The 366671-nt window shown below is 66.2% G+C and carries 300 protein-coding genes, 4 tRNA genes, 1 other RNA gene and 1 pseudogene (1 of these 306 cut by a window edge); 138 read left to right on the forward strand and 168 right to left on the reverse strand.

From position 1 onward, the window contains the following. Both FHS82_RS09645 and FHS82_RS09650 read right to left on the reverse strand, forming a co-directional pair. A protein-coding gene (locus FHS82_RS09645; protein ID WP_166951690.1) for a 2-hydroxyacid dehydrogenase crosses the window boundary here: on the reverse strand, nt 1–385 show its beginning. The gene continues 581 nt to the left of window position 1, outside the view; the window shows 385 of its 966 coding nt (coding positions 1–385); its start codon is at nt 383–385; its stop codon lies beyond the left edge, outside the window. A gap of 8 nt (nt 386–393) precedes the next feature. Continuing rightward, complete coding sequence (locus tag FHS82_RS09650) at nt 394–891, reverse strand: MarR family winged helix-turn-helix transcriptional regulator (RefSeq protein WP_166951693.1); 498 nt, start codon at nt 889–891, stop codon at nt 394–396. A 272-nt stretch (nt 892–1163) separates the two neighbouring features. Here FHS82_RS09650 and FHS82_RS09655 point away from each other — a divergent pair, with 272 nt between their 5' ends. Continuing rightward, nucleotides 1164–1955, forward strand: a complete 792-nt coding sequence (locus FHS82_RS09655; protein WP_166951696.1) for a creatininase family protein — start codon at nt 1164–1166, stop codon at nt 1953–1955. A gap of 11 nt (nt 1956–1966) precedes the next feature. Here FHS82_RS09655 and FHS82_RS09660 read toward each other — a convergent pair whose 3' ends face one another. Continuing rightward, the gene (locus FHS82_RS09660; protein ID WP_246225264.1) at nt 1967–3595 is read right to left on the reverse strand and encodes an OpgD/OpgG family glucan biosynthesis protein; all 1629 of its coding nucleotides are present in this window, start codon (nt 3593–3595) and stop codon (nt 1967–1969) included. Between the two features lie 684 nt (nt 3596–4279). Between FHS82_RS09660 and FHS82_RS09665 the strand changes: the two genes are divergently transcribed. Next, on the forward strand, nt 4280–5410 hold the full coding sequence (locus FHS82_RS09665; RefSeq protein WP_166951699.1) for a type III PLP-dependent enzyme: 1131 nt from the start codon (nt 4280–4282) through the stop codon (nt 5408–5410). Between the two features lie 122 nt (nt 5411–5532). After that, nucleotides 5533–6066, forward strand: coding sequence for a GNAT family N-acetyltransferase (locus FHS82_RS09670; RefSeq protein WP_166951702.1), 534 nt, complete (start codon nt 5533–5535; stop codon nt 6064–6066). Nucleotides 6067–6075: 9 nt separating this feature from the next. Here FHS82_RS09670 and FHS82_RS09675 read toward each other — a convergent pair whose 3' ends face one another. Continuing rightward, nucleotides 6076–7293, reverse strand: a complete 1218-nt coding sequence (locus FHS82_RS09675) for a lytic murein transglycosylase (RefSeq protein WP_166951705.1) — start codon at nt 7291–7293, stop codon at nt 6076–6078. Between the two features lie 148 nt (nt 7294–7441). Here FHS82_RS09675 and FHS82_RS09680 point away from each other — a divergent pair, with 148 nt between their 5' ends. The 5 genes and pseudogenes from FHS82_RS09680 to clpB all read left to right on the forward strand — a co-directional run bounded on the left by FHS82_RS09680 (nt 7442) and on the right by clpB (nt 13131). Next, nucleotides 7442–8014 (forward strand): DJ-1/PfpI family protein, encoded by a 573-nt coding sequence (locus tag FHS82_RS09680; RefSeq protein ID WP_166951708.1) that lies wholly within the window; start codon nt 7442–7444, stop codon nt 8012–8014. A gap of 235 nt (nt 8015–8249) precedes the next feature. Then, nucleotides 8250–9008: a septum site-determining protein MinC gene (minC, locus tag FHS82_RS09685; protein WP_377700209.1), complete on the forward strand. Its 759-nt coding sequence runs from the start codon at nt 8250–8252 to the stop codon at nt 9006–9008. Nucleotides 9009–9020: 12 nt separating this feature from the next. Next, entirely contained in the window at nt 9021–9836 is an 816-nt protein-coding gene (minD, locus tag FHS82_RS09690; RefSeq protein ID WP_166951713.1) for a septum site-determining protein MinD, read from the forward strand. Further along, nucleotides 9833–10093, forward strand: a pseudogene (gene minE / locus FHS82_RS21140) (cell division topological specificity factor MinE); the annotation flags it as partial. The gene minD and the pseudogene minE, both read left to right, overlap by 4 nt. A gap of 422 nt (nt 10094–10515) precedes the next feature. Continuing rightward, on the forward strand, nt 10516–13131 hold the full coding sequence (gene clpB / locus FHS82_RS09700; RefSeq protein WP_166951719.1) for an ATP-dependent chaperone ClpB: 2616 nt from the start codon (nt 10516–10518) through the stop codon (nt 13129–13131). A gap of 53 nt (nt 13132–13184) precedes the next feature. Here the strand turns inward: clpB and zigA are convergent, their stop codons facing one another. Beyond that, on the reverse strand, nt 13185–14417 hold the full coding sequence (zigA, locus tag FHS82_RS09705) for a zinc metallochaperone GTPase ZigA (protein ID WP_166951722.1): 1233 nt from the start codon (nt 14415–14417) through the stop codon (nt 13185–13187). Between the two features lie 203 nt (nt 14418–14620). On the opposite strand from zigA, the gene FHS82_RS09710 reads away from it, so the two are divergent. Then, a complete protein-coding gene (locus FHS82_RS09710) occupies nt 14621–15724 on the forward strand; it encodes an enoyl-CoA hydratase/isomerase family protein (protein ID WP_166951725.1) in 1104 nt (367 codons plus the stop codon). Between the two features lie 77 nt (nt 15725–15801). Continuing rightward, nucleotides 15802–16560 (forward strand): sulfite exporter TauE/SafE family protein, encoded by a 759-nt coding sequence (locus FHS82_RS09715; RefSeq protein WP_166951729.1) that lies wholly within the window; start codon nt 15802–15804, stop codon nt 16558–16560. Between the two features lie 80 nt (nt 16561–16640). Here the strand turns inward: FHS82_RS09715 and FHS82_RS09720 are convergent, their stop codons facing one another. Then, nucleotides 16641–22238 (reverse strand): 3-keto-alpha-glucoside-1,2-lyase-like domain-containing protein, encoded by a 5598-nt coding sequence (locus FHS82_RS09720; RefSeq protein ID WP_208394177.1) that lies wholly within the window; start codon nt 22236–22238, stop codon nt 16641–16643. A gap of 298 nt (nt 22239–22536) precedes the next feature. Between FHS82_RS09720 and FHS82_RS09725 the strand changes: the two genes are divergently transcribed. Further along, nucleotides 22537–23220: a UTRA domain-containing protein gene (locus tag FHS82_RS09725; protein WP_208394178.1), complete on the forward strand. Its 684-nt coding sequence runs from the start codon at nt 22537–22539 to the stop codon at nt 23218–23220. A gap of 33 nt (nt 23221–23253) precedes the next feature. On the opposite strand, the gene FHS82_RS09730 is transcribed toward FHS82_RS09725, so the two are convergent. The 6 genes from FHS82_RS09730 to FHS82_RS09755 form a co-directional block, all read right to left on the reverse strand. Further along, nucleotides 23254–23616: a tRNA-binding protein gene (locus tag FHS82_RS09730; protein WP_166951731.1), complete on the reverse strand. Its 363-nt coding sequence runs from the start codon at nt 23614–23616 to the stop codon at nt 23254–23256. 155 nt (nt 23617–23771) lie between these two features. Further along, nucleotides 23772–26927, reverse strand: coding sequence for an efflux RND transporter permease subunit (locus FHS82_RS09735; protein WP_166951734.1), 3156 nt, complete (start codon nt 26925–26927; stop codon nt 23772–23774). An 11-nt stretch (nt 26928–26938) separates the two neighbouring features. Continuing rightward, nucleotides 26939–28153: an efflux RND transporter periplasmic adaptor subunit gene (locus tag FHS82_RS09740; RefSeq protein ID WP_166951737.1), complete on the reverse strand. Its 1215-nt coding sequence runs from the start codon at nt 28151–28153 to the stop codon at nt 26939–26941. A 96-nt stretch (nt 28154–28249) separates the two neighbouring features. Next, a complete protein-coding gene (locus tag FHS82_RS09745) occupies nt 28250–28870 on the reverse strand; it encodes a TetR/AcrR family transcriptional regulator (RefSeq protein WP_166951739.1) in 621 nt (206 codons plus the stop codon). A gap of 139 nt (nt 28871–29009) precedes the next feature. Then, nucleotides 29010–29444: a Cu(I)-responsive transcriptional regulator gene (gene cueR, locus FHS82_RS09750; protein ID WP_166951742.1), complete on the reverse strand. Its 435-nt coding sequence runs from the start codon at nt 29442–29444 to the stop codon at nt 29010–29012. Then, the gene (locus tag FHS82_RS09755) at nt 29441–31954 is read right to left on the reverse strand and encodes a heavy metal translocating P-type ATPase (RefSeq protein WP_166951745.1); all 2514 of its coding nucleotides are present in this window, start codon (nt 31952–31954) and stop codon (nt 29441–29443) included. The genes cueR and FHS82_RS09755 overlap by 4 nt, the downstream gene beginning before the upstream one ends. Nucleotides 31955–32108: 154 nt before the next feature. Here FHS82_RS09755 and FHS82_RS09760 point away from each other — a divergent pair, with 154 nt between their 5' ends. After that, on the forward strand, nt 32109–32309 hold the full coding sequence (locus tag FHS82_RS09760; RefSeq protein ID WP_166951748.1) for a heavy-metal-associated domain-containing protein: 201 nt from the start codon (nt 32109–32111) through the stop codon (nt 32307–32309). Between the two features lie 222 nt (nt 32310–32531). On the opposite strand, the gene FHS82_RS09765 is transcribed toward FHS82_RS09760, so the two are convergent. Both FHS82_RS09765 and FHS82_RS09770 read right to left on the reverse strand, forming a co-directional pair. Then, nucleotides 32532–32846, reverse strand: a complete 315-nt coding sequence (locus tag FHS82_RS09765) for a hypothetical protein (RefSeq protein ID WP_166951751.1) — start codon at nt 32844–32846, stop codon at nt 32532–32534. A gap of 242 nt (nt 32847–33088) precedes the next feature. Then, nucleotides 33089–33577 (reverse strand): type III secretion system chaperone, encoded by a 489-nt coding sequence (locus tag FHS82_RS09770; RefSeq protein WP_166951754.1) that lies wholly within the window; start codon nt 33575–33577, stop codon nt 33089–33091. A 401-nt stretch (nt 33578–33978) separates the two neighbouring features. On the opposite strand from FHS82_RS09770, the gene FHS82_RS09775 reads away from it, so the two are divergent. Further along, complete coding sequence (locus FHS82_RS09775; protein WP_166951757.1) at nt 33979–34476, forward strand: group III truncated hemoglobin; 498 nt, start codon at nt 33979–33981, stop codon at nt 34474–34476. Nucleotides 34477–34542: 66 nt separating this feature from the next. Here FHS82_RS09775 and FHS82_RS09780 read toward each other — a convergent pair whose 3' ends face one another. Genes FHS82_RS09780 through FHS82_RS09795 form a run of 4 tightly spaced genes read right to left on the reverse strand, consistent with a single transcriptional unit; the run spans nt 34543 to nt 37977 of the window. Then, the gene (locus FHS82_RS09780) at nt 34543–34767 is read right to left on the reverse strand and encodes an alkylphosphonate utilization protein (protein WP_166951760.1); all 225 of its coding nucleotides are present in this window, start codon (nt 34765–34767) and stop codon (nt 34543–34545) included. After that, on the reverse strand, nt 34764–35780 hold the full coding sequence (locus tag FHS82_RS09785; RefSeq protein WP_166951764.1) for an Hsp33 family molecular chaperone: 1017 nt from the start codon (nt 35778–35780) through the stop codon (nt 34764–34766). Before FHS82_RS09785 ends, FHS82_RS09780 begins: the two co-directional genes overlap by 4 nt. Next, the gene (argF, locus tag FHS82_RS09790; RefSeq protein ID WP_166951767.1) at nt 35777–36769 is read right to left on the reverse strand and encodes an ornithine carbamoyltransferase; all 993 of its coding nucleotides are present in this window, start codon (nt 36767–36769) and stop codon (nt 35777–35779) included. Before argF ends, FHS82_RS09785 begins: the two co-directional genes overlap by 4 nt. Then, entirely contained in the window at nt 36766–37977 is a 1212-nt protein-coding gene (locus tag FHS82_RS09795) for an acetylornithine transaminase (protein ID WP_166951770.1), read from the reverse strand. The genes argF and FHS82_RS09795 overlap by 4 nt, the downstream gene beginning before the upstream one ends. A 595-nt stretch (nt 37978–38572) precedes the next feature. On the opposite strand from FHS82_RS09795, the gene FHS82_RS09800 reads away from it, so the two are divergent. Continuing rightward, nucleotides 38573–39169 carry a GcrA family cell cycle regulator gene (locus FHS82_RS09800; protein WP_166951773.1) on the forward strand — a complete coding sequence of 199 codons (597 nt, stop codon included), beginning with the start codon at nt 38573–38575 and terminating at the stop codon, nt 39167–39169. 151 nt (nt 39170–39320) lie between these two features. Here the strand turns inward: FHS82_RS09800 and phoB are convergent, their stop codons facing one another. From phoB to FHS82_RS09835, 7 genes are all read right to left on the reverse strand, one after another. After that, entirely contained in the window at nt 39321–40025 is a 705-nt protein-coding gene (phoB, locus tag FHS82_RS09805) for a phosphate regulon transcriptional regulator PhoB (protein WP_166951776.1), read from the reverse strand. Nucleotides 40026–40610: 585 nt separating this feature from the next. Then, nucleotides 40611–41321, reverse strand: a complete 711-nt coding sequence (gene phoU, locus FHS82_RS09810) for a phosphate signaling complex protein PhoU (RefSeq protein ID WP_166951778.1) — start codon at nt 41319–41321, stop codon at nt 40611–40613. A 64-nt stretch (nt 41322–41385) separates the two neighbouring features. Then, a complete protein-coding gene (gene pstB / locus FHS82_RS09815) occupies nt 41386–42195 on the reverse strand; it encodes a phosphate ABC transporter ATP-binding protein PstB (protein ID WP_166951781.1) in 810 nt (269 codons plus the stop codon). Continuing rightward, a complete protein-coding gene (gene pstA / locus FHS82_RS09820) occupies nt 42192–43031 on the reverse strand; it encodes a phosphate ABC transporter permease PstA (protein WP_166951784.1) in 840 nt (279 codons plus the stop codon). The genes pstB and pstA overlap by 4 nt, the downstream gene beginning before the upstream one ends. 2 nt (nt 43032–43033) lie before the next feature. Then, the gene (gene pstC, locus FHS82_RS09825; protein WP_166951787.1) at nt 43034–44026 is read right to left on the reverse strand and encodes a phosphate ABC transporter permease subunit PstC; all 993 of its coding nucleotides are present in this window, start codon (nt 44024–44026) and stop codon (nt 43034–43036) included. Between the two features lie 183 nt (nt 44027–44209). Continuing rightward, nucleotides 44210–45229 (reverse strand): phosphate ABC transporter substrate-binding protein PstS, encoded by a 1020-nt coding sequence (gene pstS, locus FHS82_RS09830; RefSeq protein ID WP_166951790.1) that lies wholly within the window; start codon nt 45227–45229, stop codon nt 44210–44212. Between the two features lie 190 nt (nt 45230–45419). After that, the gene (locus FHS82_RS09835; protein WP_166951792.1) at nt 45420–46679 is read right to left on the reverse strand and encodes an ATP-binding protein; all 1260 of its coding nucleotides are present in this window, start codon (nt 46677–46679) and stop codon (nt 45420–45422) included. A gap of 111 nt (nt 46680–46790) precedes the next feature. Between FHS82_RS09835 and ppk2 the strand changes: the two genes are divergently transcribed. Then, nucleotides 46791–47750 (forward strand): polyphosphate kinase 2, encoded by a 960-nt coding sequence (gene ppk2 / locus FHS82_RS09840; protein WP_246225265.1) that lies wholly within the window; start codon nt 46791–46793, stop codon nt 47748–47750. 181 nt (nt 47751–47931) lie between these two features. On the opposite strand, the gene FHS82_RS09845 is transcribed toward ppk2, so the two are convergent. The 7 genes from FHS82_RS09845 to FHS82_RS09875 form a co-directional block, all read right to left on the reverse strand. Continuing rightward, nucleotides 47932–48009: transfer RNA gene (locus tag FHS82_RS09845), tRNA-Pro, on the reverse strand. A gap of 219 nt (nt 48010–48228) precedes the next feature. After that, nucleotides 48229–52821, reverse strand: coding sequence for an Ig-like domain-containing protein (locus FHS82_RS09850; RefSeq protein ID WP_166951798.1), 4593 nt, complete (start codon nt 52819–52821; stop codon nt 48229–48231). Nucleotides 52822–53129: 308 nt separating this feature from the next. Further along, the gene (locus FHS82_RS09855; RefSeq protein WP_166951801.1) at nt 53130–53756 is read right to left on the reverse strand and encodes a ribbon-helix-helix domain-containing protein; all 627 of its coding nucleotides are present in this window, start codon (nt 53754–53756) and stop codon (nt 53130–53132) included. Between the two features lie 732 nt (nt 53757–54488). Beyond that, on the reverse strand, nt 54489–58070 hold the full coding sequence (locus FHS82_RS09860; protein ID WP_166951804.1) for a DUF4214 domain-containing protein: 3582 nt from the start codon (nt 58068–58070) through the stop codon (nt 54489–54491). Between the two features lie 845 nt (nt 58071–58915). Further along, nucleotides 58916–58991: transfer RNA gene (locus FHS82_RS09865), tRNA-Ala, on the reverse strand. 113 nt (nt 58992–59104) lie between these two features. Next, nucleotides 59105–59180 (reverse strand) — tRNA-Ala (locus tag FHS82_RS09870). A gap of 117 nt (nt 59181–59297) precedes the next feature. Then, nucleotides 59298–59678 (reverse strand): TIGR02300 family protein, encoded by a 381-nt coding sequence (locus tag FHS82_RS09875; protein WP_166952541.1) that lies wholly within the window; start codon nt 59676–59678, stop codon nt 59298–59300. A 356-nt stretch (nt 59679–60034) separates the two neighbouring features. On the opposite strand from FHS82_RS09875, the gene rimP reads away from it, so the two are divergent. The 11 genes from rimP (at nt 60035) to FHS82_RS09930 (ending at nt 72735) form a co-directional block, all read left to right on the forward strand. Next, nucleotides 60035–60772, forward strand: a complete 738-nt coding sequence (rimP, locus tag FHS82_RS09880) for a ribosome maturation factor RimP (RefSeq protein WP_166951807.1) — start codon at nt 60035–60037, stop codon at nt 60770–60772. After that, a complete protein-coding gene (gene nusA / locus FHS82_RS09885; protein WP_166951810.1) occupies nt 60769–62394 on the forward strand; it encodes a transcription termination factor NusA in 1626 nt (541 codons plus the stop codon). The genes rimP and nusA overlap by 4 nt, the downstream gene beginning before the upstream one ends. A 31-nt stretch (nt 62395–62425) precedes the next feature. Then, on the forward strand, nt 62426–63160 hold the full coding sequence (locus tag FHS82_RS09890; protein WP_166952544.1) for an RNA-binding protein: 735 nt from the start codon (nt 62426–62428) through the stop codon (nt 63158–63160). 26 nt (nt 63161–63186) lie between these two features. Beyond that, nucleotides 63187–66252 carry a translation initiation factor IF-2 gene (gene infB / locus FHS82_RS09895; protein ID WP_166951813.1) on the forward strand — a complete coding sequence of 1022 codons (3066 nt, stop codon included), beginning with the start codon at nt 63187–63189 and terminating at the stop codon, nt 66250–66252. A gap of 96 nt (nt 66253–66348) precedes the next feature. Then, nucleotides 66349–66792, forward strand: a complete 444-nt coding sequence (gene rbfA, locus FHS82_RS09900; protein ID WP_166951816.1) for a 30S ribosome-binding factor RbfA — start codon at nt 66349–66351, stop codon at nt 66790–66792. Next, complete coding sequence (truB, locus tag FHS82_RS09905; protein ID WP_246225269.1) at nt 66761–67843, forward strand: tRNA pseudouridine(55) synthase TruB; 1083 nt, start codon at nt 66761–66763, stop codon at nt 67841–67843. The genes rbfA and truB overlap by 32 nt, the downstream gene beginning before the upstream one ends. A gap of 31 nt (nt 67844–67874) precedes the next feature. Beyond that, a complete protein-coding gene (gene rpsO, locus FHS82_RS09910; protein ID WP_166951819.1) occupies nt 67875–68144 on the forward strand; it encodes a 30S ribosomal protein S15 in 270 nt (89 codons plus the stop codon). Nucleotides 68145–68523: 379 nt separating this feature from the next. Beyond that, complete coding sequence (gene pnp / locus FHS82_RS09915) at nt 68524–70674, forward strand: polyribonucleotide nucleotidyltransferase (protein ID WP_166951821.1); 2151 nt, start codon at nt 68524–68526, stop codon at nt 70672–70674. 140 nt (nt 70675–70814) lie between these two features. Further along, nucleotides 70815–71132 carry a hypothetical protein gene (locus tag FHS82_RS09920; RefSeq protein ID WP_166951822.1) on the forward strand — a complete coding sequence of 106 codons (318 nt, stop codon included), beginning with the start codon at nt 70815–70817 and terminating at the stop codon, nt 71130–71132. Between the two features lie 79 nt (nt 71133–71211). Further along, nucleotides 71212–71436: a hypothetical protein gene (locus FHS82_RS09925; RefSeq protein WP_166951824.1), complete on the forward strand. Its 225-nt coding sequence runs from the start codon at nt 71212–71214 to the stop codon at nt 71434–71436. 225 nt (nt 71437–71661) lie between these two features. Further along, nucleotides 71662–72735 carry a lysylphosphatidylglycerol synthase domain-containing protein gene (locus FHS82_RS09930; RefSeq protein WP_166951826.1) on the forward strand — a complete coding sequence of 358 codons (1074 nt, stop codon included), beginning with the start codon at nt 71662–71664 and terminating at the stop codon, nt 72733–72735. A gap of 8 nt (nt 72736–72743) precedes the next feature. Here the strand turns inward: FHS82_RS09930 and FHS82_RS09935 are convergent, their stop codons facing one another. Beyond that, nucleotides 72744–73715 (reverse strand): quinone oxidoreductase family protein, encoded by a 972-nt coding sequence (locus tag FHS82_RS09935; RefSeq protein WP_166951828.1) that lies wholly within the window; start codon nt 73713–73715, stop codon nt 72744–72746. 208 nt (nt 73716–73923) lie between these two features. Between FHS82_RS09935 and FHS82_RS09940 the strand changes: the two genes are divergently transcribed. The 5 genes from FHS82_RS09940 to murJ all read left to right on the forward strand — a co-directional run bounded on the left by FHS82_RS09940 (nt 73924) and on the right by murJ (nt 78563). Then, on the forward strand, nt 73924–75192 hold the full coding sequence (locus tag FHS82_RS09940; protein WP_166951830.1) for a UbiH/UbiF family hydroxylase: 1269 nt from the start codon (nt 73924–73926) through the stop codon (nt 75190–75192). Then, nucleotides 75189–75731 (forward strand): hypoxanthine phosphoribosyltransferase, encoded by a 543-nt coding sequence (hpt, locus tag FHS82_RS09945; RefSeq protein ID WP_166951832.1) that lies wholly within the window; start codon nt 75189–75191, stop codon nt 75729–75731. The genes FHS82_RS09940 and hpt overlap by 4 nt, the downstream gene beginning before the upstream one ends. 2 nt (nt 75732–75733) lie before the next feature. Beyond that, complete coding sequence (locus FHS82_RS09950; RefSeq protein WP_166951834.1) at nt 75734–76093, forward strand: response regulator; 360 nt, start codon at nt 75734–75736, stop codon at nt 76091–76093. A 174-nt stretch (nt 76094–76267) separates the two neighbouring features. After that, nucleotides 76268–77023 (forward strand): peptidoglycan-binding protein, encoded by a 756-nt coding sequence (locus FHS82_RS21340; protein WP_166951835.1) that lies wholly within the window; start codon nt 76268–76270, stop codon nt 77021–77023. 7 nt (nt 77024–77030) lie between these two features. Then, nucleotides 77031–78563, forward strand: coding sequence for a murein biosynthesis integral membrane protein MurJ (gene murJ / locus FHS82_RS09960; protein ID WP_166951837.1), 1533 nt, complete (start codon nt 77031–77033; stop codon nt 78561–78563). A gap of 149 nt (nt 78564–78712) precedes the next feature. Here murJ and FHS82_RS09965 read toward each other — a convergent pair whose 3' ends face one another. The 4 genes from FHS82_RS09965 to mutS form a co-directional block, all read right to left on the reverse strand. Then, complete coding sequence (locus FHS82_RS09965) at nt 78713–80068, reverse strand: esterase-like activity of phytase family protein (RefSeq protein WP_166951839.1); 1356 nt, start codon at nt 80066–80068, stop codon at nt 78713–78715. A gap of 112 nt (nt 80069–80180) precedes the next feature. Beyond that, nucleotides 80181–81563, reverse strand: a complete 1383-nt coding sequence (locus tag FHS82_RS09970; protein WP_166951841.1) for a dipeptidase — start codon at nt 81561–81563, stop codon at nt 80181–80183. Nucleotides 81564–81593: 30 nt separating this feature from the next. Then, nucleotides 81594–83141, reverse strand: coding sequence for a helicase HerA-like domain-containing protein (locus FHS82_RS09975; RefSeq protein ID WP_166951843.1), 1548 nt, complete (start codon nt 83139–83141; stop codon nt 81594–81596). Nucleotides 83142–83195: 54 nt separating this feature from the next. After that, nucleotides 83196–85964, reverse strand: coding sequence for a DNA mismatch repair protein MutS (gene mutS / locus FHS82_RS09980; protein WP_166951845.1), 2769 nt, complete (start codon nt 85962–85964; stop codon nt 83196–83198). 167 nt (nt 85965–86131) lie between these two features. Here mutS and FHS82_RS09985 point away from each other — a divergent pair, with 167 nt between their 5' ends. Then, a complete protein-coding gene (locus FHS82_RS09985) occupies nt 86132–88414 on the forward strand; it encodes an NADP-dependent malic enzyme (protein ID WP_166951848.1) in 2283 nt (760 codons plus the stop codon). 133 nt (nt 88415–88547) lie between these two features. On the opposite strand, the gene FHS82_RS09990 is transcribed toward FHS82_RS09985, so the two are convergent. Beyond that, a complete protein-coding gene (locus FHS82_RS09990) occupies nt 88548–90059 on the reverse strand; it encodes a hypothetical protein (RefSeq protein WP_166951501.1) in 1512 nt (503 codons plus the stop codon). Between the two features lie 344 nt (nt 90060–90403). Between FHS82_RS09990 and cckA the strand changes: the two genes are divergently transcribed. After that, nucleotides 90404–93001 (forward strand): cell cycle histidine kinase CckA, encoded by a 2598-nt coding sequence (cckA, locus tag FHS82_RS09995; protein WP_166951850.1) that lies wholly within the window; start codon nt 90404–90406, stop codon nt 92999–93001. Between the two features lie 117 nt (nt 93002–93118). Here the strand turns inward: cckA and FHS82_RS10000 are convergent, their stop codons facing one another. The 6 genes from FHS82_RS10000 to FHS82_RS10025 form a co-directional block, all read right to left on the reverse strand. After that, a complete protein-coding gene (locus tag FHS82_RS10000) occupies nt 93119–94213 on the reverse strand; it encodes an ATP-dependent DNA helicase (protein WP_166951852.1) in 1095 nt (364 codons plus the stop codon). 123 nt (nt 94214–94336) lie between these two features. After that, the gene (locus FHS82_RS10005) at nt 94337–95797 is read right to left on the reverse strand and encodes a GntP family permease (protein WP_166951854.1); all 1461 of its coding nucleotides are present in this window, start codon (nt 95795–95797) and stop codon (nt 94337–94339) included. 119 nt (nt 95798–95916) lie between these two features. Continuing rightward, nucleotides 95917–96996, reverse strand: coding sequence for a patatin-like phospholipase family protein (locus FHS82_RS10010; RefSeq protein WP_166951857.1), 1080 nt, complete (start codon nt 96994–96996; stop codon nt 95917–95919). Next, the gene (locus FHS82_RS10015) at nt 96993–98006 is read right to left on the reverse strand and encodes an AI-2E family transporter (RefSeq protein ID WP_166951860.1); all 1014 of its coding nucleotides are present in this window, start codon (nt 98004–98006) and stop codon (nt 96993–96995) included. The genes FHS82_RS10010 and FHS82_RS10015 overlap by 4 nt, the downstream gene beginning before the upstream one ends. 11 nt (nt 98007–98017) lie before the next feature. Beyond that, complete coding sequence (locus tag FHS82_RS10020; protein ID WP_166951863.1) at nt 98018–101101, reverse strand: efflux RND transporter permease subunit; 3084 nt, start codon at nt 101099–101101, stop codon at nt 98018–98020. Further along, entirely contained in the window at nt 101098–102165 is a 1068-nt protein-coding gene (locus tag FHS82_RS10025; RefSeq protein ID WP_166952550.1) for an efflux RND transporter periplasmic adaptor subunit, read from the reverse strand. Before FHS82_RS10025 ends, FHS82_RS10020 begins: the two co-directional genes overlap by 4 nt. A 592-nt stretch (nt 102166–102757) precedes the next feature. Between FHS82_RS10025 and FHS82_RS10030 the strand changes: the two genes are divergently transcribed. From FHS82_RS10030 to FHS82_RS10055, 6 genes are all read left to right on the forward strand, one after another. Beyond that, nucleotides 102758–103477, forward strand: a complete 720-nt coding sequence (locus FHS82_RS10030) for a CBS domain-containing protein (RefSeq protein WP_166951866.1) — start codon at nt 102758–102760, stop codon at nt 103475–103477. Nucleotides 103478–103551: 74 nt separating this feature from the next. After that, nucleotides 103552–104439: a prolipoprotein diacylglyceryl transferase gene (lgt, locus tag FHS82_RS10035; protein ID WP_246225271.1), complete on the forward strand. Its 888-nt coding sequence runs from the start codon at nt 103552–103554 to the stop codon at nt 104437–104439. Beyond that, on the forward strand, nt 104436–105554 hold the full coding sequence (locus tag FHS82_RS10040) for a class I SAM-dependent methyltransferase (RefSeq protein WP_166951869.1): 1119 nt from the start codon (nt 104436–104438) through the stop codon (nt 105552–105554). Before lgt ends, FHS82_RS10040 begins: the two co-directional genes overlap by 4 nt. A 150-nt stretch (nt 105555–105704) precedes the next feature. Beyond that, nucleotides 105705–106523, forward strand: a complete 819-nt coding sequence (gene pgeF / locus FHS82_RS10045) for a peptidoglycan editing factor PgeF (RefSeq protein ID WP_166951873.1) — start codon at nt 105705–105707, stop codon at nt 106521–106523. Nucleotides 106524–107130: 607 nt separating this feature from the next. Next, nucleotides 107131–108495: a globin-coupled sensor protein gene (locus FHS82_RS10050; RefSeq protein ID WP_166951876.1), complete on the forward strand. Its 1365-nt coding sequence runs from the start codon at nt 107131–107133 to the stop codon at nt 108493–108495. A 128-nt stretch (nt 108496–108623) separates the two neighbouring features. Continuing rightward, nucleotides 108624–109970: a globin-coupled sensor protein gene (locus FHS82_RS10055; protein WP_166951879.1), complete on the forward strand. Its 1347-nt coding sequence runs from the start codon at nt 108624–108626 to the stop codon at nt 109968–109970. A 6-nt stretch (nt 109971–109976) separates the two neighbouring features. On the opposite strand, the gene FHS82_RS10060 is transcribed toward FHS82_RS10055, so the two are convergent. Then, a complete protein-coding gene (locus tag FHS82_RS10060; RefSeq protein WP_166951882.1) occupies nt 109977–110735 on the reverse strand; it encodes an SDR family oxidoreductase in 759 nt (252 codons plus the stop codon). Beyond that, complete coding sequence (locus FHS82_RS10065; protein ID WP_166951885.1) at nt 110732–111541, reverse strand: glycosyltransferase family 2 protein; 810 nt, start codon at nt 111539–111541, stop codon at nt 110732–110734. The genes FHS82_RS10060 and FHS82_RS10065 overlap by 4 nt, the downstream gene beginning before the upstream one ends. A gap of 515 nt (nt 111542–112056) precedes the next feature. On the opposite strand from FHS82_RS10065, the gene FHS82_RS10070 reads away from it, so the two are divergent. Continuing rightward, the gene (locus FHS82_RS10070; RefSeq protein ID WP_343042549.1) at nt 112057–112797 is read left to right on the forward strand and encodes an outer membrane protein; all 741 of its coding nucleotides are present in this window, start codon (nt 112057–112059) and stop codon (nt 112795–112797) included. 152 nt (nt 112798–112949) lie between these two features. On the opposite strand, the gene FHS82_RS10075 is transcribed toward FHS82_RS10070, so the two are convergent. The 4 genes from FHS82_RS10075 to FHS82_RS10090 all read right to left on the reverse strand — a co-directional run bounded on the left by FHS82_RS10075 (nt 112950) and on the right by FHS82_RS10090 (nt 115937). Continuing rightward, nucleotides 112950–113795 (reverse strand): 23S rRNA (adenine(2030)-N(6))-methyltransferase RlmJ, encoded by an 846-nt coding sequence (locus FHS82_RS10075; RefSeq protein WP_166951892.1) that lies wholly within the window; start codon nt 113793–113795, stop codon nt 112950–112952. A gap of 53 nt (nt 113796–113848) precedes the next feature. After that, the gene (locus FHS82_RS10080) at nt 113849–114556 is read right to left on the reverse strand and encodes a ribonuclease T2 family protein (RefSeq protein WP_166951895.1); all 708 of its coding nucleotides are present in this window, start codon (nt 114554–114556) and stop codon (nt 113849–113851) included. 14 nt (nt 114557–114570) lie between these two features. Continuing rightward, a complete protein-coding gene (locus FHS82_RS10085) occupies nt 114571–115023 on the reverse strand; it encodes a hypothetical protein (protein ID WP_166951898.1) in 453 nt (150 codons plus the stop codon). Between the two features lie 227 nt (nt 115024–115250). After that, nucleotides 115251–115937 carry an aldolase/citrate lyase family protein gene (locus tag FHS82_RS10090; protein ID WP_166951901.1) on the reverse strand — a complete coding sequence of 229 codons (687 nt, stop codon included), beginning with the start codon at nt 115935–115937 and terminating at the stop codon, nt 115251–115253. Between the two features lie 265 nt (nt 115938–116202). Here FHS82_RS10090 and FHS82_RS10095 point away from each other — a divergent pair, with 265 nt between their 5' ends. Further along, nucleotides 116203–117207: a Tim44 domain-containing protein gene (locus tag FHS82_RS10095; protein ID WP_166951904.1), complete on the forward strand. Its 1005-nt coding sequence runs from the start codon at nt 116203–116205 to the stop codon at nt 117205–117207. A gap of 71 nt (nt 117208–117278) precedes the next feature. Here the strand turns inward: FHS82_RS10095 and FHS82_RS10100 are convergent, their stop codons facing one another. Together FHS82_RS10100 and fabI are read right to left on the reverse strand one after the other, a co-directional pair. Then, entirely contained in the window at nt 117279–118223 is a 945-nt protein-coding gene (locus tag FHS82_RS10100) for a ribose-phosphate pyrophosphokinase (RefSeq protein WP_166951907.1), read from the reverse strand. Nucleotides 118224–118640: 417 nt separating this feature from the next. After that, nucleotides 118641–119405 carry an enoyl-ACP reductase FabI gene (fabI, locus tag FHS82_RS10105; protein ID WP_166951910.1) on the reverse strand — a complete coding sequence of 255 codons (765 nt, stop codon included), beginning with the start codon at nt 119403–119405 and terminating at the stop codon, nt 118641–118643. 237 nt (nt 119406–119642) lie between these two features. Between fabI and uvrB the strand changes: the two genes are divergently transcribed. Next, complete coding sequence (gene uvrB / locus FHS82_RS10110) at nt 119643–122399, forward strand: excinuclease ABC subunit UvrB (RefSeq protein ID WP_166951913.1); 2757 nt, start codon at nt 119643–119645, stop codon at nt 122397–122399. Nucleotides 122400–123524: 1125 nt separating this feature from the next. Here uvrB and FHS82_RS10115 read toward each other — a convergent pair. The 3 genes from FHS82_RS10115 to FHS82_RS10125 all read right to left on the reverse strand — a co-directional run bounded on the left by FHS82_RS10115 (nt 123525) and on the right by FHS82_RS10125 (nt 126576). After that, entirely contained in the window at nt 123525–124415 is an 891-nt protein-coding gene (locus FHS82_RS10115) for a LysR substrate-binding domain-containing protein (RefSeq protein ID WP_166951916.1), read from the reverse strand. A 68-nt stretch (nt 124416–124483) separates the two neighbouring features. Next, nucleotides 124484–125503 carry a thioredoxin-disulfide reductase gene (trxB, locus tag FHS82_RS10120; protein ID WP_166951919.1) on the reverse strand — a complete coding sequence of 340 codons (1020 nt, stop codon included), beginning with the start codon at nt 125501–125503 and terminating at the stop codon, nt 124484–124486. Then, on the reverse strand, nt 125500–126576 hold the full coding sequence (locus tag FHS82_RS10125; protein WP_166951922.1) for a mitochondrial fission ELM1 family protein: 1077 nt from the start codon (nt 126574–126576) through the stop codon (nt 125500–125502). The genes trxB and FHS82_RS10125 overlap by 4 nt, the downstream gene beginning before the upstream one ends. A 336-nt stretch (nt 126577–126912) precedes the next feature. On the opposite strand from FHS82_RS10125, the gene FHS82_RS10130 reads away from it, so the two are divergent. Further along, nucleotides 126913–127386 (forward strand): Lrp/AsnC family transcriptional regulator, encoded by a 474-nt coding sequence (locus FHS82_RS10130; protein ID WP_166951925.1) that lies wholly within the window; start codon nt 126913–126915, stop codon nt 127384–127386. Nucleotides 127387–127453: 67 nt separating this feature from the next. On the opposite strand, the gene FHS82_RS10135 is transcribed toward FHS82_RS10130, so the two are convergent. The 4 genes from FHS82_RS10135 to carA all read right to left on the reverse strand — a co-directional run bounded on the left by FHS82_RS10135 (nt 127454) and on the right by carA (nt 133531). Then, nucleotides 127454–127996: a hypothetical protein gene (locus tag FHS82_RS10135; protein WP_166951928.1), complete on the reverse strand. Its 543-nt coding sequence runs from the start codon at nt 127994–127996 to the stop codon at nt 127454–127456. 103 nt (nt 127997–128099) lie between these two features. After that, on the reverse strand, nt 128100–128573 hold the full coding sequence (gene greA, locus FHS82_RS10140; RefSeq protein ID WP_166951931.1) for a transcription elongation factor GreA: 474 nt from the start codon (nt 128571–128573) through the stop codon (nt 128100–128102). 184 nt (nt 128574–128757) lie between these two features. Beyond that, nucleotides 128758–132090, reverse strand: a complete 3333-nt coding sequence (carB, locus tag FHS82_RS10145) for a carbamoyl-phosphate synthase large subunit (protein WP_166951934.1) — start codon at nt 132088–132090, stop codon at nt 128758–128760. Between the two features lie 208 nt (nt 132091–132298). Next, nucleotides 132299–133531 (reverse strand): glutamine-hydrolyzing carbamoyl-phosphate synthase small subunit, encoded by a 1233-nt coding sequence (carA, locus tag FHS82_RS10150; RefSeq protein ID WP_166951936.1) that lies wholly within the window; start codon nt 133529–133531, stop codon nt 132299–132301. 249 nt (nt 133532–133780) lie between these two features. Between carA and FHS82_RS10155 the strand changes: the two genes are divergently transcribed. The 3 genes from FHS82_RS10155 (at nt 133781) to rpoD (ending at nt 138737) form a co-directional block, all read left to right on the forward strand. Beyond that, a complete protein-coding gene (locus FHS82_RS10155; RefSeq protein WP_166951939.1) occupies nt 133781–134236 on the forward strand; it encodes a GatB/YqeY domain-containing protein in 456 nt (151 codons plus the stop codon). Nucleotides 134237–134390: 154 nt separating this feature from the next. Beyond that, nucleotides 134391–136352, forward strand: a complete 1962-nt coding sequence (gene dnaG / locus FHS82_RS10160; RefSeq protein WP_166951942.1) for a DNA primase — start codon at nt 134391–134393, stop codon at nt 136350–136352. Between the two features lie 318 nt (nt 136353–136670). Next, entirely contained in the window at nt 136671–138737 is a 2067-nt protein-coding gene (rpoD, locus tag FHS82_RS10165) for an RNA polymerase sigma factor RpoD (protein ID WP_166951945.1), read from the forward strand. A gap of 116 nt (nt 138738–138853) precedes the next feature. On the opposite strand, the gene FHS82_RS10170 is transcribed toward rpoD, so the two are convergent. The 6 genes from FHS82_RS10170 to FHS82_RS10195 all read right to left on the reverse strand — a co-directional run bounded on the left by FHS82_RS10170 (nt 138854) and on the right by FHS82_RS10195 (nt 144669). Further along, nucleotides 138854–139648, reverse strand: coding sequence for a DeoR/GlpR family DNA-binding transcription regulator (locus FHS82_RS10170; RefSeq protein ID WP_166951948.1), 795 nt, complete (start codon nt 139646–139648; stop codon nt 138854–138856). A 375-nt stretch (nt 139649–140023) separates the two neighbouring features. Then, nucleotides 140024–140830, reverse strand: coding sequence for an ABC transporter permease (locus tag FHS82_RS10175; protein WP_166951950.1), 807 nt, complete (start codon nt 140828–140830; stop codon nt 140024–140026). Between the two features lie 52 nt (nt 140831–140882). Beyond that, on the reverse strand, nt 140883–141953 hold the full coding sequence (locus FHS82_RS10180) for an extracellular solute-binding protein (protein WP_166951953.1): 1071 nt from the start codon (nt 141951–141953) through the stop codon (nt 140883–140885). A 24-nt stretch (nt 141954–141977) separates the two neighbouring features. Further along, nucleotides 141978–143003, reverse strand: coding sequence for an ABC transporter ATP-binding protein (locus FHS82_RS10185; RefSeq protein WP_166951956.1), 1026 nt, complete (start codon nt 143001–143003; stop codon nt 141978–141980). Next, entirely contained in the window at nt 143000–143779 is a 780-nt protein-coding gene (locus tag FHS82_RS10190; protein WP_343042556.1) for an ABC transporter permease, read from the reverse strand. The genes FHS82_RS10185 and FHS82_RS10190 overlap by 4 nt, the downstream gene beginning before the upstream one ends. A gap of 212 nt (nt 143780–143991) precedes the next feature. Beyond that, nucleotides 143992–144669 (reverse strand): TIGR00725 family protein, encoded by a 678-nt coding sequence (locus tag FHS82_RS10195; RefSeq protein ID WP_166951961.1) that lies wholly within the window; start codon nt 144667–144669, stop codon nt 143992–143994. A gap of 217 nt (nt 144670–144886) precedes the next feature. On the opposite strand from FHS82_RS10195, the gene FHS82_RS10200 reads away from it, so the two are divergent. Beyond that, entirely contained in the window at nt 144887–145816 is a 930-nt protein-coding gene (locus tag FHS82_RS10200; RefSeq protein WP_166951963.1) for a metallophosphoesterase, read from the forward strand. Nucleotides 145817–146059: 243 nt separating this feature from the next. Next, nucleotides 146060–146136, forward strand: a tRNA-Asp gene (locus FHS82_RS10205). Nucleotides 146137–146436: 300 nt separating this feature from the next. Here FHS82_RS10205 and ntrC read toward each other — a convergent pair. The 3 genes from ntrC to dusB form a co-directional block, all read right to left on the reverse strand. After that, the gene (gene ntrC / locus FHS82_RS10210) at nt 146437–147891 is read right to left on the reverse strand and encodes a nitrogen regulation protein NR(I) (protein WP_166951966.1); all 1455 of its coding nucleotides are present in this window, start codon (nt 147889–147891) and stop codon (nt 146437–146439) included. Nucleotides 147892–147961: 70 nt separating this feature from the next. Next, entirely contained in the window at nt 147962–149089 is a 1128-nt protein-coding gene (locus tag FHS82_RS10215) for a two-component system sensor histidine kinase NtrB (RefSeq protein ID WP_166951969.1), read from the reverse strand. Continuing rightward, complete coding sequence (gene dusB, locus FHS82_RS10220; RefSeq protein ID WP_166951971.1) at nt 149064–150104, reverse strand: tRNA dihydrouridine synthase DusB; 1041 nt, start codon at nt 150102–150104, stop codon at nt 149064–149066. Before dusB ends, FHS82_RS10215 begins: the two co-directional genes overlap by 26 nt. A gap of 162 nt (nt 150105–150266) precedes the next feature. Here dusB and FHS82_RS10225 point away from each other — a divergent pair, with 162 nt between their 5' ends. Together FHS82_RS10225 and FHS82_RS10230 are read left to right on the forward strand one after the other, a co-directional pair. After that, nucleotides 150267–151478, forward strand: a complete 1212-nt coding sequence (locus FHS82_RS10225; protein ID WP_166951974.1) for a bifunctional 2-C-methyl-D-erythritol 4-phosphate cytidylyltransferase/2-C-methyl-D-erythritol 2,4-cyclodiphosphate synthase — start codon at nt 150267–150269, stop codon at nt 151476–151478. Nucleotides 151479–151553: 75 nt separating this feature from the next. Next, nucleotides 151554–152108: a CinA family protein gene (locus tag FHS82_RS10230; RefSeq protein WP_166951977.1), complete on the forward strand. Its 555-nt coding sequence runs from the start codon at nt 151554–151556 to the stop codon at nt 152106–152108. A gap of 54 nt (nt 152109–152162) precedes the next feature. Here FHS82_RS10230 and FHS82_RS10235 read toward each other — a convergent pair whose 3' ends face one another. Further along, on the reverse strand, nt 152163–153593 hold the full coding sequence (locus tag FHS82_RS10235; RefSeq protein WP_166951980.1) for a class I SAM-dependent methyltransferase: 1431 nt from the start codon (nt 153591–153593) through the stop codon (nt 152163–152165). Nucleotides 153594–153875: 282 nt separating this feature from the next. On the opposite strand from FHS82_RS10235, the gene FHS82_RS10240 reads away from it, so the two are divergent. The 12 genes from FHS82_RS10240 to FHS82_RS10295 all read left to right on the forward strand — a co-directional run bounded on the left by FHS82_RS10240 (nt 153876) and on the right by FHS82_RS10295 (nt 165671). After that, on the forward strand, nt 153876–154202 hold the full coding sequence (locus FHS82_RS10240; protein WP_166951983.1) for an FtsB family cell division protein: 327 nt from the start codon (nt 153876–153878) through the stop codon (nt 154200–154202). Nucleotides 154203–154831: 629 nt separating this feature from the next. Continuing rightward, entirely contained in the window at nt 154832–155935 is a 1104-nt protein-coding gene (gene pdhA / locus FHS82_RS10245) for a pyruvate dehydrogenase (acetyl-transferring) E1 component subunit alpha (protein ID WP_166951986.1), read from the forward strand. A 77-nt stretch (nt 155936–156012) separates the two neighbouring features. After that, complete coding sequence (locus tag FHS82_RS10250) at nt 156013–157422, forward strand: pyruvate dehydrogenase complex E1 component subunit beta (RefSeq protein WP_166951989.1); 1410 nt, start codon at nt 156013–156015, stop codon at nt 157420–157422. Nucleotides 157423–157434: 12 nt separating this feature from the next. After that, nucleotides 157435–158796, forward strand: coding sequence for a pyruvate dehydrogenase complex dihydrolipoamide acetyltransferase (locus FHS82_RS10255; RefSeq protein WP_166951992.1), 1362 nt, complete (start codon nt 157435–157437; stop codon nt 158794–158796). Nucleotides 158797–158860: 64 nt separating this feature from the next. After that, the gene (gene lpdA / locus FHS82_RS10260) at nt 158861–160288 is read left to right on the forward strand and encodes a dihydrolipoyl dehydrogenase (protein ID WP_166951995.1); all 1428 of its coding nucleotides are present in this window, start codon (nt 158861–158863) and stop codon (nt 160286–160288) included. A 111-nt stretch (nt 160289–160399) separates the two neighbouring features. Further along, nucleotides 160400–160654 carry a GlsB/YeaQ/YmgE family stress response membrane protein gene (locus tag FHS82_RS10265; protein ID WP_166951998.1) on the forward strand — a complete coding sequence of 85 codons (255 nt, stop codon included), beginning with the start codon at nt 160400–160402 and terminating at the stop codon, nt 160652–160654. 157 nt (nt 160655–160811) lie between these two features. Continuing rightward, the gene (gene lipA, locus FHS82_RS10270; RefSeq protein WP_166952001.1) at nt 160812–161828 is read left to right on the forward strand and encodes a lipoyl synthase; all 1017 of its coding nucleotides are present in this window, start codon (nt 160812–160814) and stop codon (nt 161826–161828) included. Nucleotides 161829–161831: 3 nt separating this feature from the next. Then, on the forward strand, nt 161832–162305 hold the full coding sequence (locus tag FHS82_RS10275; protein WP_166952003.1) for a type II toxin-antitoxin system RatA family toxin: 474 nt from the start codon (nt 161832–161834) through the stop codon (nt 162303–162305). Nucleotides 162306–162526: 221 nt separating this feature from the next. Then, complete coding sequence (rarD, locus tag FHS82_RS10280; protein WP_166952006.1) at nt 162527–163429, forward strand: EamA family transporter RarD; 903 nt, start codon at nt 162527–162529, stop codon at nt 163427–163429. 196 nt (nt 163430–163625) lie between these two features. Then, nucleotides 163626–164093 carry a type III secretion system chaperone gene (locus FHS82_RS10285; RefSeq protein ID WP_166952009.1) on the forward strand — a complete coding sequence of 156 codons (468 nt, stop codon included), beginning with the start codon at nt 163626–163628 and terminating at the stop codon, nt 164091–164093. 89 nt (nt 164094–164182) lie between these two features. Beyond that, nucleotides 164183–164722 carry a hypothetical protein gene (locus FHS82_RS10290; RefSeq protein ID WP_166952012.1) on the forward strand — a complete coding sequence of 180 codons (540 nt, stop codon included), beginning with the start codon at nt 164183–164185 and terminating at the stop codon, nt 164720–164722. A 397-nt stretch (nt 164723–165119) separates the two neighbouring features. Continuing rightward, nucleotides 165120–165671, forward strand: coding sequence for a hypothetical protein (locus FHS82_RS10295; protein WP_166952015.1), 552 nt, complete (start codon nt 165120–165122; stop codon nt 165669–165671). A gap of 109 nt (nt 165672–165780) precedes the next feature. Here FHS82_RS10295 and eno read toward each other — a convergent pair whose 3' ends face one another. Next, the gene (gene eno, locus FHS82_RS10300) at nt 165781–167064 is read right to left on the reverse strand and encodes a phosphopyruvate hydratase (protein WP_166952018.1); all 1284 of its coding nucleotides are present in this window, start codon (nt 167062–167064) and stop codon (nt 165781–165783) included. A 431-nt stretch (nt 167065–167495) separates the two neighbouring features. Here eno and FHS82_RS10305 point away from each other — a divergent pair, with 431 nt between their 5' ends. Together FHS82_RS10305 and FHS82_RS10310 are read left to right on the forward strand one after the other, a co-directional pair. Next, the gene (locus tag FHS82_RS10305) at nt 167496–168140 is read left to right on the forward strand and encodes a transglutaminase-like cysteine peptidase (protein WP_343042550.1); all 645 of its coding nucleotides are present in this window, start codon (nt 167496–167498) and stop codon (nt 168138–168140) included. Between the two features lie 110 nt (nt 168141–168250). Continuing rightward, nucleotides 168251–169048 (forward strand): SDR family NAD(P)-dependent oxidoreductase, encoded by a 798-nt coding sequence (locus FHS82_RS10310; protein WP_166952021.1) that lies wholly within the window; start codon nt 168251–168253, stop codon nt 169046–169048. A gap of 68 nt (nt 169049–169116) precedes the next feature. Here the strand turns inward: FHS82_RS10310 and FHS82_RS10315 are convergent, their stop codons facing one another. From FHS82_RS10315 to FHS82_RS10355, 9 genes are all read right to left on the reverse strand, one after another. Beyond that, complete coding sequence (locus tag FHS82_RS10315; RefSeq protein ID WP_166952024.1) at nt 169117–169533, reverse strand: YeeE/YedE family protein; 417 nt, start codon at nt 169531–169533, stop codon at nt 169117–169119. A 4-nt stretch (nt 169534–169537) separates the two neighbouring features. Further along, the gene (locus FHS82_RS10320; RefSeq protein ID WP_166952027.1) at nt 169538–169963 is read right to left on the reverse strand and encodes a YeeE/YedE family protein; all 426 of its coding nucleotides are present in this window, start codon (nt 169961–169963) and stop codon (nt 169538–169540) included. A 23-nt stretch (nt 169964–169986) separates the two neighbouring features. Further along, nucleotides 169987–170856: a glucose-1-phosphate thymidylyltransferase RfbA gene (gene rfbA / locus FHS82_RS10325; RefSeq protein ID WP_166952030.1), complete on the reverse strand. Its 870-nt coding sequence runs from the start codon at nt 170854–170856 to the stop codon at nt 169987–169989. 78 nt (nt 170857–170934) lie between these two features. Then, on the reverse strand, nt 170935–171834 hold the full coding sequence (gene rfbD / locus FHS82_RS10330) for a dTDP-4-dehydrorhamnose reductase (RefSeq protein ID WP_166952033.1): 900 nt from the start codon (nt 171832–171834) through the stop codon (nt 170935–170937). Then, nucleotides 171834–172901 carry a dTDP-glucose 4,6-dehydratase gene (gene rfbB, locus FHS82_RS10335; protein WP_166952035.1) on the reverse strand — a complete coding sequence of 356 codons (1068 nt, stop codon included), beginning with the start codon at nt 172899–172901 and terminating at the stop codon, nt 171834–171836. Before rfbB ends, rfbD begins: the two co-directional genes overlap by 1 nt. A gap of 4 nt (nt 172902–172905) precedes the next feature. Beyond that, nucleotides 172906–173469, reverse strand: a complete 564-nt coding sequence (gene rfbC / locus FHS82_RS10340) for a dTDP-4-dehydrorhamnose 3,5-epimerase (RefSeq protein WP_343042552.1) — start codon at nt 173467–173469, stop codon at nt 172906–172908. 70 nt (nt 173470–173539) lie between these two features. After that, a complete protein-coding gene (locus tag FHS82_RS10345; RefSeq protein ID WP_166952040.1) occupies nt 173540–174475 on the reverse strand; it encodes a metal ABC transporter permease in 936 nt (311 codons plus the stop codon). A gap of 1 nt (nt 174476) precedes the next feature. Further along, the gene (locus FHS82_RS10350) at nt 174477–175682 is read right to left on the reverse strand and encodes a metal ABC transporter permease (RefSeq protein ID WP_166952042.1); all 1206 of its coding nucleotides are present in this window, start codon (nt 175680–175682) and stop codon (nt 174477–174479) included. A 13-nt stretch (nt 175683–175695) separates the two neighbouring features. Further along, nucleotides 175696–176520: a metal ABC transporter ATP-binding protein gene (locus FHS82_RS10355; protein WP_166952044.1), complete on the reverse strand. Its 825-nt coding sequence runs from the start codon at nt 176518–176520 to the stop codon at nt 175696–175698. 210 nt (nt 176521–176730) lie between these two features. Here FHS82_RS10355 and FHS82_RS10360 point away from each other — a divergent pair, with 210 nt between their 5' ends. The 5 genes from FHS82_RS10360 to FHS82_RS10380 all read left to right on the forward strand — a co-directional run bounded on the left by FHS82_RS10360 (nt 176731) and on the right by FHS82_RS10380 (nt 180764). Then, nucleotides 176731–178194: an alkaline phosphatase gene (locus FHS82_RS10360; protein WP_166952046.1), complete on the forward strand. Its 1464-nt coding sequence runs from the start codon at nt 176731–176733 to the stop codon at nt 178192–178194. Nucleotides 178195–178274: 80 nt separating this feature from the next. Continuing rightward, the gene (locus FHS82_RS10365; RefSeq protein ID WP_166952048.1) at nt 178275–178727 is read left to right on the forward strand and encodes a hypothetical protein; all 453 of its coding nucleotides are present in this window, start codon (nt 178275–178277) and stop codon (nt 178725–178727) included. Between the two features lie 24 nt (nt 178728–178751). Then, on the forward strand, nt 178752–178952 hold the full coding sequence (locus FHS82_RS10370) for a hypothetical protein (protein WP_166952050.1): 201 nt from the start codon (nt 178752–178754) through the stop codon (nt 178950–178952). A 192-nt stretch (nt 178953–179144) separates the two neighbouring features. Then, nucleotides 179145–180077, forward strand: coding sequence for a ring-cleaving dioxygenase (locus FHS82_RS10375; protein ID WP_166952052.1), 933 nt, complete (start codon nt 179145–179147; stop codon nt 180075–180077). A 51-nt stretch (nt 180078–180128) separates the two neighbouring features. Next, entirely contained in the window at nt 180129–180764 is a 636-nt protein-coding gene (locus FHS82_RS10380) for an alpha/beta hydrolase (RefSeq protein WP_166952055.1), read from the forward strand. 59 nt (nt 180765–180823) lie between these two features. Here the strand turns inward: FHS82_RS10380 and FHS82_RS10385 are convergent, their stop codons facing one another. Continuing rightward, a complete protein-coding gene (locus FHS82_RS10385; protein ID WP_166952058.1) occupies nt 180824–181741 on the reverse strand; it encodes a LysR family transcriptional regulator in 918 nt (305 codons plus the stop codon). Nucleotides 181742–182118: 377 nt separating this feature from the next. Here FHS82_RS10385 and FHS82_RS10390 point away from each other — a divergent pair, with 377 nt between their 5' ends. Both FHS82_RS10390 and FHS82_RS10395 read left to right on the forward strand, forming a co-directional pair. Next, the gene (locus FHS82_RS10390) at nt 182119–183915 is read left to right on the forward strand and encodes an ABC transporter ATP-binding protein (protein WP_166952061.1); all 1797 of its coding nucleotides are present in this window, start codon (nt 182119–182121) and stop codon (nt 183913–183915) included. Nucleotides 183916–184236: 321 nt separating this feature from the next. Then, a complete protein-coding gene (locus FHS82_RS10395; protein WP_166952064.1) occupies nt 184237–184893 on the forward strand; it encodes an O-methyltransferase in 657 nt (218 codons plus the stop codon). Nucleotides 184894–184897: 4 nt separating this feature from the next. Here FHS82_RS10395 and FHS82_RS10400 read toward each other — a convergent pair whose 3' ends face one another. Together FHS82_RS10400 and FHS82_RS10405 are read right to left on the reverse strand one after the other, a co-directional pair. Next, entirely contained in the window at nt 184898–186091 is a 1194-nt protein-coding gene (locus tag FHS82_RS10400) for an MFS transporter (protein ID WP_166952565.1), read from the reverse strand. Between the two features lie 161 nt (nt 186092–186252). Then, nucleotides 186253–186678, reverse strand: a complete 426-nt coding sequence (locus FHS82_RS10405) for an OsmC family protein (RefSeq protein ID WP_166952067.1) — start codon at nt 186676–186678, stop codon at nt 186253–186255. A 147-nt stretch (nt 186679–186825) separates the two neighbouring features. Here FHS82_RS10405 and FHS82_RS10410 point away from each other — a divergent pair, with 147 nt between their 5' ends. Next, on the forward strand, nt 186826–187197 hold the full coding sequence (locus FHS82_RS10410) for a DsrE family protein (protein ID WP_166952070.1): 372 nt from the start codon (nt 186826–186828) through the stop codon (nt 187195–187197). Here the strand turns inward: FHS82_RS10410 and FHS82_RS10415 are convergent. Beyond that, on the reverse strand, nt 187190–188053 hold the full coding sequence (locus FHS82_RS10415; protein WP_166952073.1) for a helix-turn-helix domain-containing protein: 864 nt from the start codon (nt 188051–188053) through the stop codon (nt 187190–187192). The two genes, FHS82_RS10410 and FHS82_RS10415, sit on opposite strands and share 8 nt — an antisense overlap. A 69-nt stretch (nt 188054–188122) precedes the next feature. On the opposite strand from FHS82_RS10415, the gene FHS82_RS10420 reads away from it, so the two are divergent. Beyond that, nucleotides 188123–189082 carry a threonine dehydratase gene (locus tag FHS82_RS10420; protein ID WP_166952075.1) on the forward strand — a complete coding sequence of 320 codons (960 nt, stop codon included), beginning with the start codon at nt 188123–188125 and terminating at the stop codon, nt 189080–189082. A 21-nt stretch (nt 189083–189103) separates the two neighbouring features. Here the strand turns inward: FHS82_RS10420 and FHS82_RS10425 are convergent, their stop codons facing one another. Further along, the gene (locus tag FHS82_RS10425; RefSeq protein WP_166952077.1) at nt 189104–189928 is read right to left on the reverse strand and encodes a GntR family transcriptional regulator; all 825 of its coding nucleotides are present in this window, start codon (nt 189926–189928) and stop codon (nt 189104–189106) included. A gap of 304 nt (nt 189929–190232) precedes the next feature. Here FHS82_RS10425 and FHS82_RS10430 point away from each other — a divergent pair, with 304 nt between their 5' ends. From FHS82_RS10430 to FHS82_RS10465, 8 genes are all read left to right on the forward strand, one after another. Beyond that, entirely contained in the window at nt 190233–191255 is a 1023-nt protein-coding gene (locus FHS82_RS10430; protein ID WP_166952081.1) for a 4-hydroxyproline epimerase, read from the forward strand. A gap of 69 nt (nt 191256–191324) precedes the next feature. Further along, entirely contained in the window at nt 191325–192557 is a 1233-nt protein-coding gene (locus FHS82_RS10435; RefSeq protein WP_166952085.1) for an NAD(P)/FAD-dependent oxidoreductase, read from the forward strand. Nucleotides 192558–192713: 156 nt separating this feature from the next. Beyond that, the gene (locus FHS82_RS10440; RefSeq protein ID WP_208394182.1) at nt 192714–193526 is read left to right on the forward strand and encodes an ABC transporter substrate-binding protein; all 813 of its coding nucleotides are present in this window, start codon (nt 192714–192716) and stop codon (nt 193524–193526) included. 73 nt (nt 193527–193599) lie between these two features. Beyond that, complete coding sequence (locus FHS82_RS10445; protein ID WP_166952097.1) at nt 193600–194265, forward strand: amino acid ABC transporter permease; 666 nt, start codon at nt 193600–193602, stop codon at nt 194263–194265. A gap of 11 nt (nt 194266–194276) precedes the next feature. Next, nucleotides 194277–194930, forward strand: coding sequence for an amino acid ABC transporter permease (locus FHS82_RS10450; RefSeq protein WP_166952102.1), 654 nt, complete (start codon nt 194277–194279; stop codon nt 194928–194930). After that, on the forward strand, nt 194923–195645 hold the full coding sequence (locus FHS82_RS10455) for an amino acid ABC transporter ATP-binding protein (protein WP_166952107.1): 723 nt from the start codon (nt 194923–194925) through the stop codon (nt 195643–195645). The genes FHS82_RS10450 and FHS82_RS10455 overlap by 8 nt, the downstream gene beginning before the upstream one ends. A 149-nt stretch (nt 195646–195794) precedes the next feature. Continuing rightward, nucleotides 195795–196811, forward strand: a complete 1017-nt coding sequence (locus FHS82_RS10460) for an Ldh family oxidoreductase (protein WP_166952114.1) — start codon at nt 195795–195797, stop codon at nt 196809–196811. An 11-nt stretch (nt 196812–196822) separates the two neighbouring features. Further along, nucleotides 196823–197977 carry a M24 family metallopeptidase gene (locus FHS82_RS10465; RefSeq protein ID WP_166952119.1) on the forward strand — a complete coding sequence of 385 codons (1155 nt, stop codon included), beginning with the start codon at nt 196823–196825 and terminating at the stop codon, nt 197975–197977. Nucleotides 197978–197984: 7 nt separating this feature from the next. Here FHS82_RS10465 and FHS82_RS10470 read toward each other — a convergent pair whose 3' ends face one another. The 6 genes from FHS82_RS10470 to FHS82_RS10495 all read right to left on the reverse strand — a co-directional run bounded on the left by FHS82_RS10470 (nt 197985) and on the right by FHS82_RS10495 (nt 207023). After that, nucleotides 197985–198830 carry a dipeptide ABC transporter ATP-binding protein gene (locus FHS82_RS10470; RefSeq protein ID WP_166952124.1) on the reverse strand — a complete coding sequence of 282 codons (846 nt, stop codon included), beginning with the start codon at nt 198828–198830 and terminating at the stop codon, nt 197985–197987. Further along, a complete protein-coding gene (locus tag FHS82_RS10475) occupies nt 198827–199672 on the reverse strand; it encodes an ABC transporter ATP-binding protein (protein ID WP_343042553.1) in 846 nt (281 codons plus the stop codon). The genes FHS82_RS10470 and FHS82_RS10475 overlap by 4 nt, the downstream gene beginning before the upstream one ends. A gap of 2 nt (nt 199673–199674) precedes the next feature. Further along, nucleotides 199675–200595, reverse strand: coding sequence for an ABC transporter permease subunit (locus FHS82_RS10480; RefSeq protein ID WP_166952131.1), 921 nt, complete (start codon nt 200593–200595; stop codon nt 199675–199677). Between the two features lie 10 nt (nt 200596–200605). Continuing rightward, entirely contained in the window at nt 200606–201613 is a 1008-nt protein-coding gene (locus FHS82_RS10485; RefSeq protein WP_166952134.1) for an ABC transporter permease subunit, read from the reverse strand. 281 nt (nt 201614–201894) lie between these two features. Beyond that, nucleotides 201895–203490, reverse strand: a complete 1596-nt coding sequence (locus tag FHS82_RS10490; RefSeq protein ID WP_166952137.1) for an ABC transporter substrate-binding protein — start codon at nt 203488–203490, stop codon at nt 201895–201897. A gap of 563 nt (nt 203491–204053) precedes the next feature. Further along, the gene (locus tag FHS82_RS10495) at nt 204054–207023 is read right to left on the reverse strand and encodes an autotransporter domain-containing protein (RefSeq protein WP_166952140.1); all 2970 of its coding nucleotides are present in this window, start codon (nt 207021–207023) and stop codon (nt 204054–204056) included. A gap of 439 nt (nt 207024–207462) precedes the next feature. On the opposite strand from FHS82_RS10495, the gene FHS82_RS10500 reads away from it, so the two are divergent. From FHS82_RS10500 to FHS82_RS10530, 7 genes are all read left to right on the forward strand, one after another. Next, nucleotides 207463–208605 carry a baeRF11 domain-containing protein gene (locus FHS82_RS10500; RefSeq protein ID WP_246225274.1) on the forward strand — a complete coding sequence of 381 codons (1143 nt, stop codon included), beginning with the start codon at nt 207463–207465 and terminating at the stop codon, nt 208603–208605. Nucleotides 208606–208778: 173 nt separating this feature from the next. Further along, on the forward strand, nt 208779–209309 hold the full coding sequence (locus FHS82_RS10505) for a methylated-DNA--[protein]-cysteine S-methyltransferase (protein WP_246225275.1): 531 nt from the start codon (nt 208779–208781) through the stop codon (nt 209307–209309). 190 nt (nt 209310–209499) lie between these two features. Further along, a complete protein-coding gene (locus FHS82_RS10510) occupies nt 209500–210930 on the forward strand; it encodes a circularly permuted type 2 ATP-grasp protein (RefSeq protein WP_166952143.1) in 1431 nt (476 codons plus the stop codon). A gap of 135 nt (nt 210931–211065) precedes the next feature. Next, nucleotides 211066–212010, forward strand: coding sequence for an alpha-E domain-containing protein (locus tag FHS82_RS10515; protein WP_166952146.1), 945 nt, complete (start codon nt 211066–211068; stop codon nt 212008–212010). 82 nt (nt 212011–212092) lie between these two features. After that, the gene (locus tag FHS82_RS10520; RefSeq protein WP_166952150.1) at nt 212093–212830 is read left to right on the forward strand and encodes a proteasome-type protease; all 738 of its coding nucleotides are present in this window, start codon (nt 212093–212095) and stop codon (nt 212828–212830) included. Nucleotides 212831–213031: 201 nt separating this feature from the next. Further along, nucleotides 213032–215242 (forward strand): circularly permuted type 2 ATP-grasp protein, encoded by a 2211-nt coding sequence (locus FHS82_RS10525; RefSeq protein ID WP_166952153.1) that lies wholly within the window; start codon nt 213032–213034, stop codon nt 215240–215242. Nucleotides 215243–215247: 5 nt separating this feature from the next. Continuing rightward, entirely contained in the window at nt 215248–216135 is an 888-nt protein-coding gene (locus FHS82_RS10530) for a transglutaminase family protein (RefSeq protein ID WP_166952156.1), read from the forward strand. 105 nt (nt 216136–216240) lie between these two features. On the opposite strand, the gene FHS82_RS10535 is transcribed toward FHS82_RS10530, so the two are convergent. From FHS82_RS10535 to FHS82_RS10545, 3 genes are all read right to left on the reverse strand, one after another. After that, nucleotides 216241–218595, reverse strand: a complete 2355-nt coding sequence (locus FHS82_RS10535; protein ID WP_208394183.1) for a 3-hydroxyacyl-CoA dehydrogenase/enoyl-CoA hydratase family protein — start codon at nt 218593–218595, stop codon at nt 216241–216243. Between the two features lie 45 nt (nt 218596–218640). Continuing rightward, nucleotides 218641–219462 carry an enoyl-CoA hydratase/isomerase family protein gene (locus FHS82_RS10540; RefSeq protein ID WP_166952159.1) on the reverse strand — a complete coding sequence of 274 codons (822 nt, stop codon included), beginning with the start codon at nt 219460–219462 and terminating at the stop codon, nt 218641–218643. Nucleotides 219463–219608: 146 nt separating this feature from the next. Continuing rightward, complete coding sequence (locus FHS82_RS10545; protein ID WP_208394184.1) at nt 219609–220676, reverse strand: AraC family transcriptional regulator; 1068 nt, start codon at nt 220674–220676, stop codon at nt 219609–219611. A 627-nt stretch (nt 220677–221303) separates the two neighbouring features. Here FHS82_RS10545 and FHS82_RS10550 point away from each other — a divergent pair. The 3 genes from FHS82_RS10550 to FHS82_RS10560 all read left to right on the forward strand — a co-directional run bounded on the left by FHS82_RS10550 (nt 221304) and on the right by FHS82_RS10560 (nt 225420). Further along, nucleotides 221304–222485, forward strand: coding sequence for an acetyl-CoA C-acyltransferase family protein (locus FHS82_RS10550; protein WP_166952162.1), 1182 nt, complete (start codon nt 221304–221306; stop codon nt 222483–222485). A 37-nt stretch (nt 222486–222522) separates the two neighbouring features. Next, nucleotides 222523–223662, forward strand: a complete 1140-nt coding sequence (locus FHS82_RS10555; RefSeq protein WP_246225276.1) for an acyl-CoA dehydrogenase family protein — start codon at nt 222523–222525, stop codon at nt 223660–223662. A gap of 165 nt (nt 223663–223827) precedes the next feature. Then, nucleotides 223828–225420, forward strand: a complete 1593-nt coding sequence (locus FHS82_RS10560) for an acyl-CoA synthetase (RefSeq protein ID WP_166952168.1) — start codon at nt 223828–223830, stop codon at nt 225418–225420. A 70-nt stretch (nt 225421–225490) separates the two neighbouring features. Here the strand turns inward: FHS82_RS10560 and FHS82_RS10565 are convergent, their stop codons facing one another. The 5 genes from FHS82_RS10565 to FHS82_RS10585 all read right to left on the reverse strand — a co-directional run bounded on the left by FHS82_RS10565 (nt 225491) and on the right by FHS82_RS10585 (nt 230286). Beyond that, complete coding sequence (locus tag FHS82_RS10565) at nt 225491–226522, reverse strand: LLM class flavin-dependent oxidoreductase (RefSeq protein WP_166952171.1); 1032 nt, start codon at nt 226520–226522, stop codon at nt 225491–225493. 37 nt (nt 226523–226559) lie between these two features. Beyond that, nucleotides 226560–227399, reverse strand: a complete 840-nt coding sequence (locus tag FHS82_RS10570) for a PhzF family phenazine biosynthesis protein (RefSeq protein WP_166952590.1) — start codon at nt 227397–227399, stop codon at nt 226560–226562. 95 nt (nt 227400–227494) lie between these two features. Continuing rightward, complete coding sequence (locus FHS82_RS10575) at nt 227495–229117, reverse strand: copper resistance CopC/CopD family protein (protein ID WP_166952174.1); 1623 nt, start codon at nt 229115–229117, stop codon at nt 227495–227497. Between the two features lie 88 nt (nt 229118–229205). Beyond that, nucleotides 229206–229727, reverse strand: a complete 522-nt coding sequence (locus FHS82_RS10580; RefSeq protein ID WP_377700250.1) for a YcnI family copper-binding membrane protein — start codon at nt 229725–229727, stop codon at nt 229206–229208. A 172-nt stretch (nt 229728–229899) separates the two neighbouring features. After that, nucleotides 229900–230286: a DUF2946 family protein gene (locus FHS82_RS10585; RefSeq protein WP_166952180.1), complete on the reverse strand. Its 387-nt coding sequence runs from the start codon at nt 230284–230286 to the stop codon at nt 229900–229902. A 187-nt stretch (nt 230287–230473) separates the two neighbouring features. Here FHS82_RS10585 and FHS82_RS10590 point away from each other — a divergent pair, with 187 nt between their 5' ends. Then, a complete protein-coding gene (locus tag FHS82_RS10590) occupies nt 230474–230788 on the forward strand; it encodes a hypothetical protein (RefSeq protein ID WP_166952183.1) in 315 nt (104 codons plus the stop codon). A 13-nt stretch (nt 230789–230801) separates the two neighbouring features. Here FHS82_RS10590 and FHS82_RS10595 read toward each other — a convergent pair whose 3' ends face one another. Together FHS82_RS10595 and FHS82_RS10600 are read right to left on the reverse strand one after the other, a co-directional pair. Then, entirely contained in the window at nt 230802–232019 is a 1218-nt protein-coding gene (locus tag FHS82_RS10595) for an MFS transporter (protein ID WP_166952186.1), read from the reverse strand. Nucleotides 232020–232215: 196 nt separating this feature from the next. Then, the gene (locus tag FHS82_RS10600; protein ID WP_166952189.1) at nt 232216–233190 is read right to left on the reverse strand and encodes an AraC-like ligand-binding domain-containing protein; all 975 of its coding nucleotides are present in this window, start codon (nt 233188–233190) and stop codon (nt 232216–232218) included. A 221-nt stretch (nt 233191–233411) separates the two neighbouring features. Here FHS82_RS10600 and capB point away from each other — a divergent pair, with 221 nt between their 5' ends. From capB to FHS82_RS10630, 6 genes are all read left to right on the forward strand, one after another. Then, a complete protein-coding gene (capB, locus tag FHS82_RS10605) occupies nt 233412–235190 on the forward strand; it encodes a caprolactamase subunit beta (RefSeq protein ID WP_166952191.1) in 1779 nt (592 codons plus the stop codon). Nucleotides 235191–235216: 26 nt separating this feature from the next. Continuing rightward, nucleotides 235217–237319, forward strand: coding sequence for a caprolactamase subunit alpha (gene capA / locus FHS82_RS10610; RefSeq protein WP_166952195.1), 2103 nt, complete (start codon nt 235217–235219; stop codon nt 237317–237319). A 103-nt stretch (nt 237320–237422) separates the two neighbouring features. Beyond that, entirely contained in the window at nt 237423–238811 is a 1389-nt protein-coding gene (locus tag FHS82_RS10615; protein ID WP_166952198.1) for a purine-cytosine permease family protein, read from the forward strand. 335 nt (nt 238812–239146) lie between these two features. Then, nucleotides 239147–240454, forward strand: coding sequence for a lipase/acyltransferase domain-containing protein (locus tag FHS82_RS10620; protein WP_166952201.1), 1308 nt, complete (start codon nt 239147–239149; stop codon nt 240452–240454). Between the two features lie 23 nt (nt 240455–240477). After that, the gene (locus FHS82_RS10625; protein WP_166952204.1) at nt 240478–242202 is read left to right on the forward strand and encodes a gluzincin family metallopeptidase; all 1725 of its coding nucleotides are present in this window, start codon (nt 240478–240480) and stop codon (nt 242200–242202) included. 1 nt (nt 242203) lies between these two features. Then, the gene (locus FHS82_RS10630; RefSeq protein ID WP_166952208.1) at nt 242204–243358 is read left to right on the forward strand and encodes a ComEC/Rec2 family competence protein; all 1155 of its coding nucleotides are present in this window, start codon (nt 242204–242206) and stop codon (nt 243356–243358) included. 13 nt (nt 243359–243371) lie between these two features. Here the strand turns inward: FHS82_RS10630 and FHS82_RS10635 are convergent, their stop codons facing one another. Both FHS82_RS10635 and FHS82_RS10640 read right to left on the reverse strand, forming a co-directional pair. Continuing rightward, nucleotides 243372–243785, reverse strand: a complete 414-nt coding sequence (locus FHS82_RS10635; protein ID WP_166952211.1) for a hypothetical protein — start codon at nt 243783–243785, stop codon at nt 243372–243374. A 193-nt stretch (nt 243786–243978) separates the two neighbouring features. Then, nucleotides 243979–244740, reverse strand: a complete 762-nt coding sequence (locus tag FHS82_RS10640; RefSeq protein ID WP_166952214.1) for an SGNH/GDSL hydrolase family protein — start codon at nt 244738–244740, stop codon at nt 243979–243981. A gap of 221 nt (nt 244741–244961) precedes the next feature. Here FHS82_RS10640 and FHS82_RS10645 point away from each other — a divergent pair, with 221 nt between their 5' ends. From FHS82_RS10645 to FHS82_RS10660, 4 genes are read left to right on the forward strand one after another with little or no spacing between them, the layout of a single operon-like run. Next, nucleotides 244962–245678, forward strand: a complete 717-nt coding sequence (locus FHS82_RS10645) for a response regulator (RefSeq protein ID WP_166952217.1) — start codon at nt 244962–244964, stop codon at nt 245676–245678. Next, nucleotides 245675–247012, forward strand: a complete 1338-nt coding sequence (locus FHS82_RS10650) for an ATP-binding protein (protein ID WP_166952220.1) — start codon at nt 245675–245677, stop codon at nt 247010–247012. Before FHS82_RS10645 ends, FHS82_RS10650 begins: the two co-directional genes overlap by 4 nt. A 43-nt stretch (nt 247013–247055) precedes the next feature. Continuing rightward, entirely contained in the window at nt 247056–248294 is a 1239-nt protein-coding gene (locus FHS82_RS10655; RefSeq protein ID WP_166952223.1) for an efflux RND transporter periplasmic adaptor subunit, read from the forward strand. Nucleotides 248295–248298: 4 nt separating this feature from the next. Further along, nucleotides 248299–250308, forward strand: coding sequence for a MacB family efflux pump subunit (locus FHS82_RS10660; protein ID WP_166952226.1), 2010 nt, complete (start codon nt 248299–248301; stop codon nt 250306–250308). A 22-nt stretch (nt 250309–250330) separates the two neighbouring features. Here the strand turns inward: FHS82_RS10660 and FHS82_RS10665 are convergent, their stop codons facing one another. The 3 genes from FHS82_RS10665 to FHS82_RS10675 form a co-directional block, all read right to left on the reverse strand. After that, nucleotides 250331–252001, reverse strand: a complete 1671-nt coding sequence (locus FHS82_RS10665; RefSeq protein ID WP_166952229.1) for an adenylate/guanylate cyclase domain-containing protein — start codon at nt 251999–252001, stop codon at nt 250331–250333. Nucleotides 252002–252107: 106 nt separating this feature from the next. Continuing rightward, nucleotides 252108–253088 (reverse strand): VOC family protein, encoded by a 981-nt coding sequence (locus FHS82_RS10670; protein WP_208394185.1) that lies wholly within the window; start codon nt 253086–253088, stop codon nt 252108–252110. A gap of 134 nt (nt 253089–253222) precedes the next feature. Further along, nucleotides 253223–254074, reverse strand: a complete 852-nt coding sequence (locus tag FHS82_RS10675) for an SDR family oxidoreductase (RefSeq protein WP_166952232.1) — start codon at nt 254072–254074, stop codon at nt 253223–253225. 87 nt (nt 254075–254161) lie between these two features. Between FHS82_RS10675 and FHS82_RS10680 the strand changes: the two genes are divergently transcribed. After that, entirely contained in the window at nt 254162–254581 is a 420-nt protein-coding gene (locus FHS82_RS10680; protein WP_166952235.1) for a winged helix-turn-helix transcriptional regulator, read from the forward strand. A 17-nt stretch (nt 254582–254598) separates the two neighbouring features. Here FHS82_RS10680 and FHS82_RS10685 read toward each other — a convergent pair whose 3' ends face one another. Further along, nucleotides 254599–256113, reverse strand: coding sequence for a DHA2 family efflux MFS transporter permease subunit (locus FHS82_RS10685; protein WP_166952238.1), 1515 nt, complete (start codon nt 256111–256113; stop codon nt 254599–254601). Nucleotides 256114–256211: 98 nt separating this feature from the next. Continuing rightward, entirely contained in the window at nt 256212–257387 is a 1176-nt protein-coding gene (locus tag FHS82_RS10690) for an HlyD family secretion protein (RefSeq protein WP_166952241.1), read from the reverse strand. Between the two features lie 140 nt (nt 257388–257527). Between FHS82_RS10690 and FHS82_RS10695 the strand changes: the two genes are divergently transcribed. Beyond that, the gene (locus tag FHS82_RS10695; RefSeq protein WP_166952244.1) at nt 257528–258196 is read left to right on the forward strand and encodes a TetR/AcrR family transcriptional regulator; all 669 of its coding nucleotides are present in this window, start codon (nt 257528–257530) and stop codon (nt 258194–258196) included. 31 nt (nt 258197–258227) lie between these two features. Here the strand turns inward: FHS82_RS10695 and FHS82_RS10700 are convergent, their stop codons facing one another. The 3 genes from FHS82_RS10700 to FHS82_RS10710 form a co-directional block, all read right to left on the reverse strand. Continuing rightward, nucleotides 258228–259046 carry a class I SAM-dependent methyltransferase gene (locus FHS82_RS10700; RefSeq protein ID WP_166952247.1) on the reverse strand — a complete coding sequence of 273 codons (819 nt, stop codon included), beginning with the start codon at nt 259044–259046 and terminating at the stop codon, nt 258228–258230. Nucleotides 259047–259496: 450 nt separating this feature from the next. After that, on the reverse strand, nt 259497–259922 hold the full coding sequence (locus FHS82_RS10705) for a carboxymuconolactone decarboxylase family protein (RefSeq protein ID WP_166952250.1): 426 nt from the start codon (nt 259920–259922) through the stop codon (nt 259497–259499). Continuing rightward, complete coding sequence (locus FHS82_RS10710; RefSeq protein ID WP_166952253.1) at nt 259858–260286, reverse strand: MerR family transcriptional regulator; 429 nt, start codon at nt 260284–260286, stop codon at nt 259858–259860. The genes FHS82_RS10705 and FHS82_RS10710 overlap by 65 nt, the downstream gene beginning before the upstream one ends. 310 nt (nt 260287–260596) lie before the next feature. On the opposite strand from FHS82_RS10710, the gene FHS82_RS10715 reads away from it, so the two are divergent. After that, nucleotides 260597–262237 (forward strand): acyl-CoA synthetase, encoded by a 1641-nt coding sequence (locus tag FHS82_RS10715; RefSeq protein ID WP_166952256.1) that lies wholly within the window; start codon nt 260597–260599, stop codon nt 262235–262237. A gap of 170 nt (nt 262238–262407) precedes the next feature. Here FHS82_RS10715 and hemP read toward each other — a convergent pair whose 3' ends face one another. Next, nucleotides 262408–262632 (reverse strand): hemin uptake protein HemP, encoded by a 225-nt coding sequence (hemP, locus tag FHS82_RS10720; RefSeq protein WP_166952259.1) that lies wholly within the window; start codon nt 262630–262632, stop codon nt 262408–262410. A 220-nt stretch (nt 262633–262852) separates the two neighbouring features. Between hemP and FHS82_RS10725 the strand changes: the two genes are divergently transcribed. Together FHS82_RS10725 and FHS82_RS10730 are read left to right on the forward strand one after the other, a co-directional pair. Then, nucleotides 262853–265006 carry a TonB-dependent hemoglobin/transferrin/lactoferrin family receptor gene (locus FHS82_RS10725; RefSeq protein WP_246225280.1) on the forward strand — a complete coding sequence of 718 codons (2154 nt, stop codon included), beginning with the start codon at nt 262853–262855 and terminating at the stop codon, nt 265004–265006. 222 nt (nt 265007–265228) lie between these two features. After that, complete coding sequence (locus FHS82_RS10730; RefSeq protein WP_166952262.1) at nt 265229–266260, forward strand: Lnb N-terminal periplasmic domain-containing protein; 1032 nt, start codon at nt 265229–265231, stop codon at nt 266258–266260. Nucleotides 266261–266316: 56 nt separating this feature from the next. Here FHS82_RS10730 and FHS82_RS10735 read toward each other — a convergent pair whose 3' ends face one another. Then, nucleotides 266317–266883: a helix-turn-helix domain-containing protein gene (locus FHS82_RS10735; protein WP_166952265.1), complete on the reverse strand. Its 567-nt coding sequence runs from the start codon at nt 266881–266883 to the stop codon at nt 266317–266319. Between the two features lie 331 nt (nt 266884–267214). Next, entirely contained in the window at nt 267215–267709 is a 495-nt protein-coding gene (locus tag FHS82_RS10740; protein WP_166952268.1) for a hypothetical protein, read from the reverse strand. Between the two features lie 504 nt (nt 267710–268213). Between FHS82_RS10740 and FHS82_RS10745 the strand changes: the two genes are divergently transcribed. Genes FHS82_RS10745 through FHS82_RS10760 form a run of 4 tightly spaced genes read left to right on the forward strand, consistent with a single transcriptional unit; the run spans nt 268214 to nt 272330 of the window. Continuing rightward, nucleotides 268214–269257 (forward strand): S1C family serine protease, encoded by a 1044-nt coding sequence (locus FHS82_RS10745; RefSeq protein ID WP_166952271.1) that lies wholly within the window; start codon nt 268214–268216, stop codon nt 269255–269257. Nucleotides 269258–269276: 19 nt separating this feature from the next. Then, on the forward strand, nt 269277–270311 hold the full coding sequence (locus tag FHS82_RS10750; RefSeq protein WP_246225282.1) for an AAA family ATPase: 1035 nt from the start codon (nt 269277–269279) through the stop codon (nt 270309–270311). Continuing rightward, nucleotides 270286–271260 (forward strand): DUF58 domain-containing protein, encoded by a 975-nt coding sequence (locus FHS82_RS10755; RefSeq protein ID WP_166952274.1) that lies wholly within the window; start codon nt 270286–270288, stop codon nt 271258–271260. The genes FHS82_RS10750 and FHS82_RS10755 overlap by 26 nt, the downstream gene beginning before the upstream one ends. Then, entirely contained in the window at nt 271257–272330 is a 1074-nt protein-coding gene (locus FHS82_RS10760; protein ID WP_166952277.1) for a VWA domain-containing protein, read from the forward strand. The genes FHS82_RS10755 and FHS82_RS10760 overlap by 4 nt, the downstream gene beginning before the upstream one ends. A 64-nt stretch (nt 272331–272394) precedes the next feature. On the opposite strand, the gene FHS82_RS10765 is transcribed toward FHS82_RS10760, so the two are convergent. Together FHS82_RS10765 and FHS82_RS10770 are read right to left on the reverse strand one after the other, a co-directional pair. Next, nucleotides 272395–273417 carry a DUF3095 family protein gene (locus FHS82_RS10765; protein ID WP_166952280.1) on the reverse strand — a complete coding sequence of 341 codons (1023 nt, stop codon included), beginning with the start codon at nt 273415–273417 and terminating at the stop codon, nt 272395–272397. Nucleotides 273418–273601: 184 nt separating this feature from the next. Beyond that, nucleotides 273602–274150 (reverse strand): cupin domain-containing protein, encoded by a 549-nt coding sequence (locus FHS82_RS10770; RefSeq protein ID WP_166952283.1) that lies wholly within the window; start codon nt 274148–274150, stop codon nt 273602–273604. 172 nt (nt 274151–274322) lie between these two features. Here FHS82_RS10770 and aptA point away from each other — a divergent pair, with 172 nt between their 5' ends. Beyond that, nucleotides 274323–275660: an omega-aminotransferase AptA gene (gene aptA, locus FHS82_RS10775; protein ID WP_166952286.1), complete on the forward strand. Its 1338-nt coding sequence runs from the start codon at nt 274323–274325 to the stop codon at nt 275658–275660. 99 nt (nt 275661–275759) lie between these two features. On the opposite strand, the gene FHS82_RS10780 is transcribed toward aptA, so the two are convergent. Next, nucleotides 275760–277031, reverse strand: a complete 1272-nt coding sequence (locus FHS82_RS10780; protein ID WP_166952289.1) for an MFS transporter — start codon at nt 277029–277031, stop codon at nt 275760–275762. A 37-nt stretch (nt 277032–277068) separates the two neighbouring features. Then, nucleotides 277069–277356 carry a hypothetical protein gene (locus FHS82_RS10785; protein ID WP_166952292.1) on the reverse strand — a complete coding sequence of 96 codons (288 nt, stop codon included), beginning with the start codon at nt 277354–277356 and terminating at the stop codon, nt 277069–277071. A gap of 35 nt (nt 277357–277391) precedes the next feature. Between FHS82_RS10785 and FHS82_RS10790 the strand changes: the two genes are divergently transcribed. Beyond that, entirely contained in the window at nt 277392–278567 is a 1176-nt protein-coding gene (locus tag FHS82_RS10790) for a glycerophosphodiester phosphodiesterase (protein WP_166952295.1), read from the forward strand. A 93-nt stretch (nt 278568–278660) separates the two neighbouring features. On the opposite strand, the gene FHS82_RS10795 is transcribed toward FHS82_RS10790, so the two are convergent. Further along, nucleotides 278661–279998, reverse strand: a complete 1338-nt coding sequence (locus tag FHS82_RS10795) for a dicarboxylate/amino acid:cation symporter (protein ID WP_343042557.1) — start codon at nt 279996–279998, stop codon at nt 278661–278663. Nucleotides 279999–280251: 253 nt separating this feature from the next. On the opposite strand from FHS82_RS10795, the gene FHS82_RS10800 reads away from it, so the two are divergent. Then, a complete protein-coding gene (locus FHS82_RS10800) occupies nt 280252–282177 on the forward strand; it encodes a sensor histidine kinase (RefSeq protein WP_208394186.1) in 1926 nt (641 codons plus the stop codon). After that, nucleotides 282164–283525: a sigma-54-dependent transcriptional regulator gene (locus tag FHS82_RS10805; RefSeq protein WP_166952303.1), complete on the forward strand. Its 1362-nt coding sequence runs from the start codon at nt 282164–282166 to the stop codon at nt 283523–283525. The genes FHS82_RS10800 and FHS82_RS10805 overlap by 14 nt, the downstream gene beginning before the upstream one ends. A 79-nt stretch (nt 283526–283604) precedes the next feature. Here the strand turns inward: FHS82_RS10805 and mepA are convergent, their stop codons facing one another. The 4 genes from mepA to FHS82_RS10825 all read right to left on the reverse strand — a co-directional run bounded on the left by mepA (nt 283605) and on the right by FHS82_RS10825 (nt 291386). Next, complete coding sequence (mepA, locus tag FHS82_RS10810) at nt 283605–284537, reverse strand: penicillin-insensitive murein endopeptidase (RefSeq protein WP_166952306.1); 933 nt, start codon at nt 284535–284537, stop codon at nt 283605–283607. Between the two features lie 168 nt (nt 284538–284705). Next, entirely contained in the window at nt 284706–288563 is a 3858-nt protein-coding gene (locus FHS82_RS10815) for an ExeM/NucH family extracellular endonuclease (protein ID WP_166952310.1), read from the reverse strand. Nucleotides 288564–288711: 148 nt separating this feature from the next. Then, nucleotides 288712–289854, reverse strand: a complete 1143-nt coding sequence (locus tag FHS82_RS10820) for an alpha-hydroxy acid oxidase (RefSeq protein WP_166952314.1) — start codon at nt 289852–289854, stop codon at nt 288712–288714. Between the two features lie 119 nt (nt 289855–289973). Then, nucleotides 289974–291386 (reverse strand): FAD-binding oxidoreductase, encoded by a 1413-nt coding sequence (locus FHS82_RS10825; protein WP_166952317.1) that lies wholly within the window; start codon nt 291384–291386, stop codon nt 289974–289976. Nucleotides 291387–291522: 136 nt separating this feature from the next. On the opposite strand from FHS82_RS10825, the gene FHS82_RS10830 reads away from it, so the two are divergent. Further along, complete coding sequence (locus FHS82_RS10830) at nt 291523–292221, forward strand: GntR family transcriptional regulator (RefSeq protein ID WP_166952320.1); 699 nt, start codon at nt 291523–291525, stop codon at nt 292219–292221. Between the two features lie 31 nt (nt 292222–292252). Here FHS82_RS10830 and FHS82_RS10835 read toward each other — a convergent pair whose 3' ends face one another. Genes FHS82_RS10835 through FHS82_RS10855 form a run of 5 tightly spaced genes read right to left on the reverse strand, consistent with a single transcriptional unit; the run spans nt 292253 to nt 296869 of the window. Next, complete coding sequence (locus FHS82_RS10835) at nt 292253–293008, reverse strand: aspartate/glutamate racemase family protein (RefSeq protein ID WP_166952323.1); 756 nt, start codon at nt 293006–293008, stop codon at nt 292253–292255. A gap of 57 nt (nt 293009–293065) precedes the next feature. Next, on the reverse strand, nt 293066–294316 hold the full coding sequence (locus FHS82_RS10840; protein WP_166952326.1) for an NAD(P)/FAD-dependent oxidoreductase: 1251 nt from the start codon (nt 294314–294316) through the stop codon (nt 293066–293068). Continuing rightward, the gene (locus FHS82_RS10845) at nt 294313–295557 is read right to left on the reverse strand and encodes a pyridoxal phosphate-dependent aminotransferase (protein ID WP_166952329.1); all 1245 of its coding nucleotides are present in this window, start codon (nt 295555–295557) and stop codon (nt 294313–294315) included. The genes FHS82_RS10840 and FHS82_RS10845 overlap by 4 nt, the downstream gene beginning before the upstream one ends. A 26-nt stretch (nt 295558–295583) precedes the next feature. After that, nucleotides 295584–295934, reverse strand: coding sequence for a RidA family protein (locus FHS82_RS10850; RefSeq protein ID WP_166952333.1), 351 nt, complete (start codon nt 295932–295934; stop codon nt 295584–295586). Next, nucleotides 295931–296869, reverse strand: coding sequence for an NAD(P)-dependent oxidoreductase (locus FHS82_RS10855; protein WP_166952604.1), 939 nt, complete (start codon nt 296867–296869; stop codon nt 295931–295933). The genes FHS82_RS10850 and FHS82_RS10855 overlap by 4 nt, the downstream gene beginning before the upstream one ends. Nucleotides 296870–297220: 351 nt before the next feature. Between FHS82_RS10855 and FHS82_RS10860 the strand changes: the two genes are divergently transcribed. From FHS82_RS10860 to FHS82_RS10880, 5 genes are all read left to right on the forward strand, one after another. Then, the gene (locus FHS82_RS10860; protein ID WP_166952336.1) at nt 297221–298063 is read left to right on the forward strand and encodes a transporter substrate-binding domain-containing protein; all 843 of its coding nucleotides are present in this window, start codon (nt 297221–297223) and stop codon (nt 298061–298063) included. A gap of 13 nt (nt 298064–298076) precedes the next feature. Continuing rightward, nucleotides 298077–298739 (forward strand): amino acid ABC transporter permease, encoded by a 663-nt coding sequence (locus FHS82_RS10865; RefSeq protein ID WP_166952339.1) that lies wholly within the window; start codon nt 298077–298079, stop codon nt 298737–298739. Further along, nucleotides 298736–299509 carry an amino acid ABC transporter ATP-binding protein gene (locus tag FHS82_RS10870; RefSeq protein WP_208394187.1) on the forward strand — a complete coding sequence of 258 codons (774 nt, stop codon included), beginning with the start codon at nt 298736–298738 and terminating at the stop codon, nt 299507–299509. Before FHS82_RS10865 ends, FHS82_RS10870 begins: the two co-directional genes overlap by 4 nt. A 45-nt stretch (nt 299510–299554) precedes the next feature. Next, nucleotides 299555–301246, forward strand: a complete 1692-nt coding sequence (locus tag FHS82_RS10875) for a thiamine pyrophosphate-binding protein (RefSeq protein ID WP_166952342.1) — start codon at nt 299555–299557, stop codon at nt 301244–301246. A gap of 151 nt (nt 301247–301397) precedes the next feature. Next, a complete protein-coding gene (locus FHS82_RS10880) occupies nt 301398–302240 on the forward strand; it encodes a PfkB family carbohydrate kinase (protein WP_166952345.1) in 843 nt (280 codons plus the stop codon). A 9-nt stretch (nt 302241–302249) separates the two neighbouring features. Here FHS82_RS10880 and pap read toward each other — a convergent pair whose 3' ends face one another. The 10 genes from pap to FHS82_RS10930 form a co-directional block, all read right to left on the reverse strand. Continuing rightward, the gene (gene pap / locus FHS82_RS10885; protein WP_166952348.1) at nt 302250–303758 is read right to left on the reverse strand and encodes a polyphosphate:AMP phosphotransferase; all 1509 of its coding nucleotides are present in this window, start codon (nt 303756–303758) and stop codon (nt 302250–302252) included. A 99-nt stretch (nt 303759–303857) separates the two neighbouring features. After that, complete coding sequence (locus tag FHS82_RS10890; protein ID WP_166952351.1) at nt 303858–305693, reverse strand: V-type ATP synthase subunit A; 1836 nt, start codon at nt 305691–305693, stop codon at nt 303858–303860. Beyond that, complete coding sequence (locus FHS82_RS10895) at nt 305690–306388, reverse strand: DUF2764 family protein (protein ID WP_166952354.1); 699 nt, start codon at nt 306386–306388, stop codon at nt 305690–305692. The genes FHS82_RS10890 and FHS82_RS10895 overlap by 4 nt, the downstream gene beginning before the upstream one ends. Beyond that, entirely contained in the window at nt 306385–307077 is a 693-nt protein-coding gene (locus FHS82_RS10900; RefSeq protein WP_166952357.1) for a hypothetical protein, read from the reverse strand. Before FHS82_RS10900 ends, FHS82_RS10895 begins: the two co-directional genes overlap by 4 nt. A gap of 24 nt (nt 307078–307101) precedes the next feature. Next, complete coding sequence (locus FHS82_RS10905) at nt 307102–307548, reverse strand: ATP synthase subunit C (protein ID WP_166952361.1); 447 nt, start codon at nt 307546–307548, stop codon at nt 307102–307104. A gap of 12 nt (nt 307549–307560) precedes the next feature. Continuing rightward, a complete protein-coding gene (locus FHS82_RS10910; RefSeq protein WP_166952364.1) occupies nt 307561–309375 on the reverse strand; it encodes a V-type ATP synthase subunit I in 1815 nt (604 codons plus the stop codon). Then, nucleotides 309372–310013, reverse strand: coding sequence for a V-type ATP synthase subunit D (locus FHS82_RS10915; protein ID WP_166952367.1), 642 nt, complete (start codon nt 310011–310013; stop codon nt 309372–309374). The genes FHS82_RS10910 and FHS82_RS10915 overlap by 4 nt, the downstream gene beginning before the upstream one ends. A gap of 14 nt (nt 310014–310027) precedes the next feature. After that, nucleotides 310028–311386: a V-type ATP synthase subunit B gene (locus FHS82_RS10920; RefSeq protein ID WP_166952369.1), complete on the reverse strand. Its 1359-nt coding sequence runs from the start codon at nt 311384–311386 to the stop codon at nt 310028–310030. 199 nt (nt 311387–311585) lie between these two features. Continuing rightward, the gene (pyk, locus tag FHS82_RS10925; protein ID WP_166952372.1) at nt 311586–313022 is read right to left on the reverse strand and encodes a pyruvate kinase; all 1437 of its coding nucleotides are present in this window, start codon (nt 313020–313022) and stop codon (nt 311586–311588) included. Nucleotides 313023–313027: 5 nt separating this feature from the next. Next, the gene (locus tag FHS82_RS10930; protein WP_246225306.1) at nt 313028–313420 is read right to left on the reverse strand and encodes a DUF1036 domain-containing protein; all 393 of its coding nucleotides are present in this window, start codon (nt 313418–313420) and stop codon (nt 313028–313030) included. A 370-nt stretch (nt 313421–313790) separates the two neighbouring features. Here FHS82_RS10930 and FHS82_RS10935 point away from each other — a divergent pair, with 370 nt between their 5' ends. Continuing rightward, a complete protein-coding gene (locus tag FHS82_RS10935; RefSeq protein ID WP_166952378.1) occupies nt 313791–314048 on the forward strand; it encodes a DUF2312 domain-containing protein in 258 nt (85 codons plus the stop codon). 42 nt (nt 314049–314090) lie between these two features. On the opposite strand, the gene FHS82_RS10940 is transcribed toward FHS82_RS10935, so the two are convergent. The 3 genes from FHS82_RS10940 to FHS82_RS10950 form a co-directional block, all read right to left on the reverse strand. After that, the gene (locus tag FHS82_RS10940; RefSeq protein WP_166952381.1) at nt 314091–315998 is read right to left on the reverse strand and encodes a peptidoglycan L,D-endopeptidase MepK; all 1908 of its coding nucleotides are present in this window, start codon (nt 315996–315998) and stop codon (nt 314091–314093) included. A 562-nt stretch (nt 315999–316560) separates the two neighbouring features. Further along, nucleotides 316561–318393, reverse strand: coding sequence for a L,D-transpeptidase family protein (locus tag FHS82_RS10945; RefSeq protein ID WP_166952384.1), 1833 nt, complete (start codon nt 318391–318393; stop codon nt 316561–316563). A gap of 30 nt (nt 318394–318423) precedes the next feature. After that, entirely contained in the window at nt 318424–319995 is a 1572-nt protein-coding gene (locus FHS82_RS10950) for a sigma-54-dependent transcriptional regulator (protein WP_166952387.1), read from the reverse strand. 370 nt (nt 319996–320365) lie between these two features. Between FHS82_RS10950 and FHS82_RS10955 the strand changes: the two genes are divergently transcribed. Continuing rightward, complete coding sequence (locus tag FHS82_RS10955; protein WP_166952390.1) at nt 320366–322180, forward strand: M3 family oligoendopeptidase; 1815 nt, start codon at nt 320366–320368, stop codon at nt 322178–322180. Between the two features lie 4 nt (nt 322181–322184). Here the strand turns inward: FHS82_RS10955 and FHS82_RS10960 are convergent, their stop codons facing one another. The 3 genes from FHS82_RS10960 to FHS82_RS10970 are packed head-to-tail and all read right to left on the reverse strand — an operon-like array spanning nt 322185 to nt 325068. Further along, the gene (locus FHS82_RS10960; protein WP_166952393.1) at nt 322185–322979 is read right to left on the reverse strand and encodes an ABC transporter ATP-binding protein; all 795 of its coding nucleotides are present in this window, start codon (nt 322977–322979) and stop codon (nt 322185–322187) included. Then, a complete protein-coding gene (locus tag FHS82_RS10965; protein WP_166952396.1) occupies nt 322976–324067 on the reverse strand; it encodes a FecCD family ABC transporter permease in 1092 nt (363 codons plus the stop codon). Before FHS82_RS10965 ends, FHS82_RS10960 begins: the two co-directional genes overlap by 4 nt. Before the next feature lie 11 nt (nt 324068–324078). Beyond that, nucleotides 324079–325068: an energy transducer TonB gene (locus tag FHS82_RS10970; protein ID WP_166952400.1), complete on the reverse strand. Its 990-nt coding sequence runs from the start codon at nt 325066–325068 to the stop codon at nt 324079–324081. Between the two features lie 339 nt (nt 325069–325407). On the opposite strand from FHS82_RS10970, the gene hemH reads away from it, so the two are divergent. Together hemH and FHS82_RS10980 are read left to right on the forward strand one after the other, a co-directional pair. Continuing rightward, nucleotides 325408–326472, forward strand: coding sequence for a ferrochelatase (hemH, locus tag FHS82_RS10975; protein ID WP_166952403.1), 1065 nt, complete (start codon nt 325408–325410; stop codon nt 326470–326472). A 47-nt stretch (nt 326473–326519) separates the two neighbouring features. Beyond that, a complete protein-coding gene (locus FHS82_RS10980; protein ID WP_166952406.1) occupies nt 326520–327509 on the forward strand; it encodes a KpsF/GutQ family sugar-phosphate isomerase in 990 nt (329 codons plus the stop codon). A gap of 310 nt (nt 327510–327819) precedes the next feature. Here FHS82_RS10980 and FHS82_RS10985 read toward each other — a convergent pair whose 3' ends face one another. The 6 genes from FHS82_RS10985 to FHS82_RS11010 form a co-directional block, all read right to left on the reverse strand. Further along, nucleotides 327820–328683 (reverse strand): isocitrate lyase/PEP mutase family protein, encoded by an 864-nt coding sequence (locus FHS82_RS10985; protein WP_166952409.1) that lies wholly within the window; start codon nt 328681–328683, stop codon nt 327820–327822. Nucleotides 328684–329165: 482 nt separating this feature from the next. Beyond that, nucleotides 329166–329987 carry a tellurite resistance TerB family protein gene (locus FHS82_RS10990; protein ID WP_166952412.1) on the reverse strand — a complete coding sequence of 274 codons (822 nt, stop codon included), beginning with the start codon at nt 329985–329987 and terminating at the stop codon, nt 329166–329168. Between the two features lie 157 nt (nt 329988–330144). Then, nucleotides 330145–331929, reverse strand: a complete 1785-nt coding sequence (locus FHS82_RS10995) for an ABC transporter ATP-binding protein (RefSeq protein WP_166952610.1) — start codon at nt 331927–331929, stop codon at nt 330145–330147. A gap of 94 nt (nt 331930–332023) precedes the next feature. After that, complete coding sequence (locus FHS82_RS11000; protein WP_166952415.1) at nt 332024–332686, reverse strand: class I SAM-dependent methyltransferase; 663 nt, start codon at nt 332684–332686, stop codon at nt 332024–332026. Then, entirely contained in the window at nt 332683–333843 is a 1161-nt protein-coding gene (locus FHS82_RS11005; protein WP_166952418.1) for a glycosyltransferase family 4 protein, read from the reverse strand. The genes FHS82_RS11000 and FHS82_RS11005 overlap by 4 nt, the downstream gene beginning before the upstream one ends. 63 nt (nt 333844–333906) lie before the next feature. Further along, on the reverse strand, nt 333907–334629 hold the full coding sequence (locus FHS82_RS11010) for a fused DSP-PTPase phosphatase/NAD kinase-like protein (protein ID WP_166952421.1): 723 nt from the start codon (nt 334627–334629) through the stop codon (nt 333907–333909). Nucleotides 334630–334771: 142 nt separating this feature from the next. On the opposite strand from FHS82_RS11010, the gene FHS82_RS11015 reads away from it, so the two are divergent. Further along, nucleotides 334772–335278: a GNAT family N-acetyltransferase gene (locus FHS82_RS11015; protein ID WP_166952424.1), complete on the forward strand. Its 507-nt coding sequence runs from the start codon at nt 334772–334774 to the stop codon at nt 335276–335278. A 228-nt stretch (nt 335279–335506) separates the two neighbouring features. Then, nucleotides 335507–336049: an inorganic diphosphatase gene (gene ppa / locus FHS82_RS11020; protein WP_166952427.1), complete on the forward strand. Its 543-nt coding sequence runs from the start codon at nt 335507–335509 to the stop codon at nt 336047–336049. A gap of 213 nt (nt 336050–336262) precedes the next feature. Here ppa and FHS82_RS11025 read toward each other — a convergent pair whose 3' ends face one another. The 8 genes from FHS82_RS11025 to hemE form a co-directional block, all read right to left on the reverse strand. Next, a complete protein-coding gene (locus tag FHS82_RS11025; RefSeq protein WP_166952430.1) occupies nt 336263–337159 on the reverse strand; it encodes a ParB/RepB/Spo0J family partition protein in 897 nt (298 codons plus the stop codon). Nucleotides 337160–337264: 105 nt separating this feature from the next. Next, the gene (locus tag FHS82_RS11030) at nt 337265–338110 is read right to left on the reverse strand and encodes a ParA family protein (RefSeq protein ID WP_166952613.1); all 846 of its coding nucleotides are present in this window, start codon (nt 338108–338110) and stop codon (nt 337265–337267) included. Next, nucleotides 338097–338777 (reverse strand): 16S rRNA (guanine(527)-N(7))-methyltransferase RsmG, encoded by a 681-nt coding sequence (gene rsmG, locus FHS82_RS11035; RefSeq protein ID WP_166952432.1) that lies wholly within the window; start codon nt 338775–338777, stop codon nt 338097–338099. Before rsmG ends, FHS82_RS11030 begins: the two co-directional genes overlap by 14 nt. Nucleotides 338778–338780: 3 nt before the next feature. Further along, the gene (gene mnmG / locus FHS82_RS11040) at nt 338781–340676 is read right to left on the reverse strand and encodes a tRNA uridine-5-carboxymethylaminomethyl(34) synthesis enzyme MnmG (RefSeq protein ID WP_166952616.1); all 1896 of its coding nucleotides are present in this window, start codon (nt 340674–340676) and stop codon (nt 338781–338783) included. A gap of 158 nt (nt 340677–340834) precedes the next feature. Continuing rightward, complete coding sequence (mnmE, locus tag FHS82_RS11045) at nt 340835–342169, reverse strand: tRNA uridine-5-carboxymethylaminomethyl(34) synthesis GTPase MnmE (RefSeq protein WP_377700249.1); 1335 nt, start codon at nt 342167–342169, stop codon at nt 340835–340837. A gap of 164 nt (nt 342170–342333) precedes the next feature. Then, nucleotides 342334–343599, reverse strand: coding sequence for a transcription termination factor Rho (gene rho / locus FHS82_RS11050; RefSeq protein WP_166952438.1), 1266 nt, complete (start codon nt 343597–343599; stop codon nt 342334–342336). Nucleotides 343600–343848: 249 nt separating this feature from the next. Beyond that, complete coding sequence (gene hemJ / locus FHS82_RS11055; protein WP_166952441.1) at nt 343849–344274, reverse strand: protoporphyrinogen oxidase HemJ; 426 nt, start codon at nt 344272–344274, stop codon at nt 343849–343851. Nucleotides 344275–344389: 115 nt separating this feature from the next. Beyond that, nucleotides 344390–345433, reverse strand: coding sequence for a uroporphyrinogen decarboxylase (gene hemE, locus FHS82_RS11060; protein WP_343042558.1), 1044 nt, complete (start codon nt 345431–345433; stop codon nt 344390–344392). 537 nt (nt 345434–345970) lie between these two features. Here hemE and FHS82_RS11065 point away from each other — a divergent pair. The 5 genes from FHS82_RS11065 (at nt 345971) to dnaQ (ending at nt 350103) form a co-directional block, all read left to right on the forward strand. Next, nucleotides 345971–346804: a pyruvate, phosphate dikinase/phosphoenolpyruvate synthase regulator gene (locus FHS82_RS11065; protein ID WP_166952619.1), complete on the forward strand. Its 834-nt coding sequence runs from the start codon at nt 345971–345973 to the stop codon at nt 346802–346804. A 55-nt stretch (nt 346805–346859) separates the two neighbouring features. Then, the gene (locus tag FHS82_RS11070) at nt 346860–347492 is read left to right on the forward strand and encodes a Maf family protein (RefSeq protein ID WP_166952448.1); all 633 of its coding nucleotides are present in this window, start codon (nt 346860–346862) and stop codon (nt 347490–347492) included. 338 nt (nt 347493–347830) lie between these two features. Next, a complete protein-coding gene (locus FHS82_RS11075) occupies nt 347831–348718 on the forward strand; it encodes a shikimate dehydrogenase (RefSeq protein WP_166952454.1) in 888 nt (295 codons plus the stop codon). Next, nucleotides 348715–349335, forward strand: coding sequence for a dephospho-CoA kinase (gene coaE / locus FHS82_RS11080; protein ID WP_166952457.1), 621 nt, complete (start codon nt 348715–348717; stop codon nt 349333–349335). Before FHS82_RS11075 ends, coaE begins: the two co-directional genes overlap by 4 nt. 51 nt (nt 349336–349386) lie before the next feature. Further along, complete coding sequence (gene dnaQ, locus FHS82_RS11085) at nt 349387–350103, forward strand: DNA polymerase III subunit epsilon (RefSeq protein WP_166952459.1); 717 nt, start codon at nt 349387–349389, stop codon at nt 350101–350103. A gap of 93 nt (nt 350104–350196) precedes the next feature. Here dnaQ and secB read toward each other — a convergent pair whose 3' ends face one another. Further along, nucleotides 350197–350679: a protein-export chaperone SecB gene (gene secB, locus FHS82_RS11090; protein WP_166952462.1), complete on the reverse strand. Its 483-nt coding sequence runs from the start codon at nt 350677–350679 to the stop codon at nt 350197–350199. Between the two features lie 380 nt (nt 350680–351059). Here secB and FHS82_RS11095 point away from each other — a divergent pair, with 380 nt between their 5' ends. From FHS82_RS11095 to FHS82_RS11110, 4 genes are all read left to right on the forward strand, one after another. Further along, complete coding sequence (locus FHS82_RS11095) at nt 351060–351818, forward strand: Tim44/TimA family putative adaptor protein (protein WP_166952466.1); 759 nt, start codon at nt 351060–351062, stop codon at nt 351816–351818. A gap of 100 nt (nt 351819–351918) precedes the next feature. Next, the gene (gene mltA, locus FHS82_RS11100) at nt 351919–353112 is read left to right on the forward strand and encodes a murein transglycosylase A (protein WP_166952471.1); all 1194 of its coding nucleotides are present in this window, start codon (nt 351919–351921) and stop codon (nt 353110–353112) included. Beyond that, on the forward strand, nt 353109–353696 hold the full coding sequence (locus FHS82_RS11105) for a Smr/MutS family protein (protein ID WP_166952474.1): 588 nt from the start codon (nt 353109–353111) through the stop codon (nt 353694–353696). Before mltA ends, FHS82_RS11105 begins: the two co-directional genes overlap by 4 nt. Further along, a complete protein-coding gene (locus FHS82_RS11110) occupies nt 353693–354055 on the forward strand; it encodes a helix-turn-helix domain-containing protein (RefSeq protein ID WP_166952479.1) in 363 nt (120 codons plus the stop codon). Before FHS82_RS11105 ends, FHS82_RS11110 begins: the two co-directional genes overlap by 4 nt. 27 nt (nt 354056–354082) lie before the next feature. Here the strand turns inward: FHS82_RS11110 and FHS82_RS11115 are convergent, their stop codons facing one another. The 4 genes from FHS82_RS11115 to ssrS form a co-directional block, all read right to left on the reverse strand. Then, nucleotides 354083–354589 carry a MarR family winged helix-turn-helix transcriptional regulator gene (locus FHS82_RS11115; protein WP_166952484.1) on the reverse strand — a complete coding sequence of 169 codons (507 nt, stop codon included), beginning with the start codon at nt 354587–354589 and terminating at the stop codon, nt 354083–354085. A 305-nt stretch (nt 354590–354894) separates the two neighbouring features. Further along, nucleotides 354895–355719, reverse strand: coding sequence for a TIGR00282 family metallophosphoesterase (locus FHS82_RS11120; RefSeq protein WP_166952489.1), 825 nt, complete (start codon nt 355717–355719; stop codon nt 354895–354897). A gap of 47 nt (nt 355720–355766) precedes the next feature. Beyond that, entirely contained in the window at nt 355767–356375 is a 609-nt protein-coding gene (locus FHS82_RS11125; protein ID WP_166952493.1) for a 5-formyltetrahydrofolate cyclo-ligase, read from the reverse strand. Between the two features lie 36 nt (nt 356376–356411). Then, nucleotides 356412–356565, reverse strand: a non-coding RNA gene (gene ssrS, locus FHS82_RS11130) — 6S RNA. 221 nt (nt 356566–356786) lie between these two features. Here ssrS and FHS82_RS11135 point away from each other — a divergent pair. Then, nucleotides 356787–357968, forward strand: coding sequence for an adenylate/guanylate cyclase domain-containing protein (locus FHS82_RS11135; RefSeq protein ID WP_166952496.1), 1182 nt, complete (start codon nt 356787–356789; stop codon nt 357966–357968). A gap of 30 nt (nt 357969–357998) precedes the next feature. Here the strand turns inward: FHS82_RS11135 and FHS82_RS11140 are convergent, their stop codons facing one another. The 5 genes from FHS82_RS11140 to purE all read right to left on the reverse strand — a co-directional run bounded on the left by FHS82_RS11140 (nt 357999) and on the right by purE (nt 362735). Further along, nucleotides 357999–359420: a L,D-transpeptidase family protein gene (locus tag FHS82_RS11140; RefSeq protein ID WP_166952499.1), complete on the reverse strand. Its 1422-nt coding sequence runs from the start codon at nt 359418–359420 to the stop codon at nt 357999–358001. Between the two features lie 209 nt (nt 359421–359629). After that, nucleotides 359630–360481 (reverse strand): tetratricopeptide repeat protein, encoded by an 852-nt coding sequence (locus FHS82_RS11145; protein ID WP_166952621.1) that lies wholly within the window; start codon nt 360479–360481, stop codon nt 359630–359632. 259 nt (nt 360482–360740) lie between these two features. Continuing rightward, complete coding sequence (gene rpsU / locus FHS82_RS21150) at nt 360741–360977, reverse strand: 30S ribosomal protein S21 (RefSeq protein WP_166952624.1); 237 nt, start codon at nt 360975–360977, stop codon at nt 360741–360743. A gap of 166 nt (nt 360978–361143) precedes the next feature. After that, complete coding sequence (locus tag FHS82_RS11155; protein ID WP_377700251.1) at nt 361144–362214, reverse strand: 5-(carboxyamino)imidazole ribonucleotide synthase; 1071 nt, start codon at nt 362212–362214, stop codon at nt 361144–361146. A gap of 2 nt (nt 362215–362216) precedes the next feature. Then, on the reverse strand, nt 362217–362735 hold the full coding sequence (gene purE, locus FHS82_RS11160; RefSeq protein ID WP_166952627.1) for a 5-(carboxyamino)imidazole ribonucleotide mutase: 519 nt from the start codon (nt 362733–362735) through the stop codon (nt 362217–362219). A gap of 425 nt (nt 362736–363160) precedes the next feature. Here purE and gluQRS point away from each other — a divergent pair, with 425 nt between their 5' ends. Further along, nucleotides 363161–364090 carry a tRNA glutamyl-Q(34) synthetase GluQRS gene (gene gluQRS / locus FHS82_RS11165; protein WP_166952505.1) on the forward strand — a complete coding sequence of 310 codons (930 nt, stop codon included), beginning with the start codon at nt 363161–363163 and terminating at the stop codon, nt 364088–364090. A gap of 112 nt (nt 364091–364202) precedes the next feature. On the opposite strand, the gene FHS82_RS11170 is transcribed toward gluQRS, so the two are convergent. After that, the gene (locus tag FHS82_RS11170; RefSeq protein WP_166952508.1) at nt 364203–366254 is read right to left on the reverse strand and encodes a M23 family metallopeptidase; all 2052 of its coding nucleotides are present in this window, start codon (nt 366252–366254) and stop codon (nt 364203–364205) included. Nucleotides 366255–366671: the final 417 nt, after the last annotated feature.

The following is a 366671-nucleotide window of genomic DNA, read 5'->3' on the forward strand; positions in this document are numbered from 1 at the left end:
CGGCGCGCAGGTAACGGTCCGCCTGCGGAATCTGCCTGATAGTGGCGAGCAGCAGGCCGACGGCGAGGTCCGCGACCTCGTCCGTCAGCACGTCCGGCGTGTTGGTGACGACGACGCCCCGCCGCGCGGCGGCGCGCGCATCGATGTTGTCGTAGCCGACACCGAAACCGGCGACGATCTCAAGGTTGGGCAGAGCCCCGACGAACGCCGCGTCGACCGGCAGGCCATTGGCCACCGCGACGCCGCGCACGATCGGCGCGTGCTCCGCCAGCCATTCCTCCCGGTTCGCGATGTCGCGCAGCCGGTGAACCGTGAACGCGCGGTCGAGCGCCGCCTCGGCGGAGGGCACAAGGCGCCCGACCAGTACAATATCGATATCCGTCATGGGGGTCCCTATTCGACGATGTCGTCGACATCTTCCCCGTCAGTTTCGATGTCCTCGTCGGCATCGTCAAGAGCCTGCAGCCCGGCGAGATTGCGGGCCGCCTTGCGCAGCAGCTTGCGCAGGCGCTTGCGTTCCTTGTTGTCGAAGTCGTCGAGCAGTTCGTTCTCGACTTCTGTCCACAGCTTATCGATGGCGATGGCCCGGATTGCCCCTTCCTCCGTCAGCCGCACGATGACGATGCGGGCGTCGCCCGGCTCCGCGATGCGTTCGACGAGCCCCTGCGCCGCGAGGCGGGCGATGGTCTTCGAGGCCGTCGGCGGCTTGACGCGCAGGATATGCGCCAGCTCCCCCATGGTCATGGTATCGACGGTGGACAGGGCCTGCAAAACCTGCTCCTGTCCCGGGAACAGGCCGAGCGCCGCCAGCCTCTCGCCGATGCGCGTGCGGTGCAGCCGCGCGGCATGGACGAGTGCCCATCCGACGCTCTTGGCGACCGGGTGTTTCATCGTCCCTTCCTCCTCGTGTCAGGGCAAGCCCCTGCTATGGAACATCTTTGACCCGGAAGCGGATCAGGATTGTCGAGGCGCCGGCATTGTCGAGCGATTCGCGATGCCCCGGCGGCACGTCCAATGCGGCCGGACGAACACAATGCACCTGTCACCTGCCAGTGCTACCGTGAGATAGGTTGCCGTCGAAATAATGCATGCCTTCTTATGACGCAGCAATGACAAATTGCGTGACACAAGATACGGATCACGAAATATCAGGGACTTTTCCAATGCTTCCTTCGAGCCAATGGACATATCTGACCACCGGCGATTTCAAGCGCGAGGCGATCGGCAAGGCGATCGCCGTTCTGCCGGTGGCCGCCGTCGAGCAGCACGGGCCGCACCTGCCGCTGGGCACGGACGTCTTCATCATGGAAGGCTATCTGGCCCACGTTACCGCCGTGCTCGATGCCGACACCCCGGCCCTTGTCCTGCCGGTGCAGCCCGTTGGCCTGTCGAACGAGCATCTCGCCTTCAAGGGCACGCTGACACTGCAGCCGGAGACCGCCATCCGCGTGTGGACGGAAATCGGCGAAAGCCTGCACCGGTCCGGCTGCCGCAAGCTGGTGATCGTCAGCTCTCACGGCGGCAACTCGCCGGTCATGGATATCGTCGCGCGCGACCTGCGCGTACGCTTCGGCATGGTCACAGCGACAGTTTCCTGGCAAAGATTCGGCTATCCGGAGGGCCTTTTCGATCCGGAGGAAATCCGCCACGGCATCCACGGCGGCGATATCGAGACATCGCTGATGCTCGCCTTCCGTCCCGATCTCGTCCGCATGGACAAGGCGGCCGACTTCCCTTCACGAAACATTGAACTGGCTAAGCGGTATCGGCACCTCAACGCCGCGCGGCCTGCCGGCCTCGGCTGGATGGCGGACGATCTCAATCCGACGGGTGCCATCGGAAACGCGGCGCTCGCCACGCGCGAGAAGGGCGAGGCGGCGGCGGCGCACGGCGCGCGCGCCTTCGTCGAGCTGCTGCGCGAGGTGCGCTCCTTCGAATGGCGTGAGACGCCCTGATCGCCGGCGGATCAGCGCGCCGTCCAGGGGTGGATCCACGTCTCGGTCAGCGCCCGCCCGCCTGCCCGCAGGAAGGCGCGGATATCCACCGTCTCGCCAGGCGGAACGGCGACGTCGATACCCGCGCGGAAGCCGTTGATCTTGGCATTACTGGACAGGAAGGTGCGCACGACCTGCCCCTTCGAGACGGAGGCATCGATGGTGACGCTGGCGGGGTCGAGCGCGTAATAGGCCAGATCGTTGCCGGCAAAGTCGACCAGGAAGCGGCGCGTGCCGGGCAACACGGCCTCGGTGGAGCCCGCCGCCTTGGGCTTGCCCTGATAGGTGTTGACGGCGCGCCCGCCCGGATGCAGCCCCTCCGCGTCCGCCACGGCGCGGATGCGGTAGCGGTAGACGAGGGTCTGCCCCGGCTGGGGCTTGGCGTCGGGTACCCAGAAGGCCACGATGTTGTCGTTCGTCTCGTCGTTGGTGGGGATTTCGAGCAGCTCGACATGCCCGGGCCCCCAGTCGCCCACCGGCTCCACCCAGTAGCCGGGCCGCAGCTCGTAATGCAGATCGATGTCCTGATAGTGCTCGAAATTCCGGTCGCGCTGAAGCAGGCCGAAGCCGCGGATGTTCTTGTCGATGAAGGAGGAGCGCGCCTGTTCGGGCGGGTTGCGCAGGGGGCGCCAGATCCATTCGCCCGAGCCGGCATGCACCAGCAGCCCGTCCGAATCGTGCAGTTCCGGCCGGAACTCGTCGAGGAAGCGCCGGTCGTTCTCGCCGACGAAATACATCGATGTCAGCGGCGCCACGCCCAGCCACTCGATCGGCTGGCGCACGAACAGCGTCGCCGTCACGTCGACCACCGTTTCCTCGCCGGGGTAGACGAAGAACTGGAACGCCCCCGTCACGGATGCGCTGTCGAGCAGGCCGAGCACGGTGACGCGCTCCGCGCCCGGGCCGGGATTATCGATCCAGAAGGCGCGGAAGAACGGAAACTCCTCCTGCGCGCCCGCGTTGACCGCAAGTCCGCGTGCCGAGAGGCCGTATTGCTGGCCGCGCCCGAGAAAGCGGAAGTAGCTCGCCCCCAGAAACGAGATCAACTCGTCGAGCACATGCGGATTATTAAGTGGATAATGCAGTCTGAAGCCGGCAAAGCCGAGGTTGACGGGCAGTTCGCTGTCGAGCTTCACGCCGCCCATGTCGAATAGCTGCGGCGAATAGGGCACCGGCGTCGGCACGCCGTCGCGGATGATGCTGACCGTCACCGGGCGCCGGAAGAGGAAGCCAAGGTGGAACATCTGCAGCCGGAACGGCCCGCCCCCGGAGCCGAGCAGCGCCTTGTCGGGCCGGAAACGGATGTTGCGGTAGGCGTCGAAATCGAGGTTGGCGACTCCCTCCGGCAGCGGCGGCACATGGTCGTCGAAGGCGACGGCCGCCAGCTCGCGGGCGCGTTGCACCACATCCTCATAGCCGAAACGCGCCACCTGCGGCGTCTCCTCCCCGGCGGCATCGGCCGGCGGCGTCTGTGCGAAGCCCATGCCCGCCGGCTGCACGAGTGCCGCGGAAGCCGCAAGCGTGGCCGCGAGGCTTTTCAGCACGCCGCGCCGGGAAAGCGGCGACTGGCCTGAGGACCGAAACATGGAGGGGCGAGACATGAGGCGTCCTTCTCGGTGTTCGCTGGCAAACTATGCGCGTCGGTGGCGTCTGGCACACGATAATGGCGACATAGCGGAGCCTTACCGGCTTTCACGAAAAATGGTTAACGCTTCGTGTGCCCACTCATGCGTCAACCGCATGCCTGAAATGCAGCACGTCGATGCTTTCCCGTGCATAACAGCCGCAACATTGCTTGAGAATCATCAAGAATGGCCCTATATGTCGGCTTGCCCAATTTCGCACGTGCCTGTGGTCGCGTGCCGGTTGGCGGGTCGCCGGACAAGAGGCCGGTTTTCTCGCCCGTGGCGTGGGGAGTTTGCGTTCCCACGTTCATCGACCGACCGGCAGCCGGAGGCGAAAACCGGCCCACCCTGCTCTCCCGCAGGGGACGGGACTTAAAGCAACGACGGAACGGGCTTTTTTGGTCTCTGCCAGCTTTCCACAGGCTGGTGGCGGTTCACCGAAGAGGCTTGTCCATCATTGCCAGGCGTGCGGTCGGGTTTTTCCCTTCCAATCCAAGGCAGCCAGTCGGGTTGTTGCTGATGCGCAACCCGGGCGTGTTCGGTCTGTATCGTTTTGTGTCTCCACAGCACAACGACGTGAGCGGCCGTCTGCGCATTTGCCGGGCTCCAGATATCGCTGGTGCCCCTGTCGACCTTGAGAGCACGTGTTAGGGAAATACAATGACCGACCGCATTCGCGAATTTCTCCGCAACCGACGTGAAGACGGCCCGTGCCTCGTGGTCGATCTCGACGTGGTGCGCGACAACTACCTTGCCTTCGCCCACGCCCTGCCGGATACGCGCGTCTTCTACGCCGTCAAGGCGAACCCCGCTCCGGAGGTGCTGAAGCTGCTCGCCTCGCTCGGCTCGTGCTTCGACACCGCGTCGGTGGCCGAGATCGAGATGGCGCTCGCCGCCGGCGCGACGCCCGACCGCATCTCCTTCGGCAACACCATCAAGAAGGAGCGCGATGTCGCGCGTGCCTTCGAGCTTGGCATCCGCCTCTACGCCGTCGACTGCGAGGCCGAGGTCGAGAAGGTGGCGCGCGTCGCCCCCGGCTCGCGCGTGTTCTGCCGCATCCTGTGCGACGGCGCCGGCGCGGAATGGCCGCTGTCGCGCAAGTTCGGCTGCGATCCGTCGCTGGCCGTGGGCGTGCTTGAGCATGCGCACCGGCTTGGCCTTGAGGCTTACGGCGTCTCCTTCCACGTGGGTTCGCAGCAGCGCAACCCGCGCGCGTGGGACCAGGCGCTCGCCTCCGCCGCCGGCATCTTCCGCGACTGCGCGGAACGCGGCATCGGCCTGTCGATGGTCAACCTCGGCGGTGGTTTCCCGGCGAAGTACCTCAACGACATTCCGGCGGTCGAGGCGTACGGCTCGTCGATCTTCGACTCGCTGCGCGCGCATTTCGGCAACGCGATCCCCGAGACGATCATCGAGCCGGGCCGCGGCATGGTCGGCAACGCCGGCGTGATCGAGGCGGAAGTGGTGCTGGTGTCGCGCAAGAGCGCGGACGACGTGGTGCGCTGGGTTTACCTCGACATCGGCAAGTTCGGCGGCCTCGCCGAGACCATGGAAGAAGCGATCCGCTACCCGATCCGCACGGAGCGGGATGGCGATACCCTGGAGGATTGCATCCTCGCCGGGCCGACCTGCGACTCCGCCGACGTGCTCTATGAGAAGACGCCCTATCCGCTGCCGGTCAGCCTTGCCATCGGCGACAAGGTGCTGATCGAGGGCGCGGGCGCCTACACCACCACCTATGCGGCGGTGGCGTTCAACGGCTTCCCGCCGCTGAAGGCCTATCACATCTGATCGCGCCTTCCGGAGGGAGGGCGCAATCCGTTCGCCGGTCGCACCCGACCGGCGAATTTTCTCAACAATCATATCGTTTTTCCGGCTGCCCGGCCTTCGGCCCGGGCGGGGAGGAACTTGCCATGTTCGCCATTCGTGAGGAAATACCCGCCGATGTCGCCGGGCGCGAAGCCCTGCTTGACGTCTGCTTCGGTGCGAACCGCTTTGCCAAGACCAGCGAGCGGCTGCGCGACGGCCGCCTGCCGGCCGAAGGACTGTCGCTCTCCGCCCTGACCGACGGCTGCCTGATCGGCACCGTGCGGCTGTGGCACATCTCGGCCGGCCTGGACCGCCCGGCCCTTCTGCTCGGCCCGCTCGCTGTCGATCCCACCTGCCAGGCCGGCGGCGTCGGCAGCGCGTTGATGCGCGAGGCCATCGACAGCGCCGCCCGCCTCGGCCACGACGCCATCCTGCTGGTGGGCGATGCGCCCTACTATGCCCGCTTCGGCTTCAGCGCCGGGAAGACGGCCGCCCTGTGGATGCCCGGGCCGTTCGAGCGCCACCGTTTCCTGGCGCTGGAACTCGCGCCGGATGCGCTGAAGGGCGCCCGCGGTGTCATCCGCGCCACCGGCGCGCAGGCGCCCGTCCCGGCCGTCGCCATTCCGCGGGCTGCGTAAACCGCCGCCTCACCGCCCGCCGAGCGCCCGGTACACCTTGGTGCCGGCGCGCCCGGTCTGCTGCATGCCGAGCTGGCGCTCGACGTCCATGATGGCGTCGCGCGTCACCGGGCCGATCTTGCCGTCCGCATCGCCGATGGCGTAGCCCTTCGCCAGCAACAGCTTTTGCAGGTGGAGGCGCTGCGCGCGGGTGAGGCCGGGGTCGTCCGTGGGCCACGGCGTGCGCAGCGGCGGATAGCCGGCGAGGCGATCCGCCAGATGCGAGATGGCGAGCGCGTAGGACTCCGCCTGATTATACGAATAAATCGCATCGAAGTTGCGGAACACGAGGAAGCCCGGCCCCCGGCCGCCGGCCGGCAGCAGGAGACCTGCCTCCCCGCCGCCGGTCAGCGGACGTCCATCGGCGCGGGTGACGCCCCGCCGCGACCAGTCGGCGATGGCGGCCCGGTTGCGCCGTCCCGTCGGCCCGCTGTAGCCGGCCGGCACCTTCACCTCGATCATCCACGGCTCGCCCGTGCGCCAGCCCGCCCGCTTGAGATAGTTGGCGGTGGACCCCAGCGCATCCGGCACGGAGCTGACGAGATCGCGCCGCCCGTCGCCATCGAAGTCCACGGCGAGACGCTGGTAGGTGCTGGGAATGAACTGCGTCTGGCCGAAGGCGCCGGCCCATGAGCCGTAGAGCTTGTTCAGCTCCAGATCGCCGCGGTCGACGAGCTTGAGCGCCGCGATGAGTTCGCCGCGCCAGAAATCCCGGCGCCGCCCGCCCTCGCACACCAGCGTCGCAAGCGCATGCGGCAGAAAACTGTCGCCGGCCTCACGGCCGAAATCCGTCTCCACGCCCCACACGGCGGCGATCACGTGCCTGTCGACGCCGAACTGCCGCTCGGCGGCCCGCAGCACGCTGTCGTAGCGGCGCATCATCGCCTGGCCGTCGGCGACCCGCTGGTCATCGACGAGAAAGCCGAGATAGTCCCAGATCGGCGTCTTGAATTCCGGCTGCACTTTGGAAAGACGCAGCACCTTCTCGTCCGGCGCACTGATGTCGAGCGCTCGCGACACCACCGCCCGGCTGATGCCCGCTTTCGCCGCCGCGTCCCTCAGGTTGGCGACGCAGGCGGAAAAATTGGCGGACGCCGGCGAGGCCGTGACCGCCATAACCGCCATCGCGCCCGCCAGCGCCATGACCGCGCCTGCCGGCGAGCGGCGCCCTTCGAACCTGTCCCGCATGCGTGCCTCCATCACGAATCCTTTTCCATGCTGCGTGTCGTTAAAGTGTGGCGCGGATCATCGGAGAAATTCGATAACGTTTCGTCTACCATATGCGCATGCGCCGGGCCGCGGGCCTGTGGGCGTGTGTCAACAGGAGGAAAGTCCGATGTCCAGAAAGCTGCTGTTCCTCGTCGGGGACTATGTCGAGGACTACGAAGTTCAGGTGCCGTTTCAGGCGCTTGCCGCCGTCGGCTATGAAGTGCATGCGGTGACGCCCGGCAAGAAGCCCGGCGAGAGCGTGAAAACCGCCATTCACGATTTCGAGGGCGCGCAGACCTACAGCGAGAAGCCCGGCCACAACTTCACGCTGAACGCCGATTTCGCGAAGGTTAATGCAGACGACTACGCCGGCCTCGTCATCCCCGGCGGCCGGGCGCCGGAATACCTGCGGCTCGATCCCGCCGTCATCGCGCTGGTGAAGGCCTTCTCCGGCAAGCCCGTCGCGGCCGTCTGCCACGGCGCGCAGATCCTGACGGCGGCCGACGTCATCCGCGGCAAGCGCGTCTCCGCCTATCCCGCCTGCCGTCCCGAAGTGGAACAGGCCGGAGCGACCTATGCCGAGATCGCCGTAACGGAGGCGGTCACCGACGGCCTGCTGGTCACCGCCCCGGCGTGGCCCGCCCATCCGGCGTGGATCGCCCAGTTTCTCGCCGTGCTCGGGGCGAAAATAGAGCTGTGACGCGGCCTCAGCCGCGCGGATAACGGAACGGGAGACGATGTCTCCCGTTTCATCTTTGTCAACAGATGGTAAGCGGCGACGGCTCACTTTTCTGCCCTGCGTTAACCAAGTGGTAACCATACTACCGCCAAATGTTAACAGCGCAGAAACCTGAAGAAGTTCCGTGACAGACACAGCCATTTCCTCTCCCAGCGCCGCTTCCGGCAGCCCGGCCCCGAAGTCGCAGCGCCCCACCATCCGCTTCCGCGGACGCTCGTTTCTGGCGCTGATGCTGTCGCCAGAGGCGCCGCTCGACATCTGGCTGGAAGAACTCTCCAGCCTGATCGACCGCTCGCCCGGCTTCTTCGGTGCGCGTGCCGTCATCCTCGACGTCTCGAATCTCGACCTCGACAGGGAAGGGCTCGCCGATCTCCTCGCGCGCCTCAACGAACGCCGCATCCAGGTGATGGGCATCGAGGGCGCGAAGGAATCATGGCTCGGGCCGGGCTTTCCGCCGCTGGTGCGCGGCGGAAAGCAGGTGAACGAGGTCGACATCCCCGCACCCCGGGAAGAGGCGCCTGCGGCGGCGAAGCCGAGGGCGGAAAGCGCGCCGCCCGCCCCCGCGCCGGAGCCCGCGAACACGGCGCACAACGCCGCTCCCATCGCCATCGCGGAAGAGACGATCCGCCCCTCCCTGCTGGTGGATCGCCCGGTGCGCTCCGGGCAGTCGATCGTTTATCCGCAGGGCGATGTCACCATCATCGGTTCGATCGCCTCGGGGGCGGAGGTGATCGCCGGCGGCTCGATCCACGTTTACGGCGCCCTGCGCGGGCGGGCGCTCGCGGGCTGTGCCGGGCATGCTTCCGCGCGCATCTTCTGCGGCAAGCTCGAGGCCGAGCTGGTCGCCATCGATGGCCTCTACAAGACGGCGGAGGTTCTCGATTCACAATTTCACGGACAGGCCGTTCAACTGTGGCTGGAGGGCGACGCGATCAAGATCGCGCCCCTGAACTGAGAGGGAAAAGAAATGACCAAGGTTCTGGTCGTGACATCGGGTAAAGGCGGCGTCGGCAAGACGACCTCCACGGCCGCCCTCGGAGCGGCGCTGGCGCAATCGGGCCAGAGCGTCGTCGTCATCGACTTTGACGTCGGCCTGCGCAATCTCGATCTGGTGATGGGCGCGGAACGGCGCGTCGTCTATGATCTCATCAATGTCGTGCAGGGCGAGGCCAAGCTCGCGCAGGCCCTCATCCGCGACAAGCGGGTCGAGACCCTGTCGCTGCTGCCCGCCTCCCAGACCCGCGACAAGGACGCGCTGACGGAAGAAGGCGTCGACCGGGTGATCGACGAGCTGCGCAGCAAGTTCGACTGGGTCATCTGCGACAGCCCCGCCGGCATCGAGCGCGGCCCCACGCTCGCCATGCGCCACGCCGACATCGCCGTCGTCGTCACCAATCCGGAAGTGTCGTCGGTGCGCGACTCGGACCGCATCATCGGTGTCCTCGACTCGAAGACGCTGAAGGCCGAGCGCGGCGAGCGGGTTGACAAGCACCTGCTGCTCACGCGCTACGATCCGGTGCGCGCCGAGCGCGGCGAGATGCTCAAGGTCGAGGACGTGCTGGAAATCCTCTCGATCCCGCTGATCGGCATCATCCCGGAAAGCGACGAAGTGCTGCGCGCCTCGAACCTCGGCACGCCGGTGACCATCAGCAACCCGACCAGCGCACCCGCACGCGCCTATCTCGACGCCGCCCGCCGGCTGCGTGGCGAGACCGTGGAGATGACCATCCCCAGCGACAAGCGGGGCCTGTTCAACAAACTGTTCGGACGGAGGGCAGCATGAGTTTCTTCAAACTGTTCAACCGCCGCTCCTCCGCGCCCGTCGCGCGGGAAAGGCTGCAGATCCTGCTCGCCCACGAGCGCATCTCGACCGGCCAGTCCGACCTCGTCGCCGTGCTGCGCGAGGAAATCCTGGCCGTCATCGCCAAGCACATCCAGCTCGACAGCGACAAGGTGAAGGTGACGATGGACCGCGGCAACGCCGTCTCCACCCTTGAGGTCGATATCGAGATCCCCTCGCATATCGCGCCGCCCGCCGCCAGGGACGCCGCGAAGAAGGACGCTGATGCGCCGGCGGCCAGGAACGCGCAGGGCGGCACGTCGAAACCCGCTGCCAAGGCGGTCTCGGACACCAAGACGGCCTCGGGCGCCCTGCCCCGCTCGGCGAGCGCCTGAAGGCCGGGCATCCCTCCCGGCCCGGTCCGTCGCGCCAAAGGCTTCTGCCGGAGAGGAAATTTATCGCACCACCTCGTCGCACTCCTCTTGTTGTTGCACCCCCGCAACACCTACATGAGCCTCATGATCGGTTGACGCCGATCAGTGTTTTCAGCACCGTGCGGTTGCCAACTGGAACCGCGTGGAGGACATTCGACGCGGGATGCCTTGCCGGGCCAGGCGCCCTGCGGAGCGAAAAGCTCCGGAGAGCCAAGTGACGGTCGGCATTGCCGAGAGGAGCGCGATTGATGAACATCGACAAGTATACCGACCGTGTGAAAGGCTTTCTGCAATCGGCCCAGTCGCTGGCGCTGCGCGAGAACCACCAGCAGTTCATGCCCGAGCATCTGCTGAAGGTGCTGCTCGACGACAACGAGGGCCTTGCCGCCGGCCTGATCGACCGCGCGGGCGGTCAGTCGCGGCTGGCGCTGCAACAGACCGAACAGGCGCTTGCGAAGCTGCCGAAGGTGCAGGGCGGATCGGGGCAGATTTACTTGTCGCCGGGCCTTGCGCGCGTGTTGGACACCGCCGAGAAGGCGGCGGAAAAGGCAGGCGATTCATATGTCACGGTCGAGCGGCTGCTGCTCGCGCTTGTGGTGGAGAAGGATACCGAGGCCGGCAAGGCGCTGGCGCAGGCGGGCGTGACCCCGCAGAATCTGAATGCGGCCATCGAGGCCCTGCGCAAGGGGCGCACCGCCGACAACGCTTCCGCCGAAAATGCCTATGACGCCCTCAAGAAGTACGCCCGCGACCTGACGGCCGCCGCGCGCGAGGGCAAGCTCGACCCGGTGATCGGCCGCGACGAGGAAATCCGGCGGGCCATCCAGGTGCTGTCGCGCCGCACCAAGAACAACCCGGTGCTGATCGGCGAGCCGGGCGTCGGCAAGACGGCCATCGTCGAGGGGCTGGCGCTGCGCATCGTCAATGGCGACGTGCCGGAGAGCCTCAAGGACAAGCAGTTGCTCGCGCTCGACATGGGCGCACTCATCGCCGGCGCGAAGTATCGGGGCGAGTTCGAGGAGCGCCTGAAGGGCGTGCTCAACGAGGTGCAGGCGGCGGAAGGCAACATCATCCTGTTCATCGACGAGATGCACACGCTGGTGGGGGCGGGCAAGTCCGACGGCGCGATGGATGCCTCGAACCTGCTGAAGCCCGCGCTGGCGCGTGGCGAACTCCACTGCATCGGCGCGACCACGCTCGACGAGTACCGCAAGCATGTCGAGAAGGATCCGGCGCTGGCGCGGCGCTTCCAGCCCGTCTTCGTCTCCGAGCCCACGGTCGAGGATACCGTCTCCATCCTGCGCGGCCTGAAGGAAAAGTACGAGCAGCACCACGGCGTGCGCATCCAGGACTCAGCGCTGGTTGCGGCGGCGACGCTGTCGAACCGCTACATCACCGACCGCTTCCTGCCGGACAAGGCCATCGACCTCGTCGATGAGGCGGCCGCGCGGCTGCGCATGCAGGTGGACTCCAAGCCCGAGGAACTCGACTCCATCGACCGCGAGATCGTGCGCCTGAAGATCGAGGCCGAGGCGCTCAAGAAGGAGCAGGACGCCGCCTCCAAGGACCGGTTGGCGCGGCTGGAGAAGGAACTCGCCGGGCTTGAGGAGCGTTCGTCCGCCCTCACCTCCAGATGGCAGGCGGAGAAGGACAAGCTCGGCCGCGCCGCGAGCCTCAAGAAGCAGCTCGACGAAGCCCGCAACGAACTCGCCATCGCCCAGCGGCAGGGCCAGTACCAGCGCGCCGGCGAACTGGCCTACGGCATCATTCCCGGGTTCGAAAAGGAATTGCAGGAGATCGAGGCCCACGCCGGCAAGGAAAGCGCGGTACGCGAGGAAGTGACGCCCGACAACGTGGCGCAGGTCGTCTCGCGCTGGACGGGCGTGCCCGTCGACCGCATGCTGGAAGGCGAGCGCGAGAAGCTGCTGCGGATGGAAGAGGTGCTGTCGAAGCGCGTCGTCGGCCAGGAGGAGGCTGTGATCGCCGTCTCCACCGCCGTGCGGCGCGCGCGGGCCGGCCTTCAGGACCCCAACCGCCCCATCGGCTCGTTCATGTTCCTCGGCCCCACGGGCGTCGGCAAGACGGAGCTGACCAAGGCGCTCGCCACCTTCCTGTTCGACGACGAGACGGCGATGGTGCGCATGGACATGTCTGAATACATGGAGAAGCACTCGGTCGCGCGGCTCATCGGCGCCCCTCCCGGCTACGTCGGCTATGAGGAAGGCGGTGCGCTGACGGAAGCGGTGCGGCGCCGGCCCTATCAGGTCGTGCTGTTCGACGAGGTTGAGAAGGCGCATCCGGACGTGTTCAACGTGCTGCTGCAGGTGCTCGACGACGGGCGGCTGACGGACGGACAGGGCCGCACGGTCGACTTCCGCAACACGTTGATCATCATGACGTCGAACCTCGGCGCGGAGTATCTGGTGGCGCAGAAGGCGGGCGAGGATACGGAAGCCGTGCGCGAGGAAGTCATGTCCGTCGTGCGCGCCCACTTCCGGCCGGAGTTCCTCAACCGCGTCGACGAGATCATCCTGTTCCACCGCCTGAAGCGGGAGCAGATGAACGCCATCGTCGACATCCAGCTTCAGCGGCTCGCCCGCCTGCTGGAGGAGCGCAAGATCACGCTCGACCTCGACGAAAGCGCCCGCGACTGGCTCGCCGAGCGCGGCTACGACCCCGCCTATGGCGCGCGCCCGCTGAAGCGCGTGATCCAGAAGAACGTGCAGGATCCGCTGGCGGAGCTGATCCTGAGCGGCAAGATCAAGGACGGCGAGACGGTACCCGTCACCGCGGGCCCCCTTGGCCTGGTCATCGGCGACGTTGCGGTATCGGTCGAGCGCCCGCCGAATACTGCGCTGAACTGATCCAACCATGAGAAACCGGGAAGCGGCATCCGCTTCCCGGTTTTTGTGGCGCCTCACATGGCGTCGGGCTGTCCCCAGCGCGGGAATGGGTCGGGCAGGTCGCGATAGCGGGACGGCTCGAACGCCGTCGCATCCGCCGCGCCGACGAGGCAATCGTCGAGTGCGGCACGGATGGCGGTCTCGTCCATGCCGGTGCCGATGAACACCAGTTCCTGCCGCCGGTCGCCCCAGATCTTGTTCCAGTGGCGGCGAAAGTTCTCCCGCCATTCAGGATGATCCGGCCAGTGCTGCCGCGGGATCGCCGCCCACCAGTATCCCATGGCGGAAACGCGCGCGACCGCGCCAGCAAGCGAGAATTCGCCCACCCAGCGCGGACGGGTGGCAAGCCAGAAGTGACCCTTGGCGCGGATGAGGCCCGGCCAGGTGCGGTTGATGAAGGCGTTGAACTTTTCCGGGTGGAAGGGCCGTCGCGCACGGTAGACGAAGCTTGCGATACCGTATTCCTCCGTCTCCGGGACATGGTCGGCGAAGCCGTAGAGTTCCTTGAACCAGAGCGGGTGTTCCTGCGCTTTTTCCTCGCTGTAGAGGCCCGTGTCCAGCACCGCGCCCAGCGGCACGCGGCCGAAGTCGGTTTCCACCACACGCGCATCCGCGTTGAGCGACTTCACCACGCTGCGCACCAGCGCCAGTTGCGCGGGCGGGATGTCCGACACCTTGTTGAGCACGATGACGTCGGCGAATTCGATCTGCTCGACCAGCAGGTCGACGATGGTGCGCTCGTCCGTTTCGCCGTTGCTCTCGCCCCGTTCACGCAGGAAATCGTTGGAGCCGTAGTCCCGCAGCAGGCTTGCGGCGTCCACCAGCGTCACCATCGTGTCGAGGCGGGCGATGTCCGACAGGCTCTCGTCGTTCTCGTCACGGAACGAGAACGTGCTGGCGACCGGCAGCGGCTCGGCGATGCCCGTGCCCTCGATCAGCAGGTAGTCGAAGCGCCCGTCTCCGGCGAGGCGGCGCACCTCCGTCAGCAGATCGTCGCGCAGGGTGCAGCAGATGCAGCCGTTCGTCATCTCGACGAGCTTCTCCTCGGTCCGGGACAGGTTGCTCCCGCCCTCGCGCACGAGATCGGCGTCGATGTTGACCTCGCTCATGTCGTTGACGATCACCGCGACGCGCCGGCCCTCGCGGTTGTTCAGGATGTGGTTGAGCAGCGTGGTTTTTCCGGCACCCAGAAACCCGGACAGGACGGTGACGGGGAGCCGCGTGTCGCCCCGGTTCTTCTCCAGCATCATGACCTCGATATGTAATGTTATATTATTGCATAATTTAATCCTTCCAGACCGATGCCGTCAATCCGGTTCGGCAAGGCTTTGCGCGGGGGCGGTTTCGTCCAAGGCGGTTCTGCGGATTTCCCCATAGGCGCGCGCGCCGATCCGTGCGATGTGCAAGAATGCAGGAACCGGAAACCGACACGCCACATACGGACATCGACATGCCTTTGACGGACAACAATCAGGCCGACGCCCAAGCGCGGGATGCTCACGTGCAGATCGGCCGTTCGGGAACGCTCGGACGCATCCACCTCAACCGCCCGAAGGCGCTCAACAGCCTGACGCTCGACATGGTGCGCCTCATCGCGGGCGCGCTCGACAGCTTCGAGGACGATGCGCAGGTCGCCGCGGTGCTCATCACCGGCGAGGGGGAGCGCGCCTTCTGCGCGGGCGGCGACATCCGCGCCCTCTATGACGGCGGGCCGGAGAACAGCGCGGCGGGCCGTCAGTTCTGGCGCGAGGAATACGTCGTCAACGCGCACATCAAGCGTTACGGAAAACCCTATATCGCCTTCATGGACGGGATCGTCATGGGCGGCGGCGTCGGCGTGTCGGCGCACGGCAGCCATCGCATCGTCACGGACCGCACGCGGCTCGCGATGCCGGAGACCGGCATCGGCTTCTTCCCGGACATCGGCGGCACCTGGCTGCTGTCGCGCGGCCGGGCGGATGCGGGCACGCGCGAGATCGGCACCTATCTGGCGCTCACCGGCGAGCAGATAAACGGAGCGGACGCCATCCATGCCGGCCTCGCGGACTATCTGGTGCCGGCGGCGCGGTTGGCCGCCCTCGTGGAGAGCCTGTCCGCGCTGCCCGCCACGGCGGATGCCGAAGCGGTGGCACAGGCCATCCGGATGCTGGCCACCGCTGGCGAACCCGGCCCGGTGGAACGGCACGAGACCGAGATCGATGCGGCCTTCGCCTTTGACGCGGTGGAGGAGATCGTCGCCGCGCTCGTGGCATCCGGCAGCGAATTCGCCCGCAAGACGCTCGCCACCCTGCAGACGCGCTCGCCGACGAGCCTCAAGCTGACGCTGAAGCTGCTGCGCCTCGCGCGCAACGACGCCAGCCTCGAACAGACGCTGGAGCGCGAATACGCGGCGGGGGCCGCGGTGCTCGCCGGGCACGAGTTCTATGAGGGCGTGCGTGCCGCCATCGTCGACAAGGACCGCAACCCGCGCTGGAATCCGCCCACCCTCGACGCGGTGAGCGACAGCGGCCTCGCGCAGTACTTCGTCCCCGCGCCCGAGCGCGTGTTCTCCTGAGTCAACTCTCCCGCGCCGCCGCTGAGCCTGTCGGGCCAGCGGCGACGCCATTCGTTTCTCTCGTCGGGACCCGGCGCATGCCGCAGGACAACGTGTTTTTTCTGGCGGCCTGCGTCGCCTCGTTTCTGGTTGGCCTGTCCAAGGGCGGCCTGCCGCTCATCGGCATGCTGGCGGTGCCGACACTGGCGCTGATCATGCCGGCGTTCCAGGCGGCGGCGCTGCTGCTGCCGATCTTCGTCTTCACGGACGCCATCAGCATATGGCTCTACCGCCGCCATTTCAGCCGCCGCAACCTGCTGATTCTCGTCCCCGCGGGCCTCGCCGGCGTGCTGCTCGGCTTTCTGACGGTCGCGGCCGTATCGGACGCCATGGTCGCGCTGATCGTGGGCGGGGTCGGTCTCGTGTTTTCCCTCAACTCGTGGCTCAAACGCGGCGTCGAGATGCCGCCCCGCCCGGCGGATGTGCCGCGCGGCCTGCTATGGGGCACGGCCGCCGGCTTCACCAGCTTTCTGTCGCACGCCGGCGGGCCGCCTTATCAGATTTATGTCCTGCCGCAAAAGCTCGACAAGCTGACCTTCGTCGGCACGACGACGATCGTCTTCGCCGCGATCAACGCCGCCAAGGTCGTGCCGTTCTGGATGCTGTCGCCGTTGTCCGGCGACCAGTTGCGACTGGTGGCATGGCTGCTGCCCACAGCCATCCTCGGCGCGGTGGCCGGCCGGCGGGCGCTGAACGTCATCCCGGAAAAGACCTTCTATGCCCTTGTCGAGGTGGGCCTGTTCGTGGTGTCGCTGATGCTCTGCTACACCGCCATCGCGGATTTCGCCAGCCGCTGACTCCGCCCTTACAATGAAAAGAAAAGGCGGGGCACTTGCGTGCCCCGCCGATGTCTTGTCGCTGGATCAGGCGTCTGCCGTCAGCCCACGAGGTCGTAGCCGACGATCTGGCCGAGGTCGCGGATCGCGGTCGTGCCCACCAGGTCGAGTTCGACCACGTTCTCGATCGACAGATTGCCCTCCGCCATGTTGTTCACCGTGCGCAGGCCCGTGGGGTTCAGCATCGTCAGCGCGTTGCTCAGCCCGTTGATGTTGCCCGTGCGGTCGCCCGTCTGCACGACATACCAGTTGTCGTCGAAGCGGAACGCCGCCACGCTGTTCTGACCCATCACGCTCGCCACGTAAGTCGTCGCCAGCGCCACGTCGTTGGTCAGCGAACTCAGCATGTTCGAGATCGTGTTGGTCAACACGCCGTTGGTGAACGCCTGCGAGGTGCCGCGGCCGCTCGCCTGCTGGTGCACGCCGAGGCCGTCGAACGCCAGCTTGTCGCCTTCGCCGATGTTGAAGTCGGTGACGAGGTCGATCTGGCGCGCGCCGGACTGGTCGGCGGCATCGAACAGGAAGGTGTCGGCGCCCTTGCCGCCGGTCATGACGTCACGGCCGGCGCCGCCCCGGATGACGTTGTCGAAGGCGTTGCCGGTGAGCGTGTTGTCGCCCGCGCCGCCGAAGAGGCTGCTGTCCTTCGCGGCGTCGAGGAGGGTGCCCTGCTCGATGTTGTCGGGCAGGACGACGGTGGCCTTCTCGCCGTCGTAGAACACGCGGTCGATGGCGTTCGTGCCGAGGTCGGCAACCAGTGCGTCGGCATCGTACAGGTAGATGTCGTTGCCGCCGAACTGGTTCTTGACGATCTCATAAGGCGACAGGACCTGATGCGCGGCCGAGACGTCCGACCAGGCAAGGGCGTTGCCGGCGGCGTCGGTGATGGCGACGTCCTGCGCAAGAGCGAGCGCGAGCGAACCGCGGCCGACGACGCCGGTGACGGTGACGGTCCAGGTGCTGCCCTCGCCCTCGACCTTGTCGATGGCGTAGCCGTCCTTGAGGCCGGTGGCGATGAGCGCGAAGTCGGCCGCGTCGACGTCCTTCACAGCCTCGTCGAAGGTGACCTCGAACACCACCGTGTCCGCACCCACGTCATCGGTGAGCGCGCGGATGCCGGCAATCGTCGGCGGCGTCGTGTCGGCGGGCGCCTGGCCCTCCAGCTTCTCGACGCGGATGTCGTCGAAGCTCACACCCGCGCTGTCCCAAGAGAACAGGCCGATGGTGCCCTTGGTCTGGGCGCGATCCTCGATGGCATAGGCGAAGAGCGCGTCGCCGTTGAGATAGGCCTGGATTTTGTTGTCGAGCACTTCGACGCGCAGGGTGAAGGCCTCATTCGGCGTATACTTGGCCGGGAACTGATTGAGGTACTTCTCGACGCCGTCCTTCACCTGAATGAGCTGGAACAGGCTGCCGGCGCCATTCGAGGGCGAGCGGTCGTAGTCGCCGTTGGCGTCAAGCTCGACCTTGTAGTAGTTGTTCGCGTCCTGATAGTAGACGAGCAGGCCGAGCGCACCGTTATCCGGTGACTTGATGGTGGCCTGGACAGCGTAATCGCTCCATTCCTTCGCGTCCGCGTCGTTATAGAGCGCGTAGGTGCCCTTGCGCAGCACGTTGACGCCGTCGCCGTGGGGGCTCCAGCCCTTCTTCCACGGATCGCCGTTGCTCGCGCCGTTCCAGGTGAGCTGCCGGCTGGAAAGGTTGCTGAGCTGGACGAGTGCGCCGTCGCGCAGCTCCCACTGCGAGGACTTGCCATCCAGGCCCACGCCGCCGAACTCGCCCTCGTCGACGATGGTCCACGCGGTCGTCGCGTTCTGCGTGGAGAAGTCCTCGGCGAGCAGCAGCCTGTCGCCACCGACGACGTCGACCTTGACGGTGTCCGTCGACGAGTTGCCCGCGCGATCCTGCACCGTCAGCGTGAGCTTGTGCTGGCCGGTGGCAAGCTCCACGGCAGCCGTCTCGCCGCCGGCGAGGATCTCGCCCTTCTCGTTCGTCCACAGATAGCTGACGATGTCGCTGAGGCCGTAGGCACCCTTGGCGGAGAGCGAGACCCATTCCTTGCCGTTGCCGTCTGCGTCAAAGGCGCGGGCGTCGTCACCGGCGTGGGCCGTGAGCGTGACCGCGTTGACGGTGACGTTGTCGAACTGCGAGCTGCGCTGGTTGTCGGAGAAGAAGCCGACGGTGCCACCGGTGAACGGGGCGCTGTCCTTCACGACGCCGAACAAGTCCCGATCGTCCAGGAACACGCGGATTTCATTGCCGGTGACGGCGACCTTGACCTGGAAATCCCGCGTCCACGGCGTGCCGCCGTGTTCGCTGGCCAGCACGGTCTCGACACCGTCCTTCACCTTGACGAGCGAGCGGCTGTTCGTTTCCGCGTCGAACACGACACGGTAATGATTCTTGGCGTCCGTGTAGTAGAACACGACGCCGATGCCGTCGTTGTCCGTGGTCTGCAGGGTCGACTCGAAGACGTAGTTCTTCCAGCCCTTCGCGGCCGCGTCGTTCCAGACGATGATGTTGTCGGCGCTGTCGGACTGCTCGAAGAGGCGGCCTTCGGGCGCGGCCTGGCCGTCAGCCGCATCCGCACGGGAAGCCACGCTACCCTTGACGCGGAAGTTGCCGGCGTTCGAGCCGATGGTGGTGGCCGTCGCGATGCCGTTGCCGAAGTCGTCGTTCCAGGCGGGCGTGCTGAAGTCGATCTGGATGGAGAAGTCGGAAGGCTTCGCGCTGACGATGCCGCCGGCCTTCGCGCCGCCCAGAGCGCCGATTTCGCCCGCCGTGAAGATCTTGTCCGTCATCAGGACGCTCGACACGTAGGCGTTGGCCGTCTCGCCGTTCTCGTCGGCGAAGAGCAGCAGGCCCTTGCTGAGATCGATGGCGTAGCGGCCGTGGTTGCCACCGGACTGCACCGTATCGCCGACATAGTTGCCGTCGATGTACTTCTTGATGCGCGTCTGGCTGCCCTCGTTCTCGATGGTAAAGGCAACGCGATGCCATTCGTTGAACGTGAAGCCGCCTTCGTAGTCGCCGTTGATGCCGATGCCGGAGCCGAATTTCAGGAACAGCTCCGCGTCGCTTCCGTTCGTGACGTCGGTCTGGAGGAAGGAGAACCATGAGCCGCCCGACGGAATGAGCAGGTCATAGACGAGGGAGTACGACGTCACCACCGTGCCTTCCGGCAGCGCCTGCGCGGGCTTCACCAGCACGCCCTGGCCCTGCGAGAGCTTGGGGATGAAGGAGACCGCCGCATCCGTTCCGGGAAGCTCCGGACCGGGTTCCCCCTGCCCGGCGGGCAGCTCGGGGATGGTGAACTCGGACGCCTTCTTGACCGAGGAGCCCTGCCCGAACGCCGTCGCGATGGCGTTCGTCGAGAAGTCGAGCTGGACCGACTTTCCTGCCGGCAGCGTATCAACGATGCCGCCAGCCGTCACGCCGCCCAGCGCCTCGATTTCCGCGTCCGTAAAGACCTTGTCGGTGAACAGGACGCTCGACGCATAGAGCGGCGACGTCTCGCCGTCGTTATCGGCGAAGAGATAGAAGCCGTTGTTGAGATCGAGCGTATAGCGCGCGTAGTTGCCGCCGGACTGCACCGTATCCCCGACATAGACGCCGTCGATATACTTCTTGATCAGCGTGCTGCTGCCCTGATCGGTGAAAGTGAAGGCGACACGGTGCCACGTATCGTAGCTGAAGGTGCCTTCATAGTCCCCATTGGTGCCGATGCCACCGACCGTTCCGGACTTCCTGATGAACAGTTCCGCGTCGGCATTGCCGCCGGCGGAGGTCTGCAGCAGCGCGGTATAGCCGCCGGCCGTCGCCGCGGGCACGAGGATGTCGTAAACGAGCGAGTAGGACTTGACCGTGCCGCCGTTCTCGATCTTCAGCGGAATGCCGTTCGTCGTGCCGCTGACCTTCGGAATGTAGGTGACGGGCGCGTCCTCCGTATCCGCCGGGGGCTGCGGCTGCGTGTTCCCGCCCGGCAGGGCAGGGAGCTTGAAGGAAGAGGTGGTGCCGGTGGCGACCGCGATGGCAGGCCCCTCACGTCCCCAGCCGTTGGCGTTGCCGTCGTTGAAGTTGTCCACCAGCAGCGTGTCGTCGGTGCTGACGACGACGAGCACCTCATCCGCGGAAGCGCGGCCATCGCCATCGGTCACGGTCAGCGTCAGGCGGTGCTGGCCAGCGCCCAGCGACAGCGTCGGCGTCGCCTCGGTGGCGACGACATTGCCCTGCCGGTCCGTCCACACGTAGGTGAGGTGCTGGTCGTTGGAGGGGTTCAGCGTCCAGTCGCCGTCGAGCGTCACCTCGGCCTTGTCGGCGCCGTTCGCGGCGCTGACGAACTTGTCGTTGCCGGCCTTCGCGATGGCGACGGTGTTCGGCGTGCCGAGATCGATACCGGTGTAGGTTTCTTCCTGTCCGCGATAGGGGCCGGTCAGGCCGTTGCGGTCCAGTTCTTCCTTGGTGCGGTTGTCGGCGCTGTAGTCGTCGAGCAGGGAGAAGTAGGTCGACGTGTAGAACGCATCGTTCTCGGGGTCGATGGTGACGAGGCGGATGGCGCCGTTGCCACCCGCGCTGCCCGAGCCCCCGCCGGCGTTGCCGGTGATCTCGGAGGAAACGCCGTTCTGGTAGTTCACCATCATCTGGTAGACGGGATTGCCGAACTGGTCGTAGCTGACCAGCGTCTCGGCGCCGTCACCGAAGATATGACCGGAGAAGGTGAACGTGACGTTCGAATACTTCTGGACGAGTTCACGATACATCATCTCGCCGTCGGTCGCGCGTTCCGCCGAGTTACCCAGCCCGTAATCGTAGCCGGTGCCTTCGTCATAGAGCGGCGCGCCGGTGGCGTCGTGACGCCCGGCCCAGTTCATGTAGGAGTGGGTGGTGAGGATGACGCGGTGGTCGAGATGGCCTTCGATGACCTCGCCGGCCCAGCGCACCACGTCCTCGCGGGCACCGAACTCCAGGTTGAGGACGAGCCACTTCGTGCCGTCAGGCGCGGTGAAAGTGGAGTAGGAGTTGTTGGAGAGCGTCGGCTGCTGGTCGTAGACACCGCCGAAGTGCTCGCCGTTCGCCGCCTTGAGCTGATCGATGGAGAAGTAGTCGTTGATGCGGCTGCTGTAGTAGCTGCCCGAAACGCCGTCATGGTTGCCGAGCGTCAGGCCGTAGGGAATCTTGCCGTCAAGGATGCTGAGCGCCTGCTTGGCGTAGGTCCAGTGGTCCGTGCCGTTCTCGGTGGTGATGTCGCCGACGTGGGTGACGAACTGGATGTTCAGGCTTTCCTTGTTGTCGACCAGCCACTGCGTCATGCCCTTGAAGGTGCTGACGCGGCCGGCGTTCGTGTAGTCCTGCGTGTCGGGCAGCACGGCGATCGTGTAGGCGTTCTCGCCCGCGACGCGCACGCGCACGTTTTCGGTGATGGTGGCGCCGCCGGCGTCCTTGCCCGAGATCACCAGATCGGAATAACCCAGCTCCTGCGCGTCGAGCACCAGAAGCCCGTTCTCGACGCGCGCCGCGACAGCCTCGCCCTTTTCGTTGGTGACGGTGAAGCCGGTTGCGCCCGTGCCGAAATAAGTGGACAGATTGAGTTGCTTGACCTCGTTTTCGCGGATCAGCAGATCCGGTACCTTGTTGCTCGCCATTTCCTCACTCCATCGAGAGTACGTCAGAACGGCCGGGCGTCAGCGCCGGCTGGTCTATACCAGATTGCGCATACCTATCGAAATTGCGTGACATCGGCATGACCATTTGTCTTCGGTTCTGCGTCTTCTGTATTCGTTCGCATCCGGCCGCCGGGGGCCGGGCCGAGAGACACCTTGACCGGCATCGGGCACCTCGGGACTATGGGCGACAGACAAGCTTGAGCGGGGACGTCGATGGACGCCGCGGGCCGAAAACGCGGTCCGACGGCCGGAAGGGGGTTACGTGGACGATAATTCCATGAGGGGCAGACTGCTGCGGTACATCGACACGATGAAGGCGTCGGGCGAGGTGCGCCTTCCGTCGGAGCGGCAGCTGGCGGACAGCCTGCATACGACCCGCATCACACTGCGGGAGGCACTGACGCGGCTGGAGGCGGAGGGCATCATCTATCGCGAGACCCGGCGTGGCTGGTTCATCTCGCCGGAGCGAATCGTCTACAATCCGCTGAGCAGGAGTTATTTCGACGAGATGGCCCGCAGCCAGGGGCGCGGGCCGCGCACGGAACTCATCGAAGGCGCGCTGCAGCCGGCGCCCGCCTCCGTCGCCACGCTCATCGGCCTCGACGCGGGCGCGCCGCTCATCCTCATACGCAGGGTCAGGTTTCTCGACAGCCGCCCCGTCCTCTATGTCGAGCATTACCTGCGGAACGACATCTTCAACGGCATTCTCGACGAGGATCTCACGCAGTCGCTGACGGAAATATACATGTCCAGATACGATGTGCACCTCGGCGGGTCGCAGTCATACATCAGCTCCCGCACCCTGACAGGGGACATGGCGGAACGGCTTCACGCCTCCGAGGGAAGCCCTGCCCTGCACATCGCGCGCATCAATTACGATCAGTCCGGCCGCACCATCGACTGCGATCTGGAGTTCTGGCGCCATGACGCGCTGCTGGTACACGTGAAGCCGCCGAAATGAAGCGCCCGGAGCCGGTCCGGGCGGGTGGCCGCCTCAAAAGACCACCTGTCCCAGCGCGACTTCCGAGCGGGGGCTCAGCAGGATGACGTTGCCGGCCGCGTCCTGCGCGCCGAGAATCAACACCTGCGACTGGAAGCCGGCGATGTTGCGCGGCGGGAAATTGGCGATGCAGACAACCTGCGTCCCGATGAGTGCATCGCTGGCGTAGCTGGTTATCTGTGCGCTCGACCAGCGGATGCCGAGATCGCCGAGATCGACCGCAACCTTGTAGGAGGGGTTGCGGGCACGCGGAAACGGCTGCACCTCGACAATGCGCCCGACGCGAATATCAAGCCTGGCGAAATCGTCGTATGTCACCTCGGCCTTCTGTGCCGGCGTTCCAGCCGTTTCCGACATCCGTATTCTCCCGTTCTGATTCCCCGTAACGAATTATAAAACCCGCGAAAATCGCCTCACAAGGCCAAAAGCGGGCTTCACGACAAAGAGCCCGGAAGCGGGGGCTTCCGGGCTCTTGCAATCATGTCATCCGTCGCGCGTCGCTCGGTGTGGAGTCACTCGGCGTGGGTAGGCGCTGGCTGGCTTTGCCCGTCATCGCCCGCGGACACCGGCCCCGGTTTGCTGCCGCCGAACAGGCGCATGACGCCGACGAAGAATACCGGCACGAAGAAAATGGCCAGCACCGTCGCGGAGATCATGCCGCCCATCACGCCGGTGCCGATCGCCTGCTGGCTGCCGGCGCTGGCGCCCGAGGCGATGGCCAGCGGCAGCACGCCGAGCGTGAACGCCACCGAGGTCATGATGATCGGGCGGAAGCGCAGATGCGCCGCCTCCAGTGTCGAGTCGACCAGCGACTTGCCCTCCGCGTAGAGGTCCTTGGCGAACTCCACGATCAGGATGGCGTTCTTCGCCGAGAGGCCGATGATGGCGATCAGGCCTACCTTGAAGTAAACGTCGTTGGGCATATCGCGCAGCAGCACCGCCGTCACCGAACCGATGACGCCGAGCGGCACCACCATCATCACCGCGAACGGGATCGACCAGCTCTCGTAGAGCGCCGCGAGGAACAGGAACACCACAAGGCAGCTCAGCGCCAGCAGGAATGGCACCTGCGAGCCGGACTGGATTTCCTGCAGCGACTGTCCCGTCCACTCGTAGCCGAAACCGTCCGGCAACTGTCCGGCGAGCCGCTGCATCTCGGCGATGGCATCGCCCGACGAGAAGCCCGGCGCCGCCTCGCCCGAGATGCGGATGGCGGGATAGCCGTTATAGCCGACCACCATCGCCGGCCCCTTCCTCCACTCTGCCGAAACGAAGGAAGACAGGGGCACCATGCCGCCGTTGACGTTGCGGACGTTGATGTTCATCAGGTCCGAAAGCTGCTTGCGCCTGTTCTGGTCCGCCTGCACCGTCACGCGCTGCATGCGGCCCACATTGGGGAAGTCATTGATGTAGGAGGAGCCGAGGCTGGTCGAAATGGCGTGGTTGATCTCCGCAAAGGTCACGCCGAACGTGTTCGCCTTCTCGCGGTCGATGGTGACGCTGAGCTGTGCCGCGTCCGGCAGGCCTTCGACGCGCAGGCCGGTGACAACCGGGCTCTGTGCGGCAGCGGCCATAATCTGGTCGCGCGCGGCGGCGAGCGCTTCCTGCCCCAGGCCGCCGCGATCCTGCAGGCGGAACGAGAAGCCGCTGGTCGTGCCGAGGCCCTGGATAGGCGGCGGGGAAAGAGCGAACGCGACCGCATCGCGCAGGCCGAACATCTGCATGTTCGCCCGCATCGCGATCTCCGCCGCCGAATTGCCCGGCCCGCGCTCCGACCAGTCCTTCAGCGTCGCGAAGGCGAGCGCGGCATTCTGACCGGCGCCGTCGAAGCTGAAGCCGTTGATCATAACGAGATTCTCGACAGCCTCCTCCTTGGCGAAGATGCTCTCGACGGTCTGGATAACCTCGCGCATGCGGTTGCTCGTCGCCTCCGGCGGCCCCTGCATGCTGACGATGATGTAGCCCTGGTCCTCGTTGGGAAGGAACGCCGACGGCAGCTTGAGAAACAGATAGCCGAGGCCGGCGATCAGGATCATGTAGACGATCATGACCCGCAGGACACGGCGCACCAGGAAGCCGACGATCCCCGAATAGCCATGGGTGATGCGGTCGAAGGTGCGGTTGAACCAGCCGAAGAAGCCCCGCTTCTCGTCATGGTGTCCCTTCGGCACCTGCTTCAGGAAGCTCGCGCACAGCGCCGGCGTCAGCGACAGCGCCAGCAGCGCCGAGAACAGGATCGACACCACCATCGTCAGGCTGAACTGACGGTAGATGACGCCGACCGCGCCGGGGAAGAAGGCCATCGGCACGAACACCGCCGTCAGTACCAGCGTGATGCCGATGATGGCGCCGGTGATCTGCCGCATGGCCTTGCGAGTCGCCTCGCGCGGCGGCAGCCCCTCCTCGGACATGATGCGCTCGACATTCTCCACCACGACGATGGCGTCGTCGACAAGGATGCCGATCGCGAGCACCATGGCGAACATGGTCAGCACGTTGATGGAGAAGCCCGTCACCAGCATGACCGCACAGGTGCCGAGCAGCGCGATCGGCACGACGATGATCGGAATGACGGTGTAGCGGAAGTTCTGCAGGAACAGGAACATCACCACGAATACGAGCGCCACCGCTTCAAGCAGCGTGTGGAACACCTTCTCGATGGAGACAGCGACGAAGGGCGCCGTATCGTAGGGAATGTCCCACTTGAGATTGGCGGGAAAGAACTGCGCCAGCTCCGTCATGCGCGCGTGGATCGCCTCGGACGTGGCGAGCGCGTTCGCGGTCGACGTGAGCTGCACGCCGATGGCGGCGCTCGGCTTGCCGTTCAGGCGCGAGGTCACGTTGTAGTCCTCGCCGCCCACCTCGACGCGCGCCACGTCGCGCAGGCGCACGGAGGAACCATCCGGATTGGCGCGCAGCACGATGGCGCCGAACTCGTCCGGCGAGGTGAGCTGCCCGCTCACCAGCACTGTAGCGGAGATCGTCTGGTCGATGGGATTGGGCTGCGCGCCGATGCGGCCCGCCGCCACCTGCGCGTTCTGCGCCTGGATGGCGGTGGTGATGTCGCCCGTCGTGAGCTTGAGCCCGATCATCTTCTCGGGATCGATCCAGATGCGCATTGCCCGCTCGGCGGCGAAGAGCTGCGCCTTGCCGACGCCCGGCACGCGGCGGATCTCGCTCAGCACATTGCGGGTGAGGAAGTCGCCCAATCCGATGGCGTCCGTCGTGCCGTCGGTGGAGGTCAGCGTGATCACCAGCAGGAAGCCGGCGCCCGCCTCTTCCACGTTGATGCCCTGCTGCGAGACGGCCTGCGGCAGTCGCGGCTCCACGCGGCGCACCCTGTTCTGCACCTCGGTAGAGGCGAAGTTCACGTCCGTGCCCGGCGCGAACGTCGCCGTGATCTCGACGCTGCCGTTACTGTCCGAGGTCGACTCGAAATAGAGAAGCCCCCGGACGCCGTTCAGCTCTTCCTCGATCAGCCGCGTGACGCTCTGGTAGATCTCGTTCGGGGAAGCGCCCGGATACGCCGTCGTCACCGAGATTTGCGGCGGCGCGACGTTGGGATACTGGGCCACCGGCAGCAGCGGGATGCTGATGGCGCCGGCGAGGATGAGGAAGATCGCCACGACCCAGGCGAAGACCGGGCGATCGATAAAGAAACTCGGCATGGGGACGCTCCTTACTCGCCGCTCTTCGCGGCCGCAGGGGCGCCCGCCGCCGCTGCGGTTGCACCGCCCGGCTTCCAGTCCTGCGGCGCGACCGGTGCGCCGGGACGGATTTTCTGGAAGCCCTCGACGACGACCTTTTCTCCCGGCTTCAGGCCTTCCGAGATCACCCAGCGCTCGCCGACGATGCGCCCGGCGCGGACGGGGCGCACCTCGACGACGTTGTTCGCGCCGACCACGTAGACCAGCGCCTGGCCGCCCGTGTCGCGTTGCAGAGCCTGCTGCGGCACGGCGATGGCATCCTGCTCCACGCCCTGCTCGATCTGGATGCGCACGTACATGCCCGGCAGCAGTTCGCCGTCCGGATTGGGGAACTGGCCGCGCATCGTCACCTGGCCCGTGGTGGCGTCGACGGTCGCCTCCGAGAACAGCAGCCGGCCGATGTGCCGGTAGGGCGTGCCGTCGTCGTAGAGCAGCCGCACGGGCGCCTCGGTTTCGTTCGCGCCGACGATTCTGCCCGCCTGCGCGGCCCGGCGCAGATCCAGCAGCTCGTTCACGGACTGCGTGAAATCCGCATAGATCGGGTCGAGCTGCTGAATGGTGGCCAGCACATCACCCACACCCGTGCCGACGAGCGCCCCTTCCGTGATCAGCGCGCGGCCGATGCGGCCGCTGATCGGCGCCGTCACGTTCGCGTACTGCAGATTGAGTTCGGCCGTGGAAAGCGCGGCCTTGGCGGCGGCAACATCCGCGTTCGACTGCGCCAGCGCGGCGACGCTGTTGTCCAGCGTCTGCTGGCTCGCGACGTTGCGCGCCTGCAGTTCCTTGGCACGGTCCGCCTGCTGGCGGGCCTGCAACTGGGACGCCTCGGCGCGTGCCATCGTCGCCTTCGCGCTCTCCACCTGCAGGCGGAAGGGCTGCGGATCGATGCGGTAGAGTACATCCCCTTCCTTCACGTTGCTGCCTTGCGTGAACACGCGCTCGATGACGATGCCGGAGACGCGCGGGCGCACCTCGGCGATGCGGGTCGGCGTGATCCGGCCCGGCAGTTCGTTGGTAATCGGAATGGCCTCGGCCTGCACCGTCACCACGCTGACCTGCGAGGGCGGCATCGCCGGCCGGCCACCGGCCGACTGCCCGTTGCTTTCGTCAGAGCAGGCGGCAACCCCCAGGGTCGCCAGCAGGGACATCCCGACAAAAAGGGCACGTAGAGAGGATGAAATCTGCATTCACTATTCCTGCCGTTAATCCTGAATGTCGCAAAGCCGAAAAACGATCGAGCCGGCGGCCTGACGCGCCGTAGTGCCACAAAACGCGGGACGCGACTAGCCGTCATCCTTGTCGCCGGGGACACCTTTTGGCGATGATTCGGGTGAATGGTGCAGCGCCGCACCTCCCGGCACCTGCGTTGACAGCCAGCCGATGTCGGCCAGCAACCGGTCCCACTCCTCGCCCTGCCACGGCTGGAAGCCGAACAGTTCGAGCTGCGCCAGCCCCTCGGTCGCCAGAAAGGCGAGCAGCGCACCGCGCGGGCTCGCCGACGTCTCGCACAGGCTCGCGACGATGGAGGCGTAAAGCGCCTGCACGGGCTTGCGCAGCGTGATATCCTGCGCCATCGCGGCACACAGGCCCGTCGCCACGGCGCGGTCCTCCTCCGACAGGTTCCGCACTGCCTCGATCCGGGCGCGGATGCACGAGTCGGACGACGCGGAGCCCAGCCGCTCCCGCAGGTCCTCGATCTTGCGGCAATGGTTGTCGACGCCGCGGGTGATCAGCGCGCCGACAAGCTGCTGCTTCGTCTTGAAATCGTAGAGCACGCTGGCCTTGCTGATGCCCGCCTGCCGCGCCACCGCCTCAAGCGTCAACCGGCCCGCTCCGTCGCGCAGGACAACGGCCCGCGCGGCGTCGAGCACCTGGTCGCGCGTGATTGTCCTGTGCCGGGCCATTCATGTCCACATTAATTTCCAACCGGTTGGTTATTATTGCAGCGCAAGCATGAGTCAAGCGCGCTACCGGCCAGGAACGTGCGCGCGGACACATGCCGGGGCGCCGTGAAACCGTTGCGGCGCGACGCGCGGCAGCGCCTCACCGGCGCGCGGAGGCATGTGGGGACCGGCTGGACGCGGCCTCCGCGCCCTCCGACAATTCCTCGATGATCGGGCAATGCGGGCGGCCGTCGCCACAGCAATTGTCGGCCAGATGACGCAGGGTATCGGCCATCTGCTTCAGTTGCCGCATGCGCGCCTCCAGTTCGGCGATGTGGGCGAGCGCCACCTGCTTGACGTCCGCGCTGGCGCGCGAGCGATCCCGCCACAGGGCGAGCAGCGTCTCGATCTGCGGCACGGAGAAGCCGAGGTCGCGCGCGCGACGGACGAAGCGCAACGTGTGGACGTCCGCCTCCTCATACACGCGATAGCCCGCCTGCGTGCGCACGGCGCTGCCGATCAGGCCGATGGACTCGTAGTAGCGGATCATCTTGGCCGATACGCCGGACGCCCGCGCCGCCTCGCCGATGTTCATGCCGCCATCTCCATCGGCCCCCGGAAGCGGCGCAGACGCAGCGCGTTGGTGAGCACGAACACGCTGGACAGCGCCATCGCCCCTGCCGCCAGCATCGGCGACAACAGCGTGCCGTTGACCGGATAGAGCGCGCCCGCCGCCACTGGAATAAGCGCGGCATTGTAGGCAAAGGCCCAGAACAGGTTCTGGCCGATGTTGCGCATCGTCGCCCGTGACAGCGCGATGGCGTTGACCACGCCGCGCAGATCGCCCGACATCAGCACAACGTCCGCGCTTTCGATGGCGACGTCCGTGCCCGTCCCCACGGCGATGCCGACGTCCGCCGCCGCCAGCGCCGGCGCATCATTGATGCCGTCGCCCACGAAGGCGAGCCGCGCACCCTGCGCGGACAGGCGGCGGACGACATCGACCTTGCCCTCCGGCAACACCTCCGCCTCCACGGTGTCGATGCCGAGGCGCCTGGCGATGGCCTCGGCTGTGCGGCGGTTGTCGCCGGTGACCATGGCGACCTTCAGCCCCATGTCGTGCAACGCCCGGATGGCGGGCAGCGTCGTCGGCCTGAGCGGATCGGCGACCGCGACGACGGCGGCGAGACGCCCGTCGACGGCGGCGTAGAGCGGCGTCTTGCCTTCCCCGCCGAGCCGGACCGCCTCGTCGGCGAAGGGAGTGGGATCGATGCCGAGTTTCTGCATGAAACGGTCCGCGCCGACATCCACCCGCGCGCCGCCCGCCGTGCCTGTGACGCCATAGCCCGGGACGGCCTCGAAAGTGTCCAGCGTCACCGCCGCCAGCCCGCGCGCCGCCGCCGCCGCGACGATCGCCTGCGCGATGGGATGTTCGGAGCGGGCCTCGACAGCGGCGACGAGCGCCAGTACCGTGTCTTCGGCGAAACCATCCCGCACCGCGAAATCGGTAAGTTCCGGCTGGCCGGCCGTGAGCGTGCCGGTCTTGTCGACGGCGATCACCGACGCCTCGCGCAGCCGCTGCAGGGCCTCCCCCTTGCGGAACAGCACGCCCAGCTCCGCCGCCCTTCCCGTGCCGACCATGATGGAGGTCGGCGTTGCGAGCCCCATGGCGCAGGGGCAGGCGATAATCAGCACGGCCACCGCGTTGACCAGCGCGAAGGTGAGCGATGGCGCGGGGCCGAAGATGAGCCACACCGCGAAGGTGAGCGCCGCCGCCACAAACACAGCCGGCACGAACCAGGCGGTGATCCGGTCCACCAGCGCCTGCACCGGCAGCTTGGCGCCCTGCGCCGTCTCCACAAGGCGGATGATCTGGGCGAGGACGGTCTCCGCCCCCACCCGCGTCGCGCGGAAAGAGAAGCTGCCGGTGCGGTTGACAGTGCCCCCCACCACGGCGGCGCCGACGCCCTTCTCGACCGGCACCGGCTCACCGGTAATCATCGATTCATCGACAAAGGACGCCCCCTCGACCACCTCGCCGTCGACCGCGACCCGCTCGCCGGGCCGCACCACGACGACATCGCCGGGCACGACGTCGCCGATGGCGACCTCCACGGCAGCCCCGCCGCGCAGCACGTGCGCCGTCTTCGGCTGCAGGCCGACGAGCCGGCGGATAGCCTCGCTGGTGCGGCCCCTGGCGCGCGCCTCCAGATAGCGGCCGATCAGGATCAGCGTGACGATCACTGCCGCTGCTTCATAATAGACATGAACGGTGCCTGTCGGCAGCAGGCCGGGCAGGAAAGTCGCGACAACCGAAAATGCCCACGCCGAAGCCGTGCCCACGGCAACGAGCGCGTTCATATCGGGCGCGCCGCGCAGCAGCGCCGGGACGCCCTTGACGAAAAAGCGCCGGCCTGGGCCGAACAGCACCAGCGTCGTCAGGACGAACTGGCCGTACCAGTTCCACGGCCCGAGCATGCCTGCGATCCAGTGGTGGAAAGCCGGAACGAGATGGCCGCCCATCTCCGCCACGAACACCGGCAGGGTGAGCGCGGCGGCGAGAGCCACATCGCGCCCGAGCGCCGCGATCTCGGCGGCGCGCGCCGCACGTTCGCGGTCGGTGCTGTCCTCGGCGGCGTGGATATGGGCCTCGTAGCCGGCGCGGCGGATCGCCGCCTCGATGGCGCCGGGCGCGACGGCACCCACGGCAACGGTAACGCTGGCGCGTTCGGTGGCAAGATTCACGGAAGCCGCGATCACGCCCGGCACGTCCCTGATAGCGCTCTCAACGCGCAGCACGCACGACGCGCAACTCATGCCGGCGATGGAGAACTCCAGCGTCTCGCGCCGCACGTCATAGCCCGCCGCCTGCACCGCGCCGATGATGGCCGGCACGTCGGGCGCGCCGGAAAACGCGACGGTGGCCCGCTCCGTCGCCAAGCTGGCACTCGCACCGGCAACGCCCGGCGCCGACCTGATCGCATTCTCCACCCGCGACACGCACGACGCGCAGCTCATCCCTTCGATCGCCAGTTGAAGCGGTTCGCGACGCGCGAGCGCGGAGCGGGCATCGGAGCCGGCGGGGCGGGATACGGACTGGGACATGATAACGCACCTCGAACGACGGAAACATCGTTCGCTTCAATAGACCTTCCCATGATGGCAAGGTCAAGCGCGGCTCCTGCTCGAATCCATGTTGACCTTGCCATCATGGGAAGGTGGATGTTGTCTATGGCGATTCGAATGAAGGAGATTGAGGATGCCGACGTTGAAAGTGCCGAAAATGAACTGCGAGGGCTGCGCCGCGACGATCGAAAAAGCGGTGAAGAGTATCGACCCGCAGGCGAAAGTGACGGCCGACCTCGCGGCCAAGACGGTCGCCATCGAGACGACAGTCGACCCGCAGGCCGTGTCGCGGGCCGTCAAGGCCGCCGGATACGACAACGCGCCGGCCGTGTAACAACGCGCGAGAGAGAACGCATACCCCGCCGGTGCGGCAGCCTGAAACCAGATGGCTTGAACAAACGGATCGGAGCGGCGAGCAGGAAACGAAGTTTCGCGGCTGCGCCATCCGTTTGATTGTACAAAACCCTTTCCCGAAAGCGGCATTCACTTATCGGTTCAACGTCCCCGGGAACAGCGTGCGTCACCGGACGCCAGATAGCCGATAACCGCGAGTCCTTCAGACAGCCTTGTCCGGAGCCATGCGGGATGCGGATGAGAGACTGATACCCGACTGCGCCTGCGGCGGAAACTGGGCAGCGTCATTGACCCTCACGCTGCGGCCGAAAGCGCGCCCCACTTGCCCGGATGCCGTGCCCCGCGTTTCAGTAGCAGCGGGAGAAGAAACAGAAATAAGCGTCCGTGTTATGCCCATATCAATGCTCGACATCTGGCAATATCTCCACTTTTCCAATACCGGATAATAACGCCCTTGACTGGCAAAGAGCCCTAATGACAAATTTTTAATTATTAAAACATCATAAAACCAACTCACATGAAATACCCACCTCTTACTTCCGCGTTTGCCTTGCATACAGAAAGCAAAAATCAAAACATGCAGCAAAAACGACGGATTGCACCATATTTACCCATCCGCGAAATCCGAAAAAACAATTACATGAGCGAAAAATACAGCCGCCGTTGAAATCCGCAATGGCACATCTTCCGCTACGAAAAGATAAAATCTCCATATATTCCTTATCTATAGCAGAAGACCATTGTAGTCAAACGATCTATTCAGATGCGCATGGCACCCTCGGATTTCGAAAAGTCGCTCACCGGCGACCCCGATGTTCCCTCGCCGCGCAACAGAACATCGAACGGCGACCTTTTCAACCATTCGATCCGGTCGACGGCAGCCTTCAGCGCTTCCTGAAACCGCTCCTGCGTCAGGCCCGACAGAGGGATGCGATCCGACCAGATGACCTGCCCGTGCACCTCGTCAAAGGTCAGCGCGCCCTCGCCGCCGAACGCGGAGGAATGCGCGCTCACCGCGAGACGCCGAAAGAACCCGTCGTCAACAGACGGCGGCACTTGCCCGACGGGACCGTAGAGCATGAACGCATCGCGCGCGCCGTCATAGAAGATATTGAGCGCATGGTCGTCGAACAGCAGCCCGACAAAGCCACGCTCCCCGAATGTCAGATCCGGCAACCCGACATAGGCGCCAAAACCCGAAAGAAGCGCTTCTGCATCCAGAGAAACCGCCACCCGCACCTCACTCATCGCACCGCCCCTGACCTTACGATCGACCTGCCCCTTCAGACAACGGTAGAGAGAAAACGGCTCATCTGAAATAGACCCCTAAAAACCAGTAAATCAAAACAAAAAACAAGCAAACAATAACAGAATTAAGTTCAATTCAATAATTTCCCGAAATTTAACCTCTCTTTCCAGAAAGTCATAATCCGCTCATAAACTCCTTGATTTATGGCGTATTTTATTTTTTATCATAACGGAAGCATAAGTCAACAATTCTGGCTGATGCGCCCCGCCGGATCGTCTTGCGCCATGCTGGCGGAAGGCCGCGACAAGGGCTGCGACACCACCACACCTTTGCCGCGCCGCCGTTCGCGTATATCGTTAGCCATGCAAGTGGCAGGGGCGCATTCAAAGGGAAGCGTTGTATGGAGGATGTGGCAGAGCGCAGGGCGCAGATCGTGGCGGAAATCATGGCCGCGACGGGAATCGACGACGCGATGATCGCGCGTCTTGTCGATGCGTTTTATGCGCGCGTGCGGGAAGATGCCGTCCTGGGCCCGGTCTTCAACACCCATGTGGCTGACTGGGACATCCATTTGGCACAGATGCGCCTGTTCTGGTCGTCGGTCGCGCTGATGAGCGGGCGCTATCACGGCCGGCCGATGCCGAAGCACATGAACCTGCCCGTTGACGCCCGCCATTTCGACCACTGGCTGCGGTTGTTCGAGAGCGTGGCGCGCGAGGTATGCCCGCCGGCCGCCGCCGAACATTTTCTCGAACGCGCACGGCGCATCGCCGAAAATCTCGAATACGGCGTCGCCGTGAGCAATGGAGCGGAACTCGTGCGCGGCGAGCGCTTCATCAATCCGCACCTGCCGTCGCCGGACGCTGACGGACACACGGCACAGCAATTGCCCTGCTGATCCCGGAAGGCTGAATCGGACATTCCACGCCGGCACAGAGACCGCGGGCCGAGATGCCTCGGCACATCAGGCCTTCTTGACGAATTCCGTCTTCAGCACGAGCCCTTTCACCTGCTTGGTGTTGGCCTCGATCTCGCCAGGACTGCCGGTGAGGTGGATGTTCTTCACCAGCGTGCCGCGCTTCAGCGTCTCCGAGGTTCCCTTGACCTTGAGATCCTTGATCAGAGTCACGGAATCGCCGTCCGAAAGCTGCGTGCCGTTGCTGTCCTTGACGATGACGTCGTCGCTCATGGTGTGCTTCCTTCCTGCGAACCGCTTTCGAGGCCGATCTCGGCCGGATCGATATCATAATGACGCGAGCAGAACTCGCAGGTGACGCCGATGCGCCCGTCGTCCCCCACCATGGCGCGCCTGTCGTCCTCGTCGAAGCGCGTCAGCGTCGCCAGAATGCGGCTCCGGTCGCAGCGGCACGCTTCCCGCACACCCTGCGCCTCGAACACCCGCACGCCGCGTTCGTGGAACAGCCGGTACAACAGCCGCTCGCTCGACACCGTGGAGTCGATCAGTTCGTGATCCTCCACCGTATCGACCAGCAGGTGCGCCTCCCGCCAGCGGTCATCGACCTCGTCGCCATCCTCGCCGGCGGACTGAGCGGCGGCACCCTCGCCTCCCTGCGGCAGGAATTGCACCATCAGGCCGCCGGCGCGATACGCCGTATGGCGCCCCTCGCCCGCTCCCGAAATCTCCTCGCCGACCGCCAGCCGCACGCGCGTGGGGATCTGCTCGGACTGGCGGAAGTAGGTGTGAGCCGCATCCTCGAAGCCGCCACCCTCGATCGCCACGATGCCCTGATAGCGCGACATCTCGGCGCCCTGGTCGATTGTCAGCGCCAGATGGCCGTGGCCCAGCAGCGCGCCGGTGCCGGTCTCGCCCGCTGCCTCCGCCGCCGCAACCTTGTCCGCATCGAAAGTCGCGCAGGCGCGCAGCCGGTCTGGCGTGTCGAAATCGACCACGACCATGCTGACCGGCCCGTCCGAGCGCGTCTGGAGCTGGAACCGCCCCTGGAACTTCAGCGCCGAGCCGAGCAGCACGGTCAACGCCGCCGCTTCGCCCAGCACGCGCGACACCACCGGCGGATAGCCATGCCGCGACAGGATGAGATCGATGGACGGGCCAAGCCGGACCGTCCGCCCACGCACATCGAGCCCCTCCGCGGCGAAGGGCAGCACGCTGTCATCGGCCCCCTCGCGCGCACCGGCGGGCACGCCGCCCTGCGCGCCCGTCTGCTTGCTCGCCGCGCTCATCGCCGCCCGTCTCCGGAAGGCACCGCCTCCCCGTCCGCGAGGTCGACACCCAGACACCAGGCCAGCACGCCCTTCTGCGCATGCAGACGGTTCTCCGCCTCGTCGAACACCACCGACTGCGGCCCATCCATCACGGCATCCGTCACTTCCTCGCCGCGATGGGCAGGCAGGCAGTGCATGAAGACAGCGTCCTTGTTGGCGGCGGCCATCAGCTTCTCGTTGACCTGATAGGGCCGCAGCAGGTTATGGCGATAGCGCTCATCGTCGTCGCCCATCGATACCCAGCAATCCGTGATGACGGCATCCGCCCCCTTCACCGCCTCGAACGGATCGTCCGTGATGACCACCTCGCCCCCCTGGGCCCGCGCCCATTTGACGAGGTCCGCGCGCGGTGCGAGATCGGGCGGCGTCGCCACCGCGATCCGGAAATCGAGCTTCACGGCCGCGTGAATCCAGGACGTCAGCACATTGTTGGCGTCGCCCGTCCAGGCGACCGTGCGACCGCCGATCGGCCCGCGATGCTCCTCGAAGGTCATCAGGTCGGCCATGATCTGGCAGGGGTGCGACAGCTTGGTAAGGCCGTTGATCACCGGCACGGTCGCGTATTCCGCGAGTTCCAGCATGGCCGCGTGGTCGAGAATGCGGATCATGATCGCGTCGACGAAGCGCGACAGCACGCGCGCCGTATCCGGAATGGACTCGCCGCGCCCGAGCTGCATTTCCGCGCCCGTCAACATGATGGGCTCGCCGCCGAGTTCGCGGATGCCGACATCGAAGGAGACGCGCGTGCGGGTGGAGGGCTTGTCGAAGATCATCGCCAGCACCTTGCCGTCGAGCGGTCGGCTCGCCTGCCGGCTACCCCGGACGCGCCGCGCCTTGATCGCCGCGCCGAGGTCGAGCACTGCCCGCACCTCGTCACCCGAGAAATCGCTCAGATCGAGAAAGTGCCTCACCTTCCGGTTTTTCGTCGCTCCGTTACCCTTGGTCATCCTGCATGTCTTTCGTCTGCGTTTTCTGCGTCTGCGTGCGTCACGAACGTCTCCGCTACGGCGCCGAGGCCGGCCACTGCCTCGGCAATTTCGGCCTCGCTGATGATCAGCGGCGGCAGCAGGCGCACCACGTTGTCGCCGGCCGCGATCACCACCAGCCGGTGCGCCAGTGCCTTCCTGACGAAGTCCGTGTTCGGCACCTTCAGCTTGAGGCCGAGCATCAGCCCCTCGCCCCGTACGTCGGCGATCACATCCGGATAGCGGTCCTTCAGCTCCGCGAGGCGCTGGCGGAATAACCCGGCCTTTTCCTGCACGCTTTCCAGAAAGCCCGGCGCGAGGATCACGTCGAGTACCGCGTTACCCACCGCCGTGGCGAGGGGATTGCCGCCGAAGGTCGTGCCGTGGGTGCCGAGCGTCATGCCCTTGGAAGCCTCGCGCGTCGCCAGGCTCGCCCCCAGCGGGAAACCGCCGCCGATGCCCTTGGCGATGGCCATGATGTCGGGCGCGATCCCGGACCATTCATGGGCGAACAGCTTGCCCGTGCGCCCGACGCCGCATTGCACCTCGTCGAAGATCAGCAGCAGGCCGTTGTCGTCGGCGATCTGGCGCAGGCGGCGCAAATCGGCCGGCGGAACCGGGCGGATGCCGCCCTCGCCCTGCACGGGCTCGATCAGGATGCCGCCGGTCTGCGGGCCGATCGCCGCCGCGAGCGCCTGCCAGTCGCCGAAGGGCACCTGGTCGAAGCCGTCGACCTTCGGCCCGAAACCTTCAAGATACTTCTGCTGGCCGCCGGCGGCGATAGTCGCCAGCGTGCGGCCGTGGAACGCGCCTTCGAAGGTGATGATGCGGTAGCGCTCCGGATGGCCGTCGGCCGAGTGATACTTGCGCGCCGTCTTGATGGCGCATTCGAGCGCCTCCGCCCCCGAGTTGGTGAAGAACACAGTATCGGCGAAGCTCGCGTCGACGAGCCGCCCGGCAAGGCGCTCCGCCTGCGGGTTCTGGAACAGGTTCGAGATGTGCCACAGCTTGCCGCCCTGCTCGGCGAGCGCCGCCAGCAGCGCGGGATGGCTGTAGCCAAGCGCGTTGACGCCGATGCCCGAGCCGAGGTCGAGATATCGCTGCCCGTCGCGCGCCACAAGCCAGACACCTTCACCTTTCTCGAAGATTACATCAGCCCGCGCATAGGTCGGCAGAAGTGGCGACGTCACAGCAGATACTCCAGGGGCAGGCAGGCGATCACGGCCTGCGCACGAAAGACAGCGGCAGCGCCGGCCGCGACCTACGCCCGGCCATGTGCAGCATCCGCCGTCACACGAAATCCCGGGACCGGGTTCCATGCAAACAGGGCATGGCTCCGCCACGGGAAACGGAAAAAGCCGCCCCACGGGGCGGCAACCTGTTTAACTTATTGTCAGTGCGAAAGACATTCAAGCACAAACTGAAGCCGATTGGCGCCCGTGTTGCCGGCTGCCGGAGCCGGCCCGGAGGCAGCAGGACATGAAGCCGCAGCCGCCGGCGTGAAGAATTTTGTCACACGGCCTTGAAATTGCCGGCATTCACAGCATTTTTCATGGCATCAAGAGTTCGTTTACAATCTCTCCTGTGGGAAAATGCATGCTTGTGCAAGCACGACTCTTGCCGGAGAGTCACGGCATATAGTAGTTTCCCGCTTGAGAGCCACGAAATATCGTCCGGCTGTTCCTTCCAGCGTTTCCCATGAGGCGAACGTTGCGCCCGGCAACAGGTCACTTGCCGGCGACTTGAAGGATTCCGCGCGAGACGCGGCATGATGGAGCATGAGTAATGAGCGATCCCGGCAATACCTGGACTGACGAACGTGTCGAGCAGTTGCGCAAACTCTGGAGCGATGGCCTGAGCGCCAGCCAGATCGCAACGGAGATCGGCGGCGTCAGTCGCAATGCGGTGATCGGCAAGGTTCATCGTCTGGGTCTGTCGGGCCGTGCGAAGGCCCCTGCCGCCCAGACGCCCCGTCAGCCGCGGAAGGCGCCGGCCCCGGCTGCGCCTGTCGTTTCCGCCCCCCGCCAGGCCCCTTCGGTCGCCGCGCCCGCGCCGGTCCCGCAGCCGTTGGCATCGACCTTCGGCAACGCCGCCCTCGCGACGGCGGCGCTCGCCGCAGAACCCGATGACATGCCGGCGGCAACCCTCGCGACGGACATCGTGCCCGTAGTGCGGGAGAACGTTGTCGTGCCGATGTCCGAGCGTGTCACGATCATGGATCTGCGCGAATACATGTGCCGCTGGCCGGTCGGCGATCCGACCTCCCCGAATTTCCGCTTCTGCGGCGCGCGTGCGGTGACGGGCATGCCCTACTGCACGCACCACGCCAGCATCGCCTACCAGCCGGTGCTCGACCGCCGCCGGGACCGCAAACGGGCCTGAGCGGCGGCGCGGCATTCCGCATGGATGCATTCGATATGACAAGGCCGCCGGTCTTCCCGGCGGCCTTTTTGCTGGAGAACTGTCAATGACACGCGGCGCCTGCGGCATATGCACGCAGGGATAAGCGGGTTACCCGATTTGTGCATGTCAGCTATTCGCTGCGCGCAAAGGTTTCGTCAAACGCATATCCTGCGCCACGCACGGTGCGGATCGGATCCGGACTGCGGGCGCGGTTGATGGCCTTGCGCAGACGCCCGACATGCACATCCACGGTCCGCTCGTCGATATAGACATCGTGCCCCCAGACGCCGTCGAGCAACTGCTCGCGGGTGAAGACACGGCCCGGGCTCTGCATCAGGAATTCGAGCAGTTTGAACTCGGTCGGCCCCAGATGCAGCTCGCGGCCGCTGCGGCGCACGCGCCGCGTCTCGCGGTCAAGTTCGATATCGCCGGCCAGCAGCAGCGTCGCCACGTGCCCGGGCTTGGTCCTGCGCAGCAGCGCGCGCACGCGCGCCAGCAGTTCCGGCACCGAGAAGGGCTTGACGACGTAATCATCCGCGCCGGTGGCGAGGCCCCGCACCCGCTCGCCCTCGTCGCCGCGCGCCGTGAGCATGATGATCGGCAGGCGCTCGGTGTCGCCGCGCGCGCGCACGCGCCGGCACAGCTCGATGCCGGAGAGGCCGGGCAACATCCAGTCGAGCAGGACGAGATCGGGAACCTGCTCCCTCAGCCTAATTTCCGCCTCGTCACCGCGTCCCACGCTGTCGACGGAATAGCCCTCGGCTTCGAGGTTGTAGCGAAGAAGCAGCGCGAGCGGCTCCTCGTCCTCCACGATGAGAATGCGTGGTCCTACCATGAGGTCCTCGTGGTATCGCCCGCAGCAAGTGCGAGACATCGAAACTTCACGCGCTCGGGCTACACTGCCTTGGTGGGCAAAGCCGTGCGAACGGGCGCCGACGCGCAATGCACCCTGTCCGGTAACGCCGTTTCCCGAAGAGCGCGACTCGTCGAGAAGTGGTCGGGTTCGTGCGGCGCTTGAACAAGACCCGCATGAGACCCGTCGAAGAGACCGGTAGCGCCGGCATGGCGCCTCCCGGACGTGGCCGCTGGCATGGGATGACGCCGCGCACGACAGCAAGAACCTTCGGACCGCAGTCCGAAAGCGTTCCCGACGTGCCGGAACGATCAGCGCATCGCTTGAGACGTCCAGATTTTCCTGTACGCCCGATCCATTCCTTCATGCCGGAGGAAGCCCTTCATCAGCGCTGCCCCCAACAAATCCGGCCTAGAGCGCACGCTCTGATGAAATCAGGGCGTGCGCTCTAAATTTTACATTTTATCGCAACTTGCATTCGATTCTATGGATTGACTTGAATGCAAACTGCTCTAGTGACACCGCCGGGCAGAAGCGCCGCGCAGGCACCCCGGCATTGCACGTCCATCACACCGCAGGCGTGGTGGCGAAGCTCGTGGTGTCGCCCTTCGGACGCTCGCCCGCCAGCGTTTCGCCGGTCGTCAGGAAGTAGATCGTCTCGGCGATGTTGGTGGTGTGATCGCCGATACGCTCGATGTTCTTGGCGAGGAACAGCAGGTGCGTGCAGAACGTGATGTTGCGCGTGTCTTCCATCATGTAGGTGAGCAGTTCGCGGAAGACGGAGTTGTAGAGCGCGTCGATGCGGTCGTCGCGGTTCCACACTTCGAGCGCCTTCTTCTCATCGCGCTGGGCGTAGGCGTCGAGCACGTCCTTGAGCTGCTCCTGCACCAGATCGCTCATGTGCTGCACGCCGCCGACGATCTTGGCGGGCTGCAGTTCGGAGCTGATTGCCAGCACGCGCTTCGCCGTGTTCTTCGCCAGATCGCCGATACGCTCCACATCGCCCGCCACGCGGATGGCGGAGATGATGTCGCGCAGGTCAACCGCGACCGGCTGACGACGGGCGATCGTCGCGACCGCGAGTTCCTCGATCTCGCGCTGCAGACTGTCGAGACGCGAGTCCGCATCGATGACCTGCTGAGCAAGAGCGACGTCACGACGCACGAGCGCGCGGGTGGAGTCGTCAAGCTGCTTCTCGGCAATGCCCCCCATCTCGGCGATCCTGCTGCGCAGGAGTTCGAGATCGGCGTCGAATGAAGTTACAATATGTTCGGCCATCACCAGTATCCCTGTTTGGAGGCAGCACGGGCAGCGCGACGCGCCGCCCGTATCTGTCTGCGCATCAGCCGAAGCGGCCCGTGATATAGTCCTGCGTGCGCTTGTCCTGCGGCGCGGTGAAGATCTTCGTCGTTTCCGCGAATTCCACCAGTTCGCCGAGATACATGAACGCCGTGAACTGCGACACGCGCGCCGCCTGCTGCATGTTATGCGTCACGATGGCGATCGTGTAGTCTTCCTTCAGCTCGTCGATCAGCTCCTCGACCTTCGAGGTCGAGATCGGGTCGAGCGCCGAACAGGGTTCGTCGAACAGGATGACCTCAGGCTTCACGGCGACGGTACGCGCGATACACAGACGCTGCTGCTGGCCGCCCGAGAGGCTTTGGCCGGAGGCGCCCAGCTTGTCCTTGACCTCGTCCCAGATAGCGGCGCGGCGCAGCGAGGACTCGACCCGCTCATCCATCTCCGCCTTGTTCAGGCTCTCGTAGAGGCGCACGCCGAAAGCGATGTTGTCGTAGATCGACATCGGGAACGGCGTCGGCTTCTGGAACACCATGCCGACCTTGGCGCGCAGGGCGTTGAGGTCCTGGCCGGGGTTGAGCACGTTCTGACCGTCGACAAGCACCTCACCCTCGGCCCGCTGGCCGGGGTAGAGATCGTACATGCGGTTCAGCACGCGCAGCAGCGTGGACTTGCCGCAGCCCGACGGGCCGATGAACGCGGTGACGATCCGGTCGTACAGCGGCAGGTTGATGCCCTTCAGCGCCAGCGAGTTGCCGTAGTAGAACTTGAGATTGCGGACCGAAACCTTTTCGGTGAGCGGGCCGGCGGGGATTGCCGGGGGCACCGGTTGCGTGGCGCTCTGGGTGGTCATTTCTTCTTCCTCGTCGAAAGAGCGCGAGCCGAAATGCTCATCGCAAGAACCGTGAAGGTGATAAGCAGGGCGCCCGTCCATGCAAGCTGCTGCATGTTCTCGTCAGGCGTCTTGGTGAAGTTGTAGATCACGACCGGCAAGCTCGCGATTGGCTGGCCCATGTCCAGGCTCAGGAAGTTGTTGCTCAGCGCCGTGAACAGCAGCGGCGCCGTCTCGCCGCTCACGCGCGCCACCGCCAGCAGCACGCCGGTGACGATGCCCGTGATCGCCGCCTTGTAGGCAACCTGCTTGATCACGATCGAGCGCGGCAGGCCGAGGGCCGTGGCCGCCTCGCGCAGCTGGCCGGGCACCAGCAGCAGCATGTCTTCCGTCGTGCGCACGACGACGGGAATGACGATCACCGCCAGCGCTGCGGCGCCCGCCCAACCCGAGAAGCCGCCGAAGGGCGCGACCAGCACTTCGTAGATGAACAGGCCGATGACGATCGACGGCGCCGAGAGCAGGATATCGTTGATGAAGCGCACGACATTCGTGAGCTTATTATAGCGGCCGTATTCCGCCATGTAGGTTCCGGCGAGGACGCCAAGCGGCGCGCCGACGAGCACGGCGACCACCGTCATCATGATCGAGCCGATGATGGCGTTGAGCAGGCCGCCCCCGACGGAGCCCATGCTCGGCGTGATTTCCGTGAACACGGCCAGCGACAGGCCGGAGAAACCTTCCCAGACCAGCACGACCAGGATGAGCAGCAACCACATGATGCCGAACAGCGCAGCCGCCGTGCAGAGGCCCATGGTGATGCTGTTTTTGCGCTTGCGCGCGGCATACGATACCATGATCAGGCCCCCAGCTTGTTGAGACGCGCCAGCATGAGGCGAGCGACCGCCAGCACGATGAAGCTGATGATGAACAGGATGAGGCCGAGCGCCACCAGCGAGGAGCGGTAAAGGCCTTCGGACGCCTCGGCGTATTCGAGTGCGATGGTCGCCGAGATCGTGGTGCCGGGCTGCAGGATCGACGCGGAAATCTGCTTGGCGTTACCGATGACGAAGGTCACCGCCATCGTCTCGCCCAGCGCGCGCCCCAGCGCCAGCATGACGCCGCCGACGAGGCCGGCGCGGGTGTGGGGAATGACCACGTTGCGGACAACTTCCCAGGTGGTGCAGCCGATGCCGTAGGCCGCTTCCTTCATCACCGGGGGAACCGTCTCGAACACGTCGCGCGACACCGAGGCGATGAACGGCAGCACCATGATCGCCAGGATGAGGCCGGCCGTCAGCGTGCCGAGGCCGTAGGGAGGGCCGGCGAAGACCGCGTTCAGCACCGGAACCGGGCCGAACAACGTGATCAGGAAAGGCTGCAGCGTCTGCTGCAGGAAGGGGGCGAACACGAAGAAGCCCCAGATACCGTAGATGATCGAGGGAATACCGGCCAGCAGCTCGACCGCGATGCCGATCGGGCGGCGCAGCCGCATCGGGCACAGCTCCGTCAGGAACACCGCGATGCCGAGACCCACGGGAACAGCGATCAGCATGGCGATCAGCGATGTCACCAGGGTGCCGTAGATCGTGGCGAGCGCGCCGAATTCCTCTGCGTTGGCGTCCCACGTCTGCGATACGAAGAAGTTGAGGCCGAAATGGCTGAGCGCCGGCCACGCACCGTAGATCAGCGACAGCACGATGGCGAAAAGAAGCGCCAGCACGAGAAGCGCCGCCGACCGCGTCAGGTGGAAGAATAACGTGTCGTTCTGCCTGAATTTGTTCAGGGCCTGCGATCTGTTCACCGCTGCATCGTTGCCGCGGGATATGTCTTTTATAGCAACGTCGGCCATGAGTTCTCTGCCTGTGTGCGAAGGGACCCCTTTTCAACCCGCCGCCATGGGGCAGTCGCAGATGCGGCAGGCAGGCGAAAACGCGCCATTCGCAAACTGCCTGCGCGGGTATGAGGCGCCGCAGCGGGGAAGGTCGGGGGGCACCCGCATGGCGCCCCCCGTTCAGCCTGCGGACGAGGCCGCTTACTTGTTCTTGACTTCAGCCGCCCAGACAGCGCGGATCTGGTCGGTCACGCTCTTGGGCAGCGGAATGTAGGACAGTTCCTCGGCGATCGAAGCGCCCTTCTCGTAGGCCCAGTCGAAGAACTTCAGGGCAGCGGCGGACTGCGCCTTGTCCTTCGGCTCCTTGTGCACGAGCACGAAGGTCGCAGCCGTGATCGGCCAGGAGTCTGCGCCAGCCTGGTCGGCGAGGATCACGCCGAAGCCGGGAACCGACTTCCAATCCGCGTGAGCAGCGGCGGCCTGGAACGTCGCGGAGCTGGGCGCCACGAACTTGCCGTCCTTGTTCTTCACGCGCGTGTACGACAGGTTGTTGGCCTTGGCGTAGACGTATTCGACATAACCGATCGAACCGGCGATCTTCGCGACGTTGTTCGCGACGCCATCGTTGCCGGGCGCGCCGAGACCGACCGGCCACTGCACCGTGGTGCCGACGCCGAGCTTGTCCTTCCATTCGGCCGAAACCTTCGAGAGGTAGCTCGTGAAGTTGAAGGTCGTGCCCGAGGAGTCAGCGCGGCGCACCACGGCGATGGCCGTGGAGGGCAGCTTGACGTCGGGGTTCAGCGCCTTGATGGCCGCGTCGTCCCACTTCTTGATCTCGCCGAGGAAGATCTTGGCGAGCGTCTCGCCGTCGAGAGCGATCTCGCCCGGCTTGATGCCTTCGAGGTTGACGATCGGAACCACGCCGCCGATGACGGTGGGGAACTGCACGAGGCCGGACTCTTCGAGATCCTTGCCGGAGAGCGGAGCGTCGGTGGCGCCGAAGACAACCGTGTTGCCCTTGATCGCCTTGATGCCGTTGCCCGAACCGCTCGACTGATAGTTGATCTGAACGCCCGTCTCCTTGTTGAAGGCCTCAGCCCACTTGACATAAACAGGAGCGGGGAAGCTGGCGCCAGCGCCCGTGACGGTCTGGGCACCCGCAGGAGCGGCGAAAGCGACGGCCGCGAGGCCAGCGGCAGCGTAGAGGTGAGAGAATTTCACGGAACGTCTCCAGGAATGGATTCAAATGAATGTGTCCGCCCGCCGCCGAATTGCGGCCGGCGCAGCGTGGTCGCCATGGACAAGGCCGAACTTAATGGCCGTCACCAAGAGTCTCTATGACGCTCTGATGACACTTCAATGACATGTATCCGCCCGCGCGGAGATTCTGTTCTCTGGCCGGCGGTCCCCGTCAGGTATCTTCCCCGGCCGGGACGACTCTGGGCAGCGAGACCCTGAACATCGCGCCCTCGCCGCTCCGGCTTTCGATATCGAGGCGGCCGCGATGGCGGTTGACGATATGCTTGACGATGGCAAGGCCGAGCCCCGTGCCGCCCTTTTCCCGGCTTTCGGCGACATCGGCGCGGTAGAAGCGCTCCGTCAGGCGCGGCAGGTGCTCGGGCGCCACGCCGGGACCGTAGTCGCGCACCTCGATCACCACTTCCTCGCCGCCAGCCTTGCGCTTTGTCACCGATACGTCGACGCGCTGGCCCTTCTGGCCGTATTTGATGGCGTTCTCGACCAGGTTCTCGACCACGCGCAGCAGTTCGTCGCGGTCGCCCGTCACATAGACGGGCATCGGCGCCAGCTCCAGCGCGACGGTGACGCCACGTTCCTGCGCGAGCGGCGCCAGGGTCTCGATCATGTGGCGCACCAGCAGCCCCACCTCAACCGTGTCGCTCGGCGGCACGTGCAGGTTCATCTCGATGCGGGAGAGCGAGAGCAGATCGTCGATGAGACGCGACATGCGCCTGGCCTGATCGCGCATGATGACCAGGAAGCGCTCGCGCGCGTTCTCGTCATTGCGTGCCGGCCCCTGCAGCGTCTCTATGAAGCCGATCAGCGAGGCGAGCGGCGTACGCAGCTCATGGCTGGCGTTGGCAACGAAGTCCACCCGCATGTGCTCCAGCCGGCGGGCGCTGGTGAGATCGCGGATCAGCAGCACCGCTCCTTCGGGCAACGGGCCCTGGCCTGTGAGGAGCGGCGCAATGTGCGCTTCCAGCGTGCGCTCCACCGACCCATGCTCCCGGAACTCCGCCTGCACCGCCCCGCCGCCGCGCAGCACGGTCTCGATGCCGTCGAGAACAGCGGGCGCGCGCACGATGAACGCCAGCGGCCGCGCCTCCACCAGCAGCGGAAACAGGGCCCGGCCGGCCGGGTTGACGTTGAGCACCACCCCGCGCCGGTCGATCAGCACCACCGGATCGGGCAAGGCGGCGAGCAGCACCGCCGGAGAAACCGCGCTGGCGGAAGCGGGCTTCACGCCCCCCACCGCGAGGCGCTTGCGCAGCGGCCGGCTATCCCTGAACAGCGCCGCCGCCAGCAGCGCCGAAAGCGCGGCGCCGGCCAGCGTGGCCCAGCCGAAGGAGCCGTTGAGCATCTCGACCAGCCCCAGAATCGCGGCGGCCAACAGGGCCGCGCGAAGGGCAATGCCCCGTGAACTCAATTCCATTCCGATTCCCTGCCGATTCCCTTGTCCGCGCCCCGGTTGCCGCCGGCGCGGCTGTTAACCCGGCTTATAAACCGTTATGATGCCATTAAAGTCATGACAGGGAGACGGCAGATGGCCCATCGCGCGAGGCAAAATCGGAAATCCGGAGATGGTGCGAACGACGACGCGGACGTGGCGGCGGCGGAGACAGCTCACGGCGCGTCGGACGTTCTGGCCTCGTTCGACATCCACGCACCCGAGTTGCCGCAGGCGATCGCGGATGCGGCCCTGCGCTCGGGCGGATTTCCCTATGACGACAAGCTGTCGAGCAAGGTCTACAGGCGGGAGTTGCGCGGCCTGCAGATCGAGCTGCTGAAGCTCGCCACCTGGGTGCGTCAGTCCGGCGAGCGGCTCGTCGTGGTGTTCGAAGGGCGCGACGGCGCCGGCAAGGGCGGCGCCATCACGCGCTTCACCCAGCATCTGAACCCGCGCAGCGTGCGTATCGTCGCCCTGCCCCGCCCCTCAAACGTCGAGGCCGGGCAATGGTACTTCCAGCGCTATGTCAGCGAGTTGCCCTCGGCGGGCGAAATCGTGCTGTTCGACCGCTCCTGGTACAATCGCGCGGGCGTCGAGCCGGTGATGGGCTTCTGCTCGCCGGAACAGACCGAGCGCTTCCTGAACGAGGCGCCGGTTCTGGAAAAGCTGTGGACGAACGACGGCATCCGCCTGATCAAAATCCTGCTGACCATCGGGCCGGAGATGCAGATGGCGCGGCTGCACGCGCGCGAGCACGACCCGCTGAAGCACTGGAAGCTGTCCCCCATCGACTATGAGGCGATCCCGCGCTTCGATGCTTATTCCCGCGCCTTCGACCGCATGATCGAGCACACCAGCACGCCGCACGCCCCCTGGACGGTCATCCGCGGCAACGACAAGCTGCGGGCACGCCTGGCCGTCATCCGCCACGTGCTGACCGCCACGCCCTACACCGACAGGGACGACAGTGTCATCGGCAAGGAGGACCGCGGCGTGGTGCTCTCCGCGAAGCGTTTCCTGTGCAAGGGCGGCGAACCGACCGCGAACGGCGATTGAACGGAGGGCCGGCGCGCTACCGATTCACGTACCGCGCCGGAAGCCCGCGAAACAGGGCGTCAGCATAAGAAGGCCGAGGCTGCACGCGCAATTGCCGCGACCTGCATACCCTCATTCCCCCCCGGACGCCAGTGGCGCCGACGTGCTCGGTTTCGGATTTTTCTTGAAATTTATTCCCTAATGGTCGGAGCGGCGGGATTTGAACCCACGACCCCTAGTCCCCCAGACTAGTGCGCTAACCGGGCTGCGCTACGCTCCGCGACCAAAAGGAATCACCGCCCGAGCGGGGCGATGGCCGGTTCGTGGTGTTTAGGAAAATCCGCGGCCGGATGCAAGGGGAAAGATAGAGGTTAAGGTCGCCCGCCACGCCGGCGGGCGCAGCGTGCTGCCGCATCTGAGCTTCGGCAACATGGTCGATAAAAAAATGGCCCGCACAAGGCGGGCCACTTCAGATCGTGCGAGACAGGCCGGTTCAGGATCAGACGGTGAGCAACCAGTCGTAGGTCACACTGTCGACAACGAGACGAACCGTCTCACCGTTCGGGACGTCCGCAAGATCGACCACGACACCGTTGTTGGCGGCATCCTTGATGCTCAAGGTAACGATATTGCCGTTCCGCTGCCATTCTACGTGGTTGGCGAACTGCGCCCCGGAAGTGACGACACCGGTCAGCAACGCCGTCAGGTCAATCTTGTCACCCTGGGTGAAGTCGTAGTCGGTGATAAGATCCTTGTTGCCGGCGCCGACGTGCTCGAACACGAAAGTATCGGCTCCCGTACCGCCGGTCAGCGTGTCGTTGCCCAGGCCACCATGGATCTCGTCGTTACCTTCCTGGCCGTAAATGATGTCATTCCCGGCACCGCCGAAGATGACGTCGTGACCGCCGCCGCGACCGCTTTCCTTCGACAGGGCAACGTGATTGGTGCTGATATAGTCCTCGATCTCATCCTGCGTCCAGCCCAGTGCAGTAAAGACCTTCCAGCCCGATCCATCCGGCAGCAGCGAACCCGGAACGTCGTCGGTGAAGAGCACGTCACCGAAGATGATGTCCACGCCGTCCCCACCGTGAAGCTCGTCGTTGCCCGCGAGAGCAAGCTCGCTCGAGCCAGCCAGAATCCCGATAAGGGGATCGAGTTCGCTCGGGCTCGATATGTTGTAGGTGCCTTCCGGGTTGGTCGAGATCTTATCGAGCTCGACAATAGCACTGGGACCCGCATCGAAGCTAACGGTCTCAGTCACATAAGCGGTTGCGTGCAGTGCGGAGATTTCGTCTGCCGGCTGGCCCTGATTGGGAGCGCCGTCCGATATGAAGATAACTTTATTGAGGTCCGCGTTCTGGATAGGAGTGCTCGAACCGATCCAACCCAGTGCCTTCTGCAGGCCTATTTCATAATTGGTAAGATTCTGAGCGGTCAGATTATTGATCCACTGCTTCAATGTCGTCGCAACCTGAGCGTTATCAGTTTGCGATGTACCGAACTCACCACTCGTTTCCCGTATCGGGTCAGAGGTTCCGCTGAAAGTGGTAAAGTATAGCTTGACAGCGGTGGCACCCGACGTCGAGAGATCGTCGATTACCTTGTTGACTGCCGATTGCAGCAGGGTGAGCCTGTTGGAACCGCCCCACGCATTGCCCATGCTGCCGGACGTATCGAGCACAAAGGCGACATTTACCGTCTTGCCCTGCGTAGTGACAAAGCCGCCCGGATCGCCGACAAGCAGATCGTCCCCGTTCGTGCCGTCGATCCGTCCCTTATCCGTAGGATACGACGGCGGTACAACCGTATGCTCGGTGGTGGTGCCCGTCTTGTCGCCGTCGTTCGAGCCGACGACAAGCACGCCCGGAACGGGGCCCTTCTGGGTGATGGTGATGGTGTGGTCGTTGTCGGTCAGATCGCTGTCGGGATCGCCATCGGTGTCGAGAACATTGATGGTGAACTTCAGTTCCGCCTTGGTCGGATCAACGTCGTCGGCGGCCTGGAACGTCCAGGTGCCCTCGTTGTTGAGGCCAGGCGCATTGAACGTCAACGTGCCCTTGCCGGCGATAACAATATTCTGGCCATAGGTAATGTCGCGGGAGGAGGCTTCACCATCGATGGTGACGGTCAGACCGCCGCCAGCCCCGACCGTCACGCCGTCGGCACCCTCGATCAGCTTCCACTTGCCGGAGACCGTCGCCGACTCGGCAACCGTATCGTCGTTGTCCGCCGCGAGAATCGCGACCTCCGGTATGTCGTCGGTGATCGTGACCGTGAACTTCTGCTGCACGGCCGGGTCGCCATCGGCATCCTCCAGCTTGACAGTGTAGTTCTCGACCAGCGTGTTCTCGCCGTTGCCATTGGTATGCGCAAGGTTATCGGTCAGGGTGTAGGTGTAGTTCACCGTGCCCGTGCCGTTCGGCGCGTCATAGTTTCCGCCAGTGAACTTCAGCGTGCCGTGAGACGTGACGATTTCCTTGCCCGACTGGAAGGCGCCGTTCTTGAGAACCTCGACCTCGGTGCCGTTCCCCAGCTGGACCTTCAGCGAGCTGACGCCGTCCCACGACGTGAACGAGAAGGACTTCGAAACCGCCACGAGCTCCTTCTGCGTGTCGGAACCGTTGGACAGGTCGTCCTCATCCACGGCGATGTTGGCAGCGGTCAGGCTCAGGACAGGCGTGCCGTTCTCGATCTTGATCGTCAGCTTGGCCGTATCCGCGTCACCGTCGCCGTCCTTCAGCGTGTAGGTGAACACGTCATCGACGTTGCCGGGCGTGCCGGCGTTGCGCGTGTAGGTGTAGGAGCCGTCAGCATCGATCTTCAGCTTGCCGTACTGGCCGGCGATTTCCGTCGTGCCGGTGGTCGAGACGGCTTTCGTGCCGCCCGTCGCCGACTCGATCTGCGTCACCGCCGCGCCGTCGGCACCCTTGACGTCCGTGCCGGCGCCGCCCTTGGTCTCGTTCGTGCCTTCGCCGGTGATGACGTTACCCGTCTCGCTCTGCGTGCCGACCTTCACCGTGTCCGTGTCGTCCTTCGCGTCCGGCACGTCGTCGGTGATCGTGACCGTGAAGTTCTGCTGCGTTGCCGGATCGCCATCGGCATCCTCCAGCTTGACAGTGTAGTTCTCGACCAGCGTGTTCTCGCCGTTGCCATTGGTATGCGCAAGGTTATCGGTCAGGGTGTAGGTGTAGTTCACCGTGCCCGTGCCGTTCGGCGCGTCATAGTTTCCGCCAGTGAACTTCAGCGTGCCGTGAGACGTGACGATTTCCTTGCCCGACTGGAAGGCGCCGTTCTTGAGAACCTCGACCTCGGTGCCGTTCCCCAGCTGGACCTTCAGCGAGCTGACGCCGTCCCACGACGTGAACGAGAAGGACTTCGAAACCACAACGGACTCCTTCGACGTGTCCGAACCGCCGGACAGGTCGTCCTCGTCCACGGCAACATCGGCGCCGGTGAGGGTCAGCACGGGCGTGAAGTCATCGATCTTGATCGTCAGCTTGGCGGCATCCGTGTCGCCATCGCCGTCCTTCAGCGTGTAGGTGAACACGTCATCGACGTTGCCGGGCGTGCCAGCGTCGCGCGTGTAGGTGTAGGAGCCGTCAGCAGCGATCTTCAGCGTGCCGTACTGGCCGGCGATATCCGTCTCGCCGGACGACGACACCGCCTTCGCGGCAACCGTCGCCGACTCGATCAGCGCCACGGCCGCATCGTCGGCACCCTTGACGTCGGCACCGGCGCCATTCAGGCCCTCGTTCGTGCCCTCGCCGGTGATGACGTTGCCCTTCTCCACCCACGTACCGGACTTCACCGTGTCGGTGTCGTTCTTCGCGTCCGGCACGTCGTCGGTGATCGTGACCGTGAACTTCTGCTGCGCGGCGGCATCGCCGTCGACGTCCTTCAGCTTGACGGTGTAGTTCTCGACGAACGTGTTCTCGCCGTTGCCGTTGGTGTGGTCGAGGTCGTCGGTCAGCGTATAGGTGTAGCTCACCGTGCCCTTGCCGTTGGCCGGGTCCCACGTACCGCCGGTGAACTTCAGCGTGCCGTGAGGCGTGACGATTTCCTTGTTCGACTGGAAGGCGCCGTTCTTGAAGACCTCGACCTCGGTGCCGTTATCCAGCTGGACCGTCAACGAGCTGACGCCGTCCCACGACGTGAACGAGAAGGACTTCGAAACCGCAACGGACTCCTTCGAGGTGTCCGAACCGTTGGACAGGTCGTCCTCGTCGACAGCCACGTTGACGTCGGTGAGCGTCAACACGGGCGTGAAGTCGTCGATCTTGATCGTCAGCGTCGCCTTGTCGGCATCCGTGTCCCCGTCGGTGAGCGTGTAGGTAAACACGTCCTCGACACCGCCCTTCGTGTTGTAATCGCGCGTGTAGGTATAGGAACCGTCCGCCTTGATCTTCAGCGTGCCGTACTCGCCCTTGATTTCCGTCTCGCCGTTGCTGGAGACGGACTTCTCGGTATTCGTCTTCGACACGATATGCGTCACACGTGCGCCGTCGGCGCCCTTGGTGTCCGCACCGGCGCCGCTCAGGCCCTCGTTCGTGCCGTCACCCGAGATGACGTTGCCCTTTTCCACCCAGGTGCCGGACTTCACGGTATCCGTATCGTTACGCGCATCCGGCGTGTCGTCGATGATGTCGAACTGCACGAGGCATTCCGTGGCGCCCCCCTTGTAGTTCTGAACACGAATCGTCACCAGGTCCGATTCGGTCGCGTTCGGCTGATCGTACACGTTGGTGGTGAGTTCGTAGCGGTAGCTCAGGGCACCGGTGCGCGTGTCGTAGCCGGTGACGGTGAGCTTGCCGTACTGCGTGTCGAACGTCTGCCCCACCGCGTTGCTCAGCGGCACCGACTTGTCGCCGATGGTGAGGGTGCGAAAACTATTCAAAACCGGCGACATCGGAATGCCGACGGCGCCTTCCGCGAATTCCGTGTTGCCCCAATACTCGGAGCCGAGATCGGGCCGGTTGCCAAGACCCTTCTCGTAGACGTCATGCCGGGCGGTCGCGCCGATCACGTTCTGCGAAGGATTGGCGGGATTGGTGGGCTGCGAGGGCGTATTGGTCTGCGTGGGCCGTTTAGCCATGGCGGGGGCATCCTGTCCTGATTTCAGTCAAACTGAGGAACGGATACTTGAAACCCACCTTAAAAACAACTTACAAAATAATCACACAGCAACTAAAAGTTACATAAATTACAACCTCTGGTGGTTTCGGCCCAAAAAACGTATACCCATTTATACGAACCCCCGAAAACCGACGTCTTTCCGAAAATCCCGCCGCCGATGGTTTAGCTCCGCCCCGAGACCGCCCCGCGGACTGCGCTCCTGGATGCGCCATGAAAGCAGTTGCGCGGACATCGGGATGCCCGCGCAACCGGCCTCAGGCAAGGTTTTCACTGCAGGACGTAAGCGACGAGCGCCTCGGCGGGAAGCGGCGGCACGGGCACCACGCGCGCGATCGTACGGCGGCCGATGGCGCCGTATGCGATGTTCAGGCCGCTCTCAACCCGGCCGCGCGTCTGGATGGCGGACACCAGCGCGTCGATGGGGACGTCGAATTCGAGCTTCAGCGCGCTGTCGGAAAAGGCCGAGTCTTCATGTATACGCAAGTACTTGATAAACTCAATGTTTGTACAAATGATGTCACCTCTCCCCGTCAGCGCAATAGAGGGGATGGGAGCGGCTATCAAAAGTTGTATTCTCTGGGCAACTGTACTGACAGCCTTGACGGCTGCGGCCTCACGGACGAGGCGGTGAACGACATAGCAGCGCAGGGCGCTGGTGGCGTTGATCCCCTGCCTGCGCGCACTTTCCACGATGCTCGCCACCAGCAGGGGCATCGGCAGGCTGTCTCGCTCGCAAAGGTTCGCCAGCGCCCGCCAGAAAGTCACCTCCAACCGCACGCCAGTGCGGCCCCGGGGCGTTGCTATGGCTCGGAACTCGGGCTGAGACAGCCCGGCGAGGTCGGTCGTCGTCAGCGACGAAAGCACCGCGCTTCCATTTACGTCTTGAACCGCCATGAAGCTTCCCGTACTGCTGTTGGTACCGGAACGACAAGTTACGCTCCACGGACCGACTGCTTCAGCCCGCATTCTCAAATGTCATGTTCCGCCCGTTTCTTGTAAACGAATGGCGACAACATGTCACGGTTGTGTTTATTTACGTTGACGCTGATCAAGTAAGCTAGTCCTATGTGACATTCTTATGCTCACGTTTTTTTGATAACCTATCTTTACAACTTATGCGAGTAAAAAAGAGGTCCCGACGCGCGTCGGGACCTCCGGGAAGTCAGGATCTTTTACGCCTGTTTCCAATGAGTTAGACCATTTCTATGTTTCGTTGAAACACAACAATAGTCTAACTTTTTGCTTTTACGCAAAAGCCGTGTTCATTTTTGCCTAAATTGCTTTAACCCCATCGACGACATCCCGGGCTGGCGCCGCGCCTGAGAAAGCCCGCGTGGAATCGGTCGAAGACCGGGAGCATTGGCCTGATGAGTCACCACTCATACAGGAGGGCCGGCCTGATTATAGCGTAACGCCGATAGCCCCCATGACGTGCCGCAATATCAGGACACGCCTCGATCGGCCGAGATCATCCGGACAATAAGAATTCACTCAAGATAAAAACCTGAAGAGCGCGCTGCGATCTTTTCAGACCGAGTCATGCTCCAAGAAATCATGCTCCAAAAAAGAAGCCCCGGCGCGTACGCCGGGGCCCCCTGAAAAGAAGGGATTCTTTGTTCAGGCTGATCAGGCCGTGAAGAGCAGGTCGCTCTGCCAGTTGATCCAGCTCGTCTGACCGACCAGCTCCGCAACGTCGAAGAGCTGGAAGTTGTAGGTCTGCGCGCCGTTGCCGGGGATGGTCTGGAGCGTCGTGACCTTGGCCAGGCTGAGGTGCAGGTCGCCTTCCTGGTCGTGCCAGGCCAGCGTCAGAGCATCGCCCACATGGAACGAGGAACCGCGCAAGGTCGAGATCTCGAGGTCGCCGCCACCCTGGATCGCCGTGAGAACGTCCGTGTAATCCTGGAACGTACCCTGACGATCGAGCGCGATGATGTTCGCACCCGTGCCGCTCACGTTCGTGGCGGAGTTGACGGTGATGTACTCGGCCGCACGATACTGATCCGGGAACGCGGCGAGATCGGCGTCGTACGTCCACACGAGGTTGGCGTCAGCCTTGGCCTCGACATCGCTGATGTCGATGATCAGCTTGTCCTGACCAGCCGTGAAGTCGTTGACGACGTTCGGACCGGACTTGCCGGCAACGTCAGCCGACGCATTGTTCAGGAAGATGAAGTCCTGACCCGTGCCAGCCCAGATCTCGTTCGTGCCGACGAGGCCCGTGACGATGTAGTTGGTGCCCGACACAGCGTAGATCTGGTTGTGGCCGGCGCCGCCGTAAGCGAAGTCGTTGCCGCCGCCCAGCCTGATCACGTCATTGCCGTTGCCGCCGATGACCCAGTCGCCGTCAGCCTTGCCGAGGTCGATCGTGTAAGCCAGGACGTTGTTGTCCCGGTTCACGCTCGCCACGTGCGAGACGTTGCCGATGCCGTAGACGTTGGTGTCGGTGGCGTCGTTGCCGACGTCAACGGCGGCAGCCAAACCGCTGTAGTTGTACGACAGCTTGCCGACCCAACCCTTGTCGCCGAGATCCTTGCCGTTGGTGCCGGTGAAGACCACGCCGTCGTTGTCGTTGGAGAAGTCAACGTGGACCGCATCCTTCGTCAGGCCGCTGAAGTCGAGCTTGGCGATGGACTGGTTCGTGAAGTCCCAGTAGTTGCCGGCAGACAGGTTGCCGAGCGAACTGTGCCAGGAACCCTCGTTGAGCTCGCCCGCGCCCTTGGCGATCACGGAACCGAGGCTGTTGCCCTGATCCTCGTCGTTCACCAGCTGCCACTTTTCGACGCCGACCGAAGCGCCGTTCGAGACGTTGATCGCAACGTTCTCGACGTCACCGGCGGAGAGGCCCCACAGGTTGGCTTCCGAAGCGTTCTGGGCGGTCAGGTTGATCGTGGAGATCGTGGCGCCGTTCGACACCCACTGGCTGCTCTCGTTGTACAGCCCGTTGATGTAGTTGACGTTGGCGATCGCCTTCTGCGAAGCAGAGATGTCGATCGTCTCCAGACGGAGAGCCGCATTGAAGCTGGCCGGGTTGTCGACGCCGGCGAACAGGCCCTGAGCCGCACCGATGCTGTTGATGAAGATGTCGCCGGCGTTGCTGGCGTCAACCGTGAAGTTGCGCAGCGCGGCAACGTTGCGAACGTCACGCAGCTCGATGTTGCCCGTGTCGGTGGTCTTGAACGACAGCTGGGTCACCTTGTTGGTGCCGCCGATATCGGCCAGGTTCTGCCACGAGTAACCGACACTGCAACCGCAGCTCGGAATCTTGGCGCTACTTTCGCCAGTGTTGCCAGCCAGCACGAGGTCGCCCTGACCGGTGTTCTCCACCGTCAGCACGCGGGTCACCGCGTCCTTGAGGTAGATGTCGAACTGCCAGGCATCTTCCGTGATGTCGAGGGAGCGAGCCGTGAAGAACGTCGAGAATTCACCCGAGTGCGTGAAGTGGAACTCGCCGGCGTTTTCCACGTCGAGCGTGCCCGCGCCGTCGGAACCCGACCACTGGCCGAGGTACTTCGATTCCCAGTTACCGTCGTTCGAACCGGAGTCGTTGTTCCAGTTCACCTGCAGGTTGCTGTTCCGCGCATCGTCAGCGTAGTAGATCTGATGCGTGGAGTTGGCCTGACGGCCCTCGACGTCGAGCGTCTTGACCGTCGAATCCAGCTCGTGGAGACGGAACGGGTTGGAGCTCGGCTGGATGAGGATCGTCGCAACGTCGTCAACGTTCTCGAAGTTCAGAACGGTGTTCGCGTTGAACGTCAGGTCGAACTTCTCGAAGCCCGAGACGGTCGGCGAGCGGGTCGCACCCGAGGTGAACACGGCCGAGAGAACGTCGCTGCCTTCGCCGCCCTTGAGGACGTCGTTGCTGTTCAGCGTGTCGCCGGTGCGGAGCAGATCGTTGCCCTTGCCGAGCGTGACTTCGAGCGCCTTGCGGCCGGTCTCGCTGACGTTCAGGTCGAGGTTCGACAGAACCGTCGAAGCGTCGATCTTCGTGAGCGTCTTGTCGAGCGCGCCCGTGATCTTGAACTTGCCGCCAGCGTAGCCGCCGGTGATGTTCAGCGTCTCGGTCTTGTGGCCGACGAGGTCAGCCAGCGTCGAGTCGTGGCCAGCCGTGTCGTTGATCGACAGGTTGATCGTCTTGACAGCGCCGTTCTGGATGTCGGCGGTCTGGGCGACGACGGTAGCGAACGTCTCCTTGACACCGATGTTGGCCACGCCGCCGAACTCGTTCGAGTCGTAGTTCAGCTTGATCGTGTGCGCGCTCTGGGTCTTGTCGTTGATGTTGATCTGGGTCGCGCCCTGCTGGATGTCTTCCAGCGTGAAGTCGGCCTTGATCTGGTTCAGCTCGACCGTCTTGATGCCGGTCCAGTTGGAAACGTTGAGCGTGGTGGCCTGCGAACCGGCCTGCACGGCGACGAGGTCAACGTTGCGGACGGTGCCCTGCTGCGTCACGTTGCCGTTGACGGACAGCTCGAACTTGTTGTTGCCGCCAACGGTGCCCGTGATCGAGTCGTTGCCGTTGTAGGTGTCCTGGTTGCCGCTGTTCTGCGTGCTGTCCGAGAAGCCCTTGACCGTATCGTTCACGCCGAGCGCGATCGTGTCGGCGCCCTTGGTCAGGTTATGCAGCTCACCAGCCGGCGGAGGAGCGTCGGGGATCCAGTCCCACAGGGTCTCGGTCGCGTCGAGCTTGCCAGCGTTGTTGGCAGAGTCGACCAGCAGATCGGAGATGGCTTCTTCGAACTTGTCCGTCAGCTCGTCGGAGACGGCGAAGCGAACAGCGATCTGAGCGAGAGTGAAGACGCCGTTGTTGTACTGCTCAACCCACCAGGTCAGGCCAGCCGTGTCAGCGTTACGGCCGAGGATGTTCTGGTAGAGCTGCTGAATGATGAGAGCGGGGGAGTTCTGATCGAAAATGATGCCCCACTCTTTCGAGTTGAAGAACTCATTGCCGATCGAGTCGAGGGTCGCGCCGGCGCCGCCATTGAACTTGGCGACCCAGAAGTTGAGGCCGTCAGCGTCCGGAACGCGACCGAAGGCCGATTGATAGAGGAGCACAACGGGATTGACGTTCGCGACAGCCGTGGTCAGCAGAGCGTTGTCGAGCGCCGCCTCGGTTGCATAAAGCCCCTTCAGGGACGCCACCTGGTCGGCAGTCGGCGTCTTGCGCAGAATGCCCTGGTAGCGAGCAATGATTACACTATCGGTAAGAGCCATAACTGGATCCCTTCTTTCTCATGTTCAAAGGCGCTTCGGCGAGACGGAAGCCCCCTCGCACCTTAGTGAACTGCTATACCCCAGAGTCGCGCCGCTACGCAACGACCCGCATGGCCGGCCTTAGCCGGAAATGTAGGAAACCGTCCCTTTTGATCGTGAAATCGTCATGCTGTTGCGAATTTGCACCACACAAAGAACCGCGGAAACAAATATTTACTGGAAATTAACCATATTATATCTTGTACAGAATGGCGATTCGATTTGCATTCGCAACGGGCTGCCGGACTACAATATTCCACGCGCAAGTTGCTGCGCGCGTTCACGGATTGGGCTTCCAAATATTCGGCCCCCACAGAGATCCGACGGCGCGTTAACAGACCATCTTCATGGTTTTCCGGATTGTTTCCGACTTCGATACATCTCATCGTGTTTATGTCATATGTCTGACAGCATCTTTGCATGAATCCGGTTGCCGACAGTCTGAATACAAACACCGTCACCGCGCCCGCATGATGCGAACTACACCCGGCCGATCACACAGCGTGTGGCGGATCAATAAGCCGAATATCAATCCAGTTGCGCGCCGGGGATTGGCGGATCACTCTTTATGTAATGTGTCGGTACATGCGTCACTGAACCTGACATATACGTTTCGCTGGATGAGCCCTCGGAAAATGGCTCATTCCGCGATGACGCTTGGCCGGCGGCGCCTGCGATCTCGCAGGACACGGACAGACGAAGCGCCTTACGGCGAAACTGGCGGAATGTAAGGTTCGGAAAAAGGCGCCGCCCAAGACGGGCGCTCTATATCGTCCGGCGTTCTATAATGTAGAGCTTGGGAGTTCTGGTGGAGCCAGGCGGAATCGAACCGCCGACCTCTTGAATGCCATTCAAGCGCTCTCCCAACTGAGCTATGACCCCAACTGAAACGCGGCGCTTTGGGAAGACGCCCCGGTTTTCGACAATCGGTCCCGGCCCCGTTATGGAAGGGGGAGACCGCTACCCTCGGGCGATACGCACCCGGAAGGGAAAAATGGTGGAGCCAGGCGGAATCGAACCGCCGACCTCTTGAATGCCATTCAAGCGCTCTCCCAACTGAGCTATGACCCCAACTGAAACGCGCGGCACCTTGGGAAGCACCGCGCCGCTGACCGCCGATGAATCAGTAGCGGCCTCTATAGCGCCAACTTTCGCCAGGCTCAAGCCCCGAATGCTGGCAAAGCACCTTCAATTTTCATCGTCGGTGCCGATATCCCCATCGATGAGATCGGAGACATCGTCATTTTCCTCATCATCGTCGGTGAGGAAGGGTTCCTCGTCGTCGGGAAGGCTTTCCCCGATGTCGATATCGTCGTCGTCATCGCCGGTCGATTCGGGCGTATCTTCCTGTGCCGCGACATCGTCGAGCGACACGAGATCGACGGCGCCCGGCTCCAGCACGGCCTCGTCGTCGTCCACGTCATCGGCAGGCGGGGGAACCGCGCGCGCCGAGGAAACCTGAAAGAGCGCGCCACATTTCGGGCACGCGATCGGGTCCCTGTTCAGATCGTAAAACTTGGCGCCGCAGCTCAGGCATTGGCGCTTCGTGCCGAGTTCCGGTTTCGCCACGGTTGCTGTCACTCCACTTTCATTGGGAGCGATCCGGTTAATCGGCTTGGCGGCGCATGTCAAATCGAAACATCGCTGCAGCGCGTCAATACGTTGATTCCCACTGCCCGAAGGCGCGCGGGCCCCGTCCGCCGGGCAATTTTGGCCGATGTCCGAATCAGGACTTGCGCCGGCGGGGCTGCGTGACTATTATACGTTATCACATCAGATGGTTCATATGGGCTGTTACGATGAGTGGTTCCGTCGGGACCGCTCCTTTTTGTATTGGCCTTTCCCTGTCTGGATGCAGCTCCGGAGCCGGTTCCGCACCGCGGAGGCACCTGCGCTGCGCGCACAAGAGTCCGTAACGAGAGCCAATGGAACCGACCGCCAACAACCCACCGCTGCAGGACCCGCGCCTGATCACCGAAACCGGCGTGGCCGCACGGGTGGCCGCGATCGTCGAACCCGTGCTGGCGGATATCGGCTACCGGCTGGTGCGCGTCAAGGTGACGGCACAGAACGGCTGCACCGTCCAGATCATGGCGGAACTGCCCGACGGCAGCATGAGTGTCGACGATTGCGAGACCGTCAGCCGCGCGCTGTCGCCGGTGCTCGACCTCGAGGATCCCATCGAGGGTCATTACAACCTTGAAATTTCGTCGCCCGGCATCGATCGCCCGCTGGTGCGCGCCGGCGATTTCATCCGCTGGACGGGCCACGAGGCGCGCATCGATCTCGCGCTGCCGCTCGATGGCCGCAAGCGTTTTCGTGGCGTGCTGCGCGGCGTGCGGGGAGACGAGGCGCTCGTCGAACTGCCCGACGCGGCGGAAGGGCAGGAACCAGTGGTCGCGCTTCCCTTGCGCAGCATTGGCGCGGCGCGGCTGGTGCTGACCGACGCGCTGGTGCGGGAAGCGCTGCGCGCAGCGCGGGCCGCCGATGCGCAATCGCCGGACGTCGAGGCCGACGATGACGGGACGCTCCCGCAAGAGGCGGACAACGACAACGCGCCGGAAGCGCCCGGCCCCTCCGGCGGGCCTTCCGCGCGCAAGGGCAAGGCCGCCGGCAAAGCAGGTACCCACAGCAAGACCCCATACGGAAGGAGTGGCGGATGACCGTCAGCGCCAACAGGCTTGAGCTTCTGCAGATCGCCGATGCGGTGTCCCGCGAGAAGGCGATCGACCGCGCCATCGTCATCGAGGCCATGGAAGACGCCATCGCCAAGGCGGCCCGGTCGCGCTACGGAGCAGAGACCGACATCCACGCGGAAATCGATCCGCGCACGGGTGAGCTGCGGCTGTCTCGCCACCTGCTCGTGGTGGACGATGCCGACCTCGATAGTCCGGCGACGCAGATCAGCCTGATCGAGGCGCGCCGCCACAACCCGGCCGCCCAGATCGGTGATTCGATCTCCGACACGCTACCGCCGTTCGACTTCGGCCGCATCGCCGCACAGTCGGCCAAACAGGTGATCGTGCAGAAAGTGCGCGAAGCCGAGCGCGACCGCCAGTACGAGGAATACAAGGACCGCATCGGCGAGATCATCAATGGCGTCGTCAAGCGGGTGGAATACGGCAACGTCATCGTCGACATGGGCCGCGCAGAAGCCATCGTGCGCCGCGACGAGCTGATTCCGCGCGAGACCTTCCGCCCGGGCGACCGCATTCGCGCCTATGTCTATGACGTGCGCCGCGAGACACGCGGGCCGCAAATATTCCTCTCCCGCACCCATCCGCAATTCATGGCGAAGCTGTTCGCGCAGGAAGTGCCGGAGATTTACGACAACGTCGTGGAGATCAAGGCCGTCGCCCGCGATCCGGGCTCGCGCGCCAAGATCGCCGTCATCTCGCGCGATTCGTCCATCGACCCGGTCGGCGCCTGCGTCGGCATGCGCGGCTCGCGCGTGCAGGCCGTGGTACAGGAGCTGCAGGGCGAGAAAGTGGACATTATCCCATGGTCGCAGGATTCGGCGACCTTCATCGTCAACGCGCTTCAGCCCGCCGAGGTGATGAAGGTCGTGCTCGATGAGGATTCCGAGCGCATCGAGGTCGTGGTGCCGGATGAGCAGCTTTCGCTCGCCATCGGCCGGCGCGGCCAGAACGTGCGGCTCGCCTCGCAGCTCACCGGCTGGGACATCGACATCCTGACGGAGCACGAGGAATCGGAGCGCCGCCAGAAGGAATTCGCCGAGCGCACCGCCACCTTTATGAATACGCTCGATGTCGACGAGGTGGTCGGCCAGCTGCTGGCGTCCGAGGGCTTCCGCTCCGTAGAGGAAATCGCCTTCGTCGAACTCGGGGAGCTGACGGCGATCCAGGGCTTCGACGAGGAGACGGCAGCCGAAATCCAGTCGCGTGCGCAGGACTATCTGGCGCGGGTGGAGGCGGAGCAGGATGAGCGCCGCAAGGAACTCGGCGTGGAGGATGAACTGCGCAACATCGATGGCGTCACCACGGCGATGCTCGTCGCCTTTGGCGAGAACGACATCCGCACCATCGAGGACCTCGCTGGCTGCGCGACGGACGAACTCGCCGGCTGGTCGGAGCGCAAGGGGCAGGAAGTTACCCGCCACAAGGGCATTCTCGACGGTTTCGAAATCTCGCGTCAGGACGCCGAGAACATGATCATGGCTGCCCGTGTGGCTGTTGGCTGGATCGACGCCCTGCCGGAAACCGGCGGGGAAGAGGAAGAGGAAACGGAGCACGAGGACGCCGGACACGAGGCGCCGCAGGCGTAAGGAGACAGGTTTGCCAACGTCCGAAGGAGACTTGCCCGCGCACGAGGACAGCAGCCGCAGGGAAGAAGACAGCAGGACTTGCGCACTGTCACGCCGGCCGATGGCGAAGGAGGCGATGATTCGCTTCGTCGCCGGGCCTGACGGATCGGTGGTGCCGGACATCCGCGCCCGCCTGCCGGGACGCGGAGTCTGGATCGAAGCGACACGGGAAGCCGTTTCCGAGGCCGTGCGCCGCAAGACGTTCGCGCGGTCGCTGAAGGCGGGGGTGAAGGCCTCGCCGACACTGGCCGACGACGTCGAGGGGCTGCTGTGCCGCGACGTGCTGCAGGCGCTGTCGCTCGCCAACAAGGCAGGCGCGGCAGTGACCGGCTTCGGCAAGGTCGAGGCACTCGCGGCGAACCCGGACGGCAGGACGTCGATCGCGGCGCTCCTCCACGCACGGGAGGCCGCGCCCGATGGCCGGCGCAAGCTGGCACAGGCGTTGCATCGCGGCCACAATGAACGATCGGATACTATTCCGATCATTGATTGTTTTGAGGGATCGCATTTGGATTTGGCTTTGGGGCGCACACATGTGATACATGCAGCTCTTGTCGCCGGATCGGGAAGCGACGGTTTTATGACGCGCTGGCACAGACTGGCCCGTTATTGCATGACAGGTTTTTCGACGCCTCGGCACGAGGCTCACGCCACATCGGTGACGCCCCAAACCGGGGGCGCGTCGGGCGGAGAGCCGGCCGGCGAGGCGATCATGGGGCAAGAATGAACGCGAAGGCGCAGGACACCGACGGAATGACAGATACGAAGAACCCGAACGACAAGACGCTGAGCGTGACGCCCTCGAAGACGCTGACGCTGAAGCGCCCTGTCGAACAGGGCGTCGTGCGCCAGAGTTTCTCACACGGGCGGACCAAGGCCGTGGTGGTGGAGAAGGTGAAGCGCCGGGTGATCGCACCCGCCGAGGCTAAGGAAGCCCCCCCCGCGACGGCTGCCCCCGCGCCTGCCGTGAAACCGGCCCCCGCTGCAGCACCTGCGCCGGCGGCGCCCGCCGTTGCGCCCGCGCCGAGCCAGCCTGTCGCCGCGGCGGCGCCGGAGAAGCCCGTTGCCCAGCCGGCGCCGACACCCGCCCCCGCTGCACCGGCTCCTGCTCCTGCCGCCGCAGCTCCCGCTGAATCCGCGCCTGTTTCCGTTGCTCCGGCTGCGGCAGCGCCGGCTGCCCCCACTGCCGCGCCGGTTGTGAAGGCTCCCGCGCCGAAGGAAGCGCCTGCGGCTGTGCCGGCACAGGCCGCGCGGCCTGCGGCGCCTTCGCGCGTTGCTCCGGCTGCGCCCGTTCGCACGCCTCCGGCGCCGCAGGGGCGGCCCGGCCAGGGTCCCGGCGGACGTGCCGGCGGCGGACGCCCCGGTGGCCGCGCGGGCGGCCAGCGCGGCGGCTCCGGCGTCGTGCTGCGCACGCTGACCGATGACGAGCGGGACGCACGTCTCCACGCACTCGCCGAGGCGAGGAAGCGCGAGGAGGAGGAGCGCCGCCGCGCCGTTGAGGAAGCGAAGCTGCGGGCCGAACGCGAAGCGCGCGAGAAGATCGAGCGCGAGGCGGCCGAGGCGCGCAAGCGCGAGGAAGAAGAGCGCCGGCGGCAGGAAGAGGAACTCAAGCGCCGCTCGGAAGAGGAAGCGCGCCGTCGTCTCGGCGCGGACGCCGGCCAGGCGGCCGGGGCACCACGCGCCGCGCGTGCGCCCGAACGGGCCGAGAAGGCTGCAGGCGCAACGGCTTCCACGCCGGCGGCGGAACAGGCCGCGCCCCGTCGTACCACAACGGGCGCGCCGGCAACCGCGACGCCCGCGCGCAGCCGCGCCGTTGCGAATACGGATGAAAGTGAAGGAGCGCGCGCGGGGCGCCGTCCCGGCGCAGGCGCCGCGCCGCGCCCCGCCCTGCCCCCGGCCAAGGGCGCTGGCGAGGAAAAGCGCCGCGGGCGTCTGACGGTCGCGGCCGCGACAGCCGGCGATGACGGCGAGCGCACGCACTCGGTCGCTGCCTATCGCCGCCGCCAGCAGCGCATGCGTGGCCAACAGATCGTCGAGCCTAAAGAAAAGATCAGCCGTGAGGTGATCATTCCCGAGACGATCACGATCCAGGAGCTTGCGCTGCGCATGGCCGAGCGCGGAGTCGACGTGATTCGCCTGCTGATGAAGCAGGGCGAGATGCACAAGATCACCGACGTGATCGACGCCGACACCGCGCAGCTCATCGCCGAGGAACTCGGCCACGCCGTGAAGCGCGTCGCCGAATCGGACGTCGAGGAAGGCCTTTTCGATGCGCGGCCCGACGACGAGGGCGATCTGGAGCCGCGTCCGCCGGTGATCACCATCATGGGTCACGTCGACCACGGCAAGACGTCGCTGCTCGATGCCATCCGCCACGCGAACGTGGTTTCCGGCGAGGCCGGTGGCATCACACAGCACATCGGCGCCTATCAGGTGACCTCGCCGCTCGGCGGCAAGATCACCTTCATCGACACCCCCGGCCACGCCGCCTTCACCGCGATGCGCGCGCGCGGCGCGAAGGTCACGGACATCGTGGTGCTGGTCGTGGCGGCGGACGACGGCGTGATGCCGCAGACGATCGAGGCCATCAACCATGCCAATGCGGCGCAGGTGCCGATGATCGTCGCGATCAACAAGATCGACAAGCCGGATGCCAATCCGCAGCGCGTGCGCACGGAACTGCTCCAGCACGGCGTCGTGGTCGAGTCGATGGGCGGCGAGACGCTCGAGTTCGAGGTTTCGGCCAAGGTCGGCACCAATCTCGACAAGCTGCTGGAAGGCCTGCAGCTTCAGGCGGAAATCCTGGAGCTGAGGGCTAATGCCGGCCATTCGGCGGAAGGCACGGTCATCGAGGCCAAGCTCGATCGCGGGCGCGGCCCGGTGGCCACCGTCCTCGTGCAGCGCGGCACGCTCCGGGTTGGCGACATCGTGGTCGCCGGCGCCGAATGGGGCCGCGTGCGCGCGCTGATCGCCGACACGGGCGCGCAGATCAGGGAAGCCGGCCCGTCCGTTCCCGCCGAGGTCCTGGGCTTCAACGGCACGCCCGAGGCGGGCGACCGCGTGGCCGTGGTCGAGTCGGAGGCGCGGGCGCGCGAGATCACCGGCTACCGCATCCGCCAGAAGCGCGACCTCGCGGCCGTGCGCGGCGCGGGCGCGGCGCGCTCGCTCGCCGACATGATGCGCGACCTCAAGGAGGGCGCGGGCCGCAAGGAGTTCGCGCTCGTCGTCAAGGCGGATGTGCAGGGCTCGGCGGAGGCCATCGTCGGCATGCTGGAGAAGGCGGGCAACGAAGAAGTCGCGGCGCGCATCATCCATTCCGGCGTCGGCGGCATCACCGAATCGGATATCACGCTGGCGGAAGCCTCCGGCGCGGTGGTCATCGGCTTCAACGTGCGCGCCAACAAGGAAGCGCGCGAATCGGCCGAGCGGGCCGGCATCGAAATCCGCTACTACAACATCATCTACAACCTCGTGGATGACGTGAAGGCGGCGATGTCGGGCATGCTGGCGCCGACGCTGCGCGAGCACACCCTCGGCAATGCCGAAATCCGGGAGATCTTCAACGTCTCCAAGGTCGGCAAGGTGGCCGGCTGCCTCGTCACCGACGGCGTGGTGCAGAGGGGCGCGCATGTGCGCCTCATCCGCGACAACGTCGTTATCCACGAAGGCAAGCTGTCGCAGCTCAAGCGCTTCAAGGACGACGCGAAGGAAGTCGTGGCCGGCCAGGAGTGCGGCATGTCCTTCGAGAGCTATCAGGACATGCGCGTGGGCGACATCATCGAATGCTACACCGTCGAGGAAATCCGCCGGACGCTGTGACAGACCGATCCGGAGGGGGCATTCCCCCTCCTTCATTGCTGATATCGTTACGAAAAATGGAAAGGCCCCGGTCCGACCCCGGGGGATAAGAAATAAATGTCCCGAAGGAAATTCGATGCGGGCTCCGGCCCCAGCCAGCGCGGTTTGCGCGTGGGCGAACTCGTGCGTCATGCTCTTGCGGAAATCCTGATGCGTGGCGAGGTCCATGACGACGTGCTCGCCTCCCATGTCATCACGGTGCCCGAGGTGCGCATGTCGCCTGACCTGCGGCTCGCCACGGCCTATATCATTCCGCTGGGCGGCAAGGATTCGAAGCCGGTGCTCGCGGCGCTGGAGCGCAACCGCCGCCTCATCCGCACCGAGGTCGCGCAGCGCATCAACCTGCGTTACGCGCCGGACATCCGCTTCCGCCTCGACGAATCATTCGACGAGGCCAGCCACATCGATAGCCTGCTCCGCGCCAGCCGGGTTGTCGAAGAATCTATCGACCAGGAGGACCGCAGAGACGATGACGATGACGACGGCGACCATGACCGCTGAGGACGAGCAGACAGCACCGGGCGGCGAGGGTGGCACGGCCGCCGGCGACGCTCCGTCGAGGCAGGCAGCCGGGCGAGCGCAGCGCGGCCAGCCGCGCCGGGCGGGCAGCGAATCGCGCGGGCGCAAGCGCGACGTCAACGGCTGGCTCATCCTCGACAAGCCCGTCGGCATGACATCGACCCACGCGGTGGCCGTGATCAAGCGTCTCTTCAACGCGCGCAAGGCGGGCCATGCCGGCACGCTGGACCCGCTGGCCTCGGGCATCCTGCCGATCGCGCTCGGCGAGGCGACGAAGACGGTGCCCTACGTGATGGACGGGCGCAAAGCCTATTCGTTCACTGTGAGCTGGGGCGCGGAAACCAACACCGACGATACGGAAGGCGAGATCACACGCCGGAGCGACCTGCGGCCGGACCGCGCCGCCGTGGAAGCCATGCTGCCCCGCTTCACCGGCGAACTGATGCAGGTGCCGCCACGCTTTTCCGCCATCAAGATCGAGGGCGAGCGTGCCTACGATCTGGCGCGCGAGGGCGAGGTGGTGGAACTTGAGGCGCGCCCGGTCGTCATCGACCGGCTGACGCTGACAGAGCACACGGGTGACACCAGCATGCTGGAAGCCGAATGCGGCAAGGGCACCTATGTGCGCGCCATCGCGCGCGATCTTGGCCAGGCGCTCGGCTGCTACGGCCATGTCAGCGCCCTGCGCCGCACGCGCGTGGGGCCATTTCGGCTCGATCGCACGATTTCGCTGGCGAGACTGGAGGAATTGAGTCATAAGCCGGACGGCGATCATCAGATCGACCAGGCAATTTTGCCGCAAGTCCTTCTGCCCGTTGAGACCGCGCTGGACGACATCCCGGCGCTGGCCGTCAACAGGGCGGACGCGGTCAGGCTCGCAAGGGGCCAGACCGTACTCCTGCGCGGACGGGACGCACCGATCATCAAGGGCCCGCTTGCCGTGACCTGCCAGGGACGACTCGTCGCCGTGGCGGATCTGGAAGCGGGAGAGATCGTTGCCCGCCGCGTGTTCAACCTCAGCGGCGCGCACTGACGCGCCCACAGATTTTCGAAAGGATAACCCGATGTCGATTACTCCCGAGCGCAAGCAGGAGCTTCTCAAGGAATATGCCCGCGTGCCGAACGATACCGGCTCGCCGGAAGTGCAGGTCGCCATTCTGACCGAACGCATTTCCAACCTGACGGAGCACTTCAAGACGCACGCCAAGGACAACCATTCGCGCCGCGGCCTTCTCAAGCTCGTGTCCCAGCGCCGCAAGCTGCTGGACTACGTGAAGGGCAAGGACGAGGGGCGCTACCGCACGCTGATCGGCAGCCTCGGCATCCGCCGCTGAGCGGTGCGACGACCCGGCGTCAGGGCGTTATCGCGTTTGTCTCAAGTGGGATGACGACCTGAACACCCGGGGCGCGGCTTGCGTCCCGGGCGTTTTGTATAAGAAGGCCGCGAACGACGGTCGCACAATTTTCACGCAATGCCTGTCTGCTAGGGGCGTTGCAATTCAGCCGGAAGACGGCCATGGCAGGATCGCAGGGTGCTTCGGGGCATCGGATGGACAAGCGGATACCGCTTTCGGGACAATCCGATGTCCGGACCGGGATGGATGAAGCCTCCTGCCGTCTTGCTCATGGCGTTCCGACCGAGGGCGCAGGGCCGATCCGCGGTCAGGCGCCCGGAACCGTGTCGCGCGATGCGACAAAGCAAGAGAGAAAGACATGTTCGATATTCAACGAGAGGAAATCGTCTGGGGCGGCACGAAGCTGACACTTGAGACGGGCCGGATCGCCCGCCAGGCTGACGGTGCCGTGCTCGCCACCCTCGGCGAGACGACAGTGCTTGCGACGGTCGTCGCCGCGAAGGACGTCAAGCCCGGCGTGGACTTCCTGCCGCTCACCGTCAACTATCAGGAAAAGGCCTACGCGGCCGGCCGCATCCCCGGCGGCTATTTCAAGCGCGAGGGGCGCCCGAGCGAGCATGAGACGCTCGTCTCACGCCTCATCGACCGCCCGATCCGCCCCCTCATCGTCGACGGCTGGCGCAACGATACGCAGATCATCGTCACCGTGCTGACGCATGACCTTGAGAACGATCCGGACGTCCTGTCCATGGTGGCGGCATCCGCCGCGCTTACGCTCTCCGGCGTTCCCTTCATGGGGCCGATCGGCGCCGCGCGCGTCGCCTATTCCAAGGGCGAATACACCCTCAACCCGACGCTGGCGCAGCGCGAGGACACCGAACTCGACCTCGTGGTCTCTGGCACCGCCGACGCGGTTCTGATGGTCGAATCGGAGGCGAAGGAGCTGTCCGAGGAGGTCATGCTCGGCGCCGTCACGTTCGGCCACAAGGCTTTCCAGCCGGTGATCGACGCAATCATCCGCCTGGCGGAAAAGGCCGCCAAGGAGCCGCGCGAACTCGCCTCCCGGGACCTGTCCGAGATCGAGAACGCCGTGCTCGAAATCGCCGAGCAGGAGCTGCGCGCCGCCTACCAGATCGTCGACAAGCAGCAGCGCTATGGCGCCGTCGACGCCGCGAAGGCCAAGGTGCTCACCGCCCTCACCGGGGGCGAGAACCCGCGTTTCGACACCGAACTCGTCAAGGCCGTGTTCAAGGAAGTGCAGGCGAAGATCGTCCGCTGGAACATCCTCGACACGGGCGTCCGCATCGATGGCCGCGACGTCAAGACCGTGCGCCCGATTCTGGCGCAGGTCGGCTTCCTGCCGCGCACCCACGGCTCGGCGCTGTTCACGCGCGGCGAGACGCAGGCGCTGGTGGTGGCGACGCTCGGCACCGGCGACGACGAGCAGCTCATCGACTCGCTGGAAGGCACCCGCAAGCAAACCTTCCTGCTGCACTACAACTTTCCGCCCTTCTCGGTGGGCGAGACGGGCCGCATCGGCTCGCCCGGCCGGCGCGAGATCGGCCACGGCAAGCTCGCCTGGCGCGCGGTCCATCCGCTGCTGCCGCCGCACCATGAGTTCCCCTACACGCTGCGCGCGGTCTCGGAGATCACCGAATCGAACGGTTCTTCCTCGATGGCCACCGTCTGCGGCACGTCGCTCGCGCTGATGGACGCCGGCGTGCCGCTGCGCCGCCCGGTCGCCGGCATCGCCATGGGCCTCATCCTTGAGGGTGAGCGTTACGCGGTACTGTCCGACATCCTCGGCGACGAGGACCACCTCGGCGACATGGACTTCAAGGTCGCGGGCACGGAAGCGGGCATCACCGCCCTGCAGATGGACATCAAGATCGCCGGCATCACCGAGGAGATCATGCGTGTCGCGCTCGACCAGGCGCGCGGCGGCCGCGTCCACATCCTCGGCGAGATGGCGAAGGCGCTCGCCTCCGCCCGCAACGAACTCGGCGAATACGCGCCGCGCATCGAGACGCTGAAGATCCCGCAGGACAAGATCCGCGAGGTGATCGGCTCGGGCGGCAAGGTCATCCGCGAGATCGTGGAGAAGACCGGCGCCAAGATCGACATCGCCGACGACGGCACGGTCAAGATCGCCTCGTCCGACACCAAGTCGATCACGGCGGCGATCAACTGGATCCGCTCCATCGCGGCCGAGCCGGAACTGAACGCCATCTACGAGGGCACCGTCGTCAAGACGGCAGAGTTCGGCGCCTTCGTGAACTTCTTCGGTGCCCGCGATGGCCTCGTCCACATCTCGCAGCTCGCTGCCACGCGCGTGGCCAAGGTGACGGACGTCGTCAAGGAAGGCCAGAAGGTCAAGGTGAAGCTGCTCGGCTTCGACGATCGCGGCAAGGTGCGCCTGTCGATGAAGGCCGTCGACCAGGAAACCGGCGAGGACCTTGAGGCCAAGCAGAAGGCCGAGGACGACAAGAACGGCGGCAAGGACGACTGATCCCGCCTCGCCTGCCCGTGGCATGAAACCGAAAACCCCCGCCGCTCCTGCGCCGGGGGTTTTTTGCCGCTTGCAATCCGGACGCGCCGATCCTAGTTATACATGGACATGATCATAGGCAATATCGTCAGGAGGCTGTCATGAGCGTTCTCGCATCCGAACGGCTGATCGTCCCCATCTCGTCGCAGGACAAGCAGCGGGTGGAAGCGCGCGCGCGGGAAATCGGCGTGTCCACGGCCGAATACGTGCGCCGCAGCCTGCAGAACTTCGATCCGGCCGCGGCCGGCGCGCGGCAGAAGCGCGAGGAGGAAGAGCAGGAGCTGGCGCTGCTGCTGGAGGCGCTGCACACCTCGCGCGCGGCGACGCTTGCCCAGCTCGACCGCACCGAGGCGGCGCTCGATACCGCGCTCGCCTATTTCGCCGAAAAGAAAGCCGCGGCGGAACAGACCGCCGCCTGAGCGCCGATCCGGAGTCCGTCAGCGTATTCCGATCGGCCAGACGATTCCATCCACCCGGAAAGCGCTCCAGGAGCATGTCATGAGCACGTTGCGCGATGCGATGGCGGCGATCCGCTCCATCATCCTGATCGAGGAGCGGGTCAGGCAGCAGGGCGAAAAGGTCGAGAAGCTCGCCAACCACGTCGTCGACATCGACCGGCGGCTGCTGCGCGTGGAGACCGTGATCGACCTCGCGCTCGACCGGCGCGGCGGTGGACGGCCCCGCATCGGCTATGGCCCGGCGGACGACGATCCGCGGGCGTAACCCCGCTTTTCCGGCCTCCCGGCCTCTCTTTCCGAATGCTGTGCGCCAATCACGAGTCTTGTTCTAAACTGCCCTTCGCCTGTGCTACAGCAGGCGCAAACGCGGGTTTCGCATCGGGATGCGCGGCCCGCCACCGGATTGCCGCGTTGATCCTGTCCGGTACGCGACGACCTCAATGGTGCCAGCAGCTTCGCCTGCCGGCAGCGACTCGCAGGTGGGACACGAATGAATCCGCAGTTTCCCGAATCGACGTCCGGCGCCGCCGGTCCGGTTTCCGCCGACGCCCGGCCGGATAACGCCGTCTCCGACTCGCAACGCCGGCGCGAGCGGGCGCAGGCGATGATCCGCCGCCGGCAGCGCTGGCAGATGCTGGGTGCGCTGCTCAGCGCGGCCATCTTCCTCGCCGCCCTCGTCGCCCTGTGGCATCTGGCGCACGAGGTGGACGCGGCGCAGCTTCGCGATGCGCTGGCGTCCGCCAGCCTGCGCCAGATCGGTCTCGCGGCCCTGTTCACGGTCATCAGCTACAGCCTGCTGACGGGCTACGATTTCCTCGCGTTGCGGCAGCTGGGCGAGCGCATCGCCTATCACATCACGGCGCTCGCCTCCTTCACGAGCTACGCGGTGAGCTTCACGCTCGGCTTTCCCGTGGTGACGTCCGGCACCGTGCGGTACTGGATCTATTCGCCCAAGGGCCTGAAGGCGTGGAAGATCGCCTCGCTCACCGTCATCGCCGGCATCACCTTCTGGCTCGGCATGGGCTGCGTGCTGGCGTGGAGCCTGCTCCGCGAGGCGCCGGCGCTGAGCGGCCTCCTCTATCTGCGCCCGTCCGTCATTCAGCTCACGGGCGCGGGTGTGCTGGCGGTGCTCATTGGCTACTTCGTCTGGGTATCACTGAAGCGGCGCGCCGTGATCGTTCGCGGCTGGCGGCTGGACCTGCCGGGCTTCCGCCTGTCGCTGGGGCAGACGCTGCTCGGCGCGGGCGACGTCTGCGCGAGCGCCGCCGTGCTGTTCGTGCTGCTGCCCGGCGGCCACGGCATCAGCTTCGAGACGTTTCTGGCGATCTACGTGCTCGCCTGCATGCTGGGCATCGTAAGCCATTCGCCGGGCGGGCTCGGCGTGTTCGAGGCCACCATGCTGATCGCCCTTTCGCAACTCTCGCGCGAGGGTGTGCTGGGCGCGGTGCTACTGTTCCGCCTGTTCTACTATCTCATCCCCTTCGTGCTGGCGCTGATCCTGCTCGCGCTGCACGGCGGCTGGTCGCGCTTAAACAGGAAGTCCGCGCGCACGCGGACCTCCTGAGCGACATCTCACGGCAGCAGGACGGTCGCGCCGGTGGTCTTGCGGCTCGCCAGCGCCCGATGCGCGTCAGCGGCCTCCCGCAGGGGAAAGCGGGCGTTCACGGCGATGTTCACCTTGCCGCCGCCGATCACTCCGAAGAGGTTCTCCGCCTGTTCGAGCAACGTCTCGCGGTGCGCCGTATAGACGTTGAGCGTCGGCCGCGTGGCGTAGAGCGAGCCTTTCTGGCTGAGCAGCAGGATGTCGAACGCCTCGATCACGCCCGAGGCATTGCCGAAGCTGACGAACAGCCCCAGCGGCCGGAGCGTGTCGAGGGAGGCCGGGAACGTGGCCTTGCCCACGCCGTCGTAGACGACGTCGACGCCCCTGCCCTCCGTGATCTCACGCACGCGGGCGACGAAATCCTCCTTCGTGTAGTCGATGACATGGTCAGCGCCGTTGGCGCGGGCCAGCTCCACCTTTTCCGGCGAGCCGGCCGTGCCGATGACCGTGGCGCCGATCAGCTTCGCCCACTGGGTCAGGATGAGGCCGACGCCGCCCGCCGCCGCATGGATCAGGATGGTATGGCCGGGCTCGACCTTGAAGGTGCGGTGCAGCAGATATTCCGCCGTCAGGCCCTTGAGCAGGCTGCCCGCCGCCGTCTCGAAGCCGATGGAGCCCGGGAGCTTCACGACGCTCTTCGCCGGCACCACCGTGCGCTCGGCATAGGCGCCGAGCGTGTGGGTGTAGGCGACGCGGTCGCCAGGAACGAACTCGTCGACGCCCTCCCCGACTGCCTCGATCTCGCCCGCCGCCTCGTTGCCCAGCACGAAGGGCAGTTGCGGCGCCTTGTAGACGCCGGAGCGGAAGTAGGTATCGATATAGTTCACCCCCACCGCCTTGTTGGCGACGAGCACCTCGCCGGGACCCGGCTGGCGGACGGGAACGGTTTCGAACGACAGGACCTCCGGTCCGCCGTAAGCATGGACGACGATGGCGTTCAAGGCGCTACTCCTTCATTCAGGTCGCTGAAACGACAGATTTTATAGCTTGCGCGTCGAGAGTAAGCCCGGGGCCGTCCGTATGCCAGCCATTTCGGCTTGCGGATGCGGCAAGCTGTATTGACGCAAATGTTTGCCCGGCGTGCATCCAGAGGTTATGCAGATTTCGGAGAATGCGGCCACAGCCGGCGAACGAGCACGGAGACGACACATGGCGGCGGATTTCGACATCATCGTCGCGGGCGCGGGGCCCGCCGGCATGGCTACGGCCATCGCGCTGGCGGGAGAGGGATTCGCCACCGCCCTGGTCGGCGAGGCGGGCGCGCCGCGGGACGGGCGCACCGTGGCGCTGCTCGACGGTTCGGTACGCTTCCTGACGGCTATCGGCGTGTGGGAGCGCATCGCCCCCGACGCCGCGCCGATGACGCATATGCGCATCGTGGACGCCACCGGCAGCCTGTTCCGCCCGCCGCCGGTCAGCTTCTCGTCGCGCGAGATCGGCCTCGACGCCTTCGGCCACAATGTCGAGAACGTCAGGCTCGTCGCCCACCTGGCGGAGGCTGCGGCGGCGCGCGAAAACCTCACGCTCCTGCCCGCCCGGGTGGCTGGCTTCGCTGCCACGGAGGAGGCTGCCACGGTCACGCTGGAGGACGGACGGCGAATCGGCGCCCGCCTCGCGGTGGGGGCTGAGGGCCGCCATTCGCCGCTGCGCCGCGCGGCGGGGATCGGCACGCGGACATGGGCCTATCCGCAGACGGCGGTCACCGCCATCCTCGCGCATGCGCGCGACCACGGCGGCGCCTCCACGGAGTTCCACACGCGCGCCGGGCCGTTCACGCTGGTGCCGTTACCGGGACGGGTGTCGAGCCTCGTATGGGTCAACCGCCCGCAGGACGCCGAACGCCTCGCGGCGCTCGACGACGACTCCTTCGCCCGCGCGGTCGAGGAACAGGCGCAAAGCCTGCTCGGTGCCATGCGGGTCGCCGGGCCGCGCGGCGCGGTGCCCCTGTCGGGCATGAGCCCGACGGCGCTCACGGCGCGGCGGCTGGCACTGGTCGGCGAGGCCGCGCACGTCTTCCCGCCCATCGGCGCGCAGGGGCTGAACCTCGGCCTGCGTGACGGCGCGGCACTGCACGACGCTGTCGTGGACGCGCGCGCGAACGGCGTCGACATCGGCGCGGCGCGTGTGCTGGAGCGCTTCGGGCGCGGACGCAGGGTGGATACGGCGCTGCGCACCAACGCCATCGACCTGCTGAACCGCACGCTGCTCGCCGATATGCTGCCGGCGGACCTGCTGCGAGGCGCGGGCCTGCTGACGCTGGGCCTGATCGGACCTCTGCGGCGCGCCGTGATGCGCGAGGGCCTGACGCCCGGCCTCAACACGCCGCGACAGATGCGGCGTCCCGCACGCGAGGGGGCTGGAGCGGGCGGCGCCGAAATGGTATCCCCGATGCCGGATCAACATCGGAATCACGCATGAACCAGTCCGTGCGCATCAGGCCCCTGTTCGGCGAAACAGAGATCGCCGCCCGCAACGAAGAGATCGCACGCGACATCGCGGCGATACAGCCGCGTCACCTGCTGGTCGTCGCCGTGCTGAAGGGCAGCTTCATGTTCGCGGCCGATCTCATCCGCGCCCTCCACCGCGCCGGACTGGCGCCGCAGGTGGAGTTCATCCAGCTCTCCAGCTACAAGGACGGGCTGGTGTCTTCGGGCACCGTCACGATCGTCAAGGATATCGACAGCGACGTCGTGGGGCGCGATGTCCTGCTGCTCGACGACATCCTCGAATCGGGCCGCACGCTGGCCTTCGCCAAGGATCTGCTGGTGGCGCGCGGCGCGCGGCGGGTGCTGTCCGCCGTGCTGCTGGAAAAGCCGAACAAGCGCGCCACCGCCATCCACCCCGATTTCGTCGGCTTCACCTGCCCCGATCTCTTTGTCGTCGGCTACGGCATGGACGCCGCCCATTCCTTCAGGCAATTGCCGTATATCGGCGTTATCGAAAAGAGCGAAACCTGACCATGGCGCGCATCCTGCTTGTGGACGACGAGGCGAGCGTGCGCGGCTTTCTGAAGCGCGGGCTGGAACTCGACGGCCATGACGTCGAAACCGCCGGCGACGGCGCGGAGGGACTCGACACGCTGACGGCGGCGCGCGGTGCGTTCGACCTGCTGCTCACCGACGTGCGCATGCCCCTGATGGACGGCATCGCGCTGGCGCAGGAAGCGGCGGCCCAGTGGCCGGACCTCGTGATCCTGATCATGACCGGCTACTCCGACCAGCACGAACGCGCGCAGGGTCTCACGAATCTCGCCGGCATCCTGCTGAAACCGTTTACGCTCGGCGAGCTGCGCGCCCATGTCGCGCAGGCGCTGGGCTGAAGATGCCGGGCAGACGCCAGCCCGCATGTGCGGAAAGGCACCCGCGCACCTGCTTTGGCGGAGCCTTTAGCGTTCGCTTAAGCCTGCCATGCCATAATTGCCGTGTTGGAATTATCCCGTTCGCGGACCCGCCACCGGTTGGCAGCCCGCCCGGCAGAGGAAACGATCAGACCCGTGCGTGAAGCTCTCGCCCGTTCAGATTTCGACGCCGTCAGGCGCGCGCCCGCGCCCAAGCGCGTGCGAGGACCGGCGACACCTGTTTCCCGCGCTCCGGACGAGCGCCGCGCGCCACGCGCCACCGCGCCGGAACCACCTGTGCTGACGGCGTTCCTGCGCGACATTTCGGGGCTCGCGGCCTCGGCTGTCGTCGGCGCGTTCAGGCGCTATCCGGCGGCGCTCGGCGGTGGCCTGACGGGAGCTGTGCTGGCCGTGTCGATCATCGTCAATGCCGCCTTCCTGCAGGAAGGCACGCACCCCTCGCCGCTTTTCGGTGAGAACAGGGCCGATGCGCCCGCGCAACCCGCGCCCAAGCCTGCTTCCGCCGCCCGGACTCCCGCGCAGGCGCCCCGCCCTCCCGCGCCGCGCCCGGCCGGCACGGCGGAGGCGGCCGTGCAGCCGCAGCCGCCGCGACGGAATGAAGCAGCGGCCGCCGCACCCGCCGTCGCGGCGCCGACCTCGGACGACGCCATCGCGCACCTCCTCGCCACGGGCGCGCCGCCGCGCGAGGCGAAACCAGCGGGCGTGCTCGGCGTGCAGAAGGCGCTCGTCAAGCTCGGCTACGCTATCACGGCGGACGGGCTGATGGGCCCCGCCACGCGGCAGGCGATCATGGCGTTCGAGAAGCTGGAAGGGTTGCCGCAGACGGGCGATCCGGCAACCACGGGCATGCGCAGGGCGCTGGCTGTGGCCGCGGGCACGGCGCTGGACTGAGATACCGATGCTGAAGCACTTCATCTCCGTCAGCGGTTTCACGCTGCTGTCGCGCGTCACCGGACTGTTCCGCGATCTGGCGACAGCCGCCGTTCTGGGCGCTGGCCTGATTGCGGATGCGTTCTTCGTCGCCTTGCGGCTGCCCAATCATTTCCGGGCCATCTTCAGCGAGGGCGCGTTCAACGCCGCGTTCATCCCCGCCTTCACGCGCCTGCACGAAGCGGCGGGCGTGGCGGCGGCGCGCCGCTTCGCCGACAATGTCTGGACGACGATGCTGATCGTCCAGACGCTGGTGCTGGGCATCGCACTCACCTTCATGCCGCAGGTGGTGACGCTGCTCGCACCCGGCTTCGCCGCCGATCCAGAGAAATTCGCGCTCGCGGTGACGCTGACGCGCATCACCTTCCCTTACCTGTTCTTCATCACGCTGGTGACGCTGGTGTCGGGCGTGCTGAACGGCGTGGAGCGCTTCGCGGCGGCGGCGGGCGCGCCGATCCTGCTGAATGTCGCCATCGTCGCCGCACTGGCGCTCGCCTTCCTGTTCCCCTCCGCCGCGCATGCCGCCGCCTGGGGCGTGGCGGCGGCGGGCGTGCTGGAGCTTGCGCTCGTCTACGGCGACGCGCACCGCGCCGGCATCGCGCCCCGCCTCGCCCGCCCGCGGCTCGACGACGACATGCGCACCTTCCTGAAGGCGCTCGGACCGGCGGTGATCGGTTCGGCCGGCGTACAGATCGCGCTGTTCGCCGACACGATCATCGCCTCGCTGCTGCCCACCGGCGCGGTCTCCTCCATCTATTATGCCGACCGACTCTACCAGCTTCCCATCGGCGTTATCGCGCTGGCGGCCGGCACGGTGGTGCTGCCGGAGATGAGCCGCCTGATCGCCGCGAACCGGGACGCCGCCGCGCACGCCGCGCAGAACCGCACGCTGATGCTGGCGCTGGCGCTCGGCGCGCCGTGCATGGTGGCCTTCCTGATCGTGCCGGACCTCATCATGTCCGCCCTGTTCGGGCGCGGCGCCTTCACGGCGGCGGACGCGCAGGCCGCCGGCGCCGTGCTCGCGGCATATGCCTTCGGCCTGCCGGCCATCGTGGCGATTCCCGCACTGGTCGCGAGCTTCCGCGCGAGGCTCGACACGGCGACGCCGGCCGTGGCATCGCTGATCGGCATCGCGGTGAATGTCGCTCTCAAGATCGCGCTCGCGGGCGACATGGGTGCGCCCGGCCTCGCGCTCGCGACGGCGGTCGGCGCGTGGGTGAACGGCGGGCTGCTGTACATCCTCGCGATCCGCAAGCAATGGACCGCGCCCGATGGCGCGCTGGGGCGCACGCTCGTCGCCGTCGCCGTGGCCTGCGTTGCGTTGGCCGTGGCCGCCTATGCCGCGCAGCAATTCGCGGAGCCGTGGATCGTCACCCTGCCGCGTCTGCAGGCCATCATCCACCTCGCCATCGTCGCGGGCGTGGGTGCGCTGGTCTATGGCGCGACGTTGCTCGGCGGGCTGAAGGCGCTGCGCGTGCCGATCCCGCTGCGCAGGCGCTGAGGCATCCGGAAGTTACGTTCGTCAAACACCGGCCGACCTGCCAATACACAACCGGCAAATAACAAAAAACCCCGGCAGGATCTGCCGGGGCCTGAATGCGTATGCGCGAACGCCAGGTGACAAGAAATCAAACACCAATTGACAAGAAATCACTTGGCGGCGAGGAAGTCCTTGACTTCGAGCAGGATGAACTCGTTGTCGTCGGCCTTGTTGGGATCGCGGCTGGCGGAGAACGGCAGGTTGTTGTCGTTGCCGACGATAATGTGCGTGGCGTCCACGACATCGACGTTCTCGATGGTGAAGAAGGGGAAGTCCAGCGCGCCGTTCTTCTCGCCCTTGATGGCGACCTTGTCCGGATCCTGGATCTTCATCAGGTCGATGTAGCCGATCTTGCGGGCGTCCTTGCCAGCATTCTCGTCGGTCAGCTCGATCTTGTAGACGCGCTTGAACTTGGCGGGGGTAGCGAAGCAATCCTTGCGCTTCTCGCCGGCCGGGCAGGCCTTGCTCGCGGTGCCTTCGGTGTCGTCGCGCTCGATGATGAGGCCGTGGGTGGCGTCGACCATGTTGAAGTCGCCGATGGAGTGGCCGTTCTCCTCAAGCGGGAACTTCCAGAAGCGGCCGGTCCACTTCTGATTGGCCACATCGAATTCAAGAATACGCAGGTATTCCTTGCCGTTGTCCTTCTCGGTGGCGTTCGTCGCGGCATCCCACAGCGCGCCTTCGAGCAGCGGATAGAGGAACTTGCCGTCCGGCGAGGAAGCCATGCCCTCGAAGCCCTTCGAGCGGCGCACTTCGAAGTCCACCTTGCCCGGCGCGCCCGGCGTCTTGATGTTGTAATGGTCGGGCGAACGGACGACCTTGCCCGCGACTTCCGTCTCGATCACGGCCTCGACCTTGCCGTCGCGGTCGGTGCGGATCAGGTAGGGGCCGAACTCCTCGCCGAACCAGATCTTGTCGCCGATGAGCTGGAAGGACTCGAGGTCGAAGTCGGAACCCGTGAGATAGCGCTTCTCGGTGCCTTCCTCGGCGATGCGGAACGGAACCTTCTTGTCGGGATCGTGCAGGAAGGTGGTGCTGAGCCGGTTGACCGCGTTCGCCTTCCAGTCGATGGCGTAGTGGTGGATGAAGAGCATGTTGTCCGGCGAATTGGCCTTGTTGCCCATGCCGTTGTCGGTGATGACCCAGAAGGTGCCGTCACGGTCGGCCTTGATGCCGGAATGGCCCTGCACGGCCTGGCCCTTGAAGGGGAACTTGATGCCGGTGGGGCGGCCGTCGTTGATGCCCTCGACGCTCTCGGGTTCGTCGACGCGGGTCGCCTTGCCGGTGGCGTACTTGCCGGCAACGCGCAGGTCGGCCGGCGCATCGGCCGGCGCATCGATGATGGTGAGCGCCGGCAGCGCGGCATGGCCCTTCAGGGTCGCGGTGAACTCCTGCTCAGCCATGGCCGGCGAAGCGACGAGCGCCGAGAACAGCAGGGCGCTGAAAACGGAAGAGGGAATACGCATCGAAAACCCCTGTTGTAGTGGATGACAGGGGTTCTTGATCGGCCCCTTTCATGTCTTCGTGTTAAAGGTTCGGAGACAGAAAGGTGACGTTCAATTCGCCGGATAAAGAGCGTTATTTTGCAAGCTCTTGCAGGACACGCGCCCACGAGCGCGCACCCTTGTGGAAGCTTTTCAACGCATATTTCTCGTTCGGCGAATGAATCCGGTCATCGTCGAGTCCGAATCCGATCAGCAGCGGCTCGGCCCGAAGATTGCTCCGCAGGGTGGCGATGATCGGGATGGAGCCGCCGCCGCCGATGGTGACCGGCGCCTTGCCCCATTCGTCCGCGAGCGCCTTCGCCGCCTTCGCCAGCCAAGGGCTGTCGAGCGGCACGGAAACGGCGGGTGCGCCATCACCGGAGCCGAAGGTCACCGAGGCGTCGGCGGGGATGAGTTCGCGCACGTAAGCGCGGAAGGAGTCACGCACGCTGACGGGGTTCTGGTCGCCCACGAGACGGAAGGTGATCTTGGCGCGCGCCTCGGCGGGGATGACGGTCTTCGATCCCTCGCCCGTATAGCCGCCGATGATGCCGTTGATGTCGAAGGCCGGACGGGACTGGATCTGCTCGATCACGTCGCGGTCCTTCTCACCCGCCGGCACTGAGAGCCCCACCGGACCGAGGAAGGTGTCCGCGTCGAGGCCGAGCTGCCGCCATTCGGCACGCACCTCCTCCGGCACCTCGGGCACGCCTTCGTAGAAACCGGGGATGGTGATGCGCCCTTCCTTGTCGCGCAGCGCGGCGATGATGCCGGCGAGCACGTGGATGGCGTTCTGCGCGGCACCGCCGAACAGGCCCGAATGCAGATCGCGATCGGCCGTGCGGACGACGATCTCGTCGTGGACGAGGCCGCGCAGGCCAGTGGTGATGGCAGGTGTCTCCGGATCCCACTGGTTCGTGTCGCACACGAGCACGACATCCGCCCGCAGCTTCGGCAGGCTGGCGTCGACGAAGGCCGGCAGGTTGACCGAGCCTACCTCCTCCTCGCCCTCGATCAGCACGGAGACGCCGACAGGCAACGTGCCGGTGACCGCCTTCCACGCGCGCACGGCCTCCAGAAAGGTGAGAATCTGCCCCTTGTCGTCGGCGGCGCCGCGCGCGCGGATGATCTTGCCGCCATCCGGCAGGGTCTCGATCCGCGGCTCGAAGGGCTGGCTGTCCCACAGTTCCAGCGGATCGACGGGCTGCACGTCGTAGTGGCCGTAGAACAGCACGCGCGTGTCGGAGGCGCCGTCCTGCGCGCCGAGCACGACGGGATGGCCGGGGGTGGGGTGCACGTCGGCCCGGAAGCCGAGCCCGGCGAGTTCGGCGCGCACGTATTCCGCCGCGCGGCGGCACTCGTCCCGGTGGGCCGGATCGGTGGAGATGGAGGCAATTCGCAGGAACGCGAACAGGCGCTCCAGCGAGGCGTCGAGGTTTTCGTCGATATGGGCAAGAACAGCGTCGAGCTGCGACATGTTAAGCGTCCTTCCAGAAATCCGATACGTTCAGCGCCGCAGGATGCCGCCCAGCGTGCCGCGCACGATGGCGCGGCCGATGCTGCTGCCCGTCTGCCCGCCGATGGAGCGGCCGACATCGGCCGCGAGCTGTCCGAGCACCCTGTCCGTGACGCTGCGGGTCACGTCGCGGGCAATTGCTTGCCCCGCCGTCAGCCGCTCACCGCGCGGGCGCGAGGTGCCGAAGATCGAGCCCAGGAAATCGCCGATGCCGCCGAGCACACCCGCCTCCGCCTGCGGCGCATTGGCGGCCTCCGCCGCGCCCCGGGCGCGGCTGGTGAGCACCTCGTAGGCCGACTCGCGGTCGATGGCGGCGTCGTACCGGCCGCGCAGGGGGCTTGCGGCGATCGCGGCGGCGCGCTCCGCCGCCGTCAACGGCCCCACACGCGCCGAAGGCGGGGCGATCAGCGTGCGCGTGACGATCTCCGGCGCGCCTTTCGCGTCGAGCAGCGAGACAAGCGCCTCACCGACGCCGAGTTCCGTGATCGCCTTCTGCGTGTCGAAGGCCGGATTCTGCCGGAAGGTCTCCGCCGCCGCCTTGACCGCCCGCTGGTCGCGCGGGGTGAAGGCGCGCAGCGCGTGCTGCACGCGGTTGCCCAGCTGGCCGAGCACGGCGTCGGGGATATCGAGCGGGTTCTGCGTCACGAAATAGACGCCCACGCCCTTGGAGCGGATGAGGCGCACCACGCGCTCCACCGCCTCCAGCAGGGCCTTGGGCGCGCCGTCGAACAGCAGATGCGCCTCGTCGAAGAAGAACACCAGCACCGGCTTGTCGGGATCACCGACCTCGGGCAGCTGCTCGAAGAGTTCCGACAGGAGCCACAGCAGGAATGTGGCGTAGACGCGCGGGCTGTTCATGAGCCGGTCGGCGGCCAGGATGTTGATGACGCCGCGCCCGTCGCGGTCGGTGCGGATGAGATCGCCGATCTCCAGCGCGGGCTCGCCGAAGAACTTTTCCGCGTTCTGGTTCTCCAGCACGAGCAGACGCCGCTGGATGGAGCCCACGGACTGGCGCGCGATGTTGCCGTACTCGATGGAGAGCTGCGGTGCGTTTTCCCCGATATGCGTGAGGAGCGCGCGCAGGTCCTTGAGATCGAGCAGCAGCAGGCCCTGCTCGTCGGCGACGCGGAAGGCGATGTTGAGGATTCCCTCCTGCGTCTCGTTGAGATCGAGCAGGCGCGAGAGCAGCAGCGGCCCCATGTCGGAGATGGTGGCGCGCACCGGATGGCCCTGCTCGCCGAACACGTCCCAGAAGGTGACGGGGAAGCGGTCCGGCACGTATTCGACGCCGATTTCCTCGGCCCGCTTGATGAAGGGCGCCGCGCCGTCGCCCGGCGCCGCGAGGCCGGAAAGGTCACCCTTGATGTCGGAGGCGAACACCGGCACGCCGGCGTTGGAAAAACCTTCCACCAGCACCTGCAGCGTCACCGTCTTGCCGGTGCCGGTGGCACCCGTCACGAGGCCGTGCCGGTTGGCGCGCTTCAGCAGCAACGTTTCCGGCTTGTCGCTTTTGCCGACAAAGATGCCTTCATTTGCCATCCGGAAAAACCTCTCGTCAAAAAACCTTGCCGGAGAACCTGCACAACGGAAGGATCAGTTTATCTTTTCACCGGCTTCGTCAAGGCGCAAGCCCTTCAGCCGGTAGAGCGCCTCCAGCGCCTCGCGCGGCGACAGCTCGTCGGGCACGATGGTATCGAGCGCCTCCCGCAGCGGATCGGCCCGGACCTCCGTCGCGGCGGCGCGCGGCGCGTTGAAGGCGGCGAACAGCGGCAGATCGTCGATCAGCGCGCTGACCGGCTTTTCCCGCTCGCTCTTCTCCAGCTCGCTCAGGATGGCGCGCGCGCGGTGGATGACCTTTGCCGGCAAGCCCGCCAGCTTGGCCACCTGGATGCCGTAGGAGCGGTCCGCCGCACCTGGCACGACCTCGTGCAGGAAGACGACCTCGCCCTGCCATTCCGTGACGCGCACCGTGGCGTTGGAGACGCGCTTCAGGCGGTCGGCGAGCGCCGTGAGTTCGTGGTAGTGGGTGGCGAACAGCGCCCGGCAACGGTTCGCCTCGTGCAGGTGCTCGATGGCCGCCCAGGCGATGGACAGGCCGTCGAAGGTCGCGGTGCCGCGCCCGATCTCGTCCAGGATCACGAGCGAACGCTCGCCGGCCTGGTTGAGGATGGCGGCGGTCTCGATCATCTCGACCATGAAGGTGGAGCGCCCGCGCGCCAGGTCGTCCGCCGCGCCCACGCGCGAGAACAGCCGGTCCACGACGCCGACGCGGGCTGCCTTCGCCGGAACGAAGGCTCCCATCTGCGCCAGCACCACGATGAGCGCGCTCTGGCGCAGGAAGGTCGATTTGCCGGCCATGTTCGGCCCGGTGATCAGCGTGATGCGGCCCCATTTCGCGGCGCCCGGCGGCGACAGATCGCAATCGTTGGCCACGAAGGCGACGCCGTTGCGCCGGCACGCGGCCTCGACCACCGGATGGCGACCGCCCTCCACGGCGAAGTCGAGGCTGGCGTCGACATGCGGCCGCGTCCAGCCGAGATCGACGGCAAGATCGGCGAGCGCGGCCGTGACGTCGACGACGGCAAGCGCATCCGCCGCCCGCTTGATGGTCTCTGCATGGTCCGCGAGGGCGCCGGCCAGCCGGTCGAAAACCGCGTGCTCGATGGCGAGCGCCCGTCCGCCGGCGGAGGCGATCCGCGATTCGAGTTCGCCGAGTTCCACGGTGGAAAAGCGCATGGTGCCCGCCATTGTCTGGCGATGAGAAAAGGTCTCGTTGAGCGGCGGGCGCACGAAAGCCTCGCCCGCCGCCTGTGGCACCTCGACGAAATAGCCGATCAGGTTGTTGTGCTTGACCTTGAGCTGCCGGCAGCCGCTCTCCCCGGCATAGCGCGCCTGCAGGGCGGCGATGACCTTTCGCGAATCGGCCTGCAGCAGGCGCGCCTCGTCGAGGCCCGCGTCATGGCCCGCGCGCACGAAGCCGCCGTCACGTTTCAGCAGCGGCAGGTCGTCGGCAAGCGCGGCGGCGAGCGCCTCTCCCCAGGCGGGATCGAGGGCATCGAGATCCCGCCGCGCGGCATCGAGTTCTGCCGGCAGGCCGGCGGAGACCGCGCCGGAGGCCATGTCGCCCGCGACGGCGCGCGCCGCGGCGAGACCGTCGCGCACGGTGGCGAGATCGCGCGGACCGCCACGGCCCAGCATCAGCCGCGACAGGGCGCGGGCCATGTCCGGCGCGGCGCGCAGCCGGGCGCGCAGGCGCTCCCGCAGCACGATGTCGTCCACGAGTGCCTGCACCGCATCCTGCCGCGCCGCGATGGCCGGCGGGTCCGTGAGCGGCCCGCCCAGGCGCTCCGCCAGCAGCCGCCCGCCGCCCGGCGTCAACGTGCGGTCGATGGCGGCGAGCAGGCTGCCCGCCCGCTCGCCGGACAGGGTGCGGGTGAGTTCGAGATTGGCGCGGGTCGCGGCATCGATGGCGAGGCCCGAACCCTCCGCCTCGTGCGCGGGCGGCGACAACGGCGGGCGCGACCCGAGCTGCGTGCGCTCCACATAGGCAACGACGGCAGCGCAGGCGGACAGCTCCGCCGGGCTGAACTGGCCGAAGCCGGCCAACTCCGCCACGCCGAAATACTCCCGCAGCCGCCGCGCGGCAGAGGCGGAATCGAAGCCCTCGTGCGCCACGGGCGTAACGGCGGCGCGCTGCTCCTGCCAGAAGGCGCGCAGGCCCTCGTCGTCGTGAATGGCATCCGGAAGGATGATCTCGCGCGGCTCCAGCCGGGCGATCTCCGCCATCAGGGCGATGCCCGCCACTTCCGACACGGTGAAGCGGCCGGTGGAAATGTCGGCGGCGGCGACCGCGTAGGCCCATTCGCGCTCCGACAGGCGGCGGCGCGCCACGGCCGCCAGCCAGTTGGCGCGGCCGGGCTCCAGCAGGCGATCCTCCGTGATGGTGCCGGGCGTGACGAGCCGCACCACCGCGCGCCGCACCACGGATTTGCCGCCGCGCTTGCGCGCCTCGGCCGGGTCTTCCGTCTGCTCGCACACGGCGACGCGGTGACCGGCGGCGATGAGACGCTCCAGATAGTCCTCCGCCTTGTCCACCGGCACGCCGCACATCGGGATATCCTCGCCCAGATGCTTGCCGCGTTTGGTGAGCACGATGCCGAGCGTGCGCGAGGCAACTTCCGCGTCGGCGAAAAAAAGTTCATAGAAATCGCCCATACGATAGAACAGCAGCGTATCGGGATGAGCGACCTTGATCTCGATATACTGCTGCATCATCGGCGACGGCTTTTCCGCCGCATTCGGGCGGGCGGAAGCGTCGTCGACGGGAGGCACGGGAGAAGGAGCGGCAGACAGTCGGATCATGACACGAGGTTAACAGACCCGCACGAAGCTTTCATCCCGACCCGCAAGGCGGCCATGCACGAAACGGTGGAGAACCGCGCTTGAGCCTCGCCGTCACGGCCGATATGGTTTTATCTGAAACAGTTCAAGCCACCAGACAATTCCGGACCCAAGGCAGATCCCCGACAATGACAGATCGCAAACCGAAGACCCGCCTGACCTACACCGACCAGGAGGCGCTGAACTTCCATTCCCGCGGCCGCCCCGGCAAGCTGGAGGTGATCGCGACGAAGCCGATGACCACCCAGCGCGATCTGTCGCTTGCCTATTCGCCCGGCGTCGCCGTGCCCGTACGCGCCATCCACGATAATCCGGCGCTCGCCTACGACTACACCGCGCGCAGCAACCTCGTCGCGGTCATCACCAACGGTACGGCGATTCTCGGCCTCGGCAACCTGGGCGCGCTCGCCTCGAAGCCGGTGATGGAAGGCAAGGCGGTGCTGTTCAAGCGCTTCGCCGACATCGACGCCTTCGACCTCGAAGTCGACACGCAGGACGTGGAAGAGTTCATCAACGCGGTGCGTTACCTCGGCCCCACCTTCGGCGGCATCAATCTGGAGGACATCAAGGCGCCCGAGTGCTTCGTCATCGAGGCGCGCCTCAAGGAGCTGATGGACATCCCCGTCTTCCACGACGACCAGCACGGCACGGCGATCATCGCGGCGGCGGGCATCATCAATGCGCTGCACCTGACGGGCCGCGACATCGCTGACACGCGGCTCGTCGTCAACGGCGCGGGCGCGGCCGGCATCGCCTCCGTGGAGCTTGCCAAGGGACTCGGCTTCCGCTCCGAAAACGTCATCCTGTGCGACACCAAGGGCGTCATCTACAAGGGGCGCGCCGAGGGCATGAACCAGTGGAAATCCGCCCACGCCGTGGAAACGGACGCGCGCACGCTCGCCGAGGCGGTCAAGGGCGCCGACGTCTTCTTCGGTCTCTCGGCCAAGGGCGCGCTGACGCCCGAGATGGTGGCGAGCATGGCGGACAACCCGATCATCTTCGCCATGGCCAACCCGGACCCGGAGATCACGCCGGAAGAAGTGGCCAAGGTGCGCGACGACGCCATCATGGCCACCGGCCGCTCGGACTATCCCAACCAGATCAATAACGTACTGGGCTTTCCCTACATCTTCCGCGGTGCGCTGGACGTGCGCGCCACCACCATCAACATGGAGATGAAGACGGCCGCCGTCCACGCGCTGGCGCAGCTCGCGCGGGAGGATGTGCCGGACGAGGTCGCCGCCGCCTACGATGGCGCGCGCCCACGTTTCGGCCGGGACTACATCATCCCCGCGCCCTTCGACCCGCGCCTGATCCATGTCGTGCCGCCGGCGGTGGCGCTGGCGGCGGCCGAGACCGGCGTCGCCCGCCAGCCGATCGGGAGCATGGCGGCATACAAGACGCAGCTCTCCGCGCGCCGCGATCCGGTGGTCAGCGTGCTCAACACGGTGTTCGAGCGCGTGCGCCGCTTCCCCAAGCGCGTCGTGTTCGCGGAAGGCGAGGAGGAGGCCGTGATTCGCGCCGCCCTCTCCTACGTACACCAGGGCCTCGGCAGCGCCATCCTGGTGGGCCGGGAAGAGCGCGTGCGCGAGACGGCCGCCGCCGCCGGCCTCGACATAGACGGCCGCGCCGGCATCGAGATCCACAACGCCGCGCGCTCGCAGCACAACAGGCTCTACACGCAGTTTCTCTACCAGCGGCTGCAGCGGCGCGGATACCTGCTGCGCGACTGCCAGCGGCTGATCAACCAGGACCGCAACCATTTCGCCGCCGCCATGGTGGCGCACGGCGATGCGGATGCCATGGTAACCGGCGTCACGCGCAACTATCACACGGCGCTGGAGGACGTTCTGCGGGTGATCGACGCCCGCCCCGGCCACCGGATCATCGGCGTCTCCATCGCCATCACGCGCGGGCGCACCGTGCTGATCGCCGACACGGCGATCACCGAGTTTCCCAGCGCGGAGGATCTGGCCGTCATCGCCACCGAGGCCGCGGGCGTCGCGCGCCGGCTGGGCTACGATCCGCGCGTGGCGCTGCTTGCCTTCGCCACCTTCGGCCAGCCGCGCGGCGACCGCGCCACCCATGTGCAGGAGGCCGTGCGCATCCTCGACAGGCAGCGGGCGCGCTTCGAATACGACGGCGAGATAAGCGCCGACGTCGCCCTGAACCCGGAACTGCTGGCACTCTATCCGTTCAGCCGCCTGAAGGAACCCGCCAACGTGCTGGTGATGCCGGCGCTGCATTCTGCGTCCATCTCGACGCACATGCTGCAGGAACTCGGCGCGACGACGGTCGTCGGCCCGCTGATCGTCGGCCTTAACAAGCCCGTGCAGATCGTGCCGCTCGGCGCGAAAGACGTCGATATCGTGAATATCGCGGCGCTCGCCGCCTACAACATCGGCGGTTGAGGCCAAAGCAACGCGCCGGGAAACGAATATCGCTTCCCGGCGCGCTGATGGATGGACGGCAAGACGAAGCCCGATGACACTCCGGAACGGCCGTTCCCGCTACGGGCGACCAGCCCGGAAGGGGATCGGCGCGTTACTCGTCTTTCTTGGGCGGTGCGGTGGGCGCGCGCCCGAGGAGGCGGGCAAACTCGGCCTCGATATTTTCCAGCGACGACAGGTCGACCGACGATCCGCCCGGCGCGGACGACCACGGCGGCGGCGCGGCAGGGGCAGGAGTGGGAGCGGGTGGCGGAGGCGCCGGCTGGGCAGCCGGCTGTGGCGCGGGCGCCTCCGGTTTCGGCTCGGAGGGCGGAGGCGGAGGCGGAACCGGCGGTGCGGCCGGCTCGGGCCGGGCGATCTCCACCGGGGGCACGGAGACGGCCGCCTTCAGCGCCTCGCTTCTTTCCACCGGCGGCGGCGGAGCAGGTGGCGGCGGAGCAGGTGGCGGCGGAGCAGGTGGCGGCGGAGCAGGTGGCGTGATCGTCACGGTGGGCTGCGGCGGGCGGGGAGCGCGTGGCGGCGCGCCGAACGATCCAAGTCCGGGCGGGATGCCGAGGGAGGCGATCGGCGGGGGCGGAGGCGGCGGTGTCTCCGCCTTGGGGCGCGGCTCGAACGGAAACAGCGGAACATTCGAAACGGGCGGCTGGGGAGCAGGCGGCTGCGGGGCCGGAGCAGGCTCGCTCTTCGGCACGGTCACGGAAGGCGGCGCGGAAGTCTCCTCGCGGACGGCCTGCGCCTTGACCTCGTTGCCAGTGTCGGCGTCCCGCTCCGTGGCTCCGGCATCGATGTCGACGCCAGCGGCGGGAGACGGGCGAACGGCCGAGAACGGCCGCTTGAGTGCTTCCTCAAGCTGGCGGGCCACGGCGCTGAAATGGCCGAGCGCCTTCTTGCCGACCGTTTCGGAAATTGACCGGATCGTCGTCTCGCCTTCCTCGGGCACCGGCGAGGTGGGCGGCAGGATACCGGCGGGCGGGAGGATACCGGCGACGCCTTCCTCCGCCGCGACGGCCGGCGGCCGTCCCTCGGCATCCCTCGCCGGCGGGGGCGGAACCGGCGGCGGCAGGGGTGTCGTCACCGGCCGCGGCGCGGTCACGTTGCGGACGGGCGCGGGCGCCTCCGGAAGGGGCCGCTCCGGCGGCGGGAAAACCGGAAGATCAAGCGCGGCGGTGCCCTCGCCGGACACCGGGCCGTGCCCCAGCTCCGGTTCGCCGGTACGGACGGGACGGTCGGCGGCGAGCGGCGGTTGCGCCGCCGGATGGGGCTGCGGCTGCTGGGTCTGGGCGGGCGGTGGGCCCGGCACGCGATACTGGATGCGCCCGATTCCACTCTCGACGAGCAGGTCGTTGGGGCCGCCGATGAGAACGAGATGCTCGATATTGTCGCGCCGGAGCAACAGGAGCTGCCTTTGCGCATCGATATCCACAACATCCACGACGCCGAGCCGCTGCTGGCGATGGCGGACGCCGCTGCTGCCGAGGCTTAACCGGGACCTTCCGCCAGTGATTCGGCGCAGTACCGCAGCGAACACCGCGATGACGCCAAGAATGATCACAAAGGCAAGCAGATATTGAATCGCTGCCGGCGTATTGCTTCCGAATATCTGCACGCTCGCGTCTCCCCCGCCTCGGAACCACCGGATCTCCGGCAATAAATACGTCAAGCTGAACCATAACGGATTCGGCACCCTCGGTTAAATCGCATTTAACGCTTGAGATGCAAATCCTTCATTATCCACTTGCTATTTATCATGGAGCTGCGGGATTCGGGCAACAGGAAGCTCACAGCCTGGAACAACGGCCGCAAGCGTGCCGGAAGGGCCATTTGAAGCGCGCGTTCGTGCCTGATACGAGCATTGTGTTGTATGGTGGCAGCGGATTTTTAACGGCGGCCCGGCACACAGGTGGCGGGAGCCGGGTATTCGGAAACATGCGGCAAGGGAATATCCGCAGCATGAGTGAAGCGCGCGTGGACAACTCGATCGACCGTTCCGAAGGGCGGGCGTGGCACGCGGGCGTCTTCGTCCTGCTGGGCGCGGCGCTCGTCGGCGCCGCGGGCTGGGTGTTCTACAGCGGACAGGGCCTGAGCGAGCCTGCGGTCCTCGTCATCCTCGCCGCCTTCGCCGTGCTGGGCGTGGCGCTCGCCTTCGCGCTGGCGCTCGGCATCCTGCAGCCGGCCGGCCGCGCGCGCAACGACCTCACGAAGACGTTGGCCGATTCCGCCTCCGAGGCGCTGCTCGTGGTCGAGGGCGATGGCCATGTCGTCTATGCCAACGAGGCCTATCTCGCCCTCGCGGACCGCCTGAAGGGCGACGACCTGCCCGGCCCCCACACGATCGAGCGCCTGTTCAACGGCGCCGCCGACATCGCGGAGGCGATCTACCGCCTGGCGCAGGCGGCGCGCGAGGGGCGCGCGACGTGCGAGGAAATCCGACTGGTGCAGAAGCCTGCGCGCCCCACCGTGCAGCAACACCGGGCCGCGCAGCCGGACGCGCTGTGGTTCAAGGTCGGCGTGCGCTCCCTGCCGCGGGCGGGCGGGCGCCGGGCCACGCTGTGGAGCGTCGCCGACATCACGCGCGACCGCGAGCGGCAGGAGTCCGTGTTCCGCGAACTCCAGCACGCCATCGACTATCTCGACCACGCGCCCGCGGGCTTCCTCTCGCTGACGGCGCAGGGCGACATCGTCTACATGAACGCGACGCTCGCCCGCTGGCTCGACCACGATCTCGCCAAGGTCGGCTCCGGCGGGCTGACGCTGTCCGAGGTGGTGCCGCCCAACGCGGCCGCACTCATCGGCTCCGTCGCGGGCGCCGCCGGCGAGGAGCGCACGGAGACGCTGGATGTCGACCTGCGCAAGCGGAACGGCCAGAGCCTGCCGGTGCGCCTCTTCCATCGCATCGCCTTCGATGCGGAAGGGCGGCCGACGCCCTCGCGCACGCTGGTGCTCAACAGGTCTCCCGGTGAGGACGTCGCCGAGGGCCAGCGGGCGGCGGAGGTGCGCTTCGCCCGCTTCTTCAACAACACACCGGTCGCCATCGCCACCGTCGACCGGCAGGGCCTGATCCTGCGCTCCAATGCCCCCTTCGCCCGCCTGTTCGGCGGCGGCAAGGCCGCGGCCTCGCTGACGGACGGCGGCCCGCGCCGCACCATCCTCGGCGTCGTCGCCCCGCGCGACCGTGAAGGCCTGGCGCGCGCCGTGCATCAGGCCGCCGAGGGGCTCGGCGACATCCCCCATCTCGATGTCGTCATCGCCGGGCAGGCATCCGCGCAGGCCCAGGCGAGCGGCCAGACGGAGCGCTCGGCGCGCTTTTACTTCAGCGGCATCGATGACGGCGAACTCGACGGCGAGGCGGCCATCGTCTACGCGCTCGACACCACGGAGCAGCGGGCGCTGGAGGCACAGTTCGCGCAGGCGCAGAAGATGCAGGCCGTCGGCCAGCTCGCCGGCGGTGTGGCGCACGATTTCAACAACGTACTGCAGGCCATCATCGGCTATTCGGACCTGCTGCTGTCCAATCACCGGCCGACAGACCCGTCCTTCCAGGACATCATGCAGATCAAGCAGAACGCCAACCGCGCCGCCGCCCTCGTACGGCAGCTGCTGGCGTTCTCGCGCCGCCAGACACTGCGGCCGAAGGTGATCCAGCTCGGCGACGAACTCGCGGAACTGTCCATGCTGCTGCGCCGGCTGCTGGGCGAGCGGGTGGAACTCGACCTGCGCCACGGCAACGGCCTGTGGGAGGTGAAGGCGGACGCCAACCAGTTCCAGCAGGTCGTCATCAACCTGGCCGTCAACGCCCGCGACGCCATGGCGGACGGTGGCAAGCTCACCATCGCCACCGCCAACGTCGGCGCGGAGGATGTCGCCAGCTATGGCCACAGCGAGGCCTCGCTGCCGCGCGCCGACTATGCGCTGATCGAGGTTTCGGACACGGGCACCGGCATCCCGCCCGAGGTGCTCGACAAGATCTTCGAGCCCTTCTTCACCACCAAGGAAGTCGGCAAGGGCACCGGGCTCGGCCTGTCGATGGTCTATGGCATCGTGCAGCAGAGCGGCGGCTTCATCTTCTGCGACAGCGTGGTGGGCGAAGGCACCACCTTCCGCATCTTCCTGCCCCGCCACGTCGCCACCGAAACGCCGCTGCCAGCCGCGAAGGAGAAGCAGTCCGAGTCGGTGGACGTCACCGGGCGCGGCACAGTGCTGCTGGTGGAGGACGAGGAAGCCGTGCGCAAGTTCGCCTCACGCGCCCTCGCCACCCGCGGCTACACCGTGCTGGAGGCGACATCCGGCACGGACGCGCTCGCCATCGTCGACAAGCTGGACGCGCCCGTCGACCTCGTGGTGTCGGATGTGATGATGCCTGAAATGGACGGCCCGACGCTGCTCGTGCAATTGCGCCGCCGCTTCCCCGGCCTCAAGGTGATCTTCGTCTCCGGCTATGCCGAGGACGCCTTCGAGAAGAACCTGCCGGAAGGCGAGAACTTCACCTTCCTGCCCAAACCCTTCGGGCTGAAGGAGCTGGGCGAGGCGGTGAAGAAGGCGCTGGGGTGAGGGCTGGACGCAAGCTGCCTATAGCGTTTTCAAGCAAACCGGTATCCAGTTTGCTTGAAAACGCTTTAAATCTGTGTTGGTGAACCCGGTTCGGCACCACCCTGTCTTCAATTCCCGTCACGCCACCACCGTCAGCCGCTCCGCCGCGCGGGTGATGCCGGTGTAGAGCCAGCGAGCGCGGTGTTCGCGGAAGGCGCGCGATTCATCGAACAACACCACCTCGTCCCATTGCGAGCCCTGCGCCTTGTGCACGGTGAGCGCGTAGCCGTAGGTGAACTCGTCCGTGTCGCGGCGGGCGGAGAAGGGAATGTCCTCCTCGGCGCCGGTGAAGAATTCGGTGAGAACGGAAACGTCGGTGCCACGCCGGGCGCTCTCGTCCTCGGGCGTGACCTCCATCTTGATGAGGCCCTTCGCCTCGCCGTGCAGCGCCTTGATCGACCACGTGCTGCCGTTGAAGAGGCCCTTCGTCTTGTTGTTGCGCAGGCAGACGAGCTTCTCCCCCGCGGCCGGCAACGCATCGCGATAGCCGAGCAGCGCGCGGATGCGGCCGTTGTAGAGGCGGCGCGTGCGGTTCATGCCCACGAGCACCTGATCGGCGCGCATCACCTGATCGGCGTCGATCTCCCGCCGCGTGATGACGCGCGTGCCCTCCTCCATGATGCGCGGCAGCTCGCCGCCCTCGCGCACCGCCATGGAGAGGCGGATGATGGGGTTGTCGCGCGCCTGCCGGTGCACCTCGGTGAGCATCGCGTCCGGCTCGGCCTCGGTGAAGAAGCCGCCGCCGCGCACCGGCGGGAGCTGCGCCGGGTCGCCCAGCACCAGCACAGGCACCTGGAACGACAGCAGGTCGCGCCCCAGTTCCTCGTCCACCATCGAGCATTCGTCGATGATGATCAGCGCCGCCTTGCCGGCGTCGGACTGGCGGTTGAGGACGAAGGACGGCGCGTCCTCGTCCTCGCTGGTGCGCGAGCGGTAGATGAGGCTGTGGATCGTGGCCGCGCCCTCGCAGCCCTTGCTGCGCAGCACGGAGGCCGCCTTGCCCGTATAGGCGCCGAAGACGACATCGCCGTCGACCCCCTCCGCGATGTGGCGCGCCAGCGTCGTCTTGCCGGTGCCGGCGAAGCCGAACAGGCGGAAAACCTGCGGGTTGCCGGTTCTCAGCCAGCGCGCCACCGCGTTCAACGCCTCATCCTGCTGCCCGGACCAGTTCATGCCTCTCTCGCCCGCCGTTAACGATCATGGTTTGTTCTAGCGAATTATGCAGGCAATTCAAGCCCCTCGACACATAAAAAAGGCCGCGCGTGGCGCGGCCCCTGTATCACGCTCCGAAAGGGCTCAGAACGAGCCGACCAGCGAACCGACGATGACGACGGCGACCAGCGCGATGATCGGCCCGACCATGGCCGCCATGACGATGTCGAAGTAGCTCTCCCGCGGCGTCGTGCCGACAACAGCCAGCAGCGTCACCACCGCACCGCTGTGCGGCAGGCTGTCGAGCGTGCCGGCGCCGATCACGGCCACGCGGTGCATGAGACCGGGATCGAGACCGATCTCTGCCGCAAGCGCCATGTAGGTCGGGCCGAGCGCGTCCAGCGCGATGGTCAGGCCGCCGGACGACGAGCCGGTGAGCGCGGCGAGGATGTTGGTGGAGATGGCGAGCGACACCAGCGGGCCGCCCTCGATGCTCAGCACCCAGTCCGTCACGGCCTTAAACGCCGGCAGCGCAGCCACCACCGCGCCGAAGCCGACGAGGCTCGCCACGTTGATGATCGGCAGCACGGAGGCATTGGCACCCGCGTCCAGCGTGGCGCGAATGCTCGGCAAGCGGGCGAAGTTGATCGCCACCAGCACGAGGATGGCCAAGAACAGGGCCACGATGACTGACCACACGCCGGCCACTGCCGACAGTGTCGTGTTGCCGAAGGCATCCGTCGCCAGATATGAGACGTCGATGTTAGGCAGGACGACGAACGACATCAGCAGGTTGACGACGACGACCACCACAAGGGGCAACGCCGCGATATGGAATGGCGGCAACTTGCTCACCCTCCCGCCCTTGCCGATCTCCTCCGGGTCGAACTCCCGCGCGGTTGTGGCACGCTCGCGGATCACGTCATCCGCGGCCGCGGCTACGGCGACCTCCTCGCACACGCCTGCAAAGGCGTAACCCTCGCCGGCGAGCCGCGCCTTCGACTCCCTCAGCTTCAGCCACCACAGGCCGAAGCCGAGCATGATGGCCGAGGCCAGAATGCCGATGCCGGGTGCGGCGAAGGCGTTAGTGCCGAAGAATGGCATGGGGATGGCGTTCTGGATCGCCGGCGTGCCGGGCATTGCTGTCATGGTGAAGCTCGCCGCGCCGAGCATGATGGCCGCCGGCATCAGGCGGTGGGGAATGTTCGCCGCCTTGAACAGCGCGTGGCCCATGGGCGCGAGCACGAAGAAGGCGACGAACAGGCTGACGCCGCCGTAGGTGACGAAGGCGCCCGCCAGCACGATGGCGAGGATGGCGCGGCTCGTGCCCAGTTTCTCCGTCATGTAGTTGGCGATCGCCTCGACCGAGCCGCTCGCCTCCATCAGCTTGCCGAACACCGCGCCGAGCAGGAAGATCGGAAAGAATTGCGCCACGAAGCCGGCGGCGCTCCCCATGAATGTCTGCGTCCAGTGGGCGAGCAGCGGCTGGCCCGCCAGCAGCGCCGCGATCATCGCGCAAAGAGGCGCGAGAAGAAGGATGCTCCAGCCCCGATAGGCGAGCCAGATCAGCAGGCCGAGGGCAATCAGGATACCGAGAATGCTCATTGTCTGCTCCTATCGCGCATTCAGAATGAGCGGAAATTGCTTTCCGCCCCGAAGGCGCGTCGTATTGTAGACTGGCGCGAATTGAGCGATTCGGCGAAGCGCGGGAGCGCCCCCGATGCTCAGACCTGTTCGAGGAGGTTGTCGAGCAGCCCGTCGAGGTCGTAGGTGGACCGCACCCCGATATCCTGCCGGTGATCGCGCAGGAAAACGTCCGCCTGCACGTTGCCCTCCTCGCGCAGCAGCGTCAGGAACTCCCATTCCGCGTTGAGCTTCGAGGAGGCACCGAGCTTGACCATTAGCGGCGTGACGATGCGGTGGATACGCATGTCGGCCCAGGCCTCGACCCAGGTCACGTGTTCGAGCTCGCCCTCGTCGCGGAGCAGCCGCTGGAACATGGCGATGCCGCGCAGTTCCTTCTTCAGGCTCGCGTTGAAGGCGATTTCGTTGAGGCGGTTGAGGATGTCGCGCGCGCTCTTCGGCACGCCCGGGCGCTCGATGGGGTTGATCTGCACGAGGATGGTGTCGCGGGCGTCGCTCTCGCGCACGATCGGCGTCAGCAGCGGATTGCCGGAGAAGCCGCCGTCCCAGTAGGCGTCGCCGTCGATTTCCACCGCCTGATGCACCAGCGGCAGGCAGGCGGAGGCCAGCAGGACGTCGGACGAGAGTTCGTGATTGCGGAAAACCCGCGGCAGGCCCGTGCGCACGTTCGTGGTGTTGATGAAGAGCTTGATCGGCGACTGGCGCAGCCGCTCGAAGTCGATGCTCTCCTCCAGAATGTCCCGCAGCGGGTTGACGTTGGTGGGGTTGAGATCGTAGGGCGAGAACAGCCGGCTGGCGAGGTCGTAGAAGACATAGCCCGGCGAGTTGTCGAGCGTCCAGTTGCCCAGCAGTATGTCGATGGGCGCGCGCTGCAGCGGGCTGAAACGGGCAGCCTCGCTCACCTTGCGCCAGAACTGTTCGAGCGCCGCCTTCGCACCCTCCCGGCCGTTGAGCGTGTAGCCGTAGGCGAGGACGGCGGCGTTCATGGCGCCCGCCGACGTTCCGGTGACGCTTTCGATCTTCAACGTTTCATCGTCGAGAAAGCGCTCCGCCACACCCCACGTGAAGGCGCCGTGCGAACCGCCCCCCTGAAAGGCGAGGTCGATGAGGAGAGGATCGTCGTGCGTGCCCCGGTGGGCCCCGGATACAGCGGAGTTCATACTTCATCCTTCCCTGAAAGAAGATCCGCGACCCAGCGGCTTGTCTGGTACTGGTCGCAGAGGCTGACGATGGCGATCAGCACCGGCACGCCGATGAAGGCGCCGGGGATGCCCCAAAGAAAACTGAAGAAAAACACGGCGAACAGCACCATGAATGGCGACACTGCCAGTGCGTTGCCCGCGACGCGGGGTTCAAGATAGCTGCCGATCAGAAACTGGATGACGTTCATGCCCGCGAACACGGCTACCGCCATCTCCCAGCTTTCGAACTGCACGACGGCGAACAGCGTCGGCAGCACGGTGGCGATGAGCGGCCCGATGAACGGGATGTAGTTCAGCGAAAAGCCGATCACGCCCCACGCTACAGCCAGTTCCAGCCCCGCCACGGTGGCGAACGCCCACAGCACCACACCGGTCATGACGCTCATCAGCGTGCGTACCGCCATGTAGCGGCGGAATTTTTCGGCGATCTCCGTGCAGACATTGCGCAGCCGCACGCCCCAGTCCCCCGCGAGCGTGAGCTTGCGCGCGACCACGTCCACCTCCAGCAGGCCGAGCAGCACGAAGATGAAGGTGACGACCGAAAAGCCCGCGAGGCTGTTGGCCCAGGCGACGAAGCTCTGGAACAGGCGCACGAGCCAGTTGACGTCGAAGCGGTCCGAGAACATCCCGGCCAGCGCGATGCCGTGGCTTTCCAGCCATTCGGCCTTCTGCAGGTAGAGTTCCTGAAAGCGCGCGGCGTTGCCGATCATCCACTGGCCGGCGCGCGAGAAGCCCCACACCGCCATCGTCAGCAACGCGCCGATGACCACGATGGTGAGCACCAGCGTCACCGCCAGCGCCAGCAGTTGCGGAACGCGCTCCTGCAGGCTCTTCTGCAGCGGCCACACAACGGCGATGATGAATACCGCGAAGAAGATCGGCGCGAAGATGGAGCTTGCCACCGCCAGCCCCGTCAGCGAGAGGATGACGGCGCACACGCCGATCAGAAAGCCCGTGCCCCGTCCCATGACCGTTTCCCCTATGTCGCGGCGCCGGCGCTGTCGGGCGCGGCCGGTTTGTCCTCAAGCAGCGTCTGCGGCCCGAACCACGTCACGTAGAGCGCGGGAAGGAACACCAGCGTCAGCAGCGAGGCGACGAGCAGGCCGCCCATGATGGCGAACGCCATCGGCCCCCAGAAGACGGTCGGCGCGATCGGGATCATGCCGAGCACCGTGGAAACGGCGGTGAGCAGGATCGGGCGGAAGCGCAGCCCGCTCGCCTCGATCACCGCCTCCTGCACCGTCCTGCCGGCCTTGCGCTCAGCCTCGATCTGGCCGATCAGGATGACCGCGTTCTTGATGATCATGCCGAGCAGCGCGAGGATGCCGAGGATCGCCACGAAGCCGAGCGGCCGGCCCGACAGCAGCAGCGCCGCCACGATGCCGATGAGCCCGAGCGGCGCGACGCTCAGCACGATGAACAGGCGCTGGAAGCTCTGGAGCTGGAACATCAGCACCGTCAGCATGATGAGCAGCATCAGCGGCACCACGGCAACGACCGACGCCTGCGAGGCCGCGCTTTCCTCAACCGTGCCGCCGACCTCGATGCGGTAGCCCGGCGGCAGCGTCGCCGACAGTTCCGCGATCTTGCCGGAGAGCGCGTTGACCGCCGTCTCCGGCAACCCGCCCTGCACCACGTCGGCCTGCACCGTGAGCGTCGGCACGCGGTCGCGCCGCCACACCATGGGGAAGTGCTGGTCGTATTCGAAGGTCGCGAACTGGCTGAGGGGCACCGTGCGGCCGCCCGGCACGGCGACCTGCAGGGAGCGCAGCGTCTCGGGCGTCACGCGCTCCTCGTCGACCGCACGCATGACGACGTTGACGAGATAGATGTCGTCGCGCACCTGCGACACCGCCGCGCCGGAGATGACGGTGTTGAGGATGCCCGCCACCTGCTGCGAGGACAACCCGAGCAGCCGCGCCTGATCCTGATCGATGTGCAGGCGGATTTCGCGCGCCGGTTCGATCCAGTCGAAGTTGACCTTCTCGACTCCCGGATAGCTGGAGACGATGCCGGAAAGCTTCAGCGCGATCTGGCGCACTTCAGCGATGTCGGGGCCGACCACGCGATATTGCACCGGCCAGCCGACGGGCGGCCCCAGTTCCAGCGGCGAGATGCGGGCGACGACCTGCGGGAAGTGCTCCTCGAAGATGGCGTTCAGCTTGTCGCGCAGGCGCTCGCGCGCCGGCACGTCCTTCGCCACCACCACGGCCTCGGCGATGAAGCTGTTGGGCAACTGCACATCGAGCGGCAGATAGAAGCGGATCGCGCCCTGTCCGATGTAGGTGCTCCAGCGCTCGATATCCTCGTCGTCCTTGATGAGCGCCTCGAACTCCTTGACCAGCGTTTCCGTGCCCGCGATCGAGGCCGATTGCGGCAGACGCATGGTGACCAGCAGCTCCGGCCGGTCGGACGAGGGGAAGAACTGGCTCGGAATGAGCGGCAGCGCCAGGATGGAGAGGGCGAAAGCCCCGATCGTCACCGCGATCGTCACGTAGCGCGCCTTCAGCGCCAGCGCGAGAAACGTCTTGTAGCCGCTCTCGATGCGGCTGGGCTTCGCCGGCTCGCTGCTCTGCTTCGGCGCCTTGATCAGCGCGATGCCGAGCAGCGGCGTGAAGATGACCGCCACGAACCACGAAACGATGAGCGCGATGGAGACCACGGCGAACAGGGAGAACGTGTACTCGCCCGCCGAACTCGCCGCGAACCCTACCGGCACGAAGCCCGCCATGGTGACGAGCGTGCCCGCGAGCATGGCGAAGGCGTAGGTCTTGAAGGCGAAGGTCGCCGCCACTTCCTTGCTGTCGCCCTTGCCGAGCCGCGTGATCATGGCATCGGTCGTCGTCATGGCGTCGTCGACGAGCAGCGCCAGCGCGATGATGAGCGCGCCTAGCGAGATGCGCTGCATGTCGATGCCCGCAAGCTCCATCATCGAGAAGACGATGGCGAGCGTGATCGGGATGGCGAGCGCGATGACGAGGCCGGGGCGCACGCCGAGGCTCAGGAAGCAGATCGCCAGGATGATCGCCACCGCCTGCCACAGCGATTCCATGAATTCCGCGATGGCGCCATCGACGGTGACGGCCTGGTCGGCAACGAGTTCCACGTTGATGCCGATGGGCAGCTCCGCCTCGTAGTCCTGCATGACGCGCGCGATTGCCGCGCCCATGGCCAGGATGTCGCCGCCGTCGCGCATGGCGATGCCGAGGCCGATGGCCGGCTCGCCGTTCACCCGGAAGAGGGGCTGCGGCGGATCGACGAAACCGCGGTGCACGCGCGCAAAGTCGCCGAGGCGGATGATGCGGTCGCCGACCACGATATTGACGGAACGGATGTCCTGCTCGCCCTCGAAGGCACCCGACACGCGCAGCGAGATGCGCTCCTCGCCCGTCTCGATGACACCGGCGGGGTGCACCGCGTTCTGGCTCTGCAACGCCGCGACCACCGCCTGGCGGTCGATGCCGAGCCGTGCCAGATCCACCATCGAGAACTCGACGTAGATCACCTCGTCCTGCGCGCCGATCACTTCGATCTTGGAGACGTCCGGCACGTTGAGAAGGCGCGAGCGCGCCTCCTCCACGTAGTCGCGCAGCTCGCGATGCGTGAAGCCGTCGGCCTCGAAGCCGTAGATGATGCCGAAAGTGTCGCCGAATTCGTCGTTGAAGAACGGCCCACGCACGCCGGACGGCAGCGTATGCGCCATGTCGCCGATGCTCTTGCGCACGTGGTACCAGATGTCCGGCACCTCGTTCGCGGGCGTCGCGCCCTCAAGGTCGACGAAGATCGTCGTCACACCCGCGCGCGTGAAGCTGCGCAGGTTGTCGAGGCGCGGCGTCTCCTGCAGGGTGCGTTCCAGACGCTCCGTCACCTGCTGCAGCGTGTCCTCGACGGTGGCGCCCGGCCAGGCGGCGGAGACGACCATGGTCTTGATGACGAAGGTCGGATCCTCGTTGCGCCCCAGCCGCTGGAACGACAGCAGACCGGCCGCAACCGCGACGATCATGAAATAGATGACGAGCGAACGGTGCCTCAGCGCCCACTCGGAAAGGTTGAACCCCTTCATGACGGCGCACCCGACAGGCGCACCTTCATGCCGTCATGCAGCACCTGCACGCCCGCGGTGACGACGATCTCGCCCTCGTCGAGCCCGCTCGCGACCGCGACGGACGAGGGATTGAAGCGTTGCACCTCGATGTTGCGCAGGGAGACGGTGGACGTCGCCGGGTCGACGACCCAGACGGCGGGCTGCTGGTTGAATTCCGTGAGCGCGGAAGCGGGCAGCTCGATGGCGGCGCCCGCGTCGAGCCGCATCGTGCCGACCACGGTCGCACCGAGCCGGAATGCCTCCGGCGGGTTCGACAGGCCGACCTTCACGGCGAACGTGCGCGTTACCGGATCGGCCTGGGGGGCGATCTCGCGCACGCGCCCTTCCGCCGCCACGCCGGGTGAATCGCTGAGCGCGACCCTGATCACCGGATCGGCCGGGGCGTTACGCAGCACCTGCGCGGGCACGTCGAACACCGCGTCGCGGCCGTTTTCGCGGGCGATGCGCACGATCATCTGCCCCGCCTGCACCACCTCGCCCGGCTCCGCGCCGCGCGCCGTGATGACGCCGTCCGCATCGGCGTGAATTTCCGTGTAATCAAGGTTGTCACGCGCAATCTTGAGTTGTGCCGTCGCGTCGTCGACCGCCGATTGCGCGGAGAGATGTGCCTGCTGCGCGGCGTCGAAATTGGCGCGGGTGGTGAAGCCACGGTCGAGCAGATGGCGCTGGCGCTCGAAGGTGTTGCGGTGCTGCGCCAGCGTCGCCGAGGCCGCGCTCAGCGCCGCCTCGGCCGAACGCAGGTTGTTCTGCGCGTTCTGGCGGTCGAGCCGTGCCAGCACCTGGCCGGCCTTCACCCTGTCGCCGACATTGACGAGCCGTGCCAGCATGCGCCCGCCGACGCGGAAGGCGACCGCAGCTTCGTCCTGCGCCTCGACATGACCGGTGAGCGTGACGGTATCGCCCGCCTCGCGGACTTCCACCGTCACCGTGCGCACCGTGCGGGCGGGCCGCTCGGCGGCTTTCTCCTGCTGCTGGCAGGCGGCGAGCAGGGGCAGCGCCAGCAGCAGCAAACAGGCACCCATGGCCTTGCGACGGAACGGACGCCCGCTGCCCCGTTCATGGACGCGCCCTGCGGCATTCTCGTGTTGAAAGCCAATCCAGCCCGACACCCGAAACCCCCGATATATCAAGTCTAAATCTATCGGGGTCGGTTATACATGGAAACCGTGACAGAACAATACAGCGGAACATTAACAATTACAGGCGCTACAGGTAGCCTGCGTTTGCCGGCCCAGCCCCCCTGATGGAACCTCATGGTTGAGGATGGTCGAGGAATTTTGGTCATCCTGCCAACCTGATTTCCCTTGGCGCCGAACGCAGTAGATGCCGGTTGCGCCAGCCAGGATGGACAACGCGGCAGGGTCCAAAATCATCGGACAGCCGACCCTGCGAGGCGCTGTCAGGGATTCTTGCTCCATCTAGTCTGGACGGGTTTCAACGTAGATGCCCTCAAAACGTGCACCCCGGCGGGTGGCTGCCGCGCGTTGCGCCACGTCAAATGGCTGTGCAGGCCGGCGTGCTAGGGGTAATATGAAATACAGGCGCAATCGCTGCGCCAGCATGCCAAGAACGAGCTTGCCAATCGAGCTTGCCAAGAATGACTGGAGAACTCCCGTGAAAGCCGCCGATATCATGACCCGCGACGTCCTCACCGTGAAGCCGGAAGACCGCATCGCCGATGTCGTGGCGTTGATGCTTGAAAAGAAGGTCAGCGGCCTTCCCGTGGTCGACGCCGAAAACCATCTCGTCGGCGTCGTCACGGAGGGTGACTTCCTGCGCCGGTCCGAACTCGACACCCGGCGCGAACGCACCCGGTGGCTCGAATTCATCCTCGGCCCGGCGAAGGCCGCCGCCGACTACGTGGAGGCGAACGCGCGCCGGGTGAAGGACGTGATGACGCCCGATCCCGTCACCGTCACCCAGTACACGCCGCTTGCCGACATCGTCTCGCTGTTCGAGAAGCACAAGATCAAGCGCGTGCCGGTGACGGCCAACGGCAAGCTCGTCGGCATCGTCAGCCGCGTCGACCTGCTGCGGGCGCTCTCGAAGCAGCTGAGTCGCACGGAACTCGCCAGCGACCAGACCATCCGTGACCAGATCACCGCGGCCATCGCGCGCGAGCCGTGGGCGCCGCCCTACATCCCCACACCGGACGTCGAGGACGGCGTGGTGACGCTGCGCGGCACGATCTTCGACGCGACGGTGCGCGAGGCGCTGAAGGTGCTGATCGAATCGGTGCCCGGCGTGCGCGAGGTGCGGGACGAGCTCGTCCTCGTCGAGCCGCTGTCCGGCGTCATTCTCGATCAGCCGGAAGGCCAGAGCGGCCGCAACTGACGGCGTTCGCGCAACACCGGGCTTGACGCGCCGCGCCCGACGGGGACAGTGGCAGCGTCAAGTCTGGAGCAAGCATGCCGATATCCGCATCCGCCCTCGCCGCGCCCGTGATGGCGCTGGCCTTTCCGGCCATAGACCCGGTGGCCGTCGCCATCGGGCCCTTCGCGATTCGCTGGTACGCGCTCGCCTATATCACCGGCCTCGTCGGCGGATGGCTTTATGCGCGCCGCCTCGTCAGCGCCGCATCGCTGTGGGGCGGCGTGCCCCGGCCCTCCGTCACCGATATCGATGACATGCTGGTCTACGTCGCGCTCGGCGTCGTGCTGGGCGGGCGGCTCGGCTACGTGCTGTTCTACAACCCCGGCCAGTATTTCGCCGATCCGCTGTCGATCTTCGCCGTCTGGCAGGGCGGCATGGCCTTCCACGGCGGCCTCGCGGGCGCGGCCGTCGCCATGGCGCTGCTGGCGCGGGCGCGGAAGATTCCCATTCTGTCGTTCTTCGACGTTGCGGCGACGGTGGCGCCGATCGGCCTCTTTTTCGGCCGCATCGCGAATTTCATCAACGGCGAGCTGTGGGGCAGGCCTGCGCCCGACCTTCCGTTCGCGGTTGTGTTTCCGAATGGCGGGCCCGTTCCGCGCCATCCGAGCCAGTTGTACGAAGCACTTGCGGAGGGCGTGCTGCTCTTCCTGCTTGTCGCCGCGGTCGTGCGGGTGGCGGGTTTCCGCCGCCCCGGGCTGGTTACGGGCGTCTTCGCCGCAGGCTACGCCATCGCGCGCAGCGCCTGCGAATTTTTTCGCGAGCCCGATCCGCAGCTCGGTTTCCTGTTCGGCACGCAGGTTTCCGCGCTGGAGGGCGGCGTGACCATGGGCATGCTGCTGAGCCTGCCGTTGCTGATCGCCGGGCTGTGGCTCGTCCGGCGCGCTCTCGACCGCGAGCCACGCGCCGGAGAGGAAACAGCATGAGCACGCCCACGCACGACACGCCGAAGCCGGAAACGCCGCTGGCGCGGGAAATGAAGGCCGTCATCGCCGCCAACGGCCCCATCACGGTGGAGCTTTACATGGCGCTCTGCCTCGGCCATCCGCGCCACGGTTACTACATGACCCGCGATCCGCTCGGCCTTGCCGGCGATTTCGTAACCGCGCCGGAAATCTCGCAGATGTTCGGCGAGCTTATCGGCCTGTGGGCGGCGGAGGCGTGGCGCCATCTGGGCGAACCATCGCGCGTGCGCCTCGTCGAACTCGGCCCCGGGCGCGGCACGCTGATGAAGGACGCGCTACGCGCCGCCCGCGCCCTGCAGGCCTTCCACGCCGCCATCGAGGTGCACCTCGTCGAGACGAGCCCCGTGCTGCGCGGGCTGCAGGCGGCGACGCTGGAGCATTCCGGCTTCGCGCCCGAATGGCACGACGCCTTCGCGCAGGTGCCGGACGGTCCCACCATCGTCATCGCCAACGAGTTCTTCGATTGCCTGCCGGTGCGCCAGTACGTGCGCGGGCGCGAGGGCTGGTTCGAGCGGCTCGTCGGCCTCGACGCGAAGGGCGAACTCGCCTTCGGCCTCGCCCCGGCCCCGGAGCCCGCGCTGAAGCGCGACGCGCCCGAGGGCGCGCTGATGGAGTTTCCCGCCAGCCAGATCATCGCCATGCGCGAGATCACGGAGCGCATCGCGCACGACGGCGGCGCGCTGCTCGTCATCGACTACGGCCATCTGCGCACCGGCTACGGCGAAACGTTGCAGGCCGTGCGCGACCACGGCTACACTGGCGTGCTCGATGCGCCGGGCGAGGCGGATGTCACCGTGCATGTCGACTTCGCGGCCCTCGCGCAGGCCGCGCGGATGGCGGGCGGCGCGGTTCACGGCCCCACGACGCAGGGCGAGTTCCTGCTGAACCTCGGCATCCGCGAGCGGGCGGCGGCACTGCGGGAGGGCGCGCCCGACAAGGCGGTGTCCATCGATACGGCGCTCGCCCGTCTCATCGATATGGAGACGCGCGGCATGGGCCAGTTGTTCAAGGTGATGGCCGTGGCCCATCCGGCCATGCCGCTGCTGCCCGGCTTCGACAGGCGGCACGATCCCTGACGCGCGATCCCGGATCCGCCCCGGTTTAGCGGTTTTGAAACGTGCCCGGCCGATAAACGGCAGAAGGCACGACGATTCGACGACGAGCGGCACCGGAGCGCGTTCCGCTCACATCGGACCGTGCTGCAGGCCCACCCGACAGGAGGCATCATGAGCGGACAGAACGATACGCCCCCGGGCGCCGGGGGGCCGGAAGCGCTGGAAGCGGCGGTGCTGTCCGCCCTGCCCGGCCTGCGGCATGCCTTTTTCACCCGGCGCGGCGGCGCGTCGGACGGGCTTTACACGGGCCTCAACGGCGGGCTTGGCTCGGCGGATGCGCGCCCGGCCGTCGACGAGAATCGCCGGCGCATGGCGGGCCACTTCGGCCTCGCGCCCGAGCGCCTCGTCACGCTTTATCAGGTGCATTCCGCGGATGTGGTGACGGTGGAAACGCCGTTTCCGGCGGACGAGCGGCCACGCGCCGACGCCATGGTGACCGACAGGCCGGGCGTGATTCTCGGCATCGCCACCGCCGACTGCGGGCCGCTGCTGTTCGCCGATGCGCAGGCGGGCGTGATCGGCGCCGCGCACGCGGGCTGGAAGGGCGCTTTCGCTGGCGTGCTGGAGGCGACCATCGACCGCATGGAACGGCTCGGCGCGCAACGGGCACGCATTCGCGTGGCACTGGGCCCGACGATCAGCCAGACGGCCTATGAAGTGGGGCCGGAATTCGTCGACCGTTTCACGGAGGCCGACCCCGGCAACAGCCGGTTCTTCGCCTTCTCGGACAGCGCAGAGCACGCGCGCTTCGACCTGCCCGGCTTCATCGGCGCGCGGGCCGCCGCCGCCGGCATCGGCACCTTCGAGCATCTCGGCCTGTGCACCTATGGCGACGAAGTCCGCTTCTACAGCTATCGCCGGGCCACGCATCGCAACGAGACCGATTACGGCCGTCTGATAGCCGCGATCGCGCTGCATCAGGAAGCGTGACGGCAACCATAGCAGTTTGCATTCAAGTCGATCCATCGCATTGAGTGCGAGTTGCGGGAACGCAAGCTGCGGTAAAATATAGACTTTAGAGCGTACGATCTGATTCCATCAGATCGTCTGGCGCTCTATACGCCGACCGACAAGCCCGCCTCATCCGCGCCTGGCCGAGTGTTTCCGCTGAAAGAGGGGCATTCCGGCGCTTGCCTTTGGCGGAAAAAGCTCCGGTTCCTCAAAGACATAATTTTCTGACTTTGAGCGCAGCTTCCAACCGCGGGCGTTGGCGATATCTATATGTACTACGTTGTTCATGAGGTAGAGTAAATTAAATATAAGAAATTATACGTATAGCTTTATCGTAATAACTCGTGATAATTCAACGAAACGATTCGCCGTTAAAGCACATAAATGAATTATTTTCGCATGTAAAATTCCTTTCTATCCGATTCACTTTCTATCTTTATAGAAAAACAAGAAGGAAACAGGAAATATGATATTTTCAAAAATGAATAATTATTCAAAATATATGATTATATGTTTGTTTTAACGTCTTTCAGACCGCCTTGATTTCTGAAATATTGCACAGCTGTTTCAACAGAGTTTTCATCCCATGCATCGCAACACGCTGGCCCTGAAAAAACAGTTTCTGAAGATCGACGATACGACGATCGCCCTTCTCAGGGAGTGGTTCCCGACGATCGAGGCCCGTCTTCCGCAGGTGCTCGACACGTTTTACGAGCGTGTCGGCGGGTGGCCGGAACTCGTCGCCCTGTTCGGCGCGACGCCCGAGCAGCAGCGGACGGGCGTCGCCCGTGCGAAACAGGCGCAGATCGCGCATTGGAAGCAGCTCTTCACCGGCGGTTTCGAGGCTGATTACGTCGCCTCCTCTCGGCGCATCGGCACGGTGCACAGCCGCATCGGCCTGAAGCCCTCCGCTTATATCGGCGGCTATTTCATCCTGCTCGAACAATTGAACGCCATGGTCAACGGCACGCATTTCAGCCGTCTGCACCCGCGCGAAGCCGCCGGAAAGACCGCGCGGCTGGCAAGTGCCGTCGGGCGCGCGGTCATGCTCGACATGGATCTCGCGATTTCAAGCTATCTGGACGGCATCCGGGATTCGCTCGACGGGCGCATCGTCGACGAATTCGAGGAAACGATCGACCGGGTGACGCGGGACCTGCTGTCCTCCACCGAGGCGATGGCGCGGAGCGCCCGGGCCGTCGCCGACGGCATCGCGGAGACGGGCGCGCGGGCGAGCGCCTCGCTACGCTCCGCCGACGAGGCGACATCCACCGCGAACGCCATCGCCGCGGCGGCGGAACAACTGTCCGCCACCAACCTCGAAATCGGCCGCCAGATCGACCGCTCCGCCGGCGTCACCGGACGGGCGACGGAACAGGCGGAGCAGGCGATGGTGGCCGTGAACGGGCTGGCGGACCTCGCCGCGCGGGTCGACGAGGTGGCGAAGCTGATCCAGACCATCGCAGGGCAGACGCATCTTCTCGCCCTCAACGCCTCCGTCGAGGCCGCGCGCGCCGGGGAGGCGGGCGAGGGTTTCGCCGTTGTCGCGGCGGAGGTGAAGTCCCTCGCCGCCCGGACCGAGGGTGCGACGACCGATGTTTCGGAGCGTATGAACGAGATCAAGAAGGCATCGGCGCAGACTGTCAGCGCGATCGCGGGCATCCGGGCGACGATCGACGAGATCAACACGCTGACGGGCGCCGTCGCGGCATCCGTTCACGAGCAGGTCGCCGCCACGGGCGATATCACCCGCTCCATCCAGAGCGCCGCCGATGAAACCGCGCGCATTTCAAGAAGCGCCGGCGCCCTCGTCAGCGCAGCCGACGCGGCGGGCGAGGCCGGCGCGCAGGTGACGCGCAACGTCGCCGATCTGCACACCGAAGCCGACCGTCTGCACCGGGAGGCCACAGCTTTCGTCGCCTCCATCGGCAAGCAGAAAGATGATGAGTAGCTTTTTTTGCAATATACATCTAAAGATAATTATTATATTATAAAATAATTTTAAATATATTATCGAATTTTACCTGCTTTATCTTGAGAAAAAACAACTAGTACAGAGCCTGAAATACAGAGACAGACATGATCGACATATCCGACCGCATCTCGTTCCTGGGAATCGATGACGAGGTCAAGGCGACACTTCAGGAGCTTCGTCCGATCATCGAGGGGGCTCTGCCGGAGATTCTGGACGCCTTCTATGCGCACCTTCTGGCCCGGCCCGACGTCGCGCAGCTTTTCGGCCCCACGCCGGAAGCCGCGCAGAGCGCCGCCGGACATGCGCGGCGCGGACAGATCGTGCACTGGCAACGTCTGTTCTCGGGCCGGTTCGATGCGGACTATGTCTCCTCCGTCCAGCGGGTTGGCCTCATTCACAGCCGCATCGGCCTCGAACCTTCCCGCTACATCGGCGGCTACATGATCCTGCTCGATCATCTGAACACGCTCATCGCCCGCACCAGCGTCAGCCTCCTCCGGCCGGCGGCGGCACGGCAGCGGGCCGGGCGGATGGCGGATGCGGTCAATCGTGTCGTCATGCTCGATATGGACATCGCCATCTCCACCTATCTCGACGCCGTGCGGGAGGCCTACGACACGCAGCTTGCGAGCGGCTTCGACCTGTCGGTGAAAAACATCGTCGGCAGCGTCGCGCAGTCCATCGACGCCCTCAATGCAAGCGCCCGCTCCGTGACGGAGACCGTCGCCGTGACGCAGCGGCACGCCGAGGAGTCGACGAAGGCCGCCGAACTCGCCTCTGTCAACACCCAGACCGTCGCCGCCGCGACGGAGGAACTCTCCGCCACCAGCGACGAGATCAGCCGGCTCGTCGAACGTTCGGCCGAGGTCGCGCGGCAGGCAGTCACCCAGGCGACGGAGGTCAACGTGGCGGTGGACGGGCTGTCTCAGGTCGCGCGGCGAATCGGCGAGGTGGTGGAACTCATTCAGGCCGTCGCCGCGCAGACCCGGCTGCTCGCCCTCAACGCCACCATCGAGGCCGCGCGCGCAGGTAACGCGGGGCGCGGCTTCGCCGTCGTCGCGACGGAAGTGAAGTCTCTCGCGGCGCAGACCGAACACGCGACGGCGGACATCGCCACCCGCATCGCCGAAATCCAGCAGGCCGCTTCCGAAACCGCCTCGTCGATCAGCAGCGTGGGTGCCACCATCGGCGAGATCAGCGCCATCGCCGGCTCCGTCGCGACCTCCGTGCAGGAGCAACTGGCGGCGACCGCCGATATCTCGCGCTCCATCCAGCAGGCGGCAAACGAGACCACGCGCATCGCCGCCAACATGAACGAGGTGATCGAGGCCGCCGGGCACGCCACGCAATCGGGCGCCGAGGTCAGCGCGGTGTCGGAGCGCCTTGCCGGCGACGCCAGCAGCCTGGCCCGCGAGGCGGACACCTTCCTCACCTCCCTGAGAAAAGCCTGAGGCCGACTATTCGGGGATGCCGTCCACATCCGCGGTGCGCCAGAGCAGATGCTGGCCGCCATCCACCGCCAGCACCTGACCGGTGACGCTCGCCGCGCCCGCCAGATAGAGCACCGCATCGGCGATCTCGCCGGGCGACGGCCCGCGGCCGAGCAATGTCGCGGCAGCCTGGCGGGCGAAGTCCTCCGCCGTCTGCCGGGCGCCAGCGCAGGTAGGGCCGGGGGCAACACCGTTTACCCGGATGCGCGGCGCCAGCGCCTGCGCCATTGTGCGGGTGGCGGTGGCGAGCGCGCTTTTGGTCAGCGTGTAGGAGAAAAACTGCGGATTGGGCCTCAACACGCGCTGGTCCAGAATATTGACGATGGCGCCATACCGCCCCTCCGGCACACCTGCGGCCATGTCGCGCGCCAGCAGCATGGGCGCGCGCAGATTAACGGCGAACGTCTCTTCCCACAGGTCGAGGCCGAGGTCCGCGATGGCGTCGGGCTCGAAGATAGAGGCGCTGTTGACGAGCAACGTTACCGGCCCCAGCCGTTCGGTGGCATGGGGCACGAGCGTTGCAACGGCGCCGGCATCCGCGAGATCGGCGTGGAGCGTCGCCGCGCGGCCGCCCCCGCCGGCGATCTCCGCCGCCAGCGAGTCGGCCTCCGCCGCCGAGTGGCGGTAGTGGATGGCGACCGCATAGCCCGCCGCGGCCAGGCGCCGGGAGATCGCGCGGCCGATGCGCCGCGTGCCGCCGGTGACGAGCGCGACGCCTGTCGTCATCCGCCGTTCTCCGGATCCTGAGTCTCGTTCTGGCGGGCGAGCATGCGCCGTTCCACGTGCTTGGCGATGCGCAGATAGCGGAAATAGGCGAAGTTCATCGCCGTCATGAAGCCGTAAATGCCACGCACGATATGGCGGCGGCCGATGTAGGCCTTGATGAACGACGCCGGAAACTCGACGAACAGGCGCAGCACCGATACCTTCGCGCCGCGGCTGTCGAGATCAAGCGCCAGCGCATCGGTATAGCTGTTGAGCTTTGCGAGCTGGTCGCCGAGGGAGCGCACGGAGAAATGATGGATGGCGCCCTTGAGCCGCTTCACCTTCGCGCCCGGCGCGAGTTGCACCCGGTCATGCACCGTGGACAAGGCATAGCGACCCTTGTCGCGCCGGTAAAGGCGCACAGGGGCGAGCGTGTAGGCGAGCGGATGAGGCGCGCGCTCGCCAGGAAAAACCTCGGCGATGCGGATTTCGTAGGCGTCCGCGTCGGGCTCGCCACCGTCGAACAGCGCCCGGATGCGGCGGGCGAGATCGGGAGGAACCAGTTCGTCCGCGTCGATGTTCAGCAGCCACAGATGGCGGCACTGGTCCTCGGCGAAGCGCTTCTGCGGCCCATAGCCGGGCCAGTCGTTGTGGATCACCCGTGCGCCGTGCCGGGCCGCGATCTCCCGCGTGGCGTCGGTGGAGCCCGAATCGACGACGACGATATCGTCACTCAGATCGGCGACCGCCGCAAGTGTGCGGCCAATGCGGTCCGCCTCGTTGCGGGCGATGATGAAAATGGACAGTGGCAGCGGCGGTTGCGTCATGGATCCCGGGACCTCACTCGCCTCGCTTTGACACGATGTGCCTTCCATCGCAAGCCTCTGGGCCGTGCCCTGCCCGCGCGGCGGCCACCCCGGCCATGGTCCGCGCCCGCCGGCGGACGGCGGACGTTTGTTGAATACAAGTAAATGTATTCGACGTCTCCGCCGTTAACCCGCTGTTATCTATAACCCACGAAGCGAAAAGACCGAGAGAGTTCCGGCATCTGGAATCCAATGTGCGGGAACATCGCGCACATGATGCCACAGCCGCGATTTATCCTTCGAAACATCTTGCGCGAACAATGGGTTACGGTTAGGCTCCCTGAGCCGGCGACATGGCGGGGCCGGTGCAACATGGCCTGGTTTCCGTTATGTCGACACATTCCCGCCCTTTTTGGCGTTTTCTCTGTGGCACGAAAGGCACAGACGTCCTGCCCGAGTTGCTGTATGTATTGTGCAACTTCAGGGATGGCTGAAGGCCATTCGGCTTGAAGAAGACAGTTTTTTAGGAGTGAATGATGAAAAAGGTTCTTCTTGCGGGCGTTGCTGTCGCCAGCCTGGTCGCTTCGGGCGCTGCTTTTGCTGCTGACCTTCCGAGCCGGCAGGTCGAGCCGGTCGCTCCGGTTGTGGCTCCGATCTTCACGTGGACGGGCTTCTACGTCGGTGTGAACGCCGGTTACGCCTGGAACAGCAACAACGACGACAAGTTCTACAACGGTGCCACCTACTACAACGGTGGCAACAACGACGACGGCGGCTTCACGGGTGGTGGCCAGATCGGCTACAACTACCAGTTCGGCCAGTTCGTTGCCGGTCTCGAAGCCGACATCAACTACGCTGACCTGAAGGGCAAGAACAGCAACTATGCTCTCGCCTACAACCCGGCTGCTGGCTACTTCGGCGGCACGAGCACGGGCATCGAGTGGTTCGGCACCGTCCGCGCCCGCCTCGGTGTGGCCTTCGACCGCGCCTTCATCTACGGCACGGGCGGCTTCGCTTACGGCGGTGGCGGCAACGACAACGGCTTCGTCTACAACGGCGCCTACTACCAGAACAAGAGCGACACCCGCACGGGCTGGACGCTCGGCGCTGGCTTCGAGTACGCCATCACCAACAACATCACGGCGCGCCTCGAAGGTCTGTATGTCAACCTCGGCAAGGAAGACCGCAACGCCTTCCTGCCCCTCTACGACAACCGCAAGGACACCGAATTCGGCGTGGTCCGCGCTGGCCTGAACTACAAGTTCGACTCGTTCTGATTGAACGGCCCTTGCGGGCCAGCGATCAATCAGCTATCAGCCCGGCGGCGCAAGCCGCCGGGTTTTTTGTCTTGCGCGGATTTTCAGGCGCGAGGCGCCTCGCGAGCGATGTGGCTGCGCGCGCTTTGGTGCCGGTACCCCGGTCGCAGGGCCTATTCGCCCGCCAGCCAGTCGCAGCGAAAGCCGACCCGATCGCCACGTGCCAGCCGCTCCGCGAGCGCCGGCAGCAGAATTTCCGCCTCGTGCGCCAGTGTCCACGGCGGGTTGATGACGATGAGGCCGGAACCGTTCAGGCGCGAGGCGTCGTCCGCCCGGTCGATCAGCATTTCGAGCCGCAGGATTTTCGGCACGCCCGCGGCACGCAGAAAATCCGCAAGCTCCTCCGGCGCCGCCAGATCCTTGATGGGATACCAGCCGGCGAAAATGCCGCCGCTCCACTTGCGGCGCGCTTCCACCAGTGCCTGGCCAAGGTGCGCGAGTTCGCCCTCGACCTCATAGGGCGGGTCGATCAGCACAACGCCGCGCCGCTCGACGGGTGGAATCATCGCTTTCAGCGCCGTCCAGCCGTCCAGCTCCAGCACCTTGAGCCGCCGGTCGCGCCCCAGGTTCTCTTCCAGCAGGTGCACATCGGCGGGATGCTTCTCGACGAAAATGGCGCGGTCCTGCCGCCGCATCAGCAGGCTCGCCAGCATGGGGGAACCGGGATAGCGGGCCGCGCCGAAGCGCGCCGCGACATCCGCCAGCGCCGCGCGATAGGGCGCGAGCAGTGCCTCGGCCTCCCCGGCCAGCGGCGTGGCGAGCCGGGCGATGCCGTCCTGCCATTCCAGCGTCTTGCCCGCCTCGATGCCCGCGAGGTCATAAAGGCCGATGCCGGCATGGGTGTCGATGACGCGATACGGCGCCTCCTTCTGCCCCAGATAGAGAAGGATGCGCGCGAGGAGCGCGTGTTTCATGCAATCGGCAAAATTGCCGGCGTGATAGGCGTGGCGATAATTCATGGTGGGCGATCAATGGCAGAGTTTGCGCGTCCGCTCAACCGCCCATGCCACGCCTACTCAGGCGCGTCGATAGTGACGTTCCGGTCACGGCAGCCGCTGCGGTCGACCTCCGGGCAGACGCGGAAGCCGGAAAGGTCGCGGCTCAGGCAGATACGCACTTCCTTCAGCCGCCCACGCTGGCAGGCAGTGGCAATCATGTCCGGCTGCAGGCCCGGGTTGGCGGCGATGAAGGCGCGCTCGACCTCCGCGGGCGAGGCGACACGGTCGCCCGGCAAGCCGTGCAGCGCAGGCGGAATGGTTACCCTGTCGCGCGCCCGCGCGGTGTCGCGGAAATACGCCTCCGGGGTCTGCCCGGAGCAGGTGCCGTGCACCCGCCACTGGTGGCGCGCCAGCCCCTGTTCGGGAAAGATGCCTGCGGCGACGTTCATGGCCTGGCGGGAGGGCACGCGCGGCATCGCGGCGCATTCGCGCGGATAGCCGCGCTCATATTGCGGCCACAGGCCATGCACGACGAAGCCGTGCTTACGGCCGACCGCGCACTGATCGCGCCGGTCGGCGCGGCCCTCCAGTTCGCAGAAGCCGGGCGACCACGACAGCGCCAGCACGTAGAAATCGAACGCGCCGGGGCGCGCGCCCCGTTCCACACGCTGTGCGTGCGCCTCCCCGGCGAGAAGCGGCAGCGCGCACGCGAGGGCGGCGAGCAGCGGGAAGCGCCGCGCCGTCCGCAACGGCGCCGGGATGAGATGAGCCGACAGGAGCATTGCGCCAGGTCGGATCAGGGCAGAGCCGCCCGGCAGGCGGGGGCGAAGGACAGGTGGCGATCCAGCCCGACAACGCACCACTGTACGTCCGAGCCGATGCCGATGGGGCCCAGCGCCTCGCGCACCGAATAATGGACCACCCGCTTGCGGCCGTCGGAAATCTGCGACACCGCTGTGCAGAAGCGGCGCGGAATGAAGGCGTCACCCCAAGGCCGCAGTGCGACGTCGCGTACTCTCTCGAAGCCCTCGATGGTCAGCGGCGACTGCCAGAAATGCGCCTCGCGGAAGGCAAAGCGGTTGGCGATTCGCCTCAGCACGCGCGGATCGTCGCAGGCCGGCACGTTGCCGGAAAAGGCCAGAAACCGGTCCTCGGCGCGCACGTCATCGCGGGCGACAGCCGGCGCACCCGCCAGCAGCGAGGCAAGAACAGCGCCGGCGAAAGCTCCGGCAACAACAAGCGAACGCATGACAGCCCCCATTCACGCAATATCAATGCCGCAAGACCGCGCCGTCCGTCCGACGACGCCCTTCTCCATACCACATCATCAAGAACAGGAAATAACCATGAGCGCGGTTGTAACCAGGGTCAAGTTACCCAGGCATGAAACGCAGGCCAAAGACCGGATTTCCTGTGTCGTATGGTCCTGTCGTGCGCCGCCGCACTACCTCCGCCCGCTGCCGTCCCGCGTCGATCTCAGTCCGGTGCGCCGTCGCCGGCGAAAACCGCATTGATGACATGCACCTGCGCCTCGTTCCGCGCCGTCATGGCGGCGAAGCCATCTCGGCGCGCGCGCAGGCAAGCCTCCCGGAAAGCGGCGTCCTCCTGCCCGGCGCGCGCGGAGGCATCGATCGCCGGGACACCCGCGTGACTTGCGGCAAGCAGCGTCAGACCGCGCGACAGGCGCGACACATCGCCATCGGGCGTTTCCGCGCCGGGCAGCAGGAACGGCTCCCATACGAAGGCGGCAAGCCGTGGATGCGGACGCAGGCGCGGGGCTGCCATCACACCGGCCGCCGTACCGATGACGGCGACGATGCGGGTCTCGCCGTCCGGCCGGCCGAGCCGCGCCTCAAGCACGCGCAATCTGGCGCCGAGCTGCTCGATATCCTCCGGCCCGGCTACCGCCGGCAGTACGACAGCGGCGGGATGCGCCGGCAAGACAGCGGCGAGGTCGTCATCCGACGGGTCCGGATGGAGGCCGCCGGCGCGCATCCAGATCGCCGGCCGCCCGCCGCCCGCGTTCACGCACCTGAGGACCGCGCACGCGGCGGCGCGGGCGTCCTCCCCGACGAGATCGAGGACGACGCCGTCGGCCTCGCTGGCGAGGATCGCGGCGACGAGGCCATCGGCGACGCCGGCAAAGATCCGCAGCGAACGCATGTCTTCTCCTCCATCGGCAATCCGGCAAACGGCCGCCGCGATGACACGATAACGTAAAGCGCGCGTGAGACAATGGCACCGCAGGTCATGAGTCAGCGCTCCTTTACCATTGCATCGCGCTATACGGACTTCTTCATCGCCGCGCGCGATAATTTGACCGACGATACTTTCAATAGCTGCCAGTCTGTCCCATATAGCGGGTGTATGGGTCGGCGCACCCGCGCCCGGCCTGAAAAACATTCACGAATCCGGAGGTGAAATCCCGATGTCCCTGTCCCGCCGAGGCCGTATTCTGGCCGCTGTTGCCGCCGCCCTTCTCCTGACGGCCGGAATCGCCGAAGCCCGCGTGGGCCGGGGCGGCAGCTTCGGCAGCCGTGGAACGCGCACCTACAGCACGCCCGCGCCCACCAACACTGCGCCGGGCGCCGCGCCGATCCAGCGCTCCACCACACCGCAGGCGGCCCCCGGTGCCGCTGCGCAGGCGCCGCGTGCCGGCCAGCCCGGCGCGGCAGCGGCGGCTCAGCAGCGTCCCGGCTTCTTCGGCGGCGGCTTTGGCGGCGCGCTGATGGGTGGCCTGCTGGGCGCTGGCCTGTTCGGGCTGTTGTCGGGTGCCGGCCTGTTCGGCGGTTTCTCAGGTTTCGGTTCGTTCCTCGGCCTGCTGCTGCAGATCGGCCTGATCATCCTGCTGGTGCGCCTTGCCATGAACTGGTTCCGGCGTCGGCAGGAGGCCACCGCGGGCGGCCCTGGCAACATGCACGCACGCTCTGCAGCCGGTGGCCCGGGTCAGGGACCCGGTCAGGGACTTGGCCGCGGGCTCGGTCTGGCGGGAGCAGGTTCGCAGGGGCGTGCGGCTCCGGCCAGCCGGCCCGTCGAGATCGTGGGCGCCGACTACGCTGCCTTCGAGCGGTTGTTGCAGGAAACGCAGGACGCCTACTCGCGCGAGGATCTTGCCGCGCTGCGCCGGCTGACCACGCCGGAAGTCGCCTCCTACCTGATGGAGGAATTGACTGCGAACGCCTCGAACGGCGTGATCAACCGCGTCTCGGACGTCAACTTCCTGCAGGGCGATCTGGCGGAAGCGTGGAGCGAGGGTGACAGCGATTATGCGACGGTCGCGATGAAGTTTTCGCTGCGTGACGTCACCTTCGACCGCGCCACCAACGCCATCGTCGACGGTGACCCGACAACGCCGGTCACGACCACGGAAATCTGGACCTTCCGCCGCATGCGTGGCGGCGACTGGCTCGTGTCGGCCATCCAGCAGGCCTGATTCCTTCCACCCGTCATCAAAAAAGCGCCGGGAAACCGGCGCTTTTCATTTTCAGGCACCGAGAACCGGTATCAGTCGAACAGGCTGGAAACACTCGATTCCGTCGCCGTGCGCTCAATGGCTTCGCCGAGCAGGTTCGAGATGGTGATGCTGCGGATATTGGGCGCGACCTTCACCGCCTCCGTCGCCTGAATGGAATCGGTGATGACGAGTTCCTTCAGCCGCGATGACGCGATGCGCGCCACCGCGCCGCCGGAAAGCACGCCGTGCGTGCAATAGGCGTAGACTTCCTTTGCGCCCTTGGCGAGCAGCGCGTCCGCCGCGTTGCAGAGCGTGCCACCCGAATCGATGATGTCGTCGACCAGAATGCAGCTCTTGCCCTCGACGTGACCGATGATGTTCATCACCTCCGACTCGCCGGGCCGCTCACGCCGCTTGTCGACGATAGCGAGCGGCGCATCGATGCGCTTGGCGAGCGCACGGGCGCGGACCACGCCGCCGACGTCCGGCGAGACGACCATGATGTTCGACAGGTCAACCCGCTCGCGGATGTCGCGCACCATGACCGGCGCGGCGAACAGGTTGTCGGTGGGAATGTCGAAGAAGCCCTGGATCTGGCCGGCATGCAGGTCGACCGTGAGCACCCTGTCGGCGCCGGCGCGGGTAACGAGGTTGGCCACAAGCTTCGCGGAGATGGGCGTGCGCCCCGCCGAGCGCCTGTCCTGCCGGGCGTAGCCGAAGTACGGGATCACCGCCGTGATGCGCCTGGCCGAGGAACGGCGCAGCGCATCGGTCATGATGAGCAGTTCCATCAGGTGGTCGTTGGCCGGGAAGGAGGTCGACTGGATGACGAAGACATCCTCGCCGCGCACGTTTTCCTGAATCTCGACGAAGATTTCCATATCGGCGAAGCGGCGCACGAGGCATGTCGCCAGCGGCACTTCGAGATAGGTGGCGATCGCCTCTGCCAGGGGGCGATTCGAGTTGCCCGCGACGAGCTTGATCGAGGGTTTCATCCGGCCATTTCCTTCATAGGGTCCAACGTGCGTGCTACCGATCCGGCACGCCCGCCCGGGCGACGCCGCCGCGCAACGTTATGGAACACCCACAGGGAGTCGCGCAAGGTTCGACGCGCTCATATCAGCCACGACCTGTGTGAACAATAGGCTTGCTGTAAATAAGTGAACGCGCCGCGGCTACAGGGGCCGGCCTTCGAAATGCGTCACTGGAAACATGCCGCCCCCGATGCCCTCCGCCCCGCATGCGGCGCCACGATGGCCGCTCCCCTGAAGTGCATCTGTTTTTTCGTTCCGTTATCGACAGAAACAGGACAGCGGACACCGCTTCGGCATCCGCTGTCCTGCTGGTCTGTCTGTTTATCGACGCACAGGGTCTCCCGGGAAGAAAGCGGGTGCCGCCTCCCGGGAAATCGCTCAGCCCATGATGTGGTAGCCGGCGTCGATATGGATCGTCTCGCCGGTGATGTTGCGGGCGAGGTCGGAGGCGAGGAAGGCGGCGATGGCGCCGACGTCGTCGATGGTGGCCAGGCGGCGCATGGGCGAGCGCTCGACGGCAACCTTCATCAGGTCGTCGAAGTCACCGATGCCGGAGGCGGCGCGGGTGAGCATCGGGCCGGGCGACAGGGTGTTGACGGTGATGCCCTTGGGGCCCAGCTCGGAGGCGAGTTCGCGGGAGGTGGCCTCAAGCGCCGCCTTGACCGGCCCCATCAGGTTATAGTGCTCGACGACCTTCTCGGCGCCGTAGAAGCTCATGGTCATCGCCGACCCGCCGTTCTTCATCAGCGGCTCCGAGCGCTTCAGCAGGCGGATGAAGGAGTGGACCGAGATGTCGATGGACAGGCCGATGCCTTCCAGCGAGGCGTCGACAACGCGGCCGTGCAGGTCCTTCATCGGCGCGAAGGCGATGGAGTGAACCAGCGTGTCGAGCGTGCCCCATTCCTCCGTGATATGCTGGAACAGCGCGTCGGCCTCTTCCTCGTTACGCACGTCGAGCGGCAGGAAGATCGGCGCGCCGATCGATTCCGCCAGCGGCTGCACGTAAGGCTTGGCCTTCTCGTTGAGATAGGTCATCGCGACCTCGGCGCCGGCCTCATGGAGCGCCCTGGCGATGCCCCATGCGATGGAATGCTCGTTGGCGACGCCCACGACGAGCGCGCGCTTGTTGGACAGATCAATCATATCAACGGCCCCAAGTTGATCGAGATGACGGGTAGGAATTGCGGACAGGACTATTGCACATGCAGCATCAACGAAGATGACAGAATTTCGTGAAGCCATACAAAGACAAAGAGCGGAATTTGCGGCGGCTCAATAATTTATGCCGTCTGCTCCGAAGCCCGCGCGCAATGCCGGACGCGGCACAGAAATGCGGTCGGCCATCTTCCATCCGGACGCAAGACGCGCCATATTCGGGCCATGGCGCGCACACCCAGAAAATCCGACACCTCCGGAAAAGCCGGCGAGACCGGCGCACCGGCGAACGCGGACGTCGTTGCCGGAGCGGCGCCGGCGAAGCCCGCTCGCCGCAGCGGCGGGCGCGCGAAGGCATCGAAGCCCGAACTCGTGCCGCTCGACCCCTTCCTTGCCGATCTGCTCAATCCCGCCCTGAACAGGGATCGCGGGCTGGAGGAGGCGCCGCAGAGCGCCTATACCGCTGACGCTATCCCCGTCGCCTATCCGGCAGCAGCGGCGCGCGTCCCCGTCGCGCGGGAGGACGGCGAGCCATCGCCGCAGCAACGGCCGCGCCACCGGCGCAGCAAGGACGAGGCGGCGACGAACGCGGCGGCGCTCGCGGGGGAGGGCTCCGGCGTATCCGCCACGGTGGCGGCGCTGACGCAATTGCTGGAAGGCGGCAACCCGTTCATCAGGGAAGGCGAGATCTGGAAGCCGCATCGGCCCGAAAGACCGGAGAAATCGGAAGGCGGCATCCGCTTCCGCATGCAGTCAGATTTCGAGCCGTCCGGCGACCAGCCGACGGCCATCGCCGAACTGGTGCAGGGCGTGCAGGCAGATGAGCGCGATCAGGTTCTGCTCGGCGTCACAGGCTCCGGCAAGACGTTCACCATGGCGAAAGTGATCGAGGCAACCCAGCGTCCCGCGCTCGTCCTCGCGCCCAACAAGACGCTGGCCGCACAACTTTATGGCGAGTTCAAGGGCTTCTTCCCGGACAACGCCGTCGAGTACTTTGTTTCCTACTACGATTATTATCAGCCGGAAGCGTATGTTCCGCGTTCCGACACCTATATCGAGAAGGAATCGTCCATCAACGAGCAGATCGACCGGATGCGCCACGCCGCCACCCGCGCGCTGCTGGAGCGCGACGACGTGATCATCGTCGCCTCCGTGTCCTGCATCTACGGTATCGGCTCGGTCGAGACCTATACGGCGATGACTTTTTCGGTGAAGGTGGGCGAGCGCATCGAGCAGCGCCAGTTCATCGCCGATCTCGTCGCCCTGCAATACAAGCGCACCGGCATCGATTTCAGCCGCGGTACCTTCCGGGTGAGCGGCGACGTCATCGAAGTCTTTCCCGCCCACTATGAGGACCGGGCGTGGCGCGTCTCGCTGTTCGGCGACGAGGTGGAGTCCATCGCCGAGTTCGACCCGCTGACGGGACAGAAAACCGCCGATCTGGGCTTCGTCAAGATATACGCCAACTCGCACTACGTGACGCCGCGCCCGACACTGCTCCAGTCCATCAAGGGCATCAAGGAGGAGATGAAGTGGCGCGTCGAGGAGCTGACGCGCATGGGCCGCCTGCTGGAAGCGCAGCGGCTCGAACAGCGCACGGTGTTCGATATGGAGATGATGGAGGCCACCGGCTCCTGCGCCGGCATCGAGAACTATTCGCGCTATCTCACCGGCCGCAAGCCGGGCGAGCCGCCGCCGACGCTGTTCGAATACCTGCCGGACAACGCCATCGTCTTCGCCGACGAAAGCCACGTCACCATTCCGCAGATCGGCGGCATGTACCGGGGCGACTTCCGGCGCAAGGCGACGCTGGCCGAATACGGCTTTCGCCTGCCGTCCTGCATGGACAACCGCCCGCTGCGCTTCGAGGAATGGGACGCGATGCGCCCGCAGTCGATCCACGTCTCCGCGACACCGGGCAAGTGGGAGCTGGAGCGCACCGGCGGCGTGTTCGTGGAGCAGGTCATCCGCCCCACCGGCCTCGTCGATCCGCCCGTGGAAATCCGTCCGGCCCGCAGCCAGGTTGACGACCTGCTCGGGGAGGTGCGCGACACGGCGGCCAGAGGCTACCGCTCGCTCGTCACCGTGCTGACCAAGCGCATGGCGGAGGACCTCACCGAATACCTGCATGAGAACGGCGTGCGCGTGCGCTACATGCATTCGGACATCGATACGCTGGAGCGCATCGAGATCATCCGCGACCTGAGGCTCGGCGCGTTCGACGTGCTGGTTGGCATCAACCTGCTGCGCGAGGGCCTCGACATACCCGAATGCGCGCTCGTCGCCATTCTGGATGCCGACAAGGAAGGCTTCCTGCGTTCCGAAACCTCGCTCGTGCAGACCATCGGCCGCGCGGCGCGCAACGCGGACGGGCACGTCATCTGCTATGCCGACACCGTCACCGGCAGCCTGGAGCGCGCCATCGCGGAGACCAACCGCCGCCGCAGCCGGCAGGTCGCCTATAACGAAGAGCACGGCATTACCCCGCAGAGCGTGAAGAAGCGTATCGGCGACATTCTCGAATCGGTCTACGAACGCGATCACGTCACCATCGATACGGGCCTGACGGAGACGACCGCTGTCGGCCACAATCTCCAGGCCGTGCTGGCCGATCTCGACAAGCGCATGCGCGCCGCCGCCGCCGACCTCGAATTCGAGACCGCCGCACGGCTGCGCGACGAGATCAAACGCCTGCAGGCCACGGAACTCGCCATCGCCGATGATCCGCTGGCGCGCCAGCGCGAGGTCGAGGATCGCGCCGGTGCCTATGCCGGGGAGCGCAAATACGGCGCGAAGGCCAACCTGCCGCCGGCGCCCTTATCCGATGGCCGCGCCCGCAAACCGACGCTTGACGAAATGGGGCCGGGCCGGGAAACCGTGCCACTTGGTGCCGAGCATTTCCAGCCCCGCTCCACGGGCGGCTGGCCGGGCAAGACCACCGTCAAGAAGGGCGGACGGCGAACGACGAAGCCGACACGTTAGAGCATGATCCCGACAAGTGGATACCGCTCCTAAAGCGTTTTCAAGCAAAGTGGATACCGGTTTGCGTGAAGAAAGCGCGTAATATCAAAAACTTATAGCATTTCGGCGTTTCAATGAAATGTCGAAATGCTATAGAGCAGTTTGCATTGAACCCATCGAATTGAATGCAATTTGCGGTAAAATACAAAAGTTGGAGCGCATGCTCTGATTCCATCAGACCGTCTCGCGCTTTAAAAAATATTATGCTCAAATAAAAATATAGACCATTTTTGTTTCGTTGAAACGCAACAGCGGCGTCAATATTTTCTGGATTTGATTTATACTGCACCTCGATGCATCTGACTCATCGAGGTACAGCCCGCCCGTGGGGCGCCTGAGCAAAGCTCGCACGGGACCGGTCGGGGGCCGAAGGCATCAGTATTATATTTCACGCGGAACAGCAGCCTGTCCCTGACCTGGCGCGTTTATGTGACGCACGCCACGCAATTGCCCGCGTGTTCGTGGTCGCCATGCACAGGACGCGCCTCATCGATTCCGCAGCGCACAAAAAAAACGCCACGAGCGTCGATGTTTTCCATTTCACCATAAATTACACCGGAACTGAACATAAAATTATATTTTACATGTTGAACTCGGCTTTCACAGCCCTACATACGCCGCCCCATGGTTGCGGCGACCCGCCGCGAGGCAACAGCCTCGACGCGATTGGGTGCGCGCGCAACCGTAACAAGAGTAACTATGTGGATTGGGCAAAAAAAAGGCCGAATTCCACAAGGGGAACTCGGCCTGAAAGTAGCTCCAGCATTGCTGGAACTTCCAGAGGGGAACGGTTGAAACAAGCTCTACGCCGGGAGGAGGTGCGGAGCTAATCCGTCTCAACCAAAGACAAGATGCCTCTTTTGCTGCTTTTTTGCAATGCAACAGACTACATAACAGGCATGCATGTGGCGCATAATCAATCCAGATGATGGATCGGCGGTCGGCAACGCCCGCTTTTCGGGCAGCAACACGCTCCGTCTGCCTGTCGCCTGCCCGAAAAGCACCGCCGGCATGCAGCCGGAACCCGGCATCGGACCGCCGCCTGACGTCGGTCCGCAGTCCGATGCCGCGCTGCAGAGCGGGATGTCAATAGGTCCAGCGCTGAGCCTTGCCGATCAGAAAGTCGCGGAACACCTGCACCCGCGCAACGTTCTTCATTTCCTCGGGAAATACCAGATAGCTGTCGAGCGATGGCATCTCGACATCCGACAGCAACTGCACGAGGCCGAGCCCCGGCTCGACGATGTAGTCCGGCAGCACGGCGAGCCCCGCACCCTTCTCGACCGCCTTCTTCAGTGAGGTGACGTTGTTGACGAGCAGGTGGTAGTTGCGCTGGTCCCTGGTGTCGCGGCCTGCCGTCGCCAGCCAGTGCACCGCCAGCAGATAATGCGGAGCCGAGCCGCCGAAGCTCAGGATGCGATGGTTATCGAGGTCCGAGAGCCGCTCCGGCTGGCCGAAGCGCTTCAGATATTCCGTCGAGGCGTAGACGTGGAAATGCACGGTGAACAGGCGCCGCTGGATCAGGTCTCCCTGCACGGGCTGGCGCAGGCGGATGGCGACATCCGCCTCGCGCATGGACAGGTCCAGTTCGTCATCGGTCAGGATCAGCTCGATGCGGATGTCGGGATAGATATCCATGAACTCGCCGAGGCGCGGCGTCAGCCAGTGCGTGCCGAGGCCCGGCGTCGTCGTCACCCGCAGCGTGCCCGACGGGCGCTCGCGTGATTCGGACAGCCGCGCGCGGGTCGATTCGAGGCGCATGGTCATGTCGCGCGCGGCGCGGAACAGCAACTCGCCCTGCTCGGTGAGGATGAGCCCGCGCGCGTGCCGGTGGAAGAGCGGCGCCTTCAGCTCCCTCTCCAGCGCGCTGACCTGCCGGCTCACCGCCGACTGGCTCAGCCCGAGATCCTCGCCTGCCCGCGTGAAGCTGCCGGCCTCCGCAACGGTATAGAATATCCGTACCTTGTCCCAATCCACGGCCCGTCCCCTACCCTGGCATTATCTTGTTCTCCCGGTCCCCCTAGCGCGTCGCCGCGCAAACCGGGTCACTCTTCCGCGCGTGACGCGGCATCCTGCGCGGCGAGCCAGCGCTCGGCGTCGAGCGCCGCCATGCAGCCTAGCCCCGCCGCTGTCACCGCCTGCCGATACACATCATCCGCCACGTCGCCCGCAGCGAAGACACCGGGCACGCCGGTGCGCGTGCTGCCGGGCTCGGTACGGATGTAGCCAGAGGGGGTCAGATCGATCTGGCCGGCGAAAAGCCCGCTTTCCGGCCGGTGGCCGATGGCAATGAATACGCCGTCGACGGCCCGCTCGGTCACCTCGCCGGTGACGAGGTTGCGCAGCCGCACCCCGGTGACGGAACGCGGCAGCTCCTGCCCGACGATTTCCTCGACCGTGTTGTTCCAGACGACTTCGATCTTCGGATGCGCGAACAGGCGGTCCTGCAGGATGCGCTCCGCCCGCAGCGAATCACGCCGGTGGACCAGCACCACGCGAGAGGCGAGCTGCGCCAGATAGAGCGCCTCCTCCACCGCCGTGTTGCCGCCGCCCACGACCACGACCTCACGGTTGCGAAAGAAGAACCCGTCGCAGGTGGCACAGGCCGAGACGCCGAACCCCTGGAATGCCTGCTCGGATGGCAGGCCGAGCCACTTCGCCTGCGCGCCGGTGGCGATCACCAGCGCATCGCCCGTATAGACATGGCCGCTGTCGCCCGTCAGCCTGAAAGGCCGCGCCGACAGATCCGCCGACACGATCGTGTCCGACACCAGCCGCGCGCCGACGTGCTCGGCCTGCAGCCGCATCTGCTCGACCAGCCACGGCCCCTGGATGGGCTCGGCGAAGCCCGGATAGTTCTCGACCTCCGTCGTGATGGTGAGTTGCCCGCCCTGTTGCAGGCCCGATATCAGCACCGGCTCCAGCAATGCGCGCGCCGCATAGATCGCCGCCGTGTAGCCGGCGGGGCCCGAACCGATGATCAGCAACTTCGCATGGGTTGCGCCGCCCCTGACGGGCGTGATCGGCGTGGCGGCGGGAGAATGCGATGCGGAGGGCGTGGTCATGGATTTTCCGTTCGGTGTCTGTCGTCGGCTGGCCCCGCGAGGCGCGACCGGTGCGCGTGGTAGGACCGGACGATCTCACCCGCGACGGTCACCGTCGTATCTAAAGGCAGGTATGCGTTTCCTTCAAGCCTTCCCCTTAACCGGCGTGCGATGCCGCACTTTTCCAGCCCGTTCAGAAGCGCTTCAAGTTTCCGGTGTCCTCCCGAGGGCTCGAAAACCAGCAGCGGTGCGCCAGTCGCCGCCGCCTCTCCCAACATATTGGCCGAATCGGCTGTCACCACAACCGAATCAGCCAGCGCCAGCAGGGCAATGTAAGGATTATCCGCAGCATTCCCGCTGCGGCCGTCCCACAGGAAGCCGCCGGTGCGCCCAACCAGAGCGCGCAATCCCTCGCGGAGGTTGTCCGGCGTGCGCCGCGACGTCGTCGCCATCAGCACCGCCCCCTCCGCCGTCAGCGCTGCGAGCTGTTGCAGAAAACGCATGACATCGGCATCGGTGAAGCGGTGGTGGCGGCTGTTGCCGCCCACAAGAACGGCCACGCGCGGGCGCGGCAGGCGCGCGAGCGCCGCCGGCGGATCGGCACGCGCCTCGGCGAGCCGCTGTTGCGACACGTGGTGCGGCGCGGTCAGTGTGACGATCACATTGTCGCCGCGCAGCCGGTCGTGCGCCGGCACCCAGAGGAGATCGGCGGCGCGCGCGCCGGTGCGCGGGTCCTTCAGGATCACGGTGAAGGTGCGCCCGCGCGACGCGCGCTTGATCGCCCGGACATAGGCCACCGCCCGCCGGCCGGAGGCGATCAGGATATCGGGAAACGGCGGCGCGATCGGCGAGCCCGCACGGTCCGGCGCGTCACGCGGATCGATGCCGCCGCGCGGCATCATCCACGCGAACGGCGGGCGCGGATGTACGCGGCGCACCTCCACGCTGCATCCGAGCGCCCGCGCCACGCCGAGACACTGCAACTCGTCCCCTGCCTTGCCGTCGGTCAGCACCCAGCAGGATACGCCGGCGCCAAGGGCCGCCGGTTCGCGATGCGCCGCCCCTCCGGCGGGCCTGCTATCGGCGGCTGCCATGACGATCCAGGAAGGGACAAGATGGGGACAAGATCGAACCGGTGCGGCACATGGGGCTTGAAGCGTGATAGGGTATTGATTGCGCTTTGCTATTGTATCCCAGTATAACCTGTTTCGTGCGGCATGGAAGGCGGCATCCCGATGCCTTGCGATACACTCCGGAAGCCATCGCGAATCGACAGCCGTCGCGACGATGCGACATTTCCGGGGGCGGGACGCACGACAGCCCCTGCTCCGCCTGCACAGGACGCCGGACATGCGTTATTGTCGCGACGAACCGCTCCGGCTCGGCTAAAAGGTGCGGCGATGCGCGACGGCTTATCAAGGATGTGATGCTTGCCCCTCGAACTCGACGCAACCGACTGGAAGATCCTCAAGGAATTGCAGGCGAACGGACGCCTGACCAATGTCGAGCTGGCGCGCCGCGCCGGCCTTTCCGCGCCGCCCTGCCTGCGGCGCGTGCGCGCGCTGGAGGAAGCGGGCGTTATCCGTGGCTACCGGGCGCTGCTGGACGGCAAGCTGCTCGGCTTCGAGATCACCTGCTTCGCCATGGTCCAGTTGTCGAGCCAGGCGGGCACCGACCTTGCCCAGTTCGAGAGCCATATCCGCAACTGGTCGATCGTGCGCGAGTGCTGGTCGCTATCCGGCGATATCGATTTTCTGCTGAAATGCGTGGCGCGTGACCTGCACTCGTTCCAGAAGCTGGTGCTCGACCTCACGGCCCTGCCCAACGTCCGCAACGTCCGCACGGCGCTCACCGTCGCCCAGGTCAAGGACGCCCCGCCCATCCCGCTGGAAGCGGTACGGTAGGGGTTTTTTGTCGCGGCCGCCTCCAAACACCGGCGGAAACCGGTCGCGACCACTTCGGACGCTGCCTTCAGCGCCCAGGCACCCTGTCGCGAACCCATCTCGCGAAGGTGCGTGAAAGCCCGATGATCCGCCGGTTGTCAATGTCCGGCAGGTACCATGCGCCAGAGAAACTGGAGGGCAGCGCGAGCAGGATGTGGTAACGCGCACGTTCGCGGCCGTCCGGCCCGATCACGACGGCATAGCCGTCCATATAGTCGGAGTCGCCGCCGCCGCTGTACCAGCGGCCGCCGCCACCGCCGCCCGACCATGAGGAAAGGCTGACGCTGTCGACGCGCGCCACGAGCCGATCCGCCCCTTTGTCACGCGGAACCAGGCGGCCGGCGAACAGGCGGTCGAGTTCCGGCTGCATGGAGGCCTGCACCAGATTGGCCCACGGCGTCAGGCCGAGCGCCCGGAGCGGCGCGGTATCGACCGTCACGGAGCGCAGCCGCAGCGCAGCCCCATCGGCGGCCGACAGCGGCACGTCGCGCGATTCCGCGCAACCGCCGAGCGCAGCGGCGACTGCCGCACCGCCCGTCATTACGAATGCCCGACGCGACAACACGTTCATGATGCCAATCCCCTGGAGCATTTTTCATTGAGCGAATTCTTATCGATCAGATGATTCCATCTGATCGGAAAGCGCTCTAGCCACGGGGCGCTGCGGCACGCCCCTATTTGAAGACGACGTCGACGATCTCGTACGATTTGCTGCCACCCGGCGTCACCACCTCGACACTGTCGCCGACAGCCTTGCCGATCAGCGCGCGGGCGATGGGCGAGGCGATGGAGACCTTGCCGAGGCTTACGTTCGCTTCCGGCTCACCTACGATCTGATACACCTTTTCCTGTTCGGTGTCCTCATCGATGAGTTTGACGGTCGCGCCGAACTTTATCTTGTCGCCGCTCAACTTCGATACATCGATGATGTCGGCGCGCGAGATGAATCCCTCCAGCTCAAGGATGCGGCCCTCGTTGAGGCTCTGCTGTTCCTTCGCAGCGTGGTATTCCGCGTTTTCCGACAGGTCACCATGAGCCCGCGCCTCGGCGATCGCCTCGATTATGCGCTGGCGATCCTCCTGCTGACGGCGCTTGAGTTCTACCTCCAAAGCCGCATAGCCTGCGGCGGTCATGGGGATCTTTTCCATTATCTCTGTTTCCGTCGTCACATGTAAACAAGGGGCGCTCGAACGGCGCCCCGCGTCAAACAAATCGGGTCTGGAGAGCGGCGATCCGCACCGGCGGACTCGCGTCATTCCCCGCTATCGTTCCGGCGCGCCTCCCGGCCGACCGAACCTTCCATCCGGCCGGAAAGCGCTCCCGCCGCCCCTCTCACGCCGGCGACGGCCAGTAGTCCTGCAATGCGCGTACCTCCAGCGTACCGCCCTTCCAGGCGCGGATGCCTTCGGCTGCCGCGATTGCTCCCGCTAGAGTGGTGTAGTACGGCACCTTATGCAAGAGGGCGGCGCGACGTAGTGAACGGGAATCGGCCAGCGCCTGCGCCCCTTCGGTGGTGTTGAACAGGAGCTGCACGCCGCCGTTCTTGATGAGGTCGACGATGTGCGGGCGTCCTTCCAGCACCTTGTTGATGCGCGTCACCGCGATGCCGTGCTCGCGCAGGAAGTGCGCCGTCCCGTCCGTGGCGATGACGGAAAAGCCAAGTTCCACCAGCAGGTTGACGGTCGACAGGATGCGCGGCTTGTCAACGTCGCGCAGCGACACGAACACCGTGCCCTCCACCGGCACCTTGGTGCCGCCGCCGATCTGGCTCTTGGCGAACGCGGCGCCGAAGCTCGTGTCCAGGCCGATGACCTCGCCCGTCGACCGCATTTCCGGCCCGAGCAGGATGTCCACACCCGGAAAGCGCGCGAAGGGGAAAACCGCCTCCTTCACGCCGATGTGGTGCAGAACCTTCGGCTTGAGATCGAAGCTCGCCAGCGATTCGCCCGCCATGATGCGCGCCGCGATCCGCGCGAAGGGCTCGCCCATCACCTTGGCCACGAAGGGCACCGTGCGCGAGGCGCGCGGGTTGACCTCCAGCACGTAGATCTCGTCGCCCTTGATGGCGTATTGCACGTTCATCAGGCCGACGACCTGGAGCGCCAGCGCCATTTCGCGCGTCTGGCGCCCGATCTCGGCGATGATCTCCGGCGGCAGCGAACGCGGCGGCAGCGAGCAGGCGGAATCGCCCGAGTGGATGCCCGCCTCCTCGATGTGCTCCATGATGCCGGCGATGAACACGTCCTTGCCGTCCGCGAGCGCGTCGACATCGACCTCGATCGCGTCCGAGATATAGCTGTCGAACAGCAGCGGGTTCTTGCCGAGCAGCGTGTTGATCTGTCCCGTCTTGTCGTTGGGATAGCGTGCCTTGATCTCCTGTGGCACCAGCGCCGGCAGCGTGCCGAGCAGGTAGTCGTTCAGCGTTTCCTCGTCGCGGATGATCGCCATCGCCCGCCCGCCGAGCACGTAGGACGGACGCACGACGAGCGGCAGGCCGACCTCGGCCGCCACGAGCCGGCTCTGCTCCACCGAGAAGGCGATGCCGTTCGTCGGCTGGCGCAGGGCGAGCTTTTCCAGCAGGCGCTTGAAGCGGTCGCGGTCTTCCGCGAGATCGATGGCGTCGGGCGAGGTGCCGAGGATCGGCACCCGGTCCTCCTCCAGCGCGCGGGCGAGCTTGAGGGGCGTCTGGCCGCCGAACTGCACGATGACGCCGTGAAGCCGGCCCTGCTCCCGTTCCGTATCGATGATCTCCAGCACGTCCTCGCCCGTCAGCGGCTCGAAATAGAGCCGGTCGGACGTATCGTAGTCGGTCGACACCGTCTCCGGATTGCAGTTGACCATGATGGTCTCGTAGCCCGCGGCCCGGAGCGCGAAGGAGGCATGGCAGCAGCAATAGTCGAATTCGATGCCCTGGCCGATGCGGTTCGGACCGCCGCCCAGGATGATCACCTTGTCCCGCGTGGACGGAAAGGCCTCGTCGGCCGGCGCGGCGCCGAAGAGGGGGGCATAGGTCGAATACATATAGGCGGTGGGTGCGGCGAACTCGCCGGCGCAGGTGTCGATGCGCTTGAACACCGGCCGCACGCCGAGCGCCCGGCGCGCCGCGCGCACCTGCGCCTCCGTCCTGCCGGCGAGAACCGCGAGGCGCGAGTCGGAGAAGCCCGCCGCCTTCAGCTGCCGGAATGCCTTCGCCGTCTGCGGCAGGCCATGCACCTTCACCCGCGCCTCAAGGCCGATGATGTCCTCGATCTGCGCCAGGAACCACGGATCGATCTTGCAGGAAGCGTGCACCTCCTCCCGGCTGAGGCCAAGCCTGAGCGCTTGCGCCACGAACAGCAGACGGTCCGGCGTGGGCGTGCCGATCGCCGCCTTGATGGCGTTGCGGTCGTCGCCCTGCCCGAACCCGGGAATCTCGATCTCGTCGAGGCCCGTGAGACCTGTCTCCAGCGAGCGCAGCGCCTTCTGCAGCGATTCGGGGAAAGTGCGGCCGATGGCCATGGCCTCGCCCACCGATTTCATCGCCGTGGTCAGCGTCGGCGCCGCGCCGGGGAACTTTTCGAAGGCGAAGCGCGGGATCTTCGTGACCACGTAATCGATGGTCGGCTCGAAGGACGCCGGCATCGCGCCGCCCGTGATGTCGTTGGCGATCTCGTCGAGCGTGTAGCCCACCGCGAGCTTGGCCGCGACCTTGGCGATGGGGAAGCCCGTCGCCTTGGAGGCGAGTGCGGAAGAGCGCGACACACGCGGGTTCATCTCGATGACGATCATGCGGCCGTCTTCGGGATTGACCGCGAACTGCACGTTCGAGCCGCCCGTCTCGACGCCGATCTCGCGCAGCACCGCCAGCGAGGCGTCGCGCATGATCTGGTATTCCTTGTCGGTGAGCGTCAGCGCCGGCGCCACCGTGATGGAATCACCGGTATGGACGCCCATCGGGTCGATGTTCTCGATGGAGCAGACGATGATGCAGTTGTCGTTCCTGTCGCGGACGACCTCCATCTCGTACTCTTTCCACCCGAGCACGCTCTGTTCGATCAGCACCTCGTTGGTGGGCGAGGCGTCGATGCCGCGGTCGACGATGTCGATGAACTCTTCCTTGTTGTAGGCGATGCCGCCGCCCGTGCCGCCCATGGTGAAGGAGGGGCGGATGATGGCGGGCAGGCCGATCTCGTCCAGCACATTGAGCGCGTCACCGAGCGTGCGCACCTGGTGCGACAGCGGCGTCGAGAGGCCGATCCTGGTCATCGCCTCGCGGAACAGCTCGCGGTCCTCGGCCTTGTCGATGGCCTCGGCGGTGGCGCCGATCATCTCGACGTCGCACTCCTCCAGCACGCCCATCTTCTTCAGCGAGAGCGCGCAATTCAGCGCCGTCTGTCCGCCCATCGTCGGCAGCAGGGCGAAGCCGCCCGGCACCTTGTGGCGCTCCTTCCGGATGATCTTGGCCACGACTTCCGGCGTAATCGGCTCGACATAGGTGGCGTCGGCCAGTTCCGGGTCGGTCATGATCGTCGCAGGGTTCGAGTTGACCAGAACGACGCGATAGCCCTCCTCGCGCAGCGCCTTGCAGGCCTGCGTGCCGGAATAGTCGAACTCGCACGCCTGGCCGATGACGATCGGTCCGGCGCCTATGATGAGTATCGTGGACAGATCGGTGCGTTTGGGCATGGAGAAACCTTGGATCGTCTTGAACGGCAGCCGCGAATTCGGCACGAGAGCCAGCATTCCCGCGCATCGCCGCCGCAGGCCCGGGGGCGCGACGGACAACAGGCGGGATCGCCGGTCTGGAATGAAACTTAAAGGCGTCGTTTACACGTTGCGCGCCGGCATGGGAACCCCCAATTCCGGGGGAACCCGCTACATCCGGCGCATGCGGTCAGCGCCGCGCCGCCTTCTCGCGGTCGATCATCTCCACGAACCGGTCGAACAGGTAATGGCTGTCCTGCGGGCCGGGCGAGGCTTCGGGGTGATGCTGCACGGAGAAGGCCGGTCGATCGGTGAGCGCGATGCCGCAATTGGAGCCGTCGAACAGCGAGACGTGCGTTTCCTTCACATGATCCGGCAGCGATTCGCGGTCCACCGCGAAGCCGTGATTCATGGAGACGATCTCGACCTTGCCGGTCGTTACGTCCTTCACCGGATGGTTGGCGCCATGATGGCCCTGCGTCATCTTGACCGTGCGCCCGCCGGCGGCGAGCCCGAGCAGCTGGTGGCCGAAGCAGATGCCGAACAGCGGAACGCGGCTCTCCAGCAGGTCGCGGAGCACCGGCACCGCATATTCGGCGGTCGCGGCGGGATCGCCGGGGCCGTTCGACAGGAAGATGCCGTCGGGTTCGAGCGCCAGCACGTCCCGCGCGGTGGAGGCCGCGGGCAGCACGATCACCTCGCATTCCCGGTCGGCGAGCAGCCGCAGGATGTTGCGCTTGACACCGTAGTCGATGGCGACGACGCGCCGCTTCACGCCCTCGCGCCGGCCATAGCCCTCGCCGAGTTCCCAGGACGTCTCGTCCCAGTCGAGCCGCTGGGCGGTGGTGACGGCGGGCACGAGATCGAGCCCGCTCATGTCCGGCAGCGCGGCGGCCCGCGCCTTCAGGGCTTCCACGTCGAAGGTGCCGTCCGGGGAGTGGGCGACGACAGCGTTCACCATGCCCTTTTCGCGCACGCGGATGGCAAGGGCGCGCGTATCGATGCCCGACAGGCCGACGATGCCGCGCGCGGCGAGCCAGCGGTCGAGGTTGCGGGTAGCGCGCCAGTTGGCGGGCTCGGTCACGCGGGCATGCACGATCACGCCGTTGGCGCCGTTACCGGCCGCGAGCGACAGCGATTCGATATCCTCGTCGTTGACGCCGACATTGCCGATATGCGGAAAGGTGAAGGTCACGATCTGCCCGAGATAGGACGGATCGGTGAGGATTTCCTGATAGCCGGTCATCGCCGTGTTGAAGCAGACCTCGCCGGTGGCTTCCCCCGCCGCGCCGAAGCCTGCGCCCTCCAGCACCGTGCCGTCCGCCAGCACGAGCAGCGCCGTCGCCGCCTCGTCGTGCCAGCCGTCGGGCCGTGCGTCCCGGTCCGTGTTGCTTTCCCGGTTACCTTCTTGCAGCGTCGCCATGATCGGTTTAAAGCCTCTTCGTTGATATCCGGAGTGTCAGTCGACATAATTATCAGGGCCATTTCATGTCCTGACATACGCCGCCGGGTAATGCCGCGCCCAAGCGGGCATGCGATCCCGGCTCCGGGAAGGGCTTCCCGCCCATCCATCATTCCGGCCCGTTCTTTAGAGAAGGAAGGGCCGTGTCGTCAATGCCGCCTTTCGGCCGCCCTTCGGCCGCCGACTGGACCAGAATAACGAGGATAGACCATGCGTGAACGCCTGACCACCGCCCTCAAGGAAGCGCTGCGCGCCGGCGACAAGCAGCGCCTGTCCACCATCCGCCTGGTGCAGGCCGCCCTCAAGGACAAGGATATCGAGGCGCGCGGCGCCGGCCGCGAAACGGCCAGCGAGGACGAAATCCTCTCCCTGCTGCAGAAGCTCATCAAGCAGCGTCAGGAATCGGCGAAGATCTACGCCGAGGCCGGCCGCCCCGAACTCGCGGAACAGGAGACCGCGGAAGCGGCGATCATCGCCTCCTTCCTGCCGGCCCAGCTCAGCGAGGAGGAAACCGCCGCCGCCATCGACGCCGCCATCGCGGAAACGGGCGCCGCCGGCGTGAAGGACATGGGCCGCGTCGTCGGCCTGCTGAAGGAACGCTTCGCCGGCCGTCTCGACTTCGCCAAGGCCAGCGGCCTCGTCAAGGCACGGCTGTCGCAGGGTTGAGGCAGGCGTGGCGCCGGCCGGAAACCGTGAGGATAACGGGGATAACCGTGGCCGCCGCCGCGCGGCCCGCATCGGCCCGTGACTCTGGCGGCGGACCATGTCCCAATGTCAGGCTACGATGATCGTTTATCGCTGTCGGGTGAACTGAAAGACAATGCGCTATCCGCCTTCGCTGCTCGATGAGATCAGGGCGCGCCTGCCGGTGTCCGCCGTGGTGGGCAGGAAGGTGCGGCTCGTCAAGGCCGGACGCGAGTGGAAGGGTCTGTCGCCCTTCAACGCCGAGAAAACGCCTTCCTTCTTCGTCAACGACCAGAAGGGCTTTTACCACTGCTTCTCGTCCGGCAAGCACGGCGACATCTTCGCCTTCCTGATGGAAACCGAGGGCATGCCCTTTCCCGAGGCCGTCGAGCGGCTGGCGGCGGAGGCGGGCGTGCCGTTGCCGGCGTCGACACCCGAGATGACGCGCGAGGAGGAGCGCCGCAACGACCTCTACGACGTGGTGGAGCGCGCGGCCGCCTTCTTCGAGGAGACGCTGAACGCCAACGCCGGACGCGAGGCGCGCGCCTACCTGGAGCGGCGCGGCATCGGCGCGCGGACGCGGCGCGCCTTCCGTCTGGGCTACGCGCCGGGCGACCGCTTCGCCCTGCGCGACCACCTGGCCGCGAGCGGCGTCTCCCGCGAGGCGATGATCGAGGCGGGGCTGCTCATCGCCCATGAAGACACCGCCGTTCCCTACGACCGCTTCCGCGACCGCGTGATGTTCCCCATCCACGACCGGCGCGGGCGCGTCATCGCCTTCGGCGGACGGGCCATGAGCGCGGACGTGCAGGCCAAGTACCTCAACTCGTCCGAAACGCCGCTTTTCCACAAGGGGCGCGTGCTCTACAACCTGCACAACGCCCGCAAGGCGGCGAACGACTCGGGCGCGGTGATCGCGGTCGAGGGATATGTCGACGTCATCGCCATGAGCATGGCGGGCTTCGGCCATACCGTCGCCCCGCTGGGCACGGCGCTCACCGGCGATCAGGTCACGCTGCTATGGCGCATGGCGGACGAGCCGATCCTCTGTTTCGACGGCGATGCGGCCGGGCGACGCGCCGCTTTCCGCGCCATCGATACAGCCCTGCCGCTGCTCGCGCCCGGCAAGTCGTTGCGCTTCGCACTGCTGCCCGAGGGGCAGGATCCGGACGATCTCGTCCGCGCCGGCGGTGCGGAGGCGATCGCCACCGTGCTGCGGCAGGCACGCCCGCTCGCGGATATGCTGTGGATGCGCGAACGCGAACTCGGCCCGCTCGACACGCCCGAACGGCGCGCGGCACTGGAACGGCGCGTGAGCGACGTGGTAGCAACCATCGCCGACGAAACCATCCGCCGCCACTACCGCGCCGACATGCTGAACCGCCTGCGCGGCCTGCTGCCTTCCCCGGACCGCGGCGACAGCCGGCCACGGGCAGGCGCGGGTTTCGGAGGCCCGCGCAACGGCCCGGCCGTGCCGGGCGGCTGGCGCCCCGGCGCGCCTGGGCGGAGCAACCCGCAGGGCGGCGCTTTCGCCGGCGCGACGGCGCCTCGCGCCTCCCCGGCACTCGCGCGTCATCCGATGTTCGCACCCGTGCGCAACGAATCGCCGCGCGAGGCGCTGATCGTACTGGGGCTGCTGGCCCACACGTCGCTGCTCGACACGTTCGCGGAAGATATCGCCGCGCTCGACTTTTCCGGCCCGCTCTCCCGGCGGCTGCGCGCGCGGCTGGTGGACGTCGTCGCGAGCGGCGGCGCCGATCCGCGTGCGGTGCGCGAGCGAATCGAGGCGGCGGGCCTCGCCGAGACCGTCGCCGGCCTCGTCCGCATCGTCGTGCCCGGCGACCGCTGGATTCTGGCGCCCGACAGCGCCATCGACGACGTATCGACCGCGCTTCGGCAGGCCGTCACCTTGCAAAGGCGCGCGCGAACGCTACATACGGAACTCAGGGCGGCCGCCCATGCGTTGGCCGAGGACGACAGTGAGGCCAACCTGGCCTGGCTGCTGGACATTCAGGTGCAGGTCACCTCGCTCGAAGGTGCGGAGGCGGACGGCGATCCCTTGAATACCGGCGCCGCGCAGGATGACCCGTCCTCATAGACGGGCGGCCTGTGCGGATGGCCGGTGGACGGCTTGCCTGTGCGGGAGATGGACTCCGCCGGCCGCTATGGATATTGCGGTATGATGGTATAAGTAGCGGTTGACGACGATTCTCTGGGGATAACCTTCGCGAAGACGGACATGGACGGGGATGTTGGCGGACGGGCACCGGCGAAAGCGCCTTCTCGGAGAGGACGTTCTTTCGCCGGTGGCCGCAGCCTTACGTGACCCCCGCGGCACGGGCCGCATGGACGTTTTGGCAGGGAGATGGGCCGGAGATCGCCACGCGGTGACGGCCAGTGTGAGTGGAGCATAGGCATGGCGACGAAGACGACGGAGCGCGACGACAATCAGGAAGTGGCCGAAGCGCCTGCCGACAGCCCGCTGCTTGATCTCAGCGACGCCGCCGTGCGGCGCATGGTCAAGCTTGCGAAGAAGCGCGGCTACGTCACGTACGACGAGCTGAACGACGTCCTGCCCTCCGAGGAGTTCACCTCCGAGCAGATCGAGGACATCCTCTCGCAGTTGAGCGAGATGGGCATCAACGTCATCGAGTCCGAGGAAGCCGATCCGGAAACCGCCGAGAACACCGAGGCGTCCGAGGACGAGATCGAGGGCGGCGACCTCGTCGAGGCCACCCGTTCCGCGCTGCCCGTCAAGGCCGAAAAGACGACGGAGCCGGCCGAGCGCACGGACGACCCGGTGCGCATGTACCTGCGCGAGATGGGCTCGGTCGAGCTGCTCTCGCGCGAGGGCGAGATCGCGATTGCCAAGCGCATCGAGGCCGGGCGCGAGGCGATGATCGCCGGCCTGTGCGAAAGCCCGCTGACGTTCCAGGCCATCATCATCTGGCGCGACGAACTCAACGAAGCCAAGGTACTGCTGCGCGACATCATCGATCTGGAGGCCACCTACGCCGATCCGGAAGGCCGGGGCGTGGCCGACGACATCGATGGCGACGGAGAGGGCGAGGTTGAGAGCGACGGCGATGATATCGCCGCCGACGGCGCCGGACGCGCGCCCGCACAGCCCCAGCCCGGGCGCGGCGGCGCGCCGGACGGCGACAAGGATGCGGCTGCAGTCGACGGCGAACTCGACGAGGACGACATCGAGAACAACGTGTCGCTCTCGGCCATGGAAGCCGAGCTGAAGCCGCGCGTGCTGGAGACGTTCGACCGCATCGCCGACAATTACAAGAAGCTGCGCCGCCTGCAGGATCAGGACATCGAGAACCGCCTGCAGAACCTGAAGCTCTCGCCTGCGCAGGAGCGGAAGTACCGCAAGCTCAAGGACGACATCATCGTCGACGTCAAGTCGCTGTCGCTGAACCAGAACCGCATCGATGCGCTGGTCGAGCAGCTTTACGACATCAACAAGCGCCTGATCGGCCTCGAAGGCCGGCTGATGCGCCTTTCGGAAAGCTACGGCGTCACCCGCGACGACTTCCTGCGCCAGTATCAGGGCTCGGAACTCGATCCCAAGTGGATCCTGCGCGTGTCCAAGCTCGGCACGCGCGGCTGGAAGGAATTCGTCGCGCACGACAAGGACCGCATCCGCGAACTGCGGCAGGAAATCCAGGTGCTCGCCACCGAGACGGGCCTGGAGATCCTCGAATTCCGCAAGATCGTCGCTCTCGTCCAGAAAGGCGAAAAGGAAGCGCGGCAGGCCAAGAAGGAGATGATCGAGGCAAACCTGCGCCTCGTGATCTCGATCGCCAAGAAGTACACCAACCGCGGGCTGCAGTTCCTCGACCTTATTCAGGAGGGGAACATCGGCCTCATGAAGGCGGTCGACAAGTTCGAGTACCGGCGCGGCTACAAGTTCTCGACCTACGCCACCTGGTGGATCAGGCAGGCGATCACGCGCTCCATCGCCGATCAGGCCCGCACCATCCGCATTCCGGTGCACATGATCGAGACGATCAACAAGATCGTGCGCACGTCGCGCCAGATGCTGCACGAGATCGGCCGCGAGCCCACGCCCGAGGAACTCGCGGAAAAGCTCGCCATGCCGCTGGAAAAGGTGCGCAAGGTGCTCAAGATCGCCAAGGAGCCGATCTCTCTCGAAACCCCCATCGGCGACGAGGAAGACAGCCATCTGGGCGATTTCATCGAGGACAAGAACGCCATCCTGCCCATCGATGCGGCCATCCAGTCGAACCTGCGCGAGACGACGACGCGGGTGCTCGCCTCACTCACGCCCCGCGAGGAGCGCGTGCTACGCATGCGCTTCGGCATCGGCATGAACACCGATCATACGCTGGAGGAAGTCGGCCAGCAGTTCTCGGTCACGCGCGAGCGTATCCGCCAGATCGAGGCCAAGGCGCTGCGCAAGCTGAAGCACCCCTCGCGCTCGCGCAAGCTGCGCAGCTTCCTCGACAACTGAGAGGCGGCGAAGGCACGATGGCATCGGGGTGGCGGACGGGAAACCGGAGCCGCCGCCCTGCCCGTCGCTCATCCGGCAGGCCGCGCCGGAAACGGCGCCCGCTGCCGGCCCTACATTCAGGCCGGCGGGAACAGCACCTCGACGTTGGCCTTGCCAAGCGTCTCGGCGACGAGCTGGGGCGGCTCCTCGTTGGTCACCAGCGTGTCGATGCGGTCCGCGTCCAGCACGCGCACGATGGCCGGGCGCAACAGCTTGGCGCTTTCGCCGACAGCGATGATGCGGCTCGCACGTGTCGCAACCGCCTGCTTGACGGCAACCTTGCCCAGATCGAAGTCCATCAGCGCGCCATCGTCGTCGATCCCGGAGAAGCCGAGGATCGCGACATCGAACCGGAAGCGGGAGACGGCCTCGCGCGCCCACTCATCGGTCAGCGAACCGTCGGGCCCACGCAGCACGCCGCCGGTCACGAATACCTCGGCCTCCTGTTCCGCGGAGAGAATCGTCGCCGAGGCGAGGCTTGAGGTGAAGACCTTCAGACCGCCACGCCCCCGCAGGGCGCGCGCCACGGCCTCGACCGTCGTGCCGACATCGAGAAACACCGTCTCGCCGGGCTTGATGAGCGCCGCGGCAAGGCGTGCGATGCGCTCCTTGGCTTCGGCGGCGGTGACGCGCTTTTCGGCGTAGCCCAGCCGGACCGTCGTCTCCCGCACGCCCGCACCGCCGTGGAAGCGCTGCAGCAGTTGCTGCTCATCCAGATAGATGATGTCGCGGCGGATTGTCTGGGTGGAAACATCGAAATGGCGCGCGAGGGCGTCGATGGTGGCGAAGCCCTGATGATGGACGATCGTAAGTATCTCTTCCTGACGCGCCGAAAGTTCATGCCCTGTTTCAGCGTGTAGTCGCGCGCCCATGTTCGTCCGTGCTCCGCGTAGGGCGACCGCAGCTGCGCGCAATCCGCCCGTATTCCATTCCGACTTTATCAAATCATAGTGATGGCGAAACAGGATCACAAGCTCCGGCATCAGAAGAACGAGAAATGCCCTGTTCACAATGATATGTGACAACCGGCCGGCATCGCCGGGACCGCCGGTCTCCCCACGGTCGCTTTTTGTGGCGAATCCGCCCTGTAATGCAGCGGCCTGGCGGTAGATCAGCACCCGCATTTTCATGTGGACGGCCGCGCTGGCGGACGGTGACGCCCCGTCGATGGAAACAATCGCGATGGCAAATCTCAATCACGGCACAGGGGAAGCAATGCCACGCTCCCGGCGGCTGTCACCGGCGGACTACCGACGGCCGAGCATGAGTTCCGCCAGCGCGATGACGGCCGAGCAGATAGCCATCAGCACGATGGAGATCACGGCGGCGGCCGGCATATCGGTGCCGGTTTCCGAAATCTTGCTGTAGAGGACGAGCGGCAGGATGTTCACCTGCGTGCCGACCAGCGCGAGCGCGGTGCCATAGGCGCCGATCGCCACCGAGGCGGTCAGGGCATAGGCGGCGGCGAGGCTGGGGGCGATCTGCGGCAGCATGATGCCCGCCAGCGCCCGCAGGCGGGAGGCGCCCATGGAGCGCGCGGCCGCGATCTGCGTGGCATCGAAATTCATGATCGCCGGCAGCACGACCAGCACCACGCGCGGGATCAGATAGTAGGAATAGGCCAGGCCGAGGCCGAACACCGAATAGATGAATTGCCCGACGACAGCGGGGTCGAAGCCGAGTTCCGCGAGCAGCAGCGTCACGAAACCGCTGCGGCCGAACACGAGGATGAAGCCATAGGCAATGATCAGGCCGGAGAAGGTCAACGGCAGCGTGATGGCGACGAGCGTCGCCGTGCGCAGGCGCGGCGCGAGGCGCGACAGCGCAATCGCCACCATCACGCCGACCACGAGGGAAACGAAAGGCGCGATCGTGCCGATCAGCAGGCTGCCGCGCACGCCGTTCCAGAACACCGGGTCCGCGAACACCCGCGCCACGGCGCTCCCCGCATCCGACGCCGCCTCCAGCAGGATGGAGGTCGCGGGCAGCGCGAAGAACAGCACGAAAACGAGCGTGCCGGGCAGGAAAAACAGGGCGGCGATATGTCGCGGCATCGCGGTTCCCGGAGTTTGCCCGGCGCGGGAGCGCCGGGCAGGATGGACCGGATTACTGGCCCAGCACGGCCTTCGCCCAGCCGGCGTCGATCTCGGCCTTCTTGGCCGTGGCCTTGGCAATGTCGAGCGGGCGGATCTGCGGCGCGGAAGGCAGCTTGTCAGCGACGCTGTCGGGCAGCTTGATGCCGGGAACGGAAGGACGCACGAAGCCCTCGGCGAAGATGCCCTGACCGAAGTCGGTGGTGATGAAGTTCAGCCACAGCTTGCCGGCGTTCGGGTTGGGGCCGTTCTTGACGAGGCTGATCGCGTAGGGCGCGGCGGCGGAAGCCTCCTTGGGGATGACGACGGCGATGTCGTCGCCGAGGCCGTCGATGTGCTTCGCCTTCAGGCCGTCGTTCTCGTAGCCGATCCAGATCGGGATTTCGCCCTTGACGAACTGCGCGTAAGGCGTGGTGCCGACGTTGCGCAGCACGTTGCCGGACTTCGCCAGCTTGCCGAGATAGTCGATGCCCGGCTGCACGTTGTCCTCGTCACCGCCGTTGGCGAAGGCCGCGGCGAACGCGATCACCTGGCCCTGGCCCGTGGAGCGCGGATCCTGGTAGACGATGCTGTTCTTGTACTCGGGCTTCAGCAGGTCGGCCCAGCTTTCCGGCACGTCCTTGACGAGCTTCTTGTTGACGAGGAAAGCCACGTTCAGCGTGTGGATGGTGAACCACTGGCCTTCCGGATGGCGGAACTGCTCGGGCAGCTTCTCGAAGTTCACGGGCTTGAAGTCGGCGACGAGGCCCTTGGCCGCCGCGTCCAGCGCCGAAGCCGCGAAGTAATAGGCGGTATCGGCCTGCGGGCGGTTGCGCGACTTGTCGAGCGTCACCACGGTCGTGGCCGAGCCGATGTCGTTGTACACGAGTTCGATGCCCGGGTAGCGCTTCTGGAACGCCTTGAACTGCGCCGCCCAGTTCGCCCACGTCGGGCCGGTGTCGAAGGAGACGACGATGCCTTCCTTCTGCGCGGCCTCATAGAGCGCCTTTTCGCCTTTGTAGAGTTCGGGGCCTTCAAACGCCTGGGCGGGCGCGGCCAGAGCAAGCGGAGCGGCCAGCAGGGCTCCGAGCAGCCAGTTCTTCATCTTCCGTTCCTCTTCAGTATGCGGTCAATCCGCAGGCAGAAGCCGGATCGCGTCCGGCGGGATCGAGATGGCCGAGAATGCCTCCCGAACGTGGGTGTGCAGCCTCACGTTCACCCCGTCGACGGCGAAGTCGACGCGGCGGGTGGGGCCGAGGTACCGGTCGGTCGCAACCGCGCCGGTGAAGACGTTGATGCCGCTTGCAGGCGCCGGGCCGATCCGCTCCGGACGCACCATCACGGTCACGACATCGCCCGGGGCGAAGCCCTCCGTGTCCGCGGCGAGATCGAGGTTCGCGAGGGCCACGCGGCCGGGCGCGGCGATGCGCCCCTGCCACAGGTTGGCCTCGCCCACGAAGGCGGCGACAGCGCGCGTCGCCGGCCGCTCGTAAAGCTCGCGCGGCGGCGCCACCTGCGCGATGCGTCCGCCCGCGATCACCGCGACGCGGTCGCCGAGCGACAGCGCCTCTTCCTGATCGTGCGTGACGTGCAGGGTGGCGATGTCAGCCTGGCGCTGCACCTTCAGGATTTCGTCGCGCATGCCGACGCGCAGCGCCGCATCGAGCGCCGACAGCGGCTCGTCGAGCAGCAGGGCGCGCGGGGAGAATACAAGCGAGCGAGCAAGCGCTACCCGCTGTTGCTGCCCGCCCGACAGCGTCGCGGGCCGTCGTTCGGTGAAATCGCCGAGCCCGACGCGCACCAGCGCCGCGCGCGCCTGTTCCAGCCGCTGCGGCCGGCCGATGCCGCGCATCTTGAGCGGATAGGCGACGTTCTGCGCCGCGCTCATGTGCGGAAATAGCGCATAGTTCTGGAACACGATGCCAAGCTGCCGGTCCTCCGGCTTCAGGCCGGTCACATCCTTACCATCCACCAGGATCCGCCCGCTGTCGGGCACGAGGAAGCCGGCGAGCAGCTTGAGCAGCGTGGATTTGCCCGACCCCGACGCGCCGATGATCGCGAGCAGTTCCCCGTCCGCGATGGCGAGATCGATATCCGACACGCCGATGCGGGTGCCCGGATAGGTATAGGAAACCGCCCTGAACTCGATGCTCATGCTACGTCGCCCCCCCGCATGGAGCCGCCCGCCCGTCCCGTCAGCGCCGTCGCCAGCGCGGCGAGCACGGCAAGCACGAGCAATACCACGGTAGCGGCGCAGGCAAAGCCGGTGGCGCCGTAAAACGCCTGCAGCAGCACCACCGGATAGGTGCGCGACAGGAAACCCGAGACGAGGTTCGACAGCTGGAATTCGCCGATCGACAGCGCCGCCACCGTCAGCATCGCCGATGTCAGGCTGGTGGCGAGGAGCGGCAGCACGATGTCGAGAAAGCGCGAGCCGAAAGGCGCGCCAAGCCCCGCCGCAGCCTGCTCCAGCGCGGGCAGGCCGAGCTGCTGCATGTCCGCCACCAGCGCATTGACCGTATAGGGCAGCGTGAGCACCAGATGGCCGGCGACCACGATCCAGAACGTGCCGAGCCATGGCAGGGTATCCGAGGAAAACACCAGCACGAAGCCGAAGCCCAGCACCAGCTCAGGCACGGCAATCGGCAACAGCGACACGAGACGGGCGGCAAGCCGCACCCCGCGCCGCGCCGCCGCATGGATGGCATAGGCGAGCGGCAGGCCGATCAGCGCATTCAGCACGCACACCAGCGCCACGACCTTCAGGCTGACGAAAAAGGCGCGGCGAAAGCTCGGATCGGCCAGCAGTTCCGCATACCAGCGGCCGGTGAAGCCGCTCGGCAGCAGGGTGTTCGTCCATGTCTCGCCCACCGAGCCGACAAGCAGCAGGGCGATGGGCGCGGCCAGAAACACCAGATAGAGAAGCGTCACCAGCCCCAAAGCATCGCCTCCGCCAAGACCATTCCGAGAAAAGTATGACGCGCCTTTTTATCCGGAACTACCAGAAAAAAAGATCAGGCGGTCAGGCATTGCTGTGGCACGACGAACCGCCCCGGATATACATTGATCGAAAACTTACATATACGAATTTGACGATGCTTTCATGACGCATTCATTACAGGCTGCTCGGCCTGCCGGGCCGTTCAGGCTGCGCGCGGCGCGTTGTCCAGCAGATGGCGCGCGATGTGCGCGATAACGTCGCCGGGCGTCTCACAGGCGAGAATCCCCTCGACGAAGGGCGCATCGCCCAACGCCAGTACCGGACGATCAAAATGCAGGCCATAGGCCATTTCCGTCAAGGTGCCGTAGCCGCCGCCGATTGCCACGAGCACCGTGCTGGCGCGCGCCAGAATGGCATTGCGCACGGGGCCGATGCCTGTCGCGATGGGGATGGCGACATAGGGATTGCTTTCCCGCCATTCGGTATCGGGCAGGAGGCCGATGGGCAGGCCGCCCGCTTCGAGATTCCCCTTGCAGGCCGCCTCCATCACGCCGCTCTTGCCGCCGCAGAGCAGCTGCAGGCCGTGTTCGCCGAGCGCGCGGCCGACCGCCTCGGCCAGCTTGTACTCGGCGTCGGAGGCCTCACGCGGGCCGATCACGCCCACCGGCACCCGTCGTGTCTTCGACGCCGTGAACACGAGGCGCAGCGCTTCAGAGGAGGACGCCACGGCGGCGAGATCGGACGGGCGCGCCTCCTCCGCCACCCACGACAGACGCCACGAATCGAATCGCTCCCCGGGCCGATAAAGCGAGCATTCTGTTGCAGACCATGTCAGGGAAGGCGGCGTGGATAATGGCGTGGCGCGGTCGGAAAGCGACATTTTATGTCCGATTCTGCATGATGAGAGCCAGTATATTGATCGATAAATGACACTCTCATGATCCGCAAGCACACCGGACGTTTAAGATTTTGCCGCGCGTGCGGACGATGCCGCGGGCGGCTGGAATCGTGCCGCGACGCCGGCGCGTCACCGCCGTGTAATTCACAAGTTCTAGTCCAGTGAGGTCAGTTGACAACAACCGACTGGAGTTACCAACATGATTACACGTCGCAAAGTCATCACGATGAGCAGTGCAGCCGCCCTTTTGACCCCCTTCGCCGGTTTCAGCGTCTCCTCCTCCGCCGCGCAGTCCGGAGGACCGCTGTTCCGCTTTGGCGTCGTAGCCGATCCGCAGTACGCGCCGGTCCCGCCCAATGCCTCAAAAACCCGCTTCTACGCGAACAGCCTGTGGAAACTGAGCGAGGCCATCGAGACCCTCAACGGTGAGGATCTCAAGTTCGTCGTTACCCTTGGCGACATCATCGATCGTCACTGGGAGAGCTTCTCGGCGATTCTGCCTCTTTATGACAAGCTGAAGCACGAAAAGCTCTTCCTGCTCGGCAACCACGATTTCGACGTCGCGGGGGATTACCTGCAGTCCGTCGTCCGCACCGTCGGCATGCCGTCCGCGTATTACGACTTCGCCGGCGGTGGCTATCGCTTCATCGTGCTTGACGGCAATGACGTCAGCACGTTCGCGCCGCCGAAGGGCGACCCGCGCCGCGAGCTTGCCGACAAGCGCCTCGCCGAACTCAAGGCGCAGGGCGCGGCGAACGCCCAGTCGTGGAACGGCTCGCTCAGCGACACGCAGTTCCAGTGGCTGCAGGACACCATCGGGAAGGCCAGCGCGGCCAACGAGAAGGTTATCGTGCTCAACCACTATCCGGTCTATCCGGCCAACGAGCACAACCTCTGGGATGCCGACCGCGTCGTCGACCTTGTCAGCAATTCCGGCAATGTCGTCGCCTATTTCAACGGCCACAACCACGCCGGCAATTACGGCGAGCGCAACGGGAAGCACTTCCTGAACTTCAAAGGCATGGTCGACACGCCGACGACCACCGCCTTCGCGATCGTGGAAGTCTACTCCGACCGTCTGGAAATCAAGGGTTTCGGACGCGAGGAAAACCGCACTCTGAAGATCTGAGGACCGCGCCCGCGCCCCCTGCCGATTTGCCGTGACGCCGCCGGGGCATGCTCCTTCCCTGGCCGGCTGGGGGCGTCCGCTCCGGTCTCTTGCACGCTCTCCGGCTCCGCCGATAAAAATTTGCCGGCAGACTTATTCACAGGTATCCCGGCCGGATCGTTTCTTTATGAAGAATGCTTGACACCCGACGGCGCTGCCTTTAAGTCACAACCACCGCAGCAGTTCACCTACGTGAGCTGCCTCGGGGGTGTAGCTCAGTTGGTTAGAGCGCCGGCCTGTCACGCCGGAGGTCGCGGGTTCGAGCCCCGTCACTCCCGCCATTCAAAGCTTTGACGTTATTTATTGAATCAACGTAGATTCAGAACGTTAGCCTTTGTTTGTGACACTCTCCCCTTCCTGATTGTGACAGTTTTCCTGGCCTTAACCACCTTGGCAGCGCAGCCGTGCGGCGACCCGTGATGGCGGGCTGAAACGCCGTCTGGAAAAGCCGGATACAGTTTCCTTACTTCCCGTGATGCCCGAACGGAGGCGGGAGACCGCCGCCGCGGTGCCCCGTATCATATTGTCTTTATTCGTGCGTCACCCTTCTGAAAAAGGTGCGCGCTCTCCCACCCGATGCCTCAGCGCGCCGTCTGCCGGATGATGGGCAGGTCAAGATCGCGAATCTTCTTGCGCAGCGTGTTGCGGTTCACGCCCAGCAGTTCCGCCGCGCGAATCTGGTTGCCGTTGGTGGCGCTGAGCACCGCGCCGAGCAGGGGCGCCTCCACCTCGCGCAGCACGCGATGATAGAGGCCCGGCGGCGGCAGCGCGCCCCCGAGCGAATCGAAGTATCGCTTGAGATAGCGCTCCACGGCGCCCGACAGGTCGAGCGGATCGTGCTCCTGCACCACGCCCTCCGCCGGAGCGGGCGCAGGCGCGGGCGCGACATCGAGTTCCGCGTCGATGATCGGCGCCGTGATGGTCTCCTGCGTGTAGAGCGCGGTGAGACGACGGACGAGGTTCTCAAGTTCGCGCACATTGCCCGGCCAGCGATAGCGCTTGAGCCTGTCCATCGCCGCGGCGTCGATCTGCTTGGGGGCGAGCCCCTCGCGGGTGGCGCGGGAGAGAAAGTGACGCACGAGGTCCGGCACGTCCTCCGCGCGCTCGCGCAGCGGCGGCAGGCGCAGCGGCACGACGTTGAGGCGGAAGAACAGGTCCTCGCGGAACTGCCCCTGCTCGATGGACTGGCGCAGGTCCTTGTGGGTGGCGGCGATGATGCGGACATTGGTGCGGATCGGCGCCTTGCCGCCGACGGTGGCGTATTCGCCCTGCTGCAGCACACGCAGCAGCCGGGTCTGCGCCTCCATCGGCATGTCGCCGATCTCGTCCAGAAACAGCGTGCCGCCTTCCGCCTGCTCGAAACGCCCCGGCGAGCGAGCATGCGCGCCGGTGAAGGCGCCTTTCTCGTGGCCGAAGAGTTCCGATTCGATGAGATCGCGCGGGATCGCCGCCATGTTGACGGCCACGAACGGGCCGTTGCGGCGCTTGCCGTAGTCGTGCAAGGCGCGCGCGACAAGTTCCTTGCCCGTCCCCGATTCGCCCAGAATCATCACCGTGAGGTCGGTCGACATCAGGCGCGCCATGGCGCGATAGATATCCTGCATGGCCGGCGAGCGGCCGATGAGCGGGATCTCCTCCACCTCCTCGCCCAGCGCGATGCCGATGCCGCGGGGGCGCGACAGCGCCCGGCCGACGATGGTGATGAGTTCCTTCAGGTCGAAAGGCTTCGGCAGATATTCGTAGGCTCCGCGCTCGGAGGCGCGAATCGCGGTCATGAAGGTGTTCTGCGCGCTCATGACGATGACCGGCAAATCCGGCCGCAGCTTGCGGATACGCGGCAGCAGATCGAAGGCGTTCTCGTCCGGCATGACGACGTCGGTGACGACGAGATCGCCTTCGCCCTGCGACACCCAGTTCCACAAGGTTCCCGCATGGCCGGTCGTGCGGATGTCATAGCCGGCGCGCGTGAGCGCCTGGCTCAGGACTGTGCGGATGGAAGCGTCGTCATCCGCTACGAGAATGGTTCCGCGACCCATATGGCTCCCCGTTCAAACTACGCATTGGCCCTGCGCCTGCCGCCATGACGCTGCCGTCACGACATTGGCATCACCGCGCTGCCGTGGCCTCGCGTCCGTCACGCAGGGTCACGACGGGCAACAGCACCCGAAACGTGGTGCGATGCGCGGCGCTGTCGCATTCGATAATGCCGCCGTGCTCGCCCACAATCTTGGCAACCAATGCAAGGCCGAGGCCAGTTCCGCCTGTCTTCGTCGTCACAAAAGGATCGAACAGGTTCGGCAGCATGTCCGCGGGCACGCCAGGGCCGTTGTCGCGCACACTGATCTCCAGCGGCAGCCGCACCCGCTCCTGCCCCGCGACCTGCATTTGCACACCGGGACGGAAAGCCGTGGTGAGCACGATTTCGCCGTCTTCCGCGCCCTCGCCGATGGCTTCCGCCGCGTTCTTGACCAGATTGAGAAACACCTGGATGAGCTGGTCGCGGTTGCCGTCCACGGGCGGCAGCGAGGGATCGTAGTTCTGCACGATCCTGACATGGCGGGCGAAGCCGGAATGCGCCAGGCGCACCACGTGGTCGAGCACATCGTGGATGTTGACCGGCGCGCGCGCCAGCGGGCGGCCCTCGCCCAGCGTTTCCATGCGCTCGACGAGCTTCACGATGCGGTCGGTCTCGTCGCAGATCAGGCGCGTGAGCGGCCGGTCCTCGGCCGGCACCGCCGTTTCCAGCAGTTGCGCGGCACCGCGGATTCCCGACAACGGATTCTTGATTTCATGCGCCAGTATCGCGCCGAGCGCTGTCAATGAGCGCGCTGCCGTCCGATGCGTCAGCTGCCTGCCCATTTTTTCGGCATTTGTCCGTTCCTGCAGCAACAGCACCACGGCATCGGTCTCGCCGTCCTCGCCGCTTCCGCGCGGGGCGGCGTAGATGTCGACGATGCGTTCCTCCTGCGTGCGGGTCAGGGCCAGCTCCACCCGGTAGCCGGTGATGCCGGCGCCGCGCTCGCGCACCTCCTCCACCATTGCCAGCGCGGGCGAGCCGAAGGGCACCAGATCGCACAGGCGCTGGCGGCGCAGCACGGGCAGGCTGACGCCGAAGAAGGTTTCGGCCGCGGAGTTCGCATAGGCAAGGCGGTCGTCCGCCCCCACCACCAGCACGGGCAGCGGCAGAATGGCGAGGATGCCCGCCTCCTCATGCGGCGAGGGATGTATCGACATCTGTGTAAAGCTTCCGCAACAGCTGGATGACCTCGGCCGGCGCCTCGCTGACCACGAGCCGCGCGCGCATCTCCCGCGTCCGCGCGCACGGCGCGGCCTGTCCCAGCGCGTCGTCCGCATAGGCAGCGAGATGCTTTCGCGCATGGCGCACGCCGACCTTGAGGCCATAGGTGGCGAGCAGCGCCTCGTAATGCTCGATCGCTCCGGCGAGCCGTTCGCCGCGCGCCGGCGGCGCAGCGTCTCCGCCTTCCAGCGCCCGGGCGATCTGCCCCACGCACCACGGCCGCCCGAGCGCGGCGCGGCCCACCATCACCGCGTCGGCGCCGGAGGCTTCGAGAGCGTCGCGGGCGTCGGCCGTCGAGGCGATATCGCCGTTCACGACGAGCGGCAGGTCCGGCACGGCCTCGCGAACCGCCCGCACGGCCCGCCAGTCGGCCTGCCCCTTGTAGAACTGCTGGCGCGTGCGCCCATGCACGGTGACCATCCGCACGCCTGACGCCGCCGCGCGGCGCGCGAGTTCCGGCGCGTTCAGCGACGCTTCGTCCCAGCCGAGCCGCATCTTGAGCGTCACCGGCACGGAAACGGCTGCAACCGTGGCTTCGACGAGCCGCAACGCATGGTCGAGGTCGCGCATCAATGCCGAGCCGGACCAGCCGCCGGTGACGCGCTTGGCCGGGCATCCCATATTGATGTCGATGACGTGCGCACCCGCCGCCTCCGCCACGCGCGCGCCCTCGGCCATCCAGCCCGGATCGCAGCCGGCGAGCTGCACCACATGCGGCGTCACTCCCTCGCCCTCCGCGCGGGTGCGCGCCTCGGCGTCACCGCAAGCGAGATCGTCGCTCGCCACCATCTCCGACACCACGAGCGAGGCGCCGAAACGGCGCGCAAGCCGGCGCATGCCGACGTCGGTGATGCCCGACATCGGCGCCAGAAAGGCGCGTCCCGCAATCGCCACCGGCCCCAGGCGGAGCGCGGGCGAAGCCAACGCCTGATCATTGTCCCATTTTGTCATCGCGGAGCAGGAAAACAGCCATTTGGCCGCCGACGCAACATATTTCAACACTTCCATTCAACACGCGGGCCGCCATTGCCAGCGCGGCCGGGCTGTCCTATCAGACCTGTCATGGCCGGCAGAGCCCGGCTCAACCCGCATCCGCAAGACAGGTCGCAAGGAATGTCCGATATCGCCGCCATCGTCGTCGCAGCAGGGAGGGGCGAGCGCGCGGGGGCAGGCGTGCCCAAGCAATACCGGACGCTGGGCGATGCGCCGGTCCTCGCCCACACGCTCGGCGCCTTCGCCGCCCATCCGGCCGTCGGCCGCGTGCTGGCGGTCATCGGGGAAGCCGACGCCATACAATATAAGATGTGCCTCTCCTGCCTGCCAGATACGCGCCGCCTGCTCGCGCCCGTCAGCGGCGGAAACACGCGGCAGGCCTCGGTTCATGCCGGCCTCGCCGCGCTCGCCGATACGCCGCCGGCCATCGTGCTCGTCCACGACGGCGCGCGCCCCTTCCTCTCGCCGGCGCTGATCACGGAGGCGATCGCGGCGGCGCGGGCGCATGGCGCCGCGATTCCCGGCCTGCCCGTCACCGATACGGTCAAGATCGTGGATGAGGCGGGGCGCGTCACCGGAACGCCGGAACGCGCCGGCCTGCGGGCCGTGCAGACCCCGCAGGCCTTCGCCTTCGCGCCACTCCATGCGGCCCACGAGCGGGCACGGGCGGAGGGGCGGAACTCATTCACCGACGATGCGGCGATCATGGAATGGGCCGGGCATCCCGTGCATGTCTTCCCCGGAGAGGCAACCAACATGAAACTGACGCGGCCCGAGGACTTCGACACCGCCGAACGGCATCTGCGGCGCGATGCGACGCTCGTCTCCCGCACCGGCACGGGTTTCGACGTGCACGCCTTCGCCGACGGCGACCATGTCTGGCTCGGCGGCGTGAAAATTCCCCACGCGCGCGGCGTCATCGCCCATTCGGACGGCGATGTGGTGCTGCACGCGCTCACGGACGCCGTGCTCGGCGCGCTGGCCGATGGCGACATCGGCAGCCACTTCCCGCCGAGTGATCCGCAATGGAAGGGCGCATCGTCCGACCGTTTTCTCGCCCATGCGGTGGCACTGCTCCATGCGCGCGGCGGCGTGCTCGACCATCTCGATGCCACGGTCATCTGCGAGGCGCCGAAGGTCGGCCCGCACCGTGAGGCGATCCGCGCCCGCATCGCCGTCATCGTCGGCCTGCCGCTCGCCAGCGTTTCCATCAAGGCGACGACTTCGGAGCGTCTCGGCTTCACCGGCCGAGGGGAAGGCATCGCCGCCCAGGCGGCCGCCACCGTCCGCCTGCCCGCCAACCGCCATCCAACCGACGCACCCGGCGTCTGATTTCTTGATTTCAAGCAAATTCTTATCGATCAAATAATACTATTCGATCGGAAAGCGTTCCAAGGGAGACGCATCATGACGGACGATCACCATTTAACCGAAGATGAGTTGACAGCCCTGCCCTTCTCGCCGGCGCTCTATACGCGCGCACAAGCCCTGCTGGCCTCGGCGCGGGATCGCGGCCTGCATATCGCCACCGCCGAATCCTGCACCGGCGGCCTCGTCAGCGGCCTGCTGACGGCGGTGCCGGGCTCGTCCGATGTCGTCGAGGGCGGCTTCGTCACCTATTCGAACACCGTCAAGCATGTCAGCCTCGGCGTGCCGGAGGCAGCGCTCGCGAACTTCGGCGCGGTCAGCGAGCCGGTGGCACGGGCGATGGCGGAAGGCGTGCTGGGGAAGCTGCCCACTGCCGACGTGGCCGTGGCCGTCACCGGCATCGCCGGGCCGGCCGGCGGCTCGCCGGAAAAGCCGGTCGGGCTGGTGCACTTCGCGGCAGCGCGGCGCGGACACCCGACCTTGCACACCGTCCATCGCTTTGCGGACGAGGGCCGCGCCGCCATCCGCCTCCGGTCGGTCGGCGTGGCGCTCGGCCTGCTGGAGCAGGCCGTCAACACGCCGCTGACGGCCTGAGCGGCCCCAGCCCGGCAGAACCCGCCACACGCTCCGGCACGGCGGGTTTCCCGCTCAGACGACGCCGACGCGCTGCAGAAGCCTGATCGTCTTGTCCTCGAAGGCGCCGAGGGCCTCCTGCAGATGGGCGCGCGCGGCCTCGTCACCTTCCACGGCAGAGCCGTCCTTGCGCAGCACCTGGCCTTTCTCTTTCAACTGCGCGAGCACGTAGCCGACCTTGTCCGCCTCACCGGTCCAATGGGCGGCAAGGAAGAGCTGCGAGAGGCCATCGACACTGATGCCCGAACCGGTGACGGGTGACGCGAACGCATGAATGTTCTCGCCCGCGCGGATGCGCGCCACGATGGCGGCGTTGATCGCTTTCGTGCGCACCGCGCGTTCCGCCTCGCCGTCCGCCGGCAGGGCGATCTGCACCACCCCGAGAATGACGAGGAACAGCAGCGCCTCCGCCGCCTGCTCCCAGGCAAGTCTCGAAACCGCCTCGTCCCGCATCAGCTCGCCGAGCGTCTGCGGCCCCCTGGCGAGCGTCGCCAGCACGGGCTCGTAGACATCGGCGTTCAGCGTCACCTCGCCCACCTGCGCGGTGATCTTGCGCGGCACGTCCGCCGGGTCCTGCAGCAGCACGAAGCGCTGGGCGTTCCACAACTCCCGCTGCACGGAGCGCGCCGGAACGCCCGCTCCGCGCACGAAGATATCGCGCCGGAAGGACGTGTTGAGAAGCGTGTCCCGCACCAGTTCCCGCACCGTCACATCCGGGATCGAGGCGAGCAGCTTGCGCTGGTCGTCGGTGAAGTTGAGCAGATCGGCATGCTGGGCGAGGTTGGCCGAGGCGCCGAACACCACCTTCGCTTCCCCCAGTTCACGCGCTATATCGCTGAAATAGAATGCGTTCCAGTCTCTGTTCAGGTACTCGTGGGCAAGATAGTTCGCGGAGAGGTTCCCCAGCACGTCGAGTACCCGCCCGGCCTCCGGGTTGGCCGTGAAGAACGATGCATTCAGCTCCCGGAGGCGGCCGGCGAGGCCGAGCCCGCGCTGCAGCTGCTGCACGACGGAGCCGCCGCCCAGCGCTCCGCCATCGCGCAGAAGGCGCTGCAACGTCGCCCCCGCGGACCAGCCCGGATAGGCGTTGTAGGAAATATAGACGATGCCGCCAGGCTTCAGGTTCTTGCGGATGATCTCGCAGATATGGCCGCGGTTGGCGGCGCTTACCCAGCTATAGACGCCGTGTAGCGCGATGACGTCAAAGCCCGGCAGCGTGTCGTCGCCGGCAAGATCCTGAAAGCTGCGCTCCAGGAAGCGCACGTTCCGCGTGCCGGCCGCCTCGGCCAACGCCCGCGCCTGCCTGACATGCGCCGGGTTGAAGTCTACGCCCGTCACGTCGACATCCGGATTGGCGGCGGCGACGATATTGGCGGTGAGCCCGTTTCCGCAGCCGATCTCCAGATAGGAAAGCGGCCCCTGCGGCGCCCCGACTCCCTGAGACAACAACGCGAACCGCAACAGTTGAGGCGCAAGCTCAGAATAGAAACCGACTGTGTATTCGATTTCAGTTACATAACCTTCCGACCAATCAGACATAGATATCCTCTATATATGGCTTCTATACTGAACAAAATTTATATATTCATGCATTCGATGATTCACATGCGCAGACGAACACACACAAAATGACATAGCATGCGCGTTACTGTCCTGTACATAACGATGTTTATATTTGCATTTTATTTCGTTAAATCGATGTTAACCACGGGCGCCTAGGATCGGCGCATGGTCAAACGCAAGCGCATGCGCGCCATCCTCATTCCCGTCTTCCTGTACGCCGTATCCGCGGCCGTGGTCGGCTATTTCCTGTTCCACGCACAGAACGGCGCGCGCGGGCTGGAGGCAAAGCGCGAATACAAGCGGCAGATATTCGAGAAGGCCATCGAGCTTGAGGCGCTGAAGGCCGAGCACGCAGAATGGGACCGGCGCACCGCGCTGGTGCGCGAGGGCAAGATCGACGCCGACATCCTGGAGGAGGAGGCGCGCAAGACCCTCGGCCACGTCCATGCCAACGACGTCATCGTCTTCCTGGGCTCCCACGGCGCGCACTAATTTTATTTATTACCCCAACTTGCATTCAATTCGAGGGATCGACTTGAATGCAAACTGCTTTAGCGGCTGCAAGCGGCCACGGTCCTTTCCCGGAAACGGGCATTTCGGGACAGACGACTGCTGCCTCGTTTCTGCTGCCGCCACGCGGCGGGCGCCCGCCGGCATTCGATTGCCCGTCCAGCGCCACTTTGACCTTGATAATCCGCCTCGTTCGCTTACCATCGAAGCCAACGATATAACGATATAAAGGGCGGGGAACGACAAGCCTTTCAATCCGAAATGCCGCTGGCAGGTTTTCGGCCTGCGGCGGACCATCCCGACGCGCAGCGCGTCGTAGGCGGCCGATGCGAGCACGCGCCGCGGGGCACGCCCGGGGCTTGCGTCCCGCTGGGCGGACGGGCGTTTCCGGTGCCCGGCCCCGCATTGCGCCCGCAGGAGGACGGTCAATTGTCGCTGCGTTATTTAACCTGTTTTTTGTTAATTCAAAATAATGTCGCTTTATCATATGGTTAGTTTCAAAAAAACCTAATCCCCTCGCATTTTTGAGTCTCGCCAAACGGTGGCCACTGGGTTAAACATCGTCCTGAAAGGTCCCTTTCGTTAACCAAGATTGCCTGGGAGGATACGGCATGGCGGGTACAGCAGGAAAATCGACACGCGCGGACGCCACGCGCACGGGCCAGGAAACGGCGGCGCGCGCGCCCGGGCGCCGCGGACGCGGCAAGCCCGCCACCGCGAAGGAAAGCGCCTCGAAGTCCGCGCCGGCGCCTGTTCTGCTCAACCACAACCTCGACCTCGACGCCTATCGCGAGATGCTGCTCATCCGCCGCTTCGAGGAGAAGGCCGGCCAGATGTACGGCATGGGCCTGATCGGCGGCTTCTGCCATCTCTACATCGGGCAGGAAGCCGTCGTCGTCGGCATGCAGATCGCGCAGAAGGAAGGCGACCAGGTCATCACCGCCTACCGCGACCACGGCCACATGCTGGCTTGCGGCATGGACCCGAAGGGCGTCATGGCGGAACTCACCGGCCGGCAGGGCGGTTATTCGCGCGGCAAGGGCGGCTCCATGCACATGTTCTCGCGCGAGAAGAATTTCTACGGCGGCCACGGCATCGTCGGCGCGCAGGTATCGCTCGGCACCGGCCTTGCGTTCGCCAACAGCTACCGCGAGGACGGCGCGGTTTCCGTTACCTATTTCGGCGACGGCGCGGCCAACCAGGGCCAGGTCTACGAAAGCTTCAACATGGCTGAGCTGTGGAAGCTGCCGGTCGTCTACGTGATCGAGAACAACCGCTACGCCATGGGCACGGCAATCACGCGCTCGTCCGCGCAGACGGACCTGTCGAAGCGCGGCGCCTCCTTCAATATTCCGGGCGAGCAGGTCGATGGCATGGACTACCGCGCCGTCTACGAGGCCGGCCAGCGCGCCATCGACTGGGCGCGCTCCGGCAAGGGGCCGTATCTGCTCGAAATGCAGACCTACCGCTATCGCGGCCACTCGATGTCCGACCCGGCCAAATACCGCTCCAAGGACGAAGTCCAGCGGATGCGCGAGGAGCACGATCCCATCGAGCAGGTGAAGCGCCGCCTGATCGAGGAATGGAAGATCGATGAGAGCGAACTGAAGGCGATCGACGCCAAGGTGCGCGAGATCGTCAACGAGGCGGCGGATTTCGCCACCAACGATCCCGAGCCCGATCCGTCCGAGTTGTGGACCGACGTTCTCAAGTAACCGGTGGCCGGCAAACATAACCGTTTGCCGGTTAAATACCGCTTGATCCCATTCCAGAAGATTGCCGGAAAACCAACATGCCGACAGATATCCTGATGCCCGCGCTTTCCCCGACGATGGAAAGCGGCAAACTTTCCAAGTGGCTGAAGAAAGAGGGCGACGCCATCAAGTCCGGCGACGTCATCGCCGAGATCGAGACCGACAAGGCCACCATGGAGGTCGAGGCGGTCGACGAGGGCGTGCTCGCGAGGATTCTCGTGCCGGAGGGCACCGAGGACGTGGCCGTCAACACGCCGATCGCCGTTATCGCCGCCGAGGGCGAGGATGTCGCGGCGGTTGCGGCCGCCGGCGCCGGTGCGCCCGCGGCAGTGACCGCTCCGGCCGCGGCGCCCGCGCCCGTCGAGGCTGCGCCCGCCCCGCAACCCGCCGCGCCGCGCGTTCCCGCCGCCCCTCGCGCGCCGGAGCCGGCGGCTGCCGCCGATCCGGAGGTGCCCGAGGGCACCGAATTCGTCTCGCAGACGGTCCGCGAGGCGCTGCGTGACGCCATGGCCGAGGAAATGCGCCGCGACGGCGATGTCTTCGTCATGGGCGAGGAAGTCGCCGAATATCAGGGCGCCTACAAGGTCACGCAGGGCCTGCTGCAGGAATTCGGCGCACGGCGGGTGATCGACACGCCGATTACCGAGCACGGCTTCACGGGTGTCGCGGTCGGCGCAGCCTTCACGGGCCTGAAGCCGATCGTCGAGTTCATGACTTTCAACTTCGCCATGCAGGCGATTGACCAGATCATCAACTCCGCCGCCAAGACGCTCTACATGTCCGGCGGCCAGCTCGGCTGCCCCATCGTTTTCCGCGGCCCCAACGGCCCGGCCGCGCGCGTTGCCGCCCAGCATTCGCAGGATTATTCCTCCTGGTACAGCCACGTTCCCGGTCTCAAGGTGGTGGCGCCCTATTCGGCGGCCGACGCCAAGGGCCTGCTGAAGGCCGCGATCCGCGACCCGAACCCGGTGATCTTCCTCGAAAACGAAATCCTGTACGGCCACTCCTTCCCGGTGCCGAAGCTCGACGACTTCGTGCTGCCCATCGGCAAGGCTCGCATCGCGCGGCCGGGCAGGGACGTGACCATCGTCGCCTGGTCCTACGGCATGATCTATGCGCATGAGGCAGCCGAGAAGCTCGCGGCCGAAGGCATCGAGGCGGAAATCATCGACATGCGCTCCCTGCGGCCGCTTGACACGGACACCGTCATCGCTTCCGTGAAGAGGACGGGCCGGGTGGTCACCGTCGAGCAGGGCTGGGGGCAGTCCGGCGTGGGCGCGGAAATCGCCGCGCGCGTGCAGGAATTCGCCTTCGACTGGCTTGACGCGCCGGTGCTGCGCGTTTTCGGCAAGGACGTGCCGATGCCTTACGCCGCCAATCTCGAAAAGCTCGCCCTGCCCTCCGCCGACGACGTGATCGCGGCGGTCAAGGCCGTTACCTACCGCTGACGGGAGAGGTCAATGTCTGTCAAAATCCTGATGCCAGCCCTGTCCCCGACGATGGAAAAGGGCAATCTGGCCAAATGGCTGAAGAAAGAGGGCGACGCCATCAAGTCCGGTGACGTCATCGCCGAGATCGAAACCGACAAGGCCACCATGGAGGTCGAGGCGGTCGACGAAGGCGTGCTCGCCAAGATCGTCGTGCCGGAGGGCACCGCCGACGTGCCTGTCAACGATGTGATCGCCCTCATCGCCGAAGAGGGCGAGGACGTTGCCGCCGTTGCCGCTGCCGGTGCCGGGCAGGCCGCTCCGGCTCCGGCTCCGGCTCCGGCCCCCGCGCCGGCATCCCCGGCGGCGCCTGCGCCCGCATCGGCCCCGGCTGCTGCGGCTCCTGTGGCGCCCGCCCCGGCGGCGGCCGCTGCCGACCATGGCGAGCGCATCTTCTCCTCGCCCCTGGCGCGCCGGCTGGCGAAGGAGGCGGGCGTCGACCTCGCGGCAGTGACGGGCACCGGGCCGCACGGGCGCATCGTCGAGCGCGATGTGCAGGCCGCCATTGCCGGCGGCGCTACCAGAGCCGCTCCGCAGGCTGCCGCGGCGCCTGCCCCCGCGCCCGCGCCGCAGGCTGCGCCGAAGCCGGCGCCGGCCGGGGACGAGGCCGTGAAGAAGCTTTTCGCGCCGGGCTCCTACGAGGAAGTCCCGCACGACAACATGCGCAAGACGATCGCGCGCCGGCTCGTGGAATCGAAGCAGACGGTGCCGCATTTCTACCTCACCATCGACACGGAACTAGACGCGCTGCTGGCGCTGCGCGAGCAGGTGAACGCGGCGGCCCCGAGGGACAAGGACGGCAAGCCCGCCTACAAGGTCTCGGTGAACGATTTCGTCATCAAGGCGCTGGCGCTGGCGCTGAGGCAGGTGCCGGACGCCAACGTGAGCTGGACGGATTCCGCCATCCTGCGTCACAAGGTGGTGGATGTCGGCGTCGCGGTCGCCATTCCCGGCGGGCTGATCACGCCGGTGGTGCGCAACGCGGACATCAAGAGCATCTCGACCATCTCCAACGAGATGAAGGACTTTGCCGCGCGCGCCCGCAACCGCAAGCTGAAGCCGGAGGAATATCAGGGCGGCTCGTCGGCGGTCTCGAATCTGGGCATGTTCGGCATCAAGAACTTCTCCGCGATCATCAACCCGCCGCACGCCACCATTCTGGCGGTGGGCGCGGGCGAGAAGCGCGTGGTGGTGAAGGATGGCGCCCCCGCCGTCGCCACGGTGATGACGGTGACGCTCTCCACCGATCACCGCGCCGTCGACGGCGCGCTCGGCGCGGAACTGCTCGCTGCCTTCAGGCCGCTGATCGAGAACCCGCTGGGGCTGCTCGTCTGATCGCCCGAACCGTGATGGCCGGGCCTGCCCGGCCACTGTCCCTTCCGGATTTCATGAGGCTGTTATGGCCAGTGCATACGATATCATCGTTATCGGTTCAGGCCCCGGCGGCTATGTCACCGCCATCCGCGCGGCGCAGCTCGGCTTCAAGACCGCCGTCATCGAGCGCTCGTATCTCGGCGGCATCTGCCTGAACTGGGGCTGCATTCCGACCAAGGCGCTGCTGCGCTCGGCGGAAATCTATCATTACTTCCAGCACGCCAAGGACTACGGCCTCAGCGCCGATAACGTCGGCTTCGACGCGAAGGCCATCGTGGAACGCTCGCGCGGCGTCTCCAGGCAGCTCAACACCGGTGTCGGCTTCCTGCTCAAGAAGAACAAGGTCGACGTGATCTGGGGCGAGGCGACGCTCGACGCACCCGGTTCCGTCACGGTCTCGGCCGCGCCGGACGCGCCCCGGAACGATGCTCCAAAGGGCGCGCTGGGCAGCGGCACCTACAAGGCGCAGCACATCATCATCGCCACCGGCGCGCGTCCGCGCGTGCTGCCGGGGCTGGAGCCGGACAGGAAACTGGTCTGGACCTATTTCGAGGCCATGGTACCGCCCGCGATTCCGAAGTCCCTGCTGGTGGTCGGGTCGGGTGCGATCGGCATCGAGTTCGCTTCGTTCTACCGCACCATGGGCGCGGAAGTGACGGTGGTCGAGGTGCTGCCGCAGATCCTGCCGGTGGAGGATGCCGAGATTGCGGAACTCGCCCGCAAACGCTTCGAGAAGCAGGGCATCAGGGTGCTGACCGGCACCAAGGTCACGAAGCTCGACAAGGGCGCCGATAGCGTCACCGCGACGCTGGAGACGCCGAAGGGCAACGAGACCGTCACGGTGGAGCGCGTCATCTCGGCGGTCGGGGTCGTCGGCAATATCGAGAACCTCGGCCTCGAAAAGCTCGGCGTGAAGACGGATCGCGGCATCATCGTCACCGACGGGCTGGGGCGCACCAACGTGCCGGGCCTCTACGCCATCGGCGACGTCGCCGGCCCCCCAATGCTCGCCCACAAGGCGGAGCACGAGGGAACGCTGACGGTCGAGGCGATCAAGGGCCTGCCCGTGCATGCGCTCGACAAGGCGAAGATCCCCGGCTGCACCTACTGCAACCCGCAGATCGCCTCCGTGGGGCTGACGGAAGCGAAGGCGAAGGAAGCCGGCTACGACATCCGCGTCGGTCGCTTCCCCTTCATCGGCAACGGCAAGGCGATCGCGCTCGGCGAGCCGGAAGGGCTGGTGAAGACCATCTTCGACAGGAAGACCGGCCGCCTGCTCGGCGCGCACCTGATCGGCGCCGAAGTGACCGAACTGATCCAGGGCTTCGTCATCGCGCTCAACCTCGAAACCACCGAGGAAGAGCTGATGCATACGGTGTTCCCGCATCCCACGCTGTCGGAAACGATCCACGAAAGCGTGCTCGATGCCTACGGGCGCGCCATTCATATATGATGTTGATGCGCTGATGTCATTCTCCCCCGCTATTAAACAGGCGGATCGTGGAACGTATCGCAAAGCTTGGCGTTTATCCGTGGTCCGTCCGTTCAGCAAGGGGAGAAGCAAATGCAGGGCGTTGGTATCATCGGTGCGATCATTATCGGCCTGCTGGCCGGGTGGATCGCCCAGAACATCATGGGCCGCGAGGGCGGCGGGCTGGTCGCGAGCCTCGTGATCGGCCTGATCGGTGCCTTCATCGGCCCGATCGTGCTCGGCGTGCTCGGCATCTGGCAAGGATCGGGTTTTCTCCCGAGCCTCGTCGTGTCGACCATCGGCGCGGTCGTGCTGCTGTTCATCGTGCGCGTGCTCAGGCGCGCATGACGTGACGATACGCCCTGCCGGGGCTCTCTTGCATCCGGCGGGGCCACGGATTAGATGAATTGCGTTTCGAGACGGTTTGTGGCCTGATTGCAGGCCATTGGCATGCGGCGGGGCAAAGCTCTCGCCGTTTCTGATATGAGGCATGGAGTCTTCGGCTATGGCGGTCGTTCTGGATATTCTCAACCGCGATCCCCGCCGCAAGCTCGATGTCGACGCGCCTGCGCGCGAGCCCGCCAGTGCCCGCAAGCAGGAGGCGCGCCACCCCGAGAAGGCCCACCGGCCCGACCAGCCCGTCGCCCGCAAGCCGGACTGGATCAGGGTGAAGGCGCCGGGCTCACCGAAATGGGCCGAGACGAACCGCATCGTGCGGGACAACAAGCTCGTCACCGTCTGCGAGGAAGCCGGCTGCCCCAATATCGGCGAATGCTGGGAGAAGAAGCACGCCACCTTCATGATCATGGGCGACACGTGCACGCGCGCCTGTGCCTTCTGCAACGTGAAGACGGGCATGCCGCTGCCGCTCGACGCCAATGAGCCGGAGAGCGTGGCGAAGGCGGTCGAGAAGCTCGGCCTCACGCATGTCGTGATCACTTCCGTCGACCGCGACGACCTGCCCGACGGCGGGGCTCGACATTTCGCGGACGTCATCCACGCCATCCGCGCGCGCTCACCCGCGACCACGGTCGAGATCCTGACGCCGGACTTCCTGCGCAAGCCCGGCGCGCTTGAGGTGGTGGTGGCGGCGCGGCCCGACGTGTTCAACCACAATCTGGAAACCGTACCGTCGAAATACCTCAAGGTGCGGCCCGGCGCGCGCTACTTCCACTCCATCCGCCTGCTGCAGCGCGTGAAGGAGCTTGATCCGACGATCTTCACCAAGTCCGGCATCATGGTGGGGCTCGGGGAGGAGCGTAACGAGGTGCTGCAGCTGATGGACGACCTGCGGTCCGCGGAAGTGGATTTCATGACCATCGGCCAGTATCTGCAGCCCACGCGCAAGCACCACCCGGTGATCCGCTTCGTAACGCCCGACGAGTTCAAGGCGTTCGAGACCACGGCCTACGCCAAGGGCTTCCTGATGGTATCGTCGAGCCCGCTCACGCGATCGTCGCATCACGCGGGCGAGGATTTCGCGCGCCTCAAGACGGCGCGCGCGGCGCAGCTGGGCCACTGAGCGATGCCCGCGTTCCGTAACGAGCGCAGGGTGGGCCACGCCCCCGCCGCCATGTTCGACCTGGTGGCGGATGTCGAGCGCTATCCCTCCTTCGTGCCGCTGTGCGAGCGCCTTGTCGTACGCCAGCGCATCAACAGCGGCGAGGGCATCGAGACGCTGGTGGCCGACATGGACATTGGCTACAAGTCGATCCGCGAGAGCTTCACCACCCGCGTGACGCTGGACCGGCCGCGGCTGCGCATCATCGTCGAGTATATCGACGGGCCATTCCGCTTTCTGGAGAACCGCTGGACGTTCCGCGCGGCCGACGAGGCGGACGCCTGTATCGTCGATTTTTTCATCTCCTACGAGTTCAAGAGCCGGACACTCGGAATACTGATGGGCGCTGTGTTCGACAAGGCGTTCAAGAAGTTTTCCGATGCCTTCGCTGCCCGCGCGGACGCGATCTACGGCGGCGTCGGCCTCGCGGGCGCGTGAGGCGCCGACAAACGACAAGCCAGCGTCGACGCCGCGAAACGCATGGCTGCCGTGCTTCTTCCCGAGGTTGCTCACAACGCCCGAACCGGCAAACTGCGCACGGCGTTTTCGGACGGCGAGCCTTGGCTTTCCCACCCCGGAAACGGCTGGAGTAACTGGCGAAAGCGATTTGAGCGGTCCGGCGGCAAGTCACCCCGCTCCCGCAGCCGCAGGGAGGAAAAATGAGCCAGTCGTCGATTGCCGCGCGTCCGTCGCCCGAGGTCTTACAAGGTTTCGTTTGCACGTTGCTTGCCTATGTGATGTGGGGACTGCAGCCGCTTTACATGAAGCTGATGACGCATATTCCGGTGTTCGAGATCATCGCCCACCGCATCATCTGGTCAGTACCTGTCGCCGGGTTGCTGCTGCTTCTGACGGATCGCTCCGGCGCGATGCGGCAGGCGCTCGCCAATCCACGGATCGTGGGCATGGCGTGCATGACCGCCAGCCTGATCGCCGCCAACTGGACCATCTATATCTGGGCGATTACCGAGAACCGCGCGCTCGACGCCGCGCTCGGCTATTATATCAATCCACTGATGAATGTGCTGATCGGCGTCGTGTTCCTCAAGGAACGCCTGAGCCGGCCGCAGGTCCTGGCCATGGCGCTGGCGACGGCGGCCGTGCTGCTGCTGACGGTCAAGGCCGGCGGCTTGCCGTGGGTGTCGCTGGTGCTGGCGCTGTCCTTCGCCGTCTACGGCTATTGCCGCAAGACGATGCCGGTCGGGGCACTGCAGGGGTTCATGCTGGAAGTGCTGCTGCTGTCCGTCCCGGCGCTCGGCTATCTGATGTGGTCGACGGGCGGCGGCGTTCCTTTCGGCGACGGCAGCGGCTTCGACATCTTTCTGCTGCTGCTGGCGGGACCGATAACGGCGGCGCCCCTCATCATGTTTTCCGCGGGCGCGCGGCGGCTGCGGCTCTCGACCATCGGCATCATGCAATATGTGGGGCCGACGCTGATCTTCATCGTGGCCGTATTCGGCTTCAGGGAGCCATTCTCAACGGTGCAGGCCGTGGCCTTCGGCCTGATCTGGGTGGGACTGATCATCTTCGGCTGGGCAAGCATCGCGGCGGCCCGCCGGTAGGCCCCCTTCGCCTGACAAGGCCGCGGACCTGACACGACGGGCGCTGCGGCCCCGCCCATTTGCCGGCGCATCTGATTTTCCCGAACCGAAGGTCCTGCGGGCCGGCGGGCGCCTCGGCGTATTGACAAAATTATTTTTTTCCATATTTTCTGATGCCATAGAAATCATGAAGTAATTTTTATCTTTGTGAGGCATCATGGCAATCATCGCCGATCCTTCTTTGCTTATCAATTCTTTCCTAGTTAAAGTTGGTCTTCCTGAAAAGAATTTCGATGACAACGACGCAATGGCGTTGACCGTCGACAATACACTGATCGGCATACACAAGAACGACGAACAGCGACTTCTGTTGATTTCGTCGGTCATCGCCAGAATCCCGCTGGACGGGGAAGCCGCGCTCTATACCACCCTGCTGGTGAACAATTTCGCCACCACTGTGCTGGGAGCGGGTTCCGTGGGGCTCGATCCCCGGAGTGAGATGCTCGTCTACGCCAATGCCATCAGCCTCGTGGGCCTCGATCAGGAGGCGTTCGAGAAATTTCTGGAGAGATCCGTCAACATCATTGAAGACTGGCACGGGCTGGTGCGAAAAGTGAATCCGCCGACGCCTTCGGGTGCTGCGGCGGCTTCGAATGAGGGCGATGTTTCAATTATATCCGTCTGACTCTGCGGAACGATTTTTAGTACAGAGACTTCGGCATTTGCAATAATATACAGTATGGATTTTACATTCATATATTCAGGAGAAATACTATGTATGATATTTCGGCACTCCCCAGGCAAGACATTCCATTGGCCCAGCCAATGTCCGTGCAGAAATCGGGCATTGCGGACACCGACAAGAGCATCTCCAGGACGTCGAACGGCAATATCGAGACCGGAGGAGGCAAGCCGAAACTGGAACAGCGCAGCTGGGCGCACGAGCTGATGCGCGAGATAGCCGTTGGCATCGCCCGGATAGCCGGTACGTTCAGTCCTTTGCTGGCTCTTGCAGGCGCCATCAGTTTCGTTATCTTCCCGCCTGCAGCCATCCCTTTGCTGATTGCGGCCGGCGGCCTGTTACTGGGCGGCCTTGCGGTCGGCGGTGTTACAGACATCATCGAGTGTATAGTAGAGCGGCGCGAGGAATCGCCGTCGGACGAGAACAGCGCCCTTGAGGCCCAGGCGCGTGCCGACTATGCCCGCAAGGTGGGCTACCTGGATTTGTCGCCAGACAAACTGGTCTCGGCGACACAAGCTGGCGACAGCGAAACGCCGGACGGCTTCATCGTCATCGGGGAGGATTATAACTAGCATAAATTATATTTTTATTTAGTAATTTTAGTTTTTGCATCCCTTATGTTGAGGTTCTGCTTATTGAAAAAATCATTATATTTGAACAGAAGCGGCCTGAACGAAAGGACGCGCCCCCTGTCGGCAGGCGCAAAACAGAGTACAGCGACGCCGCTCATACATTCGCTGTCCGTTGATCCTGATTCACGCGCAGGTTGTTACCATCGCCTTGCCTGTCGGCGAACTGCTTCACCGGCATTATCCCTAGAGCGCGTTCCGATCAGAATTCGCTCAAAGTAAGAATCGAGAATCTGTCCTGTTTCAACGTAAACGGGACAGATTCTAGGAGCATTCACAGGGGGGCGCCCGGTCTGCAGCGGAACGTATTCATTAAAGCCATCTACGAAGGAGAAATATTATGCCTGATATCGCGCCAGCGTCCAACATCCGAACGACACCTTTGCTCCAGCCGATGTCCCTACAGAAATCGGGCATTGCAGACGCCGACAAAGGCATCTCCAGAACAGCGAAAGGTAATATCGAGACCGGGGGAGGCAAGCCGACACTGGAGCAGCGCGGCTGGGCTCACCAGCTGATGCACGAGATAGGCAACTTCATCGCCCGGATAACCGGTACGCTCACTCCCTTGTTGGCTCTTGCAGGCCTTGTCAGCTTCGCTCTCTTCCCGCCCGCGGCCATCCCTTTGTTGGTTGCAGCCGGCGGCCTGTTACTGGGCGGCCTTGCGATCGGCGGCGTTACAGACATCATCAAGCACGCCGTGGAGCGGCGCGAGGAACGGGCATCGGACGAGAACAACGCTCTGGAGACCCAGGCCCGCACAGACTATACTCGCAGGGCGGCCTTCCAGGATTCTTCACCTGACAAGCTCACGTCTCCTGCGTTGAATGTGCGCACTGATGACAGGGACTTTTCGGACCACATCATCCTCATCGGGGAGGACGACAATTGACGGAAGCAACCTGAGCGGCGGCTATCCGGCCGTTCGACAGGTGCGAGACAGGGTGCAGCAGCCCGCCGGCAGCGGCGGGCTGCATCGTTGGCAACCCGCCGCCCCTGCTTCACACGCCGGATTTCAGCGCCGCCTTGCCCGCGTACTGTGCGTAAGGGCCAAGCTCTTCCTCGATGCGGATGAGCTGGTTGTACTTGGCGATACGGTCGGAACGGCTCAGCGAACCGGTCTTGATCTGGCCGGCATTGGTCGCGACGGCGAGGTCAGCGATGGTGGCATCCTCCGTCTCGCCAGAGCGGTGCGAGATCACCGAGCGGTAGCCGTTGCGGTGCGCGAGGTCGACAGTAGCGAGCGTTTCCGTCAGCGAGCCGATCTGGTTGACCTTGACCAGCACCGCGTTGCCGACACCCTTGTCGATGCCCTGCTGCAGGCGGGTGACGTTGGTGACGAAGAGGTCATCGCCGACGAGCTGCACCCGGTCGCCGATGCGGTCGGTGAGCAGTTTCCAGCCCTCCCAGTCGTCTTCAGCAATGCCGTCTTCTATGGTGACGATGGGATACTGGCCGACGAGCTTCTCCAGATAGTCGACCTGCTCAATGGCGGAGCGCGTCTTGCCCTCGCCGGCGTAGACGTAGGAACCGTCCTTGAAGAACTCGGTCGCGGCCACGTCGAGCCCCAGCACCACGTCGTCGCCGGGCTTGTAGCCCGCCGTCTCGACGGCCTTGACGATGAAGTCGAGCGCCTCTTCCGCCGACTGCAGGTTGGGCGCGAAGCCGCCTTCATCACCCACGCCGGTGTTGTGGCCGGCGGCGTGCAGAGCCTTCTTCAGCGTGTGGAAAATCTCCGAACCGACACGCACCGCTTCCCGGATCGAACCCGCGCCGACCGGCAGGATCATGAACTCCTGGAAGTCGATCGGGTTGTCAGCGTGGGCGCCACCGTTAACGATGTTCATCATCGGCACCGGCAGCACGCGGGCGGAGGTGCCGCCGACGTAACGATAGAGCGTGAGGCCCGAAGCCTCCGCCGCCGCCTTCGCCACCGCGAGCGACACGCCGAGGATGGCATTGGCGCCAAGGCGGGACTTGTTGGGCGTGCCGTCGAGCGCGATCAGCGTCTCGTCGATCTTCACCTGCTCTTCCGCCTCGAAACCGCCGATGGCCTCGAAAATCTCGTGGTTGACGGCCTCGACCGCCTTCTTCACGCCCTTGCCGCCGTAGCGGCCCGTGTCGCCATCACGCAGTTCGACGGCCTCGTGCGCGCCCGTCGACGCGCCGGACGGCACGGCGGCGCGGCCCATGGAGCCGTCCTCCAGCACGACATCCACCTCGACGGTCGGGTTTCCGCGGCTGTCCAGAATTTCACGCGCAATGATATCAACGATGGCAGTCATCTAGGGCTCCTTCACCTGCGTTCGGCGGCGGTATTCGGCTGCTGAAGCCCGGGCGGCGGGCCGCGCCGCGTCCGGAACTTCCGACATGGCGGCTTGTACGCCAAAACGCAGCCGCTGGAAACGGCCTCCGGCCACGCTTATCGTCGAGATGGTTGACATCTCCGGCCTGCCGCTGGCGTGCCGGCAGGCGGGGAACGCCCCGGCGCGCGGATGCAGGGGCATCAACCTTTCGTTAAGGTTAATGCGGAGCGTCTGCCCGCCGATCGCCTCAACACGCTGACGAATAAGGCAATATTGCGTCAATCCGCAGCTGTCCGCACCCGATGCGCCGGCTTTGCCGCCGGACGAAGAGGGTTAACGCGCGTTAACCTGTCTTGCCTCGGCGGCGACAATGATCAAAGCTAACGGAACGTTAATGATGAGGTTTCATCGTGTTCCGTGTCATCCTCCGCGCTGCGGCCGCCGCCCTCTGTCTCGCGCTTGTCCTGCCGTTCGCCGCCGGCGACGCAGAGGCGAAGACGCGCCTGCCGGCGACGCCCGTCTCACAGGAGGCGTGGCAGACGGAAACGGGCCTCACCTCCCACCCCATCGGCTGGGAGGAATTCTGCCGCAAGAACGCCGCCGCCTGCCGCGTGCGTGACGACCGCCCCGGCAGCGTGGCGCTGGACGCCCGCATCTGGGCGCTGATCCTCAAGATCAACATCGACGTCAATGCCGCCGTCTCGCCCCTGTCCGACGAAGACCACTGGGGCGTGGCGGAATCGTGGGACCTGCCCGACGACGGCTACGGCGACTGCGAGGATTACGTCCTGATGAAGCGCAAGCTCCTGCACGATGCGGGCCTGCCGCTCGCCGCCCTCATGATCACCGTGGTGCGGGACCTTGAGAACGCCGGCCACGCCGTGCTGACCGTGCGCACCGATCGCGGCGATTTCGTGCTCGACAACAAGCGCAACCGCATCCTGAACTGGGCGGACACCGGCTATCGCTTCGTGAAGCGGCAGGCGAACCTCAACCCCACGCGCTGGGTTTCGCTGGGCACCACGCCGCCCACCTTCGCAACCGCCGCGCAGTGACGGCCGCGCCGGCCTTTTGACGGGCGTCATTGCCGGATGATGCCCCCGGCCCTAGCCTGACCCGATCCTGCTACCCGCGCCCGAGGGCGCACGATCGGAGGTTCACGGCCATGTCCGTCAATGCCACGCAAGCCGCAGATGCCCGCGTCGCCGGGAAGGTTGCCATCGTCACCGGCGCGGGGGCCGGCATCGGGCGCGAGACCGCGCTCGTGCTGGCGCGCCATGGCGCAAATGTCGCCATTTTCGACCTGACGGAAGCCGATGGGCAGGAAACCGTGCGCCTGATCGAGGCGGAGGGCAACGTCGCCCGCTTCTGGAAAGTCAACGTCGCCGTCGAAAGCGAGGTCAAAGCGGCGACGGACGCTGTCGTCACTGCCTTCGGCAAGCTCGACATTCTCGTCAACAACGCCGGCGTCACGGGCGTGGACAAGCCCACCCACGAGATCACCGAGGCGGAGTGGGACGCGGTATTCGCCGTCGACGTGAAGGGCGTGTTCTTTTCCACCAAACACGCCGTTCCGCATCTGCAGAAGAACGGCGGCGGCGCCATCGTCAACCTGTCGTCGATCTACGGCCTCATCGGCTCGCACGAGCTGACGCCCTACCATGCCGCCAAGGGCGCGGTCACGCTGATGTCGAAACAGGACGCCGTCGTCTACGGCCGCGACAACATCCGCGTCAATTCGGTGCACCCGGGCACCATCCTGACGCCACTCGTGAAGGAACTCGGCAGCCGCGGCGAGGGCGGGCTCGAAGCCTATCTCAAGCTGATGGGCGCCAAGCATCCCATCGGCCATCTGGGCGAGCCCATCGACGTCGCCAATGCAATCCTGTTCCTCGTCTCCGACGAGGCCCGCTTCATCACCGGCGCGGCGCTGACAGTCGACGGCGGTTATACGGCCGTGTAAGGCTCAGATTAACAGTTTGCACTCAATTCGATGGATCGACTTGAGTGCAAACTGCCTCAATGGCAGGGTCACGCAAGCTTTTGCGCGAACCTGCGCGCCGCCCACATGCCGAGCAGCATGGCGGGAACGAAGACGAGCGTGCCCGGCTGCGCCAGGCCGATCGCCACGAAGGCGGGGCCGGGGCAGAAGCCGCCGAGTCCCCAGCCGATGCCGAACAGCGCCGCCCCCGTCACCAGCTGGCGGTCGACATCCTTTTTCGCCGGCAGGTGAAACGCAGCGTCGAACAACGGCCGATCACGCCGGAAGGCAAGGCGATAGCCGACGAAAGTCACGACGACCGCGCCACCCATGACAAAGGCGAGCGAGGGGTCCCACGTTCCCGCGAGATCGAGAAAGTTCAGCACCTTGGCCGGGTTGCCCATGCCGGAGATCACGAGGCCGACGCCGAACAGCAGACCGAGCAGCAGGTTGATGACAACGGACATCCCGTTACCCCCCGATGACGTGGCGCACGATGAACACGGTGACGAAGGCCGTCGCCATGAAGGTGAGGGTTGCGACGAACGAGCGCACGGACAGGCGCGACAGGCCGCAGACGCCGTGCCCGGAGGTGCAGCCACCGCCAAGCACCGCGCCAAAGCCGACGAGAAACCCCGCCGCGATCATGAGCGGAATATTCGACGACACCGTCTGCAACACGGGCTCGCCGGTCACAGCCTCCACCGCGAAAGGCGCGGCGACGAGCCCCACAATGAAGGCGAGGCGCGCCGCGAAGCGCTCATCGATGGGAGGCAGCAGCCGGCTGGCGATGCCGCTGATGCCAGCGATGCGCCCTTCGAGCGCCATCAACAACACAGCCGAAAGCCCGATCAGCGCGCCGCCGATCAGGGAGGCCAGTGGTGTAAACTCTGTCATGACCCGCTCCTTCGCTCACCCGTTCAATCCTCGTTGGCGATCTGGATGAGATACTGGCCGTAACCGCTCTTGCCCAATGCCTCGCCCAGCCGGATCAGCGCCTCGCGGTCGATCAGCCCCATTCTGTAGGCGATTTCCTCGGGGCTGGCGATACGCTGTGCCTGCCGCGTCTCCAGCGTGCGCACGAACATCGCGGCATCGATGAGGCTGTCGTGAGTGCCGGTGTCGAGCCAGGCATAGCCGCGGTTCATCTTGCGCACTCTCAGTTGCCCGCGTTCCAGATAGGCGCGGTTGACGTCCGTGATCTCCAGCTCGCCGCGCTGCGAGGGTTTGAGCCCGGCGGCGATCTCGACCACCTGCGCGTCGTAGAAGTACAGCCCGGTCACCGCCCAGTTGGAGCGCGGCCGCTTCGGCTTTTCCTCGATGGTCTCGGCCATGCCCTGCCGGTCGAACGACACGATGCCGTAGCGCTCCGGATCGCTGACATTGTAGGCGAAGATGGTGGCGCCTGCTGTCTCCCGCGCCGCCTCGCCGAGCAGTTTCTGCATCCCGGAGCCGTAGAAGATGTTGTCGCCGAGGATGAGCGCCGACGGGCCGCCGGCGACGAAATCCGCGCCGATGACATAGGCCTGGGCCAGCCCGTCCGGGCTAGGCTGCGCGGCGTAGGAGAACTGCAGCCCCCATTGCGAGCCGTCGCCCAGCAGGCGCTGGAACAGCGGCAGGTCGTAAGGCGTCGAGATAATCAGGATCTCGCGGATGCCCGCCTGCATCAGCACGCTCAGCGGATAATAGATTAATGGCTTGTCGTAGACGGGCATCAACTGTTTCGACGTCACCAGCGTCAGCGGATGCAGCCGCGTTCCCGAGCCGCCTGCCAGAACGATACCCTTCATGAAGCCGACTCTCCGTAGCGTTTTCAGAGAAAGTGGATAACACTTTTTCGGTTCGAAAACCCGTCAAGCGGAATGTTTTCAAGCGGCGCCGTACAGCCGCGCCACGCATCGCGCCAGCGACTGCCGCCAATCGGGCAGGCGAACGCCGTGTAACTGCGCCAGTTTCGTGCCGTCGAGGCGGGAATTTTGCGGGCGGCGCGCCGGCGTCGGATACTCGGCCGTCGTGATCGGCGTCACCCTTGCCCCGCTGCCGCCGAACTGCCGGGCGAGTGCGAAGGTCTCCTCCGCCAGCTGCGCCCATGTCGCCTCGCCCGCGCCGGTGAGATGGAATATCCCGCGCAGGCCGGCGTCGCCGGGGCGCGCCAGCAGGTTCGCGGCCACGGCGATGAGCGCCTCCGCGATGTCGGGCGCGTAGGTGGGGCAGCCGTGCTGGTCGGCGACGACACGCAATTCGTCGCGCGTTTCCGCAAGCCGCAACATGGTGAGCACGAAGTTCTTGCCGTAGGGCGCATAGACCCAGGCCGTGCGCAGGATGACGTGATCGGGCGTCGCCGCCGCCACCGCCTGTTCCCCCGCCAGCTTCGACTTGCCGTAGATGCTGACAGGTCCGGTCGGGTCGTCCTCGCGATAGGGCGACGGCTTCCTGCCGTCGAAAACGTAGTCCGTGGACAGCTGGATGACCGGCACGGACAGCGCACGCGCCGCCGCTGCCACAGCGCCCGCGCCAGCCGCGTTGACGGCGAAGGCGGCCTCGGCCTCCGTCTCGGCGAGGTCGACCGCCGTGAAGGCTGCGGCGTTGACGATCGCATCGGGCCGCGTCTGCGCGAGCGCCGCCTGAACGGTGCCTGGCTCGGCTAGATCGAGTTCCGGCCGGCCGAGACGGATGATCTCGATGCCGCGCGCCGCACCCGTCCTCTCGCCGATCTCCGCGAGCGCGGTAGCGACCTGTCCGTCTCGTCCGGTCACGGCGATGCGCATCAGCCCGCTCCCCCTGTCAGGCCGAGCCGCGTCCCGGCATAGACGTTCTCCCGCAGCGGCTGCCACCACCAGTCGTTATCGAGATACCAGCGCACGGTTCGTTCAAGGCCGCTGTCAAACGTCTCCCGCGCACGCCAGCCGAGTTCCGTCTCCAGCTTCGATGCGTTGATGGCGTAACGCAGGTCGTGGCCAGGCCGGTCCGCCACATGACGGATGAGCTGCGCGTGGGGCGCGCCGGCAGGCACGAGGCGGTCGAGAATGGCGCAGATGGCATGGACGACCTCAAGATTGGTGCGCTCGTTGCGCCCGCCGACATTGTACTTCTCGCCGGCTTGTCCCTCGTTGAGAATCAGCCACAGTGCGCGCGCATGATCCTCCACGAAGAGCCAGTCGCGCACGTTCGCGCCGGCCCCGTAGACGGGCAGCGGCTTGCCGCCGAGCGCGTTGAGGATCATCAGCGGAATGAGCTTTTCGGGGAAGTGATACGGCCCGTAGTTGTTGGAGCAGTTGGACAGCACCACCGGCAGGCCGTAGGTGCGCTGCCAGGCGATCGCCAGATGGTCGGAAGCCGCCTTGGACGCCGAGTAGGGTGAGGACGGGTCGTAGCGTGTCGTCTCGCTGAACAGCCCCTCCGCGCCGAGCGAACCGTAAACCTCGTCGGTCGACACGTGCAGGAAGCGGAAGGCGTCGCGCGTGGCGGCATCCGCCTTCGCCAGATACGCCCGCGCGGCCTCCAGCAGGGTGAAAGTGCCGACGATGTTGGTGTCGATGAAGTCGCGCGCGGCATCGATGGAGCGGTCGACATGGCTTTCCGCCGCCAGATGCATCACACCGTCCGGCCGCACCTGCGCGAAAACCGCGTCCAGCGTCTCGCGGTCGCAGATATCCGCGCGGATGAAGCGATAGCGGGGGCTGTTCTCGATTTCCCGCAGCGAGGCGAGGTTGCCGGCATAGGTCAGCTTGTCGAGGTTGACGACCTCGGCCTGCGTCTCGCGGACAAGATGGCGGCAGACGGCGGAGCCGATGAAGCCCGCCCCGCCCGTCACCAGGATGCGCGCGCGCGTCATGATGTCACGCCGTCCACGCAAAAGGGGCCGGCAGATCGGCAAGGCGCGGCAGGTTGCGGTCCTTGTCGGAAAGGATGGCTTCCGCCGGCGTCACCGGCCAGTCAATGGCGATATCCGGATCGTCGAAGGCGACGCCGGCATCGTGCTCGGCGCTGTAATAGCGCGTGACCTTGTAGGCGACGACCGTGTCGTCCTCCAGCGTGCAGAAACCGTGCAGGAACCCTTCCGGCACCCAGAGCTGCGCGCCCTCCGCCGCATCGAGCCGCGCGGCCACGTGCCGGCCGTAGGTGGGCGAGCCGGCGCGCACGTCCACCGCAACGTCGAGGATCGCCCCCTCCAGCACGCGCACGAGCTTGCCCTGCCCCGCCGGCGGGCGCTGGAAGTGCAGGCCGCGCACCGTGCCCTTGCGGCGGGAGAGCGACTGGTTGTCCTGCACGAAGCCGACATCCGCCACCTGCTCGCGAAACCGCCGGTCCGACCACGTTTCGGAAAAATGGCCGCGCGCGTCCCCGAACCGGTCGGGAATGACGAGCGCGACATCGCGGATATCGAAGGTTCTGACGATCACGGGACCCACCGGGAAAGAGGCGCGCCCACGCGCGCGCCGCTCGATCTATAACGCCCCTTCCGCGCAGGTTTCAAGCACCGCCGTCGGCCGCCTGCATACCACGGCGGTGGCGCCTGGGGCCGACAAGGCAGGCGAGCGCCAGAATCCCGCCGCTCACCGTGGCGATCATGCCGGCGGCGCTGACGCTCGACGCGAAGCCGAGCCACAGCGGCCCGTAGGCCGCAAGCATGTATCCGGCGACGGCGGCAGCCGTGGCGAAGGCGACGCTCCATGCGAGCTGCGGCAGCAGCCGGTCCGTCATCAGGCGCGCGGCGCCCGCCGGGCAGATGAACATGGCCACGACGATGATCGCGCCCACGGCGTCGAACGCCATCACCGCCACAACCGCCACCATCACCACCAGCGCGAAACCGGTAAGGCCGGGGCGTGCGCCCACGCTCTCGGCGAAGCCGGGGTCGAAAGTGCCGATGAACAGCTCCTTCCAGAACAGGGCGATGAAGGCGATCACGGCGGCGAGCGCCAGCGCCAGGCGCGGCACGGGCGGCGGCAGCTCCGCCAGCGCAGCGGGGTCGAGCAGGGAACCCCAGCCGTCCGCCGCGAACCAGACGATGCTCTCCAGATTGCCGTAAAGCGCGTGCTCCACGTCGAGATGCACCTTGCCCGTATCCGTCTGTTCGAGCAGCAGCACGCCGGCCGCGAACAGCGCCGTGAACACCACGCCCATCGCCGCGCCCGGCTCGATACGCCCGGCGCGACGGACGATCTCGATCAGCACCAGCGCGGCGATCGCCGCCGCCCCTGCCCCGAGAAGCATCGCGCCCGCAGCCACCGTGCCCGTGGCGAGATAGGCCAGCACGATGCCCGGCAGGACCACATGGCTCACGGCATCGCCGATAAGCGCCTGCCGACGCAACACGAGAAAATTGCCGAGCAGCGCGCAGGCCACGGAGGTGAGCACGCCCACCACCAGCGGCACCAGACCCAGCATCACGAAATCCGCGCCCATGTCAGGCCGCCCTCAGGTTGCAGCGTTGTTCGAGGTCGCGCACCACATCCGGCGGCAGCGCCTCGTTGATCGGGGTGAGGCCGTGGTAGTCGGCATTCAGGGCCTGGTCGGGAAACAGCTTGCGATAGAGGCCCCACAGCGCTTCCTCGCGGGTTGCCGCGAGCGCCGCCGAGCGCCCTTCGAGCGTGGCCGCGCCGTCCGCGCGGATATAGCCTGCCCGTCGCAGCACCTTGAGCGTCAGCGGATCGTAGATCGGCTCGTCGCGCGCCAACGCCAGCAGGCCCTGACGCTCGTGCACGCGCTTGCGCAGCGCGAGCGTGGTCATCTGCCCGGCCAGAAGCCCGCGCAGCGGCGAGAACACCAGCGAGAACAGGAAGATCGCGAACGATACGAGCACGATCAGCGCGCCCGTCGGCAGCCCCGGCCCCAGCGACGAGACGACCGCGCCGAGATAGGCCGCGACAGCGCCGATGGCGGCGGCGATGAGCACCATCCGCTCCACGCGGTTGGTCCAGAAGCGCGCCGCGACCGGCGGCAGGATGGTGAGCGCCACGATCAGCACCAGCCCCGCCACCTTGAGCCCGATGACGGTGACGGCGAGCACGAGCGCCATCGTGGCAAGGTCGGTCGCCCGCACGTTGACGCCCTGCGTGGCGGCATATTCCTGATCGAAGCACACCAGCGTCAGCGGCCGGCGCAGAACGAAGATGGCGAGGCCGGTGAGCGTGGCGGCGACGGCGATCACCTCCGCCTCGCTGCGCAGCATGCCGGCCGTCGAGCCGAGCAGGAAGCCGCTGATGCCCGCCTGCCGGCCGGTGTCCATCGCCTGGATGACGGTGAGCAGCACGATGCCGAGGCCGAAGAACACCGACAGCACAGCGCCGATGGCGACATCCTCGGTGAGGCGCGTGCGGCGCGTGATCCATTCCACGGCGACGAGGCCAAGGCCGGCGCTGAGTGCGGCGCCCGCGAGCAGGCCGGGCATGAACCGCCCGTCGCCGGTCGCCAGCGCCATGACGATGAAGGCGAGCGCCAGCCCGGGCAGCGTGGCGTGAGAGATGGCATCGCTCACCAGCGAGCGCTTGCGCAGCAGCATGAAGGCGCCGATGGCGCCCGCGCTGGCGCCGAGCACGGCGGCGCCCGCCGTCACCAGCGCCGTGTTGTAGCCCGCTTGCAGAAAAAGCGCGGCGACGAAGGCATCGAGCATCGCGTTCCCCCGTTCACAGCGCCTGCGGCGACGCCGGCGCCACGCCACCGGCGTTCTCGGCCGTCAGCAGCCGTCCGCCGTAGGTTTCCTGAAGGTTATCGATTGTAAAGACCTCGTCGACCGGGCCCGCGGCGACACGGCGCACGTTGATCAGCAGCACGTGGTCGAAGTATTCGGTCACGGTGCCGAGATCGTGGTGCACGCAGATGATGGTCTTGCCGGCCGCCTTGAGATCCTTGAGAACCGCGATGATGGCGCGCTCCGTCACCGCGTCGACGCCTGCGAAGGGCTCGTCCATGATGTAGAGATCGGCCTCCTGTGCCAGTGCCCGCGCGATGAACACGCGCTGCTGCTGGCCGCCGGAGAGCTGGCCGATCTGCCGATCCGCGAAGGCCGCCATGCCCACGCGCTCCAGACAGGCGAGCGCGCTGCGGCGCAGGCGCGTGCCCGCGAACCGGAACAGGCCGAGCCTGCGGTAATAGCCCATCATGACGACGTCGATGACGGTGGCGGGGAAGTCCCAGTCCACGCTGGCGCGCTGCGGCACATAGGCTATTCGCGCCATTGCCTTCTCGCGTGGCAGGCCGAATGCCGTCACCTCACCCGACAGGCGCGGCACGATGCCGAGCGCGGCCTTGATCAGCGTCGACTTGCCGGCCCCGTTGGGACCGATAATTGCAACCATCGCACCCGGCGGCGTCACGAAATCGACCGACAGGACCGCCGGCCGGCCCCCATAGCTCACCGTCAGCCCCGATATGGCGAACGGGCTTTCGACATTCTCACGGGCCAGCTTGCGGCCATCCCTTGCGACAAGTTGGGGCGTTACGGCGTTCATCGTGCGGATCTTCAATCTCCGGAAGACGCACACCGCCTTCCTCTCCCATCAAAGATAGCTTCATCTTCTAAAAATGCAATTGCGAATTAACTGCAATAAAGATGTGGAGTGCATATTCAGTATCCGTCTCCGGCGTCTTCGTTCTGCAATGTTATTACGATACGAAAACCAAAGCGATGGATTGTCCATCCCCGCTTCTGGAGACCGATCATGACCCTTCTCAAGAACATTGCGCTCGGCCTTTGCCTCGCCTCCGCCATGGTGGCCCCGGCCCTTGCGCAGGGCACGCAAGCCAAGGGCCCGCAGGCCAAGAACGTCATCGTGATGATCACGGACGGCGCCGGCATCGAGACGTGGCGCGCGGCGAGCTTCTTCCGCCACGGCGCGCTCGGCCACGAGGTCTATGACGATTTCGATGTCAAGGTCTTCGCCTCGACCTATCCGCTCAACACCTCCAACACACCGACCAACACCCGCGAGGGGGCGGTGACCTTCAATCCGGAGAAGCTGTGGGATAATACAAAGGTTGACAGCGTGTTCGAGGGCAATCTGGGCAGCTTCCCCGGCTTCTTCGCCGGTTATGACTACGCCCGCGCCGACTTCACCGACAGCGCCGCCGCCGCCACGGCGCTCGCTTCGGGAACCAAGACCTACAACAACGCGATCAACTGGTCGAACACCGGCGAAAAGCTGAAGCACATCGGCGAATACGCGGTCGGGTCCGGCCGTTCGCTCGGCGTCATCTCCTCGGTCGAGTGGTCGCACGCCACTCCCGCCGGCTTCCTCGCCCACAACGTCAGCCGCAACGACTACGTCGGAATCGCCAAGGAAATCGTCGACAGCGGCCTGGCCACCGTGGTCCTTGGCAGCGGCCACCCGTATTACAAGGGCGACGGCACCCGCGTCGAGAACCCCGACGACAAGGCCTTCCGCTTCGTCGGCGGCAAGGACACGTGGGAGCGCCTGACCGGCGGCACGACCGACTACGCCCACATCGAGACCAGGGCCGATTTCGAGGCGCTCGCCGAGGGCAAGCTCGACCTCAAGGGCAAGTCGAAGGTGATCGGCACGGCGCAGAACATCCAGACGCTGCAGTTCAACCGCCCGGGCGTCACCGCCGGCAACCTGCTTGAGAACACCCCCGATCTCACGACGATGACCAGAGGTGCGCTCAACATGCTCGAAAAGAACGACAAGGGCTTCTTCCTCATGGTCGAGGGCGGTGCCGTGGACTGGGCCGCGCACGCCAACAACCTGCCGCGCCTGATCGAGGAGCAGATCGACTTCAACGATGCGGTCAAGGCGGTCGTCGACTGGGTCGAGAACAAGAGTTCGTGGGACGAGACACTGGTCATCGTCACCACCGACCACGGCAACGGCCTGCTGCAGGGCCCCGACTCCAACGTCAACGCCTATAGCCCGATCATCAGCCAGGGTGCGGGCGCGCTTCCGCTGGTGCGTTGGAACACGGACAACCACACGCGCGAACTGGTGCCGCTCTACGCGCACGGCGTCGGCGCCGGCTACTTCGTGAAGGCCGCGAAGAAGGATGCGGGCCTCGCCGCCTACAACGTGCCGGAGGAAAACCGCGTCTACGTCGACAACACCGACGTGTTCCGCGCCGCCGCGAATGCCTTCGGCATCGAGGTGCCGGCGAAGGATGCGGGCATCTGACGCCTCCGGCGCTGAACCGCGCGTCCATCATCCGCCGAGGGCCGCCCGCAGCGGCCCTCCCCCTTCCCCGGAGACCGATCATGTCCTTCCGCCGAGGCCTTCTGGCCACTGCCCTGATTTCATTCGCCATCGGCCTGCCCGCCCACGCTGCAGAGGAGGCCAGGCCCCTGACCGCAAGCGGAAAGGCGTGGGCCACCGTCCGCAAGGCCGTCCGGCAGGGCGACACGGTGGCGGTGGAGCTGCGCTTCGAGACCGACTACGCCGGCTATTCGGGCGAGACCATCTATGAAAAGCTGGCCGACGGCGCCATCTACCTGTCGGCGGGCGACACGCGCTTTCCGCTTCTGCGCGAGAACGACAAGCCTGCGGCGCCCGACGAACTCAAGCTCAAGTTCAACTACGACCCGACGAAGAATCCACGAGTCGGCGACTGGAAGGCGCGCTTCGCCGCCCCGCCAGCCGACGCGGCCAATGTCACGCTGACGCTTCCCAACGTCGCGCCCATCGGGCCGATCACGATCAGGAACCCGTGACGCCATAAGAACCGGAGCCATATCATGAGCGAGACCACACGCACCAAGACTTTCCGCGCGCAGGGCGACACCGGCGTCGTCTATACGGTCGTCGAGACGCACACCGGCAGCGAGGCCGGCGAGACGCAGGTCACCTACGCCCTTTCGGACGGCCGCGCGGTCGAAAAGATCGGCGCCGAACAGTTCGAGATCATCGAAACCAGGGAACTGATGACCTGGATCTGAGCTGCGTCACAGGCGGCGGGCCGCCCGGATGCCGGCGGACGGCCCGCAAGTACCCCTCAAATTCCGGAAACGATGCATTTCCATCCTTTCTGTTTCAAACATGCCGATTGATGCCCAAATCACGGTCAACGAAAGACCGGCGCATTGGGCGCCCGGGATGCCCGCGCGGGGCGCGGGGACTGGAGGATCGGAATGCTTAAGCAGATCAGGGGGCTGCACCATGTCACGTCCATGGCTGCGAGCGCCAGCGGCAACAATGCGTTCTTCACGAAGACGCTCGGCCTGCGCCGCGTCAAGAAGACGGTGAACTTCGACGAGCCCAGCGTCTACCACCTCTATTATGGCGATGAGGTGGGCACGCCCGGCACGGTGATGACCTACTTCCCCTTTCCGCACATCGCGCCCGGACGGCCCGGCACCGGCGAGGTCGGCGAAACGGAGTTTTCCGTGCCGAGGGACTCGCTCGGCTACTGGCAGCAGCGGTTGACGGACAGCGGCGCGGCGGGACTGGCGCGGGACGAGGCGTTCGGCGCCCGGCGCCTGCGCTTCCTCGGCCCCGATGACGACGCCTTCGCCCTCGTCGAGACGGACGGCGATGCACGTGCGCCCTGGACGGGCGGCGAGGTGCCCGAGGATACCGCGATCCGCGGCTTCCATGGCGCACGCCTGCGCCTTCGCAACGCCGGCGCCACGGCCGAGCTGCTGCGTTACATGGGCTATGAGCAGGTCGACGCGCGGGGCAACCTGACCCGCTTCGCGATCCCCGGCGGCAACGGCGCCGACAGGATCGATCTGGAAGAATTGCCCTCGGCCTCCAGCGCACATCTGGGGGCGGGCTCCGTCCATCACATCGCCTTCGCGGTGGAGAACCGGGCAGCACAGGCGGAGGTGCGCAAGGCGCTGCTGGATACGGGCTATCAGGTGACGCCGGTGATCGACCGCGACTACTTCTGGGCGATCTACTTCCGCACGCCGGGCGGTGTGCTGTTCGAGGTGGCGACCAACGAACCCGGCTTCGACCGGGACGAGGATACGGCCCATCTCGGCGAGGCGCTGAAGCTGCCCGTGCGCTACGAGCAGCTGCGCGGGCAGATCGAAGCCCATCTCTCCCCTCTCGAAGACTGACCGGCGGGGCCTTCGGGCCCCGCCCCCGTCTCGCATCCCATGGAGGCCACCGTGTCCCTCGATGCCTATTCCCATCTGCGTCACGACCCGGCCCCCGGCGCGCCGCTGGTGTTCGCCTTTCACGGCACCGGCGGGGACGAGCACCAGTTCTTCGGCCTGATCCGAGAGATCCTGCCGGAGGCGGGCATCGTCTCGCCCCGCGGCGACGTTTCAGAGCATGGCGCGAACCGCTTCTTCCGCCGCACCGGCGAAGGCGTCTACGACATGCGGGACCTCGCCGCGCGCACGGAAAAGATGGCCGGATTCGTCGCGGCCCATCGCGCCGCGCATCCGGATGCGCCCGTGGTCGGCCTCGGCTATTCCAACGGCGCCAACATCCTCGCGTCGGTCGTCTTCCATGCGCCGGCGCTGTTCAACAGAGCGGTGCTGATGCACCCGCTCATTCCGTGGACGGCCGTGCCCGATGCGCGGCTCGCGCCGCTCGACGTCCTCATCACGGCGGGCCAGCGCGATCCCATCTGCCCATGGCCACTGTCGCAGGCGCTGATCGATTTCTTCCGCGCGCAGGGCAGCAGCGTCGCCACCAGCATCCACCCCGGCGGCCACGAGGTGCGGCAGAGCGAGCTTGGCGATGTCGAAACCTTCCTCCGGACAACAGCCGGAGGCGGCGCGACGACACCCGGATAGAGCGCGCTCAAAATAAGGAAACGAGAATCTGTTCTGTTTCAACGTAAACGGGACAGATTCTAGTCACCCCGCGCCCAAGGCGCGACGGCCAGCGACTGGGCGAGATAGCCGGTGAGCGCCGTCACGCGCGCGGCACGCGGCCCGCCGGGCGGCAGGACGAGGTTGAGCGCGATACCGCCGATCTCCCATCCGGGCAGGATTTCCTCCAGCCGCCCTTCCGCCAGCTCGTCCCAGACCATGAACTCCGGCTGGAGCGCAAGCCCCTGCCCGGCCAGCAGGGCGGGGGTGAGCGCGTCCGCGTTGTTGGCCCTCACGGGGCCGCGCACGGCCACCGCGCAGTCGCCCTCCGTCTCGTGGTGAAAGCGCCAGACGTCCGGTGAGGGCAGGTTGGTGTAGATCAGGCAGGCGTGCTGCTCCAGCTCGCGCGGATGGCCGGGCCGTCCGTGTTTTTCGAGATAGGCGGGCGTCGCCACGAGCGGCCGGCGCACCGTGCACAGACGGCGCGCCCGCAGGGACGAGTCCATCAGCGCCGCGATCCGCAGCGCGACATCGAAACCGCCGGAAACGATATCGACCTGATGGTCGTCGAGGGACAGTTCGACCGTCACCTGCGGATAGCGTCGCAGAAAACCCGGAATGAGGGGCGCCAGATATTTCGTGCCGAAGGACATGGGCGCGGCAATCCGCACCGGCCCGCGCGGGCTGACGGCGGCGTCCGCCGCCTCCGCCTCCGCCGCCTCGCCCTCTGCCAGGAGGCGCATGGCCCGCTCGCGCATCGCCTCACCGGTGCGTGTCAGAGCGAGGCGCCGGGAGGTGCGGTGCAGCAGCGCGGTCCCGATGCGCGCCTCAAGGCGCGCGATGGCCTTCGATACCGTCGGCTGCGACATGCCGAGCGCCTTCGCCGCCCCGGCGAACGAGCCGGCTTCGGCGACGCGGGCGAACACCGCCCAGGCTTCGAGATCGGGAAGCTTGCTCATGCACGATCCGGAATGAATGGATGGCCGTCGTTTCCGTTTTCAACATCCGATATGTCCGCCCGTCCGCTCCCGTGTCAAGCGGCTCATGTCAAGCGGCGCCGAACAAACCGCTTGCCAGCGCGCGCATGATATGGCACCTGTTGCTGCCATCAGGTTCCGGATGAGACAGGGAGGGCTGGATGATAATCATGACCGTTGTCGCCCTCCCCGAGCCGTCCTTCCACTAGGTTGGAACGTGCCGTGGCCCGCCGCAGGCGCGAGCGTACCGGCCCCTGATCCCTTCAAGACGCTTCCTCCGCGGATGGCGGTCGTACGCCGCCCCGCCACGCTTCCCTGATCAATCTGGAGTCGGCGACCGCGCGGCGCCGAAGAATTCGATGTCCGTTCAAACCTCCACCAGGCGGCCGGAGCCGTTCCGGGCCGTCCTTGCCTTCACTTTCGGTCACTGGGCACGCCAGCCCCTCACCGTTTCCGCCATCGTCGCGGCCATCACGCTGATGACGACGGCCAACCTGTTCGTGCCCGTCTTCGCCGGGCAGCTCGTCGATGCCATAGCGCGGGCCGGGCCGGATGCGACAGAGGTGGCCACGGGGGCGCTGGCGTCCATCGTGGCTGTGGGCGTGCTGGCCGTGGCATTCCGTCATCTGGGCTTCCTCGCCATCACCCGCCTGACGCTGACGACGATGGAGCGGGTGGCGCAGGATGCCTTCGCACGCCTGCAGCGCTTCTCCACGGACTGGCACGCCAACAACTTCGCCGGCTCCACGGTGCGCAAGATCACGCGCGGCATGTGGGCGCTCGACCTGCTCACCGACACCATCCTGATCGCGCTGCTGCCCTCGCTCGTGGTGCTGTTCGGCACGACGATCCTGCTCGCGTGGCGGTGGCCGGCGATGGGGCTCGTCGTGCTCGCAGGCGCGGTGCTTTATGTCGGCGTGACGCTGTTCCTGTCGCTGCGTTTCGTCGCCCCGGCGGCCCGGCTTGCGAATGCGTGGGACACGCGCCTCGGCGGCGCGCTCGCGGACGCCATCTCCTGCAATCCCGTCGTCAAGGCGTTCGGCGCGGAACGGCGCGAGGACGACCGGCTGGCCGTGGTGCTGATGAAATGGCGCAAACGCACCCGCCGCACGTGGGTGCGCGGCACCATGTCGGGCTCCACGCAGGATGTCGTGCTGCTCGCGCTGCAGGCGTCCGTTGTCGGCTTCGTCATCTGGCTGTGGACGCAGGGCCGCGCCACGCCGGGCGACGTTACCTTCGTGCTGACGAGCTACACCGTGGTGCACGGCTATCTGCGCGACGTGGGACAGCATGTCCACAACCTCCAGCGTTCGGTCAACGACATGGAGGAACTCGTGGCCATGCACGCGCTGCCCTACGGCGTCGAGGACAGCGCCGGCGCGGGCGGGATGCGGGTGGGCGCGGGCAGGATCGTCTTCGACGACGTCACCTTCCACTACGCCGGCCACGACGAACCGCTCTACCGCGACTTCTCCGTCACCATCGCGGCGGGCGAAAAAGTCGGCCTCGTCGGACGCTCCGGTTCGGGCAAGACGACGTTCATCAAGCTGATCCAGCGTCTCTACGACGTCACGGGCGGGCGCGTCACCATCGACGGCATCGATATCGCGTCGGTGACACAGTCGAGCTTGCGCGCGAACATCGCCATCGTCCAGCAGGAGCCGGTGCTGTTCCACCGCTCGCTGGCCGAAAACATCGCCTATGGCCGGCCGGGGGCGTCGATGGCGGAGATCGCGCATGCGGCGGGGCTCGCCAACGCCCACGACTTCATCGCCCGCCTGCCCCGGGGCTATGCCACGCTGGTGGGCGAACGCGGCGTGAAACTCTCCGGCGGCGAACGCCAGCGTGTCGCCCTCGCCCGCGCGTTTCTGGCGGATGCGCCGATTCTCATTCTGGACGAGGCAACGTCAAGCCTCGACTCGGAATCGGAGGCGCTGATCCAGCAGGCGATCGAACGGCTGATGCAGGGCCGCACCACAATCGTCATCGCCCACCGGCTCTCCACCGTGCGGGCGATGGACCGCATCCTCGTCTTCGACCGCGGCCGCGTGGTTGAGGAAGGTAGCCACACCGCCCTGCTGGCACGGCCCGATGGCGCCTACAAGGCGCTGTTCGACCGCCAGGTCAGCGAATTCGGCAAGAGCATGGTTGCCTGACGAGCACGGTTGCATGAAAGGCGGCGAGAGATGACGGCGCGATGCCCGCCCCCTCGCCTGCCCGGCCGCAAGAGCATCGGGCCGCAAGAGTACCGGGCCTCACGACGAGATATGTCAGAGTTTTTCTCATTTTGATCGAATCAAAAAGCTAAAAACTCTTGAGCCCGCGCGGCGTTCAAGCGTTGAAAAAGCGAAGCTATTTCTGCCACGGGCAAATGCTGGAGTGTTTCTGTCTTTGACAGAAACACTCTACGATGCACCTGTATTATGCTAGCCGTTATCGTGCCGTCAGCCGGCGGCACAACATTCAGGATGGGCGCAATGACGGACCTCTGGACCGAAGTCGACGACTACCTCATCGACAGGCTCGTTCCCACCGACCCGGTTCTGGACGAGGTGCTGCGCGCCAACGCGGCGGCCGGTCTGCCGGCGATCGATGTCGCACCGAATCAGGGCAGGCTGCTGCACATCTTCGCGCTGATGGTCGGCGCGCGCCGTATTCTGGAAATCGGCACGCTCGGTGCCTACAGCACGATCTGGCTGGCGCGCGCCCTCGGCGAGGGCGGCAGGCTGGTGACGCTGGAGGCCGATGCGGCGCACGCCGCCGTGGCGCGGGAGAATATCGGCAGGGCCGGCCTGCAGGACGTCGTGGACCTGCGCGTCGGCCCGGCGCTCGAAACCCTGCCGCAGCTCGCCGGGGAAGCGCCGTTCGACCTCGTCTTCGTCGACGCTGACAAGGAGAACAACCCGGCCTATCTCGAATGGGCGCTCAGGCTCTCCCGCCCCGGCACCGTCATCATCTGCGACAATGTCGTGCGCGACGGGGCAATCGCCGATCCAGACAGCCCGGACCCTCGCGTGCAGGGTACTCGCCGGTTCTTCGACATGGTCGCGGCCGAACCCCGTCTGGTGGCGAGCGCGATCCAGACCGTCGGCGGCAAGGGATGGGACGGCTTCGCCATCGCCGTCGTGAGATAGGCCGTCAGGTCGCCCGCACCGCGGGCAGCCGCCACAGCAGCGGCACGAGCACGAGGGCGACCGCCGGAAACACCAGCCAGTTGATCAGCTCCCATCCGGAGGCCGTCAGCAGGGTGCCGGCGGAGAACGAGGCGGCGGCGACCGTGCCGAAGATCAGGAAATCGTTGACGCCCTGCACCCGCCCGCGTTCCTCCGGTGTGTGGCAGTCCGTCACCATGGCGGTGGCGCCGATGAAGCCGAAGTTCCAGCCCACGCCGAGCAGGATGAGCGAAATCCAGAAGTGGGCGAGTTCCAGCCCCATCAGCGCCACCGCGCCGGAAGCCGCGATAAGCAGCAGGCCGAGTGCCGTCACCCGCTCCTTGCCGAAGCGGGTCATGAGGTTGCCCGTGACGAAACTCGGCGCGAACATCGCCAGCACATGCCACTGGATGCCGAGCGCCGCCTCCCCCACCGTGAAGCCGCAGCCGACCATGGCGATCGGCGCCGCCGTCATCACGAAACTCATCAGCGCATAGGATACGATACCCGCGGCGATAGCCAGCATCAGGCGTGGCGAGAGCAGGAGTTCGCGCAACGAGCGGCCGTTGGCGGCATGCGCGGCGCCCGCCGGCGCGGACGAGGCCGGCGGCGTGCGCAGCAGCGTGAGCACCGGCAGTGCCAGCAGCGCCAGCGCCGACTGGCTGAGGAAGCTTCCCGCGAAAGGCGCGGCGGGAAAGGCATCGCGCGTCCAGATGACGAGCTGCGGCCCGATCACCGCCGCCGCGAGACCGCCGATCATCACCCACGAGATGGCCTTGGCCTTGAGCGCGCCCGTCGCCGCGTCGGCCGCCGCGAAGCGGTAGCTCTGCACATACGCGCCATAGAAACCGGCCATGAAGGTGCCGAGACAGAAGACCACGAAGGCGGCCAGCACGATGCCGAGCGTCGCCACCAGCCCCGAGAACACGCCGATGGCCGCGCCGAGCAGATAGCCGCTCCGCCGCCCGAAACGGCGCATGATGAGGGCGGCCGGGATGGTGCCCATGGCGAGGCCCAGGCTGTAGAGGCTCACCGGCAGCGTCGCCAGCGCGGCGTCGGGCGACAGCATCTGGCCGACGATACCGCCGAGCGAGATGATGATCGGCGGCCCCGCCGCACCGAGTGACTGCGCCAGCGTAAGGACAAGAATGTTTCTGCGCGCCAGCGCCTCTGCCGCCATAATGGTCTCTCTCACCCGATGCGCGTTCGTGAGGCCATCGAAGCGGCTGACGGAACGCCAGAAATCCCCTCCGGACATCAGACCGGAAAACGGACACCGTTTCCCGGAAAATTCGATGCACCGCTCAAGCGATGACGCTGTGGCCCGGTTCGCCTCCCTATTTACCCTGCAATTGATGTGATTTCCATGCCTGTTTCCAGCGCCAGGCTGACCGGACACCTTTCGGCGATCGCCATCAGCGCCGCGCGCTGCTCGTCGTCCAGCGCGCCGGCGAGGGAGATCGTACGCTCCACCGCATGCCGCACGCCGCCTTCGCCGCCCGTGGCGGCGCGGACGTGACGCACCGAGACACGCACGTCGTCGAGCGGCCACTTCTTCCGGTTCGCGTACATGCGGATCGTCATCACCGTGCAGGCCCCGATGCCGGCGAGCACGAACTCGAACGGATCCGGCCCCGTATTGTGCCCGCCCACGGCGCCGGGCTCGTCCGCACCCATGATGTGCTGACCGATGCTGACGAACTGACCATAAGGCCCGTGACCGCTTTCCTGCACGAGAACGACATTGCGGTTTTCGACGGCTGACATGGTGGCTCCTTCCCTCGCGTGACTGCCGATTTTGTTTCATATATTTGATTGCAAAAATACGCAATATATATTACGAAACGAATATTCCGGCCATGCAGGAGACAACCGGCCGGACAGCGCTCCAACGCCCGACGAGGACAACGCATCATGAAAACTGCCGAATTCGTCGCCACGATTTTCGATGGCGCAGGCAACCCGGAGAAGGTGACCGTCGCCTTCACCATGGCGGTGAACGCGCTGACGAAGGGTCACAGCGCCGTCATCATCCTGATGGTCGAGGCGGTGCAACTCGGCAAGCCCGACGCGACGCAGGGCATGGCCATCGGCGCGCCCTTCGAGCCCGTCAGCGACCTGCTGCGGAAGTTCCTCGACGGCGGCGGCCGCATCGCCATCTGCGGTTCCTGCATGATTCACAACGGCCTCGACGCCGCGCAAATGGACCCGCGCTACACCATCATCACGGCTGCGGACGTGGTCGATCTGCTGATGAACGCCAGAGGCTCGCTGCAAATCACCTGAGCCGCCCGCCGCCATCCGGCGCGTGCCGCCGCCGGAATTCTGCCGGCGAAATGCCAAGCCGCTCGCGGAACGTCGCCGTCATGTGCGCGTGCGACGAGAAGCCCGCCGCGAGGGCGATCCCGGCGAGCCCCTGGCGGGATGTCAGCAACAGCCGGCGCGCCCGCGCGATGCGGCGGTCGATGACATAGCTGTGCGGGCTGCGCGCGGTCGCCGCCCGGAACGCGCGGGTGAAGAAGCCGGCGGAAAGGCCGAGCGCGGATGCGAGGTCTTCCACCGCCAGCGGCCCGTCGAGACGCGCCTCGATCATGTCGCTGACGGTGCGCAGCCGCGCCGGCGTCATCCAGCGCTCTGCCGCGCGGCGGCACGGCGCCGGAAAGGCCTGAAGCGCCACCCGCTCCAGCAGGTCGTGCACACCCTCCTCAACAAGCAGCGGCTCGACGGCTTCCTCCAGCAGGCGGGCGCGCAGCCGATGCGCCGCCGCGACGGCGGCGGGCAGAATGGCATCGGTGAAACGTGCGGCGTTCGCGAGCGGCGTTTCAGGCGACGACTGCAGCGCCACGACGAGATATTCGCCGCCCTCGGGCGAACGGGAATAGACGTCGCAGCCTCTCGGCACAAAGGCCACGCTGTTGGGGCGCGTGTGGAACGCGCTCGGCCGGTCGCTGCCGAAAGCATGCACACCCCGCTGCAGATCGAACGCGAAACCGACGCCGTCCGTCTCCGCCACGTAGCGGGCTTCGTAGGGGCGGGCGGGCAGCAGTTCGAGGCGCGCGCCGCCGCAGACGAACAACCGCGCCGGCTCGCCCGCCGGGAGACGGCCCGCCCCGCCACGAGATGCCCTGTCATTCGATGTCATTTTTCTGAAAGACCGGCCAACGACACGACGCCACATTCGGCGCGAGACACACCCTATCCGGAAACCGTCATGTTTGGCAAAAACGATCTCATCGAGGCGGCGAGCCTCGTCTACCGGCACATGCCGCCCACGCCGCAGTATAGCTGGCCGCTCCTCGACGAATGCACCGGCGCGACTGTCATCGTCAAGCACGAGAACCATACGCCGACGGGCGCCTTCAAGGTGCGCGGCGGCATCACCTTCATCGACTGGGTGAAGCGCACGCAGCCCGGCGTGCAAGGCATCGTCACCGCCACGCGCGGCAACCACGGCCAGAGCCAGGCGCGCGCCGCGACCGCCGCCGGGTTGCGGGCGACCATCGTCGTGCCCCACGGCAACTCGCCCGGCAAGAACGCGGCCATGCGTGCGTTCGGCGCGGATGTCGTCACCTTCGGCGCGGATTTCGATGCCGCGCGCGGCGAGGCTGCCCGGCTCGCATCAAGCGAAAATCTCTTCCCGGTGCCGCCGTTTCACCGGGAGATCGTGCGCGGCGTCGCCAGCTATGCGCTGGAGCTGTTCGCAGCCGCAACTGACCTCGATACCGTCTACGTGCCCGTAGGCTGCGGCTCCGGCATCTGCGGCGTGATCGCCGCGCGCGATGCGCTCGGCCTGCGGACAAAGGTGGTGGGCGTGGTGTCGACCGAGGCCGCGGGGGCCAAGCTGTCGTTCGAGAGCGGGCGGCTCACGGCGACAGACTCCGCCGACACCATTGCGGACGGACTCGCCGTCCGGACGCCCGTGGAAGAGGCATTCGCCATCTACGCGAGAGGCGCGGACCGGATCGTGGCCGTCAGCGATGACGAAGTGCGCGAGGCCATCCGCATCCTGTTCACCGCCACCCATAACGTGGCGGAGGGCGCGGGCGCGGCGGCCCTCGCCGCGCTGCTTCAGGAAAAGGAAAAGATGCGCGGCAGGAAAGTCGGGGTCGTGCTGTCGGGCGGCAACATCGATGCGCCCCTCCTTGCCGATATCCTGCAGGGTGCGGCGTAACGGCGGCATCGGCGGCGGGAGCTACGCCGCCGGCCGGCCGTCGGCTGCCGCATCCGTCACCAGCCGGTCGAGCAGCGACCGGCTGACACTCCCGATATGCTCCTCCAGCAGGGCGCACGCGCCGTCGATGTCGCCGTCGGCACACCGGCGCAGGATTCCGGCGTGCTCGGCTTCCGCCCGCTCCGGATTGCCAGAGAAGGAAAGCTGGATGCGCGTGTGCCGGTCGCATTCCTGCAGCAGATTGGCGACGATCGCCAGGGCGCGCGGCTGTCCGGCGTGGCTGTAGAGAAGCATGTGAAACGCGCAGTTGAGTTCGCCCCAACGGCTGGCGCGCTTCGCGCGCAGTTCCACGCTGTATTCGTGCAGGATATCGCGCAGCCGCTCGTAATCGGCGGGTGTGAGATGCGGCGCGGACGTGCGCAGCAGGCGCGGCTCCAACAGGGCGCGCAGCTCGAACAGTTCGAGGATCTCCGCCGGAGACAGCGCCACGACGATGGCGCCGCGATGCGGGTGGATCTTGACGAGCCCGTCCGCCTCAAGCTGCATGAGCGCTTCGCGCACCGGGATGCGGCTCACCCCGAATTCCGCCGCCAGCGCATCCTGCCGCAACTGGAAACCGGCGGGAAACTGGCCGTCGACGATGCGCTGGCGCAGTTCGCCCGCCACTGCGGCCGATATGGTCCTGTGCTCCAGCGTCTTGCGCACCGGCCTTGCCGGCACGGCGGTGGCCGCAAGCGACCCTTCAGGTGTGGAAAGCCGGGATGCGGACGCCCGCGGCGGCTGCGCCGCGTTGCGGGCGCTGGTCCGCGCCGAAGTGCTTTTTGTCGAACCGCTTTTGACTGCCATCGATCATATGCCCGATGCGAGAGGAAACGCCTGCATACCACGAATTGACGGATTCGCTTGACACGGGATATTTTATACAATCTACAATATGGTCGCTCAAGAAAACTTCCAGGGAGAAAAACAATGGCATCGCAGACCGGCCAGCAAGGCGCCACCCCGGCCGTCACAAGGCAGTTCCATCCGGAATGGCCCGGCGCCGGCCTGTGAGCCGAGACCGGCCGCGGCCGGAAACGATCCCGAAGACCGGCGGGTTCGCATCCCGCCTGTCGCCGAATGGTTCCTTTTTCGAACAGTGAGCGCAGCCATGTCGCGTCACACTTTCTTCTGTATCGACGGTCACACCTGCGGCAATCCGGTGCGGGTCGTCGCGGGCGGCAGCATACCGCGGCTCGAAGGCGCGACGATGTTCGAGCGCCGCCAGCATTTCCTCGCCGCATACGACTGGATCCGCACCGGCCTGATGTTCGAGCCGCGTGGGCATGACATGATGTCCGGCTCGATCCTCTACCCGCCGACCCGACCGGACTGCGATACGGGCGTGCTGTTCATCGAAACCTCGGGCTGCCTGCCGATGTGCGGACACGGCACAATCGGCACAGTGACGATCGCCCTCGAAAACGGGCTGATCCAGCCGCGCACGCCGGGCCTGCTGCGGCTCGACACGCCGGCGGGTCCCGTCGAGGCGCGCTACGAGCAGAACGGCCCCTTCGTCGAGAGCGTGCGCATCACCAACGTGCCATCGTTCCTTTACGGAACCGGTTACGAACTCGACATCGAAGGCCTCGGCCGGATCACGGTCGACGTCGCCTACGGCGGCAATTTCTACGCCATCATCGAGGCCCAGGAAAACTACACGGACGTTGCGGACATCGAGCCTTCCGATATCCTGCGCCTCAGTCCGCGCATCCGCAGCGCCTTCAACGCCCGCTACCGGATCGCCCATCCGGAAAACCCGGCCATCGACCGCCTCACCCATGTGATGTGGACCGGCAGGCCGCAGACGCCGAACGGCACGGCGCGCAACGCGGTGTTCTACGGCGACAAGGCCATCGATCGGTCGCCCTGCGGCACCGGCACCTCGGCACGCATGGCGCATCTTGCGGCGCGCGGTGCCTTGCGGGAGGGCGAGGCTTTCGTGCACGAAAGCATCATCGGCTCGCTCTTCACCGGCCGCATCGAGGGACGCGCGAAAGTCGGCGAACACGATGCGATCATTCCCTCCATAGAAGGATGGGCGCGGGTGACGGGATTCAATACAATCGTGATCGACGGGCGGGACCCGTTCGCCCACGGGTTCCAGGTCGTCGATGCGCAAGTTTCGTCGTAACCGATCGGAATGAAGCGCTTTCAGGCATATCCGTTGCTTCGTTGAGCCAGAAGGCAGGCAAGGGGGATCATGCGCGTAACCATTGTCGGAGCCGGCATCGTCGGCATTGCGGCCGCCCACGCCGCACTCGACCGCGGTCACGATGTCACCATCGTCGACAAGGAAGGCCGCGAGGGCCGCGCGACGGACGCCAACGCGGGCTGGATCGCCCATCTCGATATCATGCCCCTCGCGTCGCCGAAGGTGTGGCGCCAGTTGCCGCGCTGGCTGGCAGACCCGCTCGGCCCGCTGTCGATCCGGCCGGCCTACCTGCCGCAGCTCGTGCCGTGGCTGCTGCGCTTTCTCGCGGCATCCGGCGCGGACCGGATCGCGGCCGGATCGCACGCCATCCGCTCCCTCAACGCGCTCGCGCTGCCGGCGTGGAAGACATTGCTGGCGCAGCGCGGTCTCGACTACCACCTGCGCGAGCAGGGCATCCTCTCCGTCTGGCGCAACCGGGCGGATTTCGCCCGCGCGAGCGGCGTTCTGGCCAGCCAGCGTGCGCTTGGCATCGATGTGCAAGAACTCGGCCCGGGCGATCTCGCGGCGATCGAGCCGGCGCTGCGCAACGTGGAGGCCGCCGCCCTCTATCCGGCCGGCTGCCATGTCTCCGATCCGGCGATATTGGCGGCAGACCTGCTTCGCCAGGCCGTCGGGCGGGGAGTGCGTTTCATATCGGGGCAGGTCAACGGTATCGTCCCTGCGCCGGACGGCGTGGACATGCGGCTTGCGGACGCCGAGCCGCTCGGCGCCGACCGGGTGGTTGTCGCGGCCGGCGCGTGGTCCAGGCCGCTGGCGGCGCAACTCGGCGATGCCGTTCCGCTCGACACGGAACGCGGCTACAACGCAACCTATCAACCGGGAACCTTCGGCCTCGGCCGGCCGGTCATGTTCGAGGGCGAAGGCTTCGTCACGACGCCGCTCGCCATTGGCGACCGGGTCGGCGGGGCGGTGGAGTTCGCCGGGCTGGACGCGCCGGCCGACCACAGGCGCACGCTGGCCGTCGCGCAGCGGCTGCGCCGCTTCCTGCCCGGCTTCAACCCCGACGCACCGGCCCGGCGGTGGATGGGCTTCCGTCCCTCCATCCCGGACTCGCTCCCCGTCATCGGCACGGCGAGCCGCGACGGCCGGGTGATCTACGCCTTCGGGCACGGTCACCTCGGCCTCACGCAAGCGGCGGCGACGGCGCAGCTCGTCGCCAACTTCCTCGACGGCAATCCGCAGCCGATCGATATCGCGCCGTTCTCGGCCGGACGTTTCTGAAGACCGCGCCCGGCGGCTTCGGCTGCGTTCGAGACCATTGGTGGAAAGGTCTATTTTGATGTTGAAATAGTATAAAAGATGCTAAATTCTGCCAAACAGGCGCCGGGGCACGCATTCCCGGAGCTTCAAAAACTCCAGAGCAAGGGAAAAAATATGATGAATTTCAGGACCGGACTGTTCGCCGCCGTCGTAAGCCTCGCGATTGCCGCACCGGCATACGCCGATAAGCTTGACGATATTATCGCATCGGGCAAACTGCGCTGCGCCGTTACGCTCGACTTCCCACCCATGGGCTCGCGCGACGAGAGCAACAACCCCATCGGTTTCGACGTCGATACCTGCAACGATCTGGCGAAAATCCTCGGCGTCGAGGCCGAGATCGTCGAGACGCCCTTCCCGGACCGCGTTCCCGCGCTCGTTTCGGGACGCGCGGATGTCGGCGTGGCCTCCACCTCCGATACGCTGGAGCGCGCCAAGACCATCGGTTTCTCCATTCCCTACTTCGCATTCAAGATGGTGGTGCTGACGAAGGAGGGCAGCAACATCGATTCCTACGAATCGCTCAAGGGCCGCAAGGTCGGCTCCACCGCCGGCACCTACGAGGCCATCGCCCTTGAGGCCGATGTCAAGAAGTGGAACGATTCCAAGGGATCCTTCCGCAGCTACCAGACGCAGGCCGACGTCTTCCTCGCGCTCTCGCAGGGCCAGATCGAGGCCACCGTCGTCACCAACACGGTGGCGCAGGCCACCGTCAAGTCCGGCCGATTCAAGGGCTTCGTCGTGGGCGGCGATTCCGGCTACGTCACCGATTTCGTGTCGCTGATCGCGCTGCGGCAGGAATACGGCCTGCTCAACTATCTCAACCTGTTCGTGCATCAGCAGGTGCGCACGGGCCGCTATAAGGAACTGTTCGACAAGTGGGTGGGCGGCGACCTGCCCGGCCTGACCGTTCCCGGCGTCTACTACTGATGCGATCGCCGCCGGCCGGGCACCGGTTTTGCCCGGCCGGTCCGAAAACGCGGCCACGGAATGGTAGCGCGCCATGTTCAACTATACCTTTCACTGGCGGCCGGCGTTCAATGCGCTGCCCCGGATGTTCGAAGGCGCTCTCGTCTCGCTTCAGATAGCCGTCCTCTCGCTCGTGATCGGCACGGCAATTGCCGTCGTGCTCGCGCTGGGACGGCGGTCGGACAACCGCCTCTTTTACGGTTTCGCCACCGGCTGGGTCGAACTTGCCCGCAACACGCCGGCGCTGTTTCAGGTCTACATGACCTACTTCGGCCTCGGCTCGCTCGGCATCCACCTAGACTCCTACGCCTCGCTGCTCGTCGGCATCTCCTTCAACAACGCCGGCTATCTGGCGGAATCGTTCCGGGGCGGCCTCAACGCCATTCCCGAGACGCAGACGCGCGCGGCCCGGTCGCTCGGCATGGGCGCCACGCAGGCCTTCCGCCTCGTGGTGCTTCCGCAGATGTTCCGCATCGTGTTCTATCCGCTGACGAACCAGATGGTCTGGGCATTGCTGATGACATCGCTCGGCGTGACGGTAGGTCTCAACACCGACCTCACCGGCGTGACGCAGGAACTGAACGTGCGTACCTTCCGCACCTTCGAATATTTCCTGTTCGCCGCCGTCATCTACTACCTGATGGCGAAATTCATCACCCTCTCGGCGCGCCTGCTGGCCTGGCGCCTGTTCCGCTACTGAGGGAGGACGCGATGCTCGAAACCAACCTCGGATGGAACGACATCCTCTTCATGCTCAAGGGCGCGGGCGTCACGCTGTCCATCACGGCCTGGGCCATGCTGGGCGGCACGATCCTCGGCATGGCGTTCGGCCTGGCGCGCACCACGCTGCCGTGGTGGCTCAACGCGCCGCTCGGTGCCGTGCTCGATGTGCTGCGCTCCGTGCCGCTGCTGATCCAGTTCGTGCTGGCGAACTCGTTCAAGTCCATCATCGGGGTGAACGCCTCCGCCTTCACGGTGGCCTGCGTGATGCTGTCGCTTTACACGGCCTCCTACTGCTCGGAGATCGTGCGCGGCGGCATCCTCGCCGTTCCCGCCACCACCCGGCGCGCGGCGCGCTCCCTCGGCATGACCTACAGGCAGGATCTCGCGCATATCGTCTTTCCGATGGCGCTGCGCGTGGCGCTGCCGAACTGGATCGGCCTCGTGCTCAGCGTGATGAAGGACACGGCGCTGGTGCTGTGGATCGGCATCGTCGAGTTGCTGCGCGCCTCGCAGATCGTGGTTACGCGCCTTCAGGAGCCGCTGCTCGTGCTCTCCGTCGCCGGCCTGATCTACTTCCTGATGAGCTTTCCCGTTGCCCGCCTCGGCGCGCGCCTTGAAAAGCGGTGGCACGAAAATGATTGAAATCGAAAACGTACGCAAATCCTTCGGGCCGCTTGAGGTGCTGAAGGGTGTCAGCCTCGCCGTGCAGAAGGGCGAGGTGCTGTCCATCATCGGCGGATCGGGTTCCGGCAAGTCGACGCTGCTGATGTGCATCAACGGGCTGGAGCCGATCCAGGGCGGGCGCATCCTCGTCGACGGCACGGACGTGCATGCCCCCGGCACCGACCTCAACAGGCTGCGACGCAGGATCGGCATCGTGTTCCAGCAGTGGAACGCCTTCCCGCATCTCACCGTGCTGGAAAACGTGATGCTGGCGCCGCGCAAGGTGCTCGGCAAGGGCCGGCGGGAGGCGGAGGAAATTGCCGCCAAGAACCTCCGGCATGTGGGCCTCGGCGAGAAGCTCTCCGTCTATCCCTCGAAGCTGTCGGGTGGCCAGCAGCAGCGCATGGCGATCGCGCGGGCGCTCGCCATGTCGCCCGACTACATGCTGTTCGACGAGGTGACCTCGGCGCTCGATCCCCAGCTCGTGGGTGAGGTGCTCGACACACTCAGGATGCTGTCCGACGAAGGCATGACCATGATCCTCGTCACCCACGAAATCCGCTTCGCGCGCGACGTGTCGGATCGTGTGGCCTTCTTCCACAAGGGCGTCATCCACGAAATCGGCCCCGCGCGGGAGGTCATCGGCAACCCGCAGATGCCGGAGACCATCGACTTCCTCAAATCCGTGCTGTGAAGATGCCATGAAAATCACCGCGCAGGGCGCCGCCGCCGCGGGGCGGGCGTGTACCGGTTGACGCCCGTCCGACATCTGGCCGACAATCGGCCGGCATGACGCCCGACGCGGCAGCCATGCATCGACAATGACCGGAGGAAGAACTCGCCATGACCGACCACGTCGTCCTCTCGCTCGACGAGGCCCGCGCGCTGGGGCTCGACATCCTGCGCGCGGCCGGGCTTTCCGAACCCCACGCGCAGGCCATCGCCGACGTCGTGATCGCCGGCCAGCGTGACGAGTGCCATTCCCACGGGCTTTACCGGCTGCCCGGGGTCGTCCACTCCATCCGCGCCGGCAAGGTCGATCCGCAGGCCGTGCCGGACGTGGTCGACCACGCACCGGGCGTCGTGCGGGTCGACGCGCATTTTGGCTTCTCGCCGTTGGCCTTCGCGCTCGGCCGGCCGAAACTCGTGGAGAAGGCCCGCCGGCAGGGCATCGCGGCGCTCGCCATCAACAACTGTTTCCATTTCTCCGCCCTGTGGCCGGAGGTGGAGGCCATCGCGGCGGAAGGCGTCGTCGCCCTGGCGCTCACGCCGAGCCATAGCTGGGTCGCGCCCGCCGGCGGAACGAAACCCGTATTCGGCACCAACCCCATCGCCTTCGCCTGGCCGCGCCCCGACGGCACGCCATTCGTGTTCGATTTCGCGACAAGCGTCATCGCCCGCGGCGATATCGAGCTGCACCGACGCGCCGGCAAGCCGCTCCAGGAGGGCTGGGCGATCGACGGCGAAGGCACCCCCACCACCGACGCGGAGGCCGCGCTCGCGGGGGCGATGCTCACCTTCGGAGGGCACAAGGGGTCTGCCCTCGCTGCCATGATCGAGCTGCTGGCGGGCCCCCTCATCGGCGACATGACGAGCGCCGAATCCATGGCCTTCGACGACGGCGCGCGCGCCGCGCCCTGCCACGGCGAACTGATTCTCGCCCTCGATCCGGCAGTGTTCCTTGGCGTGGATGCGCCCCGGCACATCGACCGGGCGGAAAAGATGTTCGGCGCCATCGTCGAACAGGGCGCGCGCCTGCCCTCGCAGCGCCGTTACGAGGCGCGCCGGCGCAGCCTCGCCGGCGGGGTGAGCATTCCAAAGCCGCTGCACGACGAACTCGTCGCCCTGCGGCCCACGTGAGGATACACACCATGACTGCGGACTGGCCGCATCCCGTGCCGCCCATCGCCCCGGCGGAATACGCGCAGCGTCTGGAACGCCTGCGCACCCTCATGCAGGCGTCGGGCGTGGAGGCGGTGCTGCTCGGCGCCTCGGAGAGCATGCGCTACTTCACCGGGCTGGTCTGGCACCCCAGCGAGCGCCTGCTGGGCGCGCTGGTGCTGCCGACACGCCTCGTCTATATCGTGCCGGGGTTCGAGCGTTCGCGCGTCGAAACCCTTCCACACGTCGCGGGTGACATTGCGACGTGGGAGGAACACGAGGACGCGGCCGCTCTCGTTGCCAGTCTGGCCGGACCCGCCGGCAAGGTGGCGCTGGACGACACGCTGCCCCTGTTCGCCTTTTACCCGCTCGCCGCCGCGCTGGGAGCGGAGCGCATCGTGGAAGGCGCGCCGCTGCTGCGGAGCCTGCGCCTGCGCAAGTCCGCCGCAGAGATCGCGATCATCCGCCACGCCATGGGGCTGACGCTCGAAGTCCACCGCCGCGCACACGCCCTCATGAAACCCGGCATCCGGGCTTCGGAGGCGGTGCGCTTCATCGACGAGCAGCACCGCGCGCTTGGCGCGCCGGAGGGCTCGTCGTTCTGCATCGTCTCCTTCGGCAAGGCGACGGCGCTACCCCATGGCGCGGACGGCGAGCAGACGCTCCACGCCGGCGACGTCATTCTGGTCGACACCGGCTGCCGCATCGATGGCTACCATTCCGACCTCACGCGTACTTACACGCTCGATGAGCCCACGCCGGACGTGGCGCGCATCTGGGCGCTGGAGCGGGCGGCGCAGGAGGCCGTGTTCGCGGCCGCGCGGATCGGCGCGGCGGCCGAAGCGCTGGACGCCGCCGCGCGGCGCGTCATCGAGGCCGGCGGCCTCGGGCCCGGATACCGGCTTCCCGGCCTGCCACACCGGGCGGGCCACGGCCTCGGTCTCGACATTCACGAGCCGCCCTACATCGTGCGCGGCAACCGCATGGCGCTGGAAGCGGGGATGTGCTTCTCCGTGGAGCCGATGATCGTGGTGCCGGGCGCCTTCGGCATCCGGCTGGAAGACCACATCTGCATGACCGAGGATGGCCCGGACTGGTTCACTGAGCCCGCGAAAAGCCCGACCGAGCCTTTCGCCAGCCCGTAACCGCCGGTCAGACCGCCTGCGCCGCCGCCCCGCGCCGGCCTTCGACGCGAGCGCGGATCGAGGCGACGTCGGCGCGCGGCGTCGCGGCGAAGAGCTTCTTCGTGTAGGCATGCTGCGGATCGGAAAACACGGCATCGCGCGTGCCCGCCTCCACGACCTCGCCGTAATACATCACCATCACCTCGTCGGCGATGTAGCGCACGACCGAAAGATCGTGGCTGATGAAGACGTAGGTGAGGCTGAACTCGTCCTGCAGGTCGGCCAGCAGGTTCAGCACCTGCGCCTGCACCGAAAGGTCAAGCGCCGACACCGGCTCGTCCAGCACCAGAAGGCCGGGGCTCAGCATCAGCGCCCGGGCGATCGCGACGCGCTGGCGCTGACCGCCGGAGAACATGTGCGGATAGCGGTTGAAGTGCTCCGGCCCGAGGCCCACCTTGCGCAGCATGTGCATGGCGCGCTCGCGCCGCTCCGCCGCCGGCAGCGGCGTGTTGAGCAGCAGCGGCTCCATCAGCGCATCGCCGATCTTCTGGCGCGGGTTGAGCGAACCGTAGGGGTTCTGGAACACGATCTGCACCTTGCGCCGCATGTCGCGGGTCAGCCCGTCCCGCGCGATGTCGATGCGTGCGCCGTCGATGTAGAGTTCACCCGCCGTCGGCGCATCGATCAGCGAGAGAATCCGCGCCAGCGTCGACTTGCCGCAACCGCTCTCGCCGACGACGGCAAGCGTCTTCCCTCTCGCCAGCCGGAAACTCACGCTCTTCACCGCGTGCAGCACGCGCGGCGCGCCGAACAGGCCGCCGCTCAGATGATAGTCGCGGCAGATGCCGCGCGTTTCGAGCGCAACGTCCGTCATGATACGCCTCCCGCCGGCCCGTCGAGGAAGCTGCCGACCGTCGGCAGCCTGTCGCCCGCCGCGTTCTCCGGCAGGGCCGACAGCAGGGCGCGCGTATAAGGATTTTTCGGCGTCTCGAACAGCGACAGAACGTCCGCTTCCTCCATCTTGCGTCCCTTGTACTGCACGACGACCCTGTCCGCCGTTTCGGCGACGACGCCCATGTCGTGGGTGATCATGATCAAGCCCATGCCGTGCTCGGCCTGCAGGCGCATCAGCAGGTCGAGAATCTGCTTCTGGATGGTGACGTCGAGCGCCGTTGTGGGCTCGTCGGCAATCAGCAGCCGCGGATTGCAGGCGATCGCCATCGCGATCATGACGCGCTGGCATTGCCCGCCGGACAGCTGGTGCGGAAAGGCGCCGAGCCTTTTCTGCGCGTCGTTGAGGCCAACGGCCTCAAGCAGCTCCACCGTGCGCGCACGGCTGGCCCGCCCGCCGAGGCCCGCATGCTGCCTCAGCACCTCACCGATCTGGAAGCCGATGGTGAAGCACGGATTGAGGCTCGCGATCGGCTCCTGAAAGATCATGGCGATGTCGCGCCCGACGATCCGGCGCCGCTGCTTCGGCGTGATCGTCTGCAGGTCGAGCCCGTCGAACGCCATGCGGTCCGCCGTCACGGTGGCGGTGGGCGGCAGCAGCCCCATCACCGCCAGCATGCCGACCGACTTGCCGGAGCCGGACTCGCCGACAATGGCGAGCACCTCGCTGCGGTCGACATGCAGGTCGATGCCGTCGACGGCGCGGAAAGGCCCTCTCGACGTATCGAAGGAAACCGTCAGATTCCTGATTTCGAGCAGCGTCACGGTCAGCTCCTCTTCAGTCTGGGGTCGAGCGCGTCGCGCAGCCCGTCGCCGACAAGGTTGATGGCGAGCACCGTGATCAGGATGGCGAGGCCCGGAAACGTGACGACCCACCATGCCCGCAGGATGAACTCGCGCGCCTCCGCGAGCATCGTGCCCCATTCCGGCGTCGGCGGCTGCGCCCCCATGCCGAGGAAGCCGAGCGCCGCCGCATCGAGAATGGCGTTGGAGAAGGACAGCGTCGCCTGCACGATGAGCGGCGCAAGGCAGTTCGGCAGGATGGTGACGAACATCAGCCGCAACCGCCCGGCGCCGGCGAGCCGCGCGGCCGTGACGTACTCGCGGCTCTTCTCGGCCAGCACCGCCGCACGGGTGAGGCGCGCGAAATGCGGCTGCAGGATCAGCGCGATGGCGATCATGGCGTTCGTCAGCCCCGGCCCCAGCACGGCGACGAGGACGATCGCCAGCACCAGCGAGGGAAACGACAGGATGATATCCATCACCCGCATGATCATCGCATCGGCGAAACCGCCGAAATAGCCGGCGATCAGGCCGGTCGTCACGCCCACCGCAAGCGCGATGCCGACCACCACCACGCCCACGAAGAGCGAGAACTGCGAGCCGTAGATCAGACGGGAGAGGATGTCGCGCCCCACCGCGTCGGTGCCGAGCAGGAAGCGCGGACTGCCGCCCTGCTGCCATGCCGGCGGCGCGAGCAGCGCGTCCCGGAACTGTTCGCCCGGGTCGTGGGGGGCGATGAGCGGCGCGAACAGCGCCACCAGGACGAGGGCGGCGATGATCGCGAGACCGACCACGGCGCCGCGGTTCTCGCTGAAATGGAACCAGAAGCCGGCCAGCGCATGCTGCCTCGGCGCCTCTCCCGCCACGGGAACCGCGCCGGTATCGAAGGAAGGTCTGTCGTTCATGGCGGCGCCCTCAACGATGACGGATGCGGGGATTGACGAGGCCGTAGAGCAGATCGACCGTCAGGTTGACCGCCATGACCACCAGCGCGACGAGCAGCAGCCCGCCCTGCACGGCCGGATAATCGCGGCGGAAGATGGAATCGATCAGCCACTTGCCGATCCCCGGCCACGAGAAGATCGTCTCCGTCAGGATGGCGCCCGCGAGCAGCACGCCCACCTGCAGGCCGATGGTCGTGATCACCGGAATCATGGCGTTGCGCAGCGCATGCATGCCCACCACCCGGAGCGGCGACAACCCCTTGGCGCGTGCCGTGCGCACGTAGTCCTCGCCCAGCACTTCCAGCATCGCCGAGCGCGTTTGACGGGCGATCACCGCGAGCGGAATCGTCGCCAGCACGACGGTCGGCAGGATGAGATGCTGGACGGCGGAAGCAAACGCGCCCTTCTCGCCCGACAACAGGCTATCGATCAGCATGAAACCGGTGACGGGCTCGAAAAAGTAGATCAGCGAGATGCGGCCGGAGACCGGCGTCCACTGCAGAATGCCCGAAAACAGGATGATCAGAAGCAGCCCCCACCAGAAAATGGGCATTGAATAGCCGACGAGGGCAATCCCCATCGACGTCTGGTCGAACCATGATCCGCGCTTGACGGCGGCAAGCACCCCCGCCGGGATGCCGATGACGATCGCGACGACGATCGCGCAGACGCTCAATTCGACCGTGGCCGGGAAAAGCGAGAAAAACTCGTTGGCGATCGGCACCTTGGTGATGATGGACTGGCCGAGGTCGCCCTGCAGCAGCCCCGTGACGTAATCGAGATACTGCTCCCATAGCGGCCGGTCGAAGCCGAATTGCGCCATCAGTGCCGCGTGGCGCTCGGGGCTGACGCCGTGTTCGCCCGCCATCAGCAGCACCGGATCGCCCGGCAGCACCCGCACGAAGCCGAAGGCCACGATCGTGATGCCGATCAGGGTCGGCACCAGATAAAGCAGCCGCCCGACAATGAACTGGACCATGAAGACACCTCAACGGAGCACGCGCGGAACGCGGCCCGGGCGGAATGCCGCCGTCCGGCCGTGAAGCGATTCCTTTCCGGTCAGATAATTCCACCTGGCCGGAAAGCGCTCTAGAATCTGTCCTGTTTACGTTGAAACAGGGCAGCTTCTAGGTTCCTGATTTTGAGCGAATTCTGATCGATCAGATGTTTCCATGTGCTCGGAAATCGCTCTAGACCATTCCTATGCTTCGTTGAGATGTAGAAATGGCCCATCTTTTTGGTTCTGATGCCCAAATTGCTTTAATCTGCGATATCGACGCCGTCGAAGCGGTGCGAGCCGAGCGGATCCATCTTGTACCCGCTGACCTTCGTGGACAACGGCTGGAAGACCGTGGAATGAGCCAGCGTCGCCCACGGCGCCTGCTCCTTGAAGATCGCCTGCGCCTCCTCGTAAAGCTTCGCGCGCTCGGCCTGACCGGAGAGGGTCTTGGCCTTCAGGACGATCTCATCGAAAGGCTTGTAGCACCATTGCGCGCGGTTGTTGTTGCCCACGCCGGCGCAGCCCAGCAGCACGCCGAGGAAGTTGTCGGGGTCGCCGTTGTCGCCCGTCCAGCCCAGGATCACGGCGCCGTCACGGTCCACTTCCGCCGCCTTCTTGAGGTATTCGCCCCATTCCATCGAGACGATCTCGACACCGACGCCCACCTTGGCGAAATCGGCCTGGATCAGCTCGGCCGTGCGGCGCGCGTTGGGCATGTAGGGGCGGCTCACCGGCATCGCCCAGACCTTCATCTTCAGGCCCTTGACGCCGGCGGCCTCAAGCGCCTTCTTCGCGGCTTCGGGATCGTACTTGTCGTCCACCGTGCTTTCGCTATAGCTCCACATCGTCGGCGGGATCGGGTTCTTCGCCACCTGCCCGGAACCCTGGAACACGGCGTCGATGATCGCCTGCTTGTTGATCGCCTGGTTGAGCGCACGGCGCACCTCGGGCCTGTCGAACGGCGCCATCCGGGTGTTATAGGCGAGATAGGCGATGTTCAGCCCCGCCTGCTCCTCCACCTTCAGCTTGGGATCGGCCCGCAGGCCCGCGAGGTCGGCCGGCGGCGGATAGGGTGCGGCCTGGCACTCGCCTGCCTTCAGCTTCTGCACGCGCACGGCCGGATCGGTGGTGATGGCGAAGACGAGATTGTCGATCGGCTGCTTGCCGCCCCAGTAATCGGGGTGCGCCGCATAGCGGATGACGGCGTCCTTTTGGTAGGCGACGAAGGCGAAGGGCCCGGTGCCGATCGGCGCGAGGTTGATGTCTGCCTTCTTGTTGGCAGCCTCAAGCTTGTCTGCATATTCCTTCGACAGAATCGATGCAAAATCCATCGCCAGATTGGCGACGAAAGGCGCATCCGGCCGTGTCAGAACGAACTTCACCGTGTAATCGTCCACCTTGACGATGTCCTTGATGAGATTCGGCATGTCCATGCTGTCGAAATAGTCCCACGCGACGCCGGACGTATACTGATACCAGGGGCTGTCCTTCTGACGCTGGCGGTTGAAGGAGAACAGCACGTCGTCGGCATTGAACTCGCGGGTCGGCGTGAAGAAGGACGTCTTCTGGAACTTCACGCCCTTGCGCAGGTGAAACGTGTACTCAAGGCCGTCGTCCGACACCTCCCACTTTTCGGCGAGCGCCGGCACGACGGTCGTCTCGCCTTTCTCGAACTCCACCAGACGGTTATAGAGCGTCTTCGAGGAGGCGTCGTTCGTCGTGCCGGCCGTGTAGGGCGCGGGATCGAAGCCTTCCGGCGACCCTTCAGAGCAGTATATCAGGGTCTTGGCGGAGGCCGTGCCGGCAAGCAACATCGCCGCGACGGAAGCCGCCGCGAACACCGTTTTACGTACCATCGGTTCGTTCCCCTTTGTTGTCATTTCATGACCAGCCGGAATGCCCGGTCATGTTTCAAACGCTCAACAGACGCAGGTGACCCGCGATCGGATGACGCCGCAGTCCTCCGGAGCCAATTCCGAAGCAAAAGCGATGCCAGCTGCTGACCGTAGGTCCGGCCGCGCCCGACACCCTGCTCGTACTTCGCAAAATCGCGCCAACGGCGCTGCGCTCACCGTGCGTCTGCCTCGAAAACTGGCACCCCGTGAAATGACAGGCCATTGCCCTTGTTGTGGGCACCGGCGCGCCATCCGGCGTTCTGCCACGTCCCGATTCCCCCTCGCCCCGTTTTTATGGTTTCAATTTATATGTGATTTTCGGCAATGTCTAATCCTTCCCTCGGATCGAATCCTTATTGTGTTAATTAGTTGATGCACCATCTCGGCGGCTGTCGACATCAATTATTGCAATTGCTTGATAAAAACAGGTGCGGACAGATCGGCGGCTGCCCGCCATACGCAACGCCCCCGGCCATCACGGCCGGGGGCGGGGGTTTGTATTACGGTGATGGAGGAAAGTCGGCTCAGAACTTCCAGTTCAGATTGGCCTTGAAGCCGTGGTCCTGCGTGTCGTCGCCAAGCTGGCCCGCATAGGACAGGCCCACCGTCACCGCGTCGGTGACAGCGGCGTCGAGGCCTGCTTCCAGCACCGCGACATCGCGCGCCACGGGCACGCTGCTCGTGGTGAAGGCACTGCCCCGGCCGAACCAGAAGGTCGATTCCGGCGTGATGTCGTCGAAGGCGTGGCGCCAGCCGACGAGGCCGCGCGCCGTGGCCTTCACACTGCCCAGATCGAACGTCGCCGACAGGCGCAGGCCCAGCGTGGAATAGGTCACGTCGGTGTCGTCTCCCTTGCTGAACAGCGCCGCCGCGCCACCGCGCTCAACGAAGCCGTCCGTGTGCAGGTTGACATAGGCGAGACCCGCGAAGGGCTCGAACGAGACAGCGCCGACATCGAACCGGTAGCCCACCTCGCCGAACACCTGCGCGGTGGCAGCGTCGTAGGAGCCGCGCAGGCCATCGCTGAAGCCGGCGAAGGTTGCGAAACGGTCCGCCGACACGTCGTGCCACGTATAGGCACCGCCGAAGCGCAGCGAGAAAGCGTTCCACTGCCCGCCGCCGTAGAGGCCGAGATGGTAGTTGTCGCTGTCCGCCGACGAGAGGCGGTCATCGAGATCGACCTCGGTGCGGCTGTAGCCGGCGAGCGCGCCGAAGCGCCAGTTGTCGCTCACAAGCGCGTCGGCGCCGATGAAGAAGCCGCCCGTCGTGCGGTCGATGTCGCCGGCGTTGAAGTTGCCGTCCGTCTTGCCCCACGAACCGAAGCCCTGGCCCCAGAACGCATAGGGCGCGTTGGCGGACGCCGGCGTCGGCGCGGGCAGCGCGCCCTTGACGACCGGCTGGTCCTTGGCATCGTAGGTCACGACGCCGGCCGCGCCGTTGACGCCGTCTTGCGCCGCGCGCAGACGGCCGAGCGCGGCATCGCGCACGAAGCGGCTGTCCTCGATGGCGGCCGTCTTCACCGCGCTGTGGATTTCGCCCGAGAGCGCGTTGAAGGCGACGAGCGCCTCCGGCGTGCTGAGGCCGACGACCGCGTTGTAGATGGCGCTGTCCGGCCCGGCGCTCTGCACGCCCACGGCGGTCGCCGCCTGATTGGCGGTCTGCGCGATGGTGGCGAAGGAGATGTCGTTGCGCGTCAGCGTCAGGAAGGCATCCGTCGCCCCATAGGACAGCGACGGCGTCAGGAAGGCAAGGTTCGAGGTCACGCCCTCGAACCGGCCGGCCACGCCGCCGTTCGCCGTCAGGATCGTGTAGCGGGTGCGTGGGTCGTAGCTGCCGGTTTCCGCCAGCACCTGCACCAGGCCGCCCTCGATGGTCGCCTTGCCGGCAACCGCCAGATGATCCGACAGCCCGGCCGCGTTCACGTCCACCACATAGAAGGAGCCTGCGGAGAACGTCGCGTTGCCGGAAACGGTGAAGCTGCCGATGGAATGACCCGGCGCGACGGTGCCGCCGCTGCCGACGGCGAGGCCCGCCGCCGAGCCCGTGCCGTTGAGGGCCGCGCCGCGCCCGACGGTCACCGACGAGTTCTTAAGCGCGCCGTCCACCGTCAGCAGACCGCCGGTGATGTAGGTCGGGCCGCTATAGGTGTTCTGCCCGGTCAGCGCCAGCGTACCCGTGCCCGCCTTGGTGAGGCCGCCGGCGCCGCTGATATCGTTGTTCCATGAATCCCTGGCGTTGAAGCCGCCCTTCGCGGCATCCATGGTCACCGTCACGTTGCTCATGAAGGCGCCGTAACCGTCGGCGGCGGAGAAGAGGTCGAGGCGCGCCCAGCCCGAACCGTCGTCGAGGGGGCCGCCGGAGGGCAGTTCCGTCGTCGCCAGCACGTCGCGGCGCTGGCCGTCATCGAGGTAAGGGAAGCGCGTGGACAGCAGCACTTCGGCGCCTTCCGGCACCACGGGCCCGCGATCGGTGGGGCCGACGCTGCCGAGGCCGTAGGTCAGGCGGTAGGTGAAGTCGGCCTTGTTCGCCGCCTTGTCGCTGAAGCGGTCGGGCGCGCCGCGCGCCGCGCAGGTGGCGATGTCAGTGCCGCAGCCGCCTTCGAGCAGCTTGCGCAGATCGGCATTGGCGGCAACGAACAGCGCCGGGCTCTCCTGCATGGCGCGGGCGACGTTCTGCAGGGCGATGATGCGGCCGCCGATCACGTCGAGCGGATAATGGACGCCGAGCACGATACGGCTGTCGCCGAACTCGGAGCCGCGCGTCAGCGCTTCCTGAAAGCGCTCGGGAACCAGCATGGCGAACAGCAGCGCGGACGAGTAGCCGAAGGTGGTGTGGCCGCTGGGGAAAGCGGGGCTCGTCTTCAGGCTGGCGTTGAGGATGTCCTTGCCGCTATCGACCGGCAGGCCGAGGAGGTCGACGCCGCTGAAGCGCTCAATGCTTCCGGAACTCACCTGGAACGGACGCGAGTTGCCGATGGCGTTCCGCGTCTCTTCCGGCGGATTGTAGGCGAGGTCGTATACGTTGAACCGCCCGCCTTCGGGCAGCGTCACACCGTGGGCGGGCTCGTTATGGACGGTGCCGTCCGCGAAGAAGGTCTTGGCGGCTTCGGAATCGGAGAAGGCCGCGTTGTAGTTAACGTCGTAGAACAGGCCTGTCGTGGCCGCCGAAACGTTCGTGGTGTTGTAGGGAAGTCCGTAGCCGATGTAGGGCGATTTCGGATCAGGATAGAAGTAGACCTGTTGGCTGAAAATTCCGTTCAACGCCGTTCCCAGGCTGTCGGAAACGACACGGCCGTTGGTGGCGGACAGAAGCAGCCCGGCAAAGGTGTTGTCACTGAGCGCCTGCGCGCGCTCGGCATCGGTCGAAGCGTTGTTGATGCCGATGGCCGTCGCCAGATTGCGGTCGAGCACATCCCGCCCGGCCTGTGTGTTCAGCAGGGTGCTGAAGGGCGACAGGGCGTTGATGGCGCCGATGTTGGTCGCCGTCTGCGCCATGGCAGGATACGCACCGGATATCAGCAACGAAATTGTCAGAACAGAAACGCTATGCATGTATCGCACGGGTTATCCTCCTCGACTGGCTATTCTGCCTGTCGAGAGCAGTTAAAAGCATGCAACGACGGTATCATGACGCTGGAATATAGCCACCTTAACTGTTGAATACGGACGGATCGGAACGACCGGCGTGCAGTTGTGCAGACGCCAGCTTGCGCCGGGGCCGCGGAGATTTCGTCGGCAATGACGTCGCGATTCTGCTGAAACAATGGAGACGAATCAAAGCGATCCGGGTATATTGAGAGGTTCGCGAGAAAATTGATTCTGATCAATATATTCGGTTGAAGGAAAAATAATAAAAATCTGGAAAATAATCCGGGAAAATATATTCATGCTCATTGACTGGTTTTCCCGTCCCGGAAAAAGCTGTCCACCTCGTATGAGCCAACAAGAGGAACTGACCTTGTTCTACGTCGACATTCCCTCCCCTGCCGACATCAGCACCCTGAGCGCCCTGCGCGCCGATGCCGTCGTCTCGATCTACCTGCCGACGACGCCGGTGACGCAGAACGTCGGCGCCAGCCGCGTGGCGCTGGGCAATCTCATCAAGGCGGCGAGCCGCCAGCTTGGGGACGCCGGGTTCGACAAGCGCCGCCTCGCCGCGTTGGAGGAGCAGCTTCTCGACCTGCAGGACGACGACGAGTTCTGGGTGCAGCAGGCGAACAGCCTTGCGGTCATCGCGACGCCCGACCAGTTGAAAACCTTCCGCCTCGCCAACAAGCTCTCCGAGATCCTTGAGGTCTCCGACCGCGTGCATTTGAAGCCGCTTCTGCGCGCCATCACTTTCCCGCACGCGGCCTATGTGCTGTCGCTGTCGGAAAACGACGTGCGCCTGGTCGAGCTGTCCGCCGACCTGCCCGCGCAGCCGGTCTCCGTGCACGGCCTGCCGCGCGACGCCGCCTCGGCCGCCGGCAAGTCGACCCTGAATGACCGCTCCCATTCCCAGCGCATCCATGGCTCGGAAGGGCAGAAGACGCGGCTCACGCAGTACTCCCGCAAGGTGGATGCCGCGCTGCGTCCGCTGCTGTCGAGGAGTTCCGAGCCGCTGATCCTCGCCGCCACGGAGCCGCTGGCGTCGCTCTACCGCACCGTCAGCTCCTACCCGCACCTGCTGGCGCAGGGCATCGCCGACAGCACCGACCGCTGGACGCCCTCGCAGCTCGCGGACGCCTCCCGCCCGATTCTCGACGCGCATTATGCCGAGCAGATCGAGGCCGCGAAGGCGCTCTATGCCGTCCGTCAGGCGGAACGGCGCGCCACGACCGACGTCGCCGACGCGGCGCGGGCGGCAACCTTCGGCCAGGTCGACACACTGTTCGCGGACATCGACGAGGTGCTGCACGGCACGGTCGACGACGCCACGGGCGAGGTGCAGTTCGGCGAGGAAGGCCCCGACACCTACGGTATCGTCGACGAGATCGCGGTGCGGGTGCTGAACAGCGGCGGCAAGGTGCTGGCCGTGCGGCGCGCGGACATCCCGGGCGAAGGCTCGCTTGCGGCCATTCTGCGTTTCCCGCTCTGAGCCCTTGCATGCGCGCCCCCGCCGCTTCGCGGCGGGGGCGAATTTACCTGGACGGGCATGTCATCGTTTCTGTAGAATGATGACATGATCCTGGCTTCTGATTTTGAGCGAATGCTCGGCGATCATATGATTTCAGCCGATCAGAACGCACGCTAAAGCAATTTCAGCAAACCATGTCCACCGAGCCGATGCCCACCGTCCTTTACACTTTTCTGGAAAGCCCCATCGGCAACCTGCTTCTGGTTGGAGACGGGGAAAGGCTGTCGCGGATCGGCTTCCCGCGCGGGAAAGGCTCGTTCGCGCCGGAGGCGTCCTGGCGGCGGGACGATACGGCCTTCATGGATGCACGGGCGCAATTGCGCGCCTATTTCGGCAGGGAGCTGCACGCCTTCGACCTGCAGCTCACGCCCGTCGGCACGCCGTTTCAGAAACAGGTCTGGCAGGCACTGACGCGCATTCCGTGGGGAACCACCGCCAGCTACGGCGAAGTAGCGCGAGGCATCGGCCGGCCGGCGGCGAGCCGCGCGGTCGGCGCCGCCAACGGCGCCAATCCGTTGCCCATTGTCGTACCGTGCCATCGTGTCATCGGCGCCAGCGGCGCGCTCACCGGCTTCGGCGGCGGGATCGACACCAAGAAATGGCTGCTCGCGCTTGAGACGGAAAGCGACATTCCGCCTCCCCTCCCAACCCTTCGGGACGAGTGAACGCGCGGCGCGAAAGTCGCGGGTGCTGCCTGAACAGGCGGACCGCCCAAATCCCGGGCAGGCGCCGCGTTCCTTTTGGCTCCGTCGTCAGGATCGTTGCGCACCGATAGGCAGCCGGACGGCTGGCGCGCTTCTTGCTTCGCTCTCTTCCGTCAGCGCTCGGCGGCGCGACGACAACGGAGGGAATGCGATGGCCATGACAGCGTTCGATGAAATGTACGGCCTTCCCGGTGACGATCTCCATACGCGCGCGCCCTACGACGAGTTGCGGCGTTGGCTCGCCGCGACGCCGCCCGAGCAGTTCGCCATCCGCCGCAGCCAGGCGGAACTGTTCTTCAGGCGCATCGGCATCACCTTCTCCGTCTACGGCGAGGCGGAGGCGGGCGAGCGCATCATCCCCTTCGATATCATCCCGCGCGTCCTGACAGGCGACGAGTGGGCGGTGCTCGACAGGGGGCTGCGGCAGCGGGTCACCGCGCTCAACGCCTTTCTGGCGGATGTTTACGGCGCGGGCGAGTGCATCCGGGCGGGCATCGTGCCGGCCGAACTCATCTACAGCAACCCCGCCTATTTGCCAAAGATGGCCGGCCGCACGGTGCCGCACAACCTCTACGTCCATATCGCGGGCATCGACATCGTGCGGGTGGGCGAGGATGCGTTCTACGTGCTGGAGGACAACGCCCGCACGCCGTCCGGCGTCTCCTACATGCTGGAGAACCGCGAGGCGATGATGCGGCTGTTTCCGGAGCTTTTCTCCTGCCACCGGATCGCGCCGGTGGAGGTCTATCCCGAGGCACTGCTGGCGACGCTGCAATCCGTGGCGCCGGCGGGGGCACCGGCCTGCCCGACCATCGCGTTGCTGACGCCGGGACCATACAACTCCGCCTTCTACGAGCACTCGTTCCTCGCCGACAAGCTCGGCGTCGAACTCGTGGAAGGCCGCGACCTGATCGTGCGCGACGACACGGTCTATATGCGCACCACGGAAGGGCCAAGGCGCGTCGATGTCATTTACCGGCGCATCGACGACGACTTCCTCGACCCGCTCGCCTTCAGGCCGGACTCGGTGCTCGGCGTGCCGGGGCTGATGGACGCCTATCTCGCGGGCAACGTCACCCTGACGAACGCTGTCGGCACGGGCATCGCGGACGACAAGGCGATCTACAGCTACATGCCGGAGATCGTGCGCTTCTTCACGGGCGAGGAGGCGCTGCTGAAGAACGTGCCGACCTGGCGCTGCCGGGAGCCCGAAGCCCTTGCCTACGTGCTCGACAACCTGTCGGAACTCGTCGTGAAGGAAGTGAACGGCTCCGGCGGCTACGGCATGCTGGTCGGCCCCTGCGCGACGCAGGGCGAGATCGACCAGTTCCGCAAGAAGCTGCGCCGCTCGCCGGAAGGCTTCATCGCCCAGCCGACGCTGGCGCTGTCCACATGCCCGACCTTCGTCGCCTCGGGTGTCGCGCCGCGCCACGTCGACCTGCGGCCATTCGTGCTATCGGGAACGGATGGCATCCGCGTGGTGCCGGGCGGCCTGACGCGCGTCGCGCTCAAGGAAGGCTCGCTCGTCGTGAATTCCAGCCAGGGCGGCGGCACCAAGGATACGTGGGTGCTGGAGAATTGACCGGCGCCGGATGGCTGAATAACTTCAATTAAAAATAAATAATCAGAAATAATTATTCGATTCTCCTTTATTTTATAAAAAAGTATATTTTTTAATTATTATATAATATAATAATTCCATCGTCAGGGGGTCATAATGCTATCGAGAACGGCAGATAATATATACTGGAGTGCCCGATACCTCGAACGTGCCGATTTTCAGGCCCGTATTCTCGACGCCTGCACGCGGCTCACCTCGCTGCCCGCGAGTTATGCCGGCGCCAGCAATGCGTGGGAGGGCGCCATTGCATCGACAGGCGGCGCGAACCTGTTCAGGAGCCTCTATGACCGCATCGATGAATGGACGGTGCGGGATTTCATCGCCTTCAACCCCGGCAATCCGTCATCCATCAGCAATTGCCTGATGATAGCGCGCAACAACGCCCGCGCCGTGCGTACCGCCCTGACCAGCGAGATGTGGGAGGTGATCAACGATGCGTGGCTGGAGCTGAAGGGCAGCACGCGGCAGGACATGGACCGCGATGAGATCGCCCGTTTCATCGCCTGGGTGAAGGGCGTCACGCAGATGTTCGAGGGCGCGGCGCATCGCACCATGCTGCGCAACGACGCCTATTACTTCACCCGCATCGGCGGCGCCATCGAGCGCGCCGACAACACCGCCCGCATTCTCGACGTCAAGTATCACCTGTTGCTGCCCGTCAACGAAACCGTGGGCGGCGGGCTCGACTACTTCCAGTGGACCACCATCCTGCGCGAGGTCTCGGCGCTGACGGCCTATCACTGGGTATACCGGGAGAGCGTCAAGCCGTGGCTCATCGCCGACCTCCTGATCCTCAACCGCCAGATGCCGCGCTCGCTGGCGAGCTGCTACGAAGCGCTCGTGCGCCATTTCGACCTGATCGCCGAGACGTATGGCCAGCAGGGAGAGTGCCAGCGCCTTGCCGGGGCGACGCTCACCCATCTCCGGGCCTCCTGCATGGAGAGCGTCTTCCAGGAGGGGTTGCACGAGTTCGTCACCGGTTTCATCGGCCGCAACCACGCGCTCGGCGACGGCATCGCCCGCCAGTATCTGCTCTCCTGAACATCCCGCAGGACGGAAACCCCTTTGCATGACGTGCGCCGCCATCTATCAGAACGCAGGGACAGATTCGGAGCGGACAGGGATGACCTATTGCGTCGGCATATGCGTGGATGACGGGCTGGTGATGATCGCCGACACGCGCACCAACGCGGGCCTCGACAACGTCTCCACCTATCGCAAGCTGCGCCTGTTCTCCGTGCCGGGCGCGAAGGTCATCGCGGTCGCCACCGCCGGCAACCTGTCCATTTCGCAGTCGGTGATCAGCCTGCTGGAAGAGGGCCTGCCCCACCCCGAGACGGGTGAGCGCGAGCGCCTGATCGACGCGCCATCCATGTTCCGCGCCGCGCAGCTCGTCGGCCGCGCTATCCAGACGCTCAACGCGGAACTCGGCGCGGCGCTCGCCAGAGCCCATGTCGCGGCCGATGTCACGTTCCTGCTCGGCGGTCAGGTCGCCGGCGAGGACATGCGCCTGTTCATGGTCTACGCTGCCGGTAACTTCATCGAATGCGGGCCGGACACTCCCTTCCTGCAAATCGGCGAGCACAAATACGGCAAGCCGATCCTCGACCGCTCGATCACTTTCGGCACCGGCCTGCACGAAGCGCTGAAGCTCGGCCTGATCTCGATGGACTCGACCTTACGGTCGAACATCGGCGTCGGACTGCCGCTCGATCTCGTCACCGTGCGGCGCGGCGCGCTCACGCCCGAGACGACCCGCCGGGTGGAGACGGACGATCCCTATTTCCGCGATCTCAGCGACCGCTGGTCGGCCGCGCTCAGGGCGGCGCACATGGCCATTCCCGATCCGCCTTATTTCTAGGCATCGGCCGACCTCTGCCCGTTCGCGCGCCAGCGAAACACGCCTTCCGCGCTCGTGAGGGCGGGAAACGGGCGCCTCCGGCGCTGGCATGCACCTTGCTTTTCCTTCACCGGGTGTAATCGTTTCCATCCCGCTGAAGGACTGCCTCATGACTGATCAAGACTTGCCGGCAAACGTCTGCCGGAACCCATGAAAGACGTCATGACCGATGCTTTGACCGATCCGTCGCCGGAGCCCCTCGCCGGCCTGCTGCGTCATTACCGCCCCGAGCCGGGCGTGCCGGACGAGATGCTGGACGGGCGCGGCGAGGTGCGTCCGATCTGGAGGGACTTCCTGTCCCGGATCGCGCGGATGAGCGCGCAGGAGCGCGCCCAGCGGATGGAGCGCGGCGACCTCTACGTGCGCGAGACTGGCATGTTCCACCGCCAGTACGGCGCCGAGGGCTCCGTCGAGCGCGACTGGCCGCTGAGCCACTTCCCGGTGCTGGTCGACGAGGCGGAATGGGAGCACGTCGCGCGGGGGCTGAAGCAGCGCGCCGACCTGCTCGAAGCCGTGCTGGCCGATCTTTACGACGGCAACCGGCTCGTCGCGGAAGGCCTGCTGCCGCCAACGCTGGTGGCGCGCAACCCCGAATGGCTGCGCCCGCTCGCCGGTGTCCGGCCGCGGTCCGGCCATTACCTGCATTTCGTGGCCTTCGATCTCGGACGCGGGGCGGACGGCGCCTGGCGCGTGCTCGCTGACCGCACGCAGGCGCCATCGGGCGCCGGCTTCGTGCTGGAGACACGCATCGCGACGGCGCACGTCTTTTCGGACATCTACACCCGCGCGCCCGTGCATCGGCTGGCCGGCTTCTTCCGCGCCTTCCGCGAGGCGTTGCAGGCGCAGCGGGGCAACGACGGCGGCCGCATCGCCATTCTCACGCCGGGGCGGCATAACGAAACCTACTTCGAGCACGCCTACATCGCCCGCTACCTCGGCTTCCTGCTGGTCGAGGGCGAGGACCTCGCCGTGCGCGACGGGCGGGTGATGGTGCGCACCATTTCCGGCCTGCAGCCCGTCTCCGTTCTGTGGCGGCGCATCGATGCGGACTGGACGGACCCGCTTGAGCTGAACGACGCATCGCGCATCGGCGTGCCGGGCCTGGTCAGCACGGTGCGGCGGGGCGGTGTGACGATGGTCAACGCGCTGGGCTCGGGCGCTGTCGAGATGCCCGGCTTTTCGGCGCTGTTGCCGCGCATCTGCGAGACGCTGCGGGGCGAGCCGCTGCTGCTCGCCAGCACCCTGGAGCACGAGACCGCGGCCCTGTCGACCACGCCGGCGTTCGTCGACGGCAGGCTGCGGCCGCGCCGGCTCGGGCTGCGCATGTTTCTGGCGCGCACGGAGGAGGGATGGGCCGTGATGCCCGGCGGCTTCGCCCGCATCGGCGCCTCCGGCGATCCGGCGGCGCTCGCCATGCAGCGGGGCGGGGCGGCGGCGGATGTGTGGGTGATGAGCCGTGGCACGGCCGACAGGCAGACGCTCCTCGCCTCGGCCACGGTCGGCGCGCAGCGCACCACGCCATACCTGCCCTCACGCGCCGCCGAAAACCTGTTCTGGCTGGGGCGCTACGTCGAGCGGGCCGAGTTCGTCATCCGGCTGCTGCGCGCGTGGCATGTGCGCCTGGTGGAGACCGGCCTGCCGGAATCGGCGCTGCTGCGGCATCTGGCTGCCTTTCTGCGCATCTATGGCGCGCCGCCGGACGGCGGCATTCCGCAGGGCCTCTCTGCCGCCGTCGGTTCCGCGCTCGCCGCCGCCGGGCAGGTGCGCGAGCGCTTTTCTGTTGATGGCTGGATGGCGCTCAACGACCTCGACCGCACCCTGCGCAAGGCCGTGCCGCGCGCGGAGCCAGGCGCCGACGCCGCGCGCATGACGGGCGTGCTGCTGCGCAAGATCAACGGCTTCTCCGGCCTTGTGCACGAGAACATGTATCAGTCGATGGGCTGGCGCTTCCTGAGCATGGGCCGCGCGCTGGAGCGGGCGCTGGCCATGGTCGACGCGCTGGCGTGGTTCGCCGAGCCTGCCGCACCCGAAGGGGCGCTCGACGTGCTCGTCGAGATCGGCGACAGCGTCATGTCGCACCGGCGCCGCTTCGCCGTCGCCACCAACCGCGACACGGTGATCGACCTGCTGGCGCTCGACCCGCTCAACCCCCGGGCGGTGCTGTTCCAGCTCCGGCAGCTCGACGCGCATATAGATGCGCTGCCGGGATCGGGGCCGGACGCGCCGCTCACGGCGCTGGAACGCGCCGTCGTGCGGCTATGCGCCGATGTCGCCACCGCCGGGACTGACGAACTCGACAGCGCGCAGCTCGCCGACGTCGCCGCCCGCATCCGCGCCCTGTCCGACCTGCTGGCCGCCGCATATCTGGGATAGGACCGATGCACTACGACATACGCCTCGTGATCGGCTACGACTACTCCCGCCCGGTCGAGGCGGGCCGGCATGTGCTGTGCCTGACGCCGCCGGGAGGCGCGGCCGGGCAATCCGTCGGCGCTTGTCGGCTCACCGTCGTCCCGCGCCCGGACGAATGGCTGAACCGGCAGGATTTCTTCGGCAACGACATGGTGGAGATCGCCTTCCGCGACGCCGTCAGCCACATGCGGTTCGAGATGGATGCCCGGGTGGAACGCCTGCCCGCGCCCTCGCCGCCCGGTGCGCCGGCCGCGCTGGCGGATATCGCGGGCGAGTTATCGGCCGTCCGCGATCTCGGGCCGCTGTCGCCGCACCATTTCATCGCGCCCTCCGCCCGCGCCGCGCCGGACGAAGCCATCGCCGCCTTCGCGCGCGACGTGACCGGCCATTGCGCCAGCGCCAGCGCCGCCGTGATCGCGCTGGGCGAGGCGCTGCACCGGACCATGGCCTACGATCCGGAGGCGACCGCCGTCGACACGCCGGCCGCGGGCGCCTTTGCCCTGCGCCGAGGGGTGTGCCAGGATTTTTCCCACATCATGATCATCGCCCTGCGGTCGCTCGGCATTCCGGCGGGCTACGTTTCGGGCTTCCTGCGCACCAACCCGCCGCCGGGCCAGCCGCGCCTGGAAGGGGCGGACGCCATGCACGCCTGGGTGCGCGCATGGTGCGGGCGGGAGGCGGGGTTCGTGGAATACGACCCCACCAACGCCACGTCCGCCGGCGAGGACCACATAACCGTTGCCGTAGGACGCGACTATGCGGATGTCGCACCCGTGCGCGGCGTCATGCGCAGCGCGGGCTGGCAGGTGACGCGCCAGTCTGTCGACGTCCGTCCGGTGACGGACATCGACTGATACCGAAGCTGCCGGTCGTCGACCGCTCGCGTGCTGGTTTTGCCAGGACACCCCGGGCGCCTGACCGCCCCTCGACGAGCCGGGCTCACGGTAGGCGTGTCTTCGTCAATTCCGCAAATGCTTTCCGGTGGCGAGCACGTGCCGGATGCGCTCCCGCGCCGCCGGTTTCGCGGCAAGGTCCAGCAGGGCCTCAAGCTCGCGCCGCATCTGGGTTTCCTCGGTTTGCGCGCTGCCGGGAAGCGCGTCGGCGCCGCCGGTCAGCACCCGCGCCAGCGCCTCGGCGATGGTGAAATCGGTCTGCGTGAAGACATTGCCGTCGCGCTTCTCGCCGGCGGCTTCCAGAAGGCGGTCATAGCCCGCCTTGCCCGCGCTTTCGATTGCCGCCCTCTCCGGCGCGCGATAGCCCGCCTCGCGCAGTTCCGCCGCGCGGCGCATGGCTGCCGCGAGCAGCAGGTCGCGGTTCATCACGATCCCGTCGCCGGCCCGCAGCAGGCCGAGCGAGAAGGCATGGCGCGCGGATTGCGACGTTTCCGCGCCCGTCACGATGTCGAAGGCCCGCCGCGCCGCCGATATGGCGTCGCCAGCGTGCTCCGCCTGCGCACGCAGGAGCAACTGCGTCGTGCCGCCCCAGGCGGGGATGATGCCCACCCTGAACTCCGGCAGCCCGATGGTGAGTTCCGCATGGGAGACGACCGTATCGGCATGCAGCGTCAGCTCGCACCCGCCACCCAGCGCGAAACCGTGCGTGGCGGCGACCACGGGGAAGGGCGCGTATTTCAGTTGCAGGTAGAGCGACTGCCCGCGCGCGATATAGGCCTCCAGCGCGCGCCAGTCCTGCTCCTCCACCAGCGAGGCGATGAATGCAAGGTCCGCGCCCGCCGAGAAGGCGCGCGGATCGTCGTTGCCGATGACGAGAGCGCTGAAATCCCTGCCGCCGCGCGCCAGCGTCTCCTCGATGAGGTCGAACACGCCGGGGGCGAGGCTGTTGAGCTTGGTGTGAATCTCGAAACAGGCGATGCCGTCGCCGAGATCGTGCAGGGAGGCCGCCTCGTTGCCCGCGATCGTGCGGCCCGCAGCCTTCACGCCCGCGAGACGGACGATGCCGGTTGCCGCATCCGCCTGCGCGCGGTAACCCCGCCCGTCCGACAGCAATGGCGCGCCGGCGGCGTTGAAGAAGCGTTCCGCCTCACGCGCACGCCGCAGCAGCGGGGGAACGGCGCGCCCTTCCCGCTCCAGACGCGCAACGATTTCCACGAGGCCCGCCTTCTGCGCCAGCGCGAAAGGACCGTCGCGCCATGCGTAGCCGAGCGCGATGGCCGTGTCGACGGCAGCCGTGTCGGCGGCGATCTCCGGGGCGCAGGCACTGGTATAGGCTATGAGGTGCGACAGCACGCTCCAGGCATAGCGGCCAAGCTTGCCGTCGTCCGCAACCAGCGCCGCCACATCGCGCCCGCCGCCGGGCAGGCTCTTCGGGTCGCAGGGGCGCTCCGGCCGATAGTCACCGGATGCGGGGTCGAACACCTCGCGCGATCTGTCGGCCGCGAGACGGTAAAAGCCGGCCTTCGCCTTGCGGCCAAACAGCCCCCGCCCGATCAACGTGCGGATGACCTCGCTGGCCGGCAGGTCGAAGGCATGCGCACCGTCCCCCGGCGGCAAGGCCTTCAGCAGGCTGCCCCAGACATGAGGCACGAGATCGATGCCGACGAGATCGAGCAGGCCGAATACGCCGGTTCTCGGCGCGCCCAGCGCCACGGCCACCGCGTCCGCCTCCTCGGGCGTCACGCCGAGCCGCAGCGCCTCCAGCGCGCCGACAGCCATCCAGTAGCAGCCGATGCGGTTGGCGATGAAGCCGGGCGTGTCGTTGCAATCGACCACCGTCTTGCCGAGCACGATCTCACACGCCTGCCGCGCACGGGCCACGATGGCGGGATCGTTCTCCGCGGTCGAGACCAGTTCGACGAGGCGCATCACGCGCGGCGGGTTGAAGAAGTGCGTGATGACGAAATCCGCGCGGAAACGGTCGCCCGCGCCCTCGACCAGCGCGGCGCGCGGAATGGTCGACGTATTGGAAGAGACGATGGAGCCCGGCTTGCGCACCGCATCGATGCGGGCATAAAGCGCGCGCTTGGCATCGGGATCCTCGATGATGGCCTCGACGATCCAGTCCGCCTCCGCAAGGCGGGCGAGATCGTCCTCCGTATTGCCGGGGCGCACCAGCGCGGCGACGGCGGGGTCCATGAAGCCGCCCGCCCTGAGCTGGCGTTCGATGCCCGCCTGCGCCGGCGCGTGGCGGGGGGCGCCCTCCCCGCCCGGGATATCGAGGAGATCGACCGGGATGCCCGCGTTGGCGAACTGCGCGGCGATGCCGCCCCCCATCGAGCCCGCGCCGATCACGGCGGCACGGCGGATGCCGGCGCGATCCAGGCCGAACACGGAGGGAGATACGATTTGCGTGGCCATGGAAACCTCTCGTGATACCGTCGTCCGCGATGTCGGCGCGGCGCTTCAGCGGCCGTGGAAGACCGGCTTGCGTTTGTCGATGAAGGCGGCGAGCGCCTGCGCGAAATCCTGCGTGCGCGCGCAGGCCGCGAAACTCACGGCCTCGCGGGCGAGTTGGGCGTCATAGCCGTTATCGAGCGAGGCACGCAGCAATGCCTTGATATGACCTTGTGCGACGGGCGCGCCACGCGCAAGCCGGGCAGCGAGCTTGCCGGTTTCCTCGTCCAGCGCCTCGCGGGGCACCACGCTGTTGACGAGCCCGAGCGAAAGCGCCTCCTGCGCATCGATGCTCTCCGACAGCAGTGCGATAGAGAGCGCGCGCCGCAGGCCCACGAGGCGCGGCAGCGCCCACGAGCCGCCGCAGTCGGGCGAGGTGCCGATGCGGCCATAGGCGAAATTGAACACGGAATCGTCCGCCGCGATCAACAGGTCGAGATTGAGCGCCAGACTCATGCCCCCGCCCGCGACCGCTCCCTTGAGGCTGCCGAGCACGATCTTCGGTGTGCGGGCGAGGTCGCCCAGCGTGGCGTGGAAGGGTTCGATCAGCGATAGCGCGGCGCCGGGCTTGTCCTGCGCCGCCTGCAGATAGCCGAGGTCCCCGCCCGCGCTGAAGCTGCGCCCGGCGGCGCGCACCACGATGACGCGCACGTCCTCGTCCCGAAGTGCCAGCGTCACCGCCTCGCGGAAGCCCTGCGCCAGCGCAAGGTCGAAGGCGTTGAGCTGCGCGGGGCGGTTGAACGTGATCCACGCCGCGCCGTCACGCGCTTCGTAGAGCACAGCCGTGTCGCGTTCGCCCGCGCCGTCGGCGGGCGTCTCCCTGGCCGTCATGCGTTTCTCCCGATCCTGCTTTTGTCGCACAGGTTTCGCGCCGGCGCATCGTCACGCGGGCGCCTCACGATTTGCCGCAAGGTAGAACGAAGACGCCGGCCCCGAAAAGGGGATGGCCGAAAATGCCGGTATTTTGGCGAGGAATGTCAGTCGCGCCCCGCCGCCTCGTCCGTCCGCGATGGCTTCACGCCGCGCCTGCGGTAGCTGCCGGGCGCGCTTCCCGTCCAGTTACGGAAAGCGCGGTTGAAGGCGGCAGGGTCGTCGAAGCCGAGCATCGCGCCGATGCTGGCGATGGACATGTTCGTGTTGAGGATCTGCGCGATCGCCACATCCCGACGCAGCGCGTCCTTGACCGCCTGGAAGTGCGTGCCCTCCTCCTCCAGGCGGCGCGCCAGCGTGCGGATGGAAAGGTGCAGCCCCTGCGCGGCGCTTTCTATTGTGGCGGCGAAACCGAGCTGCGTCTTCAGGATGTCGCGCACGCGGTGCGTCATGCGCTTCTCGTTGACGGCGACCTGAATCCAGTCCATCGGCGCGTTGCGCAGAAAGGTCGTCAGCGTCGACTTGCTCTGCCGGATCGGCAGGTCCAGATAGCCAAGTTCGAGATAGTAAGCCGTGCGCGGATAGTCGAAGAATACCGGCGCGGGATAAATGTTGGCGTATTCGGATGCGTATTCGGGCGCGGGAAAAGCAAACTCCGCCCGGCAGAACGGGATCCGGCGCCCCACGAGCCAGGACGCCACCCCCTGCAGCAGCATCAGCATCACCTCGTGCACAAGCACGTGATGCGGACCGGGCGGCGCGAGCTGGACGACGGTTATCTTGCCCAGATGATCCTCGCGGCCTAGTTCGAAGCGCAGGTCGTCCAGCATCAGCCGGAAGTACTGGCCGAACCGGTAGAGCGCGACACGCAGGTTGTCGGCGTTCAGAAGGTTGAGGCAGAGGAACTTGAACGTGCCGCCATAGAGGGGGCGGGAGAAGAAACCGGGACATTCGTCATCGAGCGCACCGGCGAGAAACCGGTAGAGCTGCCCGAACTGCGCCACGGTGACGCGCGCGCCCTCCTGCCCCAGCAGGTCCGGCGGAAGGCCAACGGTCGCCAGCGCACGCGCCGTATCCACCGATCCGCGCTGAGACGCGCAGGCCAGCATCTCCGTCATGAAGCGGATGGGAATGGTGCGCGTTTCGGCGCCGGGGTCGCGACAGTTCTCGATCATTGCTTGGTCAGCGGGACGTCCGCCGGACATGTAACGTTCCATATGGCGGGAAATGTATATATTTCGGCAAGGTCTGTCATCTGCGATGTCGACGCCGCTCGCTAATATGCCGGTCAAAATAAAGCTGATATGCGCAGGCATGTCGGGATCGGGGCATCGTGCCCGTCACCACACGGCCTGCATCTGGCAAGCCCTGCATATCCGCTGCACATCATGGCGCCTTCCATGGAACGAGGAGGCGGCAAGGGAGGTTGCATGAAGTCCCCGCACGGATCTGCATCGCATCAAGGGCCTGCTTCAACGTGAATGCCAGTGTGGCTGCACGGGTGAAGCGACGTGCACACGTTGAGACGACGTGCAAATGGGGGCGGCATGCATGCCGCGGCCTAAAGCAATTTCAGCAGGAGCGGACACCGCCTTTGCATCAGAAGCTTTTTTTAAAACAACTATATACGTCATAATTGCGTTTCAACGGAATGTAGCAGTGGCCTAGAGCGCGTTCCGATCAGATGATTCCATCTGATCGATCAGAATTCGCTCAAAATAAGGAATCTAGAATCTGTCCTGTTTCAACGTAAACAGGACAGATTCTAGCATCGGCATAACGGAACCAACTGGAGGAAGGATATGACTCGCGAAATCGTCGTCGTCGGCGCGGCCCGTACGGCCATCGGCACATTCGGCGGCAGCCTGAAGGACGTTCCGATGACGCGCCTCGCCACCGAAGTCACGCGCGCGGCGCTGGAGCGTTCGAAAGTGGCGCCCGATCAGGTCGGACACGTCGTGTTCGGCAACGTCATCCCGACCGAGCCCAACGACGCCTACCTCGCCCGCGTGGCGGCGCTCGACGCCGGCCTGCCGAAGGAGGTTCCGGCCTTCAACGTCAACCGCCTCTGCGGCTCCGGGCTGCAGGCCATCGTTTCCGCCGCGCAGGCCATCCGGCTCGGCGATGCCGATATTGCCATCGGCGGCGGCGCGGAATCGATGAGCCGCGGCCCCTACTTCGCCCTCGACGTCCGCTGGGGCACGAAAATGGGCGACAGCCGCAGCATCGACTACATGCTCGGCATCCTGCACGATCCCTGGCACAAGATCCACATGGGCATCACCGCCGAGAACGTCGCGGAACGTTTTCATGTCACCCGGCAGGACCAGGATGCGCTGGCCGCCGAAAGCCACCGGCGCGCGGCCCGGGCCATCGAGTCCGGTTACTTCCGCGAGCAGATCGTGCCGGTCGAGATCGCCACGCGCAAGGGTGTCACGGTGTTCGATACGGACGAGCACGTGCGCGCTGACACGACCGCCGACAGCCTAGCCGGCCTGCGGCCGGTGTTCCGGAAGGACGGCACGGTGACGGCCGGCAATTCCTCCGGCATCAACGATGCGGCGGCAGCCGTGGTGCTGGCCGAGGCCGGCCGCGCCGAGCGCGACGGTCTCGAACCGCTCGCCCGCCTCGTCGGCTATGCGCATGCGGGCGTCGAGCCGGAGCTGATGGGTATCGGCCCCATCCCCGCCACCCGCAAGGTGCTGGAGCGGACGGGCCTCACGGTCGACGACCTCGACGTGATCGAATCGAACGAGGCTTTCGCCGCCCAGGCCTGCGCGGTGGCGCGGGAACTCGGCTTCGACCCCGCCAGGGTCAACCCCAACGGCTCCGGCATCTCGCTCGGCCATCCGGTGGGCGCGACGGGCGCCATCATCACCACCAAGGCCATCTATGAGTTGCAGCGCATCAAGGGCCGCTACGCGCTGGTGACCATGTGCATTGGCGGCGGGCAGGGCATCGCCGCCATTTTCGAGCGGCTGTGACCGGATTGCGGCTTCGGATGACATGCAGGAAATGCCGATGACACGCAAACCGGACTGGTGGAACGAGGAACTTGCCCTCCTTCAGGAAAGCGTCATCCGCTTCCTGACGGCGGAGTACCTGCCGCATCAGGAAGAATGGGAGAAGGCGGGCATCGTGCCGCGCGTCTTCTGGGAAAAGGCGGCGCAGGCCGGCATCCTCGGCTCCTCCCTGCCGGAGGAGTACGGCGGCAGCGGCGGGACGATATTCCACGACACCGTCATCTTCGATGCGCTGGGCCGGCTGGGCATCACGGGCTTCGGCCTGCATGTCCACCTGATCGCCGCCCATTACGTGCTGGCCTACGGTTCGTCCGAACAAAAGGCCCGCTGGCTGCCGAAGCTGGCGACGGGCGAGTTCATCGGCGCCATCGCCATGACGGAACCCGGCACCGGATCGGACCTGAAGGCAATCAGGACGAGGGCCGTGCCCGATGGCGGCGACTACGTTGTCTCCGGCTCGAAAATCTTCATCTCCAACGGCATCAACGCGAATTTCATCGTCACCGTGGTGCGGACGGGCGACGACGGCGCGCGCGGCGTGTCGTTGCTCGGCGTGGAGACGGAGGGTCTCGCCGGCTTCCGGCGCGGGCGCAATCTGGACAAGGTCGGCCAGAAGGCGCAGGACACGGCGGAACTGTTCTACGAGGATTGCCGCGTCCCCCGCCACGACCTCCTCGGCCCGCAGGAGGGCGCGGGCTTCGCCCAGTTGATGGCGCAACTGCCGTATGAGCGCCTGATGCTCGCCATCGGCGCCATCGGCACGATCGATTACGCCATCGAGCTGACGAAGGCCTATACGGCGGAGCGCGAGGCCTTCGGCCGGCCGGTGCGCGCCTTCCAGAACACGGCCTTCCGGCTGGCGGAATGCGCGACGGAGGCCGCCATCGGCCGCGTCTTCGTCGAAGACTGCGTGGCCCGTTTCGCCGATGGCGGGCTCGATGTCACCACCGCCGCCATGGCGAAATGGTGGACCACCGAGAAACAGTGCGCCATCGTGGACACCTGCCTGCAGCTCTTCGGCGGCTACGGCTACATGCTGGAATACCCGATCGCCCGCCTCTACGCGGACAGCCGCGTGCAACGCATTTACGGCGGCACGACGGAAATCATGAAAGAACTGATTTCGCGCAACATCTGAAATCGCAAGTCTCCGGACACAAAGGCGAGGTGCCGCGCGCTGTGGCGGCATGGACGGCCTGCAGCAATACCGCCGAACATGTCCGGCGCCTTCGATCATATCGGCTTGAACAAGGAAGCCCCGGGCCGGATGGCGCGGGATAACCACGACAGGGAGACGCCAACCATGTGTGCAGCATTGTCGCCCGTGCGGGACATCGGTGATCGCGCACGACGCAACACCATTTCCGACGCATTCCAGCGTGCGGCGGGCCGCTATCCGGAACGGACCGCGCTCATTTTCGGCGACCGGCAATGGAGCTTTGCCGGGCTGGACCGGGCGATCGACCGGGTGGCGACGCGGCTTCTCGCGGCGGGCCTGGAAACCGGCGACCGTGTCGCCGCCTATGGCCGCAACTCCGATGCCTTCCTTATCCTGTGGCTGGCGTGTGCCCGCGCGGGTCTGGTCCATGTGCCGATCAACTACGCGCTGGTCGGGCGGGAACTGCACTACATCGTCCATCAATCGGGCGCGCGCGCCCTTTTCGTCGATCCCGCCCTGGCGGATAAGGCCCGCGAGGCCGTTGCCGATATCGTCGGACTGTCCGTCATCGGCTCGTTGTCCGGCGGCGACGATTTCGACATCGTCACAACTGCCCTCGACGAGAACGTCGCGATCGCGTCTGATATCGGTGCCTCCAACGACGACACGGATGTAGTACAACTCCTTTACACATCCGGCACGACAGCCGCCCCCAAGGGCGCGATGATGACCCATCGCTCGCTGCTGTCCGAGTACGAAAGCTGCATCATCGAACTCGGTTTCCGGGCGGCGGACCGCGCGCTCGCGGCGCTGCCGCTGTACCATTCCGCGCAGATGCACGTCTTCACCATGCCGCAGCTGCTGGTCGGCGCGACCACCGTACTGATCGAGGCGCCGAAGCCGGAGATTTGCCTGCAGCTCATCGAGGAACAGCGCATCACCTCGTTCTTCGCGCCGCCGACGGTGTGGATCAGCCTGCTGCGCGCGCCGGACTTCGACAAGCGGGACCTGTCGTCGCTGAAGCAGGTTTTCTACGGCGCATCGATCATGCCGGTGCCCGTGCTGCACGAGCTGCGCGAGCGCCTGCCCGGCACTCAGACCTTCAACTGCTACGGCCAGAGCGAGATCGGCCCGCTCGCGACCGTGCTGCGTCCGGAGGAGCACGACGCACGCCCGGCCTCCGCCGGACGGCCGATCTACAACGTGCAGACCCGCATCGTCGACACCGACATGAACGACGTGCCGCCCGGCGTGTCCGGCGAGATCGTGCACCGCTCGCCGCAGCTGCTGGTCGGCTACTGGGGCAAGCCGGAGGAAACGAAGGAAGCCTTCGAGGGCGGCTGGTTTCACTCCGGCGACGTGGGCATCCGCGACGAGGAAGGCTACATCACGGTCGTCGACCGGGTGAAAGACATCATCAAGACCGGCGGCACCATCGTGGCGAGCCGCGAGGTCGAGGAAGCCCTGTTCACCCATCCGGCCGTGCTGGAGGTCGCCGTCGTCGGCCTCCCCGACCCCAAGTGGATCGAGGCGGTAACGGCGCTCGTCGTGCTGCGCCAGGGCGCCCGGACGACGGAGGAGGACCTCATCGCCCATGTGCGGCCGCTGCTCGCGCCGTTCAAGCTGCCGAAGCGCGTCATCTTCCTGCCCGAGTTGCCCCGAAACACGGCGGGCAAGATTCTCAAGCGTGATCTGCGCAAGACGTTCCAGGATATGCTGGAGGGCGGCACACCCTGACGCCGCCACGTCGGGCCCGAGCGGCTCCGGGAGACGGATAGGTCGCCAGTGGTGACGGACGAACCCGGCCTCACGCGGCGTGAGGCCGCCATCCGATGGCGGGGGCGACATGCTCGGCAATCGTCCGCAGCAGCTTGGCATTGTAGTCGACGCCGAGCTGGTTCGGCACGGTCAGCAGGAGCGTGTCGGCCGCCATCACGGCCTCGTCCCGCGCGAGTTCGCGGGCAACCGCGTCCGGCGCGCCGATGTAGCTCTTGCCGAAGCGGCTGAGATAGCCATCGATGTAGCCGACCTGGTCCTGCGTGTCCCGGCCGCTGCCATCGCCGAAGTAGAGCCGGTCGGTGTCGTCGACGATAGGCAGCACCGAGCGCGACACCGAGACCTTCGGCTCCCGCCCCCAGCCCGCTGCCGCGAAGGATTCACGGTAGAGCCTGATCTGCTCGGCCTGCAGCTGGCTGAACGGCACGCCGGTGTCCTCCGTCAGCAGGGTGGAACTCATCAGGTTCATGCCCTTCTCCGCCGCCCAGACGGCGGACTGGCGCGTGCCTGCGCCCCACCAGATGCGCTCCCGCAGGCCCGGCGACTGGGGCTGGATGGCGAGCTTGCCGCTGCCGCCGGTCATCTTCGGGTCCGCCGGCACGACGCCCGCGCCGGAAAGCGCATGCAGGAAAGTGTCGGTTTTCACCCGCGCCATGTCGGCGCTGCGCGAATCCTCGCTCGACGCATAGCCGAAGGCTTCCCAGCCCCTGAGCGCCGGTTCCGGCGAGCCGCGGCTGATGCCCAGCTGCAGCCGGCCGGAGCCGATGAGGTCCGCAATCGCCGCCTCCTCTGCCATGTAGAGCGGATTTTCATAGCGCATGTCGACCACGGCGGTGCCGAACTCGATACGGCTGGTGCGCGCGGCGATGGCGGCCAGCAGAGGAAACGGCGAGGCGAGCTGCCGGGCGAAATGGTGCACGCGCACGAACGCGCCGTCGATGCCGATCTCCTCGGCGGCCACGGCAAGCTCGATCGTCTGCAGCAGGGCGTCCTGCCCCGTCAGTGTCTGCGATCCCCTGACATTCTGCCAGTGTCCGAAAGATAAAAAGCCGATCTTCTTCATGATGCGTCTCCGTGTCCGGCCCGAAAAGCCGCTCCGCTCACAGTACGACAGTACCCCTGATGCAGGGCGCGACGTGGCCGCCGATCCAGATATCCGTGCCGTCCTGCGCGACATGCACGCGCCCCTGCCGGCCGAGCGCCGTGCCCTGGCTCGCGACGTAGCGCGCGGGCGCGATGCCGGCGCCAATCAGCCATTGCGCGAGACCCGCGTTCAGGCTGCCGGTGACGGGGTCCTCGACCGCCGGCGGGTAAAAGGCGCGTACCTCGTATTGCGCGTCGTCGCCGTCGCGCGCCGGGTCCCATGGCCCGGCGATCCCGATCTTGAGATCGTCGAGGGCGGCATAGTCGGGCGTGACGGCGAGCACCTGCGCGCGCGAACGCAGCAGCAGCCCCAGCCAGCCCGGCCCGTTGTCAACCCAGTTGCTGGCTGCGACCGCCGCCGGCGGCAAACGCAGCGCGGCAACGGCGTGCGCGACGACATCCGCGGCGACCGCGCCCGAGCGCCGCAGGGGCGGCGCGGCGAAGAACAGCCTGTCGTCTTCCCGTCTGATGCGCACCGGCCCCACCGCGCATTCCTGCACGATCTCCCGATCGCCCTTCGGTACGCCGCCGGATGCCAGCCAGACATGGCAGGAGCCCAGCGTGGGATGCCCCGCGAACGGCAGCTCGCCCTGCGGCGTGAAAATGCGGACGCGATAGTCCGCACGTTCATCCTCGGGCCGCAGCAGAAAGGTCGTCTCGCTGAGATTGGTCCAGTTCGCGAAGGCCGCCATCTGCCGCTCGGACAGCCCGTCCGCGCCGACGACAACCGCAAGCGGGTTGCCCGCCATCGGCTGCGTGGTGAAAACATCGACCTGATGGAAGGAAAACTCGCTCATCACACGACCCTGACTCATGATTCGTCGCCACAGCATATACCAGAGCATACGCAAGCGCCGCCGGCGGCGGATCACGAAATCGGATGCGGCCGGCCTCAGGGCCGGATCGCAATGTTGTCCTCGACCTTCACCAGTTCGAAATCGGAGATGAGGATGTCGACGCGCACGGTCCATTGGCCCGCAACAGGCAGGTTGAGACCCTCGACTTGCCAGACGCCCTCGCTGTCACGGGTTGCCGGCCGCCTGATCTGCTCGATGCCGGCGGCGGGGTTCGACAACACGAGCGTGACGCCTGCGGGATCGAGCGGGCCGAAGTCTCCCGTCATGACGGCGATGGAAGCGCGCACGGGGCCGGCGCGGCCCGGCGCGATCGCGACATCCGCCATGGCCTTGTCCGCGTGGAGATGGACCGAGGCTGGCGCGGCGGCGGCCTCGGCGAGGGCGCGCGGCGGCGGCGTGAAGCGCCACAGGGCCGCCACGGCGAAGATCGCCAGCACGAGCACGAGTTCGGCGTATATCGAGCGGCGCAGGCGCGCCGTCGCCCTGCCGTCGCCACGCGCGGCCGGGGTGGTGAGCCGGAAGCGGTTGACGGCAGCCAGCAGGAAGAGGGCAGCCAGCAGCCCGAGCTTGATCAGCAGCACTTTGCCGTAGGCCGTGGTCCACAGGGCTTCCGGAGTTCGCAGCTGGACGGCGGCGAGCAGCACGCCCGCCACGACGAGCGGCAGCACGGCAACGGGAATGGCGCGGGAGAAGCGGCGCAGTGCGGCGCTGCCCTCGCCCTGCACCGGCGAGGCCAGCGCGGCGCCCAGCGGCACGAGCGCCCCCGCCCAGAAGGCGATGCCGACGGCGTGCAGGAAGACGGCAGGACGGGTCAGCCATTGGGGATGAGCGGCGCTGGCGTGGCCACTGGCGGCGAGCGCCAGACCGGCGACGACGAGCGCGGTAACGGACAGCCCCTTGCCGGCCGCGCCCCGGTCGACGCCGGCCATGGCAGCGAGAACGAGCGCCGCGAGGGCGACGAACGCCGTCTTGCCGTAGCTTGTCGAGAAGCCCGTTGCCCAGACAACCGGGCTGGCGAGGTCCGCCAGCGGGACACCGAGCGCATCGAGCCCCTGAAAACCGACGGAGAGGGGCACGGCGGCAAGGCCGGCGAAGACGCTCCACAGCGCCACCCGGTGGGTGCCGTCGCCGATCCAGCGGCCGAAGAAGACTCCTCCGATGCCGATGAACAGGCCGACATAGAGCGCGACTTTCGCTGCCCATACAGCGGCGCGCACCTGCCAGTCGGCGGCGTCGCCGGGCGCGAGAGCCGCCGAGGTGCCGGGCGCGCCGATCGAGAATACCGCCGAACCGCCGACCGGATGGCCGTCCTCGGACACGATCCGCCAGCTCAGGACATAGGTGCCGTGGCCGAGATCGGCGGGGGCGTCGATATCGAGCGTGGCATCCCGCAGCGTGAAACGGTCAAGGACGGCGCCGGTGCCGTCGGGCCGGATAAGCTTCAACACCAGCGGCGACGTGGGCTCGCTGAAGGTCAGCCTGAAAGCCTTCGGCGCCTCCGCCATGACCGCGCCGTCCGCCGGCTCGACGCGCACCAGCGAGGCATGGGCCCGGGCATGGCCCATGGACGCAAGCTGCGCCCCGGCGATGCACAGCACCGACAGGACGAGCAGCATGAGCCGCCGCCCGGCGGCTCCGGTTCTGCCGTTTCCGTTCATTCGAGCCTCCGTCAGAAGTCGTTGCGAAACCGCGCGAGGGAGCGGGATGGCGCCTCCGAAGAAACGCCCCCGCCCCCTTACGGCGGCGCTACTTCTTCTGGATGAGTTTCAGGCCGGGCGCCGGCTGCTCGTAGTCGTCGGCGCCCTTGCCCTCGGCGGGAATCTCGATCCAGCGCTCGGCGGCGCCGTCCGGGCACTCCTGCACGACGGGGAAATAGAGTGTCGTGTCGGGCTTGAGGTCGCCGGTGAGGTAAGCACGCAGGACGAATTCGTCGTACTCGTCATCGGGCAGGCTGCCGCCGCTCCAGACGATCTCCTTCACGCCCTCGCGCGTGGGAGTGCCGTAATAGTCGTAGGTCTTCGCATACTCGCCCCTGACCTTCTCGACCGTCCAGCCGGCCTTCGGCTGCGGCTTGACGGCGATGACGCCTTCGGGGATCCGCACCCGCACTTTGGTCGTCGGCTTGCCCTCGCAACCGTGCCCGACGCGGAACACGGCCTTGTAGGTCGACTGCACCGGGGCCTGCTGGTTTTCGAGCGTGATGTGGGCCGAGGCCGCCGTTGCGCCGGTGGCAAGCAAGGCGATGGCCGGGATGATGGATTTCAGGATGTTCATGGCAGTTTCCTGGATTTCTGGATCGAGGACGCAATCGTCCCCTGGCGCACGCTCCGCCCGCATGGGTGGGCGGTGCCGTTATCGCGGAAAAGGAAGTCAGCCGCGCCCGCGCGGCACCGCCCGGCGAAGGGGCGAATGTGCTGCGGCGAGGCGGCGCGATCCGGGATCAGGCGGCCGCGGGTGGCGCGCGCGGATTGCCGGGACTGCCCTCCCGGCCGGATGCGGGAATACGGATGTGGGAACGGAAGAATGCCGCCGCGCCGGGCCTCTCCCGGATAATCGCGCCGGCGGCTCCCTCGCGTGGCGGCAGCGCCGCCGCGAGCAGGCCGCAACCCCACTGGCAGCAGTTGGCCGCCTTGTGGACGTCCGGCGAACCGTCGTCGTCCGCGGCAGCCTGCACGGCGCCATGGGCGGTGCAGATGACGGGATCGAAGGCATCCGGCCCGGCAGGCGCGGCCAGGACGCCGGTGGCATAGGCACTCAGAAGCGACTGGAAGACGACCAGATAGGCCGCGACCAGCGCAACCCACGATCCCCGTTCTCGTCGTTTCAAGCCCACGCAGAATCCGCCTTTTTTGCGACAGGTTTTTTCTATCATTTTTGTAACAATGAGCAAAGCCGGAATCCGGATGCCGGAAGCGTTGCGGCATTTGCGTCCTTGTTGGTGTGGCCGGCGGGCGATACGCTGGCGGCAGCCGGACCGAAAACCTTCGCCGCCGCGGCAACAAGGACACAGACGCATGCTTCCCGACCTCTCGCCCTTCATGGCGCTGCGCCGGCATCTCGCCATCGCCCACCACGTGCCGGGGCGGATCAGGGTGAAGCTCGCCGCCGCCGCGCTCGCGCGCCTGCCGGACGTCGATCCGGAACCGTTCATCGCGCTGACGAAACGGATTCAGGGCGTGAATGCGATACGGGTCAACGTCGCGTCGCTTTCCGTTGTCATAGAATACGATGTCCGGCAGATCGCCGCTCCCGTCTGGGAGCGGTTGCTGGCGGGCGACACCGCCGAAATCGAAGCTATCCTCAGGGATCATATCGGGCGAACGGCCTGAGCCGGCGGCAGCGTCAGGCGGGGTTCGGCCCGCGAAGCCTGCCGCGGATGGACAACAGGCCGGCGACGGTCAGCGCGGCGAAGCCCGCCCCTGCGAGAAAGGTGCCCTGCGGACCGGTCACCTCCCACAGCGCCCCCGCGAGGATGCTTGCTGCCAGCAGTGCCGCGCCGGTGACGAGGTTGAACATGCCGAACGCGGTGCCGCGCAGTTCCGCCGGCGCCGCATCGGCAATCAGCGTGGCCAGCAGCCCCTGTGTGAAGCCCATGTGCAGCCCCCACAGCGCGACGCCGATGACGAGGCTCGTAAGCCCGCCGGTGAATGCCAGCACCCCGTCGGCGACGATGAGCCACAGAAGGCCGACGATCAGCAGCGTCACCCGGTCCATGCGGTCGGCCAGCACGCCGACCGGATAGGCCGAGAGCGAATAGGCGAGGCTCATGATCACCAGCACGATCGGAACGAAGGCCGGCGACAGGCCGATGGACTGCGCCCGCAGGATGAGGAACGCCTCGCTGAAGCGGGCGAGCGTGAACACCGTCGCCACCGCCACCACCCACCAGTAGCTCCCGCCGAGGCGGGCGAGTTCGTCGCGCCGCAGCGGCATGCGGACCTTGCGCAGCGCCTGCGGCCGCTCCGGCTCCGTCACGCCGAAAAGCATGACGGCAACCGACAGGAAGGCGGGGATGACGGCGATCCAGAACACCGCCTGAAAATTGTTCACCGTCAGCCACATGAGGCCGATGGCAAGCAGCGGGCCGATGAAGGCGCCGACCGTGTCGAGCGACTGCCGCAGGCCGAAGCTGGCGCCGCGCAGGTGCGGCGGCGCGATATCCGCGATGAGCGCATCGCGCGGGGCGCCGCGAATGCCCTTGCCCACGCGGTCGACGAAGCGGGCGGCGACGAGCCAGCCGAGCGAGGGCGCCAGCGGAAACACCGGCTTGGTAATCGCCGCGAGGCCATAGCCTAACGCGGCGAGGAACTTGCGCTTGCCGAGCCAGTCGCTGAGCGCACCGGAAAAAACCTTGGTAATCGCGGCGGTAGCTTCCGCGATACCCTCGATGATGCCGACGGCGAAGGTCGACGTTCCGAGCACGGTGACCATGTAGACGGGCAGCAGCGCATGGATCATCTCCGAGGAGACGTCCATCAGCAACGAAACCAGGCCGAGCGCCCAGATACCGGCGGGAATGCGCTGGCGCCCGGCGCCCGGCTGGGTGGTCTTTGCCGTCATGGTGGATCGCGCCCCCGCCTGTTTCCGTCGCGGACCTCAAGGACACGCCGCGCCACGACTCACGTGCGAACCTTGCACCGTTAAAGTCGACGCCGCCAATCTTGACAAGCTGGAAGGCGACCTTGAGGTGGAACCGCGCTGCCGCGCGCCGGCGCGTCGCCGGACGGGCGCCGGAAGACGATATCAGATGATGGCGTCAGGCTGGGCCGTCCGGCGGGAAAACGCCCAGCGCGGCCTTCCTGTACTCGCCCGGCGAACAGCCGACGGCGCGCTTGAAGGTGCGGGAGAAATGCGCCAGATCGCTGAAGCCGCGGCGGTAGCAGATTTCCGCGATCGACAGTTTCAGCCCCGGCAGGCACAGGTCTTTCTTGGTGGCCTCGATGCGCGTGTCGCGGATCCACTGCCCGAGGCTGCGGTCCGTATCACGGAACAGCTCATGCAGGTAGCGCTCAGATATGCCGCAGCACTGCGCGATGAACTCCGGCCCCAGATCGTGCCGGTGGAGGTTCTGGCGGATGAAGTATTGTGCCCGGCTGACATGGGCCGCCCGCACCGACGAACTGCCCGACGTCAGCGTGCGCCCGTCCGCATGGACCGACAGGGCCAGCAGATCGATGAGCTGGCAGCCCACCGCGCGCCGCGAGTCCAGGTTCATGGTCTCGAAACGCTCCGGAATGTGGTGGATCATGTCCACGAACAGCCCGGAAACGCCGTCGATGGCGTTGAACTGCAACCCGCAAAAGCGCTCCGGCACCGGCACCTTCTCGGCGAGCGCGGTCGCTTCCACCTTCATCACCCACAGGTCGGCCTTTTCGCCGTAGCTGAACTCGTAGGGCTCGTGGCTGCGTTCGAGGATGTAACCGCCCGGGCGGCAGTGCACCTCCCGGCCCGCCTGTGCGAAATAGACCTCAGCCTTCGCCGGGATCGTGATCAGGATATGCTCCAGCTCGTCGCGGGCGACATGACGCGGCAGCCGGTGATAGGACAACGCCTCCGAGCGCAGACGGGACAGCGAGACGCTGCCGAGTGTCCACTGGTCCAGCCGGCCGCCGAAGCGATCCGGTTCCTTGAAGTTCAGATCGAGCGGAAAATAGGCCTGCGCCACCGACCGGTGCCAGTGGGCGCTTCTGTTCCGCATGTCCACGCCGTTTGTCGTGATGAGTGTTCCCATTCGACGACCTCCCCCTGATGCCTGATTATTGCATCAGTTTCCGATCTGACAAATACGCAGGCCCCGGTTGCGCCCGGCGACAATATTTTATGCGCTGACGCGCAAAGACGGCGGCGCCCCACTGTTCCTAACCTGACGATCGGGGAACCAAACGAGAGCGGGAACGGGGGAAAGCCGCACCGGCGGCAACGGTTCCGCTCGCCTTTCCGACAGGTGGGAGAATGCAGCAATCATTTGACAAACAGCCGCCCGCACAGGGCGGCGCCGTGGATCCGATCACGCTTTCCGTCGTCCGGGGGATTCTCGAAACGACCCAGCGCGAAATGACGCTGTCGCTGGAAAAGACGGCGCGGTCGAGCGTGTTCAACCTGGCGCACGACTATTCGACGGCGCTCTTCAACGCCCGGCCGGAAATGATCCTGCAGGGGCAGGACATTCCCATTCACCTTGGCTCGCTGATCCCGGCCATGAAGGTGATTGCCGCCTATTTCGGCGACGACATCCACGAGGGCGATCTCATCATCCACAACGATCCCGCCTATGGCGGCAGCCACGCCATCGACACCTGTATCTACAAGCCCGTGTTCTACAAGGGCAAGCTCGTCTACTGGACAGTCTGCAAGGGGCATCTGACGGACATTGGCGGCCCGGTTCCCGCCGGTTACAACCCCGATGCCAAGGAAATCTATGCCGAGTGCCTGCGTATCCCGCCGGTCAAGATCTGGGATCGCGGCAAGCCGCGCACGGACGTCATCAACCTGATCCTCACCAACCTGCGCGCCCGGCGCGATCAGGAAGGGGACTTCAACGCGCTGATCGGCGCCTGCCAGGTTGGCGAGCGCAGCCTCATCCGCATGCTCGACAAATACGGCGAGGAGCAGATCGACGCCTGCATCGACGAATTGCTGGCGATGGCCGAGCGGCAGATGCGCAGCCTCATCCGCGCCGTGCCGGACGGCACCTACACCGGCACGGCCGTGCTGGAGGACGCCGGCCACGGCTTCGGCGATTTCGACATCACCGCCACCGTGACGATCGACGGCGACAATTGCCGCATCGCCATCGACAGCCCGCCGCAGGTGCCCTACTTCATCAATTCCTACGAGGGCAACTCCTATTCCGGCGTCTATCTGGGCCTGATGATGTTCGCCCAGTTGCCGCCGCCCTACAACGAGGGCCTCTACCGCTGCGTCAGCGTCGACATGGGGCCGAAGGGTACGCTCTGTAACGCCCGCGAGCCCGCGCCGCACATGAACTGCACGACGACGCCGATGGAAACGCTGACGGACGCCGTCCGCCTCGCGTTCGAGAAGGCGATGCCCTCCAAGGTCGCCGCGTCGTGGGGCCACGCCAACGGCCTCAATATCGCCGGCTGGGACAAGCGGCACAACGAGGAATACGTCACGATGGTGCTCGCCACCATCATCTCCGGCGCGGGCGCCACGCCGCATCAGGACGGCTGGCACGCCTGCGGGCCGGAATGCTGCTTCGGCGCGCTCACCTCGGGCGACGTGGAGCTGCTGGAGCACTCCTATCCCATCATCGTTCACCGTTATTCGCTGCTGACGGACAGTTGCGGCGCCGGGCTGCATCGCGGCGGTTCCGGCACGGCCTGGGAGGTGGAGCCGCTCGACGGCGAGATGACCTTCATCATGTTCGGCGAGGGCCGCCGCATCCCCGCGCTGGGGGCGGACGGCGCCACCTCCGCCATGACGGAAACGAAGGTCGGCAGGCTCGAACTGAAGCGCGGCGGCAAGGTGGAGACGCTGCGCCGCAACACCATCGGCGTCATCGGGCCGGGCGAAACCGTCACCAACATCAACCCCGGCGGCGGCGGCCACGGCGATCCACGGAAGCGGCCGGTCACCCGGGTGCTGGAGGACGTCAGGCTTGGGCTCGTTTCCGTCGAGGGCGCGCAGCGGGACTACGGCGTCGTCATCAGCGACCTCGAAACGCTCGCCGTCGACATCGAGGCGACGCAGCGCCTGCGCGGCGCGTGACCGGAACTTTTGCAGGGATTGCGACAATGGATAGCAAGTACAGGCTCGGCATTGACGCCGGCGGCACATTCACGGATTTCGTTCTGGCGGAAAAGTCCGGCCAGACACGGCTCTACAAGGCTCTCTCGACCCCGTCCGACCCGACCATCGCCATGGAGAACGGGCTGGCGCTGATCGCCGAGGACCTCGGCACCGATATCCGGGACATCATTTCGAACAGCGACCTGTGCATCAACGGCACCACGGTCGGCCTCAATGCATTGATCCAGTTCAGGGGCGCGCGCACCGGGCTGATCTGCACGGCGGGCCATGAGGATTCCATCGAAATCCGCAACGGCCACAAGGAAGACGGCTACCGCTACGACGCGACATACCCGCCGGCCGTCATGCTGGTGCCGCGCAACCTGCGCCGGGGCGTGCGGGAGCGCGTGCTCTCGAACGGCGATATCCGCGTGCCGCTGGAGGAGGAGGACGTGCGCGAAGCCTGCCGGCTGTTCCTGCGCGAGGGGATCGAATCGGTGGCGATTTCCTTCGTCTGGTCGGTGCTGCAGCCCGAACACGAGCGGCGGGCGGCCTCGATCGTGCGCGAGATGATGCCGGGCGTGGCGCTCACCGTCGGCAGCGATCTCTATCCGCAGGTGCGCGAATACACCCGCACCTCGACAGCCGTCACAAACGCCTACCTCTCCCCGATCCTGAAACGCTACGTGACGGCGGTAGACGCCTATTTCCGCACGCACGGCGCCCGCGCGCCGGTGCGCTACTTCCAGTCCAACGGCGGCCTTGCGGTGGGCGGCTTCGTGGCCGACCACGCGGTCTACGCCATCAACTCCGGCCCTGCCTCCGCGCCGCGCGCCGGGCTGCACGTGACGGAGCCCTTCGGCTACCGGAACGTCATCACCGTCGACATGGGCGGCACGTCGTTCGACATCACCCTGACGTACGACGGCGTCACCAACCTGAACAAGAACATCGATTTCCTGCGCTACCGCATCGGTGTGCCCATGATCCAGGTCGAGACGCTGGGGGCCGGCGGCGGTTCCATCGGCTGGATCGACGACATGGGCCTGCTGCAGATGGGCCCGCAAAGCGCGGGTTCCGATCCGGGGCCGGCCTGCTACGGCCGGGGCGGCACGGAGCCGACCACCACGGATGTCAATCTCGCCCTCGGCTACCTCAACACGCAGGGCCTCGTCGGCGGCCGGCTGCCGCTCGATGTCGCCAGGGCGCGGGCTGCGATAGAGACACGCATCGCCGGGCCGCTCGGCATCAGCCTGGAGCAGGCCGCCTACGGCATGTTCACCATCGTCAACGCCAACATGGTGAACGGCATCCGGCGCGTATCCATCGAGCGCGGCTACGATCCGCGCGACTTCGTCCTCGCGTGCGCGGGCGGGGCGACGGCCGCGCACATCACGGCGATCGGCCGCGAGATGGGCATCGATCGCATCCTGATCCCCAAACTGGCCTCCGGCCTGTGCGCCTTCGGCCAGATCATCTCCGACATGAAATACAACCACATGGCGACCTGCCCCGCCCGTCTCGACAACGGCGACGCCTATGCCCGCATCAACGGGCTGTTCCAGGAACTCGAAGCGAACGGACGGGAACAGCTCCGCAAGGACGGCTTCGACGACAGCCGCATCCGCATGAGCCGCAGCCTCGACATGCGCTATGTCGGACAGGTCCACGAATGCACGGTCGAGGTCGACGTCTTCGACATCGATGCAAGCACCGTGGACCGGCTGAAGGACGCCTTCCACCGCCGCCACGAGCAACTTTACACCTACAGCGAGCCGAACAACACCGTCGAGGTCGTCAACATCGAGAGCACGCTGTACGGCGTGGTCGACAAGCCGGGCAGGAACAGGCTCGCCGCCGGGCGCGGCGCCGGGCACGCGCAGAAGGGCGTGCGCGACGCCATCTTCTCGCGCGACGGCGTATACCGGCCCGCCCCCGTCTACGACGGCAACCTGCTCGGCGCCGGCGACCGCCTCGAAGGCCCCGCCATCATCGAGGAGGAGACGACGACCATCGTCGTCGAACCCGGCTGGACGGCAGAACTGCACGAAAGCGGCAGCTACGTGCTGATAGCGTCCGCCCGCCATTCGGCGAGCGCTCCTCACTGAACGGCGGCCAACCGTGCGGCGCCCGACAGGGCCCGCACGAGACGGCGATACGCCACCGGGAACGACACAACAGACGCATGACAAAATGCGAGGGGAACCTATCATGGCACATCAGGGAACAACGGAGAGAGGGGAGACCGGCACCCTCGACTATTCGGCCGTCGCCGTGCCCGAGAACGCACGCATGTCGAAGGCAGGGCTGACCATGGCCTGGTGGGCCGTGTGCAGCGCTGTCTTCTACATCGTGGTCGGTGCCTCGATGGCGCTCAATTTCGGCACGTGGAACGCCATAATCGGCATGCTGCTGTCGGTGATCACCTACGGCGCGATCAATGCGGTGCTGAGCCGCTTCGCCATCCGCACCGGCCTGTCGGTGGCGCTGTTCTCGCGCATCCTCTTCGGCAGTATCGGCGCGAGCATCGCGACGCTCATCTTCTGCGCGACAGCCATCTACTATGCGGTTTTCGAGGGCTCGGTCATCGCCGTGGGGATCAATACGGTATTTCCTGCTATATCGTATCAGGTCGCGGCGCTCATCGTCGTTATCTACAGTGCTTTGCTGATCTTTGGCAGCATCCAGAACTGGCTCGACAAGTTCAACGGCGTGCTGCTGCCGGTTTACCTTCTCGGTCTCGTGACGGCGACGGGGCTTGTCATCGCCGAATACGGCTACAGCGACAACTGGCTGCGCCTCGGCCCTGCCGGTGGTCCGCCCGCCGGCGGCTGGTGGTCCTGCTTCGTCTATTACATGGGCATCTGGGTGCTCATGATGTTCACCTTCGATTATGCCCGTTTCGGCCGCAAGGAAGATGCAGACTATCATGCCTTCTTCAACTTCGGGGTGCCGTTCTACCTGATGGCATTCCTGGTCAGCGGCCTGTTCGGCATCTTCATGGTGGGTTCCGTCCCGAACGACGGGGCGATTTCGGAAGTGTCCGTATTGCTGGCGCTGCTCAAGCTGATGGGCGTCTGGGGGCTGGTCTTCGTCTGGGTGACGCAGACGCGCATCAATACGGCGAACTACTATCTCGCCGCCGTCAACATGGAAGCGTTGCTGTCGCCGCTCGGCAGGCTGCCCTTCGGGCGCATCGGCTGGGCCGTGGCGGTCGGCGCCGTCGTCTATGTGCTGATGCTGGCGGACGTCTTCGGCTATCTGCTGCAGGCACTCGCCTATCAGGGCATTTTCGTGGTCGCCTGGGTTGCCGTCGCCCTCGCCTACATCGCCGGCCGAGGCCATGCGGGCGCGGCGGACGACGCTATGGCCGGCCGCGTCGCCAACGCGCCGGCCTTCGAGCCCTGCGGCCTGATTGCCTGGTTTGCCGCGACCGCGCTCGGCATCGCCCTTTACCTGGCCGGCGGCCCCTATGCGGAGGTTTCCGCGCCAGCCACCGCGATCGCGGCCTTCGTCTTCCATTATGCCGGCATGATCCTCACGAAAGCGCAGCCGCGCGCCGCTGCGCCGGTGGAGCGGGTGCGGTCGCTCGACCGGTAATATCGTCCCGGCGCAAGAAAGCGCTTGACGCTTGCGTCGGGACAAGATCAAACTTGCGGCCAAGCTTTTCCGGATGGGAATTCTGTCAAACGACAGTGCACGGGACGCCCTGTCTTATAAATTTCATCCTCCGGTGAAAAGATAGTCAGGTCCTTGTAATAATACATATCGGCATACTGTCAGTATATATCTGCTGTTACACCCCGCGCGGACGGCGCCGGGGCGCGTGCCTCGCTGCATGCGGCGGGTGAGTGGCCGGGCGCGGCACCTGTCCGGCTCCGACAGGTCACGCGGGCGAGAGAATGTCACGCGAGCAGACGGAACAGGGGGACCTCATGGAAAGCGTCATTTTCGTTCCCGGCATCATGGGAACCGCCCTCAGGACACCGGACGGACAGGAGGTATGGCCGCCGACGGCGTGGGAGACCCAGTTCGGCTACAGACGCAAGGCCGATCTGATGCGGGACGATCTCGTCGCCGGCGACGTCATCCGCAATGTCCTGTGTTTCGATTTCTACCGTCCGCTCATCAGGCAGTTGTCGGAAATCGGATTTCCGGAGGACGGCGCCGACAAGAAGCTGACGATCTTTCCATACGACTGGCGCCTCGACCTCGAAACGACGGCCGGCAAGCTGGCCGAGACGATCGCGAAACGCCACGACGAGGGCGCGACGTCAATCACGCTCATCGCCCACAGTATGGGCGGGCTGATATCGCGCCTCGTGCTCGAATCCGGAAAATATGATGCCGAGCCCTGGTTCGGCAAGATCGGCAGCTTTCTGGCACTCGCCACGCCGCATCTCGGCGCGCCGCTGGCGCTGGCGCGCGTTCTCGGCCTCGACAGCACGCTCGGCATCAGCGCGGCGGATTTCCGCGACCTTGCGAACGACCCCCGCTACCCGTCCGGCTACCAGCTTCTGCCGGCCCCCGGCGAAGCCGCGTGCTGGAACATCGCCAGCGAGACGCTCGACCCGCTCGATATCTACGACCCGCAGGTCTCGGCGGCGCTCGGCCTCAATCCCGCGCTGCTGGAGCGCGCCCGCTACGTCCACGACACACTCGGCCGCGGGGCCGCGCCCGCGCACGTCCGCTACTTCTATTTCGCGGGAACGGGACACAAGACGGCGACGCGCATCAACTTCGGCCACGGCGAGCCGAAAATCACCGTATCGGACGACGCCGGCGACGGCACGGTGCCGGTGTGGAGCGCGTTCCCCCGGCTGGGGCAGAAGCAGGCCGTGGTGGGCGAGCACGCGAGCTTCTTCACCGCCACCGCCTTCAAGCCGGTGTTCTATCGCCTGCTCGGCGCGGCCTCTCCCACACCGCCGCTGGGCGTCGCGCCCGCCGTCGACCTGTCGGTGCACGCCATCTCGCTGAAGAAATCGGAAACGATCGAACTGCTGCTCGTGCCGCCCTCCCCCACGGGCGAGATCAGCGGCACAATCGCGCTCATGCGGACCGACGATCCCGCCACGCCCTTCGCCCCCTTCGGCCCGCCGGTCACGGTCGCCTACAAGGGGCCGGCGGTTCCCCAGCTTCGGCTGATCCTTGAGCCGGCCGGGCAGCCGGGGCTGTTCCAGGCCGCTTTCACGGGCCTGCCGGGCAACTCGCCGGCGGTCCAGTTCGCCGTCACGGACCAGTAGGACCGGATCGGCAGGAGACGGACATGGCGACCGAAAACACCGCGGCAACGGGCAAGGTGCGGCTGCAATACATGGTGCGGGACCCTGTGAGCGCCGACGACGGCAGGGACCTGCTGGAAGGATGGGACTACAAGGCCACGGAGGCGATGCTCGACGGACCGGTCTGCCGCCGCGTCGCCGTCGTCGACATCGATCCCGACACGGGCGCGGTCAACGCCGGTGCGCCCTTCGTGCCGCCGAAGAAGGGCGCCAAGCTCGGCCGCTACCGGATCAAGGATCCGACGCGGCCGCACGCCGCCGATTTCCAGCAGGTCAGCGTGTTCGGGGCGGTCATGAAGACCATGGCGATGTTCGAGGAGGCGGACGTGCTCGGCCGGCCGCTGCGCTGGGCGTTCGACGGTGAGCAGCTGCTCGTCGTGCCGCGCGCCGGCCGCATGGCGAACGCCTTCTACCACCGCGATTCCCGCAGCCTGCAGTTCTTCTTTTTCGAGGCGACGGTGAGTGGCGCCGACACGACCGTCTACACCTGCCTGTCGCCGGACATCGTCGCCCACGAGACGACGCACGCCATCCTCGACGGCATCGCCCCCGATCTCTACGACGCGACGTCGCCACAAGCGCTGGGCCTGCACGAGGCGATCGCCGATCTCAGTGCCGTCATCTTCGCCATCCGCACGCGCCGGCTGCGGCTGGAAGTGCTGAGGTTGTCGCGCGGCGACCTGCGCAATGCCGGCGCCTTCAATGAGATCGCCAACCATTTCGGCGCCGCGGTCGCCGGCGACGCGCGCCCGCTGCGCGATCTTAACAGCGGCGTCTCCTTCAGCGGCCAGGGAAGGCGACCGGCGTCGCACGACCCGCACGACATCAGCGAGGTGCTGTCGGGTGCGCTCTACCTGCTGCTGGTGAAGGAGCACGACGACATCAAGCGCGCGATCGCCGCGGGCGCGGGCGGCCTCGAAGAGGAGGAAGGCGGGCAGGCCGCCGGCCCCGGCGACGAGGAGCTTTACCAGGCCTCCGGCAGGGCGCTCGCCATCGCGGGCAACAAGTTCAAGCGCATCGTCTTTCGCGGGCTGGATTATCTGCCGCCGGGCGAAATCTCCTTCGCCGACTACGGCCGGGCGCTGATCGCCGCCGATACCGCCTCCAATCCCGATGACGACGATGCGCGCGCCTTCATCAGGAAGGAGTTCGTGCGCCGGGGCATCGTGGCCGATGCCGGCGAACTCGTCTCGCCCCCGCCCACGCTCGCGCTGCCCGCCGATCTCGACCTCGACCTGCTCGTCCGCAGCGACTGGTCGGCCTACCAGTTCGCCGAGAAGCACCGCGAGGCGCTGATGATTCCGCCCAACGTGCCCTTCGACGTGCGCCCCCGTCTCTCGGTCGTCAAGACGGTCTACAGGTCGACCGGCGAGGCCGAGACGCACGAATGCCTCTTCAAGGTGGCGTGGCGGGAGAACCGCACGGTCGACCAGGGAGGCGGGTTCTTCGATGAGATCAGCATCATCTACGGCAGCACGCTGGTCATCGACCGGGATACCGGCGAGGTTCGCGCGCTGCTGTCGACGAGCCCGCGCCATCCCTCCCAGCAGGCGGAGGCGACGGCGGCGAACAACGCCATGCGGCTGGCCTACGTGGCCGACTGCTTCGACAAGGGATTGCTGGAAATCGGCTCTCCGGACGTGCAGATCCAGAACCGCACGCTGCGGCTGCGCGCCATGGGGCAGATGCTGCATATGAGGGGCCATTGACATGCAGGCGCTCAGGGTCCGCATCTACAACGTGCTGTTCGGCGACGCCATTCTGGTCAGCATTCCCGAGATCGACGGCAATGGCGAGGAGACTGTCGTCCATCTGCTGATCGACGTCGGCAACGCGCTCGCCGGCGCCGGCGGCGACGATTCCGTCTTCAGGAAGGTGCTCGAAAACATCCGGGACGAACTCGCCGGCAAGCCGGTCGACCTTTATCTGATGACCCATGAGCACATGGACCATATCCAGGGGCTGCTGTACGGTGCGAAGAAGCTCGATATTACCGTGCGCGCGGCGCGGGTATGGATGACCGCCTCGTCGGCGGAAGACTATTACCGGCGCTTTCCGGAGGCACGGAAGAAACGTTCCCTCGCGCTCGCCCTCATCAGGAGCGTGACGAAGTTCTTCCGCAAGAGCGCCGCGCCCGTGCCGCCGGGCGTCGCCGCGCTGTTGGCCATCAACAACCCGCGTGCCAGCAAGGACTGCGTCGACCATATCCGCAAGCTCGCGGACCATCCGCTCTATATTCATCGTGAGGCGCCGGTCGGCGGCAGCCACCCGTTCCGCCGCACGCAGGTGCGCATCCTCGCCCCGGAGGAGGATACATCGATCTATTACGGCCGGCTGGGGCCGGACATGTTCGGCGCCATGGCGGGCAATGCCGTGCCGACCGCCTTTCCCGCGCAGACGGTCACGCCGCCGGCCGGCGTCTCCGCCGGCGATTTTTTCGATCTCGTCCGTTTCCGCTCGAACGGCATGGCGGGCAATCTGCGTACCATCGACAAGGCCGCCAACAATTCGAGCGTGGTGATCGAACTCGAATGGGAAGGCTGGCGTCTGCTGTTTCCGGGCGATGCGGAAGAGAAAAGCTGGGAGATCATGGACCGTCGGGGGCTCTTGCGGCCCGTGCATTTTCTCAAGGTCAGCCATCACGGCAGCAGGAACGGCACGCCGCCCGTCGTCACAGACAAGGTGCTGCCCGAGACCGCACCCGACGGACGGCAACGGCGCGCCGTGGTCTCGACGCGCGTGGGTGCCTATGAGGGCGTTCCCGATACCGAAACGCTGGCGACGATCGCGGCACGGGCGCAGCTCTTCGACACGCGCACACTCGAACCCGGTGCATGGTTCGATCTGGAGTTCGCCGCGCCGTAGGAGGTGCCGCCGCCTATAACGGCAGGCGTAGCCAGCTCAACAGTTCGCCCGCCGCGATGCCTCCGGCCGACGCGACCGTGGCTCTGACCGACGCGACGGAACTGTCAAGGAAGGCGACGACATGCTCCCGCGTGCCCGACGGCCGCGCGGGCCCGGCTGGTGGCGAAACGTCGAGGGGCGGGATGGCGGCAGGCGATGCCGGATCGCCGTAATGCGAAAGCAGGAGCGGCGCGCTCCCGGGAGTTTTCACCGTGCAGCGGGCGGTCACGAGCGGATAGGACGCGCGCTCCGACGCGATCTGTTTGCCGATCGCGGCCCGGCAGGCCTCGACGCTCGACCAGCCGGACGACACCGTGCGGACGTCCCTGCACACGACGCCGTCGCAATCGCAACCGGCCAGCAGCATCAGGACGACCACCGTCTTCATCGGCCTTCTCCCTTGCCCCGCGCCATCCTTAGCCGCCGCAGGATCAGGCGGGGCGGAACCGCGTTCACGAATCCGATAAACGATGTGACCGCGATGCTGATGAGCTGTATATCCAACATATGCTGCTCCTTGTCATTTTTCATATTTTTCTGAATTTTATTTTCATTATTAAATATTTCGTTTTAATCGAAATTTAATTTGAATTACTGCATATCTCGCGAGCATGAACGTTGATCCTGTCGGCAAGGCGGTTGATGTGGATGCCGTCCATGGCATAGAGCGCGCCGTCCTCGCTTCCGGCATCGGCGGGGGGAAACAGCGCGACGCGCGCGCATGTCTCCCCCGTGCAGGTGTTGCCGATGACGGCGTCGAACGCGGCAATGGCGGAGCTGGAGAATGCCGCCGCCCCGCCCTCCTGCAACGGCGGAATCTGCGAGACGACCACCCGACGCGACCGCCAGCGCAGCACGGACAGCAGATTGTCCAGATTCCGCCGGAAGCGGATGACGGCATCGTAGGCGTCGGGCCTGCGCTTGAGATTGGCCTCGTTCGTGCCGATGGTGAGCAGCGTCAGCTTCGGCGGCCTGATCTTCGCTGCGGCGATCACCGACGACACGTCGTCGAGCGTCGCGCCAGAGAGGCCGGCGTTGAGCGTCGGCAGGCCGCAGAGCGTGGGCAGGTACAGCCGCTCGGTGTGGGAATCGCCTGCGAGCAGGATGTAGTCACCCTCGATCTGTTCAGCTTGCGCCTCGATGGTCCGCAGCCGCACGAGCGTATAGCCGTCGAGCGCCTCGCGCTTCGCCGTCATGAAGAGAGCGCCGGCAACGGCAACGGCGGCAAGGCCCGGTATGCCGAGCGCGATCAGCATTTTCGTCGTTCTGTTATAGGGCGGCAGGCCGCGCGGCACGATCTGGCTCCAGGCGCGCCACGACGGCAGCGGAAGACGTGCATGCATCCGAAACTCCTTCGCGATGCCGCACCATCGCCGGCGTTTGTTTCTCCCATATTCAGGCCGGAAGAGTGTTTGTTTCCGATTGTTTCCGGTTGTTTCCCCCGCGCGCCGGGAAACAACCGGAAAAAAATTTGTGATTTCCTCGGTTCCGCTAATGGGCTAACTGGTTCCGCAAGCAAGCATTCGCAGTGCAAACATTCGCAGTGAAGGAGCCCGTGCGGGACATGAGTGACGAGCCTCATATCCTCGTCGTCGAGGACGATCCGGATATAAGCACGCTCATTGCCCGCTATCTGGACAAGAACGGCTTCAGGACATCGGTCGCCGCAAACGGTCGCGCCATGGACCGCATCCTTGCCGACGCCCGCATCGACCTCATCGTGCTCGATCTCATGCTGCCGGGCGAGGACGGGCTCAGCATCTGCCGCCGCCTGCGCGGCGGTTCCACGGTTCCGGTGCTGATGCTGACAGCGCGCGGCGACGAGATAGACCGCATCGTCGGGCTGGAGATGGGCGCCGACGACTATCTCGTCAAACCGTTCAACCCTCGCGAACTGATGGCACGCATCCGCGCCGTGCTGCGGCGCACGGCGCAGGACGGCGCGCTCGCCGGGAAGGACATGGCCATCTACACGTTCGATGGCTGGGTGGTGGACGCGCGCCAGCATCACCTCACCGATCCGAACGGCGCGCGGGTTGCGGTGACCGGGGCGGAGTTCGACCTGCTGCTCGCGCTCTGCATGCGTCCGCAGCGCGTGCTGACGCGCGAGCAGTTGCTTGACCTGACGCGGGGACGGGAAGCCGGGCCGTTCGACCGCAGCGTCGATATCCTGATCAGCCGCCTGCGGCAGAAGCTGGAGCAGGACCCGCGCGACCCCCATTTCATCAAGACCGTGCGCAACAGCGGCTACATGTTCGCCGCCAGGGTGGAGCGGCAATGATTCCCGGTTTTGTGAAAGTTTTCCATCCGCGCCGCATCGCCGGGCAGATCGCGCTGCTGATCATTGCCTCGGTCATTCTGTCGCAGATCGTGATATCGGCGGCCTTCTTCCTTCTTGTGCCCGCGCCCGCCGAGCATGAGAACGAACGCCGGGAATGGGAACTCGTCACCATCGCCCGCCTGTTCGAGACCATTCCCGACGGCGCGGCGCGCATCGCCCTCACCGTCGCTGTGGCGCGGGAGTATCCTTGGCTCACTGTATCCATGCAGTTGCCGCCGTGGGCGGCGGCCTCAGCTTCGCCGGACACGCCGCCTGCACGTGTCATCGCCCACCGCCTCGGCGCCGATGTCGCCGTCTTTCACCGTCCGGAGACGCCCGACGCGCCGGAACAAATCGCGCTGCGGCTGTCGAACGGCATCGTCCTGGCGGCCTCCGGCGTGCCGGAAGGGCCGTCGGCCCCGCCGGTCTCGATCCGTCTGCTGGTGATGCTGGGCTTCCTCATGCCGGTGCTCGTCTTGCTGACCGTCTGGGCGATCACGGCGGTGACGGCGCCGCTGCGCCGGTTCACGGAAGCGGCTGAGAGCTTCGACGTCAACAGGGAGCACCTGCCGCTGCCCGAACAGGGACCGGAAGAGCTTCAGCGTGCCGCGCGCGCATTCAACCGGATGCGCGACCGCATCAAGGAACTGGTCGACGAGCGCACCCAGATGCTGCTCGCCGTCAGCCACGACCTGCGGACACCCATCACCCGCCTGCGGCTGCGGACGGAGTTCATCGAGGATGCGGCCGCGCGCGCGCAGATGGAGCGCGATCTCGACCAGGTGAACGCCATGCTGCGTTCGGCGCTGTCGTTCATCCGTGACGAGCGGGCGGAGGCCGCGCTCTCCACCATCGATCTCGCCAGCATCGCGCAGACCGTCGCCGACGAATTCTCGGATCTCGGCCATCCTGTCACCTATGTGGGGCCGGACCATCTCGTCTGCCTCGGGCGGCTCGACGACATGCACCGCGTGCTGACGAACCTCGTCGACAACGCCGTGCGCTACGCCCGCCACGTCGTCGTCCGCTTGCGCTACGGCGAGGGCAACGGCATCGTGCTGACGGTGGAGGACGACGGGCCCGGCATCCCGGTGGCCCGCCGGGAAGCCGCGCTGAAGCCGTTCGGCCGAGTGGAAGAGGAGCGTCCCGTGCGCTCCGGCCAGGGGTTCGGGCTCGGCCTCGCCATCGCCCGCTCGCTCGCCCGCGCCCACGGCGGGCGGCTCTCGCTGCACGAAAACACGCCGCACGGACTGATCGCACGCATCGACTTGCCTGGAACGGGAGCACACGCATGACCTTCTCCGCCACGTCCTTCCCCTCGTGGGAACCGGGCCGTTCATGAGTGCTGGAAACCGGGCGCGGACGATCACGAGAATCCTGCTCCTCCTGCTGACCGTCGCCGGCGCCGGCGCGGGATACTGGTTCTGGCAGAAAAACCGGACGGCCGCGCAATCCGCCAACGTGATGACCGCGCCCGTGACGCGCGGGGACATCGAGGTGACCGTACTCGCCACCGGCATCCTCAAGCCCGTGCGGCTGGTCGCGGTCGGCGCGCAGGTGTCCGGGCGGGTCACCACGCTGCATGTCGAACTCGGGCAGCAGGTGAAGGCGGGCGACCTGATCGCGGAAATCGATTCGGTCACGCAGGAAAACGCGCTACGCACCGCGCAGGCCGCGCTCGCGAACGTCCGCGCGCAGCGGACCGAGAAACAGGCGAGCCTCAAGCTCGCCGAGATCACGCTGGAGCGCCAGCGCCGGATGGCGGCACAGCGCGCCTCCTCGCAGGCGGATCTCGATACGGCGCAGGCCGACGTCGGCGTGATCCGCGCCCAGATCGAAGCCCTTGACGCCCAGATTATCGAGTCTGAAGTCGCCGTCGAGAACGCACGCGCCAACCTCGGCTACACCCGCATCACCGCGCCCATCGACGGAACGGTGCTGGCCGTCGTATCGCAGGAGGGGCAGACGGTGAATGCCGTCCAGTCCGCCCCGACCATCGTCGTTCTCGGGCAGCTCGACACAATGACCGTGCGGGCGGAGATTTCCGAAGCCGATGTCGTCCGGGTCGCGCCGGGCCAGCCGGTCTACTTCACCATCCTCGGTGAGCCGGACCGGCGCTACGACGCCACCCTGCGGCGCATCGAGCCCGCCCCCGAATCCATCACCAGCGACAGCAGCCTTAGCACCTCGCTCAGCAGTGCGTCCTCGTCGTCCTCGACCGCCTCCACGGCAATCTATTACAACGGCGTCTTCGACATCCCGAACCCGGACGGCCGGCTGCGCACCTACATGACGGCGGAGGTGCACATCGTGCTTGGGCGCGCGCAGGGCGCGCTCACCATTCCCGCGACGGCGCTCGGCGCCGCGGGCGGGGACGGCACTCATGGCGTGCAGGTGCTGGAGCCCTCCGGGCAGATCGCGACGCGGCAGGTGAAAATCGGCCTCAATAACAAGATTACGGCCGAGGTACTCTCCGGTCTTGAGGAGGGTGAGCGGATCGTGATGGGCACCTATTCGGCGACGGCCACCAGCGCGACGCCCGCCCGGCGCGGCCCGCCCTCGCCAATGGGGTTCTGACGCGATGAGCACGCAACGGCCCGGCAGCGCGGGAGCGGACGGCGCGCCGCTCATCGTCCTCGAAAAACTGCGCCGCGAGTTTCCGGCCGGTGACGGCACGCTCGTCGTGCTGAAGGATATCGACCTGACGATCCGCGCCGGAGAGATGGTGGCCATCGTCGGCGCTTCCGGCTCGGGCAAATCGACGCTGATGAACATCCTCGGCTGCCTCGACAGGCCGACCGCAGGCCATTACCGGATCGACGGGCGGGAGACGTCCGAACTCGACAGCGATGCGCTCGCCGCCCTGCGGCGCGAGCATTTCGGCTTCATCTTCCAGCGCTACCACCTGCTGCCGGAGCTGACGGCGGTGGGCAATGTCGAAATCCCGGCCATCTACGCGGGCCTGTCACCGGCGGAGCGCGGGAAGCACGCGGCGCAACTGCTCGGCCGCCTCGGCATGGCCGACCGCCTGAACCATCGGCCGGGGCAGCTGTCAGGCGGACAGCAGCAGCGTGTGTCCATCGCCCGCGCGCTCATGAACGGCGCCAACGTCATTCTGGCGGACGAACCGACGGGCGCGCTCGACCGGCGCAGCGGCGAGGAAGTGCTCGGCATCCTGCAGGAGCTGAACGCCACCGGCAAGACGGTCATCATCGTCACCCACGACATGACGGTGGCCGCGCGCGCGCAACGGATCATCGAGATCAGCGACGGCGCCATCGTCGCCGACAGGCAGACGCAGCCTGAGGTCACTCCGGACACGGACGCGCGCCCGGCGCCTGCCGCCCCGCCGGAGGACGGCGCCCGACCGCGGCGGCCATGGCGGGCGGGTGCGGACCGGTTCCGCGAGGCGTTCCGCATGGCCTTCCTGTCGATGCGGGCACACCGGCTGCGCACCTTCCTCACCATGCTCGGCATCATCATCGGTATCGCGTCCGTCGTCTGCGTGGTGGCGCTCGGCACGGGGTCGCAGCAGCAGGTGCTCGCCAACATCAGCAGCCTCGGCACCAACACGCTGGAGATTTTCGCGGGCAGGGATTTCGGCGACACGCGCTCAGGCAAGATCACGACGCTCGTCGTCGCGGATGCCCATGCGCTGGCCGCGCAGCCCTACGTCGCCGCCGTTACGCCGACGGTGTCGACGAATGACCTGCTGCAGTTCGGCGCGGTTTCCATCAACGCGATGGTCAACGGCGTCGGCGAGCAATACTTCGACGCCCGCGGCGTGAAGCTGGCGGAGGGGCAGTTCTTCGACACCGCCGGCGTGCGCCAGATGGCGCAGGACGCTGTGATCGACGAAAACACCCGCAAGGCCCTGTTCGCGAACTTCCCCGGCAGCCCGGTGGGGCAGGTCATCCTTGTCGGCAAGATGCCGGCGCGCATCGTCGGCGTCACGCTGCCGCAGCAGAGCGGCTTCGGCTCCAGCCAGAACCCGTCCGTTTATCTGCCCTACACCACCGTGCAGACGCGGCTCCTGGGGAACACGACGCTGCGCAGCATCACGGTGCGCGTCAGCGACGACGTGTCGACCGCCGTGGCCGAGCAGGCGGCGACGGCCTTTCTCACCGCCCGCCACGGCACCCGGGACTTCTTCATCCTCAACACGGACGACATCCGCCAGACGATCACCAGCACCACGGAAACGCTGACCCTGCTGATCGCCGCCATCGCGCTGATCTCGCTTCTCGTCGGCGGCATCGGCGTGATGAACATCATGCTGGTCACGGTTTCCGAACGGGTGGGCGAGATCGGCGTGCGCATGGCGGTCGGCGCGCGCCAGAGCGATATCATGCAGCAGTTCCTCATCGAGGCTATCGTCGTCTGCTTCATCGGCGGTCTGGGTGGCATCGGCCTCGCGCTGAGCTTCGGAGTCGTGTTCGATCTCCTCGGTTCGAGCTTCAGCCTCATCTACTCGCCGACGGCGATTGCCGCCTCGCTGCTGTGCTCGACCGCGATCGGCGTCGCCTTCGGCTTCCTGCCCGCCCGCAGCGCCGCCCGGCTCGACCCGGTCGTTGCGCTCTCGCGGAACTGAAGCCGCCCGCCCAAAAGGCGCATCAGGGCGGCGAAACGGGCGGATCGACGAAGACGCGCAGCTGCTTCGCGCGCCCGCGAACCTGGATGACATCGGCGGGAAGGCCGTCGGTGTCGACCTGTGCCATGCGCATGACGGGCTCGGACACGACAAGCGTGGCGTTGCGCTCCTTGGCGACGGATTCCAGCCGGCTCGCGACGTTCACGGTGTCGCCGACGGCGGTAAGGCTGCGCGCGCGGCCATAGCCCATGACGCCGATGACGGCCGGTCCGGCATGGATGCCGATGGCGACGCGCAACGGCGCGGGAAATTCGAGGCCGAGTTCACGATGCAGCCGCTCGATGTCCTCCGCGATCTTGCGTGCCGCCCGCAAGGCGGCGCGGCAGCCGTCGCGCGGCGTGCTGTCGATGCCGAACAGCGCCATCGCCCCGTCGCCGATGAACTTGTCGATGCGCCCGCCGCTCTCCTCGACCGCCTGCCCGACGAGGGCAAAATAGCGGTTGAGGAGGAACACCGTGTCGTAAGGCAGGCGCTTCTCGGTCATGCCCGTGAAGTTGCGCATGTCGCAGAACATCACCGCGATCTCCTGCTCCCGCCCCGGCGACATCTCGCGGACGTCCAGCAGCCGGCTGCGCTTGCGGTGCGGCACGAGGACGGGCGCTACGCTGATGTCGTGCGCGGGCCGCAGCTGGCAGGCGAGGCGAACGCCGGGCGGCGCGCCGACCCGCTCCAGCGTCGCCTTTTCCAGCTCGTCCGGCGGCGGCAGTGCGGCCGGATCGCCCAGCACCTCCACCCGGCAGGTGGAGCAGCGGCCCTTGCCGCCGCAGACGGCATAGTGGGGAATGCGGCCGACACGGCTCGCCTCCAGCACGGTGAAGCCGCGCGGCACCCTGACATTGCGGTTGCCCGGATAGTGGACCACGATGGTCGCGCCGCGCTCCCGCCATTGGCGCAGGCCACGCAGCCCGAACGTGCCGGCGAGGAGGCCGCCGAACGCGCCGTAGAGCGTCAACCGCGCCAGCTGCAGGCCCGCGTCCGCAGACGCCAGCACCTCCGGTTCGGGCAGCGGCGACACGGGGGCCGGCGCCCGCGCGAGGAGGCGCCCGGTTTCCGAAAAGCCGAGCAGCGCCAGCACCGGCAACAGCGTCGCTCCCATGAGCAGCGAGGGCGACGCATCCCGATACCAGTCGCGGTAGCGCAGCCAGAAATGCAGGCCGATGCAGCCGTGAGCCCATGCCACGACGAGCGCCACCGTCTGGCGCACGCCCGACACCGGCGTGGTCACCCACAGCGAGCGGATCACCGATTCATAGGTGATCCTTTCGCCATGCAAGGCGTGGGCGACGCGCGTGGCGACCACGTGATCGATCAGGAACAGCGGGATGAGCAGGCCGAGCACGAGCTGAAAGGCTTCCTCCGGCTGCATGCGCAGGCTGCAGCGCCGGTAAAGCGCATGGAGCACCAGCCCGATGTGGGTCAGCACCGCGCCGTAGAGCAGCACACCGCCGGCCGCCGAACCCCAGAACGCCGCGAACCATCGCAGCCCCGACTCGGCCACGGGCAGCGATATCAGGTTCAGCGAATGGTTGAGAAGGTGCGTCGTCATGAAGACGAACATGACAAGCCCGGTCGCGATCCGGAGCTTGCGCAAGGTCAGGTGAGACGGCAGCACCGGGGAGGAGGACATCGTCATAGGACGTCACCGGCGTGCCGCGCCGCCGGCGGCCGCACGGGAATGCACCGGGACGCGCTTCGCCGGACCGGGACCGTTGGCCGGATCAGGAGGATTGCGGGCCGGGTCATGCCGCGCCGGACAGCAGCCGCACCCGCGTTCCCCAGGGGTCGAGCGCCTCCACGCCGTTTTCCACTGGCGTCACGGCCAGACCGCCAGCGGCGAGGCGCGCCGACTGTGCTTCGACAATCGCGGCCTCCCGTACGCGCAGGGAAAACCAGTCGAGCCCGGTGCTGCGCGGATCGCGCCTGCCGGCGCCCGCGCTGTTCCAGACATTGAGCGCCACGTGGTGGTGATAGCCGCCCGAGGACAGGAAGGCCGCATCACGCCGGTCGCCCCGCGTGGACGCGAGGCCGAGCGCCCTTTCGTAAAACCCGCGCCCGGCGGGAATGTCGCCGACGCGCAGGTGGATGTGGCCGATGCGCAGGCCGGCGGGCGCGCCGCGGTAGGTGTCCCGTTCCGTCGTCGTCAGGTCGAGGATGGCGTCCATGTCGAGCTGATGCGTGCCCATGGTGACGACGCCGTCCTTCCACTCCCAGCGGTCGGCGGGACGATCGGCATAGATTTCGAGCCCGTTGCCTTCGGGATCGTCCAGATAGACGGCTTCGCTGACATTGTGGTCGGCGAAGCCGGACAGCGGCACGCGGGTGTAAGCCGCGTGCACCAGCCATTGCGCCAGATCGCGGCGCTCCGGCATCAGGAAGGCGATATGAAAAAGCCCCGCCTGCGTCGGCGGCTCGAACGACGCATCCGGTGCATCGATGAGCGTCAGCAGGGGAATGCCGTCGACGCCCAGCACCGACCGGCCGTCCGCCTCCGCCAGCAGCGACAGGCCGATGGCATCGCGGTAGAAGGCCGTCATCGTATCGCGCCGGAGCACCCGCAACGCCGCCGCGCCAATGCTGACAGGCGTGCCGTTCGCGAAGCCCGGCCCTGCGGAAGCGGTGGAGCTTCCACCCTCCGCCCGCACGGCGCCGGCCATTGCCGCCGACAGCGATGCGGCGCCAGCCAAGCCGAGAAGCGCCCTGCGCGTGGCGACGATGCTCATGGGACCATGCCTCCGTTGCGTCCGTTCCGCACCGACCGATAGCTTGGCCGCGCCCCCCGGACATCTCACAACCGTGTGACGATGCCGGCCCCGCCGGAACGGCCGGGACCGGCATCGCGATGTTTCGCGCGGTACTACGCCTTCAGGGCCGCCGCGACAGCATCCGCGAGCGGCGTCGTCGGACGGCCGATCAGCGTCGAGAGCTGATGGCCGTCGTCGAACAGCCCGTCCTGGGAGGCGCCGACGTCGAAGAGCGCGATGGCTTCCGCGAGGCCTTCCGGCAGGCCGACGCCCTTGAGAACGGCGGCATATTCCGCTTGCGGCAGGTTCCTGTAGGGAATGTCCTTGCCGGTCTGCTTCGAGATTTCGGCGGCGAGGCCGGCGAGCGTGTAGGCGTCGTCGCCGGCGAGTTCATAGACCTTGCCGGCATGGCCCTCACCCGCGAGAACGACGGCCGCGGCCTCGGCGTAGTCGGCGCGCGTCGCCGACGATATCCGGCCCTCGCCCGCGCTGCCGGCGAAGACGCCCGCCTGCACCGCGCCGGGCACAGAGCCGGTGTAGTTTTCGGTGTACCAGCCGTTGCGCAGGATCACGTGGGGAATGCCCGACGCCTTCAGCGCCGCCTCGGTCGCGACATGCTCCTCCGCCAGCACGGTCAGGGGCGAGGTGTCGGCATGCAGCAGGCTGGTGTAGACGATCTCCTTCACGCCCGCCTTCTTCGCCGCATCGATGACGTTGCGGTGCTGCACGGCACGCTGGCCGATAGCGTTCGAGGAAACGAGCAGAAGCCTGTCGACGCCCGCGAGCGCCTTCTCCAGGGTTTCGGGCTTCTCGTAGTCCGCCGCGCGGGCTTCGACGCCGAGATCGGCGGCCCTGGCGGGATCGCGCACGAGCGCGACGATATCGGAAGGGGCGACCTTCTCCTTCAGCTTCGCGATGACGAGGCGGCCGAGATGGCCGGTTGCTCCGGTAACGGCGATAGTCATGGGCGAACTCCTTGTTGCGTTGGGTAATCCATGTCATATACCGCCTTCGGTGACTTTTCGTAAGTACGCACAAAAAGGTTAGCTTGAATGTCTTCCGCTGCCAATCGTCTCACCCCCGCGCCGCAACGGCCGCTGTCGCTGTCCGAGAAGCTCGGGCGCGGCGATCTGATGGCGGCGGCCTGTCCCTCGCGGGAGGTGCTCCGGCATCTCACCAGCCGCTGGGGCGTGCTGGTCCTGATCGCGCTGCGGTCGGGCACGCTGCGCTTCGGCGATCTCCGCCGCCGGATCGGCGGCGTCAGCGAGCGCATGCTGGCGCAGACGCTGCAATGGCTGGAAAACGATGGCATGGTCGAACGCAAGGCCTACAAGATCGTGCCGCCGCATGTGGAATACACCCTCACGCCGCTCGGCGAGGAAGCGGCGGAGAAGGTCCGCGATCTGGCGGACTGGATCGAGACCAGCCTGCCGCGCATCTCGCGGCATTGGGGCGCGGACCGGGACGTCTGAACGGCACGCCAAGCCGGTCAATGCCCGCCCCCGCCCGCACCGGGCTGCGCCGGCCGGCGCATCAGCGGCACGGCGATCACGAGGCTGAGGAACAGGAAGGTGAGCAGGAAGAAGACGTCGGCGAAGGCCATGACGAGCGCTTCCCGCCGCACCAGCCCCGCCATCTGTTTCAGCGCGGCGGACTGCGCGTCCGAGCCGAGGCCGGCGAAGGCCTGCGCCATGTTGCCCAGCCGCTCGACGGCCGTGGCGCTCGCCCATTGCACATGCTCGTGCAAGCGGACGAGGTGCAGATCCCAGCGGTTGTTCAGCACCGTGTTGATGAGCGCGAGGCCGACAGCGCCGCCCAGATTGCGTGTGAGGTTGAACAGGCCCGAGGCGTTCTTGAGCTGGGCCGGGGGCAGCGTGCCAAGAGAGAGATTGTTGATGGGCACCATGGCCAGCATCAGCGAAGTGCCGCGCAGGATCTGGGGCACGAGCAATTCCCAGAAGTCCCAGTCCTTGGTGATCCCGGTCACCTGCCAGGTGCCGAGCGCGAACCCGGCGAAGCCGATGCCGATCATCAGGCGCGGGTCGAGCTTCGTCGTCAGCCGCCCGACGAGGGGCGCGGCGAGGAACATAGAGATGCCCGTCACGAACATGGTCTCGCCGATCATGAGCGCCGAATAGCCCCGCACGCGGCCGAGATAGAGGGGGTAGAGATAGGTCAGCCCGTAGAGCCCGATGCCCATCACGAAGCTGAAGGCCGAACCCGTGGCGAAGTTGCGGTTGAGGAATGCGCGCAGATCCACCACCGGCTCCGCCGCCGTCAGCGCCCGGGCGAAGAATGCGATGGACGAGACGGCGCAGATGACGGTGAAGAACAGGATCGCCTCATCCGCGAACCAGTCGTTGGTCGGGCCCTCCTCCAGCACGAATTCGAGGCTGCCCAGAAAGCCGGCCATGAACAGCAGGCCCCACCAGTCGAAGCGGTCGAGCAGTGCGAAGTCCGGCTCGTCGAAATCGACCAGGGTCGCCGTGGCGATGATGACGAAGATGCCCGGCACCACGTTCACCAGAAACAGCCAGTGCCAGGAGAAAAGGTCGGTCAGATAGCCGCCCACCGTCGGCCCGATGGTGGGAGCAAGCGTGGCGACGAGGCCGATCATCGGCGCGACGATGGGCTGCTTCTCACGCGGGAACACCGCGTAGGCCGAGGCGAACACGGTCGGGATCATGCCGCCGCCGAGAAACCCCTGAAGCGCGCGGTAGATGATCATCTGGTCGATCGTCGTCGCCGTCGCGCACAGGAAGCTCATGGCCGTGAAGCCCGCGGCCGAACCGACGAACAGCCAGCGCGTGGACAGCGCGCGCGACAGGAAGCCGGACAGCGGGATCATCACCACCTCGGCGATGAGATAGGATGTCTGCACCCAGGATATCTCGTCCGACGAGGCGGCGAGCCCCGCCTGGATTTCGGCGAGCGAGGCCGAGACGATCTGTATGTCCAGAATCGCCATGAACATGCCCAGCACCATGCAAAAGAAGGCGAACATCCGCCTTCCGTCGAGCTGGGCCGATCCTGCCGGCTGGGCCGATCCTGCCGGCTGGGCCGGGAGGGCCGTGGCGCCGGACACGGCGCCCTTCCCCGTCGTCACGAATGGCCACCGGTGCGGGTATCGACCACCGCGGTGACCGACATGCCCGGACGCAGTTCATGCTTGCCCGTCGCCGCCGGATCGAGCGCCACGCGCACCGGAATACGCTGCACGATCTTGGTGAAATTGCCGGTGGCGTTCTCCGGCGGCAACAGGCTGAACACGGAGCCGGAAGCAGGGGAAATGCTCTGCACCGTGCCCTGGAAATCCTCATCCGGATAGGCGTCGACCACGATATGCACCTTCTGGCCCAGCTGGATGCGCCCGAGCTGGGTTTCCTTGAAGTTCGCGTCGACATAGACGGCGTCGAGCGGCACCAGCGCCGCGAGGCGCGTGCCGGGCTGCACGAGCTGGCCCACCTGCACCGCCCGGTTGCCGACGACGCCGTCGAATGGCGCGCGCACCACGGTGAAATCGAGGTCGCGCTGTGCCCTGTCGCGCGCGGTGCGATATTCCTCAAGCTGGCGGGCGGCCTCCGTGCGCTGCGCAGCCAGCACCGCGATGGCGGCCTGCGCCGAGGCGATGGCGGCGATCGCCGCATCCGTATTCGCCTGCGCCTTGTCGCGCGCGGCACGCGCGTTGTCGAGCGCCGAGCGGCTGGCGAAGTCGGAGCGGGCAAGCTGGTTCTGGCGCTCGTATTCCACGCTCGCGCGCGTCAGCTCGGCCTTCGCGGCGGCGAGCTGTGCCTTTGCCTGATCGACATTGGTCTGCCCCGCCCTGATCTGCTCGTCGAAGCGGCCGAGCGCCGCCTCCTGCGTGGCGATCTTGTCCTGCGCCGCACGCAGCGCGAGGCCGTAGTCGCCGTCGTCGATGCGCACGAGCACGTCGCCCGCCTTCACCCACTGGTTGGAGGTGACGTCGACGCTGACGACATGCCCGCCGACCTTGGCCGCGAGCACGGAAGTATCGGCCCCGACATAGGCATCGTCGGTCGACACCTGGAAACGGCCGACCTGCCACCACTCGCGCCCGTACCAGGCACCGCCGGCCAGCAGCGCCACGAGAACGCCGGCGATCACCAGCCGCCGGCGCGGACGGCGCTTCACCGGCGCGACAGCCGCCGCGTCCGGCACTTCGTCGGGAACGGCATCGACCTGCGGCCTGCCGCGCAGCGACACGGCCCCCCGCCCCTGCGGCCGCGCTACCGCTTCCACCTTGTCTGCCTGCACCATTTGTCCGTTCTCTTCCCGCCTGGAGCTTGACTAAACCGTTCAGTTCTACGATGGTGGTGACAATATCAAACTGAACGGTTTAGTCAAATATTTTGACAGGGGCTTCCCGGCGCCTTATTTCAGTGGACGAAGAGGCATCCATGAACAGACCCGACCACAGCGCCGCTCGTCATGTTCCGGCAACGGACGGACGGACGGACACGGAATCGAAGAAACGCCGCGACATCATCGATGGCGCGCGGCGCGTGTTTTTCGACAAGGGGTTCGATGGCTCCAGCATGGACGAGATCGCCCGCGCGGCGGGCGTCTCCAAGGCGACGATCTACGCCTATTTCGACAGCAAGGAAGAGCTGTTCCAGGCCCTCGTCAAGGTGGACCGCAGCCAGTCCGCGGAGCGGCTGTTCGAATTCGATCCCGGGGATCCGGATGTCGAGGGCCTGCTGCGCCGGATCGGGACGTCCTTCATGACCATGATGGTGCGGCCCGACCACATCCGGCTGGTGCGTCTGGTGATGGGCGCGGCCGAGAAATTTCCACGCATTGGCCAGGCCTTTTTCGAGACCGGCCCCTGCATGGGCGGCAGGCGCCTTGCCGACCTGCTCGCCGACCAGACCCGGCACGGCCGCCTCAGGATCGATGACTGCGAGATGGCCGCCTTCCAGTTCTTCAACCTGTGCCAGGGCAACATCGTCAAGGGACTGATGTTCGGCGGCGACACGGCGCCGGCGCCGGCCACGATCGACGCCACGGTGGCGAGTGCCGTGAGGGTCTTCCTCGCCGCCTATGCGGTGAAGGCCCCCGCGGCGTAGTCTCCGTTCCCGCCGGCGCCGCCTCCGGGAATCAGGCCCGGGCGGTGGCGAAGGTCAGATGGCGGGTGAACCTGAAGCCCTCGGGCGTGCGCCGCGTCTCGATCAGCCGCTCGATCTCCTGGCGCAGACGGGCCTGCTGCTCCGGCGACAGCACGGCGAGGAAGTTGCCGAAGGAGCTGCTGGTCGACGAGGCGATCAGCGCATCCACACCGTCGTAAAAATCGGTGAAGCTGTATAGCGTTCCGATATAATTGCTGAAGCCGGCGGCTGTTATCAGCGGCTCCAGCTCCGCCTGCGGAACGCCGACAGTCGGCTGCACCTCGGCGGCGGAAAACGGCAGGCCGGTGACGGCGATGGCCTCGGCGATGAACTGACGCAATTCGTGCGGCCTGTCAGGGTTCTGGGTATTCAGGCCCAGTCGCCCGCCCGGTTTCAGCACGCGACGAGCTTCCGCCAACGCGCGCGGCTTGTCCTCCACCCAATGGAAGACGCTGTTGAGATAGACCACATCGAAGCTGGCGTCCGGGAAGGCGGAGAGGTCCTCGGCCTGCGCGACCTGCGTCTCGAACCGCCCCTGGCCGCGCTTGCGCGCCAGTTCGACACGCAGCGGCAGCGGGTCGACGGCGACGACGCGCCCGGACGGACCGGTCAGGGAAACGACATGCTCGGCGAGGCGCCCGGTGCCCGCGCCGACGTCGAGCACATGCTCGCCCGGCTTCGGGTTCAGGCTGGCGACGAGGATCTTGCCGTGCTCGAACTGGCGGTCGCTGGTGCGGTCGTAGGTCTCGGCCAGTTCCGGCGTGTCGTGTTCGAGGCTGATGGAAGACGGGGCGTTGCGGTTGTCGGTCATGATCGTTCCGTGTGGTTCCGGGATGCCGGGGGCCGATGAGGCGATTGCCGCGTGCGCGGCACGGAACCGGAGCTGCCGACAGGAATCGGGACCATGCCGCCGCTCCGTCTCCTCGCCGAGACGCCGAATCGGGCAACTCTAGCCGGAATACCCCCCACCTGCGGAAAGCCGTGGGCTCATTTTTTCTTTACCCGCCGGCAACGATATTTTCCTCCGGTCCGCCCGCGGGGGGGGGGCGCGAGGTAGACCCGCCCGTCCATCAGCCGCCGGGCCGTGCGATAAGACGACGGCGTCAATTCTGCGCTGCCGTCGTTCACTATCGAAAACGAAATAATACGCAGCTTCAGTACTGGAAGAACGCGCTTCCCTGTCGACAACAGTCGGCCGACATCGCCATCCCGCCCCTTCCGTCCGGAGCAATCTGCGCCGACTGGCGGCGCGATGCCGCCGTCAGGCCGCCTCCCCCGGCTTCGCGTTTTCCGCGTCCTGACGCGCGAACACTTCTTTCGCCGCGAACAGGCCGTTGAGCGCGGCCGGAAAACCGGCGTAGACGGCCATCTGCATGATGACCTCCGTGATCTCTCCGCGGCTGAGGCCGACGTTCAGCCCGGCCTCGATATGGACTCGCAATTGCGGACCGGCGTTCCCCATCGCCGTAAGCGCGGCGATGGTCGCGATCTCGCGGGCGCGGATGTCGAGGCCCGGACGGCTGTAGATGTCGCCGAACGGGAACTCCAGCAAGTAGGTGGCGAAGTCAGGGGCGATATCGGCGAGGGCGGCAATGACCTTGCCGCCCGCCTCGCCATCGATCTCAGCGAGCGCGCGTTGTCCGCGTTCCAGCCGGCTTTCGCCGGCGCTCCGGTGGTGTTGCGTCATATTCCTGCATCCTTCGTTCCGTGTCGGCATAGCCGGCGATCTTGGTGTCGAGGACGAGAAGGCAGTCCTGCAGTTCGGCCACCCTGGCGCGCACCTGCTCGCGATGCTGCTCCAGCAGCAGACGGCGCTCGGCCGCCGTGCCGGTGCCGCGCTCCCGCAGAGCCGCATAGCGCAGCATGTCGCGAATCGGCATTCCCGTCGCCTTCAGGCGGCCAAGAAAGTCGATCCAGATCAGGATGGAGGCATCATAGTCACGTTGCCCGGACCGGTCCCGGTCGGCGTGCGGCAGCAGCCCGATCCGCTCGTAGTAACGGATCGTATGGGCCGACAGCCCGCAACGCCTCGCCAGTTCGCCGATCTTCATGAGCCCTGCCTTCGTCACGACGCAACGGAAGCTACGGGTTGGAGCGCACTCCAAGTCAAGCGCAGAAAGTTCAGGCACGAAAATCGGGCGTCCCGGACGGGCCCGCGCGGCATGGCGGCCCTTCGCGCGGCTGGCGCAACCGGCCGGCCTGCAACCGGAATCTCCATTTTTTATAATGGCGCGCTCCTCCACTTATGGCACGATCCGGAAGGCTGTCCGCGGCACGCATCCGGCATACGGCTGTCGAACTTTCGGCCAAATGACGCCGGCGTGCCGATGTGCATAATCGCGGCCATCAGGAGGAAACTTCATGACCAGTCCCTACGCGACAGACCTCGACAAGAACCCGGCCAACTACCAGCCGCTGACGCCCATTTCCTATCTGGAACGCGCGGCGAAGGTGTTCCCTTCCCAGGTGGCGATTATCCACGGCGCATCGCGCTGGACGTACAGCGAGTTCTGGCGCCGTTCGCTCCGGCTCGCCTCGGCGCTCGCGAAGCTCGGCATCGGCAAGGGTGACACCGTGTCGGTGATGCTGTCCAACACGCCGCCCATGCTGGAAGCGCACTTCGGCGTGCCGATGGTCAAGGCCGTGCTGCACTCGCTCAACACGCGCCTCGACGCGCCGATTCTCGCCTTCCAGCTCGACCATGCCGAATCGAAGGTGCTCATCGTCGACCGCGAGTTCTCGCGCGTGGTGAAAGAGGCGCTCGCGCTCGCCAGCGTGAAGCCGCTGGTGATCGACTTCGACGATCCCGAATACGGCGACGACGCGCCCTATCCCAGGCACGAGCGCATCGGCACCCTCGACTACGAAGAGTTCGTGGCCTCCGGCGACGAGGATTTCGTGTGGTCGCGGCCCGATGACGAATGGGATGCCATCGCCCTCAACTATACCTCGGGCACCACGGGCAATCCCAAGGGTGTGGTCTACCATCACCGCGGCGCGGCGCTGATGGCCTATACCAACACGATCCATGCTGGCATGGGGCGGTACTCCGTCTATCTGTGGACGCTGCCGATGTTCCACTGCAACGGCTGGTGCTTCCCGTGGACGCTGGCGCTGACGGCCGGCACGCACGTGTGCCTGCGCTGGGTGCGGGCAAAGGCGATCTATGCGGCGATCGCCGACCACGGCGTCACGCACCTGTGCGGCGCGCCTATCGTCATGTCCGCGCTGCTCAACGTGCCCTCCGCTGACAAGCGGACCTTCCCGCAGACGGTGACTTTCAATACCGCCGCCGCGCCGCCGCCGGAATCGGTGCTGGCCGGCATGGCGGACGCCGGCTTCGCCGTCACCCATCTCTACGGGCTGACCGAAACCTACGGCCCCTCCGTCGTCAACGAATGGCAGCCGGAATGGGACGAACTGGACAAGGAAGCGCGCGCCGCGAAGAAGGCGCGCCAGGGCGTGCGCTACGCCGCCCTCGAAGACCTTGCGGTGATCGACCCCGTCACGATGGAGAGGGTGCCCGCCGACGGCGAGACCATCGGCGAGGTGATGTTCCGCGGCAACATCGTCATGAAGGGCTATCTCAAGAACCGGCCCGCCACCGAGGAAGCGTTCGAAGGTGGCTGGTTCCATTCCGGCGACCTCGGCGTGATGTACCCGGACGGCTATGTCCAGCTCAAGGACCGCTCGAAGGACATCATCATCTCCGGTGGCGAGAACATCTCCTCCATCGAGGTCGAGGACGCGATCTACAGGCACCCCGCCGTCTCCTCCTGCGCGGTGGTGGCCCGGCCCGACGAGAAATGGGGCGAAACGCCCATCGCCTACGTGGACCTGAAGCCCGGCGAGACGGTGACGGAAGAGGACATCATCGCGCATTGCCGCAAGCACCTGGCACACTTCAAGTGCCCGCGCACCGTGATCTTCACGGAGATCCCGAAAACCTCGACGGGCAAGATCCAGAAGTACCGGCTGCGGGAAATCGCGAAGGAACTCTGACGCACGATCCCGAAAAGATCATGCATCGGCAATAAGACAGGCCGGCGGTGAGGCTCCGGTTCTCCGTCCGCCGCTTGATGCCGTGAGACCGGGCCGGATAGCCGCCGGCCCGGAAACCGCCGGCGATGCGCCGGGCGCCCGGCAGGCACGCTTGCGCCTGCGCGCGCTGCTCACTTCGTCAGGATGAGCTTGCCGCGCGATGTGATGCGCAGCCTGTACCGCTCTCCGTTGTGAACCAGAAGAACTTCCCGGGCATCTCCCATGATGTCGCGCAAATCCCGTTCGGCGGGCGGATCGGGCTGCGGCACAGGTTGCGGCCCGTGCGGCTGCCGCGCCGCAAGAACATCGTCTTCATGCTCCGCCTCAAGCTTAATGCCGGCTTCTTCTCTGGTCATTTTATATATAACATTTCCATTCTACGAGCTTTTGCAATGTTTGTTCGGATATTTTTATTATAAGAATTCCAAACAAATCGCGTGTAATTGACTTAGCTATTGCATAACAATAAACGATATATTTGACGAGGTCATCGCAAGCCAGCGTGGATTCCGCTCCGCCAGCCAGCCGCCCCGCACAACCTCAATCAACAATCCCTTCATCAAGAAGGCCTTGCCGATGGCTTCACCCGTTTTCATGCTGCGCGTTGCCGCAGTTTCCCTGCTTGCGACCGTGTCGATGGCCGCCCTGTCCGTGCGGGCCGACGCGCAGACGAACGCCTCCCGCAACACCTCCGGAGCGGCCGCCCCCGCTGCCGCCGTGGACGAACAGGACGTCGGTACGCCGCTCGTGCTCGATACCGTGACGGTGGTGGCGACACGCACCCGCGAGCGCCTTGTCGATACGCTCGCCGGTGCCAGCGTGGTGACGCGCGACGACATCGCCCTGCAGCAGTCCGGCTCGGTCAGCGAGCTGCTGCGCAACGTGCCGGGCGTCACCGTGCAGCTTTCCCAGGACGACCCGGCGCAGGCCATCAACATCCGCGGCCTGCAGGACTTCGGCCGCGTGAACGTGCTCGTCGACGGTGCGCGGCAGAACTTCCAGACCAGCGGCCACGGCGCCAACGGTGTCTTCTATCTGGACCCGGAACTCATCGGCAGCGTGGATATCGTCCGCGGACCGGTCTCAAACATCTACGGTTCGGGTGCCATCGGCGGTGTGGCGTCGTTCACCACCCGCGGCATCGACGACCTTCTGCGCGAGAACGAACGCTACGGCGCGGAGCAGAAGACGGGCTACGGCTCCAACGGCTCGGGCTTCCTGAGCAGCACAGCCGGCGGGTTCCGCATCGGCACGGCGGCGGATGTCTACGGCCAGTTCGTGTTCCGCGACAAGCGCCCCTACAACGACGGCGACGGCAACCGCATCGACAGGACCGGCTCCGACCTCTCCGCCGGCCTGTTCAAGTTCAACGTGCGCCCGGCGGAGGGCCACACCGTCTCGGGCACCGCGCTCTATCAGGATTACACGTTCGAGAACGGCAGCTCGACGGTGTTCAGGAGTCACGTCACCAGCGGCACCTACACGCTGGGCTACACGTTCTCCCGCCCGGACGTTCCGTGGCTCGACCTGTCCGTGCGCGGCTATTACGCCGCGACGAAGAATGAGCAGCGGATCCTCTCGCCGAGTTCCACCTTCCAGCAGTTCGACGCGGATGCGGGATCGCGGCGCACGTTCGACCTCGGGACATACGGCATCGACATCCACAACACCGCCCGTTTCTCGACCGGCCCGATCGACCACGCGCTGACATTCGGCGTCGACGGCGTGTGGGACGATGTGACGGTCACCGATCAGGCCGGCGGCTTCGGTTCGGCCTTCACGCCGGGCGGCAAGCGCAACCTCTTCGGCGGCTTCATCCAGGACGAGCTGCGCTACAACGACTGGCTGCGCGTCATCGGTGCCCTGCGTTTCGATTCCTACGATCTCGACGGGAACGGGTTCAGCAGCAGCGGCGACAGGGTTTCGCCCAAGATCACCGTCGGCGTGACGCCCGTGCAGGGCATCGAACTCTATGCCACTTACGCCGAAGGCTACAGGGCGCCATCGATCAGCGAAACGCTCATCAGCGGCACGCACCCCTTCCCGGCGTTCGACATCCTGCCCAACCCGGACCTGAAGCCCGAAACGGCGCACAATATCGAGGGCGGCGTCAATATCTCCTATGACGACGTGCTGAAGACCGGCGACAAGGTGCGCGGCAAGATCAACGTCTACCGTAACGACGTCGACGATTACATCGATATGGTCGATGTGGGCGCCCCGCAGCTCACGCCCGTGATTCCCGGCATGCCCGCAAGCGTGTGCCGCTACTCGCCACGGCTGTGCATCCCGCTGTACGACCAGCAGTACCAGAACATCGCCAAGGCCAGGCTTGAGGGCGCGGAACTGGAGGCGGCCTACGACTGGGGCGGCGGCTTCATCACGCTCGCGGCCGCGCGGACGAACGGCAAGAACCGCACGGAAAACCTGCCGCTCGCATCGGCACCGCCCGCCCGGATCGGCTCCACCGTCGGCCTGCGCTTCTTCGACGACAAGCTCACCGTCGGCGCGCGCTGGACATACTTTGCGGCCAAGAAAAGCGGATCGACGCCCAGCGAGGCCTACCATCTCGTCGACGTGTTCGCCTCCTATGCGTACAACGAGAACGTCCGGGCGGACTTCTCCGTCCAGAACCTGTTCGACCAGCAATACACCGAGTATCGCCACTCCCAGGCAGGCTCCGGCCTGACCGCCAAGGGCGCGCTGACGGTCAGGTTCGCCTCGTACTGACCGCCATCCGGCTGGTGCGGCGTCCGAAAAACCGCTTCCCCTCGGACGCGGACAGCCGCACTCGCCGGAGACGCTTGCAGGAAGGATCTGCCGGAAGGATCCGCCGGCGATGGACATGTCACGAAAATGGCTTCAAATGTCTGTACGGCGAATGTCTGCACCGCATGAGCCGTGCCGACGTCCGGGAGACCGGGGCGCAGCGCGCAGCAACAGGGGAACCCGATGGGATTGCTGGCCCGAACCGCCAATATCGCGCTCGGCGTGCTCGTCACGGCAGCGAGCCTTTATGGCGCGCTGGCAATCCATTACTGGCTTCCGTGGCCTGAGTGGCTGCGGAGTGCGGGTAGCTGGCTGTTCCCCATCGCCATCCTCGCCCTGTGGTTCGCTCCCGGCGCGTGGCGCCGGTCCCGGCGGGCGGCTGCGCTGGGGAGCATCGCGCTTCTCACGGCCGCCTTTCTCGCCAAGGAGCCCGTCGAGCGTGACTGGGTCGATCTCCAGAGCAGGACCGCCCACGCCGTCATCGAGGGAAACCGCGCGACCATCTTCAATTTCAGGGACGCGGTCCATCGTCCCGGCGAGGAGTCGGACGTGCGCTGGACCACGGCCACCTTCGATCTCTCGCAGCTCGACGGCGTTGACCTGATCATCCAGCCCTTCGGCGCGGTGAAGGCGCTGGCGCACGTCATGCTGTCCTTCGGCTTTGCGGATGGACGGCATGTCGTCGTGTCGATGGAGGCCCGGCGCGTCAAAGGCGGCCGGTTCGATCCGCTCGCCGGCCTTTTCCGGCACGAACAGCTCTTCGCCGAACTCGCGACCGAGCGCGATCTGCTCTGGCAGCGGCTCGCCCGGACGCCTCCCGACGAGCTTCAAATCTACCCGATGCATGCGAGCCCGGAGGCCATTCGCGCGTATTTCACCCGCCTGCTGACGTTCGTCAACGAGCTTCACGAGCGCCCGCGCTTCTATTCGACGCTCCGCGAAAGCTGCATGACCACGCTCATGAACCTCGCTCCGGATAGCTTCCTGCCCGTTCCGTGGCATGACGTGCGGCGGTGGGTTCCCGGCTATGCGCTGAGCCTGTTCCAGCAACTGGGGCTGGTGGACGACGGCATGCCGGCGGCGGAGCTGCGCGACCTGCACCGGGTGCGCGACGGGGTTCCGCCGCCATGGAATTTTTCCTCCGACGAGGTCTGGAGCGCCAACCTGCGGAACGGCCTTCCCGGCAGCCGGAAGATTGGGGCGGCCGGCATCTGACACCCGCCGCGCAGGCGGGCCGCTTCCCGGCCGGCCGTGCGCATCGCGAAGCGATGTTATCGCTGCCTTCGAAGGTCCGTCGGCGTCACGCCCCAGGCCTGTCTCATCGTCGCCGTCAGATGGCTGTTGCTGGAGAATCCGCACGCCTTCGCCACCTCGGCCAGCGGCATGAACGTGTCGATAATCAACTTGCGGGCGCGGGCCAGACGGCAGGCGACCACATACCGATGCGGAGAGTTCCCCGTGCTTTCCCTGAACGCCCGCGCGAAGTGGCTGGACGACAGCCGGGCAACGGCCGCCATGCGCTGCAGCGACAGGGCTTCGCCCAGATGGCCGTGTATGAAGTCATTGACCCGCCGCCACGTGCCCGGCGACAGCCCGCCGCTGAACTGGCTAGGCCCCGGATCCTTCACGGACGGATGCTTGCGCAGCAGATGGACGGAGAAGACGGCGATGAACGAATCGGCGCACGCTTCACCGGCGGGATCGTCCTTATCCACCCCGCTGGCGACCAGCCGGGCGAGTGCCCGCGCCCGGTCGTCGGCGCGGCCTGGCCCGGGCAGACGAAGCTCGAAGGTGCCCTCGTTGAACTCCCCGTCCGGCATGTCGTTCAGAAGTCGCACCGATCGCCCTTTCCCGATGTGAACGTCAGCGCACCGGTTGACTGTCAGTATATAATCGTCAGAAAATGACAGTTGCAGTCGTGGCGTCGGACACCCCGTCTACCGGCCGCGCAGCCCGGTTTCCCGGCCATCCGCGTGCGAAAGAGGATACTGCCCAGCCGGAACCGATAAAGCCTGCGGCTCTGACATCACTTGTCAGGATTCCCGCACAAAGGCGATCGGTCGGCCGCCCGGATGAACGGCAGCCCATTGTCATGAAACAATCGTGTTGTCGAAAACGCGCCTGTTTCTGCACGGAAGGTCGGCCGGCGATCTCGCCGGAGGCGACGAACTACGCCGCGTCCTTGTTGACGGTGTTGCTCTGGCTGGTCGGTCCCGAGGGCTCGGACGCCCTGCCGAAGGCAACCGGATACAGCTCCGCCATTCCGGCGATCGCATCGGGTGCCGGGGTAAAGTCCCTGAAGGCCATGCGCGCGATGTCGTTCAGTGTATCGGTCTGGAAGCCGTCGCCAAGGATGCCGGGACCGTCGTCCTCGCCGCCGGGTACATGGAACGGTTCCAGATCGGTGAAGTGCGTTTCGTCGGTCAGCGCAAGACGGAAGATTGCGTTCTGGTCGTCCTCGACGAGTTCAAATGTCAGATTGGTCGCGGCCGAAAACAGCGCCAGCGCCTCGGCGACCCGGCTTTTCTGGTAGGCGCTCCATTCGGCGGTTTTATACCCGGCGCTGCCGGCGGCCGTGCTTTCCGGCACGAGGGCGTAGGTCACGTGGCTGCTGGAGAGCTTCGTCTCCCAGTCACTCCCCTCCAACAGATTGAAATCCGCCATAGCCGCCTCACATCGGTTACGATCTCGCTGCGGGTGGCGCCCCCCGCCGGAACAGGGGATGGAAGGAAGAAAAAGCCTTCTCCGCCAAGCGCTACAGCGGCCACTAGTTGAAGAAGGGGCAACTCCTGTCAACAAAAGGCGGGCCGAACAAGCTGGAGGCCGCGCTTTTTTGATCCGATTATGTCAATTTGATCGTTCTTTGACAGTAAGATGGCAAACCGGATTCGGCGGTCGCTTTCATGTCATGTGGCCCGGCGACGGGCTCCGGTCAATCGCTCAGACCCGCCTTCTCCGACGAGACGACAGCATGCCCGAAAATGATTGAATAAACAGCACGCTGTTCAAAAAATACGCATGTAACGCGCCTCTCACATTTAGGAGAGCACTGCGCAAATTGCGGTATTTTCTATTGGCAGAGGAGCCTATCGACTCTAGCTTACTTGTATTGCGCTCATACGACGCATTCAGGGCACCCGACTTTCAGAGCGATAAGGGGACCCGGCTATGAAAAGGCGACCGATCTATAGCAAATCCGGCAAGCCGCGCGGCGTGGGCAGCATGCCGTGGGCCGCGCCTGGAAACGTGGAGCTGGCCTATGTCGCGCCTCCCGATGATGAAGGCCCGGCGCTGCGGCAGCTTCTGGCGGCGTGGTGGGCCAGGCTTTACGGCCGCCATCAGGGCAAGCTGCTGGTGACTGTCAGCGTGGCGACGACGCTGGCGCTGGTCGGCCTCTATCATGCCTTGCAACCGCCAGCGCAACGTCTCACCCAGCGGCAACTGAATGCGGCAGTCAATTTCGCGCTGGATGAGCGGCCGCGCCCGCCATCGGCGAGTTCGGTAGCCTATGCCAGGATCATCGGCGCGGTGGTGCAGGTGAACGGCTTCGATCCGGAAGACGAGAAGCCGGAAGACGAGAAGCCAAAGAACGAGGCCGGGCGCGGCGAGGCTCCGCGGGCGGAAGCCCGGCCCGCTCCGGACACGAAGGAAGACGCGGGCGGGGATTTCCACGAGAAGTTCACCGCCATCGGCACGGGTGTCGTCATCGATGATCAGGGCACGATCCTGACCAATCTGCACGTTGCCCGCGGCGGCCCGCGGCTCCGGGTCACGTTCCGGGACGGCACGGAATCGGAGGCGACGATCATCGGCGCCCAGCCGGAAAACGATCTGGCGGTCATCCGCCCCTCCACCCTGCCCGACGATCTCATGCCGGCGACGCTGGCCTCCACCGCCAATCTGCGGCCCGGCGACGATGTGGTGGCCGTGGGCTTTCCCTTCGGCATCGGGCCGTCGGCCTCCGCCGGGGTGGTCTCCGGCCTCAGGCGGCAGTTCGCCGGGAGGGACGGGCGAACGATCACCAATCTCATCCAGTTCGACGCCGCAGCCAACCCCGGCAACTCCGGCGGGCCGCTGGTCAACGCGGACGGCGAGGTGGTGGGTATCGTCACCGCCATTCTGAACCCTTCCGGCGCGCGGACCTTCGTCGGCATCGGCTTTGCCGTGCCTATCGAGAACGCAGCCTCGGCACTCGGGGAATCCCCGCTGTAGAACAGGACCGGCAGGAACCATGAATCAATCCGCCTTGCATCAACCCGCCATGACCTCCGCCCCGCAGGCCGCCTCCCAGATGGAGCAGATCCTTTACGAGGTGAAAAAGGTCGTCGTCGGCCAGGACCATTTCCTGGAGCGCGTGCTGGTGGCCCTTCTGGCCGGGGGGCACCTGCTGGTCGAAGGCGTGCCGGGCCTCGCCAAGACGCTCACCGTCAACACGCTGGCGCAGGCGATCCAGGGCACGTTCAGGCGCATCCAGTTCACGCCGGACCTCGTGCCGGCCGATCTGGTGGGGACCCGCATCTATAACCAGAAGACGGGCGATTTCTCCACCTCGCTCGGCCCGGTCTTCGCCAACCTGCTGCTGGCCGACGAGATCAACCGCGCCCCGGCGAAAGTGCAGAGCGCCCTGCTCGAAGTGATGCAGGAGCGGCAGGTGACGATCGCCGGCGAAACCCGCAAGGTACCCGATCCGTTCGTGGTCATGGCCACGCAGAACCCGATCGAGACCGAGGGCACCTATCCCCTGCCCGAGGCGCAGGTCGACCGCTTCATGATGAAGGTTCTGGTGGGCTATCCCAGCGAGGAGGAGGAGTTCGTCATCGTCTCGCGCGTCACCGGCGCCGCGCAGGCCGTGGCGCCGGTCGCCGACACCCGGCAATTGCTCGCGCTGCAGGCCCGCTGCCGCACGCTCTATGTCGATCCGTCCCTCATCCAGTTCGCGGTGCGGGTTGTGTCGGCGACCCGCGACCCCGGTAAGGCCGGCCTCCGCGACCTGAGCCGGCTGATCCTCTACGGCGCCTCCCCGCGCGCGACCATCAACATGATCGCGGCGGGACGGGCGCTCGCCTTTCTCCGCGGCCGCGACTACGTGCTGCCCGAGGACGTGGTCGACGTGACGGCCGACGTGCTGCGCCACCGCATCGTTCTGTCCTACGAAGCGCTTTCCGAATCCGTCTCCGCCGACGAGATCGTTTCCCGGATCCTGAAGGCCGTTCCGGCTCCCGAAAAACCGTTGGAGGCCCATGTCCGCGTCGCCGCATCAAGCTGAACCGGTCCTGCGCCGGCTGGAATGGACGGTGATCCGGCGGCTCGACGGGCTGCTGCAGGGCGATTACCGCACGCTGTTCCGCGGCTTCGGGCTCGATCTGGCGGACCTGCGCGAATATCAGGCCTATGACGACGTGCGCCACATCGACTGGAACGTGACGGCACGCACGCAGGTGCCGCATGTACGTGTGTTCAACGAGGACCGCGAGGTCACGGCCTGGTTTCTGCTCGACCTCAGCCCTTCGGTGGATTTCGGCTCGGGCGAGGTCAGCAAGCGGCAGGTTCTGTGCGAGTTCACGGCCGTGCTCGCACGGCTCTTCACCCGGCAGGGCAACAGGGTCGGAGCGATCCTCTACAACGGCGTCGACGATTTCATCGTCCCGCCGCGCAGCGGCAGGCGGCACGTGCTGCATCTGCTCGACAGGACTCTGGCCCATCCGCGCCTGCCGCGCGCGCCCGGGACCGATCTCGGCGCGTTCCTCGGCCGGGCGCTGGCGGCGATCGGGCGGCGGTCGCTGATCTTCGTCGTGTCCGACTTCATTTCCCGGCCCGGCTGGGAAGCGGCGTTGAATCAGCTGAGCCGGCGCCACGAGGGGGTGGCGGTGCGGCTGCTCGATCCGCTGGAAACGGCCCTGCCCGACATCGGAATTCTGGTTTTTCAGGATGCCGAAAGCGGCGAACAGGTGGTCGTCGACACCGGCGACCGGGGTTTTCGCAGGCGCTTCGCGGCCGAGGCGGCACGGGCGGAAGAAGACCTGCTCGACGCCTTCTCGCATGCCGGGACGGATGTTCTGGAGCTTTCCACCGGCGACGATCTGACGGACGCGATCCTGCGTTTCGCCGACCTGCGCAAGGCGCGGACGCGGCTCGGCGGCGGGATGCCCGCGCATCCGGCTGCACGCGGCACGGGAACCGAAGCGGGCAACGAACCGAACGGGGTGATGCCATGACGTTCATCTGGATGGAAATGCTCTGGCTGCTGTTGCTGGTTCCGATCCTGATCGGGCTCTATGTCCTGATGCTGCGGCGGCGGAAACGCACAGCCGTCCGCTATGCCAGCCTCGCCATGGTCAAGCAGGCTCTGGGCAAGGGGCCGGGCTGGCGCCGTCATCTGCCGCCCGCCCTGCTGCTCATCGCCATTGCCGTGCTGATTCTGGCGGTGGCGCGGCCCGCCGCGGTGGTGACGCTCGCATCCTCGCGCGCCACCATCATTCTGGCCGTGGATGTATCCGGCTCGATGCGCGCGGCGGATGTCCCGCCGTCGCGCATCGTCGCAGCCCGGAATGCCGCAAGACAGTTCATCGCCGATCAGCCGGCGGACGTGCAGATCGGAGTCGTCGCCTTCGCCTCGGCGGCCTATCTGGTGCAGACGCCCACCATCGATCGCACGGCGTTATATCAGGCCATCGATCGCTTCCAGACGCGGCGCGGCACGGCGGTGGGGGCGGGCGTGCTGACATCGCTCGCCACGATCTTCCCGGACGAGGACTTCGAAACCCTCCAGAACGATCCCCGGCCGGGCGCGCCGGCGGGCGACGCCCGGCCGCCCGGCTACCGGAGCCTGCCACTGGACGGGCAGACCGCCGCCGAGGAAAAACCCGAGCACATTCCCGTGGAGCCGGGGTCGTACCGGAACGCCGTGGTGATCCTTCTCAGTGACGGCGCCACCACCACGGGCCCCGATCCGATCCAGGCCGGGCAGACCGCAGCCGACTATGGCGTGCGGGTCTTCACCGTGGGCTTCGGCTCGCCGTCCGGCGACGTGGTGGACTATGAAGGGCGCCGGATGCGTACCCAGCCCGACATCGAGACGCTGAAAACCATAGCACGCACCACCGACGCGCAGTTCTTCGAGGCGCAATCGTCCGACGACCTGACACGGGTCTACAAATCGCTGTCGGCCAAGCTCGTCAGCGAGAAGAAACTGACAGAAATCTCGTTCATCTTCGCCGGCGTCGGCGCCCTGTTCGCCTTGCTTGCCGGCACCCTGTCGCTGCTCTGGTTCGGCCGCGTGGCCTGAACGGCCCCGCCGCGACGTCATGCCGGGCGCGGAGCAGGCGGTAGCGGCGACCCCGTCTCTCCGTTCAACGGTGCCTGCCGGCCTTCAGCATGTCCGCGGCCCTGGCGTATCCGCCATCCATGCCATCCAGAAAATGCCGGTGCGCCGCCGGGTCGGTGGACGGCACCAGGCAGGTCATCAGCGCGTGCGTCTGGCGGTGCGCGCCGTATCTCACCTGCCCCCGCGCCGCTGCATCCCGAAGCAACTCCTCCACCGCGTCCGCCTGCGCTTGCGAGCAGTCGAGCGTGAGACGCAGGAGGTCGTCGTACTTCCTGAAGTCGGAGTTCGAGGCTATGCTCAGCCATTCCTCGGCAGCGACGCGCCTGTCCCCGTCCTTCAACGCGGGAACCGTTTCCGGCAGCGGATGGCCGCGACGCGGGTCCACCGCGAACACGGCGAGGATGCGGCGCGCGAGAGCAGCGAATACATCGCCGGCCGTGTTGTCGAGCGGCTCCACCAGCAGCGACAGGATCGTGCCGTTCCGGTTCGGGATCGGCGTCCACTCGCATGACAGTCCGGTCAAGTCCGGCCTTGGCGTCGCCGCATCCGGGACGATGGCATAGTGCCCGCTCTTCAGCTCGGCTTCCGCCCATTTGAGCCCGCCGCCCGCGAACATGGAATAGGTCGCGCGGGCCGATGCCGCATAGCGCGCTATCCTGACGTCGTGGCCGTTGGCGCGGATATCGCTCACGGGAATCAGCCCACCCCTCAGGAGCAGGCCGAAATCCGATTGTGCCGAGGCGACGACCTGCGTCAACGCGCGGGTGGCGGCCACGCGCTCGCTGTCCGGCACGGCGAAGGCCGCGCCGTCGCCGGAAAACGTGAAGGGGAAGTCGTAGTTTCCCAGTATGTTGCCGATGGCGGCGATCACCGATACGCCGGCGACGTTGACATCCTGATACGCACCCCGCCGGATGGCGGCAGTCGAGTCGACCACATCCGTGATGCCGATCAGCCAGTCGTCGGGAACCGCATCATAGGCCGTAAAGTCGAGAACGCTGTCGAAGTCGTCATAGGTTCTCACCTGCCGGGTCGCCGTTTCATCCATCGCCGCCTCCATGATGCGCGCAGCCGCCGGGGATCAGTCCGCCCGGCAAGGTCTCACAGCCCGGCTTGCATGTTGCCCTTGAGCGGTTCGCATTCAAGTCGATCCATCGAATTGCAAGTCGATCCATCGAATTGAATGCAGGTTGCGGTAAAATACAAAATCTGGAGCGCACGGTCCCACTCCGTCAGAACGTCGGCGGCGTACAGGCGCTCACGACCTCGCAGGGGACCGGGCCGACGCAGCGGAAGCGGTGCGGGCGCCGGCTCTCGAAATAATAGGCGTCGCCGGGGCCTAGAATCCGCCGTTCGCCGTCCACCGTCACCTCAAGCCGCCCGCTCAGGATGACCCCTCCTTCCTCGCCGTCGTGTACGAGCGGGATTACGCCGGTATCGGCGCCGGGCTGGTAACGTTCCTTGAGGATCTGCAGGGCGCGGCCGAACAGGTTCTCGCCGACCTGCCGGTAGGAGATCGGCCCCTTGCCGATCTCGACCATCTCGTCCTCGCGGTAGAAAGCCTTTTTCGGCGCTGCCGGCTGCAGGGCGAAGAAATCCGCGAGGCTGATCGGAATGCCGTCGAGAATGCGCTTCAGGGCGCCCACGGACGGATTGCTCGTATTCGATTCGATCAGCGAGATAGTGGAATTCGTCACGCCCACGCGCCTGGCGAGTTCCCGCTGCGACAGATTGTGAAGCTGGCGCACGTAGCGCAGCCGGCCGCCGAGATCCTCGATCAACGTCCGATCCCTGTCCAGGTGTTGCAGCCGTTGCGCATATCGCAACAGTCCGCCGAAACGGACCATATATTTCAATGTTTTGGCAATCAACAGAAAAGGACTTGTTGGCTATTTCCAGGCATGGTTACGCTGGTCGCAGGTGCCAGAGGGATACCTGCAAGAGGAGAGCATCATGAGCGATACCGCCCGCCCCAATACGCCGTCGCTTGACAGCTACTGGATGCCGTTCACCGCCAACCGGCAGTTCAAGAAGGCGCCGCGCCTTCTCGCCGCGGCCGAGGGAATGCACTACACCACGGACGACGGCCGCCGCGTGCTGGACGGCACCGCCGGTCTGTGGTGCGTCAACGCCGGGCACGGCCGCCGGCAGATCACGGCGGCGGTGGAGCGGCAGTTGTCCACGCTCGACTACGCGCCATCGTTCCAGATGGGCCACCCGATTGCCTTTGAATTCGCGGAACGCCTCGCCGCCATCGCACCCGGCGGACCGGAAGCGAAGCTCGACCGGGTGTTCTACACCGGCTCGGGCTCGGAATCGGTCGATACGGCGCTGAAGATCGCCATCGCCTACCAGCGCGCCATCGGCCAGGGCACGCGCACGCGCGTCATCGGCCGGGAGCGCGGCTATCACGGCGTCGGCTTCGGCGGCATCTCGGTCGGCGGGCTGGTCAACAACAGGCGCGTGTTCCCGCTGCTGCCGGGCACCGACCACCTGCGCCACACGCACGATCCCGACCGCAACGCCTTCACCCGCGGCCTGCCCGCGCACGGCGCCGAGCTTGCCGACGATCTGGAGCGGCTCGTCGCGCTGCACGGCGTCGAGACCATCGCGGCCGTCGTCGTCGAGCCGGTCGCGGGCTCGACCGGCGTGCTGCTGCCGCCGAAGGGCTATCTGGAGCGGCTGCGCGAGATCGCGACGCGGCACGGCATCCTGCTCATCTTCGACGAGGTGATCAGCGGCTTCGGCCGGCTCGGCACGCCCTTCGCCACCGACTATTTCGGCGTGACGCCGGACATCGTGACGACCGCCAAGGGCCTGACCAACGGCACCATCCCGATGGGCGCCGTCTTCGTGAAGCGGGACGTGCACGACGCGCTCATGACCGGACCGGAAGCCGCCATCGAGCTTTTCCACGGCTACACCTACTCCGGCCACCCCGTCGCCTGCGCCGCCGGCCTCGCCACGCTCGACGTCTACGCCGGCGAGGGACTGCTGACGCGCGGCGCGGCGCTGGCGCAGGAATGGGAAGACGCGATCTTCACCCTGAAGGATGCGCCCAACGTCATCGACATCCGCACCATCGGCCTCGTCGCGGGCATCGAGCTTGCCTCCCGGCCCGGCGCCGCAGGCGCGCGCGCCTATGACGTATTCCTGGACTGCTTCCACAAGGGCCTGCTGATCCGCGTCACAGGCGACATCATCGCCCTGTCGCCGCCGCTGATCGTCGAGCGTGAGCAGATCGGCGAAATCGTCTCCGTCCTCGGCGACGCTCTCGCCAGCGCCGGGTGACCGTCGCACCGGGATAGAGGAAAACGCCGGCAGGCCGGCAGGCGCGACGCGGCGGAAACGGGGAGAGGCCCGGACCCGCCGGATGTCCGCGCGAACGCGCTATGCGGCAGCCGGTGCGCGCCGCATGGCGCGTTCGCTGTCGCCGAGGGCGACGACCAGCAGCGACGCGATGACCGCGAGGGCGACGGAGGCGATCCAGAGAACGCCATAGCCGCCGCTTCCGTCGAAGACCGCGCCCCCTGCCCATGCGCCGGCCGCCGCGCCCACCGCATGGCCCGCCGAGAGCACGCCCATCGACAGGCCGAGCCGGCCGATCCCCAGCCGGCTCGCGAGATAGCTCGCCGTGACCGGAACGGTCGAGTAGTCGAACAGGCCGAACAGGACCGCGAAGACGATGAGCATCGGATAGTTGCCGGCCACGAACATCAGCAGGACGAAGGCGGCGGCGCGCGCCATGTAGATGATGGCCAGAAGTTGCGGGCGGTGCATGCGGTCCGACAGCCAGCCGGCGGCGATCATGCCGGTGAGGTTCAGCGCGGAGAGCACGCCATACGCGGTGGCGCTCGGCAGCGGGCCGAAGCCACACAGCGCGGCATAGGGCATGAGGTGGGTTTCGATGACGCCCGTCGTGGTGAAGCCGCAGATGGCGAAGCTCCAGAACACGGCATGGTAGACCGGGCTGCGGACGAGCGCGCCGAGATCGTCGCGGATGTTCCTGTGCTCGCCCGCGCGGCCGTTGTAGGCATTGCGGGGCGCCGCACCCCCGGGCGCGCGCAGGGTGAACCACGTCACGGGAATGAGCAGGAAGCAGGCAACCGCGAGCAACTGGAAGGACAGGCGCCATTCGCCGCTCTGCATGAAATAGGCAAGGACGGGCATCAGCAGAAGCTGGCCAGCCGTCGATCCGGCCGCGCCGATGCCGACAGCGAGGCCCCGGCGCTGCACGACCCGCTGCGCGATGGCGGCGGCGACGACGTGCTGGGCGATGGTACCGAAGCCGATGGAGGCGACGCCGGCAAAGCCGAGGGGCAGCAGCCATGCCCCGGCATCCGGGCGGGCGGCAGCGACGAGCACGACGCCGGTGCCGACCGCCGCCAGGCCGCCCATCAGGAGCGCGCGGGAACCGCGGCGGTCCACCAGCCCGCCCGCGAAGGGCGCCACCGTCGCCATGACCAGCAATGCCACGGCGGCGATGCCGGAGATGAAGCCGCGCGTCCAGCCGAACTCGGCCTGCCACACCGGCATGGCGAGCGACAGCGATCCCCGCACGGTGAACGCCAGCGCGAGCGTCATGAAGCCGAGGGCGACGACGCCCCAGGCATCCGCATTCCTGCCCCTTGCATCCGCGCCGGCGCCGGTCTCGCTGTTCATTGACGTTTCTCTCCCCCGGCCCTGTATCCGGCCGGTATCAGGTGGTCTCGATGGCGCGCGCGAATGCGGCGAAGGCCGTCTCGACGCGCCTGAAATAGGTGAATTTCCCGACCCGCAGCGGACGCAGGAAGCCCGCCCCGGTCAATATCTTCAGATGGACGGACGCCGCTCTCGCGTTCGAAATTGCTTCAAAACAAAGAGATAGACCATTTTGCGTTTCAACGAAACGTAGAACATGCATCGGGTTGCCATGCTTTGAACAACGGCTGCGCCCGCGGCCTGACGTCATCAGCCGGACGTCCCCCAGGCTTATCGTCGCCCGCATGGATCCGCCAATCCGCCCCATCACGAGGACCGACGATGAAGACTTCCGCCAATCTGAAAACCGCTGCGCTGGTCGCGGCCTGCCTGCACAGCGTGTTCGGGCTGCCGGGCGCTGCGAGCGCCGCCGAAGGCTACAGCTGGGAAAGCGCGGCTGGCGCCGACTGGCCGCCGCAGCCCACGGTGATCGCGCATCGCGGCGCATCCGCACTGCGGCCGGAGCACACGCTCGCCGCCTATCTCAAGGCGATCGAGGACGGCGCGGACGTCATCGAGCCCGATCTGGTCATCACGAAGGACGGCGTTCTCGTTGCCCGCCACGAGAACGCCATCGCCATCCTCAACGCCGACGGCAGCGTGAAGGAGGCGACCACCAACGTCGCCGACCTGCCGCAGTTCGCCGACCGCAAGACCACCAAGACCATCGACGGCGCCGCGATCACCGGCTGGTTCGTCGAGGACTTCACCCTCGCCGAACTCAAGACCCTGCGCGCCCGTGAGCGCATCCCCGCGATCCGTCCGGCCAACACGCAGTTCAACGACCAGTTCGAAGTCCCGACCTTCCAGGAGGTCATCGATCTCGCCCGCACCGAGTCGCAGAAGCGCGGCCGCACCATCGGCGTCGCCCCGGAGACGAAGCACCCCACCTTCTTCAGGAGCATCGGCCTGCCGCTGGAGAAGCCGCTCGTCGACATCCTGAACAGGAACGGCCTGAACAACAAGGCGGCGCCGGTCATCGTGCAGTCGTTCGAGGTCGGCAACCTGAAGGACCTGCGGACGCAGACGCCCGTGCGCCTCGCCCAGCTCATCGACAGCGAGGGCCGTCCCTACGATTTCATCGCGCAGGGCGACAAGGAAAAGCGCTCCTACGACGACCTCATCACCGACGCCGGCCTGAAGGAAATCAAGACCTACGCCGACATGCTGGCGCCCTACAAGACGCTGATCGTTCCCGTCGTCGACGGCAAGCACGGCGAGCCGACCGGCCTCGCGCAGCGCTCCCACGCGGCGGGCCTGCCCGTGGTCATCTGGACGCTGCGGCCGGAGAACAACTTCCTGCCCGCGGCCTTCCGGAAGGAGCCGCTCAACGACAAGACGGCGCGCGGCGACAGCATCGGCGAGATCACCGTCTATCTCAAGGCCGGCGTCAACGCGATCTTCTCGGACGACTCCGCCGTCGCCCGCGCGGCGGTGGACGCCTTCCGGAAGCAGTGACGGCCGGCACCACCGCTCCCGCAAAAGCAAGTGGCCTGCCGATGCCGGCAGGCCACAGGTTACAGCGGAATAGCCGGCGGACCGCCGGAACGATCACTCCCCGGCGCGTGGGACGGCCGGTGCGGGCTGCTCCGGAATAACGGGAACCGGCGCGCCGCCGAGCGCCGCCGCAAGCTTCTCGGGGTCAAGCTCGCGCTCCCAGCGCGCGACCACGATGCAGGCGACAGCATTGCCGACGAGGTTCGTCAGCGCCCGGCATTCGGACATGAAGCGGTCGACGCCCAGAATGAGCGCCATGCCGGCGACGGGAACCGCCGGCACCACGGACAGCGTGGCCGCCAGCGTGATGAAGCCCGCGCCCGTGATGCCTGCCGCACCCTTGGAGCTGAGCATCGCCACGAGCAGCAGCAGGATCTGGTCGCTGAGCGAGAGCGGAATATCCATCGCCTGCGCGATGAAGAGGGCGGCGAGCGTCATGTAGATGTTCGTGCCGTCCAGATTGAAGGAATAGCCGGTGGGGATGACGAGCCCCACGACGGAGCGCGTGCAGCCCGCCCGTTCGAGCTTTTCCATCAGCGTCGGCAGCGCGGCCTCCGACGAACTCGTGCCGAGCACGAGCAGCAGTTCTTCCCTGATGTAGCGGATGAGGGCGAGGATGGAGAAGCCGTTGTAGCGCGCCACCGCCCCGAGGACGACCAGCACGAACAGCAGCGAGGTCAGGTAGAAGGTGCCGACGAGCATCGCCAGATTGACGACCGACTCGATGCCGTACTTGCCGATGGTGAAGGCCATGGCGCCGAAGGCGCCGATGGGCGCGGCCTTCATCAGGAGCGATACCAGCCGGAAGATCGGGAAGGTCAGCGACTGCAGGAAGTGCAGCACCGGCTCGCCCTTCTTGCCGACCATGCCGAGCGCGATGCCGAACAGCACGGAGAAGAACAGCACCTGCAGGATGTCGCCAGACGCGAAGGCGCCGACGATCGTCGAGGGAATGATGCCCATCAGGAAGCCGACGAGGCTCTGTTCATGGGCCTTCTCGGCATAGGTCGCGACGGCCTTGGCGTCGAGCGAGGCCGGATCGATGTGCATGCCGCTGCCGGGGTGGACGACGTTGGCGATGACCAGGCCGACGATGAGCGCCAGCGTCGAGAAGGTCAGGAAGTAGAGCATCGCCTTGCCCGCGACCCGGCCGACCTTCTGGAGGTCGGACATGCCCGCGATACCGGTCGAAACCGTGAGGAAGATCACCGGCGCGATGATCATCTTGACGAGCTTGATGAACGCATCGCCGAACGGCTTCATCGCCGCGCCGATTTCGGGAGAGAAATGGCCCAGGGCGATGCCCACGGCGATGGCGACCAGAACCTGAACGTAGAGATGGCCGTAGAACGGAACTTTCGTCTTGCGCGCGGCCGGCGCGGCAATCTGGATCGGACTCACAGATTTCCTCCTGTTTTATCTTGGGGTGACAGCGACAGAAAGCTTGCCCTTCCTTCCAACCGGAGCAGAACGCTGTCCCTGCGTGGCACGGGAGGGCCAAAGCAAATTTCGCGCCACAAACAAAATGAGAATTATGTATCTGATAATGTTATATAATTTCTATAATCGCGATTATTCGCTTGCTATTTGTGCGGAAAATCGCTCTCAGTAGATGTTCTATTGTCCGAGATTCCGCACAGTGCCCATGGACAGCTCGCTCGTCACCTCGTTCCGGCAGGCGGCCCGCAGGCCGCTCGGCCTGCTGCGCGGCAGGCCGGGTTTCGTATGGGTCGTCTACGCGGTGGCGGCGGCCCTGCTGCTCGCCGCCGCGCTGTCGGTCGGCGGCGAGCGGGGCCGTGCCCGCGCCTATGCCGCCCTCGGCGACCGGGCCCGCCACACGGCGGTGATCAACGCCGCCCTCCTGCGCACCGTGCTGGAGAAGCAGCGGTCCCTCCCCTTCGTGCTGACGCAGGACGCCGAGGTGCAGGCGGCGCTGGCCGACGAGAACCCCGCGCGGCTGCAGGCGCTCAATGTCAAATTCGAGACACTCGCGGAAGGCACGCGGGCATCCGTCATCTATCTCCTGAACAGGAGCGGCCTGACGCTCGCGGCGAGCAACTGGCGCACGCCCATCAGCTTTGTCGGCAACGATTACAGCTTCCGCCCCTATTTTCTCGACGCCCTCGGCCGGGGCGCGGCCGAGTATTACGCGCTCGGCACGGCCAGCCGCGTGCCCGGCCTCTACATCACCCGCCGGATCGAGGGGCCTGGCGGTGTGACGGGCGTCGTCGTCGTCAAGGTGCAGTTCGATCAGGTGGAGGAGGACTGGCGCAACGCGCCCGAGATATCCTACGTCAGCGACGCGCATGACGTGGTCGTGGTTTCCCGGGTTCCCGAGTGGCGCTTCCGGACGATCGCCACGATTGCGGAGAGCGACAAGCAGGCGCTGCGCAAGAGCCTGCAGTTCGGCGATGCGCCGCTGACGCCGGTGCCGGTCACACCGGTCGTCGCCGCCGGAACGCCGGACATCGTTACCGCGCTGCTGCCGGGTGCGGCGGCGCCGTCGCGATTCCTGCGGACCCGCGTTCCCGTGCCCTCCACGCAATGGACGCTGCACCTGCTCGCCGCCGTGGACCGGGAGGCGAAGGCCGCCGCCTACGAAGGACGCCTGACCGCGACCGCCCTCGTCGCCCCGCTGCTGGCGGCGGCGGGCTGGCTCGTGCACCGCCACAACCGCAACCAGCGGCGCGCCGCCGAGAGCGAGGCGGCGCGGGCCGAGCTGGAACGGCGCGTCCGCGACCGCACGCGCGAACTCAGCACGGCCAACGAAAGGCTCCAATCGGAGGTGCTGCAGCGGCAGGAGGCCGTCACCCGCCTGCAGGAGATGCGGGAAGAACTGGCGCAGGCCAACCGGCTCGCCATCCTCGGGCAGGTGTCGGCCGGCATCGCGCACGACATCAACCAGCCGACCGCCGCCATCCGCAGCTATGCCGACAATGCGCAAGTCCTGCTGCAGCGCAACAGGAACGAGGCCGTGCGGGAGAACCTCGCCGCCATCGCCTCGCTGACGCAGCGCATCAGCACCATCATGGAGGACCTGCGTGCCTTCGCGCGCCGGCGCACCGGCGGCCTGGAGGCGACCGCCGTCACGCAATCCATCGAGGGCGCGCTGCTGCTGCTGCACAACCGGTTGCGGCAACAGGGCGTGGAGATGGTGTGCAACATGCCGCCACAGGAGGTGAAGGTCGTCGGCAACCGCATCCGGCTGGAGCAGGTGCTCGTCAACCTGATGCAGAACGCCATCGAGGCAATGGAAGGCAGGCCGGGAAGCCGGCTGGAGCTGGACTGGCGCACGCAGGAGAACGAGGTGCTGCTAAGCGTCCGCGACAACGGCCCGGGCATCCCCGACGAGGTCATGCAGCGCCTGTTCACCCCCTTCACCACGACCAAGCAGGGCGGGCTCGGCCTTGGCCACGTCATCTGCAACGACATCGTCACCGCCTTCGGCGGTTCTCTCGATGTCGAGAGTTCCCCCGAGCGGGGAACGTGTTTCACCATTCATCTCAAGCGTATCGAAGATGCCGAGAGCGCGCGGGAGCAGAGCGGACGGACAGACCATGAGCCGGAGTGACGCGGAAGCGGGCGAGCGGATCGACGTGGCTTTCGTCGACGACGACGCCGAGGTGAGGCGGGCGAACGTGCAGACGCTCGAACTGGCGGGGCTGGACGTCCGGCCGTTCGAGACGGGCGCGCAGCTGGTGGCAGCCATCGACGCCGGCTTTCCCGGCGCCGTCGTCACCGATGTCCGCATGCCGGGCATGGACGGCTTCCAGCTGTTCCGCCGCCTGCGCGAGATCGACGCCGATATCCCGGTCATCCTGATTACCGGCCATGGCGACATCGATATGGCGGTGGAGGCCATGCACAAGGGCGCCTACGACTTCATCGCCAAGCCTTATTCCGCCGACCGTCTCGTGCAGAGCGTGCAGCGCGCGGTGGAGAAACGTCGGCTGGTGCTCGAAAACCGGCGGCTGCGCGACGCCGCCGCCCACGCGCAGGAGGACGTGCCGCTGATCGGCCAGACACCCGTCATGGAGCGGTTGCGCCAGACGCTGCGCCAGATCGCCATCGCCGATGTCGACGTCCTCGTCAACGGCGAAACGGGCAGCGGCAAGGAAGTGGCGGCGGAACTGCTGCACCGCTGGAGCCGCCGGCGCGAGGGGCGCTTCGTCGCCCTCAACTGCGGCGCGCTGCCCGAAAACGTCATCGAGAGCGAACTCTTCGGCCACGAGGCAGGCGCCTTCACCGGCGCGCTGAAGAAGCGCATCGGCCACGTCGAGTATTCCAGCGGCGGGACGCTGTTCCTCGACGAAATCGAGAGCATGCCCCTCGCCGCGCAGGCGAAGCTGCTGCGCGTGCTCGAAAAGCGGGAGGTCGTGCCGCTCGGCGGCAACGAAAGCCGCCAGCTCGACCTGCGCGTGATCGCGGCCGCCAAGATCGATCTCGGCGATCCCGCCGTCCGCGGCGATTTTCGGGAAGATCTCTATTTCCGGCTCAACGTCGTCAGCGTGACCATCCCGCCGCTGCGCGAGCGGCGCGACGACATCCCGCTGCTCTTCGTGCACTTCCTCAACCGGGCCGCCGCGCGCTTCGGGATCGAGCCGCCCGACGTGACGCCGGCATTGCGGGAGTTTCTGAGCACGCATCCCTGGCCCGGCAATGTGCGGGAACTCGCCCACGCCGCCGAACGGCACGCGCTCGGGCTGCTCGACGTCCCAGCGTGGCGGGACGAGGCGGAAAGCGACGAGAAGTTCAGCCTGCCCCGCCAGATGGAGCTTTACGAGGCCGAGCTTATCCGCAAGGCGCTCAAGGAGAGCAAGGGCAACGCGAAGGCTGCCATCGACGCGCTCGGCATCCCGCGCAAGACATTCTACGACAAGCTGCAGCGCCACGGGCTGGTGAGAAGCGACTTCGTCTAGAATCTGTCCTGTTTACGTTGAAACAGGACAGATTCCAGTGACCATGGACAAGGGCCTGAACGAGATCAAGCTGCCCGGTTCAGGGCGCCTCCAGCACGGCGCGGCACTGCGGCGGCAGGTCGGCGAGCCGCAGCGGCGGAGGCGGCGGCGTCTGCTTCTTGGGCCGGCGCGCCTCTTCCGAGAACCACCAGGCGAGTTCCTTGCCGCACCCGTCGTCGGCCGGCGGCGGGTCCTGGTTACGGCAGGCGGCGCTGCCGCGCGGGCAGGCGAGCCGGATGTGGAAATGGTAGTTGTGGCCCGGCGCCGGCCGAACCTTCGACAGCCAGCGACGATCGCCGTCCGCCTCGCGGCAGAGCGCCTTCTTGATGGCCGGGTTGACAAACAGGCGCGCCACCTCCGGCCGCCCCGCCACGTAGCGCAGCAGCCTGTGATGGGCGGCGGTCCAGCGGCCGGGGTCGATGTCGTTCCAGTCACCGGCGACGACATTGGTCGCGGACAGATTGTCCCGCTCGCTGACGGCGAGGCGGCGCGAGGGCGCCGGCGTGAGCCAGATATCGGCATCGATGCCGATCTGGTGCGAGGCGTGGCCCGTCAGCATGGGGCCGCCGCGCGGCTGGCCGATATCGCCGACGAGCAGGCCCGGCCAGCCGGCAGCAGCCGGCGCACCCGCCGCGATCTTCTCGATGAAGGTGATCAGGGAAGGATGCCCGAAGGCGCGGTTACGCGAGGGCCGCATCACCTGCCACGTCGCTCCGTCGGCGGGCAGCTCGACGGCACCGGCGACGCATCCCTTCGAGTAAAACCCGTAGACCTGCGCCGGACCGCCCGAGGGTGTTTCCACCTGCCCGAACAGCCGCCGCGCGGCATCGCCGGGCAGCGTTTTCAGAACCGCCTGCCGGCGGGCTGCCTCCTGCCGGGCATTGTCCTGCGCCATGGCGGGCGAGAGTAAGCCGCCGGCGGTGACAGCGGCCGACAGGAGAATGCTGAACAGAAAGGTGCTGCTTGGACGCATCGGAGACGAAGCCCATGGATCGATGGCATTGCCGCAACTCTGGCAGCATCGCCGCCCGCACGCAACGGCCCATGCCGCAACGCATGTGGAAGACGGTGCGGGGCGGCATCCGTTCCAGCCGGATGCCGCCCCGCGGTTATGCGATCAGGACGTTCGGATCGCCTTCGATCAGGCGTAGAAAACCGACTGCGCCGACAGATCGAGGCCGATGAGCAGCGGATCGTGGTCCGACGTCGCGAACACGTCGTCGTTGTAGAAGCGCGGGTCCTTGTACTGGCTGGAATAGCTCAGCAGGTCGGGCTCCTGCGCGTTGATGTGCCACTCGGTCACGCCCGTCACCTGCCCGGCGAGGGAGCTGTTCGCCAGCCCCTGATCCAGCGTGCCGCGCTGGCCGTTGAACAGGTAGCTGAAGGCCTGATCCTGCCCGATGAAGGCGTCGATCAGATCCGTGAAGCCGGCGTTCCGCAGCGCGGTGACCGGATCTTCCTTCGCGTAGGAGTTGAGATCGCCGATGATGAGCGCGTCCGGATCGACGATGCCGTGCTTCGCGAAGTAACCGTCCGGGTTGGTGATATCGAGCCACTCGGCGAGCTGGTGGGCGGTTTCGGTGCGGGTGGCGTTGAAGGCGCCCTGTCCGTCGCCCTTGTCGGCATCGGCGCCGGTGCCGGTGCCGCTCTTCGACTTGAAGTGGTTAACGGCGACCGTGAACTGCTCACCCGTGCCGACTTCCTCGAAGGTGGCGGTGACGGCGGGGCGGGTGCTCTGCTGGCCGCCTTCGTCGAAGGTGTAGATGTCGCTCGCCACGACGCTGACCTCGTTCGTCTTGTAGATGAGGCCGGTGGTGATGGCGTCGGTGCCGATGAAGCCATCGGAGCCCTGCGCGGTCGGGTTGACGAAGGCGTAGGTCGTACCGGCCGGCGCCTTCGCGTTGAGGCCGTTGACCAGCGCGACGATGGCCGAGTCGCTGTCGAAGCCGTTGTTCTCCAGCTCCTGCAGACCGAAGACGCTGGCGTCGATCTTCAGCATCGCCTCGACGATCTTGTCGAGCTGGCGCTGCAGGTCGCCTTCGGTCGTCGCGCCGCGCGGCGTGAGGTTGTTCGGGCCGGAGCCGTTGCCGGAACCGTTGTTGAGCGTGGTGAAGAAGTTCAGCAGGTTGAAGCTCGACACCGTCAGCCTGCCGCCGACGTCCTCCGGCGTTTGCTCGCGGGCGCCGCCGTTGGTGGCTTCATCGATCGGCAGGGTGCCATTCACCAGCAGCTTGAACTCATCGAAGCTGTAGGTGAGCACGCCGGACACGGAACCGGTCAGTTCCGCGCCCACGCGCAGCGTGGGACCGTTTTCGGTGAACGTATCACCGGCATCGATGTAACCGTTGCCGTTGTCGCCGGTGCTGGCCGGCGCGTACGGGAAGTGCGTGGGGTTCTGGGCGGAGTTGCCGTCGTCGATCTTGAAGCGGTTGTTGGCGTTGTCCTGCTGCAGCGCCTTGATCTCGTCGAGCTGCGTGTTGGGGTCGTAGATCTGCGTCGGCTGCACCTGCCCGCCGGCGGAGACGACGATCTCGCCGTAACGGTCGAAATCGTAGTTCTCGATGATGGTGAGCGGCTCGCTCGTGCCGGTTTTCAGCGTGACCGCCATGCCCTCGTACTGTTCGAGGTCGGCGACGAAATCGGGCGACAGCTCGATGACCGCCGGGGTCGGCTGGGCATTGTGCTGCGAGAGCGTGACGATCTTCGTCACGTCCTTGATCTGGGTCAGGTTGTAGTACTCGGCGACCGTGCCGGAAACATCGATGTGATCGCCGACGGCGACGCCGGACGCGGAGCCGGTGTAGACGAAGATGCCTTCCGACGTGCGCACGTCGGCATCCGCGTCGGAGTCCTCCTCCTGAAGGAAGAAGCCGTCGCCGGTCGTGTAGGTCACAATGGCGGAGACGAGCACGTACTTGCCTTCATAGGTGCTGGCGGTCGCGGTGCCCTGGATCTGCGAGATCAGCAGCGACTGCGGTTCGCCCGGGTTGGGCTCACCGCCGTTGCCGTCGTTGGCCGCGCCCTTCGTGGCCTCCTTCGGGCCGGTCCAGTCCGTAGGGCCGTCGCCCGTGCGCTGCAGCGACTGGCCGACCGGCGTGCTGGAACCTTCCTGAACGCCGATATCGGTCGATGTCTGCCCGTTGGCGGTGCCGTCCGTCGCGGTGAGCGTGCCTTCGTAGGACAGGAACTCGATCACCTTGCCGCCGCGCGACAGCGCGAAACCGTCCGGCGAGCCGTTCTGGATGCCATCGGCGGGCAGGCTCCAGACGTAGTAGTCGTAGGTGCCGTCAGTGGTCTTGGTAAGAGCCGCAACGGACGTCGAACCGTAAACGCGGCCGTTGGCGCCGTTGTAAAGCTCGACTGTCAGGTCCGACACGCTCTCGCCCGCCGCGACGCGGATCTCGATGAACTCGCCCGTGTCCGAGCCGGCGTTGTCGTAGTGCACTTCGTTGATGCGGGGCGCGATCTGAGGCGCGACGCCGTCATTCGAGGTGCCCTTGGTGCTCTCCGTCGGACCGGTCCAGTCCGTCGGGCCATCGCCCGTGCGCTGCAGCGACTGGCCGACCGGCGTGTTGGATGCTTCCTCGACCCCGATGTCGATCGAGGTCAGGCCGTTGGCGATGCCGTTCACGGCCTTGAAGCTGCCCTCGTAGGACAGGAACTCGATCACCTGGTTGCCGCGCGACAGAGCGAAACCGTCCGGCGAGCCGTTCTGGATGCCGTTGGCCGGCAGCGACCAGACATAATAGTCATACGTGCCGTCGGTGGTCTTCGTCAGGCTCGCGACCGAGGCCGAATCGTAGACCTTACCGTCGTTGCCGTTGTAAAGCTCGATCGTCAGGTTCGACACGCTCTCGCCCGCCGCAACGCGGATCTCGATGAATTCGCCCGTATCCGTGCCGGCGTTGTCATAGTGCACCTCGTTGATGCGGGGCGCGATCTGCGGGGCGACGGCGTCGTCGACGCCGTTGATGGTAACGGTGATCTGCTGCGCGGTGCCGTCCTCGGTCAGCACCGTAAAGGTGTCGGTCAGGCTCTCGCCGTCGTCCAGCGCGTCCACGGCGGCGTTGGCGTTGTCGAGCGTGTAGGTCCACTTGCCGTCCGCGGTGATGCTGTAGGCGCCGTAGCCGGCGGCGCTCGCCCGGCCGGCGACAGCCTGGAAGCCGCTGCCGTTGTCGACGTCGTTGGAGGTCAGCTGGCCCGACGCCGAGGGCGTGCCGGGGTTGACGGGCGACGCCTCGGTCACCGTGCCGGCGAGATCGCCCGTCACGACAGCCGCGTCGTTCGCGCCATGGACGGTCACCGTCACGGTCGCGGTGTCGATGCCGCCCTTGCCGTCATCGACGGTGTAGGTAAAGGTATCCGTCGCGGTCTGGCCGACGTTGAGATACTGGAAGACGTTGCCGGGGTTGTACGTGACGACGCCGCCGACGAGCGTCACGGCGGCGCCCGCCGCGCTCTGCGACGAGACGGCGGTGACGGAGAGCTTGTCGCCCTCGTAGTCCCAGTCGTTGGCGAGCAGCGTGGCCGCCTGGATGGTGAGCGCGCTGTCCTCGCCGGTCGCACCCACGTCGTCGCGCGCCAGCACGGCGTTGTTGCGGCCGTCGAGATAGAGCGTGTAGTCGTCCGCGTCGAAGCGCAGCGCCTCGACGTTCTGGAGCGTGTCCTGATCGCCGTTGGCGAGATCGGTGACGATGTAGCGGCGCGCGAACAGGAAGGGCTGGCGGCCGAGGGCGATGGTGTAGTCGGCGACATGGCCGCTATAATAGGCGATGTCGAAGCCGCCGCCGCCGTCGATCGTGTCGCTGCCCGCGCCGCCGTCGATGATGTCGTTGCCCTGACCGGCGGAAATAATGTCGTTGCCTTCCATCCCGCTGATAGCGTCGTCACCGCCGAAGCCGTATATCCGATCGTTGCGCCAGCTACCCGTGAGGACATTGGAGCCGGCGTCGCCGAAACGGAATGCCGGGAAAAACGAGATAAACGAAGAGAACGACATATCGCTAACCTTATTTTGAGAAGGCAATAGCGGGGGATTCCCCCGAAGGTGAGTCGGGAGTCACTAGCATGCGTCGGTGACAACAGGTTAACTGTCGGTCATGAATGCCGGCTGCTTGTTGCGGGAAAGTGCGCAGCCGGCAACGGCATCACGGCGCGCGGTCGATGATGTCCGCGTCGACGGTGCGGATGTCCCGCCGTCCGCACAGCGCCATCGAGACGTCGAGTTCGTGCCGGATGATCTCCAGCGCCCGCGTCACGCCCGCCCGTCCGCCGGCGCCGAGGCCGTAGAGGAACGGCCGGCCGATCCAGACGCCCTTCGCGCCGAGCGCGACCGCCTTCAGCACGTCCTGCCCCGAGCGCACGCCGCCGTCCATGTGCACCTCGATACGGTCGCCCACGGCCTCGACGATCGCCGGCAGCGCGGAGATCGAGGAGCGCGCGCCGTCGAGCTGGCGGCCACCGTGGTTCGACACGATGATGGCGTCGGCCCCGGTATCAGCGGCCATCCGCGCGTCCTCCGGGTCGAGAATGCCCTTGAGGATGAGCTTGCCGCCCCATTTTTCCTTGATCCACGCCACGTCCGCCCACGACAACCGTGGGTCGAACTGCTCCGCCGTCCATGCCGAGAGCGAGGATATGTCGCCGACATTGCGCGCGTGGCCGACGATGTTGCCGAAGGTGCGGTTCTTCGTGCCCAGCATCTCGAACGCCCAGGCCGGGCGGGTCGCCACCTGCCAGATGTGCTTCGGGGTGAACTTCGGCGGCGTTGAGAGGCCGTTGCGCACGTCCTTGTGCCGCTGGCCGAGAATCTGAAGGTCGAGGGTGAGCACCAGCGCCCCGCATTTCGCGGCCTTCGCGCGGTCGATCAGCCGCTCGATGAAATCGCGGTCGCGCATCACGTAGAGCTGAAACCAGAATGGCTTCGTGGTCGCAGCCGCGACGGCCTCGATGGAACACACGCTCATGGTGGAGAGGCAGAACGGCACGCCGAACGCCTCCGCCGCCTGCGCGGCGAGGATTTCGCCGTCGGCGTGCTGCATGCCCGTCAGCCCCGTGGGAGACAGCGCCAACGGCATGGCGACGGGCTGGCCGGCCATTTCCGAAGCCAGCGAGCGGTCCGTCATGTCCACGAGCACGCGCTGGCGCAGGCGTATCCGGGCGAAGTCCGCCTCGTTCGCGCGATAGGTGCTTTCCGTCCAGGCGCCCGAATCGGCGTAATCGAAGAACATCTTCGGCACCCTGCGGCGGGCCCGTTCCTTCAGATCGGCGATGGTCAGCGCTGTTTCCATTGTCTTCTCCCTTCCAGGCGCCCGGCATTCCGGAACCCGGGATGACCCGCGCCCCGGCGATGCCTTTACCGCCATATCATGAAGAATTTGGACCGTCCCGGGCCAGCGCGGGAAAGCGCTCAGCCGCGATCCCGCCGCGGCAGCACCTTGCCGGGATTGAGCAGCCCGGCCGGGTCCAGCGTCTGCTTCAGCGCGGCGGAGAGCGCCTGCTCGGCGGGCGTCTTCGTCCGCAGCCATTCGCCGACGCGGTACTGCCCGAGCCCGTGCTCGGCGGAGATGGACCCGCCGTGCCGCAGGACGGCGTCATGCACGGTGCGGTTGATCGCCGCGCCGTCGTCGCCGGGCCCCGCCATCATGACATTGTAGTGGAGATTGCCATCGCCGAGATGGCCGAAGACGTTGAGCCGCAGCGCCGGCGAGAGATCCTCCAGCGCCTTGCCGGCGTCGGCCAGAAAGGCGGGAATGGCCGTGACAGGCACGGAGATGTCGTGCTTGACGCTGCGCCCTTCCCGGCCCTCGGCCTCGGTGATGCGCTCACGAATCTCCCACAGCGCCCGCGCCTGTTGCTGGCTGGCGGCCGCGACGCCATCGACGGCGAGGCCGCTCTCGAACGCCTCCGCCAGCAGCGATTCGACCGCCTCACCGATCCCGGCGAGGGAGGATGCGCCCTCCAGCAGGATGAACCATTGCCCGCCGCTGGCCGGGCTCTTGAGGCCGAAATGCTTTTCCTGCAGGCCGACCGACGCGGCGGAAATCAGCTCGAAAGCCGACAGCGTGTCGCCGATACGGCTCTGGGCGAGACTGTAGAAGGCGAGCGCGGCGTCGATGTCCGGCACGGCGATGAACGCGGTGACGCTGTGCTGCGGCGCCGGCACGAGCCGCAGGACGGCGGCCGTCACGATGCCGAGCGTGCCTTCCGAGCCGATGAAAAGCTGCTTCCAGTCGTAGCCGGCGTTGTCCTTGCGCAGGCGCCGCAGGCCATTCACCACCGTGCCATCCGCCAGCACGACCTCAAGGCCGAGGACCAGCGCGCGCGTCATGCCGTAGCGCAGAACGTTCACACCCCCTGCGTTGGTGGAGACGATGCCGCCGATGGTTGCCGAGCCTTCCGCCCCGATGCCGGTCGGGAACATGCGGCCCTGCTCCAGCGCCGCCTCCCTCACCGTCTGCAGGATGGCGCCGGCCTCTACCTCCATGGTCATGCCGACGGGATCGAGCGCGCGGATACACGCCATGCGCTGGAGCGACAGGACCACCTCGCCGCCGCTGCCGTCGGGCGTGGCGCCGCCGGCGAGACCCGTGTTGCCGCCTTGCGGCACGACGGCCGCGCCGTGGCGGGCGCAGGCGCGGACGATGTCCGCCACCTCCTGCGTGGCGGCGGGACGCACGACGCAAAGCGGCGTGCCGAAGAACATCCGCCGCCAGTCGACGGCGTAGGGTTCCATGTCCGCCGCGTCGGTCAGCACCGCGCCGGGCCCTGCGATGGCGATCAGTTCATCGACGAGCGCCGTGCGCCCGGTTTGCGTGGTCATTCCTGCATATCTCCTGCCTGCGTCGTTCCCCTGCCCGCCGGCCGCCGCCCGGCGCCAGTTGCGATCCGTTTTAGTCCTTTCCCCCGCATGGCCGGACGATGTATGGTATTCCGGCTTGAATGCAGGGAGATTCTGTATGGTAACCGGCGAGCCTGGCTCGGACAGTATCGTAGACCGGGTCTATGAGCAGCTTAAATCCATGGCGATCCAGTTCGAGTTCAAACCCGGCGAGCGGTTGAACGAGGGCGACATATCGAAACGCCTCGGCGTCAGCCGCACCCCGCTGCGCGAGGCCCTCAACCGGCTGAAGACGGAAGGCTTCCTGCGCTTTTCGCCCGGCAAGGGCTTCTTCTGCCGGGAACTCGACGCCCACGACATCTTCGACCTCTACGAACTGCGCAAGGCGATCGAGGTCGCGGCCGTGCGGCTAGCGGTGAAGCGGGCGCGCGACGAGGACATCGACGACCTGCTGGCCTTTCTGGATGCGACCGGCCCCGATCCGGGGGAGCGGACGACGATGGAACTCGTCGCCCTCGACGAAAAGTTCCACGAGGGGCTGATGGCGACATCCGGCAACGCGGAGATGCTGCGCGTGCTGCGCAACATCAACGCGCGCATCCGCTTCGTCCGCTGGATCGACATGGACCGCATCAACCGTTCCAAGACGCAGTCCGAACACCGCGCCGTTCTCCTCAGTCTCAAGGAGCGTAACGAGGAAGCCTGCGCCGCCCTGCTGCAAACGCATATCGACCGCCGCTTCGACGAGATCAACGCCTCCATCAAGGAAGGCTACGCCCAGATCTACATGCCCGTCGCCGCCGTCACGCGGCGCTGACGGCGGCGCGGCGGCAGGTGGCGGGAGAGAATCAGAAGCGGCGGGGCCGCAGGCCGGCGTGAAACCACGTGATCATCGAATAGATGTCATAGACCGGGAGGCCCACCGCCTCCTGCAACGCGGCGGCGTAGGGCGGCATGTTGGTGCATTCGAGAACGATGGCGCCGACATCCGGATTGTTCGCGACGAGCTGCCGCCCGGCGTCCACGACGTCGGCCTCGGCGAGCGCGATGTCGAGATCATCCTTCTCGGCCTTGATGAGCACCCGGAAGAACTCGCGACCGTTCTCGGTGCCGACGAGCGGCGTGTCGAGCGGCACGCCCGCGCCCGCGAGATGGGCTGGCGACAGCGACGATCCGCTGACCGTAACGACGCCGACGCGCTTGCCCGGCGGCAGCGTCGCCTGCACCCAGGGCACCTGCATCAGCGAGGAAGTCGCGACCGGCACGCCGACCGCCGCCGCCAGTTCCTTCTGGAACAGCGCGAGAAAGCCGCAGTTGGTGGTGATCGCCTCCGCGCCCAGCCGGACGAGGTCCTGCGCCGCCTCGACGAAATCGGGCAACAGCCCCGCCGCGCCGTTCAGCACGACCTTTTCCGGGCTCGCGCCGCGCACCACCCGGTAGAGCACCGGGAACGGCCATGTCGTGCCGTTGCCCATGTCGCCGGAAATGCGGGGAAAGCGCGCTTCCAGCATCAGGATGCCCAGCGGCACGCCATAAATGGCCTTGCCACCCCGGGCAATCCGTGCGCCCGGCGCCTCGGCCGGCGTGCTTGAAGGGGAATTCATCGCGATGATCCTTTTCGTGACTGCGGGGAGCCATCCGGCTCCCCCGGCGCGGCGCGCTCAGAGATAGCGGCCCGGCGCGAAGGGGCCGACCGGAATTTCCGGCTCGCGTCCATCGATGAGTTGCGCGACGAGCCGGCCCGTGCGCGCGGAACCGGCGAGGCCGACATGGCCGTGGCCGAAGGCGTAGACGACGGCGTTGCAACGCCGGGCATGGCCGATGCAGGGCCGGCCGTCCGGCATGCTCGGGCGGTCGCCGACCCACACCTTCGCCTTCGATGCATCGGCATCCGGAAACAGGCGGGAGAGATGGTCGCGCAGAATCCCGGCGCGTTTCCAGTCGGGCGCGGCGCCGACGCCGGCGAACTCCACTTGCCCGGCACCCCGCAGGCCCATGGCCATGGGGTTGATGACCATCTTCACATCAGAGGCCATGAACGAACGCCGCAGGCCCGTCGCCGCGCCCTCGAACGTGACGTGATAACCCCGCTCCGCCTCCAGCGGCAGCGAATCGCCAAGCGCGGCGGCGAGCGGTTTCGAGCGGATGCCGGCGGCGACGACCGCGGCGTCGCACGGAATTTCGCCGACGTCCGTGCGCACGGCGGCAAGCCGCTCGCCCTCGAAGCGGAAGCCCGAGGCGCTCGCCCGATGCAGCACCGCGCCGCGCTGCCCGGCGAGGGCGGCGAGGGCGGCGATATAGGCGCCCGGATCGAGGCAGCGCCCGGCATCCGGCACCAGCGCCGCGAAGCCGTAACGCGCCGGCAGGGCCGGCTCCTCGGCGCGCAGCGCATCGCCCGACAGTTCCTGCCACGCGATGCCGTTGGCGCGCCGCACCGACCAGGCGAAGCCGTCCGCCTCGAACGCGGCCCGCGACGGATAGACGTGCAGGGTGCCGTTGTGCTCGATGAGATGGCCGACGCCCGCCTCCGCCGCCAGCATGCCATGCAGCTGTGGCGCATCCGCCAGCAGCAGCCGCAGCGCCCGGGCGGTTTCATGGACGCGCGCCGGCGTCCAGCCCGACAGCAAGTACTTCACCAGCCACGGCAGGATGCGGGGAAAATACGACCAGCGAATCGACAGCGGCCCCAGCGGGTCCGCCAGATAGGACGGCACCTTCTTCCACACGCCGGGCTCGGCCGGCGGAAGGACCGATTGCACGGAGAGCCAGCCGGCGTTGCCGTAGCTTGCCGCCTGCTCGCCTCCCGCCGCGCCCGGATCGACGAGCGTCACCGCGTGCCCTGCCCGCAGCAGTTCCAGCGCGCTGATCGTGCCGATCGCGCCCGCGCCGATGACGACGACATGCCGCGTCATGACAGCACCCGGCAGGCGGCGGCGATACGATCGCAGGCCTCGCGCAGGCTCGCCTCGGACGCCGCGTAGGAAATGCGGAAATAGGGCGCCAGGCCGAAGCAGCTCCCCGGCACCACCGCGACGTCCACCGAGTCGAGAAGATAACGGCAGAAGGCGCTGTCGCTGTCGATCGCGGTGCCGTCCGGCGCGTGGCGGCCCAGCAGGCCGGCGCAGCTCGCGAAGGTGTAGAACGCCCCCTCGGGCCGGCGGCAGGCGATGCCCTCGATGGCGTTCAGCCGCTCGACGACCAGATCGCGCCGCACGCGGAACGCCTCGCGCCGTTGCGCCAGCACGTCCTGCGGCCCGGTCAGCGCCTCGACGGCCGCCGCCTGGCTGATGGAACAGGGGTTGGACGTACTCTGACTCTGCACCACAGCCATCGCCGCAATCAGCTCCCGCGGGCCGCCGCCGTATCCGATACGCCAGCCCGTCATCGCATAAGCCTTCGACACGCCGTTCACGGTCAGCGTCCGCTCCCGCAGGGCGGGTTCGAGCTGGGCGCCGGTGACGAACGGCAGGTCATCGTAGACCAGATGCTCGTAGATGTCGTCGGACAACAGCCAGACGTGCGGATGGCGCCGGAGCACCTCCATAAGCGGCCGCAACTGCGCCTCGCTATAGGCCGCGCCGCTCGGGTTGGATGGCGAGTTCAGCAACAGCCAGCGCGTACGCGGCGTGATCGCCCGCTCCAGATCGGCGGCATCGAGGCGGAAGCCGTTGTCCTCCCGCCCCGGCACCGCGACCGGCACACCTTCGGCGATGGTCACCATGTCCGCGTAGGACGTCCAGTAGGGCGCAGCGAGAATCACCTCGTCGCCGGGATCGAGCGTCGCCATGAAGGCGTTGTGGATGACCTGCTTCCCGCCCGCGCCGACGGTGATCTCGTCCAGCGCGTAGTCGAGACCGTTGTCGCGGCGGAACTTGGCGGCGATTGCGGCCTTGAGTTCGGGCGTACCGTCGAGGATGGTGTATTTCGTCGCACCCGCGCCGATGGCCCGCACGGCGGCGGCCTTGACGTTGTCGGGCGTGTCGAAGTCCGGCTCACCGGCACCCAGCACGATGACCGGCCGCCCCTCGCGCCGGCGCTGAGCGGCAGTGGCGCCGATGCGCAGGATTTCCGACACGCTGATGGCGCCAATGCGCTTCGCCCGCCGAAACTCCGTGGCGGAATGCGCCGTACCATCCGCAGCAGATAGGCTCATGACAGCAACTCCCTTCGCCGCGCCGTTCAGTGGGACGCCACCACGATCAGCTCGACGCGCCAGGCCGGGTCCGCCAGCACCACGACGGCGCAGGCGCGGCAGGGTTGCGCGCCCGGCGTCACCCAGGCGTCCCACACCGCGTTGAAGGCCTCGTAGTCGTCGAGCGACTGCAGCCAGATGGTGACGCTCAGCACCCGCGACTTGTCGGTGCCGGCCGCGGCCAGCAGCGCGTCGACCTTGGCGAACGCCTGCCGGGCCTGCGCGGTAATGTCGGCGTCCCGGTCGTCAGCCACCTGCCCGGCGAGAAACACGAGGCTGTCGGTGGCGGAGGCGCGGCTGCGCCGGGCGTTGGCGTCGATGCGGACGATGTCGGTCATGATGGTTCCCCGGTTGTTGCGGCCGCGCTGCCCACGATGCGCCGGCAATGGTCGAGCGCGGCGTCGATGAGGTTGTCGCTCGCTTCCGGCGTGCGGAAAGCGGAATGGGCGGAAAGGGTGACATTGTCGAGCGTGGTGAACACATGCCCGGCCGGCAGCGGCTCCACGGTGAACACGTCGAGGCCGGCATGGCGCACATGGCCGGATCGCAGCGCATCGACGAGCGCCTCCTCGTCCACCAGCGCGCCACGCGCGGTATTGACGAGAATGACGCTCGGCTTGAGAGCGGCGATCTTCTCGCGCGAGATGAGGCCGCGCGTCTCGTCGTTCAGCAGCAGATGCAGCGACAGCACATCGGCCTGCGCCAGCACCTCGTCGAGCGGCAGGAAGGTGACGCCGGGGAAGGTCTTGGGCGAGCGGTTCCACGCCACGACCCGGAGGCCGGAGCCAAGGGCAATGCGCGCCACCTCCGCGGCGATGCCGCCGAAGCCGACGAGCCCCAGCGTCTTGCCCGTGAGCTGCACGGCATCCGTCCGCAACCAGTTGCCGGCGCGCATTTCACGGTCCATCAGCGTGAAGCTTCTGGCAGCCGCCCACATCAGCGCGATGGCGCATTCGGCCACCGCCGTGTCGCCGTAGCCGCTGATGGTGTGGACCGCGATACCGGCCTCCGCCAGCTCCTCCACATTCATGTAGCTGCGCGCCCCGGTGCCGAGAAACACCACATGGCGAAGACCGGCGCACTGGCGCGCGACGTCGGTCGGCAGGTGGGTATGATCGATGATGGCGATTTCGGCATCGCCGAGCACGCCGGGCAGCTCCGCGGGCGTGATGGCGGGCTGACGATTGACCGTGACCGACAGATCCCCCGGACGCAGGCGCCGCGCAACGACGGCCGACAGGGTTTCGTTGGCATCCACGAATACAGCGCGCAAGACCTTCTCCCTCTGCAAGACCTTCTCCATCTTGTGATTCCATCCCCGGTGCCCGGGGCGGCGCGGCCGGCTTCCCTCGCATCGGCGATCGCGCATCCATTTAGTGCTCAGACTTGTATACACTCCTGAATTTCATTGACAAGGCTAAAAACGGCACGCGAACTGCGTGCCTGAAAAATAGGCAGCGCGATAATTCTTTCGCATGCGGAAAACACTCCGCGATTAAAATACTGACTTGAATTTCATCCTGAATGCAGGAATAATTTTCCTGCTGGCGAACGGCGGCGCCTGCGCGGACACACCCGGACGCGGCCGCTTTCAGGGCCAACAAGCAACAGAGGGACCGTTCACATGCATCGCAGAAACATATTGACCGCGCTGGCGCTGGGTGCTGGCGCCGCCGCCGTGGCATCGAAACCGGCGGAGGCGCAGACGGCGTCCGGCGGCTCGACCTTCGAACGCATCAAGAGCACGGGGGTGTTGCGTGTCGGCGCCATCGTCGGGCAGGAGCCTTACTTCCACAAGGACCTCGCCAGCGGAGAATGGTCCGGCGCCTGCATCAGCATGGCGAAGGACATCGCGAGCAAGCTCAACGCACGCATCGAGATTGTGGAATCGACCTGGGGCAGCCAGGTGCTGGACCTGCAAGGCAACAAGATCGACCTCGCCTTCGCGGTGAACCCCACGCCGGAGCGTGCGCTTGTCGTGGACTTCACCACGCCGATTCTCGTCCACTCGTTCATGGTGATCACCGGCAAGAAATTCGCCAAGCCGGAGACGTGGCAGGACCTCAACAAGCCGGAGGTGAAGATCGCCGTCGATACGGGCTCGACCCACGAGCTGATCGCCCGCCGCTACGCCCCCAAGGCCACCATATCGAGCCTCAAGAACCGCGACGAGGCGATCCTCGCCGTCGCCACGGGCCGGGCGGACTGCAACGTGTCGCTGACCGTGCTCGCGCTCACCACGCTGAAGAAGAACCCGAACCTGGGCGGTATCGCGCTCCCGCGACCGGTTCTCACGCTGCCCACGAACATCGCCCTGCGCGCGGACAAGGACCAGTTCTTCGCCCGCTTCCTGAGCATATGGGCCGACTACAACCGCTCCATCGGCCAGACGCGGGAATGGCTGCTGGAAGGCTTCGCCATCCTTGGCCTGACGGCTGCGGATTTGCCGCCTGAAGTGCAGTTCTGACAGGTCGCACAATATGTATTCATGGGATTTTTCGGCGCTTCAGCCCTATTGGGGGCTGATCTGGAACGGGCTTGGCACGACGGTCATCTACACGCTCGTCACGGTCGCCGCGGGCGCGGCCATCGGCCTCGTCGTCGGGATACTGCGCCTCAACGCCGCGCGCTGGCTGGACATCCTGCTGAGGGCCTACATCGAGGTGTTCCGCTGCACGCCGCTGCTGGTGCAGCTCGTGTGGGTCTATTACGCGCTGCCGGTGCTGATCGGCGTGGACATGTCCGCGGCCACGGCCTGTTTCATCACGCTCTCGCTCTATGCGGGTTCGTTCTATGCCGAAATCTTCCGTGGCGGCATCCTGGCCGTCGACAAGGGACAGTGGGAGGCCGGTAGGGCCATCGGCATGCGCCGGGGAAAAATTTTCCGGCGCATCATCCTGCCGCAGGCCGTACAGGTGATGATCCCCTCCCTGATCAACCAGACGGTCCTGCAGCTCAAGAACACATCGCTGGTATCCGTCGTCGCGGTGAGCGACCTGCTCTATCAGGGCTCGGTCATCACGGCGGCGAGCTACCGCCCGCTGGAGGTCTATACGGTCATCGCCGTGCTCTACTTCGCCGTCCTGTTTCCGCTGACGCTCGTCGCGGACCGCATCGAAGCCAGAATGGGAGCGCACAAATGAACGGTCAGCAACGGCCCATTCTCGTCGCCGAGGGCATCCACAAGTCCTTCGGCAACCTGCACGTTCTCAAGGGGGCGTCGCTCAAGGTCGCGCCCGGCGAGGTGGTCACGCTCATCGGCGCGAGCGGCTCGGGCAAATCGACGTTCCTGCGCTGCATGAACCTGCTGGAGACGCCGCAGGACGGCTTTCTGGAGATCAACGGCCGCCGCTTCGGCTTTTCGCAGACCGGCGCGCCGCCGCGCGACCGCGAACTCGTCGCGCTGCGCCGCGATGTCGGCATGGTTTTCCAGCACTTCAACCTGTTTCCGCACATGAAGGTGATCGATAACATCATCGAGGGGCCGGTTCAGGCGAAGGGCATCCCGATCGGCGAGGCGCGCGAACACGCGCTCGACCTGCTGTCGAAGGTGGGGCTCGCCGACAAGGCGGACGTCTTTCCCTCCAAGCTTTCGGGCGGGCAGAAGCAGCGCGTGGCCATTGCCCGCGCCCTCGCCATGAAGCCCGATATCATGCTGTTCGACGAGCCGACCTCGGCGCTCGACCCCGAACTGGTGGGAGAGGTGCTGGGCGTCATCAGCGACCTCGCCCGCGACGGCATGACCATGATCCTCGTCACGCACGAAATGGGCTTCGCGGCGGATGTCTCCACCCGCGTCGGATTCATGAACAACGGCGTCATGGCGGAAATTGGCACGCCGGACGAAATCCTGCACCATCCGAAAAACGAGCGGCTCCGGAGCTTTCTCAACCGCTTTCACGCCAACCGCTGACGGGACGGCCAGGTCGTTTCCGCTCAATCTCGGGATTTCAGTACAATGAACATAACGAAAGGGAAGCGCAACGGCGGGCAGATACTCGTCGATGCGTTGCGCATTCACGGGGTGGACCGCGCATTCTGCGTGCCGGGGGAAAGCTATCTGGCCGTGCTCGATGCCCTCCATGACGCGCGCGACGCCATCGAGCTGATCGTCTGCCGGCAGGAGGGCGGCGCGTGCTACATGGCGGAGGCCTACGGAAAGCTGACGGGCAAGCCCGGCATCTGCTTCGTCACCCGCGGGCCGGGCGCGACGAACGCCTCCATCGGCGTCCACACCGCCTTTCAGGACTCGACGCCGCTCATCCTCTTCATCGGTCAGGTCGCGCGCGATCAGGCCGAACGGGAGGCGTTTCAGGAGATCGACTACCGCCACATGTTCGGGCATCTGGCGAAATGGGTGGTGGAGATCGACGCCGCCGAGCGGATTCCGGAACTCGTGAGCCAGGCGTTCCACCGGGCGGTCAACGGGCGCCCCGGCCCCGTCGTGGTCGCGCTGCCCGAGGACATGCTGACGGATCTCGCGGAAGCGCGCGACGCGCCCGCCTATGTCCGCACCGAAATCCATCCCGGTCCCGACCAGTTGCAGGAGTTGCACGGACACCTGCAACAGGCGCAGCGCCCCCTCGTCGTCGTGGGCGGCGGCGGGTGGTCGCAGCAGTCCGTCGCCGACATCCGTGCCTTCAGCGAGGGGGCGGGCCTGCCGGTCGCGGCCTCCTTCCGCTGTCAGGACCTCTTCGACAACACGCATCCGCACTACGCGGGCGACCTCGGCATCGCGGCCGGACCCGGGCTTCTTGAGCGGGTCAGGAACAGCGACCTGCTGATCGCCGTCGGCGCCCGCCTCGGCGAGATGACGACGGGCGGCTACACGCTGCTCGACATTCCGGTGCCCCGCCAGCCGCTGGTGCACGTGCATCCGGGCGCGGAGGAACTGGGGCGCGTCTATCACCCGACGCTTGCCATCAACGCCAGCGTCGGCGCCTTCGCCCGGCGCGTGGCGGCGCTCGCGCCCGTCGACTGGTCATACCGGGAGGCGTGGCTGCGGGGGGCGAACGCGGACTATCTGGACAACCTCGCGCATCCGCGCGTTCCCGGCAACGTGCAGATGGGTGACATCATGGCGTGGCTGCGCGCGCACCTGCCCGCCGACGCCATCCTGACGACGGGCGCCGGGAACTACTCGTCCTGGGCACATCGTTTCTACCAGTACCGCACCTACCGCACGCAGCTCGGGCCGACGAACGGCTCCATGGGCTATGGCGTGCCGGCGGCCATCGCCGCCAAGCTCACCGACCGCGCGCGGACGGTGGTCGCCTTCGCCGGCGACGGCTGCTTCCTGATGAACGGGCAGGAGCTGGCGACGGCGGCGCAATACGACGCGCGCATCATCGTGCTCGTCATCAACAACGGCATGTACGGCACCATCCGCATGCATCAGGAGCGCCACTATCCCGGGCGCGTCTCCGGAACGCAGCTCACCAACCCGGATTTCGCGGCCCTTGCCCGGGCCTACGGCCTGCACGGCGAAACGGTGGAGGACACCGCCGCCTTCGCCCCCGCTTTCGAACGCGCCGAACAGTCCGGCAAGCCCGCGCTGATCGAAATCCGCATCGATCCCGAGGCGCTGACACCGCGCCAGAGCCTGAGCCAGATTCGCGAGCAGGCGCTCGCGAAGGGCGGCGCGGCCTGAGGCGGAAAACAGCGGGATCGGGAGGGTGCCTCGCCGAAAAGCCCTCCCGGTCCCTCGCTTCCCCGCGCCGGGTTCTGTATCTTGCACCCGGGTGCCCTGCCGGCATGGCATCCGGACGCAAAATCGCGACGCGACCGGCGAGCGGCATGCAATGGCCAGAATACTCGTTTTGGGACATGTCCATCACGACCGGGTGTGGCGGCTCGACAGGCCGCTCGTGTCCGGCGCGCGCCTCCACTGGCAGACGCGGGAAACACGGCTCGGTGGTGGCGGCTTCAACACAGCCAGCGCACTGCGCAACCTCGGTCATGACGTCGTACTGGCCACGGCGCTGACGGACGACGCCGGCGGGCACGCGGCCATCGCCGCGCTGCGCCGGCTGGGCATCGATACGCGCCATGTCCGGCTCGTCGCGGGTGAGACGCAGCTTGTGGAAATCCTTCTCGATCCAGAGGGCGAACGGACGATCGTCTTCTCCGCCAGCCACGTCCGCCCCGCGATACCGGTGCCGGCGAACGCGGATTTCGACGCAGCCTACATCAACGCGCGGGCCTATGACGAAGCCGGCCTCGCGGCGCTCGAAAGCCTGCCGCTGGTCGTGGCGCAGTTTCCCCTGTCACAGGCCATGCCAATGCCCGCGACCGTCGTGGTGGGATCGCGGGCGGACCTCGCGCCGCGTGCCGCGTCCGACCTGTGGCCGGCGGCGGAGAGGGTCACCGGCGGGCGGGCGGAGTGGCTCGTGCTGACGGACGGGCCAGGCCCGGTCACGGTCACGGACGGCCGGAGCGAAGCCCTCGCCCCCGTGCCGCGCCGCCTCGACCTGCCGGACATGACCGGTGCGGGCGACTGCTTCGCCGCCGGCCTCGTCGCCGCGCTCGCCGGGCGCTCGGCTCTCGACATTGGTCTCCTGCTGGAAGCGGCCGGCGAGGCGAACGCCGCCACGGCGCGCCTGCTGGCCGACCGTGACCGCGTCTTGCCACCCGTCCTTCTTTGACCCGGAACGCTACGACAGGGCGAGTTCCAGGCGATCGGCGACCGTGTTCAGCACTGTGACACGTGCGTAGCGCTTGTCGACGGCGGGCACCAGCGTCCATGGCGCGAGCGGCGTGGATGTGCGGTCCACCATGTCGGTGACGGCTTCCTCGTAAAGATCCCACTTCTCGCGGTTGCGCCAGTCCTCATCCGTGATCTTGAACTGCTTGTAGGGCGTGTCCGCACGCTCCTCGAAGCGGCGAAGCTGCTCTTCCGGGCTGATCGCCAGCCAGAACTTGAGGACGATATAGCCGTTGCGCGTCAACTGGCGCTCGAAGGCGTTGATCTCCCCGTAGGCGCGCGTCCAGTCCGCGACCGAGGCAAAGCCCTCGACGCGCTCCACGAGCACGCGGCCATACCAGCTACGGTCGAAAACAGCCGTCCTGCCTCTGCGCGGGATGTTGCGCCAGAATCGCCAGAGATAGGGACGGGCGAGTTCCTCGTCGGACGGAGCGGCGACGGCGTGCACGCGGAAGTCGCGCGGGTCGAGCGCCTGCCGGAGGCGGCGGATGCAGCCGCCCTTGCCGGCAGCGTCGTTGCCCTCGAACACACAGACGAGGCCGCGTTTGCGGAACGCCTCGGACGAGGTCAGCTCGAAGATGCGGCGCTGATCCTCCCTGAGGCGGTGCTTGTAGTCCTTCGGATCGACGGTCTTCGTCAGATCGATGGCGCCGACGATCGATGGGCGCGGCAGCGGCCGTGTGGCGACCGGGGAGAGCACCCCGGCCCCCGGCGTCGCCTCGGCCGGAGCCTTCGGTTCGGCGGCCGCGAAAGTTGCGCGCATGAGGGCCAGCAGCGCCCGGCCGACGGCAACGTCGCGGTAGCGGGCGTCGGCGGCGGGCACGACGACCCACGGCACCGCATCCGGCGAGACGAGCTGGGCCACTTCCTTCGCGGCCTCATGCAGGCGCTTCTTGTTGTGGGCGGCCGGCACGTCCGCCCATTCCTGCACCAGCGGGTGGCCGAAGCCGCTTTTGCCGCGCGCCTTGCGATAGCGCCGCTCGGCCTCATCCGGATTGAGGTGCAGCCACAGCTTGAGCACGCGGACTCCTTCATGGCCCAGCATGGTCTCATGCTCGCGCGCCACCGCCACGGAGCCGAGAAAACCCTCGCGGTTCAGATGGCCGAGCGCCCGCTCGCGCAACATCAAATGATACCACGAGCCCAGCACGGCGGCGACGCGCCCCTTGGCCGGCACGCCGCGCCAGTAGTACCATTCCTTCGGCCAGTCGTTATTGGTTTTGTCGCGGATATCGATGCCGATCGTTTCGAGATAGCGCGGATCGAGCCACTCGTAGAGCCGGTTCAGCACTTCGCCCTTCCCGGCGCCGTCGGCGCCGTTGATCAGGATCATGATGCTGTGGGTGCCGCGCTCCTGCATCTCCCGCTGGGCATCGAGCAGCTCGTTACGAAGCTGCGCCTCGATTTCCTTGAACTCCTCCTTGCCCAGCTTGTGTTCCAGCCTGACTGAATCGAACACGGTTCTCCCCCCTTTCTTGTTATTGAGCCGGGAAAATTTCTTCATGTTAAAGCGCGTTCCGATCAGATGGAAGCATCTGATCGGAACGCGCTTTAGGCGTCAACTAACCGGCGCGGCGGCGTCGAGCTTCGCGATTTCGTCGAGCAGGCGCGTGGCCTCGTTGGATCCGGGCGCGGCGTAGTTGTAGTTCTTGAACAGGCCGGTAAGCTTCGTGAAATGGCGGCGCACCGCGTCCTTGTCCTCGAAGCCGTAGGGGCGGGTGGCGACGGAGTAGACGAGCGAGAACAGCTCCTTCTGCCGCTCCGGCGAGGCCGAGGAGTCAATCGGGTCGAAGGCGTCCTGCTGGAGGAATACCATGTCGACGAAGCGCGCCGCCTCGGCGGTGACGAAGTCGTCGGTGCTGATGCCCTCCTCGCCCGCCACCTGCTCCATGCGGGCGATCTCGTCGCCGCGCCGCAGCAGTTCGATGAGTTCGGTCACCTGCCCGCTCCAGCCGGCGCCCATGTGCTCCGTGTACCAGCCTTCGAGCTGCTGCCGGTAGCGCGACCACGACTGCAACGGGTCGATGGCCGGATAGAAGCGCTTGTAGGCGCGGTCGTAGGACAGGCCGAGAAAGCACTTGACGGCGGCGAGCGTCGACTGCGTCACCGGCTCCTCGAAATTGCCGCCCGCGGGCGACACCGCGCCGATGATGGTCAGCGCCCCCTTGTCGCCGTCGTTGGTGGCGAGCACGCCGGCGCGCTCATAGACGCCCTTGATCGCGCTGTCGAGATAGGCGGGGAAGGCTTCCTCGCCGGGGATTTCCTCCAGACGCCCGGAAATCTCGCGCATGGCCTGAGCCCAGCGCGACGAACTGTCGGCGATCATCAGGGTGCGCAGGCCCATCTGGCGGTAGTACTCGCCGATAGTAATGCCTGTGTAGATCGAGGCCTCGCGCGAGGCGACCGGCATCGACGACGTGTTGCACACGATCACCGTGCGGTCCATCAGCGAGTTGCCGGTGCGCGGGTCGGTGAGCTGCGGAAACTCGGTGATCGTCTCCACGACCTCGCCGGCGCGCTCGCCGCAGGCGACGAGAATGACCACGTCGACATCGGAATGGCGGGCGAGGAGGTTGAGCAGCACCGTCTTGCCCGCGCCGAACGGGCCGGGGATGCAGGCCGCCCCGCCCTGCACGACGGGGAAGAAGGCGTCGATGATGCGCTGGGTCGTCACCATCGGCTCGTGCGGATAGAGACGGGTGGAATAGCCCTTCGCCAGCAGCCGGCGCGGCAGCGCCTCGCGCACGGGCCACTCCTGCTCCATGGTGATGGTGCGGCTCGCGCCCGAATCCGCCTTGAGGCGCGCGAGCGGTTCGTCGATGGTCATGGAGCCGTCGCGGATCCAGTCGATCGTCACCGTCTCGTCGAGGCCGAACGGCACCATGATCTTGTGGGTGATCGGCCCTTCCGGCACGAGGCCGAGCACGTCGCCCGCCTTCACCCTGTCGCCGACCCGCCGCGTGGCGGTGAAGGCCCATTTCGCTACCCTGTCGAGGCCCGGCACCTCGACGCCGCGCGGCAGGAACACGCCATGCCCTGCCGCCAGCCCTTCCAGCGGATTCTGGAGGCCGTCGTAGACCTGTCCCAGCAGGCCGGGGCCGAGGCGGATCGACAACTGGCGGCCAGTCTGCTCAACGGGGTCGCCGAGGCCGACGCCGACCGTGCTCTCGAACACCTGCGCGTCGGCGGTGTCGCCCTGCACGCGCAGCACCTCGCCCTTCAGCCGCTGGTCAGGCGCGCGGGCGGGACGGATGTAGATCACCTCGTTCTTCACCAGGCGGCCCTCGTCGGGGTCGTTCAGCCGCAGGCGGATGATGTCCTCCTGCACCGCGACCACGGTCGCCGTCGGCGTCGCGACGCGGGATGAGCTGTCGGCGGAAACTGGTCCGGTCATGTCACGGCCTCGCGGTTGGGAAGGGCGTCGTCGAGCGCCTCGTCGAGCAGGCGGGTGAAGCGCGATGTGGCGGCGGCGGTGTCGTATTGCGCCCAGTTGTTCACGATGGCCCAACGCAGCAGATAGATGGCGACGGCTTCGATATCGAAGGAATGCGCATCCGCGTAACGCCCGGCCGCGGTCCACACCGCCTGCAGGATCACCCGTTCGAGGCCGGCGGTGTCGCCGCTCTCCAGCTTCTCGCGCGCCAGCCCCACCCACGGAAAGGCGCGCGCGATGCCGAAAGCCGGGTCGCTCCAGTTGGCGCGGATCGTGTTCACGAAGCGGCCGTAGCCCCAGCGCACATGGGCGGCGGGCGCATCCTCCCCGGCGTGCCGGCGGCGCAGGGCGGCGATGACGGTGCGGATTTCCAGCCTGTCACGTACCAGATCGCGAAGAACTTCGCTCTCCAGCGAGGCGACCACCTGCTCCGCGCGCGCAAGCACGGTCGCGTCCTCGTCCTCCGCCTGGATGCGCTCCCACGCGATGATGCCGGCCATGGCCTCCAGCTGCGCCCGGTCCTGCGGCGTCAGTATCGCCAGCCGCTCCTCGATCTGAAGCCAGTTTATCGGCGGGGATTGCGCCTCCAGGAACCCGCCAAGATCGGGCAGGCTCGCCACCAGCATGACGTAGGGGTCCGCCCGCGACCCGTTCATTTCACGACGCCTTCCAGCAGCGCGCGGAATCGCGGCTGCAGATGGGCGAGGATCATGTCCGCCACCGCCTGATCCGTGAGATCGACGGAGACGCCCCTGTCCAGAAGCTGGATGCGCAGCCCGCCGGCATCGTCGTCCGCGCGCGCGAAGGTCACGCCCTCGCGCAGCATGGCGGCGGCGGAGGCGGCGGCGAAATGCGTCAGCGATCCCTCCTTCAGCTCCTCGGGCCGGCGGCGCAATTCGTCGAGCCCCACGGCTGCGCGCGGCAGCTGGAACACTACTTCCTGCGAGCGGTCCACGCCCGCCTCCTCCCGCACGCGCCCGGCGACGGCCAGGATCATGCGTTTCAGCAGCTCCTCGTCGCGCATGGCGGCGGAAACCGTCTTGGCGACGTCGCCCGCGAAACGGCGCGAGAGATAGTCCTTGAGGTCCAGCACGGTATCGCGGGCGGCGGCCTTCAGCGCATCCTCGCCGGCGCGCTGAAGGTTGGCGGCCTCGCGGCGCGCCTTTTCCAGCATGCCGGCGGCCTGCTCCTCCGCCTCTTCGACGGTGGCGCGGGCCAGCACCTGCGCCTCGCCGACGATGCGCTCCGCCTCGGTGCGGCCGGCACCCACGCCCTCATCCCGCAGGCGGGCGATCAGCGCCTCGACGCCCGATGCCGTGCGCTGCGCTCCTGTCTTTTCAGCCATGTGGCTCCCCTCCCCGTTGCGGGATCACGATGCGATGCTGCCCGCCAGCACGAGCGCGAAGACGAAAGCGAACACCTGGAAGCCCTCGACGATCGCCGCCGGCGCAAGGCTCAGGCCGAAGATCTCCGGCTTGTTCTTGGAGGCCGCGATGGCGCTGGCGCACACACGCCCCTGCCACATGCCGGAATAGAGCAGCACGATACCCGTGAGGAAGCCGATGCCGAACAGCGCCCCGCCGTTTTCAGGCGTGATCGGCTGCTGCAGCGAGAACATCACCACGATGCCATAGATCACGTTCGACGACGGCATGAGGGAGACACCCAGATAGCGCCCGTAGTTGCTGTCCGTCTCCAGCATGGCGCCGATGGCCGCCTGCCCGGCCAGCGCCACGCCGATGGCGCTGCCGAGCGCGCCAAGCCCCATCGGCGCGAACACGCCAAGCCACCCGAGAGCGATGATGAACTCGTTCATTGACTGCCTCTTTCATTTGGCGTGTACGGACGGCGCAGCGGCCGCCCGTCTGGCGAAGGCACGGAAGGGGTAACCTTCGTCGGTCAACCCCCAACTGAAGAACTCGATGAAGTTGAGCCGCAGGCCGTGCACCACGCCGCTCATCAGGCCGAGCAGGAGGTTGACGCCATGGCCGAGCACCAGCACCATGATCGCCAGCAGCGTGCCGATCCCCGGGTTGTCGCCGCGCATTTCCAGCGCCAGCGAATTGAACGTGGCGGCGAGCGACGCGCTCGCGAGCCCCAGCGCAAACAGCCGCAGATAGCTGAGGATGTCGCCGAAGATCTTGGTGATGCCCGTGAGCGCGAGAATGCCGGAGAGCGCACGCTTGCCCCAGCCGGCAGCATCGTTCCCGGGTTGCTCCATCGCCCCGCCGACGGCAACCGCGACAAGACCGCCGAGGAACACGACCGACGTCAGCGAGGTCGCCACCGTCTCCCCCTCGCCGAGCCACATGAGAAAGCCCGCCCAGATGGTCGCGATCCAGCCGAGCGCGGTGACCGTCTTGCCCGTGCCGCGATTCACCCATGCGACAGTGCCGAGCGCCACCGTGAGATGAAGCACGCCGATGCCGATCGACAGGTGCATCATCGCATCGAAATCGCGCACGTCGATCACCGCGATCCGGGCCATCAGACTGCCCGCGGGCGGATGCAGGCCGAACCAGGAGCCGGCCAGCAGGCCGTAGACGAAGGAGACGGACGCAAGCGTCGCCAGCAGCACGCGGCCGCGCCTCAGCGCCGGGGTCTTGCCGAGCCTGCTCCAGAATACGGCCACGAGCACCGCGATGATCGCGGAATAGCCCGCATCCGCCACGATCATGGCGAAGAAGGCGGCGAAGGACACGAAGACGATCAGGCTGGGGTCCCAGCTACGATAGGCCGGACTTGTGTAGAACATGGTCAGGTCGGCACCGCTCGCCACCTGCGCGGGCGGGCGCAGCAGCGTCGGCGGCCGGTCGGCCGGCGACGGTTCCTCGACGACGAGGGCGAGCCCCCGCCGCTGCGCGAACTCCTCCAGCTTTTCCACGGCGTCCGCGGGCACCCAGCCCTGCAGGGCGAAGACCTGCTCGTCGTCGTAGGTCTGTTCGGCGACGGCGCGCCGCTCGTCGCTGTCCGCCGCGTCCGCCAGACGCAGGCCGAGCGCGAGGCGCCAGCGGGTGAGTTCCGCGCGCCTGACCTCGGCTTCCTCGATCGCGAACTCGGTGTCCTCAAGCCCCACCCGCAGGTCGCCCAGCGGCACGCTGCCCGTGCGCGAGCGCGGCACCGGCAGCACGTCGACGGGCGGCTCATCCGGCGAGACGACGGCGACGAAAAGCGTCGTCGGCCCCTTGCCGACGATTTGCCACGGCAGTTCCACCTGCTTCAGCGCCGGCCGCTCGCTGATGGGCAGGGCATAGAACCACAGCCGCTGGCCGCCGATGTCGTCGACCGGCGGCAGGCTGAAATCGCCCCATTGCTCCAGCGTGGCGATCCGCTGTTCCAGCGCGTCGCGGCGGTCGCGCAGCTGGCGCAGGCGGGCGCGGTTGGCGACGATCTCCTCGACCACCGCCGCCTGGTCGAGATCGGTCGTGGGCCGGAACGGGCGCAGCTTGTAAGGCGCTTCCTCAAGATGGCGAAACGCCGTTTCCGTACGCCGGCGAAGCACCGGGTCCTCCGGCGCGAGCGTGCCCGGCTGGCGCAGCGGAATGAGATGCACGACGCCGAGGTCCTGCAAGCCGGCGAAGATCGCTTCCTTCTCGCCGACCAGCCCGCAAAGGGTGATACGGCGCATGGGGACGATGCTCATACGCCGCCCTCCCCGTCGCTGCCGCCAGTCGCGCCCCCGAACTTGTGTTCCTCGCGCTTTTTCTTGGCGAGCTTGGCGCCGACGACCGCGGCCCGCTCGTTGTCGCCCACCGCCACGAGAATGCGGCGGATGTTCTTTTCCGCCTGCGGTATCAATATCTTGTCGAAAAGGTTGACGCGCTGCGTTGTGCGTGTCACCGCCTTGTCGAGCAGCGCGACGCCGCGCTCGGCGACCTCCGCCTCGATGCGCAGCCGCGCCGCCTCCGCCAGCCGGCGCACCGCGTCGTCCACCCAGTGCGGACGGGCGAAGCGGCCGTAGGGGCGGATCGTGATCGTGATGTCCTCGACCACGGGCAGCCGGACGCCGGCGACGTTCCTTTCGCCGATGCGCACGGCTTCGACCTTCACCAGCCCTTTCAGGTCAATGCGCCGGTCCGCCAGCATGGGGATGGCGGCGCCGGCCTCGACCACGGCCCGCTCGGCCGCCGCCCGCGTCTCGCGGCTGGCGGCGCGCGCCTTGTTGCGCTCGGCCATCAGTTGCTGGCGCTTGAGATCGAGCGCGGGCAGGAAACGGCGGCTCGCCGCGAGACTGTCCTTCTCACGCGCCAGCTGCGCCTTGCTGAGGGGAATTTGCGCCATGGGCCGGGACTCCCTCAGGCGGCTTGCGGATAGTATTTGTCAAGAAGATTCTGGCGTATCAGCAGCTCTTCCGGCGAGAAGCACTCGGCCATGGTGCGCCAGCCGAGATCGAGCGCCTGCTCCAGCGTGAGCGAGGCGGAGATGTCCATGAACCGTTCCTTGAACAGGCCGCCGAACCGCACCAGCCGCTCGTCGTAATCCGAAAGTTCGAACGCCATCGCCTGCTTGCGCTCGGCCTCCCGCGCGCCGGCATAGAGGCGGATCATGGTGTTCATCACCGCCGAATGGTCCTCGCGCGTTTCCTTGCCGATGACGTGCTGCTTGAGGCGCGACAGCGAGCCGAACGGGTCGATGACACCGTCGTGCAGGTAGAACTGGCCTTCCGTGATATAGCCCGTGTTGTCGGGCACCGGATGGGTGACATCGCCGCCCGGCATCGTGGTAACGGTCAGGATCGTCACCGATCCGGCGCCGTGGAAGACGGCGGCCTTCTCGTAGCGGCGCGCGAGCTGCGAATAGAGGTCGCCCAGATAGCCGCGGTTGGATGGCACGCGCTCCATCGCCACGCCCACCTCCTTGAGCGCATCGGCGAAGGCGGTCATGTCGGTGAGCAGCACGAGCACGCGCTTCTTTTCCTCGACGGCGAACTTCTCGGCCACGGCCAGCGCCATGTCCGGCACGAGCAGGCGTTCGAGCGGCGGGTCGGCGGCCTGGTTGACGAACATGACCGTGCGCGAGAACACGCCCGCATCCTCGAACGTGGAGCGAAAGCGCCAATAGTCGTCGAAGGTGAGCCCCAACCCGCCGAACACCACGATGTCGGCATCCGCCTGCACGCCGATGCGCGCGAGCAGCGCGTCGTAAGGCTCCCCCGCCCGCGAGAAGATCGGGATCTTCTGGCTTTCGACCAGGCAGTTGAACACGTCGATCATCGGCACGTCCGTGCGGATCATCCGCGAGGCGAGCGCGCGCCGCGCCGGATTGACCGACGGCCCGCCGATCTCGACCTGCGGCTCGTAGCCGAGCGAGGGACCGCCATCCGACACGCGCCCGTCACCGGAGAAGACGCGGCCGAGGATGTTGCCCGAAAACGCCACCCGCGGCGCGTGCCCGAGGAACCGCGCCTTCGAGCGCGTGGAAAGCCCCTGAGTGCCGCCGAACACCTGCAGCGACACCTCGCCCGCATCCAGCCGCACCACCTGCGCCAGACGCGCCCCGCCGGCTATTCCGCCCTCGTCCTCGCTGATGACAGCCAGATCGCCGTAGCGAGGCCCGTCGGGGTCCTCACCGACGGCGGCGGACGGCAAGGCAATGCGCACAACCTCTCCGACAATCGACAGAACTCTATCATAGTGGATCGAGAGTGCGCTCATCAGTCGATGCCCTTCCGGTTCTCTTCGGCGCTACATACAGGCATTCCACAGAGAATAAAAATTAAATCTGTCTGGCGCCACGGTACAACCGGCAAAACCGGACCCGGCCACTATATTTAGCCGGGCAATCCACATTGCGGCGAATCAATACTTGCCAAAGACCCGGATGTTCTTTCGCAAGGCCGGGCGGGGCGCGCCTTCAGCGCCCGCTGCCGGTCGAGGCGATGCGGATGGTGTTGGTCGCCCCCGGACGGCCGAAAGGTACGCCGGCGACGACGGCAATGCGCTGTCCGGGCTGCGTGAACCCTTCCGCAACGCTGATCTCGCAGGCGCGCCGCGCCATGTCGTCGACGTCGCGCGCGTCCGCCGTCACGATGGGATGAACGCCCCAGGCCAGCGTCAGACGGCGCGCGGTTTCCACGTTGGGCGTCAACGCCAGCACGGATGTGAGCGGCCGCTCACGCGCGATGCGCAGGCCCGTCGCGCCCGAAAAGCTCCACGCCACGATGGCGGGCAGCCGGAGCGTCTCCGCCATGGAGCGCGCGCCGGCAGCGATGGCGTCGGCGGTCGTCGCCTCCGGCTCCGCCCGCTGGCCGTTGATGATGAGAGGATAGTTGCCGTCGCTCTCGACCTCGACGGCGATGCGATCCATCGTGGCGACCGCCTCCAGCGGATAGCGGCCGGCGGCGCTCTCCGCCGACAGCATCACGGCGTCCGCGCCCTCGAAGACGGCAGTCGCCACGTCCGACACCTCGGCGCGCGTCGGCACCGGCGCCGAGATCATGGATTCGAGCATCTGCGTCGCCACGACGACGGGCTTCCCGAGCGCACGCGCCGCGCGGGTAATGCGCTTCTGGATGCCGGGCACCTTTTCGAGCGGCATCTCGACGCCGAGATCACCGCGCGCCACCATCAACCCGTCCGCGGCCTCCATGATCTCGTCGAGATGCATCACGGCCTGCGGCTTTTCGATCTTGGCCATGACCAGTGCGCGCCCCTTGGCGATCTTGCGCACGTCGGCGATGTCCTCCGGCCGCTGGACGAAGGACAGCGCGATCCAGTCCACGCCCAGCGCCACCGCCGCCTCGATATCGGCGAGGTCCTTTTCCGTCATGGCGGAAACAGGGATCGTGGTGTCCGGAAGGCTCACGCCCTTGCGGTTCGACACGCTGCCGCCGACGATGACCCGCGTCCTGGCCGTCACCTTGCCGCGTGTCCGCGTGACCGCGGTCGTCTCCAGCCGCACCTTGCCGTCGTCGATGAGGATGGCGTCGCCGGGCGCCAGCGCCTGCAGGATTTCCGGATGCGGCAGGCAGACGCGCGTCGCGTCGCCCGGACGCTTGCTGCTGTCGAGCACGAATTCCGCGCCGGTGTCGAGCATCACCCGCTCGTCGGCGAAGAGGCCGACGCGCAACTTCGGGCCCTGCAGGTCGACAAGGATGCCGATCGGCCGGCCGAACCGCGCCTCGACCTCCCGGATGGCCGCGACCCGCTCGCGCAGCGCCTCATGCGACGTGTGGCTCATGTTGATGCGGAACACATCCACGCCCGCCTCGAAAAGGCGCGCGATCATTTCCTCTCCGTTCGACGCGGGGCCGAGCGTGGCGACGATCTTAGTGCGCCTGGCGCGTTTCATCCGTATTACTCCCTCTGTTGATTCTGCTCCGTGAGCTGGATCGTCCAGCTTTTCTGCTGGCCGGTGTCGACCTCGAAGAAGCCGGTGCGGTCGAACCCCCGCGCCAGGCAATCCTCAACGCCGCGAATGGTGAATTCCTTCTCGCGCGTGCACATCAGCGACTTGCCGGACCATTCGCCGCCACGGTCGTAGTCGACGGCGTGGATGTAGTAATAGCGGGCGGCGAGCGGGCCGCTCACCAGCGTCTCGCAATCGCGCACGCCGAGGTTCCACCACCCCTCCGTCAGCCATCCGCGGCCGTCGCGGTATCCGAGTGCGACGCCGATGCGGCTCGTGGTCATGTTGCAGATTCGCAGATCCGCCCGCGCCGCGCCGGTGGCGAGCAGCGTGAGGCCCATGCCCAGCAGACCGGCGACGAGCACGGACGACACACAACGGTGGGCGGACGGCGGAACGGAAACGCGGACCATGGTGGCTCTACTCTCCTGCCCGGGCGGCTGCCGGGCGCGACGGTGAACGGACGGCCGGACTGTTGTGGCCAATCCGCACGGATGCTGTCAACGACCGGCCGCGCGCCGCAAGCGATTTCGCGTTGGCGAAGCGCTGCGAGCCTGCTTATACAAATTCTGCCGCGCCCGGCACCCCGGCCTGCGGCGATGCCGCGCCGGCTTGACCGAATTTCAACACGTTTGACGCATTGAAGATCGGCACCGGTTTTAGCCGGCACGCAGTTTCCGGGCTTATGCCCCCAGTCACGAGCAAGGATACATGGTCACAGACGTAGCCGACAGCGGCGTCGCCGCGGACGAACTGAAGCAGTTCATCGAACGAATCGAACGCCTTGAGGAAGAGAAAGCAGCCATCGCCGGCGACATCAAGGAAGTCTACGCGGAACTGAAGGGTCGCGGCTTCGACGCCAAGGCGATTCGCAAGATCGTGCAGATTCGCAAGAAGCCGGTGGAAGAGCGCGCCGAGGAGGATGCAATCCTCGAACTCTATCTCCAGGCGCTGGGCATGCAGGCCTGATGCCGGCCCGCCGTGCGTCCGGGGACGCACGGCGAACGCGGCTCACTGATTGAAGCGGGCAACCGGAAGCGGCCTGACCGCCGGGCCGGTGAAGCTGTTCGTCGACAGTTCCGACGCATCCTTCGAGAAGCCCATCTGGACGACAACCGCCGGAGGCGCTGCCTGAACGGGGGCAGGAGCGCGCGCGGCGGGTTTCGCCGCCGTTACGCGCGCCGTGCTCACCTTCGCGCGCGGCGACGGCGCCGTATCGGTCACGGCCATGGCGAAGAGCTGGCGCAGCGCGCTACGCTCGTCGCTGGCGCCGGTCGGCGCCGCCTTGGGCGGCAGCGACGGCGTCACCCGCGCGGGTGCGGGCGCAGGCGCAGGCACCGGTGCGGCCGCGACAGCCAGTGCCGAAGTCGCTACGGGGCGGGCGGGCGGCAGGGGATGCCGCACGAGCGCCGGGGCCGCATAGGCGAGGGCCGCGGTCTGGATCGACGTGTCGACGCCCGCCGGATCACGCCCGCCGGCGGAAGCGGCGGCGATGGCGGCAAGGGCGCTCTTGCCCGTGTCCCCGCCGGCGGCGGCGGCCTGCTCCGGCACGAGTTCGCCGGGGCGAACCGGCGGCTGCGGCACGAATGCCAACGGGAGGCCGGCGACGACCATGGCAGGCTCCGCCGCCCCTGCATCCGGACGGCGCGGCGGTAGCGGCAGCGTGGCGAGGGCCGACGTGGCGGCGGCGGGCGCGGCGATGCCCGGCGCAGGCACCTCGATCGCGGGCGCTTCCGGCGCGGCGACCGGGCGCGCGACCGGCAGCGGCCCGTCGAAGCTGGCGACGGGAACCTCACGCGCGGCTGGCGCAATCGGCGTGATCGGCACGTTGCGCGCGATGACAAGCGGCGTGGAGGGCAGCGACGGGACCGGCGCGGGCGGGATCGGCGCGAGCGCCGGTGGCGGAGGAGCCGGCGCCGGAGCTGGAGGCGGCGGAGGGGCTGGCTGCCGAACCGGCGTAACGGCCGGCGGGGGTGCCGGCGGTTGTGGCGCGGGCGCCTGCCGTGCCGGTGCGGGCGCGGTGTTGCGCGCCTGGCTGCTCACGAAAAAGCTGCGGGCATCGCCATCGTCATCGTAGGCGGCCGGCTGGCTGCGCGACGCGGAAGCCACCACCTGGCGGCGCGAGGAGGTGTCGGCAACCTGTGCATCCTCCTCCTCGTCGGCGCCGCCGAACAGCATCGCCCACAGGCTGCGGCGCCGCTGCGGCTGCTCGGCCGCTGCCGTGATGTCCGCAGCGCTCATGCCGGGCACGAGGTCGCCGCGCGAGACGATCATCTGCCTTGCAGCCTCATAACCTTCGAACGGCCGCCCGTCAGCCGGCAAATGAACGGTTTTTCCGTCCGGGAAAAGACGGGCGAGCTGGCTGCGCGGCATCCGCGGCCAGGACCGCACGGAGCCGGAGTCGAGATGGACGAACGGCACGTTGGGATAATAGCCGACGCCGCCCCTCTGCAGGCGCATTCCGATGGTGCGCACCCGCGCCATGTCCGCATCGGGGAGCTGGAAGTCGAGCGCGCGGCCCTGCATGTGCTGGCTGTTCTTCGCCACGGCGCTGGAGCGCCGGCGCAGCATGGCGTTGGTCTTGGGCGAGCGATAGGCCGACAGCACGCGGACGGCGCCGTTCGATCCCGCCTCACGCTGTGCCGCCCAGACGATATCGAACAGCTTCGGGTCCATCGATGTGGTTTCGTCGTTGCGCCAGTCGCGCAGGAACCAGTTGAGCTTCTGGAGTTCGCCCCGTTCGTAGCGGCCGTTGCGGCGGAAGGTGACGGTCAGCGATTCGCGGGTGTGCGTGTGATAGAGGGACAGCGTGCGCGTATCACCGTTGGCGACGGCATTCTGAAGGCCCTCGGTTCCCGCGACCAGCGTCACCGCGACGGTCACAACTCCCAAAGCGCCGTAACACGCCCACTTCAACATGCTTCCGAATCCTCCTGCGAGGGCGGTGTCGGCTTTCCAGTTGATCAGCGGCGTCATCAGCCGTGTGCGCGTCGAATGCACAAGAAAACTCGCCCGTTGCACGGCTGCCCGCGATAACCGCGATGGCCGTCGTTACGATTGATCGACTCGGAGGAACCGCGATTCCCCACCGTCGGACTCTTGCCCAGATGCGTTAACGAGAAGTTAGCTTTACCCGGAAAAATCATCAACCTGTTGCACACAAGAAACACGGTAAAATCGTAAATATGCACACAGGACAGGTGATTAGAGCGGCGGGCATCGAAGCGCCCTCACGGCCGCCGCTCCATGTCGTTGTCGACGCACAATCTTTTTTTAAGGAAACGGCACCCGCCTCCCGGAATCGTGCACCGGAGCGGCGAACGGGAACCCGAATCACCCCGCCACTCCCCGTTTTTCGTCCGGGCATCGAATTCGATGCCCTGGAAGCCGTCCTGTTTACGTTGAAACAGGACGGATTCTGGCTTCCTTATCTTGAGCGGATTCTGATCGACCAGATGATTCCATCTGATCGGAACGCGCTCTAGAGACTGCCCTGAGCGCGGTCGACGGCTTCAAGGGCGGTCTTCATGCGTTGATCGTAGCCATACACGTCCGGCAACGTCACGATCTTCCCATCCGGCTCCACGCGCAGCGTGAAGTACGTGAGATGGATGGGCAACGGCGTCTCCAGCCGGATGCTGCGTTCCTTGCCGCCGATCAGGCGTTCGAGACGGGTCTGCGTCCAGCCGTTGCCGAGCACCTTTTCGGCGAGTAGCAGCGGATTGTCAACACGCACGCAGCCGTGGCTGAGCGCCCTGTTGCTCTGCTTGAACAGGCTGCGGTTGGGTGTATCGTGCAGATAGATGGCCAGATCGTTGGGAAACATGAACTTGATCGTGCCGAGCGCGTTGCTTTCCCCCGGCGGCTGGCGCACGCGCACTGTTCCACCCTGGCGGATCACCTCGTAGCCGCGCCGCGCCGCGTAGCCGGGATCGCGCGCGAGCGCGGGCAGAATCTCGTTCTTGACGATGGACGGCGGCACATACCACGACGGATTGACGACAATATATTGCATCGTGTCCGAAAAGATCGGCGTCGGCGAGTCGAGCTTGCCGATGATGCCGGCCGTCGTATGGACGATCCTGTCGCCGTTCACGATCTTTACGTTCTGCTCCGGCACGTTGACGAGCGCGTATCTGTCGCCGAATTCGTGCGGGAACCAGCGCCACCGCTCCATGTTGATGCGAAGCGCCATCGCGAGCCGCGCCGTGTCGACCCGCGCGCCGACAGGTGGCGGCTCGCCGCCCGCGAGCGCGATCACCGTGCGACGGTTAGCCGCGCCGTTGCCCGGCAGCCCCTTCTCCTTCTGGAAGGCCGCGACCGCCTCCGCCAGCTTTTCGTCATAGACGCTCGCGGTCTCGGCGTCGTCCACGGGGCTCAGGCCGAGGCGCGCGCGGATCAGCGGCACGCGCTCGTCGCGCATGCCGATCTTCAGCGTCGGCCCCTGGGACAGGCGCGCCACAGGCGGGCGGGGAGTGTCCGGGCCGAGCCCCTTCAACGCCGCGAGCCGCGCCCGCAGCGCCGCATACTGCGGCGAGCGCGGCTGGTAGCTCTCCAGCGCGGCGCCGGCATCCGCCGCGAGATCAGCCACGGCGGCGAGCACGGCATCGGCGGCCGGCAGATCCGGCGCGGGCATGACGAGCGTGCCGATCTTGCGCCGGTCGAGCCGCGCACCGCGCGCATCCCGCGCGTAGGAAACCAACGCCACGGACAGCCGTATGTCTGCTTCGGCAAGCGCATCAAAAGCGCTTGAGACCGGCTCCGCCACACGGTAGCGCGCGGGCGAAAGGCCGTGGGAACCGGCGTCGCCAAGCACCTTGAGCACGGAACGCGCTGCCTCGTTCCACACGCCGTCGCGCAGCCAGAAGGGCGCAAAGCCCCGCGCCTCGTAGGCACCCACGAGGGCCTCGCGCTGGTCGCGCGGCAGGCGGGACGCGTCATCCCCCAGCAGGAACGCGCCGATCATGGTGGGCAGATCCGGCGCGGCGACGACGACGGGCGACGGCACCTCCGGCACGGGCAATCCAAGCTCGTCGCGTGCGTCCCCGGCCGCCCGCGCCTCGCCGTCCAGCGCGGAGGGCAGCGCGAGGTCCACGCTCGCCTCCCGCGCCAGCGGCGCGATCGAGCCCGTGGTGAACGGATCGGCCCCGCCGGCGGCGCGCGACAGGAGGGACTGGGACACGGCAACCGGCGCCGCCATCGCGACGCAGGCCATCGCTAGACCGGCGGTCGCGGCCGCGCGCGCGAGGGATGCGCGGCCCGAAGCCGCCTTCCCGCGACGGCTCCCCGCCCCGTCGACATGACGCCGATCCATAGCCATCCTCCCTCGTCCGGCACGCGCCGTTCAGACTGCGACCTCAGTATCCTCTTGCCCGACCTCCGGGCCCGGCCCGTCGCCAGGCACGACGACATCCGCCCCGGCGCTGCCGTTAGCCTCGCCATCGAAGCAGACATTCTTGAGTTTTCGGTAAAGCGTCGAGCGCCCGATCCCCAGACGTCGCGACACCTCCGACATGCGCCCCTGATAGTGACGGATGGCGAAGCGGATGATATCCGCCTCGATCGCCTCCAGCGGGCGCACGTCGCCGTCTCCATCGACCAGCGTCACCGCGGACGGATCGCCCGCCCGCGCCTCCGCCTTACCGTCAAACGCCTCATCGGCGCAAGCCCCCGCGGGCGCCGGCGCAAGGCGGAACCCCGTGAACGGCCGGGCGGCATCGGCGGCCATGCGAGCCGCGATCTGCGGCAGGTCGGCGGTCGTGATCCAGTCCCCTTCGGCCAGTGCAACGGCGCGGAACATCGCATTCTCAAGCTCCGCAACGTTGCCGGGCCACGAATAGCCGCGCAGCAAGGCGAGCGCGTCGGGCGCGATGTCGCGCACCGCCTTGCCCTCGGCGGCGGCGAAACGGGCCAGAAACGAGTGCGCCAGCGCGCCGATGTCGCCGCGCCGGGTGCGCAATGGCGGCAATGTGATCGGCAGCACGCTGAACCGATAGAACAGATCCTCGCGGAACGCCCCCCGGCGCACCGCCTCCAGCAGGCTGGCGCGCGTGGCGGCGATCACCCGCACGTCCTGGCGCGCGTCGCCACGCGCCGCCCTGCCTGAAGCCGTCCGCCGGGCGCGCTCACGGTCGTCGCCGGCGTTCACGATCTGCATCACCTGCGCCTGCAGGGCGGCCGGCAAGGCATCGACATCGTCCAGATAGAGCGTGCCGCCCTGCGCCTCGCACGCGCGCGCCGCGAACAGCCCGTGTTCGAGGCTGGCGGGGGTGGCGATGGCGCAGCGCAGGATCGCGAACGGCCGCGTGCGCCGCTCTTCCCCGCCCGCGTGGATGAGGCGCGCCAACATCTCGCGGCCGCTGCCCGCCTCGCCCTCGATCAGCACCGGCAGGCCCGGCGCGCGCGCGGCCCGGCCCGCGACCGACAGAGCCCGCACCATCGCCGGATCGTCCGCCACGATGCCGGCCGGTGAAGGCGCGCGTGCGCCGAGCGTCTGCACGAGGTTCTGCGTGCGCAGCACATCGAGCCGCAACGCCTGCATGCGCAGGGCATTGGCGACAGAAACCGCCAGGCGCTCCGGACTCACCGGCTTGACGACGAAATCCGCCGCGCCCGCCCGCATCAGGCCGGCGACGACATCGGCCATGCCGGGCGCGACGGCGGCGATCACCGGCGGTGCGCCGGGCAGGGCGCCGAAGCGCGCGATGGAGGCCCCGTCGCGACCGGTCGCGGCGGCGTCGGCGACCACGAGGTCGATGGCCGGCGCACGGCCGGGCAACTGCCCGCCCGCCGTCAGCAGGGCGCGCGCCGCTGCCGCGGATTCGGCCTCGACCGTCCGGTGCCCCAGCGTTTCGGCGACCTGCGCCATCCGTCTGCGCTGGATCGCTTCGTCGTCAACAATGAGAATGGTCGCCATGACTGCCGGATATAGAGACTGCCAGAGAGCGGGACGGCCGGATCGGGGCGCCCCCTTTTCCGTGTCCCGTTTCGGAACACGTTGCAACGGCGACAGTTAAACGTGCGTTAACGCTGCGGCGCGAAAACCACGTGGATCGCCACATCGCGGTCGTCTGCACGTCCTGGCAGGTGCCACCGCCATTCGCCGAATCGGCCGAGCTGGCCCAGAGGCCGTTAATGACCATGGATAGGGTCATTAACAGCCGCTAACCCGTTGGGCGGACGAAGCGAAAATGGGGTATCCACTTTTTCGGGAAACGCTACTAAGTTGAGCGTACGTCCCGAACCCGCTTCATATTTGCCCGCCGAATGCCCGGAGCCCACATCCCATGTCCACCAGCGCCGCCTCGTCGAACCAGCCTTCCCTCGGCAACCTGCCGGAATGGAACCTGACCGATCTCTATCCCGCGATCGACGCCCCCGCATTCGCCGCCGACCTCGACCGCGCGCTGTCGCTGTCGGCGGCGTTTTCGGGGGACTACGCGGGCAAGCTCGATGGCCTGCTGCGCGGCGCCAGCGCCAGCGCCGACCTCGGCGAGGCCGTGCGCCAGTATGAGGCGATCGAGGACCTGATCGGACGCCTCGCCTCCTACGCGAGCCTGGTCTATGCGGGCGACACGACGGACCCGGTGCGCGCCAAGTTCTACGGCGACACGCAGGACAAGCTCACCACCGCCTCGACCAGCCTGCTGTTCTTCGCGCTGGAACTGAACCGGCTCGACGATGCGCTGCTGGCGCAGGCCGCCGCAGACGAGCCGCTGGCGCGCTGGAAGCCGTGGCTCGACGACCTCGCCAAGGACAAGCCCTACCAGCTCGACGACGCCATCGAAAAGCTGTTCGTCGAGAAATCGGTCACCGGCCGCAACGCCTGGAACCGTCTTTACGACGAGACGCTGGCCTCCCTGCGCTTCGACGTGCGCGGCGAGAGGCTGACGCTGGAGGAAACCCTCAACAAGCTTCAGGAGCCCGACGCCGCGCTACGCAAGGATGCGAGCGAGGCATTGGCGAAGGTGTTCACCGAGAACGCGCGCGTGTTCACGCTGATCACCAACACGCTGGCCAAGGACAAGGAAATCTCCGACCGCTGGCGCGGCTTCAGGGATATCGCCGATTCCCGCCACCTCGCCAACCGGGTGGAGCGCGAGGTCGTCGAGGCATTGTCGGACGCCGTGCGCGCCGCCTACCCGCGCCTGTCTCACCGCTATTACAGGCTGAAGGCCCGCTGGCTCGGCAAGGATGCGCTGGAAAGCTGGGACCGCAACGCGCCGCTGCCGGAGACCGACAACCGCGTCATAGGCTGGGACGAGGCGCGCGACACCGTGCTCGGCGCCTATGCCGGCTTCTCGCCGCGCATGGCCGACATCGCCCGCGAATTCTTCGACAAGAGCTGGATCGACGCACCCGCCCGCCCCGGCAAGGCGCCGGGCGCCTTCGCGCATCCAACCGTGCCTTCCGCCCATCCTTACGTTCTGCTCAACTATCTCGGCAAGCCGCGCGATGTGATGACGCTGGCGCACGAACTCGGCCACGGCGTGCATCAGGTGCTGGCCGCGCCGCAGGGCGCGCTGCTCGCCCCCACGCCTCTGACACTGGCCGAGACCGCCTCCGTGTTCGGCGAGATGCTGACCTTCCGCAAGATTCTCGGCGCCACCGACGACCCCGTCCAGCGCAAGGTGCTGCTCGCAGGCAAGGTCGAGGACATGATCAACACGGTGGTGCGCCAGATCGCGTTCTACCAGTTCGAGCGCAAGGTTCACACCGCGCGCCGCGAGGGCGAGCTGACGACGGGGCAGATCAACGACCTGTGGCTTTCCGTGCAGGGCGAGAGCCTCGGGCCGGCGATCCGCCTCAATCCCGGCTACGAGACGTTCTGGACCTACATTCCGCACTTCATCCACACGCCGTTCTACGTCTATGCCTATGCCTTCGGCGACTGCCTCGTGAACTCGCTCTACGGCATCTACCAGAACGCGAGCGAGGGCTTCGTGGAGAAATATTTCGCGCTGCTGTCGGCGGGCGGCTCGAAGGGCTATCGCGAGCTGCTCGCGCCCTTCGGCCTCGATGCGGGCGATCCCGCCTTCTGGCAATACGGCCTCAACGTCATCGACGGCTTCATCACCGAGCTGGAGAAGCTGGAGGCGTGAAAAACTAAACGGAAAGAGCGCGGTCGCTCAGCACGATCGGGAAGCCGCGCGAGCACCGCTCCACCCGGCCCTCGATGCCGTAGGCACGGCGCAGCAGGTCCGGCGTCATCACGTCCTCGGGCGCGCCGGCCGCCAGCACGCCGCCGCCGCCGAGCACGATCACCGCATCGCAGAAACGCAGCGCCAGATTGACATCGTGGATGGCGATCAGGCAGATCGCGTTTTCGCCGCGCGTGATGCCGCGCACCGTTTCCAGCACGTTGAGCTGCCAGCGCAGGTCAAGCGCGCTGGTCGGCTCGTCGAGCAGCAGCAGCGGTGGCTTGCGCACCAGCACTTGCGCCAGCCCCACCATCTGCCGCTGGCCGCCCGACATCTCCGACAGGCGCCGCAGCGCGAGCCCTCGCAGGCCGAGCGCCGCGAACACCTCCTCGACCCGCCGCTCAACCTCGTCCGCGGACAGATCGCCGCGCACGGCGCGAAACGCGCTCGTTACCGCCTCGTAGGCGACGAGCGAGGTGGGCTGCGGCAGTGACTGTGACAGATAGCCAACGAGGCGTACGCGCTTCGCCAGCGGCAGGCGGGCAAGGTCGGTATCGCCGAGCCGGATGCCGCCAGTAGCAGGCCGCAGGCCCGCGATGGCCTTCAGCAGCGTGGACTTGCCCACCGCGTTCGAGCCCACCACGGCGACCAGCGAACCGGGCGCCACGGGGCCGATGTCGAGATGCGAGAGCACCGGCGTGCGGCCATAGCCGACGCTGACGTCCTCCAAACGCAGCGGGCCGCCCGCCGCATCGCTCATGCGCGCCTCCGCTGGGTGAGGATGAGCGCCATGAACAGCGGGATGCCGACGAGCGACGTGACGATGCCGACCGGCAGGATGAGGCCTGGCACCAGCACCTTGCTGGCGATGGAGGCCAGCGACAGCACCAGTGCCCCCGCGAGCGCGGCACCGGGCAGGTAGAAGCGATGATCCTCGCCGAGCGCGAGGCGCGCGATGTGCGGGCCGACGAGGCCGACGAAGCCGATGGTGCCCACGAAGCACACCGCCGCCGCGGCGAGCAGGCTCACCCGCAGCATGACGAGAAGCCGCAGCCGCTCCACCGGAATGCCGAAGCTGCGCGCATGGTCCTCGCCGCCGCGCAGCGCCGTCATCGCCCAGACATGCATCATGGATGCCGGCAGGCACAGCGCCAGCACGCCGGCGACGATGGCGATCTTCCCCCATGTCGCGCGTGTCAGGCTGCCCATGTTCCAGAACACCACCTGCTGCAACGCATCCGCGTCGGCGACGAACTGGATCAGCGCCACGAGCGCGTTCAGCACGAACACCATGGCGATGCCGAACAGCACGACAGTATCCACCGTCGCCCCGTAAAGACGCGACAACCCCTGGATCAGCATGGTCGCGCCGACAGCGAATACGAAGGCGCCGAGCGCCACGCCGTAATTCTGGTCTAGCCAGGCGGGCAGAACGTTGAAGACGATGACGACGGAGGCGCCGAGCATCGCCGCCGCCGACACGCCGAGCGTGAAAGGGCTCGCCAGCGGGTTGTTGAGCACGGTCTGCATCTCGGCACCCGCGAGACCGAGCGCCGCCCCCACGAGCACGGCCATCGCCGCGTAGGGCAGGCGCACGTCCCACAGGATAACGGCTTGCGAGCGGCTGAGCGCTTCCGGCGCGACAAGGCCGCGCAGGATGTCGCCGACCGTGAGACTGGACGTCCCCGTTGCGACATCGGCCAGAAAGGACAGAGCCACCACGACCAAGAGGACGACCAGAATGGCGACGCGCACCGCGATGAAACGGGCATACTGGCGCGACAGGCCCGTCTGCGTGTCGCTCGCGACAGCCGGGGCCCGCGTCGCTTCGTCGCCGGAAATGGTCATACGCTCTCAGTTCATCGCAAATCGAAACGGATCGGGATGGTGTAGGTCAGCCGGGATCCCTGCACATCCGCCGGAACGGCCGGCAACGGTTCGGCGCGCTTTATCATGGCCGTTACTTCCTGATCAAGCAGCGGAGCGCCGGAGGAGCCGACGATCTTGTAAGACAGCAGCCTGCCGGCCCGGTCCATCGTAAACTGAAGATGCGCGATGCCTTCCTCTCCCCGCTGCCGCGACAGCGCGGGATACCGCTGATTGCGCTTGATATGGGCGACAAGGCGGCTGCGCCACGACGGCGGCGTCGCGGACGGGTTGATCGCGCCGCCCTCCGAGGCGGCGGAGCGCGCGCCTGGCCGCCCCTGAGAGGCCGGCGGCGCGGTGGTGCGTTCTGCCTGTGGCTTGTCGGAGGTCTTTTTGGGCGCCGGCTTTGCCGGGGCCTCCTTCTTCGGCTCCGGCTTCGGCTTCGGTTCCCGCTTGGGCTTTGGCTCAGGCTTGGGTTCGGGCTTCTTCTCGACCACCGGGCGCGGCGCAGGCGGGGGTGGAGGCGGCAGGGTAACCGCCGGCTCCGGCACCGGCGGCGTCTCGACGAGTTCGGGCACCGGCTCCGGAGGCAAGGGCTCCGGAGGCAGCGGCTCGGGCTCGACGACAGGCTCGGGAGTAGGCTCGGGTACGGGCTCGGGCGGCGTTTCGGGCACCGGCTCCGGCTCCTCGATGGGTGGCACGTCCTCGACCGGCGGCAGATCCTCCATGGGCGGCGCTTCCTCGGCCACCGGGCCAGGTTCTGCTGCTTCCGACGGGACAACCTCGGGCGCCGCCGCCATCGGCTCCAGCTCAAGCATCATCGCCGCCGGCGGATTGCTGGGCAGTTGCTCGCTCTTTCCCCACGCATTCACCAGCGCGACGAGGCCGCCATGCGCCGCCAGAGCCACCACGGCCGCCAGAATCCAGCGCGGCAGCCCACTCGGCTCGCGACCGTCGTCATAGTGAAAGGTTGCCAAACTCATCGCGCCACAACTCAGGAAAACCGCACACGATCCGGATGCGCTCACGCCCCGCACGGGGGCCGAGCGCGTTAACTTTCGGTAAGACAGGGCAACAAGTAGCTTTCCCGCGCCACGGAATCAAGAGAAATAATCAAATAATTTCAGCAGCTTAACACTTTAGAAGCAGCAAAAACAACTGAAAAAGCGCCATGTTCAAAGCCGGTTACGCGGCGGCCGTTTTGCACCGCGGCCATTTTGCCATGGGTTCGCCACGCGCTTGTGAGGTTGGATCGGCGCGCAAATCGCATTACATGTTGGCGGCCCCGCGCACCGCAGGGCGAACCGACAAGGGGACTCCGCATGCCGCCAGCCGTTGCGCCGACCGCGCCTGCCGCCGACGAATTTCCCGTCTTCAGGAGCGGGCGGATCGGCGTCCTGCTGCTCAATCTGGGCACACCGGAAGCGACCGACTACTGGTCGATGCGCCGTTACCTGAAGGAGTTCCTGTCCGACCGGCGGGTGATCGAGATCCCGCGCCTGATCTGGTGGCCTGTACTCAACCTGATCGTGCTGACGAAGCGCCCCGGCCCCAAGGGGCGGGACTACGAGAGCATCTGGAACCGGGAACGCAACGAATCGCCGCTGAAGACCATCACCCGCTCGCAGAGCGAGAAACTCGCGGAAATCATCGCCGGAGGGGCACCGGAACAGGCGGCGCGGATCACTGTCGACTGGGCGATGCGCTACGGCCTTCCCGACGTCCGGAGCCGCCTGCAGTTCCTGCAGGATCAGGGCTGCGACCGCATCCTGCTGGTGCCGCTCTACCCGCAGTATGCCGCCGCCACCTCCGCGACCGCCTGCGACAAGGCCTTCGAGGCGCTGATGACGATGCGCTGGCAGCCGACCATCCGCGTCGCCCCGCCGTACTCCGACGAACCGGTCTATATCGACGCGCTCGCCACGAGCCTGCGGCAGGCGCTGGCTTCGCTCGACTTCGAGCCCGAGAAGATCCTCGCGTCGTTCCACGGCGTTCCCAAAAGCTACATCCTGAAAGGCGACCCCTACCGCAGCCAGTGCCTGCGGACCCACGCGCTGCTGTGCGAGGCGATGGGGCTGGCGCCGGACCGGCTGCTGCTCACCTTCCAGTCCCGCTTCGGCACCGAGGAATGGCTCACACCCTATACGGACGAAACGGTGAAGGGGCTGGCGCAGAGCGGCGTGAAGCGGCTTGCCATCATCACGCCCGGATTCTCGGCGGATTGCCTGGAGACGCTGGAGGAAATCGGCGTGGAGAATCGCGACATCTTCCTGCAAAACGGCGGAGAACGCTTCGCCGCCATTCCCTGCCTCAACGACACGCCAGAGGGCATGGCCGTCATCGCCCATGTCGTGCGGCGCGAATTGCGCGGCTGGATCGACATCTGATCCGCCGCACGCCGCACCTGATTTCCACACTGGAGGACCCCGCCGCCATGCCGGCCGCCCGCAAAGCACCTTTCGACGCCCTCACCTCCGCCCTCGACACCATCGAAACCGAACGCCGCGGGCTGGATCAGCTCGCGCAGGCGCTGCGCGACGGGCTTGGCGCGCCGTTCCGGGCGGCGGTAAGCCGCATCCGCGAAGCGAGCGGGCGCGTGATCGTCACCGGCATGGGCAAATCCGGCCATGTGGGGCGGAAGATTGCGGCCACCCTGTCGTCGACGGGCACGTCGGCCTATTTCGTGCACCCCTCGGAGGCGAGCCACGGCGATCTCGGCCAGATCCAGACGGACGACATCGTCCTCGCGCTTTCATGGTCCGGCGACACGGCGGAACTCGGCGCGATCCTCACCTACGCCAAGCGCTTCAGTATCCCGCTCGTCGCCATTACGTCGAACGCCGAATCGGAACTCGGGCGCGCGGCCGACATCGGGCTGATCCTGCCCCGGGCGCTGGAGGCCTGCCCGAACGGCCTCGCCCCCACCACCTCGACCACCATGCAGCTCGTCATCGGCGATGCCCTCGCCGTGGCGCTGATCGAGGCGCGCGGCTTCTCGGCGCAGGATTTCAAGGTGTTCCACCCCGGCGGGCGGCTCGGTGCGCAACTGCGCTTCGTGCGCGACATCATGCACACCGGCCCCATGCTGCCGCTGGTGCGAAGCGGCAGCAGCATGGCGCCGGCATTGGTCGAGATGAGCGCAAAGGGCTACGGCTGCGTGCTGGTCGACAATGCGGACGGCACGCTCGCCGGCATCATCACGGACGGCGACCTGCGCCGCCACATGACGAACGACCTGCCCACACGCACCGTCGACGAGGTGATGACCCGCACGCCCAAGGTCATCTCGCCCGATACCCTCGCCGGCGAGGCGGTGCAGATCGTCGAGCGCACGAAGGTCGGCGCGCTCATCGTCGCCGACGATAACCGCCGCCCGGTCGGCATCGTTCACATCCTCGACCTGCTGCGTGTGGGAACAGTATAGCGTTTTCGCATCTCGACCGAATCAAGAAGCCGAAACCCTTGAGCACGTCCGTCCAGAACAGCTTGCGTTCAAGTCGATCCATCGACTTGAACGCAAGTTTCTGTAAAATATAAATTTTAGAGTGCATAGTTTGATTGCATCAGAACGTCTGGCGCTCCAGAGTTCTGTCAAGGCGATAGTGGACTGCATGTCGACGGGTCGTCAAATTTGAGCGGACTCTTTAACTGGCAGACGAAGACGTTCGACAGGTGGCCGCGGCCTTACCGACGACAAGGCACGCCAGGTCATCAGCGACCACATGCCCGCCGCCTCAGCCCCGGCTGCGATTGCGGCCCTTGCGCAGGTCCTGCCGAAAGAACTGGTTGATCTGCGTGAAGGGTACGGCGCTCCGGAGGCTGGAGAAGGAGCCGCTGGCCGCGATCTCTTCCGCCGCGTGCATGAAGCCGCCCCAGGCGGCGCGGCACATGCCCGACCCGCTGCTGAGCCAGCGCACCCCGAGTTCCGCATAGTTCTTGATGGTCAGCCCGCATTCCGGCTCCACCACGATGCTGACGGGGCATGGCGCGACAGCCTTCACGATGGCCGTGATATCAGCCGGGTTGACGACACCCGGCACGTGCACGGCCTCGGCCCCCGCCGCGACATAGGCCTTGAGGCGAGCGAGGATGCCCGCAAGCGATTCCTCGTGGTTGTTGGTGAGCCGCTCGACGCCGGCCGTGAGCACCACACCCGTGCCACTCGCGTCAATGGCCGCGCGTGCCGCCCGGACCCGATCAACGGCCAGTTCCAGCGGATAGAACGGATGCTGGTGATCGGGCGTCGTGTCTTCGATCATGATGCCGGCGACGCCGGTCTCTATGCACATCAGCACGTTCCGCGCGACATCCTCCGGCTCGTTGGCATAGCCGGACTCGAAGTCGGCGCTGACCGGGAGGTCCGTCGCCGCCACGATCTCGCGGATGTGCTGGAGCATGACGCCACGCGGCACGGCCCAGTCGGTATCCGGAAAACCGTCTGCGAAGGCGATACCGGCGCTGGTGGTGGAGAGCGCCTTGAAGCCAAGGTGCTCCAGATAGCGCGCCGTGCCGACATTCCACGGATTGGGCAGGACATGGGTGCCCGACGATTCGTGCAGCTTGCGGAAAGCGCGCCGGCGTTCGTGGATGGTGCTCATGGCGCTCCCTCTTGCAGCGCCCTGCGTTGCGCCGCTCCAAAGCTGTGGCTCAGTCCGTGCTTCTCCCCGACGACGCGCCGGTCTACAGCTCGTTTCATCCTCGCCTGTCCATCATTTTCCAATTCATCAAACCGCTCCCCGGCGGTTCGCACGCCTATCAAAAACAGGAAGGGGAGCGGCCATCCGGAATGGCCGCTCCCCCGCAAGACAATCGCATGGATGGCGCAACGCACAGCCGCCACGCCGCCGGCGCGAGCCGACAATGGCAGAAGAACGTTCGGCAACAGGAACCGATGGCTGGCGTCATTGGCGTTTTCCCGGGCGCTTTGTCGCGCATCCTTATTGGATTTCCGTCCGGCAACACCTTTGCGCAGATCGGCGCCACAAATCAACCGTCCGAGCGATGCGCGGAACGCTGCTCACGGTTGCACAAACGCATTAACATCCGGGTGCGCCGACCGTCCCGTCCGCCATTCCGCCCGTCACACCTTCGCGGCAGTGGCGCCGGCGTCGATGTGCGCCACGAGATCCGGCGAGAGAGAAAGCGCGTCCGCCAGTTCCTGCAGGTAGGCGCGCTCGGCCTCGGTATCCGGCTCGATGGCAAGCCGCGACGCCGTGTAGATCTGCACGGCGAGTTCCTCGCTGGTCGCCGCCGAAGCAAGCTGGGTGATCGACGCCGGGTTGGCGAACTCGCGGTCCAGAAATTGCGTGGCCTCCGCCTGGAAACCGACCTTCGTCAGATTGCCGATGATCCGGCCGCGCTCTTCCGTATCAATCTGGCCGTCCGAAGCCGCAGCCGCGATCATGGCGCGGGCCAGCACCAGCGCCGTGTCCTGAGAGACGGCATCGGCACCGAAGGCGGAGTCGCGCGGCGGCGCCTCGATCGCGGTCTGACCTGCCCAGGCCGGCTGGCCGTTCTGCCAGCTCTGATAGGCCTTGTAGGCCAGCCCTCCGATCAGGGCGATGCCGCCGAGGCTTGCGGCGGAGCCGGCAATCGACTTGCCCGACCCGCGCGAGCCGAGCAGCAGGCCAGCAAGGCCACCCGCAACGGCGCTGGCAATGTTGCGGCCCTCCGGCGAGTCGAGATACTGGCGCGCCTGGCTGACCAGATCCGCGCCCGTCTCGGTGATGGAGCCGGGTTGGCCGCCCGTTCCGCCGGTCAACTGGCCGATGACGCTGCCCAGCAGATCGCCGACGCTTCCGCCGGCAGCGGGCGTTCCTTCGGCAGGAGCCGCACCGGCAGAAGAAGGACCGGCGGCGGCAGAACCGATGAGCGCATCAAGTAGCTTCTTTGCATCAAGCATGAACAGCTCCCTTGGTTAACGATGCATTAACGTTAAGCGGAGCGCAGCGTGTACACCAGAATTTTATTGCCATGCAGCAGCAAAAGAAACGCCCTCGATCGGCGGAACACGTCACAATTCTGTAAATTTCTGAACTGTATAGCGCCGCTCTCCGGCTTCAGACTGCGTCGTGTTTTTCGGTGTCGTCGGTCAACTGCAGGCGCTGCAGGCGTGCGTAAAGGCCGTCGCGAGCCACCAGGTCGTCGTGGCGGCCCTGCTCGACAATGCGGCCGCGGTCCATCACGAGAATGAGGTCGGCGCGCCGCACCGTGGACAGCCGGTGCGCGATGACGAGCGTCGTGCGCCCCTGCGTCAGGACGGCGAGCGCATCCTGAACCATGCGCTCTGCCTCGGCATCGAGGGCGCTCGTCGCCTCGTCGAGCAGGAGGACCGGCGCATCCTTCAGGATGGCGCGGGCCAGCGACACCCGTTGGCGTTCGCCGCCCGACAGCCGGGAGCCGCGATCGCCGACGCGGGTGTCGTAACCCTCCGGCAGCGCATCGATGAAGGCATGCGCCGCCGCCGCTTTTGCCGCCGCCACGATCTCCGCGTCCGACGCGCCGGGACGGCCGAACCCGATATTGGCGCGGATGGTGTCGTCGAACAGCACGACCTCCTGGCTGACGACGGCGACCTGCGCGCGCAGGCTTGCCAGCGTCACCTCGCGCACATCCCTCCCGTCTATCAGCACCGCGCCACCGGTCACATCGTAAAGGCGGGGCACGAGCGCCATCAGCGTCGACTTGCCGGAGCCGGAGCGGCCGACGAGCGCCGTGAGCTTGCCCGCCGGCAGCGTGACATCGATGCCGTCGAGCGCCGTCACGTCGTCCCGGTAGCGGAAGCGCACGTCGCGGAAGGCCACCTCGCCCTGCGTCAGCGCGAGGGGTTGCGCATCCGGCCTGTCGACGATAGCCGGCGGCAGGTCGAGAATGTCGTAGTAGCGCCGCAGCGCCGCCATCGCCTCCTGCACGATGGCGTTGAGGTTGCCGATGGAGCGCACGGGCTGGGCCGCCATCAGCAGCGCCGTGATGAAGCCGGTGAACTCGCCCATCGTGCTGTTGCCCTCCACGATGCGCCAGCCGATCAGCACCAGCACGCCCGCGACAGCGAGCCCGCCGCCGACTTCAAGCAGGGGGTCGAGCCGCCCGCGCGCATTGGCCGCCTTGACCTTCAATTCCCGCACGGTCTCGAAGGCCTGCGCCGCCCTCCCCTTCAGATAACCCTCAAGGGCGAACACCTTGGCGACACGCGCGCCGGCAAGGCTTTCGGAGATCAGGTTGGCCATCGCCCCGATCTCCTCCTGCGTGGAGGTGGCGACGCGGCGCAGCTTCCTGCCGAGCCGCGCCACCGGCTGCGCCACGAAAGGCGCAATCAGCCCGGCGACGATCGTCAGCACCGGGTCAATCCACAGCATCGCGCCGACGAGCGCGATCACCGTTGCCCCGTCGCGCAGCAGCACGGTGAAAAGGCGCGTCAGCGCCTCCTTGATGTAAGCGAAATCCGTCGTGAACCGCTGCGTGAGCGTCGCCGGGCTTTCGCGGTCGAGCTGCGCCAGATCGGCGTCGATGAGATGGCTGTAAAGGGCCGTCTGCATATCGGCCTCGATGCGCGAGATCACGCGGTTGGTCAGCACCGTCTGCCCCAGCAGCGCGAAGCCCCTGACGCTCGTGACCACGATGACGAGAAGCGGCGCGATCGCGATGGCGCTGGCGTCACGCGCCGTGAATGCGTCGAACGCCTCCTTGATGAGGACCGGGTAGAGTGCCGAGGCGCCCGCGATGACCGCGATCAACACCAGCACCAGCGACAGCGCGCCGCGGTGCGGGCGCATCTGATCCCGCCACAGGCGCCGGATGGTCGGCACCGTATCGCCGCGCGCGAAGGGCGTTCCCTTCCCGAGCATCCTGCCCAGAAAGAGCGGCGACGGACGCCCCGCGGCGCGCCTGTCGGGGTTGGGGTCAGGCGATGGATTGCTGGTCATCATGTCTCCGCACGAATCATGTCCCCGGCGTGATGCGCGGCTGCCAGACACGGCTCGTCTTGATTTCGGCATCCTCCAGCGCGCGCGTCACCGGCACCCTGTAGGTCGCAAGGCAGTCGAGCCGATCCTTGGGAAGATAGCTTCGTCCGGGGTCGCCGATCAGCACGCGCGCGCCGCGCCGTTGCAGCGTCACGAGCCACGCGAACACCGCCTCGGCAAGATCGCGCTCATAGCATATATCCCCAGCCAGCACGACATCCCAACCCTCATCGCGCCCGACGATATTGTCGGTGCGGACCTTCAACCGCACGTCATTAGCCAGCGAATTGACGCGGATGGCGCTTGCGGCGAAGGGATCGATATCGGCCGCCTCCACGCTTTCCGCCCCCGCCTTCGCCGCCGCTATCCCGACAAGGCCTGAGCCGGCAGCGAAATCGAGCACCCGCAGTTCCGCCACCGCATCCGGATAATCGAGGACATAGCGCGCCAGTGCCTGGCCGCCGGCCCAGGCAAAAGCCCAGAAGGGCGGCGGCAGCCCCATCTCGCCCAGCTCCTCCTCCGTCTTCTGCCACAGGGCCGTCGCCTCGTCCGCCACGAACAGGCTGATCTCCGGCGCATGCGGCACAGGCAGCAGTCGCGTGTGAGAGCGGATGAACGCTTCGTGGTCGGTGATGGTCATGACGGCCTCCTGAGAAGGCTCGCATACAGCGTCTTCACCGTATCCATCACGTGGCGCTCGGTGAAACCGCTCTCGACCCGTGCCCGCGCCGCGAGGCCCATTTCCTGAACTCGCACCCGATCATTTGCCAGCGAAACGAATGCCTGAGCCAAGGCAATCGCATTGTCAGGTGGCACGATGAGACCCTCGACGCCGTCGCGCACCAGACGCCGGCAGCCCGGCACGTCGGTGGTGACGATGGCGCGTCCGCTCGCGCCAGCTTCCAGCAGTGTGCGCGGCAGCCCCTCCCCGCCCCGGGACGGGAGGCATGCCACCTCATGCGCCCGCCAGACGGAGGGCACGTCCTGCGTCGCACCGCACCACGCGATGCCAGGCCGCGCGCCCCATTCCCGCAATGTCTCCTCCGGCACGGCGCGCGGGTTAGACGGATCGGGCGCGCCGTAGAGCGACAACGTCACGTCAGCGCCGGCGGCCCGCGCCATCGTCAGCGCCTCGACGGCGAGATCGATGCCCTTCGACCACAGCATACGCGCGACCACGGCGATTCTCAGGCTGGTCGACGGTGCTGGTCGCGTGACCGGGAACGCCGCCGGATCGACCCCCGCCCCGCCGACGAGCGCGACTTTGCCGGCATCGGCCGGATCGAGCCCCAGCATGCGGGCGTCGTCCTCGTTCTCAAACAGAAAGCGCGTTCGCGGTCCATCGAGCAGCGGCCGCAGGACGCCCCGCAGCAGCGCCCGCGCCGTGCGGCCGATGACGTCCGCGCGCGCGCCGAGGAAGCCGAGACCGGTAAGCGCATGCACCTTCGCCGTTCCGGCCGGGGCGGCCAACCCACCGAGAACGATCGAACGCAGCGCGATGCAGTGCAGAATATCCGGGCGTTCGTCGCGCAGCAGTTGCCGCAACCGCTTCAGCGTCGCCGCAACCGCCAGCGGATTGAGGCTGCGCCGCTCCGCCTGCAGGGGAACGACGCGCGCACCTGTCGCGGCAATCGCCGCCACATGATCGCGCACGCGCGTGATCACGGTGACCCGCAACCCGAGTTCGCACGCCGCCCGCGCCATCGGCAGGAAGTGCGACACGAAAAACCAGTCTTCCGTCACCAGGAACACGAGATGCGGCGCTGCACCGGCTTCGCTATGAACGTTGTCAACCATGGAAGGCATTATCCAGCTTCCTGTCCCGTCGACAGACGTCCCTTCCTGCTCGTCCATGGAACTTCATTCCCGATGCAGGATGCGGTCGACGAGAAATGCGGACCAGAAATTCGGGCGGAAGCGCGCCCTCAATTTATCCGGCTCATAAACAGTCGTGACCCACGTCATGAAGTCGAGGCCGGCTGCGGCACCTTCCTGCCGGTAGAGTTCGAAGAAGGCGTCGAGTATCCCTGTCTTCGCGAAGCGGAAGTGGCCGTAGCGCAGTGATAACTCGCGCACCGCCTCTTCGACGGGCCGCCCCTCATGCACCAGGAGAAACAGCGCCGCCATGAAGCCGGCTCGATCCGCGCCCGACTTACAGTGAACGAGAACAGGATAGTCGAGAGTCTCGAAAAACTTTTTCGCCGACAAAACTGTTTCTCGGGACGGCGCCTCCCGCGACCGCACCACGAATTCCGCAAGTGTAATGCCGTTGCGTTCGCAGGCGTCGCGCTCCAACGGCCAGGAGCCGTACTCGCGCCCGCCGCGCAGATTGACCACCGTTCGCACGCCCAGGCGCGCGATGGCGTCAATATCCCGGGGCGACGGTTGCGCGGCCCGCCAGAAGCGGTCCGTCACCTTGTGGCGATTGAGATAGATTGCCCGGAATATGCCATGATCGACGAACAGCATATTGACGTAGGCTTTGAGGTGCGCCCAGCCGCCTTCCAGCGGCGCATCCCAGCGCCTGATGCGGGCCATGCGGCGCGCATAGCGCACCTCGGGCTTGTTAAAACGGTTGAACACGGGGTCCCGAATGTCGTTGCAGTTGTCCTACGCCATAGCAGGCCGCGTGCGACACCACAACACGTATGAAATCTTGTCCATGTTCGAATCCATATCGGCTTTGCATCTTGTCGCCAGACACAGCTCATCCTAGACTTTTCATATGAACGAGGTCGTCATCAACATCCGCGCCGCACGACCGTCAGACGCCACGGCTCTGGCGGCGGTCCATGACGTTTCATGGCGCGAGGCCTATCGCGGCATCATCCCCGGGGTAGCGCTCGAACGCATGATAGCCTATCGGGGGCCGGGCTGGTGGCAGAAGTCCATCGCGCGCACGCGCTCTCTCATCGTCCTCGACATCGGCGAGCGTATCGCCGGTTACGCCAGCTTCGGCGCCAGCCGCAGCTTCTCCCTGCCTCAGCAGGGTGAGATCAGCGAGCTTTACCTCGATCCGGTCTTTCAGGGGCTTGGCCTCGGCACGCAGTTATTTGCGACCGCGCGGCGGGAACTCGCCATGCAACGCCGCCGGGGCCTCGTCGTTTGGGCACTGCAGGATAACGAACGCGCCGCGCGCTTCTACGAGAGGCTGGGCGGCCGGGCGCAGGTGAACGAGAACATTCGCGTCGGCGGTGTGTCGCTGATGCGTACGGCGTTTGTCTTTCCGTGATACCGCCGCCGTCACGGTAACGGTGTGAGCCAAAATGCGGATTTCACTTTTATAACCGATGCTGTAGAAAGAGCCGCCGCCGTGGTTGCGGCGTCATGCGGTACGGGCTCCTGTCCGGTGGCGTCGCGGCACGCTGTCTCCACCCGCGTCCGCGCGGTTTCGGCTGGCCAGCGCTGCCAGCACCGCCGGAACGTCGCATCATTGTCTATCCTGTCAGGAGTTTCCGACATGCGTCTCGACGCCATTGCCATCGGCAAGAATCCCCCCCACGACGTCAACGTCGTCATCGAGGTGCCGATCGGCGGGGAACCCATCAAGTATGAGCTGGACAAGGAATCGGGTACCCTTTTCGTCGACCGCTTCCTGTACACGCCGATGCGCTACCCGGGTAACTACGGCTTCATTCCGCACACGCTTTCTGGCGACGGTGACCCGGCTGACGTGCTGGTCGTCAACACCCGCGCCCTCATTCCTGGCGCCGTCATCTCCTCGCGCGTCATTGGCGTGCTCATCATGGAAGACGAATCCGGGCAGGACGAGAAGATCGTCGCGGTTCCCTCCTCCAAGCTGACCAAGCGGTATGACCGCGTGAAGAACTATACCGATCTGCCCGAAATCACGCTGCAGCAGATCGAGCACTTCTTCCAGCACTACAAGGATCTGGAGCCCAACAAGTGGGTCAAGATCGTGCGCTGGGGCGACGCTGAAGAGGCGCACAAGCTGATCAACGAAGCCATCGAGCGCGCAGCGAACCAGAGCACCGACAAGTAATTGGCACTGATGTCATTACCGGCCCGGATGTCGGCGATGGTATGATAAACGGATTACGGCGCGTCGACGCGCCGTAACATCCGCATCGAGATGTTTGAGGGGCGTTGATTTGCATCTCGTTTCTGCTCCGGGATATGAGCAGTAGTCTGCCGCAGACCGGTTCGGGATGGCCGGGCAGTCAACCCCTCACCCTTTACACAGGCGTTCCTGCGGTCAGCCCCGCAGACGACGGCAAAGGTTATCAAGCTGGTCGAGCGTCTTGTAACGCACCTTGACCTCGCCACCACCATTCGCCTTGTGCTCTATGGAAACAACGAGCCCCAGAACTTCCTCCAGCGCCTGCTCCAGCGCCCGGGTATCGGGGTCCTTTTCCGGCTTGGCCCGAGCGGCACGGCGATTGCCGCCGCCCTCCCCTTCTCCCTGAGTGTCACGCTGGGCGATGCGCTCCACATCGCGCACCGTCAGTCCCTGCGTGAGAATCTGCCGCGCCACGGCCTCCGGGTCCGCGACTGTCAGCAGCGCCCGTGCGTGCCCGGCAGAGAGTTCTCCGTCATTGACGAGTTGCTTGATCGACGCAGGCAGCCGCGAGAGGCGTAGCGTGTTGGCGACGTGGCTGCGACTCTTGCCAATGATCTGTGCAAGGTCGTTTTGCGAATAGTTGAACTCCGCAATCAGTTGCTCGTAACCGGCCGCCTCTTCGAGCGGACTGAGGTCCGTGCGTTGCACGTTCTCGATGATGGCTATTTCAAGCGCCACACGATCGTCGGCCTCCACGACGACAATGGGCACCTGATGCAGGTTCGCGCGCTGTGCCGCGCGCCAGCGCCGCTCGCCTGCAATGATTTCGTAGACATCGGCCACGCCCGGCAAGGCACGCACGATAATGGGCTGGATGAGACCACGTTCGCGGATCGATGCCGCCAGATCGTCGAGCGCCTCTGCGTTGAATATCTTGCGTGGGTTGCGCGGGTTAGGCCGCAGGAACTCGATCGGAACCTTCTGCGTCCCCGCGCTGGTCTGGCGCGTCTGGGCTGCGAACTCGTCACCGACGTCGCCGATCAGCGCCGCAAGTCCCCTCCCCAGGCGGGAACGGTTTGAATCCTCAGCCATACTGATCTCCATTACCATGGCCCACAAACGGCCCTCTCTCGGCAGCCCGATCCGTTTTCGGTGGGTCCGCCCTCATCGCCGACACCTGTCGGTGTACTTCCGTCATCAGGCGGCGCGCAGCGCCCGTTCCCGTTGAATGATCTCGGAAGCCAGCTTCAGATAAGCCTGCGATCCCGCACATTTCAGATCGTAAAGCAGCACCGGCTTACCGTGGGACGGTGCTTCTGAAACGCGGACATTGCGCGGAATGATTGTATCGTAGACCTTCGCGCCCATGAACTCGCGGACGTCGGCAACGACCTGGTTCGAAAGGTTGTTGCGCGGATCGAACATCGTCAGCACGATACCATGTATCCCGAGCCCCGGATTGAGCGATACGCGCACCTGCTCCACGGTTCGCAGCAATTGGCTCAAGCCTTCAAGCGCGAAAAACTCGCACTGGAGCGGCACCAGCACGGCATTCGACGCCGTCAATGCGTTAATAGTCAACAAGTTCAACGACGGCGGGCAATCGATGAGGACATAGGTAAAACCGTTGGGGCGGATGTCACGTCCCAGCACATCGATAGCGCGGCCAAGCCGGTGCACCCTGTCCTTGCTGGCGGCGATCTCCAGCTCCACGCCCAACAGATCCAGCGTCGACGGCGCCACGGCGAGACCCGGAACAGCCGTTTCCAGCAACGTGTCCTGCAATGTTGCCGAGCCGACCATGACATCGTACGTCGAAATCTTGCGGCTCTTCCTGTCAACCCCAAGTCCGGTCGATGCATTGCCCTGCGGATCAAGGTCAATAATCAGGACACGCTCGCCGATCGCCGCAAGCGCCGTTCCGAGATTGATCGCGGTCGTTGTCTTACCGACCCCACCCTTCTGGTTGGCCAGCGCCAGCACGCGAATTCCCGCCGAAACACCGCTGCCGGAAGGCTCCATAAGCTGATTAACGTCGGCCATGACCGCCATCGACCTCTTGCAGTTCCCGAACGACAAGAATGCGACCGCGGGAATCAACCAAGCTCGGTAACGCATCCACAGTGATTCTCCAGTATTTGCGCGCCTCGGTCAATTCACTCTCCCAGTCCTGCCCCTTTGGAAATACCCCTGTTGCACCGTTTCTCAACAGGTCTTTCGTCATATCCAGCAGCTCGGCAAGCGGAGCCAACGCGCGCGCTGTCACAGCATCGACTGGCGCCCCGCCGAGGATCGGCAGAATGTCAGCGATACGCCCCTGATGGACTGCGGCGCTGGCGCCGGTAGCTCGGATCGCGTGACGCAGAAAGGTACATTTGCGCCCGTTGCTTTCCACGAGATCGATATGCCCTTCCCCCCGTTCACGCAGCAGAATGCCCAGAACGATACCCGGAAACCCTGCTCCGGAGCCAAGGTCGAGCCAATGGCGTGCGTCGGGCGCGTGCCGGATAAGTTGCAACGAATCCGCGATATGGCGTGTCCAGACATTGGCCAGCGTGCCCGCCCCGACAAGGTTCTTCACGGCTTGCCAACGACGCAGCTCTTGCACCAGAATCGTCAGCCGATCGGATGTTTCACGTGAAACAGAAAACGCTGTCAGCGTTTCAAGCCTGTCAGCGTCCGGCGAAGATAAATCAGACGATGAAATCATTCCTCAAACTTGCTGCTGTGGTTGCTTCAGACGGCGTTTTCCGGCATGTCCGGAGAGAATCGTCAGCGCCGCCGGGGTAATACCTTCAATTCGCGCGGCCTGACCCAGCGTCCTGGGCCTGATTTGCGACAGCTTCTGCTGAAGTTCACCCGAAAGACCCGGCAGCGCTTCAAACGTAAGGTCTGCGGGCAGTTCAAGCTCTTCATCCCGCCGAAATGCGGCGATGTCCTCCTGCTGCCGGTCGAGGTACACGTCGTAGATTGCGTCCGTTTCAAGGCGTTCGCGCAGCCAGCGCGGCATCTCACCCAGTTCCGGCCAAATAACACGGAGCCGCTCGACGGAGATATCGGGATATGACAGCAACTGGAAAGCCGAGCGACGCTGGCCATCCTGATTGAGGGTCAAGCCGTGTCTTGAAGCCTCTCGCGGCGTCAGACTGAGCCCGCGCAGACGTGTGCGCCACTCGTGAACAAGACGGCTTCTCTCCTCATGGAACGCACCCCGGTGCGGCCCGACGCAACCGGCAGCAATCCCCTTGTCTGTAAGACGCTCATCGGCGTTATCGACGCGCAGACTGAGCCGATACTCCGACCTGGACGTAAACATGCGATAGGGTTCGCTGACACCATGTGTCACCAAATCGTCGATCATCACGCCAATATAGCCATCCGCGCGGTCGAAGGTGATACCGGGCTGGTTTCCCGCACGACGGGCCGCATTTAGTCCTGCGACAAGCCCCTGCGCTGCCGCTTCCTCATATCCGGTCGTTCCGTTGATCTGCCCGGCCAGAAACAGGCCTCTGATAGCCCGCGTCTCCAGAGTCGCGTCGAGGTGCCGCGGATCTACATAATCATACTCGATTGCATATCCCGGCCTCAGGATTGTGACGTGCTCCAGCCCCGGCATGGAATGAATGAAGGCGTCTTGCACATCCTCCGGCAACGATGACGAAATGCCGTTGGGATAGACGGTAAAATCGTCGAGACCCTCGGGCTCCAGAAATATCTGATGACTTTCCCGGTCAGCAAACCGCATCACCTTATCCTCGATAGACGGGCAGTATCGGGGGCCACGGCTTTCGATGACGCCTGCATAGAGGGGCGACCGGTGAATGTTCTGGCGAATAATTGTATGGGTTTCCGGCGTTGTTCGCGTAATACCGCAGGCAATCTGTGGGTTCGGTAGCCGTTCCGTCAGAAGCGAAAACGGCTCGGGCTCATCATCCCCTGCCTGACGATCGAGAATACTCCAGTCAATGGTCCGGCCGTCCAGGCGGGCTGGTGTACCCGTCTTGAGACGGCCGAGCGTCAGGCCGTGATGCATCAATATCGATGACAGCGCGTCCGCCGGCGCCTCACCGATGCGGCCCGCCGGGATCTGTTTTTCCCCGATATGGATAAGACCACGCAGGAATGTTCCGGTGGTCAGCACGACAGCGCCGGCGTCGTATGCCCGGCCGTCCACCAGCCTCACGCCCGTGATGCACCCGTCGCGCACCGAAAGATCGGCCACCTCACCTTCGATCACCGACAGGTTGGCGATGGTACTGATAGTGTCCTGCACAGCCCGCGCGTAGAGTTTGCGGTCGGCCTGCGCACGCGGACCGCGGACGGCCGGCCCCTTTCGCCGGTTCAGTACGCGAAACTGTATGCCCCCTTGATCGGCCGCACGCGCCATGACACCGTCGAGCGCGTCGATCTCTCGCACCAGATGTCCCTTGCCCAGACCGCCAATGGCAGGGTTACATGACATCGCGCCGATCGTCGCGAACTGATGGGTGACCAGCGCAACCCTTGCGCCGACGCGAGCGGCGGCGGCCGCGGCCTCTGTCCCCGCATGCCCTCCTCCGACGACGACAACGTCATACCCTCGCTCGCCGTTTTGCTGCCGCTCAACCATGCCTTCAATCACCGCCGATTCATCTACCCTTGTGTCGGGCACTGTTTATAACCCCTGAACGGGCCGTTGTCTTCCGGTAGCGTTTCTGTTTCGATTTATCGCACCTGGACAGACGAGATTGTTTCACGTGAAACACGGTGCGCGGATTTTCATTCCCATTATTTCCCGATGCAGAAACCCGCAAACAACCGATCCAGGACATCCTCGACATCCACGCGACCGGTGATTCTACCCAACGCTCGCATGCCGAGGCGGATGTCCTCCGCAAGCAGTTCCGGCGATGTAGATACGTGAGCCGCCGACACCCTGGACAAGTGGCGCGCTGCATCGGTCAGTGCAGTGCGATGGCGTTCGCGCGTGATGAGCGCCGTCTGCGAGTCGGATCGACCCGCGAGTTGTTGTTCAATTCGTTTCAGAAGGATATCGATTCCTGTCCCGGTCTTCGCGGACACCGCCACCGCGCCTTCTATCACTTCATCGTCCGGCTGAAGATCGTATTTCGTGCGAACCATGATAATGTTTTCCGGTGCAACTGCTTCGAATCCGGTAGCGCCATCGGTATCGGCGTCAATTTTGTTATCGAACAAAAGCAGGACGAGATCGGCCGCTTGCGCGCGCTTTCTGGCGCGTACAACGCCTTCTCTCTCAACCGGGTCGTCCGTGTCCCGCAGCCCGGCGGTGTCGACGAATACCACGGGCGTGCCGCCGAGATCGCAATGCAGCTCGATCATATCCCGAGTCGTTCCGGCAACGGGAGAGACGATGGCCACGTCCCGTCCGGCAATGCGATTGATCAACGTCGATTTGCCGACGTTCGGCGGACCAGCGATTACCACCGTGAAGCCGTCACGAAGACGCTCTCCCCGCGCGCCGTCATTCAGAACAGTCTCAATCTCCTTGCCCACCAACGACGCAGCCGACACGGCTTCATCCGTAAGGCCCTCGGGGACGTCACCCTCGTCGGAGAAGTCGAGCGATGCTTCGACCAGCGCCATCGTATCGACCAGGCGTTCGCGCCAGTTTTCCACCGTCAGCGACAACGCACCTTCAAGCTGGCGCATGGCCTGGCGGCGCTGTGTTTCCGTCTCCGCGTCGATCAGGTCGGCGATGCCTTCGGCCTCCGTCAGATCGAGCTTTCCGTTGATGAAGGCGCGTCGGGAAAACTCTCCCGCCTCAGCCAGCCGGCATAGCCTCGTCTCCAGCAAGCGCCCCAGCACTGCTGCGATTACCGCCGGCCCGCCGTGCAGATGCAGTTCAGCGACGTCCTCACCCGTGAAGCTCGCCGGCGCCGAAAAGAAAATAACGAGCGCCCGATCAAGCACGGCGCCATCGCTGGCGTAGATGGCGCGCAGGCTGGCGAAACGCGGTTGCGGCACGGAACCGGCCAGCACTTCCAGTATCCGCCGCGTCGCTGGGCCAGACAGCCGCAGGACAGCAATCGCAGCCCGTCCGCTACCCGTCGCCACCGCAACGATCGTATCTTCACGACGCAAGGAAAATCTCCACCGCAAAATCACCGACCGCCGTATCGCAGTCGCCATCCTCTACATTGCAAGTCGGAAACATCATAAGCCATGGCACAAGAAGCAGGAAAGGCCCTCCGCATATAGCGAAAGGCCTCTGTATCCTGCAGCAATCGAAGTGCGACGCAGCGCGACTACGTGTTCATCGAATCGAAGAAATCGGCGTTGCGGCGTGTCTGGCGCAGCTTGTCGAGCAGGAACTCCATGGCGTCGACGGTGCCCATCGGATTGAGGATGCGGCGCAGCACGTAGGTCTTCTTGAGGATGTCCGGCGGCACGAGCAGTTCTTCCTTGCGGGTGCCCGAGCGGGTGATATCGAGGGCCGGGAACACACGCTTGTCCGAAACCTTCCGGTCGAGAATGATTTCGGAGTTGCCGGTGCCCTTGAACTCCTCAAAGATCACCTCGTCCATGCGGCTGCCGGTGTCGATAAGGGCCGTCGCGATGATGGTCAGCGAGCCGCCTTCCTCGATGTTGCGTGCGGCACCGAAAAACCGCTTCGGCCGCTGCAGCGCATTGGCGTCCACGCCACCCGTCAGCACCTTGCCGGAGGACGGCACGACCGTGTTGTAGGCGCGGCCGAGACGGGTGATCGAATCGAGCAGGATGACGACATCGCGGCCATGCTCGACAAGGCGTTTGGCCTTCTCGATCACCATTTCCGCGACCTGCACGTGACGCGCCGCCGGTTCGTCAAAGGTCGAGGAAATGACCTCGCCCTTGACGGAGCGCTGCATGTCGGTGACTTCCTCCGGACGCTCGTCGATCAGCAGAACAATCAGGTAGCACTCGGGATGATTGGTCGTGATCGACTGCGCGACATTCTGCAACAACACTGTTTTGCCGGTGCGCGGCGGTGCGACGATGAGCGCGCGCTGGCCCTTGCCGATCGGTGAGACGATGTCGATGACACGGGCGGACAGGTCCTTCTTGGACGGCTCTTCCGTCTCCAGACGCAGCCGCTCATTGGGGTAAAGTGGCGTCAGGTTGTCGAAATGCACCTTGTGCCGGATCTTTTCGGGATCCTCGAAATTGATCGTGTTGACCTTGAGCAGGGCAAAATAGCGTTCGCCGTCCTTTGGGCCACGAATGGTGCCCTCGACGGTGTCGCCGGTACGCAGGCCGAAGCGACGAATCTGGGACGGCGACACGTAAATATCGTCCGGCCCCGCCAGATAATTGGAATCGGGCGAACGCAGAAAACCGAAACCATCCTGCAGCACCTCCACGACGCCTTCCCCGATAATCTCGGTATCGGCGGCGGCCAGTTGCTTGAGGATGGCAAACATCAATTCCTGCTTGCGCAGGATGCTGGCGTTTTCGACCGACAGCTCTTCGGCAAAAGCCAAAAGCTCGGTCGGTGTCTTGGACTTGAGGTCCTGAAGCTTGATCTCCCGCATCGGGGAAAAACTCTCGATCTATAAGGGGGCTGCCGTGCAGCCCGGAAGGATGTGATGAAGCGCAGGTTGAAACGTCGGGTATACGACACAGGCGAGCATGCGCACAATATAACTGCACGCTCGCCATCCTGCTGTCAGGAAGGCACGCCTTATCTAGCGGATTTCCCTTCCGACTTCAAGTCCGACCCCGCGGTTTTTCGCCCTGTCCGCTCCGACTCCGCCGGATGCAGCCCTTTCCGTCCGCGCATACTAGAACGGCTTGAGTACCACGAGAATGACAATGAGGATCATGAGGAGCGTCGGCACCTCGTTGACGATGCGGTAGAAGCGCGGGCTGCGCGTGATCTTGTCAGCGGCGAACCGACGCAGCTCCGCGCCCAGGAAGCCGTGAACTCCCGACAGGATCACGACGAGCAGGAGCTTGCCATGAAACCACCCGGCGGCGAACCAGCCGCCTTCATAGGCGATGATCAGACCGAAAACCCATGTCGCTATCATGGCCGGCGTCATGATCGCCTTGTACAGGCGCCTTTCCATGACCTTGAAGGCCGCGATGCGATCGGAGCCCGGCACCGCCTCGGCATGGTAGACGAACAGGCGCGGCAGGTAGAGCATCGCCGCCATCCACGCAATGACCGAGATAATGTGCAGGGCCTTCAGCCATTCATAAAGCATCGCGCGCTCTCCGGATCGTCCCGACGTCGCCCGGGCCGTACGCTCTTTTCCCGCGAACGGCAGATTCCCGCAAGCATTTCTTCGACCGATTCCAGGTTACGGAAGCGGGCTGCGATCAACCGCGAACCCTGGCGATCATCTGCTCGACATGGGCGATCGGCGTCTGCGGCAAAATGCCATGCCCGAGGTTGAAGATATGCGGCCCATTGCCCAGCGCGGCGCGGATATCGTCCACGGCGCCGGCAAGAACATCGCCGCCGGCGAGCAAGGCCAGCGGATCGAGGTTGCCCTGCACCGGGCGCAGCTTCTGAACGCTGTCGCGCGCGCGCCATGGGTCGATAGTCCAGTCAAGCCCCACGGCGTCGGCAATGCCGGCCTGCGCCAGTTCCTCCACACCCACGCCGGCGCCGCGCGCAAACACGATCACGGGAATTCCCGGCCGTTGCGAACGGATGCGGTGAACGATGCGACCGACCGGCGCCAGAGACCAGCGCCGGAAGAGGGAAGGGGGCAGGGCGCCGGCGAAACTCTCGAAAATCTGCAGCGCTTGCGCACCGGCGTCGATTTGCGCAATGAGGTGGCTTGAAGTCGCGTCCACAAGCCTGTCGATGATCTCGCCGAAGAGCTCGGGGTGCTGATAGGCGAAAAGACGGGCGGGCGCCTGATCGGGGGTGCTCTTGCCGGCGATCATGTAGCTCGCCACGGTCCAGGGCGCGCCGGCGAAGCCGATCAGCGCGACTTCCGGGGGTAGGGTAGCGCGAACGATGCGCACCGTCTCGTAGACGGGCGCAAGCCGTTCCAGATCGAGTTCACTGGCGAGCGTCGCCAACCCCCCTTCGGGTGTCAGCGGATCGAGTTGTGGGCCTTCACCTTCCGCGAACCTGACCTTCTGGCCGAGAGCGTCGGGCACCACGAGGATGTCGCTGAAGAGAATGGCAGCGTCGAACCCGAAACGGCGGATCGGCTGAAGGGTAACCTCGGCGGCCTTTTCGGGATTGTAACAGAGATCGAGAAACGAGCCCGCCTTCTGGCGCAGCGCCCGGTATTCCGGCAGGTAGCGCCCGGCCTGCCGCATCATCCAGAGCGGAGGTGTTGCAAGGGTTTCACCGGCCAACACCCGCAGAAACGGGATGTTTGCGGAGAGAGGTTCGGTGCGGATGCGCTCGTCGTCTCGGGGGGGCAGGCTCACGATCCTTCACTCCTGTCTTGAATCAAAGAATGTCTATTAAAAGGATTCTGTTGTTCTTGTTAGACGGCGAATAGCAGCATCCCAGCGGCGTCCACATTTCGTCCCCAGATTCGCTCACCGTGCTTCGACGCCGCGGGAGCGCTGCGGCCGGGTCCGAGTTTCGCCCTATTCGTTAACGATTCGTTAACGTTTAGGAAGCGTTAAGCCTGTCGCGAAATCGCCTTTGCGGGATTTTGTCCACGGCCGCGAAAATCCGTGACTGAATCAGGCCACACGGAAACGACTGTTGAACGATTGGTTGGCGATTCACAGGGCCTTTTTCCGGCCGGCCGTTAACGGTTTGTTATCCACACGTGTCGACTCCCCCTGTTGGAATCGCGGTCCTCCGCCAGTGTTTCACGTGAATCCGCCAGGCGTTACCCGGTGCACGACGGCGGAGTTCCGGAAAGGTGTTCGCGCCGGCGCCGCCAGATGTTAAACCGGTTCGGGAAACGGATGGGGGATCACGTGAACCGCAGCTTTTTTCATCTGCATCTGGTGTCTGATTCGACCGGGGAGACGCTTCTTGCCGTGAGCAGGGCGGTTGCCGCGCAATATGAGGGAATCTCGGCGATCGAGCACGTCTACCCGCTCGTGCGTTCCGCCGCCCAACTGGAGCGGGCGATGGCCTCGATCATGGACGAACCTGGCATCGTCCTCTACACGCTCGTCAATCCAGATCTTGCGAACGAACTGAACCGCGTGTGCAGCGCGGAGGGAATTCCGGTGCTTTCTGTGCTTGATCCGGTGGTGAATCTGTTTCAGTCTTACATCGGCACCGAGACCATCGCGCGGCCCGGTGCGCAGCACACACTCAATGCCGAGTATTTCAAGCGTATCGATGCGATGAACTATACGCTTGCCCACGACGATGGACAGACGGGGGAGGATCTCGATTCGGCAGATGTCGTCCTGGTCGGCGTCAGCCGCACGTCCAAGACGCCGACGGCTATTTATCTCGCCAACCGGGGTATCAAGACCGCGAACGTTCCGCTGGTTCCCGGCTTCGCCTTGCCTGAGGCGCTGAGCACAACCAAGAGGCCGCTGATCGTGGGGCTTGTCGCGAGCCCGGACCGTATCGTCCAGATCAGGCAGAACCGCCTGTTGAGCCTGAACGCGGGCGACGACACAGCCTATGTCGATAGGGATTCGGTGGCGGCGGAGATTGCGGAATCGCGAAAGCTGTGCGCGCGCAACGGCTGGCCGGTGATCGACGTGACCCGCCGCTCCATCGAGGAGACGGCGGCGGCCATCATGGAACTGCTGCGCGCCCACCGCCTGCAGTTCATTGCCCTGTCCTGAGCCGCCGCTCTGAATGATGTCTTGATTTCTGTCATGCCGTGAAGGAGGGGACTTAATGTCGGAACCGGACCCTGCAACTCTCTGGATCGCGGATCAGCCGCTTGTTCTGGCGTCCACCAGCCGCACGCGGCGCAATCTCCTCGAAGCGGCGGGAATCGCCGTGGAAACACGGCAGCCGGGCGTGGATGAGCGGGCCATCGAGGAGCCGTTCAGTTCATCCGGTGCGCCGATAGAGGATCTTGCTTCGCTGCTGGCACGCGAAAAGGCGCTCGCCGTCAGCCGGCGGGAACCGGGACGTCTGGTTCTCGGCGCGGATCAGACGCTTGAGTGTGACGGGCGGCAGTTTCACAAACCCGTCGATATCGCTGCTGCGCGGAATCAACTTGCCGCGCTCTCGGGTAAGACGCATCATCTCCATTCCGCTGCCGCGCTGGCGCGTGACGGGGAGGTGGTGTTCGAAGTCGTCTCCACGGCCGATCTCGATGTGCGGCCGCTGGAGGAGGCGTTCGTCACCAGATATGTCGAGGTGGTGGGGGACAGCGTTCTGTCGAGCGTCGGTGGCTATCAGGTCGAGGGGGCCGGCGTCCAGTTGTTCTCCCGCATCAACGGCGATCACTTCACGATACTCGGTCTGCCGCTTCTGCCCGTTCTCGCCTTCCTGCGCGAGGAAGGATGTCTCGCGTCCTAAAGCAGTTTCAGCAAAAGCAGGCACCGCTTTTGCGTGCGAAATTGTGTAAAAACAAAAACGTAGGCCATTGTTGCGTTTCAACGAAACGTAGAAATGGCCCAGAGCGTGTTCCGGTCAAATTGAATCATTTAAGTGATAACAATTCGCCCGAATCAAGAAATGAGCGTGTGCCGGCGGCCCTGTCCATCGTCAATGACAAGGTCCGGCACAGAACGTTTTTTCGTTGAATTGCCGCGCCGTTCCGTCCATCTGGTTAAGCACGATCCTTCCCGGAAACTGTCTCCGCCTGTCGGAACCGCGCTCCGGACAGACAGCCTTTCATTCTCATGTTGATTCCCATGCCGCAACCGCTTCCATCATCCGCTCCCAAGGCCTGCATCATCGGCTTCCCGGCCCGTCACAGCCGTTCGCCTCTCATCCACCGCTTCTGGCTGCGGCAGCACGCCATCGCCGGGGACTACGGTTTCGCCGAGGTTTCGCCTGACGACTTTCCGGGCTTCATCCGCGATCTCGCCTCGAATGGATACGTGGGCGGCAATGTCACGGTTCCTCATAAGGAAACCGCCTTCGGGCTTGTGCATGACGCAACGGCTACGGCGCGGGCGCTCGGCGCGGTCAACACGCTCTGGTTCGAGGACGGGCGGCTGATGGGCGACAACACCGATGTCGCCGGTTTCCTCGCCAGCCTCGACGCGGACGCGCCGGGATGGGACGTGCGCACGCCAACCGCCACGGTGCTGGGAGCGGGGGGAGCGGCGCGGGCCGTCGTCTACGGCCTCCTGGCGCGCGGCGTCGAGCGCATCCATATCGTCAACCGCACGCTGGCGCGCGCGCAAGCATTGGCTGAACATTTCGGGCAGTTGTTCCCGGGCCGGCAGATCGCGGGTGCGGGATGGGACGCGCTGCCTGGCCTCCTGCCCGCCAGTTCGCTGCTCGTCAATACGACGTCGATGGGCATGCACGGCCAGCCCACCCTCGATGTGGACCCCGAAACACTACCGGAAACGGCGCTGGTGACGGACATCGTCTACGTGCCGCTTGAGACGCCGTTGCTTGCAGCGGCGCGGCAGCGCGGATTGCGGACCGTTGGCGGGCTTGGCATGCTGTTGCATCAGGCGGCGCCGGGATTCGCGCGCTGGTTTGGCATGACACCCGTCGTTTCGCGGGCTCTCTACGATGACGTGGTCGCGGATCTGCTCGCCACCACAGAAGGATCGAAGCCATGACATTCGTCCTCGGGTTGACCGGTTCGATCGGGATGGGCAAGTCCACCACCGCCAATTTCTTTCGGGCGAGGGGCGTGCCGGTGCACGATTCCGACGCCGCAGTCCACGAACTCTACCGGGGTCGCGCCGCGCCGCTGGTGGAGGCGGCGTTTCCGGGTGTCGTGGTTGATGGTGTTGTCGACCGCGAGCGGCTTGCCGCGCGGGTGCTTGGCGACGCGGAGGCGTTGCGCCGTCTGGAAGCGATCGTTCATCCGCTGGTGGCGGAGGAGGAGCGCGCCTTTCTGGAACGGGCACGCCGCGATGGGGCGCAGCTCGTCATCATCGATAGCCCTCTGCTGCTGGAGACCGCACAGGACGGCCGCTGCGACGCCGTCCTCGTGGTGAGTGCGCCGCCGGAGGTGCAGCGGGCGCGCGTGTTGTCGCGTCCCGGCATGACGGAGGAGAGGTTCGAGCGGATTCACGTGAAACAGATGCCGGATGCCGAAAAGCGCCGCCGCGCGCATTTCGTCGTGGACAGCTCGCGTGGTCTCGATGCGGCGGAGCGGCAAGTGCGCGATATTCTGAGGGCGCTCTCCGGCCGGCCGGGGCATCGACGGCAGGCGGAAGCGCCGGCCTGACGCCGGCGTCGAACGATCGTCCGTCTCCAGTCAGAATTATCGGGTCCAACCATGTCACGAGAAATCGTCTTCGATACCGAAACGACGGGCGTCGACCCCGCCACCGGCGACCGCGTGGTCGAAATCGGCTGTGTGGAGCTTGTCAATACGGTGCCGACGGGGCGGCATTTTCACGCCTACATCAATCCGGAACGGCCGATGAGCGAGGGCGCCTTTCGTGTGCACGGCCTCTCCGATGCGTTTCTTGCCGACAAGCCCGTGTTTGCGGCGGTGGTCGATGAGTTCCTCGCCTTCATCGCGGAAGCGCCGCTTGTCGCCCATAATATCAGCTTCGATGCCATGTTCATCAACGCGGAGTTCCGTCGACTGAACATCGCGCCGCTGGCGCAGGAACGGCTCGTCGACACGCTGGTGCTGGCGCGGCGCAAGCATCCGGGCGCGCCGAACAATCTCGATGCGCTCTGCGCGCGCTACAGCATCGACAACAGCAAGCGCACGAAACACGGCGCGCTGCTCGACGCCGAGATTCTGGCGGAGGTCTACATCGAGCTGCTCGGTGGCCGGCAGGCGGGCCTTGACCTTGGTATCGCGCCGTCCGCGCAGGTGACTGCCCACGCACAGCGCTCTGCCGCGCCACGGCGGCCAGTGCCGCTGCAGCCGCGTGTGAGTGACGCGGAGCGGCAGGCGCACGCCGCCTTCGTCTCCGAGCTGGGCGGCGCCAGCCAGTGGCTGAAGTATCTTCAGGCCGGCGGGGAGGGGCGCCAATAGAAAAGCCGGGAGCGGCGCCACGCGCTGCTCCCGGCCGGAAAGACCGCGCCACGGTGTTTTCGCAACACCCGAACGCGGGTATGTCCCTGCGAATCAGGAAACGGTCGCCTGTGCCTGTTCGGCCTGCAGCTCGGCGATCTTCTGGCGGTAGAGCGCCGAGAAATCGATCGGATCGATGAACAGGGGCGGGAAGCCGCCGTTGCGGACGGCGTCCGCGATGATCTGGCGGGCAAACGGAAACAGCAGGCGCGGGAATTCGATCATGACCGTGGGGTGGACGTGCTCGGCCGCGATGTTGCGCAGACGGAAGACGCCGCCGTACACGAGTTCGAACGCGAACAGCACCTCGTTGTCGATCGTCGCCTTGCCTTCCAGCGTCAGGTCGACCACGTAGTCTTCCTCACCGATCTGGTTGCCGCCGACGTTCACCTGAATGGAAATCTCGGGAGACTTTTCCTGCGGCGCCAGCGAGCGGGGCGCATTGGGGTTCTCGAAGGAGAAATCCTTGATGTACTGCGCGAGGGCGCTGACCACCGGCCCTGCGGTCGTTTCGCTATTGGTTGTTGCGTCGGTCATGTGATTTCTCCGCTAGTCATAGTCAGAATCATCATCATCGGTATCCGATGGATTCCCTAGACGTGTGACGTGTAAAGCCGATTAACGCAAGCCGCATATGAAAGGATCGGGCGTCATTTCCGCGCTTGTTGCCGTTCTGTCGCCGCATCTGGCAACATGGCTTCCGGTATAGGTTCCGGCATGAATTTTGATGATAAAAGCGTTTCCGTAAAGCCCGTCGCAGGATACGATACGCGGCCAGGGGCCGGTTTTGGAGCGCGGCCATTCCGGCGCGGCCGGGGCGCGTTCTTGTCCGGACGGGATGTGGATGTTACCAGCACGGCACACCATATGTGCCGGTGAAGCTGGTCGGAGCGACAGGGAAGTGAGACGATAGAAACATGCAGGACAGTTTTGACATCGTGACCATCGTCTTTCTCTGCCTTGCGGTGTTTGTCATCTGGCGGCTGCGCTCGGTTCTCGGCCAGCGCACCGGCAACGAGCGCCCGCCGGTCGACCCCTTCACCCGGCGCGACGCGCGCAACGGGAACGGGCAGCAAGGTGCGGCGAAGGGCCAGGCCGAGGGCCGCTCGGCCGAAGGCAACGGCGGCAACGTGGTGCATCTGCCGGGGCCGGCCAACGACGTGAGCGCGCCCGGCGCCGCTGTCGATCCGGACCGCTGGAAAGGCGTCGCCGAACCCGGCTCGCCCATCGCCCGCGGGCTCGACGCCGTCGCGGCGGCGGAACCCGCGTTCGACATCAAGGCCTTCCGGGAAGGCGCCAAGTCTGCATACGAAATCATCGTCACCGCTTTCGCCCAAGGCGACCGCAAGACGCTGAAGGGCTTGCTGTCCCGTGAGGTTTTCGACGGCTTCGACCGCGCCATCGGCGAGCGCGAACGCCGGGGCGAGGTAGTCAACACCACATTCGTTTCCGTCGACAGCGCGGATATCCAGGCTGTCGAGGTGCAGAATCAGGTCGCACAGATCACCATCCGGTTTGCGTCCAAGCTGATCACCGCGACCTATGACGTCGAGGGCAAGGTGATCGATGGCGCGGCGGACGAGGTGGCGGATGTCAGCGACACGTGGACGTTTTCACGCACGCTACGCAGCCGCGACCCCAACTGGTTGCTGATCGCGACCGAGTCCGGTCACTGACGCGATGGGCCGGGCGCACGTCGGCTGGCCCGGCACCTTCGCGCCGGTTCGGTGGCTCGTGACGCCGGCGTATCTCTGTTTTGTGTTGATGATTCTTGCCATGACGGCATCCGTGCAAACCGTTTCCGCGTCGAAGGCGCCATCCGTGGATGGCGCGGCGCTGGAGCAGCTGACGTTCGACGCGCTCGCCGAGTGGCGGGCGGACGACCACGCCGCGGCTTTCGCCGCCTTCCGGCGCACCTGTCAGACGGTCGTCGGCGACGCGGCGGTTCTGCGTCAGGGCGCCCCGCCGCCGCGCGCGTTACGGGCGGTGTGCTCGGCCGCGCTCGCAGCGCCGCCGTCTCCTGATGGCGACAGCGCCCGCCGCTTCTTCGAGCGTCATTTCCGCCCTTTCCGGATAAGGCCGGCAAACGGCGACGGCTTTCTCACCGGCTATTACGAACCGGAATTCGCCGGCCGGCTCGTCTCCGGCGGTGTCCATGACACGCCGCTGCTGTCGCGCCCGGACGATCTGGTGAACGTCGCAGAAGGCGAGAACGTCCCGGGCCTCGATCCGGCGCTGCGTGCGGCGCGCCGTGTCGCCGGGCCGCAGGGCGTTCGTCTGGAACCCGTTCCGGACCGCGCCGCGATTGAGGACGGGGCGCTGGGCGGCGGCGCGCGGCCGCTTGTCTATCTCGATGCCGTGGATGCATTCATGGCCCATGTGCAGGGCTCCGTGCGGGTGCGGCTCGTCGACGCCGGCACCGACGGGAAGGCGGTACGCCGTTTCGCCTACGCCGGCCGCAACGGCCACGCCTACACGTCGGTCGCGCGGCTCGTCGTCGCTGAGACGGGCATCGCACCTGCGGATCTGACGGCGCCGAAGCTTGTCGCGTGGCTGCGCGCCTACCCCGAGGAGGCGCGGCGACTGATGCGCCGCAATCGTTCCTATATCTTCTTTCGCCCCGCAGACGAACTCGCCGCGGACGACGGCCCGCTCGGCGGCGCTTCCGTGCAACTCACACCCGGGCGCGCAGTCGCGATCGACCGGCGCATCTGGGCCTATGGCCTGCCGGTCTGGATCGAGGCGCGGCTGCCGCATCCCGCGGGCGAGGGCGGTTCCGGTAGCGACGATTTCTATTCCCTGCGGCGGCTCATGGTTGCGCAGGATACGGGCTCCGCCATCGTTGGCCCGGCGAGGGCAGACATTTTCTTCGGCTCGGGCGAAGCGGCGGGGGCGCGGGCCGGGCTTGTCCGCCATGTGCCCGAGCGCTTCGTGGTGTTCCTGCCCGTCGGTGCGGAGCGGGGGACATGAAACGGCGCGGCGGCAGGCGCCTGTCTGAAGAGGAGGCGAAGCTCTGGCGCCACGTGACCCGCAGCATCCGGCCGCTTCCGGGCCACACGCCGCCGCTTGAGCCGGCACCCGCTCCGGAGGCGGAGGCGACGTCTCCGGAGCACCGGCCTGCGGAAGCCTCGCCGCCCGCAAAAATTGAACGCCGCCCGCCCGCCCCGCCGCCGCTGGTGCCGCTGGAACGGCGGCTGATGCGCGATCTGCGGCGCGGAATCGATCGCATCGATGCGCGCATCGATCTGCACGGCATGCGTCAGAACGAGGCCTATTACGCACTCCTCGGCTTCTTGCGCCGCGCGCAGGGGGAGGGGGCGCGCGTCGCGCTGGTGGTGACTGGCAAGGGCAGCACGGCCGCCGCGGTCGCGGATCCGTTCAGCGAGCGCGGGGTGCTGCGCCGCCTCGTGCCGCACTGGCTTGGTCTCGCGGAAATGCGCCCGGTGGTGGTGGGCTTCTCGACGGCCAGCCGCGAGCACGGCGGCGACGGCGCGCTTTACGTGAGGCTGCGCAAGGGCGCGAAGGGCCGCCCCGGGGGCGAGGCACGGCCATGACACCCTTCGGCATGCACCTGCGGGCATTGCGCGCCGCGCGCGGCGTCACCCAGAAGGAAATGGCGCAGGCGCTGCGCGTGTCGAGTGCCTATCTCTCGGCGCTCGAGCACGGCAAGCGCGGCAAGCCGACCTGGGCGCTGCTCCAGTCCATCCTCAACTACTTCAACCTCATCTGGGATGACGCCGACGCGCTGGTGAAGCTCGCGGACATATCGGACCCGCGCGTCGTCATCGACACGGCGGGCCTGTCTCCGAAGGCCACGCTGCTCGCCAACCGCCTCTCCGGCGATATCGCGAAGCTGACCGAGCCGGAACTCGAAGCGCTGATCGCGGTGCTCGACGCGCGGAAAGGACGCTGATCGGCTGAAGATGGCCGGGACCCGCTTCTACAGGGTGTTGAGGCGCGCTTTCAGCCGGTCGAGCAGGCGGTAGAGGACGACCTGCTCATCAAGGTCGAGACCTTCCAGCGCCTCCCGGTAGAATGCATCGATGGCGATCTGCATCTCAGACCATGCCAGGTCCCCGGCGGTTGTGAGAACGATGCGGCGGCTGCGGCCGTCCTCGGCGTCCTTGATCCGCTCGATCCAGCCGCGCGCTTCCAGCCGGTCCAGCACGGGCGTGATGTTCTGGCGGCTGACAAGGAGGAACGCGATCAGGTCCTTCACCGTCATGCCGTGTTCCCGCGGCTCCGGCCGGGCGAGCGCGCCGAGAACCGCCCATTGCTGCGTTGTGCTGTTGAAGTCGCCGATGAACCGCGCACCCACCTTGTGCATGAGATTGGCACATTGGTAGAGACGGAAGAAGACGCGGTTGGCGACATCGAAACGGGCCGGATCGGACTGCCGCGAATCGGATGGACGCAGAACGGAATGTTTCGCCGGGCTGTCGGTCATGAAACGCCTCGCTTCGAAATGCGCCTCGGATATGAGTCAATATATTGTTACAGCATCAAACCGGAAAACAGACGCCGTCTTCCGGAAAAATCTGATGTCTGAACAGGGAGATAGAGCGACGATGCGTCTCCGCTTGTACGCTGCTCCGTTGAATCGGGCCAATCACGCCGACACAGTAAATCATGCCATTGTTATGTCACTTAGGGAAGAGATGACGAAAGCAGCAGGCGCTGCCGGACACACGTCCTTGTGAAGCGCGGAAACGATGGCGGTATGGATTTTCAACGGCTGGCGGCGCGGCTACGTCAGATCTCCCAGAAGGCGGGATGCGCCTGGCTGAGATGCGGCCCGATGCGCACTGCCGATACCCGGACGGCAAGGCCGGTGGCGTCGTCGGTCTCGACCGCGAGCCCCGCCAGCGTGCCCGGCCCGGAGGCGGATTCAAGGCGGACACCGGGTGTCTTCTCGATAAAGCGGCGCAGCGGTTCCTCCGGCTGCATGCCGAGCATCGAATCGTAGTCGCCGCACATGCCGGCATCGCTCTGGTAAGCGGTGCCACCGGCGAGAATCTGCTCGTCCGCTGTCGGCACATGCGTATGGGTGCCGACGACGAGGCTCGCCCGCCCGTCGACGTGGCGCGCCATGGCCTGCTTCTCGCTGGTGGCCTCGGCATGCATATCGATGATCGCGGCGTCGACCACTTCGCGCAGCGGACATTCGGCCAGCGCCTTGTCGACGGCTGCGAACGGATCGTCGAGCGGGTCCATGAAAAGGCGGCCCATGGCGTTCACCACCAGCACCCGGCTGCCGTTCGCTGCTTCCACCACCGTTGCACCCCGCCCCGGCGTGCCCGGCGGATAGTTGATGGGGCGCAGCAGGCGCGGCTGGCGCTCGATGAACACGAGCGCCTCACGCTGGTCGAACGAATGGTTGCCGAGCGTCACGACATCCGCACCGGCATTGAGGAGATCGTCGCAGATCGCTTCCGTGATGCCGAACCCGCCCGCGGCGTTCTCGCCGTTGACGACCACGACGTCGAGTTTCCATCTGGTGCGCAGGTCGGGGAGCTGATCGACGACGGCCGCTCTTCCCGGCCGCCCGACGACATCGCCTAGAAACAACAGACGCATGAAACCTCCACATCCGCGCGAACCGCCGCCGCCGCCATGGCGCGTGCCTATTTCGTGATCGTGATCGATTGCACCTGCGTGACAATCGCGTCAAGCGGGCGATCGTGCGGCTCGGCCGGGATCTCGCCAATTTCCTGCACGTCGAAGGCTACGCCGATGGTGATGAGCGGGCGCTTCGCCGAGAGACGAGAGATGGCCTTGTCGTAATTGCCCTGCCCGTAGCCCAGCCGGTTGCCCCGGCGGTCGAATGCGGAGAGCGGTACCAGCAGCACGTCGGGGTCGACCTCCGGCGCTTCCGGCGGCGGCCCCTGTGTCCCGAATCCCGCGTCGATCAGTGGCAGGCCCGGCCGCCAGCGGCGGAAAACCAGCCCGTCCGGCGTGATCACCGGCAGCGCGAGCGGCACGGCGCGTTCATCGAGCGCCGCCATCAGCGGACGGGGATCGAGTTCACTGCGAATGGGCCAATATCCCGCCACGATGCCGCCGCGTAGCATAGCCGGGTAATCCGAAATGACCCGGTCGCTAACGGAGGCGGCAGCGGCCTGTACCCGTTTGAGATCGGCGGCGAACAGGTCACGCCGCGCCAGAGCCTCGCGCCGCAGACGCGCTTTCTGTTCGGCAGGCACTAGCGCCGCGATGTTAGGAAGGTCGGCCATGGAACGGGACGGCTCGGGAAGGAGGGGAAGATAAGGTGCGGGTCCACAATGGCCGTTGGAGAAAGATCCCGGGAACCTACAATGTAGGTGGGCGCCGTGTGCCCGGGTCCACGGACCTGGGCAGGGACAGCTCCCTGGGGATCAATAAGGCCCCGGGGAATATGCCTCCTGACGAACCTCGCAGAGCCCGCATCCCAAATCTATGCTTTCGTCGGATAAATATCCAGCCCCCTGCATGCGTTTTATGGGGGCATCCCGGGAGTCTTCACGTGGCCCTGAAGTCGCCCTATATGAAGCAGGATGAACCTCGCTCATTGATGGCCGGTGAGGCCTGCGCGAGGCAGGCTGCCGGGCACGTTGGCCGATGGTGCGGGGCCGGCGGGCTGACGCCGCAATGAAAGAGCGAAGACCGTGGAACTTTCGTCCGCTTCTGCCACCGAGCCCGTCGACGTCGCGGTGGCGGGCCTGCGCGACTGGCTGCTGACCGACGCCCGCCTGAGCGCCGATATCAGCCGCGCCATCGCGGGGCTCGCCGACCGGCTGAACGCGGAGGGCGTGCCCGTCGACCGGCTGACCTTCGCCGCGGAGGCGCTGCATTCCGAACACGCGGCGGTTTCGGGAACCTGGATCAAGGACGATCCGGGCGTCTGGAAGTTGCAGGCCTATGGCAAGGAGGTGACAGCCGGCTATGCGCACAGCCCCCAGCGGGTAGTGCACGAGTCCGGCCGGCCGCTCGCGTTCTGGATTGACGAGACGCCGGACGACCGTTTCGGCATCGTCGCCGATCTCCGTCAGGCGGGCTATCGTCATTATGTGTGCTTTCCCATCTTCTTCGCCAACGGCCACAACAACGCGGTGACTTTCGCGACCCGCAGCGCCGACGGTTTTCCGCCGCGTGCCTTCGCCCTGCTGGAGGGGCTGATTCCTTCCCTGACCGCGACGCTGGAAATCTTGTCCGGTTACAAGTCGCTCGACGAGGTATTGCGGATTTACGTTGGCGACGAGCCGCATCGCGCCATTCTCGCAGGCCGCATCGGGCGCGGACAGGTGAGCCGGATCCGCTCCGCCATCCTGTTCGCCGACATGCGCGGCTATACGCGCATCACCTCCGCCATCGATCCCGAGCAGGCGGTGCAATTGCTGAACCGGTATTTCGACTGCCTGGTGCCGCCTATCGAGGCGGAAGGCGGCGAGGTGATGAAATATATGGGGGACGGCCTGATGGCGATCTTCCGTGACCGGGGTGACGATACCGGCGCCGCCGCGCAATCGGCACTGACCGCGGCGACTGAGGCCCTCGCGCGCATCGGCCAGATCGACGGCACACCGTTCGGCGCGACCATCCGCGCAGGGATCGCGCTGCATCACGGTGAGGCGGCTTATGGCAATGTCGGTTCGGGAGCGCGTCTCGATTTCACCGTGGTCGGCCGCGACGTCAACCTGACCAGCCGCCTTGCTCAGCTTAACAAGGTGCTCGATGAGCCGCTACTGATGTCACGTGCCTTCAGTGAACATCTGTGGGCGAATCCTCACCCGCTGGGCGCATTCCGGCTCGACGGCTTTGAGGATGCGATAGAGGTCTACAGGCCCTGAGCGCCGGCCCAGCCGGCGCTCAGCCGCCGTTCACCACAGCCCGGTGGTCGTCGCGTCCGCCGCCGGGCGAACGGCCGGTGCATCCGCGACAGGCGACGCGGGGGTCGGCGTCGCAGCGGTCACAATCGCGTCCGCAGCCGGCACATTTGCCTCGACCGCCGTGCTCGCGGACTCGCTGGAACCGAGGCCCGAGAACGACATCATGCGGTTGAACAAGGACGGCTTTCCGGTAACGGCCGGTGCGGGCTCGCCCGGCGCCGTTGCCGCGGCGACCAAAACGGCGCCCGGGCGCGGCGTGGGCAGCGGCACCGACTGCGCCGCGGCGGGCTGTGCTGCAGCTGCCATCTGCGTCGCCGGCGCGGTAACCTTGGGGGCGGTTGCTTCGCGCGGCGCGCTCTCGGCCGGCGCGGCAGCCGCGACCTGCGTGGCTGGCGCGCCGCCGTCGTTCAGGACGATCTCCTGCGGGCCGGCGGCAAGGGCGTCAGGCCGGCTGACGAGCGTGGGATCGTAGCCAGGTGTGCGGCGGGAGAACGCGAGCAGGCCGGCTTCGGGATGGCGACCGCCCCGGAACACCGCGTGTTGCCCGCCATCCTGATAGACAAGACGGACTGCAGGCGTGCCCTTGGACAGCAGGTCGGCTATCTTGGCGTCGTCCGCCTGCTGCTTGGCAGCGACCGCCTGCTTGATGCCGCTGTCGATGTCAAGCGTCGGGCAGGCGCCGGCGGCGCTGAACTTGCTGCTGTTGCGGGCGTTGAAAACGTAGCGCTTGCCACAGACCGAAACGTCGGGTTCGAGACCGGTAGTCTCGAAATTGTCCGAACCTTCCTTCAGGTTGCGCCAGAAAGCGATATTGGGGTCGAGCCGGTGCTTGGCCATATTCTCCGGCGTCATGCGGAACGGATATGCCTGCACCTGGAACTTGCGCTGGCCGCCGTTGAAGGCCTCGCGCCCGATGGCGTAGATCTCGGCGATCTGCTCGTCGGTCATCGAATAGCAGCCGGCGGAAGAGCAGGCGCCGTGCACCATCAGATAGCGGCCGGTGCGACCGTTGGCGCGGTCGAAGGCGTTGGGATAGCCCATGTCGAAGGAAAGATAATAGGACGAGTTCGGGTTCATCAGCGCGGGGGTGATGCTGTAGAACCCTTCCGGCGCCTGCCGGTCGCCTTCCTTCTTCTTCGGCCCGAGCTGGCCGGACCAGCGGCAGATCGGGTAGGTCTTGAGCAGGGCGAAGCGGCCGTCGCGCCCCTTCTTCCAGACCTCAAGCTCGGCTTCCTTCTTGAAGATGCGGACAAGGATGGGCGATGACTGCTCCATCCCCTTCTCGCGCATCAGCGATACCGTCTCGGTGGGGATGGGCGCGCGGGCCTTGGTATTGCTGGCATATTTAGCGCTTTCCTGACACCCGGCCAGCGCCATGCCGACACCAACGAACAAGACAAGCCGCTTCAACATTCAGACACCTAACCTTTACGCTGATGCAGGAATGCACCCGATCGGAGGACTCTAGCCGTCCATCCTTACCGAAACATTACCGCTGCAGCCGACCGCACGACCGGGACGAATCGCCCGCGCCCACGCCGCCGCGATGACCGGCCAGACGCCTGTTCGGGCATCTTGCCGGATTTTCGCGTCCGCGTCGACCCCGCCCGGCGGCGAAGCCGTCAGAACAGCCGGTTGCTGCGGCTGAGACGCGCCACGCCGTCGCGTGCAACCTTGTTGTCCTGCGAGATGCTCTGTGCCCGTTGATAGGATTCGAGCGCGTCGCGCGTGTTGCCCTGCCGTTCGAGCGCCAGGCCGCGCGCCGCCCATGCGTCGGCATTGTTGTTGTTGACGTTCAGCGAGGCGTTGAAATCCTCGACCGCCTTGTCGTAACGCCCGACCTCGATCAGGCTCTGCCCGCGCGCCGTATAGGGCGCCGCCACGAAGGGATCGCGGTCTATGGCCGCGTCGAAATCGCGGATCGCGTTCTGATGCTGGCCAAGGCGCTGATAGACGAGGCCGCGCGCATGAAAGGCCTCGGCAGCCTCAGGATTGATGGCGATGGCACGCGACAGGTCCGCGAGCGCCTGATTTGTATCGCCTTTCGTCCGCAGCAGATTTGCGCGGCCGATATAGGCCGGGGAGTAATTGGCATCGGCGGTGATGGCTTGCGTGAAATCGCCCATCGCGGCATCGTCCTTGCCCGTCTGCCGGTACGCGAGCGCCCGGTTGGTATAGGCAGCGGCGTAACGGGGATCGAGAGTGACAGCCTGCGTGAAATCGCGCACCGCGTCGCCGTACTGCCCCTGTCGCGCATAGGCCGCGCCGCGCGTGTTGTAGGCGACGGGATCGCGCGGATTGGCGCTGATGACGCCGGACAGCGAGCTGATATTGACACGCGCGTCAGGATTGGTCTTGTCGACCACTGCGACATTTTGTGTCGGCGCGAAATTGCCCACCGTTCCGCAAGCACCCAGCAAGGCCGTGATGCCCAATACCAGAGCGACCGGCGCTCCCCGCGAGGCGGAGAACATGCCAGCCTTGTTGAATTCATCGAACGCGAATCGGTCAGTCACGGCCCACGCCCATTCTGCGACGTTCATCCTGCTGCATGTGCAGCGCAATCGACGCCTGTCACCACCACGTCGGCATCAATATGTGCCGGCAGACGAATGCCTATCAAACAGAACGCAAAACACCCGAAACGTAAGGGACGACGTGCGTAGCATACCGTTTCGGCAAAAGTCCGCGGCCAGCCTCGCGGCCGGCGGCGGGCCTGATCAGCAGCGGACTTCAGCGCGGCGAAACCGTGCGGGGCTTGGAGGGCAACAGGCCTTCGCGCTGCAGACGCTTGCGCTGCAGCTTGCGTGCGCGACGCACTGCCTCCGCCTTCTCGCGGGCCTTCTTTTCGGAAGGCTTTTCATAATGACCGCGAAGCTTCATCTCGCGGAAGATGCCTTCACGCTGCATCTTCTTCTTGAGAGCCCGAAGTGCCTGATCGACATTGTTATCGCGAACGAGAACCTGCACGCTTTGTCTTCCTGTAGTCTTGAAGGATGAAAAGGGCACAAGGCCCCCTGGCGCGACAAACGCGCCGCTAACCGATCCTTGCCGATAGCAGATCGGGTCGGCCTTGTCCACAACAAGCATGGCGCCTCTGCCATCGGCGGCAACGCGCGTTTTCCGGTCCGGCGCGTCAGGCTACACGGGTCACGTGACCCATCTTGCGGCCCGGCCGCGCCTCGCGCTTGCCGTAGAGATGCAGATGGGCTCCGGGCTCGGCGGCGATTCGCGCCCATTGATCGACGTCGTCGCCGATGAGATTCGTCATGGTCGCCCCCGTTCCCGTGAGCGCGACGGAGCCGAGCGGCCAGCCGCAGATGGCGCGAACATGCTGGGCGAACTGGGACGTGCGCGCGCCCTCGATCGTCCAGTGGCCGGAATTGTGCACCCGCGGCGCAATTTCGTTGACCAGCACCGATTCGCCGGCCTCGCTGACGACCACGAAGAGCTCCACCGCCAGAACGCCCACATAATCGAGCGCCGCCGCGATGCGCCACGCTGCATCCAGCGCCTGCTCCCGCGCCTGCGGAGAGACGACGGCGGGCACGCTGGTGACATCGAGAATGTGATGCCGATGCCTGTTCTCGCACAGGTCATAGGCCAGGAAGGTCCCGTCCTGCCCGCGCGCAGCCACCACCGATATCTCGCGCGTGAACGGCACGAAGCCCTCAAGAATCGCCGGCGCGTGGCCAAGGCCGGCGAGCGCCGCACCCGGATCGTCGCCTTCGCGGATTATCGCCTGCCCCTTGCCGTCATAGCCGAAGCGCCGCGTCTTGAGCACGGCGGGCCAGCCAAGTTCGTTCAGCGCCGTCTCGATATCGGCCAGGCTGTCGATGGCCCGGAAGGGCGCTGTGGGGATGCCGAGCCCGGCGACGAAATTCTTTTCGGCGAGGCGGTCCTGCGTGATGGCGAGCGCCTGCGCGCCCGGCCGCAGCGGCGCCCGCCCGGTGATCAGCCGCGCCGTCTCGGCCGGAACGTTCTCGAATTCATACGTCACGACATCGACTGCGCCGGCGAAATCCGCCAGCGCCTGCGCGTCGTCATAGGCCGCGCGCGTGTGGCGGCCCGCAACCTCGAAGGCGGGGCTGCCGTCTTCCGGCGCATAGATATGAATGTGCATGCCGATCTCGGCTGCGGCGAGGGCGATCATCCGCCCGAGCTGTCCGCCGCCCAGAATGCCGATAGTGGAGCCGGGAGCAAGCATCGTCATGCCTCGTCAGCGGGAAAATCGGCAACGGAGGCCGTGCGCATCGCCCGCCAAGCGTCAAGCCGCGCCGCGAGATCCATATCGGACAGGCCGAGGACGGCCGCTGCCAGCAGGGCGGCGTTCACCGCGCCGGCCTTTCCGATGGCCAGCGTGCCGACGGGAATGCCTGCCGGCATCTGCACGATCGACAGCAGGCTGTCCTTCCCGCCCAGCGCCTTCGTTTCGACTGGTACGCCGAACACAGGCAGGCTGGTGATCGCCGCCGTCATGCCCGGAAGATGCGCCGCGCCGCCCGCGCCCGCGATGATGACGCGAAACCCGGCCGCCCGAGCCGAACGGGCGAAATCGTAAAGGCGATCGGGCGTGCGGTGGGCCGAGACGATGCGCGCCTCGTAGACGATGCCGAGCGCGTCGAGCGTTTCGGTCGCGTGGCGCATGGTTGCCCAGTCGGACTGGCTGCCCATGATAACCGCGACAACCGGCGTAGCGGCAGGAGAAACGGAAGCGACCGTTCCCATATCCGATGCTGCCGTGATGGCGGGCGGTAGATCGCTCATGCCGATATGCTCATTAGGTGTTATATCCCCACAACAGTTATCCGGCGGCCGACGCGCCGGTTGCCCCTCTCGCGGCCATGCGGGCGATGGCCGTGGAAGGGAATCCGGATAAGCCTACCATATCCTCCGCGCAAGCGAATCATCGCGCGAGCGAAAATTCGTATCGCCACCCGCTCGCCGGCCCTTGCGGGCGCCGGGTTTCGATGAGGATCGGCGTTGAGCGCTTTCATGACAACAGCCGGGTCTCGTGACACACTGTCCGCCATTTCGGGGCAGAACGAAGCCGCGCGTGATTGAATTGATGCTCCGCCCTATCATTTGTTCATGCGTGGTCTTCTGCAGCGGGGGTAGCCGCGCCGGGACCGTGCCAGGAAGACAGAATCGCAATGACAGCCGCTTCAGGCCGGCACGCGCCTTTCCCCGTCATCCCCTCCTCCGGCGTTTCGCGAACGCCGGTGCTGCGATTCGCGCCGAGCCCGAATGGCTTGTTGCATCGCGGGCACGGCTATTCCGCCCTGCTCAACCAGTATCTCGCCCACGCATGGGGCGGGCGCTTGCTGCTGCGGATCGAGGATATCGATGTCGCACGCTGCCCGGACGAGTTCGTCGAAGCCGCGATCGCCGATCTGCGCTGGCTGGGGCTTCGCTGGAACGGCGAGGTGCGGCGGCAATCGCGCCACTTCGCCGACTATGCCGAAGCGGCGGAAAAGCTGCGCGCACGGGGGCTGGCCTATCCCTGCTATGCCTCGCGCACCGAAATCGCGGCGGCGGCCGGCGGCGCGCGAGATCCGGATGGCGCGCCGCTGCGCTGGCGCGACAATCCGGTACTCGCGAAAGACGAGGAGAGCCGCCGCCGGCAATCGGGCGAGCCGTTCTCCCTGCGTCTCGACATGCGCCGCGCACTCGCCGCCTTGGATGCGGAAAATCTCGTCTTTCCCGCGCTTCCTGAGACGGGCGACATCGCGTGGCAAATGGCGGATCCTGCGCGTTGGGGCGACGTCGTTCTCATCCGCAAGGATGTGCCCGCGAGCTACCATCTCGCGGTGGTCGTCGACGACGCGCTGCAAGGAATCACCCACGTGATTCGCGGGCGCGATCTCGAAGCGGCGACCGATATCCATCGCCTGCTGCAGGAACTGCTCGGCCTGCCGGTTCCCGTCTATCATCACCATGCGCTTATTCGGGATGAGACGGGCGACAAGCTCGCGAAGTCCCGCGATTCGCTGCCTCTGCGGGCGCTACGCGAATCGGGCGTGACAGCGGAGACCATCCGCGCGGAACTCGGCTTCGGCGGAGTTTTCTCCGGCGCGCCCTGAAGCTGGCGGCTGTTAAAGCGCTTCCCATCAGATGGAATCGATCTGATCGATCAGAATTCGCCAAACTAAGGAACCTGGAATCTGTCCTGTTTTAATGTAAACAGGACAGATTCTAGGGCGTGGCGACAGTCTGAATAGAGGTCTGCGCCCGGGCGAGCAGCTCCTCGGCCTGTTCCCGCTGGCGCGAGAACTCCGCCAGTTCCGAGCCGCTGAGTTCGTTGCTGCGCGGCAGCTTGATCTTCATCGGGTCGACGAAACGGCCGTTGACCATCACCTCGTAATGCAGGTGAGGGCCGGTGGAGAGGCCGGTGTTGCCGAGATAGCCGATCACCTGCCCCTGCCGCACGCGCAGGCCGGGCTGGATGCCGCGCGCGAAATTCGACTGGTGCGAATAGGTGGAGACGTAGCCGTTCGCGTGCTGGATTTCCGTTCGCCGCCCGTAGCCCGACGACCACCCCGCCTTGAGAACCATGCCGTCGCCCGCGGCGAGGATCGGCGTGCCGATCCTGTCGGCCCAGTCCACACCCGTGTGCATCTTGGCGTAGTTCGTGATGGGATGATATCGCATGCCGAAGCCGGACGTCAGCCGCCCTTCGGCGATGGGCTTGCGGATCAGGAATTTCTGCAGCGAACGTCCCTCGGGATCGTAGAACGCCGTCTCGCTGCCGGGCGACTGGAAACGGAAGAGGCGCCTCTTTTCCCCTTCCACGGTCAGCGCCGCATACAGCAGTTCGGGTTCGTCGCCGTCCTCGGCTGTCGTATAGAGCAACTCCACCGATTCGCCTGTTCCGACACGGCGCTGGAAATCGACGTCGGAGGCGAAGAGCGGAACGATCTCCCGCACCAGATCGGCCGGCACTTCATAGCGCGCGGCAGTCTCATGCAGGCTTTCGTAGAGCGGCGCACCCGGCCCTTCCACACGCTCGATCCGCGAATCGTCGTGGCTGTGGTTTCCAGCGGCCGCCATCTCATCCTGCGGCAGGGAGACAGGCACATAACGGCCGTCGTCCGTCAGCGCCGCGATGGCGCGAATCGTCCCTTCGTCCCACAGCGTGACGCGCCCGATGGCCGACGAATCGCTATCGGAACCGTTCGCCGAGACGTCGAGCGCCGGCAGGATGGCGAGGCTCTGCCCTTCGCGGAGCCTGTCGCGCTCCTTGAGTTCGAGCGCGGCCAGAATGGCGCGGGCGGTCTCGGCTTGCGCACCCTGGCCGAGGATCACTTTCAGCACGGTGTCGCCCGGGCGGCCGGCGATTCGCTCCTCGCCGTGGCGTTCTCCGAGCGGCGACATGAGCGCCGGCGCTTGCTTGGGCAGCAGGGTGACGTTTTCCGGAATGACGCGGACATCGATATCACTGAAAGGCGCGTCAACCAGCGTCGCGTAGGCCATTGGCGCGGGTCCGACGGGCGCCTGGCGAAGGGAGTGGAACAGCATCAGGCGGGCTGCATCCGGCTGGGAAGCGTTGCCGCCAATGCTGCGCGTCAGCCTCTCCTCGGCGACGATCTGCGCCAGCGCCTCCTCGGCATCGAGGGCGGATGAGGTGGGCGTGAAGGCGATTCCCGCAAGCGGGCGCTTGATGACGGAGACGTCGACATCGGCGGCGTCCGGCGCGATGTCCCGGCCCGCTGCGGGGCCGTTATTGCTGTCGGCGAAGAGGTTGAGCGGGTTGAACGGCGGAATCGACCGCGCATAGGTGCCGGCGGTCAGCGACAACGGGGCGCTGATTCGCACGAAATCGCGCGTCTTGATGACCTCCCGATCGCCGACCCGCACCGTCATCGGCGCCTTGAACGCGAGGCGGGCGGAACTGCCGGTCATTTCCTTCCGGACCAGCCGGTCGGTCTTGCGCACGGTGGACTGCGATTCGCTGCCCGGGCTGCTTACGTCGGCCCGCTGCGGCCGGGCCACATACGCGATCTCCCCCTGCAGTGCGATGATGATCGCCCCGCCGATCAGCGCGCCGCCGCTCAAAGCCGTGAGAACGCTGCCCACGAGCCAGCGCAGACTGACGCGCCGCCTGTTCCGGTTGATGATGGCGATGCCGCTAGGATCGAGCGGCGGAACGTTATCGACGCTGGCGGACTCGAATCGCCGGTGAGCCAGTGTCGTCGGCTGCCGCAGCGCGGCATCGACCCGAAATGCAACCGGCGTTCTTTGAAGCATCAGAGCGTCCCGTCCTCGCCAATCATGCGTGCGCCCGTCCCAACCAGCGTTCGCGTGAAGATATATAGCGCCTCGCTCCATGTCGAGGTGCCGCTCTTTCCTCATTCGTCCGCGTAGCTGTCGGACGTTGCGCGACTCTCTCATGCGACGCGGCATAGCGGGAGAAGGCTCCCGAACCGGTTTTCCCGCACCATGGCGATGGCCGCCAAACCCAAAGCCGGCAAGGCTTTTTACCCACAAGGAGGATCGCCAATCGAAGAATTCGTCAAAAAAATTTCACAAGGGCGTTGACAGCGAAGGGCGGCCCGGCATATACAACAAACACACCGGCGCTGCGGGCGGTTTGAGAGATTGGTTGCGGCGGCTGGGTTTTATTTTTCTGTGAGCGGAATTGATTGTTTTGCCCGACTTGCGAGG

It is taken from the genome of Pseudochelatococcus lubricantis (genome assembly GCF_011762225.1).
Taxonomy (GTDB): domain Bacteria; phylum Pseudomonadota; class Alphaproteobacteria; order Rhizobiales; family Beijerinckiaceae; genus Pseudochelatococcus; species Pseudochelatococcus lubricantis.

Coding starts and splice junctions, on each gene's coding strand:
- FHS82_RS10525 (WP_166952153.1), top strand. CDS start 213,032: ATGACCGATGCTTTGACCGATCCGTCGCCGGAGCCCCTCGCCGGCCTG.
- FHS82_RS09780 (WP_166951760.1), bottom strand. CDS start 34,767: ATGAGCGACGACGTCATCGTCAAGGACAGCAACGGCACGCAGCTTTCG.
- FHS82_RS10800 (WP_208394186.1), top strand. CDS start 280,252: ATGGACAGCTCGCTCGTCACCTCGTTCCGGCAGGCGGCCCGCAGGCCG.
- rfbA (WP_166952030.1), bottom strand. CDS start 170,856: ATGAAGGGTATCGTTCTGGCAGGCGGCTCGGGAACGCGGCTGCATCCG.
- FHS82_RS10240 (WP_166951983.1), top strand. CDS start 153,876: ATGGTCAAACGCAAGCGCATGCGCGCCATCCTCATTCCCGTCTTCCTG.
- uvrB (WP_166951913.1), top strand. CDS start 119,643: ATGGCGCGCACACCCAGAAAATCCGACACCTCCGGAAAAGCCGGCGAG.
- minD (WP_166951713.1), top strand. CDS start 9,021: ATGACCAAGGTTCTGGTCGTGACATCGGGTAAAGGCGGCGTCGGCAAG.
- FHS82_RS10665 (WP_166952229.1), bottom strand. CDS start 252,001: ATGACGATGTCCTCCTCCCCGGTGCTGCCGTCTCACCTGACCTTGCGC.
- FHS82_RS09920 (WP_166951822.1), top strand. CDS start 70,815: ATGAGCGTTCTCGCATCCGAACGGCTGATCGTCCCCATCTCGTCGCAG.
- FHS82_RS10535 (WP_208394183.1), bottom strand. CDS start 218,595: ATGGCCACGCAAATCGTATCTCCCTCCGTGTTCGGCCTGGATCGCGCC.
- FHS82_RS10765 (WP_166952280.1), bottom strand. CDS start 273,417: ATGGATGAAACGGCGACCCGGCAGGTGAGAACCTATGACGACTTCGAC.
- FHS82_RS10485 (WP_166952134.1), bottom strand. CDS start 201,613: ATGGTCCAGTTCATTGTCGGGCGGCTGCTTTATCTGGTGCCGACCCTG.
- FHS82_RS10870 (WP_208394187.1), top strand. CDS start 298,736: ATGAACGGTCAGCAACGGCCCATTCTCGTCGCCGAGGGCATCCACAAG.
- FHS82_RS10155 (WP_166951939.1), top strand. CDS start 133,781: ATGCGTGAACGCCTGACCACCGCCCTCAAGGAAGCGCTGCGCGCCGGC.
- FHS82_RS10490 (WP_166952137.1), bottom strand. CDS start 203,490: ATGGTACGTAAAACGGTGTTCGCGGCGGCTTCCGTCGCGGCGATGTTG.
- FHS82_RS09930 (WP_166951826.1), top strand. CDS start 71,662: ATGAATCCGCAGTTTCCCGAATCGACGTCCGGCGCCGCCGGTCCGGTT.
- FHS82_RS10655 (WP_166952223.1), top strand. CDS start 247,056: ATGAGTGCTGGAAACCGGGCGCGGACGATCACGAGAATCCTGCTCCTC.
- FHS82_RS10570 (WP_166952590.1), bottom strand. CDS start 227,399: ATGAGCGAGTTTTCCTTCCATCAGGTCGATGTTTTCACCACGCAGCCG.
- FHS82_RS10790 (WP_166952295.1), top strand. CDS start 277,392: ATGAAGACTTCCGCCAATCTGAAAACCGCTGCGCTGGTCGCGGCCTGC.
- FHS82_RS10640 (WP_166952214.1), bottom strand. CDS start 244,740: ATGCATGCACGTCTTCCGCTGCCGTCGTGGCGCGCCTGGAGCCAGATC.
- FHS82_RS10445 (WP_166952097.1), top strand. CDS start 193,600: ATGTTCAACTATACCTTTCACTGGCGGCCGGCGTTCAATGCGCTGCCC.
- dusB (WP_166951971.1), bottom strand. CDS start 150,104: ATGACAAAATGGGACAATGATCAGGCGTTGGCTTCGCCCGCGCTCCGC.
- FHS82_RS10175 (WP_166951950.1), bottom strand. CDS start 140,830: ATGCCGCGACATATCGCCGCCCTGTTTTTCCTGCCCGGCACGCTCGTT.
- FHS82_RS10230 (WP_166951977.1), top strand. CDS start 151,554: ATGACGGACGATCACCATTTAACCGAAGATGAGTTGACAGCCCTGCCC.
- mltA (WP_166952471.1), top strand. CDS start 351,919: ATGACGGCATCCGTGCAAACCGTTTCCGCGTCGAAGGCGCCATCCGTG.
- rbfA (WP_166951816.1), top strand. CDS start 66,349: ATGTCCCGAAGGAAATTCGATGCGGGCTCCGGCCCCAGCCAGCGCGGT.
- FHS82_RS11030 (WP_166952613.1), bottom strand. CDS start 338,110: ATGGCCGACGTTAATCAGCTTATGGAGCCTTCCGGCAGCGGTGTTTCG.
- ppa (WP_166952427.1), top strand. CDS start 335,507: ATGCGTCTCGACGCCATTGCCATCGGCAAGAATCCCCCCCACGACGTC.
- FHS82_RS10685 (WP_166952238.1), bottom strand. CDS start 256,113: ATGTTCGCCTTCTTTTGCATGGTGCTGGGCATGTTCATGGCGATTCTG.
- FHS82_RS10700 (WP_166952247.1), bottom strand. CDS start 259,046: ATGACCGACAACCGCAACGCCCCGTCTTCCATCAGCCTCGAACACGAC.
- cckA (WP_166951850.1), top strand. CDS start 90,404: ATGAGTGAAGCGCGCGTGGACAACTCGATCGACCGTTCCGAAGGGCGG.
- FHS82_RS10025 (WP_166952550.1), bottom strand. CDS start 102,165: ATGGGTGCCTGTTTGCTGCTGCTGGCGCTGCCCCTGCTCGCCGCCTGC.
- greA (WP_166951931.1), bottom strand. CDS start 128,573: ATGGAAAAGATCCCCATGACCGCCGCAGGCTATGCGGCTTTGGAGGTA.
- FHS82_RS10555 (WP_246225276.1), top strand. CDS start 222,523: ATGACACGCAAACCGGACTGGTGGAACGAGGAACTTGCCCTCCTTCAG.
- FHS82_RS10480 (WP_166952131.1), bottom strand. CDS start 200,595: ATGAACGACAGACCTTCCTTCGATACCGGCGCGGTTCCCGTGGCGGGA.
- FHS82_RS10070 (WP_343042549.1), top strand. CDS start 112,057: ATGAAAAAGGTTCTTCTTGCGGGCGTTGCTGTCGCCAGCCTGGTCGCT.
- FHS82_RS10425 (WP_166952077.1), bottom strand. CDS start 189,928: ATGGCAGTCAAAAGCGGTTCGACAAAAAGCACTTCGGCGCGGACCAGC.
- FHS82_RS10060 (WP_166951882.1), bottom strand. CDS start 110,735: ATGACGACAGGCGTCGCGCTCGTCACCGGCGGCACGCGGCGCATCGGC.
- FHS82_RS09660 (WP_246225264.1), bottom strand. CDS start 3,595: ATGTCTCGCCCCTCCATGTTTCGGTCCTCAGGCCAGTCGCCGCTTTCC.
- FHS82_RS10910 (WP_166952364.1), bottom strand. CDS start 309,375: ATGAGCATCGTCCCCATGCGCCGTATCACCCTTTGCGGGCTGGTCGGC.
- FHS82_RS10850 (WP_166952333.1), bottom strand. CDS start 295,934: ATGACCGACATCGTCCGCATCGACGCCAACGCCCGGCGCAGCCGCGCC.
- FHS82_RS10680 (WP_166952235.1), top strand. CDS start 254,162: ATGTCTTCCGCTGCCAATCGTCTCACCCCCGCGCCGCAACGGCCGCTG.
- FHS82_RS10100 (WP_166951907.1), bottom strand. CDS start 118,223: ATGAAACCCTCGATCAAGCTCGTCGCGGGCAACTCGAATCGCCCCCTG.
- FHS82_RS11140 (WP_166952499.1), bottom strand. CDS start 359,420: ATGTTGAAGCGGCTTGTCTTGTTCGTTGGTGTCGGCATGGCGCTGGCC.
- pstB (WP_166951781.1), bottom strand. CDS start 42,195: ATGACCACCCAGAGCGCCACGCAACCGGTGCCCCCGGCAATCCCCGCC.
- FHS82_RS11125 (WP_166952493.1), bottom strand. CDS start 356,375: ATGGCCGACCTTCCTAACATCGCGGCGCTAGTGCCTGCCGAACAGAAA.
- FHS82_RS11110 (WP_166952479.1), top strand. CDS start 353,693: ATGACACCCTTCGGCATGCACCTGCGGGCATTGCGCGCCGCGCGCGGC.
- FHS82_RS09985 (WP_166951848.1), top strand. CDS start 86,132: ATGACAGATCGCAAACCGAAGACCCGCCTGACCTACACCGACCAGGAG.
- FHS82_RS09940 (WP_166951830.1), top strand. CDS start 73,924: ATGGCGGCGGATTTCGACATCATCGTCGCGGGCGCGGGGCCCGCCGGC.
- FHS82_RS10135 (WP_166951928.1), bottom strand. CDS start 127,996: ATGAACGTGTTGTCGCGTCGGGCATTCGTAATGACGGGCGGTGCGGCA.
- FHS82_RS11005 (WP_166952418.1), bottom strand. CDS start 333,843: ATGGTTGACAACGTTCATAGCGAAGCCGGTGCAGCGCCGCATCTCGTG.
- FHS82_RS10625 (WP_166952204.1), top strand. CDS start 240,478: ATGGCGACCGAAAACACCGCGGCAACGGGCAAGGTGCGGCTGCAATAC.
- FHS82_RS11000 (WP_166952415.1), bottom strand. CDS start 332,686: ATGACCATCACCGACCACGAAGCGTTCATCCGCTCTCACACGCGACTG.
- FHS82_RS10945 (WP_166952384.1), bottom strand. CDS start 318,393: ATGGATCGGCGTCATGTCGACGGGGCGGGGAGCCGTCGCGGGAAGGCG.
- FHS82_RS10865 (WP_166952339.1), top strand. CDS start 298,077: ATGTATTCATGGGATTTTTCGGCGCTTCAGCCCTATTGGGGGCTGATC.
- FHS82_RS10930 (WP_246225306.1), bottom strand. CDS start 313,420: ATGGGCCTCACGCTGCTCGCCACCGGCGCGGCGCGGGCGGATCTGCGA.
- zigA (WP_166951722.1), bottom strand. CDS start 14,417: ATGCTGGAGAAGAACCGGGGCGACACGCGGCTCCCCGTCACCGTCCTG.
- FHS82_RS10055 (WP_166951879.1), top strand. CDS start 108,624: ATGATCGACATATCCGACCGCATCTCGTTCCTGGGAATCGATGACGAG.
- FHS82_RS11120 (WP_166952489.1), bottom strand. CDS start 355,719: ATGCGTCTGTTGTTTCTAGGCGATGTCGTCGGGCGGCCGGGAAGAGCG.
- FHS82_RS10385 (WP_166952058.1), bottom strand. CDS start 181,741: ATGAGCAAGCTTCCCGATCTCGAAGCCTGGGCGGTGTTCGCCCGCGTC.
- FHS82_RS10450 (WP_166952102.1), top strand. CDS start 194,277: ATGCTCGAAACCAACCTCGGATGGAACGACATCCTCTTCATGCTCAAG.
- FHS82_RS10495 (WP_166952140.1), bottom strand. CDS start 207,023: ATGGCGCAGACGGCGACCAACATCGGCGCCATCAACGCCCTGTCGCCC.
- FHS82_RS09740 (WP_166951737.1), bottom strand. CDS start 28,153: ATGCAGATTTCATCCTCTCTACGTGCCCTTTTTGTCGGGATGTCCCTG.
- eno (WP_166952018.1), bottom strand. CDS start 167,064: ATGACTGCCATCGTTGATATCATTGCGCGTGAAATTCTGGACAGCCGC.
- phoU (WP_166951778.1), bottom strand. CDS start 41,321: ATGGCCGAACATATTGTAACTTCATTCGACGCCGATCTCGAACTCCTG.
- FHS82_RS10600 (WP_166952189.1), bottom strand. CDS start 233,190: ATGGGAACACTCATCACGACAAACGGCGTGGACATGCGGAACAGAAGC.
- FHS82_RS10595 (WP_166952186.1), bottom strand. CDS start 232,019: ATGACGGCAAAGACCACCCAGCCGGGCGCCGGGCGCCAGCGCATTCCC.
- rsmG (WP_166952432.1), bottom strand. CDS start 338,777: ATGATTTCATCGTCTGATTTATCTTCGCCGGACGCTGACAGGCTTGAA.
- FHS82_RS09800 (WP_166951773.1), top strand. CDS start 38,573: ATGAGCGATCCCGGCAATACCTGGACTGACGAACGTGTCGAGCAGTTG.
- FHS82_RS10095 (WP_166951904.1), top strand. CDS start 116,203: ATGTCCCTGTCCCGCCGAGGCCGTATTCTGGCCGCTGTTGCCGCCGCC.
- purE (WP_166952627.1), bottom strand. CDS start 362,735: ATGGGAACGGTCGCTTCCGTTTCTCCTGCCGCTACGCCGGTTGTCGCG.
- FHS82_RS10760 (WP_166952277.1), top strand. CDS start 271,257: ATGACGTTCATCTGGATGGAAATGCTCTGGCTGCTGTTGCTGGTTCCG.
- FHS82_RS10995 (WP_166952610.1), bottom strand. CDS start 331,929: ATGCTCGGGAAGGGAACGCCCTTCGCGCGCGGCGATACGGTGCCGACC.
- phoB (WP_166951776.1), bottom strand. CDS start 40,025: ATGGTAGGACCACGCATTCTCATCGTGGAGGACGAGGAGCCGCTCGCG.
- FHS82_RS10050 (WP_166951876.1), top strand. CDS start 107,131: ATGCATCGCAACACGCTGGCCCTGAAAAAACAGTTTCTGAAGATCGAC.
- FHS82_RS10395 (WP_166952064.1), top strand. CDS start 184,237: ATGACGGACCTCTGGACCGAAGTCGACGACTACCTCATCGACAGGCTC.
- FHS82_RS10360 (WP_166952046.1), top strand. CDS start 176,731: ATGACCCTTCTCAAGAACATTGCGCTCGGCCTTTGCCTCGCCTCCGCC.
- FHS82_RS10500 (WP_246225274.1), top strand. CDS start 207,463: ATGAGCCAACAAGAGGAACTGACCTTGTTCTACGTCGACATTCCCTCC.
- FHS82_RS10740 (WP_166952268.1), bottom strand. CDS start 267,709: ATGGCGGATTTCAATCTGTTGGAGGGGAGTGACTGGGAGACGAAGCTC.
- FHS82_RS10575 (WP_166952174.1), bottom strand. CDS start 229,117: ATGAACGGAAACGGCAGAACCGGAGCCGCCGGGCGGCGGCTCATGCTG.
- FHS82_RS11025 (WP_166952430.1), bottom strand. CDS start 337,159: ATGGCTGAGGATTCAAACCGTTCCCGCCTGGGGAGGGGACTTGCGGCG.
- FHS82_RS10660 (WP_166952226.1), top strand. CDS start 248,299: ATGAGCACGCAACGGCCCGGCAGCGCGGGAGCGGACGGCGCGCCGCTC.
- FHS82_RS10285 (WP_166952009.1), top strand. CDS start 163,626: ATGGCAATCATCGCCGATCCTTCTTTGCTTATCAATTCTTTCCTAGTT.
- FHS82_RS10630 (WP_166952208.1), top strand. CDS start 242,204: ATGCAGGCGCTCAGGGTCCGCATCTACAACGTGCTGTTCGGCGACGCC.
- FHS82_RS10695 (WP_166952244.1), top strand. CDS start 257,528: ATGAACAGACCCGACCACAGCGCCGCTCGTCATGTTCCGGCAACGGAC.
- FHS82_RS10295 (WP_166952015.1), top strand. CDS start 165,120: ATGCCTGATATCGCGCCAGCGTCCAACATCCGAACGACACCTTTGCTC.
- rfbD (WP_166952033.1), bottom strand. CDS start 171,834: ATGCGCATCGCCGTGACCGGACGAGACGGACAGGTCGCTACCGCGCTC.
- FHS82_RS10880 (WP_166952345.1), top strand. CDS start 301,398: ATGGCCAGAATACTCGTTTTGGGACATGTCCATCACGACCGGGTGTGG.
- FHS82_RS09680 (WP_166951708.1), top strand. CDS start 7,442: ATGTCCAGAAAGCTGCTGTTCCTCGTCGGGGACTATGTCGAGGACTAC.
- trxB (WP_166951919.1), bottom strand. CDS start 125,503: ATGACCACGCCCTCCGCATCGCATTCTCCCGCCGCCACGCCGATCACG.
- clpB (WP_166951719.1), top strand. CDS start 10,516: ATGAACATCGACAAGTATACCGACCGTGTGAAAGGCTTTCTGCAATCG.
- FHS82_RS10435 (WP_166952085.1), top strand. CDS start 191,325: ATGCGCGTAACCATTGTCGGAGCCGGCATCGTCGGCATTGCGGCCGCC.
- FHS82_RS09855 (WP_166951801.1), bottom strand. CDS start 53,756: ATGGCGGTTCAAGACGTAAATGGAAGCGCGGTGCTTTCGTCGCTGACG.
- hemJ (WP_166952441.1), bottom strand. CDS start 344,274: ATGCTTTATGAATGGCTGAAGGCCCTGCACATTATCTCGGTCATTGCG.
- FHS82_RS10620 (WP_166952201.1), top strand. CDS start 239,147: ATGGAAAGCGTCATTTTCGTTCCCGGCATCATGGGAACCGCCCTCAGG.
- rho (WP_166952438.1), bottom strand. CDS start 343,599: ATGCGGGAGATCAAGCTTCAGGACCTCAAGTCCAAGACACCGACCGAG.
- FHS82_RS10460 (WP_166952114.1), top strand. CDS start 195,795: ATGACCGACCACGTCGTCCTCTCGCTCGACGAGGCCCGCGCGCTGGGG.
- FHS82_RS10180 (WP_166951953.1), bottom strand. CDS start 141,953: ATGAAGAACTGGCTGCTCGGAGCCCTGCTGGCCGCTCCGCTTGCTCTG.
- FHS82_RS09850 (WP_166951798.1), bottom strand. CDS start 52,821: ATGGCTAAACGGCCCACGCAGACCAATACGCCCTCGCAGCCCACCAAT.
- FHS82_RS10900 (WP_166952357.1), bottom strand. CDS start 307,077: ATGGCTGAAAAGACAGGAGCGCAGCGCACGGCATCGGGCGTCGAGGCG.
- FHS82_RS10785 (WP_166952292.1), bottom strand. CDS start 277,356: ATGCGGGCGACGATAAGCCTGGGGGACGTCCGGCTGATGACGTCAGGC.
- FHS82_RS10635 (WP_166952211.1), bottom strand. CDS start 243,785: ATGAAGACGGTGGTCGTCCTGATGCTGCTGGCCGGTTGCGATTGCGAC.
- FHS82_RS10615 (WP_166952198.1), top strand. CDS start 237,423: ATGGCACATCAGGGAACAACGGAGAGAGGGGAGACCGGCACCCTCGAC.
- FHS82_RS09675 (WP_166951705.1), bottom strand. CDS start 7,293: ATGCGGGACAGGTTCGAAGGGCGCCGCTCGCCGGCAGGCGCGGTCATG.
- carB (WP_166951934.1), bottom strand. CDS start 132,090: ATGCCCAAACGCACCGATCTGTCCACGATACTCATCATAGGCGCCGGA.
- murJ (WP_166951837.1), top strand. CDS start 77,031: ATGCTGAAGCACTTCATCTCCGTCAGCGGTTTCACGCTGCTGTCGCGC.
- FHS82_RS10465 (WP_166952119.1), top strand. CDS start 196,823: ATGACTGCGGACTGGCCGCATCCCGTGCCGCCCATCGCCCCGGCGGAA.
- ppk2 (WP_246225265.1), top strand. CDS start 46,791: ATGGCCCATCGCGCGAGGCAAAATCGGAAATCCGGAGATGGTGCGAAC.
- FHS82_RS11115 (WP_166952484.1), bottom strand. CDS start 354,589: ATGACCGACAGCCCGGCGAAACATTCCGTTCTGCGTCCATCCGATTCG.
- FHS82_RS11015 (WP_166952424.1), top strand. CDS start 334,772: ATGAACGAGGTCGTCATCAACATCCGCGCCGCACGACCGTCAGACGCC.
- FHS82_RS10255 (WP_166951992.1), top strand. CDS start 157,435: ATGTCTGTCAAAATCCTGATGCCAGCCCTGTCCCCGACGATGGAAAAG.
- FHS82_RS10650 (WP_166952220.1), top strand. CDS start 245,675: ATGATTCCCGGTTTTGTGAAAGTTTTCCATCCGCGCCGCATCGCCGGG.
- FHS82_RS11070 (WP_166952448.1), top strand. CDS start 346,860: ATGTCGGAACCGGACCCTGCAACTCTCTGGATCGCGGATCAGCCGCTT.
- FHS82_RS10510 (WP_166952143.1), top strand. CDS start 209,500: ATGGCCATGACAGCGTTCGATGAAATGTACGGCCTTCCCGGTGACGAT.
- FHS82_RS10200 (WP_166951963.1), top strand. CDS start 144,887: ATGATTACACGTCGCAAAGTCATCACGATGAGCAGTGCAGCCGCCCTT.
- FHS82_RS11095 (WP_166952466.1), top strand. CDS start 351,060: ATGCAGGACAGTTTTGACATCGTGACCATCGTCTTTCTCTGCCTTGCG.
- FHS82_RS10195 (WP_166951961.1), bottom strand. CDS start 144,669: ATGTCGCTTTCCGACCGCGCCACGCCATTATCCACGCCGCCTTCCCTG.
- FHS82_RS09775 (WP_166951757.1), top strand. CDS start 33,979: ATGGAGGATGTGGCAGAGCGCAGGGCGCAGATCGTGGCGGAAATCATG.
- hpt (WP_166951832.1), top strand. CDS start 75,189: ATGAACCAGTCCGTGCGCATCAGGCCCCTGTTCGGCGAAACAGAGATC.
- FHS82_RS10040 (WP_166951869.1), top strand. CDS start 104,436: ATGAGCACGCCCACGCACGACACGCCGAAGCCGGAAACGCCGCTGGCG.
- FHS82_RS10550 (WP_166952162.1), top strand. CDS start 221,304: ATGACTCGCGAAATCGTCGTCGTCGGCGCGGCCCGTACGGCCATCGGC.
- FHS82_RS10895 (WP_166952354.1), bottom strand. CDS start 306,388: ATGAACGGGTCGCGGGCGGACCCCTACGTCATGCTGGTGGCGAGCCTG.
- FHS82_RS10715 (WP_166952256.1), top strand. CDS start 260,597: ATGACCAGTCCCTACGCGACAGACCTCGACAAGAACCCGGCCAACTAC.
- ntrC (WP_166951966.1), bottom strand. CDS start 147,891: ATGGGTCGCGGAACCATTCTCGTAGCGGATGACGACGCTTCCATCCGC.
- FHS82_RS10440 (WP_208394182.1), top strand. CDS start 192,714: ATGAATTTCAGGACCGGACTGTTCGCCGCCGTCGTAAGCCTCGCGATT.
- FHS82_RS10390 (WP_166952061.1), top strand. CDS start 182,119: ATGTCCGTTCAAACCTCCACCAGGCGGCCGGAGCCGTTCCGGGCCGTC.
- FHS82_RS10505 (WP_246225275.1), top strand. CDS start 208,779: ATGTCCACCGAGCCGATGCCCACCGTCCTTTACACTTTTCTGGAAAGC.
- FHS82_RS10970 (WP_166952400.1), bottom strand. CDS start 325,068: ATGAGTTTGGCAACCTTTCACTATGACGACGGTCGCGAGCCGAGTGGG.
- rimP (WP_166951807.1), top strand. CDS start 60,035: ATGGAACCGACCGCCAACAACCCACCGCTGCAGGACCCGCGCCTGATC.
- FHS82_RS10125 (WP_166951922.1), bottom strand. CDS start 126,576: ATGGCAGCCGCCGATAGCAGGCCCGCCGGAGGGGCGGCGCATCGCGAA.
- FHS82_RS10965 (WP_166952396.1), bottom strand. CDS start 324,067: ATGACCATTTCCGGCGACGAAGCGACGCGGGCCCCGGCTGTCGCGAGC.
- FHS82_RS10830 (WP_166952320.1), top strand. CDS start 291,523: ATGGTAACCGGCGAGCCTGGCTCGGACAGTATCGTAGACCGGGTCTAT.
- gluQRS (WP_166952505.1), top strand. CDS start 363,161: ATGACAGCCGCTTCAGGCCGGCACGCGCCTTTCCCCGTCATCCCCTCC.
- fabI (WP_166951910.1), bottom strand. CDS start 119,405: ATGATTGATCTGTCCAACAAGCGCGCGCTCGTCGTGGGCGTCGCCAAC.
- FHS82_RS10075 (WP_166951892.1), bottom strand. CDS start 113,795: ATGAATTATCGCCACGCCTATCACGCCGGCAATTTTGCCGATTGCATG.
- FHS82_RS09970 (WP_166951841.1), bottom strand. CDS start 81,563: ATGTCGCAGCTCGACGCTGTTCTTGCCCATATCGACGAAAACCTCGAC.
- FHS82_RS09665 (WP_166951699.1), top strand. CDS start 4,280: ATGACCGACCGCATTCGCGAATTTCTCCGCAACCGACGTGAAGACGGC.
- FHS82_RS10565 (WP_166952171.1), bottom strand. CDS start 226,522: ATGAAGAAGATCGGCTTTTTATCTTTCGGACACTGGCAGAATGTCAGG.
- pstC (WP_166951787.1), bottom strand. CDS start 44,026: ATGGCCGACGTTGCTATAAAAGACATATCCCGCGGCAACGATGCAGCG.
- FHS82_RS11105 (WP_166952474.1), top strand. CDS start 353,109: ATGAAACGGCGCGGCGGCAGGCGCCTGTCTGAAGAGGAGGCGAAGCTC.
- carA (WP_166951936.1), bottom strand. CDS start 133,531: ATGGCGACGCTGCAAGAAGGTAACCGGGAAAGCAACACGGACCGGGAC.
- FHS82_RS09725 (WP_208394178.1), top strand. CDS start 22,537: ATGAGGGGCAGACTGCTGCGGTACATCGACACGATGAAGGCGTCGGGC.
- FHS82_RS10955 (WP_166952390.1), top strand. CDS start 320,366: ATGTCCACCAGCGCCGCCTCGTCGAACCAGCCTTCCCTCGGCAACCTG.
- FHS82_RS10355 (WP_166952044.1), bottom strand. CDS start 176,520: ATGAACGCCGTAACGCCCCAACTTGTCGCAAGGGATGGCCGCAAGCTG.
- FHS82_RS10470 (WP_166952124.1), bottom strand. CDS start 198,830: ATGACGGACGTTGCGCTCGAAACGCGCGGCATCTGCCGCGACTATCAT.
- FHS82_RS10005 (WP_166951854.1), bottom strand. CDS start 95,797: ATGAGCATTCTCGGTATCCTGATTGCCCTCGGCCTGCTGATCTGGCTC.
- pyk (WP_166952372.1), bottom strand. CDS start 313,022: ATGAAACGCGCCAGGCGCACTAAGATCGTCGCCACGCTCGGCCCCGCG.
- FHS82_RS09745 (WP_166951739.1), bottom strand. CDS start 28,870: ATGGCCCGGCACAGGACAATCACGCGCGACCAGGTGCTCGACGCCGCG.
- FHS82_RS10265 (WP_166951998.1), top strand. CDS start 160,400: ATGCAGGGCGTTGGTATCATCGGTGCGATCATTATCGGCCTGCTGGCC.
- FHS82_RS10520 (WP_166952150.1), top strand. CDS start 212,093: ATGACCTATTGCGTCGGCATATGCGTGGATGACGGGCTGGTGATGATC.
- FHS82_RS10085 (WP_166951898.1), bottom strand. CDS start 115,023: ATGCGTTCGCTTGTTGTTGCCGGAGCTTTCGCCGGCGCTGTTCTTGCC.
- FHS82_RS10400 (WP_166952565.1), bottom strand. CDS start 186,091: ATGGCGGCAGAGGCGCTGGCGCGCAGAAACATTCTTGTCCTTACGCTG.
- FHS82_RS09965 (WP_166951839.1), bottom strand. CDS start 80,068: ATGCGTATTCCCTCTTCCGTTTTCAGCGCCCTGCTGTTCTCGGCGCTC.
- FHS82_RS10000 (WP_166951852.1), bottom strand. CDS start 94,213: ATGAACTGGTCCGGGCAGCAGGATGAGGCGTTGAACGCGGTGGCGCGC.
- FHS82_RS10370 (WP_166952050.1), top strand. CDS start 178,752: ATGAGCGAGACCACACGCACCAAGACTTTCCGCGCGCAGGGCGACACC.
- FHS82_RS10225 (WP_166951974.1), top strand. CDS start 150,267: ATGTCCGATATCGCCGCCATCGTCGTCGCAGCAGGGAGGGGCGAGCGC.
- capA (WP_166952195.1), top strand. CDS start 235,217: ATGGATAGCAAGTACAGGCTCGGCATTGACGCCGGCGGCACATTCACG.
- hemH (WP_166952403.1), top strand. CDS start 325,408: ATGCCGCCAGCCGTTGCGCCGACCGCGCCTGCCGCCGACGAATTTCCC.
- argF (WP_166951767.1), bottom strand. CDS start 36,769: ATGACCAAGGGTAACGGAGCGACGAAAAACCGGAAGGTGAGGCACTTT.
- FHS82_RS10705 (WP_166952250.1), bottom strand. CDS start 259,922: ATGACGCAACACCACCGGAGCGCCGGCGAAAGCCGGCTGGAACGCGGA.
- mnmG (WP_166952616.1), bottom strand. CDS start 340,676: ATGGTTGAGCGGCAGCAAAACGGCGAGCGAGGGTATGACGTTGTCGTC.
- FHS82_RS10845 (WP_166952329.1), bottom strand. CDS start 295,557: ATGAGCCTATCTGCTGCGGATGGTACGGCGCATTCCGCCACGGAGTTT.
- FHS82_RS10940 (WP_166952381.1), bottom strand. CDS start 315,998: ATGTTGAAGTGGGCGTGTTACGGCGCTTTGGGAGTTGTGACCGTCGCG.
- FHS82_RS10825 (WP_166952317.1), bottom strand. CDS start 291,386: ATGACCACGCAAACCGGGCGCACGGCGCTCGTCGATGAACTGATCGCC.
- FHS82_RS10540 (WP_166952159.1), bottom strand. CDS start 219,462: ATGACGGCCAGGGAGACGCCCGCCGACGGCGCGGGCGAACGCGACACG.
- FHS82_RS10090 (WP_166951901.1), bottom strand. CDS start 115,937: ATGCGTTCGCTGCGGATCTTTGCCGGCGTCGCCGATGGCCTCGTCGCC.
- mepA (WP_166952306.1), bottom strand. CDS start 284,537: ATGCGTCCAAGCAGCACCTTTCTGTTCAGCATTCTCCTGTCGGCCGCT.
- pnp (WP_166951821.1), top strand. CDS start 68,524: ATGTTCGATATTCAACGAGAGGAAATCGTCTGGGGCGGCACGAAGCTG.
- FHS82_RS10950 (WP_166952387.1), bottom strand. CDS start 319,995: ATGGCGACCATTCTCATTGTTGACGACGAAGCGATCCAGCGCAGACGG.
- FHS82_RS10985 (WP_166952409.1), bottom strand. CDS start 328,683: ATGAGCACCATCCACGAACGCCGGCGCGCTTTCCGCAAGCTGCACGAA.
- FHS82_RS09770 (WP_166951754.1), bottom strand. CDS start 33,577: ATGAGTGAGGTGCGGGTGGCGGTTTCTCTGGATGCAGAAGCGCTTCTT.
- FHS82_RS10170 (WP_166951948.1), bottom strand. CDS start 139,648: ATGGGCGCGCGACTACACGCTGAAACAGGGCATGAACTTTCGGCGCGT.
- FHS82_RS10365 (WP_166952048.1), top strand. CDS start 178,275: ATGTCCTTCCGCCGAGGCCTTCTGGCCACTGCCCTGATTTCATTCGCC.
- FHS82_RS10935 (WP_166952378.1), top strand. CDS start 313,791: ATGGTCACAGACGTAGCCGACAGCGGCGTCGCCGCGGACGAACTGAAG.
- FHS82_RS10980 (WP_166952406.1), top strand. CDS start 326,520: ATGCCGGCCGCCCGCAAAGCACCTTTCGACGCCCTCACCTCCGCCCTC.
- FHS82_RS11075 (WP_166952454.1), top strand. CDS start 347,831: ATGCCGCAACCGCTTCCATCATCCGCTCCCAAGGCCTGCATCATCGGC.
- mutS (WP_166951845.1), bottom strand. CDS start 85,964: ATGATCCGACTGTCTGCCGCTCCTTCTCCCGTGCCTCCCGTCGACGAC.
- rarD (WP_166952006.1), top strand. CDS start 162,527: ATGAGCCAGTCGTCGATTGCCGCGCGTCCGTCGCCCGAGGTCTTACAA.
- FHS82_RS10805 (WP_166952303.1), top strand. CDS start 282,164: ATGAGCCGGAGTGACGCGGAAGCGGGCGAGCGGATCGACGTGGCTTTC.
- FHS82_RS10455 (WP_166952107.1), top strand. CDS start 194,923: ATGATTGAAATCGAAAACGTACGCAAATCCTTCGGGCCGCTTGAGGTG.
- FHS82_RS10920 (WP_166952369.1), bottom strand. CDS start 311,386: ATGAGCGCACTCTCGATCCACTATGATAGAGTTCTGTCGATTGTCGGA.
- FHS82_RS09710 (WP_166951725.1), top strand. CDS start 14,621: ATGCCTTTGACGGACAACAATCAGGCCGACGCCCAAGCGCGGGATGCT.
- FHS82_RS10010 (WP_166951857.1), bottom strand. CDS start 96,996: ATGAACTCCGCTGTATCCGGGGCCCACCGGGGCACGCACGACGATCCT.
- FHS82_RS10375 (WP_166952052.1), top strand. CDS start 179,145: ATGCTTAAGCAGATCAGGGGGCTGCACCATGTCACGTCCATGGCTGCG.
- FHS82_RS10410 (WP_166952070.1), top strand. CDS start 186,826: ATGAAAACTGCCGAATTCGTCGCCACGATTTTCGATGGCGCAGGCAAC.
- rfbB (WP_166952035.1), bottom strand. CDS start 172,901: ATGACGCGCGCGCGCATCCTGGTGACGGGCGGGGCGGGCTTCATCGGC.
- FHS82_RS10430 (WP_166952081.1), top strand. CDS start 190,233: ATGTCGCGTCACACTTTCTTCTGTATCGACGGTCACACCTGCGGCAAT.
- FHS82_RS09835 (WP_166951792.1), bottom strand. CDS start 46,679: ATGGAATTGAGTTCACGGGGCATTGCCCTTCGCGCGGCCCTGTTGGCC.
- FHS82_RS10670 (WP_208394185.1), bottom strand. CDS start 253,088: ATGAGCATCGTCGCCACGCGCAGGGCGCTTCTCGGCTTGGCTGGCGCC.
- FHS82_RS10590 (WP_166952183.1), top strand. CDS start 230,474: ATGCTTCCCGACCTCTCGCCCTTCATGGCGCTGCGCCGGCATCTCGCC.
- FHS82_RS09720 (WP_208394177.1), bottom strand. CDS start 22,238: ATGGCGAGCAACAAGGTACCGGATCTGCTGATCCGCGAAAACGAGGTC.
- FHS82_RS10560 (WP_166952168.1), top strand. CDS start 223,828: ATGTGTGCAGCATTGTCGCCCGTGCGGGACATCGGTGATCGCGCACGA.
- FHS82_RS10745 (WP_166952271.1), top strand. CDS start 268,214: ATGAAAAGGCGACCGATCTATAGCAAATCCGGCAAGCCGCGCGGCGTG.
- pstA (WP_166951784.1), bottom strand. CDS start 43,031: ATGGTATCGTATGCCGCGCGCAAGCGCAAAAACAGCATCACCATGGGC.
- FHS82_RS10905 (WP_166952361.1), bottom strand. CDS start 307,548: ATGAACGAGTTCATCATCGCTCTCGGGTGGCTTGGCGTGTTCGCGCCG.
- rpoD (WP_166951945.1), top strand. CDS start 136,671: ATGGCGACGAAGACGACGGAGCGCGACGACAATCAGGAAGTGGCCGAA.
- capB (WP_166952191.1), top strand. CDS start 233,412: ATGCAGCAATCATTTGACAAACAGCCGCCCGCACAGGGCGGCGCCGTG.
- aptA (WP_166952286.1), top strand. CDS start 274,323: ATGAGCGATACCGCCCGCCCCAATACGCCGTCGCTTGACAGCTACTGG.
- dnaQ (WP_166952459.1), top strand. CDS start 349,387: ATGTCACGAGAAATCGTCTTCGATACCGAAACGACGGGCGTCGACCCC.
- FHS82_RS10750 (WP_246225282.1), top strand. CDS start 269,277: ATGAATCAATCCGCCTTGCATCAACCCGCCATGACCTCCGCCCCGCAG.
- dnaG (WP_166951942.1), top strand. CDS start 134,391: ATGCGCTATCCGCCTTCGCTGCTCGATGAGATCAGGGCGCGCCTGCCG.
- FHS82_RS10860 (WP_166952336.1), top strand. CDS start 297,221: ATGCATCGCAGAAACATATTGACCGCGCTGGCGCTGGGTGCTGGCGCC.
- FHS82_RS09785 (WP_166951764.1), bottom strand. CDS start 35,780: ATGAGCGCGGCGAGCAAGCAGACGGGCGCGCAGGGCGGCGTGCCCGCC.
- FHS82_RS10020 (WP_166951863.1), bottom strand. CDS start 101,101: ATGAAGGGGTTCAACCTTTCCGAGTGGGCGCTGAGGCACCGTTCGCTC.
- FHS82_RS10780 (WP_166952289.1), bottom strand. CDS start 277,031: ATGAACAGCGAGACCGGCGCCGGCGCGGATGCAAGGGGCAGGAATGCG.
- FHS82_RS10690 (WP_166952241.1), bottom strand. CDS start 257,387: ATGGTGCAGGCAGACAAGGTGGAAGCGGTAGCGCGGCCGCAGGGGCGG.
- FHS82_RS10420 (WP_166952075.1), top strand. CDS start 188,123: ATGTTTGGCAAAAACGATCTCATCGAGGCGGCGAGCCTCGTCTACCGG.
- FHS82_RS09975 (WP_166951843.1), bottom strand. CDS start 83,141: ATGGCAAATGAAGGCATCTTTGTCGGCAAAAGCGACAAGCCGGAAACG.
- coaE (WP_166952457.1), top strand. CDS start 348,715: ATGACATTCGTCCTCGGGTTGACCGGTTCGATCGGGATGGGCAAGTCC.
- FHS82_RS10405 (WP_166952067.1), bottom strand. CDS start 186,678: ATGTCAGCCGTCGAAAACCGCAATGTCGTTCTCGTGCAGGAAAGCGGT.
- FHS82_RS10725 (WP_246225280.1), top strand. CDS start 262,853: ATGGCTTCACCCGTTTTCATGCTGCGCGTTGCCGCAGTTTCCCTGCTT.
- FHS82_RS10820 (WP_166952314.1), bottom strand. CDS start 289,854: ATGGAAACAGCGCTGACCATCGCCGATCTGAAGGAACGGGCCCGCCGC.
- FHS82_RS10320 (WP_166952027.1), bottom strand. CDS start 169,963: ATGACAGAGTTTACACCACTGGCCTCCCTGATCGGCGGCGCGCTGATC.
- FHS82_RS09860 (WP_166951804.1), bottom strand. CDS start 58,070: ATGGCTCTTACCGATAGTGTAATCATTGCTCGCTACCAGGGCATTCTG.
- FHS82_RS10915 (WP_166952367.1), bottom strand. CDS start 310,013: ATGGCGCAAATTCCCCTCAGCAAGGCGCAGCTGGCGCGTGAGAAGGAC.
- FHS82_RS10250 (WP_166951989.1), top strand. CDS start 156,013: ATGCCGACAGATATCCTGATGCCCGCGCTTTCCCCGACGATGGAAAGC.
- pgeF (WP_166951873.1), top strand. CDS start 105,705: ATGAGCGGACAGAACGATACGCCCCCGGGCGCCGGGGGGCCGGAAGCG.
- FHS82_RS10840 (WP_166952326.1), bottom strand. CDS start 294,316: ATGACGCGGCATGTCGTCGTCATCGGCGCGGGCGCGATCGGCACGATC.
- pdhA (WP_166951986.1), top strand. CDS start 154,832: ATGGCGGGTACAGCAGGAAAATCGACACGCGCGGACGCCACGCGCACG.
- FHS82_RS10960 (WP_166952393.1), bottom strand. CDS start 322,979: ATGAGCGATGCGGCGGGCGGCCCGCTGCGTTTGGAGGACGTCAGCGTC.
- FHS82_RS10080 (WP_166951895.1), bottom strand. CDS start 114,556: ATGCTCCTGTCGGCTCATCTCATCCCGGCGCCGTTGCGGACGGCGCGG.
- FHS82_RS10755 (WP_166952274.1), top strand. CDS start 270,286: ATGTCCGCGTCGCCGCATCAAGCTGAACCGGTCCTGCGCCGGCTGGAA.
- FHS82_RS10290 (WP_166952012.1), top strand. CDS start 164,183: ATGTATGATATTTCGGCACTCCCCAGGCAAGACATTCCATTGGCCCAG.
- FHS82_RS10815 (WP_166952310.1), bottom strand. CDS start 288,563: ATGTCGTTCTCTTCGTTTATCTCGTTTTTCCCGGCATTCCGTTTCGGC.
- hemP (WP_166952259.1), bottom strand. CDS start 262,632: ATGACCAGAGAAGAAGCCGGCATTAAGCTTGAGGCGGAGCATGAAGAC.
- FHS82_RS10015 (WP_166951860.1), bottom strand. CDS start 98,006: ATGGGACGGGGCACGGGCTTTCTGATCGGCGTGTGCGCCGTCATCCTC.
- FHS82_RS10545 (WP_208394184.1), bottom strand. CDS start 220,676: ATGATCGAGAACTGTCGCGACCCCGGCGCCGAAACGCGCACCATTCCC.
- secB (WP_166952462.1), bottom strand. CDS start 350,679: ATGACCGACGCAACAACCAATAGCGAAACGACCGCAGGGCCGGTGGTC.
- FHS82_RS09670 (WP_166951702.1), top strand. CDS start 5,533: ATGTTCGCCATTCGTGAGGAAATACCCGCCGATGTCGCCGGGCGCGAA.
- infB (WP_166951813.1), top strand. CDS start 63,187: ATGACAGATACGAAGAACCCGAACGACAAGACGCTGAGCGTGACGCCC.
- FHS82_RS10515 (WP_166952146.1), top strand. CDS start 211,066: ATGCTATCGAGAACGGCAGATAATATATACTGGAGTGCCCGATACCTC.
- nusA (WP_166951810.1), top strand. CDS start 60,769: ATGACCGTCAGCGCCAACAGGCTTGAGCTTCTGCAGATCGCCGATGCG.
- FHS82_RS10345 (WP_166952040.1), bottom strand. CDS start 174,475: ATGGGCGCGGATTTCGTGATGCTGGGTCTGGTGCCGCTGGTGGTGGGC.
- FHS82_RS10275 (WP_166952003.1), top strand. CDS start 161,832: ATGCCCGCGTTCCGTAACGAGCGCAGGGTGGGCCACGCCCCCGCCGCC.
- FHS82_RS09715 (WP_166951729.1), top strand. CDS start 15,802: ATGCCGCAGGACAACGTGTTTTTTCTGGCGGCCTGCGTCGCCTCGTTT.
- FHS82_RS10215 (WP_166951969.1), bottom strand. CDS start 149,089: ATGTCGATACATCCCTCGCCGCATGAGGAGGCGGGCATCCTCGCCATT.
- FHS82_RS10415 (WP_166952073.1), bottom strand. CDS start 188,053: ATGACATCGAATGACAGGGCATCTCGTGGCGGGGCGGGCCGTCTCCCG.
- FHS82_RS11155 (WP_377700251.1), bottom strand. CDS start 362,214: ATGCTTGCTCCCGGCTCCACTATCGGCATTCTGGGCGGCGGACAGCTC.
- FHS82_RS10310 (WP_166952021.1), top strand. CDS start 168,251: ATGTCCGTCAATGCCACGCAAGCCGCAGATGCCCGCGTCGCCGGGAAG.
- FHS82_RS09925 (WP_166951824.1), top strand. CDS start 71,212: ATGAGCACGTTGCGCGATGCGATGGCGGCGATCCGCTCCATCATCCTG.
- FHS82_RS10185 (WP_166951956.1), bottom strand. CDS start 143,003: ATGAGCATCGAGTTCAGGGCGGTTTCCTATACCTATCCGGGCACCCGC.
- truB (WP_246225269.1), top strand. CDS start 66,761: ATGACGATGACGACGGCGACCATGACCGCTGAGGACGAGCAGACAGCA.
- FHS82_RS10890 (WP_166952351.1), bottom strand. CDS start 305,693: ATGACCGGACCAGTTTCCGCCGACAGCTCATCCCGCGTCGCGACGCCG.
- FHS82_RS09735 (WP_166951734.1), bottom strand. CDS start 26,927: ATGCCGAGTTTCTTTATCGATCGCCCGGTCTTCGCCTGGGTCGTGGCG.
- FHS82_RS09760 (WP_166951748.1), top strand. CDS start 32,109: ATGCCGACGTTGAAAGTGCCGAAAATGAACTGCGAGGGCTGCGCCGCG.
- FHS82_RS10315 (WP_166952024.1), bottom strand. CDS start 169,533: ATGTCCGTTGTCATCAACCTGCTGCTCGGTCTGCTGTTCGGCGTCGGC.
- lipA (WP_166952001.1), top strand. CDS start 160,812: ATGGCGGTCGTTCTGGATATTCTCAACCGCGATCCCCGCCGCAAGCTC.
- FHS82_RS10350 (WP_166952042.1), bottom strand. CDS start 175,682: ATGCTCGATGCCTTCGTCGCCGCGCTTTTTCTGCAAGCGGGCTACAAC.
- FHS82_RS10530 (WP_166952156.1), top strand. CDS start 215,248: ATGCACTACGACATACGCCTCGTGATCGGCTACGACTACTCCCGCCCG.
- FHS82_RS09755 (WP_166951745.1), bottom strand. CDS start 31,954: ATGTCCCAGTCCGTATCCCGCCCCGCCGGCTCCGATGCCCGCTCCGCG.
- FHS82_RS11170 (WP_166952508.1), bottom strand. CDS start 366,254: ATGCTTCAAAGAACGCCGGTTGCATTTCGGGTCGATGCCGCGCTGCGG.
- FHS82_RS09950 (WP_166951834.1), top strand. CDS start 75,734: ATGGCGCGCATCCTGCTTGTGGACGACGAGGCGAGCGTGCGCGGCTTT.
- rpsO (WP_166951819.1), top strand. CDS start 67,875: ATGTCGATTACTCCCGAGCGCAAGCAGGAGCTTCTCAAGGAATATGCC.
- cueR (WP_166951742.1), bottom strand. CDS start 29,444: ATGAACATCGGCGAGGCGGCGCGGGCGTCCGGCGTATCGGCCAAGATG.
- FHS82_RS10675 (WP_166952232.1), bottom strand. CDS start 254,074: ATGACTATCGCCGTTACCGGAGCAACCGGCCATCTCGGCCGCCTCGTC.
- FHS82_RS11145 (WP_166952621.1), bottom strand. CDS start 360,481: ATGTTCTCCGCCTCGCGGGGAGCGCCGGTCGCTCTGGTATTGGGCATC.
- FHS82_RS09655 (WP_166951696.1), top strand. CDS start 1,164: ATGCTTCCTTCGAGCCAATGGACATATCTGACCACCGGCGATTTCAAG.
- FHS82_RS10645 (WP_166952217.1), top strand. CDS start 244,962: ATGAGTGACGAGCCTCATATCCTCGTCGTCGAGGACGATCCGGATATA.
- FHS82_RS10990 (WP_166952412.1), bottom strand. CDS start 329,987: ATGCTTGATGCAAAGAAGCTACTTGATGCGCTCATCGGTTCTGCCGCC.
- FHS82_RS09650 (WP_166951693.1), bottom strand. CDS start 891: ATGAAACACCCGGTCGCCAAGAGCGTCGGATGGGCACTCGTCCATGCC.
- FHS82_RS10730 (WP_166952262.1), top strand. CDS start 265,229: ATGGGATTGCTGGCCCGAACCGCCAATATCGCGCTCGGCGTGCTCGTC.
- lgt (WP_246225271.1), top strand. CDS start 103,552: ATGCCGATATCCGCATCCGCCCTCGCCGCGCCCGTGATGGCGCTGGCC.
- FHS82_RS10835 (WP_166952323.1), bottom strand. CDS start 293,008: ATGAATTCCCCTTCAAGCACGCCGGCCGAGGCGCCGGGCGCACGGATT.
- FHS82_RS10710 (WP_166952253.1), bottom strand. CDS start 260,286: ATGAAGATCGGCGAACTGGCGAGGCGTTGCGGGCTGTCGGCCCATACG.
- FHS82_RS09730 (WP_166951731.1), bottom strand. CDS start 23,616: ATGTCGGAAACGGCTGGAACGCCGGCACAGAAGGCCGAGGTGACATAC.
- FHS82_RS10875 (WP_166952342.1), top strand. CDS start 299,555: ATGAACATAACGAAAGGGAAGCGCAACGGCGGGCAGATACTCGTCGAT.
- FHS82_RS10065 (WP_166951885.1), bottom strand. CDS start 111,541: ATGACGCAACCGCCGCTGCCACTGTCCATTTTCATCATCGCCCGCAAC.
- lpdA (WP_166951995.1), top strand. CDS start 158,861: ATGGCCAGTGCATACGATATCATCGTTATCGGTTCAGGCCCCGGCGGC.